Below are 461373 nucleotides of genomic sequence, written 5' to 3'. Positions count from 1 at the left end.
ACCAGAATCGATTGAATTTACAGATGTTTACTTTATGATGCTGAATTACTATACGCTTGTTGCTAGTAATAAATTAGCTCGTGAACGAAAAGTCTCTTTCCATAATTTTGATAAATCAAAATACGCTACTGGTGAATATTTTGACAACTATACGCAGGAAGATCATCAATTTACAAGCGACAAAGTAGCTGGACTATTTGGTTCGCTTATTGTACCGACTAAGGAAGACTGGGCTAACTTGAAGGATGCAGTTATGAAAGACGGCTTGTATCACCAAAATCGTTTAGCAGTAGCGCCTACCGGTTCTATCAGTTATGTTAATGAAACTTCTGCTAGTTTACATCCAATTACTCGGTTGATCGAAGAACGTCAAGAAAAGAAAACAGGTAAAACATATTATCCTGCACCATTCTTGTCGAATGAAACATTGCCGTATTATACTTCTGCTTATGATATTGATATGCGCCGTGTGATCGATGTTTATGCAGCCGCTCAAAAACACATCGACCAAGGGATGAGTTTGACACTCTTTATGCGTTCAGACATTCCAGAAGGCATGTATGAATGGAAAGAAGGACGTACGTCTAAACAAACGACCCGTGATTTAAATATTTTGCGTCACTATGCTTGGCGTAAAGGCATCAAGTCGCTTTATTATATTCGTACGTTTACAGAAAATTCAGAAGAAATAGGTTCAAATGCTTGCGAAAGCTGCAGCATTTAAGAGGGGTGAATTGTGGCTATGACAAAAAGATATGATGCAATAAATTGGAATAAAATAGAAGATATGATTGATAAACTAACTTGGGAAAAATTAGTTGAACAATTTTGGACAGATACAAGAATCCCATTATCGAATGATCTAGGCGATTGGGCTCGTCTGCCTAAAAATGAAAAAGAGATGCTTGCAAAAGTTTTAGGCGGTCTAACTTTGTTAGATACGCTGCAATCACAAGATGGTGTCGAATCTTTGAAAGACTCGATTCGGACACAACATGAAGAAGCCGTCTACAACAATATCCAATTTATGGAATCCATGCATGCTAAAAGTTACAGTGCTATTTTTAGTACATTGAACTCTAAAGCTGAGATTGAAGATCTTTTCCAATGGATCAACACAGATGCTTTATTGCAAGAAAAAACAGAGACCATCAATGATATCTATCAAAATGGTACTGAATTGCAACGTAAAGTAGCTAGCGTTATGTTAGAATCGTTCTTGTTTTATTCAGGGTTCTTTGCACCATTGCATTATTTAGGCAATAACAAATTGCCAAATGTGGCTGAAATCATCAAACTTATCTTACGGGATGAATCTGTCCATGGCACTTACATTGGATACAAGTTTCAAATAGGCTACAACCAGTTAGCTGAGGATGAGCAAGAAGAGATGAAAAACTGGACTTATGAATTATTATTCAGATTGTATCAAAATGAAGTGAAATATGCAGAATATTTGTATGATGAAATCGGCTGGACTGAACGCGTAAAAGTATTCTTGCGTTACAATGCGAACAAAGCTTTGCAAAACCTAGGTTTCGATCCTTTATTCCCTGATACGGCTAATGATGTTGATCCGGTTATTATGAATGGAATTTCAACTGGAACCTCTAATCATGATTTCTTCTCTCAAGTAGGAAATGGTTATTTAGTAGGTATGGTAGAATCGATGGAAGCTGAAGATTACGAAAAATGGACCGTTTAAAAAAATAAAATAAAAAGTAAGCCTGTTTGAAGCATTTATTTCTTCAAGCAGGCTTGTTTTTTTCTGATTAGAATGGGAAAAGAAAAGAGCTCAATGCATCCGATCAGAGAATGTTCTTTGTGATTGTATCGTACCTGTATTCCGTAGAGGTTCTAATTAAAACTAGTGATATTGTTAAACAAATTGTTATGGACTCCTATTGAGAAATTAAATTATTTGAGAAACTTATTTTTATACACTATGATAGAATTTGAAACAGAGGTTTTGCTGCCTCGAATAAAAGGAGGAGATAAAGATGAAAATAAAAGAAATCAAACAGACGGCTAGGCAGCGTTTAAAAGGGAATTGGAAAGTGGCTATTTTAAACTTGCTGGTTATTTCTGTTTTAAGCGGAGTAATCAGTCAAGTGATTTTTGGTGTAATGGGATTGGCTTCTTTTTCAACGCTAACCAATCTATTCGACAATGCTGGTTCCTATGATCCTTATACGGCTTCAAAAATAACCATCAGCAGCGGTATATTGGCTAGTTTAATTGGTATGTTTGTTGGAATATTGACCAGTGTCCTTTCTGTTGGTTACGATTGGAGTATATTGGATATGGTAGATGGGGCTAAACTTACTGTAGAAGCACTTTTTCAAACTTTTAGCCGAAAGCGAATCTGGAAAGTGTTGGGGCTTACGCTAGTAACGAGTATTTTGGTTATGTTGTGGTCTTTGCTTTTGGTTATCCCAGGAATTATTAAATCTTATAGTTATAGTCAAGCTTTGAATATCTTAAAAGATGAACCAGAAATAACGATCATGGATGCACTTGATAAAAGTCGGAAGATGATGAAAGGGAAAAAATGGAAATTGTTCCGTTTGCAATTATCTATTTTATTATGGTTATTGGTGCCTTTATTCGTTTTCATTATTTTCTTATTAGGCAGCCTTCAAACCTTAGAAAACAGCTCCATGAACGGCGGGGGAGTAATGGTTGCGTTTATTATCGTTTTTATTCTGTTAATGATTTATACAATTTTTATTTCATTTTATATTCAACCTTACCAAATTACCGCTAAACAAGTTTTTTATCGTGAGTTATCAGATGGAACAACACCGTTTCAAGCTGAACAAAAATATGATGAAGAGTATGAAGGCACACAATTAGAAGACGTCGAATTAAAATAAAGAAGAAACTGGCAGTTAAAAAAGCTATGATCCTATTAGGATTCATAGCTTTTTTTAGTTTAGCAGGCATCAATGGCGTGTTTTCATGTGCTTATTGAGCCCTTGACGCGCCAAGTGATCGGCTTCTTTATTTTGAGATTCAGGAATCCATTGAATCATAAACGACGGAAACAAGCGCAACAGCTGATTGATGCTGGTGAGGTATGCTTGAAAGACCTTGTTTTTTACGTAATTGCGTTCAATAGCCGTTACGACAATCTTACTATCTGAAAAAATCAATAACGACTGATTTGTGTAATTGTGTTCTGACAAATATATTAACCCCGTCATGAGCGCCTCGAACTCAGCTTCATGATTGCTCAGTTCTCCTTTGAGCGGAATAGCTAACTGTTCATGTAAGCCATCGGCAATTAAAACGATTCCTGCACCACTCGGACCGGGGTTGTTTTTTGTAGAAGCATCTGTATACATTCGCAACATAAAGTCTGATCCTTTCTATACTTCTCAATTGGACTTAAGAAAAAGTTGTGCTATGATAAGTGTGTAGTTTCATTAGATGAAGCGGGGGAATGCCAAATAGTTAAAGCAGAATTAGCATTAAAAGTTCGTCTCTCCTTGGAACCAGCTTTCCAAATTATTTATTGGTCGATTTGTTGGTTAACTTTTTTTATCAGTCTTATTGGTATTCTAGAAGGACAACATTTTTCTGGTATTAGCATTTTTATGAGCGTTACTTGTCTGATTCTGCTGTATTTTGGATTTGGTTCTACACTAAAGCTTTCAAAAGACTCCTTTGAACTAACTTATTTTAGAGGCTTCAAAAAAAAGAGTTATTCGATGTTTCTTTTGTCTAAATTAGTTTTGTCAGAACAGCGCACCATTCAAGCAGAATTTGCTGATTCCGCAGAACCTCTTGTCTTTTATTTGAATCAAAAAAACAAGAAAAAGTTGGTAACGGCGATTCAACAACTGGCTCCAGCTGTCTTAATTGAAACAGCAGAGGCAATCAACCAAGTATGAAAAGGCTGCAGAGGCGATAAAAAACGATAACTCGATAGAGTTTATCGTTTTTTATTTAGAAAGTTTTAGTGAACTATCTAATACTTGATAAGCAGAAGCATTCAAAAATCAAACATTTTCAATTACGATCACGTTTGTCGCTTGCAGGCCTCTGTTGCCTTCCACAATATCGAAAGTAACCTGCTGACCTTCTGATAAGCTTTTAAAACCTTCTCCTTCGATTCCGGTAAAATGCACAAAGACATCGTCTGATTCATTATATTCAATGAAACCATATCCTTTTTCGTTGCTAAACCATTTAACTACTCCATTTTCCATCTGTAAGTCCCCCTTAATGATGAGTTTATTTAAACTTAAGCCAACTTGTGCATATAAAATAAAGAGGATACAAGAATGATGGCTTATCTACATTATAGGAAGATTAACCGCTTCCGTCAAATAGATTTCAATGAAATTGAGCCAATTGAATATTTAACAAGTTTATTTGCCAAGAATAAGAAGCAAGGTTTTTCTTTTTAAGCAAGTGTTGTATAATTTAAAGCAGATAGAAACAAACGAGAAAACAAATTTAGTACGTGTCTGCTCGTTTAGTTGAAAGGAGAGTACATATGTTATCGGATATTGAAATAGCTCAGCGATCGACAATGTTGCCCATTGTTGAAATCGCAGAAAAAATAAATTTAATAGAAGACGATTTAGAACTATATGGTAAGTACAAAGCTAAAATCAATTTAAAACGCATCAACCAATTAGCTGGCCAAAAAAAGCCAGCAGGAAAACTGGTGCTTGTTACGTCTATCAATCCTACTCCAGCTGGAGAAGGGAAAACCACTGTTTCGGTTGGACTGGCTGATGCATTGAACTATTTAGAGCAATCTACTATTTTAGCGTTGAGAGAACCTTCACTAGGACCTACGATGGGGATGAAGGGCGGGGCAGCAGGAGGAGGTTATGCGCAAGTGATGCCGATGGAAGACATCAATATGCACTTCACAGGAGATATGCATGCTTTGACTGCAGCTAACAATGCCCTATCGGCTTTTATTGACAATCATCTCTACCAAGGAAATGGCTGTCAGATCAACCCAGCAACCATCACTTGGAAACGCGCATTAGATTTAAATGATCGTGCATTAAGAAATATCGTGGTTGGACTTGGCGGACGTTTTAATGGCGTTCCTCGTGAAGATGGCTTCGATATTACTGTCGCTAGTGAAATGATGGCTATTCTATGTTTGGCTACTGATATAGATGATTTAAAGAACCGTCTTTCACATATTGTCATTGGCGAAACTTATGATCGTCAAATGGTGACGGTTGCTGACCTGAAAGTTCAAGGAGCTTTAGCTTTATTGCTGAAAGATGCTATCAAGCCAAACTTAGTACAGACTTTATACCATACACCTGCCTTAGTACATGGTGGCCCATTTGCAAATATCGCTCATGGCTGTAACAGTGTTTTAGCGACTCAGACAGCTATGAAACTAGCCGACTATACTGTAACTGAAGCTGGGTTTGGTGCAGACTTGGGTGCAGAAAAATTTCTAGATATTAAAGTTCCGCAATTGGAAAAAGCTCCAGATGTAGTCGTCATTGTTGCGACTATCCGTGCTTTGAAAATGCACGGAGGCGTCGTAAAAACTGAATTAGCGCATGAAAACATCGAAGCGCTAAAAAAAGGGTTTGCAAATTTGAAAAAGCATATTGAGAATATGCAAAATTATGGACTGCCTGTTGTAGTAGCCATCAATGAATTTTCATCAGATACCGAAAAAGAAGAAACTTGTTTAAAAGAAATGATTGAAGCGCTAGGTGTCCCGGTTGCCCTCACTTCTGTTTGGGAAAAAGGCCCAGTAGGAGGAATTGAATTAGCTAAAGCCGTCATCGAAACGGCTGAGAAGCAATCATCTGATTTTGTTCCACTTTATGATATGAAAAAAAGAACCATTCAAGAAAAAGTGACCACGATCGTCACTGATATTTATGGTGGTTCCGGTGTGCAGTTTAGTAAAAAAGCCAAGAAACAAATGCAAACTTTCGCGGAAAGAGGATGGGATCATCTTCCCATTTGTATGGCAAAAACTCAGTATTCCTTATCCGATGATCCAACCCAGTTAGGTCGTCCTACAGGTTTTGATGTTACTATCAGAGAGTTTGTTCCAAAATTAGGTGCAGGATTCATTGTAGCGTTAACCGGACAAGTGTTGACCATGCCCGGATTACCTAAGAAGCCAGCGGCTCTGCAAATGGATATTACGGAGGATGGAGAAATCAAGGGCTTATTTTAACAATAAAAAAGGAGCTTATCTGATATACGAGGATAAGCTCTTTCCTTTTTATATGAGAGGCTTTCTTTGCTGGAGTCTCATAAGCAGAAACAGCCATTGCCTTTAAGTTTGTATCATAAGAAAGGATTGGTAGAATAGGAGGAGAAAGGAGCTGTTAAGAAATGGAGACTATTTTAACTGAAGAGTTGATTGAATTAGCTGAAAAACGAAGCGCACACTTTCCAGTGGAAGGCTTTTTATGGGGAATAGGGCCAATCCACCCGCGTTTTATGTTGGTAGGTGAAGCTCCTGGAGAAGTTGAATCTTTAAACGGTATTCCTTTCACAGGCAGAGCAGGAATAGAATTGATGAAGTTTTTTGATTTCCTAGAGGTTACTCGTGAAGAAGTTTTTATTACCAGTACTTTTAGAAGTCGACCTTATCAAGAAAAAGAGAAAATAGATAGAAAAACTGGAGAACGTTTTATGCGCAAATACAATCGAACGCCGACTAAAAAAGAAATAATAGCACATGCGCCGTTGCTAGATTATGAAATAAAAACCATTGATCCGCCGATTATTTTAACAATGGGCAATGTAGGGTTGCAACGTTTAATCGGAAACCAGGCGAAAATCATGCAGCTTCATGGTCAGTTGTATGAAGGACCCATTCAAAAGTTAGCTACTCCAGAAGCCACTACTTACACCTGGACAACGGAACAGTACCGGATATTTCCGACTTTTCATCCAGCGTCTATTTTTTATAATCGTCAGTTATTAGAGATGATTTACGAAGATTTGGCTCTATTTAAAACTTACTTATCTTAAATTACAGCTAGTCTTTAGGCCGGAGTTGAGACATGAGTCTCAGCTCCGGCTTTTGTTTTAAGAACTTTCTGAGTGAACCGTCAATATTTAACGGACAGCTGCAAAGTTAAAGCAATAGCTATACAACTGTTCGTTAAAACTAACCAATAGAACAAAACTATCAACCGACTTTTCAAATTTGGATCTTCCGTTTCTGAACTGCCTTTAGAAAGCTGAAAGAACCGAATCGCTTTGGATTGTACGGTGTTCGCTCTCTATAAAATTGAGTAAATGTATGTTAGAATAAAGCAGATTAAAAAATGCGTGCTAGTTATGGGAAAGTGGAGATTAAGTATGAAAGAAATGAAAGTAATCAATTTAACAAAAACATACGGTGAAAAAATACTGTTTGACGATATCAGTTTTTCTATTAAAACAGGCGAACGTGTCGGATTAATTGGCGTCAATGGAACAGGTAAAAGCAACTTATTAAATGTTATTACAGGCAGAGACAGCGGTGAAAAAGGCGAAATTCAAACACCAAAAGGGTATCGAATGGGGTATTTGTTACAAGAACCGGATTTAAACCCAGAACAAAACGTTTTTGATGCTGTTTTTGAAGGCGATACGCCCATCTTAGTGGCTCTTAGAAATTATGAGAAAGCTTTGGAACAATTGATTTTAGATCCAATGAACGAAACTTATCAAAATGCCTATTCAAAAGCAGAACAAGGAATGAACGATCATGATGCATGGCTGGCAGACACCAACGCTAAAATGATTTTAACGAGATTGGGTATTACCGACTTAGAGCAATCAGTAGCGACTCTTTCCGGAGGGCAAAGAAAACGCGTAGGCTTGGCCCAAGTCCTGATACAAGAACCGGACCTATTAGTATTAGATGAACCGACAAACCACTTAGATTTTGAGACCATCACGTGGCTTGAAAACTATCTTAGTTCTTATCGAGGAGCTTTACTGCTCGTTACTCATGACCGATATTTCTTAGACCGTATTGTCAATCGTATGATTGAACTGTCACACGGAAAAGCTATTATGTATACAGGAAATTATGAAAAATATATCATCGCTAGAGCAGAACGCCAAGAAGCCTCTATTCGAGCAGAACACAAACGCAAACAACTGTATACCAAAGAATTAGCGTGGATGCGTACCGGAGCTAAAGCTCGAACAACTAAACAGCAAGCTAGAATCGATCGTTTTTCTGATTTGGAAGAAAATTTAAACCAAGTCAAAACAGATGAATCTGTGGAGATGAATTTAGAGGGAGCTCGGATTGGAAAACGGGTCTTTGATTTACAAGATGCCTCGCTGGAATTTGCTGGTCACCCAATTGTCAAAGATTTTAATTTATTGGTGCAAGCAAAAGACCGGATTGGCATTAGTGGGAAAAACGGTGCTGGAAAATCGACGTTACTAAATGTCTTGGCTGGACGTATTCCGTTAGATTCGGGCGTACTTGTCGTTGGAGAAACAGTGAAAATTGCTTATTATACTCAAATGACAGAAGAAATGGATCCTAACAAACGGGTTATTTCTTTCTTGCAAGAAGTTGGAGAAGAAGTTGAAACTTCTAATGGAGAGCGAATCAGTGTTACCAACTTGCTAGAACAGTTTTTATTTGAAAAGTATACTCATGGCACACTTATCGGCAAATTGTCGGGTGGCGAAAAAAGACGTCTCTATCTATTAAAATTATTGATGCAGCAACCAAATGTTTTATTGCTAGATGAACCGACCAATGACTTGGATATCGCTACTTTGACTGTTTTAGAAGATTACATTGAAACTTTCCCGGGAGCGGTCATTTCGGTCTCGCATGACCGTTATTTCCTTGATAAAACAGCTGAAAAATTATTGATTTTTGAAGGGGATGGAAAAGTGGTTCCTTACTTTGGCAGCATTACAGAATACATTCAAGAAGAAGAAACTGCAAAGTTGGATAGCCAAGATAAAAAAAATAAACCCAAAGAAAATAGCAGTGAAAACAAACAAACGGTCTCGGAAGAAAAAGGGTCTAAAGTTAAATTAACGTATGCAGAAAAAAAAGAATGGGATACGATCGAACAAGACCTTTTTGCTTTAGAAAGCGATATTGAAACTACAAAAAATGAAATGCTGGAAAATAGCAGTGATTTTACGCGTTTGCAAGAATTACAAGAAACGCTGACGCGTCGTGAGAATCAATTAGAACAAAAAATGGCGCGTTGGGAATATTTAAGTCAATTTGAAAATGAATAAAGCAATGTAGGGGGAGCAATTGTGGAAACCGAATATCTGAATTTAGGTAAAAATGTATTGAAAGAAGGCAGTAAAAAGACCGATCGAACAGGAACAGGAACAAATAGTCTTTTTGGGTATCAAATGCGCTTTGATCTCCAAAAAGGCTTTCCTCTGCTGACGACCAAACGAGTGCCTTTTGGTCTGATCAAAAGTGAGTTATTGTGGTTTATCAAAGGCGATACGAATATCCGCTATCTATTACAACACAATAACCATATTTGGAACGAGTGGGCGTTTGAACGCTATATAAAAAGCACAGATTATCATGGACCGGATATGACCGATTTCGGACGTAGAGCATTGGCCGACGAAGCATTTAACCAACTTTACCAAACAGAAATGGCAACTTTTTGTCAACGGATTTTGGAAGACGAAACTTTTGCAGCTCAGTATGGAGAATTAGGAAACGTTTATGGTTCGCAATGGCGTCACTGGAAAACAACGCAAGGAGAAACGATCGATCAATTGAAACAAGTTATTGAAATGATAAAAACAACACCTGATTCTAGACGTCTGATCGTTTCTGCCTGGAATCCAGAAGATGTGCCGAATATGGCTTTGCCGCCTTGTCATACGTTATTTCAATTTTACGTAGCTGATGGAAAGTTGAGCTGTCAACTTTATCAAAGAAGCGCGGATATTTTTTTAGGTGTTCCTTTTAATATTGCCAGCTATGCGCTTTTAACTCATTTGATCGCTCATGAGACAGGGTTAGAAGTAGGAGAGTTTATTCATACTTTAGGCGATGCTCATTTGTATTCTAATCATATCGAACAAATGACGAAACAATTAAAACGTGAACCCAAAGACTTTCCAGTATTGAAATTAAATGAAAACAAAACCAGTATTTTCGATTTTGAAATGGATGATATTCAAATTGAACAGTACCATCCGCATCCGGGGATCAAAGCTCCGATTGCAGTTTAGGATAGATCACAAAGGAAAGAAGGGGTAAACATGATTGCTTTTCTATGGGCGCAAGATCGTAACGGTGTTATCGGCAACAAAGGAACGTTGCCTTGGTATTTGCCGAATGATCTAAAGTATTTTAAAGAAATGACACAAGGAAATGCTGTTGTGATGGGCAGAAAAACGTTCGAAGGGATGAATAAACGTCCCTTACCCAACCGCATCAATATCGTAATGACCAACGATAAAGAGTATCAGGCGGAAGGTGTTTTGATCATGCATAGCCGCCAAGAGGTATTGGATTTCGCTAAGGATTATGAGAACGACTTATTTATTACCGGCGGTTCAGGTGTTTTTAAAGAGTTTATGGGCGATGCAGATTTGCTGCACCGAACAATGATCGATGGGGAATTTGAAGGAGATACGTTTATTCCTGAAATAGATTGGACTCAATGGAAACTAGTGAATGTGGAGCAAGGAATAACAGATGATCGCAATAAATACCCGCACCAATTTGAAACGTATACGCGAAACTGACTAAAAACACTCGACTAAAAAAGCCTTCAGCACAAAAGCTGGAGGCCTTTTTAGTTGACTGTGATTTATCAGCAGCAGCAGAAAAAAATCAAACATAAAAAAGAATTGAAAAGTACATAAAGGCTGTACCGGCTAAGACAAATAGATGCCACAGCACATGCATGTATTTAATGTTTCGCAAGCTATAGAAAATAGCTCCAATCGTGAAAGATAAACCGCCCAATACGAGCAAAGTAAAACCTTTAGTACCCAATCCCAAATACATAGGTTTCAAAGCGAAAACACATAACCAACCCATAGCAATATACAACCAAGTAGAATATTTTTGGAATTTGTTGATCCAGATGGCTTTATAAAGGACTCCAAGAATCGCGATTGCCCAAACTATTCCGAAAAGTGTCCATCCCAGAGCTCCGCCAATAGTAATTAAGGTATAAGGAGTATAGGTTCCTGCAATTAAAAGAAAAATACTCATATGATCAAATATTTTAAAGAGCTTGCGAGCCGGTGTAAATGCTAAACTGTGGTAAAGTGTTGAACATAGATATAAAAGAATGAGTGTGGCGCCATAAATAGCATATGAAACGATTTCAAGAGCAGTGCCGGTTTGAGAACCTTTATAAAGTAAAATGACTAGACCAGCAATGCTTAATCCAAAGCCGATACCATGAGTGATTGCATTAAACACTTCATTGGTGATCAAGTAGGTTTTGGTAAAATCGGGGTTATTCTTCAAAGATTTTTTTTCCATTTGACTACCTCCTGCCAATACTGTTTATAGAGTGACTCACTATAGATTGAGTATACGCTGATTAGAGAATCTGTTATACTATTCTATGTATAAATTAGGGTATGGAACGATAAAATAAGTGGGTGTTTTTTCAGTATAACATGATTTTTAAATAAATTGCAGGAAGAAAGATGGGATGAAAGAAAAATGAAGAACATAACAATCGTAACGGATTCATCTGCTCAATTAAGTCCAGAAGAATTGGAAAAATTAAATATCCATGTTTTGCCTTTAACGATTTTAGTGGATGAAGACACTTACGTAGACGGAGAAACGATTCAAAAAGATGTATTTATGGAGCGAATGGCGACAGCCAAAGAATTACCGAAAACGAGCCAACCTCCATTAGGAAGATTTCTAGAAACATACAACAAACTAGGAGAAAACGGCGGACAAGTGATTTCGATCCATATGACTGAATCATTAAGCGGCACAGTTAATGCGGCTAGACAGGCTGCTCAAATGACGGATACAGATGTAACCGTCATTGATAGCAAGTTTACTGACCGTGGGCTTTCTTTTCAAGTGATCGAAGCTGCAAAGTTAGCTTTAACAGGTGCTGATAAAACAGCCATTTTAAACCGTATTGAAACTGTTAGAAAAAACACGAAATTGTTTATCTGCGTTCGAACATTGGAAAATCTAGTTAAAGGAGGACGCGTCAGCCGTGTAGTGGGTGCTGTTTCTAGTTTAATGAACATGAAATTAGTTTTTGAACTCGTTGATGGAAAGTTAGAAAGCCGGGTCAAAGGTCGGGGTATGAAACCAGTCAATAAATGGAACCAGCAATTGAAAGAGGAACTGCAACAAACTAAGAACGTTTGTGAAGTGGGTTTTTCACATGCATCTGATTTTGAATACGTCAACGAATTAAATGAAGCTTTTCAAAAGGCGCTGCCAATGGTTCCTATGAGTATGGATCAGACTAGCCCGGTAATTGCCACTCATACGGGAAAAGGGGCCTATGCTATTATGTATTACACAGATGGAGAAAAAAGCAATAATGAAACGAACTAAACTTAGTTTTATCATGAAGCGGGGTGGAACACGATGAAAAAAATACGTTCTTTTTTTATTACTTGTTTAATTTTAGCAGTCGGGGTCTTCATCGTTTACCAAGGGTTAGATTTTTTATTCGGACAAAATAAACCATTTAAATCAGACCAAGCAGAACCGATGAATGATTCTCTCTATCTAGTAGCAGTAGGGGATTCTTTGACTGAAGGAGTTGGAGACAGCACACAAAATGGAGGTTATGTCCCTTTAACGGCCAACTTATTAAGAGAGACAAATAGCATCAAAGAAGTAACCACAAAGAATTATGGAAAAAGCGGTGACCGCAGCGATCAGATCTTGTTGCGCATTCAACAACAAGAGGAGATTCAATCCGATTTAAAAAAAGCTGATATCATAGTTTTAACAGTGGGTGGAAATGATGTAATACAAACCTTCAAAAAAGACACCCTCAACATAAATCAGGATAGTTTTATTCAACCAAAAAAGAAGTATGAAACCGAATTGAAAACGATTCTTTCAGAATTTAATAAGCTGAACCCTAAAGCACAAGTTTATGTTTTTGGGATTTACAATCCTTACGCTGATCTCTTTCCGGATATTACTGAGATGCAGACGATCTTGGATTCTTGGAATCAGTCAACAAAAGAACTGGTGGAAAAGGAAGAAGGCGTCTATCTTTCGCTAGATGATATCTTTAACTTGTCTAAGCTCCCCTTATCAGAAGACGGAGTAGCGGATAGTTCGCTAGCAGCGGAGCAGGCTGAGATCAATCCTTTGTTGTATGAAGAAGATCTGTTTCATCCCAATGATAAGGGCTATGAATTGATGGCTGAAAAATTGTATCAGGCTATTTTAAAACAACGAATTGCTGAAGAATAGTTAAAAATTTCTAATCAAAAGGAGTTTATATGGAAGAAAAGACAAACCACATCAAACTAAAACAAAAAGGATGGAAATGGGCCTTTCTTATTTTATTGACAATTGTATTAGGGATTGTTATCTGGTTTTTTACTCAAATGACAGCGGTCATTCAAGGAGAACCTAACTTATCAGAGGTTTCTCAAAAAGATGAAATGACGTTTCAAATTCAGGCACACAAAGAAGACCTGAATCAATTGGTAACAAAATATATTGATGAAGAATTATCAAATGAGGCGGTTGAATTTGATTTCTTATTAGAAGATCAAGCTCAATTATTAGGGACTTTTCAGTTATTCGGTCACGACGTGCAGTTTTCCTTGTTTTTAGAACCATTTGTGATGGAAAATGGAAATCTGCAGTTCAAAGCTACAAAAATCGCAGTAGGTTCTTTGAATTTACCCATCTCATTTGCCATGAATTTAATAAAAGAACAATTAAAAGTTCCCGCTTGGGTAGCTATCAACAGTGAAAAGGAACTCATTGTTTTTAATTTAAACGAATTTTATCTAGAAAGCGGCATGCATTTTTCAGCCAGCAAGATTGATTTAACAGAAGACGATATTCGCTTAAATGTGCATCTGCCAGCCAAATAAATAATAATTTTTACCATACGAGGAGGAAACGATATGAAAGAAACAGCTATTTTTGCCGGCGGGTGTTTTTGGTGTATGGTGTCCCCATTCGATAAACAACCAGGTATCGAAAAAGTAGTCTCTGGCTACACCGGTGGACAAACCATTGATCCAACTTATGAAGAAGTGATGACCCAAACGACCGGCCACACGGAAGCTGTCGAGATCACATTTGATCCAGCGCTGATTTCCTATGAAGAACTGGTCGAAATCTATTGGAATCAAACGGATCCAACCGATGCAATGGGTCAGTTTCAGGATCGAGGCGACAATTACCGGCCAGTGATATTTGTTGCTGATGAATTGCAACGTGACAGTGCGAAGCGTTCAAAAAAACGGTTAGAGCAAAGCGGACGTTACACTAAACCGATTGTGACGACCATTGAACCTGCAACTACTTTCTATCCGGCAGAAGCAGAACATCAAGACTTTTATCGTAAAAACCCTGCCCGTTACGAACAAGAACAACTTGACCGCATAAAAAACAGAGCAGATAGAGAGGTGAAGTAAAAAGATGCGACGTCCATTTTATCATTATTTGATGACCGTAAGAGACCCTCATAAGAAAGATGCCATCACGCTATTTGCTAATGCTGTATACCTAGATGACGGGTTTCCTAAACAATCTGAAGATTATCAAGAAATCAGTCATTATTTAGAATTGAATGGCGATTATTTAGCTGAAATGACAACCTTTGATTTAGCGTGGGAACGGTATGTCGATAGAAACAAAGAATAACAGTTATATCATACACTGGTCTTGTAAAATGACATTTAGGAGGAATAAATAATGAGTGTGCATATTGAAGCAAAAGCAGGTCAAATTGCAGAAACAATTTTATTACCAGGTGACCCATTACGGGCGAAATATATTGCCGAGACTTTTTTAACAGAAGTAGAACAATACAATCGTGTGCGGAATATGTTTGGGTATACCGGGTTGTATAAAGGTGAACGGATCTCTGTTCAAGGGACTGGAATGGGATTGCCTTCCATGATGATTTATGCAGAAGAATTGATCACCAGTTATAATGTTCAAAACTTGATGCGTGTAGGAACCGCTGGCGGAATGAAAATGGATGTTAAAGTGCGAGATGTTGTGTTAGCACAAGGGGCTACAACGGATTCAAGTATCAACCGTCATACGTTCCATAATCAAGTAGACTTTGCTCCGCTAGCAAACTTTGATTTGCTGAAAACGGCTTATGAAGTAGGCATAGAAAAAGGAATGAATATGAAAGTCGGCAATGTTTTGTCAGCAGATCGTTTTTACAACGAAGAACTAGATAAAAAGAAATTAGCGGATTATGGCGTCTTAGCTGTGGAGATGGAAGCGGCAGGTCTCTACACACTCGCAGCTAAATACAATCGCAAAGCCCTAGCTATTTTGACGATTAGCGACCATTTATTGACTGGTGAAGAGACTTCATCAGATGAACGTGAGCGGACATTTGACGATATGATGATCGTGGCTTTAGAAACAGCGTTAAAAATGAAGAAAAAGTAAGGTTTTAGCTCATCTGGCAGGATCTTCGTAAAAGAATTATGCAAAAAGCCAACGAAATCAACTTGGTTTTGTTGGTTTTTGTTTTCATGTAAGTTACAATCTCAATAAGAGAGCGGGAGGAGTTGCAGTATGGAGGAAGAACCGAAAAAGAAAAAAAAGATTAAAATGAGAATGGGAACGTATCTTATTTCTCTATTAGCTGTAGCAGCCATTTCGATTGGAGGAACTTATGTTGTTGCTGATCGAACAGAACAAACGGCACCAACCGAAGAAGGAACTGCACAAACCCCAGGTACTTTTTCAAAAATTGAAGCAGTTTACAATCAGCTTTCTACAGATTATTACCAAGAAGTAGATGAAGACCAGTTGATCGAAGGTGCTTTGTCGGGCATGGTAGACGCCATTGGAGATCCTTACACACAGTATTTAGACGTTTCAGAATCAGCTTCACTAAATGATACGATATCAGCTTCTTTTGAAGGGATAGGTGCAGAAGTGATGAAACAAGGCGATTCCATCATGATCGTTTCCCCTATTGCGGGTTCCCCAGCCGAAGAAGCCGGCTTGAAGCCAAATGATGTATTGCTTAAAGCAGATGATAAAAATTTGACCGGTTTAACCTTAAATGAAGCAGTTTCATTCATTCGCGGAGAAAAAGGGTCAGATGTGGTGTTAACCATCCAAAGAGGCGAGGAAACATTCGAAGTCACCGTTACTCGTGACACGATCCCAGTGGAGACAGTGGTATACAATTTAGATGAAACGGATCCAACGATTGGCTATATTGCGATCACTAGTTTTTCAGATCCGACTTATGATGAATTAGTAACAGCAGTTAAAGAGTTAAGAGAACAGGGAGCAACATCATTTGTGTTTGATGTTAGACAAAATCCCGGCGGTCTATTAGATGGGGCATTAAGCATCTCCAATATGTTTGTTGAAGAGGGATCAACCATTATGCAGACTCAGGAACGTGACCAAGAAGCGGTCAAAATTGTAGCCGACGATAAAACGATGGGCGATTTTAAAGTTACCGAACCGTCTGTTTTACTGGTGGATGAAGGAAGTGCGAGTGCTTCGGAAATCTTAGCAGGAGCATTGAAAGAATCAGCCAATATGCAAATTATCGGAACCAAAACGTTTGGAAAAGGAACCGTTCAAACGGTCGCTAGTTTTTCTGATAAAAGTGAATTAAAATTGACGATCGCTAAATGGTTAACGCCTAACGGTGAATGGATCAATGAAAAAGGCATTGAGCCTACTATTTCCGTCGATTTGCCAGCATACACTAAACTTTTGGTGATAGATGCTACTAAAACATACAAACAAGGTGATGTTTCAGCTGAAGTTAAAAACGTTGAACAAATATTGGATGCTTTAGATTACTCCAGCGGTACTATTGACGGATATTTTGACGAAACGACTACACAAGCCGTAAAAGAATTTCAAAAAGGTCATCAATTAGATGAAAACGGTGTGGTAGAAGGCGAAACAGCTGCCGCAATGATTGCAGACTTAAGAGAATTAATGAAAGAAAACGATACTCAATATGAAAAAGGCGTTCAGTATTTAGAAGAAAATTAAAGTTTAGTTGCCGACCATTCATTAAAATTAAAAATAGAAAAAGAAGAAAGGAAGATGGTACACGCAATCTTCCTTTTTTTATTAGGCATTTTTTTAAGGAAATGAATAGTTATTTTCAACGTTTTCTTGTATGATAGAGTCAAATAGATTAGTTTGGAGCGACAAGTATGGAAAAAAAAACTTGGAGGAATCAAGTATGGGATTGGGTCAAACCATTTTTATTAGCGCTGGTCCTGACAGCTTTTTTTCGAAACTTCATTTTTTTACCAATGACGATTGAAGGTTCTTCAATGATTCCAACGTTTCAACAAAGTGATCAGATTATCGTAGAAACAATTTATCATATTAATCGGTTTGATTTGATTGTCTTTAAAGATGCTTCCAACCGAACATTGGTCAAACGTGTCATTGGGTTGCCTAATGAGACATTGCGTTACGAAGACGATCAATTGTACATTGATGATCGTCCAATTGAAGAGCCTTTCCTGGAAAATGATTTCGTAAACCATGCTGGCGGAACCTGGACTTCTGATTTTACTTTAGAAGAACTGACGGGCCAAAAAACAGTGCCGGAAGACGAGTATTTTGTTTTAGGAGACAATCGGCGATCTAGTAATGATAGTCGTTATTTTGGGTCTATCCCATCATCTGCTATTATCGGTGAAACAACGATGATTTATTTTCCGTTCCAGCGTTTATCCATTGTTCAATAATTTAATAGAAGGTAGTGGTGGTAGTCAATGAATAAAACAACTTATTCGGATGGTCGAGATGCTCAAGAAGAGCAGTTTGAGCCTAGACGTTTAAAGTACAATTTGGGTAAGAAACCTAAAAACAAAAAGAGGAAAACTTGGTTGGAAGAGGCCTTCAGTACTTTATTATATGTCGTTATAGCAGTCATTATCTTTTTATTGATTCGTCATTTTTTATTTGTTCCGGTTAGTGTCGACGGAGAATCAATGTACCCGACCCTTCACGACCAAGATCGTTTGATTTTAAATAAAATTGAAGAGACTGAACGGTTTGATTTAATTGTTTTTCCTGCTCCAGATGATCCGGAAAAGCAATACATTAAGCGTGTCATCGGGATGCCAGGTGATGAAATCATGGTAATGGACGAGACGTTGTACGTGAATGGAGAAGCCGTAGCAGAACCTTACCTAGAGGAATCAAAATCAGAATTAGCTCCAGGCGAATCATTTACCGAAAACTTTACGTTGGCTTCGGTGACTGGGATGGAAAAAGTTCCGGAAAATTCTTATTTTGTATTGGGAGATAACCGAACGAACTCTAAAGACAGTCGTTCTTTTGGATTTATCGATAAAGAAACGGTTTCTGGCACTACAGATATCCGAATTTGGCCTTTAAAAGACTTTGGTATGATCAAAGAGTAAGCAGAAAAAAGCATTAAATCAAAAAGGGGGAGCGATTCTGCTCTTCACCTTTTTTTTTGAAGAAATAAAAGGAGCGATACAATGACAACGATACAATGGTTTCCAGGCCATATGGCCAAAGCAAGAAGACAAGTGACTGAAAAGTTAACGTTAGTAGATGTTATTTTTGAATTAGTAGATGCTAGGATTCCGCTTTCTAGCCGTAATCCTATTCTGGATGAATTGATTGGCGACAAACCACGGATAGTTATTTTAAATAAAAGCGATTTAGCTGATGAGGCGTTGACTCAAAAATGGGTCAGCTACTTTAATAAACAAGGGATTTCTGCCGTTCCGATAGTTGCGCAAGAAGGTATTGGCATGAAAAAAGTTATGAGTGAAGCTAAGAGATTATTAAAACCTAAATTTGATCGAATGGCTGCTCAAGGCCGAAAACCACGTCCAATCCGGGCGATGAGTATTGGAATACCAAACGTCGGAAAATCTACACTGATCAATCGATTCGTTAAGAAAAATATTGCTAAGACAGGCAATAGACCTGGCGTAACGAAAGCTCAGCAATGGCTAAGATTAAACAAAGAACTTGATTTACTGGATACTCCAGGAATTCTTTGGCCGAAATTTGAAGACCCAGAAGTTGGAAAAAAACTGGCTTTAACAGGAGCGATTAAAGATACTATTTTGCAATTAGATGATATTGCTTTATATGGAATAGAAGTAATGCAGCAGCACTACCCGGAACAATTGGCTGATCGTTATAAGTTAACCGCTGAAGAGATCGTTTTGCCTTCGCCGGAAATGTTGATGCTGATTACCGAAAAAAGAGGATTTAGAGAGGATTATAGCCGTGCTGCGGAGATGATCATCTATGAAATTAGAAGCGGAAAAGTAGGGCGCTATACATTAGATGCGGTTCCTGCAGTATCAATACCAGAAAAAGGGGCAGAGTAACATGGAAAAGCCACTGTCCATTATGGCGGTCAAAGAGTTGTTGACAACGATTGAGCATCCTTCTGATGAACGCCTTTTAGCGCTCAAAGCAGATACCCGAAAAGGTGTGGGCACAGCTTTGAAAGCCTGGGAAAAAAGACTTGAAAAAAAACAATTATTAGAAGAAAATTATCAAAAAATGCTGCAAATTGAAAAACACCTTTGGGCTAATGGCATCCAGTTTGTCGCAGGAATCGATGAAGTCGGCCGTGGTCCGTTAGCTGGACCAGTTGTTACGGCAGCAGTGATTTTGCCTCAGGATTTTCATGTTTTAGAGATCAATGATTCAAAACAGCTGTCCAGCGAGAAACGCGATCAATTATTTGATGAAATTCAAGCCAAAGCTTTAGCCATCGGTATAGGGGTGAAAGAGCATTCGGTTATTGACGAGGTCAATATTTACCAAGCAACTAAATTAGCCATGCTTGAAGCTATTCAAAAATTGCCGATTGCTCCAGAGCATTTGCTGATTGACGCTATGCAGTTGCCAACTTCGATTCCTCAAGAAAGTCTCATCAAGGGAGATGCGAAAAGTTTATCGATTGCCGCAGCAAGTATCGTTGCAAAAGTGACGCGTGATCGGATGATGGCGGAGTATGATCGCCTTTATCCAGGATACGGGTTTGCTCAAAATGCAGGTTATGGCACAAAAGTGCATTTAGAAGGCTTGGAGACGTTAGGCGTTTGTCCGATTCATCGCCATTCTTTTGCACCTGTCCGAAATAGATTACAACTTTATTAATAAACACACGACTGAAGCTCATGAAAGACATGAGCTTCAGTTTTTTTCGTATAGAGATCTCTTCATTATAATAAATAATAAATAAAGAAGTTCTGCTTTGCGGATAATAAATCTGATTGTCATCAGACTAAATAGACCATGAAACGAAGGAGCAGAAAAGATGGACAAACAATTACTAAATCAAAGGATTTTTCATTTATCGCATTGTGGCGGTATCGGACCTGCCAGTAAACTACGTATGATTTCTGCCTTACTAGATAACCCTTACTCATCTGCTTATGAGTTGTCCGTAAATGTAAAATTAACTCCAGCACACACAAAAACTTTTTTAAACAGCTATGCTGCCGTTCAACTAGAGTTGCTTTTTCAACGCTATCAAACAAAAAATATCCGTTGGCTAACGATTTTAGATGATCAGTACCCTGAATATTTAAGACAAATCTATAATCCACCCGTCTTGCTGTTTTATCAAGGCGATCTATCTTTATTAGAGCAGCGGTTATTAGCTGTTGTAGGGTCCAGAAAGAGTAGCGCTTATGGTGAAAATGTCTTAAACCGACTGCTGCCGGAGTTGGTTAAAAATGATATCGTGATGGTTAGTGGACTAGCCAAGGGAATCGATTGTGCTGTTCATCAAAAAACAATGCGCGAAAAAGGAAAAACGGTTGCTGTTGTTGGAACGGGTTTGGATCGTGTTTACCCTTATGAGCACAAAGCACTGCAAGAAAAAATCGGTCAAGAGCATTTATTGCTTTCAGAATATCCTTTAGGTGCCAAACCATTACGCCATCATTTTCCGATGAGAAATCGAATCATTGCCGGCTTGTCTTTAGGGACGTTAGTAATAGAAGCAAAATACCGTAGCGGAAGTTTAATTACAGCTAATCTAGCGTTACAAGAAGGAAGAGAAGTTTTTGCTGTACCTGGAGACATCACCAATCCTGGTGTTGAAGGAACAAATGATTTGATTTTGCATGGGGCTAAGTGTGTCTTATCGGCTGCTCATATCTTAGAAGAAATAACGTTTTGAAACAGTCATTAGCAAAGAACATTAGATGGTTCATAGAATACAAATGAACTCAGTATAAGATCAAAATAGTCTTCTTTTTCTTCTATTTAAGAGAGAACATTGAGGAAGCTGTTTTTTAAGAGGAGATATCAATAGTTGACAAAGGGCCTTTAGATAGCATAAGATTATTAACGATTTCTCTTTTAGCAAAGAAAGTGCTGAAAATAGAAAATAAGAGCTCATTTGAAAGGAGCATTCCATTGGCCTATAAATACCTGGTGATTGTAGAATCGCCTGCGAAAGCAAAAACAATTGAAAAATATTTAGGAAAAAACTACAAAGTTGTTGCTAGTCTAGGTCATATTCGTGACTTGCCAAAAAGCCGCATGGCAATTGATGTAGAAAATAACTATGAACCCGAATACATTTCCATACGTGGAAAAGGGCCTCTAATAAAAGAACTAAAAGGTTACGCTAAAAAGGCTGAAAAAGTTTTCCTCGCAGCTGACCCGGATAGAGAAGGAGAAGCTATCGCATGGCACCTTAGCTTTCTTCTGGGATTAGACAGTGAAGCTAAAAATCGAGTCGTTTTTAATGAAATTACAAAAGAAGCCGTCAAAGGTGCATTTAAAGAACCCCGTTCCATCGATATGGAATTGGTAAACTCACAGCAGGCTCGCCGAATTTTAGACCGTTTAGTAGGCTATACGATTAGCCCTATTTTATGGAAGAAAGTCAAAAAAGGTCTTAGTGCTGGACGAGTTCAATCGATTGCCTTAAAACTTATTTGTGAACGTGAAACAGAGATCAATGAGTTTAAACCAGAAGAATACTGGAGCATTGCTGGGAATTTTAAAAAAGGGACCAAAAAATTCAAAGCCAATTTTTATGGTTTAAACGGCAAAAAAATGAATTTAGGCAATGCTGAGGATGTTCAAAAAGTGATTCAAGAAATCAAAGGCAATGATTTTGACGTTACCAAAGTAACTAAAAAAGAACGCAAACGTAATCCCGCTTTGCCTTTTAAAACAAGTACTCTACAACAAGAAGCTGCACGAAAATTAAATTTCAGAACACAAAAAACCATGATGATCGCTCAGCAGCTTTATGAAGGGATCTCATTGGGGCGTGGCGGAGCCGTTGGTTTGATTACCTATATGCGGACAGATTCTACACGGATCGCTGAATCTGCTAAGAACGAAGTTGCGGAATACATCACTAAAGAGTTTGGACCAGAGTATTCTGCTTCAAAACCCCGTATAGCTAAAAAGTCGGCTAGTTCTCAAGATGCCCATGAAGCTATCCGACCATCAAGCGTGATGCGGACACCTAAAGAAATCGAAAAGCATTTGACAAAGGATCAATATAAACTCTACAATCTTATCTGGTCACGGTTAGTTGCTAGTCAAATGACCCCTGCAGTTTTTGATACAGTAAAAGTTGATATTGTTCAAAATGCCATTCTGTTTAGAGCAAATGGTTCAACACTTAAGTTCCCTGGTTATCAAAAAGTTTATGTGGAAGGAACCGATGACGGGAAAGAAGAAAAAGAAAACATCTTACCCGAGATGGAAAAAGGCGACCGTGTTCAATCGGTTGACATTGAACCGAAACAGCACTTTACTCAACCGCCAGCTCGCTTTTCTGAAGCAACATTGATCCGGACACTGGAAGAAAATGGAGTTGGTCGTCCTTCTACCTATGCTCCAACACTTAATACCATCCAAAAAAGATATTATGTGAAGTTGCAAAGTAAGCGGTTTGAACCAACCGAGTTGGGTATGATCGTCAATAATTTAGTCGTTGAATTTTTCCCGCAAATCGTTGATACTCATTTTACAGCAGAAATGGAAAAAGACTTAGATGCTGTCGAAGAGGGTAAAGAAAAATGGGTGAATGTTATCGATCGTTTCTATCAACCGTTTATTAAAGAAGTTGAAACAGCTGAAGAAACCATTGAAAAAATCCAAATCAAAGATGAACCTGCTGGTTTCGATTGTGAGTTATGTGGCCATCCAATGGTCATCAAACTAGGACGGTATGGTAAGTTTTATGCTTGCAGTAATTTTCCTGAATGCCGCAATACGAAAGCTATCGTCAAAGAAATTGGCGTCACTTGTCCGACATGTAAAGAAGGCCAAGTGATTGAACGGAAATCGAAGAAAAATCGGTTGTTTTATGGTTGTGATCGTTACCCAGCTTGCGAATTCGTTTCATGGGATAAACCGATTGGCAGAAACTGTCCAAAATGCGATCATTATTTAGTTGAAAAGAAAACTAAAGGGAAAAAGCAAGTGATTTGCAGTCACTGTGAGTATAAAGAAGAAGTACAATAATAAAGCAGCGCTGTGCTTTCCCGATGAAAGATAAAAGAACTAAACAGGTATAAACAGCGGTTTTAAAAAAAGACAGAATAGTTTAAAATTTCGATAAGTTTGAAACACAATCAATTGTAATCCCTTTGCTTCTATGATAAAGTAACTTTGTCATATGAGTGGAGGGACTTTTTTTGAATAATCATGAATTGAAAACAACTTTTTTACAATACTTGATCACTGAACGTCACTACTCTGAACTTACCAAAAAAGCTTATGAAGAAGATATTCTTGATTTTTCGAATTTTTTGCTTGAAACGGGCGATGCAGCATATGAAGCCGTGACCTTGCAAGATGTTCGGATTTTTTTAGGCGAACTAACAGAACGCGAGCTAAGCCGCAATACAATTTCAAGAAAGATATCGAGTTTAAGAGCTTTCTATCAATTTCTTTTAAAAAACCATGTGGTTGCAGAAAATCCGTTTTCTTATATACATTTAAAAAAGAAAACGCTTCGTTTACCGCGTTTTTTTTATGAGAAAGAAATGGAAGCTCTATTTCAAACCGTTAAAGGCGATAAACCGCTCGATTTTCGGAATGAAGCTCTTTTAGAAGTTCTATATGGTACAGGGATACGGGTCAGCGAATGCAGAGGGATCAGCATAAAAGATATCGATTTTGATTTAAGCGTTGTTTTGATTCATGGGAAAGGCAATAAAGAACGTTATGTGCCGTTTGGACACTACGCAAGTGTGGCGATCGAAGAATACCTGGAAAAATGTCGGAGTGTATTAATGGCTAAATACCATAAAGAACATGATTATCTGTTTGTGAATCATTATGGCGATCAGATATCTGTATCCGGTATTGAATACGTCTTAAATCAAATCATAAAAAAAAGTAGTTTGACAGCAGATATTCATCCTCATATGTTGAGGCATACATTTGCTACACATTTATTAAACAATGGAGCAGATATGCGAACTGTCCAAGAGTTATTAGGACACGCCAGCTTATCGTCTACGCAAATTTATGCCCATGTTACCAAAGAACATTTACAAAAAAATTACCGTCAATTTCATCCTAGAGCCTGATAACTAGAATGATTGAACAATGGAGGAATAACGATGACAACATTTCACGCAACAACGATCTTTGCGATCCAACACAACGGCTCTTGTGCAATGTCTGGCGATGGCCAAGTGACAATGGGCGAAAGTGTGATCATGAAAGGAACGGCTCGTAAAGTACGCCGCATCTATAATGGAGAAGTACTAGTTGGGTTTGCCGGAAGTGTAGCAGACGCGTTTACTTTAGAAGAAAAATTCGAAGGAAAATTAAACGAATACAAAGGCAATCTAACTCGTGCAGCAGTTGAACTTGCGCAAGAATGGCGGACTGACCGAGCTCTTCAAAAATTAGAAGCCTTGCTGATTGTCATGAACAAAGAAGAGATGTTAATGGTTTCAGGAAGTGGGGAAGTCATCCAACCAGATGATGGTGTCTTAGCGATTGGATCAGGTGGAAACTTTGCACTTGCAGCAGGACGAGCTTTAAAAAAACACGGAGATCATTTAACAGCTGCTGAAATTGCACAAGAGAGTTTAAATGTAGCTGCCGATATTTGTGTCTTTACCAACCATAATATTATTGTCGAAGAATTATAAGGACGTGATGAAATGATGAATACATTAGAAAATATGACACCAAGAGAAATTGTGAATGAATTAGACAAGTACATTATTGGCCAGACAGAAGCTAAAAAATCTGTTGCAGTTGCATTGCGCAACCGGTATCGCCGTTTACAATTAGATGAAGACCTGCAAAAAGAAATCACACCAAAAAATATGCTGATGATTGGAGCTACGGGTGTAGGAAAGACGGAGATTGCACGCCGCCTAGCTACAATCGTTAAGGCACCTTTTATTAAAGTTGAAGCAACGAAGTTTACTGAAGTGGGTTATATTGGAAGAGACGTTGAATCAATGGTGCGTGACTTAGTAGAAGCCGCTATTGGATTGGTCGAAAAACGCCAGTATTCAAGCGTTTATATACAAGCCGAGAAAAAAGCTATTGATCGACTGGTTAAAATCTTAGTTCCGGGCATTAAAAAAGAGAAAAAAGAAACGGCATCAGGTAATCCTTTTGAAGCTATGTTCCAAAACATGGGAATGAATGTGGGACCAAAACATCCTGAAGAAGAGGAAGAAGAAGTTACTGAAGCCATCTCGACCAATCGAGAAACCATCAAACAACAAATTCGTGATGGTTTATTGGACACTAGAGAAGTGACGATCGAAGTTGAGGAAAATAAAAAAGCTAAAAGTTCCCCTATGAACGCTGGTCTAGAACAAATGGGAATTGATTTGAATGAAACGTTAGGAGCAATGCGTCCTAAAAATAAAGTGAAACGTTCTGTAACGGTTAAAGAAGCCATTGAAATCTTGATTCAAGAAGAATCAGAAAAATTAGTAAACCGTGAAGACATCCATTCTGAAGCCATTCGTTTGGCGCAAGATTCCGGTATTATTTTTATTGACGAGATTGATAAAATCACATCTAAAGGCAGCAATTCCGGAGAGGTTTCTCGCGAAGGAGTCCAACGAGATATTCTGCCGATCGTTGAAGGATCACAAGTATCGACAAAATACGGTACGATTCATACTGATCATATTTTGTTTATTGCTTCAGGAGCTTTCCATGTTTCGAAACCAAGCGATTTGATTCCTGAATTACAAGGACGTTTTCCAATTCGTGTTGAATTGGATGATTTAACGAAAGAAGATTTTGTTAAAATTTTAACAGAGCCTAATAATGCTTTGATCAAACAATATGTTGCTATGTTGAGGACAGATAATATTGATGTAACGTTTACTTTTGAAGCCATTGAGCAATTAGCCGATATCGCTTATCGTGTAAACCATGAAACCGACAATATTGGTGCGCGTCGTTTGCACACTATTTTAGAAAAATTATTAGAAGACCTATTGTTTGAAGCACCAGATATGCAAATGGGCGAAATCACCATTACTAAAAATTATGTCACTGAAAAAATTGAGCATATTGTGGAAGACAAGGATTTAAGCCGGTACATTCTATAATAACTATTTGGAGGAAGAACATGAGTGGTTTACTTCAAAAAATGCGTAAAATCAATAACATGCTTCAAAAAAAAGGCGGCGTAGTAAGCAACGGCTCGATAGAAGAAGGGAATTTGCCCTTTACTGATATGGCTGTTATCTTAGGAGACGTTTTAAATGCCAATACTTATTTGATCGATGAAGCCGGTAATCTACTCGGCTATACCGAAAAGCATGAAATCAACAACGAACGAGTCAAAGAAATGCTGGATGCTAAGAAGTTTCCGCTTGAGTATGCTTTAAGCATGCTCGAAATTAAGGAAACACGTACCAATATTGGTATTGAAAGCGACTATACAGTCTTTCCTATTGAAACGCGCGATTTGTTTACAGATGGGTTAACCACTGTTATTCCTATCTATGCAGCTGGTGAACGATTAGGGACGTTGATTTTAGCCCGCTTAGCTCCTCAATTTGATGATGATGATCTGATATTAGGAGAACATGCAGCGACGGTTGTGGGGATTGAAATTATCTATAAGAAATCTACTCAAATCGAAGAAGAAGCTAGAGATTCGGCTAATGTCCAAATTGCCATTAAAACATTGTCTTATAGTGAATTGAAGGCTGTCAAAGCTATTTTTGAAGAATTGGGCGGCTTAGAAGGACGGCTGACTGCTTCGAATGTAGCGGATAAGATCGGAATCACACGTTCGGTGATTGTTAATGCCTTAAGAAAATTAGAATCTGGCGGCATCATCGAATCTAAATCACTTGGAATGAAAGGGACGTATATTCGTATCCATAATACCAAGTTTATCGAGGCTTTAGATAAAGAATGGGCTTACTGACAACCAATAATAAAGAAACGGGATTAAAGGGGGATATCAATGAGTATTAAATTAGAAAACCAAAACTTAATTGTTACTATTTCTGAAAAAGGTGCAGAATTAACGAGTCTAAGAAATAAAGAAACGGGTATTGAGTACTTATGGCAAGGCGACCCTGCTTTTTGGAATAGACAAGCACCGGTTTTATTTCCAATCGTCGGACGATTAAAAGACGATCAATATGAATACAAGAACAAACGATACTCGATGTCACAACACGGTTTTGCAAGAGACTACCCTTTTAATATAACCCAACAAAGTGAAACAGCAGTAGCTTTACAATTATCAGCCGATCCTTCTACTAAAGAAAAGTATCCTTTTGATTTTCGTTTAACGATTACTTATCGTTTAGAAAACCAAACTCTTGATGTTGGTTATTTAGTTGAAAACTTAAATCAACAAGAAGAAATGTATTTTTCAATTGGAGGCCATCCAGGGTTTAACGTTCCTCTAACCTCAGAGACCGTTTTTGAAGATTACTATTTGAACTTTTCACCTAAGCGTTCTAGAACGCTTATCCCTTTAGAAGGGCCTTATCTAGATCTCGAAAACCGTACATTAGCTCAAACCAATACGGATATCGCTTTAAAAAGAGCTTTATTTGATCAAGATGCATTGATTTACGAAACTAAAAGGAAAAATACATTTTCTATCCAATCAGACAAAACCAAGCATAAAGTAGCCGTAACGTTAGAAGGATTTCCATACGTTGGTATTTGGTCTCCTCCTAAACAAGAAGCTCCGTTTGTTTGTATTGAACCATGGTTTGGAGTGGCAGATTCACTTGATGCAACTGGACAATTAACAGAAAAGCTAGGTATTCAACACCTGGCTCCGGCTGAACAATTTAATTGCCACTATGAAATCGCTGTTGATTGATTTAGTGCAAAAAAACGCCTGACAGATAAAAATCTGTCAGGCGTTTGATTTGTTGAGGATTACTTTTTTGTTTGAGACGAATCTTTTTTATAACCAAATCCAAATGGAACTTTGCTTTCTGTTCCGTTACGGATTCTTTTGATATTATCTTTGTGACGATAGATGATAAAAACAGTCAAGACAGCGGCAATCGTTGTTAAAATCCAATCGTTTGTCAAAAGGGTTGACGGCGTTATAATCAGTAAGGCCAGCATACTTGAAAAACTGACCATCCGTGAAAAGAATAAAATCACTAAAAATAAAACCACGCAGAAAATAAAAAAAGTCGGATTGTATGCCAGAAGAACCCCTGCGCTGGTAGCGACTGCTTTTCCGCCTTTGAATTCAGCGAATATTGGGAATGTGTGTCCTAGGATGGCTCCTAGGCCTAATACCATTGGATTCAAATCAGAATGCACTAAGTAGGGCAAACTCGCTGCTAATGTTCCTTTTAAAACGTCTGCTAGCAATACAAGTATGCCAGCTTTTACGCCTAATACACGAAACGTATTAGTGGTTCCTGAATTTCCACTGCCATAATTACGAATATCTTTTTTATATAGTTTTTTACCTAACCACACTCCAGATGGTATAGAACCTAAGAGGTAGGCTGTAATAAACATGAGTATAATTTTTACCAACTTCACTCACTCCTAACTCAGCAACTTGATTGCCGATAAGCCATATTTTACCACTTATTCTACTGTAAGGCTAGTTAAAATCGATTGAATAAAGCTGAACCAAATTATAGAGAGAGCATTGTTTAACGGTTGCAAAAGAATTGAAATTAAGTTGCCTCTTGCGTTTTACTATGAGAACTAGTTTAATAGTAAAGCAGGAGATGTGCATTTTTTGAATGCGAACATACTTTCCCTTTTTTTACAGAAATAGCGATTTTTTCTTTTCAATCGTTGTTAGATAGAGTATTATTGAATAGATGCTTAGATAAATAAACGGATGAATACGAAGTGAGCTTTTTAATTGTGCACTTGAAAAAGGATTTTTTTGAGGTAAGTTTTAATTAACGCACTAAGTAACTCGTAATAATGGTTAAGGAGTTTTTTTAATGCCAAAAAAAATAAAAGTAGAATACAACGATGAATCCATTCAAGTTCTTGAAGGATTAGATGCTGTCCGTAAAAGGCCGGGAATGTATATTGGGTCAACAGATACTAGAGGTTTGCATCATTTAGTATATGAGATTGTTGATAATTCCGTAGATGAAGCTTTATCTGGCTACGGTAATGAAATAATCGTTACTTTACACAAAGACGATAGTGTTAGTATAAAAGACAATGGACGCGGAATGCCAGTTGGAATGCATTCTTCAGGCGTTTCGACGATCCAAGTTATATTTACTGTGCTGCATGCCGGTGGGAAGTTTGGACAAGAAGGCGGTTATAAAACATCGGGTGGTTTACATGGTGTAGGTGCAAGTGTGGTTAATGCACTTTCTGAGTGGCTGACCGTTACTGTCATTCGAGATGGCACAGAGTACCAACAACATTTCGTAAACGGCGGAAAACCAAAAGGAACATTAACAAAGAAGAAAAACAATCGCGGAAAAAACGGAACAACGGTTCATTTTAAACCAGATGCGACAATCTTTTCTACCGTTAATTACTCTTATGATGTCTTATCAGAAAGGCTGCGAGAATCAGCTTTTCTTTTGAAAAATTTGCGGATTGAACTGATTGACGAGCGAAACGATAAATCTGACGTTTTCCATTATGAAGAAGGAATCAAAGAATTTGTCGCTTATTTAAATGAAGATAAAGATACTTTAACACCAGTTGCTTATTTTTCAGGAGAGAGCAACAGTATGGAAGTGGAGTTTTCGTTCCAATACAATGACGGCTATTCAGAAAACATTTTATCGTTTGTTAACAACGTGAGAACCAAAGACGGTGGAACACATGAATCAAGTATGAAGACGGCTTTAACTAAAACATTTAATGAATATGCCCGTAAAGTAAATCTGTTAAAAGAGAAAGAAAAAAATCTTGAAGGCAGTGACTTTCGAGAAGGGTTAGCCGCGATCATTTCTGTTCGTATTCCTGAAAATTTATTGCAATTTGAAGGTCAAACCAAAAGCAAATTAGGGACGGCACAAGCTCGTGGAGCCGTAGATGCGGTCATCAGCGAACAAATGGGTTTCTATTTGATAGAGAACGGTGAAATGAGCCAACAGCTCATTCGTAAAGCTCTTACCGCGCGAGAAGCTCGAGACGCTGCCAGAAAAGCCCGTGAAGAAAGCCGAAACGGGAAAAAACGCAGAAAAAATGAGTCATTGTTATCAGGTAAATTGACGCCGGCGCAAAGTAAAAATGCTAAACGTAATGAATTGTACCTCGTTGAGGGAGATTCTGCAGGTGGATCAGCTAAACAAGGACGTGATCGTAAGTTCCAAGCTATTTTACCGTTGCGTGGAAAAGTTATCAATACTGAAAAAGCTAAATTACAAGACATCATGAAAAATGAAGAAATCAATACGATGATTTATACGATCGGTGCCGGGGTTGGGCCTGAATTTGATATAGAAGCCTGTAATTACGATAAAATCATTATTATGACCGATGCAGATACCGATGGGGCCCATATTCAGGTGCTGTTGCTGACCTTCTTTTATCGGTACATGAAACCGTTGATTGAAGCGGGTAAAATCTATTTAGCTTTACCTCCATTATATAAACTATCAAGAGGAATCGGTAAAAAAGAAAAGATAGCCTACGCTTGGACGGATGATGAATTAGTAGACGTAACGAAAAAATTTGGTAAAAATTACATTTTACAGCGTTATAAAGGGTTAGGTGAGATGAATGCGGATCAGCTATGGGATACGACAATGGATCCTGAGACTCGAACCCTCATTCGTGTTAGAATCGATGATGCTGCACAAGCAGAACGACGTGTTTCTGTTTTGATGGGAGATAAGGTTGAACCTCGACGCAAATGGATCGAATCTCATGTTGAATTCTCACTAGAAGAAGGCAGCAGTATTTTAGACAATGATCAACTTATGGAAACATCGGAATTAGAAAATGAAGGAAGTGCTGTAGATGGAGAATAGAGCGGACATTCAAGAACTGACTCTTGAAGAAGTTATGGGAGACCGCTTTGGACGTTACTCAAAATACATTATCCAGGAACGTGCTCTCCCAGATATTCGTGATGGTTTAAAACCGGTTCAACGTCGAATTTTATATGCCATGAACGTAGAAGGCAACACTTCTGAAAAAGGCTTTCGGAAATCGGCTAAGACAGTCGGAAACGTTATCGGGAATTATCATCCGCATGGAGATAGCAGTGTATATGAAGCGATGGTGCGGTTGAGTCAAGACTGGAAACTACGTGAAGAACTGGTTGAAATGCATGGAAACAACGGAAGTATGGACGGTGACCCGCCAGCAGCAATGCGGTATACAGAAGCTCGTTTATCTAAAATTGCGGAAGAACTCTTACGCGATATCGAGAAAGAAACTGTTGATTTTGTTTTAAACTTTGACGATACAGATGAGGAACCGACTGTTTTACCTGTTCGCTATCCTAATTTGCTAGTCAATGGTGCAACAGGAATCTCAGCAGGATATGCAACCGATATCCCTCCGCATAACTTAAGTGAAGTCATTGATGCAACGATGCACTTAATAGATCATCCGAATGCAAAGGTATCTGACTTAATGGTTTACTTAAAAGGACCAGATTTCCCTACAGGCGGTATTTTGCAAGGGCTAAGCGGGATTAAAAAAGCTTATGAAACCGGAAAAGGAAAAGTCGTTGTCCGTTCAAAAACGCGTATTGAAGATTTAAGAGGCGGAAAACAACAAATTGTTATCAACGAAATTCCTTATGAAGTCAATAAAGCTGTATTAGTCCGGAAAATGGATGAAATCCGGATCAACAAACGAGTGGATGGTATTGCTGAGGTTCGAGACGAATCGGATCGTACCGGATTACAAATCGTTGTAGAATTGAAAAAAGAAGCGAACGCTAACGGAATATTAACTTACCTATTGAAAAACACCGATTTACAAGTTTCATATAATTTTAATATGGTAGCTATTGACCAAAAACGACCGAAACAAGTAGGCATTTCTCGGATGCTAGAAGCGTATCTTGAACACCAACGGGAAATCATTACACGACGCACCAATTTTAATCTAAGAAAAGCTGAAAGCAGATCTCATATCGTCGTCGGTTTGATCAAAGCACTTTCTATTTTAGATCAAGTTATCAGTGCGATTCGAAACAGTAAGGATAAGAAGAATGCAAAAGATAATATCATTGAGCAATTTGACTTTACTGAAGCACAAGCCGAGGCAATTGTTTCTTTGCAACTGTACCGATTGACCAATACGGATATTACAGCGCTGGAAAGTGAAGCAGATGCTTTGAGCAAAGCCATTGCTTCTTTCAAAAAAATATTAACGAGTCCAGCTGAGATGAGACGCGTGATGAAACAAGAGTTAGCTGAGATTAAGAAAAAGTATGGCAGCCCGCGTCGGACAGTCATTGAGAATGAAATTGAAGAGTTAAAAGTGGAGACGGAAGTGCTTGTAGCTCAAGAAGAAGTGATTGTTTCCGTGACAAAAGAAGGGTATATCAAGCGAACCAGCTTGCGTTCCTATGGAGCTTCGAAACCTGAAGAAATTGGAATGCGTGAAGGTGATTATCCAATTTTCATTGAACAGATGAATACATTAAACCATCTCCTGCTTTTCACTACTAAAGGGAATATCATTTACCGGCCAGTTCATGAATTGACAGAATTAAGATGGAAAGATATCGGAGAACACCTCTCTCAAAATATCACCTTTGAGACAGACGAAATGGTTCTTAAGGCATTTGCCTTAAAAGACTTTAATCCGTCTGCGACCTTTACCTTGATAAGCGAAGAAGGGTTTATTAAACAAACGAGCGCAGCAGATTTCGTGGTTGGCCGCAGTTATCGAACAAAATCGTTCGTAGCTATGAAGCTGAAAACAGATTCAGATGCTATCGTTAATGTCATTTACACTGAAGATCAAACAGGACAAGATGTCTTTTTAGTTACTCATCGTGGTTTTGGCTTACGCTACCCACTGGCTGAGGTTCCGATAGTCGGAGCGAAAGCAGGAGGAGTAAAATCCATCAATCTTAAAGATGGCGATTATGTTGTTAACGGGATATTATTTGAAGCGGAAGCCCCTAAGACAGAAGTCATTCTTGTTACTCAACGTGGTTCTGTTAAGAAAATGAATATCCATGATTTTGATTCATTAGGACGAGCCAAACGTGGCTTATTGGTATTGAGAGAATTGAAAAACAATCCTCATCGAGTTGCCTTTTTATTAGATGGTGAAAAAAATCAGGAATACATTATTTTAACTGAAAAAGATAACGCGTTCGATTTATCTAGTACGAGTTATCAAATTAGCGATCGCTATTCAAATGGTTCATTTATTTTGGATGAAGCTACCGATGGAGCACCTGTTGATGTACACAAAAAAGTTGTCTATGAAATAAAAGAATAGAAAAAAAGAGTGCGAAGAGATTCGCACTCTTTTTTTGTACTACAACGAGCGGATAAAAGTCGCGTATACTAGTACAGAAGTATTTAGAAAATATTTTTGTGAAATAACCAACATAAACAAATAAACCATCTGCAGTTTAATGAACGTTTATTCTAAAGGAAATTTAAACAAAAATATGTTTTAATTATAAAATACTATGGAATATAGCGTTAATAAGATTGTTTTATTTTTAACTTGTGTTATACTGAGCATGTAAAAGCTGTTACATAAATATTTTAATTTATAAGGAGGTTCACTTATAATGGAACAATGGCAAGGGTTTAAAGGGAAAGTATGGAAAGAAGAAATTGACGTACGTGAGTTTATACAACAAAACTATCAGCCTTATGACGGTACTGACGAATTTTTAGAGGGTTCTACTGAGGCTACCGCTGCATTATGGAAACAGGTGATGGAATTAAACAAAGCTGAACGCGAAGCAGGCGGGGTATTGGACATGGATACTAAGGTGGTTTCCACGATCACTTCTCATGCTGCAGGCTATTTGAATAAAGAATTTGAAAAAATAACTGGATTTCAAACTGAAAAACCTTTTAAACGAGGATTGCAGCCGTTTGGAGGTATTCGCATGAGCGAACAATCAGCTGAATCTTATGGATTTAGCATTGATCCTGAAGTTTCACACATTTTTCGCGATTATCGTAAAACACACAATCAAGGTGTATTTGATGCCTATACTCCAGAAATCCGTGCTGCTCGCCGCAGCGGCATCATTACAGGTCTCCCGGATGCTTATGGACGCGGAAGAATCATTGGAGATTACCGCAGAGTGGCTTTATATGGCGTAGATCGTTTGATTGCTGAGAAAAAAAGCGATTTAGCTAATACAGGATACGGTACTATGAGTGAAAATGTGATACGCGACCGTGAAGAATTAAATGAACAAATCAGAGCTTTGATCGAATTGAAAGAGTTAGGACATATCTATGGATTTGACATTTCCCAACCCGCTTCAACAGCCATTGAAGCTTTCCAATGGTTGTATTTAGGCTACTTAGCAGCGGTCAAAGAACAAAATGGTGCTGCTATGTCATTGGGACGGACTTCTACTTTCTTGGATGTTTATATCGAACGTGATCTCGCTAATGGAACGTTAACTGAAGTTGAAGCACAAGAAATTGTTGATCACTTTATTATGAAGCTTCGCTTAGTTAAATTTTCTCGGACTCCAGACTACAATGATTTATTTTCTGGCGATCCTACTTGGGTTACCGAATCAATTGGTGGCGTAGGAGAAGATGGACGTCATCTCGTCACCAAGAATAGTTATCGTTTCTTACACAGTTTAACGAACTTAGGACCTGCACCTGAACCTAACTTGACGGTACTTTGGTCAACGCGTTTGCCGGAAAACTTTAAAAAGTATTGTGCAAAAGTTTCAATCGCTTCCAGTGCCATCCAATATGAAAACGATGACGTTATGCGACTTGAATGGGGAGACGATTATGGGATTGCGTGCTGTGTTTCTGCTATGCGGATCGGCAAACAGATGCAGTTTTTTGGCGCTCGTGCTAACTTAGCAAAAACCTTATTATACGCAATCAACGGCGGGGTAGATGAAAAACTAAAAGTTCAAATCGGGCCTAAATATCAGCCGATCACTTCAGAGTATTTAGACTATGACGAAGTAATGGAAAAATATGATGCAATGATGGAATGGATCGCTGGTTTGTATTTGAACACATTGAATATCATTCATTACATGCATGATAAATACTCTTATGAGCGCATTGAAATGGCCTTACACGATAGCGAAGTAATGAGAACTATGGCGACTGGTATTGCTGGGTTCTCTGTAGTCATTGATTCCTTATCAGCTATTAAATACGCTAAAGTCAAAGCTATTCGCGACGAAAACGGCTTAGTCACTGATTATGAAATTGAAGGGGACTACCCTAAATTTGGCAATAATGATAATCGTGCAGATGATATTGGCATCTGGTTATTAAAAACATTTATGTCAAAAGTAAAAAAACACCCCACATATCGGGGAGCAACACACACAACATCTATTTTAACAATCACATCAAATGTCGTTTACGGTAAAAAGACTGGAAACACTCCTGATGGACGTCGTGCAGGGGAACCTTTTGCTCCTGGTGCGAATCCTATGCACGGGCGTGATACACATGGAGCATTAGCAAGTTTAAATTCAGTGGCTAAAATACCTTATCGTTACTCTTTAGACGGCATTTCAAATACGTTCTCGATTATTCCTAAAGCATTAGGGAAAGAAGATGAGGTTCAACAATCAAATCTAGCAAATATGTTAGACGGCTACGTAAAAAAAGGCGGGCATCATCTAAACGTGAATGTCTTTAATCGAGAAACGCTGTTAGATGCTATGGACCATCCGGAAGATTACCCGCAATTAACGATCCGTGTCTCTGGCTACGCTGTAAACTTCATTAAGCTAACGCGTGAGCAACAGATGGATGTTATCAACCGTACGATGCACGGCAGTATGTAAAAATAAACGTTGATGTTATACTTTTTAGAAAATAATGTATGTCTGGCACACTTTCTTTATAAAAAAGAAAGTGTGCCTTCTAAAATAAAGGAGGTTTTATCATGAGGGATTTAACTACCGGTTATGTGCATTCAACAGAAAGCTTTGGATCAGTAGATGGTCCTGGAATCCGTTTTATCGCTTTTATGCAAGGCTGTCGTATGCGTTGTGAATTTTGCCATAACCCAGATACTTGGAATATGGGAGGAGGGACACCTTACACTGCCGATGAATTACTCGAAGAGGCATTAGCTTATCGTGAATATTGGGGAGAAAAGGGCGGAATCACCATTAGCGGAGGGGAACCACTGCTGCACATTGATTTTCTAATTGAACTTTTTAAAAAAGCTCAAGCTGAAGGCGTTCATACAACGCTTGATACATGTGGTCAACCTTTTACGTATGATGATCCTTTTTTTAGCCGTTTTGAAGAATTGATGAAATACACAGACTTACTCTTATTCGATATCAAGCACATCGATGACGAAAAACATAAAAAGTTAACAATGATGTCGAATAAAAACATTTTAAATATGGCGCGTTATTTATCGGATATAAAAAAACCGGTTTGGATCAGGCATGTCTTAGTCCCAGAACGATCAGATGTGGATGAAGATTTGGTGCGTTTAGATGAATTCATCAAATCTTTGGGCAATGTCCTTAAAGTTGAAATCCTGCCTTATCATAAATTAGGGGTTTATAAATATGCGGCATTGAATATCCCCTACAAATTAGAACACATCGAACCGCCAACTGCAGAACGCGTAGAAAATGCCAAACGACTCTTACATGTGGATGAGTATACCCTGCATCAAACGGTATAGTGCTTAAGTGAATTTATGACACGAAACAAAGGAAGAGCAATTTTTAGTTGCTCTTTTTCTATTTGTTTATTAGAATGAGAGTAACTATTTGCATAAGAAACTGGTTATAATGAAAGAGGTGACGTTAATAATATGGATCAGAAAAAGGTATCTATTTTTTCTTCAAAAACATTGGATTACTTTTTGCAGCTAGCTGAAACCATGAACTACACAAAAGCAGCTCACATTTTAGGGATCTCACAACCAGCCTTAACCCAACAAATTAAAAAGATTGAGCGCTCAATTGATGCGCCGTTATTCTATTCTATTGGAAAAAAGTTATATATGACTGAAGCAGGGCAGACTATGCTGCGGACAACGCACTCTATTTATACGATCTTAAATAATGCCTCTAACGAGATACAAAAAACAACGAATTCTAACCAAGGCGATGTTAAGTTAGGCTTATTGTCTTCTATTGAAGATAAAATATTTATGCAGTTTATCATGTATTATTTTAAGGAAAATCCCGGAATCAAAGTAACGCTTTATATGCTGACTCGTGACGAAATCTGGCATAAATTAGAAAACAACAAAATCGATTTAGCCATTATGTATTTACCCGATCAAAAGATAGTAAATTGGAAACCATATTCTTCACGAAAAATTATTGATGAAGAACTGCTTTTTTTACACCATAAAGAAGAATTGGCTGATCAAGAAACCATCATGTTAAGTCAAACGACCAATCATCCATGGTCCGTTTATCCTGATACATATTATATCAATGATTTACTTCGTGAGACCTTTAAAAACCAGTTGTCTGACTGGCCTTCAATTTCTGGCTTTTTTACGACCCCGGAACAATTGTATGAATTTAGCGAAGCTACAAAAAGCTTTACTGCATTGCCTAAATCATTTGTACGTGCCAATCAAGATAAAATGTCTGCTAGAGCATTATCGTTCGAACCGCCCATCGTTTTTCAATTATCTTTTGTTTACCGACATGATAAAGAGTTGATTCCGCGAATCAAACATTTTTTAGAAGATTTTGATCATTATTTAAAAGAAGTAGATTATTCTACTAGACTAAAAACCTAAATTAGTTGATAATAGAAAATAGAGTTAAAAGAGTAAAGGAGCGTTATTATATATGAGTAAAGTATTAATTTTTGGTCACAAAAATCCAGATACAGATGCGATCGCATCTGCTATTTCATTTGCTTATCTGCAAAATCAATTAGGGGTAGAAGCTGAGGCAGTAGCATTAGGAGAAGTAGGCGAAGAGACACGTCATGCCTTAGATTATTTTAAATTTGAAGCTCCGCGTGTTGTTGAAACAGTAGCAAATGAAACCGATAAAGTTATGTTAGTTGATCATAACGAATTTCAGCAAAGTGTGTCAGACATTCGCGATGTTGAGATCTTAGCAGTGGTCGATCACCACCGTATTGCTAATTTTGAGACCGCTAATCCTTTGTATTACCGTGCTGAACCTGTAGGGTGTACAAACACGATCATGTTGAAATTATACAAAGAAAACAATATTGAAATACCTGCAGCATTGGCGGGGTTGATGTTATCAGCTATCGTATCAGATAGCTTATTATTCAAATCGCCAACGTGTACAGAAGAAGACATCCAAGCAGCTAAAGAGCTTGCAGAAATTGCGAAAGTCGATGTTAATGAGTATGGCTTAGAAATGTTAAAAGCTGGTACTGATTTAAGTGAGAAATCAGCAATTGAACTGATTGATATGGACGCTAAAAGTTTTCCAATGGGAGATAAACAAGTTCGAGTAGCTCAAGTGAATGTTGTTGATGTAAACGACGTATTCTCTAAACAAGCTGAATTAGAAACAGCCATGTTACAAACCAACGAAGCAGAACAATATGATTTGTTTGTTTTAGTGGTAACCAATATTTTAGATAGCGATTCAGTTGTGTTGGCTGTAGGAAATCCTATTGAAGCTGTAGAAGAAGCTTTCAATGTTACATTAGAAAACAACAAAGCTGTATTAAAAGGAGTGGTTTCACGTAAGAAACAAATCGTGCCACAATTAACAGCAGCGTTAACGAAATAAAAGATGAATACGAAAACGGATCAAGCTGATAATAGGTTTGATCCGTTTTTGTATATAAAATCCTATCAAATGAAACTTAGAATGGTTTAAAACTATTTTAAAGTCGTTTAAAGACATACGGTCATAGAAAGAACTTGAAACGAGCTTAAAATCGTCCTAAAAAGCAGATATTTTGATAGAAGTCCGCTTTTTAAGCAAGTTAACTACTCTGTATAATATATATTATGTAAACTAAGAAAAATCGAAATTACTGCCTTATATAGGTTCCAAAACATTTATCAGTTATCCTCTCTTTTTGGTTCGTTTTCTATTTTTTAAATCATTTAATCATTCAGTTGCAGTTTTTATATTTCTTACCGAATAAAAATATTTCTATGATTAATTATGATCTCTAGCGGAATATTTTATACTAACTTATGATCATTATATTTATATTTAGAGTATTTTTTTTAGATCTTTTTATTCGCTCGCTAAAATTATTTATACATTAGAAAATAAAAATTATTTTTAAATTGATTACCTAATAATTTAAATTAATTTGATCGTATCCGTAAAAAACGACTTTATTCGATTCAATTTTATATAAAATTCTAAATAATTGGATTTGTTTATTGTATTTAAGGATAAATGGTTATTTTGAAAAACCAGGTTCATTAAAGCAATGCAATTCTTTTTTTGTGGTGAAACTTCCTTTAAAGAGCTTTAATGAATCAAAAAATCAGTTTATTTGCTAACCAAATGAGGTTTACGCATTGAAATTCTTTGATTTAAGCACCCTGGAAAGCCTTTTCATTTATTGGGCAAAAAAACAGCTTATTTAACCTCCTTCTTTGTTCCCTGCTCTCTTTTTAACCATAAAAGCAGCGAACCCCCCTCTTAAAACAGGGCAATGAAAAGAGAGGGGTTCACAATAGCTGTTCAAAAATTGGCAAGTAACGCAATGTTTCATTAATTTGTTTGCTCTCGTATAAAACAACCTTAGTGACTTCAACAGTATTGACTTTTGGCCAGCTTAATTTTGGTTCTATTTCTTTTATGGGTGCAGTTAGAAGCATTTTTCTTCCAATTGTAATATGAGGCAAAAATGCTGTTTTTTTTATTTTTAACCGTTGGTTTTCTTGAAAAGTCTGTTGCAGCCGAGTATACAAATCAAATAAGGTAGGGTTATTCTCTATCCCTGTCCAAATCACTTGTCTTTTCTTCTTTGTAAATTGCCCCAGGTGATCAAATGTTAGGTAAAAAGGCTCAATTGTTTCGGCTGATGCAGTAATCATCTCTTTTAAAGGTTGCAAGTCGCTATCTTTAATTTCTCCGATAAACTGAAGGGTCAAATGGAGATTATCCTTAGAAATAAATTTTCCTTTTTCAGTATAAGGTCTTAATTGATTTTGTATGTCCGTCAATTCTTCTTTCACTTGATCCATTTCAAGTCCAATAAAAACACGTTTATTGAAAGAATTACTGTTGCTGTCTCTTATTTCTTTTTCCATGGCCACCATTTCTTCTTCGTTTTTTGTTGTTCAAGGTTATTTTCAGAAAGCTCTTTGTTATTACTTGAAACTGACTTCCCTTTTTTTAACCGTTCTTCAAATTTATCCCGCATTAACTTTTCGATATTCTTTAAGTCAGGGTATTTTCCTTCTTTTTCTCCTTTAGCAATAATCGTCATAACCTCAATGTAGCTCAATGCTAGTGCTGTAGTCATAATTGAAGCCGTTGTGCCGCTGATCAGTCCACCAACAATTGTTCCAACGCCTGGAATCAATTTGATGACATTGGATACAATGTACTTACCAGCATAAGTTGCTCCCCCAGTTCCCCCGATAGCGGCTACCAAACTAGCTATAGTAGCTTTATCCATTGAAATTCCAAAAATCGCAGTGATATGAGCTAACAATGTTACTTGCATCGGAACTAAAACAGACGCATCTGAAAAAGGAATCGGAACGAAACCAATACCAAAAGAAGTGGCAATATACTTGGTCGCCCAACTACGAGCAGATTTTGCTTTACGATCAATATCTACTTGTTGGGCATTGTTAAAAGCTTTCTTTTGCTCTTCAGGAATAATTTCAAAACTCCGTCCAATTAACTCTTTTAATCCAAAAGCAGGAATTGAAAGCTCTTCAGAAATAGAAAATTCTTTAGCCATGACGTTAATAACACCATAGATCTTTAAATTTAAATTTTCGATATAGGTTTTAAGTTCTTTTGCCGGCTCGCCAATGGACTGTGTCAAAACAACTAATACTGGTACTTCTTCACTTAACTTTTTAATCAACTCTAATTCCAGCGGTTCGATTCTAGAAGAATTAGCATTGATACAATAGTAAACTAAATGAATTTTTTCTTCATTGTTCTTTTGCTTTCCTTCAGAAATCGTAGAAAAAATTTCTTTTTGAACTTCTTTTTGAACTTCAAGATTAAGTTCTAATCCACGTGTATCGTATAAAACAATGGGTATCCCCTCTTTAGAAATTCTTCTTAAATGTTTAGTGATGGGTCTGCCAATTCCGGTTTTGGCTAAATTTTCACGAAATACTTGATTGATTAATGTGCTCTTTCCTACCCCCGTCTTGCCGACTAGCAATATATTGACGGGTTTCATTTTTTTAATTTCAGTTTCGGTCTTATTTATAATGTCTTCTACAATAGTAAAGTTCTTTTCTATATTTTTCATAGTAACCTCCATTTTTTATTTTTTAAGGAAGATCAAAAGAATCTCCTTCGCTAAAAGTGTCACCGTCTTCCAGGTTTCCAGATTCAAATCCTCGTTTAAACCAACTCATTCTTTGCTGAGAAGTCCCGTGGGTAAAACTTTCAGGGACAATATATCCTTGTGCTTGTAATTGAATACGATCATCCCCTACAGCACTGGCTGCGTTGATAGCTTCTTCGTAATCGCCCTCTTCTAAATAGCCTAGGCTCTGAGCGTGGTTTGCCCAAACCCCTGCTAAATAATCTGCTTGTAATTCAAAACGTACTTGATACTGATTGTATTCACTTTCGCTTATCTTTCCACGCAACTCAGCTAGCTGATCGGTTATGCCAAGTTGTGTTTGAACATGGTGTCCTACTTCATGAGCAACGACATAAGCCATGGCGAAATCGCCAGGGGCATCAAACTGTTGACTTAATTCGTCATAGAAGCTTAAATCAATATATACATTAGCATCTGCCGGACAATAAAATGGTCCTGTTGAAGAACCCGCTACTCCACAGGCAGATTGAACAGAATCAGAAAAAAGAACTAAAGTAGGTTCTTCATAAGTATACCCATATTCTTGAAAAACACTCGACCATACGTCTTCTGTATCTGCAAGTACAACAGATACGAAATCTGCTCTTTCGCCTTCTGTTTCCGTTTCTTGGTAAGGGGCAGTGGCAGTATTTCCGCCTATTTGCGATGCAGTGTTAGTAAGGAAATCACCTAAATCACCGCCTCCTAAAAAAGTGAATACCAATAAAATGATGAGACCGCTGATGCCTCCGCCTACAAGTGTACCACCGCTAATGCTGCTTCCTCTTCTATCTTCGATGTTGCTGCTTTTTCTTCTGTCTTTCCACCGCATATTCATTCCTCCTCCAAAAGCAATAAAAATTTTAATCGTATAAAGCGATCTAGACAAAATAATGATACCATTTTCTGCTTTAAAACGAGAAGCGAAACCTTCTAAGCAGATTTTGTGTAGCAATGTTTTTAAAAACAAAAAGATTGCTAACCATAGGAAGCCTCCTACAGTTAACAATCTGGTCATTTAGCTTAATTTAATAAACCGCCGTTAGTTTTTATCGTTTACTTTTAATTGTTCAACTTTTGTTGGTTGCCATCCTTGATTATCGACCCAAGACAGATAAATGCGGTAAGTTTCAGTTTGATTGCTATCCGAAACCGTTGCAAGAACTTTTTGATCTCCGTCATTTTCTATGCGCCATTCGATCATATCGGAAGCGTCCAATCCTGTAGCATAAGCAGCAGCTTGTTTTATTTCATTCCGGTCTTGAGAACCAGTATCGTAATTAGTAGCATGTTCCCCTTCTTGTTGAGTACCGATTGGTTTCCAATCCCCTGTAACAGCTGATAGGACATTATCATCAGAAGGCGTTGTTTCTTCTGTTTCAACGGCCTCTGACTCTTCTTTGGTTTCTTCTTCTGAAGCAGAACTTTCTGAAGCAAGGCTGCTTTCCGACTCCATTTCTGGCTTTTCTGTCGAAGAAGTGGTCATGTTCATACTGCTTGACAGTTCTTTCATAGATTCGTTTGAAGCTGAATTATTGCCGCCCAATAACCAAGCGCCAAAAATAACCAGCATAAGAATAAGCGTAACGCTAATAATCAGGGTAATGATTCTAGCAATTTTCCGATTTTTTTCGAATTTATTTGCACGTGTAGGTTTAGTTGGTTTTTTCATAATAGTCTCTTCCCTTTCTATTTGACTCTCTCATAATAGCATATATCTTATTTGTATTGATATTAGCAGTTTATTACAATTTCATACCTCAAGTATTACAGACATATTTAAGTGCCGTTGTTTTATTGTAACGGCTAAAAAGAGAATGTATTTGAAAAAAAATAGAAACATGTTATAATACAAGAGAAAAGAGAGAAATGCGTCAACATTCCCCTCTTTTGCAGAACCGTTAAAGACGGTAGCCAAATAGAAGAAACAAAAAGTAATCGTCCTACTCGCTAAAGTTTAGACGGTTACTTTTTTTTGTCATTAGATGAGATTTTTAAAACCAATGTTGCAAAAGCTAGTGCAAACATCAAGGCTTCGAAGATACTCATGGGTTTTCCTTTCTGGGGAAAGCCCGAAACAAAAACATCGGCATCACCCCATTTTAATAAGAGATAGCCACCGTCTTAAACTTTTCTACATTTTCAATAATACCATAGCTGATCTTTTTTTGAAACTAATACTGAACATTAGTTCTTTTTGTTGGTAGAAACAAATGGGATTTTCTTTTTTTTATTTTATCCGTTATAATGAACGAGCTAGAAGATTAACAACTAGCTTAAGATATGTGAATGGAGTGGTAAAATGACAAACAAAATTCGTATCGGCTTAGTCGGGTATGGAAACATCGGAAAAGGCGTAGAATTAGCGCTTGAAGAGTTTCCAGACATGGAAGGAATTGCCGTCTTTACCAGACGAAATCCTGAAGATCTCGATTCTAAACTTAAAGCCATCAGTTTGGATCATATTTTAGACTACCAAGAAGATTTGGATGTCTTGATTTTATGTGGAGGTTCAGCGACAGACTTGCCAGGACAAGGGCCAGCTTTAGCCAAACATTTTTCAACCATTGATAGTTACGATAACCATAATCAAATTCCAGAATATTTTGAAACAATGGATCAATCAGCAAAAGCTGGTAAAAATATCAGCATTATTTCAGTTGGCTGGGATCCGGGTTTGTTTTCATTAAACCGTGCAGTATTTGAATCAATCTTACCTGCTGGAGAAACATATACGTTCTGGGGGAAAGGTTTAAGTCAAGGCCACTCAGATGCTATCCGTCGTATTGATGGTGTTAAATTTGGCGTGCAATACACTATTCCAGTTGAAACAGCTCTGGAAGAAGTTAGAAGCGGCTCAAACCCGACACTTTCTACTCGAGAAAAACATAAACGCGTTTGTTATGTAGTTGCTGAAGCAGGTTCAGATCAAAACCTCATTGAAGAAACGATTAAAACCATGCCAGATTATTTTGAACCATATGATACGACCGTTCACTTTATTGATGAAAAAACATTTAAAGAAGAACACCAAAAAATGCCCCATGGCGGGTTTGTTATTCGGACAGCAACGTCAGCTACTGGAAACAAACAAAAAGCCGAGTTTCAATTAGAACTTGAAAGTAATGCTGAATTTACTTCATCTATTCTAGTTGCCTATGCTCGCGCAGCTTATAAATTTAAAAAAGATGGCAAATCTGGTGCATTAAGTGTACTCGATGTTCCGCCTGCTTATCTTTCTCCTAAATCTGCAGCACAATTAAGAAAAGAGCTGCTTTAAACTTAAAGAACCCTCTTCAAACAGAGTTGACTCCGTTTGAAGAGGGTTCTTTACTGGTCTTTTGTTTAGTTTGTTCTAAACCGTTTTAACGGTCTAGCTACAATAGGTGCGATAATTGCTGCAGCAACAGCTTCTGCAATACCGTTGGTCAGCACGATTGCACCTAACGCTTTGGCAAGATTGGCCACATCCACATTTAAAGCCGTTGCGTAATCGTCTTTATAAAACACATAAATGAAAAATAAGACTAAAACGGTATTTGTCAAAGAAGCAAATACCGAAGAAACGACCATTCCCAAAGAGTCCTTCCCTTTTTTCTGCTTAAACAAATGGTAAACATATCCTGCAACAAAACCGACAAGAATACGTGGGACAATAGAAATGATGGGATTAGTAAACAGCAACAAGTCTAAAGGTGAAGCTGGAGCGATAAAAGCTTTTATTAAGCGGCTGACACCCCACACCCCGCCGATGATCATCCCGTCTTTTGTGCCGAGTGTTAGAGCGGCGACAATTACTGTAATATGAATAATTGTTGGATTTAACGGTGGGATCGGAATATACCCTAATAGAGGCACAAAGTTTTGAATGATAATGATGGCTGATAAAATCCCTAAGATAGCCGTATGATAAGCCTTTCTTTTGTTTTGATACATGGTTTTCCCTTCTTTCTGTTTCACAAGTATAAAAATGATAGCATAGGATTATTCTACAACAATTAGAAATGAATAGCACCAAAAATCAAAGTACTTTTGTTCTAGAAATTAAACGAAAGAAAGTTCTTTACCTATCGGAAAAGGCAGTGAATCGGTTGAGTGTCCAATTTGCTCTGTTTTAAGTACCGGTTTGGCATACTGTTCCGCGTAGAATCGAATCAATTCATCTAACTGTTCCGTTTGTTTTTCAGCTTGGATGGTTGTGAACTGGCCCAATAAAATAGCACCGCAATTTTTAAATGCTCCTGTTTGATCTAGCTGAGCAAAATAAGCAGCAATTTTTTCTATCTTTCCACCATTAGCTTCTAAAAACAAGATTTTATTGGTAATTTCTGGCCAATAGGGCGTTCCGGCAAGTTTCAAAAAGAAGCGGATATTGCCTCCGACAGCAATACCAGTCACAGGAATAGGAGACGTGAGCCAGCAATAATGAAATGCTATCAAAGAAACAGGTTCTATAAAAGTTTTTCGAGAATGCTCTTGTTGCTTTTCCACTTCAAGAAGATGTAAAACCTGGTAATTGTAGCCTATACAGCTTGTCTGAGCGTAGATAGCGTTCAAGATGACCGTTAAGTCGCTGTATCCAACAAATGGCTTGTTGGCCTTATTTATAGCTTCATAGTCAAGATAAGGAAGAATCTCATTAGCTACGTCACCACCAGATAAATCAAAAATCATTTTTATCGAAGGATCAGTATAAAATAACATTAAAGCTTCGCCTCGTTCTTGAGGAGTACCGCTAAAAACCGTATTCTTTTTTTGATAAATAGTCGATGCTAAACAAACGTTTAAATCATACTGTTGCTCTAATAAATAAACCAATTGTTTGATGTGAGCTTTTTCTTTAGGAGGTTTCCCGTTAGAACAGCAGATCAATCCAATTTCCTCACCCTTTTTCAACACCGTCCTTGTCCCCCTTTATATCCTTGTTTAATCGTGTGAAGCAGATAAAAAAAGCAACAACCATACTGAATGATTGTTGCTTCGAACTCATTTACTTTGTACCGCTCTCAAAAGCCGCAATATACTGTTGCATGTACTCTGGAAGATCAGGCGGTCTACGACTCGAAATGATGTGTCCATCTGTAATTGCCGGAACATCATGCCATGTAGCACCTGCATTCGTCATATCATCTTTGATTCCTGGTGTACTCGTAACATTGACACCATCTAAGATGCCAGCAGAAATCAATACCCAGCCAGCGTGACAAATTTGGCCAATAGGTTTCTTTTCTTGATCAAAATAACGAACGAAGTCAAGAACAGCGGGATAACGTCTTAGTTTGTCAGGGGACCAACCGCCAGGAACCAAGATTCCATCATATTCTTCTTTTTTTATTTCATCAAAACTATAATCAGATGTTGCTGGAACTCCATATTTTCCAGTATAAACGGTCTTAGCTTTCTCACCAACTAAATCAACCGTTGCGCCTGCTTCTCTTAACCGGTAAACAGGGTACCATAATTCTAAATCTTCAAAATCATCGCTGACAAGAGCCAATATTCTTTTATTTTTTAAAGTCATAAACGTCTCCCCATTCTTTATTATACTGTAAGTGTATCAATTAAAGGATAGGTCTGTAAACCTATCAAGCTTATTTGGATCAAATATGGTCTTCAATATAATGATCTAATAAATTTAAAACAGCATCTGTTCCATAATCTTGCACAAAATCATTAAAGAGTCCTAAGAAGATACTGCCTTTTTTGGCTGTTCCCTCACTTTCGTCTTCAAAAAATGAAATGAAGTACTCGCTGTAGTCTTGATACCCTTCGACAAAACCTAAGCTTTTAAAGAAACGGTTTTCTTCTATTTCGCTTTCTAATTGCTTTTCGTTTAAACTTAAAGCGGAACTTTGTTCCATGATCAATTGGACCAGTTCTTCTTTGGGAAGGTTTGCTAACGTTTTTTCATCCATGCTTTATCCTCCTGTCTTCTTACTTTTTTTAAATTATTTTTCATTAGTTTACCACTAATTCAATTTTTCGATTGATACGCCTAATCAAAATAATCAATAATTGTTTTTCTTCATCTGGCCAAGAACTGAAAACTTGGGTCAATTGATGTTCGATTTCAAATTGAACGGTATGAACTTTTTGTTTAGCTTCTTTTGAAAGCATCAACTGAATGAACCGCTTGTCTTTTTCGGGCGTTTTTGTAACCCATCCTTTTTCGGCTAAGTCATTTACTTGCCTGCTTAAAGTAGATTTATTTAATGAAGTGATATGAACCAATTCTGTTAGCGTTAGTGGTTGTTCAATAAGCTGTTGCATAATAAAAAAAGCAGAACGGTTAAGCTGGTTTTTTTTGAGCATCGACTGCTCAATGGAAGCATATTTATGCTGGAAGAGATTGAGCTCTCCCATCAATTCATGTACAGAAATAGAGTCAGCCATAAAAGAACTCCTTTAAAACAAACTAGTTGTATTGTGCAACTTATACAGTTGCACAATACAACTATAACGAAAAAAGCTCTCTATTACAAGGGAAAGCTTTTAATTAGACATTTTATTTATTCTTTTTTATGCTTTTTTGTATGAGCATTCTAATGAGAAAGAAAACTAAAAAAGAACAATAGCCTTCGTCTTTTTTAGAGACAAAAGCTATTGTTTCTTTTCATGAAAATGATTAAAAAACACTACATTTATTTTTTTCTGCTTATTGATTCTATCCTGTTATTTTTTTACCCCAGTATCATTTCATCTGAAAGAGCACTTTCTTCTGTTGAAACTTGGAATAAATTTAAAACTGTAGCGACAGTTAAATTGTTTTTTTCTTCACCTTTGACATCCACGACTACTTTTCCTTGATCCAACATAATTAAACGATTGCCATAATTTAAAGCATCTTGCATATTGTGGGTGATCATCAATGCCGTTAGATGCTCTTCGGAAATCCGCTTATTTGTCAAATCTAAAACAATTTTTGCTGTTTTAGGATCGAGCGCTGCAGTATGTTCGTCCAATAACAACAACTCTGGTTTTTTCATAGTAGCCATTAGTAATGCTATAGCCTGACGCTGTCCACCAGATAATAATCCCATTTCACTGTCCAAACGATTTTCCAAACCCAATCCCAATTTAGATAGAATTTCTTTGAAGAACTCTCTTTCTTTTAGAGAGCTGCCTTTTCGTAGCGTTCTTCTCTTTCCGCGCCGATAAGCGATGGACAAATTTTCGCTAACCGTCATACGCGGCGCAGTCCCCATCAAGGGATCTTGAAATACCCGCCCGATCATTCCTGCGCGTTGTTCTTCTTTTAATTTAGTGATCTCTTTGCCTTCGATTTTAATGGAACCTTGATCAATTAAAAAGTTTCCTGAAATACTATTCAACATAGTTGATTTCCCAGCACCGTTTCCACCAATGATCGTTATAAAATCGCCTTGTTGGACTTCTAGATTTAGCCCTTTTAAAACTTGGTTTTGGTTAGCTGTTCCAGGATAAAATGTTTTAGTGATATTTTGAAGCGATAAGACTGCGGGCGTTGTCATTTAAAGAACCTCCTTTTTATTGAAAAAGTTTAAATTCAGTTTGTTTCTTAAACTTGGTAAAGCTAAACAGAAAGCTAAAATAATGGCGGAAATCAGTTTTAAATCGTTTGGTTGTAGACCTACTAGCAAGACAAACATAATGATGAAGCGATAAATAATAGCGCCTAAAATCACACAAATCAAACGATTGGCAAAAGATAAGTTCCCGAAGATGACCTCTCCAATGATAACGGAAGCCAATCCGATAACAATGGTACCAATCCCCATACTAATATCTGCATAACCATTGTCTTGTGCAATCAAAGCTCCTGCTGCAGCAACGATTCCGTTTGACAACATTAAACCCAATATTTTTGTACGGTTAGTCGATATTCCTAATGAACGTGCCATTTTTTCGTTATCTCCAGTAGCAATCACCGCTTGGCCTAGTTCGGTTTTAAAGAAAAGGACTAGTGCAGTGATAATCAAGACCGTTAGAAGGATGCCCATAAAGATTGTATCAAACTGAGGCGGCAAGTTGTATCGACTTAATAAGTCCGTTATTTTTTGTTTGCCTAATAAGCTTAAATTCGCCCGGTTCATTATGCGTAAATTAATGGAATAAAGTCCTGTCATAGTCAGAATACCGGCTAATAGACCTGGCATGTTGGCTTTAGTGATCAAAAAACCAGTAATGAACCCCGCGAGAGCTCCAATAATAAAAGCTGCTAGTGCTGCTAGCAGCGGATGAACGCCTGAAAGGATCAATCGGGCACAAACAGCAGCTCCTAAAGGAAAAGACCCTTCTGCTGTCATATCCGGTAAATCTAGAATCCGATAAGTGATAAAAATGCCTAAAGCCATTATTCCCCATAACAAACCTTGTGCTGTTGCTGTTACAATTAAATCCATCGATATGACCTACTCTCTTAGATATAGTTAAATTATTGATTTGCCATTTGGTCTAACAAGGTTTGCGGGATAGAAATCCCTAATTCCTTTGCTTTTTCTTCATTGAGTATAATTTCTCCTTGCTCAAGGTATTGCACAGGCGTTGTTGCCGGATCGCTTTCGCCTTTAAGAACAGCTGCTGTCATTTGACCCGTTAATTTTCCTAATTCGTATTGGTTTAAACCGATCGTTGCTAGTCCACCTTCTTCTACCATTGTATCTACGGCTGGAAATACCGGTATGTGGTTAGCATCAGTTGCTGCAATCAAGGTATTCATAGCACTGGCTACAGTATTATCTGTTGGAACCCAAATAGCATCTACTTGGCTGGCCAATGAAGAACTAACTTGTGACACATCATTCGTTGATGAAACGGTTAAAGTAGTTGTTTCATACCCCATAGCGGTAGCAATTTCAGCAGCTTGTTTAGCTTGAACGATAGAATTGTCTTCACTGGATGAATAAAGAATGCCAATCTTTTTTGCTTCTGGCAAAAGTTCCTTGATCAATTCAAACTGTTCTTTAATTGGAGTTAAATCACTAACACCCGTAATATTTCCACCAGGTTTTTCATTGTTGGCAACCAACCCAGCTTCTTCAGGATTGCTGACAGCTCCTAAAATAATTGGAATCTCTTGAGAACTATTAGCTAGCGCTTGAGCAGCTGGGGTGGCGATGCCCACCATAACTGCCGTATTCCGACTCACGAAACGAGCGCTCATAGAATTTAAATTGCTTTGGTCGCCTTGAGCGTTTTGAAAGTCCAATGTCATGGTTTCTCCGTCGATGAATCCTTCTTCGTTTAGAGCATCGATAATACCTTCATAAATCAAATCTAGCGCAGGATGGCTGGTTAGTTGTAAGACGCCTACTATAGGCAAATCTTTTTTTGTTGCTGTGTTTGTTTTAGTTTGGTTCGTAAAAAATGCAAACGTTAAAATTAGTGCTAACACACTGATAAACCCAATCATTTTTTTCATATTTTTTCCTCCAAAGTAAGTAGTTAAAGAATCTTTCGTTCCTATTGAATTGTTTTCTCCAAGTACTGCCATCGTTTCATAAAAAGAAAAGACATCTTATTTTGCTCCTTTATCTCTATTATTTTAAATAATGATGGTAAAAAAATAAACAGCTACACAAAAGTACTTGTGGTAGCTGTTTATATTAAACAACTCCACATAGAATAAACGTCTTACTCTATGTGGGTCGTTTTCACGTGTGTTCAAATAAACCAACATAGATACAAGTTCAGAACTTTCCTGAAGGTTGTACCTATGAAGAAGCTTCATAAATCAACCTATCTATCTTGGCTTTGCCAACGATTATTTAAGTTCATAGCGATAGGTAAAAATGGATTCATGGCAAACACTCCTATTGGTTGATTAAAAACTTATTAGATTTATCTTACTAGTTGCTTTCATAAGTGTCAAGCCAAATCGTTATTTTCTTTAAAAGGGACTGATTTTATTTAGATAAGAAAATAGGCCGATTAGCTGCAGGCTGCAGCGGACGGTTGGTTTTACCAACGTTCTCTTTGAAAGCTTGCAATAGACCTTTGCGCATATAAGCTTGATGTCGAAAAACGATCCAATCAACGGGTCCAGAAGTAGGCGGTGTCGTCAATGACCCGCTATAATGAAAAAATTGTTGTTTGGCCGGTAAAATATTAGCTAAATCTATGGGGACTTCTAGCCCTCTCCCAGAAATTCTTGGGTTTAAGGCTAGGCTATCCATACGAGCCATTTCAGGATTTGCCGGCTCTTTGTTTGGAAGGACAGTAATTCCTAAAACGAGTAATTCATTTTCTCTTGAACGATGAACCAAATGCAATTCTAATGGAAAAGACTCATGGTTGATTTCATGCTCACTAGGTAAGTGAAAGTGCAGATCCTCTAATATGTATCTTTTGTGATTAAAAAAAATCGAGTTCAACTCTCCCCCTGATAATGGTCTCAAATGTACTGTATGGTTAAAAAAAGAAGTCTCAAAACGTGTCGTATGGTAACGAATCGTTAACGACTGTTGACTGATTTTGTCTGTGACCTCTTTCTCGCTTAATTGAATGGGAGATTGCAAACTGCCTTCTTCTGCTGTTTTGAAAGCTTGGCAGATGTCTTTCCAGTGCTCAGGTCCTCGTTCTCCTTCATAATACCAATCCATTTATTTTCTCCTTTAAATTTAGACTTTCCTATTTCAAAAAATAGTAACTAGTTGTATTTTACCTTTCTTTAAATACTTTTTTCAACTGTTTTGTATATTAAAAATAAATTTCTATGTGATTTCCTTGATGCATATACATTCTTATTAAAAATGTTATAATTAAAAGCACGATCATAAAAAGGATGAATTGTGTTTGTTTTTTCTTAAAAAGAAAGGCAAATAGCTATTTAAACAATCAGTTATAAAGAAAGAAGGGAAAAACATGTCATTTGATGGTATCTTTACCCATGCGATGGTTGACGAGTTAAGATATGCGCTCAACAATGGACGAGTATCCAAAGTACATCAACCTTATAAAAACGAGATTATACTTGTTATACGTGCGAATGGAAAAAACCATAAGCTGTTGCTGTCTGCGCATCCTAGTTACGCTCGGATTCAGCTTACTGAAATTCCATATGAAAATCCAAGTTCCCCGCCTAATTTTTGTATGGTGATGCGGAAACACTTAGAAGGCGCTGTTTTAGAAGATATTCAACAAGTTGGAAACGATCGAATCATTCACTTTACATTTAAAAGCCGTGATGAATTAGGCGATGTTCAAAATATGATGCTCATCGTTGAATTGATGGGGCGACACAGTAATTTATTCTTAGTTGAACAAGACACGCAGCGAATCATGGATACAATCAAACACGTTCCTGTTAGTCAAAATACGTATCGAGCAGTGATGCCGGGTGCAACCTATGTCACTCCTCCTCACCAAGACAAATTGAATCCATTTGAAACGACTAATTCAGCCCTAATTGAAGTGCTTGAAAATCCTGTTGATCTTCCGTTAGCTAAAAAATTTCAACAAGCCTATCAAGGACTTGGCTCCGATACAGCCAATGAACTGGTCTACCGCAGCGAGGAACAGTTGGATAAATTTCCAGAAGTTGTGCATTCTTTTATTGAAACGATTCGACTGGGGAAAACTGCGCCAACTTTAACACAAGTAAAGAAAAAAACGTTCTTTACACCGGTCCCTTATCTTAGTTTAAATGGAGAATCTGAGAGTTACCCAACATTGAGTACTCTTTTAGACCACTATTATCAAAGTAAGGCCGAAAAGGACCGTGTTCAGCAGCAAGGAGCAGACTTGATCCATGTTGTGCAGACAGAATTGCAGCGAAATATGAAAAAATTAAAAAAACTTGAAAAAACAATGGCAGAAACAGAATTAGCGGATGATTATCGAATCCGCGGCGAAGTATTGACTGCTTACTTGCATGAGCTGCATAAAGGACAAACGGAAGCAACATTAGCGAATTTCTATGATGAGGATCGGCCAATGACCATTGCTTTAAATCCCAGAAGTACTCCTTCTCAGAATGCTCAAAAATATTTTTCGAAATACCAAAAATTAAAAAATGCGATTATTTTTGTTACCGAACAAATTCGATTGACCAACGAAGAAATTGATTATCTGGATTCTGTTTCAACACAATTAGAACTTGCAACGCCTAAAGATATAGCTGAAATCAAAGAAGAATTGATTCAACAAGGGTATTTAAAAAAGAAAACGAAGAAAAAACAAAAAAGGCAAAAAGCTAGTGCTCCTGACAAGTACGTATCGAGTGATGGCGATTCTATTTTAGTTGGAAAAAATAATTTACAAAATGATCAATTGACCTTGAAAACAGCTAGGAAATCGGATATCTGGTTGCATACTAAAAACATTCCAGGCTCACATGTGATCATTCAAAGCAACGATCCTTCTGAAACAACGATTTTGGAAGCTGCTAATATCGCCGCTTATTTCTCGAAATCGCAGCTCTCAGCTTCTGTTCCAGTGGATTTAGTAGAAGTTAAAAAAATACGCAAACCCAATGGTGCTAAACCAGGGTTTGTGATTTACGAAGGACAACGGACAGTCTTTGTAACACCGGATAAAACGTTAGTTGATAAATTAAAAGTTTAGCATTTTTTTGTTAAGATTGGCAATTATAACGAGGGAGGTCTAGAAGATAGAAACAGATGATCCAAAACAAGTTGTATTGCAAGTAGGTGCAGTATTAAGAAAGCTTAGAAAAGAAAGACAGTTAAGCCTCGAAGAATTATCTAAATTAACCAATGTAAGTAAATTAACGCTCGGAAATATTGAACGCGGCGAGACAAACCCAACCCTAGGTATGTTGTGGAAAATTTCAAAAGGATTATCTATTCCTCTTATGACGTTGTTTGCAACAGAAAATGAAGTGAACCTATCTCGATCAGGAGAAGGATTGAGAATTTCGGGAGATCAAAAATCATGGATGATTGAACCCATTTTTCAAAATACAAGCAATGAAATTGAAATGTATCGTGCTTACCTTCAGAAAAATAGTTCATATCATCCAGAAAAGCACCATTGGAATACAACTGAAATCGTGACAGTGATGTCAGGAGAGGTTGAGATTGTTATTAATGAGGAATCGTATACGTTGAGTTCGTATGATTCGATTAGTTTTCGTGCTGATGGTGTGCATTCTTACAGCAATAACTCTAATGATGTGGTTGTATTGCATATTTCATTGAAATACGGTCCTTATTAACTAATTCTTTTTTAAATCAGTAGTTTATCTATTACTAAACCATAACACTCAATTATCTATCTTACTGGATAATTGAGTGTTTTTTTTATGGGCTTTTTAAATAAAGTAAAAATTTAAATAGACAAGCCATTAGTTGTATATTATAGTATATTGTATTCGTTTTTTTGTTTACTATAATATACAAAAAGAAAAAGTATTGGAAAGTAACTGTTAGAATGGTAGCAACTAGAAAACTATTTAACCCTATTCAGTTATGAGCACTATCAGGAGGAATAAAGATGAATTTGCCAAAACAATTTAATACCGACCAACGTATAAAAACAACCATAGAGGTTAAGAAACAATCAAAAGAATGGGTGATGATTTTAGGCATCGTTTTTATTGCGACTAATCTACGGGCTCCTTTAACTTCAGTCGGGCCGTTGGTTGGACATATTAGAGATCAATTACAATTATCGAATACATTAGCTGGTATGATTACTACACTTCCTCTACTCGCTTTCGCCTTTATTTCGCCTTTTGTGCCTAAGTTAGGACGAAAATTTGGTATAGAGTTTATGATTTTATTCGCAATTATTTTTTTGACCTTTGGTATCCTCGTGCGTTCTATTTCTGGTACGGCTAATTTATATATTGGAACAGCTATGCTAGGACTCGCTATTTCTGTGTGTAATGTCTTGCTGCCTAGTCTTATTAAACGAGAATTTCCTGGAAAAATCGGGGTAATGACTGGTGTGTATTCTATTTCGATGAATTTGTTTGGAGCTATAGCTTCAGGTATCAGCATCCCTATTATGATGAAATCAGGCTATGGTTGGCAGGGAGCTTTAGGAATTTGGGGGATATTAAGTTTTCTGTCCATTTTCTTTTGGCTGCCGCAAATGAAAAAACAGCACTATCTAAAAACGTCCGAGACATATACCAAACCCACACAAGCTAAAGCCAATTTATGGCGTTCACCATTAGCTTGGCAAGTAACTCTATTCATGGGCCTCCAATCGATGGTGTTCTATGTCCTAATTGCTTGGTTACCTGAAATATTGATGCAACAAGGAATAAGTTCTGATCAGTCAGGATTGCTACTCTCCATGATGCAACTGGCCTTGCTTCCTTTTACTTTTATTATCCCCCTTGTTGCTGGTCGTATGGCTGATCAACGTTTATTAGTCAGCATAACGTCCATTTTATTAATAACAGGCATTTTGGGATTGCTTTATGGCGGTTCGGGTTTAATTATTTTATGGATTATCTTGATTGGTATTGGTGGAGGATGTGCTTTTGGCCTATCAATGATGTTTTTTGGCTTACGAACCGAAAACGCACATCAAGCAGCAGAATTATCCGGTATGGCTCAATCTTTTGGATACCTGCTTGCTGCAATAGGACCCATGCTCTTTGGGTATTTGCATGACGTAACGAATAGCTGGGATAGTCCGTTATTGCTGTTAGCAGGAGCAGCTCTGTTGCTCTTCATTTGTGGTCAAGGCGCAGCTAAAAATCGTTTTATTGGTTCTAGTAACCTATTAAATTAAAAAAGAGGATGAGACTTTTGTCTCATCCTCTTTGCATATCCGAATGTTTATTCTAAAACGTGTTCCAAAAAGCAGACCCGACGTCCACTTTATCATGGCAGTTGTAGCTTTAGCTACGTACAAACACGATACACTTAGGCGCTAGCCTACAGTGTGCTCCTACATAATGCTCGATGGTCTATGACCATACTGCGCTTATTCCCTCTAGTTGCCTTAGCCCTTGCAGCTTTAGCTGCTTAGGTACGGGATGCGAGGTAGAAGATTCGAGTCTAAACGCTTTTTATCTCACTCTCTTTTTATTTCGTTCAGTAGTTCAGCAAATGTGTTCGCTGAGCAATATTATTTTTTCCAATTCACTGGATCTTTTTTCCACTGTTTTAAAAGGCTGACATCTTCTTGTTCAATAGCTTTCGTTTCTAAAGCAACTTCAATTAAAGTTGTATAGTTGGTTAATGTTTTTAAAGCAATTTCGTGTTTTTTGAAATTTTCTAATCCTTTTGGCAATTCATAAGTGAAAATAGCAGCTACTCCAAGAATCTCTGCCCCTTCTTTAGCGGCTGCTCCACAAGCATCAATGACACTGCCGCCAGTTGAGATCAAGTCTTCGATCACGACCATTTTCTGACCGGGTACTAACCGTCCTTCTATTTGATTGCCTTTACCATGTTCTTTTGCTTTACTGCGTATGTAAACCATAGGCAAATCCAATACTTCAGCGACCCACGCCGCATGCGGAATTCCAGCTGTAGCGGTACCGGCAATGACTTCTACGGAAGGGTAATTTTCTCTAATCAAATCAGCCATATCTTGGGCGATTTCTTTTCTAACCGCCGGATACCCCATTGTAATGCGGTTATCGCAATAAATTGGGCTTTTCATTCCACTTGCCCAAGTAAAGGGATTATTTGGGTTTAAACTTACTGCTTTAATATCTAATAAGTGCTTTGCAATTGTTTTTTCGATTGTCATTTAATGGTTGTCTCCGTTCCATTGATTTTTGATTAAGTGATAAGCTGCTACGGGATCTTGGGCCAATGTAATGGGACGCCCGACCACGATGTGGCTGGCCCCTTCTTCATAAGCTGATGCTGGTGTAGCGACCCGTTTCTGATCGCCTTTTTCTTCGCCGCTAGGTCGGATTCCAGGTGTGACACATAAAAAGTCTGAAGCGGTATTTTTTTTGATTAGCCGTGCTTCTAACGCAGAGCAAACAACTCCATCCAATCCGGCTGTTTGAGTCAATTGAGCGTAATGGATAACGCTTTGCAATAAAGGTACTTCGATCAGCTGTTCTCTCCGCATAGCTTCGGGTGTAGTAGAAGTCAGTTGAGTGACGGCAATTAAATCCGGCCGCGTACTGCCGGCTGGAGTGCCTGCAAGAATACCATCCATTGCAGCTTCCATCATTTCACTTCCTCCAGCTGCATGCACATTGATCATATCGATATCCAAAGCTGCCAAACCTTTCATTGAACGCTTGACTGTGTTCGGTATATCATGCAATTTCAAATCTAAAAAAATCTCATGTCCTAGTTCTTTCATGTACTTAACGATTTCAGGACCGTTTTGATAATAGAGCTCCATCCCTACTTTGACAAATAATGATTCATCTTTAAAATGACTTAAAAACTGTTTTATCTCTTCACTTGTTGAAAAATCTAACGCAATAATTGGTTTAGTATTCACTATTCTGGCCTGCCTTTACTTCTTTGATCAAGGACTCAATAGATGTAATTCCTAGTTCATCCATTCGATCTGGTAAAGCTTCAATCAATTCTTTACAAATCATAGGGTTGTTATAATTAGCTGTCCCTATGGCTACTGCGCTAGCACCTGCCATCAGCATCTCAAGAACATCATCGACTGTCGAGATGCCTCCCATCCCAATGACTGGAATCGATACAGCCCGAGAAACTTGGTAAACCATTCGAACAGCAATGGGGCTTATAGCTGAACCTGATAAACCTCCTGTTTTATTGGCTAAAAAAGGCTGTTTAGTTTTTAAATCGATGCTCATTCCTAAAAGCGTATTGATCATACTGATGCCATCTGCTCCGCCTGCTTCAGCAGCTTTGGCAATTTCAGTAATATCCGTTACATTAGGTGTTAATTTAACATAAATTGGAACAGTAGCCACTGATTTGACTGCTTTTGTCATCTGATAAACAGCTTCAGGATTTGAACCGAATGTTAATCCTCCATCTGCTACATTTGGACAAGACAGATTGATTTCAAGAGCTTTCACAATTGGTGAGTGACAGAGTTTTTTTGTTACCGCTACATAATCGGAAATCGTCGTTCCTGCTACACTTGCGATAATAGGCGTGTCAAATTTTTCTAACGCTGGTAATTTTTCATTTACGATTACATCTACACCTGGGTTTCGTAAACCGACTGCGTTTAATACTCCATTTTCTAAATGATGGTAACGTGGCTCAGCGTTTCCTATCCGCGGCTCTGCAGTTGTTGATTTGATGATCAGAGCTCCTAAGACACTATAATCGTAGCGATCCATGTATAGATCGCCAAAGCCAAACGTTCCGCTGGCCGGCATAATAGGATTTTTTAAATCCAATCCCGGTAATGTTACTGTTAAACGACTCATATGATCCCTCCAAAAATTGATTACATTGATGTGATTCCTAACTTAAATCGGATTTGTTGTGAACGTGCGCAATTCCAAGAAATTTAATACAGCTGAAATCGTTGTAATAGAAGTAAGCAGAGGAATATTTTGTTCATGCGCTGCTTGACGAATGGTCAACTGTTCTTTTACTGTTTTCGTTTTAGATGCTCTAGTGTCGATCACTAATTGAATTTCCTTTTTATTGATTCTTTTTGCACTGCTTTTATCGATAGACTCAAAAGATGGATCCAGCGCAGTCACTACTAAACCTTTTTCAGCTAATTGTTGACTTAATGGTTGAGTAGTTAGCATACGGTATCCTATTTGCTGAAATCGCCTAGTTAATTCTTCGGCTTGATCTTGATCTTTTTCGGAAAGCAGCAAAAGGATAGAACCAAATTCTGACAAATGAACTTGGGCGGCTTCAAAGGTTTTAAATATTGCCTTGCCTAACGTTCGATCAGATCCCATAACTTCCCCCATCCAGTCTATTTCAGGTTCTGATGAAAATGAATAAACAGGGGCTTTTACATAAACGGCGGGGCTTATTGTTTGTGTGTTTTCTTTTAAATCTAATTGAGCTGCTAAAGAGTTACCCAAGAGAACTTGAACGGCCGTCGGAATGATAGGGAAACCCGTTGCTTTGCTTAAAAAAGGAATCGTTTGAGTTGTCCCTAGTGTTAGATTAAGAAACTGGATGTTTTCTTGCTGAATCGTGAAATACATAGTGGTGATGCCCGTCCATTTTAAAGCAAGTGCTAGACGAGCGGCATATTCTTTGATTTTCTGCTGTTTTTGTTCAGAAAGAGTTTGTGTAGGATGAACCATCACGGGCTCTGTCCCTACTCCATTCAGGTGTCCAATGTGTTCGATCAACCCTGGAAATAGTACTCTTTCTCCATCAGAAATACTGATGACTTCGATTTGTTCATCAGCCATTGCCTGATTCTCCGGTGCAGCATATGGGATAGCCAATTCTGCCAGCAACGGTTGAATAAGTTCGATCATCCCGTCATTCTCTGCCTCTTTGCTGACTAAATACGACGGGACAGCGTCCAAGACAGGGATTTCTAAAGGAGTTAACGCTTTAGACAATTCAAGTGCCTCTGGGCCTCCAAATTGAACCATCACGCCTATAGGTTTTTCCAACTGAACTACCTGTACGATATCCTCCACCGTTGACGGGACCAAATACGTTTTAGCCTGGACAGAAAAATCCGTTGAAAGAGATGCTGGATGGCTGTTTAATAAGATTGCTTCATAGCCAGCTTCTTGGATAGCCGTTATGGCTTGTAAAAGAGCGCTATCGTATCCTCTTCTTGGATCGTTCATGCCTGTGCTGGCAGTTAAAAGTAAAATGGACTTTTTACCGATTGCCGTACTTTCATTTTCTTCTTCATACGTACTATAAAAACATGTGGATTGTGCAGCGATTTCTCCCGCCGAGCTATCAATAGCTTTATAAACAGGAACGATATCATGTGCATTACGCAATCTATTTACTTCGTCAGCGGTTGTTTTCCATAGTGCAGCAATAACTGAATCAGAAAATCCATATTCTTTAGCACTTCTTAATGCAGTAAGATCACTAGGGTGACGTTCGAGCTCGTGCTCGATCTCAATGATATGGGCTAATTTATCTAAGAAAAACAACTCGATTTTTGTTACCTCACTTAACTCTTCAATCGTGTATCCGCGGCGAAGAGCTTCGAGTAAATAAGCGAGATGATCATACTGAGCATGCAGTAGGTGCTCTGCTATTTCTTCGTCGTTACTGTGAGTGGCTGTTTTCAGTAACGTTACGCCATCTGCTGTATCCAAAGAACGAAAAGCTTTCAAAATCGATTCTTCAAGTGTTCGGCCAATAGCCATTGCTTCTCCGGTAATTTGTTTTTTAGGAGAGTTTCTTTTTACAGATGTCCCATTAGACCAATTCGAAATATAGGTAGTAATGTAGTCCAACGTAGGTTCGTATTCGAGATAAGCCGTTTCATTAAACGGATTTTTTAATGTATCTAACGTTAAACCGGCAGCTAGTTTAACAGACAATTTGATGATTGGATACCCTGTTGCTTTGCTGACTAAAAGAGTTGAACGAGTAAAACCAGGATCTATTTTAGTCACATAATACATAAAACGGTTTGGATGAAAAGCGAACTGGATCGTACATCCTCCTTCGATCTCTAATCCGCGGACAATCGTTAATGCTGCATCACGGAGTAATTGGTAATCAAGATCCGTCAATGTTTGGCTAGGGGTGATCATGATCATAGTTTTTTGATCGGATTCATCTGTCTTCAAATTCTCTGACGTAGAAACAACTAAAGCCTGATCTTTTTTGTCCCGCAATACTTCAAATTGAATCAATTTATAACCGGTCAGACCCGTTTCAATAAAAATAGGGGTGTGCGGCGATAAAAGAAAATGAGCAGCTGCTACTTTTTTTACCTTTTCATTAGTAGAACACCATTCTTGTACCCATTCGCCAGTAGGGGTCTGAGACTGAATAAGCAGCGGAAAGCCTTCTTTTTCAGCAAAACCCAAGGCTTCTGTCTGTGAGTAAACGCCTTGTCCTGCTCGTGTTGGTTCTTTGAGGGTCTGCATCCATTTCCGAAAAGTTTCGGGCTGTTTAATTTTTTGAATGGTCTGTTGGCTTGTTCCCAGTACCTTGATGTGCAGTTCTTCTAACAGTCCTGAATGAGCCAACTCTTCCATCAGATAAAAACTTAAAGAGTTGTGTAAGACAGGAAAGATTTCATTTGGCCGTTCTTTTCGAATGATTTGTGAAACAAAATCAACGGTCAGAGGTTCGATGTAAACTTTATCCGCTCTATCTTTATTTGTTGCCAATGCGGTTGGATTCGAATCAACCAGAATAACTTCATAGCCGATCTCTTTTAAAGAGAGAATGATTTGGGCTGTTCCGTAATCCACATTAGCTGAGGAATCACTGTCGCTTGGAGTTGATCCAATCACTAGAACTTTTTTAGCTTTCGCCTTGTTGATCATGCTCTCTTGCCTCCTTCCAACCATCGATCATTTCCATAAACTGATCGAATAGATGAACAGCGTCATGCGGCCCCGGTGTTGCGTTAGGCTGAAACAAAGTGCTGAAAACAGGCTGGTAGCGGTGTTTTATTCCGGCTATAGCGCTGTCTTTAATTTCTGTATGAGTGATGATCCATTGATCAACATCGAGTGTTTCTTTTTCTAATGCAAAGCGATGGTTTTGTGAAGTGAAATCAACTCGACCAGTTGCCTCTTCCCTTACAGCGTAATTAAAACCATGATGACCTACTTTCAATTTGCTGATTTTAGCTCCATTAGCAAGCGCGATCAGTTGGTGGCCCAGACCAATCCCGAAAATAGGAACCGTACCTTGCAACTCTTGAACCATTTTAAGAGCTTGCGGCAAATCATTTGGATCACCTGGGCCGTTGCTCAACATGACCCCGTCCGGAGCCAAGTTTAAAATGGTTTCTCCTGTTGTATCATAAGGTAAAACGACAACATGGCAATTGCGTTTGTTTAATTCTTTTAAAAGACTGTGTTTTAAACCAAAGTCGATCACAATGATATTTCTTCCTACTCCTGGACTAGCATAAGAACGGCTAGCCGAGACTTGCGATACCTGGTTGCTAGGCAAGACCGTTGCTCTTAACTGGTCAAACGCATGAACTAAGTCATCTTGAGCGTCGATTAACATACCGCGCATAATGCCGGATTCACGAATGTGACGTGTTAGTCTCCGCGTATCGATACCCGAAATCCCGGGTATTTTTTTGATTTTTAAAAATTCATCCAAGTTCATTTGACTGCGCCAGTTAGCTGGAACACGGGCAAATTCTTTGACAATAACTGCTTTACAAATCGATTCGATGGATTCATAGTCATCTCGGTTTATGCCGGTATTGCCCACTAAAGGATTAGCAAAAACTAAAATTTGACCGTTGTAAGAAGGATCGGTTATCGTTTCTTGGTAGCCGGTCATTCCCGTTGTAAAAACAACTTCCCCAATCGTATCAATCAAAGAACCGAATCCTTTGCCTTTAAAGATAGTGCCGTCTTCTAAAATTAGTAAACGATCCATCCTTAAATTACCTCCTCATATACAATCTTTCCATCTGCGATCGTCATAACAGTCGTGCCTTTTACTTTCCAGCCAATAAAAGGTGTATTGGCTGACAGCGACAAAAAGTCTTCTTCTCGAATGTCTTTGGCAGTAGTTAAATCAAACAAGGCTAAATCAGCTTGTTTGCCAACCGCTAAAATACCGCTATCCAAGTTGAATATTTTGGCCGGTTGAACGGTTAACCAGTCAACCACTTGTTTCAATGTGAAAATGCCTGTTTCAACCAAGTGTGTATAAAGTAAAGAAAAGGCTGTTTCGCTTCCGACGATCCCAAATGGAGATCCAATCATGCTGCCTTCTTTTTCTTCTTTGCTGTGCGGTGCATGATCTGTAGCGATCATATCAATTGTACCATCAAGTAAACCTTTAATTAAAGCCGCACGGTCTTCTTTGCTTCTTAAAGGAGGATTCATTTTATACAGACTAGTATCTCCAGGAATATCCTCTTCTGTCAGAATCAAGTGATGAGGCGCGACTTCAGCCGTTACATGGATGCCGGCTTTCTTGGCATCGCGGATAACTCGGACACTTTCTTTTGTTGAAACATGACAAACGTGGTAATGCGCTCCAGTTGCCTCACTGATCAAAACGTCACGTGCAATTTGGCTCGCTTCAGTGATGTTTAAGATCCCTGGCAAACCCAGTTCACGTGAACGCTTGCCTTCGTGCATCACGCCGCCAAACAATAAAGAATCATCTTCTGTATGGGCCACGATCGCTACATTATTTTTAGCGGCTTCTTTCATTGCTAAATACATGGTCCCAGCTGATTGCACTCCGACTCCATCATTGGTGAAGGCAAATGCTCCTGCAGCAATTAAAGCTTTTTGATCGGTTAAATGATCGCTGCGCAGCCCTTTAGTAATTGGAGCGTATTGCAATACTTTGATAACCGCATCCGCTTTATTTTTTTCCTGAAGAGCCAGCATTTTTTCAGGCGTATCCGGTTCCGGGTTTACGTTTGGCATTGCGCAAATGGTAGTGAATCCGCCTCTTGCCGCTGCCTCCGTACCTGTTTTAATGGTTTCTTTGTAAGAAAAACCTGGTTCTCTTAAATGAACATGAACATCGATCAGACCCGGAGTCAGTAAAGCTCCTTTAGCATCAATGATGTTCTCCGGTTCTGTTTTCCCTTTGATTAAAGAAGCTACATCATCCCCTATTGCAGCAATCTTGTCTTCTTTAATCACTAGTTCGGTTAAGTTAAGATTCCCTTGTTGATCTATCGTGGTTGCATTTTTGATCCATAGTGTCATTTTTATCCCTCATTAGCTTTCTTTATTTCTATTCAATACTATTCTACCCTTTTTGACCAGCCAATACTGCTTCTAAGATGGCCATTCTTGTAAAGACGCCATTAGCCATTTGAGCCACGATTCGCGCCCGTGGACATTCCAGTAAAGTACTTTGCAGTTCAACATCGCGGTTAACCGGAGCAGGGTGCATAATAATGGCGTGGTCCAGCATCTTGCTTTCTCTGCTTTCTGTTAAGCCGTACATTGTTAGATAAGCAGGTTTAGAAAAGTTTCCGTACGTTTCATGCCGCTCATGTTGAATGCGCAGCAACATCATCACGTCAACTATTTTGATCAGGTCATCCATTGGAACGTATTGTCCATATTGATCAAACGATTCATCGTACCATTCAGGCGGACCGGAGAAGTATAGTGTAGCTCCAAGGCGTTTCAACATCTGCATGTTTGATCGCGCAACTCGAGAATGAGTTAAATCGCCAACAATTGCAACTTTTAGACCTTCAAAATAACCAAACTCTTCATAAATCGTCATTAAATCTAACAGGCATTGACTCGGGTGTTGTCCTGCACCATCGCCGCCATTGATGATTGAACAGGTAATCGTAGGACTAGCGATCAATTCAGAATAGAAAGCCTCTGATGGGTGGCGAATAACCGCGACATCTACTCCAATAGCTGACATCGTCAGTACGGTATCGTATAAGCTCTCTCCTTTTGTTACACTGCTTGTCGAAGGTTCAAAATCGATGACTTTGATTCCCATTTTATTTTCAGCCATTTCAAAACTTTTATGTGTCCGTGTACTGTTTTCAAAAAACAGGTTAACAGCATATTTCTTATCGTCATACGAAGGATGAACTCCTTTTTTAAATTCACCAGCACGACCGATCAGAGCTAGTACTTCTTCGTTCGTTAATGCTTCGACTGAAACAAAATGTTCTAATTGAATGCTTTCGATGACTCCACCCATTTTATAGTCCCCCTTGTTTTTTGTACTTCAGTAACCGGTTAGTTCCTTAAAGCCCTTGAATTCAGTTTAATTGTCTTAGGTAGATTTGAGCCGGTTCTCTATTATGCCTCACTGCTTAGTGTTTGGTGGTTGCTGAGGGCAAATAAAAAGAACCTAAAGATCTTAGAGACCTTTAGGTTCGATAATAGCCCAACAGTATAGGAGCAGACGGCTCCCAGCTTGCTGGTTTATAGTCGTGACCTTTTGTGTCTCTCTGGACTCAATTAAAGTTTCACTTTGATTTAAGTTAATTTCTGAATCATCACGTGATCTGCCCCATCGATTTCTTCGACCGCGACTTTGATTTGTTCTTCCAATGATGTTGGGATGTTCTTTCCTACAAAATCAGCGCGAATCGGCAATTCTCGATGTCCTCGATCGACTAAGACGGCTAATGAGATCTTCCCAGGACGTCCGATATCCATTAAAGCATCTAATGCTGCCCGGATCGTGCGGCCTGTATACAAAACATCGTCAATTAAAATGACTTGCTTGCCTTCAATAGAAACAGGAATATCCGTTCCTTTGACTTCAGGTTCGCGGTCCTCACTAGTGTGGACATCGTCGCGGTACAACGAAATGTCTAATTCACCGACTGGTACCGCAACTCCTTCAAGTTGCTGCATTCGTTCAGCGATCCGCTTAGCAAGGTAAATGCCTCGTGTTTTGATGCCGACCAGTATCAAGTTTTCAATACCTTTATTTTGTTCAATAATTTCATATGTGATCCGTGTCAAAGCACGTTTCATAGCATTTTCATCTACTACTTCTACTTCAGATTTAATCAATGTCCTTTACTCCTCCTTCAGTACCAGCATATAATTAATTTTTTCTGTTTAGCGATAAAAAATGCCCTCTTACCTATTGAGTAAGAGGGCATTCTGAGGTTGACTGTTTTAAAAACTAGCTAGTCTTCGCTCATACGTGTCTGCTCCTTCTTAGTCTCACAGGACTAGGATTAAAGGATTACTTGTTTTTCTATCTCCAAAGACTTTACCGTGTCCCGCATGAAAAGTCAACGGTTTTCTCTTAACTCAGCAAGAGTTTCTTCAAACAATGCAGGTAAAGGTGCTTCAAAAGTTAAAAATTCCCCAGTACGCGGATGCTTAAATCCAAGGACTTTAGCATGTAAAAATTGGCCATTTCCTGCTAACGTTTTTCGCGGACCATAGATAGGATCTCCTGCCAATGGATAACCAATGTATTTCATATGCACTCTAATTTGATGCGTTCGGCCTGTTTCTAATTTCAACGAAACAAGGGTGAAATCTTTAAACCGTTCTAAAACGCGGAAATGGGTCACTGCCGGACGTCCGTCTTGGATGATATCTTGTTTTTTACGGTCTGCTTTTGAACGACCTAAAGGAGCATCTATCGTACCTTTGTCATGGGGTATTACACCATGGACTAAAGCAATGTATTCTCTTAAAGAAGTGCGGTCTTTCAACTGAGTTGCTAGTTTTTCATGAGCAAAATCATTTTTAGCAACCATCAATAAGCCGCTTGTGTCTTTATCGATTCGGTGTACGATACCCGGACGGATGGTTCCGTTGATTCCAGATAAATCTTTTACTTGATACATCAACGCATTTACTAGTGTACCTGTTTGGTGACCAGCGGAAGGATGTACGACTAATCCTTGTGGTTTGTTGACCACTACGACATCTTTATCTTCATAAACGATATCAAGAGGGATATTTTCAGCTTGAACGTCTAAAGGGACAAGCTCTGGCTCAGTGATCGTGATGGCATCCCCTGGTTGGACTTGATAATTTGGCTTCGTCGAAGCGTTATTGACCAAAACATCTCCTTCTTTAATCCATTGCTGAACATGGGAACGTGTTTTGTCAGGCAGCAATTCGACAAGAACTTTGTCTAATCGCCCTTTTTCATTTTCTATTGTAAACTGATATGCTTGAGACATACAAAAACTCCTTTTTAATGATCAGGTTTGACATAAGCGTTTAACCTGGACTGTTCTTTTTTTGTTTTTTTTCATCGAGAAAGACATAAAGGATCATCAGTACGACACCGATGCTCAATGCCATGTCCGCGACATTAAAGATTGGAAAGTTAATAAATTCTAGACGAACCATATCGATAACGTATTCGACACGCAGGCGATCGATAAAGTTGCCAATGGATCCGGCCAAAATAAAAGCCAATGCGATCGACAGCAAACGGCTATTCTTTCCATATTTTTGTAAATAAACGACCACTACTCCGACGACGACAATGGTTACCAGATAGAAAAACCACATTTTTCCTTCTAAAATACTCCAAGCTGCGCCGGTATTCCGAATGTACATCCATGATAAAACACCTGGAATAACTTCGACGACCTCATATAAATCAATATGGGCTACAGTCAAATACTTTGTCCATTGGTCAACGCCAATAATGACAGCAGCTAAAACATAATATAAAAACATAGGTGTACCTCGCTTTGTTTATAATCTTCTAAATCTAGTCTTCTCCCATTTTACATGATATGCTAGCCAAGTGATAGTTTTTTATTTTGTTGAAGAATGAAAGGTTTACAAATCTCTAAGCTTTTTTATTGGCTTTTAAATAAAAAAGGAGTAAAATAGTAAAAGGTTAAAGAAAGGAGATGAATTTATTATGAATCAAGCAACCATTGAAAAAGTTTGGCAAATCAAAGGTTTATTGTTTAAAAATGATGATTACCCGTTGGCTTTAGACTTAGAAGATAGCGAAAATCGTGTATTGATGCGTTACATCATTGTTGACGCTCATTCTTCAGATTATCAAAATGGCTTGGAAATCGGCTACAACGCTGGTGAATTCCAAGTGTACGCGAACAAAGAAACGGCTAAAAAAAGTTTATATTCTATTGCATAAATAGACTGAGCAATTCGTCCATGAGAGTTGCAGTCTATTTTATCTTTTTTTAAAATCCCTCCATTTAATGGATGTGGATTATTTTTTTTGCTTTTTTATCAAGCCTGCCTACACTCTTCATATAATTCAAAGCAGCTTTTGAAAAGACAAACGATTGTTTTTACGGAATTTTTTATTCAATCGTAAGGAATATACTGAAAACAAGAGTTATCTCTTGGGTAACATTCCTACTTTTGATATACTGATAGAGTTCTTATGTAACGGTGTTGGATAAGAATAAGCATGTTCTTACTACATAATGATGGTTAAAAATCAGTGGTAAAGACAATAGACTACATAATAAAAGGAGATTTATATTTATGAAGAAACGATCCAAAACGGTTTATGCCTTAGCGACGTCTTTATTTTTAGCTGGTTGCGCCAATGATGGAATTGCTGATGCTACAAAAAGCATTGAAGCCATTGAACCAGAAGAAAAAACGGTACTGACTGAGTTAAATGCTATAACAGAACAAGAAAAAGCTTTACAAAAAATGTTTGAAGACAGTCTAGCTGAGGATAATAGCTCCAGCCAATTTTCAGACGGCAGCTCTCCTGTTTTTGAAAATATCGAAGCACGCACAACTTCTCTAACGACTATTAAAGAAGCCAACTCTGAAATAGAAACCATTCAAAAGGATTTGTCCGAAAATGATGGTGATAAAGTACCCAAAGAGCAAATAGATGCTTTGACTAAAGAAATGGGAACCCTTACCGACTCTCTCGATACTTATTCAACCCAGTATGAAAAATCATTATCCGAAGAAGAAGAGTATTTTAAATCGCTTGCTGCTGAAGATGCTACCTACGAAACATTAACAGACGGCATCACTAAACTAAATGAACAAGACGCTAAAACAAAAGAGCTTTTGCAACAACTAAATGAACAATTTAAAGCATTGGATAAACAACGCAATGAAGCAGAAAAAGCTGTACAATCTGTCAACGATTCATCTAAATAAACGACAACTTATAGGAGTGATACTAAAATGAAACAAACAATTATGGGGTTAACGTTGATGAGCGCCTTGATTTTAAGTGGCTGCCAAACTAGCGATTCTTCATCCGCAAAAGAAAGCTCATCTGACTCTGCACTTACCCAGTCCATGCAATCTAGTTCGGAAACAGCTAATTCTACGAGCGAATCACAAACCTCTTCTGAAGAAGCAGTAAAAGAAAGTGAAGAACAGCCTGCCGCATACAAATACCGTGTAAATCCAGCGAATTCTGTGATTGAACCGATCAATGCCGATGATGAATCAAAAGTCGTTTTATTGACCTTTGATGATGCTCCTGATGAGCATGCTGTTGAAATTGCAACCAAGTTAAAAGACATTGGCGCTCCCGCTATTTTCTTTATTAATGGGATGTTCATCGAGTCTGATGAAGGAAAAGAAAAATTGAAAGAAATTTATGATATGGGCTTTGAAATCGGGAACCATACTCAAACTCACCCTGACTTAAGCACGCTTAGTCCTGAAGAAGAACGGAAAGAAATTTTGGAAACCAACGATTTGATCTATGATGCTATCGGTATAAAACCTCGTTTCTTCCGTGCTCCATTTGGTATCACAACGGATACAACAGACGAAATAATGGCTGAAGAAAAAATGGTTTCTATGACTTGGACCTATGGCTATGATTGGGAAGCCGATTATCAAGATGCAACAGCTTTAACCGATATTATGCTACATACTGAATACTTAAACGATGGAGCTAATTTGTTGATGCATGACCGTACTTGGACCAATGAAGCAGCTGTCGACATTGCAGAAGGTCTAAAAGATCAAGGCTATACTTGGGTCGACCCTGCTTTACTTGAATCACCAGAAAGAGAGGTACCAAACGAATGAAAAACAATAAAAAATGGATAGGAACACTTCTATTAAGTGCAGCCTTCTTCCTAAGCATGCCTTTTGCGGTACAAGCAGAGGAAACGGAACAAAAAGAACCCATCGCAATCAATGATCAGCCTTTATTAAGCATTCCAGAAAAATTTCCGGCGCAATTTGCTTACGATTCAGGAATTGACATCCCTTATCCTGAAAAAGGCGTTAAAGGCATCTACGTAACAGCTTATTCAGCTGGCGGAACAGATAAAATGGCTGAATTGACGGATTTTGTCAAATCCAGTGGTTTGAACTCAATGGTCATCGATGTTAAAGATGATGAAGGAAGCATGACCATGGATATTGGTTCTGAAAATGAAATCGTCCAACAAAGTACACAAGATTACGTAACCGATCCACAAGCTATGTTGAAGCAGTTAGAAAAAGATGAAATTTATCCAATCGGGCGTATTGTTGTCTTTAAAGACACGTTGCTTGCCGAAGCTAGACCAGACCTCTCTTTTAAACGTGCAGATGGCAGTGTTTGGAAAAACAGCAATGGCGATGCTTTTGTCAACCCCTTCTCTAAAGAAGTTTGGGACTACAACGTTGAAGTCGCTAAACAAGCGGCTAAAATGGGATTCAAAGAAATCCAATTTGATTACGTGCGGTTCCCAGAAGGTTTTGAGACTCAAAGCGATTCTTTAGATTACACACACGGAGATTACGATACGAAGAACTTGGATGAAGTTCAACAACGTGTTGAAGCCGTCACTGACTTTGTCAAATACGCTCGTGAAGAACTAAAACCTTATGGTGTTGAAGTTTCTGTCGATATTTTTGGTTATGCTGCTACCGTACCGGAAGCTCCTGGTATTGGCCAAAACTTCAGTAAAATATCGGAAAACGTTGATGTTATTTCTTCAATGATTTACCCAAGTCACTGGGGCTCGTATTTTGGTATTGGAAAACCTGATTTAGAACCTTACAAGCTAGTCTCTGAATACATGAAAGTTGAGAACGAACTGTTAGGCGGTTTAGATACGCCACCACAATCACGACCATGGTTGCAAGACTTTACAGCTTCTTATTTAGGTGCTGGAAATTATATGAATTACGGCGCACCGCAAGTAGAAGATCAAGTCAAAGCGTTGCATGAAGCCGGTGTAGATGAATTCTTATTATGGGATGCAAACAATACCTATACCCCTGGCGTTAACTACAATTTTAATTAAAAAAAACCACTCATCGAAATTATTTTCGATGAGTGGTTTTTTCTTTAGGAAGAATCAAATAGTGATGATTTCTCCACTCGCTAATAAACACAGATAGGCTGCCGTAACCGGCTTATCTAAAATAGATTCCAAAGCCATTCGATAAAGATTCATTTGCCCTTTGTACTTTTCTAACATTTTTTCTCCAGCATCGCGACCGTAACGAGCTACTTGATCGGTTTTATAATCAAAAAGGATCAGTTCCTTATCAAATTCAAGATACCCATCAACGATACCATGGACAAGAATTTTATCTTCTGCTGCTTCTTCTAAATCCGTAAAAATAGTTTCTGCTGCTAACAGCAATGAAAAAGGCGCTTCTCTATGCACATGATTCGGATGAGCCAGAAGCAATTGTCCAATGGTTGTTTGGAAGAAGCGTAAGATGTTTCCAACTTCAATTTTTTCAGCAATTTCGTGCTGCAGCATTCCCCGTCTGATCAAGTCTGCAATCAACTCGTTGACTGTCTCCACTGTTACTGGAACGCTCAAATCAATCGACTGCATCACAAGGTGAGTGCCGGTGCCGATTTCTGCACTGGTAGGTGCTGTCATTTCAGCCATGAACTTCGGCCGGGCCAAGGTATCTTCTATATAACGATTTTGATTCCGCGGCTGATTGATATCAATTTTAACCATTTGACCATCGTCCGGTTCTTCGAACAAGCGTTTGATTTCAGAAACGGATTGGTAACTGGTGGTATGCGTTGCACTTTCATAGCGGTATTGGTAATCCATTAAAGCAATGGCTTCGTTTAATAATGGATACTCTTGTTTTGTTTGTTCATTTTTTGAAATAGCTGTATCTAATTTTTCAATCCACTGTTCATCAGGTACTAGATCTTGTTGAATCATTTGTTGTTGGATCATCGTTTCATTATAGAAATGAATGGAAAATTTAGCCGGATGCTGGCTGATCGAGCCATTTTTAGCAGTGACAGACAAGTAATCATTTTGACTGTCTGGATGCCGGACTAATGCTAAGCCCACCCACTTCATTAAACTGTTAGCAGTAAACCGTATATCGTTTGGCAGAACAGTTGCTTGGTGAGCAGCGACGACTCCCCACTCTTTCCAAGCCGCTTCTTCATTTTTGTAGGAACCGACTAAAAACAGCTTTTCTTCAGCTCTTGTCAGAGCTACATACAATTTTCGCATTTCTTCTGACAACAATTTGTTTTTCTTTTCAACTTTTAAGGCGATCTCTGGCAGTGTTTGGTATCGGATACGGCGTTCTAGGTCTTTAAAGTCTGTTCCGACCCCGTATTCTTCATTGAATAAATACCCTTTGCGGATGTCTTGTAAATTAAACCGTTTAGTCAGATCCAGCACAAACACAACCGGAAATTCTAACCCCTTGCTTGCGTGGATCGTCATTACGCGAACCGCATCTTCATCGGTAGTGATGGCGGTTGGTTCAGCTAGATCTTTATCTTTGTCTTGCATTTTTTCGATAAAGCGGACAAATTGGAAGAGTCCTTTAAAGCTGGTTTTTTCATAACTGGCTGCACGTTCATATAAAGCATGTAAATTAGCTTTCCGCTGTCTTCCTGAGCTCATACCGCTGACATAGTCCAGAAAATGAGTATCTTCATAAATAGACCAAATCAAATCTACTAAATGGTTTCTGCGGGCTTCTTCACGCCATTTCGTTAAACGATTTAAAAAGACTTGAACTTTGTGGTAAAGCACAGTCGTAAATCGGCTGGCTTTATCTGATCCGGAATAGCTGGCATGGAAAGCCAACAGTGCTTCATAATAGTCGCCTGTTTTTTGGCTGATGCGAATGGAAGCTAATTCATTTTCATTTAAGCCAACAATCGGCGAACGCAATACAGCAGCTAACGGAATATCTTGGTAAGGATTATCAATTACTTTTAATAATGACATCATGATGGTGATCTCGGTTGTTTGGAAGTAATTTTGTGTGTCGTTGACTTGTAACGGAATGGCAAGCTGTTTAAAAACCTCCAGCAAGACTAAATTATTTTTTTTAGTGGGTGTGAGTAAAACGATATCTTGATAACGAATGGGCCGATTCATCTTGGTTTTTTTATCGTAAATTGGAAACTCTTCTCGAATCAATTGTTGAATCTTTTGGCCAACCATCAGTAACTCACCTTCTGTTTTATCATCGATCCGCATATCCCGCTCCAATGGTTCTTCTTCGGTTTCTCCGGGGGTATCTATTCCTTTTTCGTAAATCAGCAGTTCTGTTTCATGCTGATTCATTTCAGGAAATGCTGTAAACCCTTGGATAAGTTTGGCTGATTCGTCATAGTCCATTTGCCCCACAGCTTTATCCATCAATTGTTCAAATATGAAATTGGTGAACTGGAGTACTTCTCCCCGAGAACGGAAATTCTCGGCTAAAATAATCCGTTCTCCGCCTTCTTGCTGACCATATCGTTCATATTTTGATAAGAATAAACCTGGATCGGCTAAACGAAAAGAATAAATCGATTGCTTCACATCGCCAACCATAAATAGATTGCCGGCTTGTGAAAGATCTTGTACAAGCCAATGCAAAATGTTTTCTTGTAATTGATTGATATCTTGGTATTCATCAACCATCACTTCTTTGAATTTCTCTTTGTAATGCTGTGAGGCTTCGGTCGCTGACCACTGACCATTCTCATAGCGGGCCAGGATCTGTAAAGTTAAATGTTCCAAGTCATTGAAATCCAACAAGTTCCGTTCGCTTTTACGAGCGCGATAAGCTTCTGTAAAGACATTTGTAACACGCGCCATTTCATCAACAAGCGGTGCTGCTTGTTTCATAATGTCGATCTGCTTCTCCAGAGGTGTGGTAAAATAAGAAAGCTGCATTTCGCTGTACCGTTTTTTAACTTGGTCACGTAATTCTTTCATGTCGCTGCCAACTTCTTTTATCGCTTCATCCGTTGCTTTTTTGACGGCTTTCCAACGAACAAATTCAAAAGCTTCAACCGTTTGATAAGCTGCTTCATAATTATCTTCTTGAATAAATGTTATTAGCTCTTTCAAGTGTGCGGCTTCACGCGCAACAATTTCAGTTTGAGTGCTTAGCTCCTCTGTACCTTCCCCTAATTTTTCTGCAGTTTCAGAAAGTTCAATTAAACTTACTAGAATATCTGATATTTGAGGTTTTAATAACTCTTGGTACAATATGTCATCACCAAAAGAAGTTTGGTCTACTGTATATAATTCGGATAAGCGTTCCAGCCACTCAGCAGGATTAGGATTGGCTCTAGAAAACTCATACAAAGAAAAAATCAATTCCGTTAGACCCGTGTCGCTTCGGTCATTGGAGTACGCACCAGCTAATTCTTTAAAAAAGCTCGTTTCTTCCCCATAAAGCTCTTCTCTGACCTCTTCCCAAACGTCTTCTTTCAATAGGAGGATTTCTGTTTCATCTGTTAACAAACGAAAAACAGGATCTAAATCAATTAGATAATAATAGCGTCGAATCACTTGTAAACAAAACGCATGCAAGGTACTGATCGATGCTTGTGATAATAGAGATAATTGACGAATCAAATGTCGTTTTTCATCCGGCTCGCTTTCGTTAGTAACAGCTTGCTGAATCGCCGTTTGTATGCGTTCTTTCATTTCTCTGGCTGCTGCTTCAGTGTAAGTTACGATCAACAACTCATCAACATTTGTTCCTGCTTTGATTTTTTCAATCACCCGCTGGACTAAAACCGTTGTTTTTCCTGAACCAGCAGAAGCAGAGACCAGAATATTGTGCCCCGCTTCATAAATAGCTTGCCATTGGCCATCTGTAAAGCGGCTGTTTTCCGGTTTGATTGGAATAAGACTCATTCTTCTTCCTCCTCTTCCTCATGCTGCATTTTTTCTAGAATTTCTTCACGCGATAATTTTTCCATTCGACGATAATTGTTTTCAGGAAGCATCGCATCAAATTGAGAAACAGCTCGTAATTCGCCATTAACTGAAGAAATAAATTGCCGTTTTTCATAAAAAGGATTGAGCGTGGTAACGCCATCCATGATTTTGTTTCCAGCGTCCAAAATCAATTTCTGATTGTGTTTTCGTAAAGCGGCCATTTCATCAAGAGTGACAAATTTTCGTGATTTAAGTGTTTCATTTTTCAATTGGTTAAATGGATAAATGAAAGAAGCAGTCGACGGCTCAATAGTCGGATCTAACGCCAATAGTAAGTCTTCTTCTTCTAATAAAAGGCCATCCAATTTGAACTGTTTCAACAGTTCATTGGTATAAGCTTGTTCATCTACCAGTTTATCGCCTTTGATGAAGGGATTTTTAACGTGTAGATAAAAAGCCCCTGCTGGTTTTGCTTCATGACCAATGAGTCGAGGTGCATTTGCAATCGCCGTGTCCAAATAGGTAATCATTTGCATCGCTAATCCATAATAGGCATCTTGGTAGTTAAAGGCATGAGCACTTGATTTATAATCTACAACGCTAAGGTAGTGCTGATGGTCGATTTCTACGGTATCTACACGGTCGATTTTACCGCGAATGTATAATTTTCCTCCGTTATTTAATGGAAAAGACAGTCCTTCGATTCCTTTTTGGTTCGCTAGTTGCCCAAAGAGCACTTCTGTCTGGACATTCCTCATATTTGTTCTTCTGCTTTGATTGCCGAGGGCCCAAGCCATCCTTCTAACCGTTTGGCCTAATTGGTCGCGAATAAACTTCATGCGGTTAGAAGCTGATAAAATAGCGAATTTAGACTTTCCGTAGAGAGACTCCAATACTTCGTTCGTAATAGCATTCACTGTCTCCTGATCTAATTTATGGAAACGCAGATCGCGGCTCAAAAGAGATTTAAACAATTGATCTAAAGCATCATGGAAAAATTCTCCTGTTCCTGCTGGTGATAGTCCGAACACGTCTCTTTCTCTTAAGCGTAAACCGTACTGCAGAAAATGCGCGTAATGGTCCGCATAAAATGTTTCTAAACGAGAAACAGACAAGTACAAATCTTTGCCGTATAAAGCAGTAGCAATGTCGGCTTTCAAAGGATGAGGTATATTTTTTTTCACTAAACTGACCAGTAAGTGATTAAAGGTTGGCGCAATGGCTTTCGTTCGTTTAAAGTACTGATATAATCCCATCCAAAAAGGCGATAACTGTCCTTTTTGATCTTGTTCTTTACGTAAAACCAATAACAACTGGCTTAATGTGCTGCGTTGGGTTCCGATAAAATCAAGTAATTCAGCATTAGCCGGTGAGCTTAACGAACTAGCTTCTCCGACTTTGGCTTGGATCGGAATATCGAAGCCTTTGACGATTCGATCTACATAAGGAGAGAGTTTAGGACTTTCCTTGGAGTCATTACTGGTGGGATACGTCATAATGAGTTTTTCTGATGAATTCAAAAATGCTTCATAAGCAATAAACGGTTCAGAAGCCATCATCGATTCCACGTTAGGTTTTAAATACTTGGTAGGATCTAAAAAATCAGCAAAAACACTGCGGTCTTCTTCGGTCAGAATCGTTTTATTTTCATTTTTTGCAGGAAGATGGACATCTGTCATTCCTAATAAAAACGTTACTTTTGCTGTTCCAATACGCGTACTTTCCAGTCCGGAGTAGGTTACTTGATCGATACTGGGAGGTACGATGCTGTATGAAGCATTCTCAAAACCTGAAGCTAGGATTGTTTGGAAACTCTCTAAATCAAAAGGGTCATCTCCTAGTACTTCTACATATTCATCTAACAGTTGTAAGAACGTTTGCCAAGTTTGTTCATGTTTTTTAGCAGTCTCTAAATCATTTTGCTCAACCGCTTGATCTCGCCAAAAAGAAAGTTGTTTGTCGACGCCTATTTTTTCTAAGAAAATGTATAAGATTTTTGCGGCTTCTCCGCTCGTTTCAGCACCTTCTAATCGTTGGTAAAAAGGCAACAATGTATCTTTTAAGAACGTCCGTACCGTGTTAGCGATTTGTTCAATGCGTTGATCGGAATCGGATTGGAAATCGCCGTCTTCATAATTAAATCGTGTGTAATGCCATGGTTTCTTCATCGTCCATTGATGTCCTTCATACCCATAGGCTAAAACAACGTTTTCTGTGACATCAATTTCTTCTCTAAAGGCATTGACTTGCTGTTGAAGAACAGCCACACGTGCGCTTCGCTCAGCTGGTAAATCGTTGTGTGTTTGCGGAACCAGTAATTCGGTTCGTAAAAATCGCATAATATCTGCATAACGCCAATTTCTGCGTTTGATGGACAATAAAGTATCTAAAAATTCCACCAGGGGATGTTGGTTCATCAAATCCGCGCTGTCAATAAAAGTCACGATTCCATTCTCACTAAAAATAGGCTCTAAAATCGTTAAATAATCTTCAATGTTTCGGGTCAATACTAAAATATCTTGGTAACGATAGTCTCCACTTTTTACCATTTTCCGAATTTCTTTCGCTACATGCTCAACTTCTGCTTGTTTATTCTCACCAGCCCAGACTTCGATACAGTCTTCCATTGAAATTTGTTCCTTTGAACGATTATGATCGACAGGGGACAATTTGCTAGTTTCGACCCAAAAGTCTTCTAATTGATTCAACTCTTCACAATAAGATGCGTTCAGCTGGCGGATTATTCGATCAGGAGCGACTGGAATATTTTCAGAACGAGCTGCTTGATACAAATGATAATACGTTTCTCCGGCTGCTTGAAATAATTCATGCAGCTCTGGTTTTTCAGTAGGGTAACCTTTGTCAAGCGTCAAAGCAACGGTCACCTGCTTGGCTTTTTTCATCAAAGCTAAGATAAGAGCTTGTTCTTGAGCTGTAAACCGAAAAAAGCTTTCAATATAAACCGTGGTTTCAGATAGATCCAATTCTTCCAGTTTTTGGGTCAATGCGGTCAAGATATCTTCAGTTTCAATGTATTTTCCGACTAGAGCAGCATCGAAGGCTTGATAAAGTAGTGAGATATCCTGTAGTTTTAAACGAAAATCCGACTCTTTGGGTGTTGAACCTAAATTCATCAATAAATGAGCTAAGTCATCTTGTGTAATACGACCAGTCCTCAGCTCCATAAAGAGAGCTGTCATTTGCTGAACAAATCCTGTTTTACGGACTTCCCCTCGGTATATGGTCAACTCTTCCTCGTATTGGATCAACAATTTCCTCACTAACATCGATAACCCTGAAGCGGTCAATTGAGGTTTAACAAATGTATCGGTATCTTGCAGCCAAAACCAAGCCAATCGACTAAAACTAAAAACTTGTAAATGCATCATACCCATTAGGGGCTTTTTATCAAAAGGCGGCATTTTCCCTAAATTTTCTAAGACCGTCATTTCAGCTTCAAATTTAATATGATCGGGTACCAAATAGAATATATTGGCGTGTTTATTTGTGGCCAATGTTTCAGCAATCTCATCTAACATGATACCCCGTTTATCACGATTGGCGCGACCTAATATAAATTGTAATCCCATTGGTGATTCACCTCTTCTTTAACTATTCTATGCTCTTATTTTAACACAAGAAAAAAGAAAGGACGCTTTCTTTTAAATTATCTGTCTCTTAGTCTCGATCTCATTAATTTAAAGACAGAATAAAAAATAAAACGAACACATTTTATGTGTCCGTTTCATTCTTAAGATAACGTTCAGAAAAAATAAATCAAAACGAAAATCATCAAAAAACAGCCCAAACTATAAATTATTTTAAATTTAGGTTCTCGGGTTTTGTGTCTGAAGAGCTGCATCCCTAACAAACCGCCTAGTCCTCCGCCAAATAGTCCTAGCAGTAACAAGCGTTTCTCAGGAATCCGCCATTGGTGTTTTTGGGCTTTTCTTTTATCCCACCCCATTAAAAGAAACAGCCAACTATTTAGGATAACAGCATAACCGATCCCATAAAAAGGGTCAAGCATGGTTTGCAGCATTTAAATGTGCGATTTCTACAATGACGTCTGTTGCTTTCTGCATACTTTCCACTGCTACAAATTCATAGCGGCCATGGAAATTTTCACCGCCTGCAAAAATGTTCGGTGTTGGCAATCCCATGAAAGATATTTTTGATCCGTCTGTTCCGCCACGAATGGCTTCAATGATCGGTTCAATACCTAGATTTTTCATTGCTTGTTCAGCAAGGTCTACTACAGTCATATCTTTTTCGATAATTTCACCCATATTGTAATAAGAATCATTCAAGTCAACAGTAACTCGCTCAGCATTGTAAGCTTTATTTAGTTTTTCAGCAACACTTAAAATGACTGCTTTACGTTCTTCAAATTTAGTACGGTCATGATCACGGATGATGTATTCCATACGAGCTTCTTCAACTTCTCCGGTCAAGCCTAATAAATGATAAAAACCTTCTCTGCCTGCTGTCTTTTCAGGAACTTCATTTTGCGGCAGTGCTGCATCAAAAGCTAGCGCTAATTTTAATGCATTGATCATCGTATCCTTAGCTGTACCGGGGTGCACATTTTTCCCTTGGATAGTGACGATCGCTGAAGCCGCATTGAAACTTTCGTATTCTAATTCGCCTACAGGACCGCCGTCCATTGTATAAGCGAAATCGGCATTAAAACCTGCCACATCAAAACGATCAGCTCCAATTCCAATTTCTTCATCTGGGCCAAAAGCTACACGAATATCGCCGTGTTCAATTGAATCGTCTGTAAGTAAAATTTCCATAGCAGTCATGATTTCAGCAATTCCAGCTTTATCATCTGCGCCTAGTAACGTTGTTCCGTCTGTTGTGATCAATGTTTGACCGATATAGTTTTTTAAATTCGGAAAATCTTCTGGAGATAAGATTACATTTTGTTCTTTATTCAAAACAAGTGTTTCGCCGGTATAATTTTCGTGGAATTGTGGATTCACGTTTTCAGCATTAAAATCAGCGGTATCCATATGGGCGATGAATCCTATTGTCGGTACTGTTTTAGCCGTATTGCTTGGCAACGTTGCTGTCACATATCCATTGTCCGTATTATAAGCAACTTCTTTTAAACCCAATTCTTTTAATTCAGCCATCAGTGTTTTGGCAAACTCTACTTGTGACTGGGTTGATGGAATGGTTGTACTATTTTCATTAGAACGTGTTTCTGTTTGAACATAGCGAACAAATCGCGGAATTAAATTTTTATACATTTGACAGACTTCCTTTCCATAATAAAAATAAACGAATGGGTACGATCCGTTATCATAAAAACACCAAAATTGTGATTAAATGAATTGATAAGGATCGGTATTCAGATTAGATTGGATAATTTCTAAATCCCAATCCATTTCTTGGCTCCATTTAGTAAAGAGCTGTTGCAGCTCTGCTTTGCAAACACTCTCAATATGGTGCCCTGGGTCAATGACAGACAACCCTTCTGCTAACATGTCATGAGCAGTATGGTAGTAAACATCTCCAGTAATATATACTTGAGCTCCTTTTTTGATAGCAGCAGGATAAAATTTTCCGCCATCTCCGCCGCAAATCGCTACGCGGTGAATGAATTGAGACGCGTCATCGGTCACATAGCGCAACCCTGTAACGCCAAAAACACTTTTTATCTTTTCAGCAAAATCTGAAACTGAAAGAGGTTCCGCTAAGTTCCCTACTCGTCCTAAACCATATTCATCAACATAGTTCTCAATTGTATAAATATCGTATGCAGGTTCTTCGTAAGGATGAGATGCAAACAAAGCCTGTTCGATCTTTGCAGTTAGTCTTTTGGGAAAGACTACTTCGATTCGTGCTTCATGAACTTTTTCAGCTTGACCCAATTGTCCAATCGTTGGATCGGCTTGATTTACCGGTGTGAAACGTCCAGTACCTTCGACCGTATAAGAACAATCTTGGTAATTTGGTCCTATTTTTCCTGCGCCTGCTTTTGTTAAAGCAGTTAGTACTTGTTCTTGATTTTCCACTGGCACAAACACAACTAAATTTTTGTAACTTTCGCGTTTGGTGACGGACATGATTTCGGTATTGTTCAAACCAATCGCTTTCGCTAACCAGGCATTCATTCCATTTGTTGCTACATCTAAGTTCGTGTGAGCTGAATATACGGCTATGTCGTTCTTTAATAACTCAGCATACATTTTATTTTGAGGCTGATCGGTTACCAAGTTTTTAGCAGGACGAAACAGCGGCGGATGATGAGAAAAAATCAAATCCACTTGTTGTTCAATGGCTTCTTGCACGACTTCTGGGCGAACGTCTAACGTAACCATCACTTTTTTGATGGGTTTAGCTAACGTCCCAATGGCTAACCCGATTGGATCTCCCTCTTCTGCTAAGTGCTTTGGTGCAAATGTTTCGAATTTATTGATCAAGTCATTTCCGTAAATCGTTATCATCTTAACAGCTCCTCAATGTTATCGATTCTAGCTTTAAAGCAGTTCATTTTTGCTGATTGTTCAGTAGCTGACTTAGATAAATCAGCTAAAATTTGTGTATTTTTTGCTAATTCATTTTGCCATTTTTTAATAAAGAGCGGCGATTTTTCTTTCCTTAAGTGAAAGCCAAAGGCAATATCAGCTTCGGTCGCAACGACTGGAAGAAAGTTAGCTTTTTCAGCAACCATAATTTCATATAGTTTGCCGCTTTCTTCTAATAATGCTTCGTGCATCATTTGGTAACCATGCTTTACCAACCAGGTCCTTAACTCTGCTTCGTCTTTATTAGGCTGTAAAATCAAGCGTTCTTTGCCGGTTAACTTTTTCAGCTGTTTTCCTTCTTCTAAAATAGAGGCGATCAAGGCACCACCCATGCCGCAAATAGTAATAGCTGTCAGCTGATCGCTCTCTGGATCAATAATCGTTAAGCCGTCCCCTAAACGTACGGTGACCATTTTTTGTAAACCTAAACGCTCCACTTGTTTAGTCGCGATTTGAAACGGGCCTTCAATAATTTCACCAGCAATAGCTGATTCAATTCTACCTGCAGCAGCAAGCGCACAAGGCAAATAGGCGTGATCCGAACCAATATCGGCTAAGCGAGCTCCGGGTTGTACATAGCTAGCAGCTTTTTCTAAACGCAACGACAATTTTTTTGTATCCATTTAGTTGGTGTCACTTCTTTCTTTGTAATAAAAATTATTCTAAACTTCTAAGGTTATGAACCTTTAAAAAAGTCCTCATCCATTAAATACCCTTCAGCTGCTTCTTTTGTTTTAAAAATTCCTTCTATTTTATCATTAGGAAGGGTCACCGACCACATGGGATTATCGTAAATCAATCGTAAGACATCGCCTCTTTGATCAAACCATAATTCTGAGTATCCTTCTTCATAACCATCAGCTGTTTTTTTCAAATAAGCAATGGCTTTATCCACTAATTCACGAATGGTCTTCTCATCCGCATCCCGGATGGATAAATAACCTTTATCTGTTTCTTCTTTAGGCAAATAACCGGCATAAACAAAAGCATTGCCATTAGGGTGCAGAAAACGGATTACCATCGTTTTAGCTACTGCACTGTCTTCAAAATGGTAGTTGATCCGATTTAAAGAAACCGGTGCAGCTGTTAATTCTGGATACTCTTCAAAAAGAGCTTTTTTTTCTTCAAATGATAACATAGTATCTCGTCCCTTCGTTCGTTCAGTCATACTTTTTCATTATACCAGTTTTTTAGCGAGTATGCTGTAGTAATACCGACAAAAAAAGCCAAACAAATGCGACTCCATCTGTTTGGCTTTGATGCTTGGTTTATTCTAAAAAGTCTTTCAATTGTTTTGAACGACTTGGATGACGCAATTTACGTAAGGCTTTGGCTTCGATTTGACGAATCCGTTCTCTCGTTACGCCAAACACTTTACCCACTTCTTCTAATGTTCTCGTACGGCCGTCATCTAACCCAAAACGCAACCGTAAGACATTTTCTTCACGATCAGTCAAAGTGTCCAATACGTCTTCTAATTGTTCTTTCAATAGTTCGTAAGCAGCATTTTCTGCAGGACTTGTTGCATCATGGTCTTCAATAAAGTCGCCCAAATGTGAATCATCTTCTTCACCAATCGGAGTTTCTAAAGAAACAGGTTCTTGAGCAATTTTTAGAATTTCACGAACTTTTTCAGTTGGCAAATCCATTTCTGCTCCAATTTCTTCAGGAGTTGGTTCTCTGCCTAAATCTTGCAGCAATTGACGTTGGATACGAATCAATTTATTGATGGTTTCCACCATGTGTACTGGAATTCGGATCGTACGCGCTTGGTCAGCGATGGCACGCGTGATTGCTTGACGAATCCACCAAGTGGCATAGGTTGAGAATTTAAATCCTTTAGTGTAATCGAATTTCTCAACAGCTTTCATTAGTCCCATGTTTCCTTCTTGAATTAAATCTAAGAATTGCATACCCCGACCAACATACCGCTTAGCGATACTAACAACTAAACGCAAGTTAGCTTCTGCCAACCGTTGCTTCGCTTCTTGGTCACCGACTTCAATTTTTTTAGCTAACATAACTTCTTCAGCGGCAGTCAGTAAATTGACACGGCCGATTTCTTTTAAATACATTCTGACAGGGTCATTGATTTTCACTCCTGGAGGAGCAGTCAAATCTTCTGGTTTTTCTGCTTCTTCTTTGCGTTCTTTAGCAAGCATCTGACGCACTGTTGGACCGCCGTCGTCTCCTACTACGCCAATTCCGGCATCTTCCACTTGTTGGATCAAAGCGTCCATTTTGTCAGCATCCAATGTATACGGAACAGCTAATTGATTCGTTAATTCATCGTAATGAATGGTTCCTTTTGGTTTATATTCTTTAATTAATGCCTTTATCGCATCTTTATAAGATAATGTTAGTCCTTTTTTTTCTTCAGCCATTAAAAAATGCCTCCCTTTTCAATCTCACTTTATTCTTACTTAATCAACTGTTTTTTAATGAACGCGATAAGTTTACGACTTCAATCATTAATGTCCGAAGTTGGGCTTGATCGCCTCTTCGGGATGCTTCAGTCATCGCTTCCTGCTTCTCTTTTAACTGAGATTGTAAAATAGATTTTCTAGAAATAACATCAATGTAATCCTCGATTTCTCGTGCCGTCATCTCTTCGCTGACCGACAATAGTTCGATTTCAACCAACTTGCTTTTTAAACTGGATTCTTTAACAAAATCAATAAATGCTTCAATAGATGTATCACTTTGGGCATGATCTAAAAAGCTCTCATACAAAATATACAGCATTTGGTAATCGTCATGAACAAAATGAAATTCATTGGGTAAATTTTTGAGTTGTATCCAAGCTTCTTCAAAATGAAACAGGCGATTCAACAATAATTGTTCTGCACGTTCCGTTGAATCAATTTTACGCCGTTGGTTTTGAACTTGCGGAAATGTCGTTGAACGAATTTCAGGACTACTAGGTGTATTCCGTTTCGTTTCTTTAGCTCGTTCATTTCGTTGTTCGTAAAAATATTTTTGGAATTGTTCTTTCAAAGAGTCCAGCGACACATCAAATTCAGCGGCTAATTGTTTGAAATACATTTCTCGCTCAACTGCTGAAGTAATGGTTAGCATTTCTGTTAAAATCTTCTCAATATAACCTAAACGTTCACTTTCATTGGCCAAGTTCAAAGATCGTCTAAAATACCTCATTTTAAAGCCAAACAATGTCGTACGTCCGTGCGATAACAGTTCTTTAAATGCTGCTGCGCCGTTTTCTTTAATAAAATCATCCGGATCCATTCCTTCTGAAAACGATAGGATCTCAATATCGAAATCAGTTTGTTCAGAAAGTAAATCAGCTGCTCGTTTTGCGGCCTCAATACCAGCATTGTCACTGTCATAAGCGATCAACACATGATCGGTAACCCGATCCAGCATATGGATTTGCTCATTTGTCAGGCTTGTTCCCATTGAAGCGACTCCATTTTGAACTCCAGCTTGCCAAGCCGCAATAACGTCCATAAAACCTTCAAACAAAACGACTTCTTTTTCGCGACGAATAGCAGCTCGGGCTTTATCATAATTAAACAACACATTACGTTTATTAAATAAATAAGTTTCTGGACTGTTTAAATATTTAGGGCCGTCTTCATGATCGTCTACTTCAAAGATACGACCAGAAAAAGCTACGACTTTTCCTTGTTGATTGCGAATAGGGAAAATAATTCGATTGTAAAAGCGATCCAATAATTCGCCGTTATCTCTTTCAACAAATAATCCCGATTCTTTTAATAGAGTCGGTTGATAATCTTTTCCAATTAAGTATTGGTGCAACATAGTTCGTTCCCGCGGTGCAAAACCAATACCAAATGTTTCAATGACTTCTCGTGTCAACCCTCTATCGGTTAAGTAGGCTAAAGCTTGCTCGCCGATTTTTGTGTTGAGCAGGATATGATGAAACAGTTCTAGACTTTCTTCATGAGCTTTTAAAAGGAGCTCTTTTTTTGAATCTGTTGCTTGTGGATTTGTGTTCCGATCATTGATGAGTGATTCCTCTAACTCGATTTGGCTGATTTCAGCAGTTTTAATCACAGCTTCTGGAAAACTTAACCCATCCACTTCCATTAAAAATGTAAAAACATTTCCACCACGACCACAGCTAAAACAATGAAAAATTTGTTTTTCTTCTGTCACAGAAAACGACGGAGTTCGCTCATCATGAAAAGGACAAAAACCAAATAGATTCTTACCTTTCTTTTTAAGTTGTACATATTGACTGACAACATCCGTAATATTTGTTGCTTGTCTAACTTTATTGATGGTTTCTTCCGGAATCATCATTGCCAAGCCATTCACCTCTTCAGTCAAATACAAAAAACTTTCATCTCTCTATGAGCGCAAGTAGTTAAGAGTCGCACCCAATAAAGAAGTGCGACCCAGTTATTTGCATTTATTCATAGACAGAACTCTACATAATTCATTGTAACACAGAAAAAGCCCGGAAACAACTAGTTAGCTTCTGGGCTGACAGCTTATTAAAAAAATAAAATAGGCCTTATGCGTCTTTCTATTTCATTCCGATTAAGGACTCAGTCTATCCCAATGGTTAATTGTTATTTCTTAACTTTGTCATTTTAGCAACAAAACTTTGACGTGTATTCAAAGCTTTCCATACAATGTGGGCCAGGCTAAAATCAACCATACTATGGATAACTGTACCCACCCCAACCATTAAAAATACGGATCGTAAGAAACCTTGGCTGTAATCTGCTTCCGTCATAGTTCCGCCAAAATAAAAGAGTGCTACAACAAAGACTTCTGCAACAGCGTGGAGAATACCGATCATCAGTGAATACAGTTGTGTTTTGATGGGAGAATTCATTAGGCCAGGGTCTTTTTGCAGCCAGTAAGCTCCCACCCCAGCAAATAGTACATGGGTCAAAGCTCTTAATGAGATCACTAATGGAAACCCGCTAATCAAAAACCCGACTGTCGTTCCTAAAGCAACAGAGACAGCCATCATCGGTGAAATAAATAAAGCAATAAAAATAGCTACATGGCTTCCTAACGTAAAAGAAGCCGGTTCTAAAATAATTTTAACAGGAGAAATAATGGGAATCAAAATACCGATTGCTACTAATAGAGCTGAAATTGTTAGCTTTTGTACACGTTCGTGTTGCATATAAACCTCTCCTGCATCGTTATAATTTACATGTGTCAAGACACCTGTATAAACCATATTATAATGCATTGAAAAGAGATGTCAAGACAGCTAGTTATCTTGATATAAAATACCTAATTCATCCAGTTGTTGTTTGATCCGCATAAATGTTTGTTTATCTTTACAAGCGATTGTGTGCAAGTGAACACCTGCTGTTAACTCTGATAATAAATTTGCATTTGTCTTATGAATGCTTTTTAAAAATAGATCGGCATCGTGACGTGAAGCAATGTTTAATTGCCCCGTTAACTCACCATAAATAGGATGTTCGACAACGACATCAATCAGCTCTCCTCCATTATCCACCACCGCATAAAGTTCATGCTGAGTTTCAGCAGCTGTATGTGCACAAGCAAGCTGCCCTAAATAGCGTTGTTCAGTTGTGGAGAGTTTATGCAGAACGTATCCTTTAGGCGTTGCTGTAATGGTCACTCCTGAAGCGCGGATCAACGCCACATCGCCTACAATAATTTGCCGGCTGACTTGTAATTGTTTTGCTAAAGCAGTCGCACTGACCGGAGTATTTTCTTTTTTTAAAATAGCCACGATTTCATTTCTTCTGTCTGATGGTTCCATCTGATCCAATCCCCTCTTCCCAATTTTCGGTTTTTAGTACACTATTTTCAGTATACATAAAGTTGAACTAAAAAACCCAGCAGCTCCGATTTAAGAGCAGCTGGGTCGCTAGATGAAAAAGCATTATTCCAGTCGTTGAGCAAGCAAACTGTCTAGAAAGGAAAACGCTTAGCAGGCGATGCTTGCGTTCGTTTTAATTTTTCGGATCTTCGATTATGGATAAAAGAACGAATAAAAAAGCTGTAAAAACTAAGCAGCATAGCACCATAAATAAGCGATCCGGCTAAAACGGTATACTTATCCATCGAATCTCCTCCATCGTGTTGGTTTTTTGAAAACAACAGATCTATTTTAATAAGCTGATTATACTAAACAAACCCATGTAAAGCTATCTTTTTTAATTTTTTTTAATTTGCAAACTGTGCTTCATATAAACGTCGATAAGCTCCATTTAAAGCCATTAATTCCTCATGACTTCCTTCTTCAGCAATTCCTGTTTCGTTTACGACAACAATGCGCGTAGCGTGTTTAATAGTGGCTAGACGGTGAGCAATGATCAAAGTCGTTCGTCCTTCTGCTAAAGAATTTAAAGACTCTTGAATCCCTAGTTCTGTTTCGGTGTCCAAAGCAGAGGTAGCTTCATCTAAAATTAAAATAGGAGGATTTTTTAAAAACATACGCGCAATAGATAACCGTTGTTTCTGCCCACCTGATAATTTTACTCCGCGTTCCCCGATAACAGTATCTAGGCCCTGCGGCATATTTTCAATTACTTGATCTAAATGTGCCAGCCGTGCAGCTGCATTAATTTCTGTTTCGCTTGCGTCTAATTTGCCATAACTGATATTTTCGCGGATACTGCCTGGAAATAAAAAAACATCTTGTTGAACAACACCAATTTGTCTTCTCAAAGACTCCATGGTAACATCACGGATATCTGTTCCGTCAATGGTGATTTCTCCTTGGTTGATTTCATAAAAGCGCGGCAATAAGTTGCAAAGTGTGGTTTTTCCGGCTCCGCTTGGTCCGACAAAAGCAACGGTTTCCCCTGCTTTAATAGACAAGCTGACATTGTCTAGTACCTTTTTAGAATCTTCATACCAAAAAGAAACGTGTTGGTAATGGATATCTCCCTTTACCGTCTGCAGCTCTTTAGCATCAGGTTTATTTTGAATAGCGGGCTTTTTGTCCAATTCTTCAGTAAAGCGGTTGAAGCCTGCAATTCCTTTTGGATAGCTTTCAATCATCGTATTCACTTTCTCGATAGGACGCACAAAAATATTAGCCAATAGAATAAACCCAACAAAATCTCCATACGTTATTTCTCCGCGAATGGTATAAAATGCACCAAAGAATAAAGCAAACAAATTAATCAAACGAATTAAAAAGTAATTATAAGAAGAACTGATTCCCATCATCTTATAGAACAAAATTTTTGAACTGCGATAAGCTTGATTCAGTTTTTCGAAACGTCCAGCTTCATACTCTTCGTTAGCAAAAGCTTGGACTTCACGAATTCCGCTGACTGAAGCTTCAATTCCTGCGTTGAATTCTCCAAGGTTCTGGTAAATTATTGTATTTACTTGGGTCATTCTTTTATTGAAAAATACCAATGCAATCGTAATGAAAGGAATCATGATAAAGGTAGCAATCGCTAATTTGACATGAATCGTCAACATCAATATAAAAGCACCGGTCAAGGTGATAAGAGTAATAAAAATATCTTCCGGTCCGTGGTGGGCCACCTCAGAAATCTCAAATAAATCAGTGGTTAAACGAGCCATCAGTTTACCGGTTTTTTTATTATCATAGTAACTGAATGGCTGTCCTTGTAGATGAGCATACAGCTCTCGACGCATATCTGTTTCAATATTGACTCCCAATTTATGCCCAAAAAATACGACAACATATTGTAACGCTGTGTTGATCACATAAAAGAATAATAGCGAAAGCGATGCAGTGACGATCAAGGCCCAGTTTTCTGAAGGCAATAAATCATCAATTACGCGGTTAACGACGATCGGAAAAGCTAATTCTAAAACCGCAGCTAAAACAGCACATGAAAAATCAATTAAAAATAATTTTTTATAAGGACGGTAATAACTAAAAAAACGTTTTAACATAAAATCCCCCTTTATACTTTATTCTATTCATTATATGCAATCAGCAGCTCAAAAGAAAGGCTAAATCTCTTTCCCTTTAACTGTTCTGCTGGTTTTAAAGAGGTTCAATCTTTTTTACATTCTTTTTCTCTGCTTTATCGATCCCTTTAGAAGCGAGAAACTCGAGCAAGACGACCACTTGGTTGTGCTCAACATCTTTGGCAGCGTAAACCAACGTGACGTTTCCTTTTTTCAACTGTTTTCTGATCGTTTCAACAAACTCATCGCTGTTATGGTTTTCTTTTAACTCTGCTAAATAATCTTTTTTGAATTGATCGAATTTTTTAGGATCGTGATTAAAAGCTTTACGCAGCTCCGTTGAAGGTGCAATTTCTTTCTCCCACTCATCCAAGTTGGCTTTTTCTTTTGATAGGCCTCGTGGCCAAATGCGATCCACTAAAATACGATAATGATCAGCTTTTTCTGCTTCTTCGTACACACGCTTCATTCTTAACATAACTATTCCCTCCGCTCGTTTTGATTTTTTTAGGAAAGCAAAAACTCCACTAAGGAAAGCATATCCTTAGTGGAGCAAAAAGTAAAAGATTCAGTTCTACTTAACGATCAATTGATCAACACTTGCAAAAGAAAGCGTCAGTTGAGCGATTTTCATCAATAAAGCCAACCGGTTATTTCGAATTCTTTCATCATCTGCCATAACCATATTTTCATCAAAGAAAGCATCTATTGCGGGATGCAAGCTTTCCAATGCTTGATACTTGCTTTCCATATCTAGTTGATGGAAGTCCGTTTCTATTTTTGCCACACGCTCAGACAATTCTTTTTCCGAATGGGTTTCAAACAAGGTTTCATCGACTCTTGGAACGGTTCCTTCAATCAATTCTTTGCCTTTTTTAGCTAGATTCAATACCCGTGTCAATGACTCGATTGTTGGTTTGAATTGAGTATCTTGAAGATGTTGCTCTAAAATACGTCCCACTTTGACCATTTCGATCAAGTCTTCTTGATTGGATTGCAAAGCAGCATCAATAACATCATGACGAATTTTTTCATTGAGCAGCAATTGGCGGATTCTTGCTTTCACAAAATCAAGTACCTCTTTACCGCTTTGTTCATACCCTTGGAGTAATTCTTTAGAAGTGGTTCGTAAACTAGTGGCCATGTCTCTTCTAAGCGTATTGAGTGGGAAGAACCATCCTTGGGCTTCAACAATACGGACAATACCAAACGTTTGGCGCCTTAAAGCATACGGGTCATTAGAACCGGTCGGAATTTTTCCGACTGCAAAGAAAGACATGACACTATCTAATTTGTCCGCAATGGCTAATACTGCACCAACAGCGGAAGTAGGCAACTCGCCTTCACTCGAAATTGGCATGTAGTGTTCACGAATGGCTTTTGCTACTGCAGGCGATTCTCCTTGTAACAAAGCATACTTCTCACCCATGATACCTTGCAGTTCTGGGAATTCACCTACAACGTTCGTTACCAAATCAAATTTATAAATTTCTGCTGCCCGGTTTAAATCAGCTGTTTCTTCATCGGTTAAACCTACTTTTTGGCCAATAATTTGAGCAAATGAACGAACACGCTGCATTTTGTCATAAACAGACCCTATTTTTTCATGAAAAGTAACTTGAGTTAAACGTTCAACACATTCTTGAATGCTCAACTTCTTATCTTCTTCAAAAAAGAAATTAGCGTCATCTAACCGAGCAGTTAAAACTTTTTCATTTCCTTTTGCAACATTCTCAATGTAGTTCGCATTGCCGTTCCGTACGGAAATAAAATAAGGCAGCAATGTACCAGCCTGGTCCGAAACATCAACATAGCGTTGGTGATCCCGCATGGAAGTGATCAGCACTTCTTCTGGAAGTTTTAGATACTCAGGATTGAACTTGCCGTAAAAAGCTGTAGGGTATTCAACTAAGTTGATGATTTCTTCTAATAAATCAGGGACAATAGTGACTTTCCATTGGTTTTCTTTTGCAATAGTTTCAATTTGAGAAACAATCAGCTGCTGGCGTTTAAAGCTGTCAGCAATCACGAATTCTTTTTCTAAATTGGCTTCATAGTCCAGAGCGGTTGCAAAAGTTGTTTCTTTTCCTAAAAAGCGGTGTCCACGGCTCGTATTAGAAGTTTCAATATCCAATAAACGGAATGGGATAACTTCTTCGTCTAACATAGCTGTGATCCAATGAATCGGACGAATGTATTTGAAATGATAGTTAGCCCAGTTCATGCTAACTGGAAAAGTCATTGAGGTAATCACTTCGTGTAATTTAGATAAAATATCTTTAGCTGCTTTCCCAGCAATAAATTTGTCTACATGAACGTATTCGATCCCTTTTAGTTCTTTAAAATAGATATCCTCGACAGTCATTCCTTGTCCTCTAGCAAATCCTATAGCAGCCTTGCTCCAGTTTCCCTCAGCATCTAAAGCTATTTTTTTTGCTGGACCTTTAGCAGACTCTTGGATATCTGTTTGTTTTTCAGCAAGATCTTTAACAATGACAGCTAGTCTTCTAGGTGTTGAGAAAGATAAAACTTCGCCGTAAGTTAAGCGGTGGTCGCTTAAAAACCGTTTTATTTTTTGAGTAAGTTGTTGACTAGCCGGTGTCACAACATGTGCTGGCATTTCTTCTAGTCCAATTTCTAATAATAAATTTTTCGTCATCTTACTTTACCTCCTCAGTTGTAGCCTGGTTATCTCGAAGCAAAGGAAAACCAAGTTTTTCACGTTCTGCTACAAAAGCACGGGCAATAGCGCGTGCCATCTTACGAATGCGGGCTAGGTAACCAGCTCGTTCCGTTACAGAAACGGCTCCTCTAGCATCAAGCAAGTTAAACGTATGGCTGCATTTTAATACGTAATCATATGCTGGATGTACCAAGCCTGCTTCAATCTGGATCGTCGCTTCTTTTTCGTATTCATCAAATAACATCAACAGCATTTCTTGATTGCTGTTTTCAAAAGCATAGGTTGAATGTTCGTACTCAGGTTGAATGAAAATTTCTCCATATTTTACACCTTTCGTCCATTCGATATCGTATACACTGTCTACTTCTTGGATATAAGAAGCCAAACGTTCTAAACCATACGTAATTTCGCTGGTTACAGGATAACAATCTAGTCCTCCGACTTGCTGGAAGTAAGTGAACTGTGTAATTTCCATTCCATCTAACCAAACTTCCCAACCTAAACCAGCACAACCCATTGAAGGATTTTCCCAGTTGTCTTCAACAAAACGAATATCATGTTTTAATGGATCAATTCCTAATAAAACCAAGCTTTCTAAGTAAAGTTCTTGAATATTTTCAGGTGAAGGTTTCATGACAACTTGAAATTGGTGGTGTTGAAATAAACGATTAGGGTTTTCGCCGTAACGGCCATCAGCTGGACGTCTGGATGGTTCTACATATGCTGCATTCCATGGTTCTGGCCCAATGGCTCTTAAAAAAGTATAAGGACTCATGGTGCCGGCGCCTTTTTCCGTGTCATAAGATTGCATTAATAAACAACCTTTATCAGACCAATAATTTTGCAATGTTAAAATGATTTCTTGAAAAGTTAATTTTTCTTGATTCATCTCACTCACTCCTTTAGTTTTTATGCCTTTTTAAGTTAAAATAAACAAAAAAGTCCCTATGCTGACGTTTAGATCAGCATAGGGACGATTTATCATCGCGGTTCCACCCTAATTCTAGCTTCGTTAAAAACTAGCATCTTTGTTGGACAGCTCAAGAATGCCTTTCAAAATCTCTTCTATCTTTGGCTCACACTATCCCAAATTCGCTGAATTAGATTACGAGAAATCTACTTTTATTTCTTTCAACACTGTTTATTTAATTAAACTCATCATATCCTTTGAAGGAAGCACTTGTCAATCTTTTTTTAAAGCCATTCAGTCAGTTTCGGGAGGATCCGTGCGTTTTTCGGTAAGCATGTTTCCCCATGTGTGCATTTGATCAATAAATCGTTTGCTTTTTAATTTTATCCCAACCGATTCATCGTAAATCATATCCAAAACCGTCCGAATCTCACGTTTTGTTTCATCTTTTACATTAATGGTCCCTAATTTATCCATTGACACAACCGAAAAGAGCCTTAGGAAGTAAATAGCTCTTTGACTGGCGTGATAGCGGTGCTGATCTAACCCCCAATGTTCGCGGCAAAGCAATCCGCCGTAACTGCCTGAATAATCAAAAGGCCCTGTTGTATTGCCGCAGATACGACAGCCCCGCCATTCAGGAGCCACACCAAAATAAGGTAGCACTTGAACTTCAAAAATATTTACTAAAATTTCGGGATCGGTACCTTCGTCAATTTCAAACAGCAGTTGTTTGATCTTATGAAAGAGTGTTGGATCTGGTCGACCATCTTCAAGAGCAGCATCCGCTAAACTTAAGATATAGGTTGCATAAGCATTTAAAAAGATATCCGTGTGCAAATGATTTAAATGAACCAAGTCTTTAGCATCGCGGATAAAACAAAGTCCTTCGTCTTTGATATCGGCAATATAGGTAGCGGTAGTGAAGGGTAAAACAGCTGCTTTTAACTTGCTGTTAGCCTTTCTGGTTCCTTTAATGAAAAACATGCGTTTGCCATAGCGTTCTGTAAAAATTTTGACTAAACGATCATTTTCCCGGTAATTGCGTGCAGAAATGACGATACCTTCTGTATCTTGTAACTCAGCCACTCCTAGACCTCCTTTCATTAAAAAACAGGATAGAAAAGAAAACCTCACCAAAGTGAGATTTTCTTAGTTCAATACATCCGGTTGATCAATAATCGTCTTTGCGGTAACCAAAATCTTGTAAATTGGTTTGACGGTCACGCCAGTCTTTTTGTACTTTGACCCAAAGATCTAAATAGATTTTGTCTCCTAAAAGAACTTCGATATCGCGACGAGCACGGATTCCAATGTCTTTTAACATCTTCCCGCCTTTTCCAATGATGATGCCCTTTTGGCTCGAACGCTCAACAATAATGGCTGCATGAACTTGGACTTTACCCAGTTCATTTCGTTGCATACTTTCTACAACAACAGCAACTGAATGCGGCACTTCTTCCCGAGTCAATTGCAAAACTTTTTCGCGAATCAATTCTGAGACAATAAAATACTCAGGGTGATCCGTTACTTGATCTTCAGGATAAAATTGCGGTCCTTCAGGCAAATAATTTGTAACTTCTGAAAGCAACGTGTCAATGTTATTTCCTTCAGTAGCGGAGATTGGTACGATTTGTGCAAAATCCATTTGAGTTCTATAATCGTCAATAATTTCAAGCAACTTATCAGGATGGATCTCATCAATTTTATTAATAAGCAAGAATACTGGAGTATGAACGTCTTTTAACTTGTCAATAATAAAATTGTCTCCTGGACCACGTTTCTCAGCCGCATTTACCATGAAAAGAATGGTATCGACCCCTTTAAAACTGCTTAATGCTGATTCCACCATGAAGTCGCCTAAACGGTGTTTTGGTTTATGAATTCCTGGTGTATCTATAAAAATAATTTGTGAATCTTCTGTGGTATAGATTCCTTGAATTTTATTACGAGTTGTTTGAGCTTTATCGCTCATAATCGCAATTTTTTGGCCGACGATCCGGTTTAATAACGTTGATTTCCCGACATTTGGACGCCCGACAATCGAGACGAAGCCCGATTTGTGTTCAATTGTATTTTTCATTAATTCATATCCTCCGATCGAAACGCTCCCGGTAAAAGTTCTTTAACAGTAGTTTCGAATTTATCGCCTTTTGTATTGGTCAACAATACAGGCATATCTGGCTCAAAAAATTCTACCATAACTTGACGGCAAGCGCCACAAGGAGAAATAGGATCTTCCGTTCCGCCTGTAACCACTAAATAATCAAATTGTTTCTTTCCTTCAGAGACAGCTTTGAAAATAGCCGTTCTTTCGGCACAATTAGAAAGTCCAAATGAAGCATTCTCAATGTTGCATCCGTTATAAATTTCTCCATCACTCGTTAACAGTGATGCCCCAACTGGAAAATGAGAATAAGGTACATAAGCTTTTTCCAACATTTTTGTAGCACCGTCAATCAGTTTTTCTGTCATAACTTGGTTTAGTTTCATATTTTCATTCTCCTTTAGAATAGTAGTTTCCAAATCTTCGGCAATAACACAATTAAAGCTACGATAACCGCAAAACCTGCAGTTATCAAAACCGCAGCTGCGGCCATATCTTTTGCTTTCTTCGCAAGCGGGTGGAAATGGTTATCCGTAATAAGATCGACCACATTTTCAATGATCGTATTCAATACTTCTATAACCAATACCAAAAAAATGCTTAAAATCATCCACAGCCATTCTGATGGTTGCAAATGAAGAAAAAGGCAAGCGATCAAAACAAACGTTCCTAAAAAAACATGAGTTCGCATATTGCGCTCTTCTTGAAAGACTGTTTGAACACCTTTAAAAGCATATTTAAAAGAGTCGATAAACCGTGAGTTTTTCCAATTCTGCTTATTATCTTTCAAGTCCATATGCATCCAATATCTCTTTCTGCATACCAAACATCGCTTTTTCTTCTTCTGGTTCCATGTGGTCGTAACCATTTAAATGTAAAAAACCATGAAGAGCAAGAAAGCCAAGTTCACGATCAAAGGAATGACCGTATTCTACTGCTTGGTCTGCTGTTTTTTCAATTGAGATGATAATATCTCCTATATTATTAGGGACAATACCTTCAAAACCGGCTAAGCTCATTGAAAAATCATCTTCGACTTCATCTTCAAGCGCAAAACTGATGACATCTGTTGGTTGATCCTTAAAGCGGTACTCACGATTGATTTCTTGTATTCTTTGATTATCGACAAACAGAACCGACATTTCAGTATTTTCAGCTAAATGGATGTGTTTTCCTGCAAATTCAAGCAAAGAATGAACCAACTCTTGCTGCTCTTTCGTTACTTTATCCGTTTCATCGAATAAATCTATTTCCATAAATTAAACGGTCCCTTCTAATTGTTTATTCAGTCACTTTTAAATCGGTTGTTTTTTTAAAATTTGGATACTCAATTCTTGAATGAAACGTTCCATTCAACCCTTCACAAATAGAATGCTCAACAATTTTTAATTCTTTCATCGAAATATCGCATTCATCAAATTGCCCATCCGCGATCCGACCGTTAATAAGTTGGTGAATGAATTCTTCAATCGCCTTTTTAGAAGGGTTTGACATGGAGCGTACAGCTGCTTCCGCGCTGTCAGCAATGGTAATAACTGCTGCTTCTTTTGTTTGCGGTTTAGGGCCTGGGTACCTAAAGTCGCTTTCTTTTACCTCAGGATCCAGTTCTTTGGCTTTGATGTAAAAAAACTTCATTAAAGTTGTTCCATGATGCTGTGCGCAAATATCAATGATGGTTTGAGGCATTTTAGCTTCTTCTAACATTTTTATACCTTCACTCACATGGCCGAAAATAATCTCTTTGCTTTCAAATGGTGTTAATAAGTCATGTGGATTCTCCATCCCGGGAGACAAGTTTTCTACAAAGAAAAGGGAATGCCTTAGTTTTCCAACATCATGATAATAACAAGCAACTCTGGCAAATAATGAATCTCCTCCAATAGCACCTACTGCATTAGCGCTTAAATTTGCTACCATTAAACTATGATGATACGTTCCCGGGGCTTTTGTGACCAACTCTTTAAGTAAAGGGCTATTTGGATTCTCTAACTCTGTTAACGTCAATACCGCATTCTCTTCAAAAAGAACTTCCACATAAGGCGAAAGGATCACGGCTAGGAAATAAGAAAGCAGTCCGCCTGCTAAAGCAAATGCCACCATCAAAAGCGATTTTTTAGTAAAGAACGGCATATTTAAGTATAAAATAAACGAACTGATAAATAATGCATTAAATAACGTTGTCCAAATGAATGTATTCCAGAATTGACTAGCAATTCTTTTTCGTGTGATCATCGTACCCATCATTCCGCTCAATAAATAAAACAACGCTAAAACAATACTGAAGCTTGTCCCAGTATCAGCTTTAAAAATAAAAACTGAAAAGGCAGCTAAAAATCCATTGGAAACAATCCCGTAGCGTCTAGAAATAAAAGCCGTTAATAACACTGGCGCTAAAGCTGTAGGATACAATAAACTTACATTGCTGATATCAGCATTTTGCATTAATTGCAAACCTTTCAAGATCAGTAAAGCTCCAATCATTGTGAAAGCATATAACGTGATTTCATGACCTTGTTTTACTGAAGGATCTTTTTTAGATTTCCCTAGATAGAATAAAACCAAGGCCTGAGCTAAAATCAGCAAAGCCAGCCCGTAAATCATTTGATAAGAAGGTTTAGCGTCTAGTAGCCCCAATAGTTTCATTTGGTGCATGGCATTGCTATCAACTACATGTCCTTCTTGAACAATAACCTGCCCTTGCAGTATCAAAGCCGGTTGGACATTGGCACTTGCTGCTTTCCGCTGCTCTTGAGTGGATTTTTCATTGTAAATATTATTTTCTACAATGGTATTATCAATAATCAAACTTGCGATTCTTTGATCATTGGTTGTTAAATCCCAATAATCTAAATGTGTACTTGATTCTTGTTTGACTTTGCTAAGTTCATCAAGTTTGATCGGCTTTGACATTAACTCTGAAACAATATCAGTAGTCGCGTCTTCTATTTGTTTTCTAACGGTTTCAGAGGCATCTAAAAGGTCGAGAATGACCCATTCAGGCAAGCTCTGAATAAAAGTTTTGGTAGCATCATCGATTGCGATCAGCTTTTCATTAAATAAACTCAATTTCTCTTGCGGCGTTAAGCGCGTTACCTCTGCCTCCGAGGCTTTATCGTCTTTCTTCTTAGCTTCGAGAGCAGCTTTTTCTTTAGACAGTTTTTCTTGATACTGTTCGTCTGCTAATTTATTCACGTCTTCAATAGCAGCGAACAACAATTGGATTTTCTCTGTTTGGATTCCATTCAGACCGGCATTATAAGAAAAAACTGGAGTAACGTTGTCTGCAGCAATTTGTCGATTTTCTTCTGTTTTTTCAGTATCTTCAACAGTCGTTTGAGCCCGAATGGTTTCTTCAGCTACTTGATACAAATGGATTTTTAAAGCTTTAGGCTTAACGTTGCTGAACATAATAAAGAAAAGAAAGGCAGAAAAAAGAATAAGAACAAACGGGATATAAGTTTTCCCCATTCTTTTTTGCACATTGGTTAAATGACCCTTCATTTATTCACATCCTAGCTCAAATTATTCACCGGTTATTCTGTTGAATCTTTTTGGCTTAATAAAGCTTCTTCCTTTTCTGCACTGTAAGCTTCGATAATACTTGCCACTACGGGGTGTCTTACAACATCTTTTGAATCAAAGTAAACAAAATCAATGTTTTTAACATTGCGTAAAATTTTTTCAGCATGGATCAACCCGCTTTGGGCTCCTCTTGGCAAATCAATTTGTGTGACATCACCATTGATGATCATCTTAGACCCAAAACCTAAACGAGTTAAAAACATTTTCATTTGAGAGATTGTTGTATTTTGAGCTTCATCTAAAATGACAAAAGCATCATCTAACGTCCGACCGCGCATATAAGCGAGTGGAGCAATTTCAATGACTCCACGATCCATCAAACGTGCCGTATGTTCTATACCAAAAAGGCTATAAAGCGCATCGTAGATTGGTCTCAAATAAGGATCGACTTTTTCTTTCAAATCACCGGGTAAAAAGCCTAAATTTTCACCAGCTTCAACGGCTGGACGAGTTAAAATAATTTTTTTAACTTCCCCTTTTTTCAAAGCAGCAATAGCCATCACTACGGCCAAATAAGTTTTACCTGTTCCAGCAGGTCCGATACCAAAAACGATATCGTGTTTTTTTACTGATTGAACGTATTCTCTTTGGCCAAAATTTTTAGCACGAATAGGCTTTCCAGTAAAGTCTTTTCCAATTTCTTCTTCGTACATACTGATAAAATAATTTAAGGTACCGTTTTGAGCCATCTTGATTGCGGTAACGACATCGGTTTGACTGATACGGATGCCACGTTCGAATAATTCCTGTAATTGGGTCAAAATTTTTTCCGTTAAATTAGCTTGTTTTTCAGTGCCAATGATTTCTACTCGATCACCTCGGCTATTGATGACCACTTCCATTGACTCTTCAAGCAATTTCAAGTGTTTGTCTTGAGCGCCAAATAAAGCACCCGCACTATCAGGATTTTTCAATTGAAAATCATAGGTTTCGTTCGTTAACTTGGTCAAACAACCGACACTCCTTCATTGTGAGTTTATTTATCAAAATAATAACTTGTTTTATGTTTAAACAGAGGATTAACTGCTGTTCTTAAAGCGTATTCTTATTTTAGCATAATTAAACTGCTTCTGCGTGTTTTGGTTTCTTTTTATCATTTTTTTACATAAAAAAAGATAAAAGCCAAGGACGTATCCTTTGCTTTTATCTATCGAATTAGTTTAACTGTTCTTTAACTAGACGATTGATTTCATTTCCGTCTGCTTTACCTTTGGTTAAAGGCATAACAGCACCCATAACTTTACCGAAGTCTTTCATGGATGTAGCATTCACTTTCGCTATGGCTTCTGTAACAATCGCTTTTAGTTCTTCTTCAGTAAACTGTTGAGGTAAATATTTTTCAACTAAAGTGATGGCTCTTTGTGTCTGTTCAACCAAATCTTCGCGATTGGCATTTTGAAATTCAACAAGAGATTCACGACGTTGTTTCATTTCGCGAGAAAGAACTGTTAGTTCTTCATCCTCACTCAATTCATTACCTGTTTTAATTTGTTCGTTTTGTAATGCAGCTTTTAACATGCGCAGGACACCTAAAGTTTCTTTATCTTTAGCTTTCATGGCTGTTTTGACATCTTGATTTATGGTTGTTAGAAGTGACAAGACTTTCTCACCCTCAATTCTTCTGCGTTATCTGATTAGAACTTACGTTTTCTAGCCGCCTCAGATTTCTTCTTACGTTTCACACTTGGTTTTTCGTAGAATTCGCGTTTACGGGCTTCTTGCAAAGTACCAGTTTTTGAAACGGTGCGTTTGAAGCGACGAAGAGCATCATCAAGAGATTCATTTTTCTTAATAACTGTTTTTGACATAGTAAATTCCCTCCCTCCGTGCTTGTAAAAGTAACCGTTATTTCTTATACAAAATAAAGAAACTTGTATAAATAAGAACTGTCCTTCTTTATTATATCGAATGTATTTTTTTACGTCAATAAGGTATTTGTTTTTTATTCGAAAAACAGTGAAACGTTTTAGAAAAAAACGTTGGGATAGCTATGACAAATCACGGTAAATAACGATTAGCAAGCTCTAAAAAGAGAAAAACACTTTTATGAATAAAATGCTGGAAATTTTTATTTAGGCCTCTTTTTCGAACATTTTTCGCATTTCCCAAAAATCTCAAAGCGATGAGAATCAATTTCGCAACCCGTCAATTGTTCTTCAAAAAAATTCATAGGACACATTTCAATATTTTTTGTCATTCCACATGTTGTACAAATAAAGTGATGGTGGTGACCTTCATGCATACATCCAAAGCGGAACATTTTCTCACCATTTAATTCTGTTTCTTCGAGCACGTCTAAACCGACAAAAGTATAAAGATTACGATAAATGGTATCATAACTGATTGTAGGATAACTTTCTTTTAAGAGGACGTGCACATCTTTAGCAGGCAGATAACGATTTTCATTTGCAAAAATGGACAGTATTTGTTCACGTTTATCAGTATATTTATATCCGTTTTTTTTCAATGTTTCAATAGCTTTTTCAACAGCAGTCATATCTATTCTTCGTCTCCTTTAAATCATTCACTGATTATCGTCTATTATAACGCATTTTAAAGATATTAAGCAAGGCAGCTGTTCTCTCTTGGTTCCCGCTGTTTTTCTGTTAACAAGTCAGGTATAATGAATGTGACGGATATTCAGAACGTAACGCAATTGGTTTTTACCGTTAGCTGTATCGTTCAGAAAAGAGGGGAAAAATGACGGAAAATGAAGAAATCAATATCTATATCATTTCGGACTCTGTTGGTGGAACTGCTAATACATTAGGTAGAGCAGCAATGGCTCAATTTCCAGAAGTTAATGCAAATGTATCTGCTTATCCTTTTATTCGAGGAGAAGATACACTAGTATCAATATTGGAAAAAGCACATAAAGATAATGCTTTAATTCTTCATACGCTTATCTCCAATAATTTAAACGACATTGTAGCTAAATTCTGTCAAGAGCACAAGTTATTTTGTTTCGATATCTTAAATCCGGTTGTGCAAGAAATTGAGCATCGTTCTCATCAGCAAGCTTTAAAAAAACCAGGAGCCTTACATCAGTTAGATGACAGTTACTTTAATCGCATCAGCGCAATTGAATTTGCTGTAAAGTATGACGACGGTCGTGATCCTAATGGTTTTTTGGAAGCAGATATTGTGATTTTGGGAATTTCAAGAACTTCAAAGACACCTTTGAGTATGTTTTTAGCCAACCAAAACTATAAAGTGGCCAATCTTCCACTCGTTCCGGAAGCTCACATTCCTGATTTATTGTGGCAAGTTGACCCTAAAAAAATAGTTGGGTTAACCAATGACCGAAAAATTTTAAACTCTATTCGGCGCGAGCGAATGATTGCTTATGGATTAAATCCTGAAACAGCTTACTCAAGAATCGACCGGATTGACGAAGAACTGGCTTTCGCTAAAGAATTGTATGAAAAATTGGGTTGTCTGGTAATCAACGTTGCTACTAAATCTATTGAGGAAACAGCTGCTATTATCGTTAACACCTTAGAGATTAATCACAACAAACAGGATTTCTGATCCTTAATGCTATGCTAAAAAAGACACCAACCCTCGTTATGAGAGCTGGTGTCTTTTGATGTTTAGTCATTGTTTCTGATATTTAAAGTTAGTATTAGAATCCTCGGCTTGAGCCGCCTCCGCCGGATCTACCTCCGCCGCCGAAGCCGCCGCCTCCTCCAAAGCCGCCACCGCCACCGAAACCACCGCGGTTGCTTCCTCCAGCGGACATGCCGATAAGGAAAGGCAAGATGCTGCTAGAACGTCGTCCACCGGGACCGCCTTTGCCGCCACCGCCACCAAAAAAACTACTTGCAAAAAAGAAAACGATTAAAATGATAATAACAGGAGAAAAACTTGTTCCGCCATCATCGTATTGTGACTCATCAACTTGATGTCCCGAAAAAATCACATCATTGTCGAATTGGTATTCTTTATTTACTTTGATAGCTGTTTCAGTAAATATATTTTTTAAAGCTGTATCGAACTGATTGTTTTTTAAGTCTTCAATATTTCGATCTAAGATAGCTCCTGTGCCACTGTCTGTTAGTGCCCCTTCTAAGCCATATCCAACTTCAAACCGAATTTCACGTTCTTGAGCAGACATTAAAACCAATACGCCATTATCTAATTTCTTTCCACCTATACCCCATTTTTCGAATAACTCTACCGCATACTCATCAATTGATACGCCTTCTAGACTATCGACTGTCGCTACTACGACTTGAGGTTGTTCAGTAGTATCCTCATAATGTTTGTTCACATCTATAATCAACTTTTCGGTCTCAGGAGAAAGAAGATCAGCTTCATCATACACATAGAATTCAGTAGAAGGATCTGGGTAATTAGGAGCTGCGTGGACGTTAAGCGGAGTGAAGTAAAGAAACATTAGGCCGCACGCAATCACAAAGCGAAAAATCAGGCTGCTTTTCCAGATTCTTTTCACACATGTTCCTCCTTTAATAAAAATATTCGTTGATTAATCAAAGTTTACTTCAGGAGCTGTCTCAGCGCCCTCTACAGCTTTAAAATAAGGTTTCTTTTCAAATCCGGTCATACTTGCGATGATTGAACCCGGGAAGCGTCTAACACGATTATTGTATCCTTGAACGGCTTCATTGTAGCGTTGTCTTTCAACGGCAACTCGGTTTTCAGTTCCAGCTAGTTCGTCCATCAAAGCTGTAACATTTTCATTAGACTTTAGTTCAGGATAATTCTCTACGACAACTAACAATCTTGATAAAGCTGAACTCATTTCGTTGTTAGCATCGATTTTTTCTTCTACAGTATCAGCCCCGCCTAACTGAGCACGTGCATCAGCAATATCTCCAAAAACAGCTTGTTCTTGATTCATTGCGCCTTTAACGGAGTTAACCAAGTTAGGAATCAAGTCGTTCCGACGCTGCAACTGAGATTCCACTTGTGACCAAGCTACGTCTACATTACTTTCTTCTTGTATCAAACCGTTATACGAACTGACAAACGGAACGACTAAAATAAGTAACGCGATGACAACACCTATGATTATTTTAACACTTTTTTTCATCTTCTATTCCTTCTTTCTGTTGACTATTTATGAGTGTATTAGCGAATAAATATCATTTTACTCTACCTCATCATAACTTAAGTTTACCTCAAAACAAATAAAAAGGTATGAGACTTAAGTAGGAAAAAAATTATTTTACTGTTTCATCGGTTTAGAAAGCTCCGCCGCCGGAACCTCCGCCGCCGCCGCCCGATGATCCGCTACTGAATCCTCCGCCAGATCCGCTGCCGCTGCTTGCATTGTTGATCGCATGACCCACAGCATGATTAAAACTACTTTCAAAACTAGTCTGAAATGCAGAGGAAGAAAAAGTTGAGCCGTAAAGATAATAATGGCCAACATTCATTGTACCGATATCTTCTTTAGGAAATTGAATTTTTAAAGCTTTGATAACTTTTTTGGAAACTCCTAAAGAAATAGCATAAACCAGAAAATGGTCCCATAAAACCAGGGAAGCTACTTCTGCCATATTCAAATTACTGACATCTTGCAACATTTTCTTAAAGGCTTTCCACTCTTTATCCGCTCGTTTTCCTGCTGTTGTTCTGAGTGGCAAGACACCAATCCATTGAAAAAGACTGATGATAAAACAACCTACGGTAATAATTAGTGGCCCACCATAAAAAGCATCAGACACGCCCATGACGATCAAGGCAGCCAGGCTTGTTGCAAACAATAATACACTTGTTAAGACGGTGATTCCTAGAGCACGTGCATTGTAAGTAGAAAGATAACCTAATTCATCTGCTTTATTTTTGACCATACCTTGCCATTTTTGATAAGCTTCGTTAAATTTCTTAGCTTTTGCAGGATTTTTTTTGCCATAGTCTTCAATTGTTTGCAAACTAACTTCTTTTCCATTTCCAATAACTTTTAAAAGCCACTTCATTGCATATCTCTCATGTGGCAGCAAAGAAAGTGTGTCGGAGTGCGGAAGACGGGTAATCAGGAAAGTTGATTCTTTTATTTCTTTTCCCTTTTTATCTTTTTTATTCATTTCTGTCAAATAAATTTGTTTTTTTCGAACCAAATCCATAATTGTTGCCGTTAAATCCACTGGACGTGGTTTCTGGTTGTTAGTTGCACTGTACATGACAGCCGGTGTGATATCTGCCGGCAATTCATAAAGATGAGTTGGCAAAAAGATGTCTTCTTGCTTTTCTTTTCTTGCTAAAATCCTTATCCAAACCATTCCACCAATCAAACTTACAACGGATAAAACACTCAAGATAATAACTACCCAAAAAATACGCATTCTTTTAGCGTTGGCTTCATTTGCCAATTGTTGTTCCTGCGCCATAATGGATGCTAAAGCTTTTTGGTCTTTTGTATTGGGGTTAAGCGGTGTTACATATGTCGGAAAGACAAGATGTGCTTCGATAAACTGATGACTTGGATTGGAGGCAACCGTTAAATGTACAGTCTGATTATTTTTAATGTCTAAAGACCCAGTCAATGTCCCATGAGCCCAAGCCTTCAGTTCTTTATCTGCTACTGCTTGCGGCAAATGGATAACGATTTCCACATTTTCCAATGTGTCGTCCCAACCTCCACCGATTACTTTATGATTAAACTCTGCTGTATCAAGATAGTTGACAATCATTTCAGGAACTTTATATTTATAATGAACTGTTTTTTCTCTATTTTTACCTGGTTGATAAACTGTGAAATTCAAGAAATCTATTCCTTCACTCAATGTAAACGTTCCAGGTGATTGGGAAGAATTCAGTTTAAATGGCTGAGATTCTCTTCCATTTTCATCTGCTACAGTCACTTCAATATCTGTGGGTTGCTGATAGCCAGCATAGTCTAGAGTGTACAAGAAACCATTAAAAGCTCCATCAAAATCGTACGTTATTGCATGGTCAAAGACTGCAGTACCATTTTCTAAAATCGAAACGTCTACTTTATAGGCTTCAATAGAATAATCTGCCGCTGCTGCTTTGACTGGCCAACAGAAAAATAACAGTAATAGAAATAGGCTGCTGCCTATCTTTCTCTTCATTTTTTTCCTCCTCCTTTCCTTTTTTTTCTCTTTTTTTAAGTATGCCATAAACTTTTCTGTTTAGAAAATAAAGTGAAAAGAGTTTTTAAAAAAAGAAGACTCAAGAGAAGTTTTTTCTCTCGGGTCTTCTTTTAGAACTTTAATAACCGGTTTGATTAGCAATATCTTCTAATAAATGCGGATTAAAGGTTTGTTTTTTCAACATATTGATTTCATACCCATAAGGGGCTTTTTTATCTTTCTTATCTTCTCCTACATAAGGCGTTTCTAAAATTTTAGGGAGATTTTCTAGTTTAGAATGATGAACGACCGCATTTAATGCATCAAAGCCGATCGTCCCGAAACCGATATTGGCATGCCGGTCTTTGTGGCTTCCTTGACTGTTTTTTGAATCATTGACATGAACTACTTTTAACCGGTCTAATCCAATGATGCGATCGAATTCTTCCAAGACGCCATCAAAATCTTCTTTTACATTATATCCAGCATCATTAATGTGACAAGTATCCATCGTAATAGACAACTTTTCATTTAAAGTTACACCATCAATAATTTTTGCTAACTCATCAAATGTACGCCCTATTTCGGTTCCTTTTCCTGACATAGTTTCTAAAGCAATTTGTGCAAGTTGGTCCTTGTGGAGCACTTCGTTTAGTCCTTTGATGATTTGAGCGATAGCTGCATCTGCACCTTGCCCTACATGTGCTCCAGGATGCATTGTGATTTGTCTGGCTCCTAAAGCTTCTGCCCGAACGATCTCTGCTCTCAAAAATTCAACACCAAAAGCAAAGTTCTCAGGTTTTAAAGTATTCCCTAAATTAATAATGTAAGGAGCATGAACAACGATATTAGATAAATCTTTTTCTTTCATAAAAGCTGTTCCTGCTTCAATATTCATGTCTTCGATGGCTTTTCTTCTCGTATTTTGCGGCGCACCAGTATAAATCATAAAAGTACTGGCGTTGTAACTTGCGGCTTCTTCAGCAGAACCTAAAAGCATTTTCTTTCCATTCATTGATACATGTGATCCTAGCAATAGCATAATAAATTATCCCCAATCCTTTTACTCGTTCTTCTTTTCCATTGTAAGGTAGTTTATTAAAAAGAACAAACGGAAAAATCATTAGCTCGGCCTCTTTATGAACTAAAAGAGGTTAGCGAGGGATGAGACGAGCTAGATTGACCCCATTGTTTCGCTTGCAAAAGGTTTTCAGAGACAACAGAAGTATCGCTTAATAAATCAGCTACTTGCTGTTTTCGTTCTGTAAAAAGCACGACTAAGTACAAAATACTCATGGATTTTAAAATGTAACGTCCGAACCCTTCACGTATCAATACAGTTTGCCAGCTAAGTTTTTCTTCTTTAAAACAAACAACACGTAAACCGAAAATCATTTTCCCAATAGTTTGTCCATTGGTTAGTTTTGTCATTAAAATAAAATACAGCAAGAAAACGAAGAGTTTACTCAATGAGAAAGCTGAAAAAGCTTCAGTATAAACAGGTAAACGTGCACTTGTGAAAACAGGGTGCACTATCAAACGATTAAGACTGCCAATCACAAGTAGATCAATACTATAGGCGAATAAACGCAACCAAAAACCGGTATAAAATAAGATTGGATAATGATGGTACGGTGTTTTTTCTAACTGTTCTTGTTTTTGTTTCTCTTTCCAGTATCTTCGCCGTGCTTCCCGTAGTTCTTCAGGCGTTCGAGGCTTGCCTTCTGGAGACTCTACAGCAGCTTGAGTCGTTTTATCTGAATGAGTACTTGTATTGAATAACAGTAGGGAATCATCCTCTCTATCGATAGGAGCTGATGCTGCTTTTTCTTGCTCATTCAGCTTTCTTTCTTGTTCAAGCTGCTTTAATCGTTTGGTGCGTTTAAGCTCAGCTTCTTCTTTTGCTAGAGCTTTTTTTAATGCTGTTAAATCCAGTTCTTTAGTATCGCCTTTTTCGTTCTCAGTCGATTTAGCCATTATTACTCACCTCCGTATAAATACATCATTTTAGGCGATGCAGAGGTTCCGAATTGTGTAGCTATTTGTTCCAGAGCAGCCATTGACGTTTTTTCAGGTGCTAGCAATTGACTGGCTTTTGAATACAACAATGAACTGAACGGCATACTTCCTGCAGCATACTGAATGATTTCTGCATCTGTAAGCTGAAAGTCTTTTTGTAAAGCTGTTAAAGCATCTTCTTGGTAACCCAATTGGTCGACTAATCCCACAGCCAAAGCTTGAGCACCGTCATAAATTCGTCCGTCAGCTAATTCGCGAACTTGATTTTTTTCCATACCGCGCCCATCTGCAACAACTGTCACAAACCGCTCATAAGAGTCGTCAACCATTTTTTGTAAAATATCTTGATCTGCTTCTGTCATTGGCCGAACTGAAGAACCAATATCTTTAAATTGTCCGCTTTTGATCGTTGTATCTTCAATCCCTACTTTTTCATAAAGATCGCTTAAATTGGTACTAGACATAATAACGCCTATTGACCCGGTCAACGTTTCTTCGGAAGCAAAAATTTTGTCTGCTGGTGCAGCAATATAGTACCCGCCGCTTGCAGCAAGATTTCCCATCGAAACATATAGCGGTTTATCGGTACTCTCTTTTAATTCGAGCAGCTTATCTTTTATTTGAGCGCTTTCGTAAGTTCCGCCACCTGGAGAATTAACAGATAATAAAATAGCTTTGATCGAATCGTCTTGTTTGACCGCTTCCAATTGTTCCATAAAGAACTCATGGTTGTAACCGGCTGAATTAAATAAACTTTCTGTCTGGCCAGCTAAAATCGTGCCATCCACTGATAAAAGTGCGATCCGTTTTGTTTCATCGCCACTAGAGACGATCGTTTCCGTTAATCCAGAATCGCCAAACAACATGGTTGTTGCGTCTCCTATCAGGTTTTGTGTCTCATCGGATTGGTTCACTTTAGTCACTAATCCATCAATTAAAAAAGATAATACAAAAAGCCCTACCGCTAGCCCGATGGCTGTCCATCTTTTAGTTGTCATTGCTCTTCCTCCTCCTATCGGTTCTCTATTATTTTGGCAAAGTTTGAGTTACATTACAAGCGAAATTTTATATTTACTGATTATAAAGGCTGCATAGACAAAAAAACGTGAGAAAACTCTCACGTTTTTGGTTGTATCATTTATTTCTCAGTAGCTGTCGTATGAATAGACAACTCAGCTAGCTGAGCATCGCTGACTAAGCTAGGAGCTTTTGTCAATGGATCACTTGCTCGTCCATTTTTAGGAAAGGCAATAACCTCGCGAATATTTTCTTCACCCGCTAATAACATAGCAAAGCGGTCTAAACCTAAAGCAATTCCACCGTGTGGCGGGAAACCATATTCCAATGCATCCAATAGGAAACCAAATTGGGCTTCGGCCTCTTCTTTTGAAAAACCTAATGCAGCAAACATTTTTTCTTGTATTTCGCGATTATGGATTCGAATAGAACCGCCGCCCAACTCATACCCGTTCAAAACAATGTCATAAGCTTGTGCATAAACGTTTTGTGGTTCAGTTTCCAATAAATCAAGATCCGATTCTTTCGGCATAGTGAAAGGATGATGCGCAGCTGTAAAGCGTTCAGATTCATCATCATACTCTAGTAAAGGCCAGTCGACGATCCACAAGAAAGCATAAGAACTTTCGTCGATCAATTCTAATTCTTTTCCTAACTTAGAACGAAGCGCACCTAATGCATCAGCCACAACCGATTTTTTATCGGCTACAAATAATAACAAGTCCCCTGCTTCAGCTTCCATACGCTCAATCACAGATTCAGCATCTTCATTGAAAAACTTAGCAATTGGCCCTTTTAAGCCCTCTTCTTCAACTTTCAGCCAAGCTAGCCCCTTGGCTCCATAGATAGCTGCAAATTCGCCTAGCGCATCAATATTTTTCCGTGAATAACGGCTAGCAGCTCCTTTAACATTGATCGCTTTAACTTCACCGCCATTGGCAACAGCATCGCTAAATACTTTGAAAGAAGAATCTTTAACCAAATCGCTCATTTGAACCAATTCCAATCCAAAACGGATGTCCGGTTTGTCACTGCCAAAACGATTCATTGCTTCATCGTATCCCATTCGCGGAAATGGTCGTTTTAATTCAACGCCTTTGGTATCTTTCAGAACTTTCGCTAACAATTCTTCTGTAAAGTCCTGAATTTCTTCAGGTTCTAAGAAGCTGGTTTCAATATCGATTTGTGTGAATTCCGGCTGACGGTCGCCACGCAGATCTTCGTCTCTGAAACAACGGACAATTTGATAATAACGGTCAAACCCAGCTCCCATCAGTAATTGTTTAAATAACTGAGGCGATTGAGGCAACGCGTAGAAGTGTCCAGGTTGTACACGGGAAGGGACTAAGTAGTCACGTGCACCTTCAGGAGTAGATTTCGTTAAATAAGGCGTTTCGGTGTCAATAAATCCATTGTTATCTAAATAATGACGAATCGATTGGGTCATTTTGTGACGCAAAATAAGATTTTGTGTCATTTCTGGACGACGCAGATCTAAATAGCGGTATTCTAATCTTTTTTCATCCGCAACGGCAACTCCATCTTCAATGTAAAAAGGAGTTGTCTTAGATTTATTTAGAACTTTTATTTCAGCCACTTCTACTTCTATATCCCCCGTTGAAATATTTTTATTGATTACTTTCTGATCACGTTCAACAACGGTTCCTTTAACTTCAATGACGTATTCATTCCGGATAGTTTCAGCTATCGCTAAAGCTTCTTTTGAAAAAGTCGGATTAAAAACGATTTGGACGATGCCTTCGCGGTCGCGTAAATCAACAAAAATCAAATCACCTAAATCACGTCTTTTTTGGACCCAACCCTTTAGAGTTACTTCAAGACCTAATAAATCTTTTGACACTTTCCCGCAATATTCTGTACGTTTAGCCATTCACTACCACTCCCTATTTTATCATTCTGTTAGTCTTCTTTACTGAAAAAATCATTATACGCTGTCATATCAGCAGTTTTTAAATTGAATAATTTTTCGAAATCTTTGTAAGCTTCTTTCAAACTTACTTTAGATTCTTTTCCATTTTTCATAACTTTAAAGTTCAATTCGCCTTTTTCAAGTTCGTCTTCGCCTAACGTAATCACAACTTTAGCTTTTAATTTAGCTGCTGTTTTAAATTGAGCTTTTGCTTTGCGATTGGAATAATCGCGTTCAGCAGATAAACCAGCTGAGCGAATGGCTTGAACCAATTTTAACGTTTCGATATTTGTTGTTTCTCCTAAACCGACAACGTAAACATCAACTTCGTGCAAGTCAGGAATATCAATGTTTTCTGCTGCTAATGTCATCATCAAACGTTCCAATCCAAGAGCAAAACCAAACCCTGGAGTAGCTGGTCCTCCGATTTCTTCGACTAGACCATCGTAGCGGCCGCCAGCACAAATCGTAGTGATGGCTCCAAACCCCGGTGCATCACTCATGATTTCAAAAATGGTATGGTTGTAATAATCTAATCCCCTTACCATGTTGCTGTCAATTTTATAAGGAATATCAAGTACTTCTAACATTTCTTTAACCGATTCAAAGTGGCTCTTCGAATCATCGCTTAAATAGTCTAAAATCGAAGGAGCGTCCTTAACGATTTCTTGATCTTTTTTGTTTTTGCTGTCTAAGACACGCAGAGGGTTTTTGTGCAAACGTACTTGAGAATCTTCGCTTAAGTCAGCAAAATGAGGTTCAAGATAAGCTATCAGTGCTTCACGATAAGCAGTCCGGCTTTCTTTGTCTCCTAATGAATTAATCACTAATGTTAAATGTTCTAAACCAAATTCTTTAAATAAATCCATAGCTAAAGCCATCGACTCCACATCAATAGCAGGATTAGTACTTCCAAAAACTTCTACTCCTAGTTGATGGAATTGACGCATCCGTCCTCCTTGTGGACGTTCATAACGGAACATCGGTCCCATGTAATACACTTTATATGGTTTCGCATATTCCGGTCCAAATAATTTATTCTCAACGAAAGCGCGAACGACTGGTGCAGTTCCTTCTGGTCGAAGCGACATATGCCGATTGCCTTTGTCTTTAAAATCGTACATTTCTTTTGAAACAATATCACTGGTTTCCCCTACACCACGAGAAAACAAATCATAACTTTCAAAAATGGGTGTCCGAATTTCATGAAATTGGTAATCTCCTAAAATCATCTTTGCAGTTTCTTCTACATATTGCCATTTTGATGATTCATCTGGTAAGAGATCAGCGGTTCCTTTTGGTCTTTGAATTTGAATTGCCATTATATCAACACTCCTTCGTATCTAATTGCTTATATTTTGAATGAGGGCAAAAAAAAAGCGTCCTTATTCCATCATAGAATAAGGACGAGTTATTGTTTTCCTCGTGGTACCACCTTTATTTGAAAGCCATGGCTTTCCTCAACGATTAACGCTCGTAACGTAGCAGCTTTGCACTGCTATTCCTCCAGAGTGTCCTTCAGACTTCTTAACGGGAATCACTTTCAGCCAAGGCGATTCTTTCTTTCTGCTCGTTTATCAAAGCTTACTGTCTCTTTCAACGGATATCTTTTTTTGTTTGAATAGTATTAGATTACAAGAAAGGACTAGACTTGTCAAGCTTAGCCAAGGAAATCGTTAAAGCTGGTTTATAGATTTTTTATGTAATCGTTCACTAATTGATTGCATAACATGCCTATTCATTGCTATACTTAGAAAGTACATAAATGAACGTAATGAACTTATTTTTCAATGGGAAAGTAGTGAGTGAATCGATGGAAAAAATCCTCATGCCGAAACAACCAAAAACAATTATTTCTTTTTTGGCTGTCTTAATTTTTATAAGCTTAACAACTTTTGCAACGGTTGCATTGGCAAACCAAAGTACCATTAAAGTAGACGCTAGCGTCGTAAATATCCGAACAGGCCCTGGTTTATCGTATGATATTATGACCCAGGTCGTTGGCGGCGAAAAAGTAAATGTTATCGCTGAAGAAAATGAATGGTACAAGATCCGAATGAGCAATGACCAAATCGGCTGGGTAGCAAGTTGGCTAATCGGAAATACTGAAATAAGTGCCGCTTCAAACAAAATAGGTACAGTGACCGGAGAACCAGTGAATATCCGCAGCGAAGGCCATTCAAATGCTGAAATAATCGGAACAGTAGCGAAAGGAACGGAATTAACGGTACTCTTCCAACAAGGCGGCTGGACACAAATTCAATACAATGGACAAGTTGCTTGGATAAGTTCTGAATTGATTGAAGTAACGACGCCCACTAAAGAAACTGCTCCTAGCAGTGTGGCAACAAAAACAAATTCAGAAGCACCAATCGAGACCATCACTATCCGATCAGACGGAACCAATATCCGCAGCGGTCCTTCTGTTGATAAAAGTGTTGTAATAAAGGCTTCAAAAGGCGACAGTTTTACTTATCTGAGTACTGAAGGAGATTGGTATCAAATCCAAGCGGCTGATGGACAAACAGGTTATGTCGCCAACTGGGTAGTCGATTTATCAGCTGATAAAACTGCTGCTCCAACGGCTAATATCACCTCTTTAGCGGAAGCCACGATTGTGATCGATGCAGGTCATGGAGGAGAAGATCCCGGCGCTCCCGGCGGAACTTATAATGAAAAAGAAGCTACTTTAAAAACAGCTAAGTTACTGGCTGAACGCTTGAAAAGGGCTGGCGCGAACGTTGTCTTGACGAGAAGTTCAGATACATCAGTCAGTTTGAATCAAAGAGTCGTTACTAGCAATCAAGCAGCTGCTGATGTATTTATCAGTATTCATTATGATTCAACTGAAACGCCAAACGAGATCAGCGGGACGACGACCTATTACTATCATGAAAAAGACAAAGGTTTAGCGAATCAAATCAACGCTCAACTTGAACAAAACGGCCCATTGCCAAATAATGGTGTGCGTTTTGGCGATTATTATGTTACTCGTGAAAATACACGACCGGCTGTATTGTTAGAACTAGGCTATTTGAACCATTATATTGATCGATCAACAATCAATACCGACTCCTACCGGCAATCCGTTGTTGAGAGTATTTACCAAGCTTTGGATCATTATTTTGCTCCTTAAATTAAAAATAAACGCCTTCTCTATCCTATTAATTGATAGAGAAGGCGTTTATTTACTTATTTTTGCTGTCAATACTAATTGTGACCGGTCCGTCATTAACGAGAGAGACCTGCATATCGGCACCAAATTCTCCGGTCTCCACACGTAAACCATTAGCCGCAAGTCCTTTATTGAAAGAATCGTATAAAGGAATAGCTGCTTCCGGTTTTGCCGCTTGGGTAAAACTTGGTCGATTTCCTTTTTTTGTGTCCGCATGTAATGTGAATTGAGAAATAGATAAGATTTCTCCTCCGACATCTTGAACCGATAAATTCATTTTGTCTGCTTCATCTGAAAAAATACGCATATTGCATACTTTTCGGACTAAATAATCAACGTCTTCTTGTGTATCAGCTGCTTCAATTCCCACTAGTAAAACTAAACCGTGTGTTATTTCTCCGCTAATTTTATTATTGATGCTGACTTGAGCTTGTTTGCTTCTTTGAATAATAAGCCTCATTAGTATCCTCTTTTCAATAGGTATTAAAAAAACAGGAGATTTTAACGCATCCCCTGTTTTTATTCTTTAGTCCATTAGTTAAGATGTTATTCTACGGACGCTATAGACATCTGGAATCATTTTTATTTTATCGACAATTTTTTCTAAGTGGTTTAAATTGGGAATGCCAACGGTTAATGTGATCGTCGCCATACGGTTGTGGTCAACACGGCCATTAACGTTATTTAGATTACGTGTCATAGTATTGACGACCTGCAGGACTTCGTTGAGTAAACCAGAGCGATTGTACCCTTCAACTTGTAATTCAGCATCGTATTCTTGCCCTTGAGAAGAAGTATCTTCCCATTCAACATCAATCAAACGATTTTCTGCATCTTTAGCTGATTTTACATTCGGACAATCTGCCCGATGAATAGAAACGCCGCGCCCTTTAGTAATATACCCAACAATGGGATCTCCTGGAACAGGATTACAACAGCGGCTGATTCGCACTAACAAGTTATCGACACCCTGAATGACAATTCCACCTTCATGGCGAATTTTTATTTTTTCAGGCTCTTTTTTCGTTTTTAATTCAATTGTATCAATTTCTTGAGCACGTTTTTCATTTTCACGAGCTCGTCTTTCTTTTTCAGTTAGCCGATTTGCTACAACCAATGCGGTCACTTCGCCAAATCCAACAGCAGCATAAAGATCTTCTTCCGTAGTGAAATTAAAACGTTCTAAGAGCATTTTTATATTCTGCTTAGTCAGGAACTCTTTTGGAGGAAAATTCATTTCCTGCAGTTGTTTTTCGACCATATCTCGACCTTTAACAACATTGACTTCTCGGTCTTGTAATTTAAAGAAACGTTTGATCTTGTTCTTAGCTTTACTAGTTGAAACTAAATTGATCCAATCTCGACTAGGTCCGTATGAATTTGGCGAAGTCAATACCTCAATAATATCGCCTGTTTTGAGTTTATAATTTAAAGGAACAATTTTCCCATTAACTTTAGCGCCTATCGTCTTATTCCCGATTTCTGTATGGATATTATAGGCGAAGTCCAATGGACCGGCACCAGATGGTAATTCGCTAACGTCTCCTTTTGGTGTAAACACATAAACCTTATCCCTAAGAATATCTTCTTTTACGCTTTCCATGAAATCACTAGCATCGTTTGCTTCACTTTGTAATTCAAGGATGTCGCTAAACCACGACAGTTTTTCGCTTACGTCTGCATTTTCAAGTTTTTTAGTAATGCCTTCTTTGTAAGCCCAATGAGCAGCGACCCCGTACTCTGCTATTTGGTGCATTTCAGTTGTACGGATTTGAACTTCAACTGGACGACCGTTAGGACCGATCACTGTGGTGTGGATAGATTGATACATGTTGGCTTTTGGCATGGCAATGTAATCTTTAAACCTTCCAGGCATCGGTTTCCATCGAGTATGGACTGCACCCAGCACAGCATAGCAATCTTTGATTGAATCCACAATGACTCGAATAGCCAACAAATCGTAAATTTCGTTAAATCGTTTTTTTTGATCGCGCATTTTGCGATAAATAGAATAAATGTGTTTAGGCCGTCCGTAAATTTCTGCATCAATACTCAATTCATCAACAGACTCTTGGATTCTTGTAATGGTATTTGCAATATACGTTTCTCGTTCCTCCCGTTTGGAATTCATCAAGTGAACGATCCGATAATATTGTTGCGGGTTCAAATAACGCAAAGAAGTATCTTCAAGTTCCCATTTTACTTTATTGATTCCTAAACGATGAGCTAACGGAGCGTAAATTTCCAATGTTTCATTAGCAATGCGTCTCTGTTTATCAGGACGATGAAATTTTAATGTCCTCAGATTATGCAAACGGTCAGCTAATTTCACCATGATAACTCGGATGTCTTTAGCCATCGCTAATAACATCTTACGGTGATTTTCCGCTTGCTGTTCTTCATGAGATTTAAATTCGATTTTTCCTAATTTAGTCACGCCATCAACTAACATAGCAACCTCAGGTGTGAACTCTTTAGCAATGTCTTCAAATGTGATATCTGTATCTTCAACAACATCATGTAAAAAACCAGTTGCAACGGTAACAGGATCCATTTTTAATTCAGCTAAGATACCGGCCACTTGAATAGGGTGTATAATATAAGGCTCTCCAGATTTGCGAAGTTGGCCTTCGTGCGCCATCGTTGCAAAATCACACGCCTTTTTGACAAAAGCCACATGACTGCTGTTCATATAAGTAACTGTCAGAGCAATTACTTCTTGTGCAGTATAATTTTTATTTTTGGGCATCTTGTCACCTTCTCTTCCAAATTAATAGTGTATAGTATCGTTTTATTATTCTTCTGGTATCCCAATAGACAAACAGACTAAATGAGTACCCTTTCAAGAGCACATTCCTACTATACGCTTTCTCTACATTATACCTCTAAAACCCTATAATTTCAATGAAGACATGGAAAGCTTTTTTTGAACTAGTTATAAAAAAACTGTTTGTTTTAATTATTTTGCAGAAAAAAGACAGGCAAGAAAACAGAATAAAACCATCTGTTTTCTTGCCTGCTGATTTGCCGTTTAAATTACGTTTAACGGTTCTACGTCAACTGACGTTGGTAAAGAATTTTAGTCCCTTATTTAATTAAAAAAACTTGAACACTTTTCATGGTAGGCGTTATGCTGCTATGAAAAGTGTTTTTTCGTTCTGTTTAATAGCCGCTGGTTTCATATTAAAATGCAGAAGAATACGATTTTTATAGTTCACGAAGTTTCGGTAGCCGTAGGCCACACGGTTAAGAACTTTGATCTTATTGTTGATTCCTTCAATTTTTCCGTTTGAATACTTATAGGTAACGGTATTTTTTATGTGCTTCATATGTTTTTTCAATGTTTTGAGGCTCGTCTTCATTGGTTTTGAAATAAGTGGATAATCTTTTTCTAAAATCTTTACTAGCTCATCATAGTCATTCTCTTCAAGAGCCTTTAGAATCGTTTGATACACCTCATAAGTCTCTTTCAGAACGGTGTTGTAGCCCAACAGTTCGTCGACGATCGCTGATTCTAAGCGTAGACCAAATAAAGCATAATAAGTATAGGTTGTATAAGACAGTTCAGATTCTTTCTTTAAGATTTTTTTCCAAAACCGTTTTAATCGACGGTACTTTTTCATATCTTCTCCATTTGAGGTATGAAATTGATTCATAACCGTTATCCTTGTACGATTCAGTGAACGATTAATCAGCTGGACAATATGAAAACGATCAATAATGATCTTGGCGTTTGGAAAAAGAATGGGAATAAAATTGACGTAACCAGCGTTCATATCGACTGTAATGGTTTCTACTTTTTTTCTAGCCTTTAGGCTATACCGTGAAAGGAAATGGTCTTTTATTGTTCGACTGTCTCGAGAAGGCAAGATATCAATGATCGTTCCTTTTTCGGCATCAATGTATTCAAAAGCCATTGTGCTATTGGCGTACTTAAACTCGTCAAACGAAAGATGTTTAGGAAGCCAGAAGTAATGCGGTTTGTAATTCTTAGCTTGCTCGTTAATAACGCGCTGCGTCGTTGCTGAAGAAACTCCCGTTTGACTAGAGATATCTTTTATAGATTGAGCCATAGACGATTTATCTAAAATTTGTGCTTTTACATGATTTGAAATAAAACAATTTTCTTTCAATAGAGGCGTTTTCGCAGTAAATGTAGCCTCGCATTCTTTGCACATGAATCGCTGCTTTTTAAGCAGTAAATAGGTGGGATGAATACCACTCATGGGTAAAGTAATGCGCGAGGTCTGTGTTCCGTTACAGTAGATGGTATACTGCTCGTTTGGTGTATGGCACTTCATACATTCCTGCGGAATGTAAGTCAATCGTCCTTTAATAAATTTACATTTTTTTCCTTTGAATTGACCGTATTCTACGCAATCCTCTTCAAAAACAATGTTTTTGTCTTGTATATCTAGTACTTTTCGCATATCATTTGATGTAGGCAAGTGAGTTCTCTCCTTTGAATGAGTTGTGGTGACTTTAATTCTACAGGAGAACTCACTTGTTTTCTATTTTCACGAAAAAAGACGTTAGCAAGTTTTCACTCACCAACGTCAAATATTGTACAACCGAAAAAAGACGTTAGTAAGTTTTCACTCACCAACGTCAAATATTGTACAACCCGTTTAACCCGCTACAATAGCAATTCCGTTTGAAGAACCTAAACGTGTTGCCCCGGCAGCAATAAAAGCTTCTGCATCTTCACGTGTTCTAACACCACCGCTAGCTTTTACGCCCATTTCTGGTCCCACTACGGTACGCATTAACGTAACATCTTCTAATGTTGCACCGCCAGTTGAAAACCCTGTAGACGTTTTAACAAAATCGGCACCGGCTTTTTTAGCTATTTCACAAGCGCGTACTTTTTCATCATTCGTTAATAAGCTTGTTTCAATGATAACTTTAGTTAGAGCTTTGTCTTCAGCGGCTTCGACAACTCCTCTAATATCGCGTTCTACTAGCTCGTCGTCTCCCCCTTTTAATGCTCCGATATTTATCACCATATCTACTTCAGTTGCGCCATTTTGAATGGCATTTCTAGCTTCAAATGCTTTTAGTTCCGGTGTGTTTGCTCCCAACGGGAAACCAATCACAGTACAGACGCGTACGTCACTGCCAGTTAAAAAAGCCGCTGCTTTCTTGACCCATGTTGGATTGACACAAACGGACATAAAGTGATAGTCCATCGCTTCATCACATAGTGTTTTGATTTGGTTTTCGGTGGCTTCTGGTTTTAACAAAGTGTGATCAATATAGTGGTTTAATTTTTCTGCCATCTTCATTCCCTACTTTCTCTGTTTATAATGTTATTCTAAACTAGTATAGCTTATTTTTCGATAACTAACAAAAAGGCTCGATGGGTTCATTCAACTCAAAGTGGTAAGAGATAGCTGCTAAAGCATATAAAGGAGCCGTTTCTGTCCTTAAAATCCTCGGCCCCAGTGCGCAAGGTACCATTCCAACAGCCAATAAAGCTTCAATTTCTGTTGGGCTCAATCCTCCTTCAGGACCGAAAACAATTAAAAGAGAACTGCCAGGTCGAATAGACTTTAATGTTTTAGCAAAATTTTGATCTTCGCCAGCTTTGGCACTTTCTTCATATGCTACTAAACAGTAATCAAATTGAGGACTCTTTTCTAACAATTCTTTAAAAGAATACACGGATTCCACACTCGGTATTTTGGTTCGATGCGCTTGTTCTGCTGCTTCTTGAGCAATTTTTTTCAAACGATCAATTTTTTTAGCTGCTTTTTTTGTATCCCATTTTGTGATGGAATAGGTGGCTTGAAATGGAACGAAACCAGCAGCCCCTAGTTCTGTTCCTTTTTGAATCACATAGTCCAGTTTGTCCCCCTTAGGCAAACCACTGGCGATCGTAACGTGAACCGGCAGCTCTTTTTCAGCTGTTTCGTCTGCTATCCAATGCATCACAACACTTTCATTTTCGATGGCATTGATTTCAGCTATAAAAGCCTGTTGGTTAGGAAATACTAAATAAGCTTCATCGCCTATTTTCATCCGCATGACACGAATCATATGATGGTACTGTTCTCCAGTAAGTATCAGTTCAGCTGTTTGGTAGTCAGCAGTCGTTTCAGCAAGAAAATAACGTTGCATGGTTACTCCTCCTCGATAGGTCTTTGAGCAGTAACAGCAACCCAATCGCCCCTTTGAAGGATTTGAACGATTTCAAATCCTTGTTCCGTTAAATGCGTCAGAATAGATTCTTTTTTATCTTTAATAATTCCCGAAGTTAAGAACAATCCACCTGGCTTTAAAACGCGCCAAGCATCTGGAATCAATGGAACGATAACTTCTGCTAAAATATTAGCAACAACGATATCAGCCTCAATTTCAATGCCTTTTAGTAAATCATTAGCTGAAATATGGACATCTTTAGCATAGTCGTTTAACTGGATATTATCGTAAGCAGATTGAACAGCCACTTCGTCTAAATCGTAAGCATAAACTTTTCCAGCCCCTAAAGCCTTAGCTGCGATGCTCAAAACACCAGAACCAGTTCCCACATCCAAAATCGTTTCATTGCCACGAACAGAGTTTTCTAACGCTTGTAAAGATAAATGCGTTGTGGGATGAGCACCTGTACCAAACGCCAGCCCTAAATCTAAACGGATCACTCGTTCATCAAGATGTCTAGGCGTGTAGTCTTCCCACGCAGGTACAATAGTTAAGAAACGGGTTATTTTCAAAGCATGGTAATATTTTTTCCATGAAGTAGCCCAGTCTTCTTCAGCGACTTCATGGATAGTCAAGGTATTTGGTTCAATCGTTAGACCGTATGTTGTTAATTTTAAAATCCGTTCTTTAATCTCCGGCAAGATCTCTGGTAAGAAAAGTGTTTCTGGAAAATAAGCTTTGATGATCACTCCTTCTTTTGAAAAGTCTGCTTCATCTAATGCCCATATTTGCCCAAAACCATCATCTAGAACTTGTAAAAAATCCTGAATATCTTCAATTGAAACACCTTCTGAACCTGCTTCGACTAAAATGTTTGAAACGGCTTCAACGGCTTCATTTGCTGTTTGAACACTTACTTCAGTCCACTTCATTATTTAAAAATCCTCCAATAGCTTGCTTATTGTCTTTAAAATTTCGGATACTCAACGCGATCCATGTCATAACGGTTTGTATCTTTCGCTGTTTGAATAGTTGTTTCAAAGTTCAATTCGTTCCAATGCAATTCAAATGTTTCTATTTCTGGATCCGTTGCAAAATCAAGCAAATCTGATTGTCCTTCAGTTACAACTATCCGCAACATCTTAATAACTGCGTCAAGAAACCCTTTTTCGATTCCTTTTTTTAAATCAAAGGGAAGAGCTGCTAAATAGTTTTCTGGAATTATTTTTGATTTTGTTGGGTCAAAAAAACAGATAGCATCTTCAAATTGAATAATGTTTTCTTTGTTGACCGTTCCTTCTATATCTTGAATGACTAAATCAGGTTCCGTTTCAGCATAAATAGTAAAAAACACTTCAATAATGTGCTGTCTTTTATTCCATTGAGTTGACCAATCGAATTCTAAATGACTTTCTTCCATGATTGTTTCTAAATAATCAATGATATCTTTTTTTGCCATGTCGTTCGCTCCTCTGTTTTAATAATTGTTTTCAATTGTTGTTGTCCAGCCTAAATCGCTATCTTTTTTTCCTTTGGTTCTAGAAACATATGGATTTCCGATAACCGTGTACCGAAGCAAAGCATCTGTCCATTCTCCCTTATTTGGGATTCCAATTCTAGCCGAAACTCCAATTTCTTTCGGGATTCTTCGGTGTGTTTTAGACAAATACAAAGGCGGCTCATCGATTGAAGCTCCATCATCACTTTTATCAATTGCCAAGGCTTTTGTCAGTTTTCCAGGACCGTCTGTTAAAGTCACACCGTATTTCCCGCGGCGTTCCTCCATCAGTTCAATGCCTGTATAAGGTTCAATAGCCCGGATTAAAATAGCTTGCGGTATGCCTGCTTCCTGTACGACTAAATTCAGCATTTGATGAGTATGCATCGAATAAATGTAAATCGTTCCTGCTTTTTTGTACATTGAAGCCAGTCTGGGAGTTTTTTTCAAGCCATAGCTATGAGCTGCAGCATCTATTTCGCCTAAATAAGCTTCTGTTTCTACGATCCAGCCTGAGCAAATTCCTTCTTCAGTTTTTTTTATTATCAGACAACCCAATAGCTCTTGTGCGATCTCTTCGGTTGTTTTAGTTGGATCCAGCCAAAAAGTCATTAAATTACCTCACCTATCTTAAAAAATCTAAACGTTTATAAAAATGTCTTCGTTTATAAGTATACAACAAATTAGAACGTTTCGTATAGAAAAGCCCGTTTAACAAGCGATAAAATATGTTTTTGTTCCATATCGTAATTTTAATTCTAACAGAGATAAAAAAAGCGACCTTCCTCAAAAGGAAAAGGTCGCTTTTTACTATCTCTATAAACACAAAACCATTCGTTGGTTAAGCTTTCAACCACATAATGATTATAGATATATTTCCCTACTGTGTAATTGCCTCAGTTACTCGATTTTCACTGATATATTGAGTTAATTTCTCCATAGCTTCAATCAATGTTTCCATGCTGGCAGCATAGCTGATACGGACATATCCTTCGCCGCCTGGTCCAAATGAACCACCTGGAATCAACGCTAACTTATTTTTTTGAGCCAAATCTACACAAAATGCCATACTTTCTTGAATGTAGCCTTCAGGTATCTTTGCAAACAGATAAAATGCTCCGTTGGGTTTTGGACAGGTGAAGCCAAGTTCTTGTAAGATATTGTAAACGTAATCTCGGCGTTTCAAGTATTCTTTCTTCATGACTTGTGCATCGTTTTTACCATCTTTAAAAGCAGCTAAAGCAGCCTTTTGTGCCATTGTTGCAGTTGTGGTTACCATAAATTGATGGACTTTGTTGATTTCCTGAATCAATGCTGCTGGTCCGCAAAGCAAGCCGATTCTCCATCCAGTCATTGCATGAGACTTTGAGACACCATTGATTAATAGCGTTTGCTCAGGCAAGTATTTAGCGATGGAAACATGCGTTCCATTATAAGTGAGTTCACTATAAATTTCATCGCTTAAAACAAATAGATCATGTTTTTCTAGTTCCTCCGCTAAAGCTTGAACTTCAGCAGCAGTATAAGTCACACCTGTCGGATTATTAGGATAATTCAAGACGACGGCTTTTACGCTCGCCCCATGCTCTGCGATAGCTTCTTGGATCATTTTGGGTGAAAGGGCAAATTGATTACTAGACGTATCAATAAAAATAGGCGTACAGCGACTGAGAACTGTAACCGGTATATAGCCTGGGAAAATTGGCGTTGGGATCAATACTTTTTCTCCAGGATTTAAAATACCAAATAAAGCTGCATAGATAGCCTCAGAAGCGCCTGCTGTCACTAATATTTCAGATTCAGGATTATACTGAACACCATACTTTTCGTTTAGAAAAGAAGCTGCTGCTTCTCGTAAAGGCAGTTCTCCAGCGGTTGGAGCATAATGAGAATAATTTTCTTCAATGGCTTTAATACCTGCAGCCTTTACATGCTCAGGAGTATTGAAGTCTGGTTCGCCTAAAGTTAACTTCGTCATTCCTGGTATTTGAGAAACCTCTGCATCAAATTTTCGAATAGAAGAAGGCTGTAATAAAGACAGTTGTTCATTCATATGGTTAATAAGTTTATTCAAATTTACTCCTCCTTGATTCGTTCATTATAGTTAACGGTAAAAAAAGATACCCAAAATAGAAAAATAAAAATTCTATAGGTATCCATCTGCAAAAGCAATAAATAAAAAGAAAACCACATAGAATTTCTAATGTCTATGTGGTCCGCATATAACTGACGTCATAACAAAACGGATTAGCCTCATAGATACAAACGTTGTGAGTTTGCATCATGAAAAAATCCATGCTACAAACTCTCTCTAAAATAGCTAAACCAATATTGGCTATTATTTAATTGGGATATAGTTCGTTTTTGTCTGGTCATTTTGCTCACACACATTTCTTTTTATAGTCAGTTAAGGTATTCTTGTGCTAAGGATACCTTTTTTTATCATGGTTTGTCAATGAAATTCTAATCGTACGTTCATTAACGTTTTAAAGTAGTGTTTAATTTTCTTTTAATTGTTTGAAAATAGAGCCCAATGAATCTTGAATAATCAAATCAAACAGAGCCGGGTGTTGAACCGGTGTCCGATTCAACAGAATCGATGCTTCTCCTTTAAAATAGTGGATCAAACTATTAGCAGGATAAACAGATAAAGATGTTCCAGCGACGATCAATAAGTCCGCTTTTTCAACGGCAGCCATACTCATTGATAAAGCCGTTTGATCTAGCATTTCACCATAAAGAACGACATCTGGACGAACGATGCCATTGTCGTGCGGGCATCTTGGTATCCCTTTATCATCTTGTCTTAAAACACGTAAAGGATAGTTCTCTCCACAAGTTAAGCAAGTATTCCGCAATGTACTTCCATGGAGTTCTAAAACTTTTTCGCTCCCAGCGGCTTGATGCAACCCATCAATATTTTGTGTGATGATCGTGATATCTTTCTCTTTTGCTTCAAGTTCAGCCAAATAAAGATGAGTCGCATTAGGAACCGCTTCTGGATAGACTAAATGCTCAAAATAGTAATTGAAAAACAATTCCGGCTGCTCTTTTAAAAACCAATCGCTAACAATATCCTCTGGTTGGTAAGTTTGACCTGAATCTTGATTAAATAAGCCGTCTGCAGATCGAAAATCCGGTATACCGCTTTCTGTTGATACGCCTGCACCTCCAAAAAAGACAATGCTGTTAGATTGTTCTATTAATTTTTTTAATTTTATGATTTTATTTTGCACGTTATTCCTCTTTTCATATTTATTTGTTTGAAAACAGCTAAATAAGCAATAAAAGAACGGTATACCCAATAACCCCTGCCAGAAAACTGCTTAAGCTGCTTTTTTGTTCTTCAGGCAGTTCTTCTTTCATCACATTTAAAATAACTCCTCCCGCTATGAAAGCCTGCAAAATGGACAGGACGAATTCGTTTAGTTCAGTCAATATGCCTATTAGCCATCCTAAAACGGGTGCTGCTGTTAAAATAATTCGGCCATATTTATCATAAGCTCCTTTATGGTCTCTTCTAAGGCTCCAATCGTTCGTTATAAAGTGTACTCCTAAAGCCAAAAAGTAAAAGAATATTCCTAAGGGACTTTTGTATTCTTCTCTAACTAAAAGATATCCTATAACGGTATTATAAATAAAAAACGAACCCATATGAATCCAAAATATAACTGAATCAGCTTGTTCCGGATTTTTTAACACCTTGCTTTTCCGAGATATTTTGACTAACCGTTCCATAGCATAAAACAAAACCAGTCCTGCTAAGGCTATGATATAAATGTGATTTTCAATATGCCGCCAGCTGCTCTGTTGCAAATTTTTTACAACGACTTGTTGATAGGTATTTAATTGCGGCAATAAATGTACAAAGACGTAGGAAACAGCTACTCCAGCAGAAAGAGACAAAAACCTGCTGCGAGGCACTTTATTAGCAAATTGCATGTATTTAGAAGAAAAATGAATAAATGCAAATCCTAGCGCACAAATAAAGGTAATCACGATATACAATGAAACCATCCTCTCCGCTTTTTCAGTAAAGCTTTGTTCTTATGATAGAGCTCTTATCCAGGATAAGCTTTAATGCTGTCAAAATCAAAAAAAATACACGGAGTTTTATTAAAATCAGTAGTTAACCCTTTTTATACGATACTTTAGTTTTGTGATTGTTTGCTCCTACCAGAAATAAACAGATGATCCTTGTTCCAGTCTAAATATAAAAACAAAAAAACCTGCCAAAGATTTTTGGCAGGCAAATACTGTTATTGAGTTATTTACTTTTTCTCGTCGTCCATCTTAAGAACGGACATAAACGCTTCTTGCGGTATCTCGACAGATCCTACTTGTTTCATCCGTTTTTTACCAGCTTTTTGCTTTTTCAATAATTTTTGACGACGTGTGACATCCCCGCCGTACAGCTTAGCTGTTACATCTTTACGCAATGCTTTGATTGTTGAACGAGAAAGAATCTTACTGCCAATGGCAGCTTGAATCGGAATCTCGAACTGTTGACGTGGGATAATGCTTCTTAATTTTTCAACAATCGCTTTCCCACGATCATAAGAAAAGTCATTATGCACAATAAAGCTCAAGGCATCTACGGTTTCTCCATTCAAAAGAATATCCATCTTCGCTAAACGACTCACTTTGTAACCAATCATCTCATAATCCAAAGAAGCATATCCTTTAGTACTGGATTTTAATTTATCAAAGAAGTCATACACGATTTCTGACAATGGGATTTCATACACAACGTTGACACGCTTGTCATCTAAATAGTCTAAAGCAATAAAATTGCCGCGTTTCCGTTGAGAAATTTCCATAACTGTACCAACATAATCATTTGGCACCATGATATTAGCTTTTACATAAGGCTCTTCAATTGATTCAATTACGCCAGGTTCCGGCATGTCAGCTGGGTTTGAAACAATGATTTGAGTCTGGTTTGTCAAGTTCACATGGTAAATAACCGATGGAGCAGTAGTGATCAATTCTAAATTAAATTCGCGTTCAAGTCGTTCTTGGATAACATCCATGTGTAGCAGTCCTAAGAAACCGCAACGGAATCCAAACCCTAAAGCTTGCGAGGTTTCCGCTTCAAATTGCAAAGCAGCATCATTTAACTCTAATTTCTCTAGCGCTTCACGTAAATCTGTAAAGCGAGAAGAGTCGATTGGATACATCCCACAGTAAACCATTGGATTCATTTTACGATACCCTGGCAAAGCTTCTTTTGCTGGGTTATTCGCTAATGTGACAGTGTCTCCCACCCGTGCGTCTTGAACGGTCTTAATGTTTGCAGTAACATAACCAACGTCTCCAACCATCAAGAAATCACGTTTGATGGGCTTAGGTGAAAAGATACCTACTTCAGCTACTTCAAAGGTTTTTTCAGTGTTCATTAACTTCATTGTGTCGCCAGGTTTGATCATTCCATCCATCACTCTAATATTTAAAACAACTCCACGATAAGAATCATAAGCGGAATCAAAAATAAGAGCTTTTAAAGGTGCATCTAAGTCTCCATCAGGCGCAGGAACTTTTTCAACAATTTGTTCTAAAATGTCTTCTACTCCTAATCCGATTTTAGCACTCGCTAAGACTGCTTCGCTAGCATCGATTCCAATAACATCTTCTACTTCTGCACGAACCCGTTCAGGATCCGCCGCTGGTAAATCAATTTTATTGATGACTGGAAGGATTTCTAAATCATTGTCTAAAGCTAAATAAACGTTCGCTAACGTTTGTGCTTCAATTCCTTGAGCAGCATCGACTACTAAAATTGCCCCTTCGCAAGCTGCTAAGCTCCGTGAGACTTCATAAGTAAAATCGACGTGTCCAGGTGTATCAATTAAATGGAAGGTATAGTCTTCGCCATTTTTTGCCGTATAGTTCAGTTCTACCGTATTCAATTTGATAGTAATTCCACGCTCACGTTCTAAGTCCATGGAATCCAATAGCTGCTCGTGCATGTCTCGATCGGCAACTGTGCGGGTCATTTGTAAAATCCGGTCAGCTAAAGTCGATTTCCCATGATCGATATGGGCGATAATCGAAAAGTTCCGAATTCGTTTTTGACGTTCAATTAAATCATTTTTATTCATTCAATTAATGCCTACTTTCATGTTTTATTCCAAAAAGTGTCATTACAAATTATAACAGTGAAACCACTGAATTACAATGTTTTACAAAGGTTAGTCTTATTCCTAAAAGAAAAACCTAAGCATTTTGCCTAGGTTTTTCTTTAGTCGGTTTATTTTCTGTCTTTTTTAAAAGCATCTTTTACTTTTCCGAAAAGACTTTCCTCTTGTTCGGTTACCTCGATGCCGCTAGCTTTTGCAAATTCGCGCAGAATGTCGACTTGTTTGCTGGATAAATCTTTTGGAGTGATCAATTTAATTGTAACGTGTTGATCTCCATTGCCAGTTCCTCTAAGACGCGGTGCGCCTTTGCCTCTTAAACGGAAATTTGTTCCTGTTTGTGTTCCAGCTGGAACTTTCAGTTTAACTTTTCCGTGAACGGTCGGTACTTCTACTTCATCGCCTAAAGCTGCTTGGATGAAACTGATTGGTAATTCGTAATAAATTTCTGAACCTTCCCGATCGTATAAATCACTCGGTTTAACATGGAAAACGACATATAAATCTCCATAAGGTCCGCCATTTACCCCAGCTTCACCTTGTCCATTCAAACGCATTTGATTTCCATCTTCTACACCTGCAGGTACGGTTACTTTAACAGAGTGTCTATCTTTTACATGTCCTGAACCATGACAAGTTGGGCATTTCTCTTTGATCTCTTTACCAGTACCGTGACACACATCACATGTTTGACGAGTCATTACGCGGCCAAGCGGAGTATTCCGTTCCACATTAAGGGTTCCTGAACCATGACATTTCGAACAAGTAACAGGATGAGTTCCTGGTTTTGCACCGTCTCCATGACAAGTAGCACATTCAGATTCGCGATTGTATTGAATCGTTGTTTCTTTTCCAAAGATAGCTTCTTCAAATTCTAAATCCATTCGATATTGCAAATCTTCACCTTGACGTGGAGCATTCGGATTATACGAACGGCCGCCGCCACCGAAGAAAGATTCAAATATATCTTCGAAGCCGCCACCGCCGAAACCACCACCACCGAAGCCGCCGCCAAATCCGCCTGATCCAGCACCAAAGTTAGGATCTGTACTTGCATGACCATATTGATCATAAGCTGCACGTTTATTTGCATCGCTTAACACTTCATAAGCCTCAGTGATTTCTTTAAACTTTTCATCCGCATCAGCTTCTTTGTTAATATCCGGATGGAATTGTTTTGAAAGTTTACGGTAGGCTTTTTTTATTTCAGCGTCCGTAGCGCTTTTTGAAACGCCTAATATTTCATAATAATCTCTTTTTGCCATGATTTCCCTCCATCGTTCCAATGATAACGTTTATCTCTAGACTGCCCTTCATTTTACCTTTACGAGCATAGCATATCTAGAAGAAAAAGCCAAAAGCATTTTGCCTTGGCTTTTTACTTCGTCACCTATTCACTGATTATTTGTTGTCGTCTACTTCTTCAAAATCAGCATCAACCACATTATCGTCTCCACCTTGATCAGCTTGTGCGTCTTCAGGGTTCGCTTCTGCTTGAGCTTGTGCTGCTTGTTCATAGAGCTTAACAGTCAATGCTTGAACGATTTCATTCAATTCATCACGTTTTGTTTTCATTGTTTCTAAATCATCTGCTTCTACAGCAGCTTTTAACTCATCACGAGCATCTTCAGCTTTTTTAACTTCAGCTTCATCAACTTTACCTTCTAATTCTCCTAAAGTTTTGTCCACTTGGAACAATAGTTGTTCTACTTCGTTGCGTAATTCAACTTCTTCTTTACGAGTTTTGTCAGCTTCAGCATTGGCTTCAGCGTCTTTAACCATACGTTCGATTTCTTCGTCGGTTAAACCAGATGAAGATTTGATTGTGATCGTTTGTTCTTTTTGTGTTCCTAAGTCTTTTGCACGTACGTTAACGATTCCGTTTTTATCAATATCAAACGATACTTCAATTTGCGGAATGCCACGAGGAGCTGCAGGAATATCTGTTAATTGGAAGCGGCCTAAAGTTTTGTTGTCCGCTGCCATTGGACGTTCACCTTGTAATACGTGTACATCTACAGCTGGTTGGTTGTCAGCAGCTGTTGAGAAGACTTGTGATTTACTTGTCGGAATAGTTGTATTGCGGTCGATCAACTTAGTAAATACGCCACCCATTGTTTCGATTCCTAATGATAATGGAGTTACGTCTAATAGGACGATGTCTTTTACATCACCAGTAAGAACTCCTGCTTGAATAGCAGCTCCCATCGCTACAACTTCATCTGGGTTTACTGATTTGTTTGGTTCTTTGCCAGTTTCTTTACGAACAGCTTCTACAACTGCTGGGATACGTGTAGATCCACCAACTAAGATAATTTCGTCTACTTCAGAAGCGGATAAACCAGCATCTTTCAAAGCTTGACGAACAGGTTTTTTAGTACGTTCAACTAAGTCATACGTTAACTCTTCAAATTTCGCGCGAGTTAAGTTGATTTCCAAGTGCAATGGTCCTGCTTCACCAGCAGTAATAAATGGTAAACTGATTTGAGTAGATGTTACACCAGATAAATCTTTTTTAGCTTTTTCTGCTGCATCTTTTAAACGTTGAACAGCCATTTTATCTTTAGATAAGTCAATGCCGTTTTCTTTTTTGAATTCTGCTACTAGGAATTCAATGATTTTTTCATCAAAATCATCTCCACCTAAATGATTGTCTCCAGCTGTAGAAAGAACATCAAAGACACCATCGCCTAATTCAAGAATAGAGACGTCAAATGTTCCGCCGCCAAGGTCAAATACTAAAACTTTTTCTTCTGTTTCTGTTTTGTCTAAACCATAAGCTAAAGCTGCAGCAGTTGGTTCGTTAATGATTCGTTCAACTTCTAGTCCAGCAATTTTACCTGCATCTTTTGTCGCTTGACGTTGTGCATCATTAAAGTAAGCTGGAACTGTAATAACAGCTTTGTCTACTTTTTCTCCTAAATAACTTTCAGCATATCCTTTTAGATATTGTAAAATCGTTGCTGAGATTTCTTGAGGCGTGTGTTTTTTGCCTTCAACATCAACTGTATATCCAGCTTCACCAATATGACGTTTAATTGAACTGATTGTGTGAGGGTTTGTTACTGCTTGACGTTTAGCAACTTCCCCAACTTGCATTTCACCATTTTTAAAAGCAACAACAGACGGTGTCGTACGGTTTCCTTCAGGATTCGCAATGATTTTTGCTTCTCCACCTTCTAAAACTGCTACTGCTGAGTTTGTTGTACCTAAGTCAATACCGATTATTTTACTCATAATTAATTACCTCTTTTACTTTTTTTTAGTTTATTTTTTAGAACTCTTGTTTTATTGAGCAACGATAACCATTGCCGGACGTAAAATACGTTCATTTAAAGAATAACCTTTTTGGAAAACATTTACAACTGTATCAGCTTCTTGTCCCTCTTCCACTGGCGTTGTTTGAATTGCCTGATGGAAATTAGGATCAAAAGGTTGATTCAATGGATCAATGACTTTGATTCCTTCGTTGTCCAAAGCAACTTTAAATGAATCCATCACCATTTCCAAACCTTTTTTCAAGTTTTTCCCTTGTTCATCAGTCACGTCAATGGCCAATGCACGTTCCAGGTTATCGATCACTGGCAATAATTCTGTTGCTAATGATTGAGAGCGATATTTTGCGGCATCTTCTTTTTCTTTTTGATTGCGTTTGCGCATATTCGCTAGCTCAGCTTGTAAACGCAAATAACGGTCTTCCATCTCGCTCAAAGCCGTTTTAGCTTCTGTTAATTCGTCCACTTGAACCTCTTCTTCAACCGCTTCTTCCGTTTGTGGTTGTTCGTTGTTCTCATTTGTTTCATCAACCACTTCTTCAGTTAGCGGATCTTTTTGATTCTCAGTCATAAATACATAGCTCCTTCTTGATTAGTCTTCCATCGAACGATAGTAATCTACTATTTTTTTTGAAAGCTCATTTCTAAATACATCCACTAAACTAATCATTTTTGAATAAGGCATGCTGGTCGGTCCTAATAGGGCAATCAAGCCCGTCCCATAACCCATGACATTGTAGCTTGCCGTTATCAAACTGAATTCGTCAAATAACTCGTCATCCAATTCTTGTCCGATTCGTACTTCAATTCCGCTATGGTAAGGCGTCAATAAATGAGCTAAATCATGCTGGTCTTCCATCAAAGAATAAATCGACTTAAATTTTTCTACATCTAGACCGATAGAATAATCAAGCATATTCATTCTGCCGCCTACGTGAATTTGATCACGTCCAGCTTGCAAAATAACATCATCAAGAATGGTTAGCATTCCTTCTGCTGATTTAGCATATTTGTTAATTAAAATAGGCATTTCAGTTTTCAGTTTTTGAAATACTTCCATTAATGTATGCCCAACTAATCGTTCATTAAAGATTTTCACCATTTTTTCCAAGTCGCTCGGTTGAATTGTTTTCGGCAAAGAGAATACTTGGTTTTCTACGTGGCCTTTATCTGTGACCAAAATGACCATCACCCGATGTTCATTTAAAGGAACCAATCGAAAACCTGTTAGCTTGCTGTCTTTTAATTCAGGTCCTAAAGAAATAGCGGTATAACTTGTCAATTGCGAAAGCACTTCAGCAGATTGTACAACGATTTCATCTAACTGATGAAAGGTATTGCTAAAAGATTGTTTGATTGTAACAATATCTTTTTTCTGAATTTCAGTTGGATGTACTAGATGATCTACATAAAACCGATACCCTTTGATAGAAGGGATACGTCCAGATGAAGAATGTGTCTTTTCAATAAAACCTAACTCTTCTAACCTAACCATTTCATTACGAATAGTTGCAGAGCTGAACTTCATTCCTGCTTCATTCATCAATGTTTTAGAACCAATTGGATTTCCATAGCTTGTATAGAGAAGAATGATGGATTTCAGTATTAGAACTTGTCTTTCTGTTAACATGTTGCATCACCTCTTTTTTAGCACTTGGGACTAAAGAGTGCTAACACAAGTATTAATTTACCAAATATATGCTAACTTGTCAACGATAATCCTCTACTTTTTGTTTAAATTTATTTTTTAAACAAAACTTACGGCAAGTGGCTTCTATTGAGCAAAATCAGCTCAAAAAGAAACCGCATAGAATACGATCACACCTTCATTCTAAGCGGCTTCTTTTTATTTTTCACCAGATAATAAAATCCTGTTTTTAAATCAACTGCTAATCGATTCACGAAAAAAGCCGATCATACTTTTTCCATATCCACTAATGTTTTATTTGCACTCGCTAGTTCTTTTTTTACTTGTTCAAAGCCTGTCCCACCCAAAGAGTTGCGTCGTTCTACAGCAGTTTTTGAATCTAGTACAGTGTAAACATCTTCTTCGATTAATTCAGAAACTGCTTGGTAATCAGATAAGGAAATATCTTGCAGATAAATCCCTTTTTTGATGCCTTCCAGTACAAGCTTTCCTACGATCTCATGTGCTTTTCTAAAGGGAATCCCTTTGCTTGCTAGGTAATCTGCTAATTCTGTCGCATTTGAATAATCCTTAGTCGTAGCTGAATACATCGTTGCTTCGTTAACTTTCATCGTCTCAAGCATCCCAGAAAATACCGTTAGACAATCTTTAACCGTTTTAACTGTGTCAAACATACCCTCTTTATCTTCTTGCAGATCTTTGTTGTACGCTAAGGGCAAACCTTTCATTGTTGTCAATAGACCTAATAGGTTTCCATAAACACGTCCAGTTTTTCCGCGAATCAATTCGGCCATATCTGGATTTTTCTTTTGAGGCATAATCGAGCTGCCTGTTGAAAAAGCATCAGTCAATGTTACAAACTGGTATTCGTGACTAGTCCATAAAATGATTTCTTCACAAAAACGTGATAGGTGCATCATCAAAAGACTGCTGTTGCTCAAAAATTCTAAAATAAAATCCCGATCACTAACGGCGTCTATGCTGTTCGTATAACTTTCTTTGAAACCGAGCAACGTTTTTGTGTATTCTCGATCGATGGGAAATGTTGTTCCAGCTAAAGCAGCAGCACCCAATGGCGATAGGTCGATTCTTTTCAAACTATCTTGATTACGTTCAAAATCACGTTTAAACATATTGTAATAAGCCAATAGATGGTGAGCAAAAGAAATGGGCTGCGCATGTTGCAAATGAGTATATCCTGGCAAGATAGTTTCCACGTTTTCTTCAGCTTTGCTAATCAAAACTTCCATAAATAAACGAATCCGTTGATTGATTTCAATTACTTCCTTTTTCAGGTACAAATGCATATCTGTTGCAACTTGGTCATTTCTACTACGAGCCGTATGCAGTTTGCCTGCGACTGGACCGATAATACCATGAAGCAACTTTTCCAAATTCAAATGAATATCTTCGTTTTCAGCAGTAAATACTAAACGTCCCTTTTTATTGTCTTCGAGTAATTTTTCTAAACCTTGGATAATTTCATTTGCTTCTTCAGCTGATAGTATATTGGTTTTAGCTAGCATTTGTACATGAGCTAGACTGCCAATTAAATCTTCTTCTGCTAATTGCTGGTCGACAGCGATTGAAGCTCCGAAAGCATCAACCCATGCCTGGCTCTCACCTTCAAATCTTCCACTCCATAATTTTTTCATTCTATTCATCCTAACATTGCTTAATAGAGACTCTTTTCTTTTATTAATGTTTCATCAAACTGAGCGGTTGCATTGTGAACTTCTGCATGTACTTTGGTAGATAGTCCCCATAATTTAATAAAACCAACCGAAGCTTCTTGATCAAATGTGTCAGCTGAAGTATAAGTAGCTAAATTTTCATCATATAAAGAATTAGGCGACTTTCTTCCTTCCACGATTGAATGGCCCTTAAACAATTTCAAACGAATGGTACCGTTCACGTACTGTTGTGTAGATTTTAAGAAAGCAATCAAGCTATCTGTTAAAGGATTAAACCATAAACCGTTGTAAATCATCTCGGTTAATTTTTGTTCAATGGCTGGCTTAAAATGTCCAATTTCTTTTACGAAAGTCAGGTCTTCCAAAGCTTTATGGGCCGTCATCAGAACAATAGCCCCTGGTGCTTCATAAACTTCGCGGGATTTGATTCCAACTAAACGGTTTTCAATGTGATCGATTCTTCCGATACCATGTTTTCCCGCTATTTTATTGAGACATTCAATCAATTCTACTAACGAATATGGTTTACCATTTAGCGCAATAGGTTTTCCAGCCAAAAAGTCGATTTCTAAAATTTCTGGACTATCTGGAGTATTTTCCAAACTAGCGGTTAACTCATAAGCTGCTTCTGGCGGCGCCATCCATGGATTTTCTAAAATGCCACATTCGTTTGATCTTCCCCATAAATTTTGATCAATGGAAAAAGGATTGTCCAAATCGATTGGCACAGGTATGTCATGTTCAATGGCGTAATTGATTTCTTCTTCTCTTGACCATTGCCATTCACGCACTGGCGCAAGAACTTTCAAGTTTGGCGCTAAAGAATGAATCGCTACTTCAAAGCGCACTTGATCGTTGCCTTTTCCGGTGCAACCATGAGCGACCGCGGCGGCGCCTTCTTTGAGAGCTACTTCCACCAATTTTTTCGCAATTAACGGACGGGATAAAGCAGAAATCAATGGATAAATGCCTTCATAAAAAGTATGAGCTTGTAGAGCAATTAAAGCATACTCTTCTGCAAATTCTTTTTTTGCATCAATCGTATATGAAGAAACGGCCCCAATGCTCAGAGCTTTTTCTTTAATAAAAGCCAAATCCTTCCCTTCCCCTACATCTAAACAACAAGCAATCACATCATACCCTTCTTCATTCAACCATTTAATGGCAACAGAAGTATCTAACCCACCTGAATACGCTAAAACTACTTTTTCTTTTTCCATTTGAACACCTCTTTGTTTTAATTAACTTTCGATAAGCATTATAATAGCATGCCATAATGATTAAAACAACATTAAAGTGTTTAATTATTCCGAAACGTGTATTTTATTCTTTAAAATCTTCTTTTTGTTGAATATTAGTTAATTTTATACATTACACATGCATTATTCGGCTGTTTTCATTAGATAATGTGCTCAAAAAAAATAAACCCCTTATTGTCTTTTTAAAAAAGGACGAAAGGGTTTATATTGTGACTGTTTTTATGAGTCTATTTTCTATTTTCTTCTAGGAAATAATCACGCGTATCTACTTCATCTTGCTCCAATTGAGCAATCAAACCTGTTAAATCATCAAATTTCAATTCATCTCTTAAGTAATGATGCCATAAAACCGTAACTTTTTCTCCATAAATATCTTGCTCAAAATCCAAAATATAGACTTCAACAGTTAATGGCCGATTAGCTTCAAACGTAATATTATGACCGATGGATGCCATACCTAAATGCCATTGCTTGCCTACCAATATTTGAACGGCATATACGCCCACACGCGGCAGACGAACAGCCCTTGTTACTTCGATATTGGCTGTTGGAAATCCAAGTAACCGCCCGCGTGCATCTCCATGGACTACGCGTCCAGTAGTTTCATAAATGTACCCTAACAAGTCATTCGCTTCTTCTATCTTTCCATTATCTAAACAGTGTCTAATTCGAGTAGAACTGATTTTTGATTCTTCACTAGTTTGTTTTTCAACGATAACAATTTCAAAACGGTTATGAGCATAATCGGGCAAATGCTTCATCGAAGCGACTTCTTTTTTTCCATAAGTATAGTCAAAACCCGCTACTACTACTTTTGCATGCAGTCCTACGATGTACTGATCTACAAATGATTGTGGTTTTAAAGCTGCAAATGCAGAAGTGAAATCAACTTCATATAAAATGTCTACCCCTAGTTTGGCCATCATGGCTTCTTTTTTTTCAACAGTAGACAAATACTGCATGTCTTCCGACGCAATTTTTTTGAAGACAATTGAGGGGTGTTGATTAAAAGTCATAACAGCCAGTTTATACTTTTTTTTTGCAGCTAATTGTTTCGCTCTGCTGATGACTTCTTGATGACCTTTGTGCACGCCGTCAAAAAAGCCAAGAGCCAAGACAACCTCTTCTGTTGGAATTTGATTTTGTGTATAGGGATGGTGCAATTTTATAATTTCCATGATTGAAAAACTCCTCTATTGAAATGTACGTAAACCTTTGACCGGTTTTAAAAGATTTTCCTTAGTTGGGTGTTTATCATAAATGCTCCATGCTTGATTTTGGTACATAACAGCCACTGGAAAATCGATTTGTTCTCCAAAAGCATCTAAAGGCAGCACAGCTCCATTTTTAACTTTATCCCACAAGGGTTGATCGATGTTGACCGAAGCAAGTTCTTTCAGTCCATACTCTAATGGAAATAAGGCTTGTTGAATGGTTTGATCATCCATTTTTTCAGCAACTTGATTTAACGTCAAACAATCGCTGGCTTTAAAAGTGCCGCTTAAGACACGGGTTAAATCAGACATATGTGCTGGGTAACCGAGAGCCAAGCCCAAGTCGACGGCTAAGGTGCGAACATAAGTCCCTTTCCCGCAATCCACCTCAAATCGCCAAGAAACTGTATGCTCTATTTCGTTTAATACAGGTTCAGTGGTTCGAACAAAACGGTTGATTGTGGCTTTTCTGCTTGGTCGATCAACGGTTTCACCAGCCCGTGCATATTCATACAACCGTTTCCCGTTCACTTTAACTGCAGAAAACATAGGTGGAATTTGAGTAATAGAACCTTCCATGGCGGCCATTGCTTGATCAATCGCTGTTGTCAAAGGCATTTCATCCACCTGAACACGTTCTACAATATCGCCGCTGCTGTCTTCAGTTGTCGTTGAAAACCCTAAAGTAATTTCACCGATGTAGCCCTTACCAGTCTCCATCATGTATTCCACAACTTTTGTAGCATTTCCGATACAGATGGGTAAGACACCGTCTACATCTGGGTCTAAGGTTCCGGTATGACCGATTTTTTTTGTTTTTAATATTTTTCGAAGTTTAAATACGCAATCGTGACTCGTCATGCCACGTTCTTTCCATAATGGGAGAATGCCTTCCATGTAAAATCCCTACTTTCCATTTTTAACTTTACCAGTATACCATATTTTAAAGTACCGCGAAAACTCCTAAGAGAATCTTGTGCAAAACGATGTTTCCTCCTTTATAATAAGAGGTATAAAATAATGCCTAATTTATTCTAATGAATTAAGAGTAAAAGCCCTAAACCAAGAAGGTATGGAGGAATGAGGAGGAGTCAAAATGAAACCAATAAAAATTGTTACGGATTCAACCGTTCAATTATCAAAAGAAGAACAAGACAAATACAATATTACGATCGTGCCGCTTACTGCAATGGTAGAAAATGTCGTTTATTACGATAATTTAACGGTAACAAAACCAGAATTTTTGCAGAAAATGTTAAACAGCCCTGAATTGCCAAAAACATCTCAACCGGCTGTCGGAAAATTTACTGAATTGTTTAATGAACTTGGCGCGGATGGAAGTGAAGTTCTTTCAATCCACGTGGCGGGTTACTTAAGTGGAACGTATATGTCAGCCGTACAAGGTGCTAGTCTATCGACGGACAAGGTCACAGTTATCGAGAGTGGTTTTCTCGATCGGGCAATGGCCTTTCAAGTTTTGGCGGCAGCTGAGATGGCTAAAACCGGTGCCGCAATGTCCGAAATAGTATCTACTTTAGAAGAGGTAAAATCAAAAACTACTTTATATGTCGGAATCGTTCATTTAGAAAACTTGATCAAAGGTGGCCGAATGAGTCAAACACTGGGACGTATTTCTAATTTTTTAAACATGAAACTGATTTTAAGCCTCACACCAGAAGAGATTACTCTTTATACAAAAAGCCGTGGAATGAAATCTTTACGCGGCAAAGTAGATGCAATTATTGAAAAAATGAAAAGTTACCCCGAAATTAAACAAATTGGCATCAGTCATGTGGGAATGTCCAGTTTTACTGAAGCCACCATCAAAGAGCTTAAAGAACAATTTCCGGATGCTGTTTTTTATGTAGCTTATGCAAGTCCAACTCTTATGACACATGCAGGAAATGAAGCTTTTGCTATTTCCTACCTAACGGATTAATTTTTTTGTAAAAAACGGCTGCCTTTCGAAATAGAAAGGCAACCGTTTTTATCTTTATTACCTTACTTTTCAATCACAATAAACTCTTTTTCGCGCATTTCTAATAATAAAGGATTCTTTTTAACAGCTTCCCATTTAACCGTTCGTCTAAATTGTTCGCGTTCTGCTTCTTCGCCATCCCAACAACTATAAAGCTCTACTTTATTCGTATCTTCAAAACAATTGTTTAGGATATACATCAACCCTTGTTGTTGCGTAGCATTCACTTCACGTGCATCGTCCATCATTTTAAGGTATTCCATCACATTTTCTGTTGTAAAACCATCTGGCACTTCCGAATCATTTTCAATCGGTTCCCAAACAGGAAAATCGGATGTCTGGTAAACAAATGAAGAACCAAAATGTTTCAAAATAGGTCCTGTTTGCACTTGCTCAAGAATTTCAAAAGTCCCCACAATTTCTGCTTCTTTGTCATAAAATTCAATTTGATCCATTGTAATAGTCTCATCTTGCGTTTGGTTTTGAATGTATTTCAATACCATTTCATCCGTTACTCCTGGATCTAGAGTATCACGTGCAATTAGTGCTACGGTATTTGTATTTTCTGGAGCGTGTGTTGGTAACACTTTTTCCACACCAATATAAGAATATAAAGTCAATTCGATTGCCTCCTAGTCATTAATGAACCCCTAAAGTATAGCAGTTTTTCTGATTTCTACCTAGTAACCTTAACAAAAAAAGACAAAGTGAGTAAAATCACTTTGTCTTTTTAAGTCTAATCTTTATTTAAATCACGTAATAACTCATCGATACGGCTACCGTATAAAACAGATTCATCACGTTCAAATTTTAATTCTGGGGTCTTATAAAGCGTTAAGCGTTGACCTAATTCTCTTCTAATCAAACCAGAAGCTTTGTCCAGACCTAATTGAACATTTTCAAGGTCGCTTTCTTTTTCAGATAAAATACTGTAATAAATCGTCGCTTGTTGCAAATCACCCGTGACTTTAACTTCAGTAATCGTCACATTTTCCACACGCGGGTCTTTCACACGTTTAGTCAAAATGTCATTTACTTCTTTTTGGATTTCTTGTGCAACTCGACCAACTCTAAAATTTGCCATGATTGCCCCTCACTTTCTTTATTAAGCCCAGTTTTGCTTCTTTTTTATCAGCTATTTTGGGCACTCGTTTTTGGGAAACCTAGTGGTTATTTATGTTTGATTTCAACCATTTCATAAGCTTCAACGACATCGTCTACTTCAATCTCGTTATAGTCCTTAATCATAAAGCCACATTCAAAGCCTTTTTTAACTTCTTTAGCATCATCTTTAAAGCGTTTCAAGCTAGCTAATTCACCTTCAAAAATAACGATGTTATCGCGAATCAAGCGAACACTGCTGTTACGTGTGATGTGACCATCGGTTACGAACCCACCAGCAATTGTACCAACTTTTGACACTTTAAAGGTTTCACGAACAACAACTTGACCTGTAATTTGTTCTTCATATTCTGGATCCAACATACCTTTCATTGCGGTTTCAATTTCATCAATCGCATTGTAGATGATACGGTGGAGACGAATATCAATTTTTTCTTGAGCCGCTTGGTCCTTAGCTTGAGGTGTTGGACGGACATTGAATCCAATGATAATAGCATTACTTGCGGCAGCTAGAGTAATATCACTTTCATTGATTGCCCCAACAGCTGTATGGATAATCTTAACGCGCACACCTTCAACTTCAATTTTTTGTAAACTTGAAGCTAAGGCTTCAGCTGATCCTTGTACATCTGCTTTGATAATAACATTAACTTCTTTCAATTCTCCTTCTTCTAAACTAGAGAAGAGGTTATCTAATGTTACACGATTTGTTGTAGAGCGTTGATCAGCCATTGCTTTTTGAGCACGGGATTCGCCTGCTGCACGTGCAGTTTTTTCGTCTTCAAATACCACGAATTGATCGCCTGCTTGTGGGGCGTTGTTCAAACCAGTAATTTCTACTGGAGCAGAAGGTCCAGCCGTCTTCACACGACGGCCAATTTCATTGACCATTACACGAACACGTCCGTAAGTGTTTCCGACAACGATCGGATCTCCGATACGTAAAGTCCCTTCTTGAACAAGCAATGTAGCAATAGGCCCTTTGCTTTTATCTAAACGAGCTTCGATTACTGATCCGATAGCTAATCTTGTAGGATCAGCTTTTAAATCTTCAACTTCCGCAACTAATAAAATCATTTCTAAAAGCTCATCCAAGTTTTGACCAAATTTCGCTGAAATTTCAACAAAAATCGTGTCTCCACCCCATGATTCAGGAACTAAACCGTACTCCGTTAGTTCTTGCATGACGCGTTCTGGATTAGCTGTTGGTTTATCAACTTTATTAACAGCGACAATAATTGGAACTTCTGCTGCTTTAGCATGGTTGATTGCTTCAACAGTTTGTGGCATCACACCATCATCTGCAGCTACAACAATAATAGTGATGTCCGTTACATCCGCACCACGTGCACGCATCGTTGTAAACGCGGCATGTCCTGGTGTATCTAAGAACGTAATCGTTTTTCCATTAGATTCAACTTGATAAGCACCGATATGTTGTGTGATTCCGCCTGCTTCTCCTAAACTAACTTTCGTGTTTCGCAATGAGTCTAGAAGTGTTGTTTTACCATGGTCAACGTGCCCCATAATCGTTACAACAGGAGGACGTGTTACTAGATTTTCTTCGATTGGTTCTTGTTCAAAGTAAACATCCAAATCAGAAACATCCACTGCAACTTTTTCTTCAGCTTCTATGCCGTATTCAGCTGCAAGCAATTCAATTGCTTCTTTGCTCAAGCTTTGGTTCAACGTAGCTACAACGCCTAAAAGGAACAGCTTTTTAATGATCTCTGCCGGTTCACGGAAAATACGTTTAGAGATGTCTGCTACAGTCATGCCATCTGAGTAAACCAGTACATCTGGTAATTCTTTGAACTTACGTGGTACTGGTGGAGCAACTGGTTTCGTTTCGCCTTTTCTGCCTTTTCTTTTACGCTTGTTAAAACCACCGTGAGTTCCTTGTGAACCACGATAAGGTCCACGTCTGTTTCCGCCGGGGCCTGCTGCTGTCGTGCGTTGTTCTGCAGGGTTAGTCGTGCGTTTTACAACCGGTTGTTTAGCAGTTTTATCTGTGGCTGTACTTGCTGGACGACTAGTTGTTGATGCAGCTTTTTTGTTGCCAGCCGGTTTAGCGCTTTGTGTTGGCTTAGCACTGTGTGTTGGTTTAGCTGCTGGTTTAGATTTTGACGCTGGTGTTGCTTGGTTATTGGATTGATTCTTTTGATTTACTATACCCTTACCGCCTTTTTGTGTTGTATTTTTTTGTGTTTCTTCTTGTTTTTTCATAGCACTCGTATTCCTTTTCGTGTTTGCAGCAAATATATCATTTAGCTTCGCAACTTGTTTGTCTTCCATTGAAGACATGTGACTATTGTAAAGTATTCCTAATTCTTTAGCTTTTTCGATAACTTTTTTAGTAGGAACATCGTGTTCTTTTGCATACTCGTACACACGCAAATTAGCCATGTTATCACCCTTCCGTTAATTTAATAATAATTCCCGGAGTTTTTTTCCAAAGCCATTATCGGTCGTAGTACATATCGTGCGTTCTTTCCCAACAGCCTGACTTAATTCAGATTTTGTAAAGTGAATAGCTATCGGAATTTGATAATGACGACATTTATCCGAGATTTTCTTTATCGTTTTTTCACTAGCATCAGAAGCAACAATGACCATCTTCGCTTGTTCTTTTCTGATTTCTTTCAAAGTTAAATCTTCTCCAGTTACTAGTTTACCAGCTTTCGTTGCCATACCCAAAAGGTTTAATGTTTTTTGGTCATTATTCATAAACTCATCCGCGCTTTCTGATGGGTTACGTAATCCATCAATTCTTGATAAAACGCATCAGTTAAAGTTGTTTCAAAAGTCCGATCAAGAACATGTTTGTCCCATGCAAGTTGAACAACGACGGGGTCGATAGACACATAAGCTCCGCGGCCGGGTTTTTTACCACTTGGATCAATGCTGATTTCGCCTTCTTTGTTTTTCACAATACGAATCATTTCTTTTTTAGGTTTCATTTCATTTGAAACAACACATTTGCGCATTGGCACTTTACGTTTTTGCATCTAACTCACCTCTTGTTATTCTTCGACATGATTTTCATCTTCTGCTAGTTCAATCATTTCTTCGGCTTCTTCCGAATCTAAGTTGCCTTCTTCTACATCATCATCAATTCTAAGGTCAGATTCTAAATCTTCTTGATCTTCAATTGATTCGATAACATTTTCAACATCGATTGCTTCTTCAGCACTCATTGTTTCTTCAAGACTCTCTGCATAATCTTCTGTACGTTCTAGCCCAGTTTCTTCTAAAGCTTCAAGCGAAGCTTCCATATCAGATTCTGATTTGATATCGATTTTAAATCCTGTTAATTTTGCAGCCAAACGAGCATTTTGTCCACGTTTACCAATTGCTAAAGAGAGTTGGTAATCAGGAACTACTACTACACAGCTGCCTTCTTTTTCATTGAATGTCACGTTCACAACTTGAGCAGGGTTCAAAGCATTCGCGATAAAAGTTGCTGGATCGGCGCTCCATTCAACAATATCCATGTTTTCACCTTTTAACTCACTTACGATTGCTTGCACACGTTGCCCTTTCGGTCCAACACACGTTCCAACTGGATCAATATTCTCATCTCTTGACATCACAGCTATTTTAGCTCGGTCACCAGCTTCACGTGCAACGGATTTGATTTCAACGATTCCATCATAAATTTCTGGAACTTCTTGTTCAAACAAACGTTTCAATAAATCAGGGTGGCTTCGGCTTACAAAAATTTGCGGGCCTTTAGATGTATTTTCAACTTTCGTGACATACACTTTGATTCGATCATGCGGTTTGTATACTTCATTTGGTATTTGTTCTTGTTTCGATAAGACTGCTTCTATTTTACCTAAATTTACATAAATATAGCGATGGTCTTGGCGTTCAACAATCCCTTGCATAATGTCATTTTCGTATGTGATAAACTCATTGTAAATGATGTTTCGTTCAGCTTCACGAACGCGTTGCATAATAACTTGTTTTGCTGTTTGTGCAGCGATTCTACCAAAGTCTTTAGGAGTTACTTCGAAACGAATCGTATCGCCTAATTCGTAAGCCTTATTAATATCCAAAGCTTCTTCCATGCTGACTTCTAAACGAGAATCAAATACCACGTCTACCACTTCTTTGACTGAATAAACATGCATGTTCCCTTTTTTCATATCAAATTCGACTTCAACGTTTTGGGCTTGACCATAATTTCGTTTATATGCTGAAACTAACGCAGCTTCTAATGCATCGATTACGATTTCTTTTGCAATCCCTTTTTCTTGTTCTAAGGTGTCAAGAGCATTCAACATTTCTTTGCCCATTTCATTTTCTCTCCTGTCCGCTTACCATTTAATTTAAAATTGAATCGCTAACCTAGCTTTTGCAATTTTTGCACGATCAAATTCAATATCTTTTACACGTGTTTTGATACGTACTGTCAAAGTCAGTGTTTCGTCAGATACTTGTTTTAAGGTACCTTCATATATCTTTTCGCCATCAACGGGCTCATACAACGAAATATGAATATATTCCCCAATGGCTTGAACAAAATCTTCTTCTTTTTTCAGAGGCCTTTCAGCTCCCGGCGAAGATACTTCAAGGAAGTAAGCTTGCGGAATCGGATCTGGATTTAGTGCATCCATTTTTTCGCTGATCTTTTCACTAACTAAAGCACAATCTTCTAAATCGATTCCTGATGGTTTATCAATATACACCCGTAAAAACCAATTTTTTCCTTCTTTAACAAATTCTACGTCAACTAATTCAAATTGAAATTCGTTGACGATGGGTTGGACAATTTCAGTAACCGTTTCAACCACACTACTCAATTTCATCGCCTCCTTTTAGATACACACATACCTGACTGCCGAAAAAGAGTGAGCGTCGCCGCTCACTCTTTACAGGATATCTAAATACATTAGTAGAATAACATAAAAACCTAAGTTAAGCAACAAATCCGCTTAATTTCAAACTTTTTATCTAACCAGAAGAAGCTTTAAGGAAGCTCTTTTCGCTCATTAATTCATCTGTTATTTAACGGTTAGAATAAATCAAATAACGAAAGCTGGTTTTCGTCTGGCATACCTTGTAAAACATTGTTCTCATTCATATATTCAATAACGGTTTTAGATACTTTTCCTCGTTTGCTTAAATCTTCTTTTGAGAGAAACGGCTTGTCTTGTCTGGCTTCAACGATCTGCTTAGCCACGTTAGCTCCCAGACTTGGCACCGCTCTGAAGGGAGCAATCAATGAATTGCCTTCGATCACAAAATTTGTCGCATCTGATTTGTCTAAATCAATCATTTTAAATGTGAATCCTCGTTCAACCATTTCGTTAGCCAACTCTAAGACGGTTAAAACATTTTTCTCTTTCGTAGAAGCATCTAATCCTTTGTCAGTAATTTCCTTCATCTTAACTTTAATAGCTTCTTTTCCTTGGCACATCGCAACTAAATCAAAATCAGCAGCACGCACTGAAAAGTAAGCTGCATAGTACAAGATAGGAAAATGGACTTTATAATACGCTACCCGCAGAGCCATTAATACATAGGCTGCCGCATGGGCCTTAGGAAACATATACTTGATTTTTAAACAAGAATCAATGTACCATGCCGGAACGTTTTCTGCACGCATGGCTTTTTGCCAATCTTCCGGAATGCCTTTTCCTTTACGAACAGACTCCATGATTTTAAAAGCTAAACCGTCTTCGACGCCATTGTGCATGAGGTAAACCATGATATCATCACGACAGCCAATCACTTCTGATAGGGGAATGTTTTTTTCACGAATCAGTTCTTCGGCATTTCCTAACCAAACATCCGTCCCATGTGACAAACCCGATATTTGAAGCAGTTCTGCAAATGTATCAGGTTTGGTTTGTTCCAACATTCCACGTACAAATCGAGTTCCAAATTCTGGAATCCCTAATGTACCGGTTTTAGACTGGATTTGTTCGGGAGTTACACCCAATACTTCAGTTCCGCCAAAGATACGCATCACTTCCGGATCGTCTGTTGGAATCGTCAAAGGATCAATACCTGATAAATCTTGCAACATTCGAATAACAGTAGGATCATCATGACCTAGTATATCTAATTTCAAAACATTATCGTGAATCGAGTGGAAATCAAAGTGAGTCGTCTTCCACTCAGAATCTTGTGCATCAGCTGGAAATTGGATAGGCGTAAAATCATATACGTCCATGTAATCTGGAATAACAATAATACCGCCGGGGTGTTGTCCGGTTGTTCGTTTAACGCCTGTTGACCCTTTAGCCAATCGGTCGATTTCTGCAGCTCGGTAACTTAAATTTTTATCTCGCTCATAAGCTTTTACATAACCGAAAGCAGTTCGATCTGCTACGGTACCAATCGTTCCAGCACGGTAGACATATTCATCCCCAAAAAGAACCTTGGTGTAATCATGCGCCTTAGCTTGGTAATCCCCTGAAAAGTTTAAATCAATATCCGGTACTTTGTCTCCATTAAACCCTAAGAACGTTTCAAAAGGAATATCGTGACCGTCTTTATGCAAGCGAACACCACAATGAGGACAAGCTTTTTCCGGCAAATCATATCCTGAACCTACTGAACCATCTGTAAAGAATTCTGAATATTTGCATTCAGGGCAGCGATAATGAGGCGGCATTGGATTAACTTCGGTAATTCCAGTCATAGTAGCAACAAAACTGGAACCCACTGATCCACGGGAACCTACTAAATAACCGTCAGAAACGCTTTTATGCACTAGTTTCTGTGAAATCAAATAGATAACGGAGAAACCATTGCCAATAATACTGGTTAATTCTTTTTCTAATCGTTGTTCGATAATTTCTGGTAAGGGATTTCCGTATAACCGATGTGCCTCATTGTAGCTTAATTGGCGAATTTCTTCTTCAGAACCTTCAATTTTCGGCGTATATAAATCGGTTTTAACAGGCGTCATTTCCTCAACCTGATCAGCGATCATTTGTGTGTTTTCAACGACGATTTTATGTGCCGCAGCTTTCCCTAAAAAGTTAAATGCTTCCAGCATTTCATTAGTGGTTCTAAAATGTACCTGAGGCAGTTCTGCACGGTTCAACGGATTTGCTCCGCCTTGTGAATTGATTAAAATTTTTCGGTAAATATAGTCTTCTGGATTCAAGTAGTGCACGTTTCCAGTGGCTACTACCGGGACAGCTAATTCATCGCCTATTTTCACCATGTTTTGAATGATTTCTTCTAAATCCGCTTCAGTCGTTACTAATTCTTGTTCAATCAAAGGTGCATAAACTTCTTTCGGCATGACTTCAATAAAATCATAAAACTTTGCTTTGCTCTTCGCTTCCTCATACCCTTTTTGCATCATTGCTCCAAAAACTTCTCCTTGACTACAAGCAGAACCAACGATTAGCCCTTCACGTAATTTTGTTAATTCAGAACGTGGAATACGAGCATTGCGGTAAAAATATTGAGTCATGGACAAAGATACCAATTTAAATAAATTTTTCAACCCGACTTGGGTAGTCGCGATGATCGTTGCATGGAAAGGACGAGCACGCTTGTAAGCATCCCCTTCGCCGATATGATCATTTAACTGATCATGGTACAACATTTGATGTTCTTCATGCGCTTCTTTTAAAAACAACCAGCATAAATACCCAGTTGTTTCAGAGTCAAAGATAGCTCGGTGATGTTGTTCCAAGCTGACACCATATCTCTTAGCCAATGTATTTAACCGGTGGCTTTTTAATTGAGGATGCAAGAATCTGGAAAGTTCTAATGTATCAATGACCGGATTAACAGCTTCCGGAATACCGTAACGCGCATTACTGGTGTTTAAGAATCCCATATCGAAACTGGCGTTGTGAGCAACTAGAATGTGTCCATCAGCGAATTCTTTAAACAACTGCAAAACTTCTTCTTCTGATTTCGATCCTCGTACCATTTCATCGGTAATACCTGTCAGGTTGATCGTAGTCTGAGATAAAGGATGCCCTGGATCTATAAAGTGTTCAAATTTTTCAATAATATTCCCTTTGTACATTTTAACAGCTGCTAGCTCAATAATTTTGTTATAGACAGCTGACAAACCAGTGGTTTCTACATCAAAAACCACATAAGTAGCTTCGGCCAATTCAATGTGTTCGGCGTTATAAGCAATTGGGACACCGTCATCCACAATATTTGCTTCAATACCGTATAAAATTTTTATCCCATGTTTTTTCCCAGCATGAAAAGCATCTGGAAAAGATTGTGCCCCTGCATGATCAGTGATAGCTACAGCTGGATGTCCCCACTTAGCTGCTTGAGTTACTAAATCAGTGACGTTATTCGTAGCGTCCATTTGACTCATGTTGCTATGCAAATGCATCTCAACACGCTTGTCTCCTTCAGGCGCAGTATCTTGACGGTCTTCATGAAAACATTCAGTAATGTCTTGCGCATTCAAAACTAAATCACGCATAAAGTTGTCTTCTTGAACACTGCCGCGAGCTCTGATCCACATGCCTTTTTTTATGGCAGCAAAAGCCGCTTCATCTTCTGGAGAATTTGAAAACTTTTTCACAGAAAAAGAAGACGTGTAGTCAGTGATTTTGACGATCATAATTTGACGCTCAGATCGCAAGACACGGATATCCACATCAAAAACATACCCTTCAATGGTAACGCGTCTTTCTTCTTCCACAATTTGGTCCATTTGTTTGATTTCTTCTTTGTCCGAAATTTTTCGTCCTAACACAACAGGACCTTTAGCAATGGTTTCTAAGCCTAACTCTTTGTTGCGTTTCTTTTCTTCTTCCGCTTTCATCAAGTTTTCTCCGGCACGTACACCTAAAAGTGCATCGGCTTCTTCTTTTTTCGCTTTAAATTCAGCCAATTTTTGGTCATGTGCCGCTTCGTCGATAATAGGTTCTATTTTAAAAACAGGAAAACCAAACGTTTGGTACACTGCTTCAACAGGCGGTAAGTATTGGTTGATTAAATGACCTTTGACGACTTCATTTTCAACTAAAAACAAGATTTTTTTCCCTTCCAACATTGGAAATTGTTCTTGGAAAGGACGGTTGCAAATCGGTGAAGAAACGCCGCTTTTTTTGACAGCCATAGGCCAATAATGTTCTAACTTTTCAATAGTTATGTTCGGTTGGTTCGTTTCAATAGAAATAATAATGGAAGCAATTGAACTAAACGCCAACTGGATTTTTTCCGTTAAACTTTGATAAACTTCGAAAGGTAAAATATCTTCAAATTGGAACTGAAAATGCCACGTTTTAGATAATTTATGCACAGTCACTTTTTGTATTTTTCCTTTTTCAAAATAAGGTTGGTAACTCATTTCTTGGTGTAAGCCTATTTGCTCCAGTAATTTTTGAAACAGTTCTTCTTGATTTAAACTCATGAGGTACTCCTTTCGATTGCAGATAAGCACGGTTTCTTAAAAAATTCTATTCCTTTGTAAAAAGAAAGCAAAGGAAGCACAGACAAGACAAAACAAAAATTGTCTTTGTATGAACTCCCTTTTCCTTTTAAACCTAGTTGTTCTCAGAATTTAATAAAATACTCATTGTGGCAATCATTTCATCTTTACGAACTTCAAGCATTTCGCCTGTTTTATGAATTTTCACTTCAACAATATCTTCAGCTGCCTTTTTCCCAACTGTAATTCGGATAGGCAAGCCCATTAAATCAGAATCCGCAAATTTTACGCCGACGCGTTCTGTACGGTCATCCATCAGAACTGAAAAACCAGCTTCTTGTAAAGACTCGTATAAGTCTTCTGCTAAGTTAACTTGGTCTTCAGACTTCATGTTAACAGGTACCAAATGCAATTCGTATGGCGCTAACTGGCGAGGCCAGTTCAAGCCGTTTTCATTTCCTCGTTGTTCTGCAATCGCTGAGAGTAAACGGCTGACACCGATACCGTAAGAACCCATAATGACTGGGGTAGAACGCCCATTTTCGTCCAACACTGTCGCTTTCATGGCTTCACTGTAACGAGTACCTAGTTTGAAGATATGCCCGATTTCAATTCCTCTAGAGAATTTCAAAACACCATGTCCGTCAGGCGATAATTCGCCTTCTTGAACAAGACGCAAATCTAGATACGTTTCAATCGTTGTATCGCGTTCAGGGTTAACATTTGTATAGTGGTACCCTTCTTCATTTGCACCCGCCACTGCATTTGTCATGTCTTGGACATATAAATCGCCTAACACTCGGATGTCTTTATCTACTCCTACTGGTCCAATGGAACCAAAATTTACCCCTAGGTATTGAATGGATTCTTCATCTGTTGCCATTTCTAGAAAATCAGCATCTAAGAAATTCTTTAATTTCACCTCATTGACTTCATGATCCCCACGTATAACAACTAATACTGGTTTCTCATCAGCAATGAACAATAAGCTTTTCATAACGTGGCTAGTTTCTGCTTTTAAGAAAGCTGCAACTTCTTCGACTGTTTTACTGTCAGGAGTGGCTACTTTTTCTAATTCTTTTTCAACATCATGTGATTTTTTACGTATGAAAAAGCTTGTAGCCATTTCTAAGTTTGCTGAATAGTCACTAGCATCCGAATAAACGATTGTATCTTCGCCAGCATCTGAAATCGCCATAAACTCTTTTGAGTCGCTTCCGCCCATAGCTCCTGCGTCTCCAATAATGTCTCTAAATTCTAAACCGCACCGTTCAAAAATTCGCTTGTATGCTGCTTCAAAATCTAAATATGTTTTATCTAAACTCTCATAGCTATCATGGAATGAATAAGCATCTTTCATAATAAATTCGCGCGTTCTCAATAATCCAGAACGCGGACGCTTTTCATCTCGAAACTTTGTTTGAATTTGATACAGCGATAAAGGCAAGCGTTTATATGAATTGATTTCATCGCGTATCAATGTTGTAAAGGCTTCTTCATGCGTTGGTCCTAAAAGAAACTCACGACCATGGCGATCTTTCAGCTTTATCAAATCTTCGCCATAGGTCTCATATCGGCCGGATTCTTCCCAAAGTTCCCGTGGCAAGAGCGAAGGCATCAACATTTCCACCGCATCAATTTTTTCAAACTCTTCTCGAATGATGGTTTTTATTTTTTCTAACACACGATTTGCTAATGGCAAGTAACTATATACTCCACTAGAAATTTGTCTGATGTAACCGGCTCTCAATAATAACTGATGGCTTAATACTTCAGCATCATTAGGCACCTCTCGTAACGTTGGCACAAATAATTTGGATTGTTTCATAACTAACCTGTCTCCTTTATTTATCTTCAAATGAATCCGACTTGCTTCTAATTCATTTGGTTCTATTTATCTATTTAAAAAAATACGTTTGAATATCGTTCCAAGTTACTAATACCATAAGCACCAACAGCAACCCTACACCAATCAGTGTAATAATGCCTTCTTTTTCTTGGCTAAGCGGTTTGCCTCTTATACCTTCGATTAGGTTTAAAAGAAGTTTACCGCCATCTAACGCTGGAACGGGCAATAAGTTGACTATTCCTAAGTTGACACTCAAAACAGCTAACCAATTTAAAACACCCAAAAATCCCATTTTTACAACAGCTTCGGTTGTTGCATAGATAGCAACCGGCCCGCCGAACATATCAACAGAAAAACCTTTGGTGAACATCGATCCAAAAACACTGATGATTTGTATGATCAGTGACCAAGTCGCTGTGAAACCGAAAGCTAATTTAGCGCCTATCGAAGTATCCAATGAAGCTTGAACTCCAATCAGTCCAATTTCTGTGCCGTCGCTTTGTTTGCTGCTCTCTGGAGTTACAACAACTTGTTTAGCTGGTTCCGTTCCAGATTCCACGGTAAACGTTAAGGGTTTCTCAGGATTTTTTTGGATTATTTGCACCATTTCATTCCAATTGGCCACTTTTTGATCATCAATTTGAGTTACTCGGTCGCCTTCGATCAAGCCCGCTTGTTCAGCAACACTGTCTGGAGTAACCGGACCTAATTGATTTTCTTGGCTGACTACGCCCCCTTGCAAAAAGGCCATAACAATAAAAGCTACAATGGCTAAAAGTATATTATTCATTGGTCCGGCAAAATTAGTCATCATGCGTTGTGGCAAACTGGCTGATTGAAATTGGACATCTATCGGAGCAATTTGAACTTCAGTACCGTCTTCTTCAATCAACATGGCATCGCGTTTTACGCTGTACCGGACTGTTTCAGTTTCATTACCAGCTAAATATCCTTCAATGTACAGTTCTTTTTCTAAATCAATTGCACTAACTTCCAACGGAACTGCTTCTAGAAGTTGTTTTTTCTTATAGGTATTGATGGTTGTGACTTCATCTTGCTGATTCAATATGATTCCAATCGGCATACCCGGTTTAATTTCAGTTTCTTCCTCATAACCTGCCATCCGTACATAACCACCGATCGGTAAAATACGAATGGTAAAAGTTGTTTCGTCTTTACGGTAAGAAAATATTTTTGGCCCAAAACCAATAGCAAATTCTCTTACTAAAATCCCTGCTTTTTTAGCAAAATAGTAATGCCCAAATTCATGGAATATAACTAAGACACTAAACACGAGTATAAAGGTAATAATTGTAGTGACCATTAAATCTCTCCTTTAAATCCAACTGGATACTCTTTTTCTTGTTTCTTCGTCAACCGCTAAAAGGGTCTGTAAATTTGGGTTCTTGATCGTCTTTTCATGATAAACTGCTTGGCTGACCAGCTCTTCGATTTTCAGAAAAGAAATTTTCTCTTGTAAAAAAGCCGCTACCGCTACTTCATTAGCGGCATTCATCGCAGTGGGAGCAGTTCCTCCCATTTTGCCAGTTTCAAAAGCAAGTTGCAACAACGGAAATCGTTTAAAGTCCATCTTCTCAAAATTCAACTGGCCAATAGCTGATAAATCAAATGGTTTAGGATTTTTAATGGGCATCCGTTCAGGGTAGCCCAACGCGTACTGAATGGGTTCACGCATATCACTTGCACCCATTTGAGCCTTTACTGTGCCGTCGACAAATTGAACCATAGAATGAACAATGCTTTCCCGATGTAAAACAACCTTAATATTATCATAATTCACATTGAATAACCACTGAGCTTCGATAACTTCCAGCCCTTTGTTCATCATTGTTGCTGAATCGATCGTAATTTTTTTCCCCATTGACCAATTTGGATGACGTAACGCCTCTGTCACTGTTACGTTTTTCAGCTCTGCACGTGTATAATCTCTAAAACTGCCTCCAGAAGCTGTAATAAACAGCTGGCTCACTTTATTTGCATCTTCTCCCTGCAAACATTGAAAAATTGCTGAATGTTCACTATCTACTGGAAAAATACGAACCTTTTTTTTCTTAGCCAATCCCATTACTAATTCCCCTGCCATGACCAAAGTTTCTTTATTAGCCAAGGCAATTTCTTTACCTGCTTCGATAGCCGTTAAGGTCGGAACGACGCCAACGCTACCCATAATAGCAGTAACAACAGTATCGACTTCTTCTAATGCGGCCAGTTCTGACAATCCTTCCACACCATATGTAAACGTAATAGCGGGATAGTCAGAACGCAGCTGCAATGCCATAGTTCTTGTTCCAACAGCTACCATTTTTGGTTTTAGCAACTCAATCAAAGCTCGGCCTTTTTGACTATTTTGATAGAATGAGAAAGCCACAATTTTAAATCGATCCGGATAAGCTCGCACGACTTCTATCGTATTCATTCCTACTGAGCCTGTCGCACCTAATAAACAAAGTTTTTTCATGACAATAAAAGCAGTCATCATTAACTGACAACTACTTCCCCACTTCCTTTCATGAATTAAATCAGTGTCAGTAAATGCAACACTGGTAAAGCAAATAAAATACTGTCAAAACGATCAAGAATGCCTCCGTGACCTGGCAATAATTTACCAGAATCTTTTACTTGATAATGACGTTTAAAAGCAGACTCCACTAAGTCTCCTAATTGTCCAGCAACAGATATTACAGCTGCCAACAACATACACCAACCTAATGAAAAATCTAACGGATAAATCATGAAAAACAACCCCGCGACTACGATCGCACTAACTATACCACCAACTGAACCTTCAATGGTTTTATTTGGGCTGATACTAGGAGCCAATTTGTGTTTTCCGAATTGCCGGCCAAATAAGTACGCTCCGATATCGGTTGCCCAGACGATAAATAATGCTAATAATAATAATGGCAAACCTTCTGATCGTATCAATAAAAAATATTTAAAACCATAACCAATATAAATCGAACCTAAAATAGCAACAGCAGCATCATCGAAAGTAAAATGATTTTTTGAAAAAACTGTAGCAACCATCAAAATCAATCCGCAAATGTAAAACCATGTTTCTATAGAATAAATTGAAGTGAGCATGGACCAGCGCTCAACAGGCAGCAAAATGAGCAGTAACGCTATACTAGCAACTAGACCTTGAATGGAAAAAATCGTGTGTCCTTTCATTCTAATTAATTCATATAACCCAATTAACCCCAGTAATGCGACAACAATTTCTAAAGGCCATGCCCCCAAGTAAACGATGGGTACAAAAACGATTAGAGCGAGTACCGCTGTAATAACTCTTTGTTTCAAAAAAACTTCCTCCTAATCTATAATCCACCAAAACGTCTATGACGTTTTTGGTAAATTCCAATCGCTTCTTCTAAAGCTGTTTCATCAAAATCAGGCCATAATGTTTTTGTAAAATAAAATTCACTATAAGCATTCTGCCAAAGCAAAAAATTGCTGATTCTTTCTTCTCCGCTCGTCCGAATCATATAGTCAACATTTTGATAGTCTCCTAATTCAGCGGTCATCAATTGTGATTCAAAAGTAGAATCATCAATTTCTTCTATCTCTAATTGGCCATTTTGAACTTGTGCCGCAATTCTTTTTGTTGCTTCCAACATTTCGCTACGGCTGCCATAATTTAAAGCAAAATTTAGGATCATGCCTGTATTGTTTTTAGTGTCTTCAATTGCTTGATTAACTGCTTTACGTGTATGTACTGGCAATTGATCCGTAAATCCAATAACTTGGACTTTAACATTTTCTTTAATGAGGTCTGGTACAAAAGCATCAAAAAAATCAACAGGCAATTGCATCAAAAAATTCACTTCCGGATCTGGACGTTTCCAATTTTCAGTTGAAAAGGCATATAGAGTCAATACCTTTACACCTAATTGACTTGCACGCTTAGTTATTTTTTTGACTGTATTCATTCCCTCACGGTGACCAGCTATTCGTGGCATAATTTTTTTTTGCGCCCAACGGCCATTGCCATCCATGATGATCGCGATATGTTGAGGAATCTCTTCATTCTCTTTGAATAACGATTCGGTTTGTTTCTTTTTCCTTTTTCCAAAAAAACTCTTCAAGTAAAACCCTCCAGTTCATTGCTCAACTTACATTATTATAACACGAAAGGTATTATGGTTTTCAATAGCTTTCTACTCTTACTAGATAAGCTTTCGTGAACACCATACTTGTAATAGTTTATACTATGGCTAACATAAAGTATAGTACTTCTATCTTCTTTTAATAGAAAAATAACTTATAGACTCTCAAGGAATTTGCCTTATTTTCCTTTCTAAGCTCTAACAAGCAATACACTGATTTCGTCTAACAAATAAAAACTAATGAACTTTTTTTTGCAGTCTGTTGCCGATATCTCTTTTTTAAGTGCAATATATTTAAAAGCGTGTCTTATGTATATGTAGTAACCAAAGAACAAGCGAAAGTAAAGGCTGCTTTACTTTCGCTTGTTCTTATATTCTTATAAAATGATTATTTGCTCAGTCATTTTTCAATTTACATTTTCTCTTCATTATGTCCTCTTACAAAGTTTGAGCCCCATAAACCGGATAGAGATGTTACGATCATGCCTAACAGCAAAGCGACAAATCCCCAGATAGAAGCTTTGGCAGTAGCATCAGATGCTTCTTCTGCTTTTACTCTAGCTTCTTCGATGGTTTGATCGATTTTTTGTTGAGCTTCTTCTATGCTTTGAGAAGCTTGGTTTATTTTTGTTTCTGCCTCTTTAGAAGCGGATTGTGCAGCATTGTAAATATTGTCGGTAGCTTCTTGAGCTTCTTCTTCATTTAAATCTGTATTTGATTCTACAGCATTAGCTATCGCGTCTTTATCAACAGAATCTGTAATTTTTTGTGCGCGGTTTTTTAGAGAGTCCGTTGTAGAAGAAATAATCTCATCAGAATTTTCAGGATTCACTGCCAACTCTTTTCCTGCTTCAACGATTTCATCTGTAGCTGCACTTAATTCGTTATTGATGTAATCTGGTTGTAATTCTGGAATATCTGTATCTTTCAATACATCATTTACTTGAGTTTCCATTTCGTTAGTATCAACTTCGCCTACATTATCAATGATTTTGTCAAAACTGTCTGAAACAACATCGCTGGCGCTAGAAGCAACAGTAGCGGCCCCTTTGCCGGTTACTGAAAATACACTGCCTAAAGCTGAGCCAACAGCCGAGAATACGCCTGCAGTCAAATAAGAAAGCATGACTAATAATACCAGTACACTTGTGGCCCAAGTCAGAAATCCATGTACCATCCCCACTCGACGTGAAGTAACCCCTGCTATAAACCCAGCTGCCATCAAAGAAAGAACAAAAGTGACAATCGTCCAAATAATCAAACCAGTACCCACTCCATCGAATGGATGATTAGACGTAGGTTCTACTGTTCCAAAGCCAATGGCTGATCCAATCAAAGAGAGTGTAAACAAGCTCGCCAAAAACGTCACCACTCCTGCAAAAACAGCAGACCAAGAGATATTAAAACCAGCTTCACCATCCTCCACTAAATACCTTCTGAAACCTTTAGATCTTTTTTGTTCCATCTTTATTCAGCTCCCCATTCTAGAATTTATGACTCTATTTGTTGTTTAAAATAAGCATAAAGCCTTTGGAATGTAACAGCAATCTTTTTGCTCATCCTTACTTATTTTCCTGAAAGAATTGAATCAGAAATAAAAGAGCGTAAAACAAACCTTAAGTTTTTTGCTTTGAATTAAAAAATGGTATACTTTATTCAGGCAGCAAACTTGTCTTAAGATTCATGGGGAGGGCTCAAAATGAAAAAACAGTTAAAAAGAATTATTGTGAGTTTTATCGTTTCGGCTATAGCCGCAAAGGTAACTTCTTATTTCTTAAAAGAAGATGAACCTGAAACAAAAAAATAATGCAAAAAACACCTCACGACCCTTCAAACAGGTTGTGAGGTGTTTTCCTTCTCTCAAAAAGAAGAAAAATTAAACGTCTAACAGTTCTTTTTCTTTTTCTGCAGCAATTGCATCAATATTCTTAATGCTTGCATCCGTTAATTTTTGAACATCTTCTTCATAGCCATGTACATCGTCCGACGTTAATTCTTTATTTTTTTCAGCTTTTTTCAATGCATCAATCGCTTCACGACGAACATTTCGAACCGAAACTTTTGTATTTTCAGATTCTTTGCCTACTTGTTTCGCTAGCTCTTTCCGTCTATCTTCTGTTAGTTGCGGAATCACTAAGCGAATAATATTACCGTCATTATTAGGGCTGATTCCGATATCGCTTTGCAACAAAGCTTTTTCAATATCTTGAAGCGCTGTTTTATCAAAAGGCGTAATCATTAATACCCGTGGTTCTGGTATCGAAATTTGAGCGATTTGATTCAATGGAGTTGGAATCCCATAATAAAGAACTTGGATACGGTCCAATAGACCTGCATTGGCACGTCCTGCGCGGATCGTTCCCAATTCGCGTTGGAAAGCTTGTTCTATTTTAGTCATTTTTTCTTTAGTTTCAGTTAATAACTGTGTACTCATACTCTTTTCCCCCTGACTGTAGTTCCGATCGTTTCGCCTAAAGCGACCCGTTTAATATTGCCTGACTCATTTAAATTAAAAACAACCAATGGAATATCGTTGTCCATACTTAGCGAGCTAGCTGTGGTGTCCATCACTTGAAGACCTTTATTGATAATCTCTAAATGAGTCAGTTCCTCATATTTAACTGCTGAACCATCTAATTTAGGATCAGCTGAGTAAACTCCATCAACGTTGTTTTTAGCCATTAAAATAACATCAGCACCAATTTCTGCTGCGCGTAAAGCTGCTGTGGTATCTGTTGAGAAGTAAGGATTTCCTGTACCTCCTGCAAAAATAACGACACGGCCTTTTTCAAGGTGGCGTTCAGCTTTCCGTCGAATATACGGTTCAGCGATTTGTCGCATTTCAATTGAAGTTTGGACTCTTGTTGGCACCCCTTCGTTTTCAAGACAGTCTTGTAATGCTAAAGCATTCATGACCGTAGCAAGCATCCCCATATAGTCTGCTTGAGCGCGTTCCATTCCCATTTCAGAACCGACTTGCCCGCGCCAAATGTTTCCACCGCCGACTACAATAGCAATTTCCACGCCTAAATCATGTACTTCTTTAATTTCTTGACATATTTTTTGAATCGTCGGTGGTTGAATCCCAAAACCTGAATCTCCAGCTAAAGCTTCTCCACTGAGTTTTAAGACGATACGTTTGTATTTTGGTTCGATCATACTTTTTTCCCTCCATTGGCTCTTACACTCTTTTTAGTTTACCATATCTCGCTAAAAACTTCATTTATAATTCCTAAGAATAAGCGTGTTTTTGACTTTTTTCAAAACAGCAAGAAGTTTTTTCAACAAAAGGAATAAATGGCATAAAAAAAGGAAACGCAGGCAAATGCGTCTCCCCTTTTTACAACATTAAATAATATTACTTTTTAACTTGGTTCATTACTTCTTCAGCAAAGTTTTCTTCACGTTTTTCAATACCTTCGCCCACTTCAAAGCGAACAAATGATTTAACAGTTGCTCCTTTAGAAGCAACGTATTTGCCAACAGTCATATCTGGATCTTTAACAAACGGTTGGTCAAGCAAGCTGATTTCAGCCAAGTATTTGTTCAAACGTCCAACAATCATTTTTTCAACGATATTAGCTGGTTTTCCTTCGTTCAAAGCTTGTTCTGTTAAGATTTTTGTTTCATGATCAATTTCTTCTTGAGAAACTTGGTCGCGAGAAACATATTTAGGGTTGATTGCAGCGATGTGCATAGCAACATCACGTGCAACAGATTCGTCAGTTGTTCCTTCAAGAACAGTCAACACAGCGATACGTCCGCCCATATGAGTGTAAGCGCCAAAAGCATCAGCATCTGTTTTTTCTACACGTGCAAAACGACGTAAACCAATTTTTTCTCCAATTTTAGTCGTTGCTGAAAGAACTTCAGATTCAACAGTACCGTCTCCTGCTTTTAATGCTTGAGCTTCTTCCACTGTTGCTGGATTGCCTTCAGCAATTGCAGTCGTTACGTCTTTAACTAATTTTTGGAATTGTTCGTTTTTAGAAACAAAGTCTGTTTCTGAATTGATTTCTGTAATTGCGCCGACATTGCCTTCAACGTCTACGCCTGCTAAGCCTTCAGCAGCAATACGGTCTGCTTTTTTAGCAGCTTTTGCCATACCCGTTTCTCTTAAGTGGTCTACTGCAGCATCAATATCGCCGTCAACGGCTACCAATGCTTTTTTAGCGTCCATCATGCCGACACCTGTCATATCACGTAATTTTTTTACTAAAGCAGCTGTTACTTGTACCATTATAAATTTCCTCCTAATAAGTTGCCTTGATTTTCATAAGATAATAAATACCCTTAATTTTCATAAAAAAACTGCCCCAAGTAAAATTGAAATGATGCCGCTTCGTATAAAGTCGCTTCTCACTTCTCCTTTTGCTCGAGACAGCCGTTAATTATTTAATTATTCAGCGTTGTCGCCTTCAACAACTTCAACGATTTCTTCGATTGATGCTGTTTCAGCAGCAGGAGCTTCAGCTGTGAAAGTTTCTTCAACAACTTCGTCTTGTCCTTGGTTTCCTTCGATCATAGCGTCAGCCATTTTTGAAGTAATCAATTTAACAGCACGGATAGCATCATCGTTTGATGGAATGATAACATCGATTTCATCTGGGTCACAGTTAGTGTCAACCATAGCCACGATAGGAATGTTTAATTTGTGTGCTTCTTGGATTGCAATACGCTCTTTACGAGGGTCTACAACAAACATTACGTCTGGAATTCTAGGCATATCTTCGATTCCGCCTAAGAATTTTTCTAAACGGTCACGTTGTTTCAATAAGATACCGACTTCTTTTTTAGGAAGGACTTCAAATGTTCCGTCTTCTTCCATTTTGTTGATTTCTTTCAAACGTTTGATACGTTTTTGGATAGTATCCCAGTTCGTTAATGTTCCACCTAACCAACGGTGGTTTACATAGAATTGTCCTGAACGGATTGCTTCTTCTTTAATAGCTTCTTGTGCTTGTTTTTTAGTACCTACGAATAAAGCGATTCCGCCGTTTTCAGATACTTCTTTCATGTAGTTGTATGCTGCATCAGCTAACTTAACTGTTTTTTGTAAGTCGATGATGTAGATACCGTTTCTTTCTGTAAAGATAAAACGTTTCATTTTCGGGTTCCAACGACGTGTTTGGTGACCGAAGTGTACGCCTGCTTCAAGCAATTGTTTCATTGAGATTACTGCCATGATTTGTTTCCTCCATTTGGTTTTTATTTTCCCTCCCTCAAAATCAACTGTAAGGAGACTTGATTGCTCAAGCACCGTCCTTTACATCCTTTGAGGTGTGAAATAGTTTGGTGTTTTAGCACCGTTTATTATTATATAGTTTCTTGATGAATAAATCAAGCCAAAAAGTTTGTTTTGCCAAAATAAATGAATAGCTGTTTTTTATTAAGGTTTCACATAAGCTGCTCCTGCTTGTTGTTGTACAACCAACTCCATTACACCTGAAGGCACGATTTTAATTTCAGGTGCAAGATCATTTTCTTTGATTTCATGTGCGCGTAAAGCGTTATTGCACGCTACAAACCAAACATGTTGCTCAATCAAAGGCTTGATTTCTTCTAAAAGAACAGAATCAAGATATCCTTTGACAGCTGCGGCATTAGCCACCACTTCAATTTTGAGAGAAGCTTGGGCTTTTTTTAAGTTTCGAACATTTCCTAAGACTAAAGACCATTTCTCTAATTCATCAATGTGCAAAATAACATCTGCCACCTGAATCACTTCCTCTCGTTTCTTTGATTTCTATTCCTATTCACTGATCAAATTTAGTTTCCAATACTCAAAATTTCACGAATATCTGATTCCGTTAATTGATTCAATGATTTTTGATCCCCAGCTTCAGCAGTTATAACTTGATCAAATAGAGCTTTTTTCTCTTGCTGAAGCGCATTGATTTTTTCTTCAATGGTTCCTTCAGCTATCAAACGCCAAACTTCAACGACTTTCTTTTGTCCTAAACGGTGAGCACGACCGGCAGCCTGCTCTTCTACAGCAGGGTTCCACCATAAGTCATATAAAATAACGGTGTCTGCTCCGGTTAAGTTCAAGCCTGTTCCACCTGCTTTTAATGAAATTAGGAAAATTTCCTTTTCGCCATCGTTGAAGCGATTGACCATTTCTAAACGCTCTTTTGGTTTTGTTTGGCCGCTTAAATAGAACGTATCTACTCCTTCAGTCGCTAGTTCTCTTTCAATAATCGTCAACATAGAAGTAAATTGCGAGAAAATGAGTACGCGCTTGCCGCTTTCTTTAGCAGTCGCCAATAGGTCTTTTAATTGCTCTAATTTTCCTGATTCTCCTTCGTAGTCTTCCAAGAATAATCTTGGATCACAACAAATTTGACGCAATCTCGTTAATCCAGATAAAATTTCAATACGATTTTTACGGAAATCTTCACCGGACATGTTTTGTACACTTTCTTGAATACGTTGTAAATAAGCTAGATAAACCGTTTTTTGCTCTTTGGTCATGGAACTGTATAAATTTGTCTCGATTTTATCAGGCAATTCTTTTAGCACATCTTTTTTAATTCGGCGCAATACGAACGGACGAATCATTTTCGCAATTTGTTCATAAGGCAATGTTTTGAACTGTTTAATGCTAGGGAAAAAGCCTGGCATGATCAATTGAAAAATAGCCCATAATTCTTCTATCTTATTTTCTATAGGTGTCCCGCTTAATGCAAATCGTTTCTTAATGCTCAGTCCTCTAAGTGCCTGGGCTGTTTTAGTATGGTAGTTCTTTACCATTTGTGATTCATCCAATGCCAGCAAGCTAAATGTCTTCTTTTTATAAAGGTCGGCATCTTGTCTAAAACTTGGGTATGAAGTAATTAAAACCTGATTGGGTTGAACAGAATCGATGATAGCCATTCTTTCTTCCGCTGTACCAGCAACTACAAAGTTTTCAATCGAAGGTGCAAATTTTTTGAATTCATGATTCCAGTTATAGGTTAACGATGCTGGAGCCACAATCAAGAAAGGATCATTTTTACCTTTTTCTTCAATTTCAGAAAGGATATAGGTGATGACCTGGATTGTTTTACCCAACCCCATATCATCGGCTAATATACCGCCAAATCCGTATTTCGAAAGCATCTTCAACCATTTGTACCCAGTGATTTGATAAGGCCTTAAATCAGCGTGTAATCCTTTTGGCACAACTGCTTCAAATTGATCCGGAAAGTTTAAATCTTGTATCAAGTCTTGGAACTTTCTAGAAAGGGTTTGTTTATTTTTTTCTTCCAAACCAAACTTTTCATGTAATTCCAATCCGCGGTAACTTGGCAAACTGATTTTTCCATTTTGAAAATTCTTCAATACTCTCAATTCGCTTAATACATCACTAATTTGTTTAAAGTTGTCGGTTTCCAAGTCAATTAAAGTTCCATTGTCTAATTTATGGAAAGCTTTCTTTTCGCTTAGACTTTTTAAAACTTTATCGACCTCTTCTGAAGTAATTCCACCGATATCAAAGCGAATATCTAAAAAAGATCCATCGTTTTGGACGTCTATACTTGTTTCAGGATCGATTTGATCTAAAAACATACTGTCTAATAAATCATCCACATAAATAGTAGCCTCTAATTCAAGTGTGGGGATTTCTTGTGTAAACAAGGTATAAAAATCCTCGTCCCGCACCATACGTTTAGTATAACTTGTTTCAGTCCGATGGTAATTGTATTCTTTTAGACGATTTAATATACTCATTTCTTTTTGGCTGTCCCGAATAATTTGGACCCCCACGTCTGGCAATTGGTTTTCTTCAGGATTGGTTGACAAAACCAATTGTTTATAATTGAACTCAACGGTTGCGTGAACCGCTTCTTTTTCATATCTAAAATAAATAATCGTTTTTAAAGGTTCTTGGATAAATGAATTTTTCAATGCTTCATCAATCGTCACCTCTCCCATTTTTGTCAATAACGGCATAACATAAGCTGTGAAATCCGGCATGTTTTCTGGCAATATTTCGATATCTTTCCCATCGTAACGCTGCAAAAAGTAACGCAAAGGTTGAACTGTCCGCAATTGCTCCTTAGAGGGCTGAAAGATAACATTTCCAGAAATGAACCACTGGTATTCATCTAAATAACTGTCAATTAGGTTTAATGTGTCTAATATAACTACACCGTTTCTTTGAAACAATTCAAAAGAAATAGGCAATTGATTTTCCACAAAAACAACCGTTTTATATTTATTTTTACCATTCACGAATTGAAGATTGCCGCTATCTTGAAGCATTTGTAACGTTAACTCAGCGAGTATAGGCGACAAAACTAGGTACCGCTTGTTATTCGTTAACAATGTCGCTTCTTTTTGATTGCCGATGATCAAAGCATTCGAATGAATTTGTTTTTGAAGAAAATCCATGATTGCTGCATCTTCGTCAGTTAACTTAATTTGTTTAAAATCAATCGTCTGACCAGGTTTTATTTCAAACACGCTTTGAGCTGAAAAACTGTCAAAAAAGCTGGTTAAATCTTTAACAATATAAAGTTTATCAACACCAGCACGGATACTTAAGGCAAAAACTTCGCTTTTTGACCGAACGAGTGCTGTACTTAATGGTTTCGTTTCTATTTTATATTCCAGCTCCAAAATGCGGTTCTTTTGTAAAGGAGTTAAAGTTTCTCTGTGTTCATTTAAGAAAACCCGCGTAAATGATTCCGTTAACTCTTGTCCTGGGTTGGGTGAATCAGCTGCAACTTCTTTGGCATTTTCTTCTGTCATTATCCGACTGATTCCACGATCGCGCAGTTCTAATTCAACCGCTACCGTGTGTCTACAATAACCGTGTTCCTTCCAATAACTGCATTCACAATAGTCGTCTTCTTTAGTTGTACCATCTAGTTCAACACGATAAATTTCATCTCCCATAACTTCAGCAACCCATACCTTTTTTTCAAAATAAGAATTGATTGAAAGGACTCGTTTATCGGCGACATATTTTCTAGCTTGGTCAATAACACGTTCTGGAATACTCCACTTCATTCAACGTTCCCCTACTTTCATACATTTTACCTTTTACATCTTGATTTTTAACTATCTCTCTATTCTACGCCATTCTTGTACAAAAAGAAAACTTTTTCATTCATTTTAATAAGAGCCGGTTTTAATAAAAGCAAAATCGAGTCTGTCGCTTCTTCTTTTTCCAAATACTTTGGTGAATTAAACTAAGATAAAATTGCTTGTTTTTTTGAAATAGCTTGCTAAAACAACTCATCTCGCTCATAATTATACCATCACAATATCGTTCAGTCATCTGAACGCGAAAGGTTGAAAGCCATTGTTTTTTAGAGTATTACGTAGTATCGTCGGTTTCTTATTAGCCATTTTAAATGGGAATGCGCATTATCAAAATAAAGAGAAGCTGCCTAAAGAAGGTTCTTTCATTTTAGTAGCTCCTCATCGTACATGGATCGATCCAATTTATTTAGCACTAGCTGCTAAACCTCATGAATTCACGTTCATGGCAAAAAAAGAGTTGTTTAAAAATCCAATTATGGGATGGGTCATTCGTCACGCTAACGCTTTTCCTGTTGATCGCCAAAATCCTGGACCAAGCGCTATCAAAACACCTGTAAAAATTCTAAAACAAGGAGAGCTTAGTCTTGTTATCTTTCCCACGGGAACTAGACATTCTTCTGAGCTCAAAGGCGGTGCAGCCACCATCGCAAAACTAAGCGGTGTGCCCATTATCCCAGCAGTTTATCAAGGTCCTTTGACCGTTTCAGAGCTGCTTAAACGAAAACGGATAACGGTCCGCTTTGGTGATCCGATCACCATTGAAAAAAGCACAAAATTAACTAAGGATAACTTGAAAGGTATCGAAGAACAAATTCAGCATGCCTTTGATCAACTGGACCATGAAATTGATCCAACTTACAAATACGATTACCACAAATAATTCATTTTATTACCTAAAAAAGGCAACGCTTCAGCTGAAGTGTTGCCTTTTTTAGGTTCTATCATTTTGGGTGTTGGTAAGTGAAATGACTATATGCTACAATCTTGAAATTTTTGGAGGAATAGTGGCTGCTTGTAGCCATGAAAAGGATTCAATGCGAATTACGAAGCGTTTACGCTTCGTTTGAGGCTTGAAAACCTGGAGACCCAAAGAGGCTCCAAGCGGTCCCATGGCTTTCTACAAGCAAACACGTAAGTTCCGAAGGAAATTTCAATCTAAGAGACACCAACACGATTTGATAAAGATCCCTTTTTTACTATTCCACCAGACCATTGTTTTGAAGTCGGTACATTTCATGGTAAACACCATTTTGTTTAATCAATTCGTCATGTGTTCCTTGTTCGATGATCTCACCATGATCTAAAACTAAAATCATATTGGCATCACGAATGGTTGACAATCGATGGGCTATGGCCAATGTAGTACGCCCTTGCCGCATTTTATTCAGACCTTCTTGAATCAATGCTTCTGTCTCTGTATCAATATTGGCTGTTGCTTCGTCCAGTATCAGTATTTTAGGATCCGTTACGATTGTACTAGCAAAAGAAATCAATTGTTTTTGACCACTGGAATAACTTGCTCCTCTTTCAATCACTTTCGATTCATACTGATTAGGCAGCTGCTCAATAAAGGCATCTGCTTGAACAAATTGAGCAGCGGCTTCAACTTGACGATCAGTAATGGCGGGATTTTTCAGACGAATATTGTCATTAATGGTTCCGTAAAATAAGAAGGAGTCTTGCAAAACCAACCCCATTTTGCTACGCAATTCCTCAATCGGGTATTTTTTGATCGAAATACCATCAATTAAAATATCCCCTTCCGAAAATTCATAAAAACGCATCATTACATTGATAATAGAACTTTTCCCACTTCCTGTATGACCGACTAGAGCCACTGTTTCGCCGGGATTCGCCGTAAAGGTAATGTTATTTAACACATTCTTTTTACCATCATAAGAAAAACTAACATTTTTAAACTCAATTTTCCCTGCTTTGATCTTCGCAGAGCTATCAGGTTCTTGCTGAGGCGTGAGTTCTTGATTATCCAATACATTCAATACCCGGTTACTTGAGACCACGCCATCTTGAAAAATACTCAAGCTATCCATCATACGAACCATCGGATTGAAGAAATTTCGCACATAAGAAGCAAATGCATAAATAACACCAACTCCAACCGCTCCAGTTAAAGCGTTGTATCCAAAAAAGCTTAAAATGACTACCAAAGCTAATGTATCCAATAAGTTAATGATCGGACCAAGCAGCAATGCATTGGCTTTAACCATGGCATAACGCGATTCGAAATAAGAACTGTTGGTTTTTTCAAAATCTTTTTGCAATCTTTTTTCTTGTCGAAATTGTTGGATGATACTCATTCCAGAGATTGATTCTGCCAGCTTTGTATTTAAGATACTCAGCTTTTCACGCATACTCCGGTAGATCGTCGAACTGTATTTTTGATAATACCAAATAACTATCAGTAATACTGGAACGAATAACATGATCCACAAAGTGATTTCCAAACTTAATAAAGCCATCGCAATAAAAGAAGCTACAACTCCAAAAATCCCTTGCAAAACGGTAAGAAATACTTCAAAAAACTCTTTGATCGTCTCAGTATCATTGGTTACGCGCGTCACGATTGAACCAGCAGGCGTTTGATCAAAAAATCTCATCCCTAAAGTATGCAATTTAGTAAACACTTTGTTCCGGATATTCTCCACTGTTTTTTCAGAGGCCAAATTAAACAGGTACAGGTTTAAATACCAAACAATAATTTTGAGCAAGGTTACTCCGAAATAAGCAGCGGCAAATAAACCGATAATTCTAGTTGTGGCTGTTTGCGTTGCTAGATAATCATCCATAAACGTTTGTAAAATACGAGGCAACACTACATTCGTTATAGCCACTAATACTCCGAAGAAAATAGCCATAAAAAATTTACCTTTAAACGGGGCGCCAAATTTAAATATTCTACTCACAATTTGGAACTGTTCTTTAAGAGGAAAGGATTTTGACCCACTTGTTTTTTGCTCCATTAGTCTCCCCCTCCTTCAGTTGTTCTTTCCAATTGCTGTTTGTCATACATTTCTTTATACCAACCATTGAGAGCCAATAATTCTAAGTGAGTCCCGCGTTCAATGATTTTTCCTTCTTCGATAACGATGATCTCATCAGCATGCAACACACTGCTGATGCGATGAGCCGCAATAATCGTAGTTTGTTCTGACCGTTCGTGTTTCAAAGCATTCAAGATAGCTTCTTCCGTTTTGGCGTCCACAGCTGAAAGTGCATCGTCCAAAATCAACAGTTCTGGTTTGATGATTAGAGCACGAGCAATTGAAAGCCGCTGTTTTTGACCGCCGGACAATGAAACTCCGCGCTCTCCCACTAAAGTATCGTAGCCTTGCTCCATTTCCATAATATCTTCATGAACAGCTGTTAGTTTAGCTGCATGCTCGACTGCGGATTGATCTAATTCTTGATCTGCAAAACGAATGTTTTCTTTGATGCTCGTTGAAAACAAAAATTGGTCTTGCGGCACATAACCGATATGCTGCAATAGAGCATTTAAAGAATAATCCCTAATGTCTGTATTTCCATATCGGATTTGGCCTTTATAGCGGTCGTATTCACGCAATAACAACTTGAACATAGTTGTTTTCCCGGATCCGGTTTTACCAACTACTCCAAGTGTTTGGCCTCGTTTCAATTCAAAATGAATGTCTTGCAAAACAACTGCAGAGCTTTTTGGATAACAAAACTTTTCAACAGTGTAATCGATATCTCCTTTGATGGCAGTTTGAATGGCATCAGGATTTTCAACGATTTTAGATGTTTCTTGCAAAAGACCTTCAACCCGGTCGTAGCTTGCACTACCTCTTTCTAGAATATTAAATAACCGTCCAATGGCAAACATGGGCCAGACCAACATCGCGATATAGTTGATAAAGGTAACAAAGTCACCGATGGTTATCGCATTAGTCATCACAAGATGTCCTCCGACGATAATGGTTAAAATATAAGAAATACCAATAATAAAAGTCATTACTGGATCAAATAAAGAATCAATTTTATAGACTTTTCTATTCGCAGAAACAACCTGTGCCGTTTTCAATTTAAAATCTTCTACATCTTCATTTTCCTGTCCAAAAGTTTTAATCACTTTCATTCCAGAAATGCTTTCTTGCGTTTTATCGTTCATATGTGAAAAAGCAGCCTGTGCTTTACGGAAACGTGTATGCAATTTAGAACCCAGCACCCGCGAAGCAACTCCTAACAAAGGCAAAGGAATCAAGGCAATCAATGTAAGCCGCCAGTCAACCACTATCATCATAGCTGTAATCGTTATGCCGCCCGTAATAATAGAATCCACAAAAGTTAAAATCCCGCCTCCAGCTACGTTTCGGATGGCATTTAAGTCATTCGTCGCATGCGCCATCAAGTCTCCTGTACGGTATTTTTGGAAAAAACTATTATCCATCTCCGTAAAATGATCGAATAAACGTTTCCGTAAAATCCGTTCTAGCTTAGCGGATGTTCCCCAGATGTTCATACGCCAAATATAGCGAAAAAGATATTGTGTAAGAGCTGTGACTGTTAAGATAATGAGCCATTTAATCAAAACTATTTTGGTCAAAGAACCTTGTTTGATTTCATCGATCACGATTCCAAGGATTCTCGGTGGCAATAGTTGTAAAATTGAAACCAGAATTAAAAAACTGATCCCTGTAATATAGGCTTTTTTCTCTTGCTTAAAAAACCAACCTAACTTTTTATAGACGCCCATATAACTTTTCACCTACTCCTTTTTTGTCCTTTTAAAAGGCTGCTTATGAAATAAAAAATGCGAACAGAAAAAATCTGCTCACATAAATAATATAAGCAAAACATCATATGCCGCTTATTTTTTTTTATTTGCTTTATCTGATTGCACTTTCATCGATGCCATCATTTGTTTGATTTTCTTTTCAGATGGTTTTTGACCCATTTGCATCATCAACATACGTAAAGTATCTTCATTAATTGGCGGGTTCTTTTTGAAATAATCCATCATGTATTTTCTTGCTAAGAAAAATCCACCAACTAAACCTGCAATTAACGCAAGAATAATAAAAAGTATTGCTAAACCTGTGCTCATTTCATTCACTCCTTTCAAAATCTCTCAATGGTTAATTGTACTAGACTTTAAACTAAAAATAAATAGCTAAACGCCTTACTTAAGAAAAAAATGTACCGTTTGCCTGAAGATCTTTCAATTTCCATATAAGAAAGCCATGTGAATTGAACTGTTCTCAATCCACATGGCTGACAAATGAAGAAATAGTCTATAGCTTACTGTAAGCCGCTACAACATTTTCCACTGTAAACCCATAATTTTCAATAACCGTAGCACCAGGTGCACTCGCGCCATATTTGTCGATGGCTACCATAGCTCCATCTAGACCAACATAGCGTTCCCAGCCAAAGCTGGCGCCCATTTCAATGGAAACCCGTTTGCGGACGGCATTCGGTAAGACAGACTCTTGGTAAGCTGCGTCTTGTTTTTCAAATAGATCAAAACTTGGCATCGAAACCACGGAGACATCTTTCCCGTCTGCTTTTAATGCTTTTTGAGCCTCTAATGCTAAGGCTACTTCAGAACCAGTCGCAATCAAGATGCCTTCAGGCGTTTCTCCTGATTGAGGCGAAAGAACATATGCCCCTTTAGCCACGCTTTCTTGCGCTTTTTCTTGTGTGCCTGGTAAAACAGGCAAGTTTTGACGAGACAAGACCAATAATGTCGGGTGATCCGTTGACGTTATTGCGATCTTCCAAGCAGCGGTTACTTCATTCCCGTCTGCTGGACGCAAAACAGTTAAATTCGGCATGCCGCGTAAGCTAGACAAGTGTTCAACCGGTTCATGGGTCGGTCCATCTTCGCCGACCGCCACCGAATCATGGGTAAACACATAGGTTACCGGCAATTTCGAGATCGCCGCTAAACGAATCGCTGCACGTAAATAATCGGTAAAGACAAAGAACGTGCCTACATAGGTTCTTGAACCGCCATGTAAAGCGATTCCGTTAGCAGCAGCTGTCATTGCAAACTCACGGACACCGTACCAAATGTTCCGTCCTTCATATTGTCCCGGTTGGAAATCTTTTTCTCCAGCGACCATCGTGTTGTTTGAAGACGATAAGTCGGCTGATCCGCCCCAGAAATAAGGAACTTTTTCAGAGATAGCAGTCAAAACTTGGCTTCCGGTAACACGAGAAGCTAAAGCGTCGTCTTCTACGGAGAAGCTTGGCAATTCACTGTCCCAACCTTCTGGCAATTCAGTAGTCATCGACAATTCGAATTGAGCCGCTAGTTCAGGATGATCTTTACGGTAAGCTTCAAAAGCAGCCGTCCATTCTTTTTCCGCTGCAACGCCTTTATCGACCATCGTTTCTTTGAAACGTTGTGCTACTTCAACGGGCACGAAGAAGTCTTCGCCTTCCCATCCGTAAGCTTTTTTCGCTGCTTCGATCCCTTCTGGACCTAGTGGAGCACCGTGGACTTTATGAGATCCCGCATTAGGAGCCCCAAAACCGATCACCGTTTTCACTTCGATCAAGGTTGGTTTCGTTGTTTCTGCTTTTGCTGCTTCAAGTGCAGCATTGATTTCGTCTAAATCGTTTCCATCTTTTACTAAAATATAGTGCCAATTGTACGCTTCAAACCGTTTTCCAACGTTTTCAGTGAAGGCTTTTGAAGTCGGTCCATCCAATGAAATATCATTCGAATCGTATAACATGATCAGTTTACCTAACTCTAAATGACCCGCTAAACTTGCTGCTTCTGCAGAAACCCCTTCCATTAAATCGCCATCGCCACACAAAGCATACGTGTAATGATCCACGATTTGGTGATTTTCTTTGTTATACGTAGCGGCTAAATGGGCTTCAGCCATTGCCATTCCTACAGCATTTGCGATCCCTTGTCCTAATGGACCAGTAGTCGCTTCAACCCCATCGGTATAGTGAACTTCTGGGTGTCCAGGAGTCTTGCTTTCCCATTGGCGGAATTGTTTTAGATCATCAATCGACACCTGATAGCCTGCAAGGTGTAAAAGGCTGTACAACATCATTGAACCATGGCCGGCTGAAAGGACAAACCGATCACGATCCACCCACGTTGAATTTTTAGGGTTTACTTTTAATTGTTGCGTCCAAAGAGTATACGCCATCGGCGCTGCCCCCATCGGCAAGCCTGGGTGACCAGAATTGGCTTTTTGCACTCCGTCTATACTCAGTGTTCTAATTGTATTTACCGCTAATTGGTCCGTATTGTCAAACAAGTAAATCATCCTTTCAATTGTAATACCTCTATTTTACTGTTTTATTCCCATTGAAGCAATCACTGAATGCATTTTTTATAAAAACAGTCTTTCTTTTCTTAATACCTGCACTATTTATCGCTCCATTTGTTAGGAACGGTCGTGGATGCCTTTTTCTTTTTGGATTTCTTTCAATTTATCGGGAGTCACATCGTTGCCTTCCTCATCAACAACTTTTAGTCCTTCGATATGATTGCGCATTCCTCCCCGAAAAGCCGCTAAATACGCTTCGCGAAGTTTTTTTTGTTCTGCTTGTTCAGACAAGCTCAGCCCTTCAGCTTTAGATTTATTTGCTAATTCATTGATTCTGGTCAATTGTTCTTTAGGTAACATTTTACTCACTCCATTATTTGTATTCTTTAGCTACTATACCAAAAAAATCCTATAAAATACATCAAAGTGATTTTTAAATATAGCGAACATTTGTTTGATTCGCATATAATTTTATGGTATTCTATGAATAAGAAATATATAGGAATTGAGGTGCAGCTATTTATGCGTAAAACTCCAGAATCTAGACAAATTGAAGTATTACAATATATCCACGAACAAGTCCAATCAAAAGGTTACCCACCGACTGTACGCGAGATTGGAACAGCCGTTTCTTTATCTTCTACATCGACTGTCCATGGGCATCTGTCCAGATTGGAAAAAAACGGGTTTATCCAACGAGATCCTAGTAAGCCGAGAGCAATCGAATTAACAGCTACGGGGTTATCAAAATTAGGTGTTCAATTAAAACAAATTCCTTTGCTAGGAACTGTTACAGCGGGCGAACCCATCTTAGCAGTAGAAGAAGCGACTGATTATTTTCCGCTTCCGCCAAACTTAAAACAAGAAAGCGAATCGCTTTTCATGTTGACTATCCGTGGGGAAAGCATGATCGATGCTGGGATTTTTGATGGTGATGAAGTGATCGTCCGCAAACAATCCAGCGCCAACAACGGAGATATCGTTATTGCCTTGACCAATGAAGACGAAGCAACATGTAAGAGGTTTTATAAAGAAGATCATTATTATCGTTTGCAGCCGGAAAATGAGACCATGGATGCTATTATTTTAGATGAAGTATCTGTTTTAGGAAAAGTCGTAGGACTTTACCGCAGCCATATATTTTAATACAAAAAGTCGCTAAACAAATTTTGTTTAACGACTTTTTGTATTGTCCATTATTAGTTTATCAAGCTTCTAGTATTCCATTAAAGCTAAAATATCGTATCCTTTAATTTTGTCACGTCCATTTAAATCGGTTAACTCAACTAAGAAAGCCATACCGACTACTTCTCCTCCTAGTTGCTCAATCAATTTGACTGTTGCCGCAATTGTTCCACCAGTAGCTAGTAAATCATCGCAAACCAGCACTTTTTGTCCAGGTTTGATAGCATCTTTATGAATTTGCAAAACGTCATTGCCGTATTCTAAACCATAGTTGACTTCGACTGTGTCACGAGGTAATTTTCCTTTTTTACGTGCCGGCGCAAAACCGATACCTAATTCATAGGCAACGGGACATCCTACAATAAATCCACGAGCTTCAGGTCCAACAATCATATCCACGCCTTTATTTTTTGCGTATTGAACGATTTCGTTGGTAGCATAACGATAAGCTTCTCCATCTGCCATTAAAGGTGAAATATCACGAAAGATAATGCCTTCTTCGGGAAAATCGGGTACATTTGCAATATATTTTTTTAAGTCCATTGAAACTTTTCCTCCATCCAATTTTACAGTTCTTTTTTCAACTGTTGTTTTAACCAAGTTTCTAGTTCAGTAAACCGACTATAGATCAAAGCTTCTTCAGCTGCTATTTTTTTCAAACGGTTTTGATAAGTAGTCGATTCAGTCAACTCTTTCTTTTCAGCATTTGGAACAATATTCATAACACCGTCTTTTATTGTAACAAATCCTACTTCAAAAAACACAGAAATCATAAAAATCAATAGTTTTTCTTTTATTTTCAAATGCGTTGCTAATAAACTTATTTTATGACGAACATCAATATCAATATGAGTTGCAGTATACTTAAAAACTTGTGAAAATTGCATCCGACTAGGTATTCCAGTAAGATAAGCTTCTTCTTGGTTAAAGAAACAAGCCACAACCTTTGTTGGCTCTACCTGATTCAATACAGTGCTTAATAAAGTTAAATCTGAGGGGCAATCAACTAAAATAAGTTGATCCGTGTGCAGGATAAAACCCTCGGCACTTTCTTGATCAGTGATCAAATGACCGTAACTTGTCTCAGTGATGCTGCTTTCATATTGTTGATAGTTTTTTTCATTGAAAAATAAATAATCAGCAGGTGCCATCTGCCAAATTGCTGGAGCGATTTGAGTACTTCTCAAATCAAAAACTTGCACTCCCTCAATTGCCAAATCTTCAATCATCAACTGAGGCTTACGCAACCCATTCCATTCATTGATGCTTAACTGTCCCACAATCGATAGTTCAGCATCAGCACCAATCTCAGCTGCAACAGGGCCGAATTGAAAACCAATCACATCTAAAGATGCTGCTTCATCCATTATTTTTAATTTCAAATGTGCATTATCTCCGCCGATACGTCGAACATCTTGTGCTTTTACATTTTCGAATAAAAAGACCGGTTTAGGATTATCCGTTCCAAAAGGAGCAAGCTTTTGCAGCTCTTCGATTGATTCCACGCTACTCTCAGCTATGGTCAACCGTTCATCAACTACGATTTCTTCCGTTAACTGCTCAGCTAAACCGCTTTGCAGTAAGAAAGCATTGAGTTCTGTTTGAATCGCACCAATATTCTCGACAGGCAGTGTCAAACCTGCTGCCATATGGTGTCCGCCAAAATTCGTCGTCAGGTGACTGACATCTTCTAATGCTTCATACAGATGGTAAGCTGACACGCTTCGTCCTGACCCTTTAGCTGTCCCATTCGTCCTATCCATATTCAATACAATGGCTGGTTTTCCAGTCTTGCCAACCACTTTGCTGGCCACGATTCCTAAAACTCCTTCATGCCAGCCTTCTTTTGCTAATACATACACATGCGGGTTCGCATCGCTTTTTTCAATCATATCAAAAGCTTCAGCTGTGATGGTTGAAACCAAGGCTTGTCGTTCTTTATTTTTCTCATTAATTAACTGGGCTAAAGAATTCGCTTCGGCCTCATCGAATGTCGTCAACAATTCTACAGCAGGAGCAGCCTCGCCTAAACGCCCAATCGCATTCAACCGAGGGGCTAAAATAAAGCCAATCGTCTCTTCATCTACTTCTGATTGCTTGGCTCCAGCCACCTTGCATAAAGCAGCTAAACCCACTCTTTGCGATTCTCTTAAAACAGCTATTCCTTGCATGACCAAAGCCCGGTTTTCTCCTAATAAAGAAACTAAATCCGCCACGGTACCAACAGCTACTAAATCGAGTAATTCAAGTGGAACTTCACCCAGTAAAGCAGTCGCCAGCTTAAACGCTACTCCTACTCCTGCCAAATCTTTAAATGGATAGTGGCCATTTGGATGACGGGGATGAACAATTGCATAAGCCGCTGGCAAGATTGCAGGCAATTCATGATGGTCGGTTATGACTACATCAATTCCTAACTCATTGGCTTTAGCAATCGCCTCATGTCCTGAAACACCATTGTCACAGGTAACGATCAACCCAGTTCCAGCTTCAATCAATTTTTCAAACGCCTGAGTATTCGGACCGTAACCGTCGCTAAATCGATTTGGAATATAAAAATTTACTTCTCCGCCAATCATTTCGATGGCTTCTTTCAAAACGGCCGTACTTGTGACACCATCCGCATCATAGTCGCCATAAATAGTGATCAGCTCACCTTTTTCAATTGCTTCCATAATACGGGAAACGGCTTTATCCATATCGTGCATGAGAAAAGGATCATGAATCCACGTCTCATCGGGCTTCAAAAAATGCTGGATTTCTTCTTCTGTCTCTAAGCCCCTTTGTAAACACAAAGTCGTAAATAATGATGTGAAACCTAATTTCCGGCTCAATTCTTTTTCATGTTCTTTGTCCATCATCGTTTCTTTTACTTTCCATTTTGTATGTGCTTTTAGCAAATCGTTTCACTCCCAACTTTCATATTATAGCAAAGAAACCTCCTGAAATGTTATTTAAAAGTCTAAAACAAACAGAAAAAAGCTTTCCTAATAGAAATCAGGAAAGCTTTTCGTTTCACTTTAAGGTTCCACGATACAGACACCGATCCCGATTAACCCAGGACCCGTATGAACACCTAGTGCTGGGCTAATTTGACCTTCGTAAATTTTATCAAAAAGAGGCAATTGTTTTTTAAGTTCAGCACGAATGCCCGCAACTTGACTTTCAGCAGTTTTTCCGCCATAAGCAATAGCTAAATGGTATTTTTTAGCCGTTCCTGCAAATTCAACTGCTAAAGAAATTGCTTTTTGAACACTTTTCTTGCTGCCGCGTATTTTAGCGACGGTATCATAAACCCCGTCTTCATTGCAGGTAATAATAGGTTTTAAATTTAACATATTACCCAAGACAGAAGCGACCAAACCGATTCGACCACCTTTTTGCAGATACTCTAACGTTGGTACGTGGAAAAAGATTTTAGACTTCGCAACATCTTCTTCTAATTTAGTTTTGATGATTTCCCAATCCAAGCCTTCTGCAACATAAGTATAGGCTTGGACAGCAATCAACCCGCTGCCGATTCCGATATTTTTTGTATCAACTGTGAAGATATCCAAATCTTTAAACTGTTCCGCCACTACTCGAACCATATTGTTTGTGCCGCTCAGTCCACTAGAAATAGTGACACAGATCACTTTTTCAAAGCCTTCTGATTGAATTTCTTCCAGCATTTCAGTGATGGTTTCGCCGCTCGGCAATGAAGTTTTAGGTATTTCTTCTTCTAACCGATCATATACATCTTGCGCTGTGATATCCACATTATCAGTGAATTCTTCATTATTATAGATAATTTTTAAAGGAATAACTTTCATATTTCCTAACTTAACGATTTCTTCAGGGACATTGGACCCAGAATCGACGAGAAAAGCAATTTTTTCTTTGTTCATAATTATCTCCTCACAGTTCAGTTTCTTTTTTTTGTTTGGTCTCTTTCCTATTTGCTGTTTTTTCTTGAGCAATCAAAGATAACGTTTTTTCAGTAACGATTTTAGTCGCTACCGCTATCGTTGCAGTGCGAACAACTAAATTAGCCATATCTGTATCATTTGGCATCAACGGCAAAGGGTGTCGATCTTTTTTCTCCAAATGTGAAGCGATAGCTATCAAAGCTGCTTCTTGTTCAGTACAAAACAAATCATACGCTTCCCGAATGCCGCTGATTGAAGCTTGATAGATAATTCCTTCTTTAACTTCTGGAATAGTCAAGACTTGTTTCAAAACAGAAATCGCAATTAGGTACGCTAAATGTTTTTTCTTATATCGCTTTTTCACAGGAGCTGGAATCAACCCTAATTTCACATAATTATTTACCATTGACGCCGTAATGATTTTTTTCTGTTGACTCGGATTAAACACAGAAAGATAAGTATCAATCAAAGTCAGTACTTGATCCATGTATAAATCAAAATCTGGCAAGTCTTCCCAACGCGGAAACCGAAATTGAGTAATTTCTTTTGTCCAGGCTATTAATTCTTCTTCTATTTTATTCATGTAGTCACCTATTCTAACAATTTAATTACCCATAGTTTACCATAAGTCAGATAACTAGACAAACTAGTTATTGAAACTAGATATTTTTTTGAAAAGCACTTCGAAGAATCAGCACCTAAAGGTAACCGCATACATAATAGCGTGGTTTAAACTCCTCTTGCAAGAAGAGGAGTTTCTTTTTTTATTTTTTAAAAATACCAAAAGGTTTGCCGATTGGCAAGAAAGTATAACCAAAATGTCCATTTAAAACTGCTGCCGCACTTCCATAAAAAGCAAAGATAGCAATCAAAAACTCAGCAATAGCAGCCATCATGTGAAAGAAGTTTTCTGCAATTCCAAAACTTGACATAAACAGCCCTAAGAAAAGAAAAGCAATCAATAAGAAAATCATAAATAAATTTTTATTGGTTTCCATCGCTCCCAATGTCATAAACACAGTGAAAACAAAGTAGCCTAAGAAAGCCACACCTAATTGTCTAGGGTCATACATTGCCTGAAAAGCAGCTCCAAATAAACCGTTTTGAACCATCCAGCTCATTCCTGTTCCTAACCAAAATAAGCCGTAAGCTGCAAAAGCTGTTGCTCCAAATAAATTGTTGTGTTTTGCATCATATGACGAAGCAATCAACTGCCCAATTCCACCTAGCATAAAAGCCCAAGGGACGATACCGGAAACGCCGTTAGTCCATCCTAATTTTTGTGTAGAAGCAACTAATGTCACCATTGCTAATCCAAATAATCCAATTGCTGTTGGATCTATTATTACCTGTTTAACCTGAACATGTTCTTTTTTCACTGTATGCATACTCCTCTGTTTGTAATATCAACTTATTCAAAGTAGCATCTCCTACAGCTTGAGTCAATAACACTTTGATTGATTTCGCTTTCAATCCTTTAAACCGACACTTTGATTCACAAGTTCTCTTTAGATTGGTTAAAATCTTTTAGATAGAAAAGTACTGTTTTAGGTTTGCCCTAAAAAGAGCAGCACCAAACGTCTTGAGATACGTTTGGTGCTGCTTCCAGATTTTTAAAGCACATGGAGTAGTTTTGTTGCTACGCTAAAGTAAATCAATAACCCCATTGCATCATTGATGGTCGTGATGAAAGGACCAGAAGCAATAGCAGGGTCAATTTTCAGTCTGTTGATAAGAAAAGGAATTACAGCACCCACTACAGTAGACAAGCTTAAGGTCACAAAAAGAGAAAACCCAATAATCACTGCTAAAACTAGATTCTGATAAAAGATACATACTACGAGTGCTAATACTATTCCCGCAGCTAACCCGATTATCATTCCTGCTACTAATTCTTTTAGTATATTCTGCCAAAATTCTTCCTTGGTTCTTTTTTCTCCCATAGAAATGTTTCGGACCGCTACTGCCAATGACTGCGTTCCTACATTTCCGGCTGAATCCATAATAATGGGGATAAAAGCAGCAAGCACTACAACTTGATTCAAAGTTTCTTCAAAAGAACTAATTAAAGAGGCACTGATCATTCCCAAGAAAACAAGGATGATGATCCACGGCATCCTTACTCGAGCAGTTTGCCAAGCGCTTTCTTCTCCTCTTTCCATTTTGCTTTTAGTTTTTCGGATAGCAGAAAATTCATTAAAATCTTCTGTAGTCTCTTCAACTAGAATATCCATCACATCGTCAACAGTTACAATTCCTAACATCACATCTTCATCGTTTAAAACAGGAACTGCTAGTAAATCGTAATCTTGAATCATACGTGCAACTACTTCCTGGTCATCATTGATTCTCACAAAGGTTAGCTGGGTAAGCATAACGTCTTGAACTTTTGTATCTTCTGGATGAAGAATCATGTCACGAAGAGACAAAATACCTACCAATCTGTTTTCTTTATCTAAAACATAAATATAGTAAACCATTTCTGTTTCTTTAGCAAAGATACGCACCATTTTTACCGTCTGCTGCACAGTGTTTTCAGGAGAAACACTGATAAATCCTTTAGTCATAATGGATCCGGCAGTCTCTGGCTCATAGGCAAGCATTTCTTCTACTCTGCTTCTTTCTGCTGCATCCAACTGGTTTAAGAGAGCCTGTCTTTCTTCGTCATCTCGGTAGGATAAAAAATCCACCACATTATCTATCTCCATATAATGGAATAAATTCGCAATATATTCAGTTGAAAAGGCTTCATAGGCTTCCGTTTGATCAGCGGGATCCATCCATTCAAATAATTCCGCAAACTCTGACGGTTCCAAGAAACTCTCTACTTTTTTCTTTTTTTCAGTATATAGAAGATGGAAGAGTTCTACTTGGTCATTTGTATGGAGTTTTAAGAATAACTTACGAAACTTCTTACGATTATTTTCCTTCGCAGCTTTAAAGATTCCTTCATAGTAATTATTTTTTCTATCATCAATTCTTTTCATTAAAATCATTCCTCTCAGGAAGGCTCCTCAAACGAGCTTCTCCTTCTTGTAATAGTTTATGTAGCGTATGGATGGGATGTTTTTGATTTGTTTCATCTGTCGACAAGACGGAATAGAATCCATCCGAACCACCTCCCTTAAAGGATTTTATGATAAGGCATCAAGAGCAAGATAGGAGCAAAATTATTCTTCTGCTCCTATCTGTCTTTAAGATAAAATAGAAACAAAAAAAACACGCTCCGAAGGGCGTGCAAAACAATTGCTGGGCAAGTTGCTTCAAATGGGCTTAATCCCCGCACCCCTTCATTGAGTTTCAGCACTGTACAGCATAGGGTCAGACCCAGCTACGTTAAAAATTTCCTTAATTCGAAAATTCCTGTTGACCCGTTGGCGTCTTTGGACGTTTCTGGGCAGTAGCTTATCTCTGGTACAGTAGCCTCACCTAACAAGGCTATTTAATTCTATCTATCTTATTCATTGTAGGACAAAAAAAATTAATATTCAAGCCAGCTCTTTTTTAATGATGCGCTTTAGTCTTTTCTAACTTTGATCTGTCTGAATTCTATTCTATATTAATCGAGTAGGAGGAGCCTTACGGCTCCGACCTCTCACACCACCGTACGTACCGTTCGGTATACGGCGGTTCAATAACTTAAGTATCTCTGCTGGAAAAGTTGGTTCAGGTCTTTTAGACCCCAATTTACCAGCTTTTTCTTCGTAATCGCTCGGTGAAGTGTGTGGGTACGGGTCATACGCCAATACCCTTTTCTCGTATTAGCCACCTTCCATGCTTCTTCTTTCTCTATTCCATACTTTCTTAACATACGAAATTTAGTCGATACTTTGTTCCATCGTTTCCAACATAGTTGTCTCAATCGATGATTTAGCCAATGAGCTACGCTCTTGATAAAGCTTTTCATATCTCCAATTCCATAATAATTAATCCAGCCTTGTGTATAGAGGTCAATTTCTTTTATAATTTGTTTGAATGTACCAGGACGTTTTCGGCTCGTTAGTTTTCTGAGTCGGTTACGGAACTTGAGTTTAGCCGCCTTAGATGGGCGGCTTCTGACTTTCCCTGTGTTTTCCAGATAGTGAAACCTAGAAACTTAGCTTTAGCTGGAGTAGTCACTTTACTTTTTTCCGTATTAATCTCCAACCGGAGGTTTCCCTCTATAAAGGTCGTCACGCTTTTTAAAACTCGTTCTCCTGCTCTAGGTGTTTTCACATAGATACAAAAGTCGTCCGCATAACGTACAAACCGGTGTCCTCGCTTCTCTAATTCTCTATCTAGTTGATTTAAATAGACATTAGCGAATAGTGGAGAGATAACTCCACCTTGAGGGGTTCCTTTATAATTCTCAATAAAGACATTGCCGTCCATAATTCCAGCTTTAAGAAAATTCCATATTAACCGCAACACTATTTTATCTTGGATATAGTAGTTGAGGTAATTCATCAACTTCTGATGATGAACTGTATCAAAATAGTTACGCAAATCACAGTCGACAATCGTTTTGTATCCTTCGGATACATATTGTTCTGCCTGTTTAATCGCTTGATGAGCGTTCCTGCCTTTCCTAAAACCATAACTGTATGTCGAAAAGGAAGGGTCAATGATGGGTTCAATCACTTGTAGAATAGCTTGTTGCACCACTCGATCTCGCACCACAGGAATTCCCAAGTTTCTTATACCACCGTTATCCTTAGGGATAGAAACCAGCTTAACAGGTTGTGGTTGGTAAGTTCCTGCTCTCATCTTCTCTATCATTTGCTGACCATATTTTATTAAGTGAGCGTCCAATTCATGAACGGTCACTCCATCGATACCGGCAGCTCCTTTATTTTGATACACTTTCTTGCTGGCTGACTTTAAATTATCTGAATTAGCGATTTGATTGATTAATGAGATACTATCTTGTTTCATCATATCGTTACTGTAGCTCTCTACACTCTCTTGTACTCTTTCGTTTCCAACTTATCCCTCCAAGAGTAGCCATCTTTCGGTCTATACCACGATGTTTTCTGTAGTCGTGAGCTACATCCACCTCCTTGTTTATTCCAAGATTATTATTGTTCTGCCCTACAGAGAACTGTGTTCTCCTACTATGGCGTCTGCTGACTTCTCACTATTCGTTGTTACTACGGTATTTACCGCTAGTGAGACCTCCCCGGGTAAGAGTTATAACCTTCCACTCATGTCACTGCCTCATTTACTGTAGGAGACTCGTGCAGTATCGGACTTCGCTTTGTTTGGCAAGCTCGTCCAGCTTCCTTCGGATTCTTTCTCGCGAAAGACACCCTTGCTATTCGCTAACAGTTCCTACTGCCAAGCCTGTAGTGGACTTTCACCACCAAGTTATCACCCATGCCGGGCGCACCAAAAAAGATTGAGACAAAAAATTGTCCCAATCTTTTAAAGGAAGTTATTTCTTTCATACCCTAAAAATAATCCATTGTGTTTTATTTGTTGTCTGGTGTTGCATGAGTCATTCGATCGATCAATTCTTTTTCTAAACTGTTGATTTTATTTTCTTGTTCAATGATTTTAGCATCTTGATCGTTTAATTTTTGTTCATATTCCATTCTCACATTATCTAGTTCATTTTGTTTCGTTTGGTCTATTTTGGATAATTCATCTTTATAATTTTTAATTTGTTTCTTGGTCTTAAAAGCAGAATTCGTTGCAATCAACACCGTTATCAGTGCCCCAATAAATAAAGAACCTAAGATCACCATGATCAGCGGCCACGACACCATTGTAAAGCCAAAGTTAACTGGAACCGCTTCTACATTCACTACTGCAAATAAAGCAATCATTAAAACTAATATAATAGCTACCACAATGCCCCACTGTTTTTTCATTTTATCTTCCCCCTTTTACTAAAAATAAAACTGAAACTCTGCTCAATTTCTATACATTGATTTTAGCATAACGGGGTTTCTTCCCCTAATGAAAACTCTTTATTTATTGTTAAATAGATTCAATGCTAAAAAATCTCCTACTTTCGGAAATAAGTAATACAATTTTCCAGCTATTTCCATAGAATAAGGAAGATTTAACTCTCTTTTAGACGTGCCCATCAAAGCCACGACACGTTTTGCAACAACAGTAGAATTTAAGACCATGCTTCCAACTTTTTCTAAATATTTTCCGCTTTCATCTGCAATATCAAAGAAGTTGGTTTCAATTGGTCCTGGATTTACAGTTGTAACAAAAACATTTAAAGGTTTTAACTCCAATCGTAAGGCATTTGAGTACCCTATGACAGCAAATTTTGTAGCTGAATAAATACTTGACTTCGGAGTTGCCATTTTGCCTCCTTGTGAAGCCACATTGATAATATGGCCTTGACGTTTTTCTGCCATTTGGATAGCGACTAATTGAGTTACATACATCATTCCCAAGACATTTACCCTAAACATATTTTCAGCAACACTCATTTTAAAGGTCAATGCTTCTTCAAAATGGCCAAAACCAGCATTGTTAACTAAAATATCAACAGCGCCTACTTCTTGATGGATGGTTTCAATAACCGTCTGAATTTCTTCTGGATCAGAAACATCCATAGCATAGGCGTAAGCTGCTTTTCCAGAGTAGTTTGCACACTTCTTTTTTACTTCTGCTAGTAAATCCATCCTGCGAGCACTGACCACTACGATTGCACCTTGCTTAGCTGCTTCATAAGCGATTTGTTCCCCTAAACCAGTGGAACCTCCCGTAATAAGTACAATCTTATTCGCTAAGCCGTTTCGCTTGTTTGCCATATCTTACACCCTCATTTCTTAGTTGTCGTTCTTTTTAACGGAATATCAATTTCTTCAAAATCCTTTACGATATGAGTCTGTTTAAAGATTTTTTGTGCTTCTTTTTCCAATAGATGAACATCTTTTCCAAGGTAGCGAGCGCTGATATGAGTTAAAAGCAGTTGTTTAACGCCTGCATCTAAAGCAACTTCAGCTGCATCCAGATTCGTTGAATGGTTGTAGTCACGAGCCATTTTTCGATCAGATCCTTCAAAGGTGCTTTCATGTACCAATACGTCAGCATTTTGAGCTAAAATAGCACTATTGGCAGTTTTTTTTGTATCTCCTAAAATAGCGACCACTCGTCCTTTTTGTGTTTCTCCAATAAAATCTTGACCGTTAAAAATCCGACCATCCGCTAAAGTAATGGTTTCGCCGTTCTTTAACTTTCCATACAGCGGACCAAAAGGCACTCCGGCTTCTTTTAATTTTTCAACTTTCAGACTTCCTTGATGATCAGCTTCTTCAACTCGGTAACCAAACGATTGGATGCCGTGTTCTAGCGGCAAGCATGAAACCTTAAATTGTGCATCTTCAAAAATCACACCTGCTTCATGAATTTCATGAAAATTTAATGGATACTTCAAAAAAGTACCTGAAACTTTCAAACTGGTCAACACAAAATTTTTGATGCCTTTTGGTCCGTAAATCGTTAATGGGTCTTCTCCCCCTTGAAAAGCTCGGCTGCTGATCAAACCAGGCAATCCAAAAATATGATCTCCATGAAGATGTGTAATAAAAATCTTATTTATCTTACGCGGTTTTAAAGTAGTGTGCAGAATTTGCTGTTGCGTGGCTTCTCCACAATCAAATAGCCAAATACTGTTTCGTTCTTCTAACAATTTTAGTGCAATGCTTGTGACATTGCGATGTTTTGCCGGAACTCCTGCACCGGTTCCTAAAAATAATAATTCCATTTTATCCTGTCCCAACTGTGTCATATTTTTATTGAATAGCAATAGTGCTCAAACGATTCACTTTATTTTAGCAAACTTCACTTGAATTAGCGATAAGCACTTACTCGTATCAAAAAAGAACCCAATAAGATGTCGCCATCCATTGGATTCTTCTTTACACTATTCAAATTACTGCTACTCAACAAACTCAAATTCATATTTCATAATACGAACTGTATCTCCGTCTACTGCGCCTCTTTCGCGCATTTCTTCATCAATGCCCATAGCTCTTAATTGACGAGCAAAACGTCTGATGGATTCATCGTGGCTGAAATTAGTCATCTTGAACAGTTTTTCAAGTTTCTCACCAGAAAGAACCCATGTAGCATCTGGATCTCTTGTGATTTCATACCCTTTTTCTTCTGGGGTATATTTATAGAGTACTGTTTCTTCTTCTTGATCCAATTCTTCTAATTGGAATTCCGAAGTAACGTCCAATATGTCGGCTGTTGCATTCAATAAATTGCTTGTTCCTTTATGAGTGACTGCCGAAATCGGGAAAATTAAAATATCATCGTCGTATTCATCTTTTTTCAGTGCTTGTATTTTTTTTCTGAAAGCTTTTAAATTTTCTTCTGCTTCTGGCATATCCATTTTATTCGCAACAATTAATTGAGGACGTTCCATCAACCGTAAATCATAACTTTCTAATTCGTTATTGATGGTTACATAGTCATCATAAGGATCTCTTCCTTCGCTGCCGCTCATATCAATGACATGCAGAATAACTCGTGTCCGCTCAATATGACGTAAAAACTGAATCCCAAGCCCAATACCCTGTGAAGCCCCTTCAATCAGTCCTGGTAAGTCGGCCATAACAAAACTTTTGCCATTGTCCGTTTGAACCATTCCTAAATTAGGAACCAATGTCGTAAAATGATACGCTCCGATTTTAGGCCGGGCTGCAGAAACAACAGATAGCAAAGTTGATTTCCCCACAGATGGGTAACCAACTAATCCAACATCCGCTAAGACTTTTAATTCTAGTTCTAAATTGCGTTCTTCGCCAGGCTCACCATTTTCAGCAACTTCTGGTGCTGGGTTTCTTGGAGTAGCGAAACGAACATTGCCACGTCCGCCGCGTCCGCCTTTTGCGACAACTAAGCGTTGACCATCATGAATCAAATCGCCTAGGACAATACCTGTATCTATATCACGCACAACCGTACCAGGCGGAACTTTAACTACTTTATCGCCTGCCCCACGACCGTGCATACTTTTACTCATTCCATTTTCGCCATCTTCAGCTTTATAGTGACGCGTGAAACGGAAATCCATTAACGTACGGAGACCTTCGTCTACGACAAAAATCAAACTTCCGCCTTTTCCGCCATCTCCACCTGCTGGTCCGCCATCCGGCACATACTTTTCGCGCCTGAAAGCAACCATGCCATCGCCGCCTTTTCCGGCTTTCACATTAATTGTTACTTGATCTAAAAACATTGACATCGTTAGTTTCCTCCTCATTTTTTTGAGTTTATGAGAGTTTCATTTTGATTTATCTTTTGGGTTACTCTTTAGATGTAGCGATAGTTCTTGCTGTTACATTTGTTCCAAGATGTAATCAAGATTGTTCTTCATCACGTATTCTCTAAAAAAAGGAAGTATTGTTCAGTATACCCCATTCTAATCCATTTTCTATTGTACGTGTGTTTTACTTGTTTGTCTATTTAAATCAAATAAAATCAACAGATAATTCGCTTCTTTTTTCAATGTTCTTCCATAAAAACGATTCCTCTTCTTTTTTTAATACAAAAATCATTTCATTTTAACTATTTAAACTTTGGCTCATCTAGCGTATAATGAAAAAGGACTAATATAAAAGGACGTGAAATGCGAAACATGAAATCAACTAAACTTCTGCTCGGAGGTCTCTTATTCATCATAGCCGTAGCTATGATTATTTATGGTGTCTTTTTTCTGATTCCTAGTCAACCAACGACTTCATCAACACAAATAAGTTCGACCTCCCTTTCCACAACAAAAGAAACAATCCATTCCTTTCCACAACTGTCAACAGATATCGCTGAAAATGAAACAGCGGTAGATATGGTAACTTCTATGGGGACCATCAAAATCAAACTTTTTCCTGAATTAGCGCCTAAAGCAGTAGAGAATTTTATTTCCCTCAGCAAAAAAGGCTATTACGATGGAACCATTTTCCATCGTGTGATTCAAGATTTTATGATTCAAGGTGGCGATCCTGAAGGAACGGGTACAGGTGGCGAAAGTATCTGGAGAGAACCATTCGAAGTAGAGCCTTCTGATCAGCTTTATCATATTAGAGGGGCGCTTGCGATGGCAAAAACCAATGCTCCTATTTCAATCGGCAGTCAATTTTTCATTGTTCAAAATCAACAAGACATGTCGAGCTCTATAGCAGATACTGTCCCTAATGAAATAGCTGAAGCTTACGAAAAAGGCGGTTATCCATCATTGGATGGCCATTATACTGTTTTCGGTCAAGTCATTCATGGTATGGAAGTTGTCGACGCCATCGCTGCTTTAAAAACTGCTAAAAATGATTTGCCTATTGAACCTGTAACAGTAGATTCTATTGTCGTCCATGAATAAGAAACGGTGAAGCGGAAACTAAATTCTGCTTCACCGTTTTTTTATTTTTTATTTTTTTCAGCGGCCTGATAGGTGCCGATGACTTTAAAAAAAGAACTCGTTTGGTGAATGGTTTGCAATGCTTGTTGAACTTCTGGCATGTTTACGTTTCCTTCAAAATCAATGTAAAACAGATAATGCCAGGGTTCATTGGCGACTGGACGAGATTCGATTTTTATCAAATTCAATTTGTTTTCAGCGAAGTGGTGCAACAAATGATGCAGCGTCCCCACTCGATGTTCAATTGAAAAGAGAACACTAACTTTGCTGCATACATCAGACGATTCTAACCGTTTTGATAACACAATAAAACGCGTGCTGTTCTCATGTTGATCATTGACCTTTTCTTGAAGTACAGTAAGGTTGTATCGATCTGCAGCTCGTTTACTGGAAATAGCAACTTTGGTAAGGTCTTTTAATTCGCTGACTAATTTGGCACTCTCTGAAGTACTACGATAAGGTATCCACTTCCACTCAGGATGCTGATTTAAAAAAAGCATGCTTTGTTCAAAACCCTGTGGATGAGAATAGACTTCAGCGACGTTAGCAAGTTCGGTGTCCTGGAACCCAACCAAATACTGGTCTACGTGGATGTATTGTTCTCCAACGATGTAAAAATCGTATTGAGTTAATAAGTCATAAATTTTTGTAATAGCTCCTGTCGATGAGTTTTCAATCGGCACAACCCCATAGTCAATGTCATTTTGTTCAATAGCTGAAAAAACATCTTCGAACTTAGTAAAGTAATGTGGTTGTTCAACCGAACCAAAGTAACTCAACATGGCTTCTTCACTAAAAGATCCTTCTGCTCCATAACACCCAACTTTAGGATTTTTTTTAGTTTTTTTAGAAGAAGCTGGAACAAAAGGCAAGTCCAACGGTTGTTCTGTGCTGGAGTTTTTGTTTTGTAACCTTTTTGAAATAGCCATCAGCTGTTGAAAAAATAAAGCTAGTCCTTGTTGATAAGCAGAATCCACCAAATAAGCTTGGTTTTTACTAATAACTTCTGCTTCTCTATTTTCATTATAGATGGGTAAGTGTTTAGCTTTTTTATATTGGCCGACTTTTTTGACCGTCTCCATTCGCTGTTCAAAGAGTTGGGTCAGTTGCTGATCGATCTCATCGATTTTTTTTCGGTACTCTTCAATTTCTGTCATTTTGCGACCCCCTTTTGCTAAAGCATCAGATCTAATATTCCAATAGCTGTTACAGCTTCAATAACTGGCAAAACTCTTGGAACGATGCAAGGATCATGTCGTCCTTCGATCACTAGCTCCGCGTCTTTTTTTTCTGAAATGTTGATCGTTTGCTGTTTTTTTGTAATCGATGCAGGAGGTTTTACAGCTGCGCGAAAAACAATCGGCATCCCGTTTGAAATTCCTCCGATGATTCCGCCGTTATGATTGGTAGCCGTTTTAATTTGATCCCCTTCATAGTAGTAAGCGTCATTGCTCTGTGAACCAAAAAGTTCTGTAATGGCAAAGCCTGTTCCAAATTCAATTCCCTTGACTGCTGGAACAGAGAACATTAAATGAGCGAGCGTTGATTCAATAGAATCGAAAAAAGGATTGCCGTATCCGGCTTCTAAACCTAAAACCATACATTCTACCGTTCCGCCAACAGAATCACCCTCTTGTTTTGCAGCTAAAATCAGCTGCTTCATCTCTTCTGCTTTTGCTTCATTAAAAACAGGCAATTGTTCTGTCTTAAATTTTTCTAGTTGCTCTTTAGTTACGGTAGTTTCATTGAAGCTGATATCTTGAATCGTACCGATGCTCTTGATATGCGACCCAATCATTATGCCTTTTTCAGCTAGTAGTTGTTTGCAGATCGCTCCAGCAAAAACCAAAGGAGCGGTGATCCTTCCCGAAAAGTGACCGCTGCCGCGATGATCATTGTGACCGCCATAACGCACGTGTCCAGGGTAGTCTGCTTGCCCAGGACGCATAATGTTTTTCAACTGACTGTAGTCTTTAGAACGGGTATCCTGATTGCGTATAATCGCGGTTAAAGGAGCACCTGTTGTTTTCCCTTCAAACAACCCGCTTAAAACCTCAGGTAAATCAGATTCTTTCCGAGGGGTGGTTAAATCATTTTGACCTGGCGCTCTTCTAGCCATTTCTACTAATACTTCATCCCAATCAACTTCAAAACCCGTTGGCAATCCATTGATCACCACTCCGATTCCAACCCCATGTGATTCGCCAAAAATAGAAATTTTTAATTTATTTCCCCAAACACCGCTCATGGCTGTTTCCTCCTAACATAGTATAATCTTCCCAAAAATGAGGATAAGATTTTGAGACACATTCAGCATCTTTCAAGACGATTGGTTCTTGGCAAACGGTAGCTGCAATGGCTAACATCATAGCAATACGATGGTCTTTGTGACTCCAAACTTCAACGCCTCCAACAAGCTGCTCAACTCCTTCAATAATCAACCCATCTGCTGTTTCAAAAATTACTGCTCCTAGTTTAGATAATTCACTGGTAACAGCTTTTAAACGGTCGCATTCTTTGATTCTTAATCTTCCTGCATTAATAATTTCTGTTGTCCCTTCGCTCAAAGCAGCAACTAAAGAAACGACGGGAATGATATCAGGGCATTGTGAACCGTCAATTAACGCAGCTTTTAACCTGCCTGTTGGCTTGCCTTCTAAAGCGTGAGGAGTGCTTAATATTTCAACACCCATTCGTTCCAAGATGGCAATAATTTCTCGATCGCCTTGTAATGAATGGGGCTTTAAGTCTTGAACGACAACTTGATTTGCTAGTGCATCTGCACATAAGAAAAAGGCAGCTTGCGAATAATCTCCTTCAATTCGATACTCTTGTTTTTGATAACGCTGATTTCCTTTAATGATCAATTCACGATAGTCATTGTTCAAAACCTCGATACCAAAAGTTTGCATCATACTTAATGTTAAATCTATGTAACCTTTAGATTCCAATTCTGTTGTGATGACGATTTTTGAATCATTCTTTAACAGCGGCAGTGCAAATAATAAACCAGAAATAAACTGTGAACTAACATCGCCTCGTAATTCGAATAAATCAGGTTGTAAGTCTCCATTGATCGTCAAATGCAATTGGTTTGCTTGTTTTGTGTAGGCAATTCCTTGCCTATCAAAAATTTGATAATAGGGCTCTAACGGACGTGTGCCTAAATTACCTCTGCCGATAAAACGTGTGTCGCCTTCGAATAGAGTAGCGATTGGAATCAAAAAACGCAGTGTTGAACCTGATTCGTTACAGTCGATTGTCCTTGACTGGTCTTTTTCGAGCTCATTTACTGTTTCAGCTTCCCAGTCGATACCTGCTACTTCCAAACCAGCTTCTTTTCTATTGAAACTGGCTCCTAACGAGCGCATGGCTTCAATGGTAGCTATAATATCATCAGAATGTTCAATGTTTGTCAACAAGCTCTTTCCTTCGCTTAACGCTGCGCAGATCACGGCTCGGTGGGCCATACTCTTAGAAGGAGGAACTGTAACGGCTCCGGACAATTTAGCTGGTGTTAGAATTAAATCCGTCATTTGCTCACCTCTTTTTAACTATTTCTACTTATTAAACCTACCTATTTAATTCACAAAAAATGTGGCGGTTGTTTCTTCCAAATACGATTTTCCAATAGTTTTTAATAAAACAACTTTTAAAACCCCGTTTATATTCTTTTTATCAAGTGCTACATACTCCAATACTGCTGCATAATCTTTGTGTTCTAAGGTGTAGGGCAAATGATATTGGATCAAAAGCGATTTGATCGTTTCAGCTGTGCCAATAGCCGATAATCCTTTTTCTTCGGCAAGCAATGTGATTTGATACATCCCAATGGCAACAGCTTCCCCGTGAGTGTACTTTTTATAAGCGTAAAATGTTTCCAAAGCATGACCAAGGGTATGACCAAAATTTAACAACATTCGTTCAGCAGTATCTCTTTCGTCTGATTCAACGATTGCTTTTTTTAGAGAACAACACGTATAAATAATTTGTTCGATTTGTTTTGTCATCTCTGCTCTAGTCTTTAGCGTTTTTAAAAAAGCAAAGAAATCAACGTCTAGGATACAAGCATACTTAATGACTTCTGCCATCCCATCGTAAAAGAAACGATCGCTTAACGTTTCCAAAACAAGCGGGTCGATCAAAACTAATACAGGATGGTAAAAGCTGCCTACCAAATTTTTTCCTTCTGGCAAATCAACAGCAACTTTTCCGCCGATGCTGCTGTCAACCTGTGCCAGTAAAGTCGTCGGGATTTGAACAAATGGGATTCCTCTTAAAAAAGTGGCAGCGGAAAATCCTCCAACATCCCCAACAACTCCGCCTCCCAGCGCTACAATTAAATCGCTTCTCGTTAATCCAAAATCGATTAATGCTTTATACAAAAATGGCAGCTGATTCAAAGATTTAGATTCTTCTCCTGGAGGAAGGGCAATCACCACAACCTCGTATCCCTCTTTCAACAGACCCTCCTTTACTTGCTTTTCATAATAACGTGCAACGGTTTGATCGGTTATGATGGCTACTTTTTTCCCATGGTAGAAACGAGTGATTTCTAAACCAACGTCATTTAAGAGTCCTTTGCGAATTTTTAATGGATAGCTCTGTTCTTTTAAATCGACTACTAATTCTGCCATAATTCCCCTTCCTCCCATTCCATTCTGAGTTCATTAAATTTCTCTTCCTTCAACTTCTGCTAATCGTTTGGCTTTATCCATCAAACGATCGAACTCATCTGGAGTCAGGCATTGTTCGCCATCGCTCCAAGCATTCTCAGGATCGTCATGAACTTCAATCATTAAACCATCTGCTCCAGCAACTACAGCTGCTTTAGCCATTGGTTCCACTAAGTAAGTGTAGCCGCCAGCGTGACTTGGATCGATAATGATAGGCAAATGAGATAATTTTTTGATAACGGGCACAGCTTGCAAATCTAACGTATTTCGAGTAATGGTTTCGTATGTGCGAATCCCACGTTCACAAAGAATGACATTTTCATTTCCCTCAGACATGATGTATTCAGCAGACATTAACCACTCTTGAATCGTAGCTGATAAGCCTCGCTTCAAAAGGACGGGTAATTGTGTTTTTCCAATCTCTTTCAATAAATCGAAGTTCTGCATGTTCCGTGCACCGATTTGAACCATATCAACATCGTCTACAAATGCATCGATGTGTTTAGTAGACATTAATTCCGTTACGATCGGTAAGCCGGTTTCTGCTTTAGCTGCCTTCAGCATATTCAGTCCCTCTAGCTCTAATCCTTGGAAACTGTATGGCGATGTTCTCGGTTTGAAGGCCCCTCCTCTTAAAAAATTGGCTCCTGCCGCTTTAACACGTTTAGCAATACCAATGATCTGTTCCTCACTTTCAACAGAACAAGGACCGGCGATGATTCCTAACCGTTTGCCACCAATTTTTTCACCATCAACTGAGATGATTGAATTTTCTGGATGAAATAAACGATTGGCTTTCTTGTAAGGTTCTTGGACGCGCATGACTTTTTCAACTGCCTGATTGGCTGATATTTTAGACATATCGATTTTACTCGTATCCCCGATCAAACCCAAAATAGTGGTTGTAGACCCAGCAGAGTGGTTTATTGTCACCCCTAAACTTTGTAATTTCTTTGTCAACCTGTTTACTTCAACTTGATTCGCTTCTTGTTTTAATACAATTATCATACCGTTTCCTCCTTTTTTTGTTTTACGCTAAAAAAAAATAGAGCTCATTAGTTAATGAGCTCCAGCTTCTCTAATTTCATTCCCCTAGCGTTTAGGGATAATTGAAAGGTAGTTAGATTAATCACTCATCAGGAAGGTACATTCAGTTTTATAAAACGCAAAATAGCCAGCGCTAAAATAAAAGCCCCGGAAAAAGAAGTTATAAAAATTCGTTACATTTTGTGTTTTCATCTGAATGATTCTACTGTTTTCCATGATTTCTCTTCCACCTTTCGTTTTATTAAGAGACAAGAATAAAATCTTGCTGTTCTTAGTTATTGAACTATAACACTCACCAAACATTAATGTCAATCACATTATATTTTTATTTAATTATTGCCAAATCATAATAATATGGTAAACTTCGTTCAAGATAAGTGAAAGGGTATTTTAAATGATAAAAAGCTCTTTTTACTAAGGAGGAAAAACGAATGGAGTTCTATGGATTACTAGGAAAAACCTTGAAGCACAGCCTTTCCCCTAACATTCATCAAGAAATTTACCGTATGCTAACTATTCAAGGTGCATATAAACTGTTTGAAGTTACAGAAGCTGATTTTCCAAAAGCAGTAGCAGCTTTAAAATTATTAACTATTAAAGGTGCAAATGTAACCATTCCTTATAAACAAACCATTTTGCCTTATTTAGATTCTGTCTCTTCTGAAGCTCAACGGATGCAAGCAGTCAATACAGTTTTATTAAAAGATGGAAAGCTGATTGGTTACAATACAGACTATCATGGGTTTGGCATGATTTTTGAAAATCATGCCATTCCTATTCAAGGGAAAACCGCAACACTGTTAGGAAACGGCGGTTCTGCGAAAATGGCTATAACTTATTTGCTAGATCATGGTATTGAACAGATACGCGTTGTTTCAAGAAAAACGTCTCAACGTCCGGTCATAAATCACCCCAAAATCAGTTACCTGACTTACGAAGCCATTGCTTCAATTAACAGCGATTTATTAATCAACACCACTCCAATTGGTATGTACCCAAACTGTGGGATTTCACCAGTAAATGAACAGGTTATTTCACAGCATCTGATTTTGATTGATTTGATTTACAATCCGACAGAAACGCTCTTTTTAGAAACAGGAAGACGTTTAAATAAACCAGCTTATAATGGATTAGAAATGCTCATTGGTCAAGCAATTAAATCCGTTGAAATTTGGCAAGAACAAATTATCCCTCTCACTGTTTCCCAAAAGATAATTCAAGATTTTCAAAACAAATTTAAGTAGGTGAAGATATGAAAACAAATATTGTGCTAATTGGTATGCCTGGTTGCGGCAAGTCAACCTTTGGAAAAAGACTCAGCAAAGAAATTGATTTTTCTTTTATAGATATGGACGTTTATATCGAAACCTACAGCTCTCAAACGATTGCTCAACTTTGGGAAGTTGGAGAAGATCATTTCCGCAATATCGAAACAGCTGTTTGCAAACTGTTAACCAAAGAAAACTATACTATTGTTTCCTCTGGCGGCGGCATTATTAAAAGAGAGGAAAACATTCGGCTATTAAAAAAGACGTCTTATATTTTTTTTATTGATCGGCCATTGGAACTGATTATGCGAGATATCGATGTTTCGGGAAGGCCGCTTTTAAAAAACGATAAACAAACATTGGTCGGTTTATTTGAACAACGAATTGAACAGTATCGTGCAGCTGCTGATTTCATCATCGAAAACGATACAACCCCTGCCACAGCCGTGCAGCAGATGCATACGTTTATTCAACACTTAAAGCTAGTTGAAAAGGAGAGTTTATCAGAATGAAAATCATGGTGATCAATGGACCCAACCTAAATTTTACCGGCATCAGAGAAAAAGAAGTCTATGGTGCCAAAACGTTTAAGGAGATTTGTACCTTTATCCAAACTGAAGGTGAAAACCGAAAGCATGATTTAACATTGTTTCAAAGCAATTCTGAAGGCGAAATAATAGACGCTTTACAAAAGGCCTTTAATGAACAGTATGATGGTATCATTATCAATCCCGGAGCTTATACACATTACAGCTACGCTATTCATGATGCTATCAAAAGCATCCAGATTGCTACCGTTGAAGTACATATGTCGAATATCCATCAACGAGAAGATTTCAGAAAAATCTCTGTCACCGCTCCAGCATGCATTGGACAAGTAACAGGATTTGGAACAGATGGTTATCTACTCGCTATGGATGCTTTAAATATGCACCAACTAAAGCAATCCGAGGGGGAATCGTTATGACTATTGTTCTTGTTGGGTTAGGTGTCATTGGAGGTTCTTTTGGGTTGGCATTAAAAGAGGCTGGTTATACATCTGTTTATGGAATCGATACAAATGAAACAACATTAAAAAAAGCAAAAAAGCTAGGTATCATTCAAGAAGGGTTCACAGATGGAGAGGAAATTCTTCCTCAAGCAGACCTAATCATCTTTTCTCTCTACCCTACTCTTATCGCTCAATTCATCCAAAGTCATCCAAAAAAATTTAAACCAAATGCTATTTTAACGGATGTCACAGGAATCAAACAAGGAATCATCAAAGAAATTTCACCACTCTTACCCGATTCTGTAGACTTTATTTTCGGACATCCAATGGCTGGTCGCGAAAAAAGAGGAATCGATTTTGCAAATCAAGCTGTTTTTAAAGACGCGAATTATTTATTAACTCCTACTGTTAAAAACCAAGAGAAGAATTTAGTTTTTCTAGAACAGCTGGTTAAAGAATTAGGATTCAAAAAAGTCACACGCATCACTCCTCATGAGCACGATCAATTAATCGGGTTCACTAGCCAATTGCCTCATGCTATTGCAGTCGCTTTGGTAAACAGCGATATAAATGAAAAAACAGGAGATTTCGTTGGAGACAGTTACCGTGAGTTGACACGAATAGCTAATATCAATGAAGAGCTATGGAGCGAATTGTTTATCGGAAACAAATCCAACTTATTAGAGGCTATTGATTTATTCGAAACAGAATTAACCAAAATAAAAGTGGCTGTCGCTGAAAATGATACGAAAACATTGAAACGTTTGTTTATCCATTCAACTGAACGTCGCAGTCAATTATAATAAGTTAACTAAGGAGGCTTCCGCTATAGCGGAAGCCTCCTTAGTTATTGATTTCATGAACCTGCTATAAAAATAAGAGTGGTGAAAAAGCTAAGATCAAGATACCAACGATGATCGCCCAACTTTGCCAGCGGGCAAAGTTGGTTGTTGTTCCAACACCAAACCTTTTTTCTACCCAAATAGACGGATCAGCAGGATTGTAATAAAAAACCCCTAATTTCCAGTACTGATCTTCATTGTAACGGTATTCTAAAATATCTTTTTCTTCTAAAGAATCCGCCATCTTTAATCGTTCCCCACCTTGCCCATACTTCATCGATAAAACTATGGCATAAACGATCACAAGTATGGTATAGCCGATTGTTAGGTAAATAAACCATTGAATCTCTACATCGTTAACGAATACAGTAGCAAGTTGGAGCGCACTCATCAACAATTGAGTTAACATGGAGATCACCAAAGTAAAACGGGACCATGCTTGCCGAAACAAACGATTCTTTAAACTAGAAACTGATGCGTTTTTAGGATTCAATGATTGCTTTGCATTTTTTATGGAATAATTGCTGATCACAAAAATAATGATCATGATCAACTGCACAGCTAGTAAACCAAAAACAGTTTTAACTGATTTTGTTGCAAAGCGATCGGGTTTAAAATCGATTCCCCAATGAATGGGAAACGTTTCAGGGATCTGTTGATAATTTAGCCAAGTGGCAAAAGCCGTACCGCTAATAATGATTAAATTACTGATGATAATCAGTGTGTTTGAAATAGTTGTCCCCTTTTTCCGATAATTCAATTCTACAACTATTTCTTGCCCACTGTCTTGATCGGCTGTTTTAGGCAAGTTCTTTTTCCATGTGGACACTTTTTTATGGATCACCAAATAGGCTAATCCACTGACAGCTAAGACTGCTGCTATCCCCACTACGCTGTAAATGCCTAACTGCATCTCTGTTTGTACGGCATCTTTATTACGGGTAAACCATAAAAACGGCAACGAAAAAAGTACACTGCTCAAAACCGTAATGAAACAATACTGTTTCATCCACTTTTTTAACTGAGGGTCTTCTTGATAATTTTCCGGTAAACTAACGCCAAATTGACTGCTTTTACGTCCCATGAATGGAGTCAACCCAGTTATGAGTCCAATCAATAAAAATAAACTGATCATAAAACCTATGAATAAACTCATTTTGCTTCACCACCCTGTATTTTTTTATTGACGGCCTGTTGCATCTCTTTCAGCTCTTGCTCTGATAACTGATACACAGCAGCATCGATCATCAATTCTGTTAACTTCGTTTTAAACTCTTCTTGATATTCAACAGACATTTTCATTTGCTCACGGTTTTTTATTTGAAAACCTTTCTTCTGGTTGATAAGGATTTCTTCTCTGACTAAATAATTGTAGGCTTTATTGACTGTATGCATGTTGATACCAATATCTCCTGCTAAGCTTCGTACACTGGGCAGCAACTCGCCGGGCATTAATTCTTTCTTTAAAATTCCAGTCTTTATTTGGTAAATCAGTTGAGAATAAATAGGGGTATCGCTTTCTGGTTTAATATGAATAAACAATGAGCTCACTTCTTCCTTATGTTTATACTTGCTCTATAACAAGTATAACACTTGTAGAGTTTTATTACAATTAGGTGTAACCGCTTGTTAATTGATTGTTTTTGGTTGATTTTGATGGTATTATAAGGCGATGGGAGTGATGATATGTTAACGGAAGAACGACATAACTTTATCCTCGTGCAATTGAAACAATCTGGACTCGTAAAGTCGCAAGACCTAATGACAGCACTAGATTGTTCTGAATCTACTATTCGACGAGACTTAGCATTATTAGAAGAAGCAGGCGAATTGATTCGGATACATGGAGGAGCAAAACGGGTTTATCATTTAGATGAGGAATTGTCCGCTACTGAAAAAACGTTCAAAAACGTTCAAGAAAAAAAAGCGATTGCTGAATTAGCTGCTTCTTTCATTGAAGAAAATGATACGATTTATTTGGATGCTGGGACAACAACTATTTACTTGATTCCTTTTTTAAAAGACAAAAACGTTCGAGTCGTTACCAATGGTATTCAACATGCTTCGTTGCTGGCGGACCAACAAACAGAAACGATTTTGCTTGGCGGAAAAATCAAAGCGACAACGAAAGCGATTATTGGCACTACAAGTCTTCAGCAAATGGGAGACTATCGTTTCAATAAGTGTTTTTTAGGAATGAATGGGATCGATGTTGAATTCGGTTATACTACCCCTGATTCCGAAGAAGCTGCCGTAAAGAAACAGGCTCATTTGCACAGCGCTAAAACATTTGTTTTAGCCGATCAAACGAAGTTTAATAAAGTTAATTTTGTAAAAGTTTGTGAACTAGAAGATGCCACTATTGTGACTGAGGCTATGGATCATGCTTTATATAAAAAATATTTTTCTCAAACATCTATTAAGGAGGTCACAAAATGATATATACGGTAACTCTTAACCCTTCTATTGATTACATTGTTGAAGTCGCTGATTTTAAAATGGGCGATTTGAACCGAATGAAGCGGGATTTAAAATTACCTGGCGGAAAAGGCATCAATGTATCACGGGTGCTGCACAGTCTTCAACTGCCTACTACTACATTAGGTTTTTTAGGTGGCTTTACCGGCCAATTCATTCAAAATTGGTTGATAAAAGAAGGAGTTCATACTCAATTTACTCAGGTGCAAGACGACACCCGAATCAACGTCAAATTGAAATCCGACCAAGAAACTGAAATTAACGCTCAAGGTCCAAAAATCACTGACAAAGAAGCGAATGCCTTACTAGCACAATTTGATACATTAACAGCTGATGACTTAGTGATTCTTTCAGGAAACCAACCGCCGGCATTACCAGCAGATTTTTATCAATCTATTATTGAACGAGTTACCGCTGCAGGCGCAAAATTTGCTGTAGATACAACAGGTCAATCACTATTAGATGCTCTTCCTTCTCATCCTATATTAGTTAAACCCAATCACCATGAATTAGCGGAATTGTTCCAAGTCACTTTTAACAGCGTTGAAGAAATGGTTCCTTATGGGAAAAAACTGATCGAAATGGGAGCAACGTATGCTTTGGTCTCAATGGCTGGCGATGGCGCTTTATTCTTCACTGCTGATAAGGTCTATCTTTCAACGGTCCCTAAAGGACAAGTGAAAAATTCCGTTGGAGCTGGCGATTCAATGGTAGCTGGATTTATTGGAACGTTAGTCCGAACGAATGACCCGCTGCTTGCTTTTCAAACAAGTGTCGCTACTGGAAGTGCCACAGCTTTTTCAGATGATTTGGCAAAAAAAGAAGATATCGATAACCTGATTTCTCAAGTTCAACTAACAGTATTAAATTAAAAAACAGTACCCATAGGAGGAAAAAAAATGAATATCAATGACTTATTGCTTAAAGATGTCATGATCATGGATCTAAAAGCAACAACTAAAGAAGCAGCGATTGACGAAATGATCGCTAGTCTGGCTTCAAAGAAGCGCCTCAATGACCCAGCTTTGTTTAAACAAGGCATTATGGCTAGAGAAGCCCAAACTTCTACAGGGCTAGGCGATGGAATCGCTATGCCGCATGCAAAAACAACAGCTGTCAACGAAGCTACCGTTTTATTTGCAAAAAGTACTGCCGGAGTTGATTACGAAGCACTAGACGGACAACCTACCCATCTGTTTTTCATGATCGCGGCTCCTGAAGGGGCAAATGATACGCATTTACAAGCTCTAGCTGGCTTGTCTCGGTTGCTGATAAACCCTGAATTTGTTGCTTCTCTAAAAGAAACAACGACACCTGATGAAGTCCAAACATTATTTACAGAAGCAGAACAAAAACGGCTAGCAGATGAAAAAGCCGAACAACAAGCAGAAGCAACTAAAACTCCTGATGCTGATCGCCCATTTGTTATTGCCGTAACGGCTTGTCCAACTGGTATTGCTCATACGTATATGGCTGAAGATGCTTTGAAGAAAAAAGCTGCTGAAATGGGCGTTGATATCAAAGTTGAAACCAACGGAACTGAAGGCGTTAAAAACCGGTTGACCGCAGCTGATATCGAACGTGCAGCCGGCGTTATCGTCGCTGCTGATAAAAATGTCGAAATGGCTCGTTTTGATGGAAAACACCTTTTGCAGCGACCCGTCAGCGATGGTATTCGTAAATCTGAAGAGTTGATCACCAAAGCTATGAATCAACAAGCACCAACCTATCATGCTAGTGGTGAAAAAGACACTGAAGACAGCGATGAAGGCAACGGCTCTATTATTAGTAAAGTTTATAAAGATTTAATGAACGGAATTTCTCATATGTTGCCTTTCGTTGTCGGCGGCGGGATCGTCTTGGCTCTTTCTTTCTTTGTAGAACCTTACTTTGGAGAAAGCAGCGAGATCTTCACGTTCTTAAACTCTTTAGGTAGCAATGCTTTTAACTTCTTGATTCCTATCTTGGCAGGTTATATCGCCATGAGTATCGGCGATCGTCCAGGCTTGATGCCAGGGATGGTTGGTGGATTAATGGCCGTCCAAAGCAACGCTGGTTTCTTAGGTGGATTAGCTGCTGGTTTCCTAGCCGGTTACTCTATTCTTCTTTTAAGACGATTGTTGAAAGGATTGCCAAAGTCATTAGAAGGTTTAAAATCAATCTTATTGTATCCTGTTCTTAGTCTACTCCTTATTGGTCTAGTAATGTATTTCATCATTGATCCGGTCTTCTCAACAATCAATACAGCTATGGTTAACTTCCTAGAAAACCTTGGTACAGGAAATGCTGTGTTACTAGGCGCATTATTGGGCGGAATGATGGCTATTGATATGGGAGGTCCATTTAATAAAGCGGCATATGCCTTTTCAATAGGTATCTTCACTGATACAGGTGACGGTAGTTTGATGGCTGCTGTTATGGCTGGTGGTATGATTCCGCCTCTAGCAATCGCTGTTGCAAGTACACTATTTAAAAACAAATTTACAGAAGACGAAAGAAAATCAGGAATCACAAACTATGTTTTAGGGCTTTCTTTTATCACTGAAGGAGCTATTCCTTTTGCGGCTGCTGATCCATTACGCATTATCGGATCATCGGTTATCGGAGCAGCAATTGCTGGCGGCTTAACTCAATTCTGGGATATCACTATTCCAGCGCCGCACGGTGGCATCTTCGCTATTGGTCTTTCAAACCACGCCTTGCTATTCTTGGCAGCATTAGCGATTGGAACGGCTGTTTCTGCCCTGATTTTAGGCTTTTGGAAAAAAACCGTTAACGATACAAACGAAGCAATGAACTAAGAAGAAACAAAAAAAAGAGGTTGGGACAAAAGTCCCAACCTCTTTTGCATATCCGAATATTTATTCTAGAACGTGTTCCAAAAAGCAGACCCGACGTCCACTTCACGAATAATGCTCGATGGTCTGTGACCATACTGCGCTTATTCGTTCCAGTGATTCGGGTCTAAACGCTTTTTGTCTCACTCCCATTTTTTTATAATACTTTTGCTAAAAAATCTTTGGTTCGGTTATGTTCCGGGTGATCAAAGAGCTGTTCTGGAGTTCCTTCTTCTACAATATAACCTGCGTCCATAAAAATGACGCGATCAGCTACTTGCTTAGCAAATCCCATTTCATGAGTCACAACAACCATCGTCATTCCGGTTTCTGCTAAATCTTGAATAACTTTTAAAACTTCTCCTACCATTTCAGGATCCAATGCAGATGTCGGTTCATCAAACAACATGACTTTTGGGTTCATTGCTAATGCACGTGCGATAGCTACTCGTTGTTGCTGACCACCCGATAAACTAGCTGGATAAGCTGTATCTTTGTCTTCTAAACCCACTTGTTTCAACAATCTTCGCGCCTGGCTTTCCGCTTCTGTTTCAGGCATTCCTTTAACTTTGATCGGCGCTATTTTTAAATTATCTAACACAGACAAATGTGGAAATAAATTAAAACTTTGAAAGACCATTCCCATTTTTTCTCGCAATTGATTTAACTTTGTTTCGTTAAGTCCTGTTAAAGCAATATCTTCAAAAATAATTTCACCGCTTGTCGGAGTCTCCAGTAAATTTAAGCACCGCAGCAACGTGCTTTTACCCGATCCTGATGGTCCGATGATCACGACGACTTCCCCTTTTTTTACTTCTCCATTAATGTCGATCAAGACTTCATTTTTATCAAAAGATTTTTTTAAATGGTTAAATTTAATCATGATTCATCTTCCCTTCATAATAATTCAACAGTTTTGTTAAGCTAAAAGTTAAAACAAAATAAATGACCATCGTAACAGCTAACGGTGCAATCCCACGATATGAAACTGAAGTGACGACTTTTGTTTGGAAAATCAAATCACTTACACCAATAATCGACACAATCGAGCTTTCTTTAATGACCGTGATAAATTCATTTCCTAAGGCTGGCCAAATATTTTTTAGCGCTTGCGGGAAAATAATATATCGCATTGAAAGCTTCTTGCTCATCCCTAAACTTCTTGCTGCTTCTGCTTGTCCTTTAGATACGGAATTTAATCCTGAACGGATAATTTCGCAGATATAGGCTCCGCTGTTCAAAGAAACCGCAATGATGCCGGAAGCTAAAGCAGGGATATTTACTAAGTATCCTACTGCAAAATAGATGAACATTACTTGGATCATCATTGGCGTCCCACGAACAAATTCGACATAAGCGGTAGCCAAACCGCGGATAACTTTATTATCCGCCATACGCATCAAGGACAAAAATATTCCTAAAATGCTTCCGAATAATACACTTGAAACAGATATCAGAATGGTATAACCCGTTCCTTTGGCAAAATAGTTCCAATAGTTGATCATTGTATTTGACCCTGTGTCTTCGGCGTCTTCTGAATCAATCGTTCCACCTTGACTATCTTTCAAGTGTTCTCCAGCTTCTTTTAAATACCCTTCAATTAAATTTCCCTCTTTTATTTCTACAAGAGAATCATTGACACTCTCTAAAAGGGTTTGAGTACCTTTTTTAAAAGCGATCGCTGTTCCTTGCTCACCTTCAGCCAATTCAAACGCTCCATCAAAAGTAACTAATCCTGTATCATTTGAAACGTAAGCAGTCGCACTTGGTTTTTCCATTACGATAGCTTCTATTTTGTTCGTTTTTAAAGCTAGAATCAAATCGGTGATTTTTGATAAACTCAACAAATCAGAATCCGGCATTTGTTTCTGGGCTAATGTTTCTTGTAATGAGCCTGTTTGAACTCCAATTTTTTTCCCATGCAGATCATCTTTAGTTTGATAGATGCCTTCATCAGATTGACGGACAACTAAATTTTGCCCTCCTGTATAATAAACAGTAGAAAAATCAACACTTTTTTTTCGTTCTTCAGAAGGACTCATACCTGCTAGAATCATGTCTACTTTATTTACTTCCAAAGCAGGCAACAGACTATCAAATCCCATATCTTGTATTTCCAATGTTACGCCTAAATCGTCAGCAATTTTTTGAGCAATAGATATATCCATTCCGACGATTTCATCCTTGCCATTAACAGTAGCGTGAAATTCATATGGCGGAAAATCAGCGCTCGTTCCAATAGTCAACGTTCCTTTTGATTGGACATCTGATAATGAAGTATCTGCTGCTGCCACTTGCAAAGATGGCATAGTAAAACTAATTAGAGCAGTAAACAGGATAAGTAGAGCAGTAACAAGCGACTTTCTTTTCATTTTATTTCCTCTTTTCTCTTTCTGCATTTTCTTAAACACCTCTGTAGTGTAGCAGAACAAGGATATTTATGCAATATATAAAACATATCTCCGTTGTTTATTCTTATTTATATCTTTTTATGCATAATATACTGAATAAAAAGAATTGTTAAAGATTTTCAATGCCAGAAGTTTCTGTCTTACTGTTAAAAATTAAAAGGGACGCATTTTTTCTATATATACTTTTGGAAGATGTACTGAAATAAAATAGTGGCATTTTTTGTCCAATGGCGTTAAGATAAGAATAGCTTTAAATAGGAGGTATAATATGGGACAATTATCTAAAGTTGAAACTAGTTTAGACGATTTATTTCACAAATTCGTACTAGACCCAGAAGAAGCCACTACTAAAAAAGATGAAACTGAAGAGGACAAAGACAATCATAATGAACTATCCTCTAAATAAAACAATGTAATCAAAAAGCCCCCTCGCTATACATACCGTATAGCAAGGGGGCTTTAGTTATGAAAATCAAATAGGTTCATGTTCAGTTCGTTTTTGGCTTCTTTCTTCAGAAAAGCCATCGGGGTAGCGACGTTTTAACTTCTCAATATTTTGAATGGCTACTTCTTCAAAAGAAATATCTGCCCACTCAGCAATTTGAGACAAGTACCAAAGAACGTCACCCATTTCTTTGACAAGCTCTTTTTTATCCAAATCATACCCATGAAAAGTGTATTTCTTAATTAAGTCTACTAACTCGCCTGCTTCGCTGGCTACGCCTAGCGCACAATTAGTCAATACTTGTTCATTTCCATATAAAGTACGATTTGCTAATTTTTGATATTCATTAAACTCCATTATTATGAACCCCTTTTATCCATACTCACGCTCTTTAAATACTAGTCATTTTTATTAACTTTTTACAATTAAAAAACACACTTCTATTTATCTGCCAGAAAAATTACTTTTTTTTCAAATAACCTTCAATCAAACTCCACGCTTCTTCTTTGCCTTCCCCTGTTTCAGATGAAAACAAAACGAAATCATCTGCTGGATCAAATCCTAATGATTCTTTAGCGATTTTCACATGTTTATTCCATTTACTTTTAGATATTTTATCTGCTTTTGTGGCAACAACAATCACAGGAATATTAAAGTGTTTAAGAAACTCATACATTTGTTTATCGTCTACAGTAGCTGGGTGTCTAAAGTCAATAACGCATAGGGTCGCCTTTAAAGGTTCTCTTTGAGTAAAATAAGTTTCTAACATTTCGCCCCATTTCGCCCGTTCTGTTTTAGATACTTTTGCATAGCCGTAGCCAGGAACATCAACAAAATAAAATTGGTCTTCAATAATATAATAATTAAGTGTTTGTGTTTTACCAGGTTTACTCGAAGTACGCGCCAACCCTTTACGGTTGATCAATGTATTGATGAATGATGACTTCCCTACATTTGAACGTCCAGCAAGCGCAATTTCTGGCAAGCCCGTATTTGGGTATTGTGCTGGTGAAACTGCACTAATCACGATATCAGCTTTGTTAACTTTCATATTTTAATCTCCATCTCTAAACTAAATTCTTCCATTATTCTACCATATATCAGTAGCAAAAACAGGACTTTATTTTTGATCAGAATCTGTTCAGCTTCCCTTATTTTTAGGAATTAAATGACAAAATGCGTTTATTCTTCTTTTTTAAAAAAGAAACCAGAAATTATCCAAATCAAAAGATGGATAATGACGGCTTCTTTTGTCTATCTTAAACGATTTTTTGACCCTCAACAGTATAAAAATCTGGTTGGCCATCTCCGATTACTGTTTCTTCCGTGATAACGCATTTAGCGATCTCTGGACGACTAGGTAAATCAAACATGATTTCCAACATGATGCTTTCAATAATTGAACGTAATCCCCGAGCTCCAGTATTCCGTTCGATCGCTTTTTTAGCAATCTCCCTAAGAGCTTTCTCTTCGAATTCCAATTCAACATTATCCAACATCATTAATTTTTTATATTGTTTTTCTAATGCGTTTTTAGGTTGTGTCAGAATATGCACTAAATCATCTTCAGTTAACTTCTCTAAAGCTGCCATTACTGGCAAACGTCCGATAAATTCAGGAATCAAACCAAATTTCAATAAATCTTCAGGGTTGATTTGTTGCATGACACTGGCATTTTGATCCAATACTTTTTTACCAGACCCAAAACCAATCACTTTTTCACCCATTCGGTTTTTAACGATTTTATCGATTCCATCAAAAGCTCCACCAACAATAAAGAGTATATTGCTAGTATCCAATTGAATAAATTCTTGGTTAGGGTGTTTTCTTCCACCTTGTGGCGGAATATTCGCAACTGTGCCTTCCAAGATCTTCAGCAAAGCTTGTTGGACACCTTCACCACTAACATCACGTGTGATAGAAACATTTTCGCTTTTTCGAGCAATTTTATCAATTTCATCGATATAAATAATGCCTTTTTGAGCGCGTTCTACATCGTAGTCAGCTGCTTGCATTAATTTTAGTAAAATGTTTTCAACGTCTTCACCAACATAACCTGCTTCAGTTAAACTGGTCGCATCTGCAATTGCAAATGGAACATTTAGAATACGAGCCAAACTTTGTGCCAAGAACGTTTTTCCTGATCCTGTAGGCCCAATTAGACAGATGTTACTTTTTTGCAGTTCCACACCATCTTCTTCAGTTCCAATTTGATTGACACGTTTATAATGGTTATAGACTGCAACAGAAAGAGCTTTTTTAGCTTGTTCTTGTCCGATCACATAATCATTCAGAATGCTTCTAATTTCTTGCGGTTTTGGCACTTCTAAAAATTCACCGTAACCTGCATCGCTAAATTCCTCATCAATAATTTCTTTACATAAGTCGATACATTCATTACAAATATAGACTCCTGGTCCTGCAACGATTTTTTTCACTTGGTCCTGGGATTTCCCACAAAATGAACAATTTACAGGTCCTTTAGTTTCTTCATCAACAAACATCTACTTGCCCACCTCTATTCTTCATTCATACTCGTTACTTCATAGCAAACCTGCTGCATAAACAACGGTAAGCTTACTTCAAACACTAATAATCATAGCATAATCTCACTTGCATTGCCATGATTCTATTCGTAGTTTTAGTGACTTCATCCTAACAGAAAAGAACCTCAAAAGTTTATTAACCTTTGAAGTTCTTCTCTTCAATTTTCATTTAAATTGAACTGATCTAAAAAATTATTTTTCTACAGCTGTAGAAGTAATTAAGTCAATTGCTTTTTTCATTGAAATATCATGTTTCAACATTTCAGGAGTCAATGCAGCACGAACTGCTTTTTCTTCCATACCGTATTGTTCTGATAAGTTTTTGATTTCTGCTTCTACTTCTTCTTCAGATGGTTCAAAAGCTTCAGCTTCAACGACTGCTTCAAGAACTAAGTTAGTACGAGTTCTTAAATCAGCATCGCCTTCCATTTGTTTGTGTAAGTCTTCTTCTTTTGTACCAGTGATTTGGTAGTACATTTCAGGAGAAACACCTTGGCGTTGCATATCGTTTAAGAACATGTCCATTTGACGGTGAACTTCGTCATGGACCATAGCCCATGGCAAGTCTTCAATTGTTGCATTTTCTACTGCTTGGCGGATAGCAGATTCTTCAATCGCCTCGTCTGCTGCAGCATTTTTAGCTTCAACTAATTGAGTTTTGATTTTTTCTTTCAATGCTGCTAATGTTTCAACTTCTTCATCTACATCTTTAGCAAACTCATCATCTAATGCTGGTAATTCTTTTGCTTTTACTTCGTGAACTTTCACTTTAAAGACTGCTTCAGCGCCTTTTAAATCCTCAGCATGGTAGTCTTCAGGGAAAGTGACAGTAACATCTAATTCATCGCCAGCTTTTGCCCCGATCAATTGTTCTTCGAATCCTGGAATGAAAGAATTTGATCCGATTTCTAGTGAATGATTTTCGCCTTTTCCACCTTCAAAAGCAACACCGTCTTTGTATCCATCAAAATCGATAACAACTGTATCGCCTTCAACTGCTGCATCTTCTTTCAATACTAATTCTGCTTGAGCAGCGCGTTTTGTTTCTAAGTTTTCTTCAACATCCGCATCAGTAACTTCACGATCTTGTTTTTCGATCGTTAAGCCTTTGTATTCGCCTAATTTTACTTCAGGTTTAACAGTGACCGCTGCTTCGATAACCCATGGTTGTCCTTTTTCCATTGATTTAACATCAATTTTCGGTTGGTCAACTGGATCGATTCCTGACTCTTTTACTGCTGCATCATATTCTGCAGGTAATACAGCATTTAATGCGTCTTCAAAAAGTGCTTCTTCGCCGTACATTTTATTAAATACTTGACGTGAAACTTTCCCTTTACGGAAACCTGGTACGTTTAAAGTACCTTTCACTTTGTTGAAAGCTGTAGTCATGCCTTCTTGGATTTTTTCTTCTGAAATTTCAAATGTTAAAACACCATCATTGGTGCCTTTTTTTTCCCATTTTGCAGTCATGTATATTTCCCTCCGAAACACTCTATTTTTGGCAATCTTTTAAAATTGCATACTCCCTAATCTTACACTATCACTGAAATTTTGTAAATACAAACCGTTGAAACCCGGAAAAATTCGGATTTATTTTTCTGTTTGAGTCCAAATCTGGGACTTAGGTTCATTATCTTCTTTTGAAGGTGTACAAATGAACCTTTATCGAATGGACTGATGCATTAATTAGATGATGCCATAAGGCTATTTTGTCAGATCCATCCTTGTATCTCTTCGTTTAATTTCTTCATCCATTCTTTCATCAGCAAATGTGCTGTAGAATCGATCATTTCAGCTTGATAATCTATCTCATAACGTTCTCGGTACAAATCAATCCAATAGTCAGGCAACGTAATCACTTCATCAATAAATGGATACAGTAACATAAAATGCAGATTGGCTTCTTGATGGATAGCTTGATACAAAACAGGATCATTGTTTTCGATTTCTTCTTTTAATAAAGCCGCTACAATCTGAACGGTCTTATTTTTTGCCAGCATTGTCAATTTTATAGGCACTATCGTCCGTTGTTCAGTAAACCAATCGATCGTGAACGATTCATTGACTTGGTGCAGGATCAAGTGCTCAATGACCGATGCTTTAGCGATTCCATTCACAAAAGGATTAGCCAATAACGTTTTAGCTGCTTTAATAAATAAATCAAGCGGCAACGTCTCTATCTCTTTTATAGTTTGCGCTTGTTTTTCAAAAGATTGATTGCCCATTGAAAAAGCATTTTTCAGGATTTCTTGATGCCGTTTTTCTTTCTGGTGCTCATCTTCCGCTTTTTCGTTAATGTTCATTTCTGACAACGCTTGCCAAACAGCAATTGAGTCAAGGTTTTTCATTTTAGTCAGTTCTTTTTTGATGATTTGTGTTGCCTGATCAAAGAAATGAGCTTTGATCAAGACAGAAGTATAAAAGGCATATAACCGTTCTTCACTCTGATAAAAAACGAACTGCGTATCGGCAATTTCTTTAGCTTTTCGATACTCACCTATTTGGTATAAAGCCGTCACATAGAAAGTATTAACTGTTTTATCTTGTTCAATGCTGTAAGCCTCTTTAAAGTAATTAGCGGCTTCTTGCATATTCCCAGCATTGAATTGTTCCATCGCTTGTTTTAAATAAAGTTCATAATTTTTAGGAAATTCAATCTTTTCTCCCACATTGTTCACCCAATCTTTTCGTAAGATACCCTTTTTGTCTGTTCCCAGTGTACCATAGGTTTTGTGATCTTGCGAAGCATCTTGTTTAACCTCTCCCGCTTCATTTTTCTATAACGAAACACAATGAAAAACAAGCACCATTCAGTTGAACTGAGCATGTGCTTGTTTTATTCATCAATATTTTCTGAAACGTTGGTATCTTTCTTCAACCAACTCAGCAGGAGTTTTAGCAGACAAATTGCTTAACTCTTTCGCTATTTGTTTACGCAAGTTTATCAGAATAGCGTCATGCGTTAGCAATTCGCCTTCTTGTACCTCGGGGATGATTTGGTCGATTATGTCCAAACCTAGTAAATCCTGAGCTGTTAACTTCATAATCTCAGCAGCTTCATTGGATCTGGAGGCATCCTTCCATAAGATTGACGAAAAGCCTTCTGGAGAAAGAACAGAGTACATTGTATGCTCCATCATCCAAACTTGGTTTCCCATAGCTAACGCAAGTGCTCCACCGCTGCCGCCTTCACCGATGATAATGGAAAGAACTGGGACTTTTAACTGGCTCATTTCTACTAGATTTCGAGCAATAGCTTCACCTTGTCCCCTTTCTTCAGCTTCCACACCACAGTAAGCTCCTGATGTATTGATCAACGTGACGATCGGTCGTTTAAATTTCTCTGCTTGTTTCATTAAACGCAAAGCTTTTCGGTAGCCTTCAGGATGAGGCGACCCAAAGTTTCGTTCAATATTTTCTTTTAAATCATGTCCCTTTTGGTTGCCGATTACGGTAACGGGTTGACCATTTAAGGTTGCTATGCCTCCTACAATGGCTTTATCGTCACGAAAAGAACGATCTCCATGAAACTCAATAAACCCTTCAAAAATCGATTCAATTATTTCTAAAGCCGTTAAGCGTGACGTTTTCCTGGCCAAGGCGACAATCTCGATCGCTTCGCTCAAATGTTTCACCTTCTCTTATACAAAGTTTCTTTCTTAACTGCGTTTTCCTACTTATTGATGCAGTTCTAGTAAAAGCCCTAGTGTTTGTCTAAGGTCCTTTCTCGGAACGATTTTATCAATAAACCCATTTCTCAAAACAGATTCTGCCAATTGAAAATCATCGGGCAGTGTCTCTTTAATCGTTTGTTCAATAACGCGTCTGCCAGCAAACCCTACTAAAGCTCTAGGTTCTGAAAGAATAATATCTCCTTGCATAGCAAAACTAGCCGTGACCCCGCCGGTTGTCGGATCTGTCAAAACAGTGATGTACAGTAAACCCGCTTCACTATGGCGAGCTACCGCTCCACTAATTTTTGCCATTTGCATTAAAGATAAAATGCCTTCTTGCATCCGAGCTCCACCGGAAGCCGTGAAAATAATAACCGGCAATGACTCGTTAAGCGCCCGCTCAAATGTACGGGTGATTTTTTCCCCAACTACTTTTCCCATACTTCCCATAATAAAAGAGGAATCCATCACACAAATCGCTGTTTCCATACCTTCGATTCGTGCTTTTCCAGTCACAACTGCTTCATGCAATCCTGTTCTTTTTTGAATCGTTTGGATTTTTTCTTCATAACCAGGAAAATCAAGAGGGTTTTCAGTTACGACGTCCAAATTCCATTCCTCAAAGCTATCCTCATCTACAGTAAGCTGAATTCTTTCTTGGGCGCCTACTCTAAAAGTATAACCACATTCTGGACAAATCTTTTCTGATCCTAAGTCTTTTCCATAAATAGCCCGTTTGCAATTAGGACATTGTGTAAACATGCCATCGGGTACTTTAGGAGCGTTTTTTTCATCTTCGAGTTGTGAACTTTTAGTAATTGGAATAAAAGCTCGTTTTTTAAACAGTCTCACTTTCTCACCTCTTTACAACCTTGATGGATTATTCAACACGCGGTTCCCATTCTTTAAGAAAGACATCCTGCAAGAAACTCGTATCGTATTCTCCATTAACAAACCGTTCATCTTCTAATAAATCTTCTTGGAAAAATTGATTGCTGATAATGCCTTCAATGACTAATTCTCCTAATGCACGTTTCATTTTGGCTATCGCCTCAGCTCGGTCTGCGCCTTTTACGATGATTTTAGCGATCATAGCATCGTAGTAAGGCGGAATCACATAGCCTGCAAACATTGCACTGTCAACACGTAACCCATTTCCGCCACTTGGCATCAACAAATAAGTGATTTTACCCGGTGAAGGAGCAAAATTAAACGCTGGATTTTCAGCATTGATTCGACATTCGATCGTGTGTCCTGTAAGTTTGACATCTGATTGTTGAATTGTCAACTCGCCGCCACTTGCAATCGTTAATTGTTCTTTGACAATATCGATTTCAGTTGCCATTTCGGTAACTGGATGTTCCACTTGGATACGCGTGTTCATTTCCATAAAGTAGAAATCTCCATTTTGATCCAATAAAAATTCGATGGTGCCAGCGTTCTTATAGCCAACATGTTTTGCAGCACGAATCGCCGTTTCGCCTAAAGATTGGCGTTGTTCTTCACTAATCGCCACAGATGGTGATTCTTCAATCACTTTTTGATTGTTGCGTTGTAACGAGCAATCGCGTTCACCTAAATGAATAATATTTCCATAGTGGTCTCCTAATATTTGTACTTCAATGTGGCGGGCATGTTCAATGATTTTTTCCATGTACATACGATCATCGCCAAAAGCAGCTTTTGCTTCATTTTTAGCACTATTAAAAGCTGGAACAAGTTCTTCGCTGTTAAATACTTTACGAATTCCTTTTCCTCCGCCACCCGCAGCGGCTTTTACCATTACTGGATAACCTAACTTGTCTGCAAGTTCTTTAGCTTTATCAGTATCGGTGATAAAACCATCACTTCCAGGAATAACCGGGACTCCTGCTTGGATCATTAAATCTCGGGCATTAGATTTATTTCCCATTTGATCAATGGTTTCAGGATCCGGTCCAATGAAAGTCACGTTCATCTCTTTACACATAGTCGCAAAAGTGCTGTTTTCTGATAAAAAACCAAACCCAGGATGAATAGCCTGGGAATGTGTTACAACTGCTGCACTTAAAATGCTTTGCATGTCTAAATAAGAATCTGTAGCTTTTGCTGGACCAATACAGATAGCTTCATCCGCTAACTGCATATGCAATGCGTCTCGGTCTGCTTCTGAGTAAACCGCGACAGTTTGAATCCCTAATTCGCGACAAGCGCGTATGATCCGGACTGCAATTTCACCGCGGTTTGCAATTAAAATTTTATCGAACATGCGGTTATCTTCCAATAATAAACGTTAATTCGACTTCGCAAACTTTTTTGCCATCAACGTAAGCTACGCCTTTACCGATACCAGCATATTCTTTTAATTTAATAATATCAACTTCCAAAACCAATTGGTCTCCAGGAACAACTTTTTTACGGAATTTAACTTTGTTCATGCCACCTAAATAAGCTGTTTTTCCTTTAAAACGATCTAATTGCAACAACGGAATAGAACCTGCTTGTGCTAAACTTTCTAAAATGTAAACGCCTGGCAAAACAGGTTCGCCTGGGAAGTGCCCTTGAAAAACTTCTTCGTTGATCGTAACGTTTTTCAATGCTACTACACGTTCACCTGGAATCATTTCATCTACACGGTCAATAAAGTAAATCGGGTAACGGTTGGGGATTAGTTCTTGGATTTCTGCAATATTCATTTTGGTCATTTTATTTCCTCCTAGACGATTCTGAAAAGTGGTTGGTTGTATTCGACAACTTGCTCATCTTCAATAAAGACTTCAGCTATTGTGCCTTCGATATCACTTTTGATTTCATTCATTAATTTCATTGCTTCAACAATACACAACGTTTCGCCAACGGTGACTGGATCGCCAACTTTTTTAAAAACGTCTTGATCTGGTGAAGGCGCCATGTACGTTACTCCTACAAGCGGCGATTGAACAATATGGCCTTCTTTTATTTCTTCTACTTCAATCGTTTCCGATGCTGTGATAGCATCCTTTTGAAGAGAAGATGCTGTTTGAGGTGCTGCATTCTGGTGCTGTCCAGCAGACGGTGCTTCCGTTGCTTGATTAGGAGCAGTAGTTTGGACCGTTTGTTGGGTCGAAATACTGTTTTTGCTCATTCGCATGGTTACATTGTCTATTTGTAAATCAAATTCCGTTAACTCCGAATGATCTACTAATGCAAGCAATTCTTTGACTTGTGAGAAATCCATTACTGTCCCTCCCATTTTTTGAAACAAGTGACGGCATTATGGCCACCGAATCCTAATGAGTTATTTAAAGCGTAACGAACGTCCGCTTTTCTTCCTACATTTGGAATATAATCCAAATCACAGTTTTCATCTTTTACTGTCAAACCGATAGTTGGCGGTAAGAAATCTTCTTCTAAGGCTTTCACACATGCAATAGCTTCAATTGCTCCCGCAGCTCCTAATAAGTGCCCGGTCATACTCTTAGTACTAGAAATAGCAACTTTTTTAGCTCCTTCTTCACCAAAAGCATATTTGATCGCCATAGTTTCCGCTGAATCATTTGCCGGCGTACTTGTTCCATGAGCATTAATATAGCCTACTTCTTCAGCTTTGATCCCTGCTTCTGCCATAGCATTAAGCATAGCTTTACCTGCTCCGCTGCCATCAGGAGTAGGTGCTGTCATATGGTAACCATCACCTGTTGAGCCATAACCGACTACTTCTCCATAAATCGTTGCTCCGCGTTCCAACGCATGTTCTAGACTTTCCAGCAATAGAACACCAGCACCTTCACCCATGACAAAACCGTGGCGTTCTTTGTCAAATGGAATCGACGCACGATCCGGATCTGTACTCGTAGAAAGCGCCGTTAAAGCCGCAAATCCCGAAATCCCGATTTCGTTGATCATTCCTTCTGCTCCTCCAGCTAAAATAGCATCTGAATAGCCGTGTTTGATGTTGCGGTAAGCTTCCCCAATAGCGTTATTTCCTGAAGCACAAGCCGTCACGATCGATGTATTGATTCCTTTCGTTCCGATTGCAATTGAAATATTACCAGCGACCATATTTCCGATAGCCATTGGTACAAAGAAAGGTGCAACACGTTGCGGTCCTTTGTCGTGCATTTTGATGATTTGTTCCTGCATAGCATTCAACCCGCCAATACCAGAACCAACAATGACACCAAAACGGTCCATATCTGTTTTTTCTGTATCGATTCCGCTCATTTCAACAGCTTGAACAGCTGCAGCAACACCGTATCTTGAAAATTCATCCATTCGTTTCGAGATTTTTCGCGGCATATAGTTGGTTGCGTCAAAATCTTTCAATTCCCCCGCTACACTAATACCTGTTTCACTTGCATCAAATTTTGTAATAGGTGCAATCCCGTTTTTACCGGCTTTTAAACCATCCCAGAATTCATCTACTGTATTTCCTAAAGGTGTAACAGCACCCATTCCTGTAATTACTACACGGTTCATATCTGTTGTTCCTCCTTCTTTAACCATTCATTACCATACCGCCATCGATATTGATCACTTGGCCGGTAATATAGTTGTTTTCGCTTAGAAAAACTGCAGCTCGCGCAACGTCTTCCACTTGACCAAACCGTTTTAAAGGTATTTGTCCGACAGCTTGTTCTTTCATTTTATCTGCTAAGACATCAGTCATCTCAGTTTCAATGAATCCTGGAGCAATCGCATTGACTGTGATTCCTCTAGCTGCCAACTCTCTAGCCGCCGATTTTGTCAGGCCTACTACGCCCGCTTTACTAGCTGCATAGTTTGCTTGTCCGACATTTCCGACTAAACCAACAACACTTGATAAGTTGATGATCGTCCCGCTTCGTTGTTTCAACATAACTTTTGTCGCATGCCGAATCGTATTGAACGTTCCCTTTAAATTGACCGCAATTGTCTGGTCGAAATCTTCTTCAGACATCCGCATCAAAAGCTTGTCGTTTGTGATACCGGCATTGTTAACTAAAACATCTACACTGCCAAATACTTCTTTGGTTTCTTCAATTAATCGTTTGGCACTTTCAAAGTCACTCATATCTCCAAGAATGGTATGTACCTTAACACCATATGCTTGGACTTCTTCAACTAGTTCCGTTGGAATCGGTTTCCGTCCATTTAAAACAATGTTTGCTCCGGCTTTTGCAAATGCTAAAGCAATTGCTTTTCCAATTCCTCTAGAACTACCTGTGACGATAACGGTTTTGTTTTCTAACGTCATGAACTCATTCCTTTTTTATATAGTTAAAAGCAAGTACGTTATACCTGGTTCTCTGCTTTCAAAGCTGCTAATTTCGTTAACGTTTTTTCTAACGATTTTTTGTTTTCCACATTTAATGTGAGAACAGTTTTATCAATTTTTTTAATGAAGCTGCTTAATGTTTTCCCTGGCCCTACTTCGATAAAGATATCTACACCTAGATCAATCATCGTTTTCACACTGTCTTCCCAATAAACAGGGGACATCACTTGCTTGACCATTATATCGGCAATCTCTGCCTTGTCAGAAAACACTTTAGCCGTTGTATTGCTGACAATGGGTAAAGCGGGATCTTGAATCGCTACCTCTTTTAAAGCTTTGGCTAACTGCTGTGCAGCAGGCAGGAGCAATTCGGTATGGAATGGACCACTCACTTGTAACGGAATAACCCGCTTAGCGCCTTTTTCTAGTAAAATTTCCCCAGCTTTTTCGACTGCAGCCTTAATACCCGCGATAGCAATTTGACCGGGCATGTTGTAGTTTGCTGGAGAAACAACACCTAAAACACTCGCTTCTTGACAAGCTTCACTAATCGTTTCACGGTCTAATCCCATTACAGCACTCATAGCACCTTCGCCTAATGGCACTGCATCCGTCATATACTGACCACGCTTTTTCACTAAGTTGACTGCTGCAGTGAATTCCAATACTTCAGCTTTCACAAAAGCACTGTATTCGCCTAGACTTAAACCAGCTACAACGTCAGGTTGAATCCCTTTTTCTTTCAGTAAAGCGTCAATCGCTGTGCTGAGCGTCAAAATAGCAGGCTGCGTGTAAGTCGTTTGATTCAGCAATTCATTTTCTTCAAAACAAAGTGAGGCGACATCCATTTCTAGAGCAGCACTCGCTGTATTAAAGACATTTTGGACGACTTCGTATTCATCATAGAGCTCTTTTCCCATACCGTAGTATTGAGCACCTTGACCACTGTATACAAAAGCTATCTTCATATTGGTGACTCCTTTAATTAGCTTTTTATTTGAAAAAAATCATCCGATTCACTGATACACGAATAAAAGAAACAGTCATTCCATAAAAATAACCAGAAATCCTTGGAAGCTAATAGAAACTTCTTTCAGCTTTCTGGTATTTTAATGACTTAAACATATGCTTCTACAATGATAGAAGTTCTGCTTGTTTTTTGATTACTTCTTTATATTCATACATTAATTCATGGATGATTTCTTCACAACTTTGTTCTTTCTTGACTAGTCCTGCACTTTGTCCCGACATGAACGAACCGGTATCTTTGTCTCCATCGACAACTGCCCGTTTTAAAGCTCCTTTTCCAATGGCTTCTAAGCGATCAAAATCTGGTTTTTCATCACTAGTAATTTCTTTTTCTACTTTTAAGTATTGACGGGTTAGTTTGTTACGTAAAACACGTACAGGGTGTCCAGTAATTAAACCAGTTACTACAGTATCAATATCTTTTGCTTTTAAAATAGAATCTTTAAAATTGCGATGTGCATTACTTTCATAAGCAACTACAAAACGGGTTCCAAGCTGAGCTGCTGAAGCTCCTAGTGACATAATAGCAGCCACTCCGCGACCATCCGCGATACCTCCAGCGGCTATAACAGGGATAGAAACAGCATCGACGACTTGCGGAACTAAGTTCATCGTAGTCGTTCTACCGATATGTCCGCCGGCTTCCATTCCTTCACAGATAATAGCATCTGCTCCATCTTGTTGCATCCGTCTTGCTAATGCAACTGACGCAACTACAGGAATAACAACCGTTCCAACTGCTTTAAACTGCTCCATGTATCTTCCAGGACTTCCTGCACCTGTTGTCACTACTCGTATTCTTTCTTCGCAGACAACTTTTACGACTGCATCTACATGTGGAGAGAGTAGTAATACGTTGATTCCAAAAGGTTTGTCGGTTAGAGCTTTTGTTTCTCTAATCAACTCACGAACAGTGTCTGCTGTTGCATGCCCACAAGCTAGGATTCCTAAACCGCCTGCATTTGAAACCGCACTTACTAGACTTGGATCTGCTACCCATGACATAGCGCCTTGAATGATTGGATACTTGATACCAAGTTTTTCAATTAATTCAGACTGCATATAGGTTCCCTCTTTCTAATGATTGCATTATTTTTTAGCTAATTCTGCTTCTACAAAAGTTACGATATCTTGAACCGTTGTTAATCCTTCTTCAGATTCAATTTTAATATCGAATTCGTCTTCAATATCATTGATGATTTGGAATAAGTCTAAACTATCTGCTTCTAAATCTTCACGGAAGTTTGTATCTAATTGTACTTCTTCTTCCTCTTTGTCTAATTGGTCCACGATAATTGCTTGAATTTTTTCGAATGTCATTTTTATTTCCTCCATTTAAGTTGTTTTTTTAGTTTATTTTTGCTTAATTTTTTTATAGCTTAAGCGAGCTGATTGTTACCTGTTTAAAGTTGGATGAGCATGGAGCCCCAAGTAAGTCCTCCACCAAATCCAGTTAATATAATTTTCTCTTTAGTTCCAAGAGTCAATTCACCAGCTGTGACAAGCTCGTCTAATAAAATGGGTATGCTTGCTGCTGAAGTATTTCCATAATTAGCAATATTCAATGCAAACTGCTCATTAGGAATTTTTAATTTTTTTGCGATAGCTTGAATGATTCGTGAATTCGCTTGATGCGGAATGATTCGAGTGATATCGGATAAGGAAAGATTTGCAGCTTCTGCAACCGTCCGAATGCTTTGAGGCACACTACGGATAGCAAAATCAAAAATAGCTCGACCTTCCATTTTTAAAAATACATCATTCAACTCTTTTTGAGAGCTGTAAGGATTTTGAACAGCTAATGAACCAGTCGTTAAAGCTAAGCCTCGACTCCCATCTGCATGGATGTCTTCGCCTAGAAAACTGCCTTCATGATCTGTCCGTTCTAATAAAACCCCACCAGCACCATCGCCAAACAAAACAGCTGTGCTGCGGTCTTCCCAATTAATGATTTTAGACATAACTTCTCCGCCTAAAACAAGAGCATAACGGAACCCTCCGCTTTGCAACATTTTTTCAGCAACAGATAAAGCATAAATAAATCCTGAGCACGCTGCGCTTATATCAAACGCCATTCCTTGTTTAGCACCAAGAAAATCTTGAACCAAACAAGCCGTTGAAGGACTTAAATAATCCGGTGACATGGTAGCGACAATGATCAAATCGATTTCTTCAGCCGCAACGCCTGCTTTATCAAGAATGCTTTGAGCTGCTTTTCCACAAAGAACAGAAGTATTCTCTTCTTCGCTTATGCGCCGTTTTTCAATCCCTGTCCTCGTTTTGATCCATTCATCATTTGTATCCATTAAACTTTCTAGCATCTCATTGGAAACTACTTTTTTAGGAACATAGCTCCCGGTACCAATAATTTTTGCTTGCATCGAGTTCAACTCTGTTCTTATAAATTATTTTTTATTTCATCTAAGAAACCGTGAAGATTTCTTAAACCTTTAATCAAAACTTCGGCTTCTTCCTTTTTCATCCCAACAACAGTTTCTTTAACCATGTCACGATGAAATTTATCATGTAAACGGTAAAGCAGACGCCCTTTTTTAGTTAACCCTAATTTAACGACTCGTCGATCTGTTTCACTACGTATCCTCTCAACGTACCCTTTTTTAACTAGGTTATTGACAGAAACCGTTAATGTCCCAGCAGTAATAGCTAATTTTTTGGCAACTTCTGAGGTCGTATGCACGCGATACATTCCGATAGCTTCAATAGTATGCATTTCTTTTATGGAAATATCTTTAAATGTGCTTCCTTGGAGTGCATCTTCTTCAATAATCATAATTTCATTAAATATTGTGATTAAATAAGAATTAATTTCATGAACTAATAAATCGTCCACATCAACTCCTCCATTCTTTCATTTTGCCAAAATCCGAAATTACTTTGAACATCAAATCATTTGACTATCAAACTATATTATTAAAACATGTGTCTGTCAAGAATAAAATTGTATTTAATTTCTTCTCTCTTGATGGATGTTGAAAAATGAAGCTTTATGCAGCATTTTTTTATTTTATCTTTTTCTCATATCTATCTTTTTTGCGGAGTTTTGAAAAACAAAAAAACATTCACCCGCTTTTAATGGGTGAATGTTTTTTGCATCGGTTTAAATTCTCGATTTACTTATGAACAAATTCAACAATATCTTTAAAGTTTACAATTGTCTTCGTCTCCATAATATCTTTCATCTTTTCAGAAGATTTTTCCCAGTAAATTTCGACAACAGCACTATTGTTTAATAACTTAACAATAGTTCCAGCCATCTTTTCATCTCTAAAAGAAAAAATGATTTGATCGCCTAAATCTGGTCTGAAAGAAGCTTTGATTTCGTCGATGATTTCGTTTGCTTCATCATACGGCACGCCTAAAAGAGTCGCAATTCTTGATTTGCTGGCTCCTTTTCGAAGCTCAACCTCAACTAACGATTGAATTTCTTTGGTTATTTTGTTTCCCACGTAAATTCCCTCATTTCTTTGGTTCTTAAAGAACGTAACCCGAATATTTTATCTCTCGTTATACTATTATAACACATTTCTCATCAAAATGAAATGTGTATAAATCACCGCTTTTTAAACGACCTTAACTTGATGCCCTGAAAACAGTATTTATAAGTTCTATCATTTTTGATGATGCCAGGTGAAATGACTTTATTCTACAATCTTGGAAACCTGGAGACTCACAAGGCTCAAAGAGATCCCATGGTTTTCTACAAGTAACCACGTAAGTTTCGAAGGAAATTTAAAACCCAAAGAATCATCAACACGATTTGATAACGAGTCCATTCATAAAGACACTCTGCGGCTAGAACAAAAAAATAAAGCCGAGATATAAACCTCAGCTCTTACTTTCAAATGCTATTATTAATAAAATTGTCGACGATACCAATTAGCAGCTGCGGTTACTTCAAGTTGAGTTAGAGAATGGCCTTGATTGCCCCATTCAATAGTCACTTCAGCTCCTGCTGCTTCGAGCGTATTTTTTAATTCTTTGCTTTCCTCAGCCGGACATATAGGGTCGTTGATGCCAGCCCCAATAAAAATAGGCGTGTTCGTTAAATCAGGTAATTCAATATTCCTTAATGGAACCATTGGATGATGCAAGATTGCTCCATTTAATACATTTGGGTAATGGTACAATAAACTAGCAGCAATATTTGCACCATTTGAGTAACCTAAAGCAATTACATTAGTAGAATCAAAACCATATTGTTCAGCTGATTTTTTGATAAAATGATACAAGTTTTCTGTTTCTGTTTTCAAACTTTCTTCATCAAAGACGCCTTCGGCTAATCGCTTAAAAAACCGAGGCATACCATTTTCCAAAATATTGCCTCGTACACTTAAAATAGCAGCATCTTTATCGATCACATGTGCTAATGGCAATAAATCTTTTTCATCTCCACCTGTGCCGTGCAATAAAAGTAATGTGGAGCTTGAAGGATTTATTCCTTTTTTAAATAAATGAATCATTTTTTTCCTCCTCGCTTCTGCATATCAAGATGAAATTAATACCATCCTGGTTAGAACGTTTACTTTATTTCCACCGCATGTAACCCTAATTTTTTCAAGATAACGATAGCTGTTTCAATTTCTTCTTCTGATAACTCTTCAAAAACCTGTCCAATCAATTCTTTATGTTTTGGAAAAGCGTTATCCATGAATGCTTTGCCGCTTTCTGTGATATTAGCGTGAATGACTCTTCGATCCGTTGGGGACGGTTTTCTTTCTACATACCCTTTCTTTTCTAATTTGTCTACAACATATGTGATGCTGCTGCTAGCTAATAATATCTTTTTACCCAGGTGTTGAATTTGTTGCTCCCCTTTATGATACAAGAGCTCAAGTACAGCAAATTCAGTTGGATTTACCCCATACTTTATCATATCTTTTTTGATCACTTCTTGTACACTTTGAGAAGAGCGCAGTAAGACCGTCAATGCTTTTAAAGATCTATCTTGTCTATCCATTAAAGAACTTCCTTTCACAAATGCATTTTATCTCGAACGTGTTTATCTCTTTATCGAGATAAATATACCATTTAACTTATTTCATGTCAATCCATTCGCTTACTTTATGTATGTCTGCTTATTAAAAAGAGCTATAAATCCAAAAAAAGAAGAGCCCAAATTTTTAGGCTCTCCCTGCTTCATTTTGTAACGTAGTTCCTTAGTCGTTTATCTCCAACTCTTTTTCAGTTGGTTCATTCCATTCTAGTAAGCTATCTATCGCTTTTCTGCTTTAGATGCTGCGTGTTTAAACTTCTTTTATTGACTTTGTCCTAGAAAGGAACCGCGCCACATTATGAAGTTGTATCGGTCGATGATTCTTTCTAGATGAATAGCTTAATGTAAAAACTTAGTGCTACTCCTTTAGAATCATCTGCTGGTTAATAGTGAAAAACTATTAACCTGAGAACAACTGACGCTCGTTCTCTGACGTAAAGATGAGGTTTATTTCTCCTCTATCTCTACACTGTAAGTATAGTATGTATCCGCTTTAACCGCAAGAAAAGAGACTTAAATGGTATGATTTTATGTAAAAAAAGAGAGCTCATCAATGCTGAGCCCTCTTTCTTTCATTTTGTAGCCAGTTCCTATTTTTTTACTTGGTTTCTAGCAGTAGTCCCACTAGAATAAAACTTGGTTCTTTTCGGCACATGAACTTTAGTTTCTTTCATGTGGGTTTTAGTTACTTCTTCTTGACTTGTTCATTTTTCAGGAACTTAGCCACGCTATGAAGTTTTCCTTCGATCACTCTATTTTATTACTCTTTAAGCTTACTTTTTTCTTAAAATAGAATTCTCAAAGGTTCAGTCAACAACAATTTTCATTGTTGACCTTAGAGTCAGTTTAATCAACTCTAGAAAAGAAGACATTGTACCTTGTCCTTCTCTTCACTATTATAATACCAAGTAATTCTTTATAGTACAATTTTTTTGCTTCTTTGTTATGAAAAAATTATTTTTCTCGAACTGTTTTTAATGCGTTGGACCAAGCTATTACTTGATCTAACATAACTCCAACTGTTTCTGCATGCAAATCAGCTGGTTTGAAAACAGACATATTTTCAAAATCAGTAAACAATGACATTGCTGGATGCGTACGTACATCTGCTACTTGCAATTCAGCAAGAACAATACGTAATGTCTCAGCAGCACGAACCCCGCCTGATGAACCATAGCTGACGATCCCAGCTGCTTTGTTATTCCATTCTGGGTAAAGATAGTCAATGGCGTTTTTTAAGGCAGAAGTCATTCCGTGATTATACTCAGGTGTAATAAATACATAACCATCCATTTCAGCGATTTTTGCTGACCATGGTTTAGCTTCAGGCGTTTGATAGTCTTGGCTATAAGCCGCAGAAATAGGTTCTGCATACATTGGCAAATGATAATCTGCAATATCAATTACTTCATATGCCGCATCCCCGCGTTTGTCAGCAAGCTCTTTTACCCATTGAGCCACTTGTAAACTATTGCGCCCTGGACGTGTGCTTCCGGTGATAATACCAATTTTTGTCATATCATTATTCCTCCTTGGTTTTTTCTGATTTTAATCAGCATTCTGTTAACTTTTTCAAAATCTTATCGCTAACATAAAGTAAGTGTATCGTAAATCCTTACACTAATCAACTAAATTGATTGGTTAACAGAGTAAAAACAAAAATTGTTATTATTACTTAACAGTACTTTAAGTAATAAGCAGCGAATACAGTCTGATAGACTGTTCCTTGTAGAACAACGGATTTACTTTTTTACCGATCGAAGCATTTCTGTAAAAACTTTTGCGTACAGAATAAAAGATAAAAATAAAAAAAATCCTGTTACACTCATTAAAAGTGTTGCTGTCCCATCAGAGATCATCGGAAATGCGACTAAACCGGTCATACACCCATAAAAAACAGCAGTAGAAATTTTTCCAAACCACTTTGCTCCATCTAGTTTCTTTCCTTTTTGAAAAGGACTACATTGCATATCCCCATGGTTAATTCTTTCACTACAAACAATAAAACAAGCAACCACATGTAATCATAACGAAATATCAGACAAAATATAATCGCTGCTTGTGTAATTTTATCAGCTATTGGATCTAACAACTTTCCAATCTCCGTAATTTGGTTGTATTTTCGAGCGATCCATCCATCTAATAAATCAGTCAAACCAGAAAAAACAACAATTAAAGCAGCATATTGAAAATGCTTTGTTTCAGTTGCATTCAAGTAAATAAAAATAAATACCGGAACCAATAATATACGAATATACGATAATATGTTGGGTATCGTAAACCAATCTCTTCTATTATATGATGACAAATCAAAACGACCTCCTAGTAAATAATAGTAGTCTTTATTTAATATATTCGTAATAGCCTATTAATCCTCCTAATATGCTTTCGGATAAAATTGTGTAGAACCCATAAAAAATGAATCACTCCCTTTCTTAAGAGTGATTCACTTGGCGTACACTTTTTGCCTAGATTTTAAGAATAGTTTTTTAACGTTCTTCATAATCGAATGAGTCAATGGAGTAGACCATTTCATTAAAATCTTGAAGATTGTAGAACGTATCTTCGGCTTCTACCGGGATATCTAGATAAATAGGCATAGCGGTATTTGGCTCTAAAATTCCAAATTTATCTTCTGAAAGAGAAAAAGGTGCTTTATCTAAGATGACATCTCCTGATGTATTGCTGAAACTGACTGTCAACTCAATATTAGTCATAGCTATTTTAGTCAGGTTAACAAGTATAAAAATAGCTTGTGTTTTTCCTGCTTCACCTAGATACATACCTGTAAAATGAATAGCTACATCATTGGGAATGCCAACTGAATCGGCTCCTTGTATTCTCGCTTCGATTTCTTGTAGAACTGGATCGCTTTCAAGAGTAAAGCCATTTTCAATATCTGATTTTTGAGGAACTAAGGTAATATCGTTTTCTATTGGTGCAGTTTCACTAGAATCATTTTTTGGATTTTGAATATTTCCGCCTGCCCCTGCGCCTTCACCTTTCGTTGTATCTGTAGTAGATGAATCCGAACTGGTCATAGATTCATTAATTGAAGAGTCTGAACTGACTGAGGATTGACTGACTTCTGAAGAAGATTGGCTCTCAATTGTTGATTCGCTCGTAACAGCAGAGGACGATTCTGTTGAATCGCTTCCACCACCCATTAAATCGCATCCTGCCATAAGAAAAGCTATCCCTAATACCACCATTAGTTTTTTCATTTTTCTTTCTCCTCCATTCAATTAAATCTAAAAATCACTATCCTTTTTTGTTTTCTTATTTAACGATTTGGTAATTAAATTTATCTACACTTGTCTGAACGTTTTCTTCGGTGATGGAGAAAAACAAGGTTTCTTTATCAGCTGGAACACTTAAAGTCATAGGTATAACTGCATTAGGTTCCAGTACGCCAAATATTTCTTTAGTCATTGTATATGGCTCTTGATCCCAAACCATTTCGTTGTTTTCGGTTCCATAACTGAAATTAAAACTGATATCTTCCATTGTCACCATTGTTTTATTGATAACTAGGAAATAAGCTAGCACTCCGTTATCGGTTTTATCATACAGTTGAGAATATAGAACAGTTACATCATTTTCAAAACCCATTTCAGGATGTTCGATCACTAATTGATTGAACTCAGCCATTAATGGATTATTGTCAATGGTCTGTCCTTTATCGCTATTTTGTTTTGGCAGTTTTAAAAACAGCTGATCTTGATCTATAGTCTCTGAAGAGTCGCTGCTTGAATCAGCTATATCATAATTAAATGCATTTATTTCTTCAATGACTTGTTTCGCATCTAATGCTGCAAAAGCTGCTTCGCTTTCTGATGGAATAGATAAGTACATCGGCATTACAGTATTTGGCTCCAATACTCCAAAATTTTCTTCCGTTAATCTAAAGGCTTTCTTATCAAAGATGAGTTTCCTATCAATACCGCCAAATGTATAAGTAAACTCCATGTTTTTCATTGGTATGTCTGTTCGGTTAACTATTAAAAACACACCAGACAAATTAGGAGTTTTACCAAAAGTTTGTCCAGAATAAATAATGGTCACATCATCATCAAATCCCATATCTTGGTCTTCTTCCACCATTTGCTGTAAAGTGGACAACACTTCATCATTTTCAATGGTTAGGCCTTTATTGATTTCATCTGTTTGAGGCACAAACGAAAGTACTTCTTTCGCTGACTTCTCTTCATCACTATTCATTTCGCTAGTAGATGCAGCAGCTGTTTGTGAAACTGAATCATCACTAGCTTTGATTATTGAACTTGATTCTTGACTAGAAGATTCATCTTTTGTATTTCCTATTAAATCACATCCTGCTAATAAAGCTGCAATACCAATGAACACCAACATTTTATTCATTTTCTCTCTACCTCCTTATTCACACATTCTCCAGTTGTGTTTTATTTCCGGTAGGATTTATAATAATTTGTTCTCTAACTAGCTGTTTAGGTGTAAAAAATATTTTCTTGGTTTGTTAAGCCCTCTTGTGGTTTCACACACCTGCCTTTTTGTGTCCAATGAACCCAACAAATATAGTTTAACTTCTGCAACCATTTAATCATTTTCTCATTATTCACATTTTGTTCACCTATTAAATTTGATTTAATTGTACCGTATTTTAATTTTTATACCAAATGTTATCCCCTGAAAAATAAGCTTAGATGATATCTTTTAAACAAATAAATCTTTTTTAAGCTCATTCGATTTCTTTGAAAAATTGTTGAATCTCCCAGTTTCTACTTGATTTTTTTTATTTTATCTATCTGTCCCACTTTTCTCATTTTATTATCACTTTCATTGCGCTAACTTTTTTATCTAAAAAATACTCATAAAATTCTATAGACTAGAATTTCATGAGTACTAAGCGTTATTTACAATAAAACTCACAACGAACAATTTACATACATCTCCCCCTGAATCAGAGCTCTAAAAAGATAAGCAGGATGGGAGCAGAGTTATTAAAATGCAGAATAATGCTTGTTACGGAAGATAAGGGGTTGAAACCTACCTCTACAATCCTTATCCCATATAGGTTTCTCGCTACTTTTTAATTACAAGGTGAGCAGAATATGAGCAGAATTTTTCTTAATACTTTTTAGCATAATAGGGCAAAAACAGAACTTCATTTAATGGAGTTCTGTTTTTATGTGGCTATCTTTTTAGGTGAAAGATTTTCGGATTTCCTATTTTGTCTTCCGTTATATACTCTAATTTCATTTTATTTAAAGGAATGTTTTCCAAACTAATCGTTATATCTCTAATGTCACCAATTTTAAGTACTTGGTTTTCTGTGTAAATTTTATTATCATAGAGCAACCTAAACTCTCTTTGGTATTCGTATTCTAAACGTTTAGAAAAAACTACTTCTAATGATCCTTTTTCAAATTCTTCTTCCTTTATATTAGAATCTTTTAAATGATTATAGTAGTCAACTCTTTTAGAAACGTTTTTTAATCCATCAATTTCCGACTGATTTTTTATTTTTTTTAGAAATGCTTCTTTAGAAATAATTACCATTTCTCTTTTTCCTTTTATCTTTTTCAATTCTTCAATTATATTAGGATTGATAATTACTTTATTATTTTTTATAGGCAAAAATAATTCTTCTACTTTTATTAAAGAAAAACAAGCTATTGGTAAATAACCATATTCTCCTTTTAATTTAGTCTGTACTATGTCCGTAATCGGAAAATCAAACCATTCATCATTCTCTTCTTGCTTTATACTTACCTTAGTCCCCTTTGGAAGTAATTTTGAAAAGTACCCTTCATAGATATCTCCACGTATTTTATCTTCTTCTTTTATTTCTATATCCCAAAATGTCTTTAAGAGCGGAAAATAAATTTCGCCATCAAGAAATGATTTAAGATACTCTTTATCTATAAATTTTATTAAAAACACTTGATTATTCATTATTTATACTGATGCTCCTTTCATTTCAATTATATACATTTTTAAAACAAAATATGCATAAGTCGAATTATAAATTTTGGTTATTATATAAGGATGAAAGATGTCGCATAATAAGTTTATGTTTTGATACAAGTAGCAGTTATTTTCCCTATTGCTTCTTCTGTAGGTGTATAATAGTGATCAAAGTCTTTTAAAAATTCTTCAGCTCTCAATGACTTAGGACCATCTCTTATATCCTCTATCCACTTTATTAGCAAATTTAATTTTGAAATAGCTTCACTATAGTCATTAATTATATCGATTGGAATATCCTTAATATCTAATCTTGTTAATATACTAATTTGATGAGTAGCAGCTAAAGCATCAGTAGCAATATTTTTATCAATATACTCTTCTATTTTATCAAATGCAGATTGTGATATTGATTGTTTTTTTCCATTCTCAATAAAAAAAGAAGCTGTAACTTTAGGCGGCAATAACGGAAATAGTTTTATTTGTTTTTTTATTTCTTCTTGATATAACGTAAAATTCGAATTTGCGTTGGATAGCATAGTACTTATTATTTCTTTTATCTTGTTATCGTGGTCTCTTTCTTGTTGTTTCCTTAATCTCCGTTCCCCCCATGCAAAGAATAAAGAAATAATTACTGCCGAAAATGTACTTATAGTTGATAATAGATTTAACCAAAAATCAGTTCCTGATGTTTCACGAACTACCATATATACTAAATTACCTAGAATCATTTTGTTATTTATCCTCCAATCACATTTATTAATCATGATACAGTAAAAACATCAAAAAAATAACCCTACCTCTTAATTGAGATAGGGTTTTACTATACTTAATATTTAATCTTTTGACCAACATAAATTTTATTAGCATCTTTAATTCCGTTTTTGTCTTGTAGCTGCTTAGTAGTTGATTCCACTTTCAAAGCAATTCCACTTAGAGTATCACCTGATTTGACTGTATAGGTTCCGCCTGCAGCTGCGGCGCCTGAAAGCTTGATAACTTGACCAACATTAATTAAGTTTGCGTTCTTAATGCCGTTCAAATCCTGCAACGCTTTAACAGTCGTGCCGTGTTTAGCTGCGATAGTGCTTAAGTTATCTCCACTTTTAACGGTATACGTTGCTGTTTTGGTCGGTACTGCCGCAACTGGTGCTTTAAGTATTAGCTTCTGGCCAACACTGATCACGTTCTTATTTTTAATTCCGTTCCATGCAGCCAAATTACCCACGCTCACACCGCTTTTGCTAGAAATAGCGGATAATGTGTCACCTGATTTAACCGTGTAGCTATCACCAGTAATTTTATCGTTTGTTGGTTTAGCTGGTTCTGGTGCAGGTTTGCTAGGCGCTGCTACTGCGCCACCTAATACTTGTTTGTCGAATTGAACTAAATTGTTAGCTTTAATGATAGAAATGATTTTAAATTGATACTGTGGATCCGTAGCATATCCAGCATCGTGAATAGCTTTGATTTGTTTTTTATAGTCTGTCAATTCTAAAGCATTCTTATAGCGGCTGTTTACATTTAAAAACACACCGTAGTCTTTAATAGAGGTTGCCCAATCCGGATACGATCTAAAGTTAGCGGTGATATTATAAGTGACACCACCATACACTTCCCACGTGGCCATGTTTGCTGCGTTGCCTCCGTATGACCCTTTGATACCAAATAGGTTGTTATACTTGGTAGCTAAACCGGATTGACCCCACGAGCTTTCTAGTGCTGCTTGTGCGATGGCCACGGATGGTAAAACTTTGTAAATGGACCACAACTGCATGGCTCCTGGTTTAACTTTATTAATGAAGTTTTCTGTTAATGCGCTCATTATTTGTTCTCCCCTTTCATATCTTTCAAAACGTTGTCAGCATATTGCGCTTCTGCGGTCAGTGAATTGTTTTTCCAACCAGCAAATATTGAAATGACTAAAGTAAGAATCGTTGACACACCTTCATAAATTTCAGCATCGCCAAAAGGTAACAATTGGAATTCGAAAATAGAAACCGATACTTGATTGATTAATATGAAGAATAAACCGATAATGCGTACCCACGTTTTTGTTGGTACTCCTTTAAAATTAAAACTTTTCATTATTGTTTCTCCTACTTTCCTAATAGATTTAATATTGTTTGTATAACTAAGTAGCCTGCGCTACCACCACCGAAAACCATCGCAAGCAACTTCATCCGTGTATCTGTGCTTAGCTTCTTCATTTCACTAGATCGTTCAGCTTCTTTTTCTCTTGTCGTGGTAACCGTGTTGAATACACTACCCATTTGTTCTGATAATCGTTCATTTTGCTTCATCAAACTTTCATTCTGACTCATCATAATTTTTGAACGTTCGGCTGATTGAGCTTGGTTAATTAAGACCGAATCTTTTAGTTCTTTAATATTTTTCTGGATGTCTTCATTCGACTGTTCCAATTTATAAATACGTTTTTCATGATTATCCAAGCTAGGCGCTTCAACTTCTTTCACATTTCGTCACTCCTTTTCTCAATATAAAAAGACCCACTCATAATTGAGTGAATCTTCATTTCATTCTTATTTTCGGTTACCGCGCAGTTTGGTTCAGGTGATTGATCTCTTTTATTAAAATTTCTAATTCAGCTAACTTCATCTTCTGTTTTTTTGATATTTTAATATAATTTATATAAGATATAATGAGCAAAATTAACATTACAATTGAAATAAAATTGAATAATGTCCCGAATTCTAAAACTATAAAAGTAGGATTCACTTAAACTCCTCCTCTATTTACTGTGACATTTTTTATACTTTATCCCACTACCACAAGGGCATTTTTCGTTTCTGCCTATTTTATTTTTAATTGTTGGTTGATTTCTAACTGGTTCTATTGGCTTAATACTTTCTTCATTATTATCATAGTAATTATTTATAGTAGTGTTTATAATTTGTTCAGTATTTATATTTTGAGTTCCAGTTACTTCACCATCTAACATTCGAGGCAATATGAATAAAATAATAGTTAAAATTATGTTAATCCAAAATTGAATATCACTTCTTTTTTCATCTCTGCTTTTTGGCAAAAGATCGACTAGACTCGATAATCCTGGTGTTTGTTTTTTTGTTTTAATAGCTATTTCATCAACAGAAAAACCATTTTTTTGGGCTTCTTTTAATATTTCAGAGAATGTTTTTAATTCTTCAAATTGTCTTTGAGGAGAACTTATTATGTTGATGATATTATTTACCATTTCATACGTTCCGTCTAATATTCTAGCCATATTGCCACATTTCGGACAATTTGTTTTGTTACCTTTCATTACTATAGTAGCTGATCCTGCCCCTGACATTCCAATAATGTTCGTTGAAAAAATATTACCACAACTATCACATACTGATGGAAACAAAATATCACTCTTCTCTTTTTCATTTAATTATATACTAACTAAATATAAAAAGAGAGTCTAATTTTTATATTCTTATTTTTCAGTTACCGCGCAGTTTGGTTCCTGTCCAAATCATTGACACAAGTATTGATTTATAAGTGTTTATAGCTACTTTTAACCACTCATCTGTATTACTGCGCGGTAAAATAAAAAGCCCTCAATTATGAGCGCTTCTCTTTACGATATTCTTCTAACATTTGTTGTTCATCATTGAATTGATTCATTTGAGCACCAATCCAAGTAGAAACTTTTATACCTTGTTTACTTGCGTGTTTAAGAAATTCTTCATAGATTTCTTCCTCAACAGTAATATTTAATCTTTTTGAAACCATATGTATACCCCCTAAATGAGATATACATATTATCATTTATTCGCTAATAAATATCAATACACACTAATACGCATTACCGCGCAGTTTGGTTCTGATTTCCTTTAAACTAGTCGGGTGCCAATAATCAAATTACTGTAAGTATCGACTTTAAATTTACTTCCGATATATTTATATAAAAATATACAACTTAAAGTGATTCCTACAATAATCAAAGGTCTTGCTAGTGTTAGTGCCCACAAATCATACCGATTAAAAATAGAAGTTACTAGACCTGCCACTGGCATGTGGAGTAGATAGATACTAAAAGATTCTAATCCTATATTTAGAAAAACTTTAGTGTTCATAAATTTCATTGTAGCTAGTCCAAACACCAGTGAAATTGCAATAGGTTGTAAAATCAAGGTGGCATAACCCCAGTATCCGGATGTAATATCAAATAGTTTTATAAAAATTAACAAAGCTACATACATAAATAACAAAAAGAATTTATATTTACTGCATCTGTATCCTAATTTCATTAAAGAATTATTACTGGCTATTATCAAACCAACACTAAAATAGCCAATGAAATTTAAAGGATTCAAAAAGTTATTTATCCCATCAATAAATCCCGTTGCCGTTATTAAAATACTTAAGCACGATACTGCAATTGTGCTGATAACAAAAGCGTTATTTTTTGAAGTATAAAAAAATAAAAGATAAAAAAAGACCAATAGAGTTAGGTAATACAAATAGCTTCCGTTCCCTAATATAAAGTCTACCCAACCACCAAACTCTATTCCCCCTTTTCTCAATACGATATAAAGATAAACTACTGTTCCCGTCACTATCCACGGTATCAATATAGTGTTTACTTTTCGTTTGAAATAGGTCTTAATAGTGTATTTATTTCGATAAAATAAATAGCCAGATATAATAAAAAATATACCCACACCTACACTACCTATCTGTTCCAATATCCATGAAAACTGTACATTTAGTTGATTGGTATCTCTGAAAACAGTGGCACAATGAGCAGATACAATACTGATGATTGCGAGTCCTTTTAAAGAGTAAATATAATTTCTTTCTGTGATCTGAGAAGAATTGTTAACCATTTGCTTTATAACCCCCTAATTATATTATGTCAAACTGTTGATAGTATAACATAATATAATTAGGAAGTTTTTAGTATCAGTATCTGTTTGCCATTGATTTGTTTGTCTGTACCTTTTTTAATTTCAGATGGAAATTTTGTTCTACTTTTCAACCCGAGGTGTCGCAATGATCATTTCTTTTTCTTCTAATGTAATGAATTTCTTTTCAACCATTACATCTAAATAACTACTATCAATACGATTCATAATCCACATATTCAATAAAAACCCGTACATATCACTCATCTCCTTTCTTCCTTTCTATGCCATGAATAACAAGCTTAATATTGTATTTTCTGCTGTTTCTAACCGTTTTTCCAATGAGGGAAGTTTGGGCGTTTGATCCGGTTCCTTTCCCGCCTCTAGCCATTTTTCACCATCCCATTTAGCTTTATATAACCCGTTGGGCATTTCTGTATAAATCCAATCTTCTTCTTTTGGTTGATCTAATAGAACAGTTTTTATATCTATCAAAAAACCTTCTTCATTTACTTTATATATTTGAATTTTCATGATGTACCTCCTTGCTCCGTATAAATTATGAAGCTGAATTCGATCGAATCACCTGTAGAGACATTAACGGAAGATGTGTTAAGATATATATTTCCGTTAGTATGAATAAACATATCGCTGAGAGCGAGACCTTTAGTTACATTAAATCCACCAAAAAAAACTCTTACGAAAGGTCTATAACCCGAAGGGATTAAGCACAAAGCTGTTGATCCCGAAACGGTTCCAGCAGTTAATTTAGCTTTAAACAATACTTGACCTAAATCGTTTTTTGCATATTCGACTTTACCGGACCATCCATTTAACGTTGTTCCAGAAATAAACGGTTCCAAACTTCTATTAGCTTTTAAATTAATGTCTTGTGGTTGCACTAAAAGAGATTTCAAAAATACGTTTCCGCCTAACATATAGTTGTTTTCATAATATCCAGGCATACGATTCATCAATGCTTTTGTATCTGAGAGTTGCATATTGGAAGTGTTATCCTCAATCCGCATACGATCAATATTCAATCCGATTGCTATAGAGATATTTAAATCTTTCATTGCTCCCCAAAAACTATTCAACTTAATATTTCCAATAACATTTTTTAACCCTGTTGTTTGTACAAGCTCGATATCGTGCATGTTTTTTTCGAAATAGTTTCGACTGATGTCTAGTCCAATTGCTGACGAAAGACGAATAGGACATTTTTGTGTATATCCTTCGATTACACAATTATTAATCCGTAGATTAGTACAAGCGTAAGATGTTAATTCTGTTGACAAAGCTTCTATCAAAGGTTCCATCGAAGATTCCATGCGTCCGCCATCTATCACTGTATCCAAATTATGTGGAGATTCAATGAAAGGGGAAGTGAATAACGATCCCTCACAATTGATTATCCGCAAAGATTGAGTATATTTGGTTGTTTTTATTCCACTAATATATTTGAAATAACATGAGTAAAAAGCGTGCCTAATCATTTTATCTCCATCTGATATAATTGTTTTCCCTTCAGGATCACCAGTAAATCTCACGTGATGAAACATCGGGCTATTGATGCCGTTAGAGGTTGAAGCTCTTGTGAACATATACCCACTGTCATATTTAACTAAATGTCCATCTATAAAACCTACTTCGCCAATCCAATCACCTTCCGGCAAAAAAACACTACCGCCTGTTAAGTCATACGTCCGGTTTAACCTAATATTGGGTATCTTATTTTCTAGCGCGAATGCATATGCATTAGTTATCTTTTCCGAATCTGTTAAGCCGGTAAAATCGTCAGGCGTTATGCTAATATTTCTTTTAGTTTGTTGAAACTGCGCGGTAGTTTCTTGTTCTTTTTCGTCTAATCTTTTCTTTAAAGTGGTGTATGCTCTACCGCTTGCGTCCACCCTTGCTTGTGCTGCCTCAACGGACGAATCACCCTCAACGACTAACTGGTCAACTTGTGCTTGCACATCTTTAGATAATTCGTTGGCATCATCTGCCAGACTTGCGCCTAGCATCAAACCTTCGCCCATTTCACGGGTTTTATCTTTTAAATGTGGTTTACTATTAAAACTATCAACGATTCGTTTGATCGTCTCTTTTGCTGACATTAAATCACTCCTTTTTTGCATAATAAAAAGGCCTACCTTATTGGTAACCCTTAAAATATTGTGTTATTTAATTTTTAGTTTGGTATACTTTCCTTAGAAAGTGAGGTGAAAAACATGACTGATAATAAGCTTGTTAATATAAATTTAATACCTGATTTACCAGAATCAACTAAAGAAGAATTGCTTAACCCTTCAGCTAATTTAGTTGGACAAGCGTTTAAAGGAATTGCACATAAAGTACTAGGTCCATTAGTTAGATACAACATAGTTAAGGATGCAGAATTGGAAGACTTTACTCAAAAAGTGAGAAACAAAACTGCTGCCGTCCCTATCGAAAACAGGAGTTCAGAAAAAATTGGATTGGCATACAAAGCAGTCGAAGATGCAGCCTATCAGCTAGATTCAGAAGAATTAAGAGAAATGTTCGCTAACTTAATTTCCGCTACTGTAGATTCAGAAGTTAACCAACTTGTTCATCCTTCTTTTTCGACAATTCTAAAAGATTTATCTCCAAAAGATGCTTCATTATTTAAAGAGATGCACCAATCCGAGACATTACCATTAGTTTCTTTAAAATTACAAACCGAGAATGGCGATTTCAATCTTAATGATATCGAAAATATAATTTTAGGGAATAATATAAAATTTACGGAACAAGTTTCCTTAAATAATCTGGAAAGATTTGGGCTTGTTAAAATTTCTCCAGATATTGCGTTAGTATCTCCTGACAACGAATTTAAATATGAGGAATTTGAAAAAACTACTTATTTTAAAGATGAAAAATCCAAGCTTCCAATAAGTGTGGGAGAATATACTTTTGAAGTATTAACTATAATTAGAGGGAACGTAGCAATAAGTCCTCTAGGAAAACAATTTGCAAAAATTGTTATTTCTGAGTCATAAGTTCTAGAAACCTTTTAATTCTTTCTTCAATTTTCCCAACTTCTTTAGCAGCTATTTCAGCAACCTGTCTCATGATTATTATATTTATGATTGTTGAGACGGTAACTGAAATAGCTATTAATATTAATGAATAAATAAATATACTCATCTAATCCCTCCTCTAAATTCCCTCAACCAATTCTTTCAACGCTAAAAAATCAGCCATAAACTGATCTAGATCAATCGACTGATTTGCTAAGATTCTATTCAATTTTTGCTTATCTTCTTTCGCCATCAATCCATCAGTCAATCCAGTTGCTTTATCGTAGTGCTGCAATGAATTGAGTTTGATGACATTCTGAGAGCTCATTAAACCATCTTTATAAACGGTGGCCACGTCGTAAACGGGAATACTGCCAATAGAATCATTTAGCGCATCTACCACATCATTCAGGTTATTTACTGCTTGCTTTAAACCTGGTATGTCAGCCTCGCCAATTTCAAGATTGATTACATCGACTATTTCGCCAACATTCGCTATCTGCGTTTTTAAGTTTCCAATCGTTTGCGTTTGATTGGCCACCATAGTCCGTAGACCTTCATAAGACTTTTGCGACTTTTTCATATCTGCTTGATACTGGCTTGCGGTTTGGTATTTATCGCCAATCGTTAAAGTATTCAATTGCGGGTTATTGATATCGATTCTTTTTTCTACGATCCGGACAGTTTCTTTTTCCGTTATGCCAGGATTATTTAACGGATATGAATTATAAACTTCATAAGCATCAATATCTTTCCCAATCAATGACAAATCATAAGCGGACACTTGATTACTGATGGTCACCTGCTTATAGGTGTTAACGAATTCTTTGCCTTTCGTCAACAGAATGTTCGGCTGATTCACATCGTCAAATACCTTTATTCCAGCAATAATGCCAAATTGTTCAATTCCTTTTACATCATCAATATAGGCTTTGCCACCGTTAACACTGCTGATGCTGATTCGTGGCCTAGAGACGTCTGATACCTCAGCGCCTTCTTCTGCTTCAATCGTAGCACCATAAATGTACCAGCGAGTAGCAACGGTCTCTGTGTCCTCGTCACGATCTTGCGACTTTAAGTTTTTGCCAACTCTTATTTCAGTTGTCTTCTCCTCACCAATAACCGTCATCCAGTCTAAATACCATTGGCCATCAACGAATCTCGTTCTTATTTCTCCACCTAAGCGATCCACGAGCTTGTCAAAAATAGTATCAAATGTATTCATGTCTTGGCTTAAAAAGCGGTAAACGTTATCTGTTGAATTCGTAACGTTGACCGTACCTAATATAAATTTCTTATGGTTGTCGGTGCTGGCGTTATGATTATCAATAACGATTTGAAGAAATTCTTTTGGTGTCTTATTGTGTATTTCAGCAAATGGTTGGCTGGTCTCTTTTAAATAATTCAATCCATCGACTGCAGTAAACGATTTGTTGTACATTCCGTTAGCCGCCATCGTGCTGTTCAACCGCAAAACATACCCGTTAAACTCATCTTTTCCGGTCTTCGTGTTGTAGACATTCAGCAGCGACTTTCTGGGTTTAATTTTGCTGTAGGCCGGGTTTTTCATGTTTAAAGTAAACGTAAAAGAATTGACCACATTGACTCCTTGTCCTACATTCCCGCTAGTTAACTTTATTTGCTCAATGTTCGGATAGTGTATGATGGTGCTTTTTTTGTCGTTAATATCTTCATGAAAAGTAACGCGATACATTAAATCAACTCCTTATGAAACTCGAAGTCGATCGTGCCATTGCCGGTCACTGTCAAATGGTTCATACCTTTATTGATAACAAAATCCAATGATTCATTCGTGCCTTTTGGAAAATTAATCTGAACCGTATCTTTTTTGACCGCCATTGGAGCGGAACAGGTTACTTTGGGAACCACCGAAGCCATTCCATTATTCATCAATTCAATCGTTTTGGACCCGTTGATCGTATACGTTGACTCCTGGTAATAATCCAACTCGGAATAATCATCCCAGTAAGGGCTGCCTTCACGAGCTTCTTTAATTTTGTACGGATAAGCTGTCATGTTGACCTGCAACTTACCCGCATAGACGATCGGTTCAAATGCGGTACCTTCCCTTACTTCAGCTAAAAAAAAGTAGCCGGGGAAGATATCGTCATACAATTTGAATTGTTGTTTCTCCATTAACAGATTGGTCATGATCGTTTGCAAATAATAAGCTGACTCCCTTGTGGGTTGTGTGCCGATTAAATTCAGAACATACGATATAGGTCTTTCTGTATAAGTTTGTTCTCCATACAATTCGCTGAAGTCGAGAAGTTTATTCGAAAACGGAATCTCTTCCAGTATTTTGTTTTTGTCTGGATTGCCGATACTTCTTGATTCAACATTAATTCTATATTCTTTAAACAAATCTATTTCATCAATTTTTATTCCTAATCTCAAATAAATATCCTCCCTTCAGCATCTTGTATTCTTTGGCCATCTTGTTGATCTAAAATAGGAACTAATAGCTGACCAAATTGTTTACCATTAAAATTAAAGTAAATAGGTTTACCACTATTATTAATTAATTGACTCATCATAGTGGTTAAAGCATTTTGACCATCAACTAACTGATTTATCACTGTTTGAGAGGACGATTCTCGCGCCGTTTCAGAATTGTTTGCGGGAGATTGTCTATTACCGTTGTTTCTAGTAACGTTGCTCATCATGCTTAATGTGTTCATTATTTTTGTGTCAGCAATATCAGTGCCATTTGCAAATTTAGGTATTGCAGCTTTGAACTTTTCTATTGTCGGCCAAACTTTAGTTCCTCTTGGCAAATTAAATAGGGTATCTACATTAGGAGAAATACCAAATTCACCTTGCGGAGTTAAATAAGGCTCATGATTTCCACCGTCACCTAATGTAGCAAGCCCACCAATATGGAAATTCGTTCCTTTAGCTAATCTAGGTCCACCTAAACCTCCCTTTTGAATGGTTTGGTAGCTGGTAATATTTTCCTTAATGGTTTTAATCGTAACTGTTTTACCAACCACTCCGTCTATCGACCTTTGAGCAGAACTAGCAACTGTTGCTGCGTTTGTCTCGACTCGGATATCTTTGGGTACCCACTCTTTACCGTTCCAACTACTAGCAGCTTGAACGCCTTCTAATGCTTTCTGTGTGGAATTACTTGTCACAACCATTTCTTTTTGCTTTGGGCTTAAAGAATCCCATTGACCTGTTGCGATTAATGCTTGTTTTGCAGCAGCGCCAGCTGTGGTAGTCATGATCATCTCTTGTTCAGATGGACTCAAATTATTCCAAACACCTGTATCCATTAATGCTTGTTTAAGCATTTCGGGGGTATTGGTATTTAAAATAGCCATCTGATCTTTGTATTCCATATTTTCCCAATCATAATTTGACTGCAAGAAATAAGTTGCGGTTTCCCCAGCGTTTGTTTCGACGTCTGCGAATTGAGTAGGGAAGTCCATTTCCCACCATTTACCATTAGCCATTAACGCTTCCATAATTTTTTCTTTAGCGTTAGTATCTAATTCAGCGTTTTGCATGATAAATTCAAGATTGTTCCAACCTTCTTCAGACTGGCTGGCTTCAGTAATAACTTCATCAAGGTTTGTTTTAACTTCACCGGTTTTTTCATCAAGTATCATACCGTTCCAAGCTTCATTCGCTTCACGAACTTCTTCAGAAGCACCTTTTGATGATTCAATCATGCTTTGATTCGATTGGTCTATTTTCTGGTTAGCTAATTCGATTCTAGCTTGAATTTCATCATAATTAAGTCCCATATCAGCAAGCATTTTCTTCTGAACTTCCACAGGAACATTACCTTGTTCTTCCCAAACTTTAATATATTCAGCGCCTATTTCTTTCAAGTCTTCTAACTCAGAAATACGTAAAGCAGACATCGCATCATTGTACTCCTGTCCACTAATTTTCCCGCTTGTTCGTTGCTCTTCTAATAGTGCAGCTTGTTCAGCATAACCAGCTTGAATAGCTGTTTTTTCTTCATGTAACATTTCTATACGTTGCCTTAACTGTTCAGCAGAAAATTCTTTCAGATCATTAGCCATAACGGCCTGCACACTTCGTTGTTCTTCAGCACTCAGTTGAAGTGTTTCACTTCTGATTTCAGCTAATCGAGAATGATAGTTTTCTATGACGGTTAATTCAGCATCGGTTACTTCTCTATTTTCAGCTAATGCATTTTCATATATTCCTGTAATCGCTGATTGTATTTTATCCACTTCAGCGATCATTTTGGTCTGTTCAGCCATTCCCTCTGTCATTGACTCTCCGACAATTTTTCTTACTGATTCAGGTAGACCAGCCAATCCTTCTTCTGTTTCAGAGATCGTTTCTTGAATGTCTTCTTTAATGCTGTTAGACATGCCCTCATAAGCACCAACAGCTCTAGTGGTTCCTTCTTCTATATTGAAAGCCATCAAATCAGTGGCAAGGCTGGCTTCATCAGACATTGTTTGGAATTCATTCAAGGCTTTGTCTGCACTTTCACCAACGTCGGTGCCCCACTTACGTGTTCGCTCCCCTGCTTTCCATGCATCTTCTCCCCATACTTTCCAGACAACCGCTCCTGCAGCAACTACGCCGCCTACCACTAGTAAAGCTGGGGCAATGGCACCAAGCGAAGCAATTAAACCAGCAGAGCTTCCGGAAGCACCTACCATCCCAGCACTCAAAGCTTCTGTTCCACCTAATAGTTTCAATGTTCCATCAGCCGCAATTTCAAATGCTGCAGAACTAGCTTTAGCCGTTCCACTTACTACTCCAAAATGTTTAGCAAGCCCTCCCATCATAGACAGTCCGCCACTACCAATGCTGATAAACTTCCCTAGAATACTACTTGCTGGACCTATTGCAGCAGTGAACGCTAACGCTTTGACGATAGTACCTTGCATTTCAGGACTAGCTTCACTAAAGGATTGAGCTAAGTTTCCTAGAGTTTGAATTAATGGTTCAGCAGCTTCTAATCCGTTTCTTAAAGCATCTACAAAAGGACCACCAAACTCAATAGCTGTATCTGTTACTTGATTTCTTAATATTTTCAGTTTTGATTCGGTTGTTTCGTAACGTTTGCTTGCTTCTTCAGTTAGAGCCGTGTTTTCACTAAACGCTTTATTAGACATTTCAACAGCACCACCAAACAACTCGCTTGCATTACCTGCACGCAAAAGAGCATCACGTAAGCGAACTTCTGAAATACCCATCTCATCTAATAACTCTATTGCTGTCGTTCCTTTTTCTTCAGCTTTTCCTAATCCTTCAACGAATGCCCCAATTGCTCCAACAGCATCAGTTTCAAAGGCTTTTTTAAAGTCAGCAGCACTCATTCCAGCTATGTTTGCAAAGTCTTCTAATTCTTGCCCACCTTTTGCTGCAGCTAATTGCATATTCACCATAATTTTACTGAAAGCAGAACCACCTGCTTCACTTTCTATGCCTACAGAACTTAACGCCGCTGAAAGTCCTAGTATGTCTGCTTCACTAAGTCCAATTTGTGCACCTGCACCGGCCAGCCTAAGAGACATTGCTACTATTTCACTTTCAGTAGTAGCAAAGTTGTTTCCTAAATCCACGATTGCAGAGCCTAAATTAGAGAACTTATCTTGACTTAGTCCCGTTATGTTTGCAAACCTAGCCAATGCAGTTGCAGCTTCAGTTGCTCCCATATTTGTAGATTCACCTAAATCTATCATCGTTTTAGAGAAAGAAAGAACATTTTCTGTTTGGATACCTAATTGTCCAGCCGCTTCAGCCACGTTTGATATTTCTACAGCACTAGCAGGCAATTCTTTTGACATTTCTCTTATGCCCTTTGATAGTTCCTTATAAGAAATAACGACAATACCGTTTGAATCGACTACTTCATCAACTGTTTTCTTTACTCCTGCGAAAGCTGATTCGAAATCTATTGCAGCTTTAACACTTCCTGCAACCCCTGCGATAATAGGTGCTGTCACGCCAACGGTCCACTTGTTCCCAAAACTGGTTAGTCCATCGCCGATTTTCTTCCCTTTGTCGCCAATAGCTTGTAAACTGGTTCCAACTTTAGTCCAATTCGATTCTTGAATAGCAATCGTTTTTCCTAAGTCGTTATATTTTCCAGTAAGTGTTTCTAGCTTACTTGCAGTTCCGTTCATTGCTGCCTCAGCACTTAATAAATCTGTCTTTTGGCCAGCAGTGGCTTTGCTCACATCACCAATGCCTTTTTTAAGTTCATCATATTTCGCTTTTTGTTGGGTTAATAAAGCACTATATGCTTTAGCACTTTGTCCGGTTTGGGTATAAGTCGCTTTCATGCTATTTATTGATTTCCCGCTATTTTTAAAGGCTGTTTCTTGTGCTTTCAAAGCTTTATCCAGCGATCGGATTTGTGTCCCTAATACTCTGGTACTTTGTTGAAACGGGTCAATATTTAATGTGGCTGTTGCTGCTATATGGCCTAAATTACCATTCATTATTTACCTCCTTTCTTTTAAAACAGGAATGGGAACGCCTGATCTAGCGTTACCAACTCCTCTTCTTTGGTTTCTTCAACATTTGAAACTTCTATTAGGAAGTCGATATCAGCTAATGTCATTCCGTATATTTCCGGAAGCTTATAGCCACTTTTAATCAGACTATTAATGAGTTCTTTCATTTTTTGATAGCCTTCCTCAATGGTTAGGCTTGGTCCTTTTTTTCGTCGTCGCTTTTTCCTCCAAGGCATTCGATATAAATATTTTCAGCTTTTTTTGAATCCTTTATGGTGCAACCATTGATAAATTCCTCTGCTGTAAACTCTCGATTGAAGACATAAGAAATAAAGTCAGCAAAATTTGTTTGATTTTCTTCAATATCTTCTTCTGTTTGATCTTCTTTATTTAAGTATTTGTTTTGCTTAAAACTAAACTGCATCGCAGCAATGTTTTCTCGTATGAACAGCTCTTTCTTTTCAAACTTCTTAACTTTTCCATCAATCGTCAATTCAATTGCTACCATCTTTTTTTCCTCCTATATTTCAAATAAAAAAGGCTAGTCAAATGACTAACCTTTCACGTTTATTCTGTTATTTCTTCTTCTGGTTCTTCCTCTTCTTTAAAAAGAGGAGGTTCAGGGCAACACCGGAGTGCTTGGGAATACCATTTTCTTGAAGTCTTCAAAGACAAAGTCTTCATTATCTTCACGACCGATATATAAAATATCGCCTTCTTCTTCATCTCCACGAGCAACAAATTGACCAGTAGTAGCATCAGTAGTTGGTGCAGGCGTTCCTTCTTTTGTCGCTCCATCGAAACCAGGGATATTGAACTTACCTTTCAAAAGACCGAACCAAACGGCTTTCCCGTCTTCCATTTTCGTTTTAAACATAATCGCAATGTCGTTAGGAGTTAGGTTTTTGTTATATTTTTCTACTCCTTTTTCAATCGTGATTCCAAAGAAATCAACACGAGCTGTAGAAGCTAAATCTAAAACGGCTAGCTCTAATTGAGTATCTGTAATGCCTCCTGATAGAACTGCATCTGGACCATCATCAGCCATAACCGTTACTAATTCATTTGTGATATTGATCTTCGCTGTTTTTACTCCCGGCAACTTGTTCGTTACTTTTACCGTGTTATCAGAATCAACTTTCCCGTATTCTACTGCACTTAAACCAAATTTTACTTTTCCCATTTTTTCTACCTCTTTCTATTTTTAGTTTTCTAAGTCAAAATCAAAGACCCGATATTTCCTCACGTTCATTTTGAGGTTAATATCAGGGTCTTTATATCGCTTTGAATAATATTGAATGTGTCCATTTCTTTTTAAAATTTTATCGACAAGTTTCTTTATTTGTAGCGATTGACTAGCCGACGTGCACCACCAGTCAATCTGTATCGTTTGTTCCTCAGCAAGGTTTTCATCATCTGAATAAATTGCTGGATTTTCATCGATCGGATTTATTCGCATAAAAGGAGCGGATTCTACTTTTTTGAAGTTATCAGGAATGTCATCAAGGAATATTCCTTGTATATACTGACCTGTTTTATCAAATTTACCGCCTCTCAATGCATCAAAAAGAGAATTGAGTTCACTATCATTCGCCAATAAACGATAAGCTCTTGTTTCGGCCAACATTATAGCTTCAACCCCTTCATGATTTGTTCTCTGTATATTTCTTGCACTTGCGGTGTAGATTGATTAATGGTCTGTTCAACAAAGTTCTGAGCGCTTTGGTAAATTGTTCCCGTGTCTGGATAGTGAACTCGATTCCCGACGGCATGGTTATATCCGATATCTTTTTCAATTAAACCTTGATTAGCGCCTTTAAAACCAGAAACTTCTACACTTGCAGCCATCTCTCCCGTTTCACCGATTGGTGTATTTGCCGTTAAATTCTTAGCAAACAACTGCGCTCCCTCATCTACCGCTTTACGCGCTGCACTTTTATTATTTAGCTGCAGCTTCGTAAGGTTAGCAAGAAGATCATTTGTTCCGGTTGTCATTCGATCATCACCGCGCTTATCATACTAAAATCTTTTCTCATAAAGTCTGTTTCAACATTTAATATTTCGTAGTCATTCCCTCTAAAAACAATCATCATAGTTGAATCAACTACTCGTTTTTGTTGGTAACGGATATTAAAGATAATGGTGTCTTTCCGTTTCTTGATTCCTTCACCGGCCATGTCTTGAGTGGTCCGTTCTCTAAATTCTTTAACAGTAGCTTTGCTAGCCTCTGCCCAACAAGTAAACAATTCTTCTTTTTGTCCAGGAATAACTTCACCATCTTCATTTTGGCCATTTTTAATAACGAAAAAAGTAATACGTTCATTCATATTTCTAGTGATCATTTATCTCAACCTTTCTGTAGCGCAATTGGTGGATAATGTTTAAAACACCATTAGCCAATGGATAGCGTTCAGAATCAGCAGATAAACCACGGTGTTCATATTCTTCTTTCACTTGTTTTTTTACAGCCAATGAAAATCGTGCATCCTTTAAAAAAGATTGAGGAGCAGAACCTTGCTCAATCGCATCGCAAATTTGCAATTCTACTCCCTCAACCATTTCCATTAACAAATCATCTTCAAAGTCATGATCCACTTTGCAATAAAGTTTCAAATTTTGGAGTTCATCCGGTGTTAAATTCATGTCTATCCCTCCAACAATGCAATTAATGCTGCTTTGTTATCACCTGATTTATACTCAATGCCTCTTTCATCAAGCAAAGCTTTTAAATCAACAACAGTCAGGCTGTTATAGTCTACTGCCGCCACTCTTGATTGTGGCGGTGTTACTCCCCCACTGGTGCTGTGTAAGTTAAGAAGAAGCCAGCTTTCTTATCAGCTACTTTTACATCAAAACGAGTAACAGCTTGCAAGTATTGACCATAGATTTCATTGTCTGCCCAACGTAGCCCTAAATTTTTACGATCTGCAAATAAGATAGCGCGTTTCATGTCTCCTACCCATGCCTTGCTGTCTCCAGCTGCTCCAAATTCTTCATCTTTAATAACAAAAATAGGGTGACCAGAAAAAACTTTTCCAGTGGGGCTGATGATAGAGTCTTGCAATAAGTAACGACCATTACCATCTTTTACTGTATCTAAGAATTGGTAGAATGATTGAGAGACAACGTAAGAAATTACATATGCAGGATCTAGTTCTACGTTTTGGATCGCTTTTAAATCATCTAAATCAGAGATGTTTTTAGCAGTAAATGTTTTCATAACTGTTGCCACGGCTGAGTTTGTTGTGTTGAGTTTGATTTCATTGACGTTTTCATTTACTAAACTAATTAAATCAACATCTGCATCATCAATTGATTCTTGAGACAACGGAATGGCACCACGATAAGTTAAGACTGTCCAATCTACGTTATCAAATTCAGGTTTTGCTAGTTTAGGATTCTTTTCTAACTCAGCTACACTGATCATTTTTGTGGTCGCTGATTTCAAAACAGGATATGATCCTTTACCTTTTTTGGCAGGAATTAAGCGAGTGAAACGTTTCAAATCAACTACTGTATTTACTTCATGGCTGGGAATGTATGAAGTATCATCAGAAGTAACAAGTTTAGTATCTTGTTTAACAATCCCATCTGTTGTTGGAGTAATTTCATTCTTAATAACAGAATATGGAACAATAGCTTCATCTTTTCCTTCCATTTTCAAACCATTAACATCGTAACCTTTTGTTCGGATAAAATTATTAATCGCATTACGATATTCATCAGTTGGATCACCAACAACCTTTTTAGTTCCATCTGATTCATTCGATACACCATCTGGTTCTAGTGCAGCTTCATAAGTTGCTAACGTCGCTTTCTCTGTTTCTAACTTCGCTTTGTTTTCTTCGCGTAGATCCTTAATATTTTTAGCGCCTTCTAAATCTTCAGCGTTTAACTTAGCTGTGATTTCACCTTTTTGAGTATTAATTGTTGCTGATAATTCCTTGATATTAGCTTTTAAAGCCTCTACTTTTTCGTTAAACATATATTTTCCTCCTAATTTTTGGTAAAAAAATAGACATCCGATAATATTTCGAATATCTAGTACAAACTATTTAATATTTCTTCTTTTAATAACTCGTTTTTCATTTGAGCAATTTCTTCTAAATTAACTGCAGGAGCAATAAAAGGTGGTTCGTCACTTTCTTTAGCCATAATAGTTCTAACTTTATTTATAGCTGTTTCAGACAAAAGGCCATTTTCTACACTTGCAGCTAAAGCTATCGCATCTTCTTGAAACATAATTTCGTCTGCAAAACCTAAATCTAATGCTTTTTGCGCATCCATGTAAGTTTCCTTATTCATCAGTTCAGTTATTTCTGATTCTGATAACTTCGTTTTACTGATATAGGCACTTCTGATACCTTTATCAGCTGTTGTTAAAGCCTCTTTTGCTGATTCCATGTCTCTATGGTCACCTTCAGCGTATCTCCAGCCGTTATGAATCATTATTCTTGCTGTTGGTGATATTTTAACCGTGTCAGCTGCCATAATAACTACTGAAGCAGCACTTGCTGCCATACCAACGACTTTAGCTGTTATTTGGCCTGTATATTCTCTAAGAGCAGTGTAGATTTCACTTCCAGCATCCACTATCCCCCCAGGTGAATTTACGGTTAGTTCAATTTCTTCTCCATTATCTGGTAAGTTATCGGAGATATCTTTAGGACATACCGCATCCATACCCATCCAATCATATATACGTTTTTGACTATCGTTTACAATTGGACCTTTCAAGTTAATCTTTATCATCTTGTTCATCACCACCCTTCACTTGTTTTTGTCCGTTCCTTTTATCTTGGTACTCCTCAACCTTGTCAGCCCAAACATAGTTCAAACTGGCCTTTCTTCTTTTCATGTTAGGATCTGTATCCGGAGATTTACCTAGATCAACCAGTGCATCATTTCCAGTGTAAATTCCGCCATTATAAAGCTTAATGACTTCTTCTACATTCCTTCCAGTAACTGCTCTCGTATCAAACACTAACCGGTATTTTCTACGTTCCGTTTCACCAAAATTCTTAAGCCCATGTTCACTTGTAATGGCATCAAAATAAAAAGGAAGATCATTTGTTATATAATCTTCATTAAGCTGCTTGACAGATTGGTTAGGACTATTCACTGCTAACTTATATGCGGGTATACGTAAACATTTAGCAATTTGAGCTGTCGAATAATTATTTGAGTTAATAAGTTGAAGAACGTTTGTATCGATTTCCAAAGGAGAAAATTCTTGTGTAGAGTCCATCACTAATGGGCTTCCTCCAGTTGAGCCTTCACGCATATAATCAAATTCTTCTCTAGCTCTTTTTCTAGCTTCTTTATTCAATTGAGCGCCTTTCATCGTCAATATCCCACTAGAAAAACCACTTTTAAAAAACTTTTTAAGAGTATCTACTCCGTTTTCTTGCAATGCTATCTCGTCAGCAAGTGATAAGAGAGGGGAACGTCCGGTAACTGTGTCATGCGTAAAAAATTTCCAATGAACAACATCGTTATCGTTGCAATTAAATACTTTTCCAGTAGCAGAGTCAGTAAATGTGTAAGTTAATCTATGTGTATCCACATCTTCTTCTACTAAAGTTTCTGAAGGACGATAAAATACATATTGAATAATTTTATTTGTTGTTGGATCTCGTAAAGCTCTTGAATAAGAATTTCCGGTTAAAATAGCATTTACCGTCATGGCGAATTTCCATGCCCTCGCAGTAGCATTTGATGTTGATCGAACATTCAATAAGTAACTCAACTCTTCATCTTGAACAATATTGTCGTCTAAGTCTTTTTTGATTATTGGGAAGCGAGCTATATCTCCCGCGATAATAGATACTGCAGTTAGTATGTCACTGTTTTTTAAGGCGGACAGTCCGACATACTGTGGTGTGTTGCTACCAGCTAACACCGATTCGATGTAGTCATCATAGCCAACGTTACCTTGTATTGATTTAAAATATGCCATATATTTTTCTCACCACCTCTCTAATAAGATTAGTTAACCAACGCTCATATTTATCAAATAACTAACGACAATTAAAGCAATCCCTAATACTAGGAAACCTATAATTTGATTGAACAAAAAAGCCGCTAACGCAATAAATGCGATACCGACGAATAATAATATAGTGTGGATATTTAACATTAAAAAATTGAAGAATACTTTTACTCTTAATATCAAATATTGAAATAGTATTTTCATTTTTATTGTCATTACATCACCCTTTCTAAAAACCAAAGTCATCACTCATCACTTTCTCGTCTGTCCAATAACCACTTCCGTCAAACGATTCTAGGTAACAGATTGCAAACGCATCGAGTAAAGCATCAATAGGATCAATTTTATTGCTATTCTTACTTTTGTTGATTCGAATACCATTGTTGTCTTCTAACGTGATCGCGTTATTGATAGCAGACGTTAAAAGTTCATTTCCATCGTGTCTTATCTTTTTATTGATAACATCATCTCTAAATTGTTTTGTTGGCATAGACAACGTCATGGTTCCTTGTCTAATTTCAATTAATGGCCACTCAGGATGATTCTTTTCAATCAATGTGAGGATGTGTCCAAATTGATAAGGGTCATAGCAGATACCCTGTACATCTAAATCATTGCTGTATATAAAGTTCTCTAACCATTCAAAGACAAAGTCATAATCAATAACCCCACTTTCGAGTTCTGTAATATCGCATTCGCCTCTTTGTTCCAGGACCAGATAATCTATACCATCACGTTTTATTTTTGTTTCTAATCCGTATTTAGTAGCTATAAATGAATGGCTATCAACATGCCAATGATCGTCAGCCATCGTTGCCCAGCTGATTGAAAATAAGTCACTTGATTTCCCTACATCGACACCTAACCACGCTCTTCTACCAGTTATATCTTCTGGAACCTCATTTTTAACAGCTTCCCAATGTTCAGTAGATAAATAAGATTCTTCGCTGGCTTGTCGCCACATGTTAAAGTTTTTAACGAGAACAGAGTTGTATGTGCCTTTTAGCTGTGATTCTTTTTTTCGTTCTCTTAAATAACCAGTTAACTGATCGTAAAGTCCTTCAACCTCAAGAATAGGGTTGCTCTTAATCCAATTTACTTCATCCTCTAATTCTTCTATGCTATCTTGCTCAGCAATATAAGAAAAATAAGTTTCGTTTTGTATTTCACCATCAATAACTTTCTTAGCATATGGCCATTCGATTTTATAAAATGGTGCATTCAAATTGAAACCAGCTGTAGAAATAATAAAAGTTAAAGGAGATTGTAATTGAGCTTGAGAGGATTCTATTAATTCCATTACCTCGGTAGTTTTAGCAGCAGCGTACTCGTCAATTACTGCAACATACATTTCATATCCGTCTAAGCCACCTGTTTCACGAGAAAGGGGGCGAACAAAAGAATAATCATCTATATTCTTTAATTCTTCACGTACGCGCTTTGTAGACTTACTTACTTCAGGGTATTTACTCCTTAAAGATTCTAATTGCTTAGCGACCATATTAAAGACGATTTTAGCTTGCTCTTTGTCGTTCGCAGCAGTAAAAAGCTGTCTACTTTGAGCTGGGTTTTTACCGAACAAAAATTCATATAAAACTATGCCTGATATTAATAAAGATTTACCGTTTTTCCTCGCTACGCTAACAACAACCTTTTTAAATCTTCTAGCATCAGGATTGTTTTTCAAGCGCCAACCATAAATAGAACCGACAACAAATTTTTGGAACATTGCTAAAGGGAACGTTTGTCCAGTCTTTGGATCAGGTAGAATTTCCATGAACGCAATCACTTTGTTTGCTGACTCTTCATCATAAAAATAAAGAAAATCATCATCAGAAATTCTTTGCAAATCTTTCATATGACGTTCACAAGACTTAATGACTGATTTACACGCTAGAATATCGCCCTTAACTACTTTTCTAGCGTATTCTGTTGTGTAATCCATCTTTTTCTCCTTATTTAAAAATTATTTTACCGTTAACGTAATCTCCAACCGTACACCTATTCAAATTAAATATTTTACCTATCTCACTATTGCTTATTCCTTCTTTATGAAGTGCTATCACTTTTATATAAATCTCTTTTTTTCTTTCCGACAATCTTTTACCTAATATTCTGTTATATTGAGAAGCGGATATTTTATATTTTTTTAGTATTTCTTTTTTGCTTATCCCCAATTTAAATTCTTCTCTCATTGATTTGTTTCTCGTTTGTATATCTTCTTTTTTTGATTCAAATGCTCCTTCGGTTTTAAATATTCCTAATACCTTTTCATAAGGAATGTTCAATTGATTAGAGATAGACAGAGCAGAGTAACCTTGTTGCATCAATTTAACTATTTCACTTTCAAGATTGATGTTGTCTTCTTTTCTTAATTCATCAAAACGACCATTTAATTCAGGAAGAACCCAACCGAAATTAGATTCGTTACCTTGCTTTATTTTATAAACAATATCCATCGTAGTATTAAATAAATCAGCTATATCTTTAACATCCATACATAAAAACAAGCTCATTTTAATATATTTAACATCCTCATAAGATAATTTAGTGTTACATAACCTACTGCTTATTTTCATTTTTTTAATGCTAGTTTCATGATGTCTAAAGCATGAAACGCCGCCAGATAACAAGTTATATCCATGTTCTGTTAGATTAGAATTAAAATGATTGATCCATTCTATCTCTTTTTGTTCTAATTCTTCTTCTTTACATTCTTCTATCAACGAGAAAAAGAAGGCGTCTTTACTTTTGGAATAAGCTTTTTGAAGATAAGGATTGTCATGGTTACCTCTTTTCAGCTTATACTTATGATTTCTAATACGATTATCTACATTTACGCTCAAGCCAATATAAACTTTTCCGTTGATTCTATTTCTTATTTCATAGATACCACAAGTCACTTAATCAACTCCTTTGCATAAAAATAGCCACTAGCGATTGCTAATGACTATCCGAATAAATCTGCTAACGTTTGTTTTTTCTCTTCTTTCGGTGGTGTGTAGATTCGCATTCGACTATCTACTGTTAAGCCGAGATTGCTTGCACAACGCATAATATTTGAACTTGCATCATTCATAACAGATACAGAAGGATTCTTTTTAGATTTATCTGTATAAGTTATTAACTCTTTTCTTTTAGTTCCATCTTTTTCTGTAATTTCTTCGAGGTAGTTGGCTTCCATAAAAATGCCATTTTCTTTAACATCTTTTTCAGCTTCTCGGTAAATTGCATACCACGTACAGTACATTTCCAAAACTGCCCGATCTAGGTTTTTAACAGGGAGGGTTTGAAGGTCTTCCCACACTCTTTCGTATTCATAGCGAGCAATAGGATTTAGATGGTTGGGAGCAGATTTTTGCAACGACTTTAAACCATCTGAAGCTTTATCCTGTATGACTTTCCGGTCTTCAATTTCGTTTTTTGTAAAGTTCTTTTTGTTGTTTTCTAAAACCTTGAATTTTCTACCTGACATCCTTTTCCACCTCCTTCAAATATTTTCAAAAAGGGAATTTCGGGTACGGAAAGGGGGGCCGTTGTTTTGGATTCCACAAACCGCGCCCCGTTGCACTTCGTAGGGGTACTACTCCCCACTTTCGAACCCTTTGTGAAAATATCCCCCACCTTTATTGAGCTGATAGTTCTATATGTTATACCTTTTTTCATCATCCTTAGTCTTTATCGCATGGCATTCACCACATAATGGTTGCAGATTGGTCCTGACTAAGCGTAAAGACCAATCAACCCTAACAGGTATGATGTGATCAGCTAGTGTGGCATCTCCACCGCACATTCGGCAAACATAATAGTCACCATTCAATACTTGCTTGCTTAATGTTCGCCAGGCTTTCGAGTTATAGAATGACATCAGTTCACGTTGATGCTTCCACCTTGTCTTGTTGTATTCTCTGTCCTCTTCTTTGCGTGAATCATGTTCGACCAGCACTCTCTTGCCATTAACAAACGCTAGCTTCTTAGGCCTCATTGGTGTTCACCTTATCTAGGTATGCGGATAGCAAGGCACGCTGAACCCGCAGCACTCCTTCAGCTCCTAGCTTCGTCACATCGATGCTGAACTTGTCCGCCAACATATCTTTGTTCTGCTGTTCATGTAATACCTGTCGCATCGTTGAGAATAGTAATGCAGCAACTTCATCAGTCGTTAATCCGTACATAGAGAATATAGACACAAACAACTCCTGCATCTGATCCAAGTCTTTCTCCTCACGAATAGAGGTTAGTAGCTCTAAGAAGTCCTGTTGAGTAGCCTTAGGGTTAGTAGCAGCTTTGCTTGCCTTGCGTTTAAAGTCTTGCGGCTGCTTAATGTTTTTGTTCGCCATTGATTATCATCTCCCGCTTCAATTAGGTACGTTGCATTAATTAGGGCAAGAGAACCCGCCACCTCATATTTGAATGTAAAAAAAGCACCCATCCAATTGAGTGAATGCTTTACTGTTTAGTTTATAGAATTTCTTTATATGTTACCCCTGTGAGAATTTGCCGTACTGCTGTTCTGCTAACGCTAAATTTATTAGCGAAGTATGCTGTGGTAAATTTCCCTTTGCGTATATGGTTCTCTCTAATAAATCTAACTTGATCTTCATTTAATTTCCTGTTTGTTTGAGGATGAGCTGCGGACAATCCCGTCTCCCACCCGTGTTTTATATTCTCTATCTGAGTAACGACCTCTAAATTGGTCTTTAGATTATTTGTTTTATTTCCATCTATGTGATTGATCTGCATACCTATGCATTGCTCACCAAAATAACACACTGCTAATACCTGGTGGACTTGCAGCAACTTTTTGTTTACTTTCACCCTAAGATACCCAGTGCTTGAACAAACAGTTCCGTTCGTCCTCTTTGCAGTTGTAATAGTTCCAGTTTCTAAATCAATATTAGGTATTCTATGCTTATAGTTCATAATGAACGCGTACATATCTTTAGACATACCCATAGTCATTCAAAATACCTCCTATTTAACGCTCCATCCATTGAGCTATACGTAATAAGAAAAGAACCGTCAGTTTCCGCTGACGGATCCCAATACTTACCGCTTAACATCGGTAAGTAACACTATATGATGAACGAATAAAGAAAGTCGTTTGATGACAGTTATTTCCTAAAGGATTGAGTTCATATCGCTTTCCTTATTCTTTCACGCTATCATCTTAACACCGTAAATGTTGCACGTGGTTGCAAGTTTCTGCAACGTTATGCAACGTTTTTAGTTTTTATCAGAAGAAGGTATCAACGTTCTTAGTTCTCTTGTCTCCTGTTTATCTAATTCGTTTCTGAAAACATTGACTACCATAGTTCTCCAACGCCATAACGTGGAACGATCAATGTGCAATTGGTCTGCTATGTGTTTGTCTCTCTTCAAAGGATTCGGATCTATGTAATAGACCATCATCATTTTTTGCTTATCGCTGGTTAGTGATGCATAAGTATTTTCTATTGCGATACCTTTCTGCTTGATCCGTAATATTTCTTCATCGTCAGATAATCGAACAGCTGTCATTTCTGTTGGGTTACTAACAAAGCTCGAACGACCTCCACCAATGTTGCTGTCTGAAATTCTATAAGGGCTTAATATGTTCAATCGGATTTTATTTAATTGAGCTTCTAACTGCCTGTAACTGAACAGCATCACTTCTAGTTCTTCGTCTGTATATTCCAAGCGATTGCCCCCTCTTAGTCGTTAGGATTTGTACCATGGTAATATGTTGAAATTTTATTGTTTGATGGTGGACACTCATCACTACTTGTTATTTTTGCCAAGTCATGCATGAAAGAAGAGTATGCATCTACTTTACATTTATCCTCTTCATGCTCCACTGCTGTTTGAATACAACTTTTATGAAATAAAGACATCGGTGCTGTAGAGATTTTCGTAAAGTTTTTTCCGATTGTGTTAACAATATGATTTTGTTTATCTTTCTCCATTTCGATTAATGTCATGATGGCATAGTTAGCAAGGTCCATTAAAGTGTCCTTGATGGTTTCATCTTTAACCAATCGTTCTTCATCTGTCTTAGCAGCTAATGACACTAATCTATTTGTCTTATCGCTAATTCTAGTAACGGCTGAAACAATGCCTAACTTTTGAAATGTGTCACCAAACGCATCACCATAATCAGCATTCTTAGACTTATATATTTCGTTTAATTCTTGCGTTATTTTAGCGTGAACCAATGGTTTATTCATTCACAGTTCCTCCCTTTAATAAAACTGGACAGTCGTATTATTTGGATCAATATTATTTTGATTGCATATCTGACGTTTCAATTTGTACATATCGATATCAACTATCACTGTTTCAGGAACTAATGACCCAGCAACGGTTATTTTAGATATCGTTGCTGGTATCTCCTTAAACTTTGCTGCTTCTTTTAGATCGTCATACTCCTCAATGGATATTTGGACGAAACCTTCTCTTTTATTCATTACCCTTCCACCCTTCAATCAACTTCATCGCTTCGTCTTCTGGTAGTTCTGTTGTGAAAACTGTGCTGTCGTAGTTCTTGACGATTACTTGTAAGGTTTTTGGTGGTTCGATGGTGTAGCCATACAAATCCATTTTTGCAATTGTTTCTTGAGCATTAGATACAGGGTTTGGATGCCGCCCTTTGCAGTTGTTATACCAATTCCTAACTTCTTCGCATTCGTGCCGTTCTATTTTTCTGAATTTATACTCTAAAATGTCATGCTTGTTTTCTTCATGCCAGTCAGCAACAAACTGCGGAACCTCAACAATTTCCTTTTTGGAAAGAGTTGCCTGCTCTTCGGTGATTTCTGATTCTTCTAGTTGGCCAATTAGTTTAACAATATCGTCATATAAAAGATTTGACATACCAGAAGAACTAAACATCCCTTGAATCTCTGCGTTATACATTTCTTTAGCTAAACTATCCTTCAACCACTCTTTATCTTTTTTCATCTACTCGTCCTCCTTTAAAAGAACTAGACGGTCATTGACTATGTTTATTAAGTTAGTGAAATCTGAACTATCAATCATGCCCAATTCATTCATTTCGAAAATAACTTTTCCTATTTTTCTTAATTTTTCCTTTTCATTTTCCGCAACGTTCAAGTCGATTATCATCACTCGTCCCCCTTAAATTTAAGCCATACTTCTTTAGTTGAATGAAAAGCTTTTTCTTTGCGAGACATGTTAACGATAAGATCATTTTGTTCTATATTCAGCCTGCTTATTTCCATAACTGATTTGTTATATTCATCGATTGCTGCATCATATTCGTCTCTAGCGGCAACAAAATCGGTTAGCAATTCATCTTTTCTGTTCATTCGATCACTTCCTTAATCTCTACTTTTATTACTTTTCCATCGTTAATTTTAGCTATTCTTTCAGCGGTCTTTATACTCGTATAAAGAGCAGCGCTAGCTAAATTGCTAAACACTCCTTGCTGTGAAGTTTTGTATAACTCTCTTCTTTTTACTGCATATTTAATAATCATTTGATTACCTCCACCGGTTTATATTCAACGATTCTGTAATTATCATTTCTTGCACCGTATCTAAAAGCATGTTTTTCGGCCATCTCTTTACTCTTAAAAACAGCAATAGTTCCTTTTGAATGGTGCTTCTTTACTAAACCTGTTTCTTTATCGACTATCACGAACAACGTTTCGACAGCTATATCTTTAATATCTATCTACTCATCCCCCTAAAATCCATTTACGTTCCGCGGTTTCTTAAAAACTTTAACATTCATCTTCTCGTCCAGCTCACCCTCGCTCATGTACCCCATATAGCTAAAATTAAGCTCCTTAGCCACTCTTTCGTCCAACTTGAACTTGTAACCTGTCACACCATTAGACCAGTCTCTAGTGGCGTATTTTGGATAATTGTCTTTCATGAAAACTGCTTTATAGTAGTGGAGTTTATTCATCCTGACTACCTCCTGGTATCCGCCACATCAACGCTTCATTTTGCGCCACTAATGATTGGATCGTACTGTCTTTATCTAAAAGCTTAATGTCACGTTCCAGCATCAAAGTTTTATGTTCTTTTAAATCTTTATTTAATACTTTTATTTCTTGTTCATTCTCAATGACCGTTTTCTCTAGACTGTTTGCTTTAGCACCAGAAAACACTCCATAACTAAAAACAAGGACTGCTAATACAAACAATGCGTACCATACCAACTCTTTTTTAATAGATTGCTTATTCATTCTCTTCACTCCAATCAATTATTTGGCTATCCCTTATACTTCAACTTCTTAAACTGTTCGTCATTCATGACTACTCCAAGCACGTGATGCTTCTTAGCAAATGTTATTTGACCGATCGTATGTGATTCTTGGTGATGAGTACGGCATAGGCACATCAGCTCATGTTTTGTATGATCGATGTGTTTTCTGTCACGTCCTGCACCAACTGTGTCAACGTGATGCACTTCTCCATGCTCCCAACAGATGGCACACTGTCTTTCATGCAGGCACTTGATGAGGTAATGCTTGATGTCCTCCACCAAACTAAGAGGCGGCACCGTTAACCCTATTTTGTATTCCATACAGAAATCTAATAAGAAAGTGATGAACTGTGATGCAAGGGTCACTGTACACGTTTTGCTCTTTTCAGATAAGCTAAACATTTTTATTTTCTCTTGCTCACAAAAGATAAGTTTCATATCATATTTAATGGACTCTATGTCATAGTCGCTTTTACCGTCTCCAGTTGCCTTTACGATATCGCCAAAAATAGCGTGTATTTTCTTCCTTTGCGGTGCGGTGATGATTCTATTGTCGAAGAGAGTAAACTCTCCAGAAAGTTGTCCATTTTCATCTAGGTAGCGTTCTAGCATGTAACCAGGAATGTTTTTGTCTAACTTTATGGTGAGCAACTGTTCTCCTTTATCATTTGTTCGGTTACCGGTCACTTCTGAATAGATGTTCATGGCTCTGGCTACCTTAGAATGGCAAGTCATCATCTGATATGTCTATCGGTTGGCTGCTGTTTTCAAATGGGTCATTTTGTGGAGCATCACTTCCTTGTGACCGATTAGGAGCTGGTGATGGTCCAGTAGGTACACTTCCACTTGATTGCTCAGCCGTATTTTTACTCTTTGATTCAAGTAATGAGAATGTTTCAACTACTACTTCTGTCACATAAACTCGTTGTCCTTGTTGATTATCATAGGATCTTGTTTGAAGTCGTCCTTCTAAGCCAACGAGTGATCCTTTTTTTGTATAGCTAGCCATGTTCTCTGCAGCCTTGCGCCAGATGACACAATTAATGAAGTCTGCATCACGTTCTCCTTTTTGGTTGGTGAACTGTCTATTTACAGCTGTCGTAAAGGAAGCAACTGCGGTTCCATTTGCTGTATAGCGTAAATCTAATTCTTTTGTTAATCGTCCAACTAAAACAACGTTGTTAATCATTTAAGCACCTCTTCCAACTAATTTCATAATCTCAAAATAATTAACCAAACATTCTTTTAATTCTTCAACGTCATCTACATCTTTTATCATGTCTTTTACATCATTTTGCGTAATTAATTTGTCTAACGTATTTTCTTCAACTGCATCAGCCACCCATTGCGGATGTGTTCCCGCTTTACTAAAAGAACTTTGAGGCAATAATTCTAATAAAGCTTCATACCGTTCTTCAATACCAATTAAAGATCCTGCTGTCATTATGAAGTCATCATCATTTTTTTTAATCTCATATACTCCTGGATGATTTTCTTTTACCATTTTGTGATAGATAGCTTCCCATTCCACATCGCTGAAATGGCTATGATTTGTATACGCTCCATATTCAATTGTTTTCCCATCTACCTCTACTTTGTACGTCTCGCTCATTCTGCATCCTCCTCAGTAACCTTAAACACATCATTTTCTGATGCCCACACCGTTTCTTTTCGTCCTTCTTTCAATAAGCAATACGGAAGTTCTAGATCTGTCTTATCCACTTCTATCACTAAGCACTTACTGCCATTTTTATAATGGGGACTTTCAAAAGGAAAATCACAATTAATTTCTACCCAGTCACCAAACTTGATCATTTAGCATCACTCACTTTCTTTTGTTTGAATTCCTTGTCTTTTTGATATTTCCATTTAAAGGCTGAAGCTGATGAACGACCTTTGATATAGCTATAGATGGTAGTATCATGAACTCCATGGTATTTGCCAGCTTCTATTGCTGATTCATACGTTTTTATCAACACTTTTCCTTCTGCATCCCATTGTTCAACTGGTTGCGGAGCTATTGGAGGTTTAGTTCGGGATCTAACCTTTTGCCGATTGCTAACGTTTATTTTTTCAACCACTTGCTTGATTACTTTTACTTTCTTACCACCCACGCTCATATCTTTAAAGTTGACGACTGTTTTATCAAATCGCGATTGAGCTACCATAGCGCTATTGTTGTAAAGGACTTCTATTTTGCCTTTAAATGGCTTGCCTATTGTTTTGCATTCAACAACGCTGCCAACAGTTACATTCGTGACGTTTCTTTTGCGTTTCGTTTCAAAAGACATTTCATTTATTTTGTTCATTCTTCGATTGCCTCCCACTTATAGTCTTTAAACAAATACAACTTTTCGTTTTGAATAAGGATCAATACGTATTTTCCTAAGAATTCGCCTTCCACCACATAGTTGCTGCCGTTTATAAACCAGCTCATAAAGTAAATCCCTTTTCGCTCCATGTAATCAGTGGCTTGCTTGATTTCTGGAATCTTTTGAAGTCCATACTCTGCAGTGTTCATATCTCTACCCATGCTCTTTGGGAGATGACGAATGTTCTAATAACATTTTTAGGGTTAATTCTGAATAGGCTAAACTTTCCATATTCATCGAGTGCATCCATTTGTAATTCACTCTCAATCATATAAGCCGATCCAGTTGGTCGATAACCATTCATAATCAGATAATCATGTAAGGCTGCTTTCATATCATTGGCTGTCATACTCATCACTCACTTTCTGGTTTATAAAGCTCTTATCTTATCTAACCGTGCCTGCAGTTCTGCTTGTGCTGCTGCATCCATTGGTTTCTCTGTGACTGCTGGTTTACCGTGCCATTCAGTTAGTGTTTCTTTACGAATAGGTTGTTTATTGTACTGATTAGTCGGTTTCGATTTTTTAGCAGCTAACTCTTGCTGCCTTTGTTTCTCTAAGGCATCAATATCAGAAAGTTCTTTAACACCTTTGTTCTCCCAGTTTTTTAATATAGCTTCAACATAGTTGTATGAACGTTTCCCATTGTCATCTGCTAACTCAATAGCTTTAACAATGATTTCTTCTTTACCGCCAAAGTCACTTACCCAGTGATCAAGCTGTTCGATCTTCATTGGAGAAATTGTTCCGAATCCGTTTTGTTCCCAGGCAGTGATGAAGTTGGGTCTTTTTTTCTCAGCGGGTTGTTGTTGTAAATTATTAGAACTGTTATTAGTAATACTGTTATTAATAGAACTGTTATTATTAGTACCCCCGTTATCGGTGCTCCGTTTATCGGTGCTCCCATTAACGGTGCTCCCATTTTGGGTGGTCGGTTCTTCTTTATCCGTACCCCTGTTTTGGGTGGTCGGTGTAACAAATTGTTTTATTGTATAAACGTTACTGGCGAACATCCCTCCACCTTTTCTTTCTTGAGTTACCTCGATATATCCCTTTTCTAACAATACTTTTTTATGTCTGCTAAAACGTTTCTCATTTATTTGTAAGTCGTAACAAATTTTCTTTATTGAAGGGAACGCTGAAACCCCATTACCTGCATAGCTAGCGATATATGAATAAATTGCTTTTGCTTCAATAGACAAATCTTTGTCCATCATTACAAGTTTAGGTATGATTCCATAACCTTTAGACATAACTCCTTCTAGCTTTAATGTGTCTCCCATTTCTTCCATTTTTAAGCCCTCGTCTCTTTTAATCTTGATTTTTGAATGGTATAATTTACGTACATAGTTTTTAACTTTGCGACTAACAAATGTGCATATTTGTTAGTCTTTTTTATTTCTAAACATTAAAGACTGTTCCATCGGCTACAGTTACTAATAATATGCGTTGGCCATAGCTGTGCTTCCACCTTAATTTGGTGATCGTGTGTTCAGTGCCAAGTATTTTGATTGTTCCTCCTACTTGGTATAACGTTCCTTCTTGCTTAACTGCTTCCATACATAAGCCCTCCTAAAAAATAAACGTAAGAATCAAGTAAGCTGCAGCTACTGACATAAAACCAAGGTAGCCGTACATCCACTTCTTATCCTCTTCTGTTTCTAAATCAAACCATTCGTTAGATGCTTGAATAACGCTTTTAAAAATATGCATCCCATTCACACTCCTTAAGTTTTTTATGAGGATTAGCTGACAGACGCTTTTCCCTTTTAATTTCTTCATCAAATTCTTTAATGGCTTCTGTAATTCCACTTATAAACAATTTGTATTCTTTTTTATTTAGTTCTTTTTTATACTTACCTGCAGTCTTCTTTAACTGAATAAGACTCTTAACTACATCACTACTTACCAGAGCCTTATCGTATTCAGTTTGCAAAAACGCTAGCATCACTTCACTACTCACTTACTCACTCGCTCCTTGTGTAGATGTCTGGGAAGTGTTCATCTAAGAACTGAGACATCTTCGAAGCTTGAAAGGCCCAACGTTCACCGGTTCCTGTTTCTGGATAAAAGGTACATCCACCATTATCAACGTCTAATATTTCTCTAAATTCAGGTACATCTAGTACGTTTTTTCTTAACCAGATGGCCTTCTTCTTTGTTTTACGTTCAAGGTCTTTCATGGTCCATGTTTCGCCTGCAAGAGAAGCTGAAACCAGCTCTTCGTATTCTGATTTTTTGATAATGATTGAATCACTTGGCACCTGCCATAGAATGTTCAATTCAACTGTTTGTGGTTGTTGCATTTAAATTACTCCTTTCTAAATTCATCTAAACTTACTTCTAGCGCATCGGCTATCTTACAAACTGTATTGAACCTTAAATCACTCACCCTCCCACTTTTTAGTTCATAGAGAGTGTTTTGAGAAATTCCAGCTTTTTTTGTCAGTTCGTAAATAGTTAGATTCTTTTCTTTTAACTGCTTGTTTATTTTTTCCCATAAATTCATGGATACCCTCCTATATGCACCACATGATGTGTTATTTAATATTGAACACACAACATTATGTGTTATACTGTAATTATATAAATCGACCAATCTACCAACTGAGATTTATATAAAATAAACTAAGTGAGGTGATTCTATTGAGTAAAAAAAGTAATTTTAAATTGTCTGGCTTTGAAGATATGAGTAAAAAACTGAACGATTTATCTAAAAAAGCTAATAACGCTAATGGAGAACATTCTGTTCCTTTTGAAGAACTTTTCTCATCTTCGTTTATGAACAAATATACGAACGGTGATGAAATCTATTCATTCTTCATTGCCGGAGGATTCGATGCATCTAATAATGAGTCTTTTGAAGCCATTGATGAAAATCAGTTAGATGTGTATATTAGCGATAATTCAAGTTTTCAATCTTGGCAAGATATGAAAAATTCTGCTGCTGAACAATACACTCTTAAGATTCTAGGTTTTTAATTTTCGGTTCAAATTCAGAAAGTTCAGTTACTGTTTTTTCAAGCTGTTCAACTTGGGTCTTAGCCTTGTTGATCAGCTTTTTTAGTTCGTCTAAATTAATATATTCAATATTTATTTTTGTATTGTTCACTTAAATTACCTCCAGCTCTAACTGCTTAACTACTACTGTCGTTGCCTTAGATGGTTCCCAATCATCTATAAAATCAATCACTGAATTAAAATGCTTGTTTTTTAATTGGGAACGTGTCTTCACACCTGTGATAGAAGATATTTCACTGTTTAGAGCTTTAAACAATTCTGATTTTTGTTTTTTGTTCATATTATACGAGCGGTCCCTCCCAACTTGGAATACCCGTTGAGAAATACGTCTACTGAGATAGTTGTATTCTCCAGGGCTCAAGCTACTATTTTCTTCTAGGTTGTACACTCGCTTTTTAACTTCTTCGACATCTTCTTTCGTTTCCTCTGTTGCTTGAAACATTAGCTTTAATGCACTCATAGGATCTTTTGGAATTTGATAGCCTCCTGTTTTACGAATGGAGGGAAGTACCTCATTTGTAACCCAACGTTTAAACTTAGTAGCATTAGGCATTTTGGAACCAAAAACCAAACCATACATGCCTGATTCGTTCACTAAAAACATTTCTTGTGTACCACTAGTTGTAGGGATGGGATGTTTCATCCTATCCTCTTCATCTACATGTCTTTGAATAGCTTTATGAGGTTCGCTATAGCCTAATATTTCTGCTATATCTTTCCCAACAAACCAAGGTTCCTCATCGATTAGTTTTGTTCTTACAGCAGATGCTTCAAAATTAAATATTTCTATAACCGACATTTAGTTACCTTCTTTCTATATTTATTTTTAAATTAATTATTTCTTTTCTTTTTCTAAAATAACGCTAAAAGCGGTATCTTTTCCAAAAAAAATATAATCTTGAGGAATGTTATAGACCTTTTCAACTTTTTCAATAGTTTCATAATCTAATTTGCTACTATCTTTTTCATAGGATCTTAGCGTATCCCTGCCCATTCCTAACTTACTTGCTGCTTCTTCTTGGGTCCAGCCTTTCCTAATTCGCAAACTGGCTAAAGTGAACTTTAAATAGTAAGGTATTTTATCCTTAGTAGTCATTTTCTATAACTCCTTTCCTTATCGATATATTCATTATATACCGCTTTATGCGGTAAAGCAACTACTTTAACGCTAAAAGCGAAAAAATATTTTCTTTTTGCTAGTATTATAATGCTTTATGCGTTATTATGATATTAACGAATACGGGAAATTCATGAAGGAGAATCAAAAATGGCAGAAGATATAAAAAGTATTTTTTCTAAAAATTTAAACAGATTAATGGAATTAAAAAATGAAACTGCAACTGAAGTATCCGAAAAAACCGGTATAGCCTACTCAACGGTAAACGATTGGAAAAACGGAAAGAAGATGGCACGCGGTGGTAATTTACAAAAACTATCAGATCATTTCGGAGTTAACATATCTGATTTAACGTCAGCCGATGATATACACCAAAAAACTATTAGCAAATCATCTTACAAAGAATTAAAAGGTGCTGTTGCTGCGGGATATCCTTTAGAAATGTTCGAAACCCCTGAAATGATATCTGTGCCTTATGAAATTAACCAGCAATATCCTGAAGCGTACCTTCTAGAATTAAAAGGAGACAGCATGAACAAGATTCTTATGGAAGGAGCTTATGTTTTAATCGATCCTTGTACAAACTTAGAGAATGGGGAAATTGGTGTTGTTCGCGTTAACCACACAGAAGCTACTTTAAAAAGGTTTTATAAAATGGGTGAAACAATTATGCTTCAACCCGAGTCAACTAATTCTGAACATCATAACCAAATTTATGATTGCACCAAAGGCGAATGCGACAGTATTTCTATTATAGGGAAATTAGTTTGGGCCATGACTCCTATAGGTATGAAATTTTAAACAAAAAAATACCTACCGTTTAAATGACGGAAGGTTATAATTAAAATACATATATTATTAGGAGGATAAAAAATGATGAAATTTAAATTGCTAGCTGTAGTCGGTCTATGTGGCTTTATTTTAGGAGCGTGTGGCGTAGATAACACAGAAAACAAAGCCCAAGAGACATCAAGAGCGGCACTGGTTGAGAAGGATAGTTCTAAAGAAAGTGAACCTAAAAAAGATTCTAAGTTAGTTGAAAAAGGCGAACTTTTGGAAGCTGGACAATACAAAAACGATAATGATCTTGGAAAGCTAGAATTAATAAAAATAGCCAGTCCGGGGAACCAAGTAGAAGTGGCACCTAATGTTTTCGTCACGTTCGGAAACGTTAAAATTATAAACTTTGTTGATATTCCTGAATCTTTTCAAGAAACTGCCAACGCGTGGTATGGATTTGAAGGGAATCAAGGCTATGACTTACAATTTGATTATACAGTAGAAAACAAAAATGACTTTAAAATTGATAACGCTGCTGTTGGGAAAGTCATTTTATCCGATGGTGAACAAATCGAGAGGTTTATGTACTCTGATGAAACCTTACAACTTGAAGCAGGAAGTAAAGCTTCAAACCAATTGGGACATGTCGCTATTCCACACTCGGATATAAGTTCAGTTAAGTTTTATATTGACCCAGTAGATTTTGACACTTACGATTCGTTAGGTTCTCAACCGGTAGAAGTAAAATTCGATTAAGATAAAGGCTTCTAAAGCTTTAACAAAGGAGAATTAATATGTCTAACAAAAAGATAATACCTTTTGATATAAAAAAGAAATACAAAACTTATGATGATTTGTCAGAAGAAGACTATTGTGAAATTGATGGTATTGTCGCACCTTTATTTGATTCAGTATATGTAGATAAATACAAAAATACCATCGGTAGAACTAGGTCCGGTATCGAAGTTTTAATGACTGAAAGATAAAAAAAGATCACACTCTCCCCTACCAAAGATTGAGTGTGATCGAGCTTGAATAGCATCCAAAGAAGAACACTATTATCAAATGCCTATAATAGGGCTATTTGACAAGCCCTATTATAGCACATAATCCGGAAGGAGTGTTATAACCAAAATGGCAACATATACTAAATTAAAGTCAGGGTGGCGATATAGAACAAACGTAGTGGTCAACGAAGAAAGAATTCAATTAATGGAAAAAGGATTCCGAACCAAACGTGAAGCTCAAGCAGCAGCCGAAGCTTTGGAGTCAAGGTTAAGGCGCGGAGGTTCTGTATTAGACGGTAACTCCCCTTTTATAGATTATTTCGAGAATTGGTATAAAGTATTCAGAAAAGGTAAATTTTCAAACAGAAACGATCGCGACATCCTACTCAGCATAAGCGTAGCTAAAAGGTTCTTCAAAAAAACTAAGTTAAAAGAAATTGATAAAGTGATGTATCAGTCTTTTTTGAATGATTATGGAAATGGTCATGCCACTGCTACTGTTAAAAAGATTCATACGTATACTAGAGCTTGTTTACGTGATGCACACGAAGCTGGAGCTATAATCCGAGACCCTTCTTATAGGGCATTCGTAAAAGGCACTGTAGAGGCTCAAAAAGAATCTTCTAAGTATCTCAGCCAAACTGAAGCCTCTCTTCTTTTAAAAGAGACAATTAGTAATCTAAATCCCATGTATGCTTCTAGGTACATGATTGTTTTTGGTTTAGCAACTGGATGCCGATTTTCGGAAACATTAGGACTTACCTGGGATTGTGTCGATTTTAAAAATAAGACCGTCAGAATCAATAAAACTTGGGATTACGAACATAAACATGACTTTGCTCCTACAAAAAACAAATCATCTAACCGCGTCATAACGATCGATGACCAAACATTGTCTATTTTGAATGAATTAAAACTATACCAAGCCAAACGACAACTTTCGTCTGGACTTAGAAATAAGAAAAATCTTGTCTTTATTGATCGTCAATTAACTTTAACTTCTAATGCTGGTATGAATAAAACGTTAAAGCGTTTGTGTGTTAAAGCTGGTGTCCAAGAAATAACTTCCCATTCTCTTCGCCACACTCACGCTTCCATTATGATTTACAATGATTTGAATATCAAATACATTTCTAAACGTCTTGGGCACGAAACGATTGTTACTACTTTGCAAACGTACGGTCACATCATAGATGAATTGAGCCAACGTGAAAGTGAGCAAGTAAGTATCACGATGAATGATTTATATACACATTCCGCTGAATCTGGGCATAAAAAAAGTGAGCAGGATGTGAGCAGAGGTGTTTAAATGCAGAATAACACAAACACTCGTTCCCGTATAACAAAACGATTCAAACGTTGATATAACAACGTTTAGTTGCTTTTCAGGTTGTACAGTATAACCCAGAATAATGCTTGTTACGGAAGATAAGGGATTCGAACCCTTGCACGAGCAAAACCCGTCTAACGGTTTTCGAGACCGTCCCCTTCAGCCAGACTTGGGTAATCTTCCAAAATCTGTTCTTAATTATACTCTGAAATACGACCAAAAACAATGATATTGAAATCCACTAGCATGACTCTTGATGACCTTCTAACGCTATTAAAAATTTGAATCCGTCTCTTTTTATAAGCACAAAAAGAGCTACAATCATTTTAGCTGTAACTCTTTCTTTTAATAAATAATCTATTATAGTTGTATTCTTTTTCCTCTATTAAGGTTTTTCCGGAATATCTCCTGGTTCTTCTACTTGTGGCGCTTTCGGATAGTCGATTGGATCTTTTCCGATATCGGGTATCGTAGGTTCTTTTAAGGGTTCATCTTCTATTTCTGGTGCTTTTGGATGATCAATCGGATCTTCTCCAGGATTTTGGATTTCCGGCCCTTCTGGTATTGGATTAACTCCAAACCCTGGTGCTTTAACTTCTTCAAGGAAAGAAGCTGAATCGTCTTGTTTTGATTGCAGTTCATGATTTTCTTTGTTCATAATAGCCACCACTCCTTTATCTTTATTTGTTAAGGATAAATACTATTAACCATTTATCTTTGCCTTTCTTTTTTTCTTGCTTTTCGAAAATCTATTCCGTTCATTTCTTTCTACAAATACTAACGGAATAATTTGGTCTATTCCATTGTTTCTGGTGTTCCTTTATAATTATATCTTAACAAAAATAGAAAACGCACACAAAAAAAACGCCTTTTTATAAAAACCGTTACACGTACTGTTCCTCTTAAAATTATAGTCCTTAAATGAATTGTTTTTGGTTTTAGAAGTTTCACGAGTTTTCGCACCCGTATCTTGTTGTCTTATAATCCACATATAAAAAGTGAAGGTCTCAAGAAATCAGCTTCTTAAGACCTTCACCATAACTGTATTTAATTAGATGGTTTTACCCACCAACACGATTGACAAAGAGCTCTTTTTCTTTTGTCTTCGTTTTTATTTGCGAGGTGCCCGCGGCGGACGTGTACCCCAATATTGAAACAAATCGGTTCTGAGTGCGCCATTATAGAGCTTACGTTTTTTAGTTGCACGTTCGCCATAATAAGATTCAAACGTTAAGTCGCTTGTAATAATATATTTGCTCCATGTTTTTAATGGACGGTAAACGGTCCCCATTTGTTTGTACAAGGCTTGGATCTCTTCTTCTTCTCCTAAGCGTTCCCCATAAGGCGGATTCGCTAAAATAACGCCGTATTCTTTTTCCGTTGTAAAATCAGCCAGTTGCATTTGTTTAAACGTAATACTGTCGCCTACTCCTGCTTCGATTGCATTTTGCTTGGCAATTTCAATCATGTCTGCGTCGATATCCGTCCCAACAATGTCTAATTCTGTGTCGTGATCAATCGCTGCTTTAGCTTCTTCTCGAACGTCTTTAAAGACAGATTGATCAAACCATTCCCATTCTTCACAAGAAAAATTACGATTGAGCCCAGGAGCGATATTCCGTCCAATTAAGGCTGCTTCAATCGGAAGTGTTCCTGAACCACATACTGGATCATAAAACGGACGATCTTTGCGCCAAGTTGTCAGCAAGATTAACGCTGCAGCCATATTTTCTTTCAAAGGTGCGCCACCCTTAGCGATCCGGTACCCACGTTTGAATAAACTTGGACCGGTTGTATCTAGAGTCAATGTAACTTTATCTTTCAATAATGCAACTTCTAATTGATACAAAGCTCCAGTTTCAGGCAAACGTGTTCTACGATGATAAACGTCGCTCAAACGGTCTACAATGGCTTTTTTTACCAATGCTTGGCAATCGGAAACGCTGTAAAGCGTCGATTTGATTGATTTACCCGCTACTGGAAAATTAGCGTCCATTGGTAAATAATCTTCCCAAGGCAATGCTTTGGTTTTTTCAAATAATTCATCAAACTCATAAGCATCAAATTCTCCCACAACGATTTTGATTCTATCTGCTGTTCTTAACCAGAGGTTCGTTTTTGCGATATCCCTTTCTGTACCTGTAAACAATACTTTCCCATTCTCTATTTCACATTCATATCCCATATTGCGTAATTCTTTTCCAACTAAGGCTTCTATACCGCTAGCTGCAGTCGCAACAAGTTGAAATTTTTTCATCTTTTTTGCTCCAATTCTTTTTGTTTTTAACTTTATTTATAAGATAAATATAAAACCCTCCATAGAGGAGGGTTTTATACCTGAATTTGTAAATTTCTGTAAGCCATGTTCTGTCTCAGATAAAATGTCAGGGTCACTTTTATCCGGAGGTAATTATCTGTCTGCAATTACTGCCTCTTCCATCGGTTCAATTCCCTAGGAAAAGTGCCCCTACCAAAGTTTGGGTTGCTCGCTCGAGGGGTTTACCGCGTTCCACCAATACCGTTTCCCGTATTGCTTCGTCACTGTGGCACTTTCAAGAATACTCAAGCATAGTATTAAACCTTAGCTTTTTTTTCTGCCGTCACTTTATCAAAAGATAAAGGCCCTGGCTTATGATTTCGCCAGGCACGAACACTACAAGCATCGCAGCTTGTGCGAGCATGGACTTTCCTCAGTCTAGTCAAGCTAGACCGCAATTACCCGAAATTTACAAATAAAATTCTTTTTTTTGATCTGTAACCGTTCTGTTACAGGTTTTCTTCCGTTTCATCTAATTTTGAACCAAATACATGTCGTTCTAGATTGGATAAACGTTTTAAGATATCAAAATTTGTTACCGTATTATTAGGCTGAGCTGATGAATAAGTTGGTTTAGATAACGAAGCTTGTTTCGTTAGTTCATCTACTTTACTTAATAACCGTTCATTTTCAGCCTTTAATTGGGTAAGCTCTTTATTGTATGACTCATAATCGCGAATCACATCATCTAAGTATTCGTCTACTTCTGCAGGATTGTATCCACGCATACTTGTTTTAAATTCTTTTTGTAAAATATCTTTTGTTGTTAACGTTCTCTCTGCCATGACTACACCTCTTTTTATACTTCATTCATAATGCGGCACTGATTGTAATAAAGTCTGCTATTATTACCATTATAGCAAAGAAGAGCAGAAATAAAAACTTATTTTTGAATAATTCGCAATCTTCCTGTTTTTCAGTCTATTTATTTGCTTAACTCAAGGCTTATTCCTCTTCTAAAACAGTATTCTGCAGTTGATCAAAATCAATCAGACGACACTCATACTCACCTTTTTCTTGCTTTTTCAAAATCGCCTGATAGAGCCATTTTGTTTTGCCTTCATTTTCAAGATCATAAACCAATAAAGCCCCTTGTGTGTGTCCTAACATAAAAGCTTGATGATTTTTTAACTGTGAAGGATCCTTGTACGGCTGATGTGAAACAGCTTCAACAAAATCAACTTGTTTTTTCAACTGCATCAATTTCGCTTGGTTCTGCTCGTTCCAGTTAGAACCAAATTCAAGAAAAGGAAACAGCAAGCCCTGTTTAATTTCTGGGTATTCTTCTTTTAGTTCATTAATGACTTCTACTGCCCATTGTTCAACACCGAATTGCCCACTTGTTAGAAACCATTGGACGCCTTCTTCAATGTAAGAACGAATTTCTTCTTTTAAACATTTTTTTATAACAGCTACTTTAGGATCATCATCTTTAAAAACCCCAAGTTCAAACGAACGGTAACCGCTAATTAATAAATTTGTTATCAAGTCTTCTCATTCTCCTTTTCTTTCAAGTGATGTATTTGATATAATAGATCACAGGAGTGTGATAGGATTGGCTATAAAATATCCAAACGGCAAGAGTTACTTTCATAATGCCGAAAAACAAGGAAAAAAGCAAACAAAAAAGAAAGACTTTTCCTTCAGCAAAAGAGGCATGACCTTAGAAGAAGAATTAAATGAAAGCAATGATTCTTATTTAGCCTTTGAGAGAGCAGTGATTCATAAAAAACCTACCCCTATTCAAATCGTGAGTGTCGATTATCCTAAACGAAGCGCAGCCGTTATTAAAGAAGCTTATTTCCGACAAGCCTCTACGACCGATTACAATGGTGTTTACAGAGGGTTTTATTTGGATTTCGAAGCTAAAGAAACAAAAAACAAGCTTTCTTTTCCTCTTAAAAACTTCCATCAACACCAAATCACGCATATGCAGCAATGTTTAAAACAAGGAGCTATTTGTTTTGTTGTTTTACGTTTTTCAACTACTGATCAAATTTTTCTTTTAGAAGCTGCCTTTCTAATTGATTATTGGGAAAACCAAATGAAAGAAGGACGAAAATCAATTCCTATAAGCGAACTTGAAAAAAATGGATATAAATTGTATTATGGACTATCGCCGCGCATCCCTTACTTGGATGTCGTGGATCATTTGATCGACAAAGCTCGATCAGAGAAACAAAATCAGTAATACTAAGATACTAGAAACAAAGAAGAAAAGTTTTCGTACTTTTCTATCCTATAGAATGTTAAGGAGTAGAACGACTTATGCCAGAAAAAAAAGAAACCATGTCACGTGTTTCGAAAAAACAAAATGATAAAAAACGACGCTCACAACCTGTAAAGAAAAAAAAGGCCCCTACTAGACCGTTATGGAAAACCATCGTTTTTGGAATTCTCATTGCATTTATTACTGCTCTGATTGCTGGAGCTGGTTTGTTTGCCTATTACGCTGCTTCTGCTCCCGAATTGACCGAAAAAGATTTGACCGGATCGATTTCTTCTGATTTATTAGATGATAAAGGAGAAGTTTTTTATACTTTGGGCGGGCAAAACCGAGATGTGGTCACTGAAGATCAAGTTCCACAAGTCTTAAAAGACGCCATTATCTCGATTGAAGACCAACGTTTTTATACGCACAAAGGCATTGACCCCATTCGAATTGGCGGAGCTGTAGTAGCTAATTTGACTAAAGGGTTCGCTTCTGAAGGCGGAAGTACCCTGACACAACAACTCATTAAATTGTCTGTTTTTTCTACAGATGAAGCCGACCAAACATTGAAGCGTAAAGCTCAAGAAGCTTGGTTAGCTTTGAAATTGGAAAAGACTTACACTAAGGAACAAATTCTAACGTTCTATATCAATAAAGTCTATATGTCTGATAATAACTATGGGATGAGCACTGCCAGCGAGTATTATTACGATAAGCCGTTAAATGAGTTATCCCTATCACAAGCCGCTATGCTGGCCGGACTGCCTCAATCGCCAAACACTTATAATCCTTACACGAATCCTGAAAAAGCTGAGAAACGCCGCAATCTGGTTTTAACGATGATGGTAGATAACAAAAAACTATCAACTGCTGAAGCAGATGAAGCCAAAGCAGTGCCGATTGAAGATGGTTTAATTGATCATTCAGGTGACGAAACAAATAACTTGGTATTTGACTCTTATCTAAAAGAAGTCATTAAAGAAGTGAAAGAAAAAACCAAATTAGACCCTTATACCGCTGGCTTAAAAATCAAAACCAATCTGAATATGGATGCTCAACAACAAGTGTACGATATTTTAAATTCTGATGAATACATTGCCTATCCCGATGAAGACATTCAAGCTGGTGTTTCAATGGTAGACGTTAAGACCGGTCAATTGAAAGCGATCGGCGGCGGACGTAACCAAGAAGGCCAATTGAGTTTAAACCGCGCTTCAGAAATGAACCGCAGTGTCGGTTCTGCAATCAAACCATTAAGTGTGTATGGTCCAGCGATTGACTATTTAAATTACTCCACGTATCAACAAGTTGTGGATGAACCTTATACCTTTAAAGCCGGTGGACAACTTTACAACTATGATAGAAGCTACCGCGGCCAAATGAGTCTCCGCGAAGCTTTGATCGATTCAAGAAATGTGCCAGCTGCTAAAATCCTTCAAGAAGTCGGTTATCCAGATACAACTGAATTTTTGGCTAACCTAGGCATCGACGTAACCAAATGGAATGGTGAAACAAAAGGATTAGTAGAATCAAATGCCATCGGTGGAGAAATCACACCAATCCAACTTTCAGCTGCTTATGCTGCTTTTTCAAACGGCGGAGATTATACCGATCCCTATACCGTTTCCAGCGTTGTCTTACAAAATGGTCAAGAAATTGATTTGACCCCTGATACAAGCAAAGCTATGAAAGATTCGACAGCTTATATGATCACCGATATCCTAAAAGACACTGTCAATTCAGGTACGAATAAAGACCTAGTGACAATTTCTGGATTGCCGCAAGCTGGTAAAACCGGTACGACCAACTATACTGACGAAGAAAAAGCAAAATACGACATTCCAAGCGGCGGAGTGCCCGACTCTTGGTTCAGTGGCTATACAACCAACTATTCTATCTCTGTTTGGGTAGGATACGATGATAAGTACACAGATGGCCATTGGTTAAGCCCTTCTTCTCAACAACTCCCACGGAAGATCTACCGCTCATTAATGTCGCATGTGTCAGCGTCTGTTGAGAATTCCGATTGGACTAAACCGGCTTCTGTTGTTGAAGTAGCGGTTGAAGCTGGTTCAAATCCAGCTAAACTGCCAGGACCAAATACTCCTTCTGGCAGTATTGTCAAGGAACTCTTTGTTAAAGGGACTCAACCAACTTCTGTTTCAACTTCATTTGGCGAAGAATTGAAAGCTCCAAGTGGACTAAAAGCAGCTTATGATGAAGAAAAAGATGAAATTTCTGTTCAATGGGATGCTTATTCACTAAAAGATAAAACGAGCAAAGCTAATTATGTCTTAACCGTTGATGGACAAGCTTATGAAACTTCCGATTTATCCTACGTGATCCAAAACCCATCAGAAGGAAAAGTAGACATCACTCTTGCCGTTAAAGCTAACGATAAGACTGGACCAAAAGCGTCTACTTCAGTAACGGTTCCTGAAAAAGAAGAAACAGAAGACAGCAGTGCTGATAGTTCTTCTGAAAGTTCTGAAGAAAGCTCTTCACAAAGCTCTGAAGAAAGCAGCAGTGAATCTGAAAACGAAAGTAGCGAAAGCAGTTCTTCTAGCAGTGAGAGCAGTTCCGAAGAATCTTCCGAATCAGCTCCAGAGGAATCTTCTTCCTCTTCTCAACCCACTAACGAAGAAGCTCCCGATACAGATGAGCCAGAAAAAACTCCTGAAACCTAATGAAAGTTCCGGGATAAAAGACTCCAAAATAAAAAGCTTCAAATCAAGGATAAAACCTTTGATTTGAAGCTTTTTTCTTTAATTATACGTATAAGATGAAAAGAGTTTTTTCTCGCTCTTTTTCTTTTTATCCCTTTTAATTTAGTCGTTCACTATTTTTCCGTTTCCATTAGTCTTTTGACCGAGCAGTTGCAGACAAATTTCATGATCGTGGTTTCTAGCAGTGCATTGGTAGCGTCCAAAGAAAATTAATCGATGGTGAGCTGCACTCCACATTTCAGGAGGAAGCTTTTTCATTAATATTTCTTCCACTTCACGAACCGTTGCATCCGGAGGGCATATGCCTAAACGTTTTGTCACTCTTTCTACGTGAGTGTCAACAGCTATTGCAGGAATATCAAAAGCCACACTCAAAACGACATTCGCCGTTTTTCTGCCTACTCCAGGAAGAGACTCCAATTCTTTTCGGGTATGCGGAACTTCGCCATTAAACTCATCAACTAATTTTTGACAGCACCCTTTGATAAATTTTGATTTATTGCGGTATAAACCGATCGTCTTGATCAGCGCCATAATGTCTTCTACTGGTGCTGCTAAGAAAGCTTGAGGCGTTGGATACGTTTCAAACAATTTCGGGGTTATTTTATTAACAGACACATCTGTCGTTTGAGCACTCAACATCACTGCGATCAACAACTCAAAAGCATTGCAATGGCTCAACTCGCATTTAGCATCTGGAAAGAGCTCTCCCATTGCTTCAATCAATTCTATTGTCTTTTTTTTCGATAGCACTCAAGTCACTCCCGTTTTAATTGTTATTGTTTAACCAGTTGTGAAGCGGAACTTTTGCTCCAGGTTCTTTATCTGTTGAAGGACCAGAAGGACTGGCTGCTTTATTTTGCCGGTGACGTTTGGTCTCATTTTCCACTTGTGCCTTGGAACGGATGTTTTTACGTTCCCAATTCAATAAAATTCGATCCACATATTTTAAATTGTATACTTGACTTAAAACTGCTTCTCTTAAAGCTAATTCAATCAAATCAATAGGGTATTTATCGTCGTCAAGCCACATTCCTATGGTTTGCATCTCTATTGGAGAGAGCGTTCTGCCAAACTCAGCTTCAAAACGCCGGAAAAGTTCTTGCTCAGAAAGTTCTTGCTCTTCGCTTGCAACTTTTTTTTCAGTTTGAATCAATAATATCCCTAATTTGTCCCAAAGTAACGTTAAACTGTACTGGTCATTTGTTTTTCCATCACTGTTTTTTTCAGTTTCAATCGTTAAAACTTTTTTTTGAATCAGCTCGTGAATACCGCGAAAAGCTTCAGCTGACGATATTTCCATTCTTTTTGCAATTTCTTCAGTGTCTGGAAACAGAATTCCCGCATCCATAAATGATTTTAATTGAAGAACTAATATCAACTGCTCATTAGACAAACCGATCTGCCGATATTCTTTTAATAGCACATTGGTTATCGTTGTGTCTCCCGCCTTAAGCCAGGTTTGTAATAATTGATTGGTCATTTTTATACTCCTTACTTTTCCATCTTCTAAATTCCTTAGCTAATAGCTATGCTGTTCTGATCAGCTATGTGAAAAAAACAGCGACTTAAGAAACTTAAGTCACTGTCAATATTGATTTAAGGATAAATGCGATTCAACAAACGTGGGAATGGAATGGACTCACGAATGTGCTCCGTACCACAAATCCAAGTAACAGCTCTTTCTAATCCTAGACCAAATCCAGAATGCGGAACTGAGCCGTATTTACGTAAATCTAAATACCACGCGTAATCTTCTTCAGTTAAACCAAATTCTTTAATGCGTTGTGTCAAAGCGTCAAAATCAACTTCTCTTTCGCTTCCGCCAATAATCTCTCCGTACCCTTCAGGTGCAATTAAATCGGCACACAAGACTACATCTTCGCGTTCTGGATGTGGTTTCATATAAAAGGCTTTGATAGCTTTAGGATAGTTTAAGATAAAGACTGGTTTATCAAATTGTTTAGCGATAAACGTTTCATGAGGGGAACCAAAGTCATCGCCCCAAGTAATATCATCAAATCCATTTTCATTTAAAAGGACAACAGCATCGTCATAAGAGATTCTTGGGTATGGCAACTCGGTATATTTTTTTAATAAGTCTGTATCGCGTTCTAAAACTGATAAAGCATGCTCACAATTGTCTAATACGCTTTGAACGATATAAGCCACATATTGTTCTTGGACTTCCAGGCTTTGTTCATGATCCATAAAGGCCATTTCAGGTTCGATCATCCAAAACTCAATCAAGTGACGACGCGTTTTAGATTTTTCAGCTCGGAAAGTTGGACCAAATGAAAATACTTTGCCAAACGCCATAGCTGCAGCTTCCATATACAACTGTCCGCTTTGAGATAGATAAGCTTCTTGATCAAAATATTCTGTGTGGAACAGTTCCGTAGAATCTTCAGCAGCACTCGCTGTTAAAATAGGCGGATCAATTTTGATAAATCCTTCTTTATTAAAAAAGTCATACGTTGCACGAATGATTTCGTTACGTATTTGCATAATCGCGTGTTGTTTAGAGGAACGTAACCATAAATGACGGTGATCCATCAAAAATTCTGTTCCGTGTTCTTTTGGTGTGATGGGGTAATCATGGCTTTCCCCAATGATTTCAATTTCTTTCACAACAATCTCATAACCAAATTTTGAACGGCTATCTTCTTGGATAGTGCCCGTAAGTAAAATTGATGTCTCTTGTGTTAGACCTTTAGCCAGTTGAAAAACTTCTTCTCCAACTTCACTTTTCACTACGATTCCTTGGAAAAAAGCTGAACCATCACGCAATTGTAAAAATGCGATTTTTCCGCTTGATCGTTTATTGGCTACCCACGCTCCGATCGTTACTTCTTCTCCAACATGATTTTTGGATTCTTTAATTGAAATATGTTTCACGGTTATAGTCTCCCTTTGAATTAAAATTAACTACTTTCATTTTGATGTTACTTTTCAAAGTAGTGATGACTCTTCTTATTATAACCAACTTATGCAAAGTTAGCATTAAAAAACGGGGAAAATTTAGTCTTTCTTACATTAAGCGGTTCCGTTTAGATATTCTCAATATCTTTTACCCATTTTCCATCCTTAGCGGTAATGACATAATAACCTAAACGCCCATTTTCTTGCTTGTAAGCCACTTCCCAGACTGGAACGTCTTCTTCGATCCCAATTCGTACTTCCAACAACTCAGCTGGTTTTTTTGCTTCTCTTACAATTTGCTTAGCTTGCTGTTCAGTAATGTAGTCTCCTTCTTTTAGAACAACTACATCTCCACCCTCTTGCTCAACGATGACTAAAACAGGTTCTTTATTTTGGGCGGTACCGACTACGCTGAAATAGGTTTCTGCATTATTGTACCAATAAAATTTATCCGCTTTTGTTAATCCGGCTGTTTCTTTGGCAATCGCAATCGTCTCCGCTTCAGCTTGTTTTAACGGTTGACGGCTGGTATTAAATAAATAAATGGAGCCAAAAATGACGGCAGCCATCAAAATAGTTAATCCGCTAATGATCGTTTTTTTCATGAAATCTCCTCTTTTACGTATTCCTTCATTTTAGTCTTCTTCTAAGAACAGCGACAAATTCCGTTGCAGCTCTTCTTTTGCCACTACTTCTTTTACCAAGTCATGAGGCAACGACGCCAGCATCTGCTGTCCATAGTTGGTTTTAATAAGTCGGTCATCTAAAACAATCATGACGCCTTTATCCTTTTCTGAACGAACTAGCCTGCCTAACCCTTGTTTTAAACGGACTGTCGCTTTAGGCAACGTATCCATCTTAAATGGACTCAATTGTTGGCTCTCTAACCACTTATATTTCGCTTTTGTGAAAGGACGGTCGGGTGACTCAAAAGGCAGACGTGTCACTACAATAATTCGTAATGACTTTCCTGGCAGATCAACGCCTTCCCAAAAACTGTCTGCACCTAACAAAATGCCGCCGGTAGAATGAAAGAAACGTTTGAGGATTCGATCTCTGCTGCCGGATAAGCCCTGCGCTAATAATTCACGCCCTGTAAACGCAGGATGTTGTTGAAGTAAAGAAAAAACATCTTGCAAAGTTTCGTTTGCATTAAATAAGACCATCATATTTTCATTTGAATGCTGGATGACTGTTTCCAAGTGTTCAACGATCATCTCGGCATATTGTTTCTTAGTCAATTGTTTTAGCGGCTTTAATTCTTTAGGGATCCATAACCGTGCTTGTTTTTGATAATCATACGGTGATGGGATAACCATTTTACGCAACTTTTTCTCACCCAGTTGCTTTTCAAAATAAGAAAAATCGCCATTCAACTCTAACGTAGCACCAGTATACAAAATGGAAGTCGTTTGTTCTGCCAATTTTGTTCTTAAAAATTCGCTGCTATCGATTCTTGAACGTTTGATAACAAAACTGTTTTTAGGGCTTTTTTGTTTAAAAGAAAACCAGGTAACTTCATTTTGTTCGCTTTCTCGAAAAATCTTTTGAAAAATACCCTTTTGCGATTCAACTGTTCCAATCAGTTCAAAAAAATCATCAATTAAATGCCGCTCTCGGTGAGTAAATTGTTCACGGTGAATTAAAGCTTGCCGAGTAATTTCATAACCTAAGAAAACAATGTCTTCCATCAATGCCAAAAGAATTTTTGTCTTTTTCTTTAAATCAAGCGTCCAATTTTCAGTTTTAGAAAATTGCACATCTAATTGGTCTGACATTTGTTGTCTTTCAGGGAGTTCTGAACGGCAATACGAAATCAGTTTGTCAAAAAAAGCAGCCAGCTCTTCTTCAAAAGCAACAACGCTCATTTCAATCATATTGATTTGAGTCAATTGAATGCTGTTGCTCTTTTCTGCTAATGCACTTAATCGACTTAGAAAGCTTTTGTCGTCTGCTCGCTTTCCTATTAATTTCATCAACTGCTGATTGCGGTAGTAAGAAAAAACTTCACTGGATGCTGTAGTTGCTACATCAGCCAAGTGATGTGCTTCATCAATAATTATTTTTTGCACATTTGGCAGTACCGGTTCTTCACGTTGCAGATCATGGCATAAAAAGGCATGGTTCGTGATGATAATGCTTGCTTGCTTGACTTTCTCCTGAGCATGAAGATAAAAATCTTGCTCATAAAAAAGATCTTCTTGAGCATTGTCCATCCACCCTCGATGCCGAATCTTGTTCCAAAACGGCTGCAAGTAATTGGTTAAATTTAATTCGTCTAAGTCACCAGTAACTGTTTCAGTTAACCAAGTCAGGGTCCGCATTTTTAAAATGGCATCCATTTGGTGTTCGATAGGATCTTTTAAAACCTCTTGAAATTTAGCCAAATGAATATAGTGATGCTTGCTTTTTAAAATCGCTGCTTGAACCGCGAATGGCAAAATCGTATTAAGTTGTATACTATCTTTTTCAAGCAATTGTTTTTGCAATAACGTTGTGTACGTACTAATGATCACGGGCTCTTGAGGTGTTGCCACATAGGCTAATGGAATCAAATACCCTAACGTTTTTCCAATCCCTGTAGCTGCTTCAATAACAAAATGCTCCGAATCTTTCTCAGAAAAATAACGGTAAACTTCATCCATCATTTGTATTTGTAATTTTCGGGTAGTTAACTTCTTCTGGAATAACTGTTCCTTTGCTTCAATACCGACAGGGTAATGTTCCGTTTCACGGTGTGTCCGCTGTTCATATGTCACTGTTTTTTTACGAATTGCCAGCCCTTCTTTGACCAGCAAATCATCAGACAATAGTTGGCGCATAGTCAGCATGTCACTTAATGTTTCTTTAAAAAACAAATTTGTCTGCATGGTACAATGCTCAGCTAGTTCCACTAATTTTTCAACCGTTACTAGAGGCAGCTTTTTCAATTTTTGCTTTAACAGCAGAAATAACTCTGCAGTTACATAAGCATCACTATCTGCTTGGTGAGGGTTGTCATGTAAAAAACCAAATCGTGTAGCTAAATCGTTAAGACGAAAACTCGGTTCAGTGGGCAATAAAATTTGCGCAAGTTCAACGGTGTCCATCCCTATACTATTTAAAGGCGGAAGCCCGCAGCGAACCAACTCTTCTGAAAGGAACTTATAATCAAACTGAATATTGTGCGCGACAAATATACATCCCTCTAACAAGTTGTAGATCATTGGTGCTACATCTTCAAAATAAGGTGCATTAGCAACTGTTTGATTAGAGATGCCTGTCAAATGTTCAATCTGTTTCGGAATGCTAACTAACGGGTTAATATCAATAGCATATTGCTGCACGATTTTACCTTCTTCTATCAATGCGCAGCCGAATTGAATCATACGGTCTCCAGTTGCGGCGTTTCCACCAGTCGTTTCAATATCTACTACTGCATATGTAACTTTTTCTTTCACCTTAGTCACCTAATTCTAATTTCTTGATCGTTATTGTCTTTACCTATCATACTATGAAGTATCAGAAAACACAAAAAAACTATGGCGCTTAATCGTCCATAGTTTTTATTTTTTCGCTTATTTAACAGAATAAATATCTTCCGCTTTTTTAAGAGGATCGATGACTATAAATAAATGGTTGTCTGTAGAGATAAAGCCGGTTTGATAAGCATTGTCATTTCCATCTGGATCCATCGGGTCGTAAGGAAAGTAAACGCAATCCGACTCTACCATAACATCTGATTTAAGATGATCTCCCTCTTTATAAAGGATGTCCATTTTTTCAATGTCGGGATGTTTAGTGACGCGTTCAAACATTCCCAACTCTAATCCTCCTAAATTGATATCATCTGTGTTCACATTATCAGCTTCTGGAAAAATTTCGATTTTTAACGATTCGCATGGAAAGATTTCTTGTAATTCTCCGCCTGCTATCCGTCCGAAGCTTTTACTGATTTGTTTAACCCACAAGTCTCCAATGAACTCTTTCTTAATGGTCCAAGTTTCACCATTTTTAAAATAGAATTTTAAAGCTGTTACTTCTCTTTTCATTATTATTTCCTCCTTTTAGCTCTGTGTATTTGTGATTAATTGAACAATGTTATTATAACACAATAAAAGAAAAAACAAAGCCAAATCGTTCGAATATGTGAATTTAAACACATGTCAGAACAAAAAATAAAAAGCGTTACATTAGATTTAGTGGTCTGATGTAACGCTTTTTAAATTTAAATTAATTAAACGAAAGAACTCGTTCAGTGTCATCCATATACTCTTTGCCTTGAGCTGGTGCTTCAATTGAGCCGAATGGCATTTGTGCACGCAATTTCCAATCAGAAGATAAATTCCATTCTGAACGAACAGCGTCATCAATCAGTGGATTGTAATGTTGCAAGCTAGCGCCGATATTTTCAGTTGCTAATGCAGTCCATACTGAATGTTGTGCTATTCCAGAAGATTGTTCTGCCCATACTGGGAAGTTATCTGCATATAGCGCAAATTGCTCTTGCAGATTTTTAACAATGCTCATATCTTCAAAGAATAAAATTGTTCCATAACCAGCACGGAAAGAGTTTAGTTTTTCAATAGTTGGAGCAAAATCTTGTCCTTCAGGAACAGCTATTTTTAATGCCGCCTCTGTTAGGTCCCATAGTTTTTCATGAGCTCCTCCAAACAATACAACCGCACGGGAAGTTTGTGAATTAAATGAAGATGGGCTTTCTTTAACCGCTGTTTTCACTAATGCTAAAATTTGATCATTAGATAGTGATACATTTTTTCCTAAAGCATAAATTGAACGACGTTCTTTTAGTAAATTTGTGAATTGGTTTTCCATTTGAGTAATTCCCCCTTAAAAGTAACTTACTCAAATAGTATAACAGCTTTCTTTTCGTAAGTAAACTGTTCTTTTGTTCATCTTTATTGTGTTAATTACCACGATTTTTTTCGAGATGGGAATCTGCCCAATTTATAAGTTGAACTCTTTCATTCGCAACTTCTCCTAGTAAAATAGCAGTTTCTATTTTATCTAAGGCTTCCCCTAACCATTTTCCCGGTTTAGCATCAAACTGCTGCAGTAAATCATGCCCAGAAACAACTATCTCATGTTTGCTTTTTATTGGTAATGATGCATTTAATTCTTCCAAATAAGCGGTATCGGATTCACGATTAAAGAAAGGCAGCATGTATTCAACTTCTAGAGCAATCTCATAACCGCTTTGATATAGAAATAAGCGGTTTAACGGTTCTTTGATACGCTGCTGCAAAGCAATGTAAGCGGTTTTTACTCTTTGCAGTTCTTTTTTAGAACACTTCCATTCTCGTAAGAATGTCTCAACTTCATCTTCTGATTTTTTTAGCATAAACAACAACATCGTCCAAGCAGCTAACCGTGTTGGAATTCGACCTTCTAACGCAGCAAATGATTCTAATTCGTTTTTATAAAGTGAAAGACCAGGGCAATAACGATACAACTCTGTTTGAATAAAAGCTTTCAAAGCTTTTTGCCGGCCTCTTCCCAAAAGAAGTTTCATAAATTCTACTTGAATGCGTTCAACTGCAATATTTTCAAGAAGAGCATGATGTTTATGAATAGCATTTTCCGTTTCGTTATCCATAATAAAGTCTAACTGACTGACAAAGCGGACACCGCGCATCATTCGCAAAGCATCTTCAAAAAAACGTTCTTCTGGTGAACCTACCGCTTTGATCAACCCTCTTTTCAAATCATTTACGCCATCGAAATAATCGATCACCTGGCCTTCTTGATCCATCGCTAACGCGTTTACTGTAAAATCTCGCCGTTTTAAATCTTCTTCCAACGAACGCACAAAAACAACTTGATCTGGTCTTCTAAAATCTTGATAAGTCGATTCTGTTCGAAAGGTGGTCACTTCATAAGAGTCGTCTTTGCTTAAAACCATCACGGTCCCATGTTCAATGCCCACATCGATCGTCTTCGGAAAAATTTTTTTGACCTCAGCAGGAAAAGCGCTAGTAGCAATATCAACATCGTTGATTTCTTTGTTTAATAGAGCATCTCTTACACAACCACCTACAAAGTAAGCTTCAAAACCTGCTGCTTGTATTTTTTCAATAATAGGCAAAGCAGTCGTAAATTTTTGGTTGAAAGCGATCATAACAAATTTTCCAATCCATAAACTAATTCTTTCAGGTCCATAACTTTTTCACAGCCCAGAGCTACACCAGTCATAAAAGAAGCACGATCATATGAATCATGACGGATTGTCAAACCTTCGCCTGTGCTGCCAAATTGAACTTGCTGGTGAGCTACTAAACCTGGCAAACGGACACTATGGATTTTCATTCCATGGTAATCCGCTCCACGTGCTCCAGGAATGCTTTCTTTTTCATCTGGATGTCCTTGTTGATGTTCGCCACGTTCTGCATAGATCATTTCAGCTGTCTTAATAGCTGTTCCGCTTGGTGCATCTAATTTATTATCATGGTGCATTTCAATTATTTCCACATCTGGGAAGTATTTGGCTGCCTTCGCTGAAAATTGCATCATCAATACAGCCCCGATAGCAAAGTTAGGGGCTATCAATCCTCCAAGGGCTTGTTTCTGAGATAAATTGACCAATTCATTTACTTCAGTTTCAGAAAATCCGGTTGTTCCTACTACAGGACGAATGCCTTGCTCTAAAGCAAAACGCGTATTTTCATAAGCTACCGATGGAATCGTGAAGTCGATCCAAACATCGGTTTTCACCGTTTTAACAACCGTTTCTTTATCATTAAAAATAGGGACATCTACTGTTGAAAATTCAGCTAATTCGTTTAAGTTCGTTTCTTTGGCATGCGGGTCTAACACGCCTACTAACTCAAACCCCTCGTGGTCTCTAACCATTTTTGTCGCTGTCATTCCCATCTTACCTTTAAATCCAGCTACGACTATCTTAATCATCTTGTCCATCTTTCCCTTCAAAACAGTTTTTATCCTGTTTATTAAATTTGTTCTTCATAAAAAGCAACTCATTAAAAGCTTTCTCATTAATACTACCAAAAAGTCGGCTGGTTGCAAGAGTTGTTGTTTAGTTTTACAAACCTTTTGTATTTTTTGATAATCTTATCAAAAAATACAGTAAAAATAAAAAGTTCCTTTGAATTTCAAATAAATTCAAAGGAACGATTGAAACCAAAATAGACTAACTAGAAGAGTTATTCATATATCATCACTGTTAGATTAATCAGCAGGACTAATGATTTGGCTTTTTTTGTTCTTTTATAAGTGCTTCTTCAATTTCTTTTAAGTCATTTGAAAGTTGAATAAATCCTTCGCGGTCGCCAGCTTCTAGCGCTTCATCCACTTGATTCATAATTTGTTGTTTTTGTTCGCTTAATGATAAAGCAGCTAATGCATGCTCAACTTCTTTTTTCAATTCTAAACTGACAAAGTCGTTCCATTTATGATAAGGATTATCTTCTAATACAGCTAGGTATTGCGGGGATTTCCAAGGATCTCTGAAGATGAGTTCAACGTAGATATCTTCATGCCAATTCAAGCGAACCTCATGAAAGGCTTGTTCAGGGTCATTAAACAATGTACCGTCTTTATAAAAGAAAAACGGTTCGTTATCCGTTCCCACCGAAGACATCATCATTCCTCGTGGCGTAGTATCTACAGACTCAACAAAATGAACTTTATTCAAAACAATATCGTGGTTTAACAAATAATTTAAAATCCACATTGACTCTCTTCGTTTTAACTGGTGACGATCTAAGAACCACCCAAGAAATACTTTTTTTGCTTCTAAAGGTACTTTGATGTTCATGTGAAGCGCCTCCTCATCTCCAAGCTTTCTCTCATTATACCCTAATCTACTAATAGTTTGTATTTATTTCCTCTAAAATTCCTAATATTTCCTCATCAGACGGTTCAATCAATAAGTAATCAGTTACAGCTTGCTTGATCGTCGTTCGGTTTCCAGCTTCTCTCAAGAAATAGATATAGGATTTTAAGAAGTCCTTATTTTGTCGAAACGCAGGATAAGCTTGTTCAAAAGCTTGTTCTGCTTTATCGTATTCTTCTAGTTTTTCATTAGCAACAGCTAAATTCCAATAAAATTGAGGGTCAGACTGTCCATTTTGCAATGCCTGATCAATCAAATTCACGGTTTCTTCAATCCGTTCTTGTTTTAAGAGCAAATTACTATAAGCTAATTGAAGACTTTCGTTTTCAGGCGCTAAAGCTATCGCTTCGAGGTAATAGTCTTCTGCTGTTTCTTCTTGTTCCAGCCTAAGTGCTACTTCTGCTCCAATCGCAAATAACTCATAATTGTATTGATCCATCCGAAGTCCTTCTTGAATGACCTCAGCTGCTTTCTCAAGTTGATTTTCTTCTTCCAAGCTTTGCGCTAAATTAGGATACACTGATGTATAACTTGGGTCTAAATCTTTTAATTTAAAAAACACTTCATTTGCGCGTTTAAACTCTTTCTGTTGCATATACGTTATGCCCAACTCAAACAAACCATTGACTGTCTCATTCTCCTCAACACTTTGCTCAAGGTACTCCACTGCTTGGTCTAAGTCTCCTAAGGCGCTATAAGCACTCCCACAACGATTTGCTAAGTTGACCCCAGTAAACTCATCGTAACCTTGGATCATCAGTTCTTCATATGCTCGAATAGCTTGAGCATATTTTCCCATCGAAAAATGCAACTCTGCTAAAGCAAATTGGATAACGGGCTCATCCGGCAAAATATCTTTTGCTTTCAATAACTTTTGTTCGCTGACTTCATAAAGGCCTTGTACTTGATACAAATCGGCTAAAACCAATAAAGCTTGCGGAAAGGTTTCGCTTTCTTCTGGTATATCTAGCAGCCAGTCCATGGCGCTATCAATTTCGTTAGCTTCGATAGCAATTTCTGCTAACCCAATTTTCAGTTCATCGTCTTCCGGATAAAGGGCTAATAATTGTTTGTATATCATTTGGGTTTCTTCCAAAAATCCTAGATGATATAAGTCATCGGCTAAATGATACAATTGTTCATCAGAATCGGTTGCTAAAGCTCGTTTAAAAAAATCATTTGCTTCATCTAACTGATTGTTTTGAAGAGCTTCCAGCATTTTTTGTCCATTATTCATTTAATTAATCTACCTTTCTCATTCGCATTCATTCACTTTCATTTTACCACATCTTTGTTTCAATTGTGAAGACAGCGCTTTATTATTAAAGTTTTCTTTAAAAACCATCCAAAAAATTTGATTTTTAGCAGACCTCTTTTAACTCTTTTTTATTTAACCGTATTTTTCTAATAACATTAATCCGTTCAACCCTACCCTTACCCCAATTTAAATTAGTTTTTCCAGCCTTTAAATTTTAATAAATTACCTGCTCAATGTAAGCTTGCTGAATAAAATTGCTAGTCAGTTATTTGCTGGTTTTAAAACGTACACCACAACTTTTTACCTCTGCTTAGCCATATCCTTGGAGAGTATTTATGTATACAAAAAAATACCCGGTTCACTTAAGAATAGAACCCGTTTAGACCGGAAGAATAGTTGATGCCATAAAATCATACGTGGATTTTTGAGAAGAATTATAGTAAGTCAACATTGAACAAGTAAGCGAATTCAATTATTTGAATAGTATATTGTTAATGTTAAGATAGTAATATACTAAGATTGATTAACAGATTGGTTTACGTCATTTGCTTTTAAACTTATTCCTAATTAGGAAAGGAGAAGGAGAAAAAATGAAAAAACTAAGCATTACCATCACTATGCTGTTGGGTTTATTTATTTTAACCAGTTGCGATACTAGCAATGAGAACGAAGAAACTTCTACACAATCCTCTGTTGCACAAAGCGATACAACGAATACCAGTAGTTCGGAAGGTTCAGCAGAAAGTTCTTCGAGCACATCGGAAAATGCAATCGTTTCTGAAAATGAGTCTTCTATACAATCTTCTGTTGCACAAAGCGATACAACAAGTACCAGTAGTTCGGAAGATCCAGCAGAAAGCTCTTCAAGTACATCAGAAAATGTAATCAATTCTGAAGAAGAGGCTTTTAATTTCATCAAAGAGGAAACTGGAATAGAAGCAGATAACACTGACATCGTCTATGGACTTTTAGACTCAGATGAAGATTCTTACACATTAAGACTAGTGAGTCAATCCTTACGAGAGCAAGGCGGTTCTGGAACTGTAGGTCTCTATAAAATTTATAAAGACGGTACTTATGAAGCAGAACCGAACTAAATTAATTTTTAGAGCGACTGTTTAAAACAATCACTTTCTGAAATACCTTTTTCTCAAATAAAAAATACACTCCTACTTCTAATGCCATTCGGACATTCTAGAGTTTGGAAGTGTATTTTTATTTGATTTTTTTGTTCTGGCTCTTTATTGATTAATAGACTAATTTTTTCTAGTTGCCCGATACTAAATTATCCGACACAGATAATCGTAAATTTAATTGTCTGATTGCTGGAATGAAGGCTTATAAACGTATGTAGAGATTATAAAAGAAAATTCGGTCCTCGCAATAGAGAGAACCATTAATTCTCGTATACAGTTAACAAAAAAAATATACCGTCTCGAATTCGAAACCTAGCTGCTTTGGCCATATACAAAGGACTGGTGAGCAAGTTAGACTAGATGGCAAGAATTACCCTTTCATATTTCAGGCTCTCTCATACCTCCTTATTATCCGAAAGAAACACACCGATAAAAGCCTTCATGGATTGCGTTGATCATAAAGATACTGAAATTACGAATCGTATCTATACTCACTACTCACGTCACAAATTTTATGATACCTACTATTATTGAACAACTTGAAGCTCGCGGATAATAAATTTCTGCTCGTATTTGCTATTCATTGAAATACTTAACCTCTAAAAACAACAAGAACCCTTGATTTCTCAAGGGTTCTAAGTCATGTATTATTTAACTGCATCTTTAAGCGCTTTGCCTGGTTTGAACGCAGGTACTTTACTTGCAGCGATTTGGATTTCTTCCCCTGTTTGAGGGTTACGACCTTTACGTGCAGCACGATCGCGAACTTCAAAGTTACCAAAACCGATGATTTGAACTTTTTCACCTTCACTTAAGGTTGTTTGAATAGATTCAAAAACTGCATCTACTGCTGCAGTTGCATCTTTTTTAGTTAAGCCTGTTGAAGAAGCAACGTTTTCGATTAATTCTGCTTTGTTAGCCATGTATATTTCACCTCCCTCGAAAAGAAGAATAGATGCTTTTTTTAAGAAGCAAATAAACATCATAATTTCATTTTTGAGTGGTCCAAAAATGAATCAATGCGAAATGCTACATTAGATTTTCTAAATGACATTTCATTTAAAAAGATATCATACAAATGCTGATACTGCAATGTATTTAACCAATTTCATTGCATTTTATCTGCTTTTTCTTTTTATCTTCATATTTATTTGAACCACTTTACTAAATGTGTTAAAATACTTTCTTTGCTTTTTCAAACTCATGATAAGAATGAATTATTTCCGGCGACGAGTAAGGATTCGAATAGGCGTTCCTTCAAATACGAAGGTATCACGGATTCGATTTTCAAGGAAACGAGCATATGAAAAGTGCATCATTTCCGGCTCATTCACAAACACAACAAAAGTAGGTGGTTTTATCGCCACTTGAGTTGCATAGTAAATTCTTAAGCGTTTGCCTTTATCCGTCGGTGTCGGGTTCATTGCTACCGCATCCATGATCACATCGTTTAAGACTGAAGATTGAATACGCAATCTTTGATTGGCACTAACGCGTTTGATAACTTCGGGCAGTTTATTCAAACGTTGTTTGGTCAATGCTGAAACGAATACGATTGGAGCATAACTCAAGTAAGCAAATTCTTTACGGATATCATTTTCAAAATCTTTCATAGTACTGTTATCTTTTTCAAGAGTATCCCATTTATTGACAACGATAATAACACCTTTACCGGCTTCGTGAGCATAACCCGCGACCTTCTTATCTTGTTCTCTAATGCCTTCTTCAGCGTTTAACACTACAAGGACGACATCAGAACGTTCAATTGCTCTCAAAGCTCTTAAAACACTGTATTTTTCTGTCGTTTCATAGACTTTACCGCGTTTCCTCATTCCAGCTGTATCGATCATCACGAATTCAGTTCCATCTTCATCCACAAATTCGGTATCAATAGCATCCCGAGTCGTTCCAGCAATATCAGAAACGATAACACGTTCTTCACCTAACATGGCATTTATAATGGAAGATTTTCCAACGTTAGGTCTTCCAATCAAACTAAATTTAATAACAGATTCATCATCTTCTTCTTCTGTTTCTTCCGGAAAATGGCTGATTGCTGCATCCAACAAATCGCCTATCCCTAATCCGTGACTTCCTGATAGAGGAAATGGTTCTCCTAAACCTAAAGTATAAAAATCAAAAATTTCGCTGCGCATTTCTGGATTGTCTACTTTATTAACAGCTAACAAAACAGGCTTATTGGTACGGTATAATATTTTTGCTACATTTTCATCTGCATCAGTTACACTTTCTCTGCCGCTTGTGATAAAAATAATGACATCTGCTTCTTCCATTGCAATTTCTGCTTGGTATTTAATTTGGTCAAGGAATGGTTCATCCCCTATGTCAATTCCACCGGTATCAATCACATTAAATTCTTTTCCTAACCATTCAGCTGGAGCGTAAATACGATCACGCGTTACACCTGAAATATCTTCGACGATTGAAATACGTTCTCCAACGATCCGGTTAAAAATAGTTGATTTGCCTACATTTGGACGACCAACGATGGCGATAACTGGTTTTGCCATTGCTTTAGCCTCCTTCTTTTTATTTCTTATTCTTTTAGTTAGTTTATAGAACAAAGCTTGAACTTGCAAGCTTTTGCTGAAAGAAACCGGTTAAAACAATAAAATCCAAGCTTTTTTTTAAGATGATTCTCATTTTAAGACAAAAAAAACGACATGCGGCTCAATTACACCACATGTCAGATTTTTTTACATTAACGTTAATTATTTTTCTTCTTTAGTATCTTCTACATCAGAAGTGATATCTGACAATTGATCGCCTAGAATATCTCCTAAAGTAAATCCAGTATCTGATTCCGGCATTTGGTAATCGGTTGTTTCTTCTTTTGCTTCTTGGAATGGTTTTTCTTCTAAGGCTTTAATGCTTAAAGATAAGCGTTGATCAGTAGGATTAACATCCAGAACTTTCACTTTAATTTCTTGCCCTTCGCTCAAGACCTCATGCGGTGTTGCAATGTGGTTATGCGAAATTTGAGAAATATGAACCAATCCTTCTACTCCAGGGAAAACTTCCACAAATGCACCAAAGCTCGTTAATCGTTTGACTGTACCGTCTAAGACTGAACCAACAGCTGCACGTTCTTCAATATTGTCCCATGGTCCTGGTAGTGTATCTTTGATAGACAACGAAATACGTCCTTCTTCTTCGTTAACAGAAAGAATTTTAACGTCGACTTCTTCTCCCACAGATAATACATCAGCAGGATTTTTAACATGTTCGTACGATAGTTGAGAAATATGAACCAAACCATCCACACCACCAAGATCAATGAAAGCCCCAAAGTTAGTTAAACGAGCAACTTTCCCTTTAACGGTCTCTCCTTCTGTCAGGTTTTTCATAACTTCTTTTTTCTTGATTTCATTTTCAGCTTGCAAAACAGCTTTATGAGAAAGTATCAATCGATTTTCACTTGGTTCGATTTCCATGATCTTAAAGGCTAATGTTTGTCCTTTGTAGCTTGAAAAATCATCAACAAAGTGAACATCTACCATTGATGCAGGCACAAACCCACGCACTCCTGCGTCTACGACTAAGCCGCCTTTAACAACTTCTTTAACCGGTGCTTCGATAATTGTTCCATTTTCATAATCTGTTTGGATTTTTTCCCATACTTTTTTCGCGTCAATACGGCGTTTTGATAGCAGGTAGCTGCCATTTTCTTTATCTTTGATTTCTTTGATAACAACTAAATCTACGACATCTCCGACGTTGACGATTTCGGTAACATCTTCAAAAGGAGCTGCTGATAACTCATTGTTTGGGATAACCCCTTCAACGCCGCCTCCGATGATTCCAACGATAGCTTGTTTATTATCTTGAATTTTTAATATTTCGCCTTGAACAGTATCCCCAATGTGGATTTCTTGTACGCTGTTTAACGCGTCCATCATTGACTCTTGTTCTGATACTTCGTGATTGTCTGTATGATCTGTCATGTTTTTGTCCTCCTAATTTAGCCAAATAACTATTCTTCATCTATTTTAACTAATTTTTTAAAATATTGCCACCAAAACACCTGATGGATTGTAATCTGCTGCTTCAGCTTAATTTATTGATCAATAAACTTCGTTGGTTTTCCCTTGCTTGGTATGATCAAAAAAATAAAAGCAATTAGCTAAGGCACAGCATAAGTCTACTATCATTATACCGCTTATCATTGCTTTTTCAAAGGAAAGTGCTTTCAAAATCAATGTAGCACATTCTCTTTTTAACCGTTTTTTTATTACTGGTAAGGCACCGGTCAAAAAGAGAAAGATACGTTAATAAAGGAATTATTTCATTACTGCGTTTTTTCTTGAATAACTTCTTTGATTTTTTGAACAACTTGAGGAATATCCAAACTGGTCGTATCAACTAAAACAGCGTCTTTTGCTTGCGTCAAAGGTGAAGCAGAACGATGAGAATCTTTGTAATCACGATCAGCAATTTCTTTTTTCAGCGTCTCTAACGATGTTTCGATTCCCTTTTGCTGGTTTTCTTTATGACGTCTTTCAGCTCGCTCTTCGACACTTGCAACTAAAAATATCTTCACTTCAGCATTAGGTAAAACAGCTGTGCCAATGTCACGGCCATCCATAACAACACCGCCTTGTCCAGCGATTTCTTTTTGTCTTTTTACTAACTCTTTTCTAACTTCACTGTGTGCAGCTACTGCAGAAACAAGGTTCGTTACATCTGGTTGTCTAATAGCTTCAGTTACTTCTTTTTGGTTTACAAATACCTTTTGTGTGTCATCAGAAGGTTCAAAAGAAATGTCGATTTCTTTTAATAGTTTCACCAAAGAAGGTTCATCAGTTGGATCTACCTTTTGTTGAAGCGCTTGGTAGGTCAATGCACGGTACATAGCTCCTGTGTCACAATAAACATAGCCTAAATCTTTTGCTACTATTTTAGCTACCGTGCTTTTTCCAGCTGAAGCTGGACCGTCTATCGCGATCATCATTTTTTTTTCCATTATCATAAGCCTTCTTTCTATTTTCAAACTAAAAGCCGTCCAAGGACGGCTTCTAGTACCTATTCTATTCTCATTAATTAACTTTTAACACAGTACCCACAGAGACTTCATCTCCCGAAATGCCGTTCAGTGCTTTTAGTTCTTCAGTTGTCATCCCATGATTTAACGCAATCCGGTAAAGGTTATCGCCAGCTTTAACAGTATATGTATTTCCAGTTTCTGCTGGTGTCTCTACTTCAGGTGTTTCCACTTCAGGCGTCTCTTCGATCGGCGCTTCTTCAATAATTTCTGGAGTAGATTGTTCTGGTTCTTCTTGCTCAATGACAGCTTCAGATTCAACCGGCGTTTCCGCTATACTGCTTTCTTCTGACGAAACAGATTCTGAACTTTCTTCGCTTGATGAACTAGATGATTTTTTCGCTTCAGAACTTGATTCCGTACTGCTGTTTTGCGTAATCGTTATTTTATCTTCAGCAGGTTTTAGTTCATCAGCACGACCGCTGTTGGTGTACCATAAATAAGTCGCTACTGGCAGAATTATCAGAAGCGCTAAAAAAATAAAAAGCGAAGTCAATATTGGAGAAATACCCCCTTTGGCTTTTTTGCGAGCTATCCTTGACTGTTCATCATTCGCTAAGCCATCTTCATCGTCAAATTTACGAGACCATATTTCGTCTTTTTGATTGTTTTTAGATTTTTTCCCCGCCATAAATATTCCTCCTAAAGATAATTCGCTTTTATTGTACCATATTTCGTTTCATCTTGTCCTATTAATTCTCTAATAAAAACAGTTCATTCAAGGTCTTTTTCCAATTTAAAAATGTGGTTGCCTTATTTCTAAGGAACTCATCTTGATCAGCCGAATAGACACTTTCATCTAAACCACAATTAGAACAGCAGTTTAAAGGCTTTTCTATCCTGGTCTCATCGAAATAATAGAGTATATGAGTTCTTTTGCATGAAGTTGTTTCAGCATATTGAACCATATAGTCAAGTTGCCTTTTCTTTTGCAGCTCGCGGCTCATTATTTGGGCCTTAGCTTCTTCAAGAGGAGTCTTAGAAGAAAGATAGTTTTCAATAATTTCTTGTTGAATCGTACTGCAACTGCCATCAAAAACAGTTCCATTGCGATAAGCATAGTTTAACATAGCTGGCGTTGGTAAACCATCTTCATGTAAGCGCATTTGTAAAAATTGATCGCCTGGTTCATAAAGTAGGATGGCGATACTTGGCCTCCCGTCACGTCCACACCTGCCTACCTCTTGAAGATAAGCTTCCATGCTAGCCGGCAAATGATAGTGGATAACAAAACGAATATTTTCTTTATTGATTCCCATACCAAAAGCACTCGTCGCACAAATAATGTCAATATCATTTTGAATAAACTGTTGCTGAATTTTAATTTTATCATCCCCTTCGATATCAGAATGATAACTTTCTACTGCAAACGGCGTTTCCACTTTAAGCCAAGCCGTAACTTCATCGGCTTTTTTTTTGCTTGAAAAATAAATGATTCCTGGTTTTTTTAGCTGTTCAATTTTTTCCAGCAGTTTCTTTTCTTTATTGCGACGACACGCAACAACAGAAAAAGCAATATTAGGACGATCAACAGAGTACACTATTTGTTTGGTTTTATCTTTATCCAGCAACAGCGAATCGAGTATTTCTTGCCGGACGGTTTCTGTTGCTGTTGCTGTTAACGCCATTGTCAGCGGATAGTTCAATGTTTTTCGAATCGTTCCCAGTTCTAAATAATCTAAACGGAAATCCATCCCCCACTGTGAAATACAATGGGCTTCATCGATCGCCATCAACCCAATTTCCAACTGTTTAAACCGCTCCAATAACAAAGGCTGCTGCAGCATTTCCGGCGAAAGAAAAATGAATTTATACTGATTTAAATGATTTAAAACCCACTCTTTCTCTTTTATATCCATTAAACTATTGATAGCCGCAACTCTTTTTTCACCAAACATTTTTAATTGTTCTACTTGGTCTTGCATTAAAGATAAGAGCGGAGAAACAATCAGCACGATTCCTTTTAAGCAATAACCGGTTAGTTGGTAACAAATGGATTTGCCTGTTCCTGTCGGCAGCATCACAAGTGTGTCTTCTCCTGATAAAGCGGCTAATATGGCTTCTTCTTGGCCTTCACGAAAGGAAGTATATCCAAAATGACTCCCAAGCAATTCTTTGATTTTTTCTTGATTAGTCAATACGATGCCTCCTTTCAATCTGTGCTAAACGATACCAAAGAAAGAGAATATCTGGTCTTTTTTCCGTCAGTTCTTGATAGGTGAGATTCGGTTTTTCGCTTAACATCTGATTAAGTTCTTCTCTTATTTCTATCGGCAAAATAAGCGACAAATCAAACGATGGATCAACAATGCTTATTTCGATTACATGTTCTGAAATCGTACTGAATTTCAACCGGCGCAAATCAGCAATTTCCTCAATAGAATGGCCGTTCAATAAATACTTTTGCGTTATAGCTGCACTTTGGGTAATGCCGCTATAGTCTCTTGCCGTTTCAGAATAAATTGAAAAAAATAAAGGAACCATTTGTGGCTGTCGTTCAATCCATTCGATCAATTCAGCTAAACAATCTGTCAATATTATTTCAGCTTCAAGAGGTTCGATACCATAATGTTCAGCTAATTGTCTTCGTGTTTTTCCAATCTTTCCATGGCCGGTTAGATAAGCAACGATGATCTCAGCATTAGTTTCTGTCAGCTCATTTAATAAAAATAACCATTCTTTGCCAAATTGCTGGGCTAAAGTTTGCTTATCTTGATGATGTTGATTTAACCAATTTTTTAACCAGATTTGATTTTTCCATTCTTTTTCCAATGGCAAATAGCGTTTATTGCCATGGCGAACCTCTGATAAAACTTGGGTAACAAATAAACATTTACGCCAAAAATAGGCGTTAACAGCTCCATTTTTCAATTGATTTAAATGAACTGGATAAGTATGCTTCATAAAGTACTGTTGATAGCCTTTAGCTCCAATTTCTGTTAATTGATACCCTTCTCCTTCGGAATCTGCTGTAATCAATTCTAAACGTTCCATTTTGTTTATTAGGCGTTCAAATTGTTGTCGTTTTATTTTTGGAAACAAAGAAAAATAAGCTGTTAAACGGTATTGTTGAGCATTATACAATATCGAAGCTGTTCTTTTTCCTGTAAGTATATGGTAAATGGTAGAGGATTTTTTCGAAACATCATTTGAAAACAACGACAAACAAAAGTTTTCAAAATAAGTCAATTTCACCAAAGTAGTCTCCTCCTCTTTCTTTGTTTCATTTGATTATTGTTACTGCTTATTTTTAATGCTTCTTCTTATTCTAATATACCAAATATTTAGAAAATATAATGGGAAATACATAAATTACTTTATTTTTTATTGCATTAAACAAAAATGGGCTCGTTACGATCACGAGTCCCATTTCTTTATTTAATATACAATTTAATTTCTATTTTCCATAACTGAAATTAGAGAGCTTATTGCGAACGATCCAGGGTTTCATTTTAGCGAAAAGAATAACGAAAACACTGCTGACGATTATTCCTTTCGCCAGGTTGAAGGGTACTACACCGTAAAAAACGTATTGTTGTATCGGACCAACGCTGAAGTTTAAAACGGCAAAATAAAGCGGGATCAGCACATAAGCATTCAAGAACGATAGGATCGTCGTTAAAGAGAGGGTTCCAATCACATTAGCAAAAACGATGGTTTGCGTGTTTTCTACTTTATTGCGCATAATATAATAAATCGGCAAACAATAAGCTAACGAGGCAATCAAGCTAGCCGCATCACCAATAGGATACCCTGCATCTCCGCCAGTTTGAATATAATGAAGAACCGTCCGGATCACAGCTACCATTATTCCCCCTACAGGACCATATAAAAACATACCTAACAATACAGGAATATCACTGAAATCTATTTTCAAAAAAGAAACTCCAGGGATAATGGGAAAAGCGAAAAACATTAGGACGAAGGCGACCGCTGCAAGCATCGAAACTCCTACTAGTCTTTTTGTGTTACTATTTTGCATAAAAATCCTCCTAAAAGGATTCATCAGCTTGAGCATTTTGAGCTTACCGAAGAATACTAGTCAAAAAAATATGCCCGTCTAATTTTTCTTCAGAAAAATCAAACAGAGCATAAGAACATTAGTACATTCAAATAAGCCCCATCTTCTTTATCCAGACTTTACTGTCGGTACTGGAATTAAACCAGTTCAACCAGATAATGCTACCTAGCTCGTGGACTATACCACCGGTCGGGAATTACACCCTGCCCCTGAAGACGAATCTATTATTTTTTTAGTACATCATCTGTACTCCTAAAGTATACTAAACTTAAGAGTATTTTGCAAGAGTTTTACTTACTTTTTATACGTTTGTTTCGTTAGGATCAATATAAGGAAAACGCATGGCGAAAACTGTCTCTTCATTTGGAACACTTTTAACCTCAATAGTGCCGCCATGTTCTTCAATAATATTTTTTACGATTGATAATCCAATCCCAGTACCCGTCTGATTGGTTTTATAAACCGTTCTAGATTTATCCGCCTTATAAAAGCGATCAAAAATATAGGGAATATCTTCTTCCATTATGCCAATGCCGTTGTCTATCACTTCCATAACAACTTCATCAAAAACTTTATCTAAATGAACCCATAATTTGACTTCTCTATTTTCTCGTTCCGCCATAGCAGTATGCCGTATAGCATTGTTGATCAAATTGACAAATACTTGGTTCATCTTGTCTTCATCCATCTCGTATGTTTGCACTCCTGGATCGATTTTAAGGGTTAACCTTACATGACTGCTTCCAGCTATACGATTAAAACGCGCCATCAACTTTCTGAAAAACGGTTCTAAAATGACATCTTCACGAATCAAATCAATATGACCTGCTTCCATTCTAGATAAATCCAGCATTTCGTTGACCATTCGATTCATCCGTTTCGATTCTTCGCCGATGATACTCGCCATCTCATGTTTTTCTGCTTCTGTTTCAGCTATATCGTCTAAAATGGCCTCACTGTAACCTTGTATCATTACTAAAGGTGTTCGTAATTCATGAGAAACGTTATTGATAAAATCGACGCGCATTTTATCCAAACGCCGTTCTTTTGTTAAATCTTGCAACGATACTAGAACTCCCCGGACGTTTTCTAACCCTTCATCAAATAAAGGAACTAATGTGATTTCGAAATAAATGTCATTAAAGGTAGCATCGTAATAAACTTTTTCAGATTTTTCAATCACTTCATCTATTTGATCTGCTATCACTTCCGGCACAGCCGTTTCTTCTATCCCTTCCAACTTATACCAATTATGCAAAAACTCTTCGCCAATCGGATTAGACATCAGCAAAGTTTTATCTTGATTGTAGTATAAAATACCGGTTGAGATCGAAGTAACAATGTTTTCTAACAATTCTTTTTCTTGTCGAGTTGCCGTTCCAGTGGTTTCCAATGATTTCCGCATTTTATTCATGGCTAAAGCAAGTTGTGAGATTTCATCTTTATAATGTATTGGAGCTTGTTGTGAAAAATCATTTTTTGCATATTCAAAAGCAATGTCTCTTAATTCGTTCAAAGGCTTCCCTAAACGATTTTGCAAATAATAAAAAAGACCAATTGCTAACAATCCATAAAGAGCAAAATTAATCAGAGACCAGATATTCATTTTTTGTTGTGTTGCGTTTAAAAAAGACAAATCTCCAAACGAATACAATGTTCCCTTTTGTCCATTGAACTCGAAAGTTTTCATGCGGAAAATAAATACAGACTCTGCGTTTTTTTTATTTTCATGTTCGCTTATGATCTCAGTATCTTTTCCAGCTTTCATCGCTTTTTTTACTTTTTCATCAGCGAGTAAAATCTCTTTAGAAGAAGGCGTCAATTGTTCAGACACATTGTAAGAGGTACTGACAGGTTGACCATCTAAATAAATCGACATAAACACATGGGTATCGTGCGCTTTCAACTTATCCAAGTGATCGATTAAAAACTGAGGATCTTCTTCTAAATATGTTTCTGTCGTTTTTATTGAGGCTCTATAATCGGATAGATAATTGTTTTCAACATTTTTTTGATAGATGCTGCCGTATATCTGATTGGTCGTAATAAAGCAAAACCCTACGATAAGCATAGTGACTGCCCATACACGAAAGGTGATGTTGTTTAATTTAATCATCACTTAACCTACTTCTTTTCTTCAGGATAGGAATTAAATTTGTACCCTAATCCCCAAACAGTCACAATCATTTTTGCAGCCGCCTCAGATTGCTTGGTCAATTTTTCCCGTAATCGTTTAATATGGGTATCTACTGTTCTCAGATCTCCAAAAAATTCATATTTCCATACTTCGCGTAAGAGTTGTTCTCTACCGAAAATTTGATTTGGCGATTGGATCAAATACAATAATAAGTCATATTCTTTTGGCGTTAAATTAACCGGTTTTCCATCCGCTAAAACACGGTGTGACTGATTATCGATTTCAATATTAGGCATCACGATCAAATCGGGATTTTCTTTTTCTTCTTCTTTTTTAGTATGGGTTCTTTTCAAAACTGCCGACACTCGTAAGACAACTTCGCGTGGACTGAAAGGTTTTACAATATAATCATCTGCTCCTACTTCAAATCCTTGAATCCGGTTGATTTCTTCCCCTTTGGCCGTTAACATCATAATAGGTGTATTTTTGTGCTCGCGTAATTTTTCAGCAACTTCAATACCATCCATTTTAGGCAACATAAGATCCAATAAAATTAAATCATAATCGTTTTCTAATGCAAGGTTTAATGCATCTTCTCCATTATCTGTTTCAGTAATGATATAGTTTTCACGTTCCAAATACATCTTTAATAAACGACGTATGCGGTCTTCATCATCTACAACTAGTAGATTTAATGCTTCATTTCCCACTGATGTTACACCTCCACTTTAAACATACTGATTAATCTGTACTAGTCAAGTATACACAACTTTCTTTTTGGCATACAGCTAAACGCACTCTTACTATGTATGCTTACTTTTAAAATAGGAATAATCTGATTGATTATCCCTATTTTAAAGCAGCTTATTTTTCAGAAGAATTTTTATTTTGATTGGCTAAGTTTCGCAATTGGTTGACCTCAAAAGACTTCAGTTCGCGCCATTCTCCTGGACGCAAACCATCTAGATTCAACGTACCGTATGTTTCCCTCTTAAGTTTCTGAACAGGGTGTCCTACGGCTTTAAACATGTTTTTAACTTGACGATTCCGTCCCTCATGAATAGTCAATTCAACCATAGTCACATTTTTTGCTTTATCTGCTGATATGATTTTTGCTTTAGCAGGAGCTGTTCGTTTGCCTTCAACGACAATTCCTTTTTCTAACTTAGTTAGCGTGTGTTTCTCTACCATGCCTTCAACTTTGGCTACGTAGGTTTTATCAATATTAAATTTTGGATGCATCAACATTTGTGACAGTTCGCCATCGTTTGTCAAAATCAGTGCACCTGTTGTGTCATAATCTAAACGTCCCACTGGATAGATCCGTTGTTCGATATGAGGGAATAAATCCGTCACTACACGGCGGTCTTTATCATCGGATACAGCTGAAATGGTATTTCTAGGTTTATTTAATAAAAAATAAATAGGTTCTTCACGATCAATTGGAACTCCGTCCACTTCTACTCGGTCAGAATTACCTACTTGTACCCCTAGTTCTTTGACGACTTCTCCATTTACTTTTACACGGCCTTTAACGATCAACTCTTCTGATTTCCGTCTAGAAGCTATTCCTGCATGAGCCATTACTTTTTGCAATCTTTCCATTTTAACTACCCCTTAATGGTCATTTTTTTGTTCGCTTGGTATGTCTATAAATTGTTGATTGAACTGTTCAAAAAACAAATCGGATTCATTTTCGGCAGGTTCTTGTTCCAAGTCCGATATTTTCGGTAACTCTGAGAGTTTTTTCAAACCAAAATAATCTAGAAAATAACGCGATGTGCCATACAAAATAGCTCGTCCCGGCCCTTCGACCCGGCCTTTTTCTTCAATTAACCCTCTCAACGTCAATTTTTGTAGCGCTCCGCTTGTTTGCACTCCCCGGATCTCATCGATTTCCATCCGTGTCAACGGCTGCTTATAAGCGATAATCGCCAATGTTTCTAACGCCGCTTGAGACAAGTTGGTGGACAAAGGTGAAATCGCATAGCTCTTAATAACTTCAGCATACTCTTTTTTTGTTGCCAATTGGTATTGCTCGCCAACTTCTAACAACATTAATCCTCGTTCCGCTGAAGAATCGTACTCTTTTTGTAATTGCATCAAAAGTCGGTAAGCGTGCTGTGTTGAGCAAGATAAAATAGAAGCGATTTCTTCTAACGATAATCCTTCATCACCTGCTACAAAGAGTAATGCTTCAACCGCCGCTGCTTTATTCATGCACTCACGCTCCTATTTCTTCAGTTTTTGTACGGTATACGAAAATATCTCCGTATCTCTCTTCTTGCTGAATCCAAATATTTTTTTCCTTAATCAATTCTAAAAGTGCTAGAAAAGTCGTTACTAATTCTTTTTTTGTCGGTGCGTCAAAAAAATCAGCAAACAATACGCCTTCCGTTTTCAAGCCAGAAGGCAGTTTAGCTAAAATAAACTCCATTTTCTCGCCAATCGTCGTTTCTTCAGACATTACTTTGGTTTGAAGCGGTACTTTTTTTAATTGTTTAGTCACCATCATTTGAAAAGCAGCGACTAAATCTAATGTGCTGACTTGCATAGGCTCCATTGGGACATCCGTTTGCAAATATTCAAGATTAACGGGTGCCTTTGTATAATATTGATTCCGTTCTTCTTCTTTTGATTTTAAAACGTCCGCCACTTTTTTGTACTTCTGATACTCTAATAGTTGTTCCACTAATGCTTCTCGTGGATCTTCCCCAGCCTCATAAAGGTCAAGTTCTTCGTCTAAGAGCAATTCTTGTTTAGGCAGAAGCAGTTTGCTTTTGATAGCCATTAGCGTCGCAGCCATGACCAAATAATCCCCAGCAACATCTAATTCAAATACTTTCATGGATTGAATATAAATCAAATACTGCGAAGTCACTTCCGCAATAGGAATATCGTAAATATCAATTTCCAGATGTTGAATCAAATGCAATAATAAATCAAGTGGGCCTTCAAAAGCATCAATTTTCACATTTATTTCAGACATCGCTCAATCTTCTTTCTCTTCTTTTTCTTCAAGACCTTCTTCATTGTTGTCCTGCTTCTTAGCTTTTTCTTGTTCCCATTTTACAACTAAGGGAGCTGTTTCCAGCGTTCCAATGACCTTTTTTTGTGAAAATTGGTTATCCAAATCCTCGAAAATCTTATAACTGATGCCTTCATTTCGAAAAGAAGGATTGATAGCAATATGACGAAGCAAAATCAAGTCTTCTCCTATTTCGACGCCTACCACAGCAATCAAATCTCTTGTTTCTTCTCCTCGCCACAAATAAAGTTTACGGTTTTCTTCTTGTTGGTACCACTCCATTTCAGATTGTAATCTAGTAACTTCTTTCAAATCTGGCACAAATGAGAGCAATCCCATGGTAATCTTTTCATAATCATTCTTATAGTCGAGTAACATTGTCATCCTCCTAGAGATTTCCGAGAATCAAAAAGCAGTTTATTCACTTATTTAAATCAGTGAACGTTCTAATCTCATCAAATCTGCATAGTTCTCTCTTTCAATCGCTAAAAAGTCTACTCCGTTTTCAACAAACACCACTGGTGGTCGAGGAATGCGATTGTAATTATTAGCCATCGCATAGCCATAGGCACCGGTGCTAAAAACGGCTAGGATATCTTGTGTTTGAGCCTCAGGCAATGGCAGGTCCCAAATCAACATATCTCCAGACTCGCAACATTTTCCAGCGATGGAATACATTTTTTCCGTTTGGTCACTGACGCGATTAGCAAAAACTCCTGTATACTTGGCATTGTATAGAGCAGGACGAATGTTATCTGACATTCCGCCATCCACAGCTAAATAATTGCGCACATCAGGGATTTCTTTTTGTGAACCTGTTTGATAAAGAGTGATTCCTGCATCTCCTACCAAACTTCTCCCTGGTTCTATCCATATTTCCGGCATTTCAAGACCTAGCTCTTTCGATACCTGTTCAACTTCATCGATGATGGTATTGATATACGTCTCGATTGGCAACGGCTCATCTTCTGTTGTATAGCGAATACCAAATCCGCCTCCCACGTTTAAAACTTTCAATTTAAAATCAAATTGTTTTTTCCATTCTTTCGCTTTGTTTAAAACTTTATCGATTGCCAAATTAAAGCCTTCCGTTTCAAAAATTTGGGAACCAATATGGCTATGCAATCCCATAACATTAATAAAAGGCATTTTTCTTGTCAGTTCAATAGCCATTTCTGCCTGCCCATTAGTTAAATCAAAACCGAATTTTGAATCATTTTGTCCCGTTGAAATGTAATCGTGTGTATGAGCCTCCACTCCTGGAGTAACACGGATCAGAACATTCATCATTTGTTTGCGTATACTAGTGAATTTATTCAATTGGTTTAATTCATGGAAATTATCGACCACAAAACAACCTACCCGGTAATCTAATCCCGTAATAATTTCAGCATCAGATTTATTATTGCCATGAAAGTGAATCTTTTCGCTAGGGTAATCCGCTTTGATAGCCGTATAAAGTTCTCCACCGGAAACAACGTCAAGTGACATGTTTTCTTTTGCCATCAGTTGATAAATAGCTAAGCAGGAAAAAGCTTTACTAGCATAAGCAACTTGAGCCGCTACCCCTCTGTTTTCAAAAGCAGCTTTAAAAGCACGAGCTTTTTCTTTAATGTACAAGGTATCATAAACGTAGATTGGTGTCCCATATTTTTCTACCAAATCTAAACTGTCTACTCCTCCAATTTCCAAGTGATTTTTTTCGTTTATTTTCATTGTACCTGTTAATAATCTTTCATCCATTTGTTGTCCTCATTTCAACTTTATCCGAAAATTTGCTCTATTTACTTTAACACAAAACCCTCTTTTTCTCAACGCGGCAAAAAAGGACCCCAGCTTCATAGAGGCGGGATCCTTTTCTACATTCAAAAAGAAAATTTACAAAACAAAAACACTAAAATATTCATTGGTTTTATTGTTTTCAAAAGAATTAAAGAGCAGCTAAAATGTTTTTTATAAATGCTTTAAAGGTCGTTTTCACACGTTGTGTGGTTTCAACTACTTCTTCATGATTTAAAGCAGCTTGCATACCTGCGGCGAGATTGGTAATGCATGACACACCAATCACTCGTAATCCAGCGTGTTTAGCTACGATAACTTCAGGCACTGTAGACATACCCACAGCATCTGCTCCTAGTAAACGAGCCATTTTGATTTCAGCGGGGGTTTCATAAGTAGGGCCTGAAAAGCCAATATAGACGCCTTCTTTTAAATCCAAGTCCATTTCTCCAGCGACTTTTCTCACAGTTTCTTGATAAGCCTTGTCATATGGTTCACTCATATCCGTAAAACGCACACCCATCGCCTCATCGTTTGGTCCGATAAGAGGGTTTACTCCTGTATAATTGATTTGATCAGTGATCATCATTAATTCGCCTTGAGTAAAGCTGGTATTGATACCACCTGCGGCGTTGGTCACAATCAAAGAATGAACACCTAATTCTTTCATCACTCTAACGGGAAAAGTGACCTCTTGCAAAGTATAGCCTTCATAGTAATGGAAACGGCCTTGCATCGCAAGGACCTGTTTACCCCCTAGCACACCGTAAACTAATTGTCCGGCGTGCCCAGCAACTGTCGAAACGGGAAAATGAGGAATATCGCCGTATGAAATAATAACAGGATTTTCAATTTCATCTCCCAATTCTCCTAAACCTGATCCAAGAATCAAACCGATTTCGAGATCTTTTACCCCTTGTTGTTTAATAAAACTAGCTGCTGCTGTAATTTTTTCTTGTAAAGATACTGTCATGATTGATCTCCTTTTAACGTTTTTTTATTAGTTTAGCTGGCTTAAGAAACTTTTCCCAAAACCGGTGCTTTCTACTCCGAAATTATCCGCAATGGTTGCCCCAATGTCAGCAAAGTGCCCTTGAGATAATTCACCACGATCTTTCATTGATGGCGAGTATGCTAACAATGGAACATATTCACGAGTATGATCTGTTCCTGGGGCGATTGGATCGTTACCATGGTCAGCAGTAATCAAAAGCAAATCATCTTCTTTTAATTGCCCAACGATTTCTTCAAGACGTACATCGAAATCATCAATCGCTTTTCCATATCCAACGACGTCGCGACGATGTCCGAATAAAGCATCAAAATCGACTAGATTCAAAAAGCTTAGTCCTTCAAAATCTTGCGTCATCACTTTTAAAAGTTGATCGACACCATCCATATTGCTGGTCGTCCGAACGGCTTCTGTTATCCCTTCACCATTGTAAATATCATTGATCTTACCAATGGCAATCACATCTTTTCCAGCCTCGCTCAAATGATTCAAAACTGTTTTTCCGAATGGATTCAATGCGTAATCATGACGCCCACTTGTTCTGGTAAAGTTGCCAGGTTCGCCAACAAACGGACGAGCAATAATGCGGCCAATCATATAAGGATCATCTTTAGTGATATCGCGTACGTATTGACAAATTTTGTAAAGTTCTTCTAATGGAATGACTTTTTCATGAGCTGCAATCTGTAAAACAGGATCAGCCGAAGTATAAACAATCAAATCACCGGTCTTCATTTGGTGTTCACCATATTCATCAATAATAGCTGTACCGCTCGCTGGCTTGTTTGCGACGACTTTGCGCCCTGAAAAGTCTTCGATTTTTTTTAATAATTCAGCTGGAAAACCTTCAGGGAACACACGAAAAGGCGTTTGAATGTTTAATCCCATGATTTCCCAATGTCCCGTCATGGTATCTTTCCCAACAGATACTTCCTCTAATTTTGTATAATAACCTACACTATCCGGAACGTTACGGACACCTTTTAAAGGACGGATATTGCCTAAACCTAGTTCTTCCAAGTGTGGAATGTTTAAGCCAGCTTCTTGGGCGATGTGCCCTAATGTGTCGCTGCCTATATCATTAAATTGAGCAGCATCTGGCGCTTCTCCAATTCCTACTGAATCCATGACAATTAAATGTACTCTTTTATAAGACATATTCGTTTGTCCTCCTCTTTCTTGGTTTCTATCTCTCTTATTATAGTAAATAAACCGCTTAAATGCGAGAGAAAAACCAAACTCTCATTTAATTTCAAGCTCGTGGGTGATACGTTTTATAAACGGTCGACATCCGATGAGTCGTAATATGTGTATAGATTTGTGTTGTCGAAATATCTGAATGTCCTAATAACTCTTGGACAGTACGTAAATCAGCGCCGTTTTCTAGTAAATGCGTAGCAAATGAATGTCGCAATGTATGAGGAGTTACTTCTTTTTCAATGCCAGCTTTTTTCACAAGCCCTTTTAAATTTTTCCATACCCCTTGCCTGCTCAACTTACGTCCATGATGGTTTAAAAAGACATAAAGTGAACGTTTATCTGGCCGTTCCAGCCGATTTCGACTATGTTTTAAATACTTTTCGATCCATTCTATGGCTAAATCGCCTAATGGAATAATACGTTCTTTATCGCCTTTCCCAATGGTTTGAATCAAACCTAGTGAAAGATGTAAATCATCCAATTTTAATTCCGTTAGTTCAGAAACGCGCAGTCCTGTAGCGTACATCACCTCAAGCATAGCCCGATCCCTAATTCCCAACGTTTCACTGGTATTAGGTGTTTCAATGAGGATCTCTACTTCTTTGGTAGAAAGAACTTTTGGCAATGTCTGGGCTTTTTTAGGCGTATCAATGTGTAACATCGGATCAGTAGTTGAAATTTTTTCTTGTCTTAAAAATTGATGGAATTGTCTTAAACTGGAAACCATTCTAATGACTGTACCTGCTGCTTTTTCTTCTTCTTTTAACCGTTGTAAAAAAGACAAAACCGTATACCGATCCACCGCATCCCAATGGTTGATATGATTTTCTTTTAGAAAGAGCAAATACTGTTTCAAATCACGCTGATAGCTTTCTACTGTATTTTTTGAAAGTCCGCGTTCAATTGTCAAAAAGCGGATATATTCCGTTAAACTCTCTTCCATTTCCACTTCCATCCAAAACATCCTTTCAATAGTTAAAAAGAGAGCACCAAACATGTCTGTTATCCGCTCTCTTACTCTTTATTTAATGTTATTGTATGCCTTTCTTTTCTTGATCTTGGCACTTCTTGCAAATGCCATGAAACGTTAATCGGTGATCTTTGACAAGAAATTGAAAACGTGACTCGACGATCGCTTCAATCTCTTCTAATAAATCTTCATGGACTTCTTCTATGTCACCACATTGAGTGCACAGCAAATGATGATGAAAATGTTTTGCTCCATCTTTTTTTAAATCATACCGCGCTAAACCATCATCAAAACTAACTTTATTTACTATTTCTAATTCGGTCAACATTTCTAACGTGCGGTAGACCGTTGCCAGACCGATATCAGGATTCACTTTTTTGACCAGCAAATATATTTCTTCTGCACTCATATGTTCCGATTCTTTTTCTAGTAGAACTTTCATGGTTGCTTCTCTTTGAGAAGTTAGTTTATAACCCGCATCGTGCAACGATTCTTTTATTTTTAATAGAGATGTTTCAATTGGTTTCATTTGGATTGCCCTCATTTAACTGATGCTGTCTTATCTGTTGTTTATTCTTCTGTTTCAGTGTTAAAATCGACCAGTTTTGTTTCGCCATTTTCTTGAGTAATCTTTCTTTGTTTCATCAAATTTCCAAGTGCGCGCTTAAATTGAGCTTTGCTGATACCGAAGCGTTCTCTGATTTCATCTGGGTCGCTTTTATCAGTATAAGGAAAACTCCCTGTATGTGTACGTTCTAAAATAGCAAGCAACATCCCAGCATCATCACTAATAGCTTCATGCGCTCTCGGCATCAAAGAAACGTTTAGAATGCCATCGTTTCTAACACCGATCACACGTCCAGATACTACTTCGCCAAGTCGGGGTTCATCTTTTCGTTCAGAAGGGTGAATAAAACCTAAATAGTTATCCTCTGTTAAGATATAAGTGCCCACTAATTTCAATCGGTAAGCAGTCCCTGTGATGTTTTGGTTATTTAGTTCTTCAGCGCCTTTACGAGACATAGATTCAAATACAGATTCAGGTGCTTGCTCGCCCCACATACGGTCTTTTTCATCTACACGAATCGTTATCAATAAACGATCTCCTTTTTTAGGCCAAAGGTGTTTAAGTGTCGGCAATTCATCCAGCGACACAACCAATTCTTTGTCCGGCAAACCGATATCCATAAAGACTCCTAAATCTTTGCGCGTATCAATCACTGTCGCCCAAGAATAATTTCCCATACGAACTTCCGGAATTTCTTGAGTCATCATCGTATCTTTATTCATCGCTACATAAGCAAAACCTTCAACAGTATCGCCTAATTGGTAAGTTGTTTCTCCATTTTTTAATAATTTATACGTAACCCCGTCTTTTTGAATAAAATAAGCTTTTTCATTTATATCTGTAACCAAACCTGTAATAACATTTCCTAACGATTGATTCATTATATTTTGTCCTCCATCTAACACCAATGTATTTTTCTTAGATTTATCTTAGTCTATTTTATTTTTCTCTTTCATTTTATAGCAAAAAACTTAGGAATGAAAGGTTGAAACTTTACTTTTCAACATCCACGTCTATCTAGTTTACCATAATTGTATTATGTCATCTATGGTCTACAAAAAAAGCTCCCCTCTCAGAGAAACAAGCTTTCTGATGGGGGAGCACCTTTTGTAAAATTATCTTAAGTTTTAACTGATTAGATGGCTGTTGTTGCTCCACGGTAAACAATTCCACGACGAGAATCAACTGTAATTAATTCATCTGGATTAACCAATGAAGTAGCATTTTCTGCTCCTACAATCACTGGAATGCCCATAGCAATACCGATAACGGCTGCATGGCTTGTTAAACCACCATTTTCAACAACTAAAGCTGCAGATTTTTCAATTGCTGGTAAGTAGTCTTTATCGGTTGTTTTCACAACTAAAATACTACCTTCAACAGCTTTTGCATTTGCTTCTTCAGCAGAAGCCGCTACAACAGCTTTACCAATAACTGATTCAGTACCAATTCCTTGTCCGCTAACTAACTTCGAACCAATCAATTGGATTTTCATTAAGTTAGTTGTTCCACGTTCGCCAACCGGTACACCAGCTGTGATAATAATCAGGTCGCCTTCTTTAGCAAAGCCGCCTTCTTGAGCGATAGTGGTAGCTAAGTTAAACATATCATCAGTCGATGACGGTTTTTTAGAAACTGTTGGATAAACGCCCCATGAAAGTGCTAATCCGCGCATTTGACGTTCTGAGAACGTTACTGCCACGATATTTGCTTTTGGACGGTATTTAGAGATCATACGAGCAGTGTGGCCAGATTCTGTAGCCGCTACAATAGTATGAATATCTAAGTTACGTGCTGTATGGCCAACTGATTGTCCAATAGCTTCAGTCATATCTGTTTCACTGTAAGCTTTCAACGCGAAAGCGTCTTGATTTATCAGTGCTTCTTCGGTGCGGATAGCAATACGTGCCATTGTTTGAACAGCTTCTACAGGATAGTCTCCCGCTGCTGTTTCGCCAGAAAGCATGATTGCATCGCTGCCGTCAAAAATAGCATTCGCAACGTCACTAGCTTCTGCACGTGTTGGGCGCGGGTTTTCTTGCATTGAATCCAACATTTGAGTAGCTGTAATAACAGGTTTGCCTAAAGCATTACTTTTTTGGATCAACGCTTTTTGAACGATAGGAACTTCCTCAGTTGGAATTTCCACACCTAAATCTCCACGAGCTACCATAACACCGTCAGCAATCTTCAAGATTTCATCAATGTTATCAACACCTTCTTGGTTCTCGATCTTAGCAATAATTTGAACATGCGTCATATCTTTTTCTTCTAAGATTTCAGTGATTTCTAAAACATCACTTGGACGACGAACAAAACTTGCTGCAATATAGTCAACATCGTTTTCTAAACCAAAACGAATATCAGCAGCATCTTTATCTGTAATTCCTGGTAAGTTTACAGATACGCCAGGTACGTTAACACCTTTTTTATTTTTTAGTACTCCACCATTCTTAGCTACAGTAACCAATTCACGATTTTCGTGATCAATATCTGTTACTTCTAAATCGATCAAACCATCATCTAAAAGAATATGTGAACCGGGGTGAACATCATTGATCAAATCAGGATAAGAAACTGAAAATTTTTCTTTTGTTCCTTCAACTTCGTCCATCGCAATACGAACAACGTCTCCAGAAACAAAATCAACTCGACCATCTTTCATATTATGCGTACGAATTTCTGGTCCTTTCGTATCTAATAAGATAGCGACCATTTTCCCAGCAATTTTTGAAGCTTCACGAATATTTTTGATACGAGCACCGTGTTCTTCAAAGTCACCATGTGAAAAGTTTAAACGAGCTACGTTCATTCCCGCTTCGATCATTTGAACTAATAACTCAACTGTTTCACTAGCTGGACCAATTGTACATACTATTTTCGTTTTTTTCATTCTGCAATCTCTCCCAATAAACATTTTTTAAAATCTTATACACATTATTAATAGGAAATTTCGTTAACTTAATAAGAAATTTCTTGATTCAATTTATACAGAGATACATCAGGCATATGTTTTTGATTTTGTAAAAGATCTTCAAAATCATTTTCCACAATTTTACTACCAATAATACCTAAGCCTAAACCGCCTTTGCCTTCTTTCAGAAGGTCAACTGCTTTAGCGCCAAAAATGCTTGCAAGCACACGGTCACGAGCTGTAGGAGAACCGCCACGCTGCACATGTCCTAAGACAGTCACGCGTGCATGATGATCTCCATATTCAGATAGTTTCTCAGCAAAATCATTGCCATTCATTACGCCTTCAGCCAGAATAATAATGCTGTGTTTTTTACCTCGTTCGCGTCCTTTTTGTATCGTGCTGGCAACCTCTTCCATATTAAATTCTTTTTCTGGAATGATGATTTGTTCTGCTCCGCCAGCAACACCGGTCCACAAAGCAATGTCTCCTGCATTACGGCCCATTACTTCAACGATAAAAGTACGCACATGGCTCGTTGCAGTGTCTCTGATTTTATCAACTGAATCTAAAACGGTATTGATTGCTGTATCAAAACCGATACAGTAGTCGGTTCCCGGAATGTCATTGTCGATCGTTCCAGGCAATCCGATCGTTGGATAGCCATGTTTAGCTAAAGCCAAACCTCCACGGTAAGACCCATCTCCGCCAATGACTACTAAACCTTCAATGCCAAATTTTTTCAGCTGTTCTATTCCTCTTAATTGTCCTTCTTCAGTTGCAAATTCAGGGTAACGAGCTGAATAAAGAAATGTTCCACCACGTGAAATTTTGTCTCCAACATCTCTTCTGGTCAATTTACGAATGTCTCCGGCTACTAAACCTGCATAGCCATAGTTGATACCATAAACTTCCATTCCTTCATAAAGTCCTTTACGAACGACTGCGCGAACAGCTGCGTTCATACCTGGGGCGTCCCCACCACTTGTCAAAACAGCGATACGTTTCATTTTGATAACCCACCTCATCAATCAGTGTATTTAGCGTAAAAAACATTCTTTCACCATTGTTAAAAACACTTTTTACATGTTTACTAGTATTCTTTTAAGTCAGACTACTAATCCTCACTTAAATTATTAAGCTCACAGAGTCATTCTACCATTTTTAGCTAAGATTGTCCTAGTAAAATGATGAAATCTTCTAAAAAACCTCTTTTTTTTCATCCTTTTTGGATAACCACATTTTTAGAACCCATAATTTTTTTGAGAACTTCTTGTAACATTTCTGACCCGTCGACCCACTCAGTTTCATCCAGCACCATTTTTTTATTGGTTGCTTCGTAATATAGAATAACAGGAATGTTTCCTGAATGCTGCTTTAACGTTTCTTTCATTTCAGACAATATCTGAATGTTGTTTTTTTCAGAAGATATCCGAATAAAACATCTGTCTGGGCTTTGGTCTTGGTTGAGTTGTTCAACATTTTCTAGACGATTGACGATCATTTGCGGCGTTTGATCGCGATTAGCTTCTACTTTCCCTTCTACATAGAGAATTTCACCCTTTTCAAGTAAGCGGCTATATTGACGGTATTTAGGCGGGAAAAGGGTTAGTGAACAATCCCCTGAAGCATCATTTAGTGTTACAAATGCCATTGGTTCGCCTTTTTTGGTCCTGATTTTCCGAACAGCTTTGACTAAGCCTATAACGTTTCCTTGATTGCCGACTTGCAGATTTTGAACGAAACTGGCTTGTTTCAAGAAACGTAAATTTTCATAATTTTCAGTAGGGTGTCCTGATAAATATACTCCTAAATAGTGTTCTTCTGCTTCTAGTTTCTCCTCAAGGGTTAAATCTTCAGCCGTTTCATATTTAGGTTTTAAAATATCGAATAACCCAACGTTATCGCCACTCAATTTAATGCTCGATAAAATGCCTTCTAAAGAAGCAATCAATACTCCTCTGGAATAGCCTAAAGTATCAAAAGCCCCCGTATAAATCAACGGCTTAATGTATTCTTCTTTCAGCCATTTTGCATCTATCCGTCGAAGGAAGTCGATCAGATCATGAAATGCTCCAGTTTCTTTTCTGGTGCGGATAACCTCCAGGATCATTTCTCTTCTCAATCCTTTGATCGACCCTAAACCAAATTGAATTTCTCCCTCTTTTAACGAAAAGACCGAAAAACTTTTGTTAATATCAGGCGGCGATAAAATGATTTTTCGTATTTTAGCTTCCAAAATAAATTCTTTCATTTTGGTGGGGTTGTTTGAGGCTGAGTTTAACAATGCAACAAAAAAAGCTGCTGGATAATGAGCTTTTAAATAAGCCATCTGGTAAGCGATGAAAGCATAAGCGACAGCATGCGAGCGATTAAAGCCATAATCGGCAAACCGTTCAATATAGTCGTAAACTTGAGTCGCAACTTCTTGTGTATACCCCAGACCCTTAGCACCATTGACAAAATGGGTTCGTTCCAAGTCGATAATATCTTTTTGTTTTTTCCCAATGGCTCTTCGCAAAATATCGGCTTGCCCTAATGTATAGCCGCCCATTTTAGAAGCTACTTGCATGACTTGTTCTTGATAAACCATCACGCCATACGTGACTTCCAAAATCTCTTTCAAGCTGTCATGAGGATAAACAATGGGAACTTGGCCTTTTTTCCGTTGAATAAATAAATCAATTTGTTCCATTGGACCAGGACGATACAATGCATTTACCGCGGCCACATCTTCAATTGAAGTCGGTCCTAATTTCCGCAGTACATTTTTAATACCGGCTGATTCAAACTGGAATATCCCGACAGTATCGGCTTTGTAAAATACTTCTAATGTCAACGGATCGTCCATTGGGAGATCGAGCAAATCAAGAGTTAATCTTTCCTCGCGTTTGATCAGCTTTAAAGCCTGATCAATGATTGCCAGATTTTTCAAGCCTAAGAAGTCCATCTTTAACAAGCCGATTTCTTCTACATTTCCCATAGCGTATTGCGTCAAATAAATCGTACCGCTGCCTTTTTGTAAAGGCAAATAACGATTTAACCGTTGGTCACTGATGACGACTCCGGCTGCATGCGTTGAAACGTGCCTAGGCAAACCTTCGATTTTTTGTGCTGTTTCAAATAACAAACGATTTTTTTCGCTTTTTTGCACTAGTTCTCGCAGGGAAGCGGATTGCTTATAAGCAGCTTGAAGTGTGATTCCTAAGACTTTTGGAATGGCATTGGACCAAACGCTCGCCTCAGCTTGGCTAAGGTCAAACGTTCGTGCAACATCTCGTAAAGCCATTTTTGCTGCCAATGTTCCAAAAGTGGCAATTTGAGCCACATGATCTTGCCCGTATTTCGTTTTTACATACTGCAGCATTTCTTCGCGTCGATTGTCTGGAAAGTCTAAGTCGATATCCGGCATCGTATAGCGTTCTTCATTCAAAAAACGTTCAAATAATAAATTGTAGACGATCGGATCGACATCTGTAATGCCTAATGCAAAAGACACCAACGAACCTGCCGCTGAGCCTCTTCCTGCCCCGGTAACTATTTTTTCTTCATGAGCATATGCCATGAGGTCCCATACGATCAGAAAATAATCTTCAAAACCCATTGTATGGATAACAGCTAATTCATGATCAAGGCGCTGCTGATATACCGCATCATAATTTGGAACTCGTTCCCCTAAGCCTTCCGTACAGCGGTCACGCAAATACGCAGCCGTCTGAATTTGTTCCGGTAAAGGATACTTTGGCAGTAAATGTTGTTGCAATTCAATTTCAACGTCAATGAGTTCAGCAATCTTTTCCGTTTGGTTGACAGCTTCTTGTAAACCAGCGGCTTCAAAATCGCTCACTATTTGAACCTTTTCAGGCAAAGCATAAGGGCCTTCCATTATTTGACCCTCTAAATCGATCTTTTCACCAGAGTCAATAGCTCTTAATACTTTCGTACTGAAGTCATCAGCTGAATTCAAATACCGCACATCGTCCAAAGCTACAGTTTGAACAGCGGTCTGTTGCGCCAATGCCACCAACTCTGTTTGGATGGTTTTTAAAGAATCGTGCAATTGAACCCCTACATAAAATTGCTGCTCAGGAAAAATCGCTCGGTACTGTTCGATAACGTCTTTCGCTTTTGTATTTTCTTGGTTCATTAAAAAATATTCTGCTTCGCCGGTTATTCCAGGCGTAATAGCAATCAATTCTTTACTGTGCTCTTTTAATATGCTTCCATCCAGCATCTCATTTCTGTCCAATAACATTTTTTGACTGGACAGTTCCATCAAACTCCTGTAACCTGCTGCATTTTTAGCTAATAAAATAAGCGAATAATTTTTCTGAGTATCTACTACACCGTTGATTTCTAGTGCTAAGCCGATAATGGGTTTGATTCCATGTTTTTTACAGGCTTTATAAAAATCGATGGCGCCATATAAGACATTATGGTCTGTCAACGCTATAGCTTGATAGCCACGCTCCTTAGCGGTTATAACGAGTTTTTCAATCGAAATCGTACTTTTTAATAAACTATAGGCACTAATAACTTGTAAATGTACAAATGACATTTTCGTCACTCCATTCTGGTTCCATCGTTTCTATTATACCCTTACTGTAGAACGTTTCGCAAACTCTTTAAATGAGAAAAACCAAGGTTAAAGCTTTACAATCTTTTTTTAAGTGATAAAATTAACATGTGGAAGAAGGGGTGTTTAAAAATGAAATATATTATTACTTTGTTTTGGGGATTTTGCATCGGACAAGCAGTAAATTACATTGGAAGTTCGTTAACTGGTGGTTCATATGATTTTATGACAGCTACATTAATTGGACTTGTTTCAGCGATTTTGATCATGCTGATCGGCCAAGCTATTCCAAAAACCGTTCACACAACTTCGGCTCACGAATAGCCGTAAGAAAAAAAAGCATCCTGAATTGCGGATGCTTTTTTTGTTTTTATTTTTTAATTTTAATCAATGGTTTCATCAAGCGGTTGGTGTGCAAAAGCTAAGTGGTCTTGTTCTAACGTAATGGTCACTTTGGATTTTGGCAACACTTTCCCAGCAATGATCTCTTTTGCTAAGGGTGTTTCAATAGCTTTTGTTAAATACCGTTTTAACGGACGTGCGCCATAGATTGGATCATAAGCATTTTCAGCGATCCATCTTTGAGCTTCTTCTGAAATGGACAACTCAATCTCTTGATCTTCCAAGCGTTCTGCTAAATCATTCGTCAATTTAAGAATAATTTTCTTCACTACTTCGATCGTCAATGGAGCAAAGAGAACCGTGTCATCGATTCGGTTTAAAAATTCCGGTTTAAAATGGGCACTCAATAAAGCCATTACTTCTTCTTTGGAAGCTTCATCGATTTGGCCATTTGCATCCGTACCTTCTAACAAAACAGAAGAGCCGATATTGCTCGTCATAATTAAAACCGTATTTTTAAAATCAACTATGCGGCCTTTACCATCGGTTAACCGTCCATCATCTAGCACTTGCAATAAAATATTAAAAACATCTGGATGAGCTTTTTCTATTTCATCCAGCAAAATAATACTATACGGATTGCGCCGAATGGCTTCTGTCAATTGTCCGCCTTCTTCATAACCTACGTAACCTGGAGGAGCCCCTACTAAACGTGAAACGGCATGTTTTTCCATGTATTCGCTCATATCGATGCGTACCATACGGTCTTGAGAGTCAAACAAATTTTCTGCTAAAGCTTTAGCTAATTCTGTCTTTCCTACTCCAGTAGGCCCTAAAAATAAGAACGAACCCAACGGCCGATTAGGATCTTGAAGACCTGCTCGTGCTCGAATAACAGCATCTGTGACACTTTCGACAGCCTCATCTTGTCCAATGACCCGTTCATGTAACGTATCTGCTAAATGCAGCAATTTTTCGCGTTCGCCTTTTACTAAGCGTGTTACTGGTATTCCCGTTACCCGGCCAACAACAACTGCAATTTCATTTTCAGTAACCGATTCTTGAACTAAACGTTGAGAACTGGATTGTTCTTCATTCTGTTCTGCTTCTAATTCTTTTAATTCTTTTTCCAAGGCTGGTATTTGTCCATGCCGCAAGACTGCTGCTCGCTCCAAATCGTAATTGCTTTCAGCATCTTCTAATTCACGCCGAGCTTGTTCAATCTCAGCACGTTTGTCCCGCAATTTTGAAACTTCTTCTTTTTCTGTTTCCCATTTCATTTTTAATAAATTGGTTTCTTCACGTAAATCAGCTAATTCTTCACGCAACAACTCTAATCTTCGTTTGCTTGCATCGTCTTTTTCTTTTTTCAAAGCTGCTTCTTCAATTTCTAACTGCATTAACCGTCGTGTTACTTGATCTAACTCAGTCGGCATTGAATTCATTTCAACTCGAATCGTTGCACAAGCTTCATCCACCAAATCAATGGCTTTGTCTGGTAAATACCGATCAGTAATATAACGATCAGAAAGAGTAGCTGCTGCGACCAACGCATTATCATGGATGTTCACACTGTGGTGGATTTCAAACCGTTCTTTCAATCCTCTCAAAATACTGATGGTATCTTCAACTGAAGGTTCATTGACTTGCACTCGTTGAAAACGGCGTTCCAATGCCTTGTCTTTTTCCATATATTGTTGGTATTCATCTAATGTGGTTGCACCGATACAATGCAACTCACCACGAGCCAACATCGGTTTCAATAAGTTTCCAGCATCCATGCTGCCTTCTGTTTTTCCAGCGCCGACGATAGTATGGATTTCATCAATAAACAAGATGATTTTCCCTTCGCTTTTTTTCACTTCTTTTAAAACAGCTTTTAAACGTTCTTCAAATTCGCCACGAAATTTAGCTCCAGCAATCAACGCTCCCATATCTAAAGAAAATATTGTTTTGTCTTTCAGGTTTTCAGGGACATCTTTTCGGACGATTCGTTGAGCTAGCCCTTCCACGATGGCTGTCTTACCAACTCCAGGTTCACCAATTAAAATAGGGTTATTTTTTGTTTTACGCGACAAGATACGAATCACATCGCGGATTTCTTCGTCCCGTCCAATGACAGGATCTTGCTTTCCGCTTTTAACGGCTTGCACAAGGTCTGTGCCATATTTTTCTAGGGCTTGATAGCCTTCTTCTTGGTTTTGTGACGTCACACGCTCTCCTCCTCGCAATTGTTCGATTTCCGTCCTTAATTGTTTTTCTTTTATTCCTTGTGAATCCAAGTAGTTTGTTAAAACATGGTTTTTTAGTTTCATTAAAGCTAACAGAACCATTTCTGTTGCTAAATAGTCATCTTGGAAAGATTCTCGCAACTGATCGGCTTCAGATAACAAACGAAATAGATTTTGGCTCATAGTTTGGCCATAACTAACTGTATTGCCTTCAACAACTGGCAAGCGATCGAGTTCTTCATCAATAAGCTGTTCGAATTTAGTAACGTCGACGCCGCTATTTTGATAAAAATTACGTGCAAAATGACCCGGTGTCATAAATATTTTCCACAAATGCAAAATGTCTATCTCTTGATGGCGCCTTGTAACAGCTATTTTCTGTGCATCGCCTAAAGCTTGCTGCATAGTGGAAGTTAATTTTTCAATATCCAACATACATTCCTCCCTTTTTCTTTTTATTCTTGAACTTATTATATCTATTTGGTCAGTATTGGTCAATAACATACCTGCATTTTTAATAAAACAGTGGGGTCACTGTTTACTTTACCCCTTTAAATTTTCCAGTCAAATTTTATTATCTTTTTCAAAAAAACAGCACCCTTTCTCATGAAACTTAGCGAGAAAGAATGCTGGATAGTTTTCAACAGATACTTTTCTTTTGCTCTTTTTCGGAAAAAGAGTCTCTGACCTGATGAGTTAATGCATTTTCGATACTATCGTACAACTGATCCAAAACAGCTTGTTTCTGCAACTGGATTTTTTTGAGGTCGTATTTTTCTCCGTTTAACTGCTCCAGCTTTTTAACGATTTCTGAGACAGGATCTTCATGAGTAAAAACACGTTCTGGCTGTCCAATAGCTTGAAAAAAATATTTTACTTTTTTGTCCCAACCAACAGCTAAACTTGGAATGCCGAGAGAACAAGCCACAATATGACTGTGCAATCTAAAAGACAAAATGGAATGATAACCAGCAATTTGTCGAACCAGATCCTCGCCTGTCATCGGACGCGGAGCTGCTAAATCTGATTTGCCTTGGGGATGCGAGCGGTTATAAGACGAAGCGATCTCTTTCGCTAATTCTTCATCTGCTGGATCGCCGTTACAAAACAACTGCCATTTCAAATCCTGTTTATCTAATTCCGCTACCACGTTTAACCAGAACTTTATCATTTGTTTTTTACGCCCAGCTAGGTGCATCACACCCAACCCAATTCGTTCACTTGGTTCTTTTCTGACTCCATACTCTTCACTGCACCATAATGCTGTATCGTAAGTTTGTTGAACTTCTATTTCATCATTACTCATAATCTCTTTTTGAAAAGTTTCTAAATTATCTCTCAGAGATACTGAGATAACATTTTCTTTTAATAATGTCTTTTTTAACAACTCTTTTAATTGACGCCCTTTGATTTTTCCTAATCCGCAAGAGTGAAAAACCACTGGCACTCCTTTTTCACTTAAAGCTCTGACATACCTTGAAATAGGAATGATAAAATGATTGAATAGCAACTGCCCGCCTGCAAATACAGCAATATCATAATCATCATCACAAATATCTTGAATAAACGTCTTTTTACCTTTACTGCTGTTGAGCAGAAGATAAAGCGGATATTCAATTGCTGAGTGAAAATGCCGGTTAAAATTAAACAGTTTAGCATGCGATTTTTTCGTGTTTTGATTGTCTTCATACCCTTTTTTTCCTGAGATATCTCCCATCACAAGTGTACAGTTGGGATACTCTTTACGAATCAAACTAGCGACCGTTTCACAAATGATGCCGTCTCCGAGGTTTTCAGAATAAACTTCACCAATCAAAAGACCTTCACAATTCATCCCCCCTCTTATCCTTCTAGTATAGTTATTACTTTAAAGACCAGAAAAACAAGTGTCAATTTTGAGGGCTTAGCTGTACAGAAACTTAGTTGATCAGTTTATATCTTATGGGCAAATTTAAAGAACTGTTTTGCCTTCACTTCTGAATGCAAAACAGTTCTTTTTTCATCAACGAATTCCTAGCGCAATACGAGCATAACGGCTCATTTTTGAAGTATCCCAAGCAGGATACCAAACCAGTTTTACTTCTGAAGCCCTCACTTCAGGAATAACTTTTAGAGCTTCTATAATATCATTGGTGATCACATCGGCAAGCGGACACCCCATGGTAGTAAGCGTCATTTCTACCACACAAAGACCTGTTTCATATAGGTAAACATGATAAACGAGTCCTAAATTAACAATATCGATTCCCAATTCAGGGTCAATAACTTTTTCCAAAGCTGCACTAATACGCTCATGAATTTCAGCTGCTTTTTCTGTATTCCAAAGTTTATTTTTATTCTCCATCTGGCTAAGCCCCTCCTGTATTCACTATTCAGTTTACTTGTTCTTATACGGAAAGTAAATAACATCAAAGAGATATTGTGAAAAAATTATAAATGTTTCAAAAAGAACTCAGCCATTTCTACAGACGTCAAATAAGGGACTTTATGACCCGCTCCAACTGTGGTTGTAAAACTGACATTCTCGGCATGAGGTTGATCTTTAATGGACTGATAAAAATCAAAAGTGGGTTGATAAGGTACTAAATCATCCTTTGTACCATGCCAGAAGTGAACCGGACGACCAGCAATCGCTTCTGGTTGAGCATCTAATGAAATCGGTTGAAGTGCCGCTAATTCTTTTGCATAGTCAGCTTCATTGAATGGAACATTCATCCCTTCGACCCATTTAGAAGACAACAACCATTTTGAAAACGAAACGGGTGAAGGACTGCCCATTAAAACCACAGCGGCTTTAATCCAAGGAAATTGAGTTAAAGCTGCACAGGTTGTAATTCCTCCCATCGAAAGTCCGCTTACACCAAAACGGTTTGGATCAGATAACCCCATTTGGATATAATGATCTTTTAATACGGGCAATTCTGCTAAACTGTGTGCAATCACATCCCAAAACTCGGGGCTGTCTTTTTCTAATAATTCGCCAGCACTGCGTTCCCCATGAAGATGGGCTTCTGGCAAAAGCGCGCGAAACCCTCTTTTAGCAAGTTCGTACCCATTGACCAATGAACTTTCTTTGTGATTGGTCCAGCCATGGTAAAAAACCACTGTAGGCAATTCATCTGTTTCTTTTCCTAAAGGTGCGACTTCTAGCAAAGGCAATCCAGCTACCGTAACCGATTTAATTGAGATCATCTGTTTTCCTCATTTCATTATTTATCTATTGCTCCGAACTTTATGGTAAAATAAATATATAGTCTTTACTATTTTAGTTTAACATAAAAAAATAGTCATTCAAAAAAATAAAAAGTGCTAAATGGAGGCCCTCATGAACAGAAAATTAATCGCCATTGATTTAGATGGGACCACACTGAACCCTCAATCAAACATCACGCTAAAAACACAAGCCGTTTTTCAAAAGGCTAAACAAGCCGGCCACATCATTTCGATTGCTACAGGCAGACCTTACCGCAGCAGCAAACATTATTACACGCAACTCGAAATGGATACACCAATGGTCAACTTTAACGGCGCTTTATGTCATTTACCTAATGAAGCCCAATGGTCTGCTCAGTACCATAAAACATTGGATCGCGATATCGCTCTCAGTATGTTAGATTTGAAAAAAGAATTCGATATTCAGTTAATTGCTGCCGAACTTCAAAACACCGTTTATGCGGATGAAAACTATCTGCCTTATCCCGATTTTTTCCCGAACGGCCAAAAAGAGACTCTAAAACTTTCTGCTGCTAATTTAAAAGAAGACCCTACTTCCGTCTGTGTCTTCACTGCAAAAGAAAATCAAGCATTCATCACGAATAAAATTATCCAACGCTACGGAGATTTAGTAGAAGTAAGAACTTGGGGCGGACAATCGCCTTGTTTAGAAGTTGTGGCTGCTGGAGTTCAAAAAGCAATGGGCGTTGAACGGATCGCAAGCGTCTATGGAATCAAGCAACAAGACATTGTCGCTTTTGGTGATGAAGACAACGATTACGAGATGATTCAATACGCTGGTCATGGCGTTGTAATGCAAAACGGAATCGAAGCTCTTAAAGATATTGCCAATGATATTACTGAAAAAACCAATGCAGAAGATGGTTTAGCCCATTATCTAGAAGATTATCTTGGTTTAATCTAAACAAAAAAGCTTTGAACGTTTGAAACATCGTTCAAAGCTTTTTTCTGTTCGTTTTATGAATTGTCCCTTCTAGCTTTTTGTTGATCTGAACTTAAAAATTCGCCTAGAACTTTATTCGTTCCCATAAAGTTAACAAATGCTGCTGCATCCGCTTCCTTAACTGCTTGTTCCAATTCATACATTTCATAATTGCTGATTACGATCATTAATACTGATCGGTCTATTCCTGTATACCCGCCTGTTGCAGGAATAACCGTTATTCCTCGTATCAGCTTTGCATGAATGGCTTTTATAAGAGCATCCGGATCATTAGTCACGATCATCGCAGTAACTTTCTGGTGACTCGTATGGACCATATCTACCACTCTGGTCATTACATAAATAGAAAGCAGCGTGTACATAGCATATTGCCATCCATTTAGAAACCCAGCTGCTATAACAATCAAACAGTTAATGGCTAACAATAAGCTACCGACTGATCTTCCCGTTGTTTTTGCCAAAACCATCGAAATGATATCTATCCCGCCTGTTGAAAAACCGTATTTTAATGCAAACCCAATTCCTGCCCCGCCAATAACGCCTCCAAATAGAGCATTCATAATAGGATCAGTGGTCAACGGGCTGATAGGCAATACAATCGTGAAAAAAGAAACCATCAGGGAGGTTAGAAAACTATACAATGTAAAATCTTTTCCGATTTTAAACCACCCTAACAAAGCAATGGGGATATTGATGAGTAAAATAAAAATACCCGTATCAACCGTTAAGTGAAACCATTCAGTTGTTAAATGTGCCAATAATTGCGAAATCCCATTTACGCCAGGTGCGTAAATACTGGAAGGTATTAAAAAATTATTTAAAGCAATGGCATTTGTAATAGAGGCAAATAAAACGAAAAAGATTTTTTTTGCTTGTTCCAGCCAAAAGTTCGGTGTTTTTAATTTTATCATTTCAGTTCTCCTTTTTCGTGCTCTTTTAGAATAGCAAGCTTCTCAGCATAAATAAAGAAGAATCCGGTTGCATTAAAAAGCTTTAATCTGCAATCGTTTCCTTTAGCCTCTTTTCCCAATATGGTACACTATTAGTAGATTTAAACCATCAACTGAATACGGAGGGAAAAAAATGGCAAAAGAAGCTAGTTTTGATATTGTTTCTGAAACAAATGTGGAAGAAGTTAAAAATGCTATTCAAATGACTAAAAAAGAAATTGATAATCGTTTCGATTTTAAAGGATCTATCAGTGAAATCAGTTCAGAAAAAGAACAGGTGATCATCGTTTCAGAAAGTGAATTTAAGTTAGAACAAGTCAAAGATGTCTTAACGAATAAATTGATCAAACGAGACGTTTCTTCAAAAAATTTACATTTTGGAAAAGTCGAGACGGCATTCGGAGGAAATGTTCGACAAACCGCTGATTTGATGAATGGTATTAATAAAGAACATGCTAAGACGATTACACAATTGATCAAACAATCCGGCAGTAAAGTTAAAACCCAAATCCAAGATGACCAAATACGTGTCACAGGAAAAAATAGAGATGATCTGCAAAAAGTTATCGCTCTTCTAAGAGAAACAAGTCTTCCGATTGCTTTACAATTTACTAATTATCGTTAATGAACGTAAAAAAGAAACTTTGCACACCGCTTTTAAGTGCCAAAGTTTCTTTTTTTATTTGCATGTTACTCTTTAGCTGCTTCAACTGTTTTAATGGTGACCGTTTGACTTCCAGCTAATAACTTAGAAACAGGACACCGTTTTTCAGCTTCTTTCACTAGTTTATCAGCTTCTTCAAGAGCCATCCCCTTTATTTGGGCTAACCCTACTACTTCAAAGAAAAAACCAATTCCAGAAGATTCTCGCATAAAATCAACTTGAACTTCTACACGGCTTTGATTGTTTTTTCCTCTAGCTTTTAATAAGGATTGGATGGTCGCATTTAAACACGTACTTAGAGACAACCCTAATAATTCCTCTGGATTTGTGCCTGCAGCCTCAGTAATTGGACTAGATACAGTCACTTCTAAGCCGCCGTTTTTCACATAAGCTACTCCATCTACTCCATGTTCATTAACCATTTCAGCATGAAACAAACTTTTAGATTGGGGCATCGTATTTCTCTCCTTTGCATAACCCAATTTATTTACTCTGGTTTAGAGATACCTGCTGCTGCTTCAATAAGCGGCATAACAGCTTTTGCAATAGTCGAACCCGTTACCAGCATCTCATAAAGCGGGACCACGTCGTTAGATGTTCTGCTAAGCAAGCGCATATAAACTTCTCCATCTGCTCCCAGACAAATTCGGTAATACCCTGATTTCATTTCATTTAATTCATTCAACAGTTCCAAAACAGCTGCTTTTTTATCAAAATTGGTTACAAAAGCCAAATTATGATAAACGATTTGATAATCGCTGATTCCCTCTTCTTTATCAAACACGATTCCAAATGGCAAAGCATGTTGTTTAGTGATTTGGAACTTTCCATTGTATAAAATTTGACCATTGTCAATTTGTCTTTTAGCCAATGGTATCTGTTTCTCTCTTAATATCGCTTCAAATTGCTCTGTAATTTTCGTCACTTGAATACCTCACTTCGTTTTTTCTAATCCCATTTTCATCTTAAGTATAACGTATTCATTCTATGAAATACAAGCTTCTCAAAGAGTTTTCACTTTTTAACCGGTTGTGACCTAAAACAACATTAACCTGCTGAAAATTTTCATCAACATAGAAAAGGAGCAATTAGTTATCGACTATCAATTTCCGAACTTCTTTCATTGGCGACAGACACGCGTAATTGATCCCTAAAGAACGGCGCACGTTTGAGGCTTGAAAATTTGGAGACCAAAGGGCTTCTACAAGCAAACACAATTTGACAAAGAACCAGTTTTTGAAGAGTCGTTTTGTATAAAAAACAGCGTATCATTAATGTTTAATTTCACTAACTTTTGAATAAGTTCACTTCTTTAAACGTTCTAAAATCATCATAGCTTGCAGATAATTTGGATTAACAGATCCATCTATATTTTCTTTCACCAGTTGATAGCCAAACGATTCGTATAAGCCAATCGCTGCGTGGCTCCATGTTTGAGTATGTAGATAAATCGGTTGATTTTCACCGTATTTTTGTAATAATTTGGTCACTTCACTTACTAAAACGGTAGCTAAACCATGCCCTTGAAACTCTGGTTTAACTGCTAACCAATGAAGGATTGGAACTTTCTTTCCGGCGACCTCTTTCCACCAAGCACTACAAGTAGCGACTTTTTCTCCATCTTCTGTTTCGATAAACAGCATTCTTTTTTTTAATTCTTCTGGATAAGGGGCAAAAGACTTATCAAAGTATGCAAGTGCATCCTTTATCTCCTCAAACTCTAAAACTGAACATTCAATTTCAGCCCAAGCTTTTTCATCCTCCAATTGATAAGTAGTAATTTTAAACTCTTCTGGCAGCTTTTTTTCTCTTATGGGCAAACCAGCTGATCGTTTCATCCAAATTTCAACATAGGGTATTTTTTTATCTAACATTTTCATAGCTCCTTTACTATCTATCTTTTTTAACTTCGTCTAATGTTGAACAACAGAGCAAAACATGAGACAAGTTGAAGAGTTTCGCTCCAACATATTCTAGCAGTTTCATGTAGTGTTGTCACATCTTCTATAGTTAATAGAACAGCTATTAACTATAGAGACGATTGTCTAAAAAACTATTTAAACGTTTTGTCAGCTTTTTTACTTTAACTTTTTACCTCTCTAAACGACCTAGAGCAATCTAAGGTAAAGTGGTCAAGTATGATAGGTTTAGAAAAAAGTACAAAAAGAAAAAGCCCTTGATAGACAAGGACTTTTTCTTTTGTGCTTAGATAGATAGTCAAAAAATGATTATCTTCTAACTTCTTTGATACGAGCTGCTTTACCGTGTAAAGCACGTAAGTAATACAATTTAGCACGACGGACTTTACCAAAGCGTACAACTTCAATTTGAGCTACACGTGGAGTGTGTAATGGGAAAGTACGTTCAACACCTACGCCATTAGAAATTTTACGAACTGTATAAGTTTCGCTAATTCCAGCACCACGACGTTTGATTACAACGCCTTCAAATAATTGGATACGTTCTCTTGTACCCTCAACGATTTTTGCGTGAACACGAACAGTATCTCCTGGACGGAAAGCTGGGATATCTTCGCGCAATTGTTCGTTAGTAATTGATTCGATTAAATTCATGGTTTTTTCTCCTTCCAACAAACATTCATGCATCTCCATTCGGACACAGCGGAATATCGTTATTTCAGTGGGCTTTACCCACTCACCAAAATAGTTTAACACATTCAGAATAGGGTGTAAAGTAGTTTTGCTTCTTTTTAATCCTAAATCAGCATTCTTCTGACTTGATTTCGGCTAACCAGTTTTTTTGTTCTTTTGTTAATTCAAGCTGTTCCAACATATCAGGTCTTCGAAAATACGTTCTTCGCAACGATTCTTTTTCTTGCCATTCAGCAATCTTTTTATGGTTGCCACTGAGCAAAACGTCCGGAACTTTCATACCGCGATAATCTGCCGGCCTGGTGTATTGCGGATGTTCCAGCAGCCCTGTAGAATGCGAATCGGTTTTAGCAGATTCTTCATTTCCGAGTACTTCTGGCAACAATCGAACTGTAGCATCAATCATAACCATAGCGCCTAATTCTCCGCCTGTTAAAACATAATCGCCTAAAGAAACCTCATCGGTTACTAAAGAGCGAATACGTTCATCATACCCTTCATAATGGCCGCAGATAAACACTAGATGCTCTTCTTCAGCTAATTCCTCAGCGACGGATTGAGTAAAAGGCACCCCTGCTGGATCGAGTAAAATGACCCGTTTTTTTGTTTCCGGGTTTTCTGCTTGAATGGTGTCCAAAGCTCCGAAAATAGGCTGTGCTGTTAATAACATACCAGCACCGCCGCCATAAGGATAATCATCAACGTTGCGGTGTTTGTTTTCAGAGAAATCACGGAAATTCATTACGGTAACATCCAACAATTGCCTCTCAATTGCTTTTCCTATAATCGATTCAGTCAGAGGGCCTTCAAACATTCTGGGGAAAAGCGTTAAAACATCAATCTTCATTAATCTAATAACCCTTCCATAACATGTATGGTAACCAATTGCTGCTCTAAATCAACCTTTAACACCACGTCTTCAATATATGGAATTAAAAGATCTTTTTGTTCTGAGCGTTGAATGACCCAAACATCGTTTGCCCCTGGAGACAATACTTCCGTAATTTTCCCGATTTTTGTCCCTTCTTCATCTTGAACCGTTAAGCCGATGATTTGATGAAGGTAATATTCATTCTCTGGCAACTCTCCCAGTTGATCTTCCGTTACTTTTAAAATTCCATCACGGTACTTCTCAACATCATTGATCGATGGATGGTTTTCAAACGAAAGAATATCAAATGTTTTATGTTTTCGATGGCTTGCTACCGTTAATTCAATACTTTGTTTACCCTCTTGTTCAAGCAATAATTTCGAACCTTTTTTGTACCGCTTATCGGGGAAATCTGTTCTTGAAATTACCCGCACTTCACCTTTGATTCCTTGAGTATTTACTATTTTCCCTACATTATATAAATCAGCCACAATATCCCTCATTTGCTTTTTAGTTTAATCGTTGTAATTGTACCATATGTTTCTTTTAGCGGTGGCTAAAAAGTAGTAAAGGCAAAAGAAAAAACCATTTCTAAAAGAAATGGTTTGATTCTTTCAAGAATACTAGCTATCGACAATTGTTAGCCTGACACGTTTCGGTCCTGAAACTTTAACGCTATAGACAACTGTACGAATCGCTTTTGCTACGCGACCTTTTTTCCCAATTACGCGCCCGATATCATCCGGATGAACCGATAAATGATACTCTAAAAACTCTTCAGAATCTACAGTAACAAGTGCTAGTTCTTCAGGATGACTTACAAGAGGGCGAACAATGGTAAGAATTAATTCATTCATGTCAGCCATAGTCCTCATCCTTTTTATTTACTGTTTTTTGAATCGTGGAATTTTTTCATAATACCTTCTTTTGAAAGGATGTTACGAACTGTATCAGAAGGTTGAGCACCGTCGGCTAACCATTTCAATACTAATTCTTCGTCCAATTTTACTTCTGCCGGGCTAACAACTGGGTTGTATGTTCCAACAGGTTCGATGTAACGTCCATCACGTGGAGCACGTGCATCTGCAACTACCATACGGTAAAATGGATTTCTTTTAGAACCCATGCGTTTTAAGCGGATTTTTACTGCCATATTTCTTACACCTCCATTAACTATCTCTCAATAAGTATATTAACAGTAATTTATAAGCTTGTAAAGTGTTTTTTCTTTACAGCACATTTTTTTATTTTTCTTTAGCTGAAAAATGACAAAAGAACGAATTACCGTTTCTTTTTATTTTTTTTCTTAACTTTTTTCTTGTTTTTACGAACCATTGAATTCATAGCCATTTTGCCTATTTTGCCTTTAACACCTTGGCCAAACATGCCGTCCATACCATCAAAGTTGCCTTTAGACATTTTGCTCATCATTTTTTTAGATTCATTAAATTGCTTGATCATACGATTGACTTCAGCGATTGGTCGCCCAGAACCCCGTGCGATACGTCTTCTTCTGCTTTGTGATAAAAGATCAGGGTTTTCCCGTTCTTTCGGAGTCATAGATAAAACAATAGCTTTCATACGAGCCATATCTTTAGGATCCAATTGCAAGTTCTCAAGCCCCGGTGCGTTGCTCATACCTGGAATCATTTTAAGGATATCTTCTAAAGGACCCATGTTGCTGACTTGATCCATCTGTTCAATAAAGTCATTAAAATCAAAACTATTTTCTTTAATTTTTTTAGCCATTTCTTCTGTTTTCTTCTCATCGAAGTCTTCTTGAGCTTTTTCGATTAAAGACAGCATATCTCCCATGCCCAGAATACGGTTAGCCATCCGGTCTGGATAAAACGGCTCTAGGGCATCTAGTTTTTCCCCTTGACCAACAAACTTTATTGGCTTACCGGTCACTGAACGAATAGAAAGAGCTGCACCACCACGAGTGTCCCCGTCTAATTTCGTCAGTATAACTCCCGTGATGTTTAGTTGTTCATTAAAGGACGCCGCTACATTGGCAGCTTCTTGTCCTGTCATAGCGTCAACGACTAAGAAAATTTCCGTTGGATTGGCTACTGATTTGATATCTGATAATTCTGCCATTAATGTTTCGTCAATTTGCAGACGTCCAGCTGTATCAATGATAACAAAATCTCGGTGTTCATCTTTTGCTTTTTGAATCCCTTGTTTAGCAATTTCTACTGGGCTGACTTGATCTCCCATAGAAAAGACCGGAATATCTAGTTGTTCGCCTAATGTTTCTAATTGTTGAATAGCAGCTGGTCGATAAATATCGGCTGCTATCATCATTGGTCTTTTATTTTGTGTTTTTCTTAAATGATTTGCTAATTTTCCAGCGGTTGTCGTTTTCCCTGCCCCTTGCAGACCTACCATCATCACAACTGTCGGAGCTTTTGGTGCCATTTGGATGGTACTTTGTTCGCCACCCATTAATTCGGTCAACTCTTCGCTAACGATTTTAATAATTTGCTGGCTTGGTGAAAGACTTTCTAATACTTCTGCTCCCACTGCACGATCGCTAACTGTTTTCACAAAATCTTTTACTACTTTAAAGTTAACATCTGCTTCTAACAAAGCCAGACGCACTTCGCGCATCATTTCTTTTACATCAGTTTCTGATACTTTCCCCTTGCGACGCATTTTTGCCATCGCATTTTGGAGACGTTCGGATAAACCTTCAAATGCCATTCAATTCACCATTCCTTTATTCATCATCTGTATCTTTTTTTAACCTTCGGACAAATCCTTGCAATGTTTCATCTTTAGGGTAGTGATCTTTTATATAAAGCGAAAGCTCGTTAATGGTTTTTTCTGACTGATTAAAATTATCTAACAAGTGCAGCTTCCGCTCATATTCCATTAGAATCTGCTCTGTTCGTCGAATATTATCATAAATTGCTTGACGACTCACGTCAAAATCTTCCGCTATTTCGCCTAGTGAATAATCATCAGCAAAATACAAAAGCATATAACTTCTCTGTTTTTCAGTCAATAAAGAGCCATAAAAATCGAATAATGCATTCATACGATTCGTTCGTTCTATTTCCACATTATCCCTTCTTTCTGTTCTGAACCATTGTCAAGTGATTTTCGTTTACACACTACTTAAGCGTACTCATTATCCCTTGAATAGTCAATAGGTTTAAGCTGTTTTCTCATGATTTTCAATCATTCTCTCTTTTGTCTCTTTAACGTGCAAAAAAGGAAAAAAGACCCTTTAAAAAGGCCTTCTTTCCTTCAAACAATTGCTTATTTTTTAAGATACTCATCTATATTCGATTTAATATTAGACACTTTAGGTCCATAGATAACTTGAGCGTTGTTTCCTTTAACCACTACACCAGCAGCACCAGTTGCTTTCAATTGGTTCTGATTGACCAATTCACCATTTTTAATGGTTACTCTCAAACGAGTTGCGCAGTTGTCTACTTCGATTAAATTATCTTCGCCGCCTAATCCTTCGATAATATCAAAAGATAAACGGTCTTCAGGGGAATCAACAGATGTTGCTTGATCTCCTTTTTCACCAGCTTTTTTAGCTTGGTAATCAGCTTTTGTATATAGTTTTGATTCAACAACTTCATCTTCACGACCCGGTGTTTTTAAGTCAAATTTCAAAATAAAGAAGCGGAACACACTATAATAAACAACTGCGTAGACAATTCCGACTATCACTACTGGAATCCAGTTTGTAAGTCCTTGTCCTGGTAAAATACCGTATAAAACAAAGTCAAGCAACCCTCCAGAAAATGTTAAACCGACTCCGACTTGCAAGAAATGCATTAAGACAAATGAAAATGCTGCTAGTACACAGTGGACTCCAAAGTATAGAAATGGAGAAGCAAATAAGAATGAAAATTCAAGCGGTTCAGTGATTCCTGTGAAAATAGATGTAAGAGAAGAAGACATCATCAACCCTTTGACATCACCTTTACGTTCAGGTTTCGCTGATTTGTACATAGCAAAAGCTGCAGCTGGGAAACCAAAAATCATGAACGGGAACATACCTGAGAAGAATTTAGCAGCTTCTGGATCAACAACTTCACCAGCAGCTAATTGAGCAAAAATAATGTTTTGTGCTCCTTCAACCAATTGTCCTCCAACTTCTGCAGTTCCGCCAAGTGCTGTTTGCCAAAATGGCAAGTAAAAGACATGGTGCAATCCAAGAGGAATCAAAGCTCGGTAAACAAAACCGTAAATAAAGGTTCCGATATACCCTAAATCTGCTACCAATGAACCCAACCATGCGATTCCTGAAGCAGCGTATGGCCAAGCAACAGCTAAAATCATTCCAACGATAACCGCTGCAAAAGCAGAAACGATTGGTATGAAACGCGTTCCACTAAAGAATGAAAGAGCATCTGGTAAAACGATCTTATAATACCGGTTGTGTAAGAACGCTACGATAGATCCAATAATAATACCGCCAAAAACTCCTGTGTTCATCGTGTTTTCGAAACCTAGCGTACTACTGATCAAACCAGGGATAGCTTGCAGCTCTTCTAAGTTGCCAAAGTTTGCAATGGTACTCGTCAAAGAAGCATACATCATCAAATACGCTACTCCGGCAGATAAAGCAGCAACTTCTTTAGCCGCTTTAGCCATACCAAGTGCTACTGCGATAGCAAAAAGCAACGGCAAGTTATTAAAGATAACTTCTCCGCAATCTTTCAAAACGGTCAGAAATTTATAAAGGAACGTTCCATCCCCTAAAATACCTTCTAAATTATATAACTCAACAAATGATGCTCCAGTAAAAGATGCTCCAATTCCTAACATCAACCCTGCAACCGGCAACAAAGCAATCGGCAACATAAACGTTTTGCCTAGTTTTTGCAGTGTTTCAAAAACTTTATCTTTCAACATACTTCCTCCTCAATAATTTTGTTGCTTTAATAATGAAAATAAGTGCTTGCATTTCCAAAAACTTCCAACCAAAAAGCTTCTACTCTCTAAAAAAAAACCATTAGAGGGCAGAAACTTTTGGAAACGCAATTTAAATAATACCACATTTTATAAAGGAAAGCCACTGATAGAATAGTCTTTTGACTTCATTTATAACGATTTTTGAATTAATTCGCTAAACAAACCATAAATGTATTCATTTGGATCAAATTCTTGCAAGTCATCTACACTTTCACCTAACCCCACATATTTGACAGGAATATCCAATTCTTTTCGAATCGCTAAAACGATCCCACCTTTAGCTGTTCCATCCAGCTTGGTTAAAACTAGCCCAGTAACGTTCGTTGTTTGCTTAAATTGCTTAGCCTGTACCATTGCATTTTGGCCGGTGGTAGCGTCTAAAACCAGTAAGACTTCTTGAGGCCCGCCGGGTACTTCTTTTTCGATGATTCGTTTCATTTTTTCTAATTCATTCATCAAGTTTACTTTATTTTGCAAACGTCCAGCAGTGTCTACCAATAATACATCTGCTCCTTGCTGCTTAGCTTGGCGTATGGCATCAAATACAACCGCTGCTGGATCGCCACCTGCTTTGCCTGTCACCACATCTGCTCCTACACGTTCACCCCATACTACAAGCTGTTCGATTGCCCCAGCCCGAAAAGTATCACCAGCAGCTAATACGACTTTCTTATTCTCTTTTTGATAAAGATGCGCCATTTTCCCAATAGTCGTTGTTTTACCGACACCATTTACGCCGACGACTAAAATAACAGTTAGACCATCGTTATTCAAATGAATCGTCGGTTTTTCTGTATTGTCTTTTTCATAAATTTCGACCATTTTTTCAATGATGGCTTGCTGAACTTCACCTTCAGATTTAGCATTTTTAAATTTTACTTCTTGGCGTAAAGCGTCACTGATTTCCATTGTCGCTTCGTACCCCACATCTGCTCCAATCAGAATTTCTTCTAAATCTTCAAAAAAATCTTCATCTACTGTTCTGAAATTGGCAAATAGTTCGTTCATTCGTTGCGAAAATGATTTTCGTGTTTTTTCCAGACCTTTTTCATATTTCTCAGTGACCTCAGTCTGTTCAATCTGCTCTTCGCCTATAAAAGCTCGTTTTATTTTATCAAACAATCCCATTCTATTTCCCCCGTTCCCTGCTTTTGATACGACTATTTGCTCATGCTGTCTACCTTTTGTAAAACAAATTTATTGATTGCATGTGCGACGCCGTGTTCATCATTATTTTTAGTGATAAATTGAGCGGATTCTTTGATTTCGGCCGTTGCATTTTCCATCGCAACACCGAGCCCAGCAAATTCGATCATCGCATGATCGTTAGCTTCATCTCCTAACGCCATCACTTCATCTGCTTTAATGCCTAGCAAATCACACAGTATTGCGATGCCTTTTCCTTTATCGACTTCCTTATGCATCATTTCCAATAGAATCGGTCTGGATTTCATGATTGTATACTTTTCAAAAAAGGCTTCTGGGATTTTATCGATAGCTTCATCTAGTTCTTGTTGTTCATAACAAAAAACCACTTTATTGATCGCTGCATCTTCAGCTAATTCATCCATCATAACGGGTACGTATGGCAAGGCATTCATGACCGTTGGATAAAGTGAATCCCGATTCTTAGGGTATGGAGGCTCATAGATTTGTTCTAAATCTATGAAATTACACGGTACATTGATGGCTTGGCTTAACCGATACAATTCTTGGACCTCTACTTGTGTGAGTGTTTTTTGAGATACTATTTCGCCTGTATCTGTTTTTTGAACCAATCCGCCATTATATGTGATCCCGTAATCTCCGATTTCCCGTAGATTCAACTCTTCTAAATAATGAACCATTCCTAAAAGAGGCCTTCCTGTGCATAAAACGACCTTGACACCTAATTCTTTGGCTTTCTTTATGGCAGACTTGTTCTCATCTGAAATGGTACGGTCTTTGGTTAATAATGTTCCATCTAAATCAATGGCAATTAATTTAATCATTTAATGAGCTCCTAATCTATCTATTTAGTAACCTTATTTTATTCGTCCTGCCTTAACTACCCTAAAGGCAAACGTTCTTTTGTTTCAGCTTCTTCCAAACGTACCGACACAATTTTAGAAACACCAGACTCCTGCATCGTTACGCCATATAAAACATTGGCTTCTTCCATCGTTCCTTTACGGTGAGTAATTACAATAAACTGTGTATCGCCTTCAAATCTTCTCAAATACCGTCCAAACCGAACGACATTCGCTTCATCAAGTGCCGCTTCAACCTCATCCAAAATACAAAATGGTACGGGCCTGACTTGAATAATCGAAAATAGTAAAGCAATAGCTGTAAATGCTCGTTCTCCCCCAGACAGTAAACTTAACTGTTGTAATTTTTTTCCAGGAGGCTGTGCGACGATTTCAATTCCAGTCGTCAACAAATTTATTGGATCCGTCAACTGCAGCTCAGCAGTTCCTCCCCCAAACATTTGCGGGAAAACCACACTAAATCGCGCACGAATCGCTTCAAAAGATTCGGAAAAACGCCGTTTAACCTCTTCATCCATTTCATCCATTGTTTCATATAGACTACTTTTAGCTTCAAGCAAGTCATCTCTTTGTTCGACTAAAAATAAATACCGTTCATTTACACGTTCAAACTCTTCAATCGCTCCCACATTGACATTGCCTAGTTCTTCGATACTTTGTTTTAATAATTTTACTTTATGGGCTGCTTCTTCCATGGATATCACAAGCGTATGTTCTGATTTTGCTGCTTCAAAGCTCAAGTGGTACTCTTCATTCAAATAAGTCAATCGGCTTTCAATAGCCACCTCATCTCGATTTAAAGCCACTTCCGCCTTGGTGATCTGCTCCATAACGTATTGCTGTTGATTCTGTTTGAGACTCATTTCTTGTTCTAATTGTTCCAAATCAGTTTCCAATTCCGTGCGCTGATTTTGATGGACGGCTAACGAATGGTCTAAATTGTCTTTTTGTTTTTTTAATTTCGATAATGTTTCCATTATCTCTTTTTGAGACAACTGATGGCTTCCATCTGTTTGAGACATTTGTTGAATCGCTAACTGCAATTTATTTAATTCTTGATTTTCAATCTCTAATTGGCTTTTGAGTGCAAGCTGCTCTTTTTCCAAGTTAGCAACTTGTTCTTTAATGGTTGCTAACTGGGTCATCAGCCGTTGCACTTTCTCACTGGCCTCAGCCTGTAAGGCTGCTCTTTCTTCATTTTGTGAGGAAGCTAGCTCAATTTGATGATTGATTTGTTCCATTTCCGTTTGAATCGCTGCTAGCTCAAGAGTTATCGCAGCTGTTCGTTGTTCGTATTGTTCTGTTTCTGCTTTAGCTTCCTCTGATTCAAATTGATATGCTTTTAATTCTCTTTGTAAACGGGATAATTTTTCTTCGTTTATTTCAGCTTGGTTTTTAAGCTCTTGTTCTTTTAGACGTTGTTGTTCTCCGGTTTCTCTGAGATCTTCTAGATTTTGTTGTGCTTGTTTAAGCACTTGTTTAAAACCGCGCACTTCAATTTCTTTATCGGTTAACGTTTTTTCCATTTGACTGATTTGTTTTGTTAATAATTCTAATTCATTTTTACGCGAAAAGAGACTGCCTTGATTGCCTTTTTTGCTTGCTCCGCCAGTCATTGATCCTCCTGCATTGATAACATCTCCTTCGAGCGTTACCACACGATATTTAAATTGAAGAGTCTTAGCAAGATCATTAGCTGTTTGCAAATCTTTTGCCAAAATGGTGGTGCCTAATATATTTTGAATGATATGAGAAATCTCTGCTGGATATTGAACCATTTCGCTGGCGATCCCCATAAACCCTTCGTGCTGTTTTGCCTGATTTTCAACTGCAACCGGCAATTGACGTGGTTTAATGGTGGTTAACGGCAAAAAAGTTGCTCGGCCTGAACGTTTCTGTTTTAAATATTGAATCGCTTTACGTCCGCTTAGTTCATCTTTCACAATAACGTTTTGAGAAGCCGCACCCAAAGCAATATCGATTGCCATTTCAAATGTTTTTGGAACTACGATCAATTCAGCTACAGCACCGATGATACCGCCGATCTGTACCCTTTGTTTCAATACTTCTTTAACACCTTGATAGAATCCCGCATAGTCATCCCTTAATTCTTGCAAACTTTCCTTTTTAGCTTTAGCTTGCTGAACGACTCGCAAAGCATCGTACATCATTTGTTCTTTTTGTTCTAAGGCTGTCCGTTTTTCTTGGATAGTGATTTGTTGTTCTTGATAATGCAACAATTTCTGCGCAATTTCTTGTTGAATTTGTGCTACATCTCCTGTTGAGGATTCCAATTGCTTAGACACTTGCTGAAACTCAGCTTCCAATGTAGCTGTCAACGCTTTAGATTTCAACGTCTTTTGAGCTACTTGGTTGTACGTCTTTTCCAAATAACTTTGTTCATTTCTTAAACTTGTTTTTTGCTGCATCAAATCAACATATTGATTACGCAGCTGTTCAATCGTTTCTTTACTGTTAGCAGAAAACATCATCCGTTCTTTTTCTGCTGTTTCCAGTTCGGTTCTCAACTCTTTTTGCTGATTGATTTTTTTATCCAGCAAAATTTTTAGTTGCTGCAACTGTTCTTCTAATTTTTCAATTTTGATTAACGCCTGTTGTTTAGACATTTCATAATGATCCCGGTTTTCTTGCGTATGTTTTGAGCGTTCATTTAGAACTTGTTTTTGTCCTTCTAATTGTTCGTATTGTTGAATGGTTTTTACTAATTGCTGCTGCTCACTATCAAGGATCTCTGTTAATTGCTGTTTTTGAAGCTTCATTTTTTTTGATTTTTTTTCTAATTCAGCATAAGTTGTTTTCTTTTTAGATAACTGCTCATAAAATGCTGTTAATTTAGATTTATGAGTAGTCCATTGGTCTTTTAATTGTTCAATTTCAACGGCTGTTAATGCGATTTCTACATCACTTAACTGTTCTTTTTGCATCAAGTAATCTTTTGCTATACTGCTTTGCATTTGCAGCGGTTCGATTTGCCCATCCAATTCATAAACAATATCTTGAACCCGATTCAAGTTATCTTCCGTCTCCACTAATTTCTGTTCAGCTTTTTTCTTACGCGTTTTATATTTAAAAACTCCAGCTGCTTCTTCAAAAATTGCTCTGCGGTCTTCTGGTTTGCTGTTGAAAATGGCTTCTACTTTGCCTTGCGATATGATTGAAAACGACTCTTTGCCCAACCCTGAATCCATAAATAAATCAACAATATCTTTCAAACGGCAAGCCTGTTTATTCAGATAAAATTCACTATCGCCATTTCGATGCAATCGTCTCGTGATATTGATTTCACTAAAATCCAAGGGTAAGAAATGATCTTCATTCTCTAGTACTAATGTCACTTCAGCCACATTCAATGGTTTTCTAGTTTCCGAACCAGCAAAAATGATGTCATTCATCTTCCCGCCTCGCAAGCTTTTAGCTGACTGTTCCCCTAAAACCCAACGAATAGCTTCAGTAATGTTGCTTTTTCCGCTGCCGTTTGGTCCCACAACTGCTGTGACCCCTTCGTGAAATTCAATCGTTGTTTTTTCAGCAAACGACTTGAAACCAGCGATTTCGATTCTTTTTAACTGCACAACTAACTGGCCCCTTCCCTAAACATTCAATGATCGAGAATAAGTTATGTGCCTTGGCTTATTCTCGATCATTTTATTTGTCTTGTAAAATCAACAAAGCATTTTCTGCAGCTACTTGTTCTGCCGCTTTTTTTGTTTTTCCTTGCCCTTGTCCCAGAGCCTGTCCTTCTGCACTCACTTCAACAACAAATACCTTTTGGTGGGCCGGCCCAATTTCTTCCACTAGATGGTAATCAATTGAGATTTCTCCTTTTTGTTGCAAATACTCTTGTAAATTTGTTTTATGATCCATCACATGTGAAAAAGCACCGGATTGAATTTTAGGAAAAATAGTTTGTTCTAAAAAGTGCAACACACTGTCAATTCCTTGATCTAAATACAAAGCTCCAATAAAAGACTCAAATAAATCACAAAGCAGAGCAGGTCTTTTACGGCCATCCATGCGTTCTTCGCCTTTTCCTAAACGAATGTAATCATCAAAACTACATTCTTTGGCAAATTGGCTCAAACTCGCTTCACATACGATGGTTGCGCGTAACTTAGTCAGTTTTCCTTCAGGAAGTTTTGGAAAATGTTCAAATAAATACCTTGAAATAATTAATTCCAAAACTGCGTCTCCCAAAAATTCAATTCGTTCATTGTCTTTTAATTGTTGATCCCTGTGCTCATTCACATATGATGAATGCGTGAATGCTTCTTCTAAATAAGCAGTATTTTGAAATGTGATGCCAAACTTTTTTTTAATCATTTTTAAAAATACTTCATCCATTTGTTTTTCTCCTCTCGATTAGAGTTCTCCAATCTTATCCATTATACTGTGTTTTAGAACAAAAATAAATAGTTTCGCTGTTTCCTTGCTTTAATAATCACTTTTCATGGTGTTTAACAGCAATTAGCGGCATTTATCACTTTTTTTATAGACTATTAACGATTGCTATTTTTTAAGCGGCGCATCTGCTGTTACACCGATCGTTTCCCAGCCGAAGTTACTGCCGTATCTCTCACCTGTCAGAATTTTATAGGAAGCAAAAGATCCTTGTTAAAGAAAAATATATTTCTTTAACAAGGATCCTTTTTATTTAAAGTTAGTTTAGATTAGCTTCAATGTAATCCACTGCATCTCCGACTGCAGAAATTTTTTCTGCATCATCATCAGAAATCTCTGTACCAAAAACATCTTCTAACTCCATGACGAGTTCGACGATATCTAGAGAATCTGCTCCTAAATCATCTTTAAAAGACATTTCATTCGTTACTTTTTCTTCATCTACACCAAATCGTTCTACAATTATTTTTTTGATTTTTTCGAAAGTTTCGCTTTTAGACAAACCTTTACACCTCCGTTTAATCTCATCTTTTATAAAAATGGTTCACATCTGACATATTTATTTTACAGATTCTTAGCCGCAATGTCTAGGCTTTTTTAAGCTTTACCGATTTAGGCCATTCATTCTTTATTTTTCTTGATCCGTATTTTTCGTTTCAAACTGTTCAACTAAATCGTCAATAACTTTTGAAGCCAGCATTTCGTGAATTTGTTTGATCGTAAAATAAACAGCTTCTTTTTCAGTGGAACCATGTGTTTTAACAACCGGTGCTTTAACGCCGAATAAAACTGATCCGCCGTGTTTTGAATAATCTAACACATCTTTCATGCCTGATAGGCTATCTTTCATTAACAAGCCGCCCAACTTCGCTTTTGGACCATTGTCATAGATAGCACTTTTAATGAGCTGCATCATAGATAAAGCTGTTCCTTCAATTGTCTTCAAGACGGCATTGCCTGTGAAACCGTCGGTAACGACAACATCTGCTACACCATTTAACAGTTCGCGGGCTTCAACGTTTCCAATAAAGTGAATGCTTTTATCTGCCTTTAATAATTGAAAAGCACGTTTTGTTATATCATTCCCTTTATTCTCTTCCGTTCCGTTGTTTAATAGACCAACTGTCGGATGTTCAACACCACGTACAAATTTAGCATACTCTGTTCCTAGAATAGCATATTGATGGATATTCTCAGGTTTTGTATCGGCATTTGCACCAACATCCATTAAAGTAAAGGTGCTGTTTTCTTTAGTCATAACCGGTAAAGTAACCAATAAACCTGGACGATCGATTCCTTTGATTCGGCCAATAATCAATAAACCGGCAGTCAACAATGCTCCTGTATTACCTGCTGAAAATAACGCATCTGCTTCTTTATTTTTTACTGCTTGCGCAGCTAAAACCATAGAAGCTTTCTTTTTACGGCGGATAGATCGAACAGGATCGTCTTCGCTATTGATTTTTTCATCTGTATGCACGATTTTAATGTTAGCTTCACCATCTAAATACTGATTGATAGCCACTTCGTCTCCATATAAAATGAATTCTATATCTTTAAATTCTTTGGCTGCTAATACGATTCCTTCAACAATTGCTTTTGGTGCATTATCTCCACCCATTGCGTCTACTGCAATTCTCACTCTAGTTGCCTCCTTCTATCTTTCCTGCTGTTTTTAAATTCATATTGATCTGCCTTTATAAATAGACTCTTGCCGTTTCTCACTTAGTTGAAATTGAGGCCTGCTAAGTTATCCACTCCAACCGCTTTTCGCAATTCTTCATAAGCTGGATTGGTTAAGAAATCCGGTTGGTTGACCAATTCGGAAGCTTCTTGTCTAGCAGCTTCTAGGGCTCCAAAATCGCCAACGATATCGCCTATTTTAAAATCAGGCAATCCTGATTGTTTTGAGCCAAACAAGTCTCCTGCACCTCTTAATTCTAAATCCTTTTCGCTTAAGACAAAACCATCTGTCGTTTCAGTCATGATTTTCATCCGTTCCATACCCGTTTCACTTTTTGGATTGGCAACCAGAATACAATACGACTCTTTATGACCACGGCCTACACGTCCTCTTAATTGGTGCAGTTGAGATAACCCAAAACGATCTGCATCATAAATGACCATAGTAGTTGCGTTTGGCACATTGACGCCCACCTCGATCACGGTCGTTGAGACGAGGACATTCAGTTTATTATCTTTGAAGTCTTGCATAACGGCTTCTTTTTCAGCAGGTTTCATCTTACCATGCAATAACCCTACTTTATAGCGCGATGCATAATAAGCGGTTAATTTTTCATAAATATCTGTTGCATTCTTGACGTCTAAACTTTCAGATTCTTCAATCAAAGGGCAAATCACATAAGCTTGCGAACCTTTTTTTAGTTGGTTCTCAATAAATTCTAACGTATGTTCAAAGTTCTTAGGCCTCGTCCAAGTCGTTTCAATTGGAATTCGACCAGCTGGCAATTCATCAATAATAGAAACATCCATTTCTCCATAAGTCGTGATGGCTAACGTTCTAGGAATAGGTGTTGCTGTCATAAACAACACATCTGGTTCTTTTCCTTTATCGCGCAATATTTTCCTTTGGTTAACGCCAAAACGGTGTTGCTCATCCGTGATGACTAAACCCAGTCGAGCAAAGTGAACATCTTCTTGAATCAACGCATGTGTTCCAATAATGACATCCAATTGTCCATTAGCTAGTTCTTCCAAAATAACTCTTCGCTCTTTTGTTTTAGTTGAACCGGTCAATAACGCCACTCGGACTTCCAGAGGATCAAATAACTGATCCAAACTTTCCATATGTTGTTCGGCTAGAATTTCAGTTGGAACCATCAGGGCAGATTGATACCCCGCATTGGCTGCAGCAAATAATGCGATAGCCGCCACGATTGTTTTGCCGCTCCCTACATCACCTTGTAACAAGCGATGCATATGATTAGGCTGTCTTAAATCTTTGCAAATTTCATTGACTACTCGTTTTTGAGCTGCAGTCAACTCAAAAGGCAGCGACTCAATAAAACGGCGCAACGCCTTGACATCATATTTGATTTGCGTGCCTTGTCCAATTAATTTTTGTTTTTTGCGTAAAACTTGCATTTTAAGTTGGTACAATAAAAATTCTTCAAATACGACTTCTCTTCTAGCCTGCTTTGTCTGTTCTTCTGATGCTGGGAAATGCATGGCATAGATAGCGGCTTGATGAGAAACCAAACGATATTTTTGTCTCAGAAAATCAGGAATGATCTCTGGAATCAATTCATGATAGTTTCGATAGGCTTCTGTAACTAAATTGAAAATCGTTTTTTGTTTTATATTTTTATTTGCTCGGTAAATGGATTCAAATTCATTGTCTTGTTCTGATGAACCACCGCCAAGAATTTTGATTCCTGTTAAACTTTTTCGTTTTGCGTCCCATTTTCCGAAAACAGCTAACTCTTCTCCTGCAACAATTTTGCTTTTTAAATAAGGTTGGTTAAAAAAAGTAATTGAAATCACTGCATGTTCAATTACCAATCGGAAAGAAAGGCGATTTTTTTTAGGGCCAAAACGACTGACTACAGCTTCAGAAACTACATTTCCTTTCAACGTCACCTTTTCTTGGTCTTCTATTTCCAATAGATTTTTTTCTTGAATATCTTCATAGCGAAATGGATAGTGTGAAAGCAGATCTAGTACAGTAAAAATACCTAATTGCTGTAAAGCTTCAAGGCGTTTTTCGCCAACATAGGGAAGAATAGAGACAGAATCATCAATTGATTTACTCATAATAGACACCAGCTGATCATTATTTAATTAGTGAACCTTTTTTTGATCAAGCTGCTGGTTATCCCCCCTTTATTCAAATTCCTTATTTAAGCTATCAACGACCTTTTATTTATGTAACGCTAAAGACAACTTTAAAAATAGGCAAAAATAATTAAATATAATTAAATATTTTTATTATTTCTGCCTATTTCAATTTAGTCCATCATTTATTCTACAGACAATAGATAAGGGTATACTGGTTGTTGTCCTTCGTGAATTTCGACTTCTACGTCTTCATAAAGGCGTTCGATTTCAGCAGAAATCTCTTCTGCTTCATTCATGTCTCCGTCTTCTCCTAATAAAATCGTAATAATCTCACTATCATCTGAAATCATTGATTTAAGAGTTTCAAGAGTCGCTTCTTTACGGTTTGTTTTAGAAAATTTGATTTTACCATCAATAATTCCCATAAAATCGTCTTTTTTAATACTAACGCCATCAATCTCTGTATCCCGAACAGCCGTCGTTATTTGACCGCTGACAACGTTTTCCAGCTCTGTGCTCATTTCTTTTTTGTTGGTTTCCAAGTCATTCAGCTCATTAAAGGCTAACATTGCTGTCATTCCTTGTGAAACCGTTCTGCTTGGTACCACAACAACTGGAACTTCGCTCACTTCAGCCGCTTGTTCAGCAGCCATAAAAATATTTTTGTTATTTGGCAAAACAATTACTTTTTCTGCGTGAATGGATTCAATCGCTTTTAAGATATCTTCCGTACTCGGGTTCATGGTTTGTCCGCCACTAATAACATAGTTTGCCCCTAAGCTCTTAAACAAGTTTTGGACTCCTTCGCCTGCCGCAATTGCAATAACGCCGTAAGGAATTCTTTCAGCAGGTTGAGCCGGTGCTTGAGCATCTTCATTTTCTAAAATCGTTTCATGTTGTACGCGCATGTTGTCTACTTTGATTTTCATTAATGAACCAAATTCTTGACCATAATTCATGACTTCACCGGGATGTTCAGTGTGGACGTGAACTTTGACGATTTCATCGTCAGCCACAACTAGAAGAGAATCTCCAATTTCATTTAAATGATTACGGAAAGTATCGTAGTCAAAATCTTGCTTCACAGTTTCTCCTTCACCGATTTTAACCATAATTTCTGTACAGTAACCATACTTAATATCTTCTGTCGCAATATGGTGAGAAACACTGCGATGGTGTTCTGCATTAACCATTTCAGTCATTTCTTGAGGTGACGGTTGATAAACTTCATCTTCACTAATTTTTCCTGATAAAACTTCCAAGAATCCTTCGTAAATAAACAGCAACCCTTGTCCGCCACTATCAACGACGCCTACTTCTTTTAATACAGGCAATAAATCAGGTGTTTTTGCTAGAGATTTCTTAGCTCCGCGAACGACCGCTTCCATCACTTCAACAACATCATCAGTTGTTTTCGCCTTTTTTTCTCCAGCCTTTGCTGATTCACGAGCAACCGTTAAAATAGTTCCTTCAACTGGCTTCATCACTGCTTTATAAGCTGTTTGTACTCCATTTGTGAAGGCTGCAGCTAAATCTTTTGCTGCTAATGTTTCTTTCCCTTCGATTGCTTTACCAAAACCTCTAAACAATTGCGACAAAATCACTCCTGAATTACCACGAGCTCCCATTAACAATCCTTTTGATAATGCTGCAGCTAATTGATCTACTTGTTCTGAAACAGTCGTTTCAACGGCTTTAACTCCACTTGCTAAAGATAAATTCATGTTTGTTCCTGTATCTCCATCTGGAACGGGAAAAACATTTAATGAATTGACATATTCCGCATTTGTATCTAGACGCTTGGCTCCAACAGATACCATTTTACGAAAATGCTTCCCTTCTAACTCTGTAACATTCACCACTATATCCTCCTTCGTCACTCTACTGTTTCAAGTGACTGTGACAATTTCATTTTATTAGTCATTTAAGACGCGAACACCTTGTACGTAAACATTTACTGCATTAGCAGATATACCAAGCATTGATTCCAAATTATACTTTACTTTTTCTTGGACGTTACGGCTTACTTCAGATATTTTTGTTCCATAACTTACGATAATATAGACATCCACTGCCACACCGTTGTCTTCTTGACGAACAACTACGCCTCGTGAATAATTTTCTTTTTTAAGTATATCATTTAAATTATCACGAATTTGGTTCTTGCTTGCCATTCCAACAATTCCAAAGATTTCAGTTGCGGCTCCTCCAACAACTGTCGCAATAACTTCATTTGAAATATCGATTATGCCAAATTGTGTTTTTATTTTAACTGCCATGGTAAAAAATCCTCCTTTTGGCTAGCCAGCCATGAATTACTACTCCATATTTTATCATAGCCAAGAGAATAAGAAAAGGTTAATGACGAAATCTCACGCGTTCTCTCATGCTTTCATTAGTTTTCTCCTCACTAGGCGACTGCTTTTGAGCATTAATTTGTATTTATGTGAAAACAAGAAGAAATCCCACTTTTGAGTTCAAGGTTTCCAATTGAGCAGCTCTTCTTCAGATAAACTTAGAAGTTCATTTTGCATGATCATTTTTATCCTGTCGTGTTTTTATTGATCTGCTGTCAAGTAAAATTCCTTGAAAGAAAAACGTTGCATATCTCCTCTAATTATGATAAATTAATTGAGTATGAGTATGAGTGTATAGATTGAAGCCTTGCTTCGAGATATCGGCAAAGGAGGAAAGAATAATGGCTAAAGTATGTGTCGTAACAGGACGTAAAGCTAAAAGTGGTAATAACCGCTCTCACGCTTTAAACAAAACAAAACGTACATGGGGTGCTAACTTACAAAAAGTTCGCATTTTAGTTGATGGAACACCTAAAAGAGTTTGGGTTTCTACTCGCGCTCTTAAATCTGGTAAAGTTGAACGCGTTTAATTTCATGAAAAAGTAGCCTGCCAATCGCAATTGGCAGGCTACTTTTTTGTTTTTTTAATCTTTGCTTTGAATAACGGCTACTATACCTGTTTTAAATGAAAAACGAGTCGTATCTGACAAAAATTCATTACTTGCTAAAGAAGTAGGACATGCGAAATCAACTTCATTTAGAGGATATTTTGCATCAACTAAAGTTAATTTTTTGACAGGAGTCAGACAAATAAAAGCTACGTATTTTTTGTCTTGCTCTTTTTTTATTTCGTAATTTCCTGGAGAAAAGTAAGCAAGGCTGTTTTTGCTGTCTATCAAATGTATTTTCGAAAGATAAGGTTTGAGATCAGGCTGAAAAACAAGCCAAAGATTATTTAAAAAATGATCCATTCTCCCCCCAGTTGCTCCGTAGATGCTTACTTTTGTCGGATTGAATTCACTAAAAGCTATCTTCACAGCAATTTCTGTATCGGTCGCATCTTTTTCAGCTTGAAAGGTACGCACATCGCGCACTTTCTGTTTCACTAATCCTAATTCTTCTTTCGTAATCGAATCAAAATCACCCAAGGCAATCGCGGGTTGAATACCTAAAGCCAATAGTCTGACCGCTCCGCGATCGACACCGATCCAAATGAGCTCTTCATTGATTAAACTGCTAATGTCAGGAATGAATGCTTCAGGTCCTCCTACCATAATAGCTATGTGTGTCATTTTAACGGATCGCATCCTTTAAAGCAGCCAATCGTTCATTCGGATGATCGGCGTCATAAATATAAGAGCCTGCCACAAAAACATCTGCCCCTGCGCCTTTGCACAATTCAGCTGTCTCAGGCACAATTCCACCATCCACTTCAATTTCGTATTGATAATCATTTGCTTTTTTTAATTCATTCAAATCGGTGATTTTCTTCACCGTTTCCTTGATGAAACTCTGTCCTCCGAAGCCTGGATTCACAGTCATCACCAATACCATTTGCACTTCACTTAAAACAGGAATAATAGCGTCAACGGACGTTCCCGGGTTGATCACGACACCTGCTTTAACGCCATTGGCTTTAATCAATTGAATAGCCCGATGAATATGGGGAGTGCTTTCAACATGGACAGTAATAATATCTGCCCCTGCTTTTGCAAAAGCCTCAATGTAATTTTCTGGGTTTTCAACCATTAAGTGGCAATCCAGCGGCAGTTTAGTAATGGGCCGAATAGCAGCCACAATATTCGGGCCGAAGGTTAAATTAGGAACAAAACGGCCGTCCATAACGTCTACGTGGATATAATCTGCTCCTCCTGCTTCGACTAATTGGATATCTCTTTCTAAGTTAGCAAAATCGGCACTCAAAATCGATGGTGAAATTTTCATAAATTGATTCCTCACTTCTCTTTTTTTGTGTATCTTGGTTTTCTATCTTCGATCTCTTCAAGAAATTGTAAGTAATGTTGGTAACGATAAGCTTGAATTTGACCTTCTGCTACCTCTTTTTGAACTTGGCAACCAGGTTCTTTGCGGTGCATGCATCCTCTAAAACGACAACGATCTTGTACGTCAACAAATTCCGGAAATAATTCTGGCAACTCAGCTGCTTCGATTTCCAAAAAATCAATTGAACTGAATCCTGGAGTATCTGCTACAAGTCCGCCATATAAAGGGATCAATTCAACATGTCGCGTTGTGTGTTTGCCGCGTCCAAGAGCAGACGAGATCTCTGCCGTTTCTAAATTTAATTCGGGTGCAATTTCGTTTAAAAGTGTTGATTTCCCTGCTCCGGATTGTCCCATAAAAACGGTCAAATGATTAGGAAAATAAGCTGTCAACACTTCTTTTGCTTGTTCATTCCCCATAACTTCTGGGAGAACAACAGGATATCCGATAGCCTCATACTGTTCTTTTAATGCCACCACTTCTTGAAGCTGTTGTTCGTCTAGTAAATCAATTTTAGTCAGATAAATCACTGCTTCGATTGCTTTGTCTTCTAACGTCACCAAAAATCGGTCCAGTAAATTGGTTGAGAAGTCTGGTTCTATTGCTGACATGACAACGACACCTAAATCAACATTGGCTACAGTTGGGCGGACCAATTCATTTTTTCGCGGCAACAGTTCTTTCAAGATGCCTTCCTCTTTATTGCCGCTTTCAAATTCAACATAATCTCCCACCATGGGTGTTAACTTGCGTTTCCTAAAATTTCCCCTACCACGTGTTTGATAAGTCTCACCTTCAAAGTAAACATAATAAAAACCACTTAAAGCTTTTCTGATTTGTCCTTTTGGCACGCTGCTCCTCCTCATACTGCTTTCATTTCTACTCTACTGAATCATGAAAGAGATTGCAATAGTTCTATTTCTTTATTTTAGCATCAAAAAACCCGAAAGACTAGTTTGCATGTCTTTCGGGTTTTAAAAAATATTATGGAGATCTCATCACCCTTTAAGGTGCGACATCTGTTTTTTCTTCAATTGCTTCTCCATCACGGATGATTCGATAACTGCCTTTACTGCCTTCTTTTAAAACAAAAGGCAAATCAAGTTCAGTATCTTCAGTAATTTCGAATTGTTGGTATACCGTCTCTAATTTATGTTCTTCGTCTTCAATATAAATAGTGATTTCATTTGGCAGGAGTTGTTCTTCACTACTGCTTTCACTTGCACTATCTTCTGTGCTCTCTGATGATGAAGCCACCGGCTCTTCTACTTTTTTGTATGGTATTTTAACCGTCTTTGTAAAAGTATTTAGCGGTATTTCTTCTGGCCCTTGTGAAACCACCACCGAAATACTAGCTCCGCTATACAGTACTTCTCCAGCTGCCGGCTCTTGTGAAATAACCTGACCTTTTGTTACATCATCTGAATATTCACTAGTAATCGTCACATTTAGATTTTTTTCATTAGCATAATCTTGAACACCTTTTTCAGAGTATCCAGACAAATCTCTTATTTCAAATCCAGCTTCGCCCGTACTAACAGTGAAAGTCACGGTCGTTTCACTAGGTACAACCTCTTGATCTTTATAAATATCCTGTGAGATAATCAGCCCTTCATCAACCGTATCGCTGCTTTCATCGACGCGGTTGATAACAAATTTCTGCTCCCTTAGCTCTGCGCGGACTTCCTCATAGGGTTTTCCGGTGTAATCCAAAAAAGTTATGGTTTCTTTACCTGAGCTGACCAATAAGTCTACAGAAGAATGTTCCTTGATGCTGGAACCATTCTTAGGATTCGTTTGAATTACCAAACCTTCTTCGATCTCATCATCCGCTTCTTCAATAACTTTCCCTAAAACCAATTCATTGGCTGCTAATACTTTGGTAGCCTCTTCTTCTGTCATTCCTGACAAATCAGGCACTGAAATGTCTTTAGGAGCCGTTAATGCAATTGCGAAAAATGTGCCTAGCCCCAAAATAAGCAAACCAAGCAGTACCAGCCATAGTACTTTTCGTTTTTTCTTTTTAGGTTTTTGGTCTTTATTCGTTTGATTTGTTGTGTTTTCTTTTCCCGCTGCTTCTTCTCCATCTGGTTTTGGGCTCGTTACCGGAACGGTGACCGGCTTAATAGGTTCTATCACCTTTGTTTGTTCTATCATGCTTGCTGGAACAAATTTTGGTTCATTGATTCTCTGAGCTGATAAAGAAGTTGCCAAGTCTGCTGCCATTTCATGGACAGAAGGATAGCGATCTGCGGTTTCTTTAGCAGTCGCTTTTAACACAACATTTTCTAACGCTTGAGGAATGCGATGGTCATAGTCTTTTACAGATGGCACGGTTTCTTGAAAGTGTTTCAACGCAATTGAAACTGCTGATTCTCCATCAAATGGCACATTTCCTGTTAACAGTTCATAAAGAATAATGCCCAACGAATAAATATCAGATTGATTTGTTGCCATCCCACCACGGGCTTGTTCGGGCGAAAGGTAGTGAACCGAGCCTAAAAGAGAATTCGTTTGTGTAATGGACGTTTGTGATAAAGCGACTGCAATCCCAAAATCAGTAATCTTCACAACACCTGTCTCGTCGATCAAAATATTTTGCGGTTTTAAATCCCGATGAATGATTCGATTATGATGGGCATCCGCAACTGCTGAAAGCACTTGACTCATAATATCAATGACTTTTTGATAAGGAATGGGAAAATAGTTGTGTATGTATTTTTTTAAATCCATTCCTTTTACATACTCCATTACAATATATTGATTATGGTTTTCTTCGCCAATGTCATAAACACTGACAATATTTGGATGAACCAATTCAGTTGCTGCTAAAGCTTCACGTTTGAAACGGCGTATGGTATCTTGATCTTCTCGGAAATCATAGCGCAATACCTTGACGGCTACATCCCGGTCAAGGATCAAATCATGTGCTAAGTAAACATGAGCCATCCCACCGCCACCAACAGTACCGATAATTTTATACCGACCATTTAATTTCTTGCCAATTTCCATCACTATTCTCCCTCCTTTCTCTCAGTAAAGTCAGTCAGCATGACCGTTATGTTGTCATAACCTCCGCGGGCATTTGCAAGAGAGACCAAACTTGTCACTTTCTCTTCAAGAGACATATGGCTATCGCTTAATATTTCTGCAATTTCTTGATCTTCTACCATATTGGTTAAACCGTCCGAACACAGCAACAGTTGATCTCCTTCAAGTGCCGATACCACCATTAGATCAGCATTCACTTCTTTAGAAACCCCTAATGAACGTGTTAATACATTTTTTTGAGGATGATTTAAAGCACCTTCAGTAGAAATTTCACCACTTTTCAACAATTCATTAACCAATGAATGATCTTCCGTAAGCTGCTTCAATCGGCCAGCCATGTATTGGTATGCGCGGCTGTCTCCGATGTTTGCTACCACGAACTGGTTATCAATAAATGCCGCAGCTACAAGCGTCGTTCCCATACCTTCTAAATCAGGAAATTGATTTGACTTTTCTACGATTCGTTCATTTTCTCTTTTAATACGATCCTGTATCCACTGACTTACTGCTTCTATTGTATTTGTTTCGGTCTTTTCCCAAGCATGTCCTAAATGAGAAACAGCCATTTCGCTTGCTACGTCTCCGGCTTTATGGCCGCCCATGCCATCGCATAAAACAGCCAAAGTAATTCCTTGTTGATTCACAAAGTAACCAGCAAAATCCTGATTATTTTTTCTTCGTTTTCCAACGTCACTACGAAAAACAATGTGCATTTTTTCACCTCGCCCATTTTTCAAAAAATAAAATTTCTTATTTGCTTTTTTTCTTTAAACAACTAATGAAAAAACCATCGGTTCCAAAATCTTGTGGATAGATTTGAAGTAAATCATCTTTGATGTTTGCAGATAGATTTTCTTCTACAGCAACGGACACTTTTTCAAAATTAGGATGGTTCTTTAAAAATGCCTCTACTGTTCCTTGGTTTTCTTCAGCAGTGATCGTACATGTACTATAAACCAGCAAGCCATCTACTTTTAGTTTCGGCGCTACATTTGTCAAGATGGCTAATTGGATTTTTTGCAATTGCAGCAAATCTTTTGGTTGTTTGGTATATTTGATGTCCGGCTTTCTTCTCATTAAACCGAGACCTGAGCATGGTGCATCCACTAGAATACGATCAAAAACTTCATCTTCAAATACTTCGTCTACTTTTCTAGCATCAAGTGTTCTGCCTTCAACCACTTTATCGACGTGTAATCTTTTAGCATTATCTTGAATCAGCTTTACTTTATGAGCATGTAAGTCAAGAGCAGTCACTTTACCACCAGCTTCAGCTGATAAATAGGACGCGATGTGAGTCGTCTTTCCTCCAGGAGCTGCACAAGCGTCAAGTACTTGATGATGAGACTCAATTTGCATTGACGGAGCCACTAACATGGAAGACTCGTCTTGGATCGTTAATTGTCCTGATTGAAATAGCGGTGAAGAAGCAAAATGACCTCCATTGCTAATAATACCCACAGGCGAAACCTTGCTTGGTCTGACATCAAATCCTTCTTCTTGCATGGCTTCTAATGCTTCAGCAACCGTTAGAAAGGGCACATTTACACGAGCACTTGAATGGCTCGGAATTAAAAGAGCTTCTCCTAGTTTTTTTGTTTCTTTGAAACCTATTTCTTCTACAAATTTTTCAATGAGCCATTTCGGCATGCTTACTTCAACACTCAAACGTTCAATTGGGTCTTGAATGGCTGAAATGCTCTTAAAACCTTTTCTTTCAGCGTTTCGTAAAACTCCATTGATAAATTTACTAACTCCAATATGGCTTTTTTTCTTGGCTACTTCCACCGCTTCAAACAAAATAGCATGTGCCGGAATTTTATCTAAATAAATCATTTGATAAATAGATAAACGCAATAAATTGCGAACCCAACTATCGATTTTTTTATCTTTGCTTAAAAATGCTGATAAGTAATAGTCTAATGTTAATTTACGCTGCAAAACTCCGTAAACCAATTCTGTTAACAAGCGAGCATCGGCTGGGCTTAAGTTGTTTTTTTGAATCGCTTCATTCAATAGCAAATTCGAATAAGACTGATTCTCATCTGTTTTTTCTAAAATAGACATGGCTAAATAACGACTTGTTTTTTTAGTATTGCGTTTTTGAGGATTTTGATTAGTTTCCATTGTCGCCTACCATTTCTCCAACTCTTAATTGGCTTCCTACTCCGCTTAAAAAAGCTGTAGTGGTCATTTTACTTTTTCCAGCCGGCTGAAGTTCATTTACTTGCACAACTGTTCGTTCTCCGCATGCAACCATAAAGCGTTCTTTTTCGATTTGTATGATCGTTCCCGGTTCTTTATCGGTATCATCGTCCAAGGGTGTAACATCCCAAACCTTTAAGCGATTGCCATTTAAAGATGTATAGGCTCCTGGCCAAGGACGCATACCGCGTACTTGCCAATCAATTTCTTTAGCTGATTTACTCCAATCGATCAGCTCTTCTTCGGCTTTGATATTTGGCGAATATGTTACTTTTTCTTCATCTTGCTTTACTGGTGTAACTTTTCCTGCTATTAAGTCTGGTAATGTGTCGATCAACAAGTCTCTGCCTAAACGACTTAAGCGTTCAAAAAGCGTTCCTACATCATCTTTTTCTGTGATTTCTAACGAGCGTTGGCTTAAGATATCCCCGGCATCCATTTTCTTTTCCATATACATAATCGTGACGCCTGTTTCTTTCTCGCCTTTGATCAAAGAATAATGAACCGGAGCTCCGCCGCGATATTTAGGCAGCAGAGATGCATGCACATTGATAGCACCCAGTCGTGGAGCAGATAATAATTTTTGCGGTAAAAATTGCCCAAAAGCAGCGGTTACGATTAAATCAGGTTGCAGCTCGATCACTTTCGCCATTTCTTCAGACCCAGAAATTTTTTCAGGCTGCAACACTAAAATCTGATGCTGGAGTGCTGCTTCTTTCACTGGTGTCGGTGTCATAACTTTTTTTCTGCCTACAGGCCGGTCAGGTTGCGTTACTACCGCAGCAATATCGTACCCCTTATCAATCAAAGCCTCTAAAATAGGCACAGAAAAAGCAGGTGTTCCCATAAAAACGATTTTTGTCATTCGCCATTCTCCTCCATATACGTTTCTAACTCTTCAGGCTGGATTTTTTGAATAATTTTATCCGTAAACAATTTCCCATCTAAATGTTCTAATTCATGCTGAAAAACGCGTGCGAGATAATCTTCCGCTTCAACCTCATACGCTTCGCCCTCACGATCAAAATAACGGATCACAATGTTATCTGCTCGTTCAACTGTTCCGTAAATTTCAGGAAAACTTAAACATCCTTCTACATCGACATTTTTTCCAGATGCTGTAATAATTTCTGGATTGATCATTTCGAATAAACCCGTTTCTTCATCGACTTCTACTAAAGCAATCCTCAATGAACGGTTCACTTGGGGCGCCGCAATGCCGATGCCATCGCTTGCTACCATCGTTTCGTACATATCATCCATTAATTGAAGAATTTCATCAGTAATTTCGACTACTTCTCTTGCAGCCTTTGTTAATATTGGCTCAGGATATTTTACAATAGGCAATACTGCCATGGTTTAGCCTTCTTTCTTCCTCTTATTAAATAAAATGCATCGGCTCAGAATCAATTGCAATCTGTAATCCCTTAGTCATTTCTTTTTGTGATTGATTCAATAATTCTTGTAATTTAGTAAATAAAACTGGTTCATTTTTATATTTTATAATGGTTTGATAATAATACCGATTGTTTACTCGCGCAACAGCTTTAGGTGTCGGTCCTAAAACAATTGTTTCAGGTTTTAAATCTGGCTTAATAAATTGAATGATTTCTTGCATTTTTTTAGCTGCTTTTAACTCTTCTTCATGACTCGTTGTAATCAGAATAGTAAAGTAATACGGCGGATAATTTCCCCGGTGCCTCAAACGCATTTCCATTTGATAAAAAGTATCGTAATCGTGTTGTTGAGCCAACTGAATAGCATAGTGTTCAGGATTAAACGTTTGTACGATCACTTCGCCGGTCAATTCAGCTCGTCCTGCTCGGCCGCTTACTTGAGTCAACAGTTGAAAAGTGCGTTCACTAGCTCTAAAATCCGGCAAGCCTAGACTGGTGTCTGCATTCAAAACACCTACCAAGGTAATATTAGGAAAATCTAGACCTTTAGCAATCATCTGCGTCCCTAATAAAATATCCGCTTCGCCATTGCCAAAAGCAGATAAAAGGCGTTCGTGGGCGCCTTTTTTTCTAGTCGTGTCAACATCCATCCGAATGACCTTCGCTGTTGGCAGAACCTTAGCTAACTCTTCTTCAATTTTTTGGGTTCCAGTACCATAATAACGAATTTTGTGGCTTTTGCAACTAGGACAGGTACGAGGGATGTTTTCTTCATGACCACAATAATGGCATTTCATCGTCTTAGTGTCCATATGAAGCGTCAATGAAATGTCACAGTTCGGACAAGGCAGTACAAAACCACAGTCGCGGCACATGACAAAAGAAGAATACCCGCGCCGGTTAAGCAAAAGCACGATTTGCTCTTTTTTAGCTATCCGATCTTTTATTTTTTCTTGCAGCAGCAATGAAAAACTACTGCGATTCCCTTCTTTTACCTCTTCACGCATATCAATGATTTCCACTTCAGGCAGTTCTCGCTGATTCACACGTTCTGGCAATTCCAATAGTGTGTACACCTTCTTTTGAGCACGTGCTCGTGATTCTAAAGAAGGCGTGGCACTTCCAAGGATAACCGGACAATGATGATAGTTTGCTCGCCAAATGGCAACATTTCTTGCATGATAACGCGGATTTTCATCTTGTTTATAGGTGCCTTCATGCTCTTCGTCAATAATGATGACGCCGATATTCTCAACCGGTGCAAAAATGGAAGAGCGTGCTCCGACTACGACTTTTGCTTCGCCTTTTTCAATTTTGCGCCACTCGTCATATTTTTCTCCAACAGATAAACCACTATGCAAAACAGCTACCGCTTCGCCAAAACGTCCTTTAAAAGAATTGACCATTTGAGGTGTCAACGCTATTTCTGGAACTAACATCAAAGCAGACTGTCCCTTTTTCAGAGTTTCAGCAATGGTCTGTAGGTAAATTTCAGTTTTTCCACTGCCCGTTATTCCTTTTAGCAGAAAAACTTCAGATTCTTTGTTTTCCACAGCTTGTAAAATGGGCTCTAATGCCTGTTGTTGGGAATGATTGAGTGTGAATGCTGAAGTTTTTTTAAACTCTTGATCTTTAAATGGGTCTCGGTAAATTTCTTCTTCAAAAAAAGATAACCATTTTTTCTTTTGTCCCTCACGTAATATTGTTGACGAAAGAGAGGTCGTTTTAGTTATTTCCTCCACACTGATGGAGTGGTCATTTAAAGATTGAAGCAACTCTAATAGTAACCGTTGTTTAGGCGCTCTTTTACCCAAGCCTATTTTTTCATCTTCTAGCTGCTCGAATGACAAGTCGGCTTGGACCATTCGTCTCTTTTTAGTTTTTGCTTGATTCCTGACAGTATAGACCACTTCTACAGCTTCTTTTTTCTTTAGTTCCAATAAAGCAGGCAATAGGTCACGTTCAACGGCTTCATCCCATGATAACTCATTTCGTCCTTTAAAAAGTTCAAAATAGAGCTCTTCAGGAATATCATCTACCACTCGTATTTTCTTTTCATATTTAGCACGCAAAACAGCCGGAAGCATGGTTTGATAACAGGTTATTTGAAACGAAAAGGTCTTTTCAGCCATTTCCCTTCCCAGTATCAACATCTCTTCGTTGAGAACGGAAGTTAGATCCATTAGCCCTGAAATGGCTTTTAAACTTCCGGTGTAATCAGTTGATTGAGTAATCTCCACAACAAAACCTTGAACTTTTCTAGCTCCTTGGCCAAAAGGGACTTCCACTCGCATACCTGGCTGAATTTGATCATTGAATTCAGCTGGAATGGAATAGCTGTAAGGTTTGTTTGTCTGCATCGTCGGTACATCTACGATAACTTTTGCAATTGAAACCACTCTATCTCACACCCTTATTTTTTCATTTGATTGATGGCCACCCTTAATATCTCTGTTGCTATTTCTTGTTTACTACGAACAGAAAGCTCAATAGGATCTTCATCAGCCATAAAAATAGATACTTCATTCGTATCTTTATTAAATCCAGCATGTGGCTTGGATACATCATTAGCTACGATCATATCAGCTTTTTTTTGTTTTAATTTCCCTCTTGCGTATTTTTCAAGGTTATTCGTTTCAGCAGCGAACCCAATTAAAAATTGGTGCTGTTTTTGTTTGCCCAATTCAGCTAAAATATCTGTTGTTTTATCTAATGTAAGCGTCATTGTCGCTTCATTTTTCTTGATTTTTTCTACTGCTTGATTGCTGGGACGGTAGTCAGAGACTGCTGCTGCCATCACTACGATGTCTGCTTGCTCGTAAGCTTGCATAACAGCTTCTTGCATCTCTTTAGCCGAATCTACTTGAACGAATGCTACACCAAAAGGCTGTACTAACTGACGGCTAGCAGAGATCAGCGTGACTGTCGCTCCCAAATCTCTGGCAGCTATGGCTAGACTATATCCCATTTTCCCAGAAGAATCATTCGTGATGTAACGTACCGGATCGATCCGTTCTTTTGTTCCCCCTGCTGTTACAACAACCTGTTTATTTTTTAGCGGCAAGTTGTTCAGTTGCGTTCGTAAAAAACCTTTAACTGTTTCAACAATGTTCACCGCCTCTGGAAAACGGCCTTTTCCTTCATAACCTTCTGCTAAAAATCCTGTATCTGGTTCCATCACAAAACGTCCATCCGCTTCCAGTTGTTGAAGATTACGAACGGTTGCCGGATTTTCCAGCATATGTGAGTTCATGGTAGGCACAACAAAAACAGGTGCTGTCGTAGCCATCAAAGCTGTAGATACAAAATCGTCGGCTATTCCGTTAGCTAATTTAGCCAGCGTATTCGCAGTTGCAGGAGCTACAACGGCAATATCTGTCCAATCCGCTAAATGGATATGACTGACTTGGTCTCCTTCGCGTTCATCAAAAGTATCTGTGTACACATGGTGTTTGCTTAGAATTTGAAAGGTCAACGGTGAAACAAATTCTCTGGCCGATGCAGTCATTGCTACCTTGACATTTGCGCCTTGTTTAATGAATTGTCTTGCTAAATCAGCAGCTTTATATACAGCGATTCCTCCTGAAACATACAGGGCTACGTTTTTATTTTCCAACAATCTTAAAACCTCCTATTTCGCTCTCAAATCTCAGATAATCTCTTACTCCATTTTACTAAAAAAGAACACCTTTGTCTTGCTATCCTTAGAATTATCTCGATTTCCTTACTTGCGGATGTAAAAAGACATTAAAACAAAAGTGCTTCAAAACAGGTAGATCCCTATTTTGCAGCACTTGCCATTTATCTTTTTAAAAGTTTGTTGCATATTTCTTATTCTTTCGCCCCAACTGTTGCAGGGTCAATAACTAAATCCCCAGCATCAATTTCTTCTAAAGCACGACCGACATTCTTGTGTGATTCGTATTCATCTAACATCGGCATCGCTTTGTTTTCTAACTCATGCGCCCGTTTACTGGCTAAAATCACCAAAGAATATTTTGAATCAATTTTTTCTAATAAACTATCAATAGATGGAAGTAACATCATAATGTTTACAGCTCCTTAATCATTTTTTTATAACGATGAATCACACGCGAAACTTTTAAGTGTTCGCATTCGATAATATTTCTTATTTTGCTGACAGCATTCTCAACCCGATCATTTTCAACAGCATAATCGTAATGCTGCATCAAATTAATCTCTTCAATGGCTTTTTCCATACGTCTTTCAATCACAGCCATGGCATCTGTTCCTCGCCCAATGATACGTGTTTTTAATTCTTTAAGTCCTGGAGGAGTCAAGAAAATAAAAATTCCTTCAGGCATCTTTTCACGTACCTGTAAAGCACCTTGAACTTCGATCTCTAAAAAAACATCTCTGCCACTTGCTAGTGTCTGGTCGACATAAGCCAAAGGCGTACCATAGTAGTTCCCTACATACTCAGCATATTCCAATAAACCGCCGCTTGCAATTAGTTCTTCAAACTCTTCTTTCGTTCTGAAAAAATAATCTACGCCATCAATTTCACCTTCGCGTTGCTTTCTAGTGGTCATTGAAATAGAATATTCAAAGTCATTATTCGGTTGTTCAAAAATTGCTTTTCTCACTGTTCCTTTACCTACACCTGAAGGCCCAGAAAGAACAATTAAAAGTCCGCGTTCTGCCATATTCAAATCCTTCCTATCTAAAAAAAGTTTCTGTTATTATTTCTTTTGTGTAAAATCTTTGGGCATTAATTTAAAGTTGCTAAAAAGGATTTGAGTGTTTCCATTTCTTCATTGGTAAGCGTCAGGCCTTTGCCCATTTTTTCATGGTTTGGAGCCCAATCCCGAATATCAAATTTAGGCGGGTTGCCATTCCAACTTACTAGATTTAATTCTTTACGCCATCCTTTTGCATTTTCAGAAAGCACTGCAATTTCTTCCATAATTTCGTAAGTAAATTTTTGAGCCACTTCATTCACCTCTCATTGATTAAGCTAATTTAATTTAGGCTATGCAAAATACCTGATAATGAGAACTCACCCTTAAGTGTACCATAAAATCCAGTTGTTCTGTAACTTTTATTTAAAATTTCCGTTTTTTATCTGATCCATACAAATGGCCATCATGAAAACATGAGGTTTTTGTTTAATCAAATAGTGAACTTTCCAATTATGCCATTCAATCGGTTGATTTTTTTCAATCAAATTTAAAAAATACAGCAGCATTTTTTTATTAGAAAGAAACGGAATTCTTTCTAAGTAACGAGCAATCCATTCTTCTACTGAATAAATAACGTCAACAGTAAACAATTCATCAACTTCATTGATCGTAGTTGCTTTGACTAATTCTTCGTATTTTTCAAGAATCGCTGTTTCAAATAAAGAAAAGCTATACACTTTTGTCGGATCAATCTGAAATAACTTCCCAATCAGTTCATGTACTGCATAGGTCAGCTCTTTTTTTCCAATTCGCCCTCGCCAATATTTTTCTAAAACCTTTAAATTTTTTTGCTGTTGTTCGGTTTCATTTAAGAAGCCAGCCGCAAACCGTCTATTTTTATTCATCAAAAATTTAGCTAACGCCAAATAAAATTTTTCGTAATGCTTTTTAAAACTATCTTTTTCAAAAGTATACCAACTGCCTTCATAAAATTCAAAGTGCTTCATCGTTTCATAATAACCCAGAGCAATGTTGATATCCGCACGATTGCCATCGAATAACAATAAGTTTCCCAATGGCCATTTACTGCCTAGATCATGAATCGGTACATCAGTAATCGGCCTACTCCTTTTCAACGAGATTGGTCCTGTAATGTCAACGCTGATTACTGCTGTCGGTTTTTTTTCGAGCGCCATCTCAACGGGCAAATTATTGTAGTACCCTCCATCAATATAAGACTTTTCACCAATTTTAGTGATTTGCATTGCTGGATAGAATGAAGCACTTCCCAGCAAATAAAGACTCAATTCGCCAAACGGTATACTAGGTAAGAAAAACTCTACGCGTTTCATCGAAGGATATTCTGTCAGAGTCAAACCAAATTCAATGGCGCTCTTTCTGATGCGTTTTTCATCTGCCAGATAAGTGTCGATCAGCTCTTTTAAAGGAGTGGTATTAAATCCTCTTTTTTTTAAGGCCGACACAACAAAACCTCGCATTGTTCGGCGGTAACTTTTAAAGCTGTTGATTTCGATCGGTTTAGATAAAGCCAAGACATGGTTGGTTTCCATTTTACGCCACATCTGTTCGCCTAAATCGTACTCATCTTGAAGAAATAAAGCTCCATTTAAAGCCCCTACAGAAGTTCCAGTAATCAGGTGAATTTCAATACAAAGCTCTTTCAATGCTTTCCAAACACCTATTTGATAAGAACCTCTCGCTCCTCCGCCGCCTAATACAAGTGCTACTTTTTTTGACCGTTTTATTTGTTTAAGAAGTTCTGTCTCCATCTGCATCATCTCCTTAAACTCAGTATACACGGCTCTTGTTTTTAGTGGTACCAATGACAACGAAAAAACGAACAAAATCATCACTGATTTTGTTCGTTTTTTTAAGGTTCTGTCATTTTTGGTGTTAGTAAGTGAAATGACTGTATTTCACCATAAAAATCACCATCGTGATTTGCCAAAAAGCCTTTTTAACCCATATCTTTTACTTTCATCAATCGGGTGATATTAGCTCTTTCGTTTTCATCTAATTTCATTTGAATAAAATAAATCGTTTCTTCATACCTTGGAATCGTCATATACTCTAATGCATTTACTCTGCGACGAGTTTTTTCGATTTCATCTGCCATTAGTTGACAAGTTTTTTCGATTTCTGAAAGTTCCAATAACTGAGCCATGACTGCTGACATTTTTTCAATTGACGTGTCTAATTCACTATTGGAATTTAAGTAGCCATAACGTAATTCGTTAGTATCTTGACTCTCATCATACTTAAAATTCATGACCGGTACGGAAACACTCATAATATTTTTTTCGTATATCTCTAGTTCTACTGCACGAGGTGGAATCGCTACTAGCTCTTCAATAAAATTTTCGTTTAACAATGCTTTAGCCATCACAAAAGATTGCATCGCACTAGTTAATTTGCCTTCCACTTCTGCACGTAACTCATTGTTTTTCCGGATAAGCGTAATGAATTGACGCATCAGCTCGTCTTGTTTGTCTTTCAACAATTTATGACCGCGAGTTGCAGTACTCAGCTGCTGCTTTAAAATGGTCAATTCCATTCTAGTTGGGTTCACATTTAATTTTGCCATTTAGACTCACTCCCCCTTCGGCAGGTATTCGTCTAACATCTCATCTTTGATCCGCTTCAATTCCGTTCTAGGCAAAATGGACAAGAGTTCCCAACCCAAATCTAATGATTCTTCGATAGTACGATTGGTATAGTTTCCTTGGTTTACGTATTCTTTTTCAAAACGCTCGCCAAATTCAGCATAAAGCTTGTCTGTTTCAGAAAGAGCAGACTCTCCTAGCACCACAGCGAGTTCTTTCGCTTGTTTTCCTTCTGCATAAGCAGCGAATAACTGGTTCATGGTAGCAGCATGATCTTTTCTTGTTTTCCCTTCGCCAGTCCCTTTATCTTTTAAACGCGACAAAGATGGCAAGACATCGATAGGCGGGTGAATACCATTATTGAATAAATCGCGAGACAAAATGATTTGTCCTTCTGTGATGTATCCGGTCAAATCAGGAATCGGATGCGTAATATCGTCTTCTGGCATAGTTAGAATAGGAATCTGCGTAACAGAACCCTTTCCACCGACCAAACGACCAGCACGTTCAAATAACGTTGCCAGATTGGTGTAAAGATAACCCGGGTAACCACGACGTCCAGGGACTTCACGTCTTGCTGCTGAGATTTCACGCAAGGCTTCACAATAATTCGTCATATCCGTCATAATAACCAATACATGCATGTCTTTTTCATAAGCTAAATACTCAGCTGTCGTCAAGGCCATCTTTGGAGTGGCTATCCGTTCAATTGCAGGATCGTCCGCTAAGTTAACAAACATAACCGAATGATCAATGGCACCTGTTTTACGAAAGTCTTCCATGAAAAACTCTGCTTCTTCAAACGTAATACCGATAGCCGCAAAAACAATGGCAAATTTTTCGTCTGAATTTAAAACAGTAGCCTGTCTTGCGATTTGAGCAGCTAATTCTTTATGCGGAAGCCCCGAACCTGAGAATACAGGCAGTTTCTGTCCTCTAACCAATGTATTTAGGTGATCAATAGATGAAATTCCTGTCTGGATAAATTCATCTGGATAGTCACGAGCCATGGGATTGATCGCTTCTCCGTTAACATCCAATGATTTTTCAGCGATCAATTCAGGTCCGTTATCATTGATGCGTCCCATTCCATCGAAGACGCGACCAAGCATGTCTTCAGAAACATCTAACGTTAAGGGTTTGCCTAAGAAACGCACTTTAGTATCTTTTAAGTTGATTCCGTGAGAGCCCTCAAATATTTGAACCATCGCTTTATCCCCATTGATTTCCAAAACTTGTCCACGTCTTTTTTCGCCGTTTTGCATTTGGATGTCAACTAACTCATCAAATTTAACGCCTTCAACACCTTCAACAGCCATCAAAGGACCGACAACTTCTGTGATTGTCCGATATTCTTTAAGCATCTAATTCCATTCCTCCTTTTTCAACGATTTGGTGAATGGTGGTTTTAATATCTGATTTTAAGATTTCAAACTTCCCAATTTCTTCTTCAGGGATGTACTTCCCTCTACCAATTCTTTCACGAACTGTAACAGTACCTTCAATAATTTCATTAAAATAAGAACCTAATGCCATACCAGCAAGAGCTTCATCTTCAAAATACAAAATAGTTGATAACATTTCATATTGCTTTTCTCGAGAAGTATACGTATCGACATCATCAAACGCATTTTGTTGTAAGAAATCTTCACGAATCATTTTAGATGTCGCCAACTTTAGACGGTCTCTTTCAGATAAAGACTCAACACCGACTAAGCGGACAATTTCTTCCAGTTCAGATTCTTCTTGCAACAAGGTCATGGTTCTTCTGACCATTCCCGTCCAATCTTTTCCTAATTGTTCTCCGTTATAAATCCCTAACTCTTGAGAATATAAAGAGTACGACGCTAGCCAATCAATAGAAGGAAAGTGACGTTTTTGTGCTAATAAATTATCTAAGCTCCAGAATACCTTAGCAACTCGCAAAGTATTTTGAGTTACCGGCTCAGAAGTATCTCCTCCAGGAGGGGATACTGCGCCGATAGCAGTGATACTTCCTTCTCGGCCTTCCGTTCCCAAAGTAATGATTTTTCCAGCACGCTCGTAAAATTCTGCAATTCGGCTTCCTAAGTAAGCTGGATATCCTTCATCTCCTGGCATTTCTTCAAGACGACCTGACATCTCACGCAATGCCTCTGCCCAACGAGAAGTAGAATCCGCCATAATAGCGACACTATAGCCCATATCTCTAAAGTATTCAGCGATCGTAATACCTGTATAGATGGAAGCTTCACGAGCTGCAACAGGCATATTTGATGTATTTGCAATCAAAATCGTACGTTCCATAATGGACTCCCCGGTATTAGGATCAATTAATTGCGGAAATTCATTGATTACGTCAGTCATTTCATTCCCACGTTCTCCACACCCGACATACACAACTAAATCAACATCTGCCCATTTAGCGATTTGATGTTGCACCACCGTTTTACCAGCTCCAAATGGACCTGGAACAGCCGCAGCACCGCCTTTTGCTACTGGGAACAGCGTATCAATGACACGTTGTCCGGTAATCATCGGTTCAACTGGGTTTAATTTTTTTGCTGTTGGACGTCCTTGTCTAACGGGCCATTTCTGCAGCATCGTAAATTCTTTTACGCCATTTTCTTCAGTTTCAATCGTATAAATAGTCTCAGTAATATCAAAATTTCCACTCTCAATACTCTTGATCGTGCCTTCAACACCATATGGAACCATTATTTTGTGTACAATAACTTTTGTTTCAGGAATAGTCCCAACGATATCCCCTGCAACAACCTTCGTTCCAACTTCTACAGTTGGCGTGAACGTCCATTTATCTGTTCGACTCAATGCTTCAATAGAAACTCCGCGAATCAGATAGTTGCTTTCTGTTTTGTCCATAAATTTATCAAGCGGACGTTGAATTCCATCAAACATTTGCGAAATCATGCCGGGAGCTAATTCAACTGACAAAGCTTCACCAGTTGTTTCAACAGGTTCTCCAGGTCCAACCATTGACGTTTCTTCATAAACTTGAATAGAAGCTACATCGTTACGCATTTCAATAATTTCGCCAATTAACCCAAGCTTACCGACTTTACAGATATCTTGAATATTAGCTTGCTCCATCCCTTCAGCCGTAACTAACGGCCCAGAGACACTCACAATTCTTCCTTTGTTCAAACTGGTAACCTCCTATAAAATATTTTGCCCCACTGCCTTTTCAACATTTTGCTGGATTCTTTTTTTCCCAATGTCTAATGAACCTAAGTGATTAGGAATTAAGATAACGGCTGGTTTTATCATTTGGTCGTAGCGGTCGATCGTCTCCGGTATTAATTTTCCTAACGGTTCTGTCAAATAAATAATGCCATACTCTTCTTTAGCTAGGCGATCAACTGTCCGTCTAGCTTCTCTAGCTTCAGATGCGTAAAAAACGTCAAATCCTAAGATTTTAAAAGGTAAAATCGAGTCTTTGTCGCCGACTACACCAATTTTATGAGCCATAATTGATTCGCATCCTTTCTGTAACTTCTTCAAGCGGAAGCTTATTTTCTTTGCCGACTAAAACTAAACGTAAATTTTTAACTTCATTTTCTTTCGCATAAATATACGCTAATAAAGGCATCGGACCAAAGACTTCTAATTTTGCGTCTTTCATTTTTTCCATGAAGGCATCATCCGTTGCAAGATCAATTTTCACAGGAGACAATTCTTGATTGTCTGAACGGATCGAAGCTGTAACAATTTCCCGATATTTGCCTTCCGCTAGTTTTTTACCCGCCTCTTCTAAACTTTCTGAACCCAATGAAATAAGTTCTTCTATAGGCATACTTCCAGCATCGGATAAAATAGTAGTCAAAAAATTTCGTGATCGTTTTTGGCTGATAGCCCTTGTCAAAGTAGACAAGTTATTTAAATCGATATAAAGAACGATCAATTCCAACACTTTAGGGTCTTCTATTTTTATCGCTAATTGTTTTAAATGAGTAAAGTAACGACGATCAAGGATAATGTCAATCGATTGAATATTGGAGTAATCTTCGTAGTCTGTTTTCACTTCAAGAATACTTGTTAAATATTCTTGATCCAAATCATCGGATCTACTGGTTTCTACAGCTTGTCTTAAAGTTGAAATGGAATTTTTTCCAATCGGTATCAGCATTGTTGTGAAGTCATTTTTTGTGAAATACTCTTTTAATAATACTTTTAAATTGTGGTAAGAATACCGCAACGAAAACAATTCAACTAAGTTCGGTTCTGGGCTAATGCTGAATAACTCAGCATACATTCGTTGCAATTCATTCACTAGCATTAAATCATAGTCTTTTGTCTCTTTTAATTGTTCTATATCATTTCGATAAGGTGTATCCTTTAAAACATTCAATGCTTCTTCAAAATCAGGCGCTTGTAGCATCCGTTCAAATTGATCATTTCTAAGGAGATTACTTTCGTAAACACGAATGCGTGCGTTAGTCCCAGCAAATGCTGTTGGCTTCATTTATTCTCCTCCTTTTTATTGAAATAATTTTTTTGAAACAGATGGAATCAAATGATTTTTGCTTTCATTGATCAAAGCATGGAATAAATAATTGTATTGTATTCCATTGTCTTTAAGGATAAATCCAAATTTCCCCGCAATCGTTTCATTTGATAAAGAAACGTTTAGTTCTTTTGATGCTACTTCTTCGATCCATTGTTGAGAAACTTTTTCAGCTGACTTTTCTCCTAAAATCAATTCTACGCGTTCCATCGCTTTAAATTCTTTTAAGACAGATAATAAAAATGCTTGGAATTCTGTTTCATTCCATTGCTCCATTTCCATCAAAGCTTTCTCAAACACAGAATTTAGCGAGAGTTGTTTTTCAGACAGCAATTGATCGCGTTTATGGTTTACCAAGCTATTTTTATTCTTTTCAAACTCATTTGCTAAGCGAACATCAATCATTTTCTTTTGTTTAACTTCTTCTTCAGCTAAGTCTGTATCGGCTGCTGCAAGTCTATTTTTTGCTTCCAGTTCAGCTTGTTGAATTTTGTTTTGTATTTCGACTTTCTTTTTTTCAATCATACGATCCGTAATCAGTTTAAGATCTGACATCATTTCCCTCCGTTCTTAATCGTTTTTTGAATAGAAATGAGTCATTATACATTTAAGACAAGTAAAAAGGAAATAACAAAACCTAAGATAGCGTATGTTTCAACCATAGCAGAATAAATAATTCCTTTTGTAGCGTGCTCAGGTTTTTTAGCTAAAATTTGGATACCAGCAGAAGCAACACGACCTTGTGCAATACCTGAAAATAACCCGGTGAAAGCAATCGGCATAGCGGCCATCAACATATATAAACCCTGTGCTAAAGTTGTATCAGCGCCCGTGTTCAAATAAATCAAGAAGGCAATAACAAAACCATAAAGACCTTGTGTACCTGGCAAAAGCTGTAAGATCAGAGCTTGACCAAATTTTTCAGGCTGTTCAGTGGTTAAAGCAGCAGCTGCTTCCCCTGTCATACCTACACCTTTAGCTGAACCGATACCTGAAAAGATTGTTGCAAACCCAATTCCCATTGCTGCAAAGAATAGACCACCATTGTTTTCTGCTAAAAATGTTATCAAATTGCCCATTATAAAATTCCTCCATTAAAATATATTTTTTTTAGATAGTTGTTTAAGTTTATTGTCTTTTTTTTAAATAAATGTGTTTTTCAAAAGTCTTCAACGGATTCAACGCTCGTCCGCCACCTTCGTAAAATTTTCCGAAAAATTCAACGTATTGTAATCTGGCTGTATGCACGTAAGCACTTAAATAAGTTAAGAAAATATTCAGCGAATGCAACGCGACAAATAGCAAAATCCCAACAGTAAATTTAGCGACAGGAGGTAAAAATTCAACAATCATATTAAAAGCTGCTGCTATACTCCCACCGGAAACTCCTAGGGCCATTAATCTTGTATAACTGACTAAATCACCCACATAACCTGTTATACCATACAAATTATATAGTCCTAATGCTGCTCCCAGACCTTTTTTTTCAGAAGCTAACATGGTCACCACAATAATTCCAACAACATTCACTCCTATTAAAAGATAAGCGATTGTTTTAAGTAGAGAACTATCGAAAACCATCATGCTCAACACTAAGAGCCCAATGCCTACTAGGATCCCTACCCAAGCCATTCCATCAACATAACTAGAGGCTCGTTCTTGTTTCCGCCACTTAACTGCTCCGTTAATAACCAGACCATACACAAGTTGAATGAACCCAAACACGACTGAAAGCAAGAGTATAGTAATAACGTCTGTCGTTGTTGACAATAATTGGAAAGGCAAATCGTAACCAAAGAAACTACCATAAATCACTCCCCAAACAATTACGCCATAAGACAGCAAATGGAAGAAGCGAATAAATTTAGCCATTCCCTTATCTAAATTAAGGTATTTCTGTGCTAGAAAAGTACCGATCAGAAGAATTAAACCATAACCTAAATCTGCGCTCATCATACCAAAAAAGACTAAGTAAAACGGCATCATAAAAGGAGTCGGATCAATATCATCGTATTTTGGCAAACTGTACATCTCCGTGACACTTTCAAACGGTTCAACAAATTTATTGTTTTCTAAAACAACTGGAACAACACCGTAGTCCTTCATTTTAATTTCTTCCGAAATGACTGCGTAGTGTTCTTTTCCAACGTGGGTATCTAAAAGGACTTTCAATTCAGGAACCTGTTCTTCTTCCAACCAACCATTTAACAAGAAGAAACTTTTCCCGTTCAATAAGAGGGTTTTTCCAATTTCTCTTTGAGCGAGATTATAATAATATTCTTCGCCTAGTTCTAACTGTGTTACTTTAGTTTTAAAAGCTACCAATTCTTTTTTTAATGTTTGCTCTTTTTCTTGCAGCTTTTTATTTTCTGCAAGATTGCGTTTCAGTTCTTCTTTGGGTACTAACGTATAAGGATAATTAAACTTGGTAAACTGAAACTGATTCAAAATAGATTCGGTAGCACTATCATTTTCTTTAGCTGTAATAATAAGATAGGCGGCTTCATCTTTGTATTGAAAAATTTCTTCAATATAATTTGAGCCTTTTTCTTTTAGTGCATTTTGAAATTCCGTTACATTTCCAGCAGCAATCGTTCCAACATAACCTGCTGTAAGTTTAAATTCTGCTAAATCATTAGGATTGAATTCTAAAGGGTTCCATTTACGCAAAAAGAGTTCTTCTTCATTTAAACTTTTCTGTTGTTGTTCTAACGCAATAAGTTCTTTTTCTTTTTTAAAAACTTCTTGGCAGATTGCGTCTAATTGAGAAACAGAAATTGCTGCTTCTAGTTCCTCTAACGTATATTCCTCTCGGCCTTTTTTTAATTTGGCAATAAAACCTGGTTGCGGGAGGTACTGTTTTAAGTATGACAACGCATGCTGAATATCTTTCAAACGTTCTTCATATTTTGTTTTTTCAACAGTCGGCATTTCTTTAGAATAATAACTAAGGAGATTGGATTCTTCTAAAGTCGTTAAATCTACTAACTCAAGCCTTTGTAATTCCTGCACTGCTTTTAAAAGAAGATCTTTATCTGCTTGTTCTGCCAAAAGCGTCATCTGTTTCATTTTAGCTATTGCCATAGCGATGGATAACCTCCTTTACAATGTCATTTACCACATCTGTTTCATTTACCTTAGCGGAATGATCCAACTCTGCTGCTTTGGCAGAAATCTCTTCATCTACTTGTTTTTTTATGTGTTCTATTTCTTGATCATACCTTTTTTGTTGCTCTTTTTCGTACTCTGCCAATTTAGAAGATAAACGCGACTGATGATCTGCCATGGTTTCTTCGGTTAACTCTTTTATTCTTTTAACCTCTGCGTCGCTATCTGTTTCTAATTTTCCAGCTCTCTCTTCTGCTTCTTGAACATATTGAATGGCTTCAATACTCATCTTATTTCACCTCCTCCAAAATAAAAAAAAGGCGTAACTAACAAGACTTCTTCTCACCCCTTGAAGAAATTGCCTTGAAAGCTACTGCCCAACCATTTTTATTCTATTTAATTTATAATAAATTTAACATAGAGCAATTTCACTGTCAAATGACTTTTAGGTTCAACTGGAAAGTCTTCAATTGTAATTTGTGTCCTATTTTCGGCAGCATTTTAAAGATTATAGGGTAATGTAATAATAGCAAATTTGTTTATAATAGTTACCTCTAAATTAAATTATACCGTTTTCACAACTTAAATACAATGCTGATTTTTATAACTTTATGTTTTATTTCGGCATTCCAAATGAAAAGACCGCTAACGAACCAAATCCAGTATGAGCTGCGATTGTCGGTCCATAAGGATATATCTTAATATCTTTTACTTTAATTTTTTCTAAAAGAGCTTCTTTTATCCATTCTGCTTCTTCTGGAACTCCTGCGTGTCCAATAAAAATCGTTTGGTTTTCAGGCTCAATGATTCCTTCCGCTGTTTTTTGAACTAAGAATTGCAATGATTTTTTCCGTCCTCGGACTTTAGCATAAGGAACCAAACCACCCAGTTGGTTCATGATAATAATGGGCTTTACATTTAATAGCGTTCCTAAAGTTGCAGAAACTGCTGAGATTCTTCCGCCGCGCTCTAAATGCTTAATATCATCTACTGTTACCCATGAGTGAAGCTTTAATTTATTTTCTTCTATCCAACGAGTTACCTCAATCAGCGACTTGCCTGCTGCTTTCATGTTAGCTGCTTCATAAACAAGCAACCCATCGCCAAGACAAACCGCCAATGTATCAATCACTGTAATATCAACAGTTCCATACTCTTCTCTTAGCATTTCTACAGCAGCTAATGCATTATTATACGAACCACTTAATCCCGATGAAAAAGCTAAATAAAGAATCGGTTCGCTCTTTTCAACATAGTACTTAAAGACTTCTAGATAAGTTCCAATATTGATTTGAGATGTTGAAGCAATCTTACCCTCTTTTATATTTTTAAAAAAAGCTTCTCGATCAAATGTTTTGCCCAAATCATCGATTATCTCTTTTCCCTCCATATTGATGACCATATTCATAATGTGAATATGATGCTTCTCAACAAATTCCAGAGGCAGGTCGCAACAAGAATCTGCAATTATTTTATATGTCATGTTAAAACTCCTCGATGGTATACTTTTCTTTTTTAACTGTCCAATTACTATTATAGCTAGAATATGGCAGAAAAGAAAACTATATTGATAATAATTTGAAAAAGACTTGCACATCTGAACGTTTGTTCGTATAATGAAATTAACAAACAAACGTTCGGAGGAATCGATATGGAAAAAAACTTTGCTGAAAAGTCCCCTGCCTTTTTTAATACCTTTAATAAGAAGCTGTTTCTCACTAAAGAACCAGATACCTTGCAAGTGTTTCCTCAGATGCCTGAACATCAAATCCGCTATTTTTTGATGCAAGCTTATGAGCGGCGCAAACCTATCGTTCTCCAAATGAATAAGACCAAACATATCTTGACAATTGATGAACAAAAAGGAATTTTAAGATACGCCCCAAATAAAAAATCGCTTATTATCTTAGAGAGTCTGAGTCGCCAAACAACTTATATGCTTTCTTTTGAAGACATTCGCCATGTTCGGTTAGCTCAATAAAAAAACGAACCCTTTTAAAAGGTTTCGTTTTTTTATTGGACTAGTTTCTAACTTTATTTGTCGGATCTAATTTCTTTTCAATTGCTCCTAAAACAATATCACTAATAACAGCCATCAATGCGGTTGGGATAGCACCTGATAAAATAATAGCCCCACCGTCTGTGGCGTTAACGCCACGCGTAATGATGTCACCTAATCCTCCTGCTCCAATAAAGGTTCCGATTGCCGTAATCCCAATACCGACTACTAATGCATTACGAATCCCTGCCATTATAACAGATAACGATAGCGGCAATTCAACCATATAGGTCAGTTGGAATCTGGTCATTCCCATCCCTTTACCAGAATCTAAGATGTTGCTGTCAACATTTCGAACACCGGTATACGTATTTTTGATGATTGGCAATAAGGAATATAGAAAGACGGTCGTCACAACTGTTCCTACGCCCAGACCTAAACCAAGCATCAAAATAGATAACATGGCTAAAGAAGGAATCGTTTGAATAACATTGGCAACGCCAATAACCCAGTCTGCTAATTTACTGTTGCGTGAAACCCAAAATCCTATAGGAATTCCGACAATAGCTGCAAAAAGAACACCATAAATAGAAATTAAAAAGTGGCGCACAAACTGTTCCCAGATATAAAATCCATTTTCGTTAAAGTAATACCATAATTGTTCCCAAAGACCCATCTCTGAAATATTCACGGATTACTCGCCCCCTTTTGTGTTTGTTTCATTTTCTTCAAAATAATTATTTTCTTCTAAAAAATCTGTTGCAACTTTTTTTGGTTCCAATAAATTATTGTCCGCTTCATAATTCATTTCTTGCATTTTTTCAGTCGTGATCGTCCCTGCTAATTTCAGCAATACTTCATTTAATTCAGGGTAATCTTTTAACACTTGGTAAGTGGTAACAGGACTGGCATCGTATGGGGGAAACAAGTGCTTGTCATCTTCTAAAACGACTAAGTCATAACTGCTGATTCGTCCGTCCGTTGAATACCCTAAAACCACATCCATCTTTCCGGCTGCTAAAGCATCATAAACTAATCCAATTTGCATTGGATAGACACGCTTAAAATCAAAACCGTACGTTTCTACAAACGCATCGTACCCATCGCCTTCTCTCTCCATCCAAGAAGTATCGGCACCTAATTTGAGTTCTGATATGATATCCTTTAAATCACTAACAGTTTGAAGATCATATTCTTCTGCTAATTCTTGTGTGACCATAAACGAGTAAGTGTTAGCAAATCCATATGAAGGAAACCATTTTTGATCGAATTCATCTTTAAATCCATTTACGACAGTTTGGTAAGCTTTCGCTGGATCTGTGATTGGCTCTTGCTGAAGCACGCCTGTTAAATCGGTACCTGTGTAACGGACACCTGAAACATTTGCGTCTCCTCCAACTAAAGCCTGATGATTAAGGGTAGAAGACCCTAAATTGTTGATCAATTGTGCATCGATATCGATATAATGTTCGACCATGCCTTCAACGATAAAACCCAAAATTTGTTGTTCTGTAGTGGTCCCACCTGTAATAGTGATTCCTTCTTCGTCAAAACCCCCGCCTAAACCAGGAAGCGAGCAACTGCTTAAAAACACAGTTGCTAAAAGAAGAACCACAATTTGATTGATTTTTTTAATTGTGTTCATTGTTTTAAAACCTCCTATTTAGTATGCGCTGGCGGGCGTTAATTTTTTCTCTAATTTTCCTAAAATAAAATCTGTTAATAAAGCTAACACCGTTACGGGTATCGTACCACCAATAATCAGGCTAGGTATAAATAGATTTAATCCATTAAAAATAAAGTCTCCTAAGCCGCCTGCTCCAATATAAGAAGCTAGTGTTGCCCAAGCAATAACGTATACACCGGAAAGACGAATCCCGGACATAATGACCGCTGCAGCTTGCGGCAATTCGACTAAACGAATCAATTCCATATCGGTCATACCCATTCCTTTACCCGCGTCTTTTAGCCCTCCGTCTACTCCTTTGACACCAATATAGGTATTTCTAAGAATTGGCAATAACGAATAAATGAATAAAGCAATTATTGCAGGAACTTTTCCAATTCCAAAAAACGGAATCATCAAAGCAAGTAGAGCTAAAGAAGGAACGGTTTGTAAGACCGTTGCAATTCCCATTACGATAGACGCTACTTTATTAAAACGAGTCAATATTATTCCAAGTGGGACAGCTACAATCACACCTAAAAATAAAGCAAATGCAGAAATATAAAGATGTTCCCACGTTTTCAGCAACAGATCCGAACCATTGCTTGCAAAAAAATCAGCCATGTTTCTTCCCTCCTACTCTTTAATTTCTTTTGAAACGGTTGATTCCATCGGCGTTTCAGGTGGTGTTTCTGCGTCATCGCCCCAAATCGTGTCATACACAATATCTACTAGAGAAGCACGCGTAACTATTCCAATTAAACGATTTTTTTCATCAACTACTGGGACATTCTTAAACCCGCGTTTTAAAATACGTTGTACAGTATCTCTTAACAACGTTCCTTTGCGTACAAAATAAACTTTGGTCGACATGATATCGCCAATACTGGTTGCACGTTTCCTGTTTAAATCGATGCTTTCAACATCAACATATCCCTTTAAGATTCCTGCATCGTCCGTCACTAATAACGAGTCTACACGGCGGTCACGCATCAGTTTGATAGCATCAGTAATAGACTTGCCTGGTGTAACTGAAACAGGGTTCTTCAACATAACTTGTTCAACTGTTTGAAGATTAGGCCGTGCTTGGAGCAAACGATCTTCCCCAATAAAGTCTTCTACAAATTGATTAGCTGGAGCAGCCAGAATATTATCCGGTGTATCGAATTGAACAACTTTACCTTCTTGCATAATGACAATGCGGTCCGCTAAATCTAAAGCTTCATCCATATCATGAGTAACAAAAATAATTGTTTTTCCCATCTCTACTTGAAGTTCTTTTAATAATTCTTGGAGAGAGTCTCGCGTAATAGGATCCAAAGCACCAAACGGTTCATCCATTAAAATAATGTCTTGATCCGCAGCTAAAGCGCGGATAACGCCTATTCTTTGTTGCTGACCCCCTGACAATTCAGAAGGATAGCGATCTAGAAACTCTAACGGCAAATCTACTCTTTTTATGAGTTTTTTGGCGATTTCTTTTTGTTCTTCCTCTGGCCATTTCATTAATTTCGGAACTAAAACGATGTTATCAAAAATGGTCATGTGTGGCATCAACCCGATTTGTTGGATCACATAGCCGATTTTCCGACGCAATTTCACTGGATCTTTCTTCATGATATCTTGGCCATCAATTAAAATTTGTCCAGAAGTTGGCTCGATCATTCGGTTGATCATCCGCATTGAAGTTGTCTTTCCACTTCCACTTGTACCAATAAAAACAATAAATTCGCCTTCGTTAAACGCAAGATTGATGTTGTCTACTGCTTTTTTTCCGCCTTTATAAACTTTTGAAACATTTTTAAATTCAATCAAAGTTTCCACCCTCTTATCTATTTTTCTTTTCTTTGCTAAAAAATCGCATTATCCTTATCAATTATCTCTTAAATCGCTCGTATAATCAACTTTCTATACTTTTCATTAAAAATCCCTTAAAAAAAAGACGCAAAAATAATGGTTTGACCAACTATTTCTACGTCTGAAAAGTTACTTTGTTATAAAATTGGTGAAAATAATCTAGAAAATGTTTGTTTAAATTTCAGCCAACGCGATTGTCCATCTAATAGGGATTGAGTCAATAAATAACTGCTTTCGATATCTTTATAAAAAATTTCTTTTTGTTGTCTGGCAATCTCTGGGTCATAAATAAAAGCATTTACTTCAAAATTTAGTTTGAAACTTCGAATATCAAAATTAGCTGTTCCAATTGAGCAGATTTCGCCGTCTATCACAATTGTTTTGGCGTGTAAGAACCCATTATTATAGATGTAAACTTCAGCTCCAGCGGCTACCAATTCGGCAGCGTAGTAAGTAGTTGCTCGGTAAATAAACGGATGATCTGGTTTATTAGGAATCATGATTTTAACATCAATACCAGACATGACGGCTATTTCAATAGTCTCCAGTACTGAATCATCCGGTACAAAATAAGGAGTTTGGATAAAAACGGATTCTTTTGCCATACTGATCATCTTAATGTACCCTTTTTTGATTTGTTGGGTTTCAGTATCCGGCCCGCTTGAAACGATCTGCATGTTTGACTTGCCTTTTTTCTTCATTAGCGGAAAATAACTTTCTTGGTATTCTAACTTATGATGAGAAACCGTCGCGTTCCAATCCATTAGAAAGCGGCTTTGCAAGGGCAAAACGGCATTGCCTTCAATTTTCAAATGAGTATCACGCCAATACCCAAATTTTTTATATTCTCCTAAGTATTCATCCCCAACGTTGAAACCGCCAGTGTAGCCAATTTTCCCATCGATAATAACAATTTTTCTGTGGTTGCGGTAATTAAAACGTAAATTTATAAAGCTAAAGCGGGAACCAAAAAAAGTTTCAGCTTCCCCTCCTAAAGCTTTTAGCTTTTTAAAAAATTTAGGTTTCAAAGCACGGGATCCTAACGCATCATAAATAACAAAAACTTCTACACCCGCTGCTGCCCGTTCTTCAAGAGCCGCTAAAACGCGATTTCCGATTTTATCATCTTTAAAAATATAATAAATCATATGAATATGATGCTCAGCTTTGTAAATGTCTTTAATCAATGCATCGTATTTTTCAGCACCATCTGTAAAAATTTGTATTTTGTTGCCTTTTGTTAAAATAGATTCATCGCTTTCAAGAAACAAACTTGCCATTTCTTTGGCATTTTCTGTTGCTTGTCTACTGGACAGCAAATCTTCATCATCTGCCAGCATTTCTTTTTGTGCTTGAACAAGTTCAGGCATTCCTATGCTTTCTTGAGCTTTAATATCGAAAATCTTTTTGCGGGATAATTTATTCCCGATAAATAAATAAAAAACAAACCCCACTCCCGGCAACAACATCAAAACCAATAACCATGCCCATGTAGCTGCGATATCTCGTTTTTCTCGAAAAACAGTGATCATGGCAAAAATGATATTTAAAACAATAATAGCTAATATACTCATCCAAACTATTTGCATATGTTAATCCTTTCGAAACTTTTATTCTTATCTTACTATGTTCTTTTTTCTATTGCTAGCATTATTCAACTTAGAGCGCCTTTTAAAACAAATAAAGAAGCATCCGCTTCAAAAAAAGAATCGGATGCTTTTGTTTTATCGTTTAATTCATTGGAAGCTTGATGCAGTTGGTTCTTTTGGTACAAACAAATGAGGTGCTGTTTTGTTAAAGAGAAGCAACACAATGCCTGTTGCAAACATAGTCGCCAATGCGCTTCCTCCGTTGGCAAGAAACGAATACCATAATGGACTCATTCCTTCTGGTGCATAACTTCCCCAAAAGTAATACCCTGCTATAAAGTGCCAGAAAAAACGAGCTATCGTTCCAACGATTGTTGCTAAAATGATATATCCTGCTTTTTTGACAGGTTGCTTTGCGCGAAAAGCTTGTTGAAGGGGTTTAGCAAAAAAACCAGCAAATCCCGTAAACATAAACGCTACAAAATACTCAATAAAACCTTGCAGCAGATTTAAAATAGCGACATCACCCGTCAAGTAATGTAATACTCCCCATAAAAATCCAGATGCAATACCTGCTACAGCGCCTCTTCGAAGGGCATACAGTATCATCGGGATCATTCCCAATGATATAGTAAAACCTGTACCGACAGTCGTCGGCAATAAGGATAAAACAATGGCTAAAGCTGCGACAATCGTTCCTTCGATCCATACCCGTAATCGTGTATTTTCCATAAAAAAATCCTCCTTTAGTGTGTCGAACAGTGCCACACAACAAAGGAGGAGCTCAAATTATCTTTTAAGATAAATCATTTGCCCCGTCACAATTCCTACGCTCGTGTTAACGAACAGGTTCGAAGGGTCAGAATCTAGGATTCAATCTCAGCTTTTTACAGCACCCCTTTGTGATGGTTGTTCAGTTAGTTTTTACTCTTCAAATACTACGGACAAAAAAGCTTTTTGTCAACTCTTTCTTCCGGCCGGCTTAATCCATACGCTTTATTCAGCCGATGAAAAAGCTGAACTTTCTTGATTCATTTCCTCTTTATCGTTTGAACCTGAGTCTATGTCAACCTCAGAGTCTTTAGGTATCTCTGGACTCGAAGAATCTTCTGGCTCTTCAGCCGTATCTGAAGAATTTTCTTTAGCTGGAAGTTCTGGTTCTTGCGTATCTTTTTGTGGCGCCGTCCAGTTGCTTTGAGGACTCTTTGTTGTCTTAGGAGTGGGCTGCCATGTATTTTGATTCGTTGTGCTGCTTTTGACAGAGGTAGAAGTTGATGCTTCATCTTGTTCCGACTCTTCTTGCAGAGCAGCCTCTTTTTCAATTGCTTCCATTCGTTCTTGCTCAGCCAGTCGTTCTTCTTCCAACACTCGTTCTTGTTCTTCTTGTTCTTGAAGCAGTTGTTGTTCTATAACCCTTAATTTAGTTTCTACCAACGCTAATGTTTCAAAAAGTGCTGTTTGGACTTTCTTATTTTTTATCGCTGTAATCATTGCTTTTACTTCATCGTACTGCACTTGAGTAACATCTTCTTTGACTATTTCTGTTTTGGGCTCCTCAAACAATTCAGCTAAAGTTTTCTCAGCTTTTTTTATTGCTTCATATTGATCTTTCGCTTCAGTCAAATATACCTTCAATTCGTCATATAGCAACGGAAAACGTTTTTTTATTTTTTCTAAATGAGTTTGTGCTTGTTCTAATTGGCTTTCAGACACTTCGTCAGCTAATATATTATCTATTAACAAAGATTGAACAACTTTTTGAGCTTGATACCCTTCTTCGGCTGCTCTCACTTCAGTTAGAAGCTCTTTTTTTAAAGGGCTGTCAGGAAGTTCTTTGACTTTATCTAAAGCAATTGATAGTTGCTTTTCCGTAATACCTTTTGCTAACGTCTCTTTTGCTTCCGTTTCAAATAAAGCAGCGACTAGCTTTTCTGCTTCTTTTGTCTCATCTAGCTTTTGTTCTGCTTGTTTAAATTTTTCAGTTTGTACATAACGATGGTATTTAGTGCCCCCCATGATCGTTGCTACCGTTAGCAGCACAAGAAGTGAAAGAACGATATTTTTTTTAGTCATTTTCTGAATCCCTTCTGGTCTTTCTCTGTTTTGTTTTTTATCTTTCATGTACTATATTTTTTTTGAGTAAATAAACTTGTACGCTCCATCTTCCTTGCTTCGTTTTTTTGTATCGACAAATCCCGTTTTTAAATACAGCATTTGCCCGCTTAGATTATCATAGTCAACTGCTAATACAATCTCATCGATCGAATCAAAATTTTCTTTAATGAATAGCGGCAATCGTTCCATCGAAAGTTTTCCGTATCCTTTGTTTTGAAAACGCTCGTCAATGGAATGCGCATGTAATAATAAAGCATTCTCCTCGGTTGGATAAGTCGAAAACCCCTTTTCTTTTTGTAAAATGAAAAATCCTACTAAGGTTTCTTCCTTTAAAATCAAAACCGGAAATTTTTTAGTTTCATGGAGACTATCGGTCATTGCTGTCATCGGCTTAACAGTATAAGGTGTTTCTTTTAATTGATAGTTTTCAAATAGAACTGCATCTGCTATTGTAGCTTCTTTCAATATTATTTCATCAGCCAGTACCATATAGCCTTCACCGCCTCTATAAATTTCACCTAATCGTACCACGAGTTCTAGCTTAAACTTTGTTTAGTGCTTCTATTTTTCAACGGTCGCCTTCCCACTCTTGAAAAAACTCCTTTAGATAGTTTTCCATATAAATATGTCGGTGACTTGCCATTTTTTTGCCAACGGATGTATTCATCGTACTTTTTAATTTTAAAAGCTTCTCATAAAAATGCATGATGCCAGTATCTTCACCAGAACGGTACTGTTCAAGCGTTAAATTTTCTCTTGGAAGAAGGTCTGGATGGTGAATCAGACGACCGTGTGCTCCGGTATAAGCCATTGTCCGAGCAATTCCAACAGCTCCCATAGCATCTAAACGATCTGCATCCTGAACTATTTTCCCTTCTAATGAAGAAAGTCTTTTTTTATTCGTTCCGCCTTTATACGACAAATGTAAAATAATATCTAAAATAGCCATCCGTTCTTGTTCTTCCAATTCAATAGTTTTGAGCCAATTACGAATTTTTTCTTCTCCTGCTGCTTCGCTCTTGTTTAACTTCCCATCAGCGACATCGTGTAACAGTGCTGCCATTTCACAGATAAAAAAGTTTACTTCTTCAGTCTCTTGTATCGCGATCGTTTTAGCTACATTTCGCACGCGGTCAATATGCCACCAGTCATGACCACTAGCATCATCTTTTAATAAATCATAAACATACTCTTCTGTTTGTTTTAAAATTTGCTTTTGATGTCCGGATACCATTTAATAGACTCCTTGGATTTTATTTTCTCTTTGTTATTTTATCCATTCTAGTTTATCAATCTACCGATGAAATCACAAGAAGTAACTTCCTCTGTAAGGCTTGTCCTGCTTTGTTATTTATTTTAAAAAAAGATGAATTTTCCTCCCATGTGTTAATTCTTACCAATTTCTTATTTTCTGCTCATAGCTCTGCTATGACAATGAAAACAAGCTGTTATTGATGATTTATGAAAATCACTTTTGTTTTCATTTCTTCAAGATAATGTTACACTCATTTTTGTGCCTTATTCGGGAAGCTTGTTTTGAGTAAAAACTGGCTTTATAGCCATTCATTTCTATTTGAGATTAAATTAAAAATGAAAGGTTATTCTTCTTCAACAAACGTTTCTCGCATTTCTATAGACTATAGGGTGCACTAGAGGATGTAAAAAAAATAAAGGAGTGGATACTTTGTCAAAAATAAAAGTTGAGAACGTCACGAAAATTTTCGGTAAAAAAAGTGACCGTGCTTTGGAGTTATTGGAACAAAACAAAACAAAGCAAGAAATTTTAAAAGAGACCGGAGCTACAGTTGGTGTGAATGATGTCAGCTTCACGATTGAAGAAGGTGAAGTTTTTGTTATCATGGGGTTATCCGGTAGTGGAAAATCTACGTTAGTGCGTATGTTCAACCGATTGATTGATGCTACAAAAGGAAACATCTATATTGATGGAGAAAACTTATCTAAAATGGATAAGAAAGCTTTACGTCAAGTTCGCCGTGAAAAACTAAGCATGGTTTTTCAAAACTTTGCTTTATTCCCGCACCGTACTATTTTAGAAAATACTGAATACGGATTAGAAATCCAAGGTGTTGATAAGAAAGAACGTTCTGAAAAAGCGATAAAAGCTTTGGAAAATGCAAGTTTAGGAGATTACCGGGATCAATACCCTCACCAACTTTCAGGTGGTATGCAACAACGTGTCGGCTTAGCTCGTGCATTAGCCAATAATCCTGAAATCTTATTAATGGATGAAGCTTTTTCTGCTTTAGACCCATTGATCCGGAAAGAAATGCAAGACGAGTTAGTTGATTTACAAGCTAACGTTAAAAAAACTATCATCTTTATCACACATGATTTAAATGAAGCTTTACGAATCGGTGACCGGATTGCTTTAATGAAAGATGGCGTAATTGTTCAAATCGGTACTCCAGAAGAAATCTTAATGAATCCAGCAAATGATTACGTGGAACGATTTGTTGAAGACGTAGACCGTTCTAAAGTATTGACAGCTGAACACATTATGAAACGTCCTGAGACTGTAAACATCAAAAATCATGGTCCGCGTGTGGCTTTGGAACAAATGCGCCGCGAAGGTCTATCTAGTATTTTAGTGGTTGACAGCAGTCGAAACTTACAAGGATACATTACTGCCGAGGATGCTTCTACAGCACGTAAAGATGGCATCACAAAAATTGAAACCATCCTTAGAACGGATATTCCAATCGTCACTAGAACAACAACTATGAACGATATTTTCTCTGTTATCCATGATTCAACAACTCCTGTTGCAGTAGTTGACAATGGCAAACTAGTTGGAATTATTGTCAGAGGTGCGGTTATCGCCGCGCTAGCTGGTGAAAGTGAGGAGGATTCAGTACATGAATAACATTTTAGATTTGATTCCTAAATTACCGGTAGCAAATGCCGTTGAAGAACTAACAGCTTGGATTACTCAAGCCTTTGCGTTTCTCTTTAATCCAATTCAAAAATACTCGGAGATTTTTATGGAGGGTGTTACAAATACTCTATTGTTTATCCCGCCGATTATTTTTATCATTCTTATTGCTCTGCTAGCGTTTTTTGTATCTGGCAAAAAGTTTGGATTAGCAGCCTTTTCTCTGGTAGGCTTGTGGTTCATTTATAATCAAGGCCACTGGGAAAACCTAATGAATACCGTCACTTTAGTATTAGTGGCCAGCTTACTGTCTGTTATCATTGGTGTTCCATTCGGTATTTTAATGGCTAAAAGCAAAACGGCTAACGCCATATTGTCTCCTGTTCTTGACTTTATGCAGACTATGCCTGCTTTCGTTTATTTGATTCCTGCCGTTGCTTTCTTCGGTATTGGTATGGTACCTGGGGTGTTTGCATCTCTAATTTTCGCTATCCCCCCTACTGTTCGATTTACTAATTTAGGGATTCGTCAAGTTTCAAGCGAACTGGCGGAAGCTGCTGAAGCTTTCGGTAGTACAGGACCACAAAAATTATTTAAAGTTGAGTTGCCTTTAGCTAAATCAACCATTATGGCTGGTATCAACCAAACGGTTATGCTTGCATTATCCATGGTTGTTATTGCCTCTATGATTGGTGCTCCTGGTCTTGGAAGAGAAGTTCTTTCTTCCCTACAACGTGCTCAAATCGGTACAGGTTTCGTATCGGGCATCGGCTTAGTTGTACTTGCGATCATCATTGACCGCATTACACAGAAGTTAAATAAAAAAGCCTAATTTATTAATTAAAAAGACCGTTAACTCTATCAACACATTAAAATTTGAAAACTTTTATAGTTGAAAAATTAAACATTATGAAAAGGGAGATGAATCAATTATGTCAAAATTTAATTGGAAACGCCTGAGCCTTATAGCCGGGCTAGGTTTATCATTAGTTGCTGCAGGTTGTGCCGCTGAGGACGATGCTGCGAAAGAAGATACTGTCGGCAAAGGACAAGCAATTGATTTAGCTTATGTCGAATGGGATACTGAAGTTGCTTCAACCAATGTCATCGGTACTGTTTTAGAAGATCTGGGTTACGATGTGACCTTAGTTCCACTAGACAACGCCGTCATGTGGGAAGCTGTCTCAAGTGGTGAAGTCGATGGGATGGTAGCTGCTTGGTTACCAGGAACTCATGGTTCACAGTATGAAAAATACGGTGACCAAATTGTTGACCTAGGCGAAAACTTAGAAGGCGCTAAAATCGGCTTAGTCGTTCCTGAATATATGGATGTTGATTCAATCGCTGATTTAACAGACGAAGCAAAACAAACCATCACTGGTATTGAACCTGGTGCTGGTGTTGTAGCTGCAGCTGAACAATCACTTGAGGATTACCCTAATTTAAGCGACTGGTCTGTTGAGACTTCTTCATCAGGTGCTATGACTGTTGCTTTAAAACAAGCTATTGCCAATGAAGAAGATATCATTGTTACAGGTTGGTCTCCTCACTGGAAATTCGCTACCTATGATTTAAAATATTTAGAGGATCCAGAAAATTCTTTTGGAGCTGCTGAAACAATCAATACAATGGTTCGTGAAGGATTAAAAGAAGATATGCCAGAAGCGTATCAAGTATTGGACCAATTCAACTGGACAACTGATGAAATGGAAGAAATTATGCTGAACATCAACAAAGGTGAAGATCCAAAAGATGCTGCAAAAGCTTGGATTGAAGAAAACCCTGATCGTGTTGCTGAATGGACAAAAGATGTAGCAAAATAAATAAAATAAAAAAATCCTGAATCGATAATCGATTCAGGATTTTTTTATTTTCGACGGTTACGAGAACTCGTTTCCATAATAATTGGCAAAATAACAGGTCTTCTGCGCGTTTGTTCAAACAAGAATTTACTTAAAGCATCTCTGATTTCTTGCTTCAAGCGACTCCATTCGAATTCTTTATGGTTTAAATTGTCTTCTACTACTTCTCGCACAATTTCATTGCTTGCGGCAATCAAATCAGTATTTTCTTTAACGTAAACAAATCCGCGAGTCATTACTTCAGGACCAGACATAATTTTGCCTTTTTTACGGCTAATCGTTACAACAGCAACAAATATACCATCTTCTGAAAGCAGCTTGCGGTCACGTAAAACGATATTTCCAATATCGCCAATACCAATACCATCTACCATCGTGTTGCCTGCTTCTACTTGACCTGACATATGCATCCGGTCATTTTTATATTCGATCACATCGCCTTTTCCAGGTATAAAAATATTTTTAAATGGAATTCCGACTTCATGAGCTAATTTAGCATGAGCAGCTAAACGGCGATACTCTCCCATAACTGGGATAAAGTACGTTGGCTTGATCAGATTTAACATCAGTTTCAAATCATTTGGTGTAGCATGGCCAGAAGCTTTCAAATTATCAGAAATTTGTTTGACTACTCCGCCTGCACGGTAAATCATGTTTTCTGTTGTTGCCACATTAACTTCCATACTGACAGAAGGACTGGTCACGATATAAATCAAATCGCCTTCTTTAATATTTACTTGAGGATGTTTTCCTGCTGCCATTTTACGCAAGGTTTTAATTGGTTCGCCAGTTGTTCCCGTTTCTAGAACCACGATTTCTTCATCTTTGTATTTATCGATATCTTCAATCGGAACGATCAAATCTTCACTTGGCAAGTTGATTTTTTTGAGTTTCATAGCAATGTCTACGATTTCTTCTAACTGCTTCCCAGTAATAAACACTTTTCTCCAAGATTTGTACGCTGCATCTAAGACTTGTTGGATTCGTAAAATATTGCTCGCAACACTCGCGACAATAATACGTCCCTCAGTATTACGGAAAGTATCCACTACCTCTTCAGCAACTCTCAAATCGCTCACATTTTCAACAGGGCTTTCTGCATCGCTTGAATCACTTAACAAAGCCAGAACTTTATTTTTTCCAATATCGCTGATTTTAGCTAAATCTGTTTGATAAGCTGGCGTTGCACTTTGGTCAAATTTAAAGTCTCCAGTATAAACGATACTGCCTTCATCTGTTTTTAACGTTACTCCTACTGAATCTGGAATCGTATGCGTGGTTCTAAAGAAACTCAAGACTGCATTGCCAAATTCAATTTCAGTGTTCTCATCAATGACATGGTAGTCATCAAATTTGCTTGTCTGGCTATCTTTTTCAACAAATAATTTAGCTAACGCAATGGTTAGTTCTGTTCCAAAAACGGGAACATCAAACTTCTGAAGAAAATAAGGCAGCGCTCCTATTGCATCTTCATGCCCGTGTGTTAAGAAAACGCCAGTTACACGGTCGCGATTTTCTTCTAAATAACTAAAGTCGGGAATGACGATGTCGATTCCTAACAATTCTGTCTCGGGGTACATTAACCCGCAATCTAAGACAAAAATTTCATCTTCCACTTCAACAACGTACATATTTTTACCATTTTCACGTACGCCACCTAGCGAAATAATTTTAATGTTACTCATTTCTTCACCTCTATTTCTCTCTATTCTTGTCTCACTAGTCGCCTAGCTCTAATACAGTTAATATCTTTTGCTCTTCTTCATTGGAACAAGCTACAAGAGGCAATCTTAACCCGCCTACATCTACGCCTAAATGGTTCAATGCCATCTTAACCGGTGCCGGCGAAGGTACAGTGAATAAACTAGCCATTTTAGGCACCAATTGACGGTGTACTTTTGCCGCTTCTGCCACTTCTCTTGATTCAAATAAATCAAACATTTCAACCATTTCTTTACCAAATAGATGGCTGGCAACGGAAATCACACCTGTTGCTCCAACGCAAAATGCAGGATAAGCTAAATTATCTTCTCCTGAATAAACCAGAAAATCATCATTGGTTTGTTCTACGATTTCACTGATTGCATCCATTCCTAAACATTCTTTCACACCAATAATATTATCCAATGCTGCTAAACGAATCGTTGTAGCAGGTTCGATTGCCACACCTGTTCGGCCAGGTACATTATAAATGATGATCGGCAGTTTCGTATTTTGAGAAACCGCCTCAAAATGAGCATATAGTCCTGCTTGATTAGGCTTATTATAATAAGGAGCTACGACCAGTACTGCATCGATTCCATTCATTTGTTCGACTTCTTTAGTGAAAGAAATCGTTTCAGCCGTATTATTCGAACCTGTCCCTGCAATAATCGGTACACGGCCATTTACCAATTCAACTGTTTTTTGGTATAAGCTCACTTTTTCATCTCGTGATAATGTAGGTGACTCGCCAGTTGTTCCGCCGACCACTAATCCTTCACTGCCGTTGGACAAAAGATAGTCGATCAACGTTTCTAATTTGCTGAAATCCATTTGGCCTTCAGCGTTAAAGGGTGTCGCCATCGCTGTGATCACTCTTGCTTTCTTAAAATCCATTCCGTTCACCTTCTCTTTCAAAAACAACTTTATTAGCTGACTATTTTTCTTTTACTAAATCTAAGCTATGCAGACTTTCAGCAATCTGAATAGAATTCCAAGCTGCGCCTTTGACTAAATTATCAGAAACGACCCACATATGGAAACCCAATTTTTCATCTACATCTTGTCTGATTCTTCCTACAAAGGTTTCTTTTTTCCCTACTGCAGTAAGAGGAGTTGGGTACAATTGCGTTGCTGGATCATCTTGTAGTTCTACACCAGGGGCTATACGCAATACATCTTGAATCCCTGCAACAGTAGCACTTTCATCTGCTACTTCGATATAAACTGACTCTGAATGTCCAGAAACCACCGGAACACGAACGCAAGTAGCTGAAACTTTGATATGATCGTCAGACATGATTTTTTTAGTTTCATTGATCATTTTCCACTCTTCATAAGTGTAACCGCCCTCTGCAAAAACATCAATTTGCGGCAATATGTTAAAAGCAATCGGAAAATGCTTTTTATCGCCTCCTGATGGTAATATTTTAGCATCATAAGGTTCATCGTTTAACATGTGTTGTGCTTGTTCTTTCATTTCTTCTAATGCTGCTGCTCCGGCACCGCTAACAGCTTGATAAGTAGAAACAATGATGCGTTTTAAACCATATTTTTTACGGATCGGTTGCAAAGCCACCATCATTTGAATCGTAGAACAATTTGGGTTAGCGATGATTCCGTTATGGTTTTTCATAGCATCTGCATTTACTTCAGGTACAACTAAAGGAACAGTAGGATCCATCCGATAAGCACTAGTATTGTCGATCACAATGGCTCCTCTTTTAACCGCTTCAGGAGCAAATTCTTTTGAAATGTCGCCGCCTGCACTGAATAATGCAATATCTACTCCATCAAATGAATCAGCTGTTGTTTCTTCAATCGTTAGCTCTACATCATTAAAGTATAATTTTTTCCCAGCTGAACGCTTTGATGCAAGCAGTTTGATTTTATTTATAGGCAAGCTTGAGCTTCCTAGCATTTCAATCATTTTAGTTCCAACCGCTCCAGTTGCACCAACTATTGCAATAGTATATCCACTCATTTAAAAGTCTCCTCTACAAATCTTTTGATTAATTTATTCATCACTTTATCTACAAAAGTAGCCAATATATATTTTAGCACAAATAGCGATGAAATCATACAAATCTAGTTTATTCCCTCTTCCCGCTAATTTCATCTACCGAGAAGCTGCTGCTATGCTAAAATAGGTTAGATCCTTACATTCTATGACAGAAAGGAAAAAGAGATGAAAAAAAAGCATAAAATTTTTCTTATCGGTTTATTGATTGTTGCTGTAATTTTTTTATCAGGCATGTTGATACTTCAGAGAGTAACCTATCACCCCTCTGTACAAGCTCTTCAAGCAGCTGCTTCTCAACAAATGTATCATGTGGATGAAACACCAGAGGTCGTTTACTTTGAGCCAATTAAACCTGTTTCTGATACAGCTATTTTATTTTACCAAGGCGCTCTTGTCGAAGAAAAAAGTTACAGTATTTGGGCTTCAAAATTAGCCGAAAATGGTCATTCCGTCTTTTTAATTCGACACCCTTTAAACTTAGCTGTTCTTGCTGCAGATAAAGCTCAAAAAGTGCTGGATGAATATGACATTGGGTCCTATGTTATTGGCGGACATTCGTTAGGCGGTGTTATGGCTAGCCGCTTTGCACATGCACAAATGGAAAACCCTTTAAAAGCTCCTGTCTTAAAAGGTGTTTTCTTTTTAGCCAGTTACCCAGATGAAAAAGGAAGCTTACAAAACAGCTCACTTCCCGTTTTATCGGTCACCGGTTCAAATGACGGAGTGTTAAACCAAGAAACTTACCAAAAAAATAAAGTTTTCTTGCCCCAAAAAACAGTTTATTACGTCATTGAAGGCGGAAACCATGCTGGTTTTGGCAGTTATGGAGCACAAAAAGGCGACTCTTCTCCAGATATCACTAATAATCGTCAACAAGAAGCAGTATTTACAACACTTCAAAATTGGTTGGATACTCTTCCAGAATAATAACGATGAGTCATTGGTATTGATGTGTATGGGCGGAAAACCCGCATTAACTATGGCAGATGAGACACCAGAATGGATTCTAAGGCGATTTATTGCCGCGTCAGTGCGTCTTTATAAGAAAGGCCGGTGTTTTGTTAGTCCTATATTATCATCGCTCTAAGCCGTTGTATTTAGACAAAAGTAAAATCCTCTTTCCGTTTTGGAAAGAGGATTTTTACTTTGATCATTCAGTTTATTTAGTCTTCTTCTTTTTTCAATAAAGCTTTACGAGAAAGATTGATTCTTCCTTGTTTGTCAATTTCAATAACTTTAACATCGATTAATTCATCTAATGCTAGAACATCTTCTACTTTGCCAACACGTTCATTAGCTAACTCTGAAATATGGACTAGTCCGTCTTTGCCTTTAGCAATTTCTACAAAAGCTCCGAATTTTTCAATTCGTTTAACTTTACCTTTGTAAACTTTTCCAATTTCAATATCTTGAGTCAATTCTTTAATAATGTCTTTAGCACGTTTGATCATCGCTGCATCTTCAGAAGCAATACTGATTTTACCTTCTTGATCGATGTCAATTTTCACACCAGTTTCTTCAATAATAGCATTGATTTGATCGCCGCCTCGGCCAATAACTACTTTGATTTTTTCAGGTTTGATTTGCATCATTTCGATTTTCGGAGCGTATTTGCTTAATTCTTTATGTGGTTCAGCAATAGTGGATACCAACTCATCTAAAATCTCTAAACGGGCTTTTTTAGCTTGTGACAATGCTTCTTCTAAAATTTGCGGTGTGATTCCTTGTATTTTAATATCCATTTGAAGAGCTGTGATTCCAGCAGTTGTTCCGGCAACTTTAAAGTCCATATCGCCTAAATGGTCTTCTAATCCTTGAATATCTGTTAAGACCGTATAGTTTTCGCCTTCCATTACAAGCCCCATCGCAATACCAGCTACTGGAGCTTTAATTGGAACCCCTGCATCCATTAAAGCTAACGTGCCTGCGCAAATACTTGCTTGAGAAGAAGATCCATTTGATTCTAAAACTTCTGAGACCAAACGAATCATGTAAGGGAACTCTTCTTCATTAGGAATAACTTGTGATAAAGCACGTTCTCCAAGTGCCCCATGACCAATTTCACGACGACCAGGACCACGATTTGGACCAGTACTGCCGACAGAGAATTGTGGGAAATTGTAATGATGGATGAATCGTTTGCTTTCTTCAATACCTAGGCCATCAATAATTTGGTGTTCTCCAAGTGGAGCCAAAGTAGCGATGGTAAGAGCTTGGGTTTGGCCACGTGTAAATAATCCTGAACCATGCGTTCTTGGCAAGATTCCAATTTCAGATGCTAAAGAACGAATTTCGTCAATCTTACGGCCATCTGGACGAATCTTATCTACAGTGATCAAACGACGAACTTCGTCTTTTTCCATATCTTCAACGATTTTCTTGATTTCTTTGTTGATACGGCCAGCTTCTTCGTGTTCTTTGTATTCCTCTTGGTAGAATAAAATCGCTTCTTCTTTAACGGCTTCAATATTAACTTCACGAGCTAATTTTTCTTCAGTTTTAATTGCTATACTCATTTTTTCTTTATAAGCAGCATTGATTTCTTTTTCTAAATCCGCATCAACTTGTAATAAAGAAACTTCGCTTTTTTCTTTACCTACAGCAGCTTGAATTTCTTCTTGGAAAGCTACTAATTCTTTAATAGCATTATGACCAAAAAGCAATGCGCCTAACATGTCTTCTTCCGAAACTTCTTTTGCTCCGCTTTCAACCATGTTAATAGCTTCTTTAGTACCTGCAACAGTTAAATGGATATCTGAGACTGCTTCTTGCTCAACAGTTGGGTTGATAATATACTCTCCATCAACACGACCTACATCAACACCAGCAATCGGACCATCAAATGGAATATCTGAAATCACTAGAGACAGTGATGACCCAAACATTGCTGCGAAAGACGGTGAACAGTTTTGATCCACTGACATTACTGTATTGGTTACTTGTACTTCATTACGAAAACCATCCGCAAACATTGGACGAATCGGACGATCAATCAAACGAGCGGTCAGCGTTGCTGCTTCACTCGGACGTCCTTCACGTTTGATGAACCCGCCTGGGATTTTACCAACGGAATACATTTTTTCTTCATAATTAACGGTTAACGGAAAAAAATCGACATCTTTTGCTTTTTTACTAGCTACTGATGCTGATAAAACAGCTGTATCGCCGTAACGAATCAATGCTGCCCCGCTTGCTTGTTTAGCTAATTGACCGACTTCGACAGTTAATGTCCGGCCAGCCCACTCTTTAGTAAATACTTGTTTCTTTGTCATATATTGTTGTTCTCCTTTTTCTATCAAACTACGCTCATTTTTCCACACAGACTACTAAACAAATGTCAGCCTTTAAAGAATTAAACACTCACATTTGTATAGTAGGATGGTTGATGATGCGCATTCGTTTGGCATTTTTATACAAAAAATGAAGCGAGATTCCTTCGAACCTCGCTTCTTAAATAGACATACGTTTCTTAACGACGTAAGCCTAGGCTTTGAATCAAATCACGGTAACGGCTAGCGTCTTTGTTACGTAGGTAAGCTAACAAGTTACGACGGTGTCCAATTTTTTTCATAAGTCCACGGTAAGAATGGTGGTCTTTTTTATGAACACGTGCGTGTTCGTTTAAGTGGTTGATTTCTTCAGTCAATACAGCAATTTGCACTTCTGGAGAACCAGTATCTCCTTCGTGTGTTGCGTATGCTTTCATGATTTCGTTCTTTCTTTCTTTAGAAATTGCCATTTCTAAGCACCTCTTTCTTTTAGTTTGTCCTATTACTGAGTAGACGTTGGTGATTCGTTAAACCAAGTAAAGGATTGTGTTTTAAGCACAAGTAAACTTTACATGATGTCGGACATAAATGCAAGCATTAATCTATGGTTTTCTTATTTGTATTGAGCAGTCAATTCTAAAATAATATCACGTAGATTAGCTGCTTTCTCAAAGTCTAATGTTTTTGCAGCTTCATGCATTTCAGCTTCCATTTTCATGATCAATTCTTTTCTTTCTTTTTTCGATAAACTAGCTACTTTTCCAGAAGTCAATTCCCCTTCTTCTCCACTTACAGCTGTTGTAATAGAAATCAAATCACGAACTTCTTTAACGATAGTCGTTGGTGTAATGTTGTGTTCTTCGTTGTACGCTACTTGGGTTGCGCGACGTCTTTCCGTTTCTCCTATAGCGCCTTTCATAGAATCCGTTACTTTATCAGCGTACATAATAACTTTCCCGTTTTGATTACGGGCCGCTCGTCCAATCGTTTGAACCAAAGAACGCTCACTTCTTAAGAAACCTTCTTTATCTGCATCTAAAATCGTTACCAGTGATACTTCCGGCACATCGATCCCTTCACGAAGTAAGTTAATACCTATCAAGACATCATAAACCCCTAAACGCAAATCACGAATAATTTCGGTCCGCTCCAGGGTCTTGATATCGCTATGCAGATACGCTACTTTAATGCCGACCTCTTTTAGATAATCCGTTAAATCTTCTGACATTTTTTTAGTTAACGTCGTAACAAAGACACGCTCATTTTTCTCAATACGGTCATTTATTTCGCTGATCAAATCATCAATTTGTCCTTTGATCGGACGCACTTCAATAATCGGATCCAACAAACCTGTAGGCCGAATGATTTGTTCAACGACTTCAGGGGTTCTTTCCAATTCATAAGGACCAGGTGTCGCTGAGATGTACATGATCTGATTGACGTGTTTTTCAAATTCTTCTAAACGCAAGGGTCTGTTGTCTAATGCACTCGGCAAACGGAAACCATATTCTATTAAACGCTCTTTTCTCGCTCTGTCGCCGTTATACATTCCTCTGATTTGCGACATAGTGATATGGGACTCATCGACTACAATCAAAAAATCATCCGGGAAAAAGTCCATTAACGTATATGGTGCTTGACCAGGCTCGCGTCCATCCATATGTCTGGAATAGTTTTCTATTCCAGAACAGTAACCCATTTCTAAAAGCATTTCTAAATCGTAATTGGTACGCTGTTCCAATCGCTGAGCTTCTATCAATTTATCTTCTGAACGCAAAACTTTCAACCGGTCTTCTAATTCAGCTTGTATGGTTTTAACTGCATTACGTGTTTGTTCATCATTAGCAACAAAGTGAGTCGCTGGAAAAATCGGCACATGTTGCACATCAGCTTTAACTTCTCCGGTCAAAACATCTACTTCACGAATCCGATCGATTTCATCACCAAAAAATTCTACACGGATAGCTTCACTGTCTCGCGATGCCAAGAAAATCTCAACAACATCGCCTCGCACACGAAAACGTCCCCGTTGAAAATCAATGTCATTTCGTTCAAATTGCATATCTACTAGACGACGCAGCATCTCATCACGGTTCATTTCTGCACCAACACGGATAGATAATACGTGATCACGATAATCAAGCGGGTTCACTAATCCATAGATACATGAAACAGAAGCAACGACAATCACATCACGCCGTTCCAATAACGAACTAGTTGCAGAATGGCGTAATTTATCAATTTCATCGTTAACACTTGATTCTTTCTCAATAAAGGTATCGCTAGAAGGGACATAAGCTTCTGGTTGATAATAATCATAGTAACTGACAAAGTATTCGACTGCGTTATTAGGGAAAAACTCTTTAAATTCTCCATACAATTGACCTGCTAATGTTTTATTGTGAGCAATCACAAGAGTCGGCTTGTTCACTTCTTGAATGACATTCGAAACAGTAAATGTTTTGCCTGTACCCGTTGCGCCCAATAAAGTTTGCTCTTTTTTTCCTTCTTCAAGGCCTTTGACTAATTCTTTAATGGCATTGGGCTGGTCTCCACCAGGTTGGTAATTCGATACGAGTTTAAAACGATCTTTCTCCATGATTACTTTTCACTTCCAGTCATTTTTTCTCTCTTATTAGGTTAAGAATAGCAGCATTATGTTATTTCTATCTTTTCATTCTACCACTGAACATGTGTTCTTACAACTCTAAAGCTACTGCCTATTAAAAACACACTTAGAGGGTTTCTCTAACTATCTATCCCTTAAATCAGTTCGTCAGAAAGAACCAAAAAGACAAAAAAATAAAGCTATAACAATTGGAATCCCAATAGTTACAGCCATACTCTTTTATTCATATAGAACTAACGACAATTATTTTTTAGCTAATTTAGCTGTTAAACGAGATTTGTCACGGTTAGCTTTATTTTTATGAATCAATCCTTTTGATGCAGTCATGTCTATAGCTCTGATTGCTTCTTTGTGTAAAGCCTCAGTATCTTCGCTTCCAGCTTCAACAGCTTGAACAAATTTTTTCACAGCAGTACGCATAGCGCTCTTTTGCACATTGTTTTCTAAAGCTGATTTTTCTGAAGTACGGACACGTTTGATTGCAGATTCGATGTTTGGCATTTGATTCACCCCACTTTCAATTAATTACAACTTAAAATAGATTATTCTAGTTGTTTCCAACACTTAATCATTATACATAATGCCTGGCTTCATTGCAATATAAACTGTAAAGTTTTTTTACTTGATAGCTTAAACGGCAAGTGACGATTTTAATTTCTTTAACGGCCGCCTGAAAACTGCAAAACAAATAATTCGAATTGCATTTCGCGATTTCCTTGGCCAGTCTTTAAACGGTATTCCGCTTCAATTAAACCGTTATAGGCCTCCAATAACGCTTGCTCTTTGAATTTTCTCATTTGCTGAATTCCTAATTTCACCCGGTAAGGATGCACTTTCAAGAGTTTAGCAATGTCTCCTTGTTGGTATCCTTTTTTTTCAAGTATTTTAATTTGAATCAATAAACGAAACTGAGTGGTCATAATCGCGTTGATTTTTATGGGATCTTCTTTTTGCAATAACAAGTCTTGATATAAATTAAGTGCTGAACCGACATCCTTTTTCAAAACATATTCATTTAATGCAAAAATATTTTGTTCCAATGATTTAGCGACTAATTCGTTGACAGCTTCTTTAGTGATCAATTTGGTGTCTTGTCCGAAAAGAAACAATTTTGGCAATTCCGCCATTGCAACTGAAAGTTTAGCATCTGTTAATTGAATGAACAATTCAAAAGCTTCCGGAGATATTTTAAACCCTTCATTTTCAATGGTATCTTTTAAATAGTGCCGCATTTCTTTTTCTGATAACGCTGCAACTTCGATCAAAGTAGCCGTTTTTTTCAGTAATTTCGTAATTTTTTTGCGTTCATCTAACTTTTCATAAGGGGCAAAAACGACTAAAACGGTTGTATCAGAAGGATGATTCAAGTATTGTTCAAACCATTTTATATCGTGTTCAACTTTTGATTTGGTTCTTTCACCGGTTAAAAAAAGAGGACGATCAATGATAACTAATCGATGATCTCCAAAAAAAGGGATGGACTCTGCATCGTCTAACGCTACTCCAAGCGGGACTTCTTCCATATCATAAGCGCCAAAATTCAAATCAATCTCGTCCTCTTTTAAGATGGATTGAATAAATGTGTCTCTGGCAATTCCAGCTAAATATGATTCTGTTCCTAATACTAAATAAACTGGAGCGCTCTCGCCTTTTTTTAGTTTGGCTATTTCTCTTGCAAAATCCAACGCATTCCACCACTTTCTTGTTCTTCTCTCATGGTACAAAGCTAGGATTGAATTTGCAAGTTCTTTTTTTATTTCAAAATCGTTTGAATGGTTTCTAAATACATTTTCTGGTTTAGTTCTAAGTAACGATAATGAATTGCGCCGTTAAGATCTGTTCGGTAAACTTTTGCTCCAACTTCTTCAATACGCTGCAGCACTTCTTCATTAGGATGTTTGAAGCGATTGTTTAACCCGCATGAAATCAAAGCCAATTTTGGGTCTAAGGTTTCGATAAACAGCTTGCTGGAAGAAGTTTGACTGCCATGATGCCCAACTTTCAAAATATCTGCTCTTAAATAAGGGTATTGTTTTAATAAGTTCTTTTCCCCGCTTTCTTCCAAATCGCCAGTAAACAACCACAAAAAAGATCCAATTTTACCATAAACCACCATTGAATCATTGTTTTCCCCTGCTCCTGACGAGAAGGGCCACAATACCATTAATGACTGATTCAGCATAGTGATGCTTTCCTTAGAGGCCAAAACTTCCTGCATTAACGTTCCCTTTTCCGCCAATTCTAAGACCGTAGTACGAAAAGCAGCTTTCTGTGTTGTTCCAGCTGGAAATAACAATTCTTTTACTCGGATAGTCTGGGCTAGCTCACGTAAAGCGCCAGCGTGGTCTTCATCACCGTGGCTAATAAAGACTTGATCCAACGAAGTGATTCCGTGAGACTTTAATACAGGTATTAATACACGGCTCGCAACTGTGGTCTGTCGTTCTCTTAGCTGCCACTTTTCTTTTTCAAACAGCAAGGAGCCTCCAGTATCCATTAAATAATGCCCTTTCCCAAAAGGATCTTTCATTAGAATAGCGTCTCCTTGGCCAACATCGACTATAATGACTTCGCCAAAAGGTGAATACTTTTGATAAAAGACAAAAACGAATAACGTCATCGCTACTAAAAAAACGCTATAGATTCGCTTCTTTTTAACTTTTTGATCAGCTTCTAACGTGATAAGAAAAAAGATAAGAGACAATGTCAGTAAAACGGTTAATGTCAAGGGTACTCTGCCAGTAACAATCACAGCAAACGGAAATTTGCTGAACCATTGGACAAGCCACTCAACTGCTTCAATCAATAAGCCGACTGCGTGTAAGATGCTTTGATAAAACGGAAAAGGAAACAAAATAAACGATAGAAAAAACAGCAAGATAAATAAAGGTAACAGCACCCATGTAAACACTGGAACAAAAATCAAGTTGGTCAGCACACCTATCCATGAAAACTCAAAAAAATGAAAAGATAAGATAGGAATCGAAACCAGCACCATCAAAAAAGAAATCATCAAACTCGTGATCAATGCTGGTCTTGAGCGATTCAAAAAAGATGATGAGAGCAGCAATAAAACCAGGCTCAATAAGTAGCTTAACTGAAACCCGACTGAGTAGATTTGATAAGGGTTGAGGACTAACGCAGATAGGAGCGTCCAAGACCAAACATCTAAACTAGAAATTGACCAGCGGAAATGAGAACTAGCCAGCAAGATCAATCCCATAACCAAGGAACGATACACACTCGTTCCCCAGCCAGCTAAACTACCATAGAAAGGCAAAAGCAGCAGCATCCAATAAAAGGTCGTTTCTTTAGTGACGCCTATCCGCCAGAAACAATAAACCAATCCCGTTAAAAAAAACTGGATATGTAAACCTGAAATGCTTAATAAGTGAACAATTCCGATATTTTTAAAGTTTTGCATAATCGTTTGATCTAATGCGCCTATATCTGCAAAAAGAAGCGTTTTTACATAGCTAGCTATTTTAGGTGTCATTCGCTGATCGATATGTGTTAAGACAGCTTTCCTTAGTTGTTTGAAACCGACTCTTTCTAAAATGGATGGTTCTGATTGCGGTACTTCCTCAATCGTTTCTGCGTTCAATATCCAATGAATTTTTTTTCGATATAAAAAACTACGGTAATTGAATTGGTATTGGTTACGATTGTTTTCTGGCACGGACAACTCGCCATTGATCTTAAGCAACACTTCAGCTGGCAAGGATTGCCATTGGATTTTTTCTGTTTCGGTTAACAACGTATAAAAAACAACCAACTTTTCTGATACTTGCTGGTTAGTTGGAGTTGCTTGTACTGTTCCATAAAACTGTACTCGATCCCCATCTATTTTCAGTGTAGCTGTATCTACTTTCATAAAAAAAGATTGTTCGTTTGATGACAAAGTTGTTCGATTCGTCCATTGATGAATATTAGTGATGAAAGCAATAAAAACCGCTAAAAGAAGCGTACCTAAAAGAAGGTTTCGTTTATGAGTTGCACATATTCTAAAAAAAAGAAGAACCAACAACAATAGACTAAGCCAATGCCCTTGTGTCAAAACGGTTACGGTCACCAATAAGCAAAAAATAGCCGCAAACAAAAAATAATCTTTCATTCTGTTGTGTCCGAGTTCAGCAAGTTATTACCGATTGGCATGGTTTTAAAACGCTAATTCCTTAAAAAAGTTCTCTGGTAAAGAGACCTTTTGACATTGAACGTGGGCTTGTTCAATTAAATTTAACGCATAAGGATTATTGTGGTAATCCTCTAAGTAATAAATTTTTTTGATACCTGCTTGAAGAATCATCTTAGTACATTGAAGACAAGGAAAATGAGTCACATAAATTTCCGCTCCTTCTGTTTGTGCACCAAATTTAGCACATTGTAGAATAGCATTCATTTCAGCATGAATGGTTCTTAAACAATGTCCATCAACCACGTAACACCCTTCATCGATACAATGAATGTCCCCACCAACTGAACCATTGTATCCGCCAGCAATGATTCTTTTTTCCCTGACGATCGTTGCTCCTACTGTTAATCTCTTACAAGTACTTCTTAATGAAAGTAGTAAGCTTTGCGACATAAAATATTGATCCCACGGAATCCTTTCTATCATAACCATTCCTCCAATTAATTTTCTTTAACCTGTCTTGATAAAATCACTCTCTACCTGACATTTCATTCAGTATACAAAAGCCTTTCTTACTTTTCAATCACTCTTTAATCAAGAAACACTTTATTCAGCGCCCACTGTAATAAAAGCTTCCAATGCTTCAAATGTTTTTTCGCCAATGCCGGACACTTCTTTTAATTCTTCTGTCGTTTTAAAAGAGCCATTTTCTTGCCTATATTGTAAAATTCGTTCAGCTTTTTTTTCACCAATTCCGGATAAAGTTTGCAATTCTTGAATCGTTGCTTTGTTAAGATTTACTTTTCCGCCAGCTTCTTCGACCGCTTCTTCAGGAGTCACGATCGTAACCGTTTGATTTATTGTTTCATCTTCTGCTGCTCCTGTTTCAGGAATAATGATCATCATTTGGTCGGCCAATTTTTGTGCCATATTAACCCCATTTTGATTTGCTGTGGGCAACAGTCCGCCTGCTAAAGCAATCACATCGATCAACCGCAAATCTGATTGGATTTCATACACGCCTGGAAGATGAACAGCACCTTTTATATCCACATAAATAGTCTTTGTCTCATCCGTTTTATTTCCTCCCTCTTCTGAAGAAGCAGCCTCATTTGTATCCGTCTCTTCCCTACCCTCTAAACGAGTTGAATCTTCTAAATAATTTGTTAAAACATCAGTACTTTCAACGTTAGCGGGTTTCATAAAAGCGACTGCTGCTAAAACTCCTAATACAATCATTATCCCTATTCCTAAACTTATGATACTGATTAACCAGTACTTCTCCTTCCATTTCTTTAGCAGCACATTCATTCAGATGGCCTCCTTTCATTCTTTTCTTCTTTTATTAACTATCTGTATTTTTATGCTCTTTCTTTTAATTTTTAATCTCTAATCTTTGTTTTTTTGTTGTCTGTTGTAGTATGGTTAAAAAAAGGAGTGGTATATATGAAAGTCAAAAAACAATTTTTTATGTATTTAGCATTTGCTATTATGATCACTGTCAATGCATTAGCCAATATTCTTCCGCTTAATGGCTATCAAACCGGCGAAATTTCAAATCTATATCCTGTTTTATTCACCCCAGCTGGTTACGTCTTTAGTATTTGGAGTGTTATCTACATTGGGCTTTTTTTATGGTTGCTGAGCTTTAGCATGAAAAAGCAACGTTTGTCCAATGCGCAATATGGGGGATTTCTAGTTACTTGTTTATTTAATGCACTATGGATCATTGCTTGGCACTATTTATACGATGGTTTGGCTTTACTGATCATTACAGGTTTATTAGTAAGCATTTTTTATTTATATCAAACGCAACGTCATAAAAATAAATCGACATTAATGTTGTTGCCAATTTCCCTTTATCTTGGTTGGATCATCGTTGCTACTCTCACTAACTTAAGTTATTGGCTGGTAGCTTCTATTGAGATTGGTGCCTCATTTCAATTCGCCTTGACTTATGTACTCTTTGTCTTAACAACTGTTCTGGCTTTCAGCATTCTTTATTTCTTGAAAGACTGGGGAATAATAGCGGTTTTTATTTGGGCAATGATTGGCATTTTTGTTAAAAATCAAGCTGCTCATACTACCTTAGCTCTCACAGTGCTTGGTTTAACCATTTTAATCGGTATTGCAGCTCTTGGTTACTGGTGGTGGGTTCGTAAAAAACAAACACCAAAATATCACTTTTAATAAAAAAATCCCGCTAAACTGAAAACGGTTTAACGGGATTTTTTTATTGCTTTTATTTCAATTCTTTTAAATAATCAATTGCATCTTGAAAGCTTTTAACGGGTACAACAGTCATCTCTGTACCAATCTCTGCTGCGGCTTTTAATGCCTCTTGGTAGTTCGATTGTAAAGCAGGATACTGTTTTCGGATGACTGGGTCAATGGTGTCATCTGGTGCAAAAAAAATCGTTGCTCCTTCTTTATCAGCTGCGGCCACTTTCTTTTCAATACCGCCGATTCGACCAATTGTTCCATCAGGAGAAATCGTTCCTGTCCCTGCTATCTCTTGTCCTTGACGCAAATCTTCCCCAACCAGTTGCGTATAGACTTGTAACGCAAACATAAAACCTGCTGAAGGTCCGCCAATTTCGTCTGTCTTAATGATGACGGGAATAGCCGTTTCAATGGTTGTGTGATCGACCAAACTGATTCCTAAGCCAGGTACCTTTTGTTCCATCTCCATCAACGGAGCAGTAACTACGCCCGCTATGCCATCGCGCTGATAAGTAACGGTTAGATCCTGCCCAATCTTTTGCTGTTTGACATAATCCATGAATTCTGCGGAGCTTTTAAATGTTTGTCCATCCAAAGCGCTTACCGTATCTCCGATTTCCAGCTTTCCGGCAAAACCAGAACCTGGCAAAATGGACATAACATAAATGCCGTTATACGTTAATGTATACGTTTCTCCAGCTGTTTGATAAGCTAATTCGATTGCTGCATTAATTGAACTGTCCATATAATACTTTTGCAAGTTATCGTATTCTTCACTCGTAGTCGTCATTCCAAAAAGTTCTTCTTCAGTTACTCCTTCATGAAAGGGCAAATATTTCATCCAGTATGTTAAAGGGGTCGCTTGCCTAATCGAAACTGTTGTCAGCATATAACTTCCTGCATTTTTGTCTTTCTGGTTGTTCACTTCGATGAGTTCAGACAAATGAACAGCTGAGCCAGGTGCTTCAATATAGTAGGGCAACGGTAAAAAAAATCCTAAAATAATCAGCAAAATTAAACTAACCCATCCGATTCGTTTTAAAACCGTTTGTTTTTTCATTTTACTCATCCTTTACGTAACAAGATTGGCTTAAAGTATAAAACCTCTAGTTTTATGCTTCAGTATTGTTGTATTTTTCTTTAACAGCGTGGTTTACATTAGCAGGAACCAGTTCAGAAATATCCCCTCCAAAAGAGGCCACTTCTTTGATTAAACTTGAACTTAAAAAGCGGTATTTTTCTGAAGCCATTAAGATGACTGTCTCAATTTCAGCATCTTGTAATTTATTCATAGCGGCAATATTCATTTCATATTCAAAATCTTGTATGTTACGTAAACCGCGAATCATTGCATCTGCTCCAATTTGTTGGGCTAAAGAAATCGTCAATCCACCTGAGTGCTCCATTACTTCTACATTTCCAATATGGGCAACAGCCTGCTGGATCAATTCCATTTTTTCGCCAGTATTAAATAAAGATTTTTTTGAAGTATTCGTTGCTACAGCAATAACAACCCGGTCAAAAACTTTTGCTGCTCGTTCAACCGTGTCTACATGACCATTTGTAAACGGATCAAAACTTCCTGGAAAAAGCGCTACTTTAGACATCTGCCACGACTCCTTCTTCACTTACTTGATACATAACAATTTTACTAGCTCCGTAAATTTCAGTCCTGAATGCTTTAGCTCTGTTAATTTCTACCGGCAAATCGACCTTTCGTCCCACTTCGCAAATAATCAATGCTTGATTTGTTAAAAGATTTGCAGCCATGATTTTTTCTATTTGTTTTACAATATCTTGTTCCATATAAGGCGGATCTAGAAAAAGCAAATCAAACGTTCTTTTTTTACTGGCCAATGCTTCGATACTTCGATTAGCATCATTTCTAAAAACTTCAAATTTAGCTGGTTCTTTTGTCATCGTGATATTTTCTTTGATGGTTTTAATGGCTGCTGGACTTTGATCGACTAAAACAGCATGGTCGCATCCTCGTGAGACAGCTTCAATAGATAAACTGCCGCTTCCAGCAAATAAATCCAAACAGTTTCCTCCGTCAAAATAAGGACCAATAATATTAAACAATGATTCTTTTACTTTATCAGTTGTCGGTCTCGTATTTATACCAGGAACTGCTTTTAATTTTCTTCCGCCATACTCGCCTGAAATCACTCTCATCTAACACCGTTCCTTTTCCACTAATTTTTTCTCTAAAAAAGGGTGATAGTTGCTATCACCCTTTTAACTGCTCTTATTTTCTATCAGACATGTCATTAATTGCCAAGGGATCTTCCTTGATTTCTACTACACCCTCAGCCTCTTTTCTAGGAGCTATTTTTTCGAGAGTCTCTTTAAAATCCATATTGATCAGTGGTCTGTAAGAGGGTTCTACTTGTCGAACAAAATGTAATTCTTTGATTTTCTTTTCTGTCATTTCCATATCTGAACGGTTGATGTAAATAACAACGTATTTCATTTTTTTTGATACATAATGAATAAGACCAAATCGTTTTAATGTTTTTAAATGCCTTAAACTGTAGACCCACACAATCAAGCCTTGACGTTCATTCAGAACTAACTCCATATCCACCCTCCTTATGCAATCCTCGTTCTTTCCTTTTTACTCTGAAAAGCATTCCCTGTTCACTCACTATTTTCTGCTTCTTTATCTAGCATCAAAAGAACTTCTTGACTACGAAATGAAATTCCAAAACGCTTCATTTCCGGATCCGTTAATAATCTACGCTGATTCTCTAGACTGAACCAAAAAGTCGTCAGCCAAGTAGAATCAGCCGATTGGTCAAAATATAAAACACGAGTATCAGCTACTTTAACTTGTTCCATTTCCAACTTCATTTGAATCTGCTCGCTTGTTAATGGCGGATAATCACCCAATTGAGTTTCTTCAGTTGTTGCGTCTTCTTCAATAAACGCTTCAATTTCCGAATCATCATCAAGTGTTCCTTCGCTAGACGATTTTTCTTCATCTAGTTGTTTCTGAACTTCAGCATTGTCCTTCTCAAGTAAATCAGCAGCGTAAAGTTTTTCTTGATAAGAAAAAACACTATCTGCAATTGATGAGAGTTCTTCACTATAAACGAGTTCTGGAATCTCATAACGCTGCCGCAAGTTATTGAGTATTTCTAAAATTTCTCGGTGATTGCTTGCGTAAATATCATTTAGTTCTTCATCTTGATGCTTTACAGGAGGCACCGGCGTTTGCGAAGCAATTTCGTAAACACCTAGTTGTAATAAAGAACGTTTATCTAAATAGCGCACAGCATTCACTTCATTTGTTTTCCGGTCAACCATCAAGATAGCAAATGTTTGATTTTCGAAAGAAATTAAAGGATGGAAATTCAAATCATTTTCCGATAATTCAAGCATGTACGTTTCTTCTTGATAATCAATAGAGAACGTGGGATAAAACATAGCGATTTGGTAAATTTCAGTAACGTCCATTCCTATTTGAAAAGGAGAGACGTCTAATTGAGAACCTAAGACAAAGACGTTTGTAATTTTGCCTTCGTGAGAAACTCCTATTTGAAAATAATCTTGCTCATCTTCTCCGTAGACCCACCAGTCATATCCATAGGCTGTTTGGTCGATCCGCAAAGGTTCACCATATTTTTCTTGAATAGTCTCAATCGCTTTTCCCATGTACTCTCCCATTCCTGCTTCAGGGAGAGTATCTTGTTTAAGAAGAGTTGATTGATTAGAATTGCTTTCTTTTTTAACCTCTTGCAGTTTAGTTTTTTGTGTAATGATTTCAGAAGGACTGTTGGATGCGATTTGAGGAACCCAGTATATTAACATCATCAAGAGAATAAAAATGGGTAGAGCTCTCAAAATAGTTTTCATCCTATTGGCCTCCTTGCTAGTTTCTTAAGAGCTTATTTTGCAATCATTTCAATCAATAAGTCGCCTGTTTCAATTACGTCGCCTGACTCCACATAAATTTGATCAATGACTCCATCGAAATTAGCTTTGATAGTCGTTTCCATTTTCATTGCTTCAGTAATAACAATAGGTTCTCCTTGGCTAACACGGTCTCCTTTTGCTACTAATACTTCGATAACTGAACCTGGCATGGTTGCTCCGATATGCTCTTTGTTCGTTGGTTCAGCTTTTCTACGGACTGCGGCTGTACTTGTAATGCTAAAATCTTTTACAACTACTTCTCTGCCTTGTCCATTTAAGTCAAAGTAAATAATACGATTTCCTTCCGAATCCGGCTCACCGATTTGATTCAATTTGATAATAAGAGTTTTTCCTTTTTCAATTTGAACTTCAATCGATTCCCCTGTTCGCATACCATGGAAGAACGTTACCGTATCTAACACCGTCACATCACCAAATTGTTCATAATTATTACGGTAATCTAAAAAGACTTCTGGATACATGATGTAACTAAGCACGTCTTCGTTTGATGGTTCTTGTCCTATTTTGTCCGCTAATTCTTTTTTTGTCTTTTCAAAGTCAACCGATTTTGCTAAACTTCCTGGTCGAACCGTGATAGGTTGTTTGCCTTTTAAAACGATTTTTTGTAGTTTTTCTGGAAAACCGCCAGTAGGTTGTCCTAAATCTCCCATGAACAAACTAATAACCGATTCAGGGAAATCAATCTCCATCCCTTTTTCATAGACATCTTTTTCGGTCAATTTATTTTGAACCATGAACAAAGCCATATCGCCCACAACTTTGGAAGAAGGCGTCACTTTAACAATGTCACCAAACATTTGGTTCACGACAGCATACATTTCCTTTACATCATCCCATTTGTTTTCCAAACCAACAGCTTTGGCCTGTTGCTGCAAATTGGTGTATTGTCCACCAGGCATTTCATGTTGATAGACTTCTGTTTGAGGCGAATTGACTCCATTTTCAAAATCACTGTAACGTGTCCGTACATCCTCCCAGTAATGGTTGATTTGTTGGGCGTTTTCGATATTGAATGTCGGGCAGCGCTCAGCATCTAATAAGGCATAGTACAAACTATTCATACTAGGTTGGCTAGTCGCCCCGCTCATCGCGCTCATAGCTACGTCCACAATATCTACTCCTGCTTTGACAGCTGAAGCATATGTGAAAATACCATTGCCGCTCGTATCATGAGTATGCAAATGAATCGGCAGATCAACACTGGCTTTTAATTCGCTAATCAAACGATAAGCGGCTTGTGGTTTTAAGATTCCAGCCATATCTTTGACTGCAATAATATGAGCTCCTTGGTTTTCTAATTCTTTAGCCATTTGTTTATAGTATTCGACAGTATATTTGTCTCTTGCCGGGTCATTGATATCCCCTGTATAACAAATGGCTGCTTCTGCAATTTTACCCGTATCGCGGACAAATTGAATGCTTTTTTCCATTTGTGGAATCCAATTTAAGCTATCAAAAATACGGAACACATCAATTCCATTTTTTGCCGCTTGTTGGATAAAGGCTTCAATCACATTATCAGGATAATTTTGATACCCTACAGCATTGGATCCTCTAAATAACATTTGGAGTAAGGTATTCGGCATCTTCTCTCTTAATTTGCTTAAACGTTCCCATGGGTCTTCATTTAAGAATCGATAAGCAACATCAAAAGTAGCTCCTCCCCACATTTCTGATGAGAATAATTGCGGGATCGCTTTTTCAGTTTCCTCAGCAATCGCTAAAAAGTCTTGAGTTCGTACACGAGTAGCTAGTAAACTTTGATGTGCATCTCTAAAGGTTGTATCTGTTAATAAAACTTCTTTCGAATGATTGACCCATTCTACTACTGCATCTGCTCCTTGTTGATCAAGAATGTTTTTTGCACTCTTATACCCTTCATCTAATAAAACCAAATGCTTTGGTTTTCTAGCTGGTTCATAAAATTTCTTTTCGGCATTCTCAATTCCAGGAAATCCATTGACAGTGATATTGCTAATGTATTTCATGGTTTTATTTCCTCTATCACGTACCTTTGAAAATTTAAATAATTCTGGTGAAGTATCAATAAACGTCGTTTTTGCTTCGCCCGTTAAAAAGATAGGATGAGAAATAACATTTTGCATAAAAGGTATATTGGTTTTCACTCCGCGAATTCTAAATTCTTTTAAAGCTCGTTCCATTTTTTGAACGGCTAATTCAAACGTTGAAGCATGTGTACAAGCTTTAACAAGCAATGAATCAAAGAACGGCGAAACAACCGTACCTTGGAAACCATTTCCTGCATCTAGTCGAATACCGAATCCACCTGGCGAACGGTACGTATCAATTTTACCTGTATCAGGCAAGAAATTATTTAGCGGATCTTCTGTTGTGATCCGGCATTGAATAGCTGCTCCGATCAACGGAATATCTGCTTGTTCCGGAATATGAATATCTTTATGCAAATCTAAACCTTGCGCAATTTGAATTTGAGCTTGGACAATATCGATTCCTGTAATCATCTCAGTAATAGTGTGTTCCACTTGGACACGCGGATTGACTTCAATGAAGTAAAATTCCGAACCTTCCAATAAAAATTCGACGGTTCCTGCATTAACATAGCCTACGTGTTCCATCAATTGAACAGCCGCTTGACACATCCTATTGCGAAGATCATCTGAAATGGACACGCACGGTGCGACTTCAACTACTTTTTGATGACGCCTTTGAACAGAACAATCGCGTTCGTATAAATGAATCACGTTCCCATGAGTATCTCCTAATATTTGAACTTCAATATGCTTTGGATCACGAATATAGCGTTCCACATAAATTTCATCGTTCCCAAAAGCCGATTTAGCTTCGCTGCGTGCACGTTCAAAACTGTCTTTGACTTCCTCTGCAGAGTGAGCGACACGCATACCTCGACCGCCACCGCCAAGAGTCGCCTTGATCATGATCGGATAGCCATGTTTTTCACCAAAGGCTTTCACTTCTTCCAAACCAGCAACCGGTCCGTCAGATCCTGGAATGGATTGGATTCCTGCTTGAATCGCTGCTTCTTTTGCTTTGATTTTATCGCCAAAAATATCTAAGTGGTACAATTTTGGGCCAATAAACGTAATACCTTCTTCTTCACAACGTTTAGCGAACTCAATGTTTTCAGATAAAAAACCATATCCTGGATGGATGGCATCTGCTCCAGCATCCTTCGCGATTCGAATCATATCTTCAATATCTAAATAGGCTTCAATCGGTTTTTTGCCTTTTCCAACTAGATAAGCTTCATCTGCTTTAAAACGGTGAACCGACCCTTCGTCTTCTTGTGCGTAAACAGCGACAGTTCCAATATGTAGTTCTGTTAAAGCTCTAAATATCCGGATCGCTATTTCTCCACGATTTGCTACTAAAACTTTCTCCATTTCCCCACTCCTCATATACTTTTTTTTATTGATTCGTTTATCTTAACGAATCAAGTCTATCTAGGCAAATATTAACAAAAAATGCCTCTATGTTAAGAGGCATTTTTATTTGTGTGTGTTAAACAAAAAACAGTCTCTATTTTGCATTTTTTTCATTCTGTCCGCGCATTTTATTTAACGCACTAACATTCAGGATCAAACCTATTGAAATTGTTAATACCAGCGTGCTGGAGCCCCCGTAACTTATAAAAGGGAATGTTACTCCAGTTATGGGAAGCAATCCTAGCACTCCTCCCAAATTGATGGAACCTTGTATTAAAAACATGGTAGCTATTCCAATACAAAGCAACGACCCAAAGGGATCTTTCGTCCGGATAGCAACAAGGTAAATTCTTAGGACTAAAAAGATGAAGAGCCCTAAAACAAACAATACACCAATTAAGCCTAGTTCTTCACCTAAAATCGAAATAATAAAGTCTGTGTACGGCTCAGGCAGATAACCTGTTTTTTGTACACTTTGTCCAATACCAACGCCAAAAAGTCCTCCGCGACTGAGTGCATAATACGAATTGACCAGTTGCAATCCAGCGCTTTGCGATACTTCAAAAGGATCCCAAAATGCCAAAAACCGATCGTATTGATAAGGCTGGAGAAAAGGCAGCTTTGTTCCGAAAATCTGTACCAATTCTACCACACCTAGAATAACAGTTATTCCTAATGCACCCATTGTGATGCCTAATTTAGTAGAAACACCACTAGCAAAAATCATAATAACACCGATAACTAAAATGATAGCCGCTCCGCCTATATCAGGCTGAATAGCAATCAATAATAAGATAGTCCCAAATAAAATAATCGGCTGCTTCATTGAAGACCAGAAATTATGGACGATTTGATATTGTCTTCGCGAAAAGATGTACGCAAAATACCAAATAACAGCTATTTTAGCAAACTCAGCTGGTTGAATGCCAACAGGACCAATATCTAACCAACCCTTTGCTCCATTTATTTCTTTTCCGAAAATGAGCAAGTATACTAACAATCCTACAATCAACCCAATAGCACACATAATTATCTTTCTATGTTTTAAGTTGTCGTATTTTAATAAGAAGATAAACAAGCTAAGCACTAAACCCATTCCTACAAATGCAGCTTGCTTAATAAAATAATATTCCGGATTATTGTATTGACTAATGGCAATGTAACTACTTGAACTGTAAACCATTAAAACACCAAATACGGAAAGAACCAAATATGGGATAAAAATATAATAGTCTAGATATTTCAGTTTTTTCATATCAACGGCTAAAAGAAGCCTGTGGCCTCCTTTATTTTTCTGATTTTTATTTTTTATAACTCGCTGACTATTCACGAACCTTCTTCTGATGTAACAGTTTCATTATATCAACAAAACGACCATCCAACAATATCAAAGATTAGGATTTTCTAATTAGTTCTCTTTCCTCTTCGTGATAACGGTTACTTTTATAATAAAAAAAGATTTCAAGAACAAAATTTCTTGTCCTTGAAATCTTTTTCAACATCCTTAGCCGTTTTGTGATGCTTTGTTTTTCTTCGCAGATTTTTCACGTTCACCTTTGTTCAAAACACGTTTACGTAAACGTACAGACAACGGTGTGATTTCACAATATTCATCATCAGCAATAAACTCTAATGATTCTTCTAAAGTCAAATGACGTGGAGCTTTGATAACGTTTGTTTGGTCTTTATTGGCTGAACGAACGTTAGTTTTTTGTTTAGCTTTTGTGATATTGACCGTGATATCATTTTCACGAGCATTTTCTCCTACGATCATACCTTCGTATATTTCAGTAGCTGGTTCGATAAAGATCGTTCCACGATCTTCAACTCCCATAATTCCGTAAGTGGTAGCTTTTCCTGTTTCAGTTGAAACTAAAGCACCGTGACGACGTCCACCGATTTTATCTTTGATACGCGGCAAGTATTGATCGAATGTGTGGTTCATGATTCCGTAACCACGTGTCATTGATAGAAACTCTGTCGAGTAACCGATCAAACCACGAGCAGGAGCTAGGAAAGTCAAACGGATTTGACCATTTCCATTGTTGACCATGTCTTGCATTTCGCCTTTACGTGCACTTAGTGATTCAATAATAGATCCCATATATTCTTCTGGAGTATCAATTTGAACCAATTCAAACGGCTCACATTGAACGCCATTAAAATCTTTAAGGATAACTTCAGGACGTGAAACTTGAATTTCATACCCTTCACGACGCATGTTTTCAATCAAAATAGAAAGATGCAACTCTCCACGACCGGAAACGATCCATACGTCAGGAGAATCAGTGTTTTCTACCAATAAAGAAACATCGGTATGCAACTCTGCCATTAGGCGGTCTTCAATTTTACGAGAAGTAACCCATTTTCCTTCACGACCAGCAAACGGTGAGTTGTTTGCTAAGAAAGTCATTTGCAATGTTGGTTCATCAATATGCAAAATTGGTAATGGTTCTACATGATCAATCGGTGTTACTGTTTCTCCAACAAAGATATCTTCCATACCTGATACTGCAATAAGTTCCCCTGCTTTTGCTTCGTTTATTTCGACACGTTGCAAACCAAAGAATCCATATAATTTAGTTACACGGAAGTTCTTAGTTGAACCGTCTAACTTGCTTAACGTAACTTGGTCTCCGACTTTAATGGTTCCGCGGAACACACGACCAATACCAATACGTCCAAGATAATCACTATAATCTAATAGAGATACTTGGAATTGAAGAGGCTCGTCACTATTATCAATCGGTGCAGGAATCTCTGAAATGATTGTGTCAAAGACATAATCCATTGTTGGTTCCTGTTCTTCTTTGTTATCTGTTAATCCGCTTGTTCCGTTCATTGCAGAAGCATAAATAACTGGAAACTCTAATTGTTCATCGTCTGCTCCTAATTCAATAAATAATTCAAGTACTTCATCTACAACTTCAGCAGGACGAGCAGCATCTTTATCGATTTTGTTTACTACAACGATAGGAGTCAATTTTTGCTCTAACGCTTTTTTTAATACAAAACGTGTTTGAGGCATCGTACCTTCATAAGAATCGACTACCAAGATAACACCATCAACCATTTTCATAATCCGTTCAACTTCTCCACCGAAATCCGCGTGACCAGGTGTGTCCATGATATTAATGTGAGTGTCTTTGTATTTTACAGCAGTGTTTTTTGCTAAAATAGTGATTCCACGTTCTTTTTCAATGTCATTTGAATCCATTGCTCTTTCAGCTAATTGGTTATGTGAATCCAATGTATCCGATTGTTTCAACAACTCGTCTACCAATGTTGTTTTACCATGGTCGACGTGGGCAATAATGGCTACGTTTCTAATATCTTCTCTTTTTTTCATTAATCTATTCCTCCAAGATTCTTCTCGTTATTTCAATGCTTCTGATTCGCTATCTATCAATATAAAAATTATTCAATCCAATTTATGCACTTGAACTTTTCATAAGTTTTTGCACAATTCAGAATGAAAACGCATTGAAAACTTATGAAGACAACTATCAACTTGTCTAGTCTAACATTAAATCAACCCTTTGAAAAGAAAAAAATCTATGAGAACGGTATATTTTTATTATTTTTTTATGCAACCGCTTCATTATCCAGCTTCATAGCAATAGGCCGCCTGCCAGCTATTCACCCTGAAGCCAGCTTTCTCACTAATTTTGATCCACATCTCTATATTTCAATGCGTTGAGCCCTATTTATTTAATTTCGTTACGGTAAATGTCTGTTACTTCTTTATGCACTGCGGGCGTAGCTACAATCGTAGCATTTTTATTTAACAAATCGATCGGTTGACCATCCAATTGAGTGTAGAGCAATCCAACTTCTTCTGCAATAATTTTGCCTGCCGCGATATCCCAAGGAGCTAACGACGCTCCTAAGTAAGCAACCAATCTTCCTGTAGCAACATGGACTGTTTCAAGCCCAGCAGAACCAATCATTCGTACTCCGCTACTGGTTTTTCCGATTTTTTTTGCTGCTTCATTATTTTCTTTAGACATTAAACGATAGCTGATAGCAACCAAGCCTTGACCCAAAGCTTTATCTTCTACTCTAGGCAGTTTCTGATCATTTAGATAAGCCCCTTGTCCTTTGTAAGCAGTGTAGAGTTCATCTCGCATAACATCATAGATATACCCTGATTGGCCTACACCATCTTCATAAATACTGATCATTATTGCAAAATCATTTTGCTGATTCACGAAATTTAACGTTCCATCAATTGGATCTATTATCCATACGATGCCCTTCAAATCCGTCATTTGATGTCCCGAACCTTCTTCGCCTAATACCCGCTCTTCAGGAAAATAGCGATTGATTTTCTGAATAAAAAACTGTTCGATTTCTTTATCAATGTTTGTCACCAAGTCTGTTCGGTTTGTTTTTTCTTGAACAATAAGTTCATTGTTAAAGGAATTTTTGCTAATTGCTGCAGCTTCCTTGATCCATTCTTTGATCAAATGATCTCTTTTTTCTATTTGCTCCAAATGCGCACTTCCTTTCTTTTTTTCAACACACTAGTCGGCAATTTCTTAATCAGCGATTTTCTAAACGAAAGGTTTTTTTATTCGTACCTTTTGCTTCTTTCACCGCTTGATAAAGAGAATAACCAGAAACAGCTTCAAACTCTCGACCCCATTTTTTTTCTTCTCCAATAGAGGGAATGACTTCTTTAAATTTTTGGTATTTTGTTAAAAATTCTTGGGTACTTATTCCCGCTTCATAAGCTAATTCTACTGCCCGCCATAAATTGATGACATCTGTCATCTCTGTTCTTGACCATTCATAATCCATTGGATAGCTATAACTTTTATTGTCCATCGTTTTCTCTCCTATCCTTTTTCAATCCAATCCAATTGCTGCCTAATTTCCTTAGCCACTGTAACTAGTTCTTTTTTCTCAGAATCCGAAAAAACAAATCCTGTAGCTTTACGAATGCCATTTTCTCCTAACGAAACCGGAAGAGCTAAAGGAATATCAGATAAGCCTTCAATATCTCCTAAATGCACTAGGGGAACGATTGCTTCTTCGTTGTTCAATATGAATTGAACCAATTTAATCAAAGCGGAAGCATCTGTAAAATACGATTCAGCTTTTTCTGAAAAAAGTGTTCGTTCCAAAACTTTTTGTTCCATTTCAAACATATCTTCTTGATCAACACCGCTGTTTGGATCCATTGTTAAACTTAAAATGGGATTTCCGCCTACGTTTGATCGGCTCCAAGCAGCTATTTTATGTTTTCCCGAACTTCCGCCAATAATAAATGCATTGACATCTCGTAATGAAACAAGCATTTTTTGGCTTAGCAACTGTTGCAAAAACATCGAATCAATATAAGTACCTAATCCAAAAATCCGTTCTTTAGGAAGTCCCGAAAACTTCCATACTAGATAAGTAAAAATATCTGTTGGTTCAGTCGCAATTAAAATTAAGCCACTAAACTGGTTAGCCATAGCTTGGTTGATGATCTTTCTGACCAATAAGATATTTCTTCTTAAAAAGCTGGACTCTGTTTCATCCTCCATTTTTTCTTCTGTTGCCGTTATGACTAAAATATCTGTATCTTGAAAATCTTTCTCATTGCCAACAACAAATGAACCAGTCGAAAATAAAGACGTTGCATACTTTAGATCCATTACAGTTTCTTCTTTCAAATGCGGCAATCGAAAAAAAGTCACTTCTCTTAATTTTAATTTCATCATGCTTAAGAAGCCAAATTGATAAGCTGTCTCGTTTGTACCAGCAATCATTATTTTTTTATTTCGATTTTCCCTCACTTTATCTCCTCCGATAATACCAATAAATTAGAATGAATTCTATTTATAACCTTTAACTAAAAAACTCCTTGGTTTTATTATACCAAACTCTAGATTGATTAGGTTATTTTTAACTTTCAGCCTTTGGCTAGCCTTTCCTTAAATACAAAAAAAGCCCTTATTCACTATAGAATAAAGGCCTTTTTTCAGTCCAAACACGTCTTTATTGGAACAATGAAGACGACTAAACCATTAGGATTAGATTTTATATTTTAACGATTCGTTTTTACATGTGGATAGGTAAACCTAATGCTAGTTCAGAAGCATCCATTACCGTTTCAGCTAGAGATGGGTGAGCATGGATTGTTAAAGCAATATCTTCTGCTACCATTCCTGCTTCAATAGCTAGTCCTATTTCAGCAATCACATCACTAGCACTTACACCAGCAATTTGAGCTCCGACTAAAACGCCATCTTCTTTAGTAGTTACTAAACGTACAAAACCTTCTGTTGCATTTAATGAAAGTGCACGTCCGTTACCAGCTAGCGGGAATTTAGATGCTTTAACATCTAATCCTTTTTCTTTCGCTTCAGCAAGAGTTAGCCCAACAACTGCTAATTCTGGATCTGTAAACGCTACTGCTGGCATTGCTTTATAATCTACAGCTACTTTTTTACCTGAGATTGCTTCAGCAGCAACTTTAGCTTCATAACTTGCTTTATGAGCTAATGCAGCGCCTGGAACAATATCTCCGATAGCAAAAATATTTTTCACACTTGTACGTCCTTGTTCATCAACAGTGACCAAACCGCGGTCGTTTAATTCAACGCCTGCTTGTTCTAGGCCAAGTTCATCGGTGTTTGGACGACGTCCTACAGTTACCATTACATAGTCAGCATCGATTGATTTTTCAGTACCGTTTACTTCGTATTTAACCGTTACACCGTCTTCAGTTTCAACAGCTTCTTTAGCCATTGCAGATGTTTCAATAGTTACGCCTTTTTTAGCGAAATTATTTGTTACAAATTTAATCATATCTTTTTCAAATGTCGGCATAATAGAAGGAGAACCTTCTAAAATAGTAACTTCAGCGCCTAAGTTAGCGTAAGCTCCGGCTAGTTCGCTACCAATGTAGCCTCCGCCGACAACTACTAATTTTTTAGGAACTTCAGATAATGCTAAACCGCCAGTTGAATCGATAACGCGTTTGCCAAATTTGAAGCCTTTGATTTCAATTGGACGGCTACCAGTTGCAATAATGGCATTGTTGAATGAATAAGTTTGAGCAGCTGTTTCACCCATGACACGCATTGTGTGTTCATCGTTAAAATAAGCTTCTCCTCTTAAAATTTCAACTTTATTTTTTTTCAATAAACCTTCAACACCTTTAGTAAGTGTTTTAACAACTTTATTGTCTTTCCATTCTTGTGTTTTTGCGAAATCTAAAACCACGTTTTCAGCAGTTACACCAAAAGTTTCAGAGTGCATAGCATCTTGGTAATGATGGCCGGCACTGATCAATGCTTTCGAAGGAATACAACCGACGTTTAAACAAACACCGCCGATATTGCCTTTTTCAACAATGGTTACTTTTTGTCCCATTTGTGCTGCACGGATTGCTGCAACATAGCCTCCTGGGCCTGATCCAATAACAACTGTATCTAATTCTATTGCGAAATCTCCTACTACCATTCTTTGCTCACCTTTACCCTTCCATTAATAATAATTCTGGATCGCCAAGCAATGTTTTCAATTCATTCATCGCTTTTTGAGCAGTTGCGCCATCGATAATACGGTGGTCGAAACTTAATGACAGTTGCATAACTGGTGCTACTACTACTTCATCGTCAGCATTTACGATTGCTTTTTTAGCAATTCGGCCAACTCCTAAAATAGCTACTTCAGGGTAGTTGATAACTGGAGTGAACCAGCCGCCACCGATTGAACCAATGTTACTGATTGAAATAGAACCATTGCTCATTTCACCAGCTGCTAATTTACCTTCTTGAGCTTTGCCAGAAAGTTCAGTGATTTCACCTGCGATAGAGAAGATACTTTTCGCATCAGAATCTTTTACTACTGGTACAAACAATCCACGATCAGTATCTGTAGCGATTCCGATATTGAAGTAATGTTTGTAAACAATTTCGTTTGTTGAATCATCAATTGAAGCGTTTAAAGCAGGGTATTTGCGTAAAACAGATACGACAGCTTTAACAACATAAGGCAAGAACGTTAATTTAACGCCTTTAGCTGCTGCAACATCTTTGAAACGTTTACGGTGTGCCATCAATTTAGTAGAATCTACTTCATCGAACAAAGTTACATGCGGTGCAGTAGCTTTACTGTTGACCATAGCTTTAGCAATTGCTTTACGCATGCCTGTCATTGGTTCACGAGTTTCAAGTTCTGCTTGAGAAGATTTGAATGGTTTTGCTGGAGCTGCTGCTTTAGCTGCTGGAGCTTGTTTTGCTGCTGCTGGAGCTGTTTCAGTAGTTTGAGCTGCTGCTGGAGCTGCTGAACCATTTTCCTTAAAGTTCTCAACGTCTTCTTTTGTTGTGCGTCCGTTTTTACCAGTCGCTGTAACTAGGCTGATATCAACATCGTTTTCACGAGCAAATTGACGAACAGACGGCATAGCAAGTACACGTTTGTTAGAGTCAGAAGTTTTTACAACACTTGAATCTGTTGAAGCGCCTGCTGCTGGATCTTTTGCTTCGCTTTCAGCTGCTGGAGCTTCTGGTGATGTAGCAGGTGTTGCAGTTTCAGTATTGTGTTCAGGAGAATCAATTTCAACGATTGCTTGTCCAACCATTGCAACAGTTCCTTCTTCAACTAAAATCTTTTTAACTGTACCTGAAACTGGAGAAGCAATTTCTTCAACCGATTTATCGTTTTGAATTTCAACGATTGAATCTTCTTCTTTAATTTCGTCGCCTTCAGCTACTAACCATTTTACGATTTCGCCTTCAGCCATTCCTTCACCAACATCTGGTAATTTGAATTGGTAGAATGAAACGCCTGCGCTTGCTGGTGCAGCTGCTGGAGCTGGAGCATTAGCTGCTGGAGCTTCTGGTGTTGTTGTTGGTACTGCAGCTTCTTCATTATCTTCATGACCTGGAGCATCGATTTCGATAATAACATCTCCAACGTTTGCAACAGTTCCTTCTTCAACTAAAATCTTTTTAACTGTACCTGAAACCGGAGAAGCAATTTCTTCAACCGATTTATCGTTTTGAATTTCAACGATTGAATCTTCTTCTTTAACTTCGTCGCCTTCAGCTACTAACCATTTTACGATCTCGCCTTCAGCCATTCCTTCACCAACATCTGGTAATTTAAATTTAAAAGCCATTTTTGATATCTTCCCTTCTTTATTAGCAATTCTATTTTTCAAGAACTAATTTTAAGTGTTGCTATTAAAATAAAGAGATGCAATCAATTCGCTTTGCATTAAATTGATTGCATCTACCGTCTCTTCATCTAAATAAATTAGAAGTTGTAAATTTCTTTTACTTTTTCTGAAATATCAGTTGCGTTTGGCAACCAAGCATTTTCAGCTAAACCAAACGGGAAGACAGTATCAGGAGCAGCTACACGACCAATTGGTGCTTCTAATGAAAGAATTGAACGTTCAGCAATTTCTGACATAACCATTGCGCCAACACCTGCTTGACGTTGTGCTTCTTGAACGATTACTGCGCGTCCTGTTTTTTCTACAGAAGCAACGATTGTTTCGATGTCTAATGGAGAAACAGTTCTCAAATCAACGATTTCTACTGAGATACCTTCTTTTTCAAGTTCATCAGCTGCTTTGATTGCTTCGCGAACCATAGCACCGTAAGTGATGACAGAAACATCTTTACCTTCACGAGTGATGGCAGCTTTCCCTAGAGGAACAGTGTAAGATTCTTCAGGAACTTCATCACGGAAAGAACGATATAATTTCATGTGTTCAATGAAAACAACTGGGTCGTTATCACGAATAGAAGAAATCAACAATCCTTTTGCATCGTATGGGTTTGATGGAATAACTACTTTGATACCAGGAGATTGAGTAATCAATCCTTCCAAGTTGTCTGAGTGCATTTCTGGAGTGTGAACTCCTCCACCAAATGGCATACGAATTGTAATTGGCAAGTTACGTGTACCACTCATACGGTAACGAGTACGAGCAGCTTGTCCAACGATTGAGTCCATTACTTCGAAAATAAATCCAATAAATTGAATTTCTGGAACTGGACGGAAGCCTTGAAGCGCTAGTCCAATTGCCATTCCACCGATACCTGATTCAGCAAGAGGAGTGTCAGAAACACGCTCTTCACCAAATTTTTCTTGAAGTCCAGCAGTAGCACGGAAAACTCCGCCATTTTTACCTACGTCTTCACCGAAAACCAAAATCTCTTGGTCACGTTCCATTTCTTGTTCAAGCGCTTCAGTAATCGCTTGGATCATTGTTTTTTGTGCCATGATTATTTACTCTCCTTTGCTTCAAAAGCCGCAATTTGCTCAGCGATTACTTGAGTTGGTTCTTCATGCATACTCTTCAAGAAATCTGAAACTTTTTGTTTAGGTGCTTGGTCAGCTTCTTTAGCTGAGGCTTTAATGTCTTCTTGTGTTTTTTCAATTAAGGCTTGTTCTTTTTCTTCAGACCATAATCCTTTTTCAGTTAAGAAGTTACGGAAACGGATCAGTGGATCGCGTTGTTCCCAGTAATCGAAACTTTCTTGATCACGGTAACGTGTTGGGTCATCTCCTGAAGTAGAGTGAGGACCGAAACGAGAAGTAACTGTCTCAATCAATACAGGACCATTCCCAGCAATTGCCCATTCTCTTGCTTGTTTAGCAACAGCATAAACTGCTAATGGATCCATACCGTCTACTTGGATTCCTGGAATCCCAGCTGCAACAGCTTTTTGAGCCAAAGTAGTCGCTGCAGTTTGTTTGTGACGAGGGGTAGAGATAGCATAGCCATTGTTTTGTACGAAGAATACTACAGGTGCTTTATAAGCTCCAGCAAAGTTCATACCTTCATAAAAGTCCCCTTGAGATGAACCGCCATCACCAGTGTAAGTGAAAGCAACATTTTGTCTGCCGCGTTTTTTCAATCCAATACCTGCACCTGCAGCTTGAATGATTTGTGCTCCAATAATGATTTGTGGAGGCATAGCATGTAGATCTGCAGGGTATTTATTCCCGTCAGCATGTCCACGAGACCATAAGAACGCTTGTGAAACAGGTAAACCATGTTGAATTAGTTGCGGAATATCACGGTATCCTGGGAATAACTCATCTTCTTTTTCAAAAGCAAAGTAACTTGCCATTTGTGAAGCTTCTTGTCCAGCAGTCGGTGCGTAAAAACCTAAACGTCCTTGACGAGCTAAAGCCATTGAGCGTTCATGTAAGATACGTGACCATACCATTCTCTCCATTAATTCAACTAATTGGTCATCTGATAAATCAGGCATGATGTCTTTATTAACAACATTTCCATCTTTATCTAAGATTTGTACCATTGGAAAAGCCGCGTCAATCGTGCTTAACAATGCTTCGAAATCTACAGGTTGTTTCTTGTTAGCCATTTGTAACCCATTCCTCTCTCTTTACAATCTAGTTTTTGTAAGGTGCTGTTTTATACAGTCGTTTAAACTGTATTAGTGTAAACCATTTACTATTCAAATTTAACACGCTTTCAGCTGATATGCAAGTATATCACCCCTCTTCAGCCTACGAAAAGCTTATACATTAAGCCGAAATTTTAAAATGCTTTAAATTAAATTAAGCTAGTGATTTTTTTCACCATCACGTTTTTCTCCTTATCTTTAAATTGTAAGAGTTTTTTTCTAATGTTATTTAAAGAATTTCGTTAAATTAAGCTAAAACTGTTATATAATTTAAATATAACTGTATTATAATCAACACAGATAAATAAAAAATGTTCGCTTGTTCTTTATTTCACATAACGTTTTGTCAGATTAAAATTTTCTAACCTTATCATTTTAAAGTCATTTTTTAAGATTTTTCTCCTCTTTTAAATTTTTTGAGAGAAAACTCTTCTTGTAAATACAAAGTTGTTCTAAAAAAAAGAAAAACAGACCTCTTAAAAAGGCCTGTTTTTCTTTTTAAATAACTCCTTGAATAATCATTGTTTTTGCAACTTTAATGAAGCCGGCAATATTTGCTCCGGCAACAAAATCATCTTTTGTACTATATTGTGCAGCAGTATCTCGTACTTCATAATAGATAGCTTTCATAATTTCTTTTAACTTTTCATCAACTTCTTCAAAGGACCAACTTAACCGTTGGCTATTTTGACTCATTTCTAAAGCAGAGACTGCCACGCCGCCAGCATTAGCTGCTTTTCCAGGGCCATATAAAATTCGAGCTTGTCGGTAAACACGGATTGCCTCTAAATCAGCAGGCATGTTGGCTCCTTCTGCAACGGCGATCACTCCTTGTTTTAGCATCTGCTCAGCTTTGCGTCCGTTAATCTCATTTTGAGTAGCACAAGGTAAGGCAATTTGGTAAGGTTCTTCTAAATCCCAAATGCTTCCTGTATGGTAAGTAGCCGTTGGATGAAGTGCAACATATTCTGCAATTCTTTTCCGTTCAACCTCTTTAAGCTGTTTGACTGTTGCGTAGTCAATTCCTATAGGATCAAAGATATAACCCGTTGAATCAGAACAAGCAATAACCGTTCCTCCAAGTTCCTGAACTTTTTGAATGGCGTAGATAGCCACATTTCCACTGCCAGAAACAACCACTTTTTTATTTTCTAGTGTTTGACCTTTGTCTTCCAACATTTCTTTCATAAAATAAACGACTCCATAACCCGTGGCTTCAGTTCTAGCTAAACTTCCTCCCAGAAGCAACGGCTTTCCAGTTAAGATTCCAGCATGAGGAGCATTGAGTCGTTTATATTGTCCATACAAATAACCTATTTCTCTTCCGCCCACTCCGATATCCCCAGCTGGTACATCAAGATCTGGACCGATATGGCGTTGCAATTCAGTCATGAAGCTTTGACAAAAGCGCATCACTTCTGCATCTGTTTTGCCTTTGGGATCAAAATCACTGCCACCTTTCCCTCCGCCAATCGGAAGCCCAGTTAGGCTGTTTTTAAAAATTTGTTCAAATCCTAAAAATTTTATGATACTTTGGTTTACACTCGGATGAAAACGCAAACCGCCTTTGTAGGGGCCTATAGCGGAATTAAACTGAACACGGAAACCACGATTTACTTGAACACTTCCTTGATCGTTTGTCCAAGGGACTCTAAATTGAATGATCCGTTCAGGTTCGACTATACGTTCCAAAATGTTTTGTTCAATAAATTCTGGATGTGCAGCAAAGACAGGTTCAATAGTGCTGAAGAATTCTTGTATAGCCTGTAAGAACTCCACTTGGTTCGGATCTCGACTAATGAGTTTCGTATAAACCTCATCAATATATTTTTTTGCTTCTTCCATAAACTGGACCCCTTCTTTCTTCAACTGATGATTTAGACGTAGTTATTTCTTGTTCATGATTATCTCACACTTCTTTTTGAAAAAAAAGCTTTACTTCAGAATTTTCTGAATATAATTCTACGTGCAATTTGTTGGGTTTACTGTTAAAATTATAAAGATGTTTGATACTATATTACTTTTTATACTAAATAATCGACAACCAAAACACAGGAGTGGAACAACTATGATTAAAATGAATGATATTATCAGGGAAGGCAATCCTACTTTACGCTTATCAGCTGAAGAGGTAACTATACCTATTAATGAAGAAACAAAAAAACTCGGCCACGATATGCTGGAATTTTTAAAAAACAGTCAGGATCCTGAAATGGCTGAAAAATATCAACTTCGAGCTGGTGTTGGCTTAGCTGCACCTCAATTAGATATTTCAAAACGAATTATTGCAGTGCATATTCCTGGTACTGAGGAAGATTCAGATGAACCCGTTTTAAGTACAGTGATGTTAAATCCAAAAGTAGTCAGCCATTCTGTTCAAGGAGCTTGTCTAGCGGAAGGCGAAGGATGTTTGTCTGTCGATCGAGACGTACCTGGATATGTTCCTCGCCACAGCCGTGTGACAATAACCTATGTAGACTTAAATGGAGAAAACCAAAAGATTCGTTTAAAAAATTATCCTGCCATTGTGGTTCAACACGAAATTGATCATATCAACGGAATTATGTTTTATGACCATATCAATGAAAAAGCTCCCTTCCAATTAGATGAGACCGTTTCTATTTTATCGTAAAGAAAAATAAAGAATGCTGCTAAAGTTAGCTGATAACTTTAGCAGCATTCTTTTTGTGTTGTTATGAAGCAAGCCTTTTCTTAATGTAAGCCTAGTGGATTCACTACTTTGATGTAAAAATAAATTTATGGACACGCTATGGGCATAAATGGTAAAAACAGACTTTAAAAATAAAAAACGTTGATACAATCGGGGATAAACACCGTAGTATCAACGTTTTTTGATGATGGAAGTAAGGGGGCTCGAACCCCTGACCTTTTGGCTGCCAGCCAAACACTCTCCCAACTGAGCTATACCCCCATAAATAAGATTTAACTCTTATTTATAACTTACGTTCATTATATCAGATGAAGCTCTTTTAATGCAACATAAATTCCGTCTTCATTACAATTGGAAGTGATTTTATCTGCTCTTAATTTTACTGTTTCTAAAGCATTCCCCATTGCTACTCCGATACCAACTTCTGATATCATTTCAAGATCATTCAGTCCATCTCCAAAAGCTATTGTGTCTTCAATATCAAACCCTTGGCTTTTAGCAAATTTCAAAATGGTATGTGCTTTAGAACCATCATGCGGTACGATATCTACACCGCTATCATGCCAGCGAATAAATTTAAATTTAGGAAACTGTCCGTTTTCATAAGCTGCCTTTTCTGAATCTGAATAAAAGATAAGCCCTTGATACATGGGATGATGCAAATAGTAATCCTGATCTTGTGGAGGAACTCCCGCACCAAAACTTTTCATAGCAGCAGTCATTTTAATATTTGTTTCAGCGTGACGTCTTCTCAAGGCCTCTGCCGATTCATAGATGATAGCATGATTTTGTGTATCAGCCACTTTAAGCAGACGATCAAATTCTGAACGGTCTAATTTATTTTCATAAACTAAGCGATTATGGTAATAACCTGCAGCACCGTTGCAAATAATATAATTATCAAAATCAAATTCATCAATAACACTTTGAGCTAAACTCAAGTTTCTCCCAGTGGCAATGACGATTTCATGACCATTTTCCTTTAATTCTTTCAAGGCTTTCTTAGTGCTAGGCAACGCTTTTTTTTCGTCATTTAACAACGTTCCATCAATATCAAAAAACAGCATCTTTTTACGCATTTTTTTACCCTACCTTTCTATAGTAAGCTTTAAAACCAAACTGCTTTGATCAATCATTCTTTTTTAGTCTGCTGTTTGCTTAAATTGACTATTGTATAGTTTCTCGTAAAAACCGCCTTTGCTTAGCAACTCTTGATGGTTGCCTTGCTCAACGATCTCCCCTTGGTCCATGACTAAAATTAAATCAGCATCGCGAATCGTTGATAAGCGATGGGCAATCACAAAACTTGTGCGGCCTTCCATAACCTTTTCCATCGCTTTTTGGATCAAGGCTTCCAAACGAGTGTCCACTGAACTAGTTGCTTCATCTAAAATCAAGATTTTAGGGTTAGAGATGATCGCTCGTGCGATTGTCAACAGTTGTTTTTGTCCCAATGAAACGTTTGAAGCTTCTTGGTTTAAAATCATGTTGTAACCATCTGGTAACGTTCGGATAAAGTGATCGACATTGGCTGTCTTAGCAGCATCTACTACTTCGTATTCGGTGGCATCCAATTTTCCAAACCGAATATTGTCCGCAATCGTTCCGCTGTACAACCAAGCATCTTGTAGGACCATTCCAAACTGAGCCCGGACATCCTTTCGAGCCATTGTTTTTGTGTCGATTCCATCTATTTTGATGGCTCCGCTATCTACATCATAAAAGCGCATCAATAAATTGATCAAAGTTGTTTTACCAGCTCCAGTCGGTCCTACGATAGCGACTTTTTGCCCTTTTTTTACTTTGACGTTTAAGTTTTTGATCAACGTATTTTCTTTAGTATACCCAAATGTCACATTTTCAAATTCCACATTGCCGAAAACGGGTTCTGGTAAAGCTACTTGAACAGTATCTGGTTTTTCTTCTGGCTCATCTAAAATCTCGAATACTCTTCCTATTGCAGCTGCAGCACTTTGAAGAACTCCTGACAGTTGAGTTATTTGAGAAAGTGGTTGATTGATCTGCCAAATGTATTGCGTGAAAGCTTGTAAATTACCTAAAGAAAGAGCACCTTGAATAACAAAGAAACCTCCAATCATCGCTACTGCAAAGTAAACCAAATTGGAAACAAAACCAATCAAAGGACTCATGATGCCTGAAACAAATGCAGCTTTAAACCCATACGTATTCAGTCGCTGATTGATAACTTTGAATTCTTCTAATTTGTCTTGTTCTTTTCCATATAGTTTGATTTCTGAAAAGCCCGTGAAACTTTCTTGTACATGGCCATTCATAGCTCCTAAAGCATTTTGTTGTTCAACAAAATAAGGTTGGGATTTTCGAATAACGATTTTTGATATCAAATAAGAAGTGGGAATCATTATTAAAATCACCAACGCTAATGGAACGGATAAGTACAACATCATTGCAATGGCAAAAACAATTCCCATAATAGAATTGACGATTTGGATCAAACTTTGCTGCATCGCGTTGCTGATGGCATCCACATCATTGGTCACACGGCTCAGAATGTTTCCTTGTTGATTGCGGTCAAAATACGAAACAGGCAGCCGATTGATTTTCCCTTCAATTTCTTCACGTAAATCATACATCGTATTTTGCACTACATTGGTCATAACATACGATGAAACATAAAGCGTGATTTGATAGATTCCTGCAACGCCTACCATCAAGTAAATGATTTGGCGAACATAACTAAAATTCACACTGGCTCCTGGTACGCCTTTAAGCATATCGGCCACATTCATTCCAAGTTCCGTTAATGCCAGTCCAATAATATAAGGCTGCAAAGCATTCATCAACATGCAAACGATTGTTAAACTAATCGCTGAGAAGAACCCTTTTTTATAAGGTTTAACGTAACTCCATATTCGACGAATGGCCACTAATGATCCTCTCATGCTAATTCCTCCTTGGACAATTGAGATGACGCAATTGCATAGTAAATATCTGAAGTTTTTAACAGTTCTTCGTGTTTTCCTTGTGCCACAATGACACCTTTATCTAAAACAATGATTTTGTCAGCATGTCTGATCGAACCTACACGTTGTGCCACAATCAAAACAGCGGATTCTTTTGTTTCGGCTTTCAAACGTTCTCTTAGTCTGGCATCTGTTTGATAATCTAAGGCTGAGAAGCTGTCATCAAAAATATAGATATCCGGCTTTTTGATGATCGCACGTGCTATGGACAAGCGTTGTTTTTGGCCGCCTGACATGTTGCTGCCGCCTTCAGCTAAATATTCCTCGTATTGATCGGGTTTAGAGAGAATAAAATCTTTAGCTTGAGAAATATCGGAAGCCTCTTCTACTTCATTAGTAGTTGCATTCCATTTTCCAAACCGCATATTGTGTGAAATGGTTCCAGTAAAAAGCAAGGCTTTTTGCGGAATAAACCCGATTTTCTTTCGCAATGCGCGCAATTGATAATCTCTGACATCTACTCCATCGATTAAAATTCGGCCTTTAGTAACATCATAAAACCGAGGGATCAATTGAATCAAAGTAGATTTCCCGCTTCCGGTACTGCCTATAAAAGCAATCGTCTCACCAGGATCGGCAGTAAAACTAACATCTCTGATTACAGGAGACTCAGTATTACCAGGATATGCAAAGGTTACATTTTCGAAAGCAATATAACCGTGGGTTTTGGTTTCTGTAACTCCTGTTTCATTTTCATCAATAGAAGGCTCTATTTGCAAGACTTCTTCTATCCGTTCAGCTGAAACAGCGGCTCGAGGGTACATCATAAAAACATTAGCAAATAACATAAATGAAAAAAGAGCATGAAAAATATATTCTATAAAAGCAATTAAACTCCCTACTTGTAATCCGCCGTTTTGAATTTCAACAGCCCCTAACCAAACAATTGCAGCTAAAATCAGATTAAACGCAATTGAAAAACCTGGCATCGCTAAAGCCATTAATTTAAATAATTTCTTTGAAACAGATGCATAATTTTGATTTACTTTAGCAAAACGGCTTTCTTGGAAAGATTCTTTCACAAATGCACGGATAACTCGTAAACCTGTTAAATTCTCCCGTAAATTTTGATTGATATCATCTAAATTTGCTTGTTGCTGCTCAGATAACGGTTCAGATTTTTTACCAATCAACCAAACGATTGCGAATAAAAACGGAATCGCTATCAATGCTACATAAGAAAGCGATGGGCTGGTGCGGACGATCATCACAAAACTAGAGATGAACATGATAGGAGTCATCATGCCTAATCGTAACAACATCTGCAGAAAAACCATTACTTGAAAAGCATCATTCGTCGTTCTTGTCACTAGCGAGGACACACCTATTTGATTAAATTCACGATGGGAAAAAGATTGAACAGACATAAAAATATCATTCCTAATGTCTCTAACAATATTAGATGTTATTCTGCTCCCTGCAAAAGCTAGTCCTATTAAACCTATTAAGCCAATAACAGCTAAAGCAATCATCCATTTTCCGTAATAAAGGACAACTGGATATTCATTCATTACAATTCCTTCATCAATGATCAGAGCCAATAAGGTCGGCAATCCTAACTCAATGATGACAAAACCAAATACACATAAAAAGTTTAATAATAGCAGTAACTTATAATTCTTTAGGTAACGCCACATTAATTTCATCTATTCATCTCCTTGCACCCATATTAATTGTTGATTATCTTAATTAATATAGCACAATATCCTTAAAGAAACAGTCATTCGGAAGGATTTCTTTACGGTTTTATTAAATTAGAGCGCTTTTCTTTAGGAATGAACGTAGTTTCTATACTTACTTATTGAATTATGGTAAAATAGGTTTATCTGTTGTGAGACTACCACAACCACCAGTTCGGGAAAAATATTATAACCTAATTTAGAGTTGAAGAAAAAACAACTCGCTATGAATTTTTTCTATTTTGTTTTGCCTTTATAAAATGAAACAAAACTGATGTGGTTTCATCCGATCATCAATAATTGAGTAGATGTTGATGGTTTTTTCAATATGCAACAAAACGCATTAAAAATACTTCACCAAACAATGAATAAATCAAGTCATTAGTAGAATGACAACTAAAAGGAGAGAAAAACATGATTTTTAAAATCACTTATCAAGAAACAAAAATTAGAAACCCAAAACGCGAAGAGACTAAAACTCTTTATCTTGACGCAGAAACCGAGATAGAAGCGCGTCACTTAGTTGAACAGAACACCCCCTTCAATATTGAATTTGTTCAACCTGTTGATGGAAAGCATTTGGCTTATGAACAAAAAAACCCGGATTTTGCCCTTACGGAGTTCAATAAATGAAACCGTCAATAAAAAATAATGAAGCAGCCGTTTTTGCCATTGGGGGGTTAGGTGAAATTGGTAAGAATACCTATGGCGTTCAATTTCAAGATGAGATCATCATTATTGACGCTGGTATCAAATTTCCTGAAGACGACTTATTGGGAATCGATTATGTCATTCCTGACTACAGCTACATTGTTCAAAATATTAGTAAAGTAAAAGCTTTGGTCATCACTCATGGTCACGAAGATCATATCGGTGGTATTCCTTTCTTATTAAGACAAGCTAATATTCCTATTTACGCAGGCCCTCTTGCGAGTGCCTTGATCCGAAACAAATTAAATGAACATGGCTTGTTACGTGATACTGAACTACATGAAATTGGTGAAGATGATGTTATTAAGTTCCGTAAAACAAGTGTTAGTTTCTTTAGAACAACACACAGTATTCCAGAAGCTTTTGGGATTGTGGTTAAAACACCGCCAGGTAATATTGTAGCCACTGGAGACTTTAAATTCGATTTTACTCCTGTTGGTCAACCAGCAGATTTGCACAAAATGGCTAAAATTGGTGATGAAGGTGTTTTAGCGCTACTATCAGATAGTACGAACGCAGAAATTCCAAGCTTTACGAAATCTGAAAAAGGCGTTGGTGAATCCATTACCAGTATTATGCAAAAAGTTGAAGGCCGAATCATATTTGCTACTTTCGCTTCAAATATTTCACGTTTGGAACAAGTGGCAAATGCAGGAATCAAAACAGGCAGAAAGATTGCTGTTTTCGGACGGAGCATGGAGTCATCTGTTGTAACGGGACGTCAGATGGGGTATATCACAGCACCTGATGAGACGTTTATTGATGCACAAGAATTAAATCGTTTGCCTGCTAGAGAGACCATTATTTTATGTACAGGATCGCAAGGCGAACCGATGGCCGCTTTAAGCCGAATCGCTAACGGTACTCATCGTCAAATCTCTATTCAACCCGGCGATACCGTGATCTTCTCAAGCTCGCCGATTCCTGGAAATACCGCTAGTGTCAATCGTGTCATTAATTTATTATCCGAAGCTGGAGCAAATGTTATTCACGGAAAAGTTAATAACATCCATACTTCTGGCCATGGTGGTCAACAAGAACAAAAACTTATGTTGCGTTTGATGAAACCTAAATATTTTGTCCCAGTTCATGGCGAGTACCGTATGCAAAAAATTCATGCGGGTCTTGCAGAACAAGTAGGCTTACCAAAAGAAAATTGTTTCATTTTAGAAAATGGAGATGTGCTTGCTCTTACTGCTGATTCTGCGCGACGTGCTGGTCACTTTGATGCTGGTGATGTCTACGTAGATGGAAAAGGCATTGGCGATATCGGAAATGTCGTTTTGAGAGATCGTCGTTTGCTTTCTGAAGAAGGTTTAGTAGTGGTTGTTGTTACCATTGATTACAAAGCTAAAGAAATTTTAGCAGGTCCGGATATTTTATCACGCGGCTTTATCTATATGCGCGAGTCTGGCGAATTGATCAATGATGCCCAACGCGTTATTGCTCGTAGTCTTAGAAAATTATTAGCAAATAATGATGGTAATCTGACAGAACAAATGATCAAATCAGCCATCATTGAGAGCCTTAAACCTTTCTTATATGAAAAAACTGAGCGCCATCCAATGGTTTTACCGGTTATTATGCCTGTATAAAACAAAAAAGTCTTACTTTCAAAATTGAAAGTAAGACTTTTTTATTTTGTTTGTTCAATAAATTTGTAAATAGGTTCATCGGCTTTTTTGTCAAAATCAACTTGTAAATCATGACCGCTAAAAAACCATTCATCGTTTTTATCAATAAAATAAGTTATCCCATTGATTTTTTCTTGCGCCAAAACATCTCCGGGTTGAGCAATATCCATTCCTACAGAAAACCCTTCATGAATATCTGTTTTACCATAAACTTTTCCTAAAAATCGTACGCCTCCGCCAGGCATCAACCCTACTTCATCTTCAAACCAATCGATCGCATTTTGTGTTAACTCTATTTTCATATATTATTTCATAGACGGTACACTTGTCTATGAGTCCTCCCTTCCAAATGACTTCCTAATGTTAGTTTAACACACTCTCTTAAAAAAAACATTTTCTGACAAAATTAATGTAAGCACATTTGTAGGGACAATCTCCCTGCCCACTCTTTTTATGAGATAAAACTTGTTCGACTTTTTTTAGAACCGAAGTAAGTCGAGAACCATCAGTTATTATACTATTATTCAAAAGATAAATTTTATATTCCAGAAAGGGAGTGAGACAAAAAGCGTTTAGACCCGAATCACTGGAACGAATAAGCGCAGTATGGTCACAGACCATCGAGCATTATTCGTGAAGTGGACGTCGGGTCTGCTTTTTGGAACACGTTCTAGAATAAATATTCGGATATGCAAAAGAGGTTAGGACTTTTGTCCCAACCTCTTTCTGTTATTCTATTAAAGCTTCTGTTAGAATACGTTCAACCTATATTTTTTCCCGAACCCGAGAGTACCTTACCTTTTTAATCTACTGAATTAGTTGATATCCCCTGTTTATTCCGAGACGTTAAGTTTAATGCCTTATAAAAATCTAACTCGTTTATTAACCATTTCTTGAATGGTATATATCTTTTACCTTGCGAGAATTAGACTAAAATAGGCTTGCCGGTGTTTTTATGTACCTTCTAACACTCCAAAACAGACGTTATTTCGACTGTATTCTTCAGCTATACCTTTTATCCTCTAGCGAATCAAATGATGTTTAAACGCATAAATGGCAGCTTGTGTGCGATCCTCGACATCCAGTTTGGCTAATATATTCGAGACATGAGTTTTTACTGTTTTCAATGTAATAAACAGAGCGTCTGCTATCTCTTGATTAGAATTCCCTTGGGCAATCAGCAATAAAATTTCATTTTCTCGTTTAGTTAAATCATCATGAAGTGCATGGTGTTGTTTTTTAGTCAAACGTTCCATCATTTTACCAGTGACTTCTGGCTCTAAAATTGTTTCGCCTTTAAAAGTAGATCGTATAGCATCGGCTATTTGACTGGCAGTGGAAGTTTTCAACATGTAACTGGCGGCTCCTGCTTCAAGAGCTGGATAAACCTTTTCATCGTCAATAAAACTGGTCACAATAATAATTTTGGCTTCTGGCCACTCGGCCATAATGGCTTTGGTGGATTCGATCCCATCCATCACATCCATCACTAAATCCATCATAATAATGTCTGGTCTTAAAGCTAAAGCCTGTTCATAACCAATTTTCCCATTCTCAGCTTCCCCGATGACTTCTATATCTGGTTGAATGGATAGATAAGAAGAAACACCTAAACGAACCATTTCATGGTCATCAATCAATAGTACTTTGATCATATCGTCTCACTTCCTTTGATAAGCGGTATTTTGATTTCTATGCTTGTGCCTTTTTTCAAAAAACTAATAACTTTAAATGTACCACCCATACCATTTACTCGTTCTTTGATATTTTGCAGCCCATAGTTACCTGCTTTTGTTTCTTTTGGATCAAAACCAATCCCATCATCAATGACTCGTAAAAGGACGGTATCTTGGTATTGGTTTAAATAGACTTCTAATTCTGTTGCCTTTGAATGGCGTAAGGTGTTTGACAGCAGCTCTTGAACGATTCTAAAAAGATGATCTTCTATCCCTGTCGCTAATGAAACATCATCTATCTCCCATTTTAATTGAATTTGTATTTTAGTTTTCAACTCCGTCAGTAACTGTTCAATTCCCGTTTTCAACGTTTTGCCTTCCAAATTGATGGGCCTTAAATGAAGCAATAAAGCACGCATTTCAGATTGGGATTCATTGATGATACCTTCAACCATTTTTAATTGCTTTTGCAGCAGTTCATTTGTATCGTCCATTTGTTCGTTGATAGCAGACAACATCATCATAGCTGCAAATAATTGTTGGCTGACAGAATCATGTAATTCTCTGGCCAAACGGCGTCGTTCCGCTTCAAGTATCTCTTCTTTTGTTTGACCACCTACTAGTTTAGGTTGATTGCTTTGTTCTTGAACTTCTTTAGATAATTCCATTAGTTTTGTACGAATAGATAATAATGACGTTTTGATATCTTCAAAATAAAGTTCTTCATTCGCGTCTTCGAATAATTGTTCTCCAAAATATTCAGCAGAATAATTCCCTCCTGCCAGCAAACGAAGCGCCTCTTCTAACTGTTGCCATTGTTTGCGCTGGATCACGTACATTACCATCGCAATGATCAATCCTAAAAGAAGGGCAATGGCTAAGAGATAAAGTAAAAATGGTATATGTAAAAACCTTGCAGTAAAAAGATCAATATGCCAGGTTTCTGGAGAGCGTGCATATCCGTAAGATAGGGATGCTCCTAATAAAACTACAAACGAAAAAAAGGCGACTCGCAAGAACCACGTTCTAAGGATTTTCTTTTTCATATTGAAATCACCTCTAAATCGCCTATTAGTACGTTCGTAATCAATTTTAGTTTTCTAGTATTTTCATCAAAATTTTTACTATATAATTTAACCGATTCGTTATTTAAAACATAGATTTCATCTTCAAAATTGACTTTCCCTTTAAAAGCACTATGCTCTACCATGATCCCGATACCAGCCGGTACTAAAATACGTGTTTTTCCAAAACCTTTACGAATAACGACATAACTTTCATTTTTAGGCAATAAGGTATTACCGATATCGACAATAGTGTCGCCCATGAAAACAATAAAATTAATATCGTCCCATTCGTAAATCGTATTTCCGATACGTTCATTTCCTAACCAAGTTCGTTTAAAACGTTTCCCGTTTTTGGGTAAATTTGTAGTGGTTTCAACAACGATAATTTCTTTTTCTTGCCATGGAGCATTTTCAAAATGAAGCGGATCAAATTTCGAAAAAAGTTTTCCTCCTATTGTTGCAAAAAATAAAATAGCACAAATCAACATCATCCAAACTGCAGTGGTGGAAAGCAAAGAAAACAGAACCAAAAGTCCTCCTACCAACCAATACATATGTTTTTTCGAAGTTGCTTTAAAACTCTTGCTGCGTATCACGATTAAACTACCTGCTACAAGGACTCCTAAGGTAAAAACATTATTAAACAGCTCATAGATCAACCATAAGGACAACAGTGCTTCAATCAGAAAAAAAAGTTTCCAGTTTTTGTTCATCTCTACTCACCCTCTTTCATGTCTTCTACTGTAGCATAAGTATAAGCCATTTTTAAAGGATAAACAGCCTGCTAAAGCATGAAGTTCTTCTACGACTAAAGACCGATGCCAGCCACCTTTTAATTCCTCTATAAATAAAAAGAAAAGCTGCTCGTTAGGCAGCTTATTGATTGTTATTTAGTTTTCTATTCAATACTAGTGATTTTAATTGGCATATCTCCGCCTGGTGTTGAGATAGTAACTTCTTCACCAATTTTTTTGCCAATCAAAGCTTTTGCAATCGGTGAATCATTAGAAATGAGGCCGCTGAATGGATCTGCTTCAGCACTACCGACAATGGTATACTCTTCTTCTTCCCCATCTGGCAATTCAATAAATGTAATTTTGCGACCTAATGAAACTTCATCTGCTGCTCCTTTTGAATTATCAATGATTTCAGAAAAACGCAGCATATTTTCAATTGTTGTCACACGACCTTCAACAAAAGCTTGCTCATCTTTAGCTGATTCATATTCAGAGTTCTCAGATAAGTCTCCGAAGCTACGCGCAATTTTAATTCTTTCAACAATTTCTTTTCTTTTCACTGTTTTTAATTCTTCTAATTCTGCTTCCAATTTTTTTTTGCCTTCTAAAGTCATTGGATATACTTTTTCTATCATAACAAACTTCTCCTTTTTAAATCATCTAATCTTATTTTTTGATTTTATTATTCATTCATTTATTGAAAGCGTAATTATATTTTCAATAGTGACAAGATACCATGAAGACAAGTAATTGTAAATACTTTAACGGCAATTTAGAAAAATTTCTAATTTAAAATTTGTCATCCATTCGGTATTCAAGGATGCTTTTAATTTTTGTTGTCATCAAATCAATCGCTACTTGGTTCCGACCGCCTTCTGGAATAATAATATCCGCATGTTTTTTTGACGGCTCAATAAACTGGTTGTGCATTGGTTTTACAACGGTTAAATATTGTTCAATAACAGAATCTAATGTTCGGCCGCGCTCTTCAATGTCGCGCTTGATACGACGGATGATGCGAATGTCATCATCTGTATCGACATAGACTTTGATATCCATCAAATCTCTTAATCGCTTATCTTCCAAAATCAAAATACCTTCTAAAATAATGACTTCTTTAGGCTCTTGAATAATCACTTGGCTGCTTCGTGTATGAGCTTCATAGTCATATACTGGTTTTTCAATTGGTTGATAACAGATTAAATCTTTGAGATGATCAATTAATAAATCTGTGTCAAATGCAAAAGGATGATCGTAATTCGTTTTTAATCGTTCTTCAAAAGAAAGATTGCTTTGATCTTTATAATAAAAGTCTTGTTCCAACATTAAAATAGAATGGCCTGAAAAGTGATTGTAAATAGCACGACTAACGCTTGTTTTTCCACTTCCAGAACCACCTGTTACCCCAATGACAATTGGTTTATTCTTGTTACTCATGCCTTCGCTCCATTCCTTATGAAAAGCATTGAGCTAAATGCTCAATGCTTTTCACCTATCGCTTTAATTAATTAGTCAATCAGTCTGGCTAGTCTATTCATTCTCTGTAATGTATTGATCTATAAGCTCTTGATGCTCAGCGTAGGTTCTCGAAAAGTATACTTTTCCTGTTTTAGTATCTGCTAAGAAATACAAGTAGTTGGTTTCAGCTGGATTCAAAGTAGCTTTAATAGCTTCTTCTGAAGGGCTATTAAAAGGCCCTGGGCCGAACCCAGTATTTGCATAAAGGTTATAAGGTGATTCTACTTCTAAATCTTTATAAGTAACCATTTCTTTGTGTTCATTTAAAGCATATAAAACACTGATATCGGATTGCAAAGGCATCTCTACCTCTAAACGATTGAAGAAGACACTCGCAATTTTGGTTCGATCATCATAAGTTATTCCTTCTCGTTCCACTAAAGAAGCTAGTGTCATAACTTCGTGAACCGATAAGCCGCTCTCTTTTATAGGTTCATAATACTTCTGCATGACTTCATCTGTTTTTTCTATCATGTTTCCAATCACTGTTTCAAGAGATTTATCTTCCGAAAAATCATAAGTTGCTGGAAATAAGTATCCCTCTAAAGCATAGCGTGTTTCTTTTGATTCCAATGCACTCGTTAGCAAGTCCGGATATTTTTCTTTTAAGTCTTCCAATAAAGAAGGTTCTTTTACAGCCTCCAAAAATTCCTCAGCAGTATAATCAGTTGAATTCTCCACTGATTTTGCAACTTGATCAATGGTCAAGCCTTCCTGAACTAATATTTTTGTACCATCGAACGCCACGGGACTGCCGCCAGCCTGCAAAGATCGAATAATTTCATCCAATGTCATAGAAGGGGAAAAGAGATAGTAGCCTGCTTGGAAATCTGTTTCATTGTTTAATTTGATATAAAAATTAAACACTGAAGCGCTTTTGATCACTTTTTTTTCTTCTAAAATACGGGAAATATCGGTTGAAGTTGAACCTGAAGGAACCTCTAACGGAATTTCTTTTTCACTGGAAGCATCCAATGGTTGAAGAGATGTCGTTACATATTGGTAGCCTACTATTCCAAAAACGATCAATAATAAAACTAAAATTGAAATGATGCTCAGTACAATTTTTCTGACCATTTTTGTCTCTTTTTGTCTTTCCGCTACTTTTGAATAGACATCTAGTTTGTTCCCTTTCTCATTTTTTGGTTGCTTGCCATTATTTTTCTTCGCCAAGAAGAGGCCCTCCTATCGAAATCAAGAAAACCACGGGATTTTCTACTCTCATTTTCATTTAGTCACATGTTATTTTGACTACTCGCCTGTACTATTATACATGATACCATAATCGTTGCGAAAAAAAAAAGCCAACTGCCAATTTGTTACGATTTTATCATTTAAAGAGGTTATTCTATTCCTTTGCCGATCGTTTTTTATTACGGCGAGAAATCAATAAAACTTGTTTTTACTTTCAAGAAAGATCCGCGCAATAAAATTGAGCTAACTCATCTTACGTTAGCTCAATTTCTATTCATTCAATTATCTTGCTTAAAACGATTCTTCGTCATCAGCCATAAATGTATTTAATACTTCTTCAATCATATCCCACTCTTTGTCTGTTTCAATAGGCTCTAAGTCCCCTTGTCCACCATCTGCTGTTTCTATATAAGAATAAGCTTGTAATTCAACTTCTTCTCCTTCTGCAGAACCAGCTGGATAAACTAAAACATACGATTTTTCAAAATCATCAGAGTCAAAGGTGAATAAAATTTCATACAATTCTTCATTTCCTTGTTCATCGATGATAGTGATATGGTCGTGTTCGTGATCTTCTTCGTGATTGTGGTCATGATTATGGTCGTGATCGTGTGCCATGCTTAACACTCCTTTGTGTTTAAATATAATTCTTATCCATTTTAACGTAAGTCTCTTTTAAAAGCTAGTTTTGATTGCTATCCAAATAGTTTTGGAGAATCATCACTGCTGCTACTTTATCAATGACTTTCTTCCGCTTAGCTCTTGATGCGTTGCCTTCTTCAATCAACATCCGTTCAGCTTGGACAGTTGTTAATCGTTCATCTTGAAAAATAATCGGAAGCTGAATGATTTCTTTTAAAAGTTCGGCATACCGAATCGATGCTTCTGCTCGTGGCCCAATAGAATTATTCATATTTTTAGGCAATCCGATAACCACTTTTGAAACTTCGTATTCTTTTACCAATTCGCTGATTCTGGATAAACCATACTCTTCTTGAATCTCGTTAATTTTAACTGTTTCAATTCCTTGTGCAGTCCAACCAAATGGATCGCTAATAGCAACGCCAACAGTTTTTGAACCAACATCTAATCCCATAGTTCTCATTAAGCTTCTGTTCCACTCGCTTTCAAATAAGTTCTCACTAATTCTTCTACTATTTCATCACGTTCATGGCGTCTAATTAAGTTCCTAGCATCCTTGTGACGTGGAATGTATGCTGGGTCTCCAGAGAGTAAATAACCGACAATTTGATTGATTGGATTGTATCCTTTTTCTTCTAATGCTTCATACACTAATGCTAGTGTTTGCTTAACATCTTTATCATGATTATCACCAACATTAAAACGAACTGTTTCATCTATTGAACTCATGTTCTGCACCCCGATTTCTGTAAACTCTATCCTTATTCTACAAGAAAGCACTTCAAACTACAATAACTATAAAGAAATCCACTTGCTTTTCTGTTCTTTTCATTGGTTTTCATAACAATCTCGCTAATAGTCTATTTAACGCTTTTTAGGTTTCCTATTAAAAAAGGTCGCTTAAAACTTATTACTGTTCTAAGCTTCCTCTATTAGTTCTTAACTATTTTTTTGAACCCATTCTGCTACTTTTTCTAGAGCACCCGGCAAACCAGCAGGATTCTTTCCACCCGCTTGCGCCATATCAGGACGGCCTCCGCCGCCACCGCCAACTAACGGAGCTATTTCTTTGATCAAGTCACCAGCTTTCAACCCTTTTTTGATTGTTTCTGGATCAACAGCTGTCAGAAGGTTAACTTTTCCTTCTTTGGCAAATCCGAGAGTTAAAACATTTGAGACAGCTGTTTGTTTCCATTGATCAGCTAATTGACGCAGTTGATTCATATCATTGACTTCTACTTGTGCAGCAACGATCGTAATACCATTGACTTCTTGTACCGTTTTGAAAATTTCTCCTGCTTGTTCATTTGCTAATTTAGCTTGTAACGATTCATTTTCTTTTTGAGCTTCTTTTAGATCAAATTGCAATTGTTCTACTTTTGATACGACATCTTTTGTTTGTTGAGCTTTTACTAAGCTTGCGAGTTCTTTTAGACGTCGCTCTTCTGATTGCAATATACGGTAAGCAGCTTCACTAGTCACGGCTTCAATTCGCCTCACTCCTGCACCAATGCCTGATTCTGAAAGGATTTTGAAAATACCGATCTCACTTGAATTTTGAACGTGTACTCCTCCACATAATTCCATTGAATAATCGCCTACTTGGACAACGCGTACTTGATTGCCGTACTTTTCACCGAATAAAGCCATTGCTCCTAAGCCGCGAGCTGTTTCAATATCTGTTTCAATCGTTTTTACTGGTAATGAAGCCCAAATTTTTTCGTTAACGATTTGTTCCATTTCATCTAGTTCCTCTTGCGTAATTTGACCAAAATGTGTGAAATCAAACCGCAAATGATTGGAAGTAACTAACGAACCAGCTTGGTTAGCGTGTTCACCTAAGATATCTTTTAATGCACGATGCAATAAGTGAGTCGCTGTATGGTTGCGCGTAATGCCGCGTCGCAAAGCTTCATCCACACATAACTGATACGTTTGCCCTACTTGTAAGCTTTCAAGTACTTCTACCGTATGCAAAGGCTGTCCAGCCGGCGCTTGTTTGACATCTAGTACGTTTGCGACCACCGTTCCATCTGTATTTACGATCGTTCCTTTATCGGCAACTTGTCCGCCTTTTTCTGCATAAAAAGGTGTTTGGTCAAAAATGACACGGACGATGTCGCCTTTTATAGCTTTTTGGACCAACTCTTCTTCTGCAGCAATAACTTCCAGTTTACCTTCTGCCTTGGTCTGATCGTATCCGACAAAGCTGCTTTCTGCTGTTACTTCTGAAAACAACTGTGTTTGAACGCCCATTGATTTTTCATCGCTTCTAGCTGCTCGGGCACGATTACGTTGTATTTCCATTTCTTTTACGAAACCTTCATGGTCGACTGCCAAGCCTTTTTCCTCAGCATATTCTTCCGTCAATTCAACCGGGAACCCAAAAGTATCATATAATTTGAAAATATCTTTACCAGAGATTCGTTTTTCACCGGCAGCTTTTAATTCTTTAATCAGATTATTTAAAATCGTCAATCCATCATTGATCGTTTCATGAAACCGTTCTTCTTCTGTCTGAATGACTTTTACAATAAACGGTTCTTGTTCTAAAATTTCTGGATAGTAGCTATTCATAATTTTGCCGACAACTGGAACCAATTTGTACATAAAGGCTTCATCAATACCCAGTTTTTTCCCATGCATCACTGCACGACGCAACAATCGGCGTAAAACATATCCTCGTCCTTCGTTTGACGGAAGAGCACCGTCCCCGATCGCAAAACTTACTGCACGCAAATGATCCGCAATCACTTTAAAGGAAATATCATCTTGTTCATTATCGCCATATTTTTTGCCATCGCTCATTTTTTCAATCTCTTTAATGATCGGCATAAATAAATCCGTCTCAAAATTCGTTGGAGCATCTTGCAAAATTGAAACGACACGCTCTAATCCCATTCCTGTATCAATGTTTTTATTCGGTAGCGGTTCATAAGTGCCGTCAGCTTTATGATTAAATTCAGAAAACACTAAGTTCCAAATTTCAAGCCAGCGTTCGTTTTCACCGCCAGGGTAATTTTCTGGATCGTCTTTCGCCAAATTATCAAATGCTTCACCACGATCATAAAAGATTTCAGAATCCGGGCCACTTGGACCAGCACCAATATCCCAGAAGTTGTCAGCGACTTCAATAATATGCTCCTCAGTCAACCCAATCTTTTCTTTCCAAATTTGGGCAGCCTCTTTATCTTCAGGATAAACTGTTACATAAAGTTTTTCTGGATCTAAGCCTAACCATTCTTCGCTAGTTAAGAACTCCCATGCCCAGACGATCGCTTCTTCTTTAAAATATTCTCCAATAGAAAAATTTCCTAACATTTCAAATAAAGTATGGTGCCGCGCTGTTTTTCCTACATTTTCAATATCATTGGTTCGAATGCTTTTTTGAGCATTTGCGATTCTAGGATTATCAGGAATCACTGAACCGTCAAAATATTTTTTTAACGTTGCAACACCTGAATTGATCCATAATAAGGTAGGGTCTTCAACTGGCACAAGCGATGCACTTGGTTCTATTTTATGTCCTTTTGTTTCGAAAAAATCTAAAAACAATTGACGGACTTCGTTACTTGATAAGTGTTTCATTTTTTTCTTCCTCTCCATTACATCCAGTTTTTTAACTAATTTAAGAAAAAAGGCATAAAAAAAAGCCCAATTACAACATTGCTAGACAAGGACGAATGAATCGCGGTACCACCTTGTTTGCAATGATGTCATTCGACAATATCATTACCTCTTGAGTCTCGATAACGTGAGAAACGATAGTATTTCTACTATGACTAAAAAAGGGAGCACCCATTTAATACTGTTAGTTTTCTTTCAGCCATGGAAAACTTTTCTTTAAACAATGATAAAAATAGATATGTCCTTTTGGTATCGTCTAAAGTATAGGAGAACCTCACACGATTGTCAATAAAAAAATAAAGCAAAAGGACAGGATCGAGTCGCCACTTTTGCTAGGACTATTTCGTTTATTTTTTATTTACTCGCATTAAATGTTACATTTCTACAAATTTTCAGAAGTAGAATCTTTGGCTAGCGTAAAACCTTTTCCCCATACTTCGCTAGCACTCATCACTACAACAAACGCATGCGGGTCAACGCTTAAAATTGTTTCTCGCAAAAAAGTGAATTCTTGTTCATCGACTACACACATCAACATTTCTTTATCGTTTGCGCCATATTCACCGTATCCGCCAGAAATACTTAAGTTAGTTACTCCACGGTTGATATTTTGATAAATCGCCATTCTAATTTCAGCTGCCTTTTCGGAAATAATCAGCACGTTCTTAGAACGATTAAAACCAACTTGAATCAAATCAATCGTTCGACTGATGACAAATAGAGAAATAATTGAAAACATGACTACTTCACCATCGAACGCAATTAAAGCAGTAACGATCACCAATCCGTCAACCAATGCCACGCTCGTTCCTAATGGCAGCCTTAAATAAACGTGGATCACTTGCGCTATAATACTTGTTCCTCCGGTAGAAGCTTTCGCTTTAAAAACCAGCCCAATTCCAATTCCTGTAGTGATTCCTCCAAACAATGCAGCTAATAACGGATTCAAGGTCCAAGGTTCTATAAAACTAAGCAGACCGATAAAGATGGGGAGAATCAAACTACCGATAATCGTTTTAAAGCCCGCTTCTTTTCCTAGAGCAATAAAACAAATGAATAATAAAGGGATATTGAAAGCCAATTGAACAATGGATGGATTCCAAGAAAACAGATTATTTAAAATGGTGCTTAATCCGCTAACGCCGCCTGAAACAATAAAATTTGGTAATAAAAAGGCATTAAACGAAACGGCTGCAATAAAAGAACCGACAACGATAAAAACGATGTCGATTGCTTGCAAAGGGTATTGACTTGCTTTTGGTTTATTCTTCATGGCTAACATAACATCCTTTTCTTTTGACTTTAAGACTACTGCTCATTCTAACATTAAATCTCTTTTTTGGAACTATTTTTTTGAGTCGCTTTTTTCAGAGCAGACTCTATTTAACGCTATTTCCCTATTTCTCTTTTGTCCTCACTTACTTTTTTTATTTATTTGGCTTATACTTATAAAATAAATCAACTTTCAAATGTACTAAAAGGAGTCCTCATGACGAATCAAAAACACTTTCACATTATCGTCAATGAACTAGCTGGTTCAGGTAACGGCAAACTCATCTGCGCGACATTGGTCAAACTTTTAACTGAAAAAAAGCTTACTTTCCAATTACATAAAACCCAGTATGCTGGACATGCCATTCAATTAACAACCGAATTAGCAAAAAAGATAGTAACGACTTCAGAAATAAACGCTCCTTTGTTAATGATCGTTGGCGGAGACGGTACCCTACATGAAGCAGTGCGAGGGCTTGGTGAGGAATACAAAGATATGCCATTGGCTTATATCCCAGCCGGATCGGGAAATGATTTCGCCAAGGGATTGGGCATTTCTAAAAAAACCCATGAGGCTTTAAGCCAAATATTACAGGCAACGTCTCCAAAAAAAATAGATGTTTTACGCTATCAAGAAAAAATCCTGCAACAAGAAGGTTACGCTATCAATAACATTGGGATTGGATTTGATGCAGCTACTGTAAAGTACACCAATCAATCTTCTGCGAAAGTACGCTTAAACAAATACAAGTTGGGGTCCGTTGCCTATCTTGCATCTGTGACAACTGTCTTATTCAAACAAAAAGGCTTTCCAATCGAAGTTATCGCGGACGGCAAACAACGATTTTTCCCTAAAGCTTTTTTAGTAACGGTCAATAACCATCCTTATTTTGGAGGAGGCATTGGCATTTCGCCAAAAGCTTCTCCCTATGATCAGCAAGTCGATTTAATCGTTCTTCAAAAATCATCTGTTTTTAAAATTATTTGGTTGTTTCTGCTCATGCTCAATGGCGGCCGGCATTTGCAACACAAAGACGTCCATTCTTTCCAAGCCCGCCACATCCAAATACGGTCGACTCAACTGGAAGATACCCAGGCTGACGGAGAATTTTTAGGACACCGATCAGTTCATTTTTACTTTTCAGCGACAACTCGTTATTTTTGGTTTTAATTGTTTTATCCGTTCTTTTTTATTTTACGCCTAAAAAAATAGGCTTATGGACAACTAAAATGTTTCCATAGGCCTATTTTTGTTTACGGGGTTATGCCTTCCATACCAATCATAGGGTCAACAGCATTTGTTCGAATCATTTCGACCGTTAAGCGGTAAGATAAAGAAGGCTCTTCTTCAGCTGTTTCAAATAAAGAGACTTCTTCTATCTTGGCCTGGACTGGAGCAGCAGCTGGTTTTGTTTCATTTGAACGGGTTCCAGCTGTCAGTTCTGTTTTTTTCTCTACAGACGAACGTGTTGCTGATGAATCAATCGTTAGTGGAGCGTCGTTGTCCTCCAGGAGCCGTTCTTTTAACGTCGTTAAGCGAGTTGCCGAAGATTTTAGAACACTTTCTTGAAAGGCGGAAACTTCTCCGCATAAAATCAACAGCTCGCTGCTTCTTGTAATCGCGGTATACAGCAAGTCTCTTCTGAGCATACGCCCATAATTTTGCACCATCGGCAAAATGACCATTTTAAATTCACTACCTTGAGATTTATGTATGGAACAACAATAAGCTAAGGTAATTTTATTCCATTCATTGCGTTTATAAGTCACTTCATTAGCATCAAACTGAATCACAAGTTCATCAACTTTATCATCTGCTTCTTTAGCATAGGTAATGCTGGTGATTTCCCCCATATCTCCGTTAAAAACATTTAATTCAGGATTGTTAACTAATTGAAGAATCTTATCTCCAATCCGATAAATCCGGTCATTGAACTTCACTTCTTTACGCCGTCCAGTATCATTAGGGTTAAAAATTTCTTGCATCATCTTGTTCAATGCATCGATCCCAGCCGGGCCGCGATACATCGGCGCTAGAACCTGAATGTCTTGAGGCGTGAATCCTTTGGCTTTCGCTTTTGCGACAACTTGTCGAATCACCTCTTCAATTTGGTAAGCGTAACAGTTAATAAAAGAACGATCTTTTTTATTTTGAGTAAAATCATTTGGCAACTGACCGTCTTTTATTTCATGAGCCAATGAGATAATCGATGAACCGTCTCCTTGGCGGTAAATTTCATTCAATTCCATATTTGGGATGAGTTGAGCATCAATTAAATCATGGAGCACTTGTCCCGGACCTACAGAAGGCAACTGGTTCTTATCTCCAACAAACATCACTTGCATATGTTCTGGTACCGCACGAAGCAATTGATTCGCTAGCCAAGTATCTACCATCGACATCTCATCAACGATCAAGAGACCTCCTTCTAATTCACGGTCCGATTGTTCATCGTTATTGTTTTCTCGCCCATTCAATCCTAATAAGCGATGTATCGTACTGCTAGGCAATCCAGTTGTTTCATTCATTCGTTTAGCTGCCCGACCAGTCGGCGCGGCTAATAAAATCGGAAAAACTTTGTCGCTATAATCGTTTAAATCCAGTGATAGACCGTTTAGCTCGGCAAATAAAGAAACAATTCCGTTTAAAACGGTTGTTTTCCCTGTCCCTGGTCCACCAGTTAAAATAAACAAAGGCGATACTATCGCTTCTTCAATTGCTTGTATTTGAGAAGCTCCATAAGATATACCTAATCTCTTTTCTAATTTTCGTATTTCTTTTGGGATATCATGGGAGTTATAAGTAATTTCTTTTTTCCGTTCCAATAAGCGTTTAATTGAAGTATTGATGCCCCATTCAGCTGCATACAAAGACTTAATATACAATTTATGCTGGTCTTCAATCAGCTGATTTTCTTCAATAAGCTGCAACAACTCTTCAGCTAAAGCATCCGGATCGATAATAAACGCCCGACTAGATTCTAAGACTTTTAAGCTTTCTTCTAACAAAGGTTCAGCTAAAGTATACGTATTCCCTTGACTTAAGCACAATTCATTCAAAGAGTATAGGATAGCCGCTTTTAAACGGGCAGGAGAATCAGCAGCGAAACCTAATTGATCGGCAATCGCATCAGCCTTTTTAAATCCGATATTTTCAATATCTTGAACCAATTGATAAGGATTTTCTTGAATGATATCCAGCGTTTCCCCTTGATACGTTTGGTAGATATTGTATGCCAGTTGACTTCCAAATCCATAACTATTCAAACCAATAATGATTTTTTCCATTCCGTCACTAGCCTGAATCGTATTGACCAACACTTCTCGTTTTTTAGCGTTTAAACCTTTCACTTCAGCAAGCACTTCTGGATTTTCACTGATCTTATCAATGGCATTCTCGCCTAATAACTGCACGATCGTTTCAGCCGTTTTTTTTCCGATTCCTGGAAATTTATCACTAGAAAGATAAGCTACTACTCCTGCAGCTGATGTTGGTTTTTCTTGTTTGTATCGATCAGCAGTAAACTGCACACCGAATTTTGGATGATCAACCAATTTCCCAAAAAAGCGATACGTTTCTTCTTCTTGAACTTGTCCGAAATTTCCAGTAATGACGATTTCTTTGTCATCATAAGTGCTGTTCGTTTCAGCAACTCTAACCAAAAGAACTTTGTAAAAGTTTGTGGGATTTTGATAGAATATAGCCACGACTTGCCCTACAACATAAGGCGTCTCCGTTGCAAATAAGTCTAAATTTTCTTGTTCGGCCATTTCCGTTCATCCTTTCTGCTTATGAACTCATTCCATTGACACTGCGACAACTGCTCTTCACTCTTTTGTTGGAGGTTGAACCATTGCTTCAATTGCTTTTAATTGCTGAATCCGCTCTTGGTGGCTATTTGGATTCAATGTAGATGATTGTTTGAAAAAAGCTTCAAAAACAGTGGGCGGTTCCTTTAAAGCCATCCCTATGAGGCCTCTCTTAAACCACGCTTCATCGTTATCAGGAGTTATCTCCATGACTTTTTCTAAATAATCCTTTGCTTCATCAAAGTGTCCTGTCTGCATTAAGCAATTGCCGATCAATAAAAAGAGCGCACTGTCTGGCTCATTTGCTATCTTTACCATTAAAAGATAGACCAATGCTTTTTTTGGCTCTTTTAATGAAAAGTAGCATTGTCCAATCATACGCGCAGCATCATTTTTCAGTCCTGTTTGAGGATGTTGGAATACTCGCGTGAAGTACACCAAGCTTTCAGTGTACCGTTCTTGTTGATAATATAGGTTTCCAAATGCATACAAAAGTGTTGGATGCTCCGGTTTTTTTTGAAGGGCTGTCTCCAAGACCGCTTGGGCATCAGCATATTTTTTTGCTACAATCAATATCATTGCCAAATTATAATAACTGTCGCTATTTTCAGGTTGTTCTTCTATTTCTTCAAATAATAATTGAATGGCTTCATTTAAATTTCCTTGTTCCCATAATTGAAATGCTTCATGGTTTCGATTCATTTCTGTCCACTCCTTTTGCAGCTCATATTATTTTACACCAAACTAGGAGATGTTTCTACCAAAGTAATGGTATCTTTTAAGGAAAACGAAAAAGACAGAAAAAAAGAGCAGAATTTATCTGCTCTTTCGTCTGTGTTAAATGTATTGTAATTCTCTGGTGTCATTATAAGCGGAATCAATCGTTCCTCCACCTAAACATTCCATTCCATCATAGAATACGACGGCTTGCCCAGGCGTGATTGCTCGTACAGGCTCATCGAATTCAACTGTTGCTGTTGTTCCATCTTCGTTTAAATGAACAGTCACCCCGGTATCCGCTTGGCGGTAACGGAATTTAGCCGTACATTTAATCGTTTTTGGCATTTCTTCATTGGTTGTAAAATGAATGTCTGTCGCATCTAAATGAGTTGCGTATAACCATTCATGGTGGAATCCTTGTCCAACGTAAAGAGTATTTGTCGCCAGATCTTTTCCAATAACAAACCAAGGTTCACTAGAAGCACCACCGCCGCCAATACCTAATCCTTGACGTTGGCCAATGGTATAATACATCAAACCATCGTGTTGGCCTTTAATTTCGCCTTCTGTAGTTACCATGTTCCCCGGTTGAGCTGGCAAATAAGTCATCAAGAATTTTTTAAAATCGCGTTCCCCAATAAAGCAGACACCTGTTGAATCTTTTTTCTTAGCCGTTGCTAAGTTAGCTTCTTCAGCAATTTTACGAACTTCAGACTTTTCCATTCCGCCTAAAGGAAACAACGTTTTAGCCAATTGTTCTTGCGACAATTGGTTTAAGAAATACGTTTGATCTTTGTTGGTGTCTACGCCACGCAACATTCGTGTTGTCCCTTTTTCATCGCGTTCGACCTGAGCATAATGTCCAGTTGCCACATAATCGGCGCCTAATTCTAGTGCATAGTCCAAAAATGCTTTAAATTTAATTTCTTTATTGCACATCACATCCGGATTGGGCGTCCGGCCTTTTTTATATTCATCTAAAAAGTATTGAAACACTTTGTCCCAATATTGTTTTTCGAAGTTTACTGAATAATAAGGAATCCCAATTTGGTTCGCTACAAGTGCTACATCGTTGTAATCTTCGGTAGCTGTACACATCCCGAATTCATCTGTATCGTCCCAGTTTTTCATAAAAATCCCCACCACATCATAGCCTTGTTGCTTAAGCACTAAAGCCGTGACGGATGAGTCAACTCCCCCACTCATACCTACTACGACACGAGTGTTGCTGTTGTCTTTCATACTATCACCATCATTTCAAATAGATTCTGAAAATCTTAACGATTTGAAGGTCGCATTTTTTCAGTCTTAATCATTATACTAACTTTTTGAAAGAAATCAAGAGAGCTGACTCAGCCTGTTTTTCCCCCGACACCTTTTTCGACCTGAGATAGTCAATTTGATCAACTCTTCAAAACTAACAAAAAAGAGAAAATAACAGTTGCGTCATTTTCTCTCACATTAATTCTTTAAACTTTTTCCACTATTCCTTGTTCTACAAAATCTCGCATAATGAATTCATATCTCTCACGTGCTTCACTGAATGCATTCCCTTTATAAATGTTGACCGCCTGCAATCCATTACTGGTAGTGACTGAAATTTTCAATTGTGTTAAGTCATTTGATACAATGATTTTTAATTTTAGTCCTGGTTTATTTTCAGGAACAACATCCAACGCCCGAATGTATTGAAAATTTCCTGTTTTTGTTTCTTCAAATCCATTATCGCGTAAAGTATATCGTTTCACCTCTGGATGGACTGCATATGTTTCATTGGAACCTTGAAGCTTTGCTGTTTTTGCAAATGCCATTTCATTCACCTCGGTTAGATTTAGTTTCACTTTAACTATACATAGGCTTCTTGCTTTTTACCAATACTGTTTAAACCTTTTTTATCTTTTGCTCTTACTTTTTTAATTTAGCGATGATCTTGATCAATTCATCTGCCAAATGATCGATTGACTGAGAAGTTGTCCCTAAGCCAAAACTGATTCGTATAGATTCAGAAATTTTAGGGTCGTCAGATCCAAACATAGCCATTAGGACATGACTAGGATCAATATTGCCAGCTGTACACGCTGAACCAGCTGATACAGCTATTCCAGCTAAATCTAATAACATCAAGAGTTGTTCTGAAGAAACACCCGTAAACCAAATATTCAGAATATGTGCTAGATGTTGTTCAGAACTGCCATTGACTTCAAAGGCAATGTCGGCTTTTTTTAATCGTTCCAATAATTGGTTACGGAATCCCAAATAACTCTCTTTCCGCTGTTCTTTTTCATTTTGAACGATTTCAACGGCTTTTTGAAAACCGGAAATTGCTGGGATATTTTCTGTTCCAGCCCGGCGTTTCATTTCCTGTTCGCCGCCTAACATAAAACTTGGCAAATTAATTTTTTCGTTGATATATAGAAACCCTGTGCCTTTAGGACCATTAATTTTATGACTCGAAGTAGATAATAAGTCAATATGACTAGATTTAACATCAATTGTTTCTAATCCATATGCTTGGACGGCATCCGTATGAAAATACGCAGTCGTTTCACTTTCTTGAATAATTTCGCCAATAGCTTTGATATCCATCAATGATCCAACTTCATTATTCCCATACATAATTGAAACTAAAATAGTGTCCGGTCTCAATGCTGCTCGGACTTGCTCTGGATCCACTAGGCCAAACGAGTTTACCGGCAGATAAGTAACTTCAAAACCAAGCGACTCTAATTTCTCCATCGGTCTCAAAACCGCATGGTGTTCGATAGTTGAGGTGATCACATGTTTTCCTTCTGTCATCCGAGACAACGCTGTTTCGAAAACAGCTGTATTGTCACTTTCTGTTCCGCCACTTGTTATCACGATCTCACTTGGTTTAGCGCCGATACTAGCAGCAAAAACTAATCGTGCATTATCTAGAATACGCCGACTGTCACGCCCAAAATTATGAATACTAGAAGCATTTCCATAATGATTTTGCATCATTTCATAAACTATTTCTACTACTTCAGGGTGTACCGGACTAGTCGCCGCATGATCTAAGTAAATCTTTTCCATTATAACCCTCCCTGACCGCATTCTTTAATTCCTAAAATTCTACCACTAATCTTGTCTTTCAACAATAGTTGAATCAAATTGTCCTTTTAAAATCTGTAAAAACAACAGGCCTCCAAATGCATTAAGCTGGATGCCTGCTGTTCTTATCGTTCTTATTGTACGGCTTCTGGGAAAAGCATTTTTAAAATGCCGATCGTTAACGGGCGACCTTGACCTTCAGAAACAAAAGCATGCATATGCATAGCTGGATTAAAGTTAGCTTCAATAACTGTGTACCCCGGATTTTCTGGAGTAGATGGTTTTTGGTAATCCGGTATAATCAAATCTACTCCACAAACTTTAGCTCCAATGACTTTTGTCATTTCAACGGCTGCTTTTTTATAGCTGTCGTCAATAATATCTGTGACATCAATAGAATCTCCGCCAGTACTAACATTTGAATTTTCTCGCAAATAAACTCTGACATCTGCATCAGGAATGCTTTCAGTCGTATAGCCTTGTCCTTTTAACATCAATTGTTCAATTTCATTTAATTGTATTTTCTCTAAGGGAGCTCGATGGTCTGTGCCGCGAAGAACATCTTTATTTTTCTCTGCAACTAATTCTCTCACTGTGTGCTGGCCATCTCCGATAACATTAGCAGGTATACGCAATAAAATTGCCGCTACTTCATCGTTCAAAACAAAAAAGCGGTACTCTGTGCCCTCGATAAATTCTTCAACCAATACAGTGGTGTCTTCTTTAAAAGCAAATTTTATCGCTGACTGATAATCTTCAAAACGAGCACCTTCCTTAAAGATAGAAATGCCTACGCCATAATTAGTCGATTTTGGTTTTACAACAATGCCTTTATGCGCATATTGCCAAAAACCAGCATTAGCTTCTTCTTCAGTATGGTATTCTTCCCCTTGAGGTACTTTAAAACCTGCATCATTTAAAATCTTTTTCGTGACTGTTTTATTTTCCATAATAAGCGGAGCAATGTACTGATCCTTTGAAGTCATATTAGCATTTTTTACATACTCGGTATGTTTTTTGTAACTTAACTTCAAAAATTGCTCTGTTTCATCTAAAATGTCTATTTTAATGCCTTTTTGAATGGCGTCAGAAATCAACAACTGAGTCGACATCTCCATATTGGTAAAACCTTTCAAGGCATAAAACTTCTCAAAAGCTGCTTGTTTGTAATTATGAGCTAGTTCCAAGCCAAACGTTAGGTAAGAACCCGCTTCTTCGATCCCTTTGATCATTTGGCCAGCGAGTGTTAATTTAGGATCCAACAATTGTTTTTTTGCTTGTCGGACACACTCCAAGGCTGCTTCAGATCCATTCGTAAGTTGAATCATCTCTAACATTTCCTCAATTAAAGTTAGACCTTCCTCTTGGAATTCAGTCTTTTCATAAGGGTGCTCCAAAGCTACAAAATCACTCATTTTTTTCCCTAACGCAACATCATTCATATCAGAAGCCTTATCTTTCCAGACCATAAACATACAAAATAGATGGATAAACTGCATGTCTTGTTCAGATATCCCATAAGCATCAAATGGATTTAAATCAAAAATGCGCAGTTCCACATAAGCAATGCCTTTTGTTAATAACTCGCGAGCTGTTTTCGTGCCACGTAATCGAACACCTGAATAAAACTCTCGTTCCTCGAATAATTTTCCTTCGTTTACTGCTTCTTCTAAATTTTCAACATAGTCCGTTAGTGTTTCAAAAGATATCGTTACATCGTCTGTATTGGCGTAACCATAATGGCTGCTGCGAATACTTCTGACATATCCTTTTGGTGGTGTTTCTTCATAACGCTCGCTCTTAAAAAAGCTTGAATCCGCTACTGGAGCTGCTCCTAAAAGGTACGTTAATAACCAACGGTAACGCAGAAAGTTTTTCGCTAACTTCAAGTAAACAGCTGATTTAAATTGAATAGGATCAGCGATATCAGTCTGGTTATGATAAAGCTCATCGATAAAGTGTTTATCAAATTCAAAATTGTAATGCACGCCACTTAACATCTGTTTGTTTTTTCCGTATTTTTCCGCTAAATGGTTCCGGTAATTCACATCTTCAATTTTGTCTAGTTTTGCTATCGGAATGTCATTTTCTTTTGGCAAAACAACCGGCATACTCATTGGCCAAATATACTCATCATCTGCCATTGTTCGCAAAGTAACTTCATGGATAGCACTTAACCAACGATGGGTTTCGTGTATGCTGTTAACTGGCGGTGTGATCAATTCTAATTGCGATTCACTAAAATCGGTTTGTATGTACGGATGAAAACTTCGATTCCCAAATTGCTTAGGATGATCAGTCAACGCTAATTCTCCGTTAGATAGAACGCGCAAGCCCTCTTTTTCAACTCCGTAAACAGCTTTATAAAAAGCTGCAGGTATTTCAAGTTCTTTAATATTTTCTTTTAATGTTTTCATTAAATTATGCCCTCTTCTTTTCGATAATTTGTTTTTCAATTTCAGCTTGAATTTTCGGTTCCGGTGCAAAATCTTTTTCCCAATTTTCAGGCTTTCTTACTTTGCCATCATGTTCGCGGTAATGAGGTTTTCCGTCCGGAAATAGTTTTCCCATGTTAGCTTCATGAACAATAGAAAAAATCGGATCAGGATTTACTCCCATTAAGACAAAGGAACCATAATTAAAATAATTGGCATCTGTCAATGCATCTACTTGTCCGATTAAACAATTGTCTATCTTTTTCTGTTCCGTGCGGATTTTAGTTAAGGATGTGTCAACCGTTTTCTGCCAATCCGACACAATTTTTTCGAATGCCGCCAGCTCTCCATCAACGCTAGCATAAAGAAATTCTAATATTTCTTCTGTTGAAAATGCTGCGCGGTTAAGTGCTTCATCTGGTGTCAATGCTGTTGGAACTGTTTTTTGCGGTTTATCAAAAACCGTATGAAATTCTTTTACTTGTTCAAATGCAGATAATTGGTTCATTTTAGCGACTCCTTTAATTCTTCAATCTTATCTAGTATAACTTACACTTTGCAGAAGAGAAACGTATTCGTTTCAGTTTTCATGTAAAAGAAAGACTCTTCCCATAGAAGTTTGGCGGAAAACTCACGGTTAGATTCATTCGTTCACTAGCATTAAGATACAGAAACGGTCACTCAGACGGCTTAGTTTTCGTAGAATCTTCAGAAATCAAGTACTTTCTTAAAGCTGCATTCTCAGATTCTAGTATCTTTCGATTCATTTCTGATTCTTTCAAGTCTTGTTGCATAATATTTAAAAATTGGAATCGATCAGTATACGTGCGGTCTGCTTTTTCGGCGTCGCTTTTTTCTTTAAGCAGCTTTTTAAGATCTTCTTCAAGACCACTTATTTCTTCTTTTAAAGCATTATTTTGTTCGATCAATACCGTATTATGAAAAGCTGTTTTTTTCGTTTCTTTTTCTGTTTTTCCGTCTGTTAGATTAATGTAAACAAGATAAACGGCTAAACAAGCGATTAAAATAGGCACAATAAAAGTAGGATGCTGCAAAAAGGAAAGTCGGACAATACTGATACCAGTCAAAATAAAAATAGTTAGTCCAATTTTAAATGATTTTATTTTTCTTTTACTGTTCAATTCACGATAATACATCAGTTGATTTTGCAATTCTTGTTCTCTTAATTGATAGTCATCTTGTATTTTTTGTTGATTAAAAAAGAGTATTTTTTCTTTACTTTCTAAATTCTCTTTTGATTGCTCCTGATAAAATGCAAACCATTCCTTTTCTTTTGTCAACCGCTCTAAATCATGAGCTAAAGCAGCGTGGTAGTCAGCTCTCTCTTTGTTCAACTTCGCAGCCGTTTCTTTGCTTAAACGATCTGCTTTTTGTTTTGCAGCAGCTAGAATCTCATTTGCCTCATTATGCGCTTGCGTTGTCATTTGTTTTTGCCTTTGTTCGAGAAGACATTTATTTTCATGAATCAAATTCTTTAAGTCCATTAGTTGTTGTTGAACATCTCGATAGATTTCTTCTGATTGACGGTATGCTTCATTTAAAATAGCTTCCGCTTGAGCAGCAGTTTCTAAATAGTGTCCCTTTTCATCTATTTCAACTAAAGCGGGTTTTTGATAGACAGCTTTTACTTGTGAATTTTCCGTCAATTCTCCCACCTCTTCACCCCTAATAGTTTTTTGGGGTTCGTTAAAGGTTCCATTACTCTTTTTCATTGGCGAACCCCTTTCATTCAGTTATTTCTGATACCCGGCTTTACTTTTTTAACCGGCGTTTCTTTTAATTATGGCAAATTGTTATAAAAAAAGCGACTAACTTAGATTAACACACAAAGAACTTTAGAGAAAAAAAGACTGGATGACATTAAACATGAATGGAGCAACAAACACGGTAATTGCACCTGTCACACCAATGGCTAACCCCGCCATTGCTCCTTGAGCAGCACCAAGTTCAATAGCTTTTGACGTTCCAACAGCATGAGCAGCACTTCCTAAAGCAATGCCTTGAGCTATATCATCGGTGATTGCAAACCATTTAAAAATAGCCGGTGCCATCATTGCGCCCATAATACCAGAAACAATTACAAAAACTAGTGTCAAAGAAGGAATACCTCCCATTTTTCCAGATATTTCAATAGCTATTGCAGAGGTGATCGACTTTGGCATTAAAGAAGCAATCATTTTTTCATTTAAGTGAAAAACTACTCCCAAAATGCCCGTTAAAAACGTGCAGACTATAGTCCCTAAAAAAATTCCAATCAAGATTGATTTATAATGTTTCTTCAATAAATGAAAAGTATGGTACAAAGGGATTCCTAAAGCCACCGTAGCTGGACCAATCAGCATATTCAGCACGCTGCCACCAACATAAAAATCGTCATATGAAATACCGGTACTCAACAAAAAAAGAATAATAAAAATAGTCGAAACGATCAACGGATTTAAAACAGGATAAGGATACCTCTGAAATAGAGCATGAGCTAGCAAGTACATGCCTATGGCCAAAATCAAACCAAAAAGCGGGTTACTTGTTAATTCTTGTACCATGTTCTACCACTGCCTTTCGCTTCTTATGATTTCCAGAAGGATGCTCTTCAAATTTTCTTTTTATTTTTTGAACCAATAGTCCAACAAAAATCAATGTGAAGCCAGAAGTCAACAATAAAATGATCAAGAGGATCCACCAGTTTTCTTTAATAAGGGGAAAATAAACCATTATCCCTACGCTAGCTGGAACAAACAAAAGACTTAAATTGCTTAAAAGAAAGTTTCCTGCTTTTTCAACTGACTTCACATCCAGCCATTTGAATTGCAGAGCTAAAAATAATAAGACCATGCCAATGACACTGCCGGGAACCGGCAAATCAAATCCTTTTGAAACCATTTCTCCTATAAATGAAAAACACAAAATAATAAATAACTGACGATAAATTTTCATTACCTATTCCCCCATTTAATCTAGTCCATAATAGCATAATTCTTATAGAATAGGGAGCCTCTCTGCTTGTCTGCAAGCGGCCAAAAGAAGTTTTACCGGTTTCGAAAAAGCAAACAAATGTTCTTAATCAGTAGAAGACTTTCCACTAAAATGGTATACTATATAGAAAGAATTTTTAAGGAGGCCTTCTGCTTTGAATAAACCGTTAGCTTTTCGTATGCGTCCGACTAATATTGACCAAATTGTAGGACAAACTCACTTAGTAGGCAACGGAAAAATCATCCGTCGTATGGTGGACGCTAAAATGCTGTCTTCCATGATTTTATATGGACCTCCAGGAATTGGAAAAACCAGTATTGCTAGTGCTATTGCTGGTTCCACCCAATATGCTTTTCGGATGTTGAATGCAGCTACTGATACGAAGAAAGATTTGCAAGTGGTCGTAGAAGAAGCTAAAATGAGCGGTTCTGTTATTTTATTGCTTGATGAAGTTCATCGTCTGGATAAACCAAAACAGGATTTTTTATTGCCTCACTTGGAAAATGGTCGTGTCATCATGATTGGGGCTACGACCGAGAATCCCTATATCACAATAAATCCCGCTGTTCGGAGTCGTTCGCAAATTTTTGAATTAAAGCCTCTCTCCATTGAAGACATTCAACTAGCTTTAATGAGTGCTTTAAAAGATAAAGAACGTGGACTAGGCAATGAATCTGTTGCTCTTTCGGATACAGCACTCTTGCATTTATCCCGAGCAACCAATGGAGATTTAAGAAGTGCTTTAAATGGTTTAGAATTAGCCGTTAAATCAACTGATCCTGATGAAACGGGTACCATTCAGATTACCTTAGATATTGTTGAAGAATGTATTCAGCGTAAAGCGTTGACTCACGATAAAAACGGCGATGCTCACTACGATGTTATCTCAGCATTACAAAAGTCTATTCGCGGAAGTGATGTTAATGCTGCACTCCATTATTTAGGCCGTTTAGTTGAAGCCGGTGATTTGCCAATTATTGCTAGAAGATTAATGGTCATCGCATATGAAGATATTGGTTTAGCCAATCCTGCAGCTGCTCAAAGGACCGTCACCGCTGTACAAGCGGCTGAAAAACTTGGCTTTCCGGAAGCTAGAATTCCTTTGGCTAACGCTGTAGTCGATTTATCTCTTTCCCCCAAATCAAATTCGACTTACGTAGCGATTGATGCTGCTCTCGCAGATATTCGAGCAGGAAAGAGCGGTGACGTTCCCGATCATTTAAGAGATTCCCACTACAGCGGTGCTAAAAAACTAGGTCGGGGCGTAACTTACCAATATCCTCATAGCTATCCTAGTGCTTGGGTCGATCAACAATATTTGCCTGATAAATTAAAGCAGGCTCTGTATTACCAACCCAATCACACTGGAAAATACGAAGACGCATTAGCTCAACAGTACGACAAAATAAATCAAGCGAAAAAGAAAAAATAACGCTTTCTTCATTCATTCTAAGCTGTTTCATCTTTGAAAAGACAGCTCAATCGTTTGACAGTATTATAGGTATATGCTACTATAAGGATAAGATTTCTGAGATGTTCGTCATGTCCAACATGTGTTGACCGAACAATTAATATTACCTTGGGATCCAAACTGATTCAAACTGATAGCATGCCTTTTCACTTGGTAGCTAGACGTTTGACAGCGGAGCCCACCTGCTAACTGCGGGTTCAATACAACCTGGACGTACCAACGGCATCACCGGATTTCTTAATTAAAGTTGAAAGACTTTGAAAGCCATTCTTTATTGAATGGCTTTTTTCTTTTCCCTGATGATACAATAGTTACAGTGCCCTTGGAGCGCAAAAACCATTAGAAGATAAAAAGGAGAATACATCATGCTCGTATCTATTTTATTTGGACTTTTCACGTTACTGCTTTTCTATGCAGCCTATTTCTTATGGAGCGGCAAAGCAACTGTTTTTATTACTGAATCTCAATCTGAAAAAGCTCGATTTGCTCAGAAATTTTTTTCTTTTATCGGAAGCTTACTAGCTATTAACGGATTTGCTACTGCTATTTTGGTTTTTTATCGTCCGCTCTGGCTTGCCTTTTCTGTATTAGGTGTAATCAGCTTTTGTATGCTTATTTTTATTTTTGGTTTAAATCGTTTAATGCCTTGATCTACAACTTTTGACTCTTTCATTTTTTCTTTTAAAGAGTCCCTTACTTAAATAAATGTAATTTCTATGAAAACGGATTTTTTTAGGGTACAATAACTATAAGAACAATCTATTCATCATCATACATTAAAATTTTATAAGGATGGAGTGGTTTATATGTTACAACAATACAATCGTATTTTAGTCGCAATTGATGGTTCAAAAGAAGCGGAACTCGCTTTTAAAAAAGCCGTTCAAGTAGCTGTACGGAATAATTCAACGTTGCTGCTTGTTCACGTTATTGATACAAGAGCTTTTCAAAGTATTTCTACTTTTGATGGTTCGATGGCTGAAAAAGCTAATGAACAAGCCAAAACTACTTTAGAAGAATACGTACGCTATGCTAAGAACCACCGTGTCGCAGATATTAGCTATTCTATTGAATATGGTTCTCCAAAAGTATTAATTGCAAAACAAATACCTGAAGATAAAAATGTTGATTTGATTTTATTAGGAGCTACCGGTTTAAATGCCGTTGAGCGGATTTTTATTGGTTCTGTTTCTGAATACGTTATCAGACATGCGTCATGCGACGTTCTTATTGTCAGAACTGACTTAGAGAATAAAAGGGACTCATAATTTTTTAACCCAAAAAAGGCCTTGAAAATATAACTTTTCAAGGCCTTTTCAGCTGTCTAATTTAAAAATCCAGGAATATTATTACCAAAACTGAAACAGAAGCTGAAATGCTTAGAATTCATTTAGAGGGTAATCTAATTGTGGATGTATTGCCGATTAGTTTATCAAAAGGTTTAGAATTTGATAATGTACTCATTTATGATGCTTCAGAAGATAACTACTCAACTGAAAGAGATCAAAAGATTCTTTACACTGCAATCTCAAGAGGAATGAAAAATCTTTTTATCACCTATAAACGAAAATTGAGTAGATTATTATAACCCTATAAACAGGTGGGCAAGTAAGTTAGTTAGTTAGTTAGTTAGTTAGTTAGTTAAAGTTCTTAGTCATTTTTTGCTCGCACCTAACAGATAGCTAGCAGAATAGTTAGCCTTTCGCCTTTCAATTCATCTAAAAAGCGGCTAGTTAGCTCTATATTGTTTTGATAGTCATTAATTTCAAAAAATTGCGGCTTATTTCCTTAAACGGTTCTATCATTTAAGAATTACCAATGCGATTTAACAAAGAACAAAAAACACCTTGTTCCCTCTACATTCTAGAGCACAAGGTGTTTTCATCAAAGTTTATTTTTCTCTGCTAACTCTTTAATTACTTAACGCGTAGTCTTTCTACGTCACGAGCAATTGCAATTTCTTCGTTCGTTGGAATCAACAATACTTTAACTTTCGAATCAGCTGTTGAAATAATGCGCTCTTCTCCACGCACTTTATTTGCTTCTTCGTCAATTTTTGCTCCAAACCAATCCATTCCGTCAATAATGATTTGACGAGTTTCTGGAGAGTTTTCACCAATACCTGCTGTAAAGACAATTGCATCTGCACCATTTAATACTGCAAAATATTGACCAATGTATTTTTGTACACGGTTATAAAAAATATCTAATGCTGTTTGTGCTTGTTCATTGCCTGCTTCAGCTGCTTCTTCTACATCACGCATATCGCTAGATACGTCAGAAAGTCCTAATAATCCTGATTTATTGTTTAAAATGTAAATCATTTCGTTAATATCTGTAATGCCTAATTTGTTCATTAAGAATGGCAATAAAGAAGCGTCAATATCTCCAGAGCGCGTTCCCATTGTGATACCAGCTAAAGGTGTGAAGCCCATCGATGTATCTACTGATTTTCCACCTTCAACAGCTGTAATTGAACCGCCGTTACCTAGATGACAAGTAATCAATTTTGTTTCTTCAAGCGGTTTGCCCAACATTTCTGCTGCACGTTCTGATACATACTTATGAGAAGTTCCGTGAGCTCCATATTTACGAGCTGCAAAATCTTCATAATAACTCATAGGAACACTGTATAAATAATTTTCTTTCGGCATAGAAGTATGGAAAGATGTATCAAATACAGCTACACTTGTGATATTTGGCAACAATTTTTTAAATGCTTTGATTCCTGTAGCGTTAGCTGGATTGTGCAAAGGTGCAAATTCTGATAAGCTTTCAATTTGTGCCACTACTTCATCGGTTACTAAAGCAGAATCTTTAAATAATTCTCCACCTGCTACAACACGGTGGCCTACTCCTGTGATTTCATCGTAATTTTCAATAACGTTTAATTCAATCAGTTTGTCTAAAACCATTTGAATAGCAATTTCGTGGTTTTTGATATCTTCTACAACTTTATACTTTTCGCCGTTATATTTCGTAGTAAAAACGGAATCACTTAATCCGACCCGTTCAATAATTCCTGAAACGATTTCTTCTTCTGCTGGCATTTCGTATAACGTGAATTTTAAACTTGAACTACCTGCATTGATTGCGATTGTTTTTGACATAGTGGGTGAATCTCCTTTGTTTTTAATTATTTTTTTTATTCCAAGTTTCAACTTCCTGCATAAAGCGGAACATAGCTTGTTGATTTTTAAAATCAGGAATTTGCGCAAGCAAAACTTGTTTCACTTGTTTAGCATTATTTCCTTTTTTCTGAAGTAAAAGAATAGACTTGCGTGAGCTTTTTGTTTGAAATAATTCTTTCGGCAGATGAAGCATTCCTTGAAGATAAGCTTCTTCTTGAATCATTTTAGTTAACGCAGCAGCTGCTTCTGTTTCAAATAGCTGGGAAGGAACCAAAAACACTCCGTAACCGCCTTTTTTCAAGTAATGGATGCTTTGCTCAATAAACAAATGATGTGCAAAGGAGTGCCCTTCTTTCGCACTTGTCTTGAAATCTTTCGCACGCTCATCCACTGGATAGAAACCAACTGGCAAATCGCTTACGACAATATCTACCGGATCAACCAGCAGACCGGTTAAGGCATCTTGATGAGTCAGTTTGATTGTTTGTCCTTGTAATTCTGTATTAATCAAAGCCAGTGACAACAACAGATCATCATTATCGATTCCTTCAGCCTCAACTTCGATTTTCTTAGACGTTAAACCATTATAGACGGTTGATAATAAATTTCCTGTTCCAACCGCTGGATCCAGCAAACGAATAGCTTTTGCTTCCGTCCCCAGTACTTTCTCGATTAGATAAGTCAAAATAAATCCAATGGCATCTGGTGTCATTTGATGGTTTGCCTGCAGACTATCTTCTTTAGCACCCTTTAAAAGAGCCAATTGAAAACTTTTCCGTATTTCTTCAGGATCCATGTTTTCCAAAGATATTTCATGATAGATCTTATTCAGCATTTCCATTGTTTCATTTGACAGTAAATTATCTACTTGTCTTGCTTTCTTGTCATCAAGAATATTTTCTCCCGTTTCAGCTAGTCCTTCCAAATATGAAACACCTATATTTTTCTGTAGCAATTTAACAGTAGAATCTAGTTTTGAAAATAAGTTTTCAATCTCTTTTTGAGACAATAAATTTAACCTCTTTTCTTTATAACATAGCCGTTTCACTATAAACTATAAATAGAGACAGCCTTAGAAATCTGTTTACTTATTTAAACTCACCTGTACTATTTTAACGAATAAACGGATAAACTTCAAGTTTGAATTTAACCGTCTGTAAAAGAAGGCCCTTTACGTGTTTGAGAATCCCACTAAAAAAGTGCCCTCATTTGCTGATTTATTACATTTTCAGCTGCGCATAAGCGATTACTCCGCCAATAATCACAGCCACCATTATGGCAATTATAAAATACTTTAAAGAAGTTTTCCATAATTGACTCTTTTTAGAATTGCGGTAACTAAAATTGCTTGCTGGTTTTCTTAGGATCAGATAAATAATCAGACCTGGAATCAGAAATGTGACCAGTGCTATCAGCACCCACAACCATCCGCGCATTCGTCTAGCTTCAGCGTCATAGTATAACCAGACCAAAAATTTAACTAAACCGATTAAAAAAATAATGATGACTGCTGCTGTAATACTAATCCCAAGAATTCCAATGATTAAATCACTCATTTTAACACTCCTTCTAAGAGAGGTCCGTTGCTAAAAAATTAAAAACTTAAAAAAAAAGCTCTTCTACGGAATAGAAGAGTTTTTTTATGTTTAATTATTGAGCAGCTGGATAAACAGATACTTGTTTTTTGTCGCGGCCTTTGCGTTCGAAACGAACAACGCCGTCGATTTTAGCAAACAAAGTATCGTCTCCGCCAATACCTACGTTAGTACCTGGATAAATCTTAGTCCCACGTTGACGGTATAGAATTGAACCACCAGTAACAGTTTGACCATCTGCACGTTTAGCACCTAAACGTTTAGATTGTGAATCACGACCGTTAGTAGTAGATCCGCCACCTTTTTTAGTAGCGAAGAATTGTAAATTCATTTTTAACATCTGTATTGCACCTCCTGTTTTAATCTGGATTATTGATTTATTTCGACATAATCAGGGTACTCTTCTGCTACACCGATTAAGGATAAGAGAAGACTTTCCAGAAGAATCTGTGCAATGTTCAACTGTTCATCATTGATTTCCAAAGGAAGTTCAACGTATAAATAACCACCTTCAACCTCATCGTTGGTTTCAATAAGAGGCGTAAAGCCGCTTAAAACAGCCAGACTGTTCGTTGTACCGATGGTTAGAGCCGATACAGCTGCACAGACAATGTCGTTTCCGTAAGTTCCTGACTCTGCATGTCCAGTAACTTCAAAAGAGACAAGGTCTTCTTTGTCATTACGTCTGAAAAATGCTTGAATCATTCACGAACACCACTTTCTTACGCGTTAATTGCATTGATCATTACTTTTGTATATGGTTGACGGTGACCTTGCTTGCGATGAGAGTCTTTTCTGCGTTTGTAGACAAAAGTCGTAACTTTCTTTTGACGACCTTGTTTTTCCACAGTACCTTCAACAACAGCTCCGGCAATAGTTGGAGCTCCAACTTTTGTTTCTTCGCCACCTATTAAGATAACTTCATCAAATGTTACAGTTTCACCAGCTTCAACGTTTAATTTTTCAATGTAAATCGCTTGGCCAACTTCAACTTTAATTTGTTTTCCACCTGTTTTTATAATTGCGTACATTTATTCGCACCTCCTTATTAGACTTAGACTCGCCGTTATGAGCGCCATTGCTGGTCTTGTATACTCATTCCCGCGCGGTTGTAGTTGTGGTGCTACACATTAACAACATTAGTAGCATACCAAAAAGCAAGTTCTACGTCAATCAATAGTTTTCATTTTTATTAAAAAATAAATTGGTTTTTTCCGAATAGAGTCCTTATTCTTTTTCATTATGGCCTGAAAAAATATCCGATGAAACAACTCGTGTGCCAAAAACTTTCGCAAATTCAGTATCGTGAGTCACAATTAGGATGCCAGTTCCTGAAGCAGCTATTTTTTGAATCATCTTTCCCACTTCATTAGAAGTTTCAGCATCTAATGCAGAAGTCGGCTCATCAAAACACAAAATTTTGGGATTCAACATCATAGCCCGGGCAATCGCCGCGCGTTGTTGCTGGCCGCCTGATAGTGTACGCGGATAAACATCTCTTTTGGCTGACAGACCCATTTGGCTCAATAACTCTTCAGCTTTTTGGTAGGCCTCTGACTTGGTCAACAACTTTTGAGAAACAGGAGCTTCTATGCAATTTTCAACTACTGTCAAGTTAGGAAATAATTGATAGTCTTGAAAAACCATACCAATTTGATTGCTGTATTTTTTCCTTTCTTGCTTGGATACGTACTCCGTCTTGCCATCTGGAGTTGCGCGACATAAGTAATGCCCATCAATAGAGATCGTTCCTTTATCCGCTTTCTCGAGTCCGTTCAATAAGCGCATTAATGTTGTTTTCCCGGTACCTGATTTTCCTACTAAGGTCACGATCTCATTTGATTCTATGGTGAAATCAAAGTCATCAATTACTTTTAAACGATTAAATTCTTTAGAAATGCCTTCTGCTTTAAGCACCATTTTATTTCCTCCTTAAAAGTTGAATTTCTTTTCAATAGCATTTAAAGCCAAAGTAATGACTCCTGTGATAAGGAGGTAAATCAGCCCCACTGCTGCAAAAGGAAGCAAGGATGCATAGGTGTTAGCCGCAATTTGACCTGCTCTCAACAATTCGCCCAGACCTAAGATATAAACAAGCGAGGTATCTTTCACAAGTGAGATGACTTCGTTTCCTACTGAAGGCAGCACTACGCGAAAAACTTGTGGAATAATAATGCGTTTAAATCCTTGGATTTTTCCGATTCCCAAAACTTTGATGGCTTCAAATTGACCTTTTGGTACGGATAAAATACCTCCTCTAAAAATTTCAGCATAGTACGCTGTATAATTTAAAATAAAGGCTAAAAGAGCTGCGGTAAAACGCTCAAACGTTATCCCTACTAAAGGGAGCCCGAAAAACACAACCATAAGCTGCAACAATAAAGGTGTCCCTCGCATCACATAGATATACACTTGTATGATCCAAGAAAGCCACTTTGGAGCATAAACGCGGACACAAGCGACTAAGAATCCTAAAGGTATAGTCGTAATAAAAACAATAAAAAATAAGCATAAGGTAGTAGTTAATCCATTCAGTAAAGCTGGCATAATATCGCTAATCAAATTCATTTTATCCCTCTTCCGTTGGTTAATTAAGGTTTATTCGCCAAACCATTTAGTCTTAATGGCATCGACCGTTCCGTCTTTTTGCATCGCTGTTAATGTAGCATTCAATTTTCTCAACCACTCTTTATCTGTTTTCCGTAAGCCAACGGCCATTTCTTCTTTACCGAATGTTTCCTCTAAAATCCGATAATTTTCTTGCCCTTTTTGCTTTAGAATGTAACGAGCATAAACTTCGCTAACTGCAACTGCATCACTGCGTTTACTGTCTAAGTCATTAAAAACATCATTATATGAAGGATATTGAACAATCTCTTCGTTTGCGAATGTGTTTACGATTTTGCTTGGGTCATTTTCTAACACACTCACTGTACTAGATGATTGTTGCGAAGCTACAGTCTTTCCTTTTAAATCTGCTAAGTTTTTGATTGGGCTATCTTTCAAAACAACAATAATTTGACTTGAACTAGCATATGGTTCACTAAAAGCCACTTTTTTCTGGCGTTCTTCATTAATAGCATATCCATTCCAGATTACATCAATCTTTCCTGTATTTAACTCCGTTTCTTTCATTGACCAATCGATGGGTTGAAATTTAAGGGTCAATCCTAACCGTTTGCCAGCTTCTTCAGCTAGTTCTACATCAAACCCAGTTAGATTTCCTTCATTATCTCTAAACCCCATCGGCACAAAGGTATCATCTAAACCAACAATCAGCGTTTCCCCAGCTTCCGCTGTAAATACGGGCTCTTTAACTCCTTGGCTCTCTTCTTCTTTGTTGCCGCAAGCCGCTAAAAATCCCCCTATAAGACACAATACACTCAGTAGTTTTACAATCTTTTTCATCGTGTTCTCCCCCATGTCTTTATCGTTATCCCTAAAAAAACAGCCTTTTATTTATTCAGCAAACCATTTGCTATAAATCTTTTCATAGGTACCGTCTGTTTTCATTTCTGCCAAAGAATCATCAATAGCTTTTTTCAATTTAACATCCGCTTTGCGCATCCCAACTGCGTATTCTTCCTTCCCAAAATCTTCTTCTAAAACGCGGTAAGCAATATCAGCGTTTTGCTTCATGTAATAACGAGCTAGCGTTTCATCAACTACAATGGCATCGCTTCGTCCCGAAGCTAAATCATTGAAGACATCATTATTAGACGGGTACTGTAAGACTTCTCCATTTTTAAAGTCTTTGATGATATTAGAATCATCGGCTGTAATCGCATCAACTGCACTCGATGTTTGTTGTGCTGCTACTGTTTTACCGGCTAAATCTGCTTTCTTTTGAATAGGGCTCTCTTCTAAAACAATAATGATTTGACTATTATCCAAATAAGGGTCACTAAATGCGACTTTTTCTTCACGTTCTTCAGTAATGGTATATCCATTCCAAATGACATCAATATTTCCAGCGTTTAACTCGGTTTCTTTCATTGCCCAATCAACCGTCTGAAAGTTAAACGTTACCCCTAAACGTTCGCCGACCTCTTTAGCTAAGTCAACATCAAAGCCGACAATTTCACCATTTGTATCACGAAATCCCATCGGTGCGAACGTATCGTCTAACCCCATGATAATTTCACCTTCTTGTACTAGCTGATCATAGCTATCTTCTTTTGCACTATTAGTGCCGCAACCAGCCATAAATAATCCTGCCATTCCTACTGTAACCATCATCTTCATTAATTTATTTTTCATTCCAGCCACTCCCTTTTTTTATAATTTTTTTATTTTTTACAGACTGCAGTTCTGTAAAAACAAAAAAGTCCTTTGATTTCCCGTTAAACAGGAAATCAAAGGACGATAGATTACTTTATCGTGGTTCCACCTTTTTTTGCAGCCTCTTCACAGAAAACTGCCTTATCACGTTCAAAACTACTAAACGCTTGTACGGTAACGGGTACACCCGAGTCAGTTTACTAAAAAATATGGTTCAACTGCCAGCTTAGAGATGTGTGTTCAGAATAGTTTCTTAATTGCTCGCACCACCCGCAATTTCTCTGCTTAAGTTCCTACTCTTACTTTTTCTCGTCATTGCTTTTCTTTATTGCTTCATACTATACCATAGTTATTTACGTTTACCAAACAATTTTGTCCAAAAACTTTCTTTTTCTCTTTTTAGCGACATCAATGGTACTGTTTCGCCTAAAATACGACGAGCTACATTACGGTAGCCTTGCGATGCTGGATTTTTTGGATCCAACACGATTGGGTCTCCTTTATTAGAAGAACGGACCACATCGTCGTCATCAAAAATAATCCCCAATAAATCGACTGATAAATGACGTGTGATTTCATCAACGTCTAAAACTTCTCCATCTTGCATCATCCGTTTGCGAATTCGGTTGATGATCAAACGAGGAGGCGCTAATTCCGTTTGTTCTAATAAGCCAATGATTCGGTCTGCATCACGAATAGCTGAAATTTCTGGTGTTGTCACCAGTATCGCTTCATCGGCTGCAGCAATTGAATTCTGAAATCCTTGTTCTAT

General features: G+C 37.6%; 447 protein-coding genes, 2 tRNA genes, 2 other RNA genes, 1 pseudogene, 3 riboswitches and 4 other annotated features (2 of these 459 cut by a window edge). Of the genes and pseudogenes, 82 read left to right on the top strand and 370 right to left on the bottom strand.

The annotated features are described in order from the left end of the window. The 3 genes from nrdE to NY10_RS03175 form a co-directional block, all read left to right on the top strand. A protein-coding gene (gene nrdE / locus NY10_RS03185) for a class 1b ribonucleoside-diphosphate reductase subunit alpha (RefSeq protein ID WP_058918631.1) crosses the window boundary here: on the top strand, positions 1-724 show its 3' end. Its footprint begins 1454 nt before the window's first position; the window shows 724 of its 2178 coding nt (coding positions 1455-2178); its start codon lies off the left edge, out of view; it ends in the stop codon at positions 722-724. An 18-nt stretch (positions 725-742) separates the two neighbouring features. Continuing rightward, a complete protein-coding gene (gene nrdF / locus NY10_RS03180; protein WP_058920222.1) occupies positions 743-1705 on the top strand; it encodes a class 1b ribonucleoside-diphosphate reductase subunit beta in 963 nt (320 codons plus the stop codon). A gap of 295 nt (positions 1706-2000) precedes the next feature. After that, complete coding sequence (locus NY10_RS03175) at positions 2001-2876, top strand: DUF975 family protein (protein WP_058918630.1); 876 nt, start codon at positions 2001-2003, stop codon at positions 2874-2876. A gap of 69 nt (positions 2877-2945) precedes the next feature. Here the strand turns inward: NY10_RS03175 and NY10_RS03170 are convergent, their stop codons facing one another. Next, positions 2946-3356, bottom strand: coding sequence for a ribonuclease HI family protein (locus NY10_RS03170; RefSeq protein WP_058918629.1), 411 nt, complete (start codon positions 3354-3356; stop codon positions 2946-2948). A gap of 45 nt (positions 3357-3401) precedes the next feature. Here NY10_RS03170 and NY10_RS12655 point away from each other — a divergent pair, with 45 nt between their 5' ends. Continuing rightward, positions 3402-3896 (top strand): EbsA family protein, encoded by a 495-nt coding sequence (locus tag NY10_RS12655; RefSeq protein ID WP_197408973.1) that lies wholly within the window; start codon positions 3402-3404, stop codon positions 3894-3896. Positions 3897-4004: 108 nt separating this feature from the next. Here the strand turns inward: NY10_RS12655 and NY10_RS03160 are convergent, their stop codons facing one another. Then, entirely contained in the window at positions 4005-4214 is a 210-nt protein-coding gene (locus NY10_RS03160; RefSeq protein WP_058918628.1) for a cold-shock protein, read from the bottom strand. A 290-nt stretch (positions 4215-4504) separates the two neighbouring features. Between NY10_RS03160 and NY10_RS03155 the strand changes: the two genes are divergently transcribed. The 5 genes from NY10_RS03155 to NY10_RS03135 all read left to right on the top strand — a co-directional run bounded on the left by NY10_RS03155 (position 4505) and on the right by NY10_RS03135 (position 10719). Then, positions 4505-6184, top strand: a complete 1680-nt coding sequence (locus NY10_RS03155) for a formate--tetrahydrofolate ligase (protein ID WP_058918627.1) — start codon at positions 4505-4507, stop codon at positions 6182-6184. Positions 6185-6345: 161 nt separating this feature from the next. Further along, a complete protein-coding gene (locus tag NY10_RS03150; protein ID WP_058918626.1) occupies positions 6346-6990 on the top strand; it encodes a uracil-DNA glycosylase in 645 nt (214 codons plus the stop codon). A gap of 333 nt (positions 6991-7323) precedes the next feature. Continuing rightward, positions 7324-9231 carry an ABC-F family ATP-binding cassette domain-containing protein gene (locus tag NY10_RS03145; protein ID WP_058918625.1) on the top strand — a complete coding sequence of 636 codons (1908 nt, stop codon included), beginning with the start codon at positions 7324-7326 and terminating at the stop codon, positions 9229-9231. Between the two features lie 21 nt (positions 9232-9252). Then, the gene (locus tag NY10_RS03140) at positions 9253-10200 is read left to right on the top strand and encodes a thymidylate synthase (RefSeq protein WP_058918624.1); all 948 of its coding nucleotides are present in this window, start codon (positions 9253-9255) and stop codon (positions 10198-10200) included. Positions 10201-10230: 30 nt separating this feature from the next. Then, entirely contained in the window at positions 10231-10719 is a 489-nt protein-coding gene (locus NY10_RS03135) for a dihydrofolate reductase (protein WP_058918623.1), read from the top strand. An 88-nt stretch (positions 10720-10807) separates the two neighbouring features. On the opposite strand, the gene trhA is transcribed toward NY10_RS03135, so the two are convergent. Next, entirely contained in the window at positions 10808-11470 is a 663-nt protein-coding gene (gene trhA, locus NY10_RS03130; protein WP_058918622.1) for a PAQR family membrane homeostasis protein TrhA, read from the bottom strand. Positions 11471-11656: 186 nt separating this feature from the next. Between trhA and NY10_RS03125 the strand changes: the two genes are divergently transcribed. From NY10_RS03125 to NY10_RS03040, 18 genes are all read left to right on the top strand, one after another. Beyond that, on the top strand, positions 11657-12526 hold the full coding sequence (locus tag NY10_RS03125; protein ID WP_058918621.1) for a DegV family protein: 870 nt from the start codon (positions 11657-11659) through the stop codon (positions 12524-12526). Between the two features lie 33 nt (positions 12527-12559). Beyond that, the gene (locus tag NY10_RS03120) at positions 12560-13405 is read left to right on the top strand and encodes an SGNH/GDSL hydrolase family protein (protein WP_058918620.1); all 846 of its coding nucleotides are present in this window, start codon (positions 12560-12562) and stop codon (positions 13403-13405) included. 29 nt (positions 13406-13434) lie between these two features. Then, entirely contained in the window at positions 13435-14040 is a 606-nt protein-coding gene (locus NY10_RS03115) for a YpmS family protein (protein ID WP_058918619.1), read from the top strand. A 33-nt stretch (positions 14041-14073) separates the two neighbouring features. Then, positions 14074-14589, top strand: coding sequence for a peptide-methionine (S)-S-oxide reductase MsrA (gene msrA, locus NY10_RS03110; RefSeq protein ID WP_082664162.1), 516 nt, complete (start codon positions 14074-14076; stop codon positions 14587-14589). Positions 14590-14593: 4 nt separating this feature from the next. Continuing rightward, positions 14594-14818 carry a YozE family protein gene (locus NY10_RS03105; protein ID WP_058918618.1) on the top strand — a complete coding sequence of 75 codons (225 nt, stop codon included), beginning with the start codon at positions 14594-14596 and terminating at the stop codon, positions 14816-14818. 51 nt (positions 14819-14869) lie between these two features. Next, a complete protein-coding gene (gene deoD / locus NY10_RS03100) occupies positions 14870-15586 on the top strand; it encodes a purine-nucleoside phosphorylase (protein WP_058918617.1) in 717 nt (238 codons plus the stop codon). Positions 15587-15715: 129 nt separating this feature from the next. Then, a complete protein-coding gene (locus NY10_RS03095; protein ID WP_058918616.1) occupies positions 15716-17170 on the top strand; it encodes a S41 family peptidase in 1455 nt (484 codons plus the stop codon). A 167-nt stretch (positions 17171-17337) separates the two neighbouring features. Next, entirely contained in the window at positions 17338-17883 is a 546-nt protein-coding gene (gene lepB / locus NY10_RS03090) for a signal peptidase I (protein WP_058918615.1), read from the top strand. Between the two features lie 27 nt (positions 17884-17910). Then, positions 17911-18564 carry a signal peptidase I gene (lepB, locus tag NY10_RS03085; RefSeq protein WP_058918614.1) on the top strand — a complete coding sequence of 218 codons (654 nt, stop codon included), beginning with the start codon at positions 17911-17913 and terminating at the stop codon, positions 18562-18564. Positions 18565-18645: 81 nt separating this feature from the next. Further along, the gene (ylqF, locus tag NY10_RS03080) at positions 18646-19515 is read left to right on the top strand and encodes a ribosome biogenesis GTPase YlqF (RefSeq protein WP_058918613.1); all 870 of its coding nucleotides are present in this window, start codon (positions 18646-18648) and stop codon (positions 19513-19515) included. Position 19516: 1 nt separating this feature from the next. After that, positions 19517-20296, top strand: coding sequence for a ribonuclease HII (gene rnhB / locus NY10_RS03075; RefSeq protein WP_058918612.1), 780 nt, complete (start codon positions 19517-19519; stop codon positions 20294-20296). Positions 20297-20456: 160 nt separating this feature from the next. Then, positions 20457-21326, top strand: coding sequence for a DNA-processing protein DprA (gene dprA / locus NY10_RS03070; protein WP_058918611.1), 870 nt, complete (start codon positions 20457-20459; stop codon positions 21324-21326). 239 nt (positions 21327-21565) lie between these two features. After that, a complete protein-coding gene (topA, locus tag NY10_RS03065) occupies positions 21566-23641 on the top strand; it encodes a type I DNA topoisomerase (protein WP_058918610.1) in 2076 nt (691 codons plus the stop codon). Between the two features lie 173 nt (positions 23642-23814). Beyond that, positions 23815-24714, top strand: coding sequence for a tyrosine recombinase XerC (gene xerC, locus NY10_RS03060; protein ID WP_058918609.1), 900 nt, complete (start codon positions 23815-23817; stop codon positions 24712-24714). Positions 24715-24747: 33 nt separating this feature from the next. Beyond that, positions 24748-25287: an ATP-dependent protease subunit HslV gene (hslV, locus tag NY10_RS03055; RefSeq protein WP_058918608.1), complete on the top strand. Its 540-nt coding sequence runs from the start codon at positions 24748-24750 to the stop codon at positions 25285-25287. Positions 25288-25302: 15 nt separating this feature from the next. Further along, the gene (gene hslU / locus NY10_RS03050) at positions 25303-26721 is read left to right on the top strand and encodes an ATP-dependent protease ATPase subunit HslU (protein ID WP_058920219.1); all 1419 of its coding nucleotides are present in this window, start codon (positions 25303-25305) and stop codon (positions 26719-26721) included. A 20-nt stretch (positions 26722-26741) separates the two neighbouring features. Next, the gene (codY, locus tag NY10_RS03045; protein ID WP_058918607.1) at positions 26742-27551 is read left to right on the top strand and encodes a GTP-sensing pleiotropic transcriptional regulator CodY; all 810 of its coding nucleotides are present in this window, start codon (positions 26742-26744) and stop codon (positions 27549-27551) included. 39 nt (positions 27552-27590) lie between these two features. Further along, complete coding sequence (locus NY10_RS03040; protein ID WP_058918606.1) at positions 27591-28469, top strand: aldose 1-epimerase family protein; 879 nt, start codon at positions 27591-27593, stop codon at positions 28467-28469. A gap of 59 nt (positions 28470-28528) precedes the next feature. Here the strand turns inward: NY10_RS03040 and plsY are convergent, their stop codons facing one another. Then, a complete protein-coding gene (gene plsY / locus NY10_RS03035; protein WP_058920218.1) occupies positions 28529-29131 on the bottom strand; it encodes a glycerol-3-phosphate 1-O-acyltransferase PlsY in 603 nt (200 codons plus the stop codon). 443 nt (positions 29132-29574) lie between these two features. Between plsY and parE the strand changes: the two genes are divergently transcribed. From parE to NY10_RS03005, 6 genes are all read left to right on the top strand, one after another. Then, a complete protein-coding gene (gene parE, locus NY10_RS03030; protein ID WP_058918605.1) occupies positions 29575-31578 on the top strand; it encodes a DNA topoisomerase IV subunit B in 2004 nt (667 codons plus the stop codon). Then, a complete protein-coding gene (parC, locus tag NY10_RS03025; RefSeq protein ID WP_058918604.1) occupies positions 31568-34021 on the top strand; it encodes a DNA topoisomerase IV subunit A in 2454 nt (817 codons plus the stop codon). The genes parE and parC overlap by 11 nt, the downstream gene beginning before the upstream one ends. 301 nt (positions 34022-34322) lie before the next feature. Beyond that, a complete protein-coding gene (gene pflB / locus NY10_RS03020) occupies positions 34323-36551 on the top strand; it encodes a formate C-acetyltransferase (protein ID WP_058918603.1) in 2229 nt (742 codons plus the stop codon). A gap of 101 nt (positions 36552-36652) precedes the next feature. Next, complete coding sequence (pflA, locus tag NY10_RS03015) at positions 36653-37414, top strand: pyruvate formate-lyase-activating protein (RefSeq protein WP_058918602.1); 762 nt, start codon at positions 36653-36655, stop codon at positions 37412-37414. Between the two features lie 132 nt (positions 37415-37546). Continuing rightward, the gene (locus NY10_RS03010) at positions 37547-38494 is read left to right on the top strand and encodes a LysR family transcriptional regulator (RefSeq protein ID WP_058918601.1); all 948 of its coding nucleotides are present in this window, start codon (positions 37547-37549) and stop codon (positions 38492-38494) included. Between the two features lie 52 nt (positions 38495-38546). Then, positions 38547-39476, top strand: coding sequence for a manganese-dependent inorganic pyrophosphatase (locus NY10_RS03005; protein WP_058918600.1), 930 nt, complete (start codon positions 38547-38549; stop codon positions 39474-39476). A gap of 905 nt (positions 39477-40381) precedes the next feature. Here NY10_RS03005 and thpR read toward each other — a convergent pair. The 4 genes from thpR to NY10_RS02985 all read right to left on the bottom strand — a co-directional run bounded on the left by thpR (position 40382) and on the right by NY10_RS02985 (position 43888). Then, the gene (gene thpR / locus NY10_RS03000) at positions 40382-40966 is read right to left on the bottom strand and encodes an RNA 2',3'-cyclic phosphodiesterase (protein WP_058918599.1); all 585 of its coding nucleotides are present in this window, start codon (positions 40964-40966) and stop codon (positions 40382-40384) included. Further along, positions 40951-42156, bottom strand: a complete 1206-nt coding sequence (locus tag NY10_RS02995; RefSeq protein ID WP_058918598.1) for a YcjF family protein — start codon at positions 42154-42156, stop codon at positions 40951-40953. The genes thpR and NY10_RS02995 overlap by 16 nt, the downstream gene beginning before the upstream one ends. A gap of 22 nt (positions 42157-42178) precedes the next feature. After that, positions 42179-43048, bottom strand: coding sequence for a KPN_02809 family neutral zinc metallopeptidase (ypfJ, locus tag NY10_RS02990; protein WP_058920217.1), 870 nt, complete (start codon positions 43046-43048; stop codon positions 42179-42181). Between the two features lie 210 nt (positions 43049-43258). Further along, entirely contained in the window at positions 43259-43888 is a 630-nt protein-coding gene (locus tag NY10_RS02985) for a YrrS family protein (protein WP_058918597.1), read from the bottom strand. 630 nt (positions 43889-44518) lie between these two features. On the opposite strand from NY10_RS02985, the gene NY10_RS02980 reads away from it, so the two are divergent. Next, a complete protein-coding gene (locus NY10_RS02980; protein WP_058918596.1) occupies positions 44519-45496 on the top strand; it encodes a diaminopimelate dehydrogenase in 978 nt (325 codons plus the stop codon). Positions 45497-45561: 65 nt separating this feature from the next. On the opposite strand, the gene NY10_RS02975 is transcribed toward NY10_RS02980, so the two are convergent. From NY10_RS02975 to NY10_RS02935, 9 genes are all read right to left on the bottom strand, one after another. Further along, a complete protein-coding gene (locus tag NY10_RS02975; RefSeq protein WP_058918595.1) occupies positions 45562-46152 on the bottom strand; it encodes an ECF transporter S component in 591 nt (196 codons plus the stop codon). 108 nt (positions 46153-46260) lie between these two features. Continuing rightward, a complete protein-coding gene (locus NY10_RS02970; protein WP_058918594.1) occupies positions 46261-47115 on the bottom strand; it encodes an LD-carboxypeptidase in 855 nt (284 codons plus the stop codon). Positions 47116-47206: 91 nt separating this feature from the next. After that, a complete protein-coding gene (locus NY10_RS02965; RefSeq protein WP_058918593.1) occupies positions 47207-47737 on the bottom strand; it encodes a type 1 glutamine amidotransferase domain-containing protein in 531 nt (176 codons plus the stop codon). A gap of 79 nt (positions 47738-47816) precedes the next feature. After that, positions 47817-48131 (bottom strand): hypothetical protein, encoded by a 315-nt coding sequence (locus tag NY10_RS02960; protein WP_058918592.1) that lies wholly within the window; start codon positions 48129-48131, stop codon positions 47817-47819. A gap of 43 nt (positions 48132-48174) precedes the next feature. Continuing rightward, positions 48175-48609 carry a MarR family winged helix-turn-helix transcriptional regulator gene (locus NY10_RS02955; protein WP_058918591.1) on the bottom strand — a complete coding sequence of 145 codons (435 nt, stop codon included), beginning with the start codon at positions 48607-48609 and terminating at the stop codon, positions 48175-48177. 287 nt (positions 48610-48896) lie between these two features. After that, a complete protein-coding gene (locus NY10_RS02950) occupies positions 48897-49706 on the bottom strand; it encodes an ABC transporter ATP-binding protein (protein WP_058918590.1) in 810 nt (269 codons plus the stop codon). Then, complete coding sequence (locus NY10_RS02945; protein ID WP_058918589.1) at positions 49707-50597, bottom strand: ABC transporter permease; 891 nt, start codon at positions 50595-50597, stop codon at positions 49707-49709. 32 nt (positions 50598-50629) lie between these two features. Further along, positions 50630-51616 (bottom strand): tryptophan ABC transporter substrate-binding protein, encoded by a 987-nt coding sequence (gene trpX / locus NY10_RS02940; protein WP_058920216.1) that lies wholly within the window; start codon positions 51614-51616, stop codon positions 50630-50632. Positions 51617-52100: 484 nt separating this feature from the next. Next, positions 52101-52796: a carbonic anhydrase family protein gene (locus NY10_RS02935; protein WP_058918588.1), complete on the bottom strand. Its 696-nt coding sequence runs from the start codon at positions 52794-52796 to the stop codon at positions 52101-52103. 262 nt (positions 52797-53058) lie between these two features. On the opposite strand from NY10_RS02935, the gene NY10_RS02930 reads away from it, so the two are divergent. The 3 genes from NY10_RS02930 (at position 53059) to NY10_RS02920 (ending at position 56904) form a co-directional block, all read left to right on the top strand. Beyond that, the gene (locus NY10_RS02930; RefSeq protein ID WP_058918587.1) at positions 53059-54759 is read left to right on the top strand and encodes an NFACT RNA binding domain-containing protein; all 1701 of its coding nucleotides are present in this window, start codon (positions 53059-53061) and stop codon (positions 54757-54759) included. A gap of 76 nt (positions 54760-54835) precedes the next feature. Further along, positions 54836-55372, top strand: coding sequence for a helix-turn-helix domain-containing protein (locus NY10_RS02925; protein WP_197408972.1), 537 nt, complete (start codon positions 54836-54838; stop codon positions 55370-55372). A gap of 278 nt (positions 55373-55650) precedes the next feature. Then, positions 55651-56904, top strand: coding sequence for a CynX/NimT family MFS transporter (locus tag NY10_RS02920; protein WP_058918585.1), 1254 nt, complete (start codon positions 55651-55653; stop codon positions 56902-56904). Between the two features lie 339 nt (positions 56905-57243). Here NY10_RS02920 and pyrE read toward each other — a convergent pair whose 3' ends face one another. From pyrE to lspA, 10 genes are all read right to left on the bottom strand, one after another. After that, complete coding sequence (gene pyrE, locus NY10_RS02915) at positions 57244-57873, bottom strand: orotate phosphoribosyltransferase (protein WP_058918584.1); 630 nt, start codon at positions 57871-57873, stop codon at positions 57244-57246. Further along, positions 57874-58590 (bottom strand): orotidine-5'-phosphate decarboxylase, encoded by a 717-nt coding sequence (pyrF, locus tag NY10_RS02910; protein WP_058918583.1) that lies wholly within the window; start codon positions 58588-58590, stop codon positions 57874-57876. Continuing rightward, positions 58580-59509 carry a dihydroorotate dehydrogenase gene (locus tag NY10_RS02905; protein WP_058918582.1) on the bottom strand — a complete coding sequence of 310 codons (930 nt, stop codon included), beginning with the start codon at positions 59507-59509 and terminating at the stop codon, positions 58580-58582. Before NY10_RS02905 ends, pyrF begins: the two co-directional genes overlap by 11 nt. Before the next feature lie 42 nt (positions 59510-59551). Next, a complete protein-coding gene (locus NY10_RS02900; protein ID WP_058918581.1) occupies positions 59552-62539 on the bottom strand; it encodes an ATP-binding protein in 2988 nt (995 codons plus the stop codon). Next, positions 62517-63620, bottom strand: coding sequence for a carbamoyl phosphate synthase small subunit (locus tag NY10_RS02895; RefSeq protein ID WP_058918580.1), 1104 nt, complete (start codon positions 63618-63620; stop codon positions 62517-62519). The genes NY10_RS02900 and NY10_RS02895 overlap by 23 nt, the downstream gene beginning before the upstream one ends. A 2-nt stretch (positions 63621-63622) precedes the next feature. Further along, positions 63623-64918: a dihydroorotase gene (gene pyrC / locus NY10_RS02890; protein WP_058918579.1), complete on the bottom strand. Its 1296-nt coding sequence runs from the start codon at positions 64916-64918 to the stop codon at positions 63623-63625. 43 nt (positions 64919-64961) lie between these two features. Beyond that, complete coding sequence (locus tag NY10_RS02885) at positions 64962-65888, bottom strand: aspartate carbamoyltransferase catalytic subunit (protein ID WP_058918578.1); 927 nt, start codon at positions 65886-65888, stop codon at positions 64962-64964. 281 nt (positions 65889-66169) lie between these two features. Continuing rightward, positions 66170-66676, bottom strand: a complete 507-nt coding sequence (gene pyrR, locus NY10_RS02880; protein ID WP_058920215.1) for a bifunctional pyr operon transcriptional regulator/uracil phosphoribosyltransferase PyrR — start codon at positions 66674-66676, stop codon at positions 66170-66172. A 266-nt stretch (positions 66677-66942) separates the two neighbouring features. After that, positions 66943-67851, bottom strand: coding sequence for an RluA family pseudouridine synthase (locus NY10_RS02875; RefSeq protein WP_058918577.1), 909 nt, complete (start codon positions 67849-67851; stop codon positions 66943-66945). 40 nt (positions 67852-67891) lie between these two features. Beyond that, the gene (lspA, locus tag NY10_RS02870; protein WP_058918576.1) at positions 67892-68359 is read right to left on the bottom strand and encodes a signal peptidase II; all 468 of its coding nucleotides are present in this window, start codon (positions 68357-68359) and stop codon (positions 67892-67894) included. A gap of 190 nt (positions 68360-68549) precedes the next feature. On the opposite strand from lspA, the gene NY10_RS02865 reads away from it, so the two are divergent. The 4 genes from NY10_RS02865 to NY10_RS02850 all read left to right on the top strand — a co-directional run bounded on the left by NY10_RS02865 (position 68550) and on the right by NY10_RS02850 (position 71892). Then, on the top strand, positions 68550-68789 hold the full coding sequence (locus NY10_RS02865; protein WP_058918575.1) for a hypothetical protein: 240 nt from the start codon (positions 68550-68552) through the stop codon (positions 68787-68789). 359 nt (positions 68790-69148) lie between these two features. Further along, on the top strand, positions 69149-69790 hold the full coding sequence (locus tag NY10_RS02860) for a YkyA family protein (protein WP_058918574.1): 642 nt from the start codon (positions 69149-69151) through the stop codon (positions 69788-69790). Positions 69791-69817: 27 nt separating this feature from the next. Continuing rightward, positions 69818-70681, top strand: a complete 864-nt coding sequence (locus tag NY10_RS02855) for a polysaccharide deacetylase family protein (RefSeq protein ID WP_058918573.1) — start codon at positions 69818-69820, stop codon at positions 70679-70681. Next, the gene (locus NY10_RS02850) at positions 70678-71892 is read left to right on the top strand and encodes a putative glycoside hydrolase (protein WP_082664158.1); all 1215 of its coding nucleotides are present in this window, start codon (positions 70678-70680) and stop codon (positions 71890-71892) included. The genes NY10_RS02855 and NY10_RS02850 overlap by 4 nt, the downstream gene beginning before the upstream one ends. Positions 71893-71946: 54 nt before the next feature. On the opposite strand, the gene addA is transcribed toward NY10_RS02850, so the two are convergent. The 26 genes from addA to NY10_RS02725 form a co-directional block, all read right to left on the bottom strand. Then, entirely contained in the window at positions 71947-75735 is a 3789-nt protein-coding gene (addA, locus tag NY10_RS02845; protein ID WP_058918572.1) for a helicase-exonuclease AddAB subunit AddA, read from the bottom strand. Beyond that, a complete protein-coding gene (locus tag NY10_RS02840) occupies positions 75732-79349 on the bottom strand; it encodes a PD-(D/E)XK nuclease family protein (RefSeq protein WP_058918571.1) in 3618 nt (1205 codons plus the stop codon). The genes addA and NY10_RS02840 overlap by 4 nt, the downstream gene beginning before the upstream one ends. A gap of 173 nt (positions 79350-79522) precedes the next feature. Further along, positions 79523-79726 carry a DUF1294 domain-containing protein gene (locus NY10_RS02835; RefSeq protein ID WP_442857135.1) on the bottom strand — a complete coding sequence of 68 codons (204 nt, stop codon included), beginning with the start codon at positions 79724-79726 and terminating at the stop codon, positions 79523-79525. A 55-nt stretch (positions 79727-79781) separates the two neighbouring features. Further along, positions 79782-81017, bottom strand: a complete 1236-nt coding sequence (gene pepT, locus NY10_RS02830; RefSeq protein WP_058918570.1) for a peptidase T — start codon at positions 81015-81017, stop codon at positions 79782-79784. Between the two features lie 75 nt (positions 81018-81092). Next, positions 81093-82214: a Nif3-like dinuclear metal center hexameric protein gene (locus NY10_RS02825; RefSeq protein WP_376821381.1), complete on the bottom strand. Its 1122-nt coding sequence runs from the start codon at positions 82212-82214 to the stop codon at positions 81093-81095. Then, complete coding sequence (locus NY10_RS02820; RefSeq protein ID WP_058918568.1) at positions 82214-82921, bottom strand: tRNA (adenine(22)-N(1))-methyltransferase; 708 nt, start codon at positions 82919-82921, stop codon at positions 82214-82216. Before NY10_RS02820 ends, NY10_RS02825 begins: the two co-directional genes overlap by 1 nt. Before the next feature lie 53 nt (positions 82922-82974). After that, positions 82975-83436: a hypothetical protein gene (locus tag NY10_RS02815; protein ID WP_058918567.1), complete on the bottom strand. Its 462-nt coding sequence runs from the start codon at positions 83434-83436 to the stop codon at positions 82975-82977. Positions 83437-83566: 130 nt separating this feature from the next. After that, positions 83567-84682, bottom strand: coding sequence for an RNA polymerase sigma factor RpoD (gene rpoD, locus NY10_RS02810; RefSeq protein ID WP_058918566.1), 1116 nt, complete (start codon positions 84680-84682; stop codon positions 83567-83569). Positions 84683-84725: 43 nt separating this feature from the next. Beyond that, positions 84726-86585, bottom strand: a complete 1860-nt coding sequence (gene dnaG / locus NY10_RS02805) for a DNA primase (protein WP_231726784.1) — start codon at positions 86583-86585, stop codon at positions 84726-84728. 265 nt (positions 86586-86850) lie between these two features. Further along, positions 86851-87426: a hypothetical protein gene (locus NY10_RS02800; RefSeq protein ID WP_058918564.1), complete on the bottom strand. Its 576-nt coding sequence runs from the start codon at positions 87424-87426 to the stop codon at positions 86851-86853. Between the two features lie 90 nt (positions 87427-87516). Then, positions 87517-88041, bottom strand: a complete 525-nt coding sequence (locus tag NY10_RS02795; RefSeq protein ID WP_058918563.1) for a transcription repressor NadR — start codon at positions 88039-88041, stop codon at positions 87517-87519. Positions 88042-88193: 152 nt separating this feature from the next. Continuing rightward, positions 88194-88346, bottom strand: a complete 153-nt coding sequence (locus NY10_RS12570; RefSeq protein WP_156413259.1) for a hypothetical protein — start codon at positions 88344-88346, stop codon at positions 88194-88196. Positions 88347-88448: 102 nt separating this feature from the next. Continuing rightward, complete coding sequence (locus NY10_RS02790; protein WP_058918562.1) at positions 88449-90164, bottom strand: ABC transporter ATP-binding protein; 1716 nt, start codon at positions 90162-90164, stop codon at positions 88449-88451. A 94-nt stretch (positions 90165-90258) separates the two neighbouring features. Further along, positions 90259-90660, bottom strand: coding sequence for a DUF488 domain-containing protein (locus tag NY10_RS02785; protein WP_058918561.1), 402 nt, complete (start codon positions 90658-90660; stop codon positions 90259-90261). Positions 90661-90756: 96 nt separating this feature from the next. After that, on the bottom strand, positions 90757-92841 hold the full coding sequence (gene glyS / locus NY10_RS02780) for a glycine--tRNA ligase subunit beta (protein WP_058918560.1): 2085 nt from the start codon (positions 92839-92841) through the stop codon (positions 90757-90759). 1 nt (position 92842) lies between these two features. Next, complete coding sequence (glyQ, locus tag NY10_RS02775; protein WP_058918559.1) at positions 92843-93754, bottom strand: glycine--tRNA ligase subunit alpha; 912 nt, start codon at positions 93752-93754, stop codon at positions 92843-92845. A gap of 315 nt (positions 93755-94069) precedes the next feature. After that, entirely contained in the window at positions 94070-94864 is a 795-nt protein-coding gene (gene recO / locus NY10_RS02770) for a DNA repair protein RecO (protein ID WP_058918558.1), read from the bottom strand. Between the two features lie 85 nt (positions 94865-94949). Next, entirely contained in the window at positions 94950-95858 is a 909-nt protein-coding gene (era, locus tag NY10_RS02765) for a GTPase Era (protein ID WP_058918557.1), read from the bottom strand. Continuing rightward, a complete protein-coding gene (locus NY10_RS02760) occupies positions 95858-96268 on the bottom strand; it encodes a cytidine deaminase (RefSeq protein WP_058918556.1) in 411 nt (136 codons plus the stop codon). The genes era and NY10_RS02760 overlap by 1 nt, the downstream gene beginning before the upstream one ends. Before the next feature lie 14 nt (positions 96269-96282). Next, the gene (locus NY10_RS02755) at positions 96283-96678 is read right to left on the bottom strand and encodes a diacylglycerol kinase (RefSeq protein ID WP_231726761.1); all 396 of its coding nucleotides are present in this window, start codon (positions 96676-96678) and stop codon (positions 96283-96285) included. After that, positions 96662-97138 (bottom strand): rRNA maturation RNase YbeY, encoded by a 477-nt coding sequence (gene ybeY / locus NY10_RS02750; protein WP_058918554.1) that lies wholly within the window; start codon positions 97136-97138, stop codon positions 96662-96664. Before ybeY ends, NY10_RS02755 begins: the two co-directional genes overlap by 17 nt. 25 nt (positions 97139-97163) lie before the next feature. After that, on the bottom strand, positions 97164-99383 hold the full coding sequence (locus NY10_RS02745; RefSeq protein ID WP_058918553.1) for an HD family phosphohydrolase: 2220 nt from the start codon (positions 99381-99383) through the stop codon (positions 97164-97166). 32 nt (positions 99384-99415) lie between these two features. After that, positions 99416-100414, bottom strand: a complete 999-nt coding sequence (locus NY10_RS02740; RefSeq protein ID WP_058918552.1) for a PhoH family protein — start codon at positions 100412-100414, stop codon at positions 99416-99418. A gap of 205 nt (positions 100415-100619) precedes the next feature. Next, positions 100620-101063 (bottom strand): GatB/YqeY domain-containing protein, encoded by a 444-nt coding sequence (locus NY10_RS02735; protein ID WP_058918551.1) that lies wholly within the window; start codon positions 101061-101063, stop codon positions 100620-100622. A gap of 35 nt (positions 101064-101098) precedes the next feature. Then, complete coding sequence (rpsU, locus tag NY10_RS02730; protein ID WP_034550187.1) at positions 101099-101272, bottom strand: 30S ribosomal protein S21; 174 nt, start codon at positions 101270-101272, stop codon at positions 101099-101101. 260 nt (positions 101273-101532) lie between these two features. Beyond that, positions 101533-101961, bottom strand: a complete 429-nt coding sequence (locus NY10_RS02725) for a Fur family transcriptional regulator (protein ID WP_058918550.1) — start codon at positions 101959-101961, stop codon at positions 101533-101535. 203 nt (positions 101962-102164) lie between these two features. Here NY10_RS02725 and NY10_RS02720 point away from each other — a divergent pair, with 203 nt between their 5' ends. After that, the gene (locus NY10_RS02720) at positions 102165-102995 is read left to right on the top strand and encodes a pyruvate, water dikinase regulatory protein (RefSeq protein WP_058918549.1); all 831 of its coding nucleotides are present in this window, start codon (positions 102165-102167) and stop codon (positions 102993-102995) included. Between the two features lie 94 nt (positions 102996-103089). Here the strand turns inward: NY10_RS02720 and NY10_RS12890 are convergent, their stop codons facing one another. The 8 genes from NY10_RS12890 to hisS all read right to left on the bottom strand — a co-directional run bounded on the left by NY10_RS12890 (position 103090) and on the right by hisS (position 112807). Beyond that, a complete protein-coding gene (locus NY10_RS12890) occupies positions 103090-103920 on the bottom strand; it encodes a TPM domain-containing protein (RefSeq protein WP_257721137.1) in 831 nt (276 codons plus the stop codon). Positions 103921-103953: 33 nt separating this feature from the next. Further along, the gene (locus tag NY10_RS02710) at positions 103954-104520 is read right to left on the bottom strand and encodes a LemA family protein (protein ID WP_058918548.1); all 567 of its coding nucleotides are present in this window, start codon (positions 104518-104520) and stop codon (positions 103954-103956) included. Between the two features lie 151 nt (positions 104521-104671). After that, positions 104672-106525 (bottom strand): DUF2207 domain-containing protein, encoded by a 1854-nt coding sequence (locus NY10_RS02705; RefSeq protein WP_058918547.1) that lies wholly within the window; start codon positions 106523-106525, stop codon positions 104672-104674. A 139-nt stretch (positions 106526-106664) separates the two neighbouring features. Further along, positions 106665-107567, bottom strand: a complete 903-nt coding sequence (locus tag NY10_RS02700; protein WP_058918546.1) for a deoxyribonuclease IV — start codon at positions 107565-107567, stop codon at positions 106665-106667. 95 nt (positions 107568-107662) lie between these two features. Beyond that, the gene (locus NY10_RS02695) at positions 107663-108502 is read right to left on the bottom strand and encodes an RDD family protein (protein ID WP_058918545.1); all 840 of its coding nucleotides are present in this window, start codon (positions 108500-108502) and stop codon (positions 107663-107665) included. 2 nt (positions 108503-108504) lie between these two features. After that, positions 108505-109542, bottom strand: a complete 1038-nt coding sequence (gene sppA, locus NY10_RS02690) for a signal peptide peptidase SppA (protein ID WP_058918544.1) — start codon at positions 109540-109542, stop codon at positions 108505-108507. 140 nt (positions 109543-109682) lie between these two features. Continuing rightward, complete coding sequence (aspS, locus tag NY10_RS02685) at positions 109683-111452, bottom strand: aspartate--tRNA ligase (RefSeq protein ID WP_058918543.1); 1770 nt, start codon at positions 111450-111452, stop codon at positions 109683-109685. A 29-nt stretch (positions 111453-111481) separates the two neighbouring features. Then, the gene (gene hisS / locus NY10_RS02680; RefSeq protein WP_058920211.1) at positions 111482-112807 is read right to left on the bottom strand and encodes a histidine--tRNA ligase; all 1326 of its coding nucleotides are present in this window, start codon (positions 112805-112807) and stop codon (positions 111482-111484) included. An 83-nt stretch (positions 112808-112890) separates the two neighbouring features. After that, positions 112891-113100, bottom strand: a binding site (T-box leader). 156 nt (positions 113101-113256) lie between these two features. Here hisS and NY10_RS02675 point away from each other — a divergent pair. After that, positions 113257-114627 (top strand): N-acetylmuramoyl-L-alanine amidase family protein, encoded by a 1371-nt coding sequence (locus NY10_RS02675; protein ID WP_231726760.1) that lies wholly within the window; start codon positions 113257-113259, stop codon positions 114625-114627. A gap of 52 nt (positions 114628-114679) precedes the next feature. Here the strand turns inward: NY10_RS02675 and dtd are convergent, their stop codons facing one another. The 20 genes from dtd to truB form a co-directional block, all read right to left on the bottom strand. Further along, the gene (gene dtd, locus NY10_RS02670) at positions 114680-115126 is read right to left on the bottom strand and encodes a D-aminoacyl-tRNA deacylase (RefSeq protein ID WP_058918542.1); all 447 of its coding nucleotides are present in this window, start codon (positions 115124-115126) and stop codon (positions 114680-114682) included. A gap of 78 nt (positions 115127-115204) precedes the next feature. Next, positions 115205-117415, bottom strand: coding sequence for a RelA/SpoT family protein (locus NY10_RS02665; protein ID WP_058918541.1), 2211 nt, complete (start codon positions 117413-117415; stop codon positions 115205-115207). Between the two features lie 379 nt (positions 117416-117794). Next, positions 117795-119114: an ISL3 family transposase gene (locus NY10_RS02660; RefSeq protein WP_156413258.1), complete on the bottom strand. Its 1320-nt coding sequence runs from the start codon at positions 119112-119114 to the stop codon at positions 117795-117797. Positions 119115-119294: 180 nt separating this feature from the next. Next, a complete protein-coding gene (gene deoC, locus NY10_RS02655; RefSeq protein ID WP_058918540.1) occupies positions 119295-119945 on the bottom strand; it encodes a deoxyribose-phosphate aldolase in 651 nt (216 codons plus the stop codon). A 64-nt stretch (positions 119946-120009) separates the two neighbouring features. Continuing rightward, positions 120010-120786: a 16S rRNA (uracil(1498)-N(3))-methyltransferase gene (locus NY10_RS02650; RefSeq protein ID WP_058918539.1), complete on the bottom strand. Its 777-nt coding sequence runs from the start codon at positions 120784-120786 to the stop codon at positions 120010-120012. A gap of 2 nt (positions 120787-120788) precedes the next feature. Next, positions 120789-121739: a 50S ribosomal protein L11 methyltransferase gene (prmA, locus tag NY10_RS02645; protein WP_058918538.1), complete on the bottom strand. Its 951-nt coding sequence runs from the start codon at positions 121737-121739 to the stop codon at positions 120789-120791. Positions 121740-121774: 35 nt separating this feature from the next. Continuing rightward, positions 121775-122266: a DUF3013 family protein gene (locus tag NY10_RS02640; RefSeq protein ID WP_058918537.1), complete on the bottom strand. Its 492-nt coding sequence runs from the start codon at positions 122264-122266 to the stop codon at positions 121775-121777. Between the two features lie 18 nt (positions 122267-122284). After that, the gene (locus NY10_RS02635) at positions 122285-122917 is read right to left on the bottom strand and encodes a DNA-3-methyladenine glycosylase (RefSeq protein ID WP_058918536.1); all 633 of its coding nucleotides are present in this window, start codon (positions 122915-122917) and stop codon (positions 122285-122287) included. Positions 122918-123185: 268 nt separating this feature from the next. After that, on the bottom strand, positions 123186-124379 hold the full coding sequence (locus NY10_RS02630) for a pyridoxal phosphate-dependent aminotransferase (RefSeq protein ID WP_231726759.1): 1194 nt from the start codon (positions 124377-124379) through the stop codon (positions 123186-123188). 424 nt (positions 124380-124803) lie between these two features. Beyond that, on the bottom strand, positions 124804-125541 hold the full coding sequence (locus NY10_RS02625; RefSeq protein ID WP_058918535.1) for an NAD-dependent protein deacylase: 738 nt from the start codon (positions 125539-125541) through the stop codon (positions 124804-124806). A 37-nt stretch (positions 125542-125578) separates the two neighbouring features. Further along, positions 125579-126322, bottom strand: a complete 744-nt coding sequence (locus NY10_RS02620) for a hypothetical protein (protein ID WP_058918534.1) — start codon at positions 126320-126322, stop codon at positions 125579-125581. 254 nt (positions 126323-126576) lie between these two features. Continuing rightward, on the bottom strand, positions 126577-128406 hold the full coding sequence (gene lepA, locus NY10_RS02615) for a translation elongation factor 4 (protein WP_058918533.1): 1830 nt from the start codon (positions 128404-128406) through the stop codon (positions 126577-126579). Positions 128407-128555: 149 nt separating this feature from the next. Beyond that, positions 128556-129707, bottom strand: coding sequence for a molecular chaperone DnaJ (gene dnaJ, locus NY10_RS02610; RefSeq protein WP_058918532.1), 1152 nt, complete (start codon positions 129705-129707; stop codon positions 128556-128558). A 136-nt stretch (positions 129708-129843) separates the two neighbouring features. Continuing rightward, positions 129844-131679 (bottom strand): molecular chaperone DnaK, encoded by a 1836-nt coding sequence (gene dnaK / locus NY10_RS02605; protein WP_058918531.1) that lies wholly within the window; start codon positions 131677-131679, stop codon positions 129844-129846. A gap of 51 nt (positions 131680-131730) precedes the next feature. Continuing rightward, the gene (gene grpE / locus NY10_RS02600; RefSeq protein ID WP_058918530.1) at positions 131731-132288 is read right to left on the bottom strand and encodes a nucleotide exchange factor GrpE; all 558 of its coding nucleotides are present in this window, start codon (positions 132286-132288) and stop codon (positions 131731-131733) included. Positions 132289-132309: 21 nt separating this feature from the next. Next, on the bottom strand, positions 132310-133347 hold the full coding sequence (hrcA, locus tag NY10_RS02595) for a heat-inducible transcriptional repressor HrcA (protein WP_058918529.1): 1038 nt from the start codon (positions 133345-133347) through the stop codon (positions 132310-132312). Positions 133348-133631: 284 nt separating this feature from the next. Then, complete coding sequence (gene argH / locus NY10_RS02590) at positions 133632-135020, bottom strand: argininosuccinate lyase (protein ID WP_058918528.1); 1389 nt, start codon at positions 135018-135020, stop codon at positions 133632-133634. Positions 135021-135040: 20 nt separating this feature from the next. After that, on the bottom strand, positions 135041-136279 hold the full coding sequence (locus NY10_RS02585) for an argininosuccinate synthase (RefSeq protein WP_058918527.1): 1239 nt from the start codon (positions 136277-136279) through the stop codon (positions 135041-135043). 266 nt (positions 136280-136545) lie between these two features. Next, on the bottom strand, positions 136546-137496 hold the full coding sequence (gene ribF / locus NY10_RS02580) for a riboflavin biosynthesis protein RibF (RefSeq protein WP_058918526.1): 951 nt from the start codon (positions 137494-137496) through the stop codon (positions 136546-136548). Positions 137497-137511: 15 nt separating this feature from the next. After that, positions 137512-138429, bottom strand: coding sequence for a tRNA pseudouridine(55) synthase TruB (gene truB / locus NY10_RS02575; RefSeq protein ID WP_058918525.1), 918 nt, complete (start codon positions 138427-138429; stop codon positions 137512-137514). Positions 138430-138628: 199 nt separating this feature from the next. On the opposite strand from truB, the gene NY10_RS02570 reads away from it, so the two are divergent. Next, positions 138629-139471, top strand: a complete 843-nt coding sequence (locus NY10_RS02570; RefSeq protein WP_058918524.1) for a DegV family protein — start codon at positions 138629-138631, stop codon at positions 139469-139471. A 62-nt stretch (positions 139472-139533) separates the two neighbouring features. Here NY10_RS02570 and NY10_RS02565 read toward each other — a convergent pair whose 3' ends face one another. The 20 genes from NY10_RS02565 to NY10_RS02470 all read right to left on the bottom strand — a co-directional run bounded on the left by NY10_RS02565 (position 139534) and on the right by NY10_RS02470 (position 164987). Continuing rightward, a complete protein-coding gene (locus NY10_RS02565) occupies positions 139534-140130 on the bottom strand; it encodes a hypothetical protein (protein WP_058918523.1) in 597 nt (198 codons plus the stop codon). 116 nt (positions 140131-140246) lie between these two features. After that, entirely contained in the window at positions 140247-140594 is a 348-nt protein-coding gene (gene rbfA / locus NY10_RS02560; protein WP_058918522.1) for a 30S ribosome-binding factor RbfA, read from the bottom strand. Positions 140595-140680: 86 nt separating this feature from the next. Continuing rightward, positions 140681-143038, bottom strand: coding sequence for a translation initiation factor IF-2 (infB, locus tag NY10_RS02555; protein ID WP_058918521.1), 2358 nt, complete (start codon positions 143036-143038; stop codon positions 140681-140683). Between the two features lie 15 nt (positions 143039-143053). After that, on the bottom strand, positions 143054-143359 hold the full coding sequence (locus tag NY10_RS02550) for a L7Ae/L30e/S12e/Gadd45 family ribosomal protein (protein WP_058918520.1): 306 nt from the start codon (positions 143357-143359) through the stop codon (positions 143054-143056). Beyond that, a complete protein-coding gene (gene rnpM / locus NY10_RS02545) occupies positions 143356-143640 on the bottom strand; it encodes an RNase P modulator RnpM (RefSeq protein ID WP_058918519.1) in 285 nt (94 codons plus the stop codon). The genes NY10_RS02550 and rnpM overlap by 4 nt, the downstream gene beginning before the upstream one ends. Before the next feature lie 15 nt (positions 143641-143655). Beyond that, positions 143656-144933 carry a transcription termination factor NusA gene (gene nusA, locus NY10_RS02540; protein WP_058918518.1) on the bottom strand — a complete coding sequence of 426 codons (1278 nt, stop codon included), beginning with the start codon at positions 144931-144933 and terminating at the stop codon, positions 143656-143658. Positions 144934-144966: 33 nt separating this feature from the next. Next, the gene (gene rimP, locus NY10_RS02535) at positions 144967-145440 is read right to left on the bottom strand and encodes a ribosome maturation factor RimP (protein WP_058918517.1); all 474 of its coding nucleotides are present in this window, start codon (positions 145438-145440) and stop codon (positions 144967-144969) included. Between the two features lie 212 nt (positions 145441-145652). After that, the gene (locus NY10_RS02530; protein ID WP_058918516.1) at positions 145653-149996 is read right to left on the bottom strand and encodes a PolC-type DNA polymerase III; all 4344 of its coding nucleotides are present in this window, start codon (positions 149994-149996) and stop codon (positions 145653-145655) included. A gap of 133 nt (positions 149997-150129) precedes the next feature. Continuing rightward, positions 150130-151842 (bottom strand): proline--tRNA ligase, encoded by a 1713-nt coding sequence (locus NY10_RS02525; RefSeq protein WP_058918515.1) that lies wholly within the window; start codon positions 151840-151842, stop codon positions 150130-150132. A gap of 70 nt (positions 151843-151912) precedes the next feature. Beyond that, complete coding sequence (gene rseP, locus NY10_RS02520) at positions 151913-153187, bottom strand: RIP metalloprotease RseP (RefSeq protein WP_058918514.1); 1275 nt, start codon at positions 153185-153187, stop codon at positions 151913-151915. A gap of 12 nt (positions 153188-153199) precedes the next feature. Further along, a complete protein-coding gene (gene dxr, locus NY10_RS02515) occupies positions 153200-154363 on the bottom strand; it encodes a 1-deoxy-D-xylulose-5-phosphate reductoisomerase (RefSeq protein WP_231726758.1) in 1164 nt (387 codons plus the stop codon). Positions 154364-154398: 35 nt separating this feature from the next. Further along, positions 154399-155184: a phosphatidate cytidylyltransferase gene (locus tag NY10_RS02510; protein ID WP_058918513.1), complete on the bottom strand. Its 786-nt coding sequence runs from the start codon at positions 155182-155184 to the stop codon at positions 154399-154401. Positions 155185-155201: 17 nt separating this feature from the next. Beyond that, a complete protein-coding gene (gene uppS / locus NY10_RS02505; RefSeq protein WP_058918512.1) occupies positions 155202-155969 on the bottom strand; it encodes an undecaprenyl pyrophosphate synthase in 768 nt (255 codons plus the stop codon). 433 nt (positions 155970-156402) lie between these two features. Next, the gene (locus NY10_RS02500; RefSeq protein WP_058918511.1) at positions 156403-157455 is read right to left on the bottom strand and encodes a hypothetical protein; all 1053 of its coding nucleotides are present in this window, start codon (positions 157453-157455) and stop codon (positions 156403-156405) included. A gap of 411 nt (positions 157456-157866) precedes the next feature. Next, complete coding sequence (gene frr / locus NY10_RS02495) at positions 157867-158424, bottom strand: ribosome recycling factor (RefSeq protein WP_058918510.1); 558 nt, start codon at positions 158422-158424, stop codon at positions 157867-157869. Continuing rightward, positions 158421-159149: a UMP kinase gene (pyrH, locus tag NY10_RS02490; RefSeq protein WP_058918509.1), complete on the bottom strand. Its 729-nt coding sequence runs from the start codon at positions 159147-159149 to the stop codon at positions 158421-158423. Before pyrH ends, frr begins: the two co-directional genes overlap by 4 nt. A gap of 199 nt (positions 159150-159348) precedes the next feature. Continuing rightward, positions 159349-160230 carry a translation elongation factor Ts gene (tsf, locus tag NY10_RS02485; protein WP_058918508.1) on the bottom strand — a complete coding sequence of 294 codons (882 nt, stop codon included), beginning with the start codon at positions 160228-160230 and terminating at the stop codon, positions 159349-159351. Between the two features lie 159 nt (positions 160231-160389). Beyond that, positions 160390-161175 carry a 30S ribosomal protein S2 gene (gene rpsB, locus NY10_RS02480; RefSeq protein ID WP_058918507.1) on the bottom strand — a complete coding sequence of 262 codons (786 nt, stop codon included), beginning with the start codon at positions 161173-161175 and terminating at the stop codon, positions 160390-160392. Between the two features lie 204 nt (positions 161176-161379). Next, positions 161380-161706 carry a DsrE family protein gene (locus NY10_RS02475; protein ID WP_058918506.1) on the bottom strand — a complete coding sequence of 109 codons (327 nt, stop codon included), beginning with the start codon at positions 161704-161706 and terminating at the stop codon, positions 161380-161382. Between the two features lie 53 nt (positions 161707-161759). Next, the gene (locus tag NY10_RS02470; protein ID WP_058918505.1) at positions 161760-164987 is read right to left on the bottom strand and encodes a DEAD/DEAH box helicase; all 3228 of its coding nucleotides are present in this window, start codon (positions 164985-164987) and stop codon (positions 161760-161762) included. Between the two features lie 295 nt (positions 164988-165282). Here NY10_RS02470 and NY10_RS02465 point away from each other — a divergent pair, with 295 nt between their 5' ends. Next, entirely contained in the window at positions 165283-165903 is a 621-nt protein-coding gene (locus NY10_RS02465) for a lysophospholipid acyltransferase family protein (protein WP_058918504.1), read from the top strand. Positions 165904-166219: 316 nt separating this feature from the next. On the opposite strand, the gene NY10_RS02460 is transcribed toward NY10_RS02465, so the two are convergent. From NY10_RS02460 to NY10_RS02440, 5 genes are all read right to left on the bottom strand, one after another. Further along, positions 166220-168004: an ABC transporter ATP-binding protein gene (locus NY10_RS02460; protein WP_058918503.1), complete on the bottom strand. Its 1785-nt coding sequence runs from the start codon at positions 168002-168004 to the stop codon at positions 166220-166222. Beyond that, on the bottom strand, positions 168004-169755 hold the full coding sequence (locus tag NY10_RS02455; RefSeq protein ID WP_058918502.1) for an ABC transporter ATP-binding protein: 1752 nt from the start codon (positions 169753-169755) through the stop codon (positions 168004-168006). Before NY10_RS02455 ends, NY10_RS02460 begins: the two co-directional genes overlap by 1 nt. Before the next feature lie 114 nt (positions 169756-169869). After that, positions 169870-170106, bottom strand: a complete 237-nt coding sequence (locus tag NY10_RS02450; RefSeq protein ID WP_058918501.1) for a YneF family protein — start codon at positions 170104-170106, stop codon at positions 169870-169872. Positions 170107-170293: 187 nt separating this feature from the next. Beyond that, positions 170294-172297 (bottom strand): transketolase, encoded by a 2004-nt coding sequence (gene tkt, locus NY10_RS02445; RefSeq protein WP_197408971.1) that lies wholly within the window; start codon positions 172295-172297, stop codon positions 170294-170296. A gap of 120 nt (positions 172298-172417) precedes the next feature. Next, entirely contained in the window at positions 172418-172660 is a 243-nt protein-coding gene (locus NY10_RS02440) for a DUF896 family protein (RefSeq protein ID WP_058918499.1), read from the bottom strand. 162 nt (positions 172661-172822) lie between these two features. On the opposite strand from NY10_RS02440, the gene lexA reads away from it, so the two are divergent. Further along, entirely contained in the window at positions 172823-173446 is a 624-nt protein-coding gene (gene lexA, locus NY10_RS02435) for a transcriptional repressor LexA (protein WP_058918498.1), read from the top strand. A 69-nt stretch (positions 173447-173515) separates the two neighbouring features. Here lexA and NY10_RS02430 read toward each other — a convergent pair whose 3' ends face one another. The 12 genes from NY10_RS02430 to obgE form a co-directional block, all read right to left on the bottom strand. Next, positions 173516-174028 (bottom strand): adenine phosphoribosyltransferase, encoded by a 513-nt coding sequence (locus NY10_RS02430; RefSeq protein WP_058920206.1) that lies wholly within the window; start codon positions 174026-174028, stop codon positions 173516-173518. Positions 174029-174051: 23 nt separating this feature from the next. Then, entirely contained in the window at positions 174052-176385 is a 2334-nt protein-coding gene (gene recJ / locus NY10_RS02425) for a single-stranded-DNA-specific exonuclease RecJ (protein WP_058918497.1), read from the bottom strand. A gap of 120 nt (positions 176386-176505) precedes the next feature. Beyond that, complete coding sequence (locus NY10_RS02420) at positions 176506-177372, bottom strand: DegV family protein (protein WP_058918496.1); 867 nt, start codon at positions 177370-177372, stop codon at positions 176506-176508. A 10-nt stretch (positions 177373-177382) separates the two neighbouring features. Continuing rightward, complete coding sequence (locus tag NY10_RS02415) at positions 177383-177976, bottom strand: DUF1836 domain-containing protein (protein ID WP_058918495.1); 594 nt, start codon at positions 177974-177976, stop codon at positions 177383-177385. Positions 177977-178157: 181 nt separating this feature from the next. Continuing rightward, positions 178158-178772 carry an acetate uptake transporter gene (locus NY10_RS02410; RefSeq protein WP_082664156.1) on the bottom strand — a complete coding sequence of 205 codons (615 nt, stop codon included), beginning with the start codon at positions 178770-178772 and terminating at the stop codon, positions 178158-178160. Positions 178773-179006: 234 nt separating this feature from the next. Then, positions 179007-180380: a magnesium transporter gene (gene mgtE / locus NY10_RS02405; protein WP_058920205.1), complete on the bottom strand. Its 1374-nt coding sequence runs from the start codon at positions 180378-180380 to the stop codon at positions 179007-179009. A gap of 293 nt (positions 180381-180673) precedes the next feature. Next, positions 180674-180837: riboswitch (M-box (ykoK) riboswitch) on the bottom strand. Between the two features lie 187 nt (positions 180838-181024). Next, a complete protein-coding gene (locus NY10_RS12745) occupies positions 181025-181360 on the bottom strand; it encodes a group II intron maturase-specific domain-containing protein (RefSeq protein WP_231726781.1) in 336 nt (111 codons plus the stop codon). A 32-nt stretch (positions 181361-181392) separates the two neighbouring features. Further along, on the bottom strand, positions 181393-182310 hold the full coding sequence (gene ltrA / locus NY10_RS02400) for a group II intron reverse transcriptase/maturase (RefSeq protein WP_231726757.1): 918 nt from the start codon (positions 182308-182310) through the stop codon (positions 181393-181395). A 533-nt stretch (positions 182311-182843) separates the two neighbouring features. Beyond that, positions 182844-183245 carry a LapA family protein gene (locus NY10_RS02395; RefSeq protein ID WP_058918493.1) on the bottom strand — a complete coding sequence of 134 codons (402 nt, stop codon included), beginning with the start codon at positions 183243-183245 and terminating at the stop codon, positions 182844-182846. A 99-nt stretch (positions 183246-183344) separates the two neighbouring features. Continuing rightward, on the bottom strand, positions 183345-184148 hold the full coding sequence (locus NY10_RS02390) for an SDR family NAD(P)-dependent oxidoreductase (protein ID WP_058918492.1): 804 nt from the start codon (positions 184146-184148) through the stop codon (positions 183345-183347). 11 nt (positions 184149-184159) lie between these two features. Then, the gene (rnz, locus tag NY10_RS02385) at positions 184160-185104 is read right to left on the bottom strand and encodes a ribonuclease Z (protein ID WP_058918491.1); all 945 of its coding nucleotides are present in this window, start codon (positions 185102-185104) and stop codon (positions 184160-184162) included. Positions 185105-185278: 174 nt separating this feature from the next. Next, positions 185279-186586, bottom strand: a complete 1308-nt coding sequence (gene obgE, locus NY10_RS02380) for a GTPase ObgE (RefSeq protein ID WP_058920204.1) — start codon at positions 186584-186586, stop codon at positions 185279-185281. Between the two features lie 399 nt (positions 186587-186985). Between obgE and NY10_RS02375 the strand changes: the two genes are divergently transcribed. Then, positions 186986-187717: a peptidylprolyl isomerase gene (locus NY10_RS02375; protein ID WP_058920203.1), complete on the top strand. Its 732-nt coding sequence runs from the start codon at positions 186986-186988 to the stop codon at positions 187715-187717. A gap of 41 nt (positions 187718-187758) precedes the next feature. Here NY10_RS02375 and pheA read toward each other — a convergent pair whose 3' ends face one another. The 5 genes from pheA to aroF are packed head-to-tail and all read right to left on the bottom strand — an operon-like array spanning position 187759 to position 193440. Then, positions 187759-188913 (bottom strand): prephenate dehydratase, encoded by a 1155-nt coding sequence (gene pheA / locus NY10_RS02370; protein WP_058918490.1) that lies wholly within the window; start codon positions 188911-188913, stop codon positions 187759-187761. A 17-nt stretch (positions 188914-188930) separates the two neighbouring features. Further along, on the bottom strand, positions 188931-190004 hold the full coding sequence (gene aroC / locus NY10_RS02365) for a chorismate synthase (protein WP_058918489.1): 1074 nt from the start codon (positions 190002-190004) through the stop codon (positions 188931-188933). Beyond that, positions 189982-191292: a 3-phosphoshikimate 1-carboxyvinyltransferase gene (gene aroA, locus NY10_RS02360; protein ID WP_058918488.1), complete on the bottom strand. Its 1311-nt coding sequence runs from the start codon at positions 191290-191292 to the stop codon at positions 189982-189984. The genes aroC and aroA overlap by 23 nt, the downstream gene beginning before the upstream one ends. A 45-nt stretch (positions 191293-191337) precedes the next feature. Continuing rightward, complete coding sequence (aroB, locus tag NY10_RS02355; protein ID WP_058918487.1) at positions 191338-192393, bottom strand: 3-dehydroquinate synthase; 1056 nt, start codon at positions 192391-192393, stop codon at positions 191338-191340. A 33-nt stretch (positions 192394-192426) separates the two neighbouring features. After that, entirely contained in the window at positions 192427-193440 is a 1014-nt protein-coding gene (aroF, locus tag NY10_RS02350) for a 3-deoxy-7-phosphoheptulonate synthase (RefSeq protein WP_058918486.1), read from the bottom strand. Between the two features lie 470 nt (positions 193441-193910). On the opposite strand from aroF, the gene aroE reads away from it, so the two are divergent. The 4 genes from aroE to NY10_RS02330 are packed head-to-tail and all read left to right on the top strand — an operon-like array spanning position 193911 to position 196541. Beyond that, positions 193911-194723: a shikimate dehydrogenase gene (gene aroE / locus NY10_RS02345; RefSeq protein WP_058918485.1), complete on the top strand. Its 813-nt coding sequence runs from the start codon at positions 193911-193913 to the stop codon at positions 194721-194723. A gap of 8 nt (positions 194724-194731) precedes the next feature. Next, positions 194732-195259: a shikimate kinase gene (locus tag NY10_RS02340; RefSeq protein WP_058918484.1), complete on the top strand. Its 528-nt coding sequence runs from the start codon at positions 194732-194734 to the stop codon at positions 195257-195259. Then, on the top strand, positions 195256-195714 hold the full coding sequence (gene aroQ / locus NY10_RS02335) for a type II 3-dehydroquinate dehydratase (RefSeq protein ID WP_058918483.1): 459 nt from the start codon (positions 195256-195258) through the stop codon (positions 195712-195714). Before NY10_RS02340 ends, aroQ begins: the two co-directional genes overlap by 4 nt. After that, entirely contained in the window at positions 195711-196541 is an 831-nt protein-coding gene (locus NY10_RS02330) for a prephenate dehydrogenase (protein WP_058918482.1), read from the top strand. Before aroQ ends, NY10_RS02330 begins: the two co-directional genes overlap by 4 nt. A 64-nt stretch (positions 196542-196605) precedes the next feature. Here the strand turns inward: NY10_RS02330 and NY10_RS02325 are convergent, their stop codons facing one another. Both NY10_RS02325 and NY10_RS02320 read right to left on the bottom strand, forming a co-directional pair. Further along, positions 196606-197736 carry a DUF1648 domain-containing protein gene (locus tag NY10_RS02325; protein ID WP_058918481.1) on the bottom strand — a complete coding sequence of 377 codons (1131 nt, stop codon included), beginning with the start codon at positions 197734-197736 and terminating at the stop codon, positions 196606-196608. Continuing rightward, complete coding sequence (locus NY10_RS02320; RefSeq protein WP_058918480.1) at positions 197733-198122, bottom strand: GntR family transcriptional regulator; 390 nt, start codon at positions 198120-198122, stop codon at positions 197733-197735. Before NY10_RS02320 ends, NY10_RS02325 begins: the two co-directional genes overlap by 4 nt. A 144-nt stretch (positions 198123-198266) precedes the next feature. Here NY10_RS02320 and NY10_RS02315 point away from each other — a divergent pair, with 144 nt between their 5' ends. The 3 genes from NY10_RS02315 to NY10_RS02305 are packed head-to-tail and all read left to right on the top strand — an operon-like array spanning position 198267 to position 201859. Further along, positions 198267-199019, top strand: coding sequence for a DeoR/GlpR family DNA-binding transcription regulator (locus NY10_RS02315; RefSeq protein ID WP_058918479.1), 753 nt, complete (start codon positions 198267-198269; stop codon positions 199017-199019). Further along, positions 199016-199930 (top strand): 1-phosphofructokinase, encoded by a 915-nt coding sequence (gene pfkB, locus NY10_RS02310; RefSeq protein ID WP_058918478.1) that lies wholly within the window; start codon positions 199016-199018, stop codon positions 199928-199930. Before NY10_RS02315 ends, pfkB begins: the two co-directional genes overlap by 4 nt. A gap of 27 nt (positions 199931-199957) precedes the next feature. Beyond that, on the top strand, positions 199958-201859 hold the full coding sequence (locus NY10_RS02305; protein ID WP_058918477.1) for a PTS fructose transporter subunit IIABC: 1902 nt from the start codon (positions 199958-199960) through the stop codon (positions 201857-201859). 193 nt (positions 201860-202052) lie between these two features. Here NY10_RS02305 and NY10_RS02300 read toward each other — a convergent pair whose 3' ends face one another. Continuing rightward, positions 202053-202778, bottom strand: coding sequence for an amino acid ABC transporter ATP-binding protein (locus tag NY10_RS02300; RefSeq protein WP_058918476.1), 726 nt, complete (start codon positions 202776-202778; stop codon positions 202053-202055). Continuing rightward, a complete protein-coding gene (locus tag NY10_RS02295; protein WP_058918475.1) occupies positions 202771-204267 on the bottom strand; it encodes an ABC transporter substrate-binding protein/permease in 1497 nt (498 codons plus the stop codon). The genes NY10_RS02300 and NY10_RS02295 overlap by 8 nt, the downstream gene beginning before the upstream one ends. Positions 204268-204574: 307 nt before the next feature. Here NY10_RS02295 and NY10_RS12565 point away from each other — a divergent pair, with 307 nt between their 5' ends. Beyond that, on the top strand, positions 204575-204712 hold the full coding sequence (locus tag NY10_RS12565) for a hypothetical protein (RefSeq protein ID WP_156413256.1): 138 nt from the start codon (positions 204575-204577) through the stop codon (positions 204710-204712). Positions 204713-204778: 66 nt separating this feature from the next. On the opposite strand, the gene NY10_RS02290 is transcribed toward NY10_RS12565, so the two are convergent. From NY10_RS02290 to NY10_RS02120, 35 genes are all read right to left on the bottom strand, one after another. Then, a complete protein-coding gene (locus NY10_RS02290; RefSeq protein ID WP_058918474.1) occupies positions 204779-205108 on the bottom strand; it encodes a nucleoside triphosphate pyrophosphohydrolase family protein in 330 nt (109 codons plus the stop codon). 103 nt (positions 205109-205211) lie between these two features. After that, entirely contained in the window at positions 205212-205802 is a 591-nt protein-coding gene (gene yihA, locus NY10_RS02285) for a ribosome biogenesis GTP-binding protein YihA/YsxC (RefSeq protein ID WP_058918473.1), read from the bottom strand. A gap of 208 nt (positions 205803-206010) precedes the next feature. Next, positions 206011-207255 carry an ATP-dependent protease ATP-binding subunit ClpX gene (gene clpX / locus NY10_RS02280; protein WP_058918472.1) on the bottom strand — a complete coding sequence of 415 codons (1245 nt, stop codon included), beginning with the start codon at positions 207253-207255 and terminating at the stop codon, positions 206011-206013. 234 nt (positions 207256-207489) lie between these two features. Then, complete coding sequence (tig, locus tag NY10_RS02275) at positions 207490-208770, bottom strand: trigger factor (RefSeq protein ID WP_058918471.1); 1281 nt, start codon at positions 208768-208770, stop codon at positions 207490-207492. A gap of 242 nt (positions 208771-209012) precedes the next feature. Then, positions 209013-209969, bottom strand: a complete 957-nt coding sequence (locus NY10_RS02270) for a hypothetical protein (RefSeq protein ID WP_058918470.1) — start codon at positions 209967-209969, stop codon at positions 209013-209015. 174 nt (positions 209970-210143) lie between these two features. After that, entirely contained in the window at positions 210144-210926 is a 783-nt protein-coding gene (locus NY10_RS02265) for an acetyl-CoA carboxylase carboxyl transferase subunit alpha (RefSeq protein WP_058918469.1), read from the bottom strand. Positions 210927-210977: 51 nt separating this feature from the next. Beyond that, positions 210978-211826 carry an acetyl-CoA carboxylase, carboxyltransferase subunit beta gene (accD, locus tag NY10_RS02260; RefSeq protein WP_058918468.1) on the bottom strand — a complete coding sequence of 283 codons (849 nt, stop codon included), beginning with the start codon at positions 211824-211826 and terminating at the stop codon, positions 210978-210980. Positions 211827-211854: 28 nt separating this feature from the next. Then, a complete protein-coding gene (locus NY10_RS02255) occupies positions 211855-213222 on the bottom strand; it encodes an acetyl-CoA carboxylase biotin carboxylase subunit (protein ID WP_058918467.1) in 1368 nt (455 codons plus the stop codon). 4 nt (positions 213223-213226) lie between these two features. Continuing rightward, positions 213227-213649, bottom strand: coding sequence for a 3-hydroxyacyl-ACP dehydratase FabZ (gene fabZ / locus NY10_RS02250; RefSeq protein ID WP_197408988.1), 423 nt, complete (start codon positions 213647-213649; stop codon positions 213227-213229). Positions 213650-213669: 20 nt separating this feature from the next. After that, positions 213670-214170, bottom strand: coding sequence for an acetyl-CoA carboxylase biotin carboxyl carrier protein (gene accB, locus NY10_RS02245; RefSeq protein WP_058918465.1), 501 nt, complete (start codon positions 214168-214170; stop codon positions 213670-213672). After that, complete coding sequence (gene fabF / locus NY10_RS02240) at positions 214170-215411, bottom strand: beta-ketoacyl-ACP synthase II (RefSeq protein WP_058920202.1); 1242 nt, start codon at positions 215409-215411, stop codon at positions 214170-214172. Before fabF ends, accB begins: the two co-directional genes overlap by 1 nt. A gap of 19 nt (positions 215412-215430) precedes the next feature. After that, entirely contained in the window at positions 215431-216168 is a 738-nt protein-coding gene (gene fabG, locus NY10_RS02235) for a 3-oxoacyl-[acyl-carrier-protein] reductase (protein ID WP_058918464.1), read from the bottom strand. 38 nt (positions 216169-216206) lie between these two features. Next, on the bottom strand, positions 216207-217157 hold the full coding sequence (fabD, locus tag NY10_RS02230) for an ACP S-malonyltransferase (protein WP_058918463.1): 951 nt from the start codon (positions 217155-217157) through the stop codon (positions 216207-216209). 163 nt (positions 217158-217320) lie between these two features. After that, positions 217321-218280, bottom strand: a complete 960-nt coding sequence (fabK, locus tag NY10_RS02225) for an enoyl-[acyl-carrier-protein] reductase FabK (protein ID WP_058918462.1) — start codon at positions 218278-218280, stop codon at positions 217321-217323. Positions 218281-218307: 27 nt separating this feature from the next. Next, complete coding sequence (locus NY10_RS02220; RefSeq protein ID WP_058918461.1) at positions 218308-218538, bottom strand: acyl carrier protein; 231 nt, start codon at positions 218536-218538, stop codon at positions 218308-218310. An 83-nt stretch (positions 218539-218621) separates the two neighbouring features. Then, a complete protein-coding gene (locus NY10_RS02215; protein ID WP_058918460.1) occupies positions 218622-219599 on the bottom strand; it encodes a beta-ketoacyl-ACP synthase III in 978 nt (325 codons plus the stop codon). 17 nt (positions 219600-219616) lie between these two features. Further along, a complete protein-coding gene (locus NY10_RS02210; RefSeq protein ID WP_058920201.1) occupies positions 219617-220009 on the bottom strand; it encodes a MarR family winged helix-turn-helix transcriptional regulator in 393 nt (130 codons plus the stop codon). A gap of 340 nt (positions 220010-220349) precedes the next feature. After that, positions 220350-220685 (bottom strand): DUF2187 domain-containing protein, encoded by a 336-nt coding sequence (locus tag NY10_RS02205; RefSeq protein WP_058918459.1) that lies wholly within the window; start codon positions 220683-220685, stop codon positions 220350-220352. Between the two features lie 405 nt (positions 220686-221090). After that, positions 221091-221699, bottom strand: a complete 609-nt coding sequence (locus tag NY10_RS02200) for an alpha/beta hydrolase (RefSeq protein WP_058918458.1) — start codon at positions 221697-221699, stop codon at positions 221091-221093. 59 nt (positions 221700-221758) lie between these two features. Then, entirely contained in the window at positions 221759-222196 is a 438-nt protein-coding gene (locus NY10_RS02195; RefSeq protein ID WP_058918457.1) for a MarR family winged helix-turn-helix transcriptional regulator, read from the bottom strand. A 990-nt stretch (positions 222197-223186) separates the two neighbouring features. Further along, positions 223187-223750, bottom strand: coding sequence for an NADPH-dependent FMN reductase (locus NY10_RS02190; RefSeq protein WP_058918456.1), 564 nt, complete (start codon positions 223748-223750; stop codon positions 223187-223189). Between the two features lie 415 nt (positions 223751-224165). Continuing rightward, positions 224166-224540, bottom strand: a complete 375-nt coding sequence (locus tag NY10_RS02185) for a CDP-alcohol phosphatidyltransferase family protein (RefSeq protein ID WP_231726756.1) — start codon at positions 224538-224540, stop codon at positions 224166-224168. 181 nt (positions 224541-224721) lie between these two features. Continuing rightward, the gene (locus NY10_RS02180; protein WP_058918455.1) at positions 224722-225456 is read right to left on the bottom strand and encodes a hypothetical protein; all 735 of its coding nucleotides are present in this window, start codon (positions 225454-225456) and stop codon (positions 224722-224724) included. Between the two features lie 55 nt (positions 225457-225511). Further along, complete coding sequence (locus tag NY10_RS02175; RefSeq protein ID WP_058918454.1) at positions 225512-226612, bottom strand: lipoprotein; 1101 nt, start codon at positions 226610-226612, stop codon at positions 225512-225514. A 792-nt stretch (positions 226613-227404) separates the two neighbouring features. Beyond that, positions 227405-228166, bottom strand: a complete 762-nt coding sequence (locus NY10_RS02170; protein ID WP_058918453.1) for a hypothetical protein — start codon at positions 228164-228166, stop codon at positions 227405-227407. A gap of 116 nt (positions 228167-228282) precedes the next feature. Further along, complete coding sequence (locus tag NY10_RS02165; protein ID WP_058918452.1) at positions 228283-228909, bottom strand: hypothetical protein; 627 nt, start codon at positions 228907-228909, stop codon at positions 228283-228285. Between the two features lie 98 nt (positions 228910-229007). Continuing rightward, the gene (locus tag NY10_RS02160; RefSeq protein ID WP_058918451.1) at positions 229008-230003 is read right to left on the bottom strand and encodes a LysM peptidoglycan-binding domain-containing protein; all 996 of its coding nucleotides are present in this window, start codon (positions 230001-230003) and stop codon (positions 229008-229010) included. After that, positions 230003-230266 (bottom strand): phage holin, encoded by a 264-nt coding sequence (locus tag NY10_RS02155; protein ID WP_058918450.1) that lies wholly within the window; start codon positions 230264-230266, stop codon positions 230003-230005. Before NY10_RS02155 ends, NY10_RS02160 begins: the two co-directional genes overlap by 1 nt. 11 nt (positions 230267-230277) lie before the next feature. Then, on the bottom strand, positions 230278-230655 hold the full coding sequence (locus tag NY10_RS02150) for a hypothetical protein (protein WP_058918449.1): 378 nt from the start codon (positions 230653-230655) through the stop codon (positions 230278-230280). A gap of 275 nt (positions 230656-230930) precedes the next feature. Beyond that, positions 230931-231551 (bottom strand): SEC-C metal-binding domain-containing protein, encoded by a 621-nt coding sequence (locus NY10_RS02140; protein WP_058918447.1) that lies wholly within the window; start codon positions 231549-231551, stop codon positions 230931-230933. A gap of 200 nt (positions 231552-231751) precedes the next feature. After that, positions 231752-231922, bottom strand: coding sequence for a hypothetical protein (locus tag NY10_RS12650; protein ID WP_058918446.1), 171 nt, complete (start codon positions 231920-231922; stop codon positions 231752-231754). A 101-nt stretch (positions 231923-232023) separates the two neighbouring features. Then, on the bottom strand, positions 232024-233019 hold the full coding sequence (locus NY10_RS02130) for an acyltransferase family protein (RefSeq protein ID WP_058918445.1): 996 nt from the start codon (positions 233017-233019) through the stop codon (positions 232024-232026). A gap of 141 nt (positions 233020-233160) precedes the next feature. Continuing rightward, positions 233161-233304 carry a hypothetical protein gene (locus tag NY10_RS12560; protein ID WP_156413255.1) on the bottom strand — a complete coding sequence of 48 codons (144 nt, stop codon included), beginning with the start codon at positions 233302-233304 and terminating at the stop codon, positions 233161-233163. 15 nt (positions 233305-233319) lie between these two features. Further along, positions 233320-233571 (bottom strand): YomQ N-terminal domain-containing protein, encoded by a 252-nt coding sequence (locus NY10_RS02125; RefSeq protein ID WP_058918444.1) that lies wholly within the window; start codon positions 233569-233571, stop codon positions 233320-233322. Further along, positions 233568-235154 (bottom strand): hypothetical protein, encoded by a 1587-nt coding sequence (locus NY10_RS02120; protein WP_058918443.1) that lies wholly within the window; start codon positions 235152-235154, stop codon positions 233568-233570. Before NY10_RS02120 ends, NY10_RS02125 begins: the two co-directional genes overlap by 4 nt. A gap of 114 nt (positions 235155-235268) precedes the next feature. Between NY10_RS02120 and NY10_RS02115 the strand changes: the two genes are divergently transcribed. Beyond that, the gene (locus NY10_RS02115; protein WP_058918442.1) at positions 235269-236057 is read left to right on the top strand and encodes a DUF4393 domain-containing protein; all 789 of its coding nucleotides are present in this window, start codon (positions 235269-235271) and stop codon (positions 236055-236057) included. On the opposite strand, the gene NY10_RS12555 is transcribed toward NY10_RS02115, so the two are convergent. The 43 genes from NY10_RS12555 to NY10_RS01925 all read right to left on the bottom strand — a co-directional run bounded on the left by NY10_RS12555 (position 236041) and on the right by NY10_RS01925 (position 261643). Next, the gene (locus NY10_RS12555; protein WP_156413254.1) at positions 236041-236205 is read right to left on the bottom strand and encodes a hypothetical protein; all 165 of its coding nucleotides are present in this window, start codon (positions 236203-236205) and stop codon (positions 236041-236043) included. The two genes, NY10_RS02115 and NY10_RS12555, sit on opposite strands and share 17 nt — an antisense overlap. Before the next feature lie 12 nt (positions 236206-236217). Beyond that, on the bottom strand, positions 236218-237792 hold the full coding sequence (locus NY10_RS02110; RefSeq protein WP_058918441.1) for a phage tail spike protein: 1575 nt from the start codon (positions 237790-237792) through the stop codon (positions 236218-236220). Next, positions 237792-238496, bottom strand: coding sequence for a hypothetical protein (locus tag NY10_RS02105; RefSeq protein WP_058918440.1), 705 nt, complete (start codon positions 238494-238496; stop codon positions 237792-237794). The genes NY10_RS02110 and NY10_RS02105 overlap by 1 nt, the downstream gene beginning before the upstream one ends. Next, positions 238493-242542: a phage tail tape measure protein gene (locus tag NY10_RS02100; RefSeq protein ID WP_058918439.1), complete on the bottom strand. Its 4050-nt coding sequence runs from the start codon at positions 242540-242542 to the stop codon at positions 238493-238495. The genes NY10_RS02105 and NY10_RS02100 overlap by 4 nt, the downstream gene beginning before the upstream one ends. A gap of 17 nt (positions 242543-242559) precedes the next feature. After that, positions 242560-242724 (bottom strand): hypothetical protein, encoded by a 165-nt coding sequence (locus NY10_RS12550; protein ID WP_156413253.1) that lies wholly within the window; start codon positions 242722-242724, stop codon positions 242560-242562. Between the two features lie 23 nt (positions 242725-242747). After that, positions 242748-243065, bottom strand: coding sequence for a phage tail assembly chaperone G (gene gpG, locus NY10_RS02095; RefSeq protein WP_058918438.1), 318 nt, complete (start codon positions 243063-243065; stop codon positions 242748-242750). A gap of 111 nt (positions 243066-243176) precedes the next feature. Further along, positions 243177-243740 carry a major tail protein gene (locus NY10_RS02090; RefSeq protein WP_058918437.1) on the bottom strand — a complete coding sequence of 188 codons (564 nt, stop codon included), beginning with the start codon at positions 243738-243740 and terminating at the stop codon, positions 243177-243179. A 21-nt stretch (positions 243741-243761) separates the two neighbouring features. After that, complete coding sequence (locus NY10_RS02085; protein ID WP_058918436.1) at positions 243762-244184, bottom strand: hypothetical protein; 423 nt, start codon at positions 244182-244184, stop codon at positions 243762-243764. Then, positions 244184-244552, bottom strand: coding sequence for an HK97-gp10 family putative phage morphogenesis protein (locus NY10_RS02080; RefSeq protein WP_058918435.1), 369 nt, complete (start codon positions 244550-244552; stop codon positions 244184-244186). The genes NY10_RS02085 and NY10_RS02080 overlap by 1 nt, the downstream gene beginning before the upstream one ends. Next, positions 244549-244899, bottom strand: a complete 351-nt coding sequence (locus tag NY10_RS02075) for a phage head closure protein (RefSeq protein WP_058918434.1) — start codon at positions 244897-244899, stop codon at positions 244549-244551. Before NY10_RS02075 ends, NY10_RS02080 begins: the two co-directional genes overlap by 4 nt. Beyond that, a complete protein-coding gene (locus tag NY10_RS02070; RefSeq protein ID WP_058918433.1) occupies positions 244889-245200 on the bottom strand; it encodes a head-tail connector protein in 312 nt (103 codons plus the stop codon). Before NY10_RS02070 ends, NY10_RS02075 begins: the two co-directional genes overlap by 11 nt. Before the next feature lie 2 nt (positions 245201-245202). Then, entirely contained in the window at positions 245203-245325 is a 123-nt protein-coding gene (locus NY10_RS12390; protein ID WP_082664154.1) for a HeH/LEM domain-containing protein, read from the bottom strand. A gap of 17 nt (positions 245326-245342) precedes the next feature. Next, positions 245343-246542, bottom strand: coding sequence for a phage major capsid protein (locus tag NY10_RS02065; protein ID WP_058918432.1), 1200 nt, complete (start codon positions 246540-246542; stop codon positions 245343-245345). 56 nt (positions 246543-246598) lie between these two features. Continuing rightward, positions 246599-247318 carry a head maturation protease, ClpP-related gene (locus NY10_RS02060; RefSeq protein WP_058918431.1) on the bottom strand — a complete coding sequence of 240 codons (720 nt, stop codon included), beginning with the start codon at positions 247316-247318 and terminating at the stop codon, positions 246599-246601. Further along, positions 247296-248516: a phage portal protein gene (locus NY10_RS02055; protein WP_058918430.1), complete on the bottom strand. Its 1221-nt coding sequence runs from the start codon at positions 248514-248516 to the stop codon at positions 247296-247298. Before NY10_RS02055 ends, NY10_RS02060 begins: the two co-directional genes overlap by 23 nt. Before the next feature lie 262 nt (positions 248517-248778). After that, complete coding sequence (locus NY10_RS02045) at positions 248779-250494, bottom strand: terminase large subunit (protein WP_058918429.1); 1716 nt, start codon at positions 250492-250494, stop codon at positions 248779-248781. A 10-nt stretch (positions 250495-250504) separates the two neighbouring features. Then, positions 250505-251452: a GIY-YIG nuclease family protein gene (locus NY10_RS02040; RefSeq protein WP_058918428.1), complete on the bottom strand. Its 948-nt coding sequence runs from the start codon at positions 251450-251452 to the stop codon at positions 250505-250507. 47 nt (positions 251453-251499) lie between these two features. Then, on the bottom strand, positions 251500-252024 hold the full coding sequence (locus NY10_RS02035) for a phage terminase small subunit P27 family (RefSeq protein ID WP_058918427.1): 525 nt from the start codon (positions 252022-252024) through the stop codon (positions 251500-251502). A gap of 168 nt (positions 252025-252192) precedes the next feature. Then, positions 252193-252342 (bottom strand): HNH endonuclease, encoded by a 150-nt coding sequence (locus tag NY10_RS12965; RefSeq protein WP_442857134.1) that lies wholly within the window; start codon positions 252340-252342, stop codon positions 252193-252195. 181 nt (positions 252343-252523) lie between these two features. Then, entirely contained in the window at positions 252524-252889 is a 366-nt protein-coding gene (locus tag NY10_RS02020) for a hypothetical protein (protein ID WP_058918424.1), read from the bottom strand. A gap of 121 nt (positions 252890-253010) precedes the next feature. Beyond that, entirely contained in the window at positions 253011-253511 is a 501-nt protein-coding gene (locus tag NY10_RS02015; RefSeq protein WP_058918423.1) for an HNH endonuclease, read from the bottom strand. Between the two features lie 264 nt (positions 253512-253775). Further along, positions 253776-254228 (bottom strand): DUF722 domain-containing protein, encoded by a 453-nt coding sequence (locus tag NY10_RS02010; protein ID WP_058918422.1) that lies wholly within the window; start codon positions 254226-254228, stop codon positions 253776-253778. Between the two features lie 14 nt (positions 254229-254242). Beyond that, on the bottom strand, positions 254243-254755 hold the full coding sequence (locus NY10_RS12385) for a nucleotide modification associated domain-containing protein (RefSeq protein ID WP_082664153.1): 513 nt from the start codon (positions 254753-254755) through the stop codon (positions 254243-254245). Between the two features lie 15 nt (positions 254756-254770). Beyond that, positions 254771-254995 carry a hypothetical protein gene (locus tag NY10_RS02000; protein WP_058918421.1) on the bottom strand — a complete coding sequence of 75 codons (225 nt, stop codon included), beginning with the start codon at positions 254993-254995 and terminating at the stop codon, positions 254771-254773. Then, positions 254988-255488 carry a DUF1642 domain-containing protein gene (locus NY10_RS01995; protein WP_058918420.1) on the bottom strand — a complete coding sequence of 167 codons (501 nt, stop codon included), beginning with the start codon at positions 255486-255488 and terminating at the stop codon, positions 254988-254990. The genes NY10_RS02000 and NY10_RS01995 overlap by 8 nt, the downstream gene beginning before the upstream one ends. Next, entirely contained in the window at positions 255489-255653 is a 165-nt protein-coding gene (locus tag NY10_RS12545; protein ID WP_156413252.1) for a hypothetical protein, read from the bottom strand. Continuing rightward, on the bottom strand, positions 255653-255856 hold the full coding sequence (locus NY10_RS01990) for a hypothetical protein (protein WP_058918419.1): 204 nt from the start codon (positions 255854-255856) through the stop codon (positions 255653-255655). Before NY10_RS01990 ends, NY10_RS12545 begins: the two co-directional genes overlap by 1 nt. Then, positions 255853-256026, bottom strand: a complete 174-nt coding sequence (locus NY10_RS12540) for a hypothetical protein (protein WP_156413251.1) — start codon at positions 256024-256026, stop codon at positions 255853-255855. The genes NY10_RS01990 and NY10_RS12540 overlap by 4 nt, the downstream gene beginning before the upstream one ends. A gap of 209 nt (positions 256027-256235) precedes the next feature. Beyond that, entirely contained in the window at positions 256236-256460 is a 225-nt protein-coding gene (locus NY10_RS01985) for a hypothetical protein (protein WP_058918418.1), read from the bottom strand. Further along, complete coding sequence (locus tag NY10_RS01980; RefSeq protein WP_058918417.1) at positions 256453-256743, bottom strand: hypothetical protein; 291 nt, start codon at positions 256741-256743, stop codon at positions 256453-256455. The genes NY10_RS01985 and NY10_RS01980 overlap by 8 nt, the downstream gene beginning before the upstream one ends. 26 nt (positions 256744-256769) lie before the next feature. After that, entirely contained in the window at positions 256770-257468 is a 699-nt protein-coding gene (locus NY10_RS01975; protein ID WP_058918416.1) for a putative HNHc nuclease, read from the bottom strand. A 13-nt stretch (positions 257469-257481) separates the two neighbouring features. After that, positions 257482-257952, bottom strand: coding sequence for a single-stranded DNA-binding protein (gene ssb, locus NY10_RS01970; RefSeq protein ID WP_058918415.1), 471 nt, complete (start codon positions 257950-257952; stop codon positions 257482-257484). After that, positions 257953-258375 carry a hypothetical protein gene (locus NY10_RS01965; RefSeq protein WP_058918414.1) on the bottom strand — a complete coding sequence of 141 codons (423 nt, stop codon included), beginning with the start codon at positions 258373-258375 and terminating at the stop codon, positions 257953-257955. Next, positions 258372-258578, bottom strand: coding sequence for a hypothetical protein (locus NY10_RS01960; RefSeq protein ID WP_058918413.1), 207 nt, complete (start codon positions 258576-258578; stop codon positions 258372-258374). Before NY10_RS01960 ends, NY10_RS01965 begins: the two co-directional genes overlap by 4 nt. After that, positions 258575-259072 carry a hypothetical protein gene (locus NY10_RS01955; RefSeq protein ID WP_058918412.1) on the bottom strand — a complete coding sequence of 166 codons (498 nt, stop codon included), beginning with the start codon at positions 259070-259072 and terminating at the stop codon, positions 258575-258577. Before NY10_RS01955 ends, NY10_RS01960 begins: the two co-directional genes overlap by 4 nt. Then, positions 259069-259284, bottom strand: a complete 216-nt coding sequence (locus NY10_RS01950) for a hypothetical protein (protein WP_058918411.1) — start codon at positions 259282-259284, stop codon at positions 259069-259071. Before NY10_RS01950 ends, NY10_RS01955 begins: the two co-directional genes overlap by 4 nt. Continuing rightward, positions 259281-259484: a hypothetical protein gene (locus tag NY10_RS01945; protein WP_156413250.1), complete on the bottom strand. Its 204-nt coding sequence runs from the start codon at positions 259482-259484 to the stop codon at positions 259281-259283. The genes NY10_RS01950 and NY10_RS01945 overlap by 4 nt, the downstream gene beginning before the upstream one ends. A gap of 21 nt (positions 259485-259505) precedes the next feature. Further along, on the bottom strand, positions 259506-260426 hold the full coding sequence (locus tag NY10_RS01940) for a DnaD domain protein (RefSeq protein ID WP_058918409.1): 921 nt from the start codon (positions 260424-260426) through the stop codon (positions 259506-259508). 109 nt (positions 260427-260535) lie between these two features. Then, positions 260536-260694 (bottom strand): hypothetical protein, encoded by a 159-nt coding sequence (locus NY10_RS12535; protein WP_156413249.1) that lies wholly within the window; start codon positions 260692-260694, stop codon positions 260536-260538. A 12-nt stretch (positions 260695-260706) separates the two neighbouring features. Continuing rightward, positions 260707-260847: a hypothetical protein gene (locus tag NY10_RS12530; protein ID WP_156413248.1), complete on the bottom strand. Its 141-nt coding sequence runs from the start codon at positions 260845-260847 to the stop codon at positions 260707-260709. Beyond that, positions 260834-261097 carry a hypothetical protein gene (locus tag NY10_RS01935; protein ID WP_058918408.1) on the bottom strand — a complete coding sequence of 88 codons (264 nt, stop codon included), beginning with the start codon at positions 261095-261097 and terminating at the stop codon, positions 260834-260836. Before NY10_RS01935 ends, NY10_RS12530 begins: the two co-directional genes overlap by 14 nt. Before the next feature lie 4 nt (positions 261098-261101). Further along, the gene (locus tag NY10_RS01930; RefSeq protein ID WP_058918407.1) at positions 261102-261440 is read right to left on the bottom strand and encodes a DUF771 domain-containing protein; all 339 of its coding nucleotides are present in this window, start codon (positions 261438-261440) and stop codon (positions 261102-261104) included. Positions 261441-261445: 5 nt separating this feature from the next. Beyond that, on the bottom strand, positions 261446-261643 hold the full coding sequence (locus NY10_RS01925) for a helix-turn-helix domain-containing protein (protein ID WP_058918406.1): 198 nt from the start codon (positions 261641-261643) through the stop codon (positions 261446-261448). Between the two features lie 137 nt (positions 261644-261780). Here NY10_RS01925 and NY10_RS01920 point away from each other — a divergent pair, with 137 nt between their 5' ends. Then, positions 261781-262116 (top strand): hypothetical protein, encoded by a 336-nt coding sequence (locus NY10_RS01920; RefSeq protein ID WP_058918405.1) that lies wholly within the window; start codon positions 261781-261783, stop codon positions 262114-262116. Here the strand turns inward: NY10_RS01920 and NY10_RS12525 are convergent. The 3 genes from NY10_RS12525 to NY10_RS01910 are packed head-to-tail and all read right to left on the bottom strand — an operon-like array spanning position 262097 to position 263251. After that, positions 262097-262246 (bottom strand): hypothetical protein, encoded by a 150-nt coding sequence (locus tag NY10_RS12525; RefSeq protein WP_156413247.1) that lies wholly within the window; start codon positions 262244-262246, stop codon positions 262097-262099. The genes NY10_RS01920 and NY10_RS12525 overlap by 20 nt on opposite strands. After that, complete coding sequence (locus tag NY10_RS01915) at positions 262247-262954, bottom strand: BRO family protein (protein WP_058918404.1); 708 nt, start codon at positions 262952-262954, stop codon at positions 262247-262249. 36 nt (positions 262955-262990) lie between these two features. After that, on the bottom strand, positions 262991-263251 hold the full coding sequence (locus NY10_RS01910; protein WP_058918403.1) for a helix-turn-helix domain-containing protein: 261 nt from the start codon (positions 263249-263251) through the stop codon (positions 262991-262993). 171 nt (positions 263252-263422) lie between these two features. Between NY10_RS01910 and NY10_RS01905 the strand changes: the two genes are divergently transcribed. The 4 genes from NY10_RS01905 to NY10_RS01890 all read left to right on the top strand — a co-directional run bounded on the left by NY10_RS01905 (position 263423) and on the right by NY10_RS01890 (position 266368). Beyond that, complete coding sequence (locus NY10_RS01905; RefSeq protein WP_058918402.1) at positions 263423-264073, top strand: LexA family protein; 651 nt, start codon at positions 263423-263425, stop codon at positions 264071-264073. 72 nt (positions 264074-264145) lie between these two features. After that, entirely contained in the window at positions 264146-264808 is a 663-nt protein-coding gene (locus NY10_RS01900) for a hypothetical protein (protein ID WP_058918401.1), read from the top strand. A gap of 38 nt (positions 264809-264846) precedes the next feature. Next, positions 264847-265038, top strand: a complete 192-nt coding sequence (locus NY10_RS01895; RefSeq protein WP_058918400.1) for a hypothetical protein — start codon at positions 264847-264849, stop codon at positions 265036-265038. A 148-nt stretch (positions 265039-265186) separates the two neighbouring features. Further along, on the top strand, positions 265187-266368 hold the full coding sequence (locus NY10_RS01890; RefSeq protein ID WP_058918399.1) for a site-specific integrase: 1182 nt from the start codon (positions 265187-265189) through the stop codon (positions 266366-266368). Between the two features lie 113 nt (positions 266369-266481). On the opposite strand, the gene NY10_RS01885 is transcribed toward NY10_RS01890, so the two are convergent. The 6 genes from NY10_RS01885 to NY10_RS01865 form a co-directional block, all read right to left on the bottom strand. Next, positions 266482-266572 (bottom strand) — tRNA-Ser (locus tag NY10_RS01885). 202 nt (positions 266573-266774) lie between these two features. Then, positions 266775-267047: a hypothetical protein gene (locus NY10_RS01880; RefSeq protein ID WP_058918398.1), complete on the bottom strand. Its 273-nt coding sequence runs from the start codon at positions 267045-267047 to the stop codon at positions 266775-266777. Between the two features lie 453 nt (positions 267048-267500). Further along, entirely contained in the window at positions 267501-268646 is a 1146-nt protein-coding gene (locus NY10_RS01875) for a THUMP domain-containing class I SAM-dependent RNA methyltransferase (RefSeq protein WP_058918397.1), read from the bottom strand. 94 nt (positions 268647-268740) lie between these two features. Further along, positions 268741-269116, bottom strand: an RNA gene (gene rnpB / locus NY10_RS12380) — RNase P RNA component class B. Between the two features lie 39 nt (positions 269117-269155). Beyond that, a complete protein-coding gene (gene gpsB, locus NY10_RS01870) occupies positions 269156-269491 on the bottom strand; it encodes a cell division regulator GpsB (RefSeq protein WP_058918396.1) in 336 nt (111 codons plus the stop codon). Positions 269492-269651: 160 nt separating this feature from the next. After that, on the bottom strand, positions 269652-270191 hold the full coding sequence (locus tag NY10_RS01865; protein ID WP_058920199.1) for an SLOG family protein: 540 nt from the start codon (positions 270189-270191) through the stop codon (positions 269652-269654). Positions 270192-270261: 70 nt separating this feature from the next. On the opposite strand from NY10_RS01865, the gene recU reads away from it, so the two are divergent. After that, entirely contained in the window at positions 270262-270897 is a 636-nt protein-coding gene (gene recU, locus NY10_RS01860) for a Holliday junction resolvase RecU (protein WP_058918395.1), read from the top strand. A 77-nt stretch (positions 270898-270974) separates the two neighbouring features. Beyond that, positions 270975-273605 (top strand): PBP1A family penicillin-binding protein, encoded by a 2631-nt coding sequence (locus NY10_RS01855; RefSeq protein ID WP_058918394.1) that lies wholly within the window; start codon positions 270975-270977, stop codon positions 273603-273605. 141 nt (positions 273606-273746) lie between these two features. Here the strand turns inward: NY10_RS01855 and nth are convergent, their stop codons facing one another. The 11 genes from nth to NY10_RS01800 all read right to left on the bottom strand — a co-directional run bounded on the left by nth (position 273747) and on the right by NY10_RS01800 (position 285655). Continuing rightward, the gene (gene nth, locus NY10_RS01850) at positions 273747-274397 is read right to left on the bottom strand and encodes an endonuclease III (protein ID WP_058918393.1); all 651 of its coding nucleotides are present in this window, start codon (positions 274395-274397) and stop codon (positions 273747-273749) included. 16 nt (positions 274398-274413) lie between these two features. Continuing rightward, complete coding sequence (locus NY10_RS01845) at positions 274414-275127, bottom strand: DnaD domain-containing protein (RefSeq protein ID WP_058918392.1); 714 nt, start codon at positions 275125-275127, stop codon at positions 274414-274416. A 116-nt stretch (positions 275128-275243) separates the two neighbouring features. Beyond that, positions 275244-276542, bottom strand: coding sequence for an asparagine--tRNA ligase (gene asnS / locus NY10_RS01840; RefSeq protein WP_058918391.1), 1299 nt, complete (start codon positions 276540-276542; stop codon positions 275244-275246). A 152-nt stretch (positions 276543-276694) separates the two neighbouring features. Next, on the bottom strand, positions 276695-277171 hold the full coding sequence (locus NY10_RS01835; RefSeq protein WP_058918390.1) for a cell wall elongation regulator TseB-like domain-containing protein: 477 nt from the start codon (positions 277169-277171) through the stop codon (positions 276695-276697). 30 nt (positions 277172-277201) lie between these two features. After that, positions 277202-280006, bottom strand: coding sequence for an ATP-dependent DNA helicase DinG (gene dinG / locus NY10_RS01830; protein WP_058918389.1), 2805 nt, complete (start codon positions 280004-280006; stop codon positions 277202-277204). Positions 280007-280123: 117 nt separating this feature from the next. Then, positions 280124-280597 carry a hypothetical protein gene (locus NY10_RS01825; RefSeq protein ID WP_058918388.1) on the bottom strand — a complete coding sequence of 158 codons (474 nt, stop codon included), beginning with the start codon at positions 280595-280597 and terminating at the stop codon, positions 280124-280126. 181 nt (positions 280598-280778) lie between these two features. Next, positions 280779-281381 (bottom strand): nitroreductase family protein, encoded by a 603-nt coding sequence (locus NY10_RS01820; RefSeq protein ID WP_058918387.1) that lies wholly within the window; start codon positions 281379-281381, stop codon positions 280779-280781. A 91-nt stretch (positions 281382-281472) separates the two neighbouring features. Continuing rightward, positions 281473-282684, bottom strand: coding sequence for a CCA tRNA nucleotidyltransferase (locus tag NY10_RS01815; RefSeq protein ID WP_058918386.1), 1212 nt, complete (start codon positions 282682-282684; stop codon positions 281473-281475). Beyond that, positions 282681-283472, bottom strand: a complete 792-nt coding sequence (gene dapB / locus NY10_RS01810) for a 4-hydroxy-tetrahydrodipicolinate reductase (protein WP_058920198.1) — start codon at positions 283470-283472, stop codon at positions 282681-282683. Before dapB ends, NY10_RS01815 begins: the two co-directional genes overlap by 4 nt. Before the next feature lie 292 nt (positions 283473-283764). Further along, complete coding sequence (locus tag NY10_RS01805) at positions 283765-284340, bottom strand: ReoY family proteolytic degradation factor (protein ID WP_058918385.1); 576 nt, start codon at positions 284338-284340, stop codon at positions 283765-283767. A gap of 49 nt (positions 284341-284389) precedes the next feature. Beyond that, complete coding sequence (locus tag NY10_RS01800; RefSeq protein WP_058918384.1) at positions 284390-285655, bottom strand: tetratricopeptide repeat protein; 1266 nt, start codon at positions 285653-285655, stop codon at positions 284390-284392. Between the two features lie 611 nt (positions 285656-286266). Between NY10_RS01800 and NY10_RS01795 the strand changes: the two genes are divergently transcribed. After that, positions 286267-286773, top strand: coding sequence for a hypothetical protein (locus NY10_RS01795; protein WP_058918383.1), 507 nt, complete (start codon positions 286267-286269; stop codon positions 286771-286773). Positions 286774-287459: 686 nt separating this feature from the next. On the opposite strand, the gene hbs is transcribed toward NY10_RS01795, so the two are convergent. The 23 genes from hbs to dnaE form a co-directional block, all read right to left on the bottom strand. Then, a complete protein-coding gene (hbs, locus tag NY10_RS01790) occupies positions 287460-287735 on the bottom strand; it encodes a non-specific DNA-binding protein Hbs (protein WP_058918382.1) in 276 nt (91 codons plus the stop codon). A gap of 294 nt (positions 287736-288029) precedes the next feature. Further along, positions 288030-289343 carry a ribosome biogenesis GTPase Der gene (der, locus tag NY10_RS01785; protein WP_058918381.1) on the bottom strand — a complete coding sequence of 438 codons (1314 nt, stop codon included), beginning with the start codon at positions 289341-289343 and terminating at the stop codon, positions 288030-288032. A gap of 201 nt (positions 289344-289544) precedes the next feature. After that, positions 289545-290777, bottom strand: a complete 1233-nt coding sequence (gene rpsA / locus NY10_RS01780) for a 30S ribosomal protein S1 (RefSeq protein WP_058918380.1) — start codon at positions 290775-290777, stop codon at positions 289545-289547. A 344-nt stretch (positions 290778-291121) separates the two neighbouring features. Further along, complete coding sequence (cmk, locus tag NY10_RS01775; RefSeq protein WP_058918379.1) at positions 291122-291796, bottom strand: (d)CMP kinase; 675 nt, start codon at positions 291794-291796, stop codon at positions 291122-291124. Between the two features lie 73 nt (positions 291797-291869). Then, a complete protein-coding gene (locus NY10_RS01770; RefSeq protein WP_058918378.1) occupies positions 291870-292505 on the bottom strand; it encodes a LysM peptidoglycan-binding domain-containing protein in 636 nt (211 codons plus the stop codon). 61 nt (positions 292506-292566) lie between these two features. Further along, the gene (locus tag NY10_RS01765) at positions 292567-294012 is read right to left on the bottom strand and encodes a RecQ family ATP-dependent DNA helicase (protein WP_082664151.1); all 1446 of its coding nucleotides are present in this window, start codon (positions 294010-294012) and stop codon (positions 292567-292569) included. Continuing rightward, positions 294005-295069 carry a YpbB family protein gene (locus tag NY10_RS01760; protein ID WP_231726779.1) on the bottom strand — a complete coding sequence of 355 codons (1065 nt, stop codon included), beginning with the start codon at positions 295067-295069 and terminating at the stop codon, positions 294005-294007. Before NY10_RS01760 ends, NY10_RS01765 begins: the two co-directional genes overlap by 8 nt. 202 nt (positions 295070-295271) lie before the next feature. Further along, positions 295272-295856, bottom strand: a complete 585-nt coding sequence (locus tag NY10_RS01755; protein ID WP_058918375.1) for an ECF transporter S component — start codon at positions 295854-295856, stop codon at positions 295272-295274. Between the two features lie 136 nt (positions 295857-295992). Then, positions 295993-296116, bottom strand: a riboswitch (FMN riboswitch). A gap of 80 nt (positions 296117-296196) precedes the next feature. After that, positions 296197-298011 (bottom strand): sensor histidine kinase, encoded by a 1815-nt coding sequence (locus NY10_RS01750; RefSeq protein ID WP_058918374.1) that lies wholly within the window; start codon positions 298009-298011, stop codon positions 296197-296199. Positions 298012-298019: 8 nt separating this feature from the next. Then, the gene (locus NY10_RS01745) at positions 298020-298742 is read right to left on the bottom strand and encodes a response regulator transcription factor (protein WP_058918373.1); all 723 of its coding nucleotides are present in this window, start codon (positions 298740-298742) and stop codon (positions 298020-298022) included. Positions 298743-298896: 154 nt separating this feature from the next. After that, positions 298897-299637: a pseudouridine synthase gene (locus NY10_RS01740; protein WP_058918372.1), complete on the bottom strand. Its 741-nt coding sequence runs from the start codon at positions 299635-299637 to the stop codon at positions 298897-298899. Positions 299638-299649: 12 nt separating this feature from the next. Further along, positions 299650-300252 carry an SMC-Scp complex subunit ScpB gene (gene scpB / locus NY10_RS01735; protein WP_058918371.1) on the bottom strand — a complete coding sequence of 201 codons (603 nt, stop codon included), beginning with the start codon at positions 300250-300252 and terminating at the stop codon, positions 299650-299652. A gap of 4 nt (positions 300253-300256) precedes the next feature. Then, positions 300257-301021, bottom strand: coding sequence for a segregation/condensation protein A (locus tag NY10_RS01730; protein ID WP_058918370.1), 765 nt, complete (start codon positions 301019-301021; stop codon positions 300257-300259). A gap of 3 nt (positions 301022-301024) precedes the next feature. Then, complete coding sequence (locus tag NY10_RS01725; protein ID WP_058918369.1) at positions 301025-301438, bottom strand: N-acetyltransferase; 414 nt, start codon at positions 301436-301438, stop codon at positions 301025-301027. A gap of 51 nt (positions 301439-301489) precedes the next feature. After that, positions 301490-302803, bottom strand: a complete 1314-nt coding sequence (gene lysA, locus NY10_RS01720) for a diaminopimelate decarboxylase (RefSeq protein WP_058918368.1) — start codon at positions 302801-302803, stop codon at positions 301490-301492. 187 nt (positions 302804-302990) lie between these two features. Further along, complete coding sequence (locus NY10_RS01715) at positions 302991-303812, bottom strand: purine-nucleoside phosphorylase (RefSeq protein WP_058918367.1); 822 nt, start codon at positions 303810-303812, stop codon at positions 302991-302993. A 27-nt stretch (positions 303813-303839) separates the two neighbouring features. Then, positions 303840-305009 (bottom strand): phosphopentomutase, encoded by a 1170-nt coding sequence (deoB, locus tag NY10_RS01710; protein WP_058918366.1) that lies wholly within the window; start codon positions 305007-305009, stop codon positions 303840-303842. Positions 305010-305103: 94 nt separating this feature from the next. Further along, positions 305104-305994, bottom strand: a complete 891-nt coding sequence (gene xerD, locus NY10_RS01705; RefSeq protein ID WP_058920197.1) for a site-specific tyrosine recombinase XerD — start codon at positions 305992-305994, stop codon at positions 305104-305106. A gap of 88 nt (positions 305995-306082) precedes the next feature. Further along, positions 306083-306550 (bottom strand): ferric iron uptake transcriptional regulator, encoded by a 468-nt coding sequence (gene fur, locus NY10_RS01700; RefSeq protein WP_058918365.1) that lies wholly within the window; start codon positions 306548-306550, stop codon positions 306083-306085. Between the two features lie 41 nt (positions 306551-306591). Continuing rightward, on the bottom strand, positions 306592-307470 hold the full coding sequence (locus NY10_RS01695) for a CvfB family protein (RefSeq protein WP_058918364.1): 879 nt from the start codon (positions 307468-307470) through the stop codon (positions 306592-306594). 254 nt (positions 307471-307724) lie between these two features. Next, the gene (pyk, locus tag NY10_RS01690) at positions 307725-309482 is read right to left on the bottom strand and encodes a pyruvate kinase (RefSeq protein ID WP_058918363.1); all 1758 of its coding nucleotides are present in this window, start codon (positions 309480-309482) and stop codon (positions 307725-307727) included. A gap of 68 nt (positions 309483-309550) precedes the next feature. Then, a complete protein-coding gene (pfkA, locus tag NY10_RS01685; RefSeq protein WP_058918362.1) occupies positions 309551-310513 on the bottom strand; it encodes a 6-phosphofructokinase in 963 nt (320 codons plus the stop codon). A gap of 209 nt (positions 310514-310722) precedes the next feature. Beyond that, positions 310723-314061 (bottom strand): DNA polymerase III subunit alpha, encoded by a 3339-nt coding sequence (gene dnaE / locus NY10_RS01680; protein WP_058918361.1) that lies wholly within the window; start codon positions 314059-314061, stop codon positions 310723-310725. A gap of 150 nt (positions 314062-314211) precedes the next feature. On the opposite strand from dnaE, the gene NY10_RS01675 reads away from it, so the two are divergent. Continuing rightward, positions 314212-314403, top strand: a complete 192-nt coding sequence (locus NY10_RS01675; RefSeq protein WP_058918360.1) for a YjzD family protein — start codon at positions 314212-314214, stop codon at positions 314401-314403. Between the two features lie 59 nt (positions 314404-314462). On the opposite strand, the gene clpB is transcribed toward NY10_RS01675, so the two are convergent. The 4 genes from clpB to NY10_RS01655 form a co-directional block, all read right to left on the bottom strand. Beyond that, the gene (gene clpB / locus NY10_RS01670; protein ID WP_058920196.1) at positions 314463-317084 is read right to left on the bottom strand and encodes an ATP-dependent chaperone ClpB; all 2622 of its coding nucleotides are present in this window, start codon (positions 317082-317084) and stop codon (positions 314463-314465) included. A 208-nt stretch (positions 317085-317292) separates the two neighbouring features. Further along, a complete protein-coding gene (locus NY10_RS01665; protein ID WP_058918359.1) occupies positions 317293-318486 on the bottom strand; it encodes a polysaccharide pyruvyl transferase family protein in 1194 nt (397 codons plus the stop codon). A gap of 168 nt (positions 318487-318654) precedes the next feature. Continuing rightward, complete coding sequence (locus NY10_RS01660) at positions 318655-318996, bottom strand: metal-sulfur cluster assembly factor (protein ID WP_058918358.1); 342 nt, start codon at positions 318994-318996, stop codon at positions 318655-318657. Between the two features lie 86 nt (positions 318997-319082). Beyond that, positions 319083-319844: a prolyl oligopeptidase family serine peptidase gene (locus tag NY10_RS01655; protein WP_058918357.1), complete on the bottom strand. Its 762-nt coding sequence runs from the start codon at positions 319842-319844 to the stop codon at positions 319083-319085. A 133-nt stretch (positions 319845-319977) separates the two neighbouring features. Between NY10_RS01655 and NY10_RS01650 the strand changes: the two genes are divergently transcribed. Continuing rightward, a complete protein-coding gene (locus tag NY10_RS01650) occupies positions 319978-320790 on the top strand; it encodes a Cof-type HAD-IIB family hydrolase (RefSeq protein ID WP_058918356.1) in 813 nt (270 codons plus the stop codon). A 53-nt stretch (positions 320791-320843) separates the two neighbouring features. Here NY10_RS01650 and NY10_RS01645 read toward each other — a convergent pair whose 3' ends face one another. After that, complete coding sequence (locus NY10_RS01645) at positions 320844-321740, bottom strand: YitT family protein (protein ID WP_058918355.1); 897 nt, start codon at positions 321738-321740, stop codon at positions 320844-320846. 172 nt (positions 321741-321912) lie between these two features. On the opposite strand from NY10_RS01645, the gene NY10_RS01640 reads away from it, so the two are divergent. Continuing rightward, positions 321913-322404, top strand: a complete 492-nt coding sequence (locus NY10_RS01640; protein ID WP_058918354.1) for a YajQ family cyclic di-GMP-binding protein — start codon at positions 321913-321915, stop codon at positions 322402-322404. 65 nt (positions 322405-322469) lie between these two features. Here NY10_RS01640 and NY10_RS01635 read toward each other — a convergent pair whose 3' ends face one another. The 20 genes from NY10_RS01635 to NY10_RS01540 form a co-directional block, all read right to left on the bottom strand. Further along, a complete protein-coding gene (locus NY10_RS01635; RefSeq protein ID WP_058918353.1) occupies positions 322470-322898 on the bottom strand; it encodes an OsmC family protein in 429 nt (142 codons plus the stop codon). Between the two features lie 32 nt (positions 322899-322930). Continuing rightward, positions 322931-323368 (bottom strand): hypothetical protein, encoded by a 438-nt coding sequence (locus NY10_RS01630; protein ID WP_058918352.1) that lies wholly within the window; start codon positions 323366-323368, stop codon positions 322931-322933. A 379-nt stretch (positions 323369-323747) separates the two neighbouring features. Beyond that, entirely contained in the window at positions 323748-324317 is a 570-nt protein-coding gene (locus NY10_RS01625) for a GNAT family N-acetyltransferase (protein ID WP_058918351.1), read from the bottom strand. Between the two features lie 354 nt (positions 324318-324671). Further along, positions 324672-325016 (bottom strand): 50S ribosomal protein L19, encoded by a 345-nt coding sequence (gene rplS / locus NY10_RS01620; protein ID WP_058920195.1) that lies wholly within the window; start codon positions 325014-325016, stop codon positions 324672-324674. A 148-nt stretch (positions 325017-325164) separates the two neighbouring features. After that, the gene (gene trmD / locus NY10_RS01615; RefSeq protein ID WP_058918350.1) at positions 325165-325902 is read right to left on the bottom strand and encodes a tRNA (guanosine(37)-N1)-methyltransferase TrmD; all 738 of its coding nucleotides are present in this window, start codon (positions 325900-325902) and stop codon (positions 325165-325167) included. Next, positions 325902-326417 (bottom strand): ribosome maturation factor RimM, encoded by a 516-nt coding sequence (gene rimM, locus NY10_RS01610; protein WP_058918349.1) that lies wholly within the window; start codon positions 326415-326417, stop codon positions 325902-325904. The genes trmD and rimM overlap by 1 nt, the downstream gene beginning before the upstream one ends. A gap of 132 nt (positions 326418-326549) precedes the next feature. Further along, positions 326550-326792, bottom strand: coding sequence for a KH domain-containing protein (locus tag NY10_RS01605; protein ID WP_058918348.1), 243 nt, complete (start codon positions 326790-326792; stop codon positions 326550-326552). Positions 326793-326806: 14 nt separating this feature from the next. Next, entirely contained in the window at positions 326807-327079 is a 273-nt protein-coding gene (gene rpsP, locus NY10_RS01600) for a 30S ribosomal protein S16 (protein ID WP_058918347.1), read from the bottom strand. A 128-nt stretch (positions 327080-327207) separates the two neighbouring features. After that, positions 327208-328632 (bottom strand): signal recognition particle protein, encoded by a 1425-nt coding sequence (gene ffh, locus NY10_RS01595; RefSeq protein WP_058918346.1) that lies wholly within the window; start codon positions 328630-328632, stop codon positions 327208-327210. A gap of 16 nt (positions 328633-328648) precedes the next feature. Next, a complete protein-coding gene (locus NY10_RS01590; RefSeq protein WP_058918345.1) occupies positions 328649-328993 on the bottom strand; it encodes a putative DNA-binding protein in 345 nt (114 codons plus the stop codon). A gap of 200 nt (positions 328994-329193) precedes the next feature. Continuing rightward, positions 329194-330807: a PTS transporter subunit EIIC gene (locus NY10_RS01585; RefSeq protein WP_058920194.1), complete on the bottom strand. Its 1614-nt coding sequence runs from the start codon at positions 330805-330807 to the stop codon at positions 329194-329196. A 192-nt stretch (positions 330808-330999) separates the two neighbouring features. After that, positions 331000-331998, bottom strand: coding sequence for a signal recognition particle-docking protein FtsY (gene ftsY / locus NY10_RS01580; protein WP_058918344.1), 999 nt, complete (start codon positions 331996-331998; stop codon positions 331000-331002). Between the two features lie 32 nt (positions 331999-332030). Beyond that, positions 332031-332861: a sugar-phosphatase gene (yidA, locus tag NY10_RS01575; protein ID WP_058918343.1), complete on the bottom strand. Its 831-nt coding sequence runs from the start codon at positions 332859-332861 to the stop codon at positions 332031-332033. Positions 332862-332917: 56 nt separating this feature from the next. Further along, positions 332918-336493 carry a chromosome segregation protein SMC gene (smc, locus tag NY10_RS01570; RefSeq protein ID WP_058918342.1) on the bottom strand — a complete coding sequence of 1192 codons (3576 nt, stop codon included), beginning with the start codon at positions 336491-336493 and terminating at the stop codon, positions 332918-332920. Between the two features lie 73 nt (positions 336494-336566). Further along, positions 336567-337262, bottom strand: a complete 696-nt coding sequence (gene rnc / locus NY10_RS01565) for a ribonuclease III (protein WP_058918341.1) — start codon at positions 337260-337262, stop codon at positions 336567-336569. Positions 337263-337578: 316 nt separating this feature from the next. Then, positions 337579-337821: an acyl carrier protein gene (locus tag NY10_RS01560; protein ID WP_058918340.1), complete on the bottom strand. Its 243-nt coding sequence runs from the start codon at positions 337819-337821 to the stop codon at positions 337579-337581. A gap of 126 nt (positions 337822-337947) precedes the next feature. After that, on the bottom strand, positions 337948-338961 hold the full coding sequence (plsX, locus tag NY10_RS01555) for a phosphate acyltransferase PlsX (RefSeq protein ID WP_058918339.1): 1014 nt from the start codon (positions 338959-338961) through the stop codon (positions 337948-337950). Between the two features lie 83 nt (positions 338962-339044). Further along, positions 339045-341093, bottom strand: a complete 2049-nt coding sequence (gene recG / locus NY10_RS01550) for an ATP-dependent DNA helicase RecG (protein ID WP_058918338.1) — start codon at positions 341091-341093, stop codon at positions 339045-339047. Between the two features lie 206 nt (positions 341094-341299). Further along, the gene (locus NY10_RS01545; RefSeq protein WP_058918337.1) at positions 341300-342976 is read right to left on the bottom strand and encodes a DAK2 domain-containing protein; all 1677 of its coding nucleotides are present in this window, start codon (positions 342974-342976) and stop codon (positions 341300-341302) included. A 57-nt stretch (positions 342977-343033) separates the two neighbouring features. Further along, positions 343034-343396 carry an Asp23/Gls24 family envelope stress response protein gene (locus NY10_RS01540; protein WP_058918336.1) on the bottom strand — a complete coding sequence of 121 codons (363 nt, stop codon included), beginning with the start codon at positions 343394-343396 and terminating at the stop codon, positions 343034-343036. Positions 343397-343815: 419 nt separating this feature from the next. Here NY10_RS01540 and rpmB point away from each other — a divergent pair, with 419 nt between their 5' ends. Continuing rightward, positions 343816-344004, top strand: a complete 189-nt coding sequence (gene rpmB / locus NY10_RS01535) for a 50S ribosomal protein L28 (protein WP_058918335.1) — start codon at positions 343816-343818, stop codon at positions 344002-344004. A 54-nt stretch (positions 344005-344058) separates the two neighbouring features. Here rpmB and NY10_RS01530 read toward each other — a convergent pair whose 3' ends face one another. The 24 genes from NY10_RS01530 to NY10_RS01415 form a co-directional block, all read right to left on the bottom strand. Continuing rightward, positions 344059-344706 carry a thiamine diphosphokinase gene (locus tag NY10_RS01530; protein ID WP_058918334.1) on the bottom strand — a complete coding sequence of 216 codons (648 nt, stop codon included), beginning with the start codon at positions 344704-344706 and terminating at the stop codon, positions 344059-344061. A 1-nt stretch (position 344707) separates the two neighbouring features. Further along, positions 344708-345358 (bottom strand): ribulose-phosphate 3-epimerase, encoded by a 651-nt coding sequence (rpe, locus tag NY10_RS01525; RefSeq protein ID WP_058918333.1) that lies wholly within the window; start codon positions 345356-345358, stop codon positions 344708-344710. 11 nt (positions 345359-345369) lie between these two features. Beyond that, positions 345370-346269, bottom strand: a complete 900-nt coding sequence (rsgA, locus tag NY10_RS01520; protein ID WP_082664150.1) for a ribosome small subunit-dependent GTPase A — start codon at positions 346267-346269, stop codon at positions 345370-345372. 154 nt (positions 346270-346423) lie between these two features. Beyond that, positions 346424-348430, bottom strand: a complete 2007-nt coding sequence (pknB, locus tag NY10_RS01515; RefSeq protein WP_058918331.1) for a Stk1 family PASTA domain-containing Ser/Thr kinase — start codon at positions 348428-348430, stop codon at positions 346424-346426. Between the two features lie 2 nt (positions 348431-348432). Beyond that, positions 348433-349182, bottom strand: a complete 750-nt coding sequence (locus NY10_RS01510) for a Stp1/IreP family PP2C-type Ser/Thr phosphatase (RefSeq protein ID WP_058920193.1) — start codon at positions 349180-349182, stop codon at positions 348433-348435. Positions 349183-349219: 37 nt separating this feature from the next. After that, positions 349220-350596 (bottom strand): 16S rRNA (cytosine(967)-C(5))-methyltransferase RsmB, encoded by a 1377-nt coding sequence (gene rsmB, locus NY10_RS01505; RefSeq protein ID WP_058918330.1) that lies wholly within the window; start codon positions 350594-350596, stop codon positions 349220-349222. Then, on the bottom strand, positions 350586-351539 hold the full coding sequence (gene fmt, locus NY10_RS01500) for a methionyl-tRNA formyltransferase (RefSeq protein ID WP_058918329.1): 954 nt from the start codon (positions 351537-351539) through the stop codon (positions 350586-350588). The genes rsmB and fmt overlap by 11 nt, the downstream gene beginning before the upstream one ends. Further along, on the bottom strand, positions 351536-352030 hold the full coding sequence (gene def / locus NY10_RS01495) for a peptide deformylase (RefSeq protein ID WP_058918328.1): 495 nt from the start codon (positions 352028-352030) through the stop codon (positions 351536-351538). Before def (NY10_RS01495) ends, fmt begins: the two co-directional genes overlap by 4 nt. Positions 352031-352055: 25 nt before the next feature. Further along, a complete protein-coding gene (gene priA, locus NY10_RS01490) occupies positions 352056-354470 on the bottom strand; it encodes a primosomal protein N' (protein WP_082664149.1) in 2415 nt (804 codons plus the stop codon). A gap of 14 nt (positions 354471-354484) precedes the next feature. Beyond that, on the bottom strand, positions 354485-355690 hold the full coding sequence (coaBC, locus tag NY10_RS01485) for a bifunctional phosphopantothenoylcysteine decarboxylase/phosphopantothenate--cysteine ligase CoaBC (protein WP_058918327.1): 1206 nt from the start codon (positions 355688-355690) through the stop codon (positions 354485-354487). Between the two features lie 212 nt (positions 355691-355902). Continuing rightward, positions 355903-356118, bottom strand: coding sequence for a DNA-directed RNA polymerase subunit omega (gene rpoZ, locus NY10_RS01480; protein WP_058918326.1), 216 nt, complete (start codon positions 356116-356118; stop codon positions 355903-355905). Positions 356119-356123: 5 nt separating this feature from the next. Continuing rightward, complete coding sequence (gene gmk / locus NY10_RS01475) at positions 356124-356738, bottom strand: guanylate kinase (RefSeq protein ID WP_058918325.1); 615 nt, start codon at positions 356736-356738, stop codon at positions 356124-356126. A gap of 65 nt (positions 356739-356803) precedes the next feature. Then, positions 356804-357025 carry a YdbC family protein gene (locus NY10_RS01470; RefSeq protein ID WP_058918324.1) on the bottom strand — a complete coding sequence of 74 codons (222 nt, stop codon included), beginning with the start codon at positions 357023-357025 and terminating at the stop codon, positions 356804-356806. 108 nt (positions 357026-357133) lie between these two features. Continuing rightward, positions 357134-358504, bottom strand: coding sequence for a patatin-like phospholipase family protein (locus tag NY10_RS01465; RefSeq protein WP_058918323.1), 1371 nt, complete (start codon positions 358502-358504; stop codon positions 357134-357136). A 188-nt stretch (positions 358505-358692) separates the two neighbouring features. Further along, positions 358693-359319, bottom strand: a complete 627-nt coding sequence (locus NY10_RS01460; protein ID WP_058918322.1) for a V-type ATP synthase subunit D — start codon at positions 359317-359319, stop codon at positions 358693-358695. Positions 359320-359325: 6 nt separating this feature from the next. Beyond that, positions 359326-360702 carry a V-type ATP synthase subunit B gene (locus NY10_RS01455; RefSeq protein ID WP_058918321.1) on the bottom strand — a complete coding sequence of 459 codons (1377 nt, stop codon included), beginning with the start codon at positions 360700-360702 and terminating at the stop codon, positions 359326-359328. Further along, positions 360695-362428 carry a V-type ATP synthase subunit A gene (locus tag NY10_RS01450; RefSeq protein ID WP_442857133.1) on the bottom strand — a complete coding sequence of 578 codons (1734 nt, stop codon included), beginning with the start codon at positions 362426-362428 and terminating at the stop codon, positions 360695-360697. Before NY10_RS01450 ends, NY10_RS01455 begins: the two co-directional genes overlap by 8 nt. Positions 362429-362494: 66 nt before the next feature. Continuing rightward, positions 362495-362806, bottom strand: coding sequence for a V-type ATP synthase subunit F (locus tag NY10_RS01445; RefSeq protein WP_058918319.1), 312 nt, complete (start codon positions 362804-362806; stop codon positions 362495-362497). Next, entirely contained in the window at positions 362796-363800 is a 1005-nt protein-coding gene (locus NY10_RS01440) for a V-type ATP synthase subunit C (protein ID WP_058918318.1), read from the bottom strand. The genes NY10_RS01445 and NY10_RS01440 overlap by 11 nt, the downstream gene beginning before the upstream one ends. 15 nt (positions 363801-363815) lie before the next feature. Then, positions 363816-364397: a hypothetical protein gene (locus NY10_RS01435; protein WP_058918317.1), complete on the bottom strand. Its 582-nt coding sequence runs from the start codon at positions 364395-364397 to the stop codon at positions 363816-363818. Between the two features lie 44 nt (positions 364398-364441). Then, positions 364442-364921, bottom strand: a complete 480-nt coding sequence (locus NY10_RS01430; RefSeq protein ID WP_058918316.1) for a V-type ATP synthase subunit K — start codon at positions 364919-364921, stop codon at positions 364442-364444. Between the two features lie 49 nt (positions 364922-364970). Next, on the bottom strand, positions 364971-366926 hold the full coding sequence (locus NY10_RS01425) for a V-type ATP synthase subunit I (protein WP_058918315.1): 1956 nt from the start codon (positions 366924-366926) through the stop codon (positions 364971-364973). Further along, positions 366913-367239: a hypothetical protein gene (locus NY10_RS01420; RefSeq protein ID WP_058918314.1), complete on the bottom strand. Its 327-nt coding sequence runs from the start codon at positions 367237-367239 to the stop codon at positions 366913-366915. The genes NY10_RS01425 and NY10_RS01420 overlap by 14 nt, the downstream gene beginning before the upstream one ends. A 47-nt stretch (positions 367240-367286) precedes the next feature. Continuing rightward, positions 367287-367333 (bottom strand) — a sequence feature (sodium ion sensor (DUF1646 type); this cis-regulatory element may regulate processes involved in with the transportation of sodium ions). A 233-nt stretch (positions 367334-367566) separates the two neighbouring features. Further along, positions 367567-368433, bottom strand: coding sequence for a DegV family protein (locus tag NY10_RS01415; RefSeq protein WP_058918313.1), 867 nt, complete (start codon positions 368431-368433; stop codon positions 367567-367569). Positions 368434-368601: 168 nt separating this feature from the next. Between NY10_RS01415 and NY10_RS01410 the strand changes: the two genes are divergently transcribed. Beyond that, positions 368602-368931 (top strand): hypothetical protein, encoded by a 330-nt coding sequence (locus NY10_RS01410; protein WP_058918312.1) that lies wholly within the window; start codon positions 368602-368604, stop codon positions 368929-368931. 40 nt (positions 368932-368971) lie between these two features. Here the strand turns inward: NY10_RS01410 and NY10_RS01405 are convergent, their stop codons facing one another. The 9 genes from NY10_RS01405 to NY10_RS01365 form a co-directional block, all read right to left on the bottom strand. Continuing rightward, positions 368972-369634: an ABC transporter permease gene (locus NY10_RS01405; RefSeq protein WP_058920191.1), complete on the bottom strand. Its 663-nt coding sequence runs from the start codon at positions 369632-369634 to the stop codon at positions 368972-368974. Positions 369635-369643: 9 nt separating this feature from the next. Beyond that, entirely contained in the window at positions 369644-370585 is a 942-nt protein-coding gene (locus NY10_RS01400; protein WP_058920190.1) for an osmoprotectant ABC transporter substrate-binding protein, read from the bottom strand. 27 nt (positions 370586-370612) lie between these two features. Further along, complete coding sequence (locus tag NY10_RS01395) at positions 370613-371239, bottom strand: ABC transporter permease (RefSeq protein ID WP_058918311.1); 627 nt, start codon at positions 371237-371239, stop codon at positions 370613-370615. Positions 371240-371251: 12 nt separating this feature from the next. Beyond that, positions 371252-372430: a betaine/proline/choline family ABC transporter ATP-binding protein gene (locus NY10_RS01390; RefSeq protein WP_058918310.1), complete on the bottom strand. Its 1179-nt coding sequence runs from the start codon at positions 372428-372430 to the stop codon at positions 371252-371254. A gap of 179 nt (positions 372431-372609) precedes the next feature. Next, a complete protein-coding gene (cls, locus tag NY10_RS01385) occupies positions 372610-374061 on the bottom strand; it encodes a cardiolipin synthase (RefSeq protein ID WP_058918309.1) in 1452 nt (483 codons plus the stop codon). Between the two features lie 147 nt (positions 374062-374208). Continuing rightward, positions 374209-374793 (bottom strand): energy-coupled thiamine transporter ThiT, encoded by a 585-nt coding sequence (thiT, locus tag NY10_RS01380; RefSeq protein WP_058918308.1) that lies wholly within the window; start codon positions 374791-374793, stop codon positions 374209-374211. A gap of 75 nt (positions 374794-374868) precedes the next feature. Continuing rightward, positions 374869-374971: riboswitch (TPP riboswitch) on the bottom strand. An 86-nt stretch (positions 374972-375057) separates the two neighbouring features. Continuing rightward, positions 375058-376134, bottom strand: coding sequence for a hypothetical protein (locus NY10_RS01375; protein ID WP_156413245.1), 1077 nt, complete (start codon positions 376132-376134; stop codon positions 375058-375060). Between the two features lie 51 nt (positions 376135-376185). Then, on the bottom strand, positions 376186-376707 hold the full coding sequence (locus NY10_RS01370; protein WP_231726755.1) for a GNAT family N-acetyltransferase: 522 nt from the start codon (positions 376705-376707) through the stop codon (positions 376186-376188). 37 nt (positions 376708-376744) lie between these two features. Next, a complete protein-coding gene (locus tag NY10_RS01365) occupies positions 376745-377410 on the bottom strand; it encodes an HD domain-containing protein (protein ID WP_058918305.1) in 666 nt (221 codons plus the stop codon). A 450-nt stretch (positions 377411-377860) separates the two neighbouring features. On the opposite strand from NY10_RS01365, the gene NY10_RS01360 reads away from it, so the two are divergent. Both NY10_RS01360 and NY10_RS12740 read left to right on the top strand, forming a co-directional pair. After that, on the top strand, positions 377861-379060 hold the full coding sequence (locus tag NY10_RS01360; protein WP_058918304.1) for a quaternary amine ABC transporter ATP-binding protein: 1200 nt from the start codon (positions 377861-377863) through the stop codon (positions 379058-379060). Next, a pseudogene (locus NY10_RS12740) lies at positions 379053-380892 on the top strand (ABC transporter permease/substrate binding protein). Before NY10_RS01360 ends, NY10_RS12740 begins: the two are co-directional and overlap by 8 nt. A 44-nt stretch (positions 380893-380936) precedes the next feature. Here NY10_RS12740 and NY10_RS01345 read toward each other — a convergent pair. From NY10_RS01345 to NY10_RS01335, 3 genes are read right to left on the bottom strand one after another with little or no spacing between them, the layout of a single operon-like run. Continuing rightward, a complete protein-coding gene (locus tag NY10_RS01345) occupies positions 380937-382616 on the bottom strand; it encodes a ribonuclease J (protein ID WP_058918301.1) in 1680 nt (559 codons plus the stop codon). A gap of 34 nt (positions 382617-382650) precedes the next feature. Then, on the bottom strand, positions 382651-383529 hold the full coding sequence (gene dapA, locus NY10_RS01340) for a 4-hydroxy-tetrahydrodipicolinate synthase (protein ID WP_058918300.1): 879 nt from the start codon (positions 383527-383529) through the stop codon (positions 382651-382653). 40 nt (positions 383530-383569) lie between these two features. Further along, positions 383570-384616 carry an aspartate-semialdehyde dehydrogenase gene (locus tag NY10_RS01335; RefSeq protein WP_058918299.1) on the bottom strand — a complete coding sequence of 349 codons (1047 nt, stop codon included), beginning with the start codon at positions 384614-384616 and terminating at the stop codon, positions 383570-383572. Positions 384617-384820: 204 nt separating this feature from the next. Between NY10_RS01335 and NY10_RS01330 the strand changes: the two genes are divergently transcribed. Beyond that, on the top strand, positions 384821-385582 hold the full coding sequence (locus NY10_RS01330) for an alpha/beta hydrolase (protein WP_058918298.1): 762 nt from the start codon (positions 384821-384823) through the stop codon (positions 385580-385582). Positions 385583-385818: 236 nt separating this feature from the next. Here NY10_RS01330 and pnp read toward each other — a convergent pair whose 3' ends face one another. The 8 genes from pnp to NY10_RS01290 form a co-directional block, all read right to left on the bottom strand. Beyond that, positions 385819-387927: a polyribonucleotide nucleotidyltransferase gene (gene pnp / locus NY10_RS01325; RefSeq protein ID WP_058918297.1), complete on the bottom strand. Its 2109-nt coding sequence runs from the start codon at positions 387925-387927 to the stop codon at positions 385819-385821. Between the two features lie 197 nt (positions 387928-388124). Further along, the gene (rpsO, locus tag NY10_RS01320; protein ID WP_058918296.1) at positions 388125-388394 is read right to left on the bottom strand and encodes a 30S ribosomal protein S15; all 270 of its coding nucleotides are present in this window, start codon (positions 388392-388394) and stop codon (positions 388125-388127) included. 143 nt (positions 388395-388537) lie between these two features. After that, positions 388538-390523: an excinuclease ABC subunit UvrB gene (gene uvrB / locus NY10_RS01315; protein WP_058918295.1), complete on the bottom strand. Its 1986-nt coding sequence runs from the start codon at positions 390521-390523 to the stop codon at positions 388538-388540. A 273-nt stretch (positions 390524-390796) separates the two neighbouring features. Beyond that, positions 390797-391054 (bottom strand): 30S ribosomal protein S20, encoded by a 258-nt coding sequence (gene rpsT / locus NY10_RS01310; RefSeq protein ID WP_058918294.1) that lies wholly within the window; start codon positions 391052-391054, stop codon positions 390797-390799. A 158-nt stretch (positions 391055-391212) separates the two neighbouring features. Continuing rightward, the gene (gene holA / locus NY10_RS01305; protein ID WP_058918293.1) at positions 391213-392238 is read right to left on the bottom strand and encodes a DNA polymerase III subunit delta; all 1026 of its coding nucleotides are present in this window, start codon (positions 392236-392238) and stop codon (positions 391213-391215) included. Positions 392239-392306: 68 nt separating this feature from the next. After that, on the bottom strand, positions 392307-394667 hold the full coding sequence (locus tag NY10_RS01300) for a DNA internalization-related competence protein ComEC/Rec2 (protein ID WP_082664147.1): 2361 nt from the start codon (positions 394665-394667) through the stop codon (positions 392307-392309). Positions 394668-394712: 45 nt separating this feature from the next. Next, positions 394713-395168, bottom strand: coding sequence for a ComE operon protein 2 (locus NY10_RS01295; RefSeq protein ID WP_058920188.1), 456 nt, complete (start codon positions 395166-395168; stop codon positions 394713-394715). A gap of 123 nt (positions 395169-395291) precedes the next feature. Then, entirely contained in the window at positions 395292-395924 is a 633-nt protein-coding gene (locus NY10_RS01290) for a ComEA family DNA-binding protein (RefSeq protein WP_156413244.1), read from the bottom strand. Between the two features lie 207 nt (positions 395925-396131). Between NY10_RS01290 and NY10_RS01285 the strand changes: the two genes are divergently transcribed. Further along, positions 396132-396875: a TspO/MBR family protein gene (locus tag NY10_RS01285; protein WP_058918291.1), complete on the top strand. Its 744-nt coding sequence runs from the start codon at positions 396132-396134 to the stop codon at positions 396873-396875. 52 nt (positions 396876-396927) lie between these two features. Here the strand turns inward: NY10_RS01285 and NY10_RS01280 are convergent, their stop codons facing one another. The 16 genes from NY10_RS01280 to gdhA form a co-directional block, all read right to left on the bottom strand. Then, entirely contained in the window at positions 396928-397968 is a 1041-nt protein-coding gene (locus NY10_RS01280; protein WP_058918290.1) for a SepM family pheromone-processing serine protease, read from the bottom strand. A gap of 52 nt (positions 397969-398020) precedes the next feature. After that, positions 398021-398515, bottom strand: coding sequence for a pantetheine-phosphate adenylyltransferase (coaD, locus tag NY10_RS01275; RefSeq protein ID WP_058918289.1), 495 nt, complete (start codon positions 398513-398515; stop codon positions 398021-398023). After that, positions 398508-399083 carry a 16S rRNA (guanine(966)-N(2))-methyltransferase RsmD gene (gene rsmD / locus NY10_RS01270; RefSeq protein WP_058918288.1) on the bottom strand — a complete coding sequence of 192 codons (576 nt, stop codon included), beginning with the start codon at positions 399081-399083 and terminating at the stop codon, positions 398508-398510. Before rsmD ends, coaD begins: the two co-directional genes overlap by 8 nt. A gap of 73 nt (positions 399084-399156) precedes the next feature. After that, positions 399157-399489, bottom strand: coding sequence for a YlbG family protein (locus NY10_RS01265; protein WP_058918287.1), 333 nt, complete (start codon positions 399487-399489; stop codon positions 399157-399159). A 59-nt stretch (positions 399490-399548) separates the two neighbouring features. Further along, entirely contained in the window at positions 399549-400766 is a 1218-nt protein-coding gene (locus NY10_RS01260) for a CAP-associated domain-containing protein (protein ID WP_058918286.1), read from the bottom strand. Positions 400767-400798: 32 nt separating this feature from the next. Continuing rightward, positions 400799-404230: a pyruvate carboxylase gene (locus NY10_RS01255; protein ID WP_058918285.1), complete on the bottom strand. Its 3432-nt coding sequence runs from the start codon at positions 404228-404230 to the stop codon at positions 400799-400801. Positions 404231-404366: 136 nt separating this feature from the next. Further along, positions 404367-405527 (bottom strand): FtsW/RodA/SpoVE family cell cycle protein, encoded by a 1161-nt coding sequence (locus tag NY10_RS01250; protein WP_058918284.1) that lies wholly within the window; start codon positions 405525-405527, stop codon positions 404367-404369. Positions 405528-405776: 249 nt separating this feature from the next. After that, positions 405777-407621: a translational GTPase TypA gene (gene typA, locus NY10_RS01245; RefSeq protein ID WP_058918283.1), complete on the bottom strand. Its 1845-nt coding sequence runs from the start codon at positions 407619-407621 to the stop codon at positions 405777-405779. 358 nt (positions 407622-407979) lie between these two features. Continuing rightward, positions 407980-408768 (bottom strand): inositol monophosphatase family protein, encoded by a 789-nt coding sequence (locus tag NY10_RS01240; protein ID WP_058918282.1) that lies wholly within the window; start codon positions 408766-408768, stop codon positions 407980-407982. A gap of 49 nt (positions 408769-408817) precedes the next feature. Beyond that, positions 408818-409102 carry a UPF0223 family protein gene (locus NY10_RS01235; protein WP_058918281.1) on the bottom strand — a complete coding sequence of 95 codons (285 nt, stop codon included), beginning with the start codon at positions 409100-409102 and terminating at the stop codon, positions 408818-408820. Positions 409103-409113: 11 nt separating this feature from the next. Next, positions 409114-410058 carry a lactate/malate family dehydrogenase gene (locus NY10_RS01230; protein ID WP_231726754.1) on the bottom strand — a complete coding sequence of 315 codons (945 nt, stop codon included), beginning with the start codon at positions 410056-410058 and terminating at the stop codon, positions 409114-409116. Positions 410059-410323: 265 nt separating this feature from the next. Next, positions 410324-411730: a dihydrolipoyl dehydrogenase gene (lpdA, locus tag NY10_RS01225; RefSeq protein WP_058918279.1), complete on the bottom strand. Its 1407-nt coding sequence runs from the start codon at positions 411728-411730 to the stop codon at positions 410324-410326. 13 nt (positions 411731-411743) lie between these two features. Next, complete coding sequence (locus NY10_RS01220) at positions 411744-413393, bottom strand: 2-oxo acid dehydrogenase subunit E2 (protein WP_058918278.1); 1650 nt, start codon at positions 413391-413393, stop codon at positions 411744-411746. Positions 413394-413530: 137 nt separating this feature from the next. Further along, positions 413531-414508 carry an alpha-ketoacid dehydrogenase subunit beta gene (locus NY10_RS01215; protein ID WP_058918277.1) on the bottom strand — a complete coding sequence of 326 codons (978 nt, stop codon included), beginning with the start codon at positions 414506-414508 and terminating at the stop codon, positions 413531-413533. A 2-nt stretch (positions 414509-414510) separates the two neighbouring features. Then, positions 414511-415620: a pyruvate dehydrogenase (acetyl-transferring) E1 component subunit alpha gene (gene pdhA, locus NY10_RS01210; protein ID WP_058918276.1), complete on the bottom strand. Its 1110-nt coding sequence runs from the start codon at positions 415618-415620 to the stop codon at positions 414511-414513. Between the two features lie 540 nt (positions 415621-416160). Continuing rightward, entirely contained in the window at positions 416161-417507 is a 1347-nt protein-coding gene (gene gdhA, locus NY10_RS01205) for an NADP-specific glutamate dehydrogenase (RefSeq protein ID WP_058918275.1), read from the bottom strand. Positions 417508-417730: 223 nt separating this feature from the next. On the opposite strand from gdhA, the gene def (NY10_RS01200) reads away from it, so the two are divergent. After that, on the top strand, positions 417731-418294 hold the full coding sequence (gene def, locus NY10_RS01200) for a peptide deformylase (RefSeq protein ID WP_058918274.1): 564 nt from the start codon (positions 417731-417733) through the stop codon (positions 418292-418294). Positions 418295-418521: 227 nt separating this feature from the next. On the opposite strand, the gene NY10_RS01195 is transcribed toward def (NY10_RS01200), so the two are convergent. The 4 genes from NY10_RS01195 to NY10_RS01180 all read right to left on the bottom strand — a co-directional run bounded on the left by NY10_RS01195 (position 418522) and on the right by NY10_RS01180 (position 422981). Further along, positions 418522-418594 (bottom strand) — tRNA-Ala (locus NY10_RS01195). Positions 418595-418632: 38 nt separating this feature from the next. Then, positions 418633-419412 (bottom strand): Cof-type HAD-IIB family hydrolase, encoded by a 780-nt coding sequence (locus NY10_RS01190; RefSeq protein WP_058918273.1) that lies wholly within the window; start codon positions 419410-419412, stop codon positions 418633-418635. A 63-nt stretch (positions 419413-419475) separates the two neighbouring features. Further along, positions 419476-421254, bottom strand: a complete 1779-nt coding sequence (locus NY10_RS01185; protein WP_058918272.1) for an ABC transporter ATP-binding protein — start codon at positions 421252-421254, stop codon at positions 419476-419478. Then, positions 421251-422981, bottom strand: coding sequence for an ABC transporter ATP-binding protein (locus NY10_RS01180; protein WP_058918271.1), 1731 nt, complete (start codon positions 422979-422981; stop codon positions 421251-421253). The genes NY10_RS01185 and NY10_RS01180 overlap by 4 nt, the downstream gene beginning before the upstream one ends. A gap of 447 nt (positions 422982-423428) precedes the next feature. On the opposite strand from NY10_RS01180, the gene NY10_RS01175 reads away from it, so the two are divergent. Together NY10_RS01175 and rnjA are read left to right on the top strand one after the other, a co-directional pair. After that, the gene (locus tag NY10_RS01175; protein ID WP_058918270.1) at positions 423429-423647 is read left to right on the top strand and encodes a DNA-directed RNA polymerase subunit epsilon; all 219 of its coding nucleotides are present in this window, start codon (positions 423429-423431) and stop codon (positions 423645-423647) included. Then, complete coding sequence (rnjA, locus tag NY10_RS01170) at positions 423644-425320, top strand: ribonuclease J1 (protein ID WP_058918269.1); 1677 nt, start codon at positions 423644-423646, stop codon at positions 425318-425320. The genes NY10_RS01175 and rnjA overlap by 4 nt, the downstream gene beginning before the upstream one ends. Before the next feature lie 41 nt (positions 425321-425361). On the opposite strand, the gene NY10_RS01165 is transcribed toward rnjA, so the two are convergent. The 12 genes from NY10_RS01165 to NY10_RS01110 all read right to left on the bottom strand — a co-directional run bounded on the left by NY10_RS01165 (position 425362) and on the right by NY10_RS01110 (position 437093). Further along, positions 425362-425661, bottom strand: coding sequence for a HesB/YadR/YfhF family protein (locus NY10_RS01165; protein WP_058918268.1), 300 nt, complete (start codon positions 425659-425661; stop codon positions 425362-425364). Between the two features lie 720 nt (positions 425662-426381). After that, positions 426382-427014, bottom strand: a complete 633-nt coding sequence (locus tag NY10_RS01160) for a response regulator (RefSeq protein ID WP_058918267.1) — start codon at positions 427012-427014, stop codon at positions 426382-426384. Next, positions 427011-428081, bottom strand: a complete 1071-nt coding sequence (locus NY10_RS01155) for a sensor histidine kinase (protein ID WP_058918266.1) — start codon at positions 428079-428081, stop codon at positions 427011-427013. The genes NY10_RS01160 and NY10_RS01155 overlap by 4 nt, the downstream gene beginning before the upstream one ends. Further along, positions 428078-428815, bottom strand: a complete 738-nt coding sequence (liaF, locus tag NY10_RS01150; protein ID WP_058918265.1) for a cell wall-active antibiotics response protein LiaF — start codon at positions 428813-428815, stop codon at positions 428078-428080. The genes NY10_RS01155 and liaF overlap by 4 nt, the downstream gene beginning before the upstream one ends. A 185-nt stretch (positions 428816-429000) precedes the next feature. Further along, positions 429001-429474: a transcription elongation factor GreA gene (gene greA / locus NY10_RS01145; protein WP_058918264.1), complete on the bottom strand. Its 474-nt coding sequence runs from the start codon at positions 429472-429474 to the stop codon at positions 429001-429003. Positions 429475-429628: 154 nt separating this feature from the next. Then, on the bottom strand, positions 429629-430276 hold the full coding sequence (gene udk / locus NY10_RS01140; RefSeq protein WP_058918263.1) for a uridine kinase: 648 nt from the start codon (positions 430274-430276) through the stop codon (positions 429629-429631). 93 nt (positions 430277-430369) lie between these two features. Next, the gene (gene mltG / locus NY10_RS01135) at positions 430370-431530 is read right to left on the bottom strand and encodes an endolytic transglycosylase MltG (RefSeq protein ID WP_058918262.1); all 1161 of its coding nucleotides are present in this window, start codon (positions 431528-431530) and stop codon (positions 430370-430372) included. Positions 431531-431842: 312 nt separating this feature from the next. Further along, positions 431843-432169 carry a DUF1292 domain-containing protein gene (locus tag NY10_RS01130; RefSeq protein WP_058918261.1) on the bottom strand — a complete coding sequence of 109 codons (327 nt, stop codon included), beginning with the start codon at positions 432167-432169 and terminating at the stop codon, positions 431843-431845. A gap of 64 nt (positions 432170-432233) precedes the next feature. After that, positions 432234-432656: a Holliday junction resolvase RuvX gene (ruvX, locus tag NY10_RS01125; RefSeq protein ID WP_058918260.1), complete on the bottom strand. Its 423-nt coding sequence runs from the start codon at positions 432654-432656 to the stop codon at positions 432234-432236. After that, a complete protein-coding gene (locus NY10_RS01120; protein ID WP_058918259.1) occupies positions 432656-432922 on the bottom strand; it encodes an IreB family regulatory phosphoprotein in 267 nt (88 codons plus the stop codon). Before NY10_RS01120 ends, ruvX begins: the two co-directional genes overlap by 1 nt. Positions 432923-433132: 210 nt before the next feature. Continuing rightward, on the bottom strand, positions 433133-435781 hold the full coding sequence (gene alaS, locus NY10_RS01115; protein ID WP_058918258.1) for an alanine--tRNA ligase: 2649 nt from the start codon (positions 435779-435781) through the stop codon (positions 433133-433135). Between the two features lie 421 nt (positions 435782-436202). Further along, positions 436203-437093, bottom strand: a complete 891-nt coding sequence (locus NY10_RS01110) for a YitT family protein (protein WP_058918257.1) — start codon at positions 437091-437093, stop codon at positions 436203-436205. A 216-nt stretch (positions 437094-437309) separates the two neighbouring features. Here NY10_RS01110 and NY10_RS01105 point away from each other — a divergent pair, with 216 nt between their 5' ends. Then, the gene (locus tag NY10_RS01105; RefSeq protein WP_058918256.1) at positions 437310-438263 is read left to right on the top strand and encodes a diacylglycerol/lipid kinase family protein; all 954 of its coding nucleotides are present in this window, start codon (positions 437310-437312) and stop codon (positions 438261-438263) included. 83 nt (positions 438264-438346) lie between these two features. On the opposite strand, the gene recD2 is transcribed toward NY10_RS01105, so the two are convergent. The 10 genes from recD2 to NY10_RS01055 form a co-directional block, all read right to left on the bottom strand. Continuing rightward, positions 438347-440863: an SF1B family DNA helicase RecD2 gene (gene recD2 / locus NY10_RS01100; protein WP_058918255.1), complete on the bottom strand. Its 2517-nt coding sequence runs from the start codon at positions 440861-440863 to the stop codon at positions 438347-438349. A 57-nt stretch (positions 440864-440920) separates the two neighbouring features. Further along, positions 440921-441604, bottom strand: coding sequence for a tetratricopeptide repeat protein (locus NY10_RS01095; protein ID WP_058918254.1), 684 nt, complete (start codon positions 441602-441604; stop codon positions 440921-440923). A 135-nt stretch (positions 441605-441739) separates the two neighbouring features. Further along, a complete protein-coding gene (gene mnmA, locus NY10_RS01090; protein ID WP_058918253.1) occupies positions 441740-442864 on the bottom strand; it encodes a tRNA 2-thiouridine(34) synthase MnmA in 1125 nt (374 codons plus the stop codon). A 227-nt stretch (positions 442865-443091) separates the two neighbouring features. Beyond that, positions 443092-443433, bottom strand: a complete 342-nt coding sequence (locus NY10_RS01085) for a DUF1831 domain-containing protein (RefSeq protein WP_058918252.1) — start codon at positions 443431-443433, stop codon at positions 443092-443094. A gap of 94 nt (positions 443434-443527) precedes the next feature. Next, positions 443528-444676: a cysteine desulfurase family protein gene (locus tag NY10_RS01080; RefSeq protein WP_058918251.1), complete on the bottom strand. Its 1149-nt coding sequence runs from the start codon at positions 444674-444676 to the stop codon at positions 443528-443530. A 152-nt stretch (positions 444677-444828) separates the two neighbouring features. After that, the gene (gshAB, locus tag NY10_RS01075; protein ID WP_058918250.1) at positions 444829-447111 is read right to left on the bottom strand and encodes a bifunctional glutamate--cysteine ligase GshA/glutathione synthetase GshB; all 2283 of its coding nucleotides are present in this window, start codon (positions 447109-447111) and stop codon (positions 444829-444831) included. Between the two features lie 4 nt (positions 447112-447115). Continuing rightward, positions 447116-447637, bottom strand: a complete 522-nt coding sequence (locus tag NY10_RS01070; protein WP_058918249.1) for a pyrophosphohydrolase domain-containing protein — start codon at positions 447635-447637, stop codon at positions 447116-447118. Between the two features lie 169 nt (positions 447638-447806). After that, positions 447807-448862, bottom strand: a complete 1056-nt coding sequence (locus NY10_RS01065; protein ID WP_058918248.1) for a hypothetical protein — start codon at positions 448860-448862, stop codon at positions 447807-447809. Positions 448863-448985: 123 nt separating this feature from the next. Continuing rightward, positions 448986-449693, bottom strand: a complete 708-nt coding sequence (locus NY10_RS01060) for an LrgB family protein (RefSeq protein ID WP_058918247.1) — start codon at positions 449691-449693, stop codon at positions 448986-448988. Next, complete coding sequence (locus NY10_RS01055) at positions 449671-450084, bottom strand: CidA/LrgA family protein (protein WP_058918246.1); 414 nt, start codon at positions 450082-450084, stop codon at positions 449671-449673. Before NY10_RS01055 ends, NY10_RS01060 begins: the two co-directional genes overlap by 23 nt. Positions 450085-450277: 193 nt before the next feature. Here NY10_RS01055 and NY10_RS01050 point away from each other — a divergent pair, with 193 nt between their 5' ends. From NY10_RS01050 to NY10_RS01035, 5 genes are all read left to right on the top strand, one after another. Further along, entirely contained in the window at positions 450278-451555 is a 1278-nt protein-coding gene (locus NY10_RS01050; RefSeq protein WP_058918245.1) for a replication-associated recombination protein A, read from the top strand. 90 nt (positions 451556-451645) lie between these two features. Then, positions 451646-451833: non-coding RNA, 6S RNA (ssrS, locus tag NY10_RS12375), on the top strand. Between the two features lie 126 nt (positions 451834-451959). Further along, the gene (locus NY10_RS01045; protein ID WP_058918244.1) at positions 451960-452244 is read left to right on the top strand and encodes a hypothetical protein; all 285 of its coding nucleotides are present in this window, start codon (positions 451960-451962) and stop codon (positions 452242-452244) included. Positions 452245-452400: 156 nt separating this feature from the next. Then, on the top strand, positions 452401-452862 hold the full coding sequence (locus NY10_RS01040) for a universal stress protein (protein ID WP_058918243.1): 462 nt from the start codon (positions 452401-452403) through the stop codon (positions 452860-452862). Positions 452863-453002: 140 nt separating this feature from the next. Further along, on the top strand, positions 453003-453182 hold the full coding sequence (locus NY10_RS01035) for an ATP-binding domain-containing protein (RefSeq protein ID WP_058918242.1): 180 nt from the start codon (positions 453003-453005) through the stop codon (positions 453180-453182). Positions 453183-453510: 328 nt separating this feature from the next. On the opposite strand, the gene NY10_RS01030 is transcribed toward NY10_RS01035, so the two are convergent. The 11 genes from NY10_RS01030 to minD all read right to left on the bottom strand — a co-directional run. Then, positions 453511-454704, bottom strand: a complete 1194-nt coding sequence (locus NY10_RS01030) for an acetate kinase (protein WP_058918241.1) — start codon at positions 454702-454704, stop codon at positions 453511-453513. A gap of 22 nt (positions 454705-454726) precedes the next feature. Then, the gene (locus NY10_RS01025; protein ID WP_058918240.1) at positions 454727-455734 is read right to left on the bottom strand and encodes a class I SAM-dependent methyltransferase; all 1008 of its coding nucleotides are present in this window, start codon (positions 455732-455734) and stop codon (positions 454727-454729) included. A gap of 211 nt (positions 455735-455945) precedes the next feature. Next, positions 455946-456281: a hypothetical protein gene (locus NY10_RS01020; RefSeq protein ID WP_058918239.1), complete on the bottom strand. Its 336-nt coding sequence runs from the start codon at positions 456279-456281 to the stop codon at positions 455946-455948. A 94-nt stretch (positions 456282-456375) separates the two neighbouring features. Next, complete coding sequence (gene rpmA, locus NY10_RS01015; RefSeq protein ID WP_058918238.1) at positions 456376-456660, bottom strand: 50S ribosomal protein L27; 285 nt, start codon at positions 456658-456660, stop codon at positions 456376-456378. 29 nt (positions 456661-456689) lie between these two features. Then, on the bottom strand, positions 456690-457025 hold the full coding sequence (locus tag NY10_RS01010) for a ribosomal-processing cysteine protease Prp (protein WP_058918237.1): 336 nt from the start codon (positions 457023-457025) through the stop codon (positions 456690-456692). A gap of 17 nt (positions 457026-457042) precedes the next feature. Beyond that, the gene (rplU, locus tag NY10_RS01005) at positions 457043-457351 is read right to left on the bottom strand and encodes a 50S ribosomal protein L21 (protein WP_058918236.1); all 309 of its coding nucleotides are present in this window, start codon (positions 457349-457351) and stop codon (positions 457043-457045) included. A 15-nt stretch (positions 457352-457366) separates the two neighbouring features. Further along, positions 457367-457441: a sequence feature (ribosomal protein L21 leader region), on the bottom strand. Positions 457442-457547: 106 nt separating this feature from the next. Beyond that, entirely contained in the window at positions 457548-458240 is a 693-nt protein-coding gene (locus tag NY10_RS01000; protein ID WP_058918235.1) for an amino acid ABC transporter ATP-binding protein, read from the bottom strand. Positions 458241-458252: 12 nt separating this feature from the next. After that, a complete protein-coding gene (locus tag NY10_RS00995; RefSeq protein ID WP_197408970.1) occupies positions 458253-458888 on the bottom strand; it encodes an amino acid ABC transporter permease in 636 nt (211 codons plus the stop codon). Positions 458889-458918: 30 nt separating this feature from the next. Continuing rightward, positions 458919-459728: an amino acid ABC transporter substrate-binding protein gene (locus NY10_RS00990; RefSeq protein ID WP_082664145.1), complete on the bottom strand. Its 810-nt coding sequence runs from the start codon at positions 459726-459728 to the stop codon at positions 458919-458921. A 51-nt stretch (positions 459729-459779) separates the two neighbouring features. Continuing rightward, positions 459780-460580, bottom strand: coding sequence for an amino acid ABC transporter substrate-binding protein (locus NY10_RS00985; RefSeq protein WP_058918233.1), 801 nt, complete (start codon positions 460578-460580; stop codon positions 459780-459782). A gap of 95 nt (positions 460581-460675) precedes the next feature. Then, positions 460676-460926: a binding site (T-box leader), on the bottom strand. A 24-nt stretch (positions 460927-460950) separates the two neighbouring features. After that, a protein-coding gene (gene minD / locus NY10_RS00980) for a septum site-determining protein MinD (protein WP_058918232.1) crosses the window boundary here: on the bottom strand, positions 460951-461373 show its 3' portion. Its footprint extends 372 nt past the window's final position; only the last 423 of its 795 coding nucleotides appear in the window; the start codon falls outside the window, past its right edge — the gene reads right to left on this strand; its stop codon occupies positions 460951-460953.

The organism is Carnobacterium sp. CP1 (genome assembly GCF_001483965.1).
In the GTDB taxonomy this organism is placed as follows: domain Bacteria; phylum Bacillota; class Bacilli; order Lactobacillales; family Carnobacteriaceae; genus Carnobacterium_A; species Carnobacterium_A antarcticum.
Note: the sequence above shows the minus strand (reverse complement) of the source record. Positions and strands in the feature narration are given on the sequence as shown.

What these genes read in the sequence shown, in the direction of transcription:
- nrdF (WP_058920222.1), top strand. Translation starts at nt 743, where the DNA reads ATGACAAAAAGATATGATGCAATAAATTGGAATAAAATAGAAGATATG.
- NY10_RS03175 (WP_058918630.1), top strand. Translation starts at nt 2,001, where the DNA reads ATGAAAATAAAAGAAATCAAACAGACGGCTAGGCAGCGTTTAAAAGGG.
- NY10_RS03170 (WP_058918629.1), bottom strand. Translation starts at nt 3,356, where the DNA reads ATGTTGCGAATGTATACAGATGCTTCTACAAAAAACAACCCCGGTCCG.
- NY10_RS03160 (WP_058918628.1), bottom strand. Translation starts at nt 4,214, where the DNA reads ATGGAAAATGGAGTAGTTAAATGGTTTAGCAACGAAAAAGGATATGGT.
- NY10_RS03155 (WP_058918627.1), top strand. Translation starts at nt 4,505, where the DNA reads ATGTTATCGGATATTGAAATAGCTCAGCGATCGACAATGTTGCCCATT.
- NY10_RS03150 (WP_058918626.1), top strand. Translation starts at nt 6,346, where the DNA reads ATGGAGACTATTTTAACTGAAGAGTTGATTGAATTAGCTGAAAAACGA.
- NY10_RS03145 (WP_058918625.1), top strand. Translation starts at nt 7,324, where the DNA reads ATGAAAGAAATGAAAGTAATCAATTTAACAAAAACATACGGTGAAAAA.
- NY10_RS03135 (WP_058918623.1), top strand. Translation starts at nt 10,231, where the DNA reads ATGATTGCTTTTCTATGGGCGCAAGATCGTAACGGTGTTATCGGCAAC.
- trhA (WP_058918622.1), bottom strand. Translation starts at nt 11,470, where the DNA reads ATGGAAAAAAAATCTTTGAAGAATAACCCCGATTTTACCAAAACCTAC.
- NY10_RS03125 (WP_058918621.1), top strand. Translation starts at nt 11,657, where the DNA reads ATGAAGAACATAACAATCGTAACGGATTCATCTGCTCAATTAAGTCCA.
- NY10_RS03120 (WP_058918620.1), top strand. Translation starts at nt 12,560, where the DNA reads ATGAAAAAAATACGTTCTTTTTTTATTACTTGTTTAATTTTAGCAGTC.
- NY10_RS03115 (WP_058918619.1), top strand. Translation starts at nt 13,435, where the DNA reads ATGGAAGAAAAGACAAACCACATCAAACTAAAACAAAAAGGATGGAAA.
- msrA (WP_082664162.1), top strand. Translation starts at nt 14,074, where the DNA reads ATGAAAGAAACAGCTATTTTTGCCGGCGGGTGTTTTTGGTGTATGGTG.
- NY10_RS03105 (WP_058918618.1), top strand. Translation starts at nt 14,594, where the DNA reads ATGCGACGTCCATTTTATCATTATTTGATGACCGTAAGAGACCCTCAT.
- deoD (WP_058918617.1), top strand. Translation starts at nt 14,870, where the DNA reads ATGAGTGTGCATATTGAAGCAAAAGCAGGTCAAATTGCAGAAACAATT.
- NY10_RS03095 (WP_058918616.1), top strand. Translation starts at nt 15,716, where the DNA reads ATGGAGGAAGAACCGAAAAAGAAAAAAAAGATTAAAATGAGAATGGGA.
- lepB (WP_058918615.1), top strand. Translation starts at nt 17,338, where the DNA reads ATGGAAAAAAAAACTTGGAGGAATCAAGTATGGGATTGGGTCAAACCA.
- lepB (WP_058918614.1), top strand. Translation starts at nt 17,911, where the DNA reads ATGAATAAAACAACTTATTCGGATGGTCGAGATGCTCAAGAAGAGCAG.
- ylqF (WP_058918613.1), top strand. Translation starts at nt 18,646, where the DNA reads ATGACAACGATACAATGGTTTCCAGGCCATATGGCCAAAGCAAGAAGA.
- rnhB (WP_058918612.1), top strand. Translation starts at nt 19,517, where the DNA reads ATGGAAAAGCCACTGTCCATTATGGCGGTCAAAGAGTTGTTGACAACG.
- dprA (WP_058918611.1), top strand. Translation starts at nt 20,457, where the DNA reads ATGGACAAACAATTACTAAATCAAAGGATTTTTCATTTATCGCATTGT.
- hslV (WP_058918608.1), top strand. Translation starts at nt 24,748, where the DNA reads ATGACAACATTTCACGCAACAACGATCTTTGCGATCCAACACAACGGC.
- hslU (WP_058920219.1), top strand. Translation starts at nt 25,303, where the DNA reads ATGAATACATTAGAAAATATGACACCAAGAGAAATTGTGAATGAATTA.
- codY (WP_058918607.1), top strand. Translation starts at nt 26,742, where the DNA reads ATGAGTGGTTTACTTCAAAAAATGCGTAAAATCAATAACATGCTTCAA.
- NY10_RS03040 (WP_058918606.1), top strand. Translation starts at nt 27,591, where the DNA reads ATGAGTATTAAATTAGAAAACCAAAACTTAATTGTTACTATTTCTGAA.
- plsY (WP_058920218.1), bottom strand. Translation starts at nt 29,131, where the DNA reads ATGTTTATTACAGCCTACCTCTTAGGTTCTATACCATCTGGAGTGTGG.
- parE (WP_058918605.1), top strand. Translation starts at nt 29,575, where the DNA reads ATGCCAAAAAAAATAAAAGTAGAATACAACGATGAATCCATTCAAGTT.
- parC (WP_058918604.1), top strand. Translation starts at nt 31,568, where the DNA reads ATGGAGAATAGAGCGGACATTCAAGAACTGACTCTTGAAGAAGTTATG.
- pflB (WP_058918603.1), top strand. Translation starts at nt 34,323, where the DNA reads ATGGAACAATGGCAAGGGTTTAAAGGGAAAGTATGGAAAGAAGAAATT.
- pflA (WP_058918602.1), top strand. Translation starts at nt 36,653, where the DNA reads ATGAGGGATTTAACTACCGGTTATGTGCATTCAACAGAAAGCTTTGGA.
- NY10_RS03010 (WP_058918601.1), top strand. Translation starts at nt 37,547, where the DNA reads ATGGATCAGAAAAAGGTATCTATTTTTTCTTCAAAAACATTGGATTAC.
- NY10_RS03005 (WP_058918600.1), top strand. Translation starts at nt 38,547, where the DNA reads ATGAGTAAAGTATTAATTTTTGGTCACAAAAATCCAGATACAGATGCG.
- thpR (WP_058918599.1), bottom strand. Translation starts at nt 40,966, where the DNA reads ATGGAAAAAGAAATAAGAGACAGCAACAGTAATTCTTTCAATAAACGT.
- NY10_RS02995 (WP_058918598.1), bottom strand. Translation starts at nt 42,156, where the DNA reads ATGAAAAATATAGAAAAGAACTTTACTATTGTAGAAGACATTATAAAT.
- ypfJ (WP_058920217.1), bottom strand. Translation starts at nt 43,048, where the DNA reads ATGCGGTGGAAAGACAGAAGAAAAAGCAGCAACATCGAAGATAGAAGA.
- NY10_RS02985 (WP_058918597.1), bottom strand. Translation starts at nt 43,888, where the DNA reads ATGAAAAAACCAACTAAACCTACACGTGCAAATAAATTCGAAAAAAAT.
- NY10_RS02980 (WP_058918596.1), top strand. Translation starts at nt 44,519, where the DNA reads ATGACAAACAAAATTCGTATCGGCTTAGTCGGGTATGGAAACATCGGA.
- NY10_RS02975 (WP_058918595.1), bottom strand. Translation starts at nt 46,152, where the DNA reads ATGTATCAAAACAAAAGAAAGGCTTATCATACGGCTATCTTAGGGATT.
- NY10_RS02965 (WP_058918593.1), bottom strand. Translation starts at nt 47,737, where the DNA reads ATGACTTTAAAAAATAAAAGAATATTGGCTCTTGTCAGCGATGATTTT.
- NY10_RS02960 (WP_058918592.1), bottom strand. Translation starts at nt 48,131, where the DNA reads ATGGATGAAAAAACGTTAGCAAACCTTCCCAAAGAAGAACTGGTCCAA.
- NY10_RS02955 (WP_058918591.1), bottom strand. Translation starts at nt 48,609, where the DNA reads ATGGCTGACTCTATTTCTGTACATGAATTGATGGGAGAGCTCAATCTC.
- NY10_RS02950 (WP_058918590.1), bottom strand. Translation starts at nt 49,706, where the DNA reads ATGACAACGCCCGCAGTCTTATCGCTTCAAAATATCACTAAAACATTT.
- NY10_RS02945 (WP_058918589.1), bottom strand. Translation starts at nt 50,597, where the DNA reads ATGGATTTAATTGTAACAGCAACAGCACAAGGTTTGTTATGGGGAATA.
- trpX (WP_058920216.1), bottom strand. Translation starts at nt 51,616, where the DNA reads ATGAAAAAAATGATTGGGTTTATCAGTGTGTTAGCACTAATTTTAACG.
- NY10_RS02935 (WP_058918588.1), bottom strand. Translation starts at nt 52,796, where the DNA reads ATGGATTGGTATTATGAAGGAGAACGAGGACCTGAGCACTGGAAAGAC.
- NY10_RS02930 (WP_058918587.1), top strand. Translation starts at nt 53,059, where the DNA reads ATGTCATTTGATGGTATCTTTACCCATGCGATGGTTGACGAGTTAAGA.
- NY10_RS02920 (WP_058918585.1), top strand. Translation starts at nt 55,651, where the DNA reads ATGAATTTGCCAAAACAATTTAATACCGACCAACGTATAAAAACAACC.
- pyrE (WP_058918584.1), bottom strand. Translation starts at nt 57,873, where the DNA reads ATGACAATCGAAAAAACAATTGCAAAGCACTTATTAGATATTAAAGCA.
- NY10_RS02905 (WP_058918582.1), bottom strand. Translation starts at nt 59,509, where the DNA reads ATGAGTCGTTTAACAGTAACATTACCGGGATTGGATTTAAAAAATCCT.
- NY10_RS02900 (WP_058918581.1), bottom strand. Translation starts at nt 62,539, where the DNA reads ATGATCAACAAGGCGAAAGCTAAAAAAGTTCTAGTGATTGGATCAACT.
- NY10_RS02895 (WP_058918580.1), bottom strand. Translation starts at nt 63,620, where the DNA reads ATGGATCGTTTACTAATTTTAGAAGACGGCACTATCTTTAAAGGCAAA.
- pyrC (WP_058918579.1), bottom strand. Translation starts at nt 64,918, where the DNA reads ATGACACTATGGATCAAAAATGCAACCACGATAGATCAACAAGGGAAT.
- NY10_RS02885 (WP_058918578.1), bottom strand. Translation starts at nt 65,888, where the DNA reads ATGGGTGGAGTCATCGAAAGCATTCAATTAGAACATTTTGTTTCAGTC.
- pyrR (WP_058920215.1), bottom strand. Translation starts at nt 66,676, where the DNA reads ATGAAACGTGCTTTGACACGGATCACATATGAAATTATTGAACAAAAT.
- NY10_RS02875 (WP_058918577.1), bottom strand. Translation starts at nt 67,851, where the DNA reads ATGTCTCAAGCATATCAGTTTACAATAGAAAATGAAAAAGGGCGATTA.
- lspA (WP_058918576.1), bottom strand. Translation starts at nt 68,359, where the DNA reads ATGTTTTTATATTATGTTTTAGCTGCTGTCATTATTGGCGTTGACCAA.
- NY10_RS02865 (WP_058918575.1), top strand. Translation starts at nt 68,550, where the DNA reads ATGAATCAAGCAACCATTGAAAAAGTTTGGCAAATCAAAGGTTTATTG.
- NY10_RS02860 (WP_058918574.1), top strand. Translation starts at nt 69,149, where the DNA reads ATGAAGAAACGATCCAAAACGGTTTATGCCTTAGCGACGTCTTTATTT.
- NY10_RS02855 (WP_058918573.1), top strand. Translation starts at nt 69,818, where the DNA reads ATGAAACAAACAATTATGGGGTTAACGTTGATGAGCGCCTTGATTTTA.
- NY10_RS02850 (WP_082664158.1), top strand. Translation starts at nt 70,678, where the DNA reads ATGAAAAACAATAAAAAATGGATAGGAACACTTCTATTAAGTGCAGCC.
- addA (WP_058918572.1), bottom strand. Translation starts at nt 75,735, where the DNA reads ATGAGTCTTATTCCAATCAAACCGGAAAACAGCCGCTTTACAGATGGC.
- NY10_RS02840 (WP_058918571.1), bottom strand. Translation starts at nt 79,349, where the DNA reads ATGGGATTACAATTTATATTAGGTCGCGCCAATCGTGATAAACGGGGT.
- NY10_RS02835 (WP_442857135.1), bottom strand. Translation starts at nt 79,726, where the DNA reads ATGGGGTGGGATAAAAGAAAAGCCCAAAAACACCAATGGCGGATTCCT.
- pepT (WP_058918570.1), bottom strand. Translation starts at nt 81,017, where the DNA reads ATGTATAAAAATTTAATTCCGCGATTTGTTCGCTATGTTCAAACAGAA.
- NY10_RS02820 (WP_058918568.1), bottom strand. Translation starts at nt 82,921, where the DNA reads ATGGATACAAAAAAATTGTCGTTGCGTTTAGAAAAAGCTGCTAGCTAT.
- NY10_RS02815 (WP_058918567.1), bottom strand. Translation starts at nt 83,436, where the DNA reads ATGTTATCATTTGAAGAAAAAAAAGCTCTTTTTGAAGAGTATCCAGAA.
- rpoD (WP_058918566.1), bottom strand. Translation starts at nt 84,682, where the DNA reads ATGGCTGAAGAAAAAAAAGGACTAACATTATCTTATAAAGATGCGATA.
- dnaG (WP_231726784.1), bottom strand. Translation starts at nt 86,585, where the DNA reads ATGATGATTCCGGAAGAAACCATCAATAAAGTTAGACAAGCAACAAAT.
- NY10_RS02800 (WP_058918564.1), bottom strand. Translation starts at nt 87,426, where the DNA reads ATGCAACACGAACGTGTACAAAAGCTAACAATTTCAGCTCTATTAGTA.
- NY10_RS02795 (WP_058918563.1), bottom strand. Translation starts at nt 88,041, where the DNA reads ATGGAACCATCAGACAGAAGAAATGAAATCGTGGCTATTTTAAAAAAA.
- NY10_RS12570 (WP_156413259.1), bottom strand. Translation starts at nt 88,346, where the DNA reads ATGGATAAGTATACCGTTTTAGCCGGATCGCTTATTTATGGTGCTATG.
- NY10_RS02790 (WP_058918562.1), bottom strand. Translation starts at nt 90,164, where the DNA reads ATGTTAAAACGTTTTTTTAGTTATTACCGTCCTTATAAAAAATTATTT.
- NY10_RS02785 (WP_058918561.1), bottom strand. Translation starts at nt 90,660, where the DNA reads ATGTTAAGAATGAAGCGTGTGTACGAAGAAGCAGAAAAAGCTGATCAT.
- glyS (WP_058918560.1), bottom strand. Translation starts at nt 92,841, where the DNA reads ATGACGAAAAATTTATTATTAGAAATTGGACTAGAAGAAATGCCAGCA.
- glyQ (WP_058918559.1), bottom strand. Translation starts at nt 93,754, where the DNA reads ATGAATCAAGAAAAATTAACTTTTCAAGAAATCATTTTAACATTGCAA.
- era (WP_058918557.1), bottom strand. Translation starts at nt 95,858, where the DNA reads ATGAAAAATACAATTGAACACAAATCGGGCTTCGTCTCGATTGTCGGG.
- NY10_RS02760 (WP_058918556.1), bottom strand. Translation starts at nt 96,268, where the DNA reads ATGAAACTAAACCAAGTTATGACAGAAAAACTGATTGACGGTGCTACA.
- NY10_RS02755 (WP_231726761.1), bottom strand. Translation starts at nt 96,678, where the DNA reads ATGGACTTGAAAGATAATAAGCAGAATTGGAAAAACTCACGGTTTATC.
- ybeY (WP_058918554.1), bottom strand. Translation starts at nt 97,138, where the DNA reads ATGGAAATAGATTTATTCGATGAAACGGATAAAGTAACGAAAGAGCAG.
- NY10_RS02745 (WP_058918553.1), bottom strand. Translation starts at nt 99,383, where the DNA reads ATGAAGGGTCATTTAACCAATGTGCAAAAAAGAATGGGGAAAACTTAT.
- rpsU (WP_034550187.1), bottom strand. Translation starts at nt 101,272, where the DNA reads ATGTCAAAAACAGTTATTAAGAAAAATGAATCTCTTGATGATGCTCTT.
- NY10_RS02725 (WP_058918550.1), bottom strand. Translation starts at nt 101,961, where the DNA reads ATGACTGCTGTTGAAAAAGCTATTGAAACATTGAAAAAAAACGGATAT.
- NY10_RS02720 (WP_058918549.1), top strand. Translation starts at nt 102,165, where the DNA reads ATGACGGAAAATGAAGAAATCAATATCTATATCATTTCGGACTCTGTT.
- NY10_RS02710 (WP_058918548.1), bottom strand. Translation starts at nt 104,520, where the DNA reads ATGAAAAAAAGTGTTAAAATAATCATAGGTGTTGTCATCGCGTTACTT.
- NY10_RS02705 (WP_058918547.1), bottom strand. Translation starts at nt 106,525, where the DNA reads ATGAAGAGAAAGATAGGCAGCAGCCTATTTCTATTACTGTTATTTTTC.
- NY10_RS02700 (WP_058918546.1), bottom strand. Translation starts at nt 107,567, where the DNA reads ATGCTATTGCTAGGATCACATGTATCAATGAATGGAAAGAAAATGCTT.
- NY10_RS02695 (WP_058918545.1), bottom strand. Translation starts at nt 108,502, where the DNA reads ATGGCTAAATCGACTGAGAACGAAAAAGGCGATACTAAAGAACTGGAT.
- sppA (WP_058918544.1), bottom strand. Translation starts at nt 109,542, where the DNA reads ATGACAACTAAAAGATGGACAGCCATCGGGCTAGCGGTAGGGCTTTTT.
- aspS (WP_058918543.1), bottom strand. Translation starts at nt 111,452, where the DNA reads ATGGCTAAACGTACAGAATATTGCGGGAAAGTGTCAAAAGATTTATTA.
- NY10_RS02675 (WP_231726760.1), top strand. Translation starts at nt 113,257, where the DNA reads ATGAACGTAATGAACTTATTTTTCAATGGGAAAGTAGTGAGTGAATCG.
- dtd (WP_058918542.1), bottom strand. Translation starts at nt 115,126, where the DNA reads ATGAGGCTTATTATTCAAAGAAGCAAACAAGCTCAAGTCAGCATCAAT.
- NY10_RS02665 (WP_058918541.1), bottom strand. Translation starts at nt 117,415, where the DNA reads ATGCCCAAAAATAAAAATTATACTGCACAAGAAGTAATTGCTCTGACA.
- deoC (WP_058918540.1), bottom strand. Translation starts at nt 119,945, where the DNA reads ATGGCAGAAAAATTAAACCACTATATTGATCACACTTTGTTAAAACCA.
- NY10_RS02650 (WP_058918539.1), bottom strand. Translation starts at nt 120,786, where the DNA reads ATGCAACGTTATTTTCTTGCTGAAACGACTGCTGACTACCAAACAGCT.
- prmA (WP_058918538.1), bottom strand. Translation starts at nt 121,739, where the DNA reads ATGAAGTGGACTGAAGTAAGTGTTCAAACAGCAAATGAAGCCGTTGAA.
- NY10_RS02640 (WP_058918537.1), bottom strand. Translation starts at nt 122,266, where the DNA reads ATGGCAAAAAAAGATATCATTGATTATTTAGAAACAATCATGGAAGAA.
- NY10_RS02635 (WP_058918536.1), bottom strand. Translation starts at nt 122,917, where the DNA reads ATGACTTTTTGGCTGGATCCAACTAAAACAACCGAAGAGATCGCACAA.
- NY10_RS02620 (WP_058918534.1), bottom strand. Translation starts at nt 126,322, where the DNA reads ATGGTTTCATTGTATATCGTGATTACCTTTATTTGTGCGCTAGGATTT.
- lepA (WP_058918533.1), bottom strand. Translation starts at nt 128,406, where the DNA reads ATGAATAAAAATGATTTAATTGAACGTCAAAAACGAATTCGGAACTTT.
- dnaJ (WP_058918532.1), bottom strand. Translation starts at nt 129,707, where the DNA reads ATGGCAAAAAGAGATTATTATGAAATATTAGGCGTTTCAAAAAGCGCT.
- dnaK (WP_058918531.1), bottom strand. Translation starts at nt 131,679, where the DNA reads ATGAGTAAAATAATCGGTATTGACTTAGGTACAACAAACTCAGCAGTA.
- grpE (WP_058918530.1), bottom strand. Translation starts at nt 132,288, where the DNA reads ATGACTGAGAATCAAAAAGATCCGCTAACTGAAGAAGTGGTTGATGAA.
- hrcA (WP_058918529.1), bottom strand. Translation starts at nt 133,347, where the DNA reads ATGTTAACAGAAAGACAAGTTCTAATACTGAAATCCATCATTCTTCTC.
- argH (WP_058918528.1), bottom strand. Translation starts at nt 135,020, where the DNA reads ATGAAAAAATTATGGAGTGGAAGATTTGAAGGTGAGAGCCAGGCATGG.
- NY10_RS02585 (WP_058918527.1), bottom strand. Translation starts at nt 136,279, where the DNA reads ATGGAAAAAGAAAAAGTAGTTTTAGCGTATTCAGGTGGGTTAGATACT.
- ribF (WP_058918526.1), bottom strand. Translation starts at nt 137,496, where the DNA reads ATGGAAATTATAAAATTGCACCATCCCTATACACAAAATCAAATTCCA.
- truB (WP_058918525.1), bottom strand. Translation starts at nt 138,429, where the DNA reads ATGGAAGGCATTCTCCCATTATGGAAAGAACGTGGCATGACGAGTCAC.
- NY10_RS02570 (WP_058918524.1), top strand. Translation starts at nt 138,629, where the DNA reads ATGAAACCAATAAAAATTGTTACGGATTCAACCGTTCAATTATCAAAA.
- rbfA (WP_058918522.1), bottom strand. Translation starts at nt 140,594, where the DNA reads ATGGCAAATTTTAGAGTTGGTCGAGTTGCACAAGAAATCCAAAAAGAA.
- infB (WP_058918521.1), bottom strand. Translation starts at nt 143,038, where the DNA reads ATGGCTAATTTGCGTGTGTACGAGTATGCAAAAGAACACGATGTTCCT.
- NY10_RS02550 (WP_058918520.1), bottom strand. Translation starts at nt 143,359, where the DNA reads ATGAATAATGACCAAAAAACATTAAACCTTTTGGGTATGGCAACGAAA.
- rnpM (WP_058918519.1), bottom strand. Translation starts at nt 143,640, where the DNA reads ATGCAAAAACGTAAAGTGCCAATGCGCAAATGTGTTGTTTCAAATGAA.
- nusA (WP_058918518.1), bottom strand. Translation starts at nt 144,933, where the DNA reads ATGGGCAAAGAAATGTTGAATGCTCTTGACACCTTAGAACAAGAAAAA.
- NY10_RS02530 (WP_058918516.1), bottom strand. Translation starts at nt 149,996, where the DNA reads ATGAGTTTAAATCAAGAAGAACTGTTTCAAAAATTACTGGAGCAAATA.
- NY10_RS02525 (WP_058918515.1), bottom strand. Translation starts at nt 151,842, where the DNA reads ATGAAACAATCCAAATTATTTGTGCCAACGTTACGAGAGGTGCCTAAT.
- rseP (WP_058918514.1), bottom strand. Translation starts at nt 153,187, where the DNA reads ATGGTCACTACAATTATTACCTTTATACTCGTGTTTAGTGTCTTAGTT.
- dxr (WP_231726758.1), bottom strand. Translation starts at nt 154,363, where the DNA reads ATGATGACTGCTTTTATTGTCATGAAAAAACTTTGTTTATTAGGTGCG.
- NY10_RS02500 (WP_058918511.1), bottom strand. Translation starts at nt 157,455, where the DNA reads ATGGAACAAAAAAGATCTAAAGGTTTCAGAAGGTATTTAGTGGAGGAT.
- frr (WP_058918510.1), bottom strand. Translation starts at nt 158,424, where the DNA reads ATGAGTACACAGTTATTAACTGAAACTAAAGAAAAAATGACTAAAATA.
- pyrH (WP_058918509.1), bottom strand. Translation starts at nt 159,149, where the DNA reads ATGATCGAACCAAAATACAAACGTATCGTCTTAAAACTCAGTGGAGAA.
- tsf (WP_058918508.1), bottom strand. Translation starts at nt 160,230, where the DNA reads ATGGTACAAGTAACAGCTGCTTTAGTAAAAAAATTACGTGATATGACA.
- rpsB (WP_058918507.1), bottom strand. Translation starts at nt 161,175, where the DNA reads ATGGCAGTAATCTCAATGAAACAATTGCTTGAAGCAGGCGTACACTTC.
- NY10_RS02470 (WP_058918505.1), bottom strand. Translation starts at nt 164,987, where the DNA reads ATGAAGTGGAGTATTCCAGAACGTGTTATTGACCAAGCTAGAAAATAT.
- NY10_RS02460 (WP_058918503.1), bottom strand. Translation starts at nt 168,004, where the DNA reads ATGGAGCAAAAAACAAGTGGGTCAAAATCCTTTCCTCTTAAAGAACAG.
- NY10_RS02455 (WP_058918502.1), bottom strand. Translation starts at nt 169,755, where the DNA reads ATGGGCGTCTATAAAAAGTTAGGTTGGTTTTTTAAGCAAGAGAAAAAA.
- NY10_RS02450 (WP_058918501.1), bottom strand. Translation starts at nt 170,106, where the DNA reads ATGAGCACAGGTTTAGCAATACTTTTTATTATTCTTGCGTTAATTGCA.
- tkt (WP_197408971.1), bottom strand. Translation starts at nt 172,297, where the DNA reads ATGATTTACTTGTTTGACAATACGGACCAATTAGCGGTAAATACAATT.
- NY10_RS02440 (WP_058918499.1), bottom strand. Translation starts at nt 172,660, where the DNA reads ATGTTACCTAAAGAACAATTGACCAGAATCAATGAATTAGCAAATAAA.
- lexA (WP_058918498.1), top strand. Translation starts at nt 172,823, where the DNA reads ATGCGTAAAACTCCAGAATCTAGACAAATTGAAGTATTACAATATATC.
- NY10_RS02430 (WP_058920206.1), bottom strand. Translation starts at nt 174,028, where the DNA reads ATGGACTTAAAAAAATATATTGCAAATGTACCCGATTTTCCCGAAGAA.
- NY10_RS02420 (WP_058918496.1), bottom strand. Translation starts at nt 177,372, where the DNA reads ATGAACAAAGAAAAAATTGCTTTTCTCGTCGATTCTGGGTCCAATGTC.
- NY10_RS02415 (WP_058918495.1), bottom strand. Translation starts at nt 177,976, where the DNA reads ATGAATAAAATAGAAGAAGAATTAATAGCCTGGACAAAAGAAATTACT.
- mgtE (WP_058920205.1), bottom strand. Translation starts at nt 180,380, where the DNA reads ATGAAAAGAATTGATGATAGAAAAAATAATTACTATGAAGGAATCTTT.
- ltrA (WP_231726757.1), bottom strand. Translation starts at nt 182,310, where the DNA reads ATGATGAAACAAGATAGTATCTCATTAATCAATCAAATCGCTAATTCA.
- NY10_RS02395 (WP_058918493.1), bottom strand. Translation starts at nt 183,245, where the DNA reads ATGAAAAAACAGTGGGGCATTGTGGTAGCTATTATATTAGTTTTAATG.
- NY10_RS02390 (WP_058918492.1), bottom strand. Translation starts at nt 184,148, where the DNA reads ATGGCAAACAAGCGAAACGGCTTAGCGAATAAGATTGTACTTATTACG.
- rnz (WP_058918491.1), bottom strand. Translation starts at nt 185,104, where the DNA reads ATGGAATTATTATTTTTAGGAACCGGTGCAGGAGTTCCGGCAAAACAT.
- obgE (WP_058920204.1), bottom strand. Translation starts at nt 186,586, where the DNA reads ATGTTTTTAGATCAAGTAACAATTAATGTGAAAGCCGGAAAAGGCGGC.
- NY10_RS02375 (WP_058920203.1), top strand. Translation starts at nt 186,986, where the DNA reads ATGAAATCAACTAAACTTCTGCTCGGAGGTCTCTTATTCATCATAGCC.
- pheA (WP_058918490.1), bottom strand. Translation starts at nt 188,913, where the DNA reads ATGACAGAAATTGAAGAGTACCGAAAAAAAATCGATGAGATCGATCAG.
- aroC (WP_058918489.1), bottom strand. Translation starts at nt 190,004, where the DNA reads ATGAGCGGTGTTTGGGGAAATAAATTAAAAATTTCTATTTTTGGCGAA.
- aroA (WP_058918488.1), bottom strand. Translation starts at nt 191,292, where the DNA reads ATGACGGATTTAATTCTAACACCAGCTAAATTGTCCGGAGCCGTTACA.
- aroB (WP_058918487.1), bottom strand. Translation starts at nt 192,393, where the DNA reads ATGGCAGAATTAGTAGTCGATTTAAAAGAACAGAGCTATCCATTAAAA.
- aroF (WP_058918486.1), bottom strand. Translation starts at nt 193,440, where the DNA reads ATGATAATTGTATTAAAACAAGAAGCGAATCAAGTTGAAGTAAACAGG.
- aroE (WP_058918485.1), top strand. Translation starts at nt 193,911, where the DNA reads ATGGAGTTCTATGGATTACTAGGAAAAACCTTGAAGCACAGCCTTTCC.
- NY10_RS02340 (WP_058918484.1), top strand. Translation starts at nt 194,732, where the DNA reads ATGAAAACAAATATTGTGCTAATTGGTATGCCTGGTTGCGGCAAGTCA.
- aroQ (WP_058918483.1), top strand. Translation starts at nt 195,256, where the DNA reads ATGAAAATCATGGTGATCAATGGACCCAACCTAAATTTTACCGGCATC.
- NY10_RS02330 (WP_058918482.1), top strand. Translation starts at nt 195,711, where the DNA reads ATGACTATTGTTCTTGTTGGGTTAGGTGTCATTGGAGGTTCTTTTGGG.
- NY10_RS02325 (WP_058918481.1), bottom strand. Translation starts at nt 197,736, where the DNA reads ATGAGTTTATTCATAGGTTTTATGATCAGTTTATTTTTATTGATTGGA.
- NY10_RS02315 (WP_058918479.1), top strand. Translation starts at nt 198,267, where the DNA reads ATGTTAACGGAAGAACGACATAACTTTATCCTCGTGCAATTGAAACAA.
- pfkB (WP_058918478.1), top strand. Translation starts at nt 199,016, where the DNA reads ATGATATATACGGTAACTCTTAACCCTTCTATTGATTACATTGTTGAA.
- NY10_RS02305 (WP_058918477.1), top strand. Translation starts at nt 199,958, where the DNA reads ATGAATATCAATGACTTATTGCTTAAAGATGTCATGATCATGGATCTA.
- NY10_RS02300 (WP_058918476.1), bottom strand. Translation starts at nt 202,778, where the DNA reads ATGATTAAATTTAACCATTTAAAAAAATCTTTTGATAAAAATGAAGTC.
- NY10_RS02295 (WP_058918475.1), bottom strand. Translation starts at nt 204,267, where the DNA reads ATGAAAAGAAAGTCGCTTGTTACTGCTCTACTTATCCTGTTTACTGCT.
- NY10_RS12565 (WP_156413256.1), top strand. Translation starts at nt 204,575, where the DNA reads ATGGGACAATTATCTAAAGTTGAAACTAGTTTAGACGATTTATTTCAC.
- NY10_RS02290 (WP_058918474.1), bottom strand. Translation starts at nt 205,108, where the DNA reads ATGGAGTTTAATGAATATCAAAAATTAGCAAATCGTACTTTATATGGA.
- yihA (WP_058918473.1), bottom strand. Translation starts at nt 205,802, where the DNA reads ATGAAAGTTAACAAAGCTGATATCGTGATTAGTGCAGTTTCACCAGCA.
- clpX (WP_058918472.1), bottom strand. Translation starts at nt 207,255, where the DNA reads ATGTTTGTTGATGAAGAAACTAAAGGACCTGTAAATTGTTCATTTTGT.
- tig (WP_058918471.1), bottom strand. Translation starts at nt 208,770, where the DNA reads ATGACTGCAAAATGGGAAAAAAAAGGCACCAATGATGGTGTTTTAACA.
- NY10_RS02255 (WP_058918467.1), bottom strand. Translation starts at nt 213,222, where the DNA reads ATGTTCGATAAAATTTTAATTGCAAACCGCGGTGAAATTGCAGTCCGG.
- fabZ (WP_197408988.1), bottom strand. Translation starts at nt 213,649, where the DNA reads ATGAATATTGCAGAAATCCAAGAACTAATCCCCAACCGTTACCCGATT.
- accB (WP_058918465.1), bottom strand. Translation starts at nt 214,170, where the DNA reads ATGGATTTCTCACAAGTCAAAGAATTGCTTGCATTAGTAGATCATTCG.
- fabF (WP_058920202.1), bottom strand. Translation starts at nt 215,411, where the DNA reads ATGAACCGTGTAGTAATTACAGGAATGGGTGCTGTTACACCTTTAGGA.
- fabG (WP_058918464.1), bottom strand. Translation starts at nt 216,168, where the DNA reads ATGACGTTAGAAAACAAAACCGTTATCGTCACAGGTAGTTCTAGAGGA.
- fabD (WP_058918463.1), bottom strand. Translation starts at nt 217,157, where the DNA reads ATGAAGATAGCTTTTGTATACAGTGGTCAAGGTGCTCAATACTACGGT.
- fabK (WP_058918462.1), bottom strand. Translation starts at nt 218,280, where the DNA reads ATGCAGTCTGAATTAATTGAAAAACTTGGTATCAAGTATCCAATCATT.
- NY10_RS02220 (WP_058918461.1), bottom strand. Translation starts at nt 218,538, where the DNA reads ATGACATTCGAAAAAATTCAAGCAATTATCGTGGACCAATTAGACAAA.
- NY10_RS02215 (WP_058918460.1), bottom strand. Translation starts at nt 219,599, where the DNA reads ATGCAAGCAAAAATTATTGGTACCGGGAGCTATGTTCCTAAAAAAGTA.
- NY10_RS02210 (WP_058920201.1), bottom strand. Translation starts at nt 220,009, where the DNA reads ATGATTATTGAAGAAGATGCACTCCAAGGAAGCACATTTAAAGATATT.
- NY10_RS02200 (WP_058918458.1), bottom strand. Translation starts at nt 221,699, where the DNA reads ATGATTCATTTATTTAAAAAAGGAATAAATCCTTCAAGCTCCACATTA.
- NY10_RS02195 (WP_058918457.1), bottom strand. Translation starts at nt 222,196, where the DNA reads ATGGATAGACAAGATAGATCTTTAAAAGCATTGACGGTCTTACTGCGC.
- NY10_RS02190 (WP_058918456.1), bottom strand. Translation starts at nt 223,750, where the DNA reads ATGACAAAAATTGGTATTATCACCGGAAGCACACGTCCAGGGCGCAAT.
- NY10_RS02180 (WP_058918455.1), bottom strand. Translation starts at nt 225,456, where the DNA reads ATGAAAAAACTAATGGTGGTATTAGGGATAGCTTTTCTTATGGCAGGA.
- NY10_RS02175 (WP_058918454.1), bottom strand. Translation starts at nt 226,612, where the DNA reads ATGAATAAAATGTTGGTGTTCATTGGTATTGCAGCTTTATTAGCAGGA.
- NY10_RS02170 (WP_058918453.1), bottom strand. Translation starts at nt 228,166, where the DNA reads ATGAATAATCAAGTGTTTTTAATAAAATTTATAGATAAAGAGTATCTT.
- NY10_RS02165 (WP_058918452.1), bottom strand. Translation starts at nt 228,909, where the DNA reads ATGATTCTAGGTAATTTAGTATATATGGTAGTTCGTGAAACATCAGGA.
- NY10_RS02160 (WP_058918451.1), bottom strand. Translation starts at nt 230,003, where the DNA reads ATGAGCGCATTAACAGAAAACTTCATTAATAAAGTTAAACCAGGAGCC.
- NY10_RS02155 (WP_058918450.1), bottom strand. Translation starts at nt 230,266, where the DNA reads ATGAAAAGTTTTAATTTTAAAGGAGTACCAACAAAAACGTGGGTACGC.
- NY10_RS12650 (WP_058918446.1), bottom strand. Translation starts at nt 231,922, where the DNA reads ATGGTTTCAAAAAGATTAAATATTACTGTTGAGGAAGAAATCTATGAA.
- NY10_RS02130 (WP_058918445.1), bottom strand. Translation starts at nt 233,019, where the DNA reads ATGGTTAACAATTCTTCTCAGATCACAGAAAGAAATTATATTTACTCT.
- NY10_RS12560 (WP_156413255.1), bottom strand. Translation starts at nt 233,304, where the DNA reads ATGAGTGATATGTACGGGTTTTTATTGAATATGTGGATTATGAATCGT.
- NY10_RS02125 (WP_058918444.1), bottom strand. Translation starts at nt 233,571, where the DNA reads ATGAAAATTCAAATATATAAAGTAAATGAAGAAGGTTTTTTGATAGAT.
- NY10_RS02120 (WP_058918443.1), bottom strand. Translation starts at nt 235,154, where the DNA reads ATGTCAGCAAAAGAGACGATCAAACGAATCGTTGATAGTTTTAATAGT.
- NY10_RS02115 (WP_058918442.1), top strand. Translation starts at nt 235,269, where the DNA reads ATGACTGATAATAAGCTTGTTAATATAAATTTAATACCTGATTTACCA.
- NY10_RS12555 (WP_156413254.1), bottom strand. Translation starts at nt 236,205, where the DNA reads ATGAGTATATTTATTTATTCATTAATATTAATAGCTATTTCAGTTACC.
- NY10_RS02110 (WP_058918441.1), bottom strand. Translation starts at nt 237,792, where the DNA reads ATGTATCGCGTTACTTTTCATGAAGATATTAACGACAAAAAAAGCACC.
- NY10_RS02100 (WP_058918439.1), bottom strand. Translation starts at nt 242,542, where the DNA reads ATGAATGGTAATTTAGGCCATATAGCAGCAACAGCCACATTAAATATT.
- NY10_RS12550 (WP_156413253.1), bottom strand. Translation starts at nt 242,724, where the DNA reads ATGAAAGAACTCATTAATAGTCTGATTAAAAGTGGCTATAAGCTTCCG.
- gpG (WP_058918438.1), bottom strand. Translation starts at nt 243,065, where the DNA reads ATGGTAGCAATTGAATTGACGATTGATGGAAAAGTTAAGAAGTTTGAA.
- NY10_RS02090 (WP_058918437.1), bottom strand. Translation starts at nt 243,740, where the DNA reads ATGGGAAAAGTAAAATTTGGTTTAAGTGCAGTAGAATACGGGAAAGTT.
- NY10_RS02085 (WP_058918436.1), bottom strand. Translation starts at nt 244,184, where the DNA reads ATGTTGGCCGAAACAAGAGCTTATCGTTTATTGGCGAATGATAGTGAA.
- NY10_RS02080 (WP_058918435.1), bottom strand. Translation starts at nt 244,552, where the DNA reads ATGACAACCGGAACAAATGATCTTCTTGCTAACCTTACGAAGCTGCAG.
- NY10_RS02075 (WP_058918434.1), bottom strand. Translation starts at nt 244,899, where the DNA reads ATGATCACTAGAAATATGAATGAACGTATTACTTTTTTCGTTATTAAA.
- NY10_RS02070 (WP_058918433.1), bottom strand. Translation starts at nt 245,200, where the DNA reads ATGAATTTAACACCGGATGAACTCCAAAATTTGAAACTTTATTGCAAA.
- NY10_RS02065 (WP_058918432.1), bottom strand. Translation starts at nt 246,542, where the DNA reads ATGTTTAACGAAAAAGTAGAGGCTTTAAAAGCTAATATCAAGGAATTA.
- NY10_RS02060 (WP_058918431.1), bottom strand. Translation starts at nt 247,318, where the DNA reads ATGAACAAGATGATAAAGATTAACTTGAAAGGTCCAATTGTAAACGAT.
- NY10_RS02055 (WP_058918430.1), bottom strand. Translation starts at nt 248,516, where the DNA reads ATGGCATATTTTAAATCAATACAAGGTAACGTTGGCTATGATGACTAC.
- NY10_RS02045 (WP_058918429.1), bottom strand. Translation starts at nt 250,494, where the DNA reads ATGGATTACACAACAGAATACGCTAGAAAAGTAGTTAAGGGCGATATT.
- NY10_RS02035 (WP_058918427.1), bottom strand. Translation starts at nt 252,024, where the DNA reads ATGTCAGGTAGAAAATTCAAGGTTTTAGAAAACAACAAAAAGAACTTT.
- NY10_RS12965 (WP_442857134.1), bottom strand. Translation starts at nt 252,342, where the DNA reads ATGTGCGGTGGAGATGCCACACTAGCTGATCACATCATACCTGTTAGG.
- NY10_RS02020 (WP_058918424.1), bottom strand. Translation starts at nt 252,889, where the DNA reads ATGGCGAACAAAAACATTAAGCAGCCGCAAGACTTTAAACGCAAGGCA.
- NY10_RS02015 (WP_058918423.1), bottom strand. Translation starts at nt 253,511, where the DNA reads ATGACTATGGGTATGTCTAAAGATATGTACGCGTTCATTATGAACTAT.
- NY10_RS12385 (WP_082664153.1), bottom strand. Translation starts at nt 254,755, where the DNA reads ATGAATAAACCATTGGTTCACGCTAAAATAACGCAAGAATTAAACGAA.
- NY10_RS02000 (WP_058918421.1), bottom strand. Translation starts at nt 254,995, where the DNA reads ATGAATAAAAGAGAAGGTTTCGTCCAAATATCCATTGAGGAGTATGAC.
- NY10_RS01995 (WP_058918420.1), bottom strand. Translation starts at nt 255,488, where the DNA reads ATGAAAAAAGATAAAGAGTGGTTGAAGGATAGTTTAGCTAAAGAAATG.
- NY10_RS12545 (WP_156413252.1), bottom strand. Translation starts at nt 255,653, where the DNA reads ATGATAATCGACTTGAACGTTGCGGAAAATGAAAAGGAAAAATTAAGA.
- NY10_RS01990 (WP_058918419.1), bottom strand. Translation starts at nt 255,856, where the DNA reads ATGAACAGAAAAGATGAATTGCTAACCGATTTTGTTGCCGCTAGAGAC.
- NY10_RS12540 (WP_156413251.1), bottom strand. Translation starts at nt 256,026, where the DNA reads ATGATTATTAAATATGCAGTAAAAAGAAGAGAGTTATACAAAACTTCA.
- NY10_RS01985 (WP_058918418.1), bottom strand. Translation starts at nt 256,460, where the DNA reads ATGAATAAACTCCACTACTATAAAGCAGTTTTCATGAAAGACAATTAT.
- NY10_RS01980 (WP_058918417.1), bottom strand. Translation starts at nt 256,743, where the DNA reads ATGAATAAGCAATCTATTAAAAAAGAGTTGGTATGGTACGCATTGTTT.
- NY10_RS01975 (WP_058918416.1), bottom strand. Translation starts at nt 257,468, where the DNA reads ATGAACATCTATTCAGAAGTGACCGGTAACCGAACAAATGATAAAGGA.
- ssb (WP_058918415.1), bottom strand. Translation starts at nt 257,952, where the DNA reads ATGATTAACAACGTTGTTTTAGTTGGACGATTAACAAAAGAATTAGAT.
- NY10_RS01965 (WP_058918414.1), bottom strand. Translation starts at nt 258,375, where the DNA reads ATGAGCGAGACGTACAAAGTAGAGGTAGATGGGAAAACAATTGAATAT.
- NY10_RS01960 (WP_058918413.1), bottom strand. Translation starts at nt 258,578, where the DNA reads ATGATCAAGTTTGGTGACTGGGTAGAAATTAATTGTGATTTTCCTTTT.
- NY10_RS01955 (WP_058918412.1), bottom strand. Translation starts at nt 259,072, where the DNA reads ATGAACAAAATAAATGAAATGTCTTTTGAAACGAAACGCAAAAGAAAC.
- NY10_RS01950 (WP_058918411.1), bottom strand. Translation starts at nt 259,284, where the DNA reads ATGAACACTGCAGAGTATGGACTTCAAAAGATTCCAGAAATCAAGCAA.
- NY10_RS01945 (WP_156413250.1), bottom strand. Translation starts at nt 259,484, where the DNA reads ATGACAGCCAATGATATGAAAGCAGCCTTACATGATTATCTGATTATG.
- NY10_RS01940 (WP_058918409.1), bottom strand. Translation starts at nt 260,426, where the DNA reads ATGGAAGAAATGGGAGACACATTAAAGCTAGAAGGAGTTATGTCTAAA.
- NY10_RS12535 (WP_156413249.1), bottom strand. Translation starts at nt 260,694, where the DNA reads ATGGAAGCAGTTAAGCAAGAAGGAACGTTATACCAAGTAGGAGGAACA.
- NY10_RS12530 (WP_156413248.1), bottom strand. Translation starts at nt 260,847, where the DNA reads ATGCATATTTTTAAAAGCGTTATTCAAGCATCTAACGAATGGTTTGAT.
- NY10_RS01930 (WP_058918407.1), bottom strand. Translation starts at nt 261,440, where the DNA reads ATGCAACAACCACAAACAGTTGAATTGAACATTCTATGGCAGGTGCCA.
- NY10_RS01925 (WP_058918406.1), bottom strand. Translation starts at nt 261,643, where the DNA reads ATGAATTTATGGGAAAAAATAAACAAGCAGTTAAAAGAAAAGAATCTA.
- NY10_RS01915 (WP_058918404.1), bottom strand. Translation starts at nt 262,954, where the DNA reads ATGTCGGTTATAGAAATATTTAATTTTGAAGCATCTGCTGTAAGAACA.
- NY10_RS01910 (WP_058918403.1), bottom strand. Translation starts at nt 263,251, where the DNA reads ATGACTACTAAGGATAAAATACCTTACTATTTAAAGTTCACTTTAGCC.
- NY10_RS01905 (WP_058918402.1), top strand. Translation starts at nt 263,423, where the DNA reads ATGGCAGAAGATATAAAAAGTATTTTTTCTAAAAATTTAAACAGATTA.
- NY10_RS01900 (WP_058918401.1), top strand. Translation starts at nt 264,146, where the DNA reads ATGATGAAATTTAAATTGCTAGCTGTAGTCGGTCTATGTGGCTTTATT.
- NY10_RS01895 (WP_058918400.1), top strand. Translation starts at nt 264,847, where the DNA reads ATGTCTAACAAAAAGATAATACCTTTTGATATAAAAAAGAAATACAAA.
- NY10_RS01890 (WP_058918399.1), top strand. Translation starts at nt 265,187, where the DNA reads ATGGCAACATATACTAAATTAAAGTCAGGGTGGCGATATAGAACAAAC.
- NY10_RS01880 (WP_058918398.1), bottom strand. Translation starts at nt 267,047, where the DNA reads ATGAACAAAGAAAATCATGAACTGCAATCAAAACAAGACGATTCAGCT.
- NY10_RS01875 (WP_058918397.1), bottom strand. Translation starts at nt 268,646, where the DNA reads ATGAAAAAATTTCAACTTGTTGCGACTGCAGCTAGCGGTATAGAAGCC.
- gpsB (WP_058918396.1), bottom strand. Translation starts at nt 269,491, where the DNA reads ATGGCAGAGAGAACGTTAACAACAAAAGATATTTTACAAAAAGAATTT.
- NY10_RS01855 (WP_058918394.1), top strand. Translation starts at nt 270,975, where the DNA reads ATGCCAGAAAAAAAAGAAACCATGTCACGTGTTTCGAAAAAACAAAAT.
- NY10_RS01845 (WP_058918392.1), bottom strand. Translation starts at nt 275,127, where the DNA reads ATGACCAATCAATTATTACAAACCTGGCTTAAGGCGGGAGACACAACG.
- NY10_RS01835 (WP_058918390.1), bottom strand. Translation starts at nt 277,171, where the DNA reads ATGAAAAAAACGATCATTAGCGGATTAACTATTTTGATGGCTGCCGTC.
- NY10_RS01825 (WP_058918388.1), bottom strand. Translation starts at nt 280,597, where the DNA reads ATGAAAAGAGAAGTAACAGCTTTAAAATTCTATTTTAAAAATGGTGAA.
- NY10_RS01820 (WP_058918387.1), bottom strand. Translation starts at nt 281,381, where the DNA reads ATGGAAAACCAATTCACAAATTTACTAAAAGAACGTCGTTCAATTTAT.
- NY10_RS01815 (WP_058918386.1), bottom strand. Translation starts at nt 282,684, where the DNA reads ATGATCGCTTTCAACCAAAAATTTACGACTGCTTTGCCTATTATTGAA.
- dapB (WP_058920198.1), bottom strand. Translation starts at nt 283,472, where the DNA reads ATGATTAAGATAGTCGTAGCTGGATTTAAAGGTAAGATGGGAATGACA.
- NY10_RS01805 (WP_058918385.1), bottom strand. Translation starts at nt 284,340, where the DNA reads ATGAACATCAAAGTACCTTTAGAAGCAAAAAAAGTATTTCTTGGGTGG.
- NY10_RS01800 (WP_058918384.1), bottom strand. Translation starts at nt 285,655, where the DNA reads ATGAATAATGGACAAAAAATGCTGGAAGCTCTTCAAAACAATCAGTTA.
- NY10_RS01795 (WP_058918383.1), top strand. Translation starts at nt 286,267, where the DNA reads ATGAAAAAACTAAGCATTACCATCACTATGCTGTTGGGTTTATTTATT.
- hbs (WP_058918382.1), bottom strand. Translation starts at nt 287,735, where the DNA reads ATGGCTAACAAAGCAGAATTAATCGAAAACGTTGCTTCTTCAACAGGC.
- der (WP_058918381.1), bottom strand. Translation starts at nt 289,343, where the DNA reads ATGGCAAAACCAGTTATCGCCATCGTTGGTCGTCCAAATGTAGGCAAA.
- rpsA (WP_058918380.1), bottom strand. Translation starts at nt 290,777, where the DNA reads ATGACAGATCATACAGACAATCACGAAGTATCAGAACAAGAGTCAATG.
- cmk (WP_058918379.1), bottom strand. Translation starts at nt 291,796, where the DNA reads ATGGAAAAAAAAATGATGATCGCGATAGACGGTCCAGCTTCAGCTGGA.
- NY10_RS01770 (WP_058918378.1), bottom strand. Translation starts at nt 292,505, where the DNA reads ATGGCGGGGAAAAAATCTAAAAACAATCAAAAAGACGAAATATGGTCT.
- NY10_RS01755 (WP_058918375.1), bottom strand. Translation starts at nt 295,856, where the DNA reads ATGCAAAATAGTAACACAAAAAGACTAGTAGGAGTTTCGATGCTTGCA.
- NY10_RS01750 (WP_058918374.1), bottom strand. Translation starts at nt 298,011, where the DNA reads ATGATTAAATTAAACAACATCACCTTTCGTGTATGGGCAGTCACTATG.
- NY10_RS01740 (WP_058918372.1), bottom strand. Translation starts at nt 299,637, where the DNA reads ATGGAAAGATTGCAAAAAGTAATGGCTCATGCAGGAATAGCTTCTAGA.
- scpB (WP_058918371.1), bottom strand. Translation starts at nt 300,252, where the DNA reads ATGAATAAAGCAGCGGCGGTTGAAGCATTACTCTTTGTAGCAGGTGAT.
- NY10_RS01730 (WP_058918370.1), bottom strand. Translation starts at nt 301,021, where the DNA reads ATGTCTGAAATAAATGTGAAAATTGATGCTTTTGAAGGCCCACTTGAT.
- NY10_RS01725 (WP_058918369.1), bottom strand. Translation starts at nt 301,438, where the DNA reads ATGTTACTCGACTATAAGAATGATTATGAAAAGATTACCATGGGATTG.
- lysA (WP_058918368.1), bottom strand. Translation starts at nt 302,803, where the DNA reads ATGGATGAAAGATTATTAACAGGTACAATGAAAATAAACGAAAAAAAT.
- NY10_RS01715 (WP_058918367.1), bottom strand. Translation starts at nt 303,812, where the DNA reads ATGACAGTATCTTTACAAGAAAAAATTACAGCAGCAGCTAGTTTTATT.
- deoB (WP_058918366.1), bottom strand. Translation starts at nt 305,009, where the DNA reads ATGTCTTATAAAAGAGTACATTTAATTGTCATGGATTCAGTAGGAATT.
- xerD (WP_058920197.1), bottom strand. Translation starts at nt 305,994, where the DNA reads ATGGAAGAGAGTTTAACGGAATATATCCGCTTTTTGACAATTGAACGC.
- fur (WP_058918365.1), bottom strand. Translation starts at nt 306,550, where the DNA reads ATGAAACCAATTGAAACATCTCTATTAAAAATAAAAGAATCGTTGCAC.
- NY10_RS01695 (WP_058918364.1), bottom strand. Translation starts at nt 307,470, where the DNA reads ATGAATCAATCGTTAGGAAATGTTATTACAGGTTTGGTTACAGATATA.
- pyk (WP_058918363.1), bottom strand. Translation starts at nt 309,482, where the DNA reads ATGAAAAAAACGAAAATAGTATGTACAATTGGTCCAGCTAGTGAAACA.
- pfkA (WP_058918362.1), bottom strand. Translation starts at nt 310,513, where the DNA reads ATGAAACGTATCGCTGTTTTGACAAGTGGTGGGGACGCCCCAGGTATG.
- dnaE (WP_058918361.1), bottom strand. Translation starts at nt 314,061, where the DNA reads ATGTCATTTGTACATTTACAAGTTATTAGTGCCTATAGTTTATTAAAA.
- NY10_RS01675 (WP_058918360.1), top strand. Translation starts at nt 314,212, where the DNA reads ATGAAATATATTATTACTTTGTTTTGGGGATTTTGCATCGGACAAGCA.
- NY10_RS01665 (WP_058918359.1), bottom strand. Translation starts at nt 318,486, where the DNA reads ATGAATTGTGAAGGTCTTTTGATTGGTGAAGTTTATTCTGAAAACCTC.
- NY10_RS01660 (WP_058918358.1), bottom strand. Translation starts at nt 318,996, where the DNA reads ATGGAGAATAAAAATAAACTTTGGAATACAGAAAAAGCAGCTGAAATT.
- NY10_RS01655 (WP_058918357.1), bottom strand. Translation starts at nt 319,844, where the DNA reads ATGATCTCAATTAAATCGGTTACGGTAGCTGGATTGCCTTTGCTAGAA.
- NY10_RS01650 (WP_058918356.1), top strand. Translation starts at nt 319,978, where the DNA reads ATGAACAGAAAATTAATCGCCATTGATTTAGATGGGACCACACTGAAC.
- NY10_RS01645 (WP_058918355.1), bottom strand. Translation starts at nt 321,740, where the DNA reads ATGATAAAATTAAAAACACCGAACTTTTGGCTGGAACAAGCAAAAAAA.
- NY10_RS01640 (WP_058918354.1), top strand. Translation starts at nt 321,913, where the DNA reads ATGGCAAAAGAAGCTAGTTTTGATATTGTTTCTGAAACAAATGTGGAA.
- NY10_RS01635 (WP_058918353.1), bottom strand. Translation starts at nt 322,898, where the DNA reads ATGCCCCAATCTAAAAGTTTGTTTCATGCTGAAATGGTTAATGAACAT.
- NY10_RS01625 (WP_058918351.1), bottom strand. Translation starts at nt 324,317, where the DNA reads ATGTTAGATAAAAAAATACCCTATGTTGAAATTTGGATGAAACGATCA.
- rplS (WP_058920195.1), bottom strand. Translation starts at nt 325,016, where the DNA reads ATGAATTTAATCGAATCAATTACTAACGAACAATTGCGCGAAGATATC.
- trmD (WP_058918350.1), bottom strand. Translation starts at nt 325,902, where the DNA reads ATGAAGATTGATGTTTTAACGCTTTTCCCCAGAATGTTTGAAGGCCCT.
- NY10_RS01605 (WP_058918348.1), bottom strand. Translation starts at nt 326,792, where the DNA reads ATGGCTGACATGAATGAATTAATTCTTACCATTGTTCGCCCTCTTGTA.
- rpsP (WP_058918347.1), bottom strand. Translation starts at nt 327,079, where the DNA reads ATGGCAGTAAAAATCCGCTTAAAACGCATGGGTTCTAAAAGAAATCCA.
- ffh (WP_058918346.1), bottom strand. Translation starts at nt 328,632, where the DNA reads ATGGCATTTGAAGGTTTATCCGAACGTCTCCAAAATGCGATGGCAAAA.
- ftsY (WP_058918344.1), bottom strand. Translation starts at nt 331,998, where the DNA reads ATGGGATTGTTTGATAAAATAAAACGAGCTTTTATAGGCGAAGAGCAG.
- yidA (WP_058918343.1), bottom strand. Translation starts at nt 332,861, where the DNA reads ATGATTAAATTAATTGCCATTGATTTAGATGGAACATTATTAACCAAA.
- rnc (WP_058918341.1), bottom strand. Translation starts at nt 337,262, where the DNA reads ATGGATGAAGTATTTTTAAAAATGATTAAAAAAAAGTTTGGCATCACA.
- recG (WP_058918338.1), bottom strand. Translation starts at nt 341,093, where the DNA reads ATGAGTAAATCAATTGATGATTCTGTCTCTATTCTTCCCTATGTTGGC.
- NY10_RS01540 (WP_058918336.1), bottom strand. Translation starts at nt 343,396, where the DNA reads ATGGCAGTTAAAATAAAAACACAATTTGGCATAATCGATATTTCAAAT.
- rpmB (WP_058918335.1), top strand. Translation starts at nt 343,816, where the DNA reads ATGGCTAAAGTATGTGTCGTAACAGGACGTAAAGCTAAAAGTGGTAAT.
- NY10_RS01530 (WP_058918334.1), bottom strand. Translation starts at nt 344,706, where the DNA reads ATGACACACATAGCTATTATGGTAGGAGGACCTGAAGCATTCATTCCT.
- rpe (WP_058918333.1), bottom strand. Translation starts at nt 345,358, where the DNA reads ATGAAAATTTCACCATCGATTTTGAGTGCCGATTTTGCTAACTTAGAA.
- pknB (WP_058918331.1), bottom strand. Translation starts at nt 348,430, where the DNA reads ATGGAAATTGGCAAGAAATTAAATGGTCGGTATAAAATTATCGGTACT.
- NY10_RS01510 (WP_058920193.1), bottom strand. Translation starts at nt 349,182, where the DNA reads ATGCACATTGTTTTTCGTAGTGACGTTGGAAAACGAAGAAAAAATAAT.
- rsmB (WP_058918330.1), bottom strand. Translation starts at nt 350,596, where the DNA reads ATGGAAACTAATCAAAATCCTCAAAAACGCAATACTAAAAAAACAAGT.
- fmt (WP_058918329.1), bottom strand. Translation starts at nt 351,539, where the DNA reads ATGACAAAAATCGTTTTTATGGGAACACCTGCTTTTTCTGTGCCTATT.
- def (WP_058918328.1), bottom strand. Translation starts at nt 352,030, where the DNA reads ATGGCAGTATTGCCTATTGTAAAATATCCTGAGCCAATATTAACAAAG.
- rpoZ (WP_058918326.1), bottom strand. Translation starts at nt 356,118, where the DNA reads ATGATGTTACTTCCATCTATTGATAGTTTATTAGAAAAAATTGATTCA.
- gmk (WP_058918325.1), bottom strand. Translation starts at nt 356,738, where the DNA reads ATGGCAGAACGCGGACTTTTAATTGTTCTTTCTGGGCCTTCAGGTGTA.
- NY10_RS01465 (WP_058918323.1), bottom strand. Translation starts at nt 358,504, where the DNA reads ATGGAGACAGAACTTCTTAAACAAATAAAACGGTCAAAAAAAGTAGCA.
- NY10_RS01460 (WP_058918322.1), bottom strand. Translation starts at nt 359,319, where the DNA reads ATGGCAAAATTAAATGTGAACCCAACTAGAATGGAATTGACCATTTTA.
- NY10_RS01455 (WP_058918321.1), bottom strand. Translation starts at nt 360,702, where the DNA reads ATGCTTAAAGAATATCGGACAATCACAGAAGTTGTCGGTCCTTTGATG.
- NY10_RS01450 (WP_442857133.1), bottom strand. Translation starts at nt 362,428, where the DNA reads ATGGAGCAAGCTAATATTCAAGATATCTGTAAAGTCGGTAAGCTTGGG.
- NY10_RS01445 (WP_058918319.1), bottom strand. Translation starts at nt 362,806, where the DNA reads ATGGCTCATAAAATTGGTGTAGTCGGCGACAAAGACTCGATTTTACCT.
- NY10_RS01440 (WP_058918318.1), bottom strand. Translation starts at nt 363,800, where the DNA reads ATGAAGCCAACAGCATTTGCTGGGACTAACGCACGCATTCGTGTTTAC.
- NY10_RS01435 (WP_058918317.1), bottom strand. Translation starts at nt 364,397, where the DNA reads ATGTCAGATCTTAAACTGATTACGGATCGTATGATTGAAAAAAAGAAA.
- NY10_RS01430 (WP_058918316.1), bottom strand. Translation starts at nt 364,921, where the DNA reads ATGGGCAATTTGATAACATTTTTAGCAGAAAACAATGGTGGTCTATTC.
- NY10_RS01425 (WP_058918315.1), bottom strand. Translation starts at nt 366,926, where the DNA reads ATGGCAATAGCTAAAATGAAACAGATGACGCTTTTGGCAGAACAAGCA.
- NY10_RS01420 (WP_058918314.1), bottom strand. Translation starts at nt 367,239, where the DNA reads ATGAGTATTGAAGCCATTCAATATGTTCAAGAAGCAGAAGAGAGAGCT.
- NY10_RS01415 (WP_058918313.1), bottom strand. Translation starts at nt 368,433, where the DNA reads ATGACATATAAAATAATTGCAGATTCTTGTTGCGACCTGCCTCTGGAA.
- NY10_RS01410 (WP_058918312.1), top strand. Translation starts at nt 368,602, where the DNA reads ATGGAAAAAAACTTTGCTGAAAAGTCCCCTGCCTTTTTTAATACCTTT.
- NY10_RS01395 (WP_058918311.1), bottom strand. Translation starts at nt 371,239, where the DNA reads ATGGCTGATTTTTTTGCAAGCAATGGTTCGGATCTGTTGCTGAAAACG.
- cls (WP_058918309.1), bottom strand. Translation starts at nt 374,061, where the DNA reads ATGCAAATAGTTTGGATGAGTATATTAGCTATTATTGTTTTAAATATC.
- thiT (WP_058918308.1), bottom strand. Translation starts at nt 374,793, where the DNA reads ATGGAAAATACACGATTACGGGTATGGATCGAAGGAACGATTGTCGCA.
- NY10_RS01375 (WP_156413245.1), bottom strand. Translation starts at nt 376,134, where the DNA reads ATGACTAAAAAAAATATCGTTCTTTCACTTCTTGTGCTGCTAACGGTA.
- NY10_RS01365 (WP_058918305.1), bottom strand. Translation starts at nt 377,410, where the DNA reads ATGGTATCCGGACATCAAAAGCAAATTTTAAAACAAACAGAAGAGTAT.
- NY10_RS01345 (WP_058918301.1), bottom strand. Translation starts at nt 382,616, where the DNA reads ATGAGTAACATTAAAATTATTTCGCTAGGTGGCGTACGTGAAAATGGT.
- dapA (WP_058918300.1), bottom strand. Translation starts at nt 383,529, where the DNA reads ATGGATTTTAAGAAAGCAAGAGTGATCACAGCGATGGCGACACCCTTT.
- NY10_RS01335 (WP_058918299.1), bottom strand. Translation starts at nt 384,616, where the DNA reads ATGAGTGGATATACTATTGCAATAGTTGGTGCAACTGGAGCGGTTGGA.
- NY10_RS01330 (WP_058918298.1), top strand. Translation starts at nt 384,821, where the DNA reads ATGAAAAAAAAGCATAAAATTTTTCTTATCGGTTTATTGATTGTTGCT.
- pnp (WP_058918297.1), bottom strand. Translation starts at nt 387,927, where the DNA reads ATGACAAAGAAACAAGTATTTACTAAAGAGTGGGCTGGCCGGACATTA.
- rpsO (WP_058918296.1), bottom strand. Translation starts at nt 388,394, where the DNA reads ATGGCAATTTCTAAAGAAAGAAAGAACGAAATCATGAAAGCATACGCA.
- uvrB (WP_058918295.1), bottom strand. Translation starts at nt 390,523, where the DNA reads ATGGAGAAAGATCGTTTTAAACTCGTATCGAATTACCAACCTGGTGGA.
- rpsT (WP_058918294.1), bottom strand. Translation starts at nt 391,054, where the DNA reads ATGCCAAACATCGAATCTGCAATCAAACGTGTCCGTACTTCAGAAAAA.
- NY10_RS01300 (WP_082664147.1), bottom strand. Translation starts at nt 394,667, where the DNA reads ATGAAAGATTATTTTTTGTTTGCGGCTATTTTTTGCTTATTGGTGACC.
- NY10_RS01290 (WP_156413244.1), bottom strand. Translation starts at nt 395,924, where the DNA reads ATGATTGTATTAGGAGTTTTAGCAGCAGTCGCTTTTATGAAACCCGCT.
- NY10_RS01285 (WP_058918291.1), top strand. Translation starts at nt 396,132, where the DNA reads ATGAAAGTCAAAAAACAATTTTTTATGTATTTAGCATTTGCTATTATG.
- NY10_RS01280 (WP_058918290.1), bottom strand. Translation starts at nt 397,968, where the DNA reads ATGAAAAAACAAACGGTTTTAAAACGAATCGGATGGGTTAGTTTAATT.
- coaD (WP_058918289.1), bottom strand. Translation starts at nt 398,515, where the DNA reads ATGTCTAAAGTAGCGCTTTTTCCAGGAAGTTTTGATCCGTTTACAAAT.
- rsmD (WP_058918288.1), bottom strand. Translation starts at nt 399,083, where the DNA reads ATGAGAGTGATTTCAGGCGAGTATGGCGGAAGAAAATTAAAAGCAGTT.
- NY10_RS01265 (WP_058918287.1), bottom strand. Translation starts at nt 399,489, where the DNA reads ATGGAGTTAGTTCTGAATGAACGTCAAGGCTTGATTGTGTGGGTCTAC.
- NY10_RS01260 (WP_058918286.1), bottom strand. Translation starts at nt 400,766, where the DNA reads ATGAAAACTATTTTGAGAGCTCTACCCATTTTTATTCTCTTGATGATG.
- NY10_RS01255 (WP_058918285.1), bottom strand. Translation starts at nt 404,230, where the DNA reads ATGGAGAAAGTTTTAGTAGCAAATCGTGGAGAAATAGCGATCCGGATA.
- NY10_RS01250 (WP_058918284.1), bottom strand. Translation starts at nt 405,527, where the DNA reads ATGAAAAAACTGAAATATCTAGACTATTATATTTTTATCCCATATTTG.
- typA (WP_058918283.1), bottom strand. Translation starts at nt 407,621, where the DNA reads ATGAAAAAAAGAGAAGATATTAGAAACGTAGCCATTATTGCCCACGTC.
- NY10_RS01235 (WP_058918281.1), bottom strand. Translation starts at nt 409,102, where the DNA reads ATGGACAATAAAAGTTATAGCTATCCAATGGATTATGAATGGTCAAGA.
- lpdA (WP_058918279.1), bottom strand. Translation starts at nt 411,730, where the DNA reads ATGGTAGTAGGAGATTTCGCAATAGAATTAGATACAGTTGTTATTGGA.
- NY10_RS01220 (WP_058918278.1), bottom strand. Translation starts at nt 413,393, where the DNA reads ATGGCTTTTAAATTTAAATTACCAGATGTTGGTGAAGGAATGGCTGAA.
- NY10_RS01215 (WP_058918277.1), bottom strand. Translation starts at nt 414,508, where the DNA reads ATGGCACAAAAAACAATGATCCAAGCGATTACTGAAGCGCTTGAACAA.
- pdhA (WP_058918276.1), bottom strand. Translation starts at nt 415,620, where the DNA reads ATGGCTAACAAGAAACAACCTGTAGATTTCGAAGCATTGTTAAGCACG.
- gdhA (WP_058918275.1), bottom strand. Translation starts at nt 417,507, where the DNA reads ATGGAAGAAGCAAAAAAATATATTGATGAGGTTTATACGAAACTCATT.
- def (WP_058918274.1), top strand. Translation starts at nt 417,731, where the DNA reads ATGATTAAAATGAATGATATTATCAGGGAAGGCAATCCTACTTTACGC.
- NY10_RS01190 (WP_058918273.1), bottom strand. Translation starts at nt 419,412, where the DNA reads ATGCGTAAAAAGATGCTGTTTTTTGATATTGATGGAACGTTGTTAAAT.
- NY10_RS01185 (WP_058918272.1), bottom strand. Translation starts at nt 421,254, where the DNA reads ATGAGAGGATCATTAGTGGCCATTCGTCGAATATGGAGTTACGTTAAA.
- NY10_RS01180 (WP_058918271.1), bottom strand. Translation starts at nt 422,981, where the DNA reads ATGAAATTAATGTGGCGTTACCTAAAGAATTATAAGTTACTGCTATTA.
- NY10_RS01175 (WP_058918270.1), top strand. Translation starts at nt 423,429, where the DNA reads ATGATTTTTAAAATCACTTATCAAGAAACAAAAATTAGAAACCCAAAA.
- rnjA (WP_058918269.1), top strand. Translation starts at nt 423,644, where the DNA reads ATGAAACCGTCAATAAAAAATAATGAAGCAGCCGTTTTTGCCATTGGG.
- NY10_RS01165 (WP_058918268.1), bottom strand. Translation starts at nt 425,661, where the DNA reads ATGAAAATAGAGTTAACACAAAATGCGATCGATTGGTTTGAAGATGAA.
- NY10_RS01160 (WP_058918267.1), bottom strand. Translation starts at nt 427,014, where the DNA reads ATGATCAAAGTACTATTGATTGATGACCATGAAATGGTTCGTTTAGGT.
- NY10_RS01155 (WP_058918266.1), bottom strand. Translation starts at nt 428,081, where the DNA reads ATGAAAAAGAAAATCCTTAGAACGTGGTTCTTGCGAGTCGCCTTTTTT.
- liaF (WP_058918265.1), bottom strand. Translation starts at nt 428,815, where the DNA reads ATGAACAAAAACTGGAAACTTTTTTTTCTGATTGAAGCACTGTTGTCC.
- greA (WP_058918264.1), bottom strand. Translation starts at nt 429,474, where the DNA reads ATGATAGAAAAAGTATATCCAATGACTTTAGAAGGCAAAAAAAAATTG.
- udk (WP_058918263.1), bottom strand. Translation starts at nt 430,276, where the DNA reads ATGAGTAACAAGAATAAACCAATTGTCATTGGGGTAACAGGTGGTTCT.
- NY10_RS01130 (WP_058918261.1), bottom strand. Translation starts at nt 432,169, where the DNA reads ATGGCACACGATCACGACCATAATCATGACCACAATCACGAAGAAGAT.
- ruvX (WP_058918260.1), bottom strand. Translation starts at nt 432,656, where the DNA reads ATGAGAACTATGGGATTAGATGTTGGTTCAAAAACTGTTGGCGTTGCT.
- NY10_RS01120 (WP_058918259.1), bottom strand. Translation starts at nt 432,922, where the DNA reads ATGAGTTCAATAGATGAAACAGTTCGTTTTAATGTTGGTGATAATCAT.
- alaS (WP_058918258.1), bottom strand. Translation starts at nt 435,781, where the DNA reads ATGAAACACTTATCAAGTAACGAAGTCCGTCAATTGTTTTTAGATTTT.
- NY10_RS01110 (WP_058918257.1), bottom strand. Translation starts at nt 437,093, where the DNA reads ATGAAGAATAAACCAAAAGCAAGTCAATACCCTTTGCAAGCAATCGAC.
- NY10_RS01105 (WP_058918256.1), top strand. Translation starts at nt 437,310, where the DNA reads ATGACGAATCAAAAACACTTTCACATTATCGTCAATGAACTAGCTGGT.
- recD2 (WP_058918255.1), bottom strand. Translation starts at nt 440,863, where the DNA reads ATGGCCGAACAAGAAAATTTAGACTTATTTGCAACGGAGACGCCTTAT.
- NY10_RS01095 (WP_058918254.1), bottom strand. Translation starts at nt 441,604, where the DNA reads ATGAATCGAAACCATGAAGCATTTCAATTATGGGAACAAGGAAATTTA.
- mnmA (WP_058918253.1), bottom strand. Translation starts at nt 442,864, where the DNA reads ATGAAAGACAACAGCAACACTCGTGTCGTAGTAGGTATGAGTGGGGGA.
- NY10_RS01085 (WP_058918252.1), bottom strand. Translation starts at nt 443,433, where the DNA reads ATGGCATTTGCAAAAACAGCAAAGCTTCAAGGTTCCAATGAAACATAT.
- NY10_RS01080 (WP_058918251.1), bottom strand. Translation starts at nt 444,676, where the DNA reads ATGGAAAAGATTTACTTAGATCATGCGGCGACTAGTCCGGTACACCCT.
- gshAB (WP_058918250.1), bottom strand. Translation starts at nt 447,111, where the DNA reads ATGAAAACATTAAAAGAAAATATTAAAGAACTTGAAATACCTGCAGCT.
- NY10_RS01070 (WP_058918249.1), bottom strand. Translation starts at nt 447,637, where the DNA reads ATGAACCAATTATCTGCATTTGAACAAGTAAAAGAATTTCATACGGTT.
- NY10_RS01065 (WP_058918248.1), bottom strand. Translation starts at nt 448,862, where the DNA reads ATGAAAAAGAGTAATGGAACCTTTAACGAACCCCAAAAAACTATTAGG.
- NY10_RS01060 (WP_058918247.1), bottom strand. Translation starts at nt 449,693, where the DNA reads ATGGTACAAGAATTAACAAGTAACCCGCTTTTTGGTTTGATTTTGGCC.
- NY10_RS01055 (WP_058918246.1), bottom strand. Translation starts at nt 450,084, where the DNA reads ATGAAAATTTATCGTCAGTTATTTATTATTTTGTGTTTTTCATTTATA.
- NY10_RS01045 (WP_058918244.1), top strand. Translation starts at nt 451,960, where the DNA reads ATGCTCGTATCTATTTTATTTGGACTTTTCACGTTACTGCTTTTCTAT.
- NY10_RS01040 (WP_058918243.1), top strand. Translation starts at nt 452,401, where the DNA reads ATGTTACAACAATACAATCGTATTTTAGTCGCAATTGATGGTTCAAAA.
- NY10_RS01030 (WP_058918241.1), bottom strand. Translation starts at nt 454,704, where the DNA reads ATGTCAAAAACAATCGCAATCAATGCAGGTAGTTCAAGTTTAAAATTC.
- NY10_RS01020 (WP_058918239.1), bottom strand. Translation starts at nt 456,281, where the DNA reads ATGAGTGATTTAATCATTGGAATTCTTGGGATTAGTATTACAGCAGCA.
- rpmA (WP_058918238.1), bottom strand. Translation starts at nt 456,660, where the DNA reads ATGTTAAAAATGAATTTACAATTCTTCGCTACTAAAAAAGGTGGCGGA.
- NY10_RS01010 (WP_058918237.1), bottom strand. Translation starts at nt 457,025, where the DNA reads ATGATTCAAGCATTTTTCAGACGTAATGACAAAGAAGACCTTGTCTCT.
- rplU (WP_058918236.1), bottom strand. Translation starts at nt 457,351, where the DNA reads ATGTACGCAATTATAAAAACAGGTGGAAAACAAATTAAAGTTGAAGTT.
- NY10_RS01000 (WP_058918235.1), bottom strand. Translation starts at nt 458,240, where the DNA reads ATGGTGCTTAAAGCAGAAGGCATTTCTAAAGAATTTAATCGTTTAAAA.
- NY10_RS00995 (WP_197408970.1), bottom strand. Translation starts at nt 458,888, where the DNA reads ATGAATTTGATTAGCGATATTATGCCAGCTTTACTGAATGGATTAACT.
- NY10_RS00990 (WP_082664145.1), bottom strand. Translation starts at nt 459,728, where the DNA reads ATGAAAAAGATTGTAAAACTACTGAGTGTATTGTGTCTTATAGGGGGA.
- NY10_RS00985 (WP_058918233.1), bottom strand. Translation starts at nt 460,580, where the DNA reads ATGAAAAATAAATTAATGAAGATGATGGTTACAGTAGGAATGGCAGGA.